Origin of the sequence: Mesorhizobium sp. B2-5-7 (assembly GCF_006440875.1) — a bacterium.
In the GTDB taxonomy this organism is placed as follows: Bacteria; Pseudomonadota; Alphaproteobacteria; order Rhizobiales; family Rhizobiaceae; genus Mesorhizobium; species Mesorhizobium australicum.
In genome coordinates, this window is record NZ_VFUO01000001.1 from 507,975 (window position 1) to 958,794 (window position 450,820).

A 450,820-nucleotide genomic window follows, 5' to 3' on the forward strand; every position below is an offset into this window, starting at 1 on the left:
TCAGGAGAAATCCTGCGGAGGCGGGCAAGCCAGGCTTGCCGTCAGCGACCGCCGAGCCGGCCGAGTAGCTGTCCGATCAAGAGGGCTTGTCGCTATCGCGCATCAGCGCTTCGTAGTCGGGGCCGCCGTAGAAGATGTTGACGATGTGAACGACATCGCTTTCGACCACGTAGGCTATAACAGCGGAGTGTTCGAAAGGAACCGTCCTCAGTCCCGGCGCGATGTCATCACGCGGGCGACCGCCACGAGGGACGTTTACAACGCCCAGGCAGCGTTCCTTGATCCGGTCGACGAAACCGTTGGTGATGCTTTCGCTTCCGCTGCTCTCAAGCACATAGGCGGCGATAGCCTCAAGGTCGGATATAGCTCCTTCGCTAAGAACGACGGCGAGACGCTGAATCATCATTGTCTCGCGCCAGTTGCGAAATGCGGTTCTTTACTCTGTCGATTGCCTCATTGAGCGGAACGGCGGGTCTCGTATCCTCGATCGACGCCTTCACACGCGCCCTGATCGAGGCCATGCGCTCCGCGTGTTCCTCTTCTTCGCGTTGGAAAGCGCGAAGAGCTGCGCGGATAACCTCGCTGGCCGAGCCGAACGAACCGTCCTCGACTCTTTCGCGGATCATGCGTGCCATCGCGGGTGTGACGGTGACGGATAGTTTCTCGGCTGCTTCCATGGAACGGCTCCGCTCGGCGTAAAGTAGGATAGTATCCTACTTTACGCCGAGCGTCCAATCAGGCCGCGAGCTTATTCGGCAGCCTCAGCCGTCTGCGCCGGCAGACCCAGCCATTCACGGCAGTCTTGCAGGGCACGCGAGGTGATGGCGTGGCGCTTGGCGACGGTCTTGTCCTTGCCGCGCATGCGCTTGCCCTCGCTCTTCGGCGCCTCGACCGGCGGGAACAGGCCGAAATTGACGTTCATCGGCTGGAAAGAGCGTTTGCCCGGCTCGTCGTCGGAAACGATGTGGCCACCGGTGATGTGGTTGAGCAGCGCGCCGAAGGCGGTGGTAAGCGGCGGTAGCGATGGTGCATGGCCGAGCCGCTCGGCCGCGGCGAAGCGCCCGGCGAGCAGGCCGATGGCGGCGCTCTCGACATAGCCTTCGCAGCCGGTGATCTGGCCGGCAAAGCGCAGGCCGGGTCGCGACTTCAGCTGCAGCGAGGCGTCCAGCAAGGTCGGCGAGTTGATGTAGGTGTTGCGGTGCAGGCCGCCAAGGCGGGCGAAGTCGGCGTTTTCGAGGCCCGGAATGGTGCGGAACACGCGCACCTGTTCGGCGTGCTTCAGCTTGGTCTGGAAGCCGACCATGTTGTAGAGCGTGCCCAGCGCATTGTCCTGCCGCAACTGGACGACCGCATAGGCCTTCACCGTCGGATTGTGCGCATTGGTGAGGCCCATCGGCTTCATCGGTCCGTAGCGCAGCGTCTCGACGCCGCGTTCGGCCATGATCTCGATCGGCAGGCAACCGTCGAAATAGGGCGTGCCTTCCCATTGCTTGAACTCGGTCTTCTGGCCGTCGACCAGCGCCTGCACGAAGGCGAGGTACTGATCCTTGTCCATGGGACAGTTGATATAATCCTTGCCGGTGCCGCCAGGCCCGACCTTGTCGTAGCGCGACTGGAACCAGCAGGTATCCATGTCGATCGTGTCGAAATGGATGATCGGCGCGATGGCATCGAAGAAAGCGAGCGCATCGGCGCCGGTCGCTTCGGCGATCGACTGGGCAAGCGATGGCGCGGTCAGCGGCCCGGTGGCGATGATCGCCTGGTCCCACTCCGCCGGCGGCAGGCCGGGAACTTCCTCGCGCTCGATGGTGATCAGCGGATGTGCCTCGAGCTTTTTCGTCACCGCGTCGGAAAAACCATCGCGGTCGACGGCCAGCGCGCCGCCTGCCGGCACCTGGTTGGCGTCGCCGGCGCTCATGATCAGCGAGCCGGCCAGCCGCATTTCGGCATGCAGCAGGCCGACGGCGTTGTTTTCGGCGTCGTCGGAGCGGAAGGAATTGGAACAGACGAGTTCGGCCAGGCCATCGGTCTTGTGGGCATCGGTGCCGCGAACCGGGCGCATTTCATGCAGGATGACGGGAACACCGGCCTCGGCCGCCTGCCATGCCGCTTCGGAACCGGCGAGGCCGCCGCCGATGATATGGATTGGATTTTTGCTCATGGCCGCCGGAATAATCGCTTGCCGCGGCGATTGCAATTGTCGCGTGGCGGTAACGCGAAACGCCTGGTCGGGAACACCTGCCCCTGAATACAACAACACCCGCCGGGGGAGGAGGTCCGGCGGGTGTCGTTTTGGGGGTCGACCCTCGGGAGGAGGTGAAGGCCGACCGTATTCGTCATCGCCGGGGAGGAGATCGGCTCAGACGAAATTCTCTTCGCATTTTTAGAGAGGGCGAAACCTCTGGGGCAAAATTCGTTTGTCCCGGGGAAACAGCGCCCGCCGCGGGAGGAGGTGCGGCGGGCGCCGTTTGGGTGGCCAACCTTCGGGAGGAGGTGAAGGTTGGGCCTATTCATCATCGCCGGGGAGGAGGTCGGCTCAGACGAAATTCTCTTCGCATTTTTACAGAGGGCGAAACCTCTGGGGCAAAATCCTTTTGCCCCGGGGAAACAACGCCCGCCGCGGGAGGAGGTGCGGCGGGCGCCGTTTTGATGGTCAACCCTTGGGAGGAGGTAAGGGCGGACCGAATTCGCTTGGGTCGGGGAGGAGGTCGACCCCAGCGAAATTCCTTGGTTACATCGCCTGGCGGGCGATGATCTTGATTTCGTCGCGGACGATGCCGAGATCATGCAGCTGGCGGTTCGAAAGGCGACCCAGCTCGGTAACCGTCTCGCGATAAACGCGCCAGTTACGATAGTTGCGGATCAAGTTCATTGTCGTTCTCTTTTTCAAAACTGGTTCGGACCATTCGCGGCCCGAAGGATTAGACCGCCTTGCGAGCGACGTAAGGGATGTCGCTGCGGCTGATGCCGAGGTCGGTCAGTTCACGGTTGCTCAGGCGGCTCAGCTCGGAGACGGTGTCCCGGTAGCGGCGCCAGTTGCGGTAGTTGCGGATCAGGTTCATGGTAGTTCTCGTTTCGTCTTTCTTGCGGATCATTCCGTTTGTGTACGAACCATAAGTAGGGGGACCCATATCGATTTAAAAGCGCTATGGCTGCATGGCAGCAATGCAAATTGTGCAATGCAACATTAACGCGGTTTCACCGACCCGACACAAAGAAGCCAGAATCAGAAAGTGCCGTGACGTCAACGGTTTGGGCTGATCGGCTGAAAAAAGACCAACTGGGGGAGAAGGGGAATGGCGGGCTATTCATCACGACTAAGGTCCGATATCGCGCGGTGGCGGCAGGCAGGCCTGATCGACGCCGCCACAGCCGATTCCCTGACCCGTGACGTCGACGCCAACGGCCGCCAGTCGCTCAGCTTCGGCTCGATCCTCGCGATGATGGCAGCCCTGCTCTTTGGAGCGGCCATCCTGATCTTCGTCGCCGCCAATTGGGAAGCGATCCCGCGGCTGGCACGGGTGGCCGCGCTGTTCGCCGTTATCCTTGGCGGCTATGTCGGCGGGGCGGTGCTGAAGACGCGCGACCATGCGGCGATCGGCGAAGCCCTGTGGGTCGTGGCGGCGGCCGCGTTCGGCGCTTCGATCGCGCTGATCGGGCAGATGTACCATTTGTCCGGCGACGAGGCTTCCGCCCTGGTCACCTGGGGCGCCGGCACGGCATTGGCGGCGGTGGCGCTGCGCTCCAACGCGCTGACCGTGACAGCGATCGGTATCGCCGATGCCTGGCTGTTCCTGAAAGGGTTCGACTATTACAGCCGTAGCGAGTTTCCGCACGCCTTCATCGTCATGGCGGTGGTGCTGTTTGCCGTATCGTTCTGGACCCGCAGCCAGCCGGCGCGGCATCTGATCATCCTGTCGCTGCTTTTCTATTTGGTGCTCCTGGCCATGGATCACGCGACACTGCCGGTAGCGATCCCTCTGGTCATCGTCTCCGTCGCGCTTTTCGCAGCTGCCGTTCTTGCGCCGGAACCGGTCGACAGGATCGTGCAACTCGGCGGTCGTTTGCCCCTACACGCGCTGCTCGGCTTCCTCACCGGCCTGGCCATCATCCAGTTCGAACTGGCTGACGAGAGCACCTACAACAGCGGTTTCGTCATCGCTTCGGTCGTCGCATTGGCCGGCATCGTCGCGGCTGTCGTGTTCGCAGGCCGTGAGAGCCGCGGGCTGCGCTGGCTGGCCTATCTCGGCTTCGCCTTCGAACTCGCCATCATTTATGTCGTGACGCTTCAGTCGATGCTCGACACCGCCGGCTTCTTCCTCGCCGCCGCGCTGCTGCTGGGCGTGCTTGCGATCGTCATCATCCGCGTCGAAAAACGCATGAAGGGTCCGGCCATTGGGGGAGCCACGGCATGATGACCGGGAAGAGGCTTGTCATCTCGGCGCTGGTGCTGGCGCTCGTCCAACTCGGTTTTCTCAGTTGGATCATTGCCAGCCGTGCGGCGATCCTGCGTAACGGCAAGGAAGTGCTGCTGAAGATCCAACCAGTCGATCCGCGCGACTTGCTGCGCGGCGACTATATCGTCCTCGGCTATGACATCTCGCGCATACCGGTGAAAATGATCGCCAACATTGCGTCCGACAAACAGTCCAGCGACGACACCTCGATCGTGGTCCGGCTGAAGAAGGGCGCCGACGGCTACTGGACGCCGACCGCCGCCTGGTTCGGCACGGCACCGACGCCGGCCGCCGCGGACGAAGCCGACATTTCGGGCCATGTCGCCGCAGGTTGGGATCTTCGCGGCGAAGGCATGACGATCGCGCCGGATTACGGCATCGAGCGCTTCTATCTGCCCGAAGGCGAGGGGATGGCGATCCAGAGCGACATGCGGGTGCGCCCGTTCGGGATCAAGCTGGCGCTCGCCGCCGACGGCACGGCGCAGATCAAGGCGCTGATGGATGGCGACAAGACGCTTTTCGAGGAGCCGCTTTATTAGACCGTGGGACGCGCGATAACGACGCCGGTCCTCTTCGCCAGGTTTCGCAGGACGCTCCTTCGTCTAGCGAGCGTCGGGTGGCCTGCCACCCGACGCTCAAAGCGCGAAAAAGTGGTGCGGGTAGAGGGACTCGAACCCCCACGATCTCTCGCCAGAACCTAAATCTGGTGCGTCTACCAGTTCCGCCATACCCGCGTGGCCCGGCAATCCCATGTAGCCATCATTCTGTCAATGTCGGAGACAAGATGTCGGCTCAGGGCCGGAATGTTGGTTATTCGCCTAAACGCGAAGACTGTTGAAAATTAGGCTCGCCTGTGACAAAAGGCGTGTCAAATGTGACGGAACGCGACGATCCGCTTCTACAAGATGTGATAAGAAGTAGGAAAAACAAGAACTTATTCACATTTTGGAACGCAGTTTGGGAGAGTTTGAGCCGTATTTCCGGTCAAATCGCCAGGTTCCGTACCAAAAGCCATTCCCGGCAAGAATTACCGGCAGGCTGTGAACGGCAGGGAGCCGTTTGGCAGCCTCATTGGTGAAAACAAAGGTTTTACGATGCAGGTCACCGAAACTCTCAATTCCGGTCTCAAGCGCGAGATCAAGATCACCGTGCCGGCCGGTGATATGGAAGCCAAGCTGATGGCGCGGCTGTCGGACGCCCGCAACAAGGTCCGCATCAACGGCTTCCGTCCGGGCAAGGTGCCGGTGCAGCACCTGCGCAAGGTCTATGGCAAGTCGTTCATGGCCGAAGTGGTCAACGAGATCCTCAACGACTCGACCCGCTCGATCATCACCGGGCGCGGCGAAAAGGCCGCCATGCAGCCTGAGGTCATCATGACCGAGGACGAGAAAGAAGCCGAGAAGATCCTGGCCGGCGGCGCCGACTTCGAGTTCCGCCTCAACTATGAGGTCATTCCGGCGATCGAGATCAAGGATTTCTCCGACATCAAGGTGACGCGCCAGGTGTTCGACGTTCCGGATTCGGAAATCGACGACCAGGTCAAGCGCGTCGCCGAATCGGCGCGCAGCTACGAGCCGAAGACCGGCAAGGCCGCCGAAGGCGACCGCGTCACGATCGACTATGTCGGCAAGATCGACGGCGAGGCTTTCGCTGGCGGCGCCGGCAACGACCAGCCGCTGGTGCTGGGCTCCAAGGAGTTCATTCCGGGCTTCGAGGATCAACTGATCGGCGCCAAGGCCGGTGACGAGAAGCAGATCACCGTGACCTTCCCGGAAAACTACCAGGCGGCGCATCTGGCCGGCAAGGAAGCGACCTTCGAGGTCACCGTCAAGGAAGTGTCGAAGCCCGGCGAGCTCGAAATCAACGACGAGACCGCCAAGAACCTTGGCCTGGAATCGCTCGAGCGCCTGCGTGACATCGTGCGCGGCCAGATCGAGAACCAGTTCGGTTCGATGACGCGCCAGAAGGTCAAGCGCCAGCTGCTCGATCAGCTCGATGCGGCCTATTCGTTCGAAGCGCCGTCGAAGCTCGTCGAAGCCGAGTTCAACAACATCTGGGCGCAGGTCAACCGCGACCTGGAAGCCGCCGGCCGCACCTTCGCCGACGAAGAGACGACCGAGGAAGATGCGCGCGCCGAATACATGCGCCTTGCCGAGCGCCGCGTGCGCCTTGGCCTGGTGCTGGCCGAGATCGGCGAGAAGGCCGGCGTCACGGTTTCGGACGAGGAACTGCAACGCGGCCTGTTCGAGCAGGTTCGCCGCTTCCCGGCCAACCAGCAGCAGGAAGCCTTCGAGTTCTATCGCAGCAATCCCGAGGCGCTCAACGCGCTCAGGGCGCCGATGTTCGAGGAGAAGGTTGTCGACCACCTGCTCGAACAGATCTCGGTCACCGACGTCAAGGTCAGCAAGGAAGAGCTGATGGCCGACGACGAGGAAGACGAGACCAAGGCCAAGGCGAAGCCGGCCAAGAAAGCCGCGTCGAAGAAGGCCGAAGCCAAGGCAAGCGATGCCGCTGACGAGACGGAAGAGCCGAAGAAAAAGGCCGCGCCGAAAAAGAAGGCCGCCAAGGACGCCGAATAGGCCACCCATTGCAGTGAATTCCGAAAGGCCGCCTCCGGGCGGCCTTTTTCGTTGCCAAACTGCAACATCGGATTCGTTCCTGATGGGCACCGGTGGCGATACGAAGCCTTGATCATTATCTGGTTGGTTGGAAGACCAGAGGTAATTGGTGATGTCGTTGGGGGTGTTCGTGGGAATGAGGCGCGCTGCCGCCACGGTGCTTTTCCTTGCCTTGGCCTGCGGCGCTGCCGGGGCCGGTACGGACAATTGGCGTTTTGACACGGCCAATGACGGCCTCGTCACGGCGTCGGTCTATGCCACCAACAAACTGATCACCGGAGGCGGCGCGCTGAGCTACAGCCCGGTGCTGACCATCGCTTGCCGGGCTGACGGCGAGCCGGCCTGGACCGAATGGCTGCAATTGAACGACGCGGTCTCCGCAAGCCGGAAAATCACCATGTCGGTGACCATCGACGGCGCCGGCAAATTTGACGAGAGCTGGTCCGTCGGCACGCGCGGCAGGCAGCTGATGCGCGACGGCGCCGATGGCATCAAGCGCCTCGTTCCGGCAAACCGCCTGCTGCTGTCATGGCGCTTCGGATTGTTGTCGGGGCGTGGCCAAGCCGATTTCGACCTCGCCGGCTTCGACGAGGCGGTCAGCCAGATTGCCGGCAGCTGCAAGACCGATCGGCCTTGATTTTAGAAGAGTGGCGATCTTTTGGGCTGTTGCCACTGGAAGATTGATCCGCGAGTGCGCGGCATCAGCATCGTTCTTTCCACAATTGAATGATTTCAAATTCCGGCCAGGATAATCGCCAGCGCCGTGGCGTTGCCGTCTCGCGAATACAAGACCTAGATCAGCAGCAGGCCCTTCATGCTGGAATAGCCCTTTCGCCCGATGATGATGTGGTCATGCACGGAAATGCCCAGCCGCTTGGCGGCTTCGATGATCTCTTTCGTCATCTCGATATCGGCACGCGACGGCGTCGGGTCGCCGGAGGGGTGATTGTGGACCAGGATGATCGCGGTGGCCGACAGTTCGAGCGCGCGCTTGACCACTTCCCTGGGATAGACGGGCGTGTGGTCGACCGTGCCTGTCTGCTGCACCTCGTCTGATATCAGCGCGTTCTTCTTGTCGAGGAAAAGGATGCGGAACTGCTCGCGCGCCTCGAACGCCATGGCCGAGCGGCAATAGTCGAGGAGCTGCTGCCATGACGAGAGGATTTCGCGGCCCTGAACCTCGCCGCGCGCCATGCGCTGGGCGGTCGCCGCGATGACCTTCAGCTCGAGCGCCACGGTCGGGCCGATGCCCGTGACCTCCTGCAATAGGCCGACGGGCGCGCCGAGCACTTCGGCCAACGTGCCGAAGCGGGCCAGCAGCGCCTTCGCGACCGGCTTGGTGTCGGCGCGCGGGATCAGGCGGAAAAGCAGGAGTTCCAGCAGTTCATAGTCGGGCAAGGCATCCGGGCCGGCCGAGGCAAAGCGCTCGCGCAGACGATCACGGTGGCCGAGATAGTGAGGCTTTTCGGCGGGAGCCTGTCTGGCCTTCGTGGCTTGCCGCACTGGCACCTCGGAGAAGAAACTCCGCTCGTCGTCATCGCCCTGTGTCGCCATGTGCCGCCCATCCAGCCCGAGCAATGATCGCTGATCCCCGCGAAACACTAGGACGGCGGGCGGGGGCGGTCGAGGTCTTTTCGGCGGCAAGGAATAAGTTAGCCACCGACCTCGACGCAATGTTGCGGCAATGGGGGTCGCGCAAGCTCACGGCATCGCCATTGATGGCCCCGCATCGGAGAACCAAGATGCCCAGCCTCGTTCGTATCCTGCTGTCTGCCGGGCTGCTTCTGAGCTTCAGCCCTGCAATGGCTGCCCTGGTGATCGATGCCGTACCCGCCGGTAGCCGCTCTGATCAGAACCTCCCGATCCATTTCATCCAATACGATGATCCCTGCACAGACGGCCGTTACAGCGACGGCCAGCCGTTAACTGCCGGGAGCTCCTGCGCATGCTGGACCGCCGGGAGCGTTATCGGGAACGGCACGACAATTACCGGCGCGAACGCTACGATCCCTGCATCAATGGCAGGGTTAGCGATGGCCGTCCGCGCAGTTGCCGGGAAATAATGCGCTGGCTACGAGATATGAATGAGGACGAAGACTGGCGGCCGCGCAAACACTGGAAATAGGCCGCTATTCAAGACCCTCGCCACGGCGTCCTAAACCGGCAGGCCGGGGCGGTCGAGCTTTTTGGGCGACAGCGTGAAAATCTCGCAGCCGGTATCGGTCACGCCGATCGTGTGCTCATACTGCGCCGACAGCGAGCGATCGCGCGTCACCGCCGTCCAGCCGTCCGACAGGACTTTCACATGCGGCCGGCCAAGATTGATCATCGGTTCGATGGTGAAGATCATGCCGGCGCGCATTTCCACGCCTTCATTGGCGCTGCCATAATGCAGGATGTTTGGGGCATCATGGAACAGCTGGCCGACGCCGTGGCCGCAGAAATCGCGCACCACGGAGCAGCGCTCCGCTTCGGCGTAGGTCTGGATGGCGGCGCCGATGGCGCCGGTGCGCGCGCCCGGCCTGACCGCGGCGATGCCGCGCATCAGGCACTCATGGGTGACCTCGAGCAGGCGTTCGGCGGCGCGCTTGATCGTGCCGACCGGATACATGCGCGAGGAATCGCCGTGCCAGCCATCGAGGATGTAGGTCACGTCGATGTTAACGATATCGCCATCCTTCAGCGGCTTGTTGTCGGGAATGCCGTGACAGACGACATGGTTGATCGAGGTGCAGGACGATTTCGTGTAACCGCGATAGTTGAGTGTGGCCGGCAGCGCGCCGTTGTCCATGCCGAACTCGAAGACGAAACGGTCGATCGTGTCCGTGGTGACGCCGGGACCGACCATTGGCACCAGCTCGTCCAGGCAGCGCGCGGTGAGGTCGCATGCCTTGCGCATGCCGGCAAAGCCTTCCTCGCCATAGAGGCGGATCTGGCCGGTGTTTCTGAGCGGTGCAGTGGCGGCGTCGAGATAGGTGACCATTTTGTCCATATAGAAGGTGGCGCGCGGCAGGAGTGAGACGCGTAAGTGCCACCAGATTTGGCACTTGGGGGCGAAAGGTTCAAGGAAGAACTGCCTGATGCGGTCTCAGCCGCCCGGATATTCGCTTGCCGAGGCAATGCTTTCCCGTTTTTCGCGGCGTTGCTTTCCACTGCCGGGCCGCCTGGTGCCGGCAGGCTTTGCCTTTGCCGCTGCAGCAAAGCGGCGGGTTTCCGCAGTGACGACACATTTCCGTGGCACAAAACGAACGAAGCAACTTTTGACGACGAACGGCGTTGCTTGGGCGATGCCGGTTCGGGAGATGTCGAATGGACAGATTGCAATTCGAGGTGCCGGTGCGCATCGCACCAGGCCCCGGCTTGCCCGTCGAGGAAATCTACAGCGTCGAGCAGGCGCTCGATTTTCTGCAGGATTGGCCGGCACGCCGGCAGGGGCCGGTGTATCAGAAAGCCTTCAATGCCTGTTTCGGTGCCACGGTGGATGTGGTCGAGACCGAAGACGCCTGCCGGGCGTTCATGGCGTTCTGCCGTGTCACCGGACTGATGGCCGGCGACATGATGGTGCCGCGCAAGCGCGGCGGCGAGGCGAGAGCACTGCCGGCCTGAGGGCCGCCGGGTGAACCAGTTCGGGTTCGAAAGTACATGACAATTCGCGTGCGCGACGCATCGGCCGGTCACCGTTAAGCTTCCGTTTCCACCTTCGCTGTTAGCCATTGCTTGTTCGGCAATGGTTGATTCGTTGCGTCAGTTTCATGGTTCGGAAGATGTACCCAGAAAAAGTCCGTGCGTTCCCGATCGATCGTCAGCTATTCTTGGTCAGGGAAGTTGCCGCCAAGCTCGGCAATCTGCATGGCGAGACCGCCACCTCGTTCTGGAAGGCAAAAGCGACGGAGTTGCTCGATCTCGTTGTCGGGACGGGCAGGGACAGAACGGCAGCCAGCGACGAAGTGCGCAGGTTCTTCCTGGCCGTGCAAAGAGAATTGTTGGCTGAGTCGAACGGTGAGTCCGTGCCAGTTCTTTCTGCCTGAAGCGGCGGACGCCGATCAGACGATGGCATCTCCGATCAAACAATGGCACCCCTGATCGAAAATGAGCCTAAGTTTTTAGCCATTCGTTCATATATGCGTGCTTTCTAATTGATCATGGTATTCAACTGCTTCACCCGGATACGGCTGACGGCGGCCGGCATAGGCCGCAGCAGAGCCGCAAACGTCGCCACCATCTTTGCCCTCACCCTGCCGATCGTTGTCGGTGCGGCGGGTTTTGGCGTGGAAACCTCCTATTGGTACTATAACAGCTTGAGACTGCAGGCCACGGCGGATGCCGCGGCCTATGCCGGCGCGCTGGAGCAGATCTCGGGTTCCGATACGCCGACGATCGTCGCGGCGGCGACCCAGTCGGCCGCGACGAATGGGCTTGGCGCAGGCACGATCGTCGTCAATACGCCGCCCGCGTCCGGACCGAACACGGCCAAGAAAGCGGTTGAGGTGATCGTCGGCCAAAAGCTCGATCGGATGTTCACCCTGATCTTCACTCAGACCCAGGTTCCAGAACAAGCGAGGGCCGTGGCCCTCATCACCAATGCTTCGAAGGCCTGCATACTGGCGCTCGATCCGACCGCCTCGCAGGCTGCCCTGTTTTCAGGCAACACCGGCGTGAAGTTCACCGGCTGCTCGGTGATGGCCAATTCGATCGCCTCGGATGCCATCAAGCTTCAGGGATCGGCGGGTCTCCAGGCCGATTGTCTGATAACGGCGGGCGGCGTCTCTCTCAGCAATCCCGTCACCACCGTTTGCGCGGCCCCGATCACCCAGGCGCTGCCTGCCGCGGATCCATTTGCCGGCCTGCCGGCCCCGGCGGCCTCGAACCCCTGCAAGAATATCAATGGCAACAAGACGACGCAAACGATCCAGCCGGGGACCTACTGCAGTGGACTCAGCCTCAGCGGCGATGTCACCCTTTCGCCTGGGGTCTACGTCGTCCAGGGGGGCGATTTCAAAGTGAATGCGAACGCCAACGTCTTCGGTGACGGCGTCACCATCTACCTCGCCGGCGCCTCGCGTGTGTCGATGAACGGCAACGCCACGGTCAATCTGAGCGCGCCGACGTCCGGCAGTTACTCGGGCGTGCTGATGTATGGCGACAGAACGGCCACCGGCGGACAGAGTACCTTTAACGGCACGGCAACCTCGCTGCTGACCGGCGCGCTCTACTTCCCCAGGCAGCAGGTAAACTATCTCGGGAATTTCTCCGGCAAAAGCGGGTGCACGCAGGTTGTCGCCGACATGATCCAATGGTCCGGCAACGCGACCATCAATCAGGATTGCACGCGCCTTGGAATGGGCGATATTTTCGCCGCGCAGTCCGTGATGCTGGTCGAGTAACCTTCCGTGGATCGCCGATCGTACTCAGTTCTTAAAGATGAGGTAGGCGCTGCGGCCGTTGAGTTCGCGATGGTGCTGCCCTTCCTGTGCCTGGCGCTGCTCGGCATCGTCGACGGCTGGTCATACGTCACGAGCTCACTGTCGATGCGCGCCGGCGTCAAGACAGCGGCAAACCTGGTGCTGGCTGGGTCGACTGACGATGCGGCAACGCAGGCCGTTGCCCTTTCGAGCTGGGAGAAGCGGCCGGACGACGGACAGGTCACGCTGAGCCGGATCCACAAATGCGGGACGACGGTGGTCGACGCCTCGACGCTGTGCAGCGGACCGAAGTTGTCGGCGGTCTTTGTTCAGATCCAGGCATCGGCCACCTGGACCCCGCCCTTCACCTTCGGCGTCTTTTCCGCCCCCAGCACGATCGGCCACCAGGAGTTGATCCGTGTTCGGTAATGCGAGGGGCTTCAGGGCCGATCGATCGGGCGGAGCCGCGCTCGAATTCGCGCTGATCGCACCGTTCCTCATCATGCTGCTATTCGGAATCTTCGCCTTCGGCTGGTCGATGAATTCGGCCTCAAGCGTTCGGTACACGCTGGAGGCGTCCGCACGGTCCCTGCAGCTTAACAACACGCTGACTCAGGCCGACATCCAGGCGATCGCGACGCAGAAACTGCTTGCGCTGGGTCTGAAGGATGTCAACGTCACGATCGCCATCGATCCCGTGAGCGGCGGCTTTCGCATGGCGCACCTGACCGCTGCCTATGCGTTCGTCATAGACTTCCCGTACTTCAGTGCCTTTCCGATCAATTATGCGACGACCGTTACCGTGCCGCTGGTCGGCAGCTAGGCGTGGGCTGTCCCTGCCATGTCGGCGGAGGACGTTTGGAACGGTTCCATTCCGCCCAGTAACAGGCTCTTTTGCCAGGGCGGGATTGCCGAAATTTTTACCCAAGATATCAAGAATCTCTAAACGTGTGCCCTTTACGAAAGCACGTATGGCCTCGTGGCGGAGCGGCTACGCTAGAGACTGCAAATCTCGGAAGCCTCGGTTCGATTCCGAGGCGAGGCCTCCAAAATCCCGATGCGGATGGATTGTCGGACCGGGACGGGATTGGAGCCCATCCGTGGTCCATTCCGCATTACGCCAGCGGTTCCGCTTGGGTGCAAAAAGCTCAACGGAACAGATATCTCGACACCTCGGGGTTGCCGCGGCGCCACATCACGTTATCGAGGAAGTAGTGGTGTACGTTGATGAAAATCAACACGATGAAGAAGAACAGCGACGATCCAAGGACCTCCCGGTCATAGGGGACAATGGCGGTCAGCGCGGTCGGAATCAGCCAGAAGCCCAGACCGCCAAGGAGGAGGCCAGCACTGATGAACTCCAGGAGCCGCACTCTGTAGGCCGGACCAAGAATCGACAGGATTCTGGATTGCGGAATTTTTTCGGCATCGCGCGCATCACGCTCGACATTGCTCTGATAGCGCCAGACCACCGCCAGGTACTGCAAGGAATGGAGCGCCGGCACTACGAGCAGCCAGAGCGGATTTGTCCTTACGATCAGAATCCAAAGATATAGCGACGCGCTGTAGGCGATGATGCCGTTATATGGCAGGCTGCCGCCATTCCTGGTCCAGCGATTGATCAGCATCACAACCGTGGCAGCCGTGGAGGCGGCCGCGGCCGAGAACGGCCCTCGATATGGTCTTGGATAGCCGGGTCATGGCCATGCAGGATATCACCGACGAGTTCGGGCGCCACACGGTCTTTGAACGCGGCCTGACGGCCCTCACGTCGCGCTTCGGCGTGGTCTCGCTGATGGCTCCCTGGAATGCTTGTCTGAAGCAGTTTTCAGGGCTCGTCACGATGACGAATATTATGCCTGCTGCGCAGCGTGTCACCGAAGGCAAGGGCACAGCTCGGGACATCCGCAACCTGGCGTCGTCCGGCATCGACGCGGACCTGGCCGGCCGGATCGTGAAGCAATACGCCGAGTACGGCGACGAACAGAACGGCATTCTTTTCGCCAAGGCCGGTGATTGGGCCGACCAGGAGGCGCGCGACGCGTTTCGCACGGCGGTCGTTCGCGAGGTCGACCGGATTATCGTCACTCCCGGCCAGGATAAACCGCTCTGGATGTCAACCGAACTCGGCAAGACCGTCGGTCAATTCAAAAGTTTTGCGGTCTCGTCCATGCAGAAGACCATGCTGGCTGGACTCCAGCAGAGAGACGCCGCGACCCTCAACGGGGTGCTGCTCTCCCTCGGGCTTGGCGCCATGACCTATTGGGCGCGCAAGACGATCGCCAACGAACCCACATCAGAAGATCCGAACGTGTGGGCTGTGGAGGCACTCGATTGGTCGGGGCTGACCGGCTGGGCCATGGACGCCAACGGCGTGCTGGAGAAGGCCACCAGGGGCAAGTACGGGCTATCAATGTTCACCGGCAAGCAGATATCGCGCTACGCCTCCAGGAACACCGCTGGCGCCCTCCTGGGGCCCACGCTCGACATGGCCGGCGATGCCTTCCAGATTTCCGGCGCCATCGCTACCGACGACTTCAAGCAGAGCGACCTTCATACCGTGCGCAAGCTGCTGCCGGCCCAGAATCTTTTCTTCGTCCGCACCCTGTTCGATCGTGTGGAAAAGGCGACCGGCTCGGCGCTCGGCCTGCCTGACAAGAGCAAGAAATGACATGCGGGCCATGGTCTGCTGTCACGCCGATCCGCGCCTTCGGCAAGCGCGCAATGGAACGTCGGATGACGTCCCGTCCCTCAGATGGAGCCCATTTCAATGGCTAGACCCGCAACCCCAGCTGTAAGGCTGCTCACCAGTGCACGCGAGCCCGTCAGGCTGGCCACAACCGGCCCGATCGACGTCGACGCCGGCGGCCTGCTGGTGATCGACAGCGTGCAGACCTCCGTCGGTGATCGGATTTTGGTCAAGGACCAGGCCGACGGCTCCGAGAACGGCATCCGCACGGCTTCGGAAGGGCAATGGTATGGGGCGGCCGATGCTCGCACGGCCCGCACCATGCAGAAGGGCACCACCGTTACGGTGCAGGACGGCACGGCCAATGCCGGCAAGACTTTCGCGTTTCAGACATTGGAACCCGTTATCGGGGATAGTGCCATTGTCATCACCGAAATCTTGCTGGGCGCGCCTCCCAGCGTCATCCGAGACTACATTGACGTGCCTGTCTATGTCGCCGACCGTTCAGCCGCCAAGGCGCTTGATGGGGCCAAGGACAAAGTGTTTGTCATCTACAACGAAGGCGGGAGGAACGGGCAGTTCTCGTACCGCCTCGCTTCCTCACTCTCCGCCTCAGAGCAGGCGATGACGGTTGCTGATACTTCAGAAGGCGTCTACTTCACGAGCGGCGCCTACACTGCCACAAGGCAGGGTGGCTGGCATGCTGATGGCAACGTCGCTGGTGAGTGGTTCGGTATTCTCGGCACCTACCTTGTTGATGCGCACGACGACGCTTCTGCGCTCCAAGCCGCACTCAACATGGCAAGCACTCTCGGCGCGCGTGGTGTCAATCTTGGTATCGGCACCTATGGCATCGGCTCGCAGATCGTAATCCCAGGAATATCGGTATCTACGGCCCCAGCTTTTCGATCGGCACCCGCTGGGACGCGGCCAACGCCGTATGGGTCCACGGCAAGGGGGCAAACTTCGCCATTACCCACAATCCCGCTACGAAAACCGAGGCTAACTCAACCTTCCTCCTGACCACCGGCAGCGGCCTCAAGGGCGTCTGCTTCTGGTATCCAAACCAGCCGGTCGTCAACATCGTGACCACTGTCCAATACGCGCCTACCATCGGCATGACGGCAGACGCACAGGGATATCTCGGCACGGTCACTAGCGCCTTCGTGGAGGACTGCTATGCCACCAACCCGTATAGCTTCCTTTCATGGTCGGGCCGGCACGGTCTCTGCAACGTCAAGAATGTCGTGGGGACCTTCCTACTAAGCGGCTTCATCATCGATCAGTCCTACGATATCGACCGGCTGCTTGACATCCATTTCAACCCGAACGCTGCCTATGTGGCTGAGTGGGCGGCCAATGGCGTCCGCACCGCGCAGTTCGCCAACAATGCCGTGTTCATGGAACTGGCGAAGGCCGACCAAGCGTATTTGGACCGCGTGTTCTGCTATGGCGGCAAGACCGGCTTGCTGCTGTCGAACAGAGGCAACGCAGCTGCCAGCGGTGCCTCTTTCGGCATGTGCGGATTTGAAGGCTGCGACTTGCCGCTTAGTGTCACTGGTGCGCCGCAAGAGATCGACTTCGGCTTTACCCAGTTCGGCACGTCAACCGATGTCTCGTCGGGCAACCACGCTATTCTGATAGCGCCAGCGGCCGGGAACCTGAAAAACCTAAATTTCTCCCGGTGCCGCTCGTTCCGCAGCGTGGGGTCTGCCATCCAGGCGGCCAACGTCAACGGGCTCAACCTGAACGGCTTTCGTGCAGGCAACGCCATCGACAAGGGTGACTTTGCTCGCGGCGTGGTGTCCCTCAGCAGTTGCACGGAAGTTCAGGCAAGCGGCATGAACTTGGACATCACCACGAGTGGGCTGATCGTCCCCATCATCATGAACAACTGCTCCAACTTCACGGTTAATGACAATTTCTTCGGCGGACCGCCACCACATGGGGGTCGTTCTCCAGCCCCACGAATGGTGAAGCCAGGAACAACAGGGCGAAGGCAGGGGCATCCATCACGGCCAAGGCATTCGTCGGCGGCACACCATCAAATATCATCATCGACCCGCTGGCCACGACCCCGAATGGGGATAGCCACATCTCTCTTGCGTCGGATCGGACTGGGGCTGATGTGTCCACCGTCCAAGCCGTGTTCGGAACAAGCGCCGATGAGTTCACCCTCGACGGTGCGACGACTTACGACTTTGAGGCCCAGTACGAGCTTTCCCGCGCGGCCGGAACGACTTCGCATACCTTCGCGACGCTCTTTGGTGGCACCGCCACGTTCACGTCGATTGACTACTTCGCCGAGGTCATGAACCCGACAGGCAACGTGCTGGCCAACGTGCAGGGGCTCCACGTCACTGCGGCCAATACGTCCGCCACTGAGTACATCGTCGTCAAGCTTCGCGGTCAGATGCGTATTAACACCGCTGGCACGGTGATCCCACAGTTCCAGTACTCGGCGGCTCCCGGTGGCGCACCAACGATCAAGCGCAACTCGTTCTTCAAGTGCAGGCCGATTGGGCCGAACTCGCTGACCACGCTGGGCCCGTTGTCTTAGCCGGCATGGCTGGCCCTTATCACGTTTTCCATCGACGCAGCGAAGTCATCCACCAAGATTGCATTGGCGTAGGCGGTAATGTGGTCGCCGTCGAAGTACAGCGGCTGTCCATTTTGGAAGACTGAACACGTTGCTAAGGGGCAAAGCTTCGGCAACGGGTCCCAAACACTGATGTTTGGCAGGGCGGCCGATATCTCGGCGAAGCCACTCAAAACAGGTGCGCGAAGGGTTTCGATAAGCTGTCGGTCTATTTCTGTCCCGCCTGCGCAGGCAGGGTTCATGGAATTGAACCAATCGCTGCACCGAAAGGCCGGGGATCTAAAAACGGGCTTGGGAGCCTCAAACACAACCGACAGACCCGCACGGGTTAGGGGGCGGAGTATATCGATCGCGCTCTTGACGGCCCGTCCCCGGTCCTTGTCGTTGGCAGCGGGGTCGTCCCCGGTGGCGGACCATTGCATCGAGAAGCGAGGAAGTCTGAGCGAAGATAGGAACAACAAGTCGCCCGGCTTTGCCACTTTGACTATGTAGCCAACGCCAGCAGTAGCGGCAGAAGCGCACACTCGCCCGGTATCGCGGCTTAGGTCCAGGCTGATGAATGGACACCCAGCAGTCCACACTATGACCGTCCGGATGCCGGTTACGAGCGTGAAGCGCTTCAGCAGTGGGAGGTACGCTCCTGCATGGGAGTCGCCGAGCACGAACAGGGTCTCTTTCCGCTCTCCAAATGGACAGCCGCCCTTGGCGAAGGACAGCGATTGCTTGTCACTCTTCGCCATGACGATACAGTTAGGAAAGTCTGGGAATCTGTCCGGAGCAGTCGCATACCATTCGGCTCTGTTCTGCATGACTGTGCTGAGCGCAATCTCGAAGCGGTCATCGCGCATCACTGTAAAGCTGTAGAACGCGCCGCAGATGACAGCCAAGAAGATAGTGACGATAGCAAAGTCGGGGAGGGCTTTGAGTGCCAGCGACCGGCGTGTCGGCAACTCGACCCAGAAATATGAGGCAAGGCTGAGCGCTACCGCAACTAGCAAGGCTACCAGCTTCGTGATGGTTGTTTCCATGCCAATCGTCCATCGCGCAATGACAAAGACCGGCCAATGCCAAAGATAGAGAGAATAGGATATCCAGCCAATGAACCTGACGGCCGGGATTTCCAGCACAGCCAGGTGCGATGCCCGGTCCGGTCCAAGGTAGTACAGGCTACCGATCAAACAGGTAGCGCAAGCCACGGCAGCGGCGTTTGCCCAGCCAGCGGGTCCAATCAGCAACGTCGTCAACAGCCCAAGCAGTGCAACCGTGGCGATAGCATTGCTTGACACCTTGCCTCGATCAGTCTGGGAGCGCCTGAGCCGACTGACCAACTGGAAGCAAAGGATGCCGCAAGCCAGTTGCCAGAAGCGCGCCCATGGCATGTAGAAAGCATGAAGCGGCTGTGCTGCAAGGAGATAAACCCAAGCCGCTAGCGAGGCGACGGCGAGCGCACCGTAGACCAATGTTGAAAACTTCCTCCCGCGAGGACCACCCAGCACCCAAGGGAGAAATAGGAGTGGGAAAACGAGATAGAATTGCTCCTCGACCCCGAGCGACCAGGTATGGGTGAACGGGTTGAACTCGGTTACCGGTGAGAAGTAGTCAGTGCCGCTGGCAAGGAAGATGTTGCTCATGCCGAAGAAGGCAAAGTAGGCCGTATCGCTGATCGATGTGCTGAGCCATGCATCGGGGACGAACAGGTAAGTCGCGAGTGCGCTGACCAACAAGCACACCAGCAGTGCTGGCATGATCCTCGTGAACCGTCGAGCATAGAAGTCCATGACATAATGGAATGCCGATTCCCCACTGTATCGGCTGGACACTACATAGCTGACGACAAAGCCGGAAATGACGAAGAAAACATCGACACCCAAGAAGCCGTTCGGAACGCCGCTGCCAAAGAGATGGTAGGAGACCACCGACAGAACAGCCACAGCTCGCAGACCGTCAAGGAAATTCAGATATTCTTTCGACGGGCTTTCCGAAGTCAAATCCACAGGCCGTTCTTTGGTTTGATTTTAGGTCGCTTCCCCCGTAGCGCCCTATCTAAGCGCGCGCAACCATCACGTCGAGGAAAGCGTTGAGCCGCGACTTCCTTGCAAGCCGCAATAGCGGCGCGCTCGGCATCTATCTCATTCCGTAGATGATGCGGAGGCACCTCTTCTGTTTGAGCGGATGGCAGCAATTACATCATCTGCCTTCGGCACAAGCGGGCGCCAAGGCATGAGAGGTGCGCCGGCCGACAAAAACGCCCGCTGGCGAGCCTCTATTTTATCAGAGCAGCGGAAGATCATCTAAAGGCGGGATAATTGCGAGATTAGCGGGTACAAACAGCCGTCTATCTCTGGCGCAAAAGCGACTGAGCGCTAACCATCGGCTCGATAACGCGGCGATGGGAGACATCCGTTCGATGGCGGCCAAGGCGGACTGGCGATTGTTTCATTTACCCGTTGTCCGCCGAGCCAAAAAGTTGTGGTGCCCTAGCGAAGACGAGGTCTGTGTTCGCTATTATCCTGATTATGCCACCATGGCGCAGGCTCTGCCTCACCGAAGCGCCGCAGCGCTTTACCGTCGGTGCTTAGGAATGGGAATCTGCAAAACGAAGGCTCGATTTCCAAAGACTTCCATTCGCTTGGGTGCCGGCGCCGCATAAGGGATTGACGATGAAACTTGGGCCGCATTGCGTTGGAGGGATCGGTTCAAGATTTGCCATCAAACAGAGTGGATCCAGGAAGGCAAACTCAGAAGGGCGGCAATGTCCGCCGAGCAGCGGTCCCGCCATCACGCACGACTACTGACTGGAAACGATTTCGAAGCGCCTTCGCTCGCATCGAGCGCCTTTCGCTGAAAGCCGCGGAGGAGACCAATCGCGCCGAGCGCCTCGCGCTTGAGGAGCTGCATGCTGCAGCTCGCCGCGCCGAGTTTAAACAGAAGAACACCATGGCGTTCTACAAAGATCCGGAAGGGATGTTACGTCGTATTCGCCGTGCCGTGCCCTCAAGATACTGGCGCGATATCCGGGATGATGTGACGTCCGACCTGACAAATAGCACTGCTTGAGGGTCGGTTAAGCCTGGACGACATAGAGGCGAGCGTGGCGTGCTATGTCTCGGCACACTTCACATCTCGCGATTGGTCGACAACCAAACCGATCCATGAGGACAACTTCCCAGTCGCTAGCCCGCTGGTCACGACCTGCCCATGACAAGCTTCACCCCCGCAACAGGGCGTGTTTGAAAAATTAACCGAATAAGAGCAGCATGTCCGTGGGCGTGATAACCCGGACCAGTGACGACCTAAAATCGTTGGCGCGATCTCAAGTCGTTTATCCCCTTTGGGGATGACGCGCAGCTTGGCGGCTGCCGCGAACGGCCTCTCTATAGGCCGGGGGCGGTGGTGCTGTCCAGACCCTCGCGGTTAAAAGCCACCGGCCTGTCTCACTGGCAGGTTATCACCCCCCGGCTTTGGCGCCGATCGCCATGCAGGGCCGTGATAGCCCTTTACCAGTGAGAAACCATGATGCCCAACTCACCAGGATTCCCCCAGCTTCGCCGGCTCATGGGGTCGTTTCAGTGCCCCGACTCGGAGACCATAGTCAGGCATGCCGCGCCGTCCACAATCGAAACAGGGAGATCATTCATGAACCAGCACGTCGATCGTCGCGCCCTTCTCTCATCGTCAGCAGTTGCCGCGGCGGCTGCCTTAGCCGCAGTCGCCACCGATCGCGACGCCCGGGCAGGCGAAACGCCCATCGGGGCGTTGACATCGCTGATGGCTGCGAAAGATGCCGCATATGCCCGTTTCGATGCGGCGATAGATCGTCACAATGAGATGGAAGAGGCATATTTCGCTGTGAACAGGAAAGAGCTGCTTGTCCCGCTTCAAATTGGTGGAGCACAGTCCCTTTACGTGACTGCCCATGATCTGGAGGAGTGCAGTAGCGACTGCCAGATCGCAATCAGCAAGCGCTATGCGAACGCCAGAAGCTTTATGACTGGTCTGGAGGTTGCGTGTGCGGCTCTGCACAAAGCCGAAAAAGCGGACCTTCGCAGCGTCAAAAAGATAGTCAAGGAGGAGCACGCTAGGCGAGTCGCCTTTGGCTTTGAGCAGGCAGTGGTCGAGCTCGACGCCTCGTCGGCGGCGGACATGCATGCCCTGACTGACGTCTGCGCCTACCGGTGCACGTCTCTTGAGGAATGTTGCACCAAGGCGGAATATTTGCTGACCGTGACTGGAGGCCGCTTCACGGAATTGCTGCAGGACGCTCGGAAGCGCTCTTGAGATCCTTCCTACCGCCTGTACGGGCCGCCTGACCCGTTCCGCAAACTTTGCGAACTGTGGCCCGCTGCCTCACGGTGGCGGGCTTTGGTAGGAGCATTCCGCCGTCGCAAGGCGGCGGCTGTCACTCGTGCTCGATCCGACCTCCCCCAACCCTATACTGGTCCCCACATGCCGCCGGTAAAACTGTCGCTATCGGCAATCTGCAAGATATTCGGCGGATCGTAGCGGTATCTCTCGCCAAACCACCCTTCATATTCGACGTGGATAGGAAATTGGGCATCAGCCTTCCAAAAGCTCTTTTTCAAACTTCTGTGTGTCAGGCCAAATGAGCACGTCGTCTGTGCACCATTCTGAAGAAGCCGGATCACCTTGGACGGATCGAAGCAGGACAGCCAAAGCCCTTGAGATTCCGTATCGGCCCCAGCACCAAGGGCGGCTTCCAGCGCAGCACGGTCGCGCACTACCAGTCTGATGTTCCTGGCCGGAATCGACCCTGAATTCAACACGACCAAGTTATAGGCTATCCGTCACTCCCACCATGATGCGTCTGGACCATCGCTGTTACGATCGGCCGGAATTGGCGCCTCCAAAAGAAGACGGACAGCCCAAGCGCCAACGCGGAAACAACCAACGCAACAACGGACACGGCGAGCTCGGCACTCATGAGTTTAGGCTCCTCCTAGTCGCTCCAGCGCACCTTGCTACCCCGAATGTGCCGGGTGTCAGACGCAAATTGCAGCTGCGCCATGATGGCCGCCTGTTCCACGTCTGGCACGATCGCGGTGATCAACGCGTCAATGGCCGGGATGCAACTCGAAGGTCCAGCGATCGAGAGGTTGAACCCAGTGGGATAGCGCAAATCGAAGTCTTGGTTTATGTGCGCGAGCTGCTTTGCCAGAGGCTTCATCAACTGCTCCGGAACGACAAGACCCCGCCGCTCGCACTCGGAGAATATGTAGGCGACGTCGTGGCCATACGGCTTTTGGCGCAAGGCCAGCTTTGAGACGCCGTCGGCGGCTAGGGACGATTTGAGTATGAGCTCAACGGCGTGCGCGAGAAGGAAATAGGCCGGATAGCTCAGACCAGGTTCGTCGCGCTCAGCAACGATCTGGAACGCCCGATAGTAGGACTGGCCTCGCTTCAGCAATTCACCTGCGAAATCCCCAAGCGGCTGGGGCATCTCATCTCCCATAGCTTTGCGGATACCTGTTTGAGGCCTGGCGCTGCCATTGCTCGATCCCTACCTGCCGGTACCCTGACCCTTCATGGCCGAGTCGGCGTGTCGCAAGGAAGGGGACGGTCCGAGAAAATTGGGGGAATCGCAACCTAGCCCGCGAGAACCCTTCCGACCGTGATCCCTATGCCGATCGCGACGCCTGTCGCAAGGTTTCCGGCGAGGCGCATCGCCCAGGCCGTAACGGAGCGCCAACGCTGTTCGGGTCGCGACTGATCACGTCAATCAGATCGTCGAAAATCCGTTCCACGAGTGCCCTCCGTGTCGCGTTCATGTCGCGTGGAGTTGCCGATAGTCGCAGGAAACGAGACGGAACAACAGAGTACCGTTCGCAAAAGTCCGCAGACGTTTATTCGGTGCATGTTCGACTAGTTCAAGGGAGCAGGTGCTAAGTGCCTGAAATATCTGGTACGCCCAAGGGGAATCGAACCCCTGTTACCGCCGTGAAAGGGCGGTGTCCTAACCGCTAGACGATGGGCGCGCTCAGACGAAGCGGCTTATACTGGCGTTGTGCGCAACCGGCAACCCGTTAGGTGCCGCCTTGGACAACTTTTTTCCGACCTGCCAAATCAGCGTTTTCGCGGGGGCGGAAGAGCTTGCAATTGCAGTGACGTCAGGCGCCCCGGCATCCTCGGGTGTTCGCGACGGAGCTTCGCTCCTGCTCTGCCCGTGGGTGACGAAGTCGCGGCCTTCGCCGCTGACAGGCTCCGGCCGACAAATCGCCGCTAGCCGTCGTCACCGCCGCTGCGCCGGCGGCAGCGCCAGTTCCAGTCACGCTCGGGGCCGACGTCGACATGAACCGATTCGGTGTGGCAGTAGGTGCCGACGCCGCCGCGGCCGGGCATGGTCCTGATGTAATTCGCAAGCTCCCACTTGGAGACGCCGGGCACCTGGATGTCGGCGGCGGCGCAATACATGTGCAGCGAATTCTTGGCGCCGTTGGCGCGACGGTTGCGGGCCGGATCGCGATAGCCCGAGGTCACCATCATCTTGCGGCCGTAATGGCCTTCGATCGTCTTCAGCACGCGCACAAGGGACGGCTTCAAGCAGGCCACGTCGACGCTCTCATTCTGCTTCAAGAGACCGTTGGGCGCGAGCCGAGCCATGCCGGCGGCGGAGGCAACCTGATAGGAGCCGCCCGAGCCTTCGTCCTCGTTGAGGTCGACGTCGCTTTCATCGTCGAGGCCGGATTTGCGCTTGATCTCGAACAGGGCCGTCTGGCGCACGCCGGGCAAGGCGTCACTGCCGGTGATGTGACCGGCATCGCCGCCGAGTGAAGCCAGTTGCAGTGGCTTCTGCGTGGAATCAGCAGAGGCAAATGTGATGATCGGTTTTGCCGCGGCCGGGGCAGGCTTGGGCTGCACGGCAGGCTGTTCGCCCGATCGGGTGTTGACCAGCGGAGCAGGCGTCGCCGAAGCCGGGGTGGCGCCGAACATCGAGGCCAGGAAGCCTTTTTTCTTCGGCGCGTCGGCTTGCGGTGCCTCGCCGGCGGTCACGTATACCGGATTGTTCATCACCGGTGCCGCGGCTGGCGTCGGCGCGGTGGCGGCGGCATCGGCGGCGGCGATCTTCTGGGCGACCGCGTCTGTCTGCCGCGCCGTCTGTACCGGCTGCTGCAAGGACTGCGGTGTCTGTCCCGCGATCGTTTCCGCGCCGGCCGGTATGGTGAGCGGGAAAGTGGCCCCAGGCTTGGCAATCGGTACGTATGCAACCTTTTCGGGGAGTGCCGTGTCGCTTTCGCTCATCACGGTCGTCTGCTCTGTCGCCACTTGCGACGACGAATCAGCGGCGAGAGGCTTGCCCGCAGAGGCGGCGTGGAGGTCCGATTCGGAAGCATTATAGCCGGGCATTCCAACCGACATTGTCGGATCGCCAGCCGATGTGCAGGAGGCCAGAAGTATGGAGCAGAGCGCTGCCACAATGGCGCGGCGTTCTCCCTTTGCGAGGCTCCATCCTGCTGATTTCAAAGTCAAATTCCCCCTCGGTGTCCGATCGGTATATACCTGGCGCCGACTGGTATGTCCGCGTCAGGTGGACCTTTGTCTCCGATCCGGAAACGAGACCTGTGTCAAATCAGCAAGCCTGTAAGTATTTTTGCAGCGATTGCCGAATTGCGGCCGCTTGATGGTTGACGACACCATTTCGCCCGCTTTTGCGGGGGCGTCAACTCACCAGACATTACAGTCCGTTACACACGCACCTTGACATAGGTCCCGGGAGCATCGCCCAAGGTTTTCATATGCTTGCCGGGTTTGCGGGCAGGCACACGGGTGTTGTCCTTGGCCTCTATCCAGCCTTGCCAGTGCGGCCACCAGGATCCCGGATGGTCGGTGGCGGAGGCTATCCACTGGTCGAAGTCGCCCTTCGGCGGACCGCCGGTCCAGTACTGATATTTGTTGGATGCGGGCGGATTGACGACGCCAGCTATATGGCCCGATCCCGCCATCACGTACTCGACCGGGCCGCCGAAATATTTCGAGCCAAGGAAGACGGACAGAGCCGGCGCGATGTGATCTTCCCGGGAGGCGAGATTGTAGACCGGAATGGTGACATCGCCGAGCGAGATCGTGTGGTCCGCCAGTTCCATCGTGCCGCGCGAGAGGTTGTTCTCGAGATAGCAGTTGCGCAGGTAGAAGGAGTGGTTGGCCGCCGCCATGCGGGTCGAATCGGCGTTCCAGTAGAGCAGGTCGAAGGGCAAAGGGTCCTTGCCGCGCATGTAGTTGTTGACAACATAGGGCCAGATCAGGTCACCCGAGCGCAGCATGTTGAAGGCGGTCGCCATCTTGGTGCCGTCGAGATAGCCTTTTTCGTTCATCGACTTTTCCACCGCCGCGACCTGTTCCTCGTCGACGAACACTTTCAGATCGCCGGCATGGGTGAAGTCGACCTGTGTGGTGAAGAAGGTCGCCGACTTGATGCGGTCGTCGCCTTCCCCAGCCATCAGCGCCAAGGCCGCCGCCAGCAACGTGCCACCGACGCAGTAGCCTATAGCATTGACGTCGCGCTCGCCGGTCGCTTTCTCGATCGTGTCGAGGCCGTATTGCAGGCCTTCCCTGATATAGGCTTCCCAGTTCTTGGCGCCGTGGCGTTCATCCGGATTGATCCAGGAGATGACGAAAACGGTGTGGCCTTGCTCGATCGCCCAGCGGATGAAGGATTTCTGCGGGTTGAGGTCGAGTATGTAGAACTTGTTGATCCAAGGCGGGCAGATCAGCAGCGGGCGCTTCAGCACCGTCTCGGTCGCCGCATCATACTGGATGATCTCGGCGACATCGCTGCGGCCGACCACCTTGCCGGGCGTGGTGGCGATGTTCCTGCCGATCTCGAAGGGTGAATAGTCGGCCTGACGCAGTTTGAGGTCGCCTTTGCCGGCGGCAATGTCCTCAGCCAGCATCTTCATGCCGCGCACCAGGTTTTCGCCGTTGGAGGCGACGGTTTCGCGAAACAGTTCGGGATTGGTCAGGATGAAATTGGACGGCGAGATGGCGTTGGATACTTGCTTGACGTAGAAGCTCGCCTTGTGGCGGGTATGCTCGTCCAGGCCTTCGGCATGGTCGACCAGTTCGGACGCCCAGCGCGAGGTGACCAGATAGGCCTGTTTCAAGAAGTCGAAGAAGGCGTTGCGGCCCCATTCCGGGTCCTGGAACCGCTTGTCGCCGCGCTCCGGCTTGACGGCATCGTCGGCGCCTTCGGCATTGGGGCTGACGCGCTGGATGGCGTTCGCCCAAACCGTCATGTAGCCAGCGAACAGCCGCGTCTGCGCTTCGAGCGCCCGCTGCGGATCGGCGAGCCAGTATTCGCTGAGCTTGGAGAAGGTCTTGACCATGTCGACGACCGGCTCGGCGACCTGGTCGCGCACCTCACCTTTTTCGCGCGGTTCGGCCCATGCGGAAGCCGCCTTGCCAGCCTGCTCGATCATCCGCGCCATGTTCAGCGCGAAGCGTTCCGGGTCCTTCACCAGATATTGCTCGACCGTCGAAGGTCCGCCATCTTCCGCTTTGCCCGAATCGGGTGTTTTGGACATGGTTCGCGGGGTTCCTCCGGAAGCGTTTTCTTGACATATTAACATGGGACATCCGACAGGGTCCAATCTCGCTCTACCCCGGCTGCCAAGGAAACAATATGACGATTAAGTTTGGCGAGACTGTTTTTTTCGGTGCCGGCCACTTTTGCCGCATCAGCGCGGCCCTCATGCTCCTGGCCGTTGCCGGATGCTCGAGCACGAATACCAGCGGTCCGGTGCCGATGGCCACCGACGCGGGCCCGAAGGACACCGGCACCTTTCCGAACCTCAACATCCCGCCGCAGGTGGCGGCGAAACAATTCACCGAGGCCGAGAAGAAAGCCAAGCTCGCCCAGTTGAAGGCCGACGAGAACGGGCAGGGCGCCAAGGGCGGCGGCGCGGCCGTCACCAACCAGGCGGCGCTGACCGATCTCGCCAAGAAACATGGTCCGCAGACCCTGAAGCAGATCGAAGGCAAATGCGACCCCGCCCTCGACCCTACCTGCAAATGAGTATATAGCGCGCGCCCAACGCTCCCTTGCTGTCTGGAACTGCCATGGAAGAATTTCACAAGGTCCGCCGGCTTCCGCCTTACGTGTTCGAGCAGGTCAACCGGCTCAAGGCGAGCGCCCGTTCGCGGGGCGCCGACATCGTCGACCTCGGCATGGGCAACCCGGACCTGCCGACGCCCAAGGCCATCGTCGACAAATTGTGCGAGGTCGTGCGCGATCCGCGCACGCACCGCTATTCCTCGTCGCGCGGGATTCCCGGTTTGCGCCGCGCCCAGGCAAACTACTATGCCCGCCGCTTCGGCGTGAAGCTCAACCCCGACACCCAGGTGGTGGCCACGCTCGGTTCGAAGGAAGGCTTCGCCAACATGGCGCAGGCGATCACCGCGCCCGGCGACGTGATCCTGTGCCCCAACCCGACCTATCCGATCCATGCCTTCGGCTTCATCATGTCGGGCGGGGTCATCCGCTCGCTGCAAGTCGAGCCCGATGACGGCTTCATTCCGGCGCTCGAGCGCGGCGTCCGCCATTCGATCCCGAAGCCGCTAGCGCTGATCCTCAACTATCCATCGAACCCGACGGCACTGGTCGCCTCGCTCGATTTCTACAAGGACGTGGTGGCCTTCGCCAAGAAGAACGACATCATCATCCTGTCCGACCTCGCCTATTCGGAAATCTACTTCGACGGCAATCCGCCGCCTTCCGTGCTGCAGGTGCCGGGCGCCATCGACGTCTGCGTCGAGTTCACCTCGATGTCGAAGACCTTCTCCATGCCCGGCTGGCGCATGGGCTTCGCCGTCGGAAACGAACGGCTGATCTCGGCGCTGACCCGGGTCAAATCCTATCTCGACTACGGTGCCTTCACGCCGATCCAGGTGGCGGCGGCGCACGCGCTCAATGGCGACGGCGCCGATATCGCCGAGGTGCGCGACATCTATCACAAACGCCGCGACGTGATGGTCGATGCGTTCGGCCGCGCGGGATGGACCATTCCGGCCCCCGCGGCCTCGATGTTCGCCTGGGCGCCGATCCCTGAGCCGTTCCGTCATCTGGGCTCGCTCGAATTCTCCAAGCTGCTCATCGAGCACGCCGATGTGGCGGTGGCGCCCGGTGTCGGCTTCGGCGAACATGGCGACGATTTCGTGCGCGTAGCACTGGTCGAGAACGAACACCGGATTCGCCAGGCGGCACGCAACATCAAGCGCTTCCTGTCGGCCAGCGCCAAGCAGCCCAACAATGTGGTGCCGCTGTCCGCCCACCGGTAAATACAAATTCGATCTTATTTGAGGGGCGTCGCCTTCCATGGCTGAAGCACTGCGTGTTGGAATTGCTGGACTTGGCACGGTCGGTGCATCGGTGGCGCGCGTGTTGCGCGACAAGGCGGCGGAACTGACCCGCCAATGCGGGCGCGACATCATCGTGTCGGCGATTTCCGCACGCGACCGGAAACGCGAGCGTGGCATCGATCTGAGCTCCGCGAATTGGTTCGACGATCCGGTCAAGATGGCGCAGACCGCCGAGATCGACGTGTTCGTCGAGCTGATCGGCGGCGATGAGGGGTCGGCGCGCGCCTCGGTGAAGGCCGCGCTCGAAGCCGGCCGCCATGTCGTCACCGCCAACAAGGCGCTGCTTGCCAAGCATGGCGTGGCGCTTGCCGAAATCGCTGAAAAGAAGGGCGTGCTGCTCAATTACGAGGCCGCGGTGGCAGGCGGCATCCCGGTCATCAAGACGATGCGCGAGGCGATGGCCGGCAATTCCGTCACTCGTGTCTTCGGCATCCTCAACGGCACCTGCAACTATATCCTGACCCGCATGGAGGCCGAGGGCGTCTCCTTCGACGTCGTGCTGAAGGACGCGCAGCGGCTGGGTTATGCCGAAGCCGACCCGACCTTCGACATCGAGGGCCATGACACGGCGCACAAGCTGTCGATCCTGACCAGCCTTGCCTTCGGCACCAAAATCGCCGCCAACGACATCTACATGGAAGGCATTTCTAACATTACCCAGGCCGACATCCGTGCCGCCGGCGATCTCGGCTACCGGATCAAGCTGCTCGGTGTCGCCCAGCGCACCGAAAGCGGCATCGAGCAGCGTGTGCACCCAACCATGGTGCCGACTGCTTCGGTCATCGCGCAGGTGCATGGTGTCACCAACGCGGTGGCGATCGAGACCGATATCCTGGGCGAGTTGCTGCTCTCGGGCCCCGGCGCCGGCGGCAATGCCACCGCCTCGGCGGTCATCGGCGACATCGCCGACATCGCCAAGAGCCGGCCCGGCTTCCAGCATGGTCCCGTCTTCGGCCGGCCGGCGAAGGAGCTGAGACCGTATAAGAAGGCGCAAATGCGCAGCCATGCCGGCGGCTACTTCATCCGGCTGACCGTGCACGACCGCATCGGCGTGTTCGCGGCGATCGCCAAGCGCATGGCCGACAACGATATTTCGCTGGAATCGATCGTCCAGCATGCGGTCAGCGGCGAGGCGGCGGCGCAGAAGACGGTGATCCTCGTCACCCACGAGACTACCGAGGCCGCCGTGCGCAAGGCTGTCGACGGCATCACCAAGGACGGCCATCTGACCGACAAGCCACAGGTCATCCGCATCGAGCGGGCAGGGTAGCAGGCAGCCTCGTTGCCGTGGGCATAACCACCGGCGGCGTATCTCGGTTCGGTGAGGACGTCCCGCTGCCGCCGGAACGAATTGGCGTCGGTACCGTTCTCTTGGTCAGCAACCAAGGGAGCCGCTTCATGGCCGATACCAACAAATCCGACGCCCCTGACATCGGCGACATCCAGAAGACGCTGGAAAAGCAGATCGCCGACCTGCGCAAGGAGATCACCAAGATCAACAAGAGCATTTCGCAGCGCAGCGCGGAAATGCTCGATGATGCCAGTGAGCAAGCATCGGACTTCTACGATACAGCCGCTTCCCGCGCCTCGCGGACGGCGCAGCAGTTGCGCAGCCAGGCCCAGTCCGTTTCGGAAGTCGCGCGTGAAAATCCGGGCACGACGACCGCCGTGGTTGGCGTGATCGGCCTGCTCGGGTTTCTGGCCGGGATTGCCGTCGGCCAGTCGATGAACGACACCTCGCGCCGCTGGTATTGACCGCGCCGATATTGAGCCGGCAATGCCGGCTCATTTCTCCGTTTCAGCAAGTCATTTAAGGAGGGCATTATGGCTTCGTCCGTGTTAATCGGCATCCTGATTACATTTCTGGTCATCATTCTCGTTCTCTACCTGGTGCAGCGGCTGCCGCTCGACGCCAGGATGAGGCAGATCGTCCAGGTCATCGTCATCATCATCGGCATTATTTCGCTGCTCAAATACCTCGCGGTTTTCTAGGACCACGAAGACGGCAATTTCTGTTTCGTGCCGGCCCGGTTGATCCCAAACCGGGCCGGCATTGTTTTCAAAATTCGGTTCAATCGATTGATATTGCTATCCTTTCGATAAACCATCCGGGCAGGTCTTGCCGTTGTCATGGTCGTTTGACAAAACAAGCACGCCTCTGGCGGGAGGCGGCATCAAACGAGGATTTGCCGAATGAATGTGGCCCAGAACATCGTCGCCGGCCTTGACCGGATACTCACCATGGAACTGGTGCGCGTCACCGAACGGGCCGCGGTCGCGGCCGCCAGGCTGCGCGGCCGCGGCGACGAAAAGGCTGCCGACCAGGTCGCCGTCGATGCCATGCGTGAGGAGCTCAACCGCCTCGCGATCAAGGGCACGGTGGTGATCGGCGAGGGCGAGCGGGACGAGGCGCCGATGCTCTATATCGGCGAGGAGGTCGGGACCGGCAAAGGGCCCGCGGTCGATATCGCGCTTGATCCGCTCGAAGGCACGACGATCTGCGCCAAGAACCTGCCGAATGCGCTCGCCGTGATCGCGATCGCCGAGAAGGGCAGCCTGCTGTTCGCGCCCGACGTCTACATGGACAAGATCGCGGTCGGTCCCGGTTACGCCGACGGGGTCATCGATATCGACGCCTCGCCGGCCGAAAACGTCGCCAGCCTCGCGCGAGCGAAGGGCGTTGCTGTGTCCGACATAACGGCCTGCATTCTCGACCGTCCGCGCCACGCCAAGCTGATCGATGCCGTGCGTGCCACGGGCGCCGCGATCCGGCTGATCGGCGACGGCGACGTCGCCGGCGTCATCCACACCACGGACGCGGAAGAAACCGGCATCGATATCTATCTCGGCACCGGGGGCGCGCCGGAAGGCGTGCTGGCCGCGGCGGCGTTGCGCTGCACCGGCGGCCAGATGCAAGGCAGGCTGATCCTCGATACGCCGGAAAAGGTCGCACGTGCCGCAAAGATGGGCATTTCCAATCCGAAGCGGATCTATCAAGCGGAAGACATGGCGCGCGGCGACGTGCTGTTCGCGGCCACCGGTGTCACCGATGGCAACATGCTGGCTGGCGTCAAGTTCGGCCGCACATACATCACCACCCACACGATCGTACTGCGATCGTCATCGCGGACCGTGCGCGAGATCAAGGCCAGGCACCAGGATATGGATAAGTTCTAGACCCGCTTGCGAAGCCGGGCCGCAGTTGTTAGCCATCTGGCTGCCTCCGATGGCGGCAAGGGTTTAACGATGACACCGCCCGATCGGCATGCGGCCTCTGATGTCTCGGGCGGCCAGCGAACGGTGGGTGCACGGCTGAAAGGCGGAAAGCGTAGTTTTTCTTGAAGTCTCCCGCGGCCTTTGGCTTATCCTGCCGCCAACCATGAGTTGGCAAAGCGCATGATGGGCGAAAGGCGCCTCTTCCTCGATGTCAGGCAGTCGGCAACCGGTCTCTCCTGGGAGCACCGGCTGACCGAACGGCAGGACATGATCGCGCTCGCCATCGCACAGGGTCATGGCGTGCCCGACATCGTCGCGCGCGTTCTTGCCGGACGCGGCGTGGCCGCCGATGAGACCGAGCGGTTTCTGGACCCGACGATCCGCGACCTGTTGCCGAACCCGGCCTCGCTGACCGATATGGACAAGGCCGCCATCCGCATCGCCGCCGCCGTCATGGCGCGGGAGAAAATTGCGATCTTCGGCGATTACGACGTAGATGGCGCGGCCTCGTCGGCCTTGCTGAAGCGGTTTCTCACGCATTTCTCGGTGCCGTCGGAAATCTATATCCCGGATCGTATTTTCGAGGGCTACGGTCCCAATCCCGATGCCATGCGCGAACTGGTATCGCGCGGCGCGACGCTGATCGTCACAGTCGATTGCGGCACCAACAGCGCCGTTTCGATCGACGCGGCCAATGCCGCCGGCGCCGATGTCGTGGTGCTCGACCACCACCAGGTCGGCGGCGTCTTGCCTGCGGCAATTGCCGTCGTCAATCCAAACCGCGACGACGACCTTTCCGGACAGGGCCATCTCTGTGCCGCCGGTGTCGTGTTCCTCGCCTTGGTCCAGACCACAAAGGTGCTGCGTGGCCTGAGCGATGTCACGCCGCCCGACCTGCTTTCCCTGCTCGATCTCGTGGCGCTTGCCACCGTTTGCGACGTGGTGCCGCTCACGGGCGTCAATCGCGCCTTCGTCGTCAAGGGTTTGCAAGTGGCGCGACAGCAGAAGAATGAAGGCATGGCCGCGCTGGCACGAGTGTCGCGCGTTGGCGAGCCGATCAGCACCTTCCATCTCGCCTATCTGATCGGTCCGCGCATCAATGCGGGCGGGCGCATTGGCGATGCGGCACTCGGCAGCCGGCTGCTTGCAACGGACGATCCCGTCGAGGCGCAGACCATCGCAGAGACGCTAGACCGGCTGAACCAGGAGCGGCAGCTGATGGAGCAGGAGATGCTCGCCGCCGCGCGCGCCGAAGCCGATGCCGAGCTCGCGGGCGGCAGCGGCCCGGCGATCGTCGTCACCGCCAGCAACAGCTGGCACCCCGGCATCGTAGGCCTGCTTGCCTCACGACTGAAGGATCACGCACGGCGGCCGGCCTTTGCCATCGCCTTCAACGCCAACGGCACCGGCACGGGCTCGGGCCGTTCGGTGTCGGGTTTCGACCTTGGCCGGCTGGTGCGCGAAGCCGCCAATGCCGGGCTCATCGTCAAGGGCGGCGGCCATGGCATGGCTGCCGGCATCACCGTCGAGCGGGCAAGACTGGGTGAGCTCAGGGCCTTCTTCGAGGAGCGGGCAGCCGCCGACGTTTTCAGGTTGCAGGATGAGGAAAGCCTGGCGATAGACGGCGCGCTTGCCGCCGAAGGCGCGACGCTCGGCCTGCTCGATGCGTTGGAAAGGGCGGGGCCCTTCGGTGCCGGGCATGTCGCGCCTGTTTTCGTGCTGCCGCGCCATCGGCTGGTCGATACCAGGCTGGTCGGCACCAACCACATCCGCGCCGACCTGCAGTCGGGCAGCGGCGGCCGCATCCAGGCGATCGCCTTTCGTGCCGTCGATACGGTGCTTGGCGAGTTCCTTTCCAAGAACCGCGGCAAGACGGTGCATGTCGCCGGCTCGCTGTCGGGCAATTACTGGAACGGCAACCGTACGGTGCAGTTTCGCATCATCGACGCCGCGCGGGCGTAGGGCGCGCCGGAAACCCGCGCAATTCAGCCGGCCGGCGCATAACGCAGCAACGTCACGCCCTGGGGGAGACTTTGCGTGCCGAGCGGGGTCAACGCCAGCGACAGGCCGGATTCAAAATATGGCTTGCCGCCACCCAGCACCACGGGATGCATATAGAGCCGGTATTCGTCGATGAGGCCGGCTCGTGCCAGAGAGGCGGCAAGGTCGGCGCCGCCAAGGATGACGAGGCCATCGGCCTGCGCCTTGAGAGATCGTACCGCATCCTCCGCATCGCCATCCACCAGCCGGGCATTGAGCCCGACTTGCCGAAGCGTGGTCGAGAAGACGATCTTCGGCGTTTCGCGCCATGCATGGGCAAAATCCCGCTCGACCTCGGTGGCGCCGGTTTCGCGTTCAGGGCTGTCCCAGAAGCGCATGGTTTCGTACATGCGCCGTCCGGCGAGCACGGCGGAAGCCTGTCTCATCATGTCGTTGAAGTGCTGGTGCAGTTCCGCCTCGGGCACTGGCAAGCCGATGTCCTCGTTCGATCGGGCGATATAGCCGTCCAACGACGTCAGCATGGAATAGACAATCCTGGCCATCGGCACCTCCGCCTGGATTGACGCAGATCACCATAACCAATTGCGTTTTGCAATCGGTTTGTCCTGAGGCCAATACAACTTGAGGAAATGGTCTAGGCGAGAACCGTCTGCAGCCGCGTCAGTTCGCCGATCTGCGCCATCGTCGCCTGGTAGCCGAGCTGGATCGCCTCGTCGGCCCGGTGAAATTCGGTGAGGCCGATATGGCTGAGCTTGGGCTGCAGCGACATGTCGGGCGGATCGCCGGCAAGTCTCGCCCGCGAAATACGGTCCTGGATGATGTTGAAGGCTTCGACCATCACGCCGGTGATGCCCAAACGCGTCTGGTGCGATTGGTGTTGGGCGTCGACCTGGCCGGGCCTTGGCGCATCCTTTTCGATAACCAGCTCGCCAGCGCTGTGCTTGATCACGGCGGCGCGGCCGAACAGGTCGTAGTGGAGGTTGACCGCCACGACGAGCGGCTGCTCGTAGGCGCGGCAGACCGAAACGGGCACCGGGTTGACCAGCGCTCCGTCCACCAGCACGCGGCCGTTGCAATCGACAGGCTCGAACACGCCAGGCAGCGCGTAGGACGCGCGCATGGCGGTGATCAGCGATCCGCTCGACAGCCAGATCTCGTGGCCGGTGCGGATTTCCGACGCGACGCAGACAAATGGCTTGGGCAGATCGTCGAAGCGGATGCCGGCCACGTGCTCGCGCAGGCGCGCGTCCAGCTTCATCCCGCCGAAGAGGCCGCTGCCGCGCAGGTTGAGATCGAGCAGGCCGAAGATACGTCGTCTGGTGAGGCTGCGGGCGAACTCTTCCAGCTCATCCAGTTTGCCGGCGAGATAACAGCCACCGACCAGGGCGCCGATCGAGGTGCCGGCGATCATCGAAACTTCGATGCCGGCTTCATCGAGCGCGCGCAGCACGCCGATATGGGCCCAGCCTCTGGCGCAACCGCCGCCGAGCGCGAGCGAAATACCTGTTTTCTTGGGGGAGGTTGTTTCGGATGCGCCGCCTGCCGAGGACAGGCCGTTGGCCTCCCTGACATCTGGTCTGTTACGCAATGACGCCCATTCGAGCATCATGATCTCCCTTGTCCCAGGCTAGTATACGGACGGGCCGTATCGAAATGATGAATCTATGTGGTCGGTGTCAGGCAGAAGGTTCAAGCTGATGGCTTCCGATACGTGTTTTCCGCATCGAACAGCGGCTTGCTGCCGTCGTCGGCAAGCGTCCCCTTGCCGTCGATCAGCCCCACCGTCCGATAAAAGCATGAACGCCGGCCGGTGTGACAGGTTGCGTCGTGGCCCAACACTTTCACGCGAAGCCACACCGCATCCTGGTCACAATCCGTGAGCATCTCGACGACATGCTGGAAATTGCCCGAGGTTTCGCCCTTCTTCCAGAGCGTGTTGCGCGAGCGCGACCAGTAATGGGCAATGCCTGTTTCCAGCGTCAGAGCCAGCGCCCGTGCATTCATATGCGCGACCATCAGCAGCATGCCGTCGGCGGCATCGGTGACGACGACGGTGACAAGACCGGCGGCATCGAAGCGCGGCGAAAACACCGCGCCTTCCTCCAAGGCTTTCTTGTCCGAGGGAGCTTCCGGAAATTCCAGTGCCGACATTGCCGGTCTATCTTCCTATTGACCGCGACGTCGGCAAAGGGCTTACGCCCTGCCGCCGCGCACCATGGTGACAAAACGAACCTGCTCTTCGGGCGTATCCTTGAAGACGCCCGTGAAGGTGGAGGTCAGCGTTGTGGAACCTTGCTTACGGATGCCGCGCATGGCCATGCACATGTGCTCGGCCTCGATCATGACGGCAACGCCGCGCGGGTTGAGCACGTCCTGGATGACGCCGGCAATCTGGGCGGTCAGGGCTTCCTGCGTCTGCAGCCGATGGGCAAAGATATCGACGACGCGCGCGATCTTGGACAGGCCGACGACCTTGCCGTCGGGCAGGTAGCCGACATGCGCCTTGCCGATGATCGGCACCATGTGATGTTCGCAATGCGAATGGAACTGGATGTCCTTGACGATGACCAGGTCGTCGTAGCCGGCGACCTCCTCGAAAGTACGGCCAAGCTCCTCGGCCGGGCACATGTCGTAGCCGCCGAACATTTCGCGATAGGCCTTGGTCACGCGCTTGGGCGTGTCGATCAAACCCTCGCGATCCGGATTGTCGCCGGTCCAGCGCAGCAAGGTGCGTACGGCGGCCTCGACTTCGGCCTCGCTCGGGCGGTCGGTGACCGGCTTTTCCATATAGGCGGACTGGGGCATTAGTTTCTTGATGACGGCATCCATAAAAGGCGTCTCCCGTAGTTCCTCTCTGAGGAGGAACGAGTTGAACGGACCACGACCTTTCGGTGTCGGAAACTCGCCCCGTTTCCAGCCCCGTAAGCGGCGTGAACTTCCCGGCAAGGACAGTGGCGTTCGCCGCCTTGTCGATACCGGACTGCCAGCATTATATATGGTCGTGCCGAGCGAATGAAAGACGCAACAACGGCAATCGCTGTTCGCTTGGCGGCGACGGATTGGAAAATAATGATCAACGACGTCTACAACGCGAAAATTCTCGGTTTTGCCGGAAATATCGCCCGCATCGGCCGGCTCGATCATCCCGACGCGACCGCGAAGGCGCATTCCAAGCTGTGCGGGTCGACCGTTACCGTCGACCTCAAGATGGAGGACGGCGTGGTCACCGACTTCGCCCACGACGTGAAGGCCTGCGCGCTCGGCCAGGCATCGTCCTCGATCATGGCGCAACATGTCGTCGGCGCCAGCGCCGAGGAATTGCGCGCGGTGCGCGAGACCATGCTGAAGATGCTGAAGGAGAACGGCGCGCCGCCGGAAGGCCGCTTCGCCGACCTCGGCTATCTGGAGCCGGTGCGCGACTACAAGGCGCGTCATGCGTCGACCATGCTGACTTTCGACGCCGTGGTCGACGCCATCGGCCAGATCGAGAAGAAGCGCGCCGACGAAGCGGCCTGAGAGTGGTCTTCGACCTTACGGTGAGCGGATCCCGCCAGAGCGGTCGTTCATGCCATGGCTTGGTGTTCGCCGGTACTCTTGCCGCTTCACTTGTGTCGGCCGGTGGCTCAAGCGGGGCGGAACCAGCAGTCCAGCGCGATATCGGCGACTATCTCATGAGGGCCGTCCAGCCCTGCTGGAACGTGCCCGCAAATGCCACAAGTACTGCACGCGTCCGGATCAGCCTGAACAAGGACGGATCGCTCGCCGGGCCGCCAAAAATCGTCGGCCCCGTGACATCGGCAAGGCATAAGGTTGCCGAAGCCGCCATTCGCGCGATCACGCGTTGCGCGCCGTTTCCCGGGCTGGCGTCCTACGGCGCCGACTATGATTTGTGGCGCGACATCGTCGTCACATTCTACCCAGCAGTCGACCCGGCGGCGGGACATCCGTCCATGGACATCAACGACCTCGATAAACTTCTCGGAAAATACAAGAAGGTAAAGTAGCCGGCTCCGGCCAGCGCATGGCTCAGGCCGGAGCTTTCAGCGCTCGCCTGCTTTCGATGAATTCGCTTCTTAGCCAGTCGGCGAAGGCCGCGGCCGGTTCGGAGAGACTGTGCAAACTCCTGGCCACCAGCCAATAGGCCCCGGATGCGACATCGATGTCGAACGGTTTGACCAGTGCTCCGGTCTCCAATTCTTCTCCAATCTGCAGGAGATCGCCCAGCGCCACGCCGTGGCCGAGCAGCGCGGCCTGCTTGGAGAGTGAGGCGTCCGCAAGCATCGGCCCGCGCGTGGGCATGGCGTTGGCGGGTACGCCCGCCGCCTCGAACCAGCGCGTCCAACCCTGGCGGTTTTCCTCGTGCAAAAGCGTGAAGCGAGCAAGATCGGCCGGCTTCCCGAGGGCTGGGCCCGATGAAAGCAGCGCCGGCGACAGAACCGGCGAATCGACTGTCGAGGCCAGCCGCTCGGCTTCGCTGCGGGGCCATGACGTCGCGTTCGAGCTGAAACGTAAGGCAAGTTCGGGCTGGTCGCTGCGGAACTCGATCAGCCTTGGGTCCACTTCGAGGGAGACGTCGATATCGGGCCGCAACTGGCGAAACCGGTTGAGCCGGGGTACCAGCCAGACGGATGCAATCGACGGCTCGACGCTGACACGAACCACGGCCTGCGCGGGAACCGCGACCAGTTCCGAGAGTAGTTTGTCGATGTCGTCGAAACTTCTGACCAGTTGAGCAAGCAGCCGACGGCCTGCATCCGTCAGTTCGACGCGGCGATGGTGCCGTTCGAAAAGCGGTTGGCGCAGGAAGGTTTCGAGTTCGCGGATCTGCCGGCTGATCGCCGCCTGCGAGACGAAAAGCTCCTCGGCGGCGTTGCTGAAGCTCAAATGCCGCCCCGCCGCCTCGAAGCTCCTCAACGCCGTCAGGGGCAAGCGTCCACGCTTCATTTCGCATAACCCAGGATTATCCGAAGCGGAAATTATACTCGTTTGAAGGCGAAGGCCAGCGGCGGTCTAATCGTCTTCAAGGAGATGCCGCCATGATGCAGTTGCTTGAGATCCTTGGCGACGTCATACGGATCGCGACGTTCCAATGGCGCGACGAAAGACGCGCTACAAGGCATCACGAAGAATGGTCTCATCCTGGCCGCTGGGCGCCGCCAGCCGACCGAGGGCCATTTCGCCGTTCCCGCCCGTGACCGCACGGCGATCGGGATTGCGTTCTCCGGTGCAAGCGCACATCTATCAGCTGGAAACGCGGAGATCGCAGTGGGCGACCAGCACAGGCATGCGCATACAGCCGGAGCGTCGAGGCGCGGCCGCAACTGGCCCGGCCCCTGGCGCAAGACGCCGGGCCGCTTGCTCGGCACCTCGCTCGTGCGGTTTTACCAGCTGACGCTGTCCGGCTTTGTCGGCAATTCCTGCCGCCATCTGCCGACCTGTTCGGAATACGCGCATGAGGCGATCGCCCGCCATGGCCTTTGGGCCGGCGGCTGGATGGGGTTGTTCCGCGTGCTGCGCTGCGGTCCGTTCGGCACGCACGGCGTCGATCTCGTGCCGCAGGCGCTGGCATCCCGCTACGTCTGGTTCATGCCATGGCGGTACTGGCGGATTGGTCGCAAGCGCGGCGGAGCGCAGGGCTAGGGTGGCTGGTCGCGTCGCGCCGTTTACGCTCCGGTAGGGTTAACGCAAGCCTGCACAACAACTGCGCATTTGAGACAAAATCGAGACAAGAGACCTCGCTAAGCCCGCTCGCGAACCCCCTTCTGGAGCGAGCAGAAAATGCGCAATGTCGATCGTCTTCCCTTTATCATGGCTGGTGTCCTGTTCCTGCTCGCCTGGCTGCTGGGATTTCCGATGCGCGCGCAGTCCGCGCCGCTCGCGGACGTGCAGTGCACGCTGATCGCCGATGCCCAGAGCGGCAAGACGCTTTACCAGGACGGTATCTGCGACCAGCGCTTCAGCCCGGCCTCCACGTTCAAGGTGCCGCTTTCGCTGATCGGCTACGACGCAGGCATCCTTGCCGATGAACATACCCCGGCATGGGACTACAAGCCTGAGTTCAACGCGGTGAAACGCGACCAGAAAACCGTCGATCCGACGATCTGGGAACGTGATTCCATCATCTGGTTCTCGCGCGAGATCACCCGCAGGCTCGGACCTCAGAAATTTGCCGGCTATGTATCGAAGTTCAACTATGGCAATGGTGACGTTTCCGGCAATCCTGGCAGGGATGACGGGCTCACCCATTCCTGGGTTAACTCCTCGCTCAAGATCACGCCAGTCGAACAGGTTGCCTTCCTGCGGCAACTGCTGGCCGGCACAATGCCGGTGTCGGCCAAGGCGCATGAAATGACACGCGCCATCATGCCGAACTTCAAGGCTGGGGACTGGGCCGTTCAGGGCAAGACCGGCACGACCGGAGTCGGCGCGGGCGGCAAGGACAAGCGCTCGCTCGGATGGTTTGTCGGCTGGGCTGGGAAAGACGGCCGCCAGATCGTGTTCGCCCGGCTCGTCGTCGATACGAAACGCACCGACTTGCCGAAGGGGTTGGCGACACGGGCCGCGTTCCTGAAGGATCTGCCACAGCTGATTAAGTGAGCCGGGCTTTACGGCGGCGGCATCTGCTCATAAAAGACTGCCGCCGCCGACACATCCGGCACCCTGGCAGGTCGCAGCCCCGAACCGCTGATGATCTGCATTTACCACCCGCGCTCGTTTGCGGGACTGGATAGGAGAACCATATGCTGAATTCCGTTTCCCTGACATTTCCCGATGGCTCCGTCCGCGACTACGACGCGGCGATGACCGGTGCGGGTCTCGCCGAATCGATCTCGAAGTCGCTGGCCAAGAAGGCCGTGGCCTATGCCATTGATGGCACGGTGCGCGACCTCAGTGATCCCCTGGGCAAATCCGGCAAGGTGGAGATCATCACCCGCGACGATCCGCGCGCGCTGGAACTCATCCGCCATGACACCGCGCACGTGCTGGCGGAAGCCGTGCAAGAGATATGGCCGGGAACGCAGGTGACCATCGGACCGGTGATCGAGAACGGATTTTATTACGACTTTGCCCGCAACGAGCCGTTCACCCCGGACGATTTCCCGGTGATCGAGAAGAAAATGCGCGAGATCATCGCGCGCAACAAGCCGTTCACCAAGGAGGTCTGGTCGCGCGACAAGGCAAAAAAGGTCTTTGCCGACAAGGGCGAGCGCTACAAGCTCGAACTGATCGATGCCATTCCCGAGGACCAGGATCTCAAGATTTATGCGCAGGGCGACTGGTTCGATCTCTGCCGCGGTCCGCACATGGCCTCGACCGGCCAGATCGGCAACGCCTTCAAGCTGATGAAGGTGGCCGGCGCCTATTGGCGCGGCGATTCCAACAATCCGATGCTGACGCGCATCTACGGCACGGCCTGGGCCGACCAGGCGCAGCTCGAAGCCTACCAAACGATGCTGGAAGAGGCCGAGAAGCGCGACCACCGCAAGCTCGGCCGCGAAATGGACCTTTTCCATTTCCAGGAAGAGGGGCCGGGCGTGGTCTTCTGGCACGCCAAGGGCTGGAAGATGTTCCAGAACCTGGTCAACTACATGCGGCGCCGGCTCGACGAGCAGGGCTACCAGGAGGTCAACGCCCCGCAGGTGCTCGACAAGAGCCTGTGGGAGACGTCAGGCCACTGGGGCTGGTACCGCGACGCCATGTTCAAGGTGACGGTCGCCGGCGATGAAACCGACGATGACCGCATCTTTGCGCTGAAGCCGATGAACTGCCCGGGCCACGTGCAGATTTTCAAGCATGGGCTGAAATCCTATCGCGATCTGCCGGTGAAGCTGGCGGAGTTCGGCAATGTGCATCGCTATGAGCCGTCGGGCGCGCTGCACGGGCTGATGCGCGTGCGCGGCTTCACGCAAGACGATGCGCACATCTTCTGCACCGAGGAACAGCTGGCTTCCGAGTGCCTGCGCATCAACGACCTGATCCTGTCGACCTATGCCGATTTCGGCTTCGACGAAATCAGCGTCAAACTGTCGACACGGCCCGAAAAGCGTGTCGGCACGGACGAGGCCTGGGATCATGCCGAGGCGATCATGGGCGGCGTGCTGGAGACGATCAGGACAAGGTCCGGCAACCGCATCAAGACCTCGATCAATCCGGGTGAGGGCGCCTTCTACGGGCCGAAGTTCGAATACGTGTTGAAGGATGCCATCGGCCGCGAATGGCAATGCGGGACGACGCAGGTCGACTTCAACCTGCCGGAGCGTTTTGGCGCCTTCTACATCGGCTCGGATTCGGAGAAGAAGCAGCCGGTCATGGTGCACCGCGCCATCTGCGGTTCGATGGAGCGTTTCCTCGGGATCCTGATCGAGAACTATTCCGGCCACTTCCCGCTATGGTTCGCGCCGCTGCAGGTGGTGGTGGCGACGATCACGTCAGACGCCGACAGCTATGCGACCGAGGTCGTGGCAAAGCTGAAGGCCGCCGGGCTGTTGGCGGAAGCCGATCTGCGCAACGAGAAGATCAACTACAAGGTCCGTGAGCACAGCCTGGCCAAGGTGCCGGTCATCCTCGTCTGCGGCAAGCGCGAGGCGGAGGAGCAGACGGTCAACATCCGCCGGCTCGGCTCGCGCGATCAGGAATCGCTTGGTCTTGCCGAAGCAATCGAACGGCTGACCGAAGAAGCGATCACGCCTGATCGCCGACGCAAGCGCGCTGCTTGAATCGGAGTGTTTTTCGATCGAATGGCGGTGGAGCGATCCACCGCCATTTTCATATCCCTGTCACGGCAACGTTGTAACGAGCCCCTATGCTCAAGCTGAAATCGCGCGAACGACCGTTCCCAGAGCTTTCCTACGCCAATCCGCACCAGCCGGCGCTGGCGCGCTGGTTCATCCATTCGGTCGAAGGCCTGTCGGGCCGCGATCGCTTTGCCGCGCTTTATGATTTCTGGCGCCGCCAGGTGGTGCCGACGGGCGAGCGTGTGTTCAGCCGCATGCTGGACCTCATTGACGTGCGCGTGCGAATTCCCGACCAATGGCCGCCCGCGCAATTGCCCGACACGCCACTGGTGATCGTCGCCAACCATCCCTTCGGCATCGGCGACGGCATTGCCGTGCTATCGCTGGCAGAGCAACTCGGTCGGCCTTTCCGGGTGATGATCCACAAGGACCTGCTCAGGATCCGCGAGATGGAGCCCTATTCGCTGCCGATCGACTTTTCCGAGACCAAGGACGCGGTGAAGAACAACATGGCGGTGCGCCATGAGGCGGTCCGGCTGCTCAGGGAAGGTGTCACCATCGTGGTGTTTCCGGCCGGCGGCGTGGCCACTGCGCCCAAGGGTTTTGGCCGCGCGCGCGACCTGCCGTGGAAGATGTTTCCGGCCCGTCTCGTCCAAGAGGCCAAGGCATCGGTCATCCCCATGCATTTCTCCGGCCAGAACGGCAGGCTTTTCCATCTGGTCAGCGGGCCGATGAACATGGCCGAGCGCGACGGGCGGGTGGCCAAATTCGTCGGCAAGGCCTCGCTGACCTTGCGCACCTCGCTGCTCATTCGTGAATTCGCGCGGCTGTCCGGCAGGGCGATCGACGTGCGCGTCGGTAACGTGCTGAGCTGGAGCGAACTGGAGCCGCTGCGCGATCGCAAAACGTTGCTCGACCGCCTCTATCGCGGTGTATTCGACCTGGCGCCGAGCCTGCCGCGCCGTCGCATTCCGTTCCTCCCGGCGCGAACCAAGCTCGCCGCCTGAAGGCTAATCGGCGCCTTCCTCGGGATCCATCGCCGCTGCTTCGGTGGCGAGAACCTCGATTTCCTGGTTCTGCCCGCCAACGACCGTGAAATCCTTCTGGTAGATGCGATCGCGGTTCTTGGCGATGATGGTGTAGTCGCCTTCGGCCAGCACCATCGAGGCGAAGGCGCCGACGGTTTCCTTGATCGGATCGCCGGATTCGTTGAGCAGCGACCACGAGGTGTCGGCAATCGCTTCGCCGCCCGTCTCGCGTACCAGCTTCATGGTGATTTCAGCGGCGTGATGCTCGACGGTGGCTTCCGTCAGCTTGCCCGCCTCGACGCGGATGTCGGATCGGATGACGGCGTTGACCGCGCCGTAAGTCGAGACGACATGATAGATGCCGGCATTGAGCCGCACGACGCTGTTGGGTTCGACATCGGGAATGATCAGCGCGCGGTCGCCATTGGCCTCGGCGGTGCCCTCATAGATCGAAAAGCGCAGTTTCTTCGGCGGTATGCGCACGCCGCCGGACAGAACCGCGTCCAGCTTCAGGCCGCCGGCATCGAGCACGAGGCTTTCTCGCTTGGCTTCCTTGCCGACGGTGATGCGCTTGGTGGCGCCGGCGCGGCCATAGGAAGCGTGGACCAGGTAACTGCCGGGCTCGAGCTGGAAGACGGCGCTGCCGCCATGGGAGGAGGCGACCATCGGCAATTTGCCGTTCACCGCTTCGGGCTTGAAGACACGCCAGACGAGTCCACGGGTGATGTCGGTGCCCTTGTCGGTCAACTGGGCCGAGAGCGTGATGGCGCCACCGCCGCCAAGCGCCAGCGGGGTCTCGCTCTTCGGCGTTGCATAGCTCGAAATTCCGGGAAGTTTCAGGTCGCCGACGCCGTCCTTTTCCTGCGCGACAGCCATGGAGACCGGCAGCAGGAACAGCGCGGCGCAGAGCCGAACCAGGAAAAGACGCAGTCGCCCCTCAAACATGCCTTGCGTTGAAGCCCATGGCGGTGGCAATTTCAAGGCTTAAGAGTCCGATCCGGGACTCTTCAGCCCGGCGTTTGCGCGCCTTTGCCCGAGCCGCCCGAATTCCCGATGGTGCGCTTCAGCTCAAAACAGAGTGTTTCAGGAGACTTGCGCCCATGGCGTCGCCGATCATCGACTTTCTATTGACCCGAAATTCAGCGCCGATACCCGACCTCAGGGAACCGGCGCCCAGCGACGCCGATATCGCCACGATGATCACCGCCGCCACGCGCGTGCCCGACCATGGACGGCTCGAACCGTGGCGCTTCATCCTTTATCGCGGCGAAGCCCGCATCGAGATCGGCAAAAAACTAGCGGCCTTGGCCGAACAGCGCGAGGGGCCGTTGCCGGAAGGCCGTCGCAACCAGGAACTGGCGCGGTTCTCGCGCGCGCCGCTGGTGATCGGTGTCGTATCTATTCCGAGGGAGAACCCAAAAATCCCGCAATGGGAGATGTTCCTGTCCGGAGGCATGGCGGCGATGAACCTGATGATCGCGGCCACTGCGCTGGGCTATGGCACGAACATGATCAGCAACTGGTATTCCGACGTGCCGGAGGGCAGGGCGATTCTCGGACTGGCGCCGCAGGAGCGCGTCGTCGGGTTCATCCATATCGGCTCCTACGCCGGTCCGGCGCCGGAGCGGCCACGGCCTGATCCGGCCAAGCTCTACACCGATTATGCCGGACCTTGGGCGGGCTGAATGTTCTACGAGCCGTCCAAGGGGCATGGCCTGCCGCACGATCCTTCGAAGGCGATCGTCGCGCCGCGCCCGATCGGCTGGATATCGACGCTGAACCAGGCCGGCGAGGTCAATCTGGCGCCATACTCCTTCTTCAACGCCTTTTCGACGCGACCTTTCATTGTCTGGTTTTCCTCGGAGGGTGAGAAGGACAGCGCCTCGTTTGCCCAGGAAACCGGCGAGTTCGTCGCCAATCTGGTCAGCCGCGATCTTGCGGACAAGATGAACTACACATCCGTCGACGCACCACGTGGCGTCAACGAGTTCATCTATGCCGATCTCGCCATGGCGCCCTCGCGTCTCGTCAAGCCGCCGCGCGTGGCGGCTGCACCCGCGGCGCTCGAATGCCGGGTGACGGAAGTGTTTCGCCCGAAGGCGCTGGACGGATCACCGACGAGTGCCTTTGTCGTCGCCGGTGAGGTGATCGGCGTTCACATCGACGATGCTTTCCTGAAAGACGGCCTGTTCGACATCACCAAGGCCGGCAATGTCGCGCGTCTCGGTTACATGGATTACGCCAGCGTCGACGAGGTCTTTTCGATGCGGCGGCCACGCTGGGGCAAGGAGTAGCCGTCAGGCGGATATCCCGGCCGCTTTCGCGCGGGCCAGAAGGCGTTCGGCCAGCCGCAGATGCGGACGGTCGAACATCTTGCCGTCGATGCCGACGACGCCCGGATTTCCGGCCGCCTCGAAGGCCGCCACGATAGCCGCCGATTGTCTCACCGCCTCGGCAGAGGGCGTGAAGGCGGTGTTGATGACGGGCACCTGATCGGGGTGGATCGCCATTTTCCCGGTGAAACCGTCACGCTCGGCGTCGGCACATTCCGCGGCGAAGGCCACCATGTCGCGAAAGCCGGGAAATACGGTGTCGATCGCGGCGACTTCCGCGGCTCCGGCCGCGAGAATGGTCGTCAGGCGGGCGTGACGGAAGAGATCGGTGTAGCGGCCGTGCTCGTCGCGGGCAGAGCGTGCGCCGATCGCGGCCGAAAGGTCTTCCGCGCCCCAGGTGAGACCGGCGAGCCGTGCGCTTGTCCCCGCATAGGTGGCGGCGGCGAGCACGCCCGCCGGAGTTTCGGTGATGATCGGCAGGATTTTTATCGACCCGTCGGGCAGGCCGTTTTCGGCTTCCCAAACCCTGAGCTTGGCCGCGAGCTGCTGCACATCCTGGCCGCTGTTCGATTTAGGCAGCATGATGCCGTCCGGTCTTGCCGGAACGAGCTTGGCAAGATCATCGTCCGTCATTCCGGTCGAGAGGTCGTTGACCCTGACATAAAGCGCCGAGTTGGTTTGCCCCCTGCGTTCGAGGATAAAGCGCGCCGCGATCTCGCGCGCCCGCGCCTTGTTCTGCGGCGCCACGGAGTCCTCGAGATCGACGATGACCACGTCGGCGCCGGCGCCAAATCCCTTCTCCAGCTTCCGTTCGGAATCGCCTGGAACGAACAGCAGCGAGCGCATCAGTCTGCCTTCTTCAGCATCATCGCTTGCCTGATGCATTTCGCGACCAGATCGCCATGCTGATTGTAGGCGCGGTGCTCAAATTCGACGATGCCGCGGTCGGGCTTCGACCTGGATTCGCGCACCGAGACGACAGATGTTTCGACGCGGATGGTGTCGCCGTGGAAGACCGGGTGAGGAAACACGGTTTCCTTCATGCCAAGATTGGCGACCGTCGTGCCGACCGTGATGTCGTTGACCGAAATGCCGATCATCAGGCCGAGCGTGAACAGCGAGTTGACCAGCGGCTTGCCCCATTCGCTCTTGGCGGCGAAATCGAAGTCGATATGCAGCGGCTGCGGGTTCAGCGTCATCACCGAAAACAGCATGTTGTCGCTCTCGGTGACAGTCTTGCGCAGCGTGTGCTGGAAGACATGGCCGACAACAAACTCCTCCAGATATAGCCCGGCCATCTTCCGCCTCCTGCGCTGTCTGACGGTTGATAGGCGCTGCTTCAGGCGCTCGCAAGCCAGTTAATGAACATGGTGAACCGTTCGTAAACCATTTCTGCCTACCCTTCTCACGGGGCCGGAAACCTTCCGGCATGGGGCGTAAGCAGACGGGCATGGTAGTTGTTTCGCATTTCCTGAAATGGATCTACACGGCCAGGGTTTCGGAGCGCGCCGCCGCCGCTCATGCGCTGGCCCGAGCCTATGTCAATTGCGAATTGCCGTTCGAGGATCGCTGCGCCGCCGAGGCCGCGCTGACGCTGCTGCTCGACGACGCCTCGTCGAAAGTGCGGCTGGCGATGGCGGAAGCGTTCTCGATGAGCCATCACGCACCGTTGCAGATCATCAGTGCGCTTGCCGCCGACCAGCCGGAGGTCGCCGGGGTCGTGCTGGCGCGCTCGCCGCTGCTCACCGACGCCGACCTGATCAATCGCGTGGCGGCGAGCCAGAAGGCAACGCAGAAGCTGATCGCCGACCGGCCTGTAGTCTCGATGGCGCTTTCGGCGGCTATCGCCGAGGTCGGGGAGGCGGAGGCATGCGCCGTGCTTTTGGCCAATAGCGGCGCCGACATCGCGTCACTCAGCTTCCGGCGCATGGCGCAACGCCACGGGCATCTGCCTCTGGTGCGCGAGGCGCTGATATCGGATATCAGGCTGCCTGCCGATTGCCGGCATATGCTGCTCGTCAAGCTCGGCGAGACATTGAAGACATCGCCGTTGGTCATGGCATTGATGGGAGCCGCGCGTGCCGACCGGGTCATGCGCGATGCTTGCGTCAAGGCCTCGGTGACGCTGATCGAGGGCACGCGCCAAGAAGAGCACGCGGCGCTGATCGAGCATCTCAGGCTGCGCGGCGATCTGACCGCGAGCTTCCTGATCCGCACCATCGCGCACGGCAAGGTCGATTTCTTCGGTTCGGCGCTGGTCGCGCTCAGCCAGCAGTCCGAACCACGGGTGAGGGCGCTGCTGGCCGGCGGGCACGACGTGGCCCTGCAGGCGCTGTTCCGCAGTGCCGGCATGGCTGCCGCCACGCATGCCGTCATCCTGCGCGCCCTGAAGATCTGGCGCGAGGTCGCCAACGGCAAGCGCGTTGCTGGCGTGCAGGAAGTCAGTTGGCTGATGCTCAAGGAATTAGGCGGGCAATCCGCCGAAGGCGATCTTGCCGCATTGGTCAAATCGATCCACCTAGACGCCCTGCGTGAGAACGCACGCGGCCATGCACTGGCGATCGCCGCTGCCTAGGTTTTCTCCCTTGCGAAGAAATCCGGGAAATCTTCCATCGCCGCGGCGATGATGCGCAGGGACGCCGCGATCTGCAGCATGTCGCCGGTGGCGTTTCGCTGGGCGATGCCTGCCGCATACTGCCGGGCGACGGCAATGGTCGCTGTTTGCGGATCCCCAGGGGCTCGGAAAAGCAGCTCGCGCGCCAGTCCCCTCAGGAAGGTGGCGATTGAAAGCGTCGTTTCCGATGGGAGGGCATGGTTTTGGCTGGCCGTGCGCAGCCGCAGGATTTCCAGGCCGACCGTGACGGAAGCGACGCCGCCGCCCAGCACCGCCTCGCCCTTCCTGCCGGAATTCTGCACCAGCGGCATCAACTGATTGACCCGGTCGTAAGCGAGGCTCTCGAAGGCTGAGCGCCTCGGCACGCGCTCATGCAGGCAAAGCCGCGCCAGATCCTCCCGCATGGCCCGCACGATGCGGTCGGCCGCGAGCCATGGATCGGCCGGCAATACGACGATGAAGACGCCGATGGCCAAGAGGATGCCGACCAGGATCGATGCCGAGCCGGCGAAGAAGGGGCCGGGATCATAGGTCATCGCCTGATGTGGGCTGAGGAAGGCCAGGAAGTTGATGGCGAAGGCCGTCGCCACGCCGACATAGCGCGGATTGGCCATGGCGAGTGCCGCCGGCACCATGATCGGCACGACGAACAGCATGAACCAGCCGAAGCCGGGCAGAGCAGGGAGCGCAACCTGCCCGACGAGAAAGGCAAAAGGCAAAGCGAGCAGCGTTCCCTTGAAGAATCCCCAGGATACTTGCACGGGGTCGGGGCGAGCGGCAAACAGGCTCGACACGACGGCAACGAGGATGACGGTGCCGGCCGCCTCCGACCACTTCGTCGTCAGCCAGAAAGCCGCCACCAGCAGCGTGGCAACGGCCGCGCGAATGGCGTTGCGCGCAGCACCGGGATAGTCGCGATGCACCACCAGGGCCGGCTGCTGGCTGCCGGGACCTGGACGGCGCGTGACCGGCGCGCGCAAGGCATCGAGGCCACGCAGCACCTGTTTCAGCGCCTCGGCGAAATCGGCCGCTATGGTAAGGCGGGTAATGGTGCCGACCCTGTCCTCACCCGGCTCGATCGAGGCGTCGGGCATTTGCCTGGCCCTGATCGAGATCGCGTCGAGCCGCGCCACCCAGGATGAGGTATCGTCCAGCGCTCCCGGCTTGGCTGCCAGTTCGCTGACAAGGGCCTGCAGTTCCGAGCGTACCGGGATGAGGGCGGCGTTTTTGGGAGCGGCATGCGAATAGAGCGCGCGCGCCGCCGAAAGTGCCGAAAGCAGTTGTCCGATGGTGCGCCGCACCGGATGCGCGCGCGGCGCGAAGCTCGGCGCTTCGAGCCTGGCATAGGCGCGCATCTCGCCAAGCGTCTGGGTATCGGCGACAAGCTTCCGGTGCAGGCCGATCAGCGTTGCCCGGTCGCCGCCTGAAAACGCACCGCCGGCATAGGTGGCGAGGTCGAGAATGCAGCGTTTCAGCCGCGAGACGATGGCGTCGCTGGCCAGTTTTGGCAGGATCAGTCGGCTGGTCAGGCCGGCGCAGACGATGCCGAGCACGATCTCGGCACAACGCGCGACCGCGAGGTCTACGACCAGATGCGGTTGTCCGAAAGCGGGCAGGCCGATGATCATTGCGGTGTAGCCTGCAAGAGCCGCGCCGTAGGCTTCGGGATTGCGCAGCAGCGACGAGACGAAGGTGCAAATGCCAATCCAGACAGCAAGCACCGTCACCAGAATCCAGGGGCCGGTGCCGAATGCCGTGGTGATGCCAATTGCCGCGACACCGCCGGCCAGCGTGCCGAGCAGGCGGTAGAAGCCTTTCGCCAGCACCATGCCGGCAACCGGCTGGGCGACGATGAACACCGTCATCATCGCCCATTGCGGATGGTCGAGCTTCAGCGCGTAAGCGGCCAGCAATGCGATCATGCCGGCCGAAACGGTGCGCAGCGCGAAAATCCAGTCCGAGCGTGTCGGTTGCGTCAGCCCGGCCAGGCTCGACTCGAAATAGGTTTTCAGCCGCGCCCAGGTCACATGCTGGTCTCCATGTCAGGAACGCAAGCTAAACGCGCCAGCGGCTAGATATCCAGCACTTCCGTCTCGGCGAATTCGGCGCGTTCCTGGATGAAGCGGAAGCGGGCTTCGGGTTTGGTGCCCATCAGCTCGTCGACCCTGTCCTTGGTGGCGGAATCGACTTCGTTCACATCGACCCTGAGCAAGGTGCGCTTCCTTGGATCCATGGTGGTTTCCTTGAGCTGCGCGGCCATCATTTCGCCCAGGCCCTTGAAGCGGCCAAGCTCGACCTTGCCGCGCCCGGTGAATTCGGTGCGCAGAAGCTCGTCCTTGTGGGCGTCGTCGCGGGCATAGGCGACCTTGCCGCCTTGCCTGATCGAGTAAAGCGGCGGCACCGCCAGATAGAGATGGCCGCCGCGCACCAGCGCCGGCATCTCCTGGTAGAAGAAGGTGATCAGCAGCGAAGCGATGTGTGCGCCGTCGACGTCGGCGTCGGTCATGATGATGACGCGGTCGTAGCGCAAATCCTCGTCACGGTATTTTGACCGCGTGCCGCAGCCGAGCGCCTGGATCAGGTCCGATATCTGCTGGTTGGCGGCCAGCTTGTCATTGCCGGCGCTGGCGACGTTGAGGATTTTTCCGCGCAGCGGCAAGACGGCCTGGCTGGCACGATCGCGTGCCTGCTTGGCCGAGCCGCCGGCGGAATCGCCTTCGACGATGAAGAGTTCGGCACCCGCCGCCGCGTTCTGCGTGCAGTCGGCGAGCTTGCCCGGCAAGCGCAGCTTGCGCACTGCGCTCTTGCGCGAGACTTCCTTTTCCTGGCGGCGGCGCACCCGTTCGTCGGCGCGCGCGATCACCCAGTCGAGCAGCTTCGAGGCTTCCTGCGGATTGTCGGCCAGCCAATGGTCGAATGGGTCGCGGATCGCGGTCTCGACGATGCGTATCGCTTCGATCGTCGCCAGCCTGTCCTTGGTCTGGCCGACGAATTCCGGCTCGCGGATGAACACCGACAGCATGCCGGCGGCCGAAATCATGACGTCTTCCGAGGTGACGATCGAGGCGCGCTTGTTGCCGACGAGGTCGGCATAGGCGCGCAGGCCGCGCGTCAGCACGTTTCGGAAGCCGGCTTCGTGGGTGCCGCCTTCACCGGTCGGGATGGTGTTGCAGTAGGAATTGATGAAGCCGTCGCCACCGAACCAGGTCACCGCCCATTCGAGCGAGCCATGGCCGCCTTGCTTGTCGCTCTTGCCGGCGAAGATTTCGCGCGTCACCTGGAATTCATCGCCGAGCGACGCCTTCAGATAATCCTTGAGGCCGCCTGGGAAATGGAATTCCGCCTTGGCCGGTGTCTGATCCTTTTCCTTGATGAGGGAGGGATCGCAGGTCCAGCGGATCTCGACGCCGCCAAACAGGTACGCCTTCGAACGCGTCATGCGGTAGAGACGCGCCGGCTCGAAGGCCGCGCCCTTGCCGAAAATCTGCTCGTCGGGATGGAAGCGGATTTTTGTGCCGCGCCGGTTGTGGACTTCGCCGAGCTGCTCCAGTCCGGTCACCGGGACGCCGCGCGAAAAGCGCTGGCGATAGAGCTGGCGCCCACGTGCCACCTCGACCTCGAGATGATCCGACAGGGCGTTGACGACGGAGACGCCAACGCCGTGCAGGCCGCCGGATGTTTCGTAGACCTTGGAGTCGAACTTGCCGCCCGAATGCAGCGTCGTCATGATGACTTCGAGCGCCGGCTTCTTGAATTTTGGGTGCATGTCGACCGGAATGCCGCGGCCATTGTCGGTGACCGTGAGATGGCCGTCGGCGGAGAGTTCGACATCGATGAAGGTGGCGTGGCCGGCAACCGCTTCGTCCATCGAATTGTCGATGACCTCGGCGAACAGATGGTGCATCGCCTTGTCATCGGTGCCGCCAATATACATGCCTGGCCGGCGGCGCACCGGCTCAAGGCCCTCAAGCACCTCGATGTCGGCGGCGCTGTAGCCCTCGCTGCCATCCTTGGTTGCGGCTGGGCGCCTGGCGGCCGCCTGCACCAGCGGATCCGCCGGGCGCGCCGGCGTGCGAACCGGCTGCGGCTGTTTCTCCAGATTGCCGAAAAGATCGTTGTTGTCGTCCATGCCTGCCATAGAGTCCAAGCTGCGAATCACCCCGTCGATACTGCCACGCTTTTCAGCGCCAAGCGACGGAGGTTCCTGTTACGTTCGGGGATTTAACTGCTCTTATCCTAAAACCATTCGATAACCAAGCGGGCGGAAATAGGTCAAATGCCGCCGCGCAATATTCCTGATTCTTTAACAATGCCGCCTAGCGTGAGCCCAACATAACAAGAAACGACGGGCATCAGGGGTTTTCGGCGTGAGGGGCAAGGCCATAACGATGATCGGCATCGCCGCCGTTTTCGGCGCGATCTCGATCTTTGCCGCGGATTTCTGGGTCAAGAGCCAAGCGAAGGCCGATGCCCAGGAGAAAACGGCCTCGATCGCCGCTCCGGCCGCGCCCAGGATCGAGTTCAAGACCATCGTGGTGGCGAACGCGCCGTTGCGCTATGGCATGGAGCTCGACCGCGCCAAGCTCAGCGAAATCCCGTGGCCGCAGGATTCCCTTCCGCAGGGCGCCTTTGCCACCATCGATGGATTGCTCGGCGAAGGCGGCCGGGTTGCGCTGTCGCCGATCGAGATCAACGAGCCGGTGCTGCTCGCAAAGCTGTCGGGACCGAACGGCCGCGCGACGCTGTCCAATATGCTGACGCCCGGAATGCGGGCGGTCACCATCCGCACCGACGAGATCGCCGGCGTCGGTGGCTTCGTCACGCCGGGCGACCGGGTCGATGTCGTGCTGACGCGCGATGCCGGCGAAATCCAGGAAGTCGCCAAGAACGCGCAAGGGGCTGCCGGTTCGACCATCACCTCGGAGATCGTCGTTGCCGACGCCAAGGTGCTCAGCGTCGGGCAGGGCGCCGACGAGCGCCAGACGACGCCGCAGGTGGCCAATTCCGTGACCCTCGAGGTGACGAGCGACGGCGCGCAGAAAGTGGCGCTTGCCCGCACCGTCGGAACGCTGTCGCTGTCGCTTCGCTCCGCCAGCGAAGGCGGCGATGGCAAGAACGGCGTCACCACCATCTCTTCCTTCGGCGGATCCGTCGCTTCCAAGACGCAGGCCGTGGCCGGCTCCTTGTTCGATGCCATAGCGAAGGAGCCGGAGAAGCCGAAATTCAAGACGATCATCGTGACGCGCGGCACGCAGGCCGAGGAATATCAGGTTCCAACGCGGGACCAGAAGTAAAGACCGGTGGGGACCGGGCGGGACGGGACAATGTTGATGCGTACCCTATATCGAATGACGGCTCGGTCGCGCTTGGTGCGCGCCCTGGCGATGGCGTTTACCCTGGCTGCGAGCGGCGTGCTTGCCTTGCCCGGAGCGGCGAAGGCGGACAACGACATCGTTTATGTCTCGTCGACCAAGAATGCGTCGATCAAGGTTGCCAAGGGCAAGCCCAAGACGATCATGACGAGCGCGGCCTTCTACCAGATCGTCATCGGTGATCCGGAGATCGCCAACGTCAACCCGCTGACCGACAAATCCTTCTATGTGCTGGGCAACAATCTCGGCACCACCGGCATTGCGCTGTTCGACCAGAACAAGCAGCTCGTCGGCACCGTGGACATCGAGGTGACGCTCGACACCGACCAATTGGCGAACACTATCCGTGCCAGTGTGCCGGACGCCAAGATCAAGGTCGGCTCGGCCAACGGCCGTGTCGTGCTGTCGGGTGAGGCGGATGACGCGGTTGCAGCGGATAAGGCAAGCAAGATCGCCAGCCGCTTTTCCGGCAATGAGGAAGTGATCAACTCGGTCAATATCTCTTCGTCGCAGCAGGTTCAGCTCAATGTCCGGTTCGTCGAGATCAACCGCCAGGCAGGGCAGGACCTGGGCGCGAAATACAGCGCCAATTTCGCCTACGGCTTCGGCGGTCGCGACATTTCACTGGATCCGGGCACGGTCCCAGCGGCGGGGACCGGCGAGATCATCGGCCGACTGCTGTCGAACGGCGTCTCGATCGACATTGCCATTAAGGCGCTGGAAGAGCGCGGCCTTGCCCGTCGGCTGGCTGAGCCGAACCTGATCGCGCGTTCAGGGGAGACAGCGAGCTTCCTGGCCGGCGGCGAATTTCCGATCCCGGTTTCGGAGGACAACGGCAAGATTTCGGTCAGCTACAAGAAATATGGCGTTAGCCTGGATTTCAAGCCGACCGTACTCAAGGACGGGTTGGTCAGCCTCGACATCGCGCCGGAAGTCTCCTCGATCGATGCGTCGGCGTCCTACAATATCGGCAACATTTCCGTGCCCGGCTTCATCGTGCGCCGCGCCAAGACCTCGGTCGACCTGAAGAACGGCCAGAGCTTCATGATCGCCGGGCTTTTGCAGTCCCAGAACGACATTACCACGTCTCGCATTCCCGGCCTTGGCAAGATGCCGGTGCTTGGAGCGCTGTTTTCGTCGAAATCCTATCAGCGGCGCGAGACCGACCTGGTCATCATCGTCACGCCCTATCTGGTCAAGCCGGTCGATCCGTCGAAGAAAATGGCTGAGCCGACCGATGGCACGGAGCCAGCCAGCAATGTCGACTATTTCCTCAACAACACCGAGGAGGTGAAGGCGCCGGATACGGGCCGCGCGCTGGCGCTGGCCGACGGCAGTGCCGCACGGGCCGCTCCTGCCACCAAAGTCGGTCATTTCCTCGACCTGCCGAAGGACTGAGCCATGCGTCTGATCCTGAGATCGTGCATCGGCCTGCTTCTTGCCGGCCTGGCAAGCGGCTGCACCAGCGACGACTACGTGCGCAGCGAGGGGGTGACGTCCGGCGCCGGCGAGGCGCAGGCCGCCAACACCGTCATGCAGATGGTCGACCCGTGGAAGTACGGCGTCCAGAACACGAAACTTCTCGTGCCTGCCAAGCGCGGCAGTGCCGGACCCGTCACGCCCGATCAGGCGGCCGGTGCCAAGGCAGCGCAAACGACCACCGACAACTGATCCAGACGGCGATCGACCTCACAGGCGGCGAGAATGGCAAACAGCACCAAGAAAATCCTGCTCGTATCGACAGACCGGACCTTCGCGCAGGACACGAAGACGGCCTTCGCCGCCTCCGAGATCATCCAGCTCATGACGGTGGAGAAGAACGTCACCGAGCTGCGCGGCGAGGTCCAGGAGGCTGAGTTCGGCGTTGTCATCGTCGACATGGATGCAGCGAAACTCGAGGAGATCGAGTCCCTGCAGCGCGTCATGCGCCGGCTCGAGGGCAAGGCACCGGTGGTCGTGGTCACCCAGGAGTTCAACGCCGCGGCCGTGCGCATCCTGGTGCAGCTCAAGGTCGCCGATTTCCTGGTCAAGCCGATCACCACGGCAGACCTCGTGCGTTCGGTCGTGCGGGCTCTGCAGGGACCCGGGCGCGAGGAAAACACCGAGTCGCAGATCTATACCTTCATGCCCGCCGCCGGCGGCGTCGGCACCACTACACTGGCACTGCAGACCGCGTTCCAGCTGCATCATTCGGTGACGCGCGGCGCCTCGACCTGCGTGGTCGACCTCAATTTCCAGCAAGGTGCCTGCGCCGAATATCTCGATCTCGAGCCGCGTTTCGACATCACCGAAATCGAGAACCAGCCTGAGCGCCTCGACCGGCAACTGCTCGATGTGATGCTGTCCAAGCACGCCAGCGGACTGTGTGTGCTGGCGGCGCCGACGCATCCGTCCGAAATGCGCTCATTCAAGACCGATGTCGTGGTGCGCATGCTGGACCTCGTTTCGGCCTATTTCGACAATGTCGTCATCGACATGCCGCGCACCTGGTTTCCGTGGACGGAAACTGTGCTGCTCGGTTCCAACAAGCTTTACATCGTTGCCGAAATGACGGTGCCGTGCCTGCGCCATACGCAGCGGCTGATCCAGGCCGTCTACGAGACCGCCGGCAAGGAAGTGAAGCCGAACGTGATCGTCAACCGTTTCGAGCAGAAGATGTTCGACAACGGCATCAAGCAGGCGGACGTCCAGGAAATCCTTGGCGAGCATTTTGTCGGCGGCATCGCCAACAACTACCGGCTGGTGCGCGAGGCGGTCGACCGCGGCGTGCCGCTGCACGAGATCGATCCCAACGCCAATGTCGTCAACGACCTGAAGAAGATCATTCTTCCGGAAGAGGCGGTGGCAACCGCGAGCAAGTCGAAGTCGCTGTTCGGCTTCGGCAGGGGCCTCTTGAAAAGGAAAGCTGGATGACCAGCCGTTTTTCCACCCTGCAGAACCGTGACGCGCGTCCGCGTCCGGCTGAATCGACGCCGGTCGCGCATCATGAAGTCGTCATCCCGACCAGCCGGAAGGCTTTGCCGGCGAAGGCGGAGGCGGCGCCGGCAAAGAATGCCAACAAGGTGCTCGATGCCCGCGTGCGCATCCACCGGATGCTGCTCGAGGAGATCAATCTCGTCGCGCTGGAGCGCTTGCCCAAGGAGGAGATGCGCCGGCAAGTGCACGATTTCGTATCGGAAAAGACCCGCCAGGAGCGGATGGCGATCAACACCGCCGAACTCGACGCGCTGGTTGACGACATCGTCGACGAGATGGTCGGCCTCGGCCCGCTCGAGCCGCTGCTCAAGGATCCCGATATCAACGATATCCTGATCAACGGCCATCAGAACTGCTTCGTCGAAAAGAAAGGCAAGCTGCAGCAGGTCCATATCCCGTTCAAGGACGAGGCGCATCTGCTCAGAATCGTCAACAAGATCGTGGCCGCCGTCGGCCGCCGCGTCGATGAATCGCAACCGATGGTCGACGCTCGCATGCTGGACGGCTCGCGGTTCAACGCAGCCATCCGCCCGGTGGCCGTCGACGGCCCGCTGGTGTCGATCCGCAAGTTCTCCAAGAACAAGCTTGGCCTGCACAGGCTGGTCGAATTCGGCGCCATCACACAGAACATGGCCGAAGTGCTGGCCGCGGCCGTCCACGCCCGCAAGACGACGATCATTTCGGGCGGCACCGGCACAGGCAAGACGACGATGCTCAACGCGCTGTCGGCGTTCATTCCGGAAGACGAGCGGCTGATCACCATCGAGGACGCGGCGGAACTTCAATTGCAGCAGCCGCATGTCGCACGCATGGAGACGCGTCCCGCCAACATCGAAGGCCATGGCGAGCTCAAACAGCGCGACCTGGTCAAGAACGCGCTGCGCATGCGTCCCGACCGCGTCATCCTCGGCGAGTGCCGCGGCGAGGAAGCCTTCGACATGCTGCAGGCCATGAACACCGGCCACGAAGGCTCGATGGCGACCATCCACGCCAATACGCCGCGCGACTGCATTTCGCGCCTCGAGCAGATGCTGGGCATGACCGGCATGCCGATGACGGTGCAGTCGATCCGCAGCCAGATCGCCAGCGCCATCGACATCATCGTCCAGCTGACCCGACTTTCCGACGGCAAGCGCAAGGTGACGAGCGTCGCCGAGGTGACCGGCATGGAAGGCGATGTCATCCAGATGCAGGAGATCTTCCGCTTCGTGCGCACCGGCATGGAGGCCGATGGCAAGATCCTTGGCTACTACGAGGCGACCGGCATTCGACCGCGTTTCCTGGAAGACCTGCGCGCCATGGGCATCGACTTTCCCGGACGTTATTTCGAACCCGGCCGGCCGCAGGAGTAGCCGGCGTGTTCGACGGGTTCAGCGCGATATATGTGGTCTATGCCGGAGCCGCACTGACCGGCATCATGGTGGCCGAGGCGATTTACCTGCTCTATGCCGGACGCAGCGACAAGCGCACCGCCATCAACCGGCGCATGAAACTGCAGGAAAACAAGATCAGCCAGGAACAGGTGCTGATCCAGCTGCGCAAGGAGCGCGGTCTCGACGCGGGAACGTCGCTGTTTTCGCCCGACCGGTTCCGTGCCCTGCGCACGCAGTCGGGCATGGTGATGCCGCTTTCGAAATTCCTGACGATCACCTGCGGTGTGGCGACGGCCGTTGCCCTGGCCGCGATCTGGCGCGGGCTGCCGCTGCTGATGGGGCTCATCCTGTTCGTCGTGCTGGTGCCGTTGCTGCCGGTCATGGCGATGCGCTCCATGCGCAAGCGCCGGCTGAAGCGTTTCGGCATGCAACTGCCGGAAGCGCTGGAGCTGATCACGCGCGGTCTGAAGGCCGGTCATCCGGTGCCGGTGGCCATCGCCATGGTGTCGCGGGAGATGCCCGATCCGATCGGCACGGAATTCGGCGTCATTGCCGACGAAGTCACTTATGGTTCCGACCTGGTCACGGCGCTGAATGCACTGTTCGACCGGGTCGGCCACGAGGATCTGCCGCTGTTCATCACCGCCGTGTCGATCCAGACCAGTTCGGGCGGCAATCTGCGCGAGATCCTTGATGGGTTGTCGACGACGATCCGCGAACGCGGCAAGCTGCGACGCAAGGTGCGCGCCATTTCGACGGAAGGGCGCCTCTCGGCCTACATTTTGACGGCCGTACCGGCGCTGCTGTTCACCGCCATCATGGCCATGATGCCGGGATATTACAGCGACGTCTGGGGCGTGCCGAAGACATGGTACATGATCGGCGGCTCGGTCAGCTGGCTGATGCTGGGCAATCTGATCATGTTCAAAATGTCGAATTTCAAGTTCTGACATGCAAAGCGTCATTGAATTCCTCGCTTCCCTCGCGCCGACCTCGCTGATGCCGGTGGCCGTCCTCCTGCTTGCCGCGGGAGCGGCCGCTGTCGCCTGGCCGATGGTGGTGGCGAAGGGCGACCGCAACGACGTCAAGCGCCGGCTCAAGGTCGACCAGGGTCCGGTGGCCGCCAGACCCGAACCTGTGCAGAAGAAGAATAGCGGCGTCGTGCGCGAGCAAGCGGTGAAGAGGGCGCAGGAATTCTATGCCAAGAGCGACCCGGAAAATGTCGCTCGCCTGCGCCTGAAGCTCATCCAGGCGGGCTACATGGAGCCGCGCGCCGTCGGCATGTTCTTCCTCATCCGGTTCACGGCAATGATCGGCACGACGTTCGCGGTCTTCGTGCTCAACCGGTGGATGGCCAGTCCCGACGCGACCATGACCAGCCGGTGGACCTTCATCATCCTGTCGGGGGCCGCCGGCTATTTTTTGCCGGGTCTCGTGCTGACCCAGAAGGTGCGCGAGAAGATGCGCGAATACCGCAACGGCTTCCCCGATTTCATGGACCTGATGATCGTCTGTTCGGACGCCGGCATGAGTATGGAAGCCGGCGTCGAGCGCGTTTCGAAAGAACTCGCCAAGAGCTATCCGTCGCTCAGCCAGAACCTGCAGCTCGTGTGCTTGGAACTTCGGGCGGGGCGCAGCCTGGACGACGCGCTGAAGGCGCTCGCCGATCGTCTCAGCCTGGACGAGGTACGCTCCTTCGCCACGCTCCTGCAGCAGTCGAAGGAACTCGGCACCAGCCTGTCGGGCGCGCTCAGGGTGTTTTCAGACGAAATGCGCCACAAGCGCATGTCGCTGGCCGAGGAGAAGGCCCATGCCTTGCCGGCCAAGATGTCCGTGCCGGTCGTGGTCTGCATCCTGCCGGTGGTGCTGATGATCGCGGTCATTCCCATCATCGTCAAAATGACGGCCCATTAGCTCTACATTGGAGTGAGATGGCGCGCCGGTGGTTAATGATCGGTATTCCGGAAACTGAAAGTTAGCTGCATTTCGGCACCGAAGCTTAATCGCTCTTCTGTAGTCTCTTTCCCGAAGAACGACCCGGCAAATCGGGCGACGGGGCAGGGCATGCGTCAGATAAAATTTGCGGCGATGGCCATGATGGCAGCCGTCCTAATGATCAGCGGGTGTACGACGAACAATAACGTCGACACGACCAAGACCACTGCGATCCAGCCTGAAGGGAAGGATGTCGCCACATCCGACCTGGCGGAAGGCAAGGCACAGTTTCGCGATGCCAATTATGGTCTTGCCGAAGCGCATTTCCGCAAGGCCGTCGAGCTGAAGGCCGACAATGCCGAGGCCTGGATGGGGCTCGCGGCTTCCTATGACGAACTTGGCCGCTTCGACTTCGCCGACCGCGCCTACGGCCAGCTCCTGAAGGTTGCCGGCCGCAAGCCGCAGATCGTCAACAATATGGGTTATTCGCAACTGTTGCGCGGCAACAAGAAGAAGGCCCGGGCGCTGCTGCTCGAGGCGAAGGCCGGCATGACCGATCCCACCGTTGTCGACGCCAACCTCGCCTTGCTGAACAAGGGCTGATGCCGGTTGATGGTCGCGCCGTCCAGGGGGGCGATTTTGGCACAGGTGGCATCGACGCTTTGTAAACCCTATTCGCAGCTTGGGCCGAGAGATCGCCCGAAAATCATATCCGAGGGCTGCCGCTGACCTAGAATGCGGCGCAACCGCCGACGCTCGAGAGGCCTCCGCCCGATATGCTGGATTTCAGTTCGCTCCTGCTCGCAGCCGCGCTGTCGGGTACCTGTCTAGCCGCTACCATGGTTGCGATCTGGCTCACGGCGCCGCGGGCGGGCTTCGTGCTGACAGTGGCGTGCGGCATTATCGTGCTCGTCGCGCATGTGATCCTGTTCTGGCGCTATACCAGGGAGCCCGATCCGCTGCTTTGCCAGATCGCGCTGGCGCTACTCAGCCTGGGTTTTCTCATCATCTGCATTTCGGCCATGCAGTATCTCGGCGTGCGCGAGCACAGGCGTGCGATCGCGCCGACATTTGCCGCCATGGCTGTCTGCGCGGCCGTGACTTTCATGGGCCTTGACGGGGTCGGCTTCGTGATCACCTACGCGACGGTTACCGCGCTGCTCTCGACGATCGGGGCCATGTTCTGGATCAATGGCAGTCACGATCGCCGTATTCTCCTGGTGGTATCGTTCCTGAGCGGCACCTGTGCGCTGTCGTTTGCCCTTTGCGGCGTGGTTCTGATGGCCAAAGGCCAGTGGACGCTCGGCGTCGCGCCCGACAATTGGGCCGAACGCCTTAACTCGGTCGTGGCGGTGGCCTGTATGACAGGCCTTGGCGCGTTGACGCTTTCGCTCCACCATCTGCAGGCGCAGATCGAGCTCAAGGCCGAGACCATGACCGACCCGTTGACCGGACTGATGAACCGTCGGGGGCTGGCGTCGCTTTATGGCGAGCGCACCTTCGGCCCGTTCATGGCGATCGTCATGTTCGATCTCGATCATTTCAAGCGGACGAACGACATCTATGGACACCCGGTCGGGGACCAGGTCCTGTGCCGCTTCGCCGCCGTCATCAGGAGATATGCCAGAACCGGGGTCGACGCCTTTCGCCTGGGCGGCGAGGAGTTCGCAATCGTCATGTCGCGCGTGACGGAAGAGCGGGCCTATGACCTCGCCAGCAAGATCGGCGTCGCTTTCGGCACGGAAGTCGTGCCCACCGCGCTCGGGCCCTTGCGCAGCACGGTCTGCGGCGGGATTGGCTTCGGCGAGGCCGACGGCAGCACCCTCGATGAGGTGCTGGCCAGGGCCGACGCCACGCTCTATGCCGCCAAGCGTGCGGGGCGAAATTGCGTCATCGGCCGCAAAAAGACGGGCAGGGCCGACGTGGTCGAGCCGGCCTTGCGTTCCGCGTAGCTATTCGGCCGCGCCGAGGTAATCCGACAGCGGCGGGCAGGAGCAGACCAGATTACGGTCGCCGGCGACATTGTCGATGCGCGACACCGGCGGCCAGTACTTCGTCGCCGTGTCGGCATCGCCGGCGGGATAGGCCGCCTCCAGACGCGAATACGGATGGGTCCATTGACCGGCCAGCGCCTCGGCCGATGTGTGCGGTGCGTTGACCAGCGGATTGTCGGCCAAGGGCCATTCGCCTTTGGCCACTTTCGCCGCTTCGCCGGCAATGGCGATCATGGCCTCGCAGAAGCGATCCAACTCGCGCTTGGGTTCGGACTCGGTCGGCTCCACCATCAGCGTGCCGGCGACCGGAAACGACATCGTCGGCGCGTGGAAACCATAATCGATCAGGCGCTTGGCGATGTCCTCGACACTGATGCCGGCGCTCTCCTTGAGCACGCGGGTGTCGAGGATGCATTCGTGGGCGACGCGATCGCTCCTGCCCTTGTAAAGCAGCGGGAAATGCGGGGCGAGCCGCGTCGCCACATAGTTGGCCGAAACGATCGCTGTCTCGGTCGCCTGCTTCAGGCCGGAAGCGCCCATCATGCGGATGTACATCCAGGTGATCGGCAGGATGGAAGCGCTGCCGAAGGGAGCGGCGGCCACGGCATGAGCCGAGCCTTCGCTGACATGGCCGGGCAGATAGGGCTTCAGATGCGCCCTGACACCGATCGGACCGACACCCGGGCCACCGCCGCCATGCGGGATGCAGAAGGTCTTGTGCAGGTTCATGTGACAGACGTCGGCGCCGATGTCGCCTGGCCGAGCAAGGCCGACCAGCGCGTTGAGGTTGGCGCCATCGAAATAGACCTGGCCGCCATGCTCATGGATGAGGGCGCAGAGGTGGCGGGCGCCTTCCTCGTAGACGCCGTGGGTAGAGGGATAGGTGAACATCAGCGCCGCGAGATTCTTGGAATGCTCGTTGGCCTTGGCGCGCATATCGTCCATGTCGATGTTGCCGTCTTCCAGGCAGCGCACGACGACGACGCTCATACCGGCCATCGCGGCACTCGCCGGATTGGTGCCATGCGCGGAAGACGGGATCAGGCAGACGGTACGATGGCCCTCGCCGCGCGAACGGTGATAGGCGCGAATGGCGAGCAGCCCGGCATATTCGCCCTGGCTGCCGGCATTGGGCTGCAAGGTCACGGCGTCGAAGCCGGTGATCTCCGACAGCCAGCCTTCCAGTTCGCCGATCATGGCGCGGTAGCCGGCCGAATGGCTTGCCGGCGCGAAGGGATGCAAATTGGCGATGCTTGGCCAACTCACCGGCATCATTTCCGCCGCGGCGTTGAGCTTCATGGTACAGGAGCCCAGCGGGATCATGGCGCGGTCGAGCGCCAGGTCCTTGTCGGCCAGCCGGCGCAGAAAGCGCATCATCTCGGTTTCCGACTTGTTCTCGTGAAAGACCGGCTGGGTCAAAAACTCCTTGCCACGCGGCTTGCCGGGCAACGTGCTGTCGGCGGAAGCGGCAGCCTTGGCATCGAACAAGGCCGCGATCGCGTCGAGATCGGTGTCGGTCGAGGTCTCGTCGAAACTGATGCCGACATGGTCGGCATCGAGCACACGCAGCAGCCGGCCGGTCTTTTCGGCGGCGACCGCGATCTGGGCGGCCTTGCCGTTGGTCTCCACCGTCACCGTGTCGAAGCGGCTGGAGCCGAGCACCGATACGCCCGCCGCCTCGAGGCCGCTTGCCAAGCGGTTGGCCAGCGCGTGTATGCGCCCGGCGATCGCCTGCAGGCCGACCGGGCCGTGCCAGATGGCGTAGGCGGTGGCCATATTGGCAAGCAGGGCCTGTGCGGTGCAGATGTTGGACGTCGCCTTGTCGCGGCGGATATGCTGCTCGCGCGTCTGCAAGGCGAGGCGGTAGCCGGGACGGCCCTTGCTGTCGGTCGACTGACCGACCAGGCGGCCGGGCATCAGCCGCGTCAGCTTGTCGGAGACCGCGCAATAGGCCGCATGCGGGCCGCCAAAGCCCATCGGCACTCCAAAGCGCTGCATCGGGCCGACCGCGATGTCGGCGCCGAGTTTCGCCGGCGCGTCGGTCAGCGTCAGACCAAGCGGGTCGGCGATGAAGACGACAATGGCGCCAGTGGCGCGCGCTTTTTCGATCGCCGCCTTGTGGTCGCCATAGACGCCAAAGGTGTCAGGCCAGGAGACGAGCAGGGCGGCGGTGTTGTCGTCGATCGTCTCGCCGTCGATCTCGATGCCGAGCGGCTCGGCGCGGGTGCGCACGACGTCCAGCGTCTGCGGGTGCGGCGTGCCCGCAAGCGCCACCTTGGTGCGCTTGTCGCGGTGGTGGCGCAGCGCAATGCCAACCGCTTCGGCGACGGCGGTCGCCTCGTCGAGCAGTGAAGCCGATGCCACCGGCAGGCCGGTCAGTTCGGTGACCAGCGTCTGGAAGTTGAACAGCATTTCGAGCCGGCCCTGGCTGATCTCGGCCTGATAGGGCGTGTAGGCGGTGTACCAGGCCGGATTCTCGAACAGATTGCGCTGGATGACCGGCGGCACGTGGACGCCGTGGTAACCGGCGCCGATAAAGCTTTTCAGCACCGTATTTCTTGCCATGATCACCGACAATTCGGCGAGAGCTTCGGCTTCGCTGGCCGGCGCGGGGAGGTCCAGCGGCTGGTCGAGGCGGATCGATCTCGGCACGGCCTGGCTGATCAGTGTCTCGACCGAGGGAACACCGATGACGGCGAGCATGGCTCTGACGTCGGCAAGGCCGGGTCCAATGTGGCGGGCCGAGAAGGGGTAGGGAGCGGCGGTCATGTCAATACGTCCCGATGTCAGGCGATATGGGCTTTGTAGGCGGCCTCATCCATGAGGCTGGCGAGCTGACTTTCGTCGACGAGCTTCATCTTCCACAGCCATCCGGCCCCGGTTGCCGCCGAGTTGACCAGCGAGGGGTCGGACGACAGCGTGCCATTGGCTTCGGTGATTTCGCCATCGACCGGCGCATAAACGTCCGAGGCTGCCTTGACGGACTCGACCACGACGGCGGTGTCGCCCTTGGCGAGCTTCTTTCCCGTTTCCGGCAGTTCCACGAAGACGAGGTCGCCGAGCTGCTCCTGCGCGTAATCGGTGATGCCGACGGTGGCGATGCCGCCCTCGACGCTGAGCCACTCGTGATCCGATGTGAAATAGGTTGTTGCCATGGAATTCATCCTTTGCGGTAGCGATGAGGGGTGAAGGGCAGAGAACTGACATCGACTGGGATCTTCGTGCCGCGCACGTCGGCGAAAATCCGCGTTCCGGGCTTTGCCAGCGGCGTGGAGACATAACCCATGGCGACCGGATGGCCGGCGGAAGGGCCGAAGCCGCCCGATGTGACATGGCCGGCAGGATTGCCGTCGGCTTCGAACAGCGCGGCACCGGCGCGCACCGGCTGGCGACCCTCCGGTTTCAGCCCGACGCGCTTCTGCGCCGGACCACGTTCCACCGCGGCGCGCAAGGCGTCGGCGCCAATGAAGGTGCCGGAGGCACGGATTTCTTTCGGGATCGCCCACATCAGCGCCGCCGCGGCCGGGTCGGTCTCGGGCGTGATGTCCTGGCCATGCAGGCAGAGGCCGGCCTCCAGCCGCAGGCTGTCGCGCGCGGCAAGGCCGATCCAAAGCACGCGTTCATCCTCCAGCAGCTTGGTGACAAGGTCACGCGCATCGGCTTCCGGCAGGCCGATCTCGAAACCGTCCTCGCCGGTGTAGCCGGACCGGCTCATGAACCAGTTTTTTCGCGGCTCGACCCCATGCATGAACAGCAGCGAGCCGGTCTCGATGCCGGCGCGGGAGAGTGCAACCCAGGCTTCGGGACCCTGGATCGCCAGGAAGACGCGGTCGAGCGGCTCGACCTTCACCTCGAAATCGGTCGCCAGGGCGCGCAAATGCTTTTCGTCGGCGACGGCATTGCCGGCATTGGCGACCACCATGAACCTGGTGTCGCCGAGTCGGGTGACGATCAGGTCGTCGAGAATGCCGCCTGCTTCGTTCAGGAAAAAGGATAGCTTTGACTGCGAGATTTCGAGCGCGCCGGCGTCCAGCGGGCAGGCGCGGTTCAACAGCGCAACCGCTTCCGGGCCACTGACCTCGAACAGTTTCATATGCGAGATGTCGAACAACCCCGCATGCTCGCGGGTGTGAAGATGCTCTTTCATGACGCCGGCCGGATAGGTCAGTGGCATCGACCAGCCGGCAAAGGCGCCGAAGCGCGCTCCGGCAGCCGCATGAATATCTTCGAGGGGAAGGTGTTTGTCGTCGTCGCCCGTCATGTCGCCTCCAGAGTCGCACGCAATCGGCCGCTGATGGCGACCAGTCCGTGCCCCTCTGTCTGAAGCCTGAGAGACTCGCGCAGCCGGAACTCTGTCAGCGGCGCTTACACCTTCGGCGCGGGGGCAAGCCCCGACTTTCCAGAGTGTCTTTCCCGTCCACGGTTCTTTTGCCTGAGAGATTTCGGGCGATTTCCCCTTCGGCGGCAGCTCTCGCTGCTCTCTCCCGCAAACAGGTAGGACTCAGAACCCTGAGCCCTCGACGCGCCATCCATAGCCCGTCGACGACACCTTGTCACCTCCCAGCGACATTGTTCTGACAAGTCTTCGCTAACCACGCCGTTTGCCGGTTTTTCAAGACACTCCTGATAAAGCTGACCGATGTGACGCGTTGGGGCGGACGGGGACGACAGATGGGCGAGTTGATCATGAGTGCTCCGGTGGCGGGGCTGACTTCGAAGAACCGCATTGCTTCAGAGGACGTCGTGATGCTGCGCCGCGACGTGTTCGCCGACGGCGTGGTGAGCCGGGGCGAAGCCGAGGCCTTGTTCGCGCTCAACCAGACGGCGCGGGACAAATGCGCGGAATGGGCGCCGTTCTTCGTCGAGGCGGTCACCGACTACATCGTTCATCAGGAAAAGCCCTTGGGCTACATTTCGGGGGAGAATGCCGACTGGCTGGTCCGCACGATTTCGCGCGACGGCATGGTCGACAGCCGGACCGAACTCGAATTGCTGGTCCATGTGCTGGAAGAGGCGAAATCCTCGCCGAGCCGGCTTTGCGTCTACGCGCTGGAGCAGGTCGCCCACGCCGTCGTCGACGGTAAGGGACCGCTGATGCTCGGCGGCGCGCTGGTGCCCGGACTGATCGCCGGGGCCGAAGTCGAGCTTTTGCGCCGCATCCTCCATGCCCATGGTGGCGACGGCAACATCGCCATCACCCAGGCCGAGGCCGAGGTGCTGTTCAGGATCAACGAGCGGACCGCCCAGGCCAATAACGATCCGTCGTGGAACGACCTGTTCGTCAAGGCGATCGCCAATTTCGTCATGTGCTCGGCCGGTTATGAGGCGCCCACCCGCGAGGTGGCGCTGCGCCAGGAAACTTTCCTCGATCATACCGATCCGGAAATCGGCGGCTTCTTCAGCCGCATGGTCTCCGGCGGTCTTGCCGGTGTCATCGAGGCCTACCGCTCTCCTGACGACATAGAGACCGAATGGGAGGCCAAGAACAGGGCCGCCGAGGCGCTGGCCCGCCGTGCCGAGACGATCGATGCCTGTGAGGCAAAGTGGCTGGTCGGACATATCGGGGTGAACCGGCCCCTGTACGAGAATGAGCGTGCGCTGCTGACCCTGATCAAGCATGCCTCGCCGGAAATTCATCCGGCGCTGAAGCCGTTGCTCGACAAGGTTGCCTAAGCCCCGCCGTCCGCTGCTATCGTTTTGCAAAGAATGATATTGGAATGGCCTTCGGGCCATCCCGAGAATTCGGCCATACGCTCGAAGCCAGCCTTTTCATAGAGACCTGGTGCCTGGAAGTCGTGGCTGGAGACCCAGATTTTCCTGACACCGCGATCGGCGGCCTCCGCGACAAAGGCGTCTAGCAACTGCCTTGCGTAGCCGCGACCTCGGTGAGCCTCGTCTATCCACATCAAGGTCAGTTCGGACGTGCCCGCCCAGGAATAGCCGGCGGCTACTCCGACCGCGTGTCCCGCACCATCGCGGATGACAAAGGTCAGCCCTCGGTCATCGTCGCGGTCGATCATACGTCGGTTATCGCGGTTGAGACGATCCTCGAGCGAACTCAATTCCATGGGGGACAAGTCGTGCTCGGCCCGTATGCGAGGGACCGTCAAATCCCGCCATACCAGTCATAGCCGTTGTCTTCCCAATAGCCGCCCCGGCCGCCGCCGATAGTGGCGAAGCCATCGACCAGTTCGATCTTGTAGAGATATTTCGGCATTTTGTAGCCGAGCTGGCGCTCGACGCGGACACGCAGCGGCGCGCCGTTCTCGACCGGCAGCGGCTTGCCGTTCAGGCCGTAGGCAAGGATCGTTTGCGGATGGCGGGCATCGATGAGGTCGATCGTGCCGTAATATTTGATGTCGCCTGACAGGCTGCGGTCGATCGTGTCGAGGCAATGGAACATGACATAGCGGGCCTGTGGCTTGACCACCGCCTGGTCGAGCAGCAGCGCCAGTGGCGTGCCGGTCCATTTGGCGATGCAACTCCAGCCTTCGACGCAATCGTGTCGGGTGATCTGGGTGCGGCTCGGCATGTTCATGAGCTGCTCGCGGGTGAGTGACAGCGGCTTTTCCACGAGGCCTGACACCTCCAGTCGCCAATCGGCGAAGTTGTTGGCGAGCAGGGCCTTGTAAGCGTCGTCGTCCGGCGCGGTCACGCCGTTCGGCCGCATTGGCTGACGGATATCAGCCTCGGTGAATTCGGGCGCCAGCGAATTGCCGCCGCCGAGCAACCGTTGTGCCTTGTGGGTCAGGCCATTGGCGTTTTCGAGGAAGCTGCGCAGGCCGCTGCCGATCCTGAGCTGGCTGTCGAAGGCGTCGCAGCCCGACAGCATGATGCCGGACGCGCCGAGGCCGGCGGCGGTGAGGAACTTTCGGCGGCTTATCTCAAATTTCGCCATCTCAGGCACTCCTCTCGGACGTTTTGTCGTCATGCACGGGAGGATCAGTGCGGTACCAGCCGGTAATGATCGAGCGCAGCTCGTTGATCGGGCCGGCGGCGAGGATCATCAGGATGTGAATGACGAAGAAGGCGACCAGCAGCAGCATGACGGTGAAATGGATGGTGCGTGCCGTCTGCCGGCCACCGGTCAATTCATTGAGGAAGGGCAGCACCGAATTCATGCTCGGCGACATTGCAAGGCCGGTGATGATCATCAGTGGCAAGAGCACGAACAGCACGCCGCCATAGGCCATCTTCTGCAGCGTGTTGTATTCGCGCGTGTGGTGGAATTTCAGCCTGGCGTGGTTGGCGATGTCCCGGGGCAAGCGTCTGAGGTCATCCAGGCGAGGCGCCAGATCGCGGCGGATGTGGCCGTTGATCAGGCTGGCGACGAGCCAGACGATCAAGGTCGTCGTCAGTATCCAGGCGAAGAAGAAATGGATCACGCGGGCGGTGCCGAGGTCATAGTAGGACGGGATCGTCGCCCAGGACGGGAAACCGCGCGCCGTCTCGTTACCGGCCGGGCCCGACCAGCCGAGGACGCCTGTCGTGTCAAAGCGGTGGCCGAAGATTTCGGTGTAGCCGCGCGGCCCGGCATTGGTGTTTTCGGCGCCTATGGCGAAAATGGTGTTGTTGTAGTCGAAGCCGGATTGCTTGCCGATGTAGAGCTGCGGGCGGGCATTGAAGATCTGCAGGCCGGACAGCAGCATGAAAAACAACGAGATGGCCCAGAGCCAGTGTGTCAGCCGCGTCCAGCGCGACTGCCGGTAGATCAACGTTTTCTCTTTTGACGCGGGGGCGCCCGGTCCAATTTCGGATTGGCTTCTGGCAACCGATTCCATGTTGTCTGGTCTCCCGGCCTTGCGGCTTGTCCTAAGCGTTCATTGTCCTCTTGATACGTCGCGATCCAAACCGATGTTTCATGCGATCACGGATTTATTACGGACCGCCCAAGCTGACGGCGAGATTGACGGCGGCGGCGACGATGACCGTGTTGAAGAAGAACGACAGAACCGAGTGGACAAGCACGACACAGCGCATGTGCGTCGTCGAGATGTTGGTGTCGGCGGTCTGCGCCGTCATGCCGATGACGGTCGAGAAATAGAGGAAATCCCAGCCCTCGGGGCGTTTGTCGCCCGGGAACAGCAGGCCGCCGACGGGGATCTTCTTATCGGTGCCGGCGTCGACCGCGTCGCCGTCCATCCAGTAGACATGGGCATAGTGGAGCGCTGCCATGGCATGGATGGTGAACCAGCCGAGCGGGATCGACAGCAGTGCGAAGCCGAGTTCGATCGGGTGATCCCCATCCTTGCGATTGATCAGCAGGAACAGGGAGACAAGGGCAACGCCGACGACAACGAGCGTGACCGCGAAGATCACCAGCACCGGCTGATCGGTGGCGCGTGCATTCTTGCTCAGGTACTTGCCGGTGAATTTGGGCATCTGGCTGACGACAAGAAGGACGTAAGCGGCAAAAAATATGTTGGCGCCGATCGAATAGGCGAGTGGGGCGTGCAGCAGCAGCGCCACAAGCAGCGCAAACGCACCGATACAGGCCGACACCGCGAACAGCATGTGGCGCTGCATCGGTTTCTCGATCGGGGTTTCGGCGGCCATGGCGGTCTCCACCTGGATGGCGCTTTGTTGCTAGCCCGGTGTGGCGGATTTCAGCGCGCGCCGCAAGATGCGGTCAAGTTCACCCAGGAACCGGGAACGATCCTGCGGCGCGAAGCTGGCATTGTAGCCCTTGCTCTCGCCGGTTTCGCGCAAATGCTGTTTGAGGTCCCGCATCGCCACCGCCATGCCGATCGTCTCGAGCGTGAACGGCCGCCCGGTCGGTCCCAGCACATGCGCGCCGAGCGCCACCGTGCGGGCGGCGAGCGGAATGTCCGCCGTCACCACGATGTCGTTGGGCTTGGTGTTCTCGACGATCCAGTCGTCGGCGGCATCGGCACTCTTGGAGACCACGACATTGCGGATCATCGGGTCGCGGGAGGGGCGCAGACCGCCATTGGAAACATAGGTGACGACGACGCCATGGCGCTCGGCGACCTTTTCTACCTCCGCCTTGACCGGGCAGGCGTCGGCGTCGACGTAGATGGCGGGTGCGGGCATTGTCTCTCCGGAAACGAGCAGGGGCCGGAAACATATCCGGCCCCTGCCTGAAATCTCTCGGTCGTCAGGCCGGCAGGGCGCCGGACTTCTTGGCCGTCCAGGTGGCGATATAATCCATCAGGCCCGGATTGAGGCAGTCATAGGGTTCCAGCCCGATTGTCTTCAGCTGGGTGCGAATACCGTCCATGCGGCTTGGGTCGACACCGGATTCAATGATCGAGGAGACGAAGGCGGTGAAGCCCGGAGGCGACCAGCCGTCTTCCTCGAAGCGCTCGGGATGGATGAAGGACAGGCCCTTGAACGGATGGTCGCGCTCGACCGGTCCGTGCATGTGGACGCCGCAGCCGGTGCAGGCATGACGCTGGATCAGCGCCGAGGGGTCGACCACCTTGAGCTTGTCGCCGTTCTCGGTGACGGTGACATCGCCGGTGCCGGCGACGGCGACCACCGAGAATACAGCACCGTCCGGCTTCCAGCATTTGGTGCAGCCGCAGGCATGGTTGTGGGCGATCTGGCCCTTGACCTTCACCTTGACCGGCTTGCTGGTGCAGGCGCAGACCAGCGTGCCGCCGGCAAAGCTGGCGCTCTCCCTGGGCAGCCCATTGTCGATCTTTGGATGCAGTTTCTCCGCCATTTTTTCTCTCCTCCCATGTTTCACCACAGGGGTCGCTGGCCGGATGGCCGGCGGCGTGTGGCTGTCTTTTAGTAAACCACGACACTCCGGATCGATTTGCCCTCATGCATGAGGTCGAATCCCCTGTTGATGTCCTCGAGCTTCAGCGTGTGGGTGATCATCGGGTCGATCTGGATCTTGCCGTCCATGTACCAGTCGACGATCTTCGGCACGTCGGTGCGGCCGCGCGCGCCGCCGAAGGCGGTGCCCATCCAGCTGCGCCCGGTGACCAGTTGGAACGGCCGGGTCGAAATCTCCTGGCCAGCACCGGCGACGCCGATGACGACCGACTTGCCCCAGCCGCGATGTGAGGCCTCGAGTGCCTGGCGCATGACCTTGGTGTTGCCGGTGCAGTCGAATGTGTAGTCGGCGCCGCCGATCTGGTCGGCTCCGCGCTTGGTCATGTTGACGAGATAAGGCACGATGTCGCCGTCGATCTCCTTCGGATTGACGAAATGCGTCATGCCGAATCGCTCGCCCCATTCCTTCTTGTCGTTGTTCAGGTCGACACCGATGATCATGTCGGCGCCGGCAAGCTTCAGGCCCTGGATGACGTTGAGGCCGATGCCGCCGAGGCCGAAGACGACGGCGGTGGCGCCTTGCTCGACCTTGGCGGTGTTGATGACCGCACCAATGCCGGTGGTGACGCCGCAGCCGATGTAGCAGATCTTGTCGAAGGGGGCGTCGGGGTTGACCTTGGCCACCGCGATCTCCGGCAGCACGGTGAAGTTGGAGAAGGTCGAGCAGCCCATGTAGTGGAAGATCTTGTCCTTGCCGATCGAGAAGCGCGACGAGCCGTCCGGCATCAACCCTTGCCCCTGGGTGGCACGGATGGCGGTGCACAGATTGGTCTTCCTCGACAAACACGACGGGCACTGACGGCATTCGGGCGTATAGAGCGGGATGACATGGTCGCCCTTCCTGACCGAGGTGACGCCCTTCCCGACATCGACGACGATGCCGGCGCCCTCATGGCCGAGGATGGCGGGAAACAGGCCTTCGGGATCGGCGCCCGACAGCGTGAATTCGTCGGTGTGGCAGATGCCGGTCGCCTTGATCTCGACCAGCACCTCGCCATCGCGCGGTCCATCAAGGTCGACCTCCATGATCTCCAGCGGCTTTCCGGCGGCGACAGCGACAGCGGCGCGGGTTTTCATCGGGCAATTCCTCCAAAGGCGATTTTGAGCCAAGGTTTCAGGTTTTGAGCTGCTCATCAACTCTCAGATGAGACGAAATCTTGGCTTTCTTGACGCAGATAGCACACCGTCGACAACCAGCCCGGCTCGGCAGGGGAGTGCGACGGAAGCATTGGGAGGGACGCCCGTCATGTCGTCCGCTGCGGCACTTGAGACCTGGCGACATAGTCCATAGAACTGAACCATCTGCCGGAGGGGAATTCTGCCCGCATGTTCACCAAGATCCTGATCGCCAATCGTGGCGAGATCGCCTGCCGCGTCATCAGGACGGCGCGCAAGATGGGCATTGCCACGGTCGCCGTCTATTCCGACGCCGATCGCGATGCCGTGCATGTCGAAATGGCCGACGAGGCGGTGCATATCGGGCCGTCGCCTGCCGCGCAGAGCTACCTCGTTCCTGAAAAGATCATCGCGGCCTGCAAGGCGACGGGCGCTCAGGCCGTGCACCCCGGCTATGGCTTCCTGTCCGAGCGAGCCGCGTTCTGCGAAGCCCTGGAAGCGGAAGGCATCGTCTTCATCGGGCCGAAGCCCAAGGCCATCAAGGCGATGGGCGACAAGATCGAGTCGAAGAAATTCGCCAACGCCGCCGAGGTTTCGACGGTTCCGGGTTGGCTCGGCGTCATCGAGAATGCCGATCACGCCGAAAAGATCGCCGGCGAGATCGGCTATCCCGTGATGATCAAGGCCTCGGCCGGTGGCGGTGGCAAAGGCATGCGCATCGCCTGGGACCAGTCGGAAGTACGCGACGGATTTGACCGGGCGCGCTCGGAAGCCAAGAGTTCGTTCGGCGACGACCGTGTCTTCATCGAAAAGTTCGTGGTCGACCCGCGTCACATCGAAATCCAGGTGCTGGCCGACGGGCATGGCAACGCGCTCTATCTTGGCGAACGCGAATGCTCGATCCAGCGCCGTAACCAGAAGGTGGCGGAAGAGGCGCCATCGCCCTTCCTCGATGCCAGGACGCGCAAGGCGATGGGCGAGCAGTCGGTGGCGTTGGCCAGGGCTGTCGACTACCAGAGCGCCGGCACCGTCGAGTTCATCGTCGACAAGGACAAGAACTTCTATTTCCTTGAAATGAATACACGATTGCAGGTCGAGCATCCGGTGACCGAACTCGTCACCGGCATCGATCTGGTCGAGCAGATGATCCGCGTCGCCGCCGGCGAAAAGCTCGCCTTGAAGCAGAGCGACATCAAGCTGAACGGCTGGGCGGTGGAAAGCCGGCTCTACGCCGAGGACCCCTATCGCAATTTCCTGCCGTCGATCGGCCGGCTGACACGCTACCGGCCACCCGAGGAAGGCCGCTTCGGCGAGGTCGTCATCCGCAACGACACCGGCGTCACCGAAGGCTCGGAAATCTCCATGTTCTACGATCCGATGCTGGCCAAGCTGTGCACCTGGGCGCCGACGCGGCTCGAGGCCATCGACGCCATGTCGGAAGCGCTGGACAGCTTTGTCGTCGACGGCATCGAGCACAACATACCGTTCCTGGCGGCGCTGATGCAGCATCCACGCTGGCGGGAAGGGGCGATATCGACCGGCTTCATCGCGGAGGAATATCCCGACGGTTTTGCCCCCGTCGTGCCGAACAGCGAGGAAAAAGCCGTTCTGGCATCGATCGTCACGGCCGTGGAACTGCTGCGCCGCGACCGTCTCGACCGGCTGGGCGGGCGGCTGGCGCCGCATTCGGGAGCGCTCAAGCGCGACTGGGTGGTGAAGATCGGCGAAGAGTATTTGTCGGCGTCGATCCTCGAAGGCATGATTTCCATCCCGATGGAAATGGACCTGTCCATCGATGGCGGGAAGGCGCTGACAGTTTCGTCCGATTGGCGGCCCGGCGATCTCATCTGGCGCGGCACGGTCGGCAAGCGCAGGGTTGCCGCCCAGATCCGTCCTGTCGCCAATGGCCTCCGCATCGCCTGGAAAGGCATGTCGGTGACCGCGCGCGCCATGCTGCCGCGCACCGCCGAATTGGAACGGCTGATGCCGGAGAAAATAGCGCCGGACACGTCGAAACTGCTGCTCTGCCCGATGCCGGGCCTCGTCGTGTCGATCGCCGTTGTCGAAGGCCAGGAGGTCAAGGCGGGCGAGACGCTGGCCGTGGTCGAGGCGATGAAGATGGAAAACGTTCTGCGCGCCGAGCGCGACCTCGTCGTCTCGAAACTCAACGCCAAGCCGGGCGACAGCCTTGCCGTCGACGCGGTGATCATGGAATTCGCCTGAACGGCTGGAAGCCTGTGGGTCGGTAGTCGTTTTGTGCTGGACTGGTATCGCCCGGTCCCGGACAATACATCTCCATCGACTCAAATCTTACGGACAGCGCGAGAAACCATGGCGGATGAGAGACTTCCACGCGATCCCCTGAAGCGCGAGGCCGCGATCGCGGCCGCGCGGCCGGAGGTGCCGGCGCGGCCGTTCGTCCATCTGCGCGTGCACTCGGCCTATTCGCTGCTGGAAGGCGCGCTGCAACTAGGCAAGATCGTTGGCCATGCCGTCAAGGACGAAGCGCCGGCGATCGCGGTGACCGACACCAACAATTTGTTCGGCGCCTTGGAGTTCGCCCAGAAGGCGGTGAAGGACGGCATCCAGCCGATCATCGGCTGCCAGATCGCGCTCGCGTTTTCCGGCGAAAACAGCGACGGCCAGCGTGACCGTCGTCGGCAAGGTCCCGATATGCGGCCGGTCGTGCTGATCGCGGCGACCGAAACCGGCTATTCCAATCTGGTCCGGCTGGTCAGCCGTGTTTACCTTGAAACACCGCCCGGCGAAGCCGTGCACCTGACCACCGAAATGATGGACGGCCAATGTGACGGCCTGATTTGTCTCAGTGGCGGGCCGCGCGGCCCGATCGGCATGGCCCTGAAGGAAGATCGCCGCGATCTTGCCGAAGCGCGGCTGATAACGCTCAAGGGGATATTCGGCGACCGGCTCTATGTCGAGCTGGACCGGGTTTCGGGCTACGACCGGATGATCGAGAAATCCTCGATCGATCTCGCTTATGCCCATGAATTGCCGCTGGTTGCCACCAACGAGGCGTTCTTCTCGTCGCGCGACGAGTATGAGGCGCATGATGCGTTGATCGCCATCGCCGAGGGGTCGGTTGTCGCCGTCGACACCCGCCGCCGGCTGTCGCCGGACAATTTCCTGCGCAGTCAGGCCGATATGGCGAAATTGTTCGCCGACCTGCCTGAAGCCATCGACAACACTGTCGAGATCGCGCTGCGCTGCTCCTACTATCCAAAAACCCGCAGTCCGATCCTGCCGCGTTTCACGGGCGGCGATGCCTCCGACAAGGACGCGGCCGAAAAGGCCGAGGCCGAGGAACTGGCCCGTCAGGCGCGCGAGGGGCTCGATGCACGGCTCGCCTTGCACGGACCGACACCGGGCTACACGGTCGAGCAGTATCGAGAGCGGCTCGAATTCGAGCTTGGCATCATCGAGAAGATGAAATTCCCCGGCTACTTCCTGATCGTTGCCGACTTCATCAAATGGGCCAAGGCGCAAGGCATTCCGGTCGGGCCGGGGCGTGGTTCGGGCGCTGGTTCGCTGGTTGCCTATTCGACCACCATCACCGACATCGATCCGCTGCGTTTCTCGCTGCTGTTCGAACGCTTCCTCAATCCGGACCGCGTTTCGATGCCCGATTTCGACATCGATTTCTGCCAGGATCGCCGCGAAGAGGTGATCCGGTACGTCCAGCAGAAATACGGCCGCGACCAGGTCGGCCAGATCATCACTTTCGGTACGCTGCAGGCGCGCGCCGTGCTGCGCGACGTCGGCCGCGTGCTGCAGATGCCGTACGGCCAGGTCGACAAGCTTTCGAAAATGGTGCCGCAGAACCCGGCCAATCCGGTCAAGCTCGCCGACGCCATCGCCAACGAGCCGCGCTTTGCGGAGGAGGCCGAGAAAGAGCCGATCGTGCAGACGCTGCTCGACATGGCGCAGAAGCTGGAGGGCCTCTACCGCCACGCCTCGACGCACGCCGCCGGCATCGTCATTGGCGACCGACCGTTGTCGGAACTGGTGCCGATGTACCGCGATCCGCGCTCGGACATGCCTGTCACCCAGTTCAACATGAAATATGTCGAGCAGGCGGGGTTGGTGAAGTTCGACTTCCTCGGCCTGAAGACGCTGACGGTGCTGGAGACGGCCGTCAAGTTGATCCGCCGGCGCGGCATCGATATCGACCTGGCGACCATCCCGCTCGACGATCCCGAGACCTATGCGATGCTGTCGCGCGGCGAGGTGGTCGGCGTGTTCCAGGTGGAAAGTGCCGGCATGCGCAAGGCGCTGATCGGTATGCGGCCCGACTGCATCGAGGACATCATCGCGCTGGTTGCCCTCTACCGGCCGGGACCGATGGAGAACATCCCGACCTACAACGCCAGAAAGCATGGCGAGGAGGAGATGGCCTCGATCCATCCCAAGATCGACCATCTGGTGAAGGAGACGCAAGGCGTCATCGTCTACCAGGAACAGGTGATGCAGATCGCGCAGGAGCTGTCCGGCTATTCGCTTGGCGAAGCCGACCTTCTGCGGCGCGCCATGGGCAAGAAGATCCGCGCCGAGATGGACAAGCAGCGCGAACGCTTTGTCTCCGGCGCGGTCGAGCGCGGCGTCGCAAAGCCGCAAGCCGACTTCATTTTCGACCTGCTGGCAAAGTTCGCCGACTACGGTTTCAACAAGTCTCATGCGGCCGCCTACGCTGTCGTCTCCTACCAGACCGCCTATCTCAAGGCGCATTATCCGGTCGAGTTCCTGGCAGCGTCGATGACGCTAGACATGGGTAACACCGACAAGCTCGCCGACTTCCGCCAGGATGCGCTGCGCCTTGGCATCGAAGTCCTGGCGCCGTCAGTGATGACGAGTTTCCGTGCCTTCGAGGTCGGGGAGAACCGGATCTATTATTCGATGGCCGCGCTGAAGGGCGTCGGCGATGCCGCGGTGGAGCACATCGTCGCCGTTCGCGGCGAAAAGCCGTTCAAGAGCCTGGCCGATTTCTGCGAGAGGGTCGACCCGAAGATCGTCGGCAAACGGGTTTTCGAAAGCCTGATCATGGCCGGCGCGCTCGACTGCTTCGGCCACGACCGCGCCCAGATGTTGGCCGGCGTCGAGCGGATGATGGGGCTGGCGTCGCTCGCCCAGCAGAACGCCGTTTCGGGTCAGGCCGACATCTTCGGCGCCTCGCTCGGCGCACAGTCGCAGGCGCTCAATCTGCCGGCGACCGATCCGTGGCTCGCTGCCGACCGCCTGCACCGCGAGTTCCAGGTCGTCGGCTTCTATCTCTCGGCGCATCCGCTCGACGAGTACAAGGCGGCGCTGCAGAAGATGCGGGTGCAGAACTGGGCGGAGTTCTCCGCCGCCGTCAAGCGCGGTGCTTCCGCCGGCCGGCTTGCCGGCACCGTTACCAGCAAGCAGGAGCGCAAGACGCGCACCGGCAACAAGATGGGCGTGGTGGCCTTTTCGGACACCTCCGGCCAATACGAGGCCGTATTGTTTTCAGAAGGTTTGGCCCAGTATCGCGACCTCCTCGAAGCCGGCCGCTCGGTTGTCATCACTGTCGCGGCGGAGGACAGGCCCGAGGGCGTCAACCTGCGCATCAACTCCGTGCAATCGCTGGAGGACGAGGCAAGCCGCATCCAGAAGGCGCTGCGCATCTTCGTCAGGAACGATGGACCTGCCTCGATGATCCAATCCCAACTCACGCAGCGGGGTGAAAGCCAGGTGAGCATCATCGTGATCAAGGAAGAGGCGCAGGGCGAGGTCGAGATCGCTCTGCAAGGCGGCTATCGCGTCTCGCCACAGATCGCCTCGGCAATGCGCGCCGTGCCGGGCGTGATTGAAGTGGAACTGGTGTGATCTGCGCGCTTACCAGGCGGCACTCCGCGGGCCGGCACCGGCTGCTCATGCCAGCATGAAGGCCAAGGAGAGGCGTCCATCGCAGAACCTTTCCGCGACGGCGCGATTACGCGACAGGCTGCGCAGGCTCTATCACGGACGCTCGCCGGCCGCGTTCCGGTTCCAACTGGTGGCTGTCATCATCGACCTCGCCATCATCGCTTTTTTCATCGCCACCCCGGTCATCCAGCAGTCGCCCTCGTTTCTGTGGCTAGACTATGCCGTGGCGGCTCTCGTCGCCGCCGATCTGATTGCCAGGCTGCTCGCCTCCAACGACATGCTGCGCCTGACGAAGCAGCCGACCTTTTGGGTGGATGCCTTCATCCTTCTGACGCTGCTGATGCCGACGGCTCTCGCGAGCCTCGGCTTTCTGCGCATCCTGCGGCTATGGTCGCTGTCGCGCAGCGGTTCGATCTGGCGGCATTTCGAGATGCGTGGCCTGCGGCCCTGGCGCGAGGCAAGCCACGCGGTGATCAACCTTTTGACCTTTCTCTTTGTCATCACGGGCTTCGTCTACACGTTCTTTTTTCGCAACGGAGCCGGACTGGAAAACTACATCGACGCGCTTTACTTCACCGTCGCGACCGTGACGACGACAGGCTTCGGCGACATCGTGCTGCCGGGCATCGCCGGCAAGCTGACGGCGATCGTAACCATGATCATCGGCATATCGCTGTTCGTCAGGCTGGCGCAGGCGATCTTTCGGCCGGCCAAGGTGTTCTTTCCCTGTCCGCAATGCGGGTTGCAGCGTCACGAGCCGGACGCCGTACACTGCAAGGCGTGCGGACACGTGCTCAACATTCCAGACGAAGGGAACTGACTGGCAACGCTATGACGCCGCGACTTCTGCCGGCTTGACTGCCTTGCGCTGCAAGTTGAGCAGATTGCCCATCAGGATCAGCAATGCACCGCCAGCGGTGAAGGCGTCGATCTGCTCGCTGTAAAGCAGCCAGCCGATGAGCGCCGACAACGGTACACGCAGGAAATCCATCGGCGAAATGACGGTGGCGTCGGCATAGCCAAGCGCACGGGCCATGCAAAAATGCGACGACATGCCGGTGAAGGCGATCAGCACGATCCATGGCCACAGTTCCAGCGGCGGGTTGCGCCACTCGTAAAGGGCTGGAACGAGGCCGACCACCGACTGGATGATCAGCATCCAGAAGATAATGCGCACGACGCTGTCCGTCCGCGTCAGCGACTTGACCAGGACCACCGAGATGCCGAAGCAAACCGCGGCGCCGAGCACGATGAGATGGCCCGGATCGACCGAGCCCACACCGGGGCGAACGATGATTACCACCCCGATCAGGCCCAGCACGATCGCGGCAAGCTTTGGCCGGGACAACCTTTCACCAAGAAAGGTCACCGCCAGGATAGCCGTCCAGATCGGTGTGGTGAATTCGATCGAAATCAGCACGGCCAACGGAATCAAGGTCAATGCGTAGAGCCATGCCGCCTGCCCGGTATAGTGGATGACGTTTCTGGCGATATGAGCGACGGGCCGCTGCGTGCGCATCGCCGCGAAGCCGCCGCTCATCATCACCAGCGGCAGCAGAATGAAGAACCCGATGACCGAGCGCAGTTCCAGCACCTGGAAGACGTTGAGCTCGGCGGTCGTGGCGCGGCCGGCGACCGACATCGCCAGGAACGAGGCGATCGACAGCGCCATCCAGAAAGCGGCCTTGGGGATCGAGGGGGTAGGTGCCATGTCAGCTATCTCGCAAGCCGGGGTTTTTGCCGCAACCACTAGCCGCCGCATTTGACTGGGCCAGAGATATTGGCGCGACGTTGCAAAACAGCCCTGTCGCGGGCGGAACCTGACATGGCAAGCCGCGTTGAGTCGCGATGTCCGCTTGAGCATCACCGATCGCCGTTCCACCCGTCACAAGGAGACCTTCGATGACATTACTCACGCGGTTTGTGCTTGCCGGGTGCCTGGCCGTCGCGGCCACAGCCGCGCATGCGGACGAGAGCAAATTTCTCCAATCCTTCAAGGGCAATTTCGCCGGCAAGGGAACCGTTCAGGTGACGACGCAGGCGCCAACGGTCAGCGTTTCCTGCACGTTCAAATCGAATGCGACATCGTCTTCGCTGTCCCTCGACGGCAACTGCCGCGGCCTGATCCTGGTGACACGCGCCATCAGTGCTCGCCTGAAGACCAGCGGCGCCAAATACAGCGGTGTCTATGTGGGATCGCGCACCGGACCGGCGCAGTTGAACGGAAGCCGTTCCGGCAATGCGATAAACCTCGCCATCCGCTGGGCCAAGGAGGTCAATGGCGACCGCGCCGCGCAGCTTACCGTGCAGAAAAACGGTGCGGACGGCATAGTCTTGACCGTGGTCGACCGCGATCCCAAGACCGGCAAGAGCGTGGTGACCAGCCGCATCGATCTTCGACGCAGCTGATCGGGTTCAATCTTCCAGCGGCTCCGGCGGATGGGCGTCGCGGCCCTTGCCGAAGGTGTAGCCGGTTTGCACCGCCTTGCGGCCGAACTTGTCGCGTAGTGCATCGATGGCGCCTTCGGCCATGGCGCGCTTGCGCGACTGCACATCGACCAAATCCGGCGGATCGGCCTTATCATCGTCGGAGAGGTCGCTGACGCCGATGCCGAGCAATCGGAATTTCGTTCCGTCGGTCTCCTTGCGAAGAAGTTCCACGCCGGTCGAAAAGATGCGGTCGGCGAGGCGGGTCGGGTCGCCGAGCTGACGGTTGCGCGTGCGGAGCCTGAAGTCCTGGGTCTTCAGCTTCAGCACCACGGTGCGCCCCGCAATGCCTGATTTCTTCAGCCTCGCCGAGACTTTTTCCGAAAGGCCCCTCAGCACCGAGACAAGCTCGTCCAGTGAGGCGATATCGGTGTCGAAAGTGGTTTCGGCCGATACGCTCTTGGCGTCCTGGTCTGGGTCGACGCGGCGGACATCCTCACCGCGCGAAAGCCGGTAGAGCCGTTCGCCCATCACCCCATAGCGGCGCATCAGGTCGCCACGCTCCATCTTCTGGAGCTGGCCGATCGTGCGGATGCCATCCTGTTCCAGCGTGGCGTTGAACGCCTTGCCGACGCCCCAGATCATGGTCACCGGCTGCGTGGCCAGAAAGCCGACCGCCTCCGCCTCGCCGATGACGGAAAAGCCGCGCGGTTTGCGGAAATCGGACGCTATCTTGGCGAGGAATTTGCAATAGGACAGGCCTGATGAAACGGTGATGCCGATCTCCTTCTCCACCGCCAGCGAAAAGCGCGCCAGCACCACGGCCGGTGGCAGTCCGTGCAGGCGCTCGGTGCCGGCGAGGTCGAGGAAGGCCTCATCGATCGACAACGGCTCGACCAGCGGTGTCAAAGCCTGCATCATGGCGCGCACCTCGCGGCCGACGGCCACGTACTTTTCCATGTTGGGCGCGATCACGACCGCCTCCGGGCAGGCCTCGAGCGCCTTGAACATCGGCATGGCGGAGCGCACGCCGCGGATGCGAGCGATGTAGCAGGCGGTGGAGACGACACCGCGCTTGCCGCCGCCGATGATCAGCGGCTTGTCCTTGAGCGCAGGGTTGTCGCGCTTCTCGATGGCCGCGTAGAAGGCGTCGCAATCGATATGGGCGAGGTGCAGCCGGTAAAGCTCGGGATGGCGGGCAAGGCGAGGGCTGCCGCAGCGTTCGCAACGGCGCGTTTCACTGCGCTGAAAGGTCAGGCAGTCACGACAAAAACCGTGGTCGGGATTGTTGACAGGGGTCGCCATCGCTGCGAACATAAAGAGAACAAAACCAATGGTACGACAGCGCAAGGCCAGCGACAAGCCTGGCCTGGGGAGAACGCATGAGCACGACCGTAGTGCCGCTGGCGCCAGAGCTCTGGCCTGAATTCGAGGACCTTTTCGGCAAGCAGGGCGCCTGCTACGGCTGCTGGTGTACCCATTTCCGGCTGGCGCCGGCGGCGCGGCGCGAGAGCAGTCGTGAACGCAACAAGGATCACATCAAGGCGCGCATCGAAGCCGGCCCGCCGCCCGGCCTGCTGGCTTTCGAGGACGGCAAGGCGGTCGGCTGGATGCAGATCGGGCCACGCGCCGACGTGCCCGAATGGAATAACAAGGGCAGGGGCTCGGCGCCGATCGATCCCGCCGACGCGTCCGATCCGGCCGTTTGGGCGATCTCATGCTTTTTCATCCGCGCCAAGGCGCGCGGCAGGGGCATCACCCACCGCCTCGTCGAAGGCGGCATCGAGTTCGCCCGCAGGAACGGGGCGCGGCTCGTCGAGGCCTGCCCGATCGACCTGTCGCGCGATTCGCGTTCGATCGGCCTGTTTGTCGGGTCATCGGGAGTGTTCGAGAAAGCCGGGTTCGAAAGGCTTGTGGAGCGCAAGGCCGGTCGACCGCTGATGCGGCTGGTGTTGAAGCCGATTGCCTGACTGTCATCGTCTTGCAGTCGCGATGGTATTTCCCTACCAGAGATACGAGACCATTTGCCTTTTCGACCGAACGGAGAATTCCCGTGAACCGTATGCTGCCTATTGCCTTTACCGCGTTCCTGCTGAGCGCGCCTGCTTTCGGCCAGACCGTCGACAGTCAGGGCGCCAAGCAATTGTCCGATGACCTGTCGCGCTATGTCGGCAAACAGGCGCTCGACAAGGGCATCCTGAAGGTTTCGGCCGAGGGCGACGCCTACAAGATCGTGGTTGATTTCAAGGCGCTGGCCAGCAGCTTTCCCGACCAGAAACTGGTGAAATTCGACCTTGCGCCCTACGCCCTGCTGGTCAAGCCGCGCAGCGACGGGTCCTGGGATGTCTCGATGGATTTTTCGCAGAGCGCCTCCTTTGAATTCAACGGCCCTCAGGGAAAGCAGAGCACGCAGTTCTCGATCAAGGATGGCAAGGGCAACGGCGTCTACGACCCCAAGTTGGCGGCCTTCACCAGCGCCACGAGCTCGATGGCCGGGATGACGATGTCGTCGCAGGACGCCAAGCAAAAGATGGATGTGACCGCCGGTGCCGGCACCGTGACGCTTTCCGCGACCAAGGCGACCAATGGCGGCGTTGATTTCACGACGTCGCAAAAGATTTCGAACTTCGTCGAAGCGATAAAATTCAACGACGCCGAGAGCGGGCTGAATTTTCCCGTCACCGTGAAGTCGCCGGAATTTTCCGTGGAGGCCAGCGGCAAGGGCGTGCAGACCAAGCCTCTGCTCGATCTCCTGGCGTTTGCCGTGGCCAATGAGGACGAGAAGACGCTGAAGGCAAACCAGGCGCAGCTCAAGTCGCTTCTGCTTGCAGCGCTTCCGGTGTGGGAGCGTATCGACGGAACCTATGGCTTCAAGGACTTCGCGGTCGACAGCCCTATCGGCACGTTCGGAGCAACCCAGTTCGGCATAGCGTTCGGTTCCGACGGCGTCGCCCAGAACGGAAAGGTCAGCTATGGCATCAAGGCTTCGGGGCTGACCGTGCCGCAGCAGCTTTTGCCGAGCTGGAGCGTGGCGCTGCTGCCCACCGATATCGACCTGAATTTCGGCGGCGCCAACATCGATCTCGACAGCATGGCAAAGAAGGCCATCGAAGCCTTTGATCTCAACCAGGATCCGCCGCTGCCGGCCGAGTTCGGCGACCAGCTCAAAGCCGAATTCCTGGCCAAGACGCCGAAGGTCGTCATCGGCCACAGTACCGTGAAGAACAAGGACATGGAGATCGCACTGGAAGGCGAGATGACAAGCTTCGGCCAGAAACCCGACGCAAATCTCACTGTCGACGTCGCTGGCTTCGACAAGATCATGGAGCATCTGCAGGAAGCGGCGAAGGCGGAGCCGGAAGTCGGGCAGTACGTGCCTGTCGCTCTCATGGCGAAGGGTTTTGCCAAGACGCTGCCGGACGGCAAGCTGGAATGGGCTATCAACACCAAGGCCGACGGCTCGGTCACCGTCAACGGCGTCATGCTGAAGCCCGCCGACCCGGCGGTGGACGATAGCGTCGACGACGGTGACGGTTCGGACGATGAGAGCGGCGGCGATAATGGCGGTAGCGATAATGGCGGCGGCGCTAACGGCGGGGCAGGGGCGAAGCTCAATCCTTGAGTGTTCTGCCCTTGAGCAAATCCGGAACAGTGCGAACCGGTTTTTTCGTCCGGGATCGCACCAAAACGCCTGGATTAGAACCCCAGCGCGCCAGCGATCTTAGGCGCGGCTTCGTGCCAATCCTGGACGACGATGACATCGTCCGGGACCGATGGCAGGAACGTACGCAGCGAATTGTCGGCCATCAGATGGAATAGGTTTGCGTCGGCGACCGAGTCACGCACCGACGCCAGATTGGCTGGCTGATCGTCGACGAAGACCACCGGCCTGCCGCTCTTGCCGCGCAGTTTGGCTACCGCCGGGCCCTTGGCCATTTCGGTGGTCAGCAGCGGATAGGCTAGCCCCAGTGCATCGAGATGGGCGCGTCGCACGGCGCGATGCCGGTGCGGCATGGCTGTCAGCAATATGATTTCGGCACGGTCTCCAAGCCCGGTCAGGGCTTCCGCGGCGCCATCGGTGATGCTTTGCCAATCGGCTTGCGCGTCGAAGAAATCGCCGAGGAGTGCGGTGACTTCGGGTTGTTCGATCAGGCGGCCGCTGGCTGTCTCGGCAATGTTGCCGGTCAGCCGGAAGGACGCCAGCGTCAGGCCATAGCCGCGCGCCTTGAGGAAATGCGGGAAGGGCCGGATGAATTCGAGCACCACGTCGTCGACATCGAGCACCAGCAGCGGTCGGTCGTCAGCCGCCAGTTCCTCGATCTGGCGCGCGGTTTCGGGATCATCGCTCATGTGGAGTGCTCGTGATTGTCATCGCCGAGCGGCAAGACGCGCAACGCCTTGCCGACAGCCGCTGGTGGCGTGCCGGTTTCCTCGGCGAAGCGCATTAAGGTCGGCTCGTGGGCGAGAATGAACTGCAGGACGCCGGCCATGAAACCCGGCTCGCCGGCCGCCCGGCGGATCGAATGCGCCTCTATTCCCGTGATTGCCAGAAAGCGCGGTAAAAGCTCCGGATCGGCGGCAACGAAGCCCAGTGCCTTGACGGCAATGGTTTCCGCCTCTTCGCGCATTGACGCTGCGTTTGCCATCACTACCTTCGGTGCGTGGAATGAGTCTCTCCCGCAGTAATGGCAAGAATTGCTTGCGGCAAGCCATTAGCGTGTGGCGCGCCTTTTGGACGCGCAGGGAGGCGAGGCGGAATTCGTGCTGCTTTGCAGGCTTCGGGTTTCCGTTTCGTCAATCATATTGCCGTATAGTGCAGCAGGGTTTGGTGCGTTCAAGGAAAGAGCGCATGACGGCCACCTCCGGGCGGAGGACGGCCGGGACGGGATGTCGATGACTAAGAAGGTGATGATCGTCGAGGACAATGAGCTCAATATGAAGCTCTTTCGGGACCTCATCGAAGCAAGCGGTTACGAGACGGTGCGCACCCGCAACGGTCTGGAGGCGCTCGACCTTGCGCGCCAGCACCGGCCGGACCTCATCCTGATGGACATCCAACTGCCCGAAGTGTCGGGACTGGAAGTGACCAAATGGCTGAAAGAGGACGACGATCTGCACGTCATCCCGGTGATTGCGGTGACTGCCTTCGCGATGAAAGGCGACGAGGAACGCATCCGCCAAGGCGGCTGCGAGGCGTATATTTCGAAGCCGATCTCGGTGCCGCGTTTCATCGAAACCATCAAATCTTATCTGGGCGATGCCTGATGTACCCTTCCAGCCGAGCCGGAGCGTTGTGAAATGACTGCGCGGATCCTCGTCGTCGACGACATCCCTGCCAATGTGAGGCTGCTGGAAGTCCGGCTGCTGGCCGAGTATTTCGAGGTTCTGACCGCCACCAATGGGGCCGATGCGATCGAGACCTGCGAGAACGGCAAGGTGGATGTCGTGCTGCTCGACGTAATGATGCCCGACATGGACGGGTTCGAGGTCTGCCGGCGATTGAAGAGCGATCCGGCGACGTCGCACATTCCGGTGGTGATGATCACCGCGCTCGATCAGGTCACCGACCGCGTGCGCGGGCTCGAGGCCGGTGCCGACGATTTCCTGACCAAGCCGGTCAACGACTTGCAGCTGATGACGCGCGTCAAGAGCCTGGTCCGCCTGAAGTCGTTGACCGACGAGCTTCGGCTGCGCGCCTCGACCACGCGCAACATCGGCATCGAAGAACTTTTGAGCCGCAATTTCGCGTCCGAGGACACGACGCCGAAGGTGCTTTTGATCGACGAGCGCAAATCGTCGGTCGAGCGCATCCAGAAGATGCTGCGCGATCGTGCCGACCTCGACGTCACGGGCGATCCGCATGCCGGGTTCTTCCAGGCCGCGGAGACGCCCTATGAATGCGTGATGATCTCGACGGCCTTCGCCGATTTCGATCCGCTCAGGCTCTGCTCGCAACTGCGCTCGCTCGACCGCACCCGTTTCGTGCCGATCATCCTGCTGGCGGAGGAGGGCGAGGAGGAGCGCATCATCCGAGGGCTCGAACTCGGCATCAACGACTATCTGATGCGGCCGATCGACCAGCAGGAACTGACGGCGCGGCTGCGTACCCAGGTGCGCCGCAAGCGCTACAATGACCAATTGCGCGCCAGTGTCACCCAGACCATCGAAATGGCCGTGACCGACGGCCTCACCGGGCTGCACAATCGCCGCTATCTAGACAGCCATCTGCAGACGCTGTTCGATCGCGCCGTGGCGCGGCGCCGGCCGCTGTCGGTGATGATCACCGATCTCGACCGCTTCAAGTCCATCAATGATGCGCATGGGCATGACGGCGGCGACGAGGTGCTGCGCGAATTCGCGCGGCGGCTGCGCAAGAACGTCCGGGGTATCGACCTTGCCTGCCGGTTCGGCGGCGAGGAGTTCGTGGTGGTAATGCCCGATACCGACGGCGCAGTGGCCGAGAAGGTGGCCGAGCGCATTCGTGCCGAAATCGCCCAGATGCCGTTCGCCATCGGCGCCGAGGGCAAGACGATCGAGGTCACCGTCAGTGTTGGCGTGTCATCGGTGCTGAAGGGCGTGGACACGGTGGCGGCATTGATGAAACGCGCCGATCTCGCGCTCTACGAAGCCAAGAGCGGCGGCCGCAACCGCGTCGTTGCCAAGGCAGCTTGACGCTCCGGCCGCGATAATCCGGTCAACCCCAACAGGGTTACCCATTTACCTTAATCCAAGCGATTCGCGAGCCTTGGTTAAGAAACTGTTGATTTCCATAAGCTCTTGCGCAAATGTGAAGGCCAAGACGAAGCCGGCACGAGGTAGACAGCCGGCTCGATCCTCGAATACCCCATGATGCTCAGGTCCGCCGCATCTCCTGGGTCCGTGGGGTCGGCCGGCCGGCGCTGGCACATAGTGGCCTCCTCGTACCGCTGCCAAACGCCGACCGGCCCCCTTTGCCCGATATGACATCAGGAATCTGCGTCAAGCCCCGGAAGAAACGGGGCTTTTTGCGGCAGGTCCGCTTTTCTGGACTGTAACGGCTTCGGTTGCACCCTCGCGTGCTATTGCTTGACAACACCGCGACTTTTTCGCCGCCATATGCATAAGGGGAAGAAGAGGAGCCAGCCCCCTCCATTTCATACATATGGCGCGCAAGGGGCTTGCGGCAAGACCCGGCTGTTCCCGTAGAACCACGACCCAGGTTAACGGAAACGGGAGTGGCGAAATGCCGGAATTGTTGCCAGGTGGCCGAGTGCGTCGGGATCATGCGGTGGTGATCGCCGGAGGCGGTCCGACCGGGTTGATGCTGGCTGGCGAACTCGCATTGGCGGGCGTCGATGTGGCCGTTGTCGAGCGGCGGCCAAACCAGGAACTCGTCGGTTTGCGCGCGGGCGGCCTGCACGCACGCACCATCGAGGTGCTCGACCAGCGCGGAATTGCCGACCGGTTCCTCTCGCAGGGACAGACATCGCCGTCGGTGGGCTTCCACATGACCCGATTGGACATCAGCGACTTTCCCACGCGGCACAACTATCTGCTGGCGTTGCGGCAAAACCACATAGAGCGGATATTGGCCGACTGGATCAGCGAGTTCGGCGTGCCGATCTATCGCCGGCAGGACGTCACGGGCTTCGCACAGGATAATGGTGGCGTCGACATCGATCTGTCTGGCGGCCAGCGGTTGCGGACGCAGTATCTCGTCGGCTGCGACGGAGGACGCAGCATGATCCGCAAGGCCGCAGGGATCGCGTTCGATGGATGGGATCCGACGATGAGCTGGATAATCGCCGAGGTCGAGACGGCGGAGGAACCAGCATTGGGCTTTCGCAGTGACGCCCATGGTATCCATGCGATCGGCAAGATTGAGGAAGACGGCCGGGTGGGTATCGTGCTGACCGAGCGACAACTGACCATTGGTGGCGAACCGACACTGCGCGATCTCAGCGAGGCGCTTGTCGGTGTCTACGGCACCGATTACGGAGTCCACAGTCCGACCTGGATTTCCCGGTTCACCGACATGACGCGGCAGGCTGCCGCTTACCGCGACAGACGTGTTCTGCTGGCCGGTGACGCCGCGCATATCCATCCCCCAATGGGCGGACAGGGCCTCAATATCGGCGTGCAGGACGCGGTGAACCTGGGGTGGAAGCTAGCCCTGGTGGTCAAGCGGATGTCACTGGAAGGCCTGCTCGACAGCTACCATGCCGAACGCCATCCGGTCGCCGCCCGCGTGCTGCGCAACGCGATGGCGCAGGTCGCGCTTCGCCGGATGGATGCTCGCACCAAGGCCTTGAGCGACACATTCGCCGAACTGCTCGCCATGGATGGGCCACGCAAACGGATCGCCGCGGAGATGTCTGGCCTGGGTGTCCACTACGATCTCGGGGAGGGGCACGCGCTGCTTGGGCGACGAATACCCGACCTCGATCTCTCCACCGCTGATGGGCCGTTGCGACTGTTCACGTTGCTCCACGACGCGCGGCCGCTGCTCCTCAATTTCGGTGAGCCAGGCAGGCTGGACATGGCGCCTTGGGCCGACCGGATCCGGCAGATCGACGCATCGTATGCCGGTGCCTGGGAGCTTCCCGTACTCGGAACGGTCGCCGCACCCGACGCGGTCTTGATCCGGCCCGATGGATACGTGGCCTGGGTTGGCGTTGAGGATGGACAGGGATTGGCCGATGCGCTGACCAGATGGTTCGGACCGGATGCCGGAGCCGGGCGCCCCTCCGAACGCAGCGCGTCACCTTCCACAGGCTGATGGCCAGCTGTCTCCTGACAAGCAATTGACAGGAGGCTCCATCCGTGCAGAAATTGGTTGGACCATTGGACCACTTGGAGGAAATGTGGACCAGAACAGCCTGCCACCAATTCAGACGACGGCGCGTGACGACGCCGTGCTGAAGGCATTGGTGGGCTTCGTCCGCGCCGAGGCCTTGCGGCCTGGCGAGCGACTGCCGACCGAGCGCATTCTAGCCGAACGGCTCAAGGTCAGCCGCAACACGGTGCGCGAGGCGCTGACGCGGTGGGAAGGATTGGGCCTGGTCGAACGCCGGCAAGGCAGCGGCACGTTTCTCAAGGCGGCCGTCTCGCCCGACATGCTGCATTTGCCGCTGACGCTGGCGGGCGGCAATGACTTCACCAGCCTGATGCAGACGCTGGAAATACGCCGCGCGCTGGAGGCGGAAGCAGCGGCACTGTGCGCCGAGCGGGCAAGCCCGGCCGACATTGCCGAGATCGAGGGCAAGCTCGATATCATGGAGCAGGCGTTTCGCACCCTTGATGGCATGTCGTCGGAAGAGGACTGGGAATTCCACCAGGCGATCTACCGGGTCTCCGGCAATCCACTGTTCGAACAGATCATCGCGGCCATGCACGAACTGTTCCATCGCTTCTGGGAGCATCCGCTCGGTGTGCGCGATTTCGGCCATGCCAGCTTTCCCTATCACCGCACCATCTACGAACGTATCGCCGCGCGGGATCCGCAGGGCGCCCGCGACGAGGCGCTCAAGCTCATCGCCACCGTCGAGGACGACCTCAAGCGCGGTGCGGCCAAACTCAAACTTTCGGACCTGAAATGAACGGGCATCCAGACGGTTTCGACCACGATTATCTCGCCGAGGCGGCGACGCTTTTGGCGCATGACGAACCGTTTCCCGGCGGCGCCGTCGTGCCGCCGATCTACCAGACCTCGTTGTTCACTTTCGCCAATTATGCGGAAATGGCCGATACCTTTGCCGGCAAACGAAAGCAGCCGATCTATTCCCGCGGCGACAATCCGACGGTCATGGAGTTCGAGGCTCGTGTCGCCGCGCTCGAGGGTGCAGAGGCCGCACGCGGCTTCTCCAGCGGCATGGCGGCGATCAGCGCCACCGTGCTTGCCTTCGTCGGGGCGGGTGAGCGCATCGTTGCTGTACGCAACTGCTATGGCGATGCCTACCGGCTGTTCGAGCGGCTCCTGCCGCGGCTCAACATCAAGGTCGACTATGTCGACGGTTCCGACCCGGACGCGGTCGCGGCGGCGCTTCCCGGCGCCAAGCTGCTCTATCTGGAAAGCCCGACCTCGATGGTGTTCGAGCTCCAGGACCTGCCGCATCTGACCCGGCTGGCAAAAGAGCAGGGCATCGTCACCACCATCGACAATTCCTGGGCCACGCCGGTGTTCCAGAAGCCGATCTCGCACGGCGTCGACCTCGTGCTGCACTCGGCCTCGAAATATCTCGGCGGCCACAGCGACACGGTCGCCGGCGTGGTGGCTGGCTCGGCAGCGCATATCAAGCAGATCAACGAGCAGACCTATTCCTATCTCGGCGGCAAGCTGTCGCCGTTCGAGGCCTGGCTTTTGCTGCGCGGCCTGCGCACGCTGCCGCTGCGCCTGCCGCACCATATGAAGAGCGGGCTTGCCATCGCCGAGCGGCTGAAGGCGCATGGCGATGTCGAGCGGGTGAACCATCCGGCCTATTCGAACCATCCGGGCAAGGCGACGCTTGCCGGCTATGGCGGGTTGTTCTCGTTCGAGGTTACCGAGGACATCGACATTCCCGTCTTCGTCGACGCGCTGAAATATTTCCGCATCGGCGTCAGCTGGGGTGGGCATGAGAGCCTGGTCGTACCGGCCAAGGCGTCGCTGGAGCAGACGCCAGGACTGAATTCGATGGCGCGCTTCGGCGTCAGCCCCCGAACCATCCGCTTCAATGTCGGATTGGAAAGTGTCGAGGATCTCTGGGCGGATGTCGCCCAGGCCCTCGAAAAAGCCAGAAAATAACAAGCGGGTTCAAAATGGGAGTCTTGAACATGAAAAAACTGACCGTCATGCTTGCCACCGTCGCGGGGCTGGCGATTTCCGCCGGTGGCGCGCTCGCCGATTCAACCCTGAAAATGGTCGAGGTGATCACCAGTCCGCCCCGCACCGAATTCCTCAAGAAGCAGATCGCCGAGTTCGAGGCGGCCAATCCAGGCGTCAAGGTCGAACTGGTCTCGCTGCCCTGGGGCCAGGCTTTCGAGAAATTCCTGACCATGGTGCAGGCCGGCGACACGCCCGATGTGGTCGAGATGCCGGAACGCTGGATGGGGCTTTACGCCAACAATGCCCAGCTCGAGGATCTCGGCCCCTATATGACCAAGTGGGACGACGCCAAGACGCTCGGCGACCGCGCCAAACAGTTCGGCTCGACGGTCAACAACACCCAGTTCATGATCCCCTATGGCTACTATGTGAACGCGCTGTTCTGGAACAAGAAGCTGTTCAAGGAGGCTGGTCTTGACGGCCCGCCAGCGACGCTCGACGAGTTTGTCGCCGATTCCAAGAAGATCTCGGCCATTCCCGGAAAATACGGCTACTGCCTGCGCGGCGGGCCGGGCGCCTTCAACGGCATGCACATGTTCATGAACATCGCTCAGGGCAAGGGCGGCTATTTCAACGAGGACGGCACCTCGACCATCAATGAAGAGGGCTCGGTCAAGGGCCTGCAGATGCTGGCCGACATGTACAAGAATGGTCTCGCGCCGAAGGATTCCGTAAGCTGGGGCTTCAACGAAACCGTCACCGGTTTCTACTCCGGCACTTGCGCCATGCTCAATCAGGATCCGGACGCGCTTCTCGGCATCGCCGACAAGATGAGCGCCGACGACTTCGCCGTGGCGCCGCTGCCGGTCGGACCAAGCGGAAAGTCCTATCCGACGCTCGGCTATGCCGGCTGGGCGATGTTCGCCAACTCGCAGCACAAGGATGATGCCTGGAAGCTGATGGCGACGCTTCTGTCGCCGAAGGACAATCTGGAATGGGCCAAGGAAGTCGGCGTCGTGCCGATCCACAACGGTGCCGACCAGGATCCCCATTTCAAGACCGAGCAGTTCAAGGGCTGGTTCACGGAACTCAGCGACAGCTCCAAATATGAAATGGTGACGCCGCCGACGCATCTGGAAAACCTCGGCAATTTCGTCGACCAGGTCGCGATCAAGAACTTCCAGGAAGTGCTGCTCGGCCAGAAGACGGCCAAGGAGGTCGCCGACCAGTGGGCTGCCTTCCTGACCAAGGAACAGCAGGACTGGCTGGCGAAGAACAAGAAGTAGCTTTTCTTCCCTTCTCCCCGTGAACGGGGAGAAGGACGCTCATTGTCCATCCCGCCGCTCCAGGGAGCCATTTCTCAGCCAAATGACCTATGCCGTATCCGAAATTCGGTCCGAAGCGGCGCCGCGAAAAAAGCGGCTCTCCTACGCGACGATCGAGCCTTGGCTCTACCTCAGCCCGGCGATCATCCTGCTGGTCGTGGTGCTGCTCGTGCCGCTGGTCATCGGCATCAGCTATTCCTTCCGCAAATTTTCGGCCTTCAAGTCCGAGTATGTCGGGCTCGGGCAGTATCAGGCGATGCTGTCGGACCAGGTGCTGGGCCAGGCGCTGATCAACACGTTGTGGTGGACGGTGGCCAGCCTGTTCTTCCAGTTCTTCCTCGGCCTTGGCCTGGCACTGCTGCTCGACAGGCCTTTCTCAGGCCGCAAGGCGGTGCAGGCGCTGGTCTTCCTGCCCTGGGCGGTGCCCTCCTTCCTGTCGGGCCTGACTTGGGCCTGGCTGTTCAATCCGATCGTCGGTCCGCTGCCGCACTGGCTGTTCGCCTTGGGGCTGAAAGCCGAACCGACCAACGTTCTGTCCGATCCCTCCACCGCCATGTGGGGGCCGATCATCGCCAATGTCTGGTTCGGCATTCCGTTCTTCGCCATAACGCTGCTGGCGGCGCTGAAGTCTATACCCTCGGAACTGCATGAAGCGGCGGCGATCGACGGCGCTTCGCCGTGGCAACGTTTCACCAAGGTGACGCTGCCTTTCCTGGCCCCGACCATCGCCATCACGGTGATGTTGCGCACGATCTGGATCGCCACCTTCGCCGACCTGATCTTCGTCATGACCGAGGGCGGGCCGGCCGGGTCGACCAACACGGTGCCGGTCTACATCTATGTCAGCGCCTTCAAGTCGCTGGACAAAGGCTATGCCTCGGCTGTGGCCGTGCTGCTGCTGGTGCTGCTCATCGCCTACGCGATCGTGCTCATCGCCATCCGCCGCTCGCTGGTGAGGCACGTCTGATGATTGCCGGACGCTCAGCTTCACAGCGCTTCTTCGGTGGCATCGGCCTTTACGCCGCGATCGCCGCCTACGTCGTCTTCGCTCTGTTCCCGATCTACTGGACGCTGAAGATCTCGGTCACGCCGGAGCGGCTGCTCTATTCCGAAGGCATCACCTTCTGGCCGTCGCACATGACATTGCAGAATTTCGTGACCGTGCTCGAAGCCACCGATTTTCCGCGCTATTTCCTCAACAGCGTCATCGTCTCGGTGTCCACTGCGGCACTGGTCACGGTTATCGCCACGCTTGCCGGTTACGCCATGTCGCGTTTCACCTTTCGCGGCAAGGCCGCACTGGCTCTCATGTTGCTGCTGACCCAGACCTTTCCGCTGGTGATGGTCATTCCGCCTATCTACCGCGTGATGGGGCAGATCGGCCTGATCAACAGCCTGACCGGGCTGATCATCATCTACACCGCCTTCAACACCGCCTTCGCCACCTTCCTGATGCAGTCCTTCTTCGACGGCATCCCCAAGGACCTGGAGGAGGCGGCGATGATCGACGGCTGCGCGCGCGCGCAGGCGATGCGCAAGGTGATCGTGCCGCTGACGCTGCCCGGCATGGGCGCGACGCTGGGCTTCGTCTTTACCGCCGCCTGGAGCGAGCTGCTGTTCGCGCTGATGCTGATTTCCAGCGACGACCAGAAGACCTTCGCCGTCGGCCTGCTCACCTTCATCGGCAAGTTCGCCGTCGACTGGGGACAGATGATGGCGGCGTCGATCCTGGCGCTGATCCCGGTCTGCATCTTCTTCGCTTTCCTGCAACGCTATCTCGTCACCGGCCTTACCGCCGGCGCCGTCAAAGGATAGACCGATGGCCTCTGTCACGCTCGAAAAAGTCCGCAAGGATTACGGCGCCGTGCGCGTCCTCCACGCGGTCGATCTTGAAATCGCCGATGGCGAGTTCGTCGTGCTGGTCGGTCCGTCCGGCTGCGGCAAGTCCACGCTGTTGCGCATGATCGCCGGGCTCGAGGAAGCCTCGGGCGGCGAGATCCGTATCGGCGAACGGCTGGTCAACGATGTTGCGCCCAAGGACCGCGATATCGCCATGGTGTTCCAGTCCTATGCGCTCTATCCGCATATGGACGTCTCGAAGAACATGGGCTTCAGCCTGATGCTGCGAAAGGCCGAGAAGCCGGCGATCGATGCCCGCGTCGATGGTGCCGCCAAGCGGCTGGGGCTCGATACGTTCCTGCAACGCCTGCCCAGGCAATTGTCTGGTGGCCAGCGCCAGCGTGTCGCCATGGGCCGCGCCATCGTGCGCGATCCCAAGGTCTTTCTTTTCGACGAGCCGCTGTCGAACCTCGATGCCAAGCTGCGCGTTCATATGCGCGCCGAGATCAAGGCGCTGCACCAGCAGTTGAAGACCACTTCGGTCTACGTCACCCACGACCAGATCGAGGCCATGACCATGGCCGACCGCATCGTCGTCATGCATGACGGGCTGATCCAGCAGGTGGGGGCGCCGCTCGATCTCTATGACCGGCCGGCCAATATGTTCGTCGCCGGCTTCATTGGCTCGCCTGGGATGAATTTCCTGTCGGCGACGGTGGAGAAGGGCGGCAAGGTGGACGCCGTGTTGTCCGATGGCCAGAAGCTTCGGCTGCCGGACGGCCTGCCGCTCAGGGACGGTGACGTCATCACCGTCGGTCTGCGGCCCGAGCATATCCGGTTGGCTGATGACGGCGCGCTGCAAGGCGAAGTGGGAGTGGTGGAGCCGCTCGGCCTGTCGACGCAGTTCTACGTCAAGCTGGCCGGCCAGCAGCTTTGCGTCTTTGCGATGGGGCGCGCGGCCGTGAAGCCTGGCGACATGGTGCGCCTGTCGGCCGATCCGGCATCGCTGCATTTGTTCGACGGGAAGAGCGGCGACCGCATCGGCTAGAGCATGATGCCGAAAAGTGTGAAGCGGTTTTCGGACGACATCATGCTCTATCTCTTTGATTTAGAGACGGATTCAGAGTTCAGGTCGACTCGACCTGAAATCATCCGGCTCTAAGGCGCTGAGCCGGGCTGACGGACTTCAGCCGCCCGGGCCGAACGAAAACGCCGCCCGATGGGCGGCGTTTGGCATTCCAGAGGAAAAACCAGATTACTTGATCTTGGTTTCCTTGAATTCGACGTGCTTCTTGGCGACCGGGTCGTACTTGCGGAACGACAGCTTGTCGGTCTTGGTACGGCTGTTCTTGCTGGTGACGTAGAAGAAACCGGTGTCGGCGGTCGACAGAAGCTTGATCTTGATGTTTGCGGCTTTGGCCATGATCTCAGTCCGTTATGTTCGTGGGGTTTTGGCCGCTGGAGCACGGGAAAACACCCGGACGCGGGAAACTTGGCGCGACACATAAAGAACGTGCCTGGAAAGTCAAGCCCGGCTGGCCTGATGTGGCTCGCCCAAGCTGCCCAGAATGCATAAATCAGGCGGTTTCCGCCTCGGATACCGCACCCCTCTTCCAGTCTCCGGTCGTGTTCCACCAGCGATTCGGATTGGCACGGTCGTCCAGCCCCTTGGAGCGGCTGGCAAGGATCGGCTGGATGCGGATCACCGGCTCCTGATAGGAATGCGCCTGGAAAATCGCCTCGACGACGCGGGCCGCCAGCGCCTGGTCGTCGGGCAGTTCGAAGGAAACCTCGACCGTGCCCGGGCGGTGGCGCAATTCGGTCTCGGCGCCGGCCGCGGCCCCTTCAAGCGGCCTGTAGCGCTCGATGCCGTGTGCCGACTGATACGCGTTGCGGTCATACTTGCCCATGGCGAGCGGTGCGATCGCGACAACCGCGTCCATGATGCGGTCAACATCGGCAGCTGGAGCCTGGAAGGTTACAAGCAGCAGAAGCGTCATTCGCAGTGATGTGGTCTCAAAGCCGCTGTCGATCATGGCAGTGTCCTCAACTTCGGGTATCAGGGGACACTCTTTTAACCGGACGCTCCTGACACGGTTCTGTCAGCATCCGCCGCGGCGCGGCGGATAAGGGCACTCGACGGCGCAGTGTTACAGCAGGAGCTTGCGCACGAGCCTGAAGCAGACCAGGGCGATGTAGGCGCCGAAGAACAGGCCGAGTGACCAGCCGAATCCGGAAGGCCCGAAACTGTCCATTCCGATGCCGATCGCCTGCGGGCCAAGCACCATGCCGACGCCGTAGCAGAGCACGAAGGCGGCGTTGGCGGAGGCCAGTTCGTGGCCGGAGAGCTGCGAGCCGAGATGGGCGAGGCCGATCGTGTACATGGCGGCGACGACACCGCCCCAGACGAAGAGTAGCGCGGCCATCAAATGCCAGTTCGCGGCAAAGAACGGCATGAATATCGTGCCGACGAGGCCGACCGTGGCGCAGGCGAGCAAGAGATAACGCCGGTCGGAGACGCGGTCGCTGATCATGCCGATCGGAATCTGCAACAGCACATTGCCGAGGCCGATCATGGTCAGCAGCAGCGCCGCGTCGGCCTCGGAATAACCGATGCGGTTGCCGTAGACCGGGAACAGCGCGAAGCCGCCTGTCTCAACCGCGCCGAACACGAGCACGGCGAAAGTCGCGGTCGGCACCAGCCAGATATAACGCAGGAAGTGGCTGGTTTCGCTGTCGGCCACGATGGTCGGGCTTTCGTTGCGCGCAGCGAGCACCGGTATGGCAGCCAGCGTCACCAGGGCAATGATGACGCCGAACGGCCTGAAGCCGGAGCTGCCGAGATGGGCGAACAGCCACGGCCCGGCGGCAAAGCCGAGCGACAGGACGGTGGCATAGATGCCAAGCACAAGGCCGCGCCGGTGTGGCGGCGCCGACGTGCTGATCCAGAATTCCGACAGGATGAACAGCACGGTCAGCGCGATGTGCAGAACGACGCGCAGCGGAAACCACATCCAGAAATCGGGCGCGAAATGGAAACCGACGAAGGCGAGCGCGCCGGTGGCAATCATGGCGATCATGGTCCAGGCGACGCCGAAGCGCATGGCGAGCGGCGTGGCCAGCGGCGCCCCGGCGATCGAGGCCAGGCCGGCGACAGCCGTGTTCAGGCCGATCATCGAGGCCGAATGACCGCGTGTTTCCAGGATGACGCTGAGCAAGGGCATGCCGAGGCCAATGGCGATGCCGACGACGCTGATCGACGAAATCGCCGCCACCATCGGCAGCCAGTGTACGCGTTCGTCGCCCTGTGGTTGGGTATCGACCGTCATGGGATGCTGAATACTCTGTCTTTTTGATCTTGCGCAATTCCCGTGGGAAAACCGCGGCACAGTGTTCCTGGAATTGCTTAGAGAAGTTCGCGGGTGAAGTGGTTGCGGACAAGCCGGTAGAAAGGGACAGGTCCGCCCGGACGCAGCAGCGGATCGTCGGCGAGCCGCTTTTCCAGCTCGTCCAGGATCATTCGGGTGATGTCGGGTATGTCGGCCTGCTTGGCCTTGGCGAGCGGCAGCCAGACCAGTTCCTCCAATTCATTGGTCGGGCCGCCATCGGGCAGTTCGACGGCGACATCGCCACGCCAGGCGCTGAAGAAGCGGGTATCGAAGCGGCGTACCCGGTTCGGCGGCGTGATGGCGCGCGCGACGAAGCGCAATGCTTCCAGCGACGGTGCCACGCCATGTTCGACGAAACCCTGCCAATCGCGCCTGGTCGTGGCAAAGGCGCCTTTGCGGCCGATCAGCAGGCCGGCTTCCTCGTAGGTCTCGCGGACCGCCGACAAGGCAATGGCGCGGGCGCGGGCGCGGCTGGTGCGGCCGGGGCCGGCCGTCAGCTTGGCTTCTTCGTGCTGGTCAAGTGCCGTCGCTGTCGGTATGCGGCTGTCGGCAGGGTCGGTTCGGCCGCCGGGGAACACGAACTTGCCTGGCATGAAAGCGTGTGCGGCGTGGCGGCGCCCCATCAACACCAGGACGTCGCCGCCCTTGCGGTCGAGCAGGATGAGCGTCGCGGCGTCACGCGGACGCAGGCGCCCGCCGCCATGCGTGGCAAGACCCTTGTCGAGCTTGTCGGCATCCGCCTTGGTCAGTGCTTCCATGCGCAGGGACCTAGCGGAAACTTCTTGCATGCGAAAGTGGCCTTGACGATTGGCGTGTTGCGCCAGCGGCGCCTCAGGCGCCGTGGTGGGACTCCGTCCCATCCTTTTGGCCACCGAACCCGTGCATATAGAACGCCCATTGCAGTCCGATGACGGCACCCTTGACCGGTTGCAGCAGCGCGATGGAGAGCAGGATGGTCAAGGGCACCCATATTGCAATGTGCTGCCAGGTGGAGAGCGTCGAGGTCGCTTCCACGCCCATGAAGGCACCGAGAACGATATGGCCGACGATGACGATGACCAGGTAGGCCGGCAGATCGTCGGCGCGATGGTGATGGATCTCCTCGCCGCAGACGCTGCAGGTTTCGACAGTCTTGGTGAAGCCGCGGAACAGCTTGCCTTCGCCACAGTTCGGGCAGCGGCCCAAGAAGCCCCGCTTCATCGCCGTCCACAAGGGGCGGGCAACCCGGCCAGAGTGATGTTCGCCACCAAAAACTTGTTGTTCCATCATCGTCTCCTGCCGCGCGGCCCCGGTCGCGTTTGCGACGCACGGGCGCGGCCCTTAGCCTTGTGAAACGACCTGCTGGAGCCTGGCAGGGGCTTTGGGTCGGTCAACATTTCGAAGCGCATCGCGCCGGCCATTGGCGCCACCTCCACGAGCCGGACCTCGACGTGGTCCGCGAGCTGGTAGCCTTTGCCCGAGCGTTCTCCGAACAGGGAGCGGGCCATTTCATCGTATATATAGTAATCGCCGCCCAAAGTTGACACCGGGATGAAACCATCGGCGCCATATTGCGGCAATTGGACAAAAAGTCCTGATTTGGTGACGCCGGAGATGCGGGCGTCGAAGCGGTCGTCGATGCGCTCGGCGAGGTAGGCCGAGATCAGCCGGTCGACCGTGTCGCGCTCGGCAGCCATGGCGCGCCGCTCGGTGCCGGAGATCAGCACCGCAACATCTTCGAGGCGGGCCTCCTCATCCTGCGTCAGCCCGCCGGGGCCGAGACCGAGCGCGGCAATAAGTCCGCGATGCACGATCAGGTCGGCGTAGCGGCGGATCGGCGAGGTGAAATGAGCGTAACGGCTGAGGTTGAGGCCGAAATGGCCGATGTTCTTGGGTGAATATTCGGCCTGGCTCTGCGAGCGCAGCACCACTTCGTTGACCAGCGCCTCGTTGTCGGCGCCGCGCACACGCTCAAGAATGCCGTTGAACTGGCTGGGCCGCATCTGGGCGCCGCGTGCCAATGACAGGCTAAGCGTCTGCAGGAATTCGCGCAGCGATTCCTGCTTGGCCAGCGACGGCGCGTCATGGACGCGATAGACCAGCGCCTGCTTCTTGCCTTCCAGCGTTTCGGCCGCGGCGACATTGGCCTGGATCATGAACTCTTCGATCAACTTGTGGGCGTCGAGCCGCTCCGGCACGATGACGCGGTCGACCGTGCCATCCGGCTTGAGCAGGATCTTGCGCTCCGGCAGGTCGAGTTCCAGCGGCTGGCGGCCGTCGCGGCCGCGCTTGAGGATCGCATAGGCCTCCCACAGCGGCCTCAGCACAGTGTCGAGGATCGGGCCGGTCTTGTCGTCCGGAACACCGTCGATCGCGGCCTGGGCCTGGCTATAGGCCAGCTTGGCCGCCGACTTCATCATGACGCGGTGGAAGGAGTGCCTGATCTTTCTGCCCTCGGCGGAGAAAGTCATGCGCACCGCGAGTGCCGGGCGATCCTGACCCTCGCGCAGCGAACAGAGATCGTTGGAGATGCGCTCGGGCAGCATCGGCACGACGCGATCTGGGAAATAAACCGAATTGCCGCGCTTCAGCGCTTCGCGGTCGAGCGCCGTGCCATGGCGGACATAGGCCGCGACATCCGCGATGGCGACCGTGGCGATGACGCCGCCGGGGTTCTTCTCGTCGAGATCAGGGGTGGCGAAGACCGCGTCGTCATGGTCCTTGGCGTCGGCCGGATCGATGGTAACCAGCGGCAGGTCGCGCCAGTCCTCGCGATGGTCAAGCGTCGCGGGCTTCACCGCCTCGGATTCGGCAATGACGTCGGCCGGGAAAATGTGGGGAATGTCGTGCGCGTGGATGGCGATCATCGAAACCGCCTTTTCGCTGGTCAGCGAACCCAGCACATTCAGCACCTTGGCGCGGGGCAACCCAAAGCGGGAGGCTCGCGCTGGCTCGACTTCGACAAGATCGCCGTTTTTGGCGCCGTTCTGGAATTCCTTGTCGACGATCAGCTCGGGCTGGCGCCGTTCCACCGGCTCGATGCGGAAGCTGCCGTCCTGAAGCACGCGAAAGACGCCGAGGACAGCGTCCGTGCGCTTCTCGAAGATCTTGATCACCCGGCCGGTATAGGCAGGCCCTGACGGATCGTCGGTCGGGAAGGTTTTGGCCAGCACGCGGTCGCCGATGCCTGGCGCGGGACCGTTGCCGCTGCGCGAAACGCGGATCGAGACCACGGGAGGCTCGCCCGGACCGACTGCCTCGGCCGGGTGCGCCAGCAAGATGCCATCGCCGTCGCGGCCAAAGATGTCAAGCACGGCGACATGGGGTAGGGCGCCGACCCGGGCCAACCGCTTGCGCTCCTTGGTCAGAACGCCTTCGTCCTGCAGGTCGCGCAGGAGATCCTTCAGCCAGATGCGGTCGTCGCCGCGCAGCGCGAACGCCTTGGCGATGTCGCGCTTTCCGGCGCGATCTGGGTTTTCGGCGATATAGCGCAGGATTTCGTCGCGCGAGGGCCGATAATCGTCCTTGACCTTGGCCCGGGTGTCGGCGGTGCGGGGATCGCCGTGACTTCTTCCGGTGATCCTGCGCGCCACGCCGTTCTAACCTTTTTTCTTCGCGGCCGGCTTCTTGGCCGCTGTTTTCTTGGCGGCGGGGGCTTTGGTTGCCGCCGCCTTGCGGAACGGCTTCTTGCCACCGCCGCCCTTAGCTTCCTTTTCGGCGATCAGCGCCAGCGCATCCTCGATCGTCACCGATTGCGGATCCTTGCCCTTGGGCAGCGTGGCGTTGACCTTGCCGAAATTGACGTAGGGGCCGTACTTGCCGTCGCGCACGACGATCTTGCCGCCGCCATCCGGATGGTCGCCAAGCTCCTTCAGAGCCGCAGCCGTGCCACCATTGCGGCCACCCTTGCCCTTGGACTGCTTCTCGGCAATCACCGTGACGGCACGGTTGAGGCCAATGGAAAACACATCCTCGATGCTGTCGAGATTGGCGTAGGTGCCATCGTGCAGCACGAACGGCCCGTAACGGCCGAGGCCGGCCGAGATCATCTTGCCGGATTCGGGATGTTTGCCCACGTCGCGCGGCAGCCCCAGCAAGGCCAGCGCCTTCTCATGGTCGATGGAATCAGGCGTCCAGCCCTTGGGCAGGCTCGAACGCTTTGCCTCCTTGCCGTCGCCGCGCTGGATATACGGACCGAAGCGGCCGGAGCGCAGCGTGATTTCCTCGGCCGTATAAGGATCCTTGCCCAGCACCTTGGTACCGTCCTCGCCGCCGCCATTCTCGCCATTGGGATTGGCGGCGTCGCCGAGCTGGCGGGTGAAGGAGCATTCGGGATAATTCGAGCAGCCGACGAAAGCGCCGAACTTGCCGAGCTTCAGCGACAGATTACCGGTGCCGCATTTCGGGCAGATGCGCGGGTTGGAACCGTCCTCGCGGGCGGGAAATACCAGCGGCGCCAGTTCCTCGTTCAGCGCATCGAGCACATCGGTGACGCGCAGCTCCTTGATGTCGGCGACGGCGCCCGAAAAATCCTTCCAGAAATCGCGCAGCACGTCCTTCCAGGCGAGCTTGCCGTCGGAGATCTCGTCGAGCTTTTCTTCCAGCGATGCGGTGAAGTCATACTCTACATAGCGCTCGAAGAAGCTTTCCAGGAAGGCCGACAGCAGGCGGCCCTTGGCCTGCGGCACCAGCCGGCGCTTGTCGATGGTGACGTAGTCTCGGTCCTCGAGCGTCTTCAGGATCGCGGTGTAGGTCGAGGGGCGGCCGATGCCGAGTTCTTCCAGCTTCTTGATCAGCGACGCCTCGGAATAGCGCGGCGGCGGCTCGGTCGTGTGCTGGGTGGCATTGATCGCGCGGCGGGCAAGCTGCTCGCCGGAGCGGATCTCCGGCAGACGGCGGTTTTCCTCGTCTTCGGCGTCGTCCTCCTTCTGATCGGTGTAGGCGGCGATGAAGCCGTCGAAGCGAACGACCGAGCCGACAGCGCGAAGTTCCGCGGTGCGGGCGCCATTCAGCGCCTCGATCTCGACAGTGGTGCGTTCGATCTCGGCCGACTGCATCTGGCTTGCGATGGCGCGCTTCCAGATCAGTTCATAAAGCCGCATCTGGTCGGAATCGAGATATTGCCTGACCGACGCCGGGGTGCGCATGAAATCCGTCGGCCGGATGGCCTCGTGCGCTTCCTGCGCGTTCTTGGCCTTGGCGGTGTATTGGCGCGGCTTCTCCGGCAGGTATTTCGGGCCGAATTCCTTGGCGATGGCATCGCGCGCGGCGTCGATCGCCTCGGGGGCCATCTGCACGCCGTCGGTTCGCATATAGGTGATCAGGCCAGTGGTTTCGCCGCCGATCTCCATGCCCTCATAGAGCCGCTGGGCCACCTGCATGGTGCGCGTGGCCGAGAAGCCGAGGCCCGATGAGGCAGCCTGCTGCAATGTCGAGGTGGTGAAGGGCGGACCGGGGTTGCGCTTGGTCGGCTTGGCTTCGACGGACAGCGCCTTGAAGGTGGCGCCCTCGAGCATCGCCTTGATGTCGTCGGCCTGTGCCTTGTTGGCAATGTCGAGCTTTTGCAGCTTCTTGCGCTCGAAAGCGGTGAGGCGGGCTTCGAAGGTCTCGTTGCGCGGCGTGCCGAGGAGAGCTGATATCTGCCAGTATTCCTCGCGGATGAAGCGCTCGATCTCGGATTCGCGGTCGCAGACCAGGCGCAGCGCTACCGACTGGACGCGGCCGGCGGAGCGGGCGCCCGGCAATTTGCGCCACAGGACAGGCGACAGGGTGAAGCCGACGAGATAGTCGAGCGCGCGGCGGGCCAGATAAGCGTCGACCAGCGGCGCATCGATCTGGCGCGGATTGGCCATCGCCTCCAGCACCGACGATTTGGTGATGGCGTTGAAGACGACGCGGCTGACCGGCTTGTCCTTCAGCGCGCGCTTCTGCTTGAGCACTTCCAGAACGTGCCAGGAGATGGCTTCACCTTCACGATCCGGGTCGGTGGCGAGGATCAGGCCGTCGGCGTCCTTGACTGCCTTGGCGATGTCGGCGAGCCGCTTGCCAGAGGCGGTGTCGACCGCCCAGGACATGGCAAAATCCTCATCCGGGCGCACCGAGCCATCCTTGGCCGGCAAATCGCGGACATGGCCGAACGAGGCCAGAACCTTGTAGTTCCTGCCCAGATATTTGTTGATTGTTTTTGCCTTGGCCGGCGATTCGACGACGACGACGTCCATGAGGTCTCATATCAGCTGTGATGCGGCAGAAGAATTCCGCTGCGCGCGACGAAATCTCGGTTCTGTTCGTCGCTCACATGGCCGCGCTTTTGCATCCGGTCAAGGGCAAGCGCCCAAATTGCGGGGCCGCCGACAGCAATACACTCTAAGAGTGTATGGAGAACATCACATATTTTAGAATGAGTGGGCGCAAGCCTCGGAAGATTGGGAGAGGTTCAATTTGTTGCTGGTCCAATCGGCCTGGAATGGGTCAAGTCGAGTCCGTGACGGCCCGGCCGCCGGACTTGGAGGGATGCCCGGCGGCCGGTGAGAAGTCCCGTTTGGCGGAACTCCCGATGGGGAAATCAGTCCGCCTTGACGACGTGCCAGACGCCGGCGACGCCATCACCGGTCACGTCGCCGGCCTTCTTGTCCTTGATGAAGGTGTAAACCGGCTTGCCGTCATAGGCCCACATCTTGGTGCCGTCGGTACGGTCGATGACGCTCCATTCATCGTCCGCCTTGGCGCCGGCCTTGGCCTTCAGCGGCGGCCAGTTGGTGGCGCACTTGTCGTAGCAGTTGGTCTTGCCCTTCTCGTCCTTGTCATAGGTATAGAGCGTCATGCCATTGGCGTCGGTGTAGATCTTGGTGCCATTGACCTCGGCTTCCTTCCACGCTTCGGCGGCAAAGGATGCGGCGGTGCTGAGCAGGAGCGCGGCCAGCGCCGCGGTTATCGTTTTCATGGAAATCTCCGTGGCTGATATTCGAAGGCGCGCGACAAATCGCGGCCTCGTCGTGTCAACGCCTTGCGCCGATGCTTTCTTCCCCGCCCGCGATGACTTGCCACACGATGGTGATTGGCGGACGAACCGCCGTGCCGCTATATCGTCGCCAAACAGTCGGAGTTTTGGAATGGCATTGGATATCGGCTATGTCAGCGCGGTCGGGGCGGGGGCCATCTCCTTCCTGTCGCCATGCGTGCTGCCGCTGGTGCCGCCTTATCTCTGCTACATGGCCGGCGTCTCCGTCGACGATTTCCGCGGCAACGCGGGTGCGACGGCACGCGAGGGCGCGCGCGGCGCGCTGCTCTATTCCTCGATCGCCTTCGTGCTCGGTTTTTCCACCGTGTTCGTCGCGCTGGGCGCCGGCGCGTCGACCATCGGCCGGCTGCTGCGCGTCTGGCAGGAGCCGCTGGCGATGGGCGCCGGCGTGCTGATCATCCTGATGGGCCTGAACTTTTTGGGCATCCTGCGCATCCCGCTCCTGTCACGCGAGGCGCGCTTCCAGTCGCAGGGCAAGCCAGCCAGTGCCGTCGCCGCCTATGTCATGGGCCTTGCCTTCGCCTTCGGCTGGACGCCCTGCATCGGCCCGGTGCTGGGGCCGATCCTGACGCTGGCCGGTGGCCGCGAGACGGTCGGCGAGGGGGCCCTTCTGCTCGCCGCCTATTCGCTCGGCCTCGGTATCCCGTTCCTGATCGCGGCGCTGTTCTCCGGCGCTTTCATGCGCTTCCTCGGCAAATTCCGCGTCCATCTCGGCCGCGTCGAAAAGGCGATCGGCGCGCTGCTGGTGGTCGCCGGCGTGTTTTTCCTCACCGGTGGCGTGCAGACGGTGTCCTACTGGCTGCTGGAGAATTTTCCGGTGCTGGGGCGGCTGGGCTGACGCTTGTCAACTTGGGGTGAGGCAAGGGATTGAACTGTGGACCCGCTGATTAAGAGTCAGCTGCTCTGCCATCTCACCGGAATTTAACCGCATTGGTGCAGCATGGCGCCACTGCTATCCTGTATCGATTCCCAACCCTTTCATACGGTTGCCCGTCCATGAGCCAGAGATCCTGCCTGTCCGTCATCCTCGCAGCCGGCGAAGGCACGCGCATGAAGAGCGCGCAGCCGAAGGTGCTGCATCAGATCGCCGGGTTGCCGATGGTGGCCCATGTGGTCAAGGCGGCCGAAGCCGCGGGTGCGAGCGGGCTGGCGCTGGTGATTGGCCATGGCGCCGACGAGATGCGCAAGGCGGCGGCGAAGTTTGCACCGAAGGCGGAAACCTTCGAGCAGGAAAAGCGCTTGGGTACGGCGCATGCCGTTATCGCTGCCCGCGCAGCAATATCAAAGGGTTATGACGACGTCCTTGTGATGTTTGGCGACACGCCACTGATCGATGCGGATGCGCTCACGCTGGCGCGGCGGAGATTGGCGGAAGGTGCTGCCGTCGTGGTGATCGGATTCCGCCCACCCAATCCGACCGGCTATGGCCGGTTGATCGAAAAGGATGGCAAGCTCACAGCTATCCGCGAGGAAAAAGACTGCTCCGAAGAGGAGAAGAAAATCGGCTTCTGCAATGCCGGCATGATGGCGGTGGCCGGCGCGCACGCGATGAAACTGCTCGACGCGGTCGGCAACGAGAATGCCAAGGGCGAGTATTATCTGACCGATATCGTCGAGATCGCCAGTGCACAAAATCTCGATGTCGTTGCCACCGAAGCCAGCTTCGAAAGCGCGCTCGGCATCAACAATCGCGCCGAATTGGCGCAAGCCGAAGCCATCTGGCAACAGCGCCGGCGCCATGACGCGATGCTGTCGGGCGTGACTCTGATCGCCCCGGAAACCGTGTTTTTCTCGCACGACACCGAAATTGGCGCCGACACCATCGTCGAACCCAACGTCTGGTTTGGTCCGGGCGTGAGGATCGCCAGCGGCGCCAAAATCCACGCCTTCAGCCACGTCGAGGGCGCCACCATCGCTTCCAATTGCGATGTCGGGCCGTTCGCCCGGCTCCGGCCAGGCGCCGATCTCAGGAACAAGGCCAAGGTCGGCAATTTCTGCGAGGTCAAGCAAGCCGTTATCGAGGACGGCGCCAAGGTCAACCATTTGACCTATATTGGCGACGCGCGTGTCGGCGCGGGCGCCAATATCGGGGCGGGCACCATCACCTGCAACTACGACGGCTACTCAAAGTTCTTCACGGACATCGGCGAGGGTGCCTTCATCGGCTCCAATTCCTCGCTCGTGGCGCCGGTCACCATCGGCAATGGCGGCTATATCGCCTCGGGCAGTGTCATCACCGAAAGCGTGCCCGACGATGCGCTGGCCTTCGGCCGGGCTCGCCAGAAGACGATCCCCGGCAAGGGCAAGGAATTGCGCGAACGCTTTGCTTCCGCGGCGGCCGCGAAGAAGAAAGCGGCTGGCGCCGACCACTAGCGATTGGTCGACGGTCTGCTTTCTCGCCGAAGCAATCGAAAAAGCCGAACGATTGCCGTAACCGGATTGCAAGAGCGGGCTGTCATGGTGCATGCCTGCTGAAGCGTCCGTTACAGCGGACGAAATGCAATGTGACTTTCGCGGCAGGCCGGCCACGCCTAAATATCGCTGGTTTTCCGTGGGCAATCGGGGACTGTCTGCATGTGCGGTATCGTTGGAATCGTCGGCCACTCGCAGGTTGCGCCGCTCATCGTCGACGCACTGAAGCGGCTCGAATATCGCGGCTATGATTCCGCCGGCGTCGCCACCATTGAGAAGGGCGAGCTGGGCCGCCGCCGTGCCGAGGGCAAGCTGGTCAACCTCGAACGCCGGCTCAAGGATGAGCCGCTCGACGGCAGGATCGGTATCGGCCATACGCGCTGGGCAACCCACGGCGTGCCCAACGAGACCAATGCGCACCCGCATTTTTCGGACGGCGTCGCCATCGTCCACAACGGCATCATCGAGAATTTCGCCGAACTGCGCGAGGAGCTGATCCGCGACGGCTATTCCTTCTCGTCGCAGACCGACACCGAGGTCGTGGCACACCTGGTGGCGCGCGAACTCGCCAGGGGGCTAAAGCCGGTCGAAGCCGCGCATAAGGCGCTGAAGCGGCTGGAAGGCGCCTTTGCGCTAGCCATCATGTTCAAGGGTGACGAGGACCTGATCGTCGGCGCGCGCAATGGCCCGCCTTTGGCCGTTGGCCATGGCGACGGCGAGATGTTTTTGGGGTCCGACGCCATCGCGCTCGCTCCGTTCACCAATTCGATCACCTATCTCGAGGACGGCGACTGGGCGGTGGTGCGTCGCGACGGCGTCGCCATCTTCGACATCGACGGCAAAAAAGTCGACCGCAAGCGCCAGCAGTCGCTCTCGACCAGCTTCATGGTCGACAAGGGCAACCGCCGCCATTTCATGGAGAAGGAGATCCATGAGCAGCCCGAGGTGATCTCGCACACGCTGGCTCATTATGTGGATTTCGTCTCCGGCGTCTCCAAGCCGCTCGATCTGCCATTCGACTTTGCCAAGATCGGCCGGCTGGCGATCTCCGCCTGTGGCACCGCCTATCTCGCCGGCCTGATCGGCAAATACTGGTTCGAGCGCTATGCGCGGCTCCCGGTCGATATCGATGTCGCGTCGGAATTCCGTTATCGCGAGATGCCGTTGTCGGCCAACGACGCCGCCTTCTTCATCTCGCAATCGGGCGAGACCGCCGATACACTGGCCTCGTTGCGCTATTGCCGCAAGGCCGGGATGAAGATCGGCGCCGTCGTCAACGTGCGGGAATCGACCATGGCGCGCGAATCCGACGTCGTGCTGCCGACGCTGGCCGGGCCAGAGATTGGCGTCGCTTCGACCAAGGCTTTCACCTGCCAGCTGTCCGTGCTCGCGTCGCTTGCCGTGCGCGCTGGCGTGGCGCGCGGAGCGATCTCGAATGAGCAAGAGAAAACGCTGGTGCGAGCGCTTTCGGAAGCGCCGCGCTATGCCAACCAGGTGCTGAAGCTCGAAGAGCAGATCGAACGGATCGCGCGGGAACTGTCGCGTTACAAGGACGTGCTCTATCTCGGACGGGACACCAATTTCCCGCTCGCCATGGAAGGCGCGCTGAAGCTCAAGGAGATTTCCTACATCCACGCCGAAGGCTATGCCGCCGGCGAGCTGAAGCATGGGCCGATCGCGCTGATCGACGAGAACATGCCGGTGATCGTGATCGCGCCGCACGACCGCATCTTCGAAAAGACCGTGTCCAACATGCAGGAAGTGGCGGCGCGTGGCGGCAAGATCATCCTGATCACCGACGCCAAGGGCGCGGCACAGGTGAGCCTGAAGACGATGGAGACGATCGTGCTTCCGGATGTGCCGGAAATCATCTCGCCCATCATTTATGCGCTACCGATCCAGATGCTCGCCTACTTCGCTGCCGTGTTCATGGGCACCGACGTCGACCAGCCGCGCAATCTGGCGAAGTCGGTGACGGTGGAATAGAGGCGCTTGTAAACAGGCGCCTTTAAAAACTTCGCAGTTCCAAAGCGCCTTCCGGTTCACTAATGTCGCGTCGCAATAGCGCCTCCGGTGAACCATGTCAGACGCTCCCAAGACTTCCGGCATGACACGGCTGAGGAACTATTTCCTCACGGGCTTCATCGTCTGCGCGCCGCTGGCGATCACCGCCTATATCGCCTGGTCGTTCATCGGCTGGGTCGATTCCTGGGTGAAACCGTATATTCCGGCGCGCTACAGCCCCGACACCTATCTGCCGTTTCCGGTTCCAGGGTTCGGGCTCATCGTTGCGCTCATCCTGATCACGCTGATCGGTTTTCTGACCGCCAACATTGTCGGCCGCGCCATAGTCGGCTTTGGCGAGCGCTTGCTTGGCCGCATGCCGCTGGTGCGCGGCATATACGGCTCGCTGAAGCAGATTTTCGAGACCGTGCTGTCGAACAAGGGCGACATGTTCCGCCAGGTTGGGCTGGTCGAATATCCACGCAAGGGCGTGTGGTCGCTGGTGTTCGTCGCCAGCGAAAAGGAAACCGAGATCAACCAGAAGCTCGACCAGGAAGGTGATCCGCTGATTGCCGTGTTCATGCCGTGCACGCCGAACCCGACGACCGGTTTCCTGATGTATGTGCTGAAGTCGGACATCGTGCCGCTCGACATGACGATCGAGGACGGCGCCAAGCTGATTGTATCAGCCGGGTTGGTGGCTCCCGAGGTGAAGACGAAACTGGTGACGCTGAACGGCGAGCCGATCAATGGAACCCTGGCCAATCCGCCGCTAGGGCCTCATCCGGCGCGCAGGAGCCGCACGGCCTCGTCGCGGCCGAACAAGTAGAGCAGGAGCCGCAGCGCCTCGCCGCGGTCCGATTGCAGTTCTGGGTCGCGCGACAGGATCAACCTGGCGTCGTCACGGGCGGCCTCCAGCAGGTCGGCATGCACCTCGATGCGCGCCACCTGGAAACCCGGCGTGCCGGACTGGCGGGTGCCCAGCAATTCGCCTTCGCCACGCAATTTCAGGTCCTCCTCGGCGATCAGGAAACCGTCCTCGGTCTCGCGCATCACCGACAGCCGGCGTTTTGCGGTCTCGCCAAGCGGATCCTTGTACAACAGCACGCAGGACGAGGGCTTGTCGCCGCGTCCGACCCGGCCGCGCAGCTGGTGCAACTGCGCGAGGCCGAAGCGCTCGGCATGCTCGATGACCATGATCGTGGCGTCAGGAACGTCGACGCCGACCTCGATGACCGTGGTGGCGATCAGGATGCGCGTCTCGCCTTGCTTGAAGGCGCGCATCGCCTCGTCCTTCTCGACACCCTTCATGCGGCCGTGGACAAGGCCGATGCGATCGCCGAACAGCGGCTTCAGCGAGGCAAAACGATCCTCGGCCGACATCAGCTTGATCTCTTCGGATTCCTCGACCAGCGGGCAAATCCAGTAGATCTTCTGACCATCCGCGACGGCATCGAGCATGCGGCCGACCAGCTCGTCGAGCCGCTCCAGCGGCAGCGTGACGGTGCGGATCGGCTGGCGGCCGGCGGGTTTTTCCGTCAGCTTCGACACGTCCATGTCGCCGAAGGCGGTCAGCACCAGCGTGCGCGGGATGGGGGTCGCGGTCATGACCAGCATGTCGGGGGCGTCGCCCTTGGCGGTGATGGCAAGCCGCTGGTGGACGCCGAAGCGATGCTGCTCATCGATAACGGCCAGGACCAGGTCGTGGAAGCTGACCGTTTCCTGAAACAGCGCATGGGTGCCGACGACGATGTCGATCTCGCCGCTGGCAAGACCCGCCAGCGTTTCGGCTCGCTCGCGGCCCTTTTCACGGCCGGTCAGGATGGCGATGCGCAAGCCGACCTCGGCGGCAAGCGGGATGATCGTCGCCAGATGCTGGCGCGCGAGGATTTCGGTCGGCGCCATCAGCGCCGCCTGGCCGCCGGCCTCGACAGCGCGTGCCATGGCAAGCAGCGCCACCACCGTCTTGCCCGAGCCGACGTCACCTTGCAGCAGCCGCAGCATGCGCTCCGGATCGGCGAGATCAGCGTTGATTTCGGCGAGCGCGAATTCCTGCGAGGGCGTAAGCGAATAGGGAAGGGCTGTACGCAGCTTCTCGACGATGCGCCCATCGCCAACGAGAGGGCGGCCTGACAGGCGCCGCACCTTTGCCCGCACCAGGGCCAGCGAGACCTGGCCGGCGAGCAATTCATCATAGGCGAGGCGGCGCCATGCAGCCCCTTCGACCGCGACATCGATCGGATCAGCGGGATAATGGATGCGGGTCAGCGCGTCGCCGAAGGACGCAAAGCTCTGGCGGCGCATGAAGGCATCATCCTGCCATTCCGGCAGCTCCGGCAGGCGGCCGAGCGCCTGGCCGATCGCCCGGCGCAGCACCTTGCCCGAGAGGCCGGCGGTCAGCGGATAGACCGGTTCGACCAGCGGCAGGTTTTCCGCTTCGCTGGCGAGCGCGATATGGTCGGGGTGGATCATGGTCGGGCGGCCGTTGAACCATTCCATCCGGCCTGACACCACGACATGCTCGCCCACAGGCATTGCCTTTTCGAGATAGGCGGCATGGGCATGGAAGAAGGTCAGGCCGATTTCGCCCGTGTCGTCATGGGCGTAGACCCGGTAGGGCACCGACCTGTTGCCGCGCGGTGGCGGCTGGTGACGGTCTATGCGCAGCTCAAGCGTGACGATGGCGCCTTCGGCCGCGAGTGCGATGCCCGGCCGGTTTCGGCGGTCGATGACGGTGTGCGGCAGCACGAACAGGAGGTCGCCGGCGCGTGCGGCGCGGTCGCCGAGATCGGCGGCAACGACCTTCTCGATCAGCGCGCCAACCTTCGGCCCGACGCCGGCAAGCGAGGTGATCGGGACAAACAGGGGATCGAGGATGGAAGGACGCATGATGTCAGCTTATGTCGCGACGGCCGCAGCGCAAGGCTGACAGCGCCCACTATCCACGCTATATGCGCCGCTTGAAGCGAGGATGCGGCACAATGACCGGAACGAAACGATCAAGCGAGGGGCTGGACGCCCATCGCCGCAAGCTGTTGTTCCGTTCCTGGCATCGCGGCATGCGCGAGATGGACCTCATCCTCGGCACCTTCGCCGATGCCGAGATCGGCACCTTGACCACCGAGGAAATCGACCAATATGAGAGGCTCCTCGATATTGCCGACACGGAATTCCTGCCGCTGGTTACGGGCGAACGCCCGGTGCCGGCGGAGATCGACTGTGCCGTCCTGCAAAAAATCCTGGCGTCCCGCCGGACCATGACTTTCTGAACACAAGCAATTCCAGGAAAAGTGCGCAGCGGTTTTCCCATGGGAATTGCGACAAACAAGACCGTGATTTGATGGCTCTCATTCCCACCATTGGCTTGCCGAAGGGCCGCGCCGGCCAGTTCATCGTCGACGGTGTCGCGGACGGCTACGAGGCTTTCGCGCTGGTGCAGACGGCGCTCGAGATCGCGCCCGACAAGCCGGTGCTGTTCGTGGCCCGCGACGGCCAGCGCCTGCCTTCGATCATCGAGGCGCTGTCCTTCGTCGCGCCGGGCCTGCCTGTGCTGGAACTGCCTGCCTGGGACTGCCTGCCATACGACCGTGTGTCGCCCGGTTCGGATGCCGCCGCCAAGCGCCTCGATGCGCTGACCGCCATGATCGCACTGGCGAAGAAGCCGCACCGTGCCGTAATTCTCACCACCGCAAATGCGCTGCTGCAGCGCATTCCGCCCGCGGAGCTTATCGAGGCCCAAACCTTCCACGCCAGGCCCGGCAACCAGATCGACATGAATGCGCTGATCGCCCGGCTGGAGACGTCGGGATTCGAGCGGGTGCCGACCGTGCGCGGCATCGGCGAATTCGCGGTGCGCGGCGGCATTCTCGACCTCTTTGCGCCCGGCTGGAGCGAGGCGCTGAGGCTTGATTTCTTCGGTGACACGCTGGAATCGATCCGCGTCTTCGATGCCGCCACGCAGCGCACCACCGGCCAGCGCAAGTCGATGGCGCTTCAGGCGATGAGCGAGGTGGCGCTGACGCCCGAAACCATCAGCCGCTTCCGCCGCTCCTATATCGAGGCTTTCGGCGCGCCCCAGCGTGACGACGGCCTCTATGCGGCGGTCAGCGAGGGCCGGCGCTTCGCGGGCATGGAGCATTGGCTGCCGTTCTTCTACGAGCGACTGGAGACGGTGTTCGATTACCTGCCCGACGCACCCGTGGTTTTCGACCATCTGGCACATGAGGCGCTGGCCGAGCGCCATACGCTGATCCTCGATCACTACGAGGCGCGCAAAAAGCAGGCTGACGCGGCGCTCAAGGATGCGGTCCCCTACAAGCCGGTGGCGCCGGATCTGCTCTATCTCTCGCCGGAGAATTTGAAGGCTTCGCTTGGCGAGCGCGAAGACATCGACTTTAGCGTGTTCGACGCGCCGGACCTGGGGAGCAAGAAAGTCTTCCACGCCGGCTCGCGCCATGGCCGCAGCTTCGTCGAGGAGCGAGCCGATCCGAACGTCAATGTCTTCGACGTCGTCGTCCGGCACATAGCCGACGAGCGCGCGGCGCGCCGCCGCGTCATTATTGCGGGCTGGACCGAAGGCTCGCTCGACCGGCTTGGCCAGATCCTGGCCGAGCACCATCTCGGCAATCTCAAGCAGGTCGAGACGCTAGCGGAGGCCGAACAGCTCGAGCCGGGACAGGCCGCATTGGCGGTTTTGCCACTGGAATCCGGCTTCGAGACTGAAAAGCTGGTTGTCGTCGCCGAACAGGACATTCTGGGCGACCGGCTGATCCGGCGTTCGAAGCGCAAGAAGCGCGCGTCCGACTTCATTGCCGAAGCCTCGGCCTTGTCGGCCGGCGATATTGTCGTCCATGCCGACCATGGCATTGGCCGTTTCATCGGCCTGCGCACCATTGAGGCGGTCGGCGCGCCGCATGACTGCCTGGAAATCCACTATGCCGGCGACGACCGGCTGTTCCTGCCGGTGGAAAACATCGAGCTGCTGTCGCGCTACGGCTCCGACACGGCCGAGGCGACGCTCGACAAGCTCGGCGGCGGCGCCTGGCAGTCGCGCAAGGCGAAGCTGAAGCGGCGCCTGCTCGATATGGCCGGACAACTGATCCGCATCGCCGCCGAGCGGCAGATGCGGGCCGCACCGGCCCTGGTGCCGGCCGAAGGCCTCTATGACGAGTTCGCAGCCCGGTTCCCTTACGAGGAAACCGACGACCAGCAGACGGCCATCGACTCGGTACGTGACGATCTCGGCGCGGGCAGGCCGATGGACCGGCTGATCTGCGGCGATGTCGGCTTCGGCAAGACCGAAGTGGCGCTGCGCGCCGCCTTTATCGCGGCGATGGAAGGGTTTCAGGTCGCGGTGGTGGTGCCGACGACACTGTTGTCGCGCCAGCATTTCAAGACATTCTCGCAGCGCTTTTCCGGACTGCCGATCCGTGTCGCACAGGCGTCGCGGCTGGTGGGCTCAAAGGAATTAGCCGAGACCAAGAAGGGCATTGCCGAAGGGCAGGTCGATATCGTTATCGGCACCCATGCGCTGCTGGGCTCCGCGATTTCGTTCAAGAATCTCGGCCTGCTGATCATCGACGAGGAGCAGCATTTTGGCGTCAAGCATAAGGAACGGCTGAAGGACCTGAAGACCGACGTCCATGTTCTGACCCTGTCGGCGACGCCGATCCCGCGCACGCTGCAACTGGCGCTGACGGGCGTGCGCGAACTGTCGCTGATCGCCACGCCACCGGTCGACCGCATGGCGGTGCGCACCTTCATCTCGCCCTTCGACCCGCTGGTCATTCGCGAGACGTTGTTGCGCGAGCGCTACCGAGGGGGCCATTCCTTCTATGTCGTTCCGCGTATCAGCGATCTGGCGGAAATCCATGATTTCCTGAAGGAATCAGTTCCTGAGCTGAAGGTAGCGGTGGCGCATGGCCAGATGCCACCGGGCGAACTCGACGACATCATGAACGCCTTCTACGACGGCCAGTACGATGTGCTTTTGTCGACCACCATCGTCGAATCCGGGCTCGATATTCCGACCGCAAACACGCTGATCATCCATCGCGCCGACATGTTCGGCCTGTCACAGCTCTACCAGTTGCGCGGCCGCGTCGGGCGCTCGAAGGTGCGCGCCTATGCGCTGTTCACCCTGCCGGCCAACCGCAAGCTCACCGACACTGCCGAGCGCCGTCTGAAGGTACTGCAGTCGCTCGACACGCTCGGCGCCGGCTTCCAGCTCGCCAGCCATGACCTGGATATCAGGGGCGCAGGCAATCTGCTTGGGGAGGAACAGTCCGGGCACATCAAGGAGGTCGGTTTCGAGCTCTACCAGCAGATGCTGGAGGAAGCGGTCGCCGAGGTGAAGGATTCCGGCGAGGCGCAGGATGGCGGATGGTCGCCGCAGATCGCCGTCGGCACGGCGGTGATGATCCCGGAAGGCTACGTGCCGGACCTGCAGCTCAGGCTGGCGCTGTACCGCCGTCTCGGCGATCTCGAAAATACCGAGGAGATCGACGCCTTCGGCGCCGAACTGATCGACCGTTTCGGCCCGTTGCCGGAGGAAGTGAAACATCTCCTCAAGATCGTCTTCATCAAGGCGCTGTGCCGCAAGGCCAATGTCGAGAAGCTCGATGCCGGGCCGAAGGGTATCGTCATCCATTTCCGCAAGCGCGAGTTCTCGAACCCGGTCGGGCTGGTCAAGTATATTGGCGAGCAGGGTTCGCTGGCCAAGATCAGGGCCGACCATAGCGTGGTCTTCATCCGCGACTGGCCGACGGCGGAGAAGCGTCTGGCGGGCTCGGCTGTGGTCATGACGCAACTGGCGCGACTGGTGGATAAGGCAGCCTGATCTCGCCTTTCGGGCCGTCCTGGGCGCGTCAGCCATTCGCCAGCACCGAAATTCCGGTCTAGAATAGGAAATCGGCTTCGTGTATGGAGCCGCCACCCCAGTTTGGGGCGGGAAATGGCGGGCGAGGGTGTCCGCCGGAAAGAGCGTTGGGTGCAGCGATGACGAAATGGTCGCCGAATTCGTGGAGAGCAAAGCCGATCAAGCAAGTTCCCGCCTATCCGGACCTTGCCGCGCTGAAGAACACGGAAGCCCAACTCGCCACCTTCCCGCCGCTGGTCTTTGCCGGCGAAGCGCGCAAGCTGAAGAAGCAGTTGGCAGCGGTTGCCGCCGGCGAAGCCTTCCTGCTCCAGGGTGGTGATTGCGCGGAGAGTTTTGCCGAGCATGGCGCCGACAACATCCGCGACTTCTTCCGCGTCTTCCTGCAGATGTCCGTGGTGCTGACCTTCGCCGGTGCGCAGCCGGTGGTGAAGGTTGGCCGTGTCGCCGGCCAGTTCGCCAAGCCGCGCTCGTCCGACAACGAGACCAAGGGCGAAGTGACGCTGCCGAGCTATCGCGGCGACATCATCAACGGCATCGAGTTCGACCAGAAGTCGCGCATTCCCGATCCCGCCCGCCAGGAAATGGCCTACCGCCAGTCGGCGGCCACGCTCAACCTCCTGCGTGCCTTCGCGCAGGGCGGTTACGCCAGCCTGGAGAATGTGCATCGCTGGATGCTCGGCTTCGTCTCCGACAGCCCGCAGGGCGAGAAATACGAGTCGCTTGCCAATCGCATCACCGAGACGATGGATTTCATGCGCGCGGTCGGCATTACGTCCGAAACCAATTTCGCGCTGCGCGAAACCGACTTCTACACCAGCCACGAGGCCCTGCTGCTCGGCTACGAGGAGGCGCTGACGCGTGTCGATTCGACCTCGGGCGACTGGTACGCCACGTCGGGTCACATGATCTGGATCGGCGACCGCACGCGTCAACCCGACCACGCCCATGTCGAATATTGCCGCGGCATCAAGAACCCGCTCGGCCTGAAATGCGGTCCGTCGCTGACGCCGGACGGCCTCCTGGAACTGATCGACCTGCTGAACCCCGAGAACGAGCCGGGGCGGCTGACGCTGATCGCCCGCTTCGGTTCGGACAAGGTTGCCGACCATTTGCCGAAGCTGGTGCGCGCTGTGCAGAAGGAGGGCCGCAGCGTGGTCTGGTCGTCGGATCCGATGCATGGCAACACGATCGAGGCGGCCGGCTACAAGACACGGCCCTTCGACCGCATCCTGAAGGAGGTGCAGACCTTCTTCGAGGTGCACCGCGCCGAAGGCACGCATCCGGGCGGCATCCATGTCGAGATGACCGGCAAGAACGTCACCGAATGCACCGGTGGCGCCCGTGCCATCACCGCCGAGGAGTTGCAGGACCGCTATCACACCCATTGCGATCCGCGTCTCAACGCCGACCAGGCGATCGAACTGGCCTTCCTGGTCTCGGACCTCTTGAAGAAGAGCCATCCGGTGCAGCACAAGCAAGCGGTCAACGGCTGATCTCGGCCAATTGGAACCGATAAAGGAAAGGCGCCTGGGAAACCGGCGCCTTTTTTATTGCAACTTCGGTTTGTGCTTCCGACCGTGTCGGCGCAACCGGCAAAAGCGAAAGCCTCAGTCTTTCTTGTAAAGCAGCCAGCTTTTGCTGGCGCGCCCTGCCATGGCTGAATGCCTGGTGACGCGGTTGCGCCCGCTGACCTTGGAGCGGTAGAGCGCCCGATCCGCCTTGGTGTAGAGGTCTTCGGGGCCTTCGGCCTCTGATGCCATGCAGATGCCCATCGATACCGTCACGGTGCCGTAATTCATGCCGGTCTGGCTGCTGGTGAACGGCGTCTGCTCGATCAGGGCGCGAATGCGTTCCGCGATCTCGTAGGTTGCGTCCTCGCTGGCGCCCTCGATGATCAGCGCGAACTCCTCGCCGCCGGTTCGGGCGACGAACATGTCGCCGCGAATGCTGGTCTGGAAAATCTCGGCGATGATCTGGATGATCTTGTCGCCGACAGGATGGCCATAGCGGTCATTGATGTCCTTGAACCGGTCGATGTCGACAAGGACAAGGGCATTGAACAGAATACCCTTGTTGCTGTTGTAGATCCTGGTGATTTCCTTGTCGAAAGCGCGACGATTCCAGATCTGGGTCAACGGATCCGTATCGGCCAGCCGCTTGTATTCCTCGAGCTTCGACTTGACGCTCTCAAGCTCCGCCGTCTTGTCGCTAAGCGTCGAGGCGACCTGCCGGCCGTGATCGATCGTCGAATTGGTCGCGATCGTCATTGCGTTGGCGATCTTTTGCAGAAGATCCTGGGAGAGAAGGCTGCGGTTGCTCAGGCCACTGGATGTCTCGTCGAGGATCCTGCCGTATTTTTCGATATGGCTGCGCTCGCTGCGCAGAAGCGACGCGACCTCCTCAAGCTCCTTGGCGATGACGTCCCGGGCATGCTCGATGATGCCGGGGCCATGATTATGGGCAAAGAAAGCGCGCCCGATCTGATCCAGCTCATCCTGCGTCGGCCGGCTGCTCAGCGACAGGACGGCAAGACCGAGCTCGCGGTTGGTGCCGCTCAGGGCCTCATAGAAGATCTCGTAGTTGCGCGGCAGGCCGAGCACGCCAAGCTGGCGCATGGTGGCCACGACGGTGCTTGCGATCTCAGTGTTTCGTTCGGTCAGGGTGGCCGCCGGCTGCATGGTTGTTCGCTCTTCCCTTGGGAACGCGCCTGAACTTGGCGCATATCCATCATCGCTGACGCGGGGACGCCACCCATTCGAAGCCGACACACGAAAAGGCGCGTCCCCACACGCGACCTTCGATGGAGATCACCATAGATGCAGTAGCGCTAAAGTTTCCTTAATCGGCAGAACTCACGCCTTTTCGCTACATCAGGCTGCATGCGTCCAACCAGACTATCAACCTCCAGGCAGCGCTGATTGGCGGCGTTGCATGCAAATTCGCGTACCGATCTGGCTGAGCGAAACTGAACTTCGGATTTTCCACAACAACAGATGTCGCAATTGCTTACGCATGACGGCCGCAAAGCTGGAATGCTGGTGCCTTCGTCAGACTACAGTTTAGGGGAGAAACCCAGTGCGGGAGAGTCACCAGGGATCATGCCTGTGCGGAGCGGTCCGCTTCCGGACAAGTGGGGCACTGCGTGGCGTCGTCTACTGCCATTGTTCGCAATGCCGCAAACAAAGCGGGCATTTCTATGCCGCGACCAATGTTGCCGATACCGACATCGTGATCGAAGGCGCCGAAAGCATCACCTGGTATGAAGCGTCCGGCTTCGCCAGGCGCGGCTTTTGCAAGACATGCGGGTCGCTGCTGTTCTGGAAGGCAATGGACCAAGACCATATCTCGGTCATGGCGGGATCGTTCGACAAGCCGACTGCGCTCGAGGGCGAATGTCATATCTTCGTCGGCGACAAGGGCGACTATTATTCGATCGACGATGGGCTGCCGCAGTTTGAAAAGTCGACACCGGCCATACCGGTAGCCGAATGAAATTTGGACGATCCGCCTTATTCCATTGATCGGGGCATTGCTTTATCCCGGGCCGGTGATTCCGAGAGGGGCCTTGGCATGCAGCGGCTGATCGATGCTTTTATCAATTCGGTGCGGGCATTTCGCAAGCTTGCGGTTAGCGAGAAGGCTTTCCAGCAGGAACTGATGCTGCTGGTGCTGGCCTTGCCCGCTGGCTGGTTCGTTTCGGTGTCTTGGCGCGGTTACGCGCTGCTGATCGGCGCGGTGCTCCTCTTGATCATGGTCGAAGTGCTGAACACGGGCATCGAGGCGGCGTGCGACGCAATTTCTCGTGAATTCCATATCGATATCCAGCTCGCCAAGGATTGCGGCTCGCTGGCGGTGCTGATTTCTGTGGTGATTGCCGGCGGCGTCTGGGGCATCGCTCTCATCGAGCGCATAACGGGGGTGCCGATCTGAAGCTTTGATGCCTATATGACGGTCACCAAAGGAGACCGTCATGGCAGAGGTCACGAATTCATCGCTTCTCGAACGCCTGGGCCTGCCGGACGACCTGCGCTGGCTGGCCGACAAATATCCTCGCGAAAACTGGCAGGCTAACGCCAACATTCACGGCATGGCCAATATGTGGCTGCAGCGGCACGACATGTTCCGCGAACTCGGCGGCATGCTCGCCGGCGGCATTGGCAACTATCGCGAAGGCAGACTGACGGCCCCCGATTTCGCGCGCTGGTTCGCGCCGCGCCTCAACCATTTTCTCGGGCATCTCGACGGCCACCACAATGTCGAGGACTACCAGTATTTCCCGGCCTTCACCAAGGCGGAGCCCCGTCTGAAGCGCGGTTTCGAGATTCTCGATGCCGACCACCACACCATCCATGAAGGATTGGAGCGCAACGCCGAGGCGGCGAACGCCTTCATCCGCACACTTCAGGAGAGTGAGGACAAGCAGCGCTTCGCCGCCGATGCCTATGCCGACGAAAACAACCGTCTGATCGCGATGCTGACCCGGCATTTGGCCGATGAGGAGGACCTGATCATCCCGCTCATCCTCGATCGGGGGGACCAGGCGCTCGGCATCGACTGACGGTCAAAACTCCTTGTCGCGCTCCCGCTTGGCGACATGGCGGGCGACAAACCAGGCAAGCACGGCCACGGCAAGGCCGATGCCGAGCCCGACGAACAGCCGCTCGTGCTGGATCACCGCCTGGCCAATCAACTGCTCGGCTCCCAATCCGAAGACATAGCCGATCGTGCTGAACAGGACCGCCCAGATGACCGAGGAAATGGCGTTGAGGATGACGAAGCGCGGCGCCGCTATGGTCGAAAGGCCGGCCGCGATGCCGCCGACCAGGCGCATGCCGTAGACATAGCGGTTCGACAGCACGAAGATGTTGGGATGGGTGTTGAGCAGGCGGTAGGCGCGGCGAAAGCCGGGCCGCCGGCGCAGCCTGACGACATGGCGATTATCGGCGAAACTTCTGCCGAGGATGAAGAAAAAGGTGTCGCCAGTGAAGGCGCCCAGCGCTGCCGCGACGAAGACATGCCACAGCACGAAAACATGCTGGTGGGCGAAGAAACCTCCCAGGATCGCGGCACTTTCGCCTTCGGCCACGCAGCCGAGAAAAACCGCCAGCAACCCGTATTGCTCGATGAAATGGTGGATCGCTTCGGTCATGAGGCCGACTGCTGTGACAGTCTTTCGTCGATCCGCTTGACCAGTTCGGCCAGCCGCACGATTTCGTCGCGCATGCCGATGATCTGGCTGTGGCGCAGTTCGTCCAGCTTCTCATGCAGCGCCATGATCTCGATCTCGGCCTTCAGATTGACCTCGTAATCATGGGCGGCATCGATGCGGTCGCGTTCGGTCTGGCGGTTCTGCGCCATCATGATCACCGGCGCCTGCAATGCGGCGACCATCGACAGGACGAGGTTGAGGAAGATGAAGGGGTAGGGGTCGAATGCATCGCGCGACAACAGCCAGACATTGGCTGATGTCCACACGATCAGGAAGGCGATGAAGGTCAGGATGAACGACCAGGAGCCGCCGATGCGGGCGATCGTATCGGCAAGGCGGTCGCCAAAAGTCTGGTGGAAAGCGACGGCCTTGTTGGTGTCCCTGGTGATGGTGGTACGCTCGATGGTGCTTTGCAGCACCCGGTTTTCCAACTGGCTCAGCCCATCCGGCTTCCGCTTCAGCCAACGGTTCGCCAGGTCGTCGATGGTCTTGTTCATGGCCGTCTCCAAGCGCTTTGCTGCGCTAAAGCGCGTCGCGTCGAAGCGGATTGAGGCGACGCGCTTTAGGTTTTTGCTTTTATGCATGTCGTCTTCCCAAAACCGAGGTCACTTTTGGGCGACATGCATTAGAGGTAGAGGCTGCCGGCCCGGGCGGGAAGTGCTAGATTGAGGCGAACCGAGGGGGACCGATGGCCGACTTCAAGAAAATTCGCGTTCGCGCGGCAAATCGCAAGGGCGGCGAGGCGGAACTGACCTCGCTGTTGGGTCCGATACCCGACAATGCGGCGGTGGCCGACATTGCCGACGCCCGCATCCTTTCGACCATGGCCGAGCGCGTCTTCGCCGCCGGTTTCGTCTGGCGCGTCATCGAGCAGAAATGGCCCGGTTTCGAGGAAGCGTTCCTGCGCTTCGAGCCGAAGCGGCTTTTGTTCCAGCCCGACGATTTCTGGCACGATCTGGCCTCGGACCAGCGCATCGTGCGCAATCCGCAGAAGATCAGGTCCGTTCGCGACAACGCCGCCTTCGTCGAGCGCGTGTCCCGGGAACATGGCGGCTTCGGCAATTTTCTCGCCGAATGGCCCGCCGATGACCAGGTCGGGCTGATGGCCTATCTCGGCAAGCATGGCAGCCGGCTCGGCGGCAACACCGGCCAGTATTTCTTGCGCTGGCTGGGCTGGGATGCTTTCGTCATTTCGGCCGACATGGCGGCAGCCCTTCGCGACGCGGGCCTCGACATCGCGGACAACCCGACATCGAAGAAGGACCTCGACAAGATCCAGGTCCAGATCAACCGATGGGCCGACGAGACAGGGCTGCCGCGCCGGCATCTCTCGCGCATCCTGGCCATGTCGATCGGCGAAAACCACTCTCCGCAATCGCTGCGCGCGTCTATGGGCGACGATTGACGGGCTGAATTGGTCCAAACGAACGCCATTGCGAGGTGAATTCCGCCGCGCTAAGTCAGCAGCATGACCAAGAAGCTCGACATACTGCGTATCGCCATCGCCCAGCTCAACCCGACCGTCGGCGACGTCGCCGGCAACCTCGCCAAGGCGCGCGAGGCGAGGGCGGATGCCGCCCGCCAGGGCGCCGATCTCGTGCTCTATACCGAGCTTTTCCTCGCCGGCTATCCGCCGGAGGATCTGGTGCTCAAGCCGGCCTTCCTCAAGGCATGCGAGCGGGCAGCACAGGATTTTGCCGCGGACACCGCCGATGGCGGTCCCGGCGTCATCATCGGCACGCCGCTGAAGCGCAAGAGCGGCACGCATAATTCCATCGTCTTCGCCGATGGCGGCAAGATCATCGCCGAACGCTACAAGCTCGACCTGCCCAATTACGGCGAATTCGACGAGAAGCGCGTCTTCCAGGCCGGGCCCGAGATCCAGGGACCGGTCAACTTCCGCGGCGTGCGCATCGGCATACCGATCTGCGAGGACATCTGGGGCGACGTCGCGGTCTGCGAGACGCTGGCCGAAAGCGGCGCGGAAATCCTGCTGGTGCCGAACGGGTCGCCCTATTATCGCGCCAAGATCGACGTTCGCCACCAGGTCGTGATCAAGCAAGTCATCGAATGCGGCCTGCCGATGATCTATGCCAACCAGCTCGGCGGCCAGGACGAGCTGATCTTCGACGGCGCCTCGTTCGCTATCGGGGCGGACAAGACGCTCGCCTTCCAGATGAGTCAGTTCGAGGATGCGGTGGACGTCACCACCTGGAAACGTACCGATGATGGCTGGGTCTGTGCGGAAGGACCGATGTCGAAAATCCCGGACAAGGAGGAGGCCGACTACCGCGCCTGCATGCTCGGCCTGCGCGATTACGTCAACAAGAACGGCTTCAAGAATGTGGTGCTTGGCCTTTCCGGCGGCATCGACTCCGCGATCTGTGCCGCATTGGCCGTCGATGCGCTGGGCGAGGAACGGCTGCGTGCCGTCATGATGCCTTATCGCTACACTTCGAAGGATTCCCTCAAGGACGCCGAGGACTGCGCCCGCGCCCTCGGCTGCCGCTATGACATCGTCCCGATCTTCGAGCCCGTCGAAGGCTTTTTGCATGCGCTGACGCAATTGTTCGAAGGCACCAAGGAAGGCATCACCGAGGAGAATTTGCAGAGCCGCGCGCGCGGCACCATCTTGATGGCAATCTCCAACAAATTCGGCTCGATGGTCGTCACTACGGGCAACAAGAGCGAGATGTCGGTCGGCTACGCCACCCTCTACGGCGACATGAATGGCGGCTTCAATCCGATCAAGGACCTTTACAAGATGCAGGTCTACGCGCTCTCGCGCTGGCGCAACAGCCATGTGCCGCCGGGTGCGCTCGGGCCTTCGGGCGAGGTGATCCCGAAGAACATCATCGACAAGGCGCCATCGGCCGAATTGCGCGAGAACCAGACCGACCAGGATTCGCTGCCGCCCTATCCGGTGCTGGACGACATCCTCGAATGCCTGGTCGAGAACGAGATGGGCGTCGACGACATCGTCTCGCGCGGCCATGACCGGGCGACGGTGGCGCGCATCGAACACCTGCTCTACATCGCCGAGTACAAGCGCAGGCAGGCGGCACCGGGTGTGAAGATCACCAGGAAGAATTTTGGCCGCGACCGCCGCTATCCCATCACCAGTCGTTTCAGGGATCGTGGCTGAAGCGCAGTTCGTCTGCTGGGCGAAAATACGCGGCATGGCGGGATAGGGATACCAGCATGCCTGACTGTGAAATCAGCTTCGACCTCTCACGGATCGACTTTCGTGCGACCTCCGACCTGTTGATGGAAAGCTACTGGGGAGCTGGACGCAGCGACGAGTTCCATCGCCGGGCCTTTGCCAACTCGTTCTGCGCCGCCGCCTACATCGCTGGCAAACAGGTCGGTTTCGGCAGGGCGATCACCGACCGCACGGTATTCGCCTATCTCGCGGATATCATCGTCTGGCCCGTGCATCGCGGGCAGGGCGTCGGCTTGCGGCTGGTGCGGGCACTCATCGACCATCCTGAACTCAGCACCGTCTCGCATTGGAGCCTGTCGACCAGCGACGCGCATGGGGTCTATGAAAAGCTGGGTTTCAAGGCATCGATGGATGGGCGATACATGCGCCTCGATCGTGCGCCGCATGCCGGGTGAACGACGTGCGACGGCGATAGGCGGGGATAGCGACTGTTGCAAAATCGCCTCATCGGCTGGGCCAGAGATGCTTTTGGCCATGGCTTGCCTTGGCGCGCAATCGAAGCACCCCTATAAGAGCCTTTCCGCGATTCCCTTCAGGGAGGACCGAATGCCAGGATTTGACATCGTTATGCGAGGCCGCGAGGCCTAGGTCTGCGCCGGTGTTCCGAAGTATCGGAACCATACCGGGCGTAGAAAAGGCATTTGCCGCTGCCGGTCGCCGCCCATGGGCAGGCGACCAACCATAGCCGAACCTCCGCATTCATGGGCAATTCGCCCCCGCGCGGTTTTTCAACCTTCGACCTTTATTTGGGATCGGGCTCGTTTTGCGCCCGAATGACATCATGGCTCGTTTCAAGATCGATTTGCGCGCGAGCGCCTTTCGCAGCGTTCTTGGCTTCACACTTACCCATTGGCGGCGTCAGCCTTGGCGGCTCTCGCTCATCATGGGCGGTTTCCTGCTGTCGACGCTGGCCGACGTGCTGACGCCGCTCTACTCCGGTCGGCTGGTCGATGCTGTCGCCAGCAGCGCCGGAGCGGATGCCATTGCCTGGAACGCCGCGATGACGGCATTTTTCTTCTTGATGGCGCTGGCGCTGACTGGCGTCGTGTTGCGCAATCTTGCCTTCATGGGCATCGTGGAGCTGACACTCAAGATGATGGCCGACATCGCGGCCGACGCCTTCCATCGCGTTCAGCGCTTTTCGACCGACTGGCATGCCAACTCGTTTGCCGGCTCGACGGTGCGCAAGGTGACGCGCGGCATGTGGGCGCTCGACCTGCTCAACGACACGATCCTGATCGCGCTGCTGCCGTCGGTGGTCATGCTCGCCGGCTCGACGCTGCTGCTCGGCTGGTTCTGGCCGCTGATGGGCGTGGTCGTCGCGGCCGGCTCCCTGCTGTTCATCACGGTGACGGCCATGTTGTCGCTTGGCTATGTCGCGCCCGCGGCAAGGCTTGCAAACACCTGGGACACGCGCCTCGGCGGCTCGCTGGCCGACGCGGTCAGCTGCAATGCCGTGGTCAAGGGCTTTGGCGCCGAGACGCGCGAAGAGCGCCGCCTCGCCAGGGTGGTCGCCAAATGGCGCGAGCGCACGCGGCGCACCTGGGTGCGCGGCACCATCAACGGCACCACCCAAGGGGCGCTGCTGCTGGTCATGCGGGCCGCCGTGATCGGCCTGGCGCTGATGCTGTGGTCGTGGGGGCAGGCGAGCGCCGGCGATGTCGCTTTCGTGCTGACCTCGTTCTTCGTGCTGCAAGGCTATTTGCGCGATATCGGCACGCATATCCGCAATTTGCAGCGTTCGATCAACGACATGGAGGAACTGGTCGATTTCCAGTCCGAACCGCTCGGCATCGAAGACAGGCCCGGCGCCGAACCGATTGCCATCACGCAGGGCCACATCGCCTTCGACAACGTCACCTTTCACTACGGCAATCACCGGTCGCCGCTCTACCGTGACTTTTCGGTGGATATCGCGCCGGGCGAGCGTGTCGGGCTCGTCGGTCACTCGGGTTCGGGCAAGACCACATTCGTCAAGCTCATCCAGCGGCTCTATGACGTGAATGCGGGAAAGATCGTGATCGATGGCCAGGATATCTCACAGGTCGCCCAGGCGTCGCTGCGCGGCCAGATCGCCATCGTTCAGCAGGAACCGATCCTGTTCCACCGGTCGCTGGCCGAAAATATCGCCTATGCCAGGCCAAGCGCGACGCAGGGGGAGATCGAGCATGCCGCCAGGCTGGCGAGCGCGCATGACTTCATCACCAGCCTGCCGAAGGGCTATGGGACGCTGGTCGGCGAACGTGGCGTGAAACTGTCGGGCGGCGAGCGCCAGCGCGTGGCGATCGCCCGCGCTTTCCTGGCCGATGCGCGCATCCTGATCCTGGACGAGGCGACGTCGAGCCTCGATTCGGAATCGGAGGTGCTCATCCAGCAGGCGATGGAACGGCTGATGGTCGGCCGCACGACACTGGTCATCGCGCATCGGCTTTCGACGGTGCGGGCGCTCGACAGACTGCTGGTCTTCGATCGCGGCAAGATCGTCGAGGAAGGCTCGCATGACGAGTTGATCCGGCTGAAGGGCGGCATCTACCGCCGCCTGTTCGAGCGCCAGGCGCTGGAACTTACCAAGGGCCTCGTGATGTGATCCGAGGTGGCCTCCGGCTGCCGGGGGCCACCTCTATCGGTTGCCATAAGCCGGCGAGCCATGTGGCGCTCGCAATCGCAGCGCGAAGCCAAAGTCCCAAGTGCGGACGTCTGTTTACGTTACCGGCCGAGATTCGTTGTTTCCACTTTTGGTTGCTGTACTCTGTAAAAGCAACCTGTTCGGTGTTTACGATGCATCTCGTTTCCGCAAATGCCGGCGCGCAAAAGGTGACGGCCCCGTCGGTGCTGGACTCCCAGCACGGCTCGGTTCGGCCACTCGCCGCCGAAGATCTCGAGCGCGTCGCGGCACTCTTCCTGACGAAGTTTCGCCGCCGCCGCCGTCACCTCCTCGATCGCGCTATCGAGGAGACGGCCGAATACATGAGAAAGATCTATCTTGACCCCGCCGGCCTGTCCGGTGCGAGCAGCGCTCTTGTCCAGATCAACCGGCAGGGGGATCTGGGCGGGTTCCTCGGCGTCCTGAAAGCCCGTTACGAGTTCAACGGCGCTGGATTGAATGCGGCGATCATCGGTCCGTTCATGGCCGACACCGGCGCCGACGATGGCTCGGCAGGACCGCAATTGCTGCGCGCCTTGCACCAAGGCGAATTCGATCTGCAACTGACGGATTCGGCCAACCGGGTCTCCCTGGCCTTCGCGCGACCGATGAAATACCAGCTCCTGCCGGTCCACTGCCTGGGATGGACCTGCATCTTGCGGCCAGCCGCGATGGCCGCCGCCGCGCTGCACCGTAAATGGCCCGGCCTGCCTCGCTTGGCACTCGATCCCTGCGCGAGAGCATTCGACGCTGTCGCGAAGCGAAGGTTCGGATCGCCTTTCCAGCCTTCATCGTCGCATCGGGTCCATGCCGAGCCGATCAATGCCGCGCAGTTTGCCGAGCGGCTGCCGACCCTTCTCTCCGATTACGCTCTTCGGCCGAGTTGGAAGGACGGCGAACTGCCGCGGCTGCTCGCGCTGGCGGCCGAGAAGCGGGCCGACGGACCACTTCATTTCGGCGGGACTTACGATGAGACAGGCAAAATGCTCGGTTGCTATGCCTTTTACGGCCGAGTCGGAGACATGGCGGTCCTGCTGCAAATCCAGGCTTCCGGACACCACTGGGGCGCGACGCTGGACGGCCTCGTCGCGGCAGCGCGGGATATGGGCTGCGCAGGCATCACCGGGCAGACCCAGGACAAGTTCATGCCTCACCTCTTCGGCTACAGGAATGTCTTCTTCCGCTATGCTGGCGGAACGATGGTCCGCTCGCGAATCGCCGAGGTCACGCAAGCGGTCCGCTCCGGCGACATCGCTATCGGCGGCTTGATGGGCGACCGCTGGACCCGCCTGAGTTCAGACGACTTCGGCCGCTGATCGTCGTCAACCACCTGTTCGTCGGCTCCGCTGGCCGCTTGCCCTCTCACGGCGGGGTCTTGCGCCAGCTGAGGCGTGCCGCCCCGGTCTTTTCATTCCAGCCGCCATGTTCTATGTCTGCGGCACAGCGCGGGGGCGCATCTTGTCAATCATAAAGGCATCCGGTACGCCCCGCTCATGACAGTTACCGTTCGTTTCGCCCCGTCACCGACCGGCCGCATCCACATCGGCAATGCGCGCACCGCTCTGTTCAACTGGCTGTTTGCCCTCAACAACAAGGGCCGCTTCATCCAGCGCTTCGACGACACCGACATCGCCCGCTCGAAGCAGGAATTCGCCGACGCCATCCTTTACGACCTGCACTGGCTGGGCATTTTCCCGGATGCCACCGAGTATCAGTCGCGGCGCTTCGAAATCTATGACGCGGCGGTGGAGCGGCTGAAGACGGCGGGCGTTCTTTACGCCTGCTACGAAACGCCGGAAGAACTCGATCTCAGGCGCAAGGTGCGCCGCACGCGGGGCCTGCCGCCGGTCTATGGCCGCGAGGCATTGGCGCTGACGACAGAGCAGGTGGCCGAATATCAGGCCGATGGACGCCGGCCCCACTGGCGTTTCCTGCTGCCCAATTTCTCCGGCGATCCGCTGCAGCCGGAGCGCACCGAGATCAGCTGGGACGATTTGGTGCGTGGCGAGGAGATGGTGGATCTGGCCTCGCTGTCCGATCCGGTGCTGGTGCGTGAGGACGGCACCTATCTCTACACGCTGCCCTCCGTCGTCGATGACATGGAGATGGGTGTCAGCCATGTCATCCGCGGCGACGATCATGTCACGAACACCGGCGTGCAAATCGCCCTGTTCAAGGCGCTGGGTGCCGAGCCGCCCGTCTTCGGCCACCACAATCTCCTGACCACCGTCTCGGGCGAGGGGCTGTCGAAGCGCACCGGCGCACTTTCCATCGAGAGCCTGCGTGAAGACGGCATCGAGCCGATGGCCGTCGCTTCGCTGGCCGTACTGGTCGGCACGTCGGAGAATGTCGCGGCCGCGCATGACCTGACCGAACTCGCCGGCCATTTCGACCCGGCCGCGACCTCGAAATCGTCCTCCAAGTTCGATCCGGCCGAATTGTTCGTGCTCAACCGGGTGCTGCTGCATCACATGCCGTTCGACGAGGCGCGGGACCGGCTGATGGTGCTGGGTATTTCCGGCGAACAGGCCGAACCATTCTGGCTGGCGGTGCGCGGCAATCTTGACCGGCTGGCGGATGCGGTTGCCTGGTGGCGCGTTCTGCGCGAAGGGCCGCGGGAGAAGCCCGACTTTTCCGACGACGACCGCGATTTTCTGCACCAGGCGCTCGATCTCCTGCCTGAGGAGCCGTGGAACGGGACGATCTGGAAGGATTGGACCGGCAAGATCAGGGAAGCGACCGGCCGCAAGGGCAAGGCGCTGTTCATGCCGCTCAGGCTTGCCCTTACTGGACTGCCTTCGGGGCCGGAGCTTGCAGATCTATTGCCCCTGATGGGTCGGGAAGGAACGTTGGCCCGACGACCCTGACCTTGCGCTGGTCCGGAGGCACGGCAGAAACCGGCGATGTCACAGGCTTGGCCGAGAGGCGCTTGATGGCCTCACGGTCGAGCCCGCCGTCCCTGTTGGCCAGGGTCTCCGGGTCGGCACCCGGATCGGGCTTTAAGGCCGGCACCGGAACGAGCGGTGCCGCTTCCGGTTCGGGCTGTGACTGTTGGGGGCTTGGCGAGTTGCCGCCAATGATCTGGAAATTCTGCGCGGCGTTGCAGCCGCACGCGGGCGGCCGCGACATGTCGGGCTGCTTGTAGAGATAGGCGGTCGGCAATTCGCCGTAGGGCCTGCCGGTGGCCGATGACATCATCGATGCCGAATCATCGTCCATGCCGCGCGAATAGAAGACCTGCATCTCGGTGCCGGGGCAGGCCGATTCGCAATTCTTCTGGTCGCGCTCGAAATCGCCGGCCGAGGCGGCATTCGACATGGGGAAGAAATAGCCGTCGCAAGTGCGCACGCAACTGGTGTGGAACTCGCCGCCGCTGCTCGCAACGTCCGGACTGCCGGGCTGGTTCAGGACGCGGCCGACATCGCGTTCCTCCCCGGAATCGTCAGGCTGGTCCAATGTATCGATCTGGCGGTCGTCGCCGCCGAAAAGCTGGTCGAAGAGATTGGCATTGCCTCCATCTTCACGATTCGCTTCCAGCGGAGGCTCGCGGCGCGGCGCAACCGCATCGTCACGACAGTCATTGGCATCGAGCGCCGCCAGGATACGGCCCCGGTCGCGGCGTGAACTGCCGCCGGCGAGTTGGGCGCGCTTGGCCTGCAGACTGTTGAGATTGGCGCTCATGCGCTCGATGGTGGCGTTGAGCCCGGCACACCGGTTGATGTTGCGGGAAAATAGTGAAAACCCGCAACCGGCATTGTCCGCCTGGCTGCGGGCCTTGGAGATCTGTTCGCGCTGCCGGTCGATGGCCGCATCGTATTTGCGGATCATTGCCGGACCGCCGCCGCCACGCGAAGCCGCGGCGAGCTCGGCCTCCAGTTGACGGCAGACCCGCGAAGCGGCCTGCGGCTCGCTGACCACGGCGCCGGACAGCAGAAGGCCAAGCAGCACGGCAGCATGCGCCTGCTTCAAACCTCCGCTCGCCATCCGCCTCGATCCCGCTTGCCTGTGGTCGCCAAGGCTACCCCGTTCGCGGTTAATCGTCCATTTCGGAAGTTGCTTAGTTGCCGGCTGAAAGCCGCGCGCATTCTATGTGCCAATCAGTCCGGCAATGGCAGGGTGGGCCATCAGAACTTGTAGTTCATCCCGATCCTGACCGTACTGAACGTGTTGTCGAAAGTCGTATTGGAGTTGGGCGCGTAATTGATCGTCTGATCCCGCAGGTCGACATATCGGTATTCGGCATTTGCCGACCAATGATCGGTGATTGCCTGCTCCAGCCCGGCGCCAATCGTCCAGCCAATTTTGGTGTTCTTTTCGGAATAGCTGTCGGCCGGGCCATCGAGATACTGGTTCTCGACACCTCCGATAGCGAGGCCCCCGGTCCCGTAGACAAGGGTGCTGCCGAACGCATAGCCTGCCCTGGCGCGCATCGATCCGAACCAATCCACCTTGGTGTCGTAGACATCGCCTCCGCCGACATTGACCTCGTCGGAATGCCCCTTGATGTCTGCGCCCGAAATATCGGCCTCGATCCCCAGAACCGCGGAATTGACCTGGTAATCGTAGCCGATCTGGACACCACCCAGAAAGCCGTCGACGTCGTAGTCCTGCGTGCCCCGGATCGCTGGCGTGTTTGGCACGTTGTAAGTCGCGTCGGTGCTGCCAAAACCATAGCCAAGATGCCCGCCGACATACACGCCGGACCAGTCATGCGCGGCCGACTCCAGCCCGACGGCGTCGGCGGCGAACGCCTGTCCGCCAATCACAGTCAGCATTGCCGAAGCGAGCAACAGGGCTCTCATGACATTTTCACCGCCCGATCAGACGGTGTGACCATATCAAATTGACCCGGTCCGAGAAATCCGCATTCGTCCGATGCCGGATTACTCGGTTAAGAGTTGTCGGTTCGCAACACTCGATCCCGCCAATGCGGTCCGTGGCGCGTCGCCACCACACCTCAATCGGGGCCGGATCAATCCGATCGCGACCGCCGGTTCAGTCCAGATTGGCGATCGCCTGGGCCTTATGCGCGGCTTCGACCACCGCCAGCGCCGTCATGTTGACCACACCGCGCGAGGTCACCGAGGGAGTCAATATGTGCGCCGGCTTGTCGGTGCCGAGCAGGATGGGGCCGACATGCAAGGCATCCATCATGGCCCGCAGCGCCGTCAGCGTGATGTTGGCCGAATCGAGGTTCGGGAACACCAGGAGATTGGCTTCGCCCTTCAGGCGCGAATGCGGATAGACGCGCTGGCGCAGATGCTCCGACAAAGCGGAATCGGCGTGCATTTCGCCGTCGCATTGCAGCTCCGGCGCGATGCGCGCCAGGATCGCCGCGGCCTGACGCATCTTCAGGGCGCTCGGCGAATCGCGCGAGCCGAAATCCGAATGCGACAAGAGCGCCGCCTTCGGCTCGATGCCGAAACGCTGGATTTCTTCCGCCGCCAGCACGGTCATCTCGGCGATCTCGTCGGCCGTCGGGTCGACGGAGACGTGGGTGTCGGTGAGGAAGATGATGCCGCGTTGCGAGATCAGCATGGATAGCGTCGACAGGTCTCGGTCCTTGATGCCGGTGCGCGGCCCAATGATCAGCGTCACATTGCGCAGATGCCGCTCGAAACGGCCTTCGAGGCCGCAGACCATGGCGTCGGCATCGCCGCGCTTCAGCGCAAGTGCGGCGATCACCGTGTTGTCGGTGCGCACCATGGTGCGTGCGGCCTCCGTCGTCACGCCGCGGCGGCCGGCGAGTTCGATCAGGAGGTCGACATAGTGGCGGTAGCGCGGATCGTCCTCCGGGTTGATCAGGCCGAAATCGACCCCGGGCTTGATACGCAGGCCATAGCGCTTCAGCCTGACCTCGATGACGTGCGGCCGGCCGATCAGGATCGGCTCGGCGATGCCTTCCTCAAGCACAACCTGGGCGGCACGCAGTACGCGCTCGTCCTCGCCGTCGGCGTAGATGACGCGCTTGGCGCTGGAGGCCTTGGCGGAAGAGAACACCGGCTTCATCACCAGGCCGGAGCGGAAGACGAAGCGGTTGAGCTTGTCGATATAGGCGGCGAAGTCGGTGATCGGCCGTGTCGCCACACCGGTGTCGCAGGCTGCCTTGGCCACCGCCGGCGCAATGCGCAGGATGAGGCGCGGATCGAAGGGCGAGGGGATCAGGAATTCGGGTCCGAAGACCGGCGTCTCGCTGGAATAGGCGCGCGCGGCGACATCGGAAGGCTCTTCGCGGGCAAGGGCGGCGATGGCCCGCACCGCCGCCATCTTCATCTCCTCGTTGATGGCGCTGGCGCCGCAGTCGAGCGCACCCCTGAAGATGTAGGGGAAGCAAAGCACGTTGTTGACCTGATTGGGAAAATCGGACCGTCCGGTGCAGATCATAGCGTCCGGACGGGCCGCGCGCGCCACTTCCGGCATGATCTCCGGATTGGGATTGGCCAGCGCCAGGATCAGCGGCTTCGGTGCCATGTGTTGCAGCAGTTCCGGCTTCAGCACGCCGGCGGCGGAGAGACCGAGGAAAACATCGGCGCCCGTTATGACGTCGGCCAGGGTGCGCGCGTCGGTGTCCTTCACATAAGGGTCTTTCCAACGGTCCATCTCGTCGACACGGCCCTTGTAAGCGACGCCGAACCGGTCGGTGACCCAGATGTTTTCGACGCGCACGCCGAGGGAAACGAGAAGATTGAGACAGGCTAGTGCGGCAGCACCCGCGCCGGAGGTGACGACCTTGATGTCCGAAATGGTCTTGCCGGCGAATTCCAGCCCGTTGAGCACGGCGGCAGCGACGATGATGGCGGTCCCGTGCTGATCGTCATGGAACACCGGTATGCTCATGCGAGCCTTCAGGCGTTCCTCGACCTCGAAACACTCCGGCGCCTTGATGTCCTCGAGGTTGATGCCGCCGAAGGTCGGCTCCAGAGCGGCAACGGTTTCGACCATGCGCTCGATTTCCGGCGCGTCGATCTCGATGTCGAAGACGTCGATGCCGGCGAACTTCTTGAACAGGACCGCCTTGCCCTCCATCACCGGCTTGGAGGCGAGGGGCCCGATATTGCCGAGGCCGAGCACGGCCGAGCCGTTCGATACGACACCGACGAGGTTGGCGCGCGCCGTGTAGTCGGCGGCGGTTGCCGGATTGTCGCGGATCTCAAGACAAGGCGCCGCCACGCCGGGCGAATAAGCGAGCGCCAGGTCGCGCTGGTTGCCGAGCGGCTTGGTCGCCTGGATCTCGAGCTTTCCCGGCGTCGGGTGCTTGTGGAAATAGAGCGCGGCTTCGTCGAGGTCCGAACGTGCCGTTTTCTTGTTCTCGCCTTCCATGCGGCCGCTCCTCGAAACCTGCTTCGGGAGTCCTTTTAGCATGAGGCCAAGGTTTTTCGCGACGCTAATTGACGCGCCGGCATCTTTAAGCGCCAGCGCATCGAAAATCTCTAGATGTCAGACACTTACGGCTGTTACATGCCGGATGTTTCGCGCCGCTTTGCCGACATTTCGGTCAGAAAGCGCTGACGTAGAGACCGCCATCGACGGGTATATTCTGCCCGGTCAGGTAGCCGGCATGGACCGAGCAGAGGAAGGCGCAGATCTGGCCGAATTCCTCCGGCGTGCCGAGCCGTTTGGCCGGCACGTCGGCACTGATGCGGGTCTTGCGCGCCGCGGCCGCCTTGGGATCCTCCGGCGTGCCAGCCTCATGCGGGCCGCGCAGTCGGTCAGTGTCGAGCTTGCCGGGCAAGAGACTGTTGATGGTCACGTTGCGCTCGATCACCGTGCGCGCCACGCCGGCGAGAAACGAGGTCAGGCCGGCGCGCGCGCCCGACGACAGGTCGAGGCCGGGTATGGGGACGTAGACCGATAGCGAGGTGATGTTGACGATGCGGCCGAAGCCGCGCGCAGCCATGCCGTCAATGACCGCCTGAACCAGTTCGATCGGCGTCACCATGTTCTGGGTCACGCCTTCGAGGATTTTTCCGCGATCGAGTTCGCGGAAATCGCGCAATGGCGGTCCGCCATTGTTGTTGACGAGGATGTCGGGTTCCGGACAGGCGGCGAGCAGCGCTTTCTGTATCTCCGGCTTAGAAACGTCGCCGACCACTTCCGTCACCGTCACGCCATGGCGCTGGCGCAGTTCCGCGGCGGTTTTCGCGACCACCTCCGCATTGCGCCCATTGACGACGATGTCGCAGCCCGCCTCGGCCAGCGCCATGGCGCAGCCCCGGCCAAGCCCCTTGCTCGAAGCGCAGACGATGGCCTTCTTTCCGCGGATACCGAGATCCATGACGATTTTCTCCTTTGATTTGCCCGGCAGGCTAGCGCCAGCGCTGGACCAATCGCAACCGTCATACGGTTGTTGCATGAATCGGGGCATAGGCTGCTCGAAAGCAAGGGTGAATCCGCGATGTCAGGCCAAGAGCCCCGCACTTTCCGCAGCATGTTCATTTCCGATGTCCATCTGGGCTCGAAGGCGGCGAAGGCCGATTTCCTGATCGACTTCCTGCGCTACCACGATGCCGACATCATCTATCTGGTCGGCGATATCGTCGACGGCTGGCGCCTGAGGCGCAGCTGGCATTGGCCGCAAAGCCACAATGACGTCGTGCAGAAACTGCTGCGCAAGGCGCGCAAAGGCGCCTCGATCACCTATATCGCCGGCAATCACGACGAATTCGCCCGCCAGTTCCAGGGCGTGCATTTCGGCGGCATCGTCGTTGCCGACCGCGCCATCCATGAAACCGCCGATGGCCGGCGGCTGCTGGTCATCCATGGCGACCAGTTCGACACCGTAGTCCACAACCAGCGCTGGCTCGCTTATCTCGGCGACCATGCCTATGACGCCGCCATGCAAGTCAACCGGGTGATCACGCGGTTGCGCCAGCTGCTCGGCCTGCCTTACTGGTCGTTTTCGTCCTGGGCCAAGGTCAAGGTCAAGAAGGCGGTGAACTTCATCGGCTCGTTCCAGACAGTGCTCAGCGAGGAAGCGCGACGCTCGCATGTCGACGGCGTCATCTGCGGGCATATCCACCATGCCGCCATCGAAAGCTATGGGGACGTACAATATATCAACACCGGCGACTGGGTGGAGAGCTGCACCGCCGTGGTCGAGCATTTCGACGGCCGCATGGAAATCCTGACCTGGGCGCATGTATTGCCTGAAGCGCTTGACGAGCCCTTCATCCCGCTGCTGATCGAGGACAGGGTGGTGCAGGCGGCCTGAGGCGGAAGCGGGCCCTGCAATTTCTGGTGTTAATCGACTGGTCCAGCCGGTTTCGTCCGGTTTTTCCTCATGTTAAGGATCGGCTTGCGCTGCTCGCCGGTCGTTGAGCGCAGCGTCATTGGATCGATTCATGCCGCTGCCACCGCTTTTGCCCGAACAACTCGTGAAGCCGAGCCGTTTTGAACTGCGCATGAGCCTGATCTTCGGCACGTTGTTCATATCGCTTGGCACCCATTTGCCCTATTTCCCGCTTTGGTTGCAGGCCAAGGGGTTTCATGCCGAGCAGATCGCCGTCATTCTGGCGGCGCCGATGTTCCTGCGCGTCGTAACGACGCCGCTGCTGACCACACTTGCCGATCGAGCCAGGGACCGCGCCGATGTCTATGTCGTGCTCGTCGCCGCATCGCTGCTGCTGTCCGCGGGATACTTCCTGACCCCGACATACGCGACGGTGCTGGCGGTGTCGCTGGTGCTGACTATCGTCTGGACGCCACATTCGCCGATCGCCGATTCGCTGGCGCTCTCGGGCGTGCGCCGCTTCGGGGCCAATTACGCGAGCATGCGCAAATGGGGGTCGATCTGTTATCTCCTGGCCAATGTCGCCGGCGGTTTCATCCTGGCGGCCAGTGGCCCTGGAGCCGTCCCGGTGATCATATTCCTTGCCCTTGGCGCGGCACTCATCGCAGGCCTGCTGGCACCGCGCATGGGACGGCCGCGAAAGGCCTCGCCGCTGTCGGCAGTGGAAATCCAGCACGCGGCGCCAAGCCTGTTCAACGCTTATTTCCTCTCCTTCACCCTTGGCGTCGGCATCATTACAGCCAGCCACGCCTTCCTCTACGGTTTCGTTTCCATTTACTGGAAATCGATCGGCATCAGCGATTCCGTTGTCGGCCTGCTGTGGGCGTGGGGCGTGGTGTCGGAAGTCTGCATGTTTGTGTTTTTCAATCGCATTTTCGCCTCCGTGTCTGTCGTCAAGGTGATGGTGATTGCCGGCATTGGATCCGTTGTGCGCTGGATCATCTTTCCACTGATATGGCCGCTCGGCCTCGGCATCGCCGGCTTCTTTGCCGTGCAGTCGCTGCATTCGGTGTCTGTCGCAATGGTGCTGATCGGCCTGCAGAAAATGATCGGCGAGACCGTCTCCGAAGAGCGCACGGGTGCCGCGCAAGGCATCGCCTATTTCTTCAACGGCTTCTTCATGGCCGCCGTTACGCTTGTTTCCGGCCCGCTCTATGACCGTCTCGGTGTCGATGGATTCCTGGCGATGATCCCGATCGCGATCGTCGGCCTTATGCTGATCGGGTTTGCCGCGCGCTCAGCCCCACAGAGCCCGGTCCGGGGGTGAGACGAGCGATCCCTGGTAAACGAGACCCGGCACACGATCCCGGGCAAGCAGCAGCGGGCCGTCGAGGTCGACGAAATCCGCTCCTTGCGCCAGCAGCACCGCCGGCGCCATTGCCAGCGACGTGCCGACCATGCAGCCGACCATGATGCCAAAACCCAGCTCACGGGCGCGGTCGCGCAAGGTGAGCGCCGCTGTCAGCCCGCCGGACTTGTCGAGCTTGATGTTGACGGCGTCGTAGAGGCCGACAAGCGCCTCGAGGTTTCCTGCTTCATGGACGCTCTCGTCAGCGCAGATCGGCACCGGATGGGCTATGTGGCGCAGGATGCCGTCACGGCCCGCCGGCAGCGGCTGCTCGATCAAGGCGATATCTTGCTTCGCGGCAAAAGCGAGATTCGCGACGATGTTGTCGTCGGTCCAGCCTTCATTCGCGTCGAGGATCAATCGGCTCCCGGGCGCCGCCTGCCTCACCGCCTGGATGCGGGCGGCGTCGTTGTCGCCGCCGATCTTGACCTTCAGCAGCGGCCTGCCGGCATTGGCGCGGGCCTGCGCAGCCATCGCCTCCGGTTCGCCGAGCGACAGCGTGTAGGCGGTTTCGAGGTGATGCAAAGGGGCCGGCCAGATTGCGTTCGCCACCGGATTGCCGCTGATCTTGGCTTCAAGGTCCCACAGGGCACAGTCTACAGCGTTACGCGCCGCTCCGGCAGGCATTGCGTCGAGCAGGGCGGCACGGTCCATCCCGCCGGCGATCCGGTCGCGCATCGCCGCGATCGCGCCGCTCACGCCGTCCATGGTCTCGCCATAGCGGTTGTAGGGAACGCATTCGCCGCGACCGACATGGCCGTTGTCGCTGATCGTGCAGGTGATGACCTCAGCCTCTGTCTTGGAGCCGCGCGAAATGGTGAAGGTCCCGGCGATCGGAAAACGCTCGGCCTCGACCGAAATGACACGCGCCATATTTTTCTGCTCCGGCTATGCGAGAAGGGTTGTCGGCAAATCGACAAGGTCGGACCCATCAGGCTAAACAGGACGCCATGTTGACCATCGGCAAACGCGACGCAAGTGGCACGACCGCCTCGGGGGCTGACCACGACCCGCGCGTCGCGGTCGGCGAGGAGGATGGGGTCCTCGGCTGTGCGTTCTCCGGCATCTGGACGACGCGGACGGTGGCGCTGATCGACGCCGAGATGCGCAAGATCGAGAAACGAAGCGGTTTCAAGATGTTGGCGCTCGATCTTTCGAAAATCGAGAAGATCGACACCGCCGGCGCCTGGCTGATCGATCGCTTGGTCAGCGTCTTCGAGAAGAAGAATGTCGAGGTAAGGCTGCAAGGCCAAAGTGACGTCGCTTCCATCCTGCTCGAAGCAGTGAGCGAGGCCGTCCGGCGCGAACCCGAAGCCGGACCGGCGGGACCACCCAACATTGTCATTCGGGCACTGGAGGCGGTGGGCCGGCGCGTCTACGAGATGCGCGACGATTTCCTCGCCTCGATGAACATATTGGGCGCCACCATCCGCGGCGCGCAGATGAAGCTCGGCCGTGGCCATGCCGTGAATCCGGCGGCGATCTTCAACCAGATCGATCGCATGGGCGTCGGCGCTATCCCCGTGGTGGTGCTGATGTCGGCGATCGTCGGCGCCATCGTCGCCCAGCAGGGTGCCTATCAGCTCAGCTATTTCGGCGCCGACATCTTCGTCGTCGACCTGGTCGGCGTGCTGATCCTGCGCGAACTCGGCGTGCTGATGACGGCGATCATGATCGCCGGCCGCTCCGGCAGCGCGATCACCGCCGAAATCGGCTCGATGAAGATGCGCGAGGAGGTCGACGCGCTGAAGGTCATCGGCCTCAATCCGATCGGCGTCCTGGTCTTTCCACGTCTGGTTGCCCTGGTGATCGCCTTGCCCTGCCTGACGATCATCGCCAATTTCGCCGCGCTCGGCGGCGGCATTGTCGCCGCATGGCTCTACTCCGATATCCCCCCCGCTGCCTTCATCGACCGGTTGCGTGTCGCAATCGATCTCAGCACGATTTTCGCCGGGCTGATCAAGGCGCCGTTCATGGCCATGATCATCGGCACGATCGCTTCAGTCGAGGGCATGAAGGTCGGCGGCAGTGCCGAATCGCTCGGGCAGCACGTGACCGCTTCGGTGGTGAAGTCGATCTTCGTCGTCATCATTCTCGACGGACTTTTCGCCATGTTCTACGCAGCGATCCAGTTCTAGTAACATGGCAAAGGGAAACGGAATCACGACTGAGGCGCCGGACGAGAGCGAAATCGTGCTTTCGGTGCACGACGTGACCGTTGCCATCGACGACAAGCTGATCCTCGACAAACTGTCGCTCGACATCAAGCGCGGCGAGATACTGGGGTTCGTCGGTGCCTCGGGCGCCGGCAAGTCCGTGCTGTTGCGAACCATTCTCGGACTGATGCCCAAGCAGTCGGGAACAATCAAACTGTTTGGCGTCGACGTCGACAAGGCAAGCGATCTCGAGCGGCTGCGCATCGACATGCGTCTTGGCGTTCTGTTCCAGCATGGGGCGCTGTTTTCGGCGCTGACCGTGATGGAGAACGTGCAGGTGCCGATGCGCGAATATCTCGATCTGCCAAGAAAGCTGATGGACGAGTTGGCGCTGCTGAAAATCGAGCTGGTCGGACTGCCGCCGGATGCGGCGCAGAAGTTTCCCTCCGAACTCTCCGGCGGCATGATCAAGCGCGCGGCACTTGCCCGCGCCCTGGCGCTCGACCCCGACATCGTTTTTCTCGACGAGCCGACGTCCGGCCTCGATCCGATCAGCGCGGCCGAGTTCGACGAACTGGTGGTCAAGCTGCGCGACACCATGGACCTGACCGTCTACATGGTGACCCACGACCTCGACACGCTGTTTACCGCCTGCGACCACGTGGCGGTGCTCGGCAAGAAAAAGGTGCTGGTCGAAGGCACGATCGACGACATGCTGAAGAGCGAGGAGCCGTGGGTAAAATCCTATTTCCGCGGAAAACGCGCACGGCAACTTGATCTTGCCGCACGTGCATAGCCATAAGTGAAGCAATGGAAACCAGAGCCAACTACGTCATTGTCGGCATTTTCACGCTGGTTGCGATCCTGGCGGCGTTCGGCTTCGTCTATTGGACGGCGGCGATCGGCGACAGGGGCGAGACGACGCTGCTGCGGGTGCGCATTCCGGGCTCGGCCTCAGGTCTCGGCCGCGGCAGCTTCGTGCTGTTCAACGGCGTCAAGGTCGGCGACGTCAAGCGCGTCTACATCGACGTCGACAATCCGACTGTCGCCATCGCCGACACCGAGATCGACCGGATGACGCCGATCACCAAGTCGACGCAGGCCGACATCGGCCTCGCCGGCCTCACCGGGCAGGCCAATATCGAGCTCAAGGGCGCCGACCCCAAGGAAGTCAAGCTGCTCGACCAGGCCGAGAAGGAAGGCAAGGTCGCCGAGATCGTCGCCAATCCTTCTGCCGTGACCAATCTGCTGCAGACGGCGCAAAACATCTTCACCCGTGCCGACAAGGTGCTGACGGAGCTGGAAGGCTTCACCAAGGATGTGCGGGGGCCGCTGACGCAGACCGTGCAGAACGTGCAGACGTTTTCCGATGCATTGGCCAGGAATTCCGACGGCATCGACAAATTCCTGTCCGCCGTCAGCGCGCTGTCCGATGAGCTGAAAGGCGTTTCAGGCAAGCTCGACGGCACGTTGAAGGCAGCGGAAGGCCTGCTCAATGCCGTCGACAAGGACAAGATCAAGAGCATCGTTGCCAATGTCGATGCGGTAACGGGGAACCTCAAGGAAACCTCGCAGCAGCTGGACGGTGTGATCAGGAATGTCGATACGGCGGTGGGATCGGTCAACGATTTCGCCAAGCAGACGCAAGGCACGCTGGCCAAGGTGGACGGCGTGCTCGACGGCATCGATCCGGCGCAGGTGCGCCAAGCGCTCGCCAACATCCAGAAGGCCAGCGACAGCGCCAACAAGGCGGCTGCCGATATCGCGGAGGTGACCGGCAAGATCGCCAATCGGGCTGACGACATCGACCAGACGATCAAGGACGCCAGGCAGCTGGCGCAACGGCTCAACGACGCCTCGGTGCGGGTCGACGGCATTCTCGCCAAGGTCGACAAGCTGCTCGGCTCGGGCCAGGCCGACGGCGTGATGGCCGACGCCAGGGATACGCTGAAATCGTTCAAGCAGGTCGCCGATACGCTGAATGCCCGGCTTGGGGTCATCACCGACAATCTGGCGCGCTTCTCGGGCCAGGGACTGCAGAATGTCGAGGCGCTGGTGCAGGATAGCCGCCGCTCGATCAACCGCATCGAGGAGGCGGTGACCGATCTCAGCCGCAATCCGCAGCGCATCCTTTCGGGCGGCGACGGCGAGGTTCGGCAGTTCGACGGCAGGGCGCGGCGTTGACTTCGGCATCGGCCCGCCGCAAGAACAGTGCTCGTGAAATGCGGGTTGATCTTGCGATCAGGGGATAACGGGGATCACGCGTGAGATTGAGTAGGCTTGGAACGGGCGGGTTGAAATCGGCTGCGGCGCTGCTTGTCCTGGCGGTTGCCGGCTGCGCGGCGCTCGGCGGCAAGCCGGCACCGCTCGACACGTTCGAATTGTCGGCGCCCTCGGTCGACGCGCATGGCCACAGCCGCAAGCAAATCCTGATCGCCCAGCCTTCGGCGCTGAAGGCACTGGACAGCCAGAACATCGTCATCAAACCCTCCGACGGCTCGATCCAGTATCTGAAGGGCGCGCAATGGGCCGACCGCCTGCCGCTGATCGTGCAGGCGCGGCTGGCCGAGACGTTCCAGCGCTCGGGCAGCTTTGCCGGCGTCGGCAAGCCGGGCGAGGGGCTGGCGATCGACTATCAGGTGATCGTCGAGGTTCGCTCCTTCGAAGTGCGCGTCAATGGCGGCGAACATGCCGAGGTCAACCTGTTCGTGCGCTTGCTCAACGACCGCAACGGGGAAGTGAAGGCTTCCAAGAGCTTCACCGCATCGGCACCCGTTTCAGGCAGCGGCAACCCGGCCTATGTCGGCGCGCTCGACGCCGCCTTCGGTGATGCGGCCAAGCAGGTCGTTCGCTGGACCGATTCGTTAATCTGAGCGCCAGGCGCGCCGGGATTCCACCAACGCTTCCGGGTTACGGACGGTCGAAGGTGTCCGGCCGCAGCTTTCCAGTCTTCATCAGGTGCTGCAGGGTGTAGGTTACGGACAGCGCATCGTCGAGCGCGTCATGCCCCTGCAGTGGCGGATGTTCGACGCCGTAATAATCCGCAAGCTTGTTGCTCGGCGTCCTTGCCAGGTCCTCGATCGGCATGCCGGCCGCGACCAGCAGCTTGACCGCATTGTCGAACCGGGTGGCCGGGATAGGCGGCCTGATGCCCGCGACATAGCAACTGATGGCGATCATGTTCAGTTTGTCCTTGCCCCAGGACCAGAACCGAGCCCCATCGGAGAAACGATCGACGCCCGCAAGAGCATCTTCCAGCACGACGCCCTCGGCCTCGATGATTTCTTCGGTGATGCCGGTCAGTCCAGTGAAGAACGGATCGAGCGTGTACCGCTCGCCAAACCGGTCGACCGGTCTGATATAGGCCTTGTGCGTGCCCAGCACGGGGAATCACCTTCGAGGCCGAGCCTGCCGCGCCGATCTGCGCAATGATCGGATCGAGATCATGGGCCGCGCACCAGAATCGGCGTTGTGATCCCTCAAGGCAGAGAAATTCGCAGTCGAAGATGATTGCCGTCTTCACAACTCAGGATCCGGTTCCGGAAAGCGAGATCAAACCCGGATCCGTCTCCGGGTGGCGAGTCAGTTCCTTCACGAAAAAGGCGGGAGACAATCCCCCGCCTCTTTCGGTTTGGCTTGTCGACCGCCTAATGCAGGCGGCCGCTGGCATGGGCCAGCATGGTGTAGACCTTGCCGGTGTCCGACGTGAGATAGGTCTGCGCCATGATGTTGTCGCGGTCGTTGCGCGAGACATCCTTCAGCAGCTTCTCGAAATCGTCGCAATAGCGGTCGACGGCGGTGCGGAATTCGGCCTCCGCCTGGTACTTGCGGCGGATTTCATCGAACGTCTGCTGGCCCTTGAGCGTGTAGAGCCTGCGCGTGAACACGTCACGCTCGCCACGCCGGTAGCGGTTCCACAGCTCGATCGAGGCATCGTGGTCGATGGCCCGCGCGATATCGACGGACAGCGAGTTCAGCGATTCCACGACATGTGCCGGCGAACGCTGGGCAGGGGCCGCGCGCGGGGCTTCCGCTGGCGCCTGGGGAGCCGCCGGCCTGAGCTCGGCATCGTTCGACGCGGCGGTCAAGAGATCGCGCACCCAGCCGCCTTGCGGCGCGCGGGCAGTGGCGTCGGTGGCACGCTGGCGCGGTGCTGCCTCAGCCGGGCGCTCCAGATCGAGCGTGCCGCGCAGTCCCGCGCCGCCCAGTGGCGCCTGTGGCGGGCGCAGATCCGCCTGCGGTGCTGGAGCGCGACGGGGTGGCTCGGCGGCGCGTGCCGCCGGTGCCTGCGGCGCAGGGCGCAAGGGCCGCGGTTCTGAAGTGTCGCCGCCACGACCGGACTTCGCCACGATGTCCGAAAGCTCCTTCAAGGCGTTGATCTGCTCGGAAACCGCGCGGCGGATGGCCGATGTCGACTCCTTTGCCTCTTCCGGCATCTCGATGACGCCCTTCTTGAGCTCGGCGCGGGTGAGGTCGAGCTCGCTTTTGATCGAGCCCGCGGTGCGCCGCATCTCCTCGGTCGCATCGGCGAAGCGCTTGGTTGCCGAATCGACGACGTCGGTGATGGCGTTGCGGATCTTGTCGGCGGACTCCATTGTCTTGCCCTCGGCGTTCTGCAGGGTCTGGCCGACGAGATTTTCGAACGAGCGCATGACCCTTTCGAGATCTTCCGACTTCTTGACCAGGCCGACGGCGAGGTCCTCAAGTGAGGACTGCCTTTCCAGCGTGTGTTCGAGGTTGCTCTGGGCCGAGCTCAACAGGTCCGAGGCGCTGGCCAGCAAGCGGCTGTGTTCATCGAACTTGGTGGCGATCGAGGCGACTTCGCGCAAGGTCGACGACGACAGTTCCGTCAGCCTCGTCGTGTTCGAATCGACCAGACGCGCCGAGCTGGCAAAGGTCTGCGCCGCCTTTTCGGTGGTCGCCGCGAAGCTTTGCGTGCTGCCGGTCAGACGTTCGTCGACCTCGCCGAGGTTGACCGCGGCCTGCTCGATCAACTGACCGAGCTGCGAGCTGGACTCGGTCATGCGGCCGATCAGATCGGCGACGCTGTCGGACAGCGACGAGCGGGCGCCTTCGACCGCCGACAAGGTCTCGGCGGTGCGGCTGGCCAGTGCGTTGACCAGGGCTGCATTCTCGCTGCGCAGCTTCTCGGTCGCGCGTTCGGTGACCTCTTCCATACTCTTTTGCAGTTCCGAGCCGCCCTGGGCGAAGCGCTCGACCAAAGGCCGCGCGGTTTCGTCGAGGATCTTCGACATCTCGGCCGACCGCGCCGCGAGCATGGTGTTGAGCTCGCGGGTGTTGGCGCCGATCGTCTTGGCCGCGTCATTGGTGCTCTGGCCGATATGTTGTCCGACCGCGGTAAAGGTTTCCGCGATCACATTGGCACGCGATACGAGTTGTGCCTCGGCACTCGACACCTGCTCGTTGAGCTTCTGGCCCATCGTCTCGGTGGTGTAGGCGAGCCGGTTTTCGACCCCAGCGATCTGTTCTTCGACACGGGCTGCCGCTGCCGCCGCGCTCGATGCAAGACGCTCGTCGGCGCCAGCAAGTGCCTGCTCGATTTCGCGGGCGTGCACGGCCAGCTCCTGACCGGTCTGGCGGGCGCGATCGGCGACCCGCTGCTCGGTGCTTGCAAAGGCGCCGACAATGGTCTGCGCATGCTCGCCGATCGTCGAGGTGCTGTCGGCGATGCGCGAAACCAGGCGCTGGTCGGCGTCGTCGAAGATGCGGGCGATTTCGGATGCCCGGCTGGACAGCGCGTCCGAACCCTCGGCGATGCGCGAGACCAAATGCTGGTCGGCGGCATCGAAGATACGACCGAGGTCCGACGCGCGGGCGGCGAGCGCCTCGGCGGATTCGCCGATGCGCATGCCGAGCCGCTGGTCGGCGCTTTCGAAGTTCCGCAGGATGTCGCCGGCGCGAGCGGCCAGCGACTGCGCCGTTTCCACGGCACGGGCGACCAGCTTCTGGTCGGCCGCGTCAAACGTGCCGGCAATCTCGCTTGCGCGGGCGGCCAGCTGATCGGCGGTTTCCTGGGCACGGGCGGCGAGCTTCTGGTCGGCCATGTCGAAGGTGCCGGCGATCTCGCCGGCGCGGGCAGCGAGTTGATCGGCGGTTTCGTGGGCACGGGCCAGCAGCGAGCTGGAGGTGTCATCGGCGCGGGCGAGCAGGGCGTTCGACGTATCCTCCGCACGGGCGTGGAGGCGACGATCGGCCTCCTCGAAGGTGCGGGCGATGTCTTCGGCCCGGGCCAGCAGCGCGGCGGACGTCTGCTCGGCGCGCTCGGCGATCTTGCGATCGGCGTCGCTGAAGGCCGCACCGGCCTGTTCGTGCAGCGTGCTGGTGACTTCCAGCACCTTTTCGCGCAATGCGCCGGCGACGAAGACAGCGCTCTTCTCGAGCACGTTGCGGACGTTGTCGACGCCGGTAGAGAGCGCCCGCTCCATGGTGCCGGCGCGTTCCTCGATGATGCCGGTCTGGCGGCTGAACGCCTGCTCGATCTTGTCGACATCGGCGGCGATGGCGGCGGAAATGTCCGTGCTCCTGGCCGCGATCTGGTCGATGTGGCCGGACAGCGAACGATCGACCTCCTTGCGGCTCTCGGCGAGCTTGCCGAGGTCATCTTCCAGCGCGCGGCTGAGCATGTTGCGGCCTTCGGACAACTTGCCGACATGTCCGGCGATGATATCGTCGATATCGCCGCGGCTTTCGGAAAGCTTCTGCAGGTCGGCTTCGAGGGCGCGCTTGAGAATGTCGCGGCCTTCGGCGAGCTTCTCGACCTGGCCGGCGACCAGACCGTCGATGCTGGAGCGGCTTTCGGCCAGCTTGGCAAGGTCTGCCTCCAGCGCACGCTTGAGGACATCGCGGCCTTCGGCAAGCTTCTCGACCTGGCCGGCGACCAGACCGTCGATGCTGGAGCGGCTTTCGGCCAGCTTGGCAAGATCGTCCTCGAGAGCCTTCGACAAGGTCGAACGCTCCTGCACAAGCCGTTCCGCGTGATTGTTGACGTGGGTGCCGACAGTCTCAAGGTCGGCCTCAAGTGCCTTCGACAAGGTCGAACGCTCCTGCACAAGCCGTTCCGCGTGACTGCTGACGTGGCTGCCGACAGCCTCGAGATCGGCCTCAAGCGCCTTTGACAGTGTCGATCGCTCTTGGGCAAGTCGGTCCGAGTGGCTGTTGACAAGGCTGTTGACGGTTTCGAGATCGGCCTCCAGCGCGCGGGCGAACTGGGCGCGGTCGTCGACCAGCTTCTGGGACTGATCGGCAACGGTGTTTCTGACCGTGCTGAGGTCGGCTTCCAATGCGCGGCGCAGGATATCGCGCCCTTCGGCGAGCTTCTCGACCTGGCCGGCGACCAGACCGTCGATGCCGGAGCGGCTTTCGGCCAGCTTGGCGAGATCGTCCTCCAGCGCCTTCGACAAGGTCGAGCGATCCTGAACCAGCCTGTTCATGTGGTCGGCGATGACGCTGTTCACATTCTGCAGATCGGCTTCCAGAACACGTGAGAGCTGCCCGCGATCCTCGGCCAGCCTGTCCGACTGGCTCGATATGACGTTCTTGATCGTATTGAGGTCGGATTCCAGCGCACGCTTGAGGATGTCGCGGCCCTCGGCGAGCTTCTCGACCTGGCCGGCGACCAGACCGTCGATGCTGGAGCGGCTTTCGGCCAGCTTGGCGAGGTCGGCTTCGAGCGTCTGCGACAGCAGGCTGCGGTCTTCCGCCAGGCGTCCCGAATGGCTGTCGATCAGCCCGCGTATCCCCGACAGGTCGCTTTCGAGCGAACGGCCAAGCTGCGTGCGGTCCTCGGCCAGTTTCGCCGAATGCGCCTCGATGAGGTTCTTGATACCAGCAATGTCGTTTTCCAGCGCCTTGGCGAGCACCGCGCGGCCCTCGGCGATTTTCTCGACCTGGCCGGCGACAAGGCCGTCAATGTCGGCGCGGCTCTCGGACAATTTGCCGAGATCGGCCTCCAAGGCGCGCGACAAAATGTTGCGGCCTTCGGCCAGTTTTCCAACATGCCCGGCCACCATTTCATCAATGATGGTACGAGCTTGCACCAATTTTCCGGAGTCTTCGTTGAGAGCCAGTGAGAGCCGGTTGCGGCCTTCTTCCAGCCTTTCGAGGTGGCTGCCGAGCGACGCATCGATGGCGGCACGCGATTCGTTGACCTTGCGCAGGTCTTCTTCGAGCGCACGCGCTATCAGGCTGCGGCCTTCGGCCAGCCTCTGCACCTGGTTGGTCACCGCCGCATCGATGCCGGCGCGGCCTTCGTCGAATTTCTCCAGGTCCGCCTGCATGGCTGCCGCCATGCGCTCGCGGCTCTCGGAGAGCTTGCGGCTATGGTTTTCGACGGCTTCTTCGATACCGACGCGCGCGTCGGCGAGCCGCTGGATGTCGGCATCGAAGGAGCGCGACACGACGTGGCGGGCTGCCTCCATGCGGCCGGCGAAATCGCTGGCGCGCGCTTCGAGCATGGAAGAGGTCGAGGTGACGATGTCGGCCATGTCGGCGCCGATCTGGGTCTTGCCCTGATCGATCATGGCCGACAGCGTGTCCTTGCTCTCGGCGAAGGTGTGGGCGATTTCGCGCGCGCGCTCGACCAGCGTTTCGTTGATCTGGCGGGCGCGGGCTTCCAGCGCGGCATTGAGCTTCTGGGTGCCGGTGTCCAGCGCTTCGGCGCGGGTCTGAAATTCGCTGATCAGCGCCTGGCCGCGTTCGGCCAAGGTGCGTTCGATGCCGTTGAGGCTGGCCTCGAACTCGGAATTGAGGGTGCGCGCGGCGCCGCCGAGCAGCGACACCATGCCGGTGGTGCGATCGTCGAGCAGGTCCGTCAACGAACGGGTCAAACCGTCCGTGGTGTCCGTCAGCTTGGCGATACGGGTGTCGAGCAGGCTGGCGAAAGCCTCGCCGGAGGTCGAAAGCCGGTTGGTGATGTTGTCGAGGCGGCCTTCCACCGAATCGAAGATCGACATCGAGCTTTCGTTGATGCGGTCGATCAGCGTGTCGCCGGAATTGGTGATCGTCATCGACAGTTTGGTCGACGCGTTGAGGATGCTGTCACGAATGATGTCGCTTGCCGCGCCGATTTCATCGCGCAGCGTCTCGTGCGCGCCGGAGATCGAGGCGCGGACGCGTTCGGCATGGGTGACCACTGCTTCGCGTTCGCTGCCCAATCCGTCGACCAGCGACCTGATGCGGGTTTCGTTTTCCGAATAGGAGCGCTCGATCTGGTTGACCTCGCTGTGGACCAGCGTCTCCAGTTCGACGGCACGGGCAAGGGTGCGTTCGATGCCTTCGCCCATGGCAGCCACCTCGCGGCGGACGGCCTGGCCGATCATCATGACGCGATCCTGGGCCATGTTTTCCGGCTCGGTCAGGCGGAAGGCCACTTCCGTCATCGATTGCGCGGCGATGCGCATGTCCTGAGCGCGGCGAATCATCGTCGCGAAGGCCCAGAACAGGATGACAGGCACGATAGCCGCGACGGCAAGGCCGATCAGTTCGGGGCGGGCAAAGAACTGGTCCAGCGTGCGGATCCGCCAGATGCCCGGTCCAAAAAGCAGGTTCGCCAGTCCGCCGGCGCCCGCGATCCAGGCAAGCGAGACAAAGGCGATGACCCAGTAAATGGTGTTGGAGGCGCGCCTGTTCAGGCTGTGCAGAAGGGTCTTGTAATCTTTCTGACGATCGTCGTTGGCTGGCGCGAAGCCGGCGGGCTGGCCACCATTGCGCGTCTCGACCGGGCGAAGTTCGGCCGGCTTGGCGTTTGGCGCGGGCTTCGCGGCCTGGGGCTGATTGACGACGGGCGCAGGCTGCTGATTGCGTCCCTCGCGTGCCAGTTCGTCGGCGGCCTGTGATATCTGCGCTTCCAGATCTTCCATCGAGGCCGCGATATCGAGGTCGCCGCTATCGGTATCGCCGCTCAGGTCGAGATCGAGCGCTTTTTCGAGTTCCCTGGCTACGTCGCTGTCGAGAGTTCTGGTCGTTGTTGGTTTCTTCGCCATGCCTTCGCTACCCTGTACTAGCTGCCGCGGGGGCTTATAATTGTGCTTGTCTTACCCCCGCGCAGGAGGCTGAAAATGGACCCTCGTATCGTAATGACACAGGGGGGTAAAGAAAACATGCATTCCGCGGGATACGTAAAACTTTAAATATAAGGTTAACGGAAGCGTGATTTGGGCGCCGCTTTCGCAACATTTTTCCGGGCCATCCATTAACCCGTTGTCCACTGGATTCGCCTAGGTTTTCAGGCGACCGAAGAAAATGGAGTTCGAGTTCATGCGTGGCGAAAGCGGCATTGCCTTCTCAATGCCGGGGGGCGACGTATCGGGAACGAGGCAGTCCCGACCGGTCGATTTGGCACACCTTGCCCGGCAAACGATGGGCGACCGCGCCCTCGAGCAAGAGGTGCTGGCGCTGTTTGTACAGCAGGCACTGTCGGTACGCGACAAAATAGTCGATGCCGACATCAAGGACCGGCTCCTGCTGGCTCATGGTTTGAAAGGGTCGGCCCGTGGCGTGGGTGCCTTCGCCATCGCCGATTGCGTCACCGATATCGAGCATCGCCCGGAGGACGCCCAGACGCTCAAGCGGCTCGGCAGGCTGATCGACGAAGTGCGCGACTTCATCGCCGCCATCAATCGCTGATCCAGGTTTGCGACAAAAACGTCACGGAGCGCCGCTTTCGCACGGCAGTTGACTTGTTTGCCGGAGTGATTATCTCGGGCGAAACTCGCTTTCCCCTCGGGCGAACTCCCTTCGTCCGGGGCGAAACTCCCTTCAGGTGACAAATGACCAAATTGACCTTCATCGCCCATGACGGCACACATTTCGACGTGGACGCCGAAAACGGCTCGACGGTCATGGAGAACGCCATCCGCAACGCTGTCCCGGGCATCGAGGCGGAGTGCGGCGGCGCCTGCGCCTGCGCGACCTGCCATGTCTATGTCGATGAGGCATGGACGGCCGAAGTCGGCGAGCCCGAGGCGATGGAGGAAGACATGCTGGACTTCGCCTACGACGTCCAGCCGAACTCGCGCCTGTCCTGCCAGATCAAGGTACGCGACGCGCTCGACGGCCTGATCGTCCGGGTGCCCGAGCGTCAGGGCTGAAGCCAGCACGGGCGATTTTTGCCGCTGACGCTTGGCAGCGGGCCGCTGGTCATGCAGTCTCGCCCGGACTTTCGCAGCGAGGCGCATCATGACCGGCATCATCAGCACAGACGTCCTCATTGTCGGGGCAGGGCCGGTCGGCCTGTTCGCCGTGTTCGAACTCGGCCTGCTGGACCTGAAATGCCACCTGATCGACATCCTCGACAAGCCCGGCGGCCAATGCGCGGAACTTTATCCGGAAAAGCCGATCTACGACATTCCCGGCTGGCCCTCGATCTCGGCGCAAGGGCTCGTCGACAAGCTGCTTGAGCAGGTCGCGCCGTTCCAGCCTGAATTCACCTATAACCGCATGGTCTCCAGCCTTGAGAAGCTGGAAGACGGCGGCTTTCGCGTCACCACGGACGAGAACGAGGTATTCGAGGCCAAGGTGGTGGTCATCGCCGCCGGCGGCGGCTCATTCCAGCCGAAGCGCCCGCCGATCCCGGGCATCGAACCCTATGAGGGCAAGAGCGTCTTCTATTCGGTGCGCCGGATGGAGGACTTCCGCGGCCATGACCTTGTCATCGTCGGCGGCGGCGACTCGGCGCTCGACTGGACGCTGAACCTGCAGTCGATGGCAAAGAGCGTGACACTGGTTCACCGGCGGGCCGAGTTTCGCGCGGCGCCCGACAGCGTCAACAAGATGTACGCCATGCAGGAGATGAAGCAGCTGGAATTCAGGGTCGGTCAGGTGACCGGGCTCACCGGAGCCGATGGCCAGTTGTCATCGGCCACCATCAAGGGCGGCCCGGATGGCGACATCGAGGTGCCTTGCACCCGCATGCTGCCGTTCTTCGGACTGACCATGAAGCTCGGCCCGATCGCGGAATGGGGGCTCAATCTCCACGAGAACCTGATCCCGGTCGATACCGAGAAGTTCCAGACCTCGGTGCCCGGCATCTTCGCGGTGGGCGACATCAACTGGTACCCGGGCAAGCTGAAGCTGATCCTATCGGGCTTTCACGAGGTGGCGCTGATGGCGCAGGCCGCCAAGCGCATCGTCAGCCCCGGCGAGCGTATCGTGTTCCAGTACACGACCTCGTCCACCAGCCTGCAAAAGAAGCTCGGCGTTTCCGGCTAGTTATTCCGCCAGGATCGGCGCCGGATCATCGACGTGGCCCCGAAGTTCTTTCTCGGGCATCAGCGTCAGCGTGACGAGGCCTAATCCCAGAGTGCCGGCCGCGACGAGAAAGATCATCACGAAGGGTTGGGCCGATACGACATGTCCAGCCACCTGAACGCCTTCGCCGGCCAGCGGCAACCCAAAGCCAAGGGCGACCGCGCCGAGCATCGCCACCCCCAATGCACTGCCCAGCGAACGCAGAAAGGTAAGCACCCCCGTCGCTACGCCAAGATGCATGCGGTCGACGGCGTTCTGCACGGACACGGTGGTTACCGGAAATGTCGTGCCGGTTCCCAGCCCGATACAGATGGTCAGGGCTTCGACGACAAGCAGCGATGCATGGCCGGCGACAAAAGCCAGCAGGCCCGTGCACAGGATGGCGAAGACGACGCCGACCATGGCGATGCGCTTGTAGTGGGTGAAGCGTGGTATCAGGCGGCCGCTGGAAGCGGCGCCGCCCACGGTTCCAAGCAGAAGACCAAGCATTGCAATGCCCGACTCGCTGGCCGTGAGGCCGAGTATCGACTGCAGATAGACCGGCAGATACACGGCAAGGCCGACGCTGGAGGCCTGGAGCAGGAACATCGACAGGGTGCCGGCCAGGACGATCGGGTTGCCCAGCACCTCGAGCGAGATGAGCGGTTCGGCCGCCCGCATCAGCCGCAAGGCAAAGGCGCCCCAGAACAGCGCGGAGCACGCCAGGACGCCGATGACTTCCGGCGATAACCAGGGATAGGCACTGCCGCCCCAGTTCAGTGCCAGCAGCAACAGCGCCGTTGCCACGATCAGCAGCAATGCGCCGAGGCCATCGATGCTGTGGTTCTTGGCCGCGATGGGCAGCTTCTTGAGCGGCTTGTTGATGATCGCCATGGCAAGAAAGCCCAGCGGGATATTGATCCAGAAAATGAGAGACCAGTGCAGATGCTCAGCGAAGGTGCCGCCCAGCAGCGGCCCGGCGACGCTGGCAACGGCCCAGGTACCGGAAAACCACGCCGCATAGCGCGCCCGCTCGCGCGGCGGGACGAGGTCTCCGACCACGGTCTGCGTCAGCGCGAAAAGACCGCCGCCACCGGCCCCCTGGATCGCGCGACCCAGGATGAGGACGAACATGTTGGGGGCCAGTGCGCTGACCAGCGATCCAGCAAGGAAGATGAGGATTGCCGCGTAGACGGTTGGCCGACGCCCATAGACGTCGGAAATCTTGCCGTAGAGCGGTGCCACGGCGGTTGCGGTCAAGAGGTAGCCGGTGACGATCCATGGCAGGTATTCGGCACGGCCGAGCAAGCGCCCGATGGTCGGCATGGCGGGCGCGACGATGGTCTGGTCGAGGGCTGCCAGCAGCATCGACAGGAGAACGCCGCCAATAATGGCGTTCTTTTCGCTTTCGCTCAGCGGCGCGCTCACGGCCGCCACGGCCTGCTTGTCGACAGCTTGGTCCATAAATCTTCTCGTCCATGCGCTTTGCGCTGCCGCATCACCATTGGGCTTGTCTGGTGCATCCGCGGCGTGATCGATCGTGATGCCCGTGCTTCTGGATTGTGCCCTTGGCAACCCTGGATATGTCGTTCCGTATAGGCCGATTTCGACGGTTGCTCGAAAAAAAATTCCAAGCTGGCACTACGCTTCCGCCCGGCTGGCTTGCATCCAGGCGAACGGAGGCGGCGGGGAGATTCAGGCCGGCGGCCGCAACTGGCCGCTCTCGATGCGCTCCATCCGGTAACGCAGCAGCCGCAGGATGCGGCTTTCGAAATTGGCGCCTTCGACACGGTCGAACCGCACCTGGTCCCTGTCGTGTTTGGCAAGCTCGGCCGCAGTGATCGCGGCGGCCTTGGCCTTTGCGGCATCGCAATCCTTCTGCGGATAAGCTGCCTTCAGGGCGTCTTCCAGCGCGCGGCCGTGGTTCTGGGCGATCTCGACATGGCGGTCTTCATGGCGCTTGATGTCGGCGGACAAGGTATCCCAGAACAGCCGCACATCGGCGTCGGCTTTGCGCGGGCGGCGCCATTCCGGAAGGATCACCTTGACCTTGACGGTGACGATCGCGTCGGCGATCCGGCAGGAGCCCGGCTGGCTGGCGTAGCTGATGCGTGTCGTGAAAGCCATCTGGGTGGCGCCAGGGTGGCGCGACCCCGTGCTTTTGACCTGGGGCCCGTGTTTGGCAAGTTGCTGCTCGATATCCTCCAGCGTCCTGCCGCCAATGGCGAAATAGCTGTATGTCTTCACCAGATTGGCCGCATTCGCCGGAACGGCGGCGGTAAGCAGCAGTGCGCAGAGCAGGGATCGTATCATCATGTTGCCTCTTCAATCACCTTGCTTTACGGCCTTCGCCGGCGCAACGGAATTGATCCAATGCGGATCACACATCGTTGATGACATCTTGGTTGATGAGCCCATGGTTGAAGCGCAATGACGGCGGGGCGATGGCAATTGGCGCATGGGCGCCATCTCGAGCTTGGCGGCAAGGCCGTGGTCGTCGGCATCCTCAATGTCACACCCGACAGCTTCTCCGATGGTGGCTTGTTTGATGCTCCTGAACCCGCGCTCGCCCAGGCGCGCCGCATGATCGGGGAAGGAGCCGCCGTCATCGATGTCGGCGGAGAATCGACCCGCCCGGGCGCGGCCGCGATATCGGCCAGCGAGGAGCAGGCCCGTATCCTGCCCGTGATCGAGGCGTTGGCGCAGGTCGGCGACGTGCTGATTTCGGTCGACACCTATCGTGCCGACACCGCGCGGCTCGCCGTCAAGGCCGGTGCGCATATCGTCAACGACGTCTGGGGTCTGCAGCGTGAGCCCGACATTGCGCGAGTGGCGGCCGAAACCGGCGCCGGGCTCGTCATCATGCATACCGGACGGGATCGCGACAAGCTGCCCGATGTGATCGCCGACCAGCTGGCGTTCCTGGGAAAATCGCTTGAAATCGGGCGCGGGCAAGGTGTCGCCGACGGCCATATCGTGCTCGATCCCGGCTTCGGCTTCGCCAAGGAGACGGCGGAGGAAAACCTCGATCTGATGGCACGGTTTGCCGAGCTTGGCGCGCTCGGCTTCCCGCTGATGGCCGGTACGTCGCGAAAGCGTTTCATCGGCACCGTCACCGGCCGCGACGCCGCTGATCGGGCGGCCGGCACGGCGGCGACCAGCGTCATTCTCCGGCTCAAGGGCGCGCATCTGTTTCGCGTCCATGATATCGCAATCAACGTGGACGCGCTGGCGGTGGCGGATGCTATGCTGGCGCGGGAAACCGGATCGGAACGCTGAGCCATGTATGTCATCCGCATGAAGAATTGCGCCTTCTTTGCCCGGCACGGCGTGCTGGACGAGGAAGAAGCGCTGGGGCAGCGCTTCTACGTCGATGCCTCGCTCACCGTCGAGCCGGGACGCGCGCTCGTCGATGACGCCATCGGGGAAACCGTCAATTACGGCGTCGCCTTCACCGTCATCGAGGAGATCATCACGGGACACCGGCGCTGCCTGATCGAGGCGCTGGCCCTGGAAGTCGCGAAGGCTCTCACCGGGCGCTTTCCCCAGATCCGGAAAGCCGAGGTCACCGTTCGCAAGCCCAATGCGCCGGTGCCTGGCGTGCTCGATTACGTCGAGGTGACCGTTGTCTGGCCCGAGTAACACCGTCTATCTGAGCCTCGGCGGCAATCTGGGCGATCCGGCGGCGTCGATGGGAGCGGCGTTGCGCCTCCTCGACGCCGATCCCGATACCGACATGGCCGCCGTCTCCTCGCTCTACCGGACACCGCCCTGGGGCAAGCTCGACCAGCCGGATTTCCTCAACGCGGCCGCCGAATTGTCGACGCGGCTGTCGCCGCGGGCATTGCTCGACCTCTGCCTCGATGCCGAGCGAAAGCTCAAACGCGTGCGCGAGGAGAGGTGGGGGCCGCGCCTCATCGACATCGACATCCTGGTGTTCGGCGACCGCATCATCCATGAAATGGGCCTGGAAGTGCCGCACCCGCGCATGCTGGAGCGCGCCTTCGTGCTGGCGCCGCTGGCCGAAATCGCGCCGGATCTTGCCGTCGGCGGCAAACGCGTGGCCGATCGCCTGAGCGCGGTCGATGCGGCCGGCATCGAGCGGCTGCCATCAGGCCGCGACTGGTGGCGGCGCTAAATCGCGGATCAGCCGGAGAAACCACCGTCATCCAGGAATGCTTTTTCCTCAGCCGTGGTCTCGCGGCCAAGCATCCGGTTGCGGTGCGGAAAGCGGCCGAAGCGCTGGATAATGTCGCGGTGCTCCAGCGCGTATTTCAGATTGAACGCGGCCCTCGCGGTATGAAGTTCGACCGACCGTTCCTGGTCCGCAAGGTTTTCCGAATGTTCGAACGGCAAATAGAGGAACACACGGACCTCCGGCTCCAGTGCCAGATCGTGGCCGGCATCGACCGCTTTTTGCGCAAAATGCTTTGCCAGTGGGTCGGTCGCAAACATGTGGCCGGTGCCGCGAAAGCAATTGCGCGGGAACTGGTCGAGCAGGATCATCAGCGCCAGCGAGCCCTCGGCATGGCTTGACCAGACATCGCATTCACGGCGCGCTGCGGCGTAGTGGAGATCGAGGAAGCGGTCGCGGAAATCGGCATCGAAAGCGTCGTTCTTCTCGAACCAGGCATCCTCGCCGGCGTCGCGCCAGAACTTGGTGATCGACAGGGCTCTGCTGTCCAATTCCATGCCTAACTCCCTCAATCCGCCGATTCGGATTTATGCAGGACGCCGGCCGTTTCCTCGTTGAGCGCCTGGCCAGGACGGCGGGGCGTGGAGAGTGGGGTCGGGATCGGCGTACCGATATTGCCTTTCAGGAAACGCTGTCCCGAGCGGATGCCTTCGGCGAGCTGGGTCTCGAACCGGGCCGTGTCGCGGCGCCTGACGTCCTCGATCGTTTCGGCGACGTCCTCGGGATCGACGCCCAGCGCCTCGAGGGTCGAGCCACCAAAGACGAGCGCCGATTCGAAGGTTTCGCGCAGCTGATAATCGACGCCGGCGCGGATGAGCTGCAGCGCCGTGCCGCGGTCGAACGCACGGGCCAGCACCGTAAGCAAGGGGAACTCAGCCTTGACAAGTTCGGCGATGCGGATGGCGGCGTCGGGCTTGTCGACACAAATGAGCACGGCCCGCGCCCGGCCGGCCCCGGCCGCGTGCAGGATATCCAGCCGCGTGCCGTCGCCATAATAGACCTTGAAGCCGAAATCGGCGGCCGCCTGGATCATCTCGACATCGTTGTCGATGATCGAGACGTCGATGCCGCGCAAGAGCAGGGGTTGGCTGGCGATCTGGCCGAAGCGGCCAAAGCCGATGATCAGCACGCTGCCGGACAGGCCGTCGGCGACTTCGACGCCGTCCAGCGACTGCTCGTCCCGTGGCGTGAAATAGCGCAAGGCGATGATCGCCAGCGGCGTCAGCACCATGGAGATGATGACTATCGCGGTCAGCGTTGCGTTTGCCTGGCCGTCGATGATGCCGACGGCGGCGGCCGCGGAATAGAGCACAAAGGCGAATTCACCGCCTTGCGCCATGAAGACCGCGCGCTCCAGTGCCTCGCGGTGGCCTGATTTCAGGATGCGGGCGACAATGTAGATGCCGAAAGCCTTCATCACCATGTAGGCCACGACGTAGACGGCGATCAGCTTCCAGTTCGCGGCCACCACATGCAGATCGAGCGACATGCCGACCGCCAGGAAGAACAGGCCGAGCAGGATGCCGCGGAACGGCTCGATGTCGGCTTCAAGCTGATGGCGGAAGGTCGATTCCGAGAGCAGCACGCCGGCCAGGAACGCGCCCATCGCCATCGACAGGCCGCTGAGCTGCATGGCAAGCGCCGATCCGAGCACGACCAGCAGAGCCGCAGCCGTCATCACTTCGCGCGCACGGGCATCCGCCAGGATGCGGAAGAAGGGGTTGAGGAGGTAGCGTCCCGCCACCACCAGGCCGATGATCGCGGCGAGGCCGATGCCGACCTCGGTCAGCCGCTCCGACAGGCTGGTACCGGCACCGCCCGGCGCCAGGAAGGCGATCAAGGCGAGCAGCGGCACGATGGCCAGGTCCTCCAGCAGCAGGATGGAGACGATGCGCTGGCCCTTGGGCGCGGCGATTTCGCCGCGTTCTTCCAGAAGCTGCATGACGATGGCCGTCGAGGTCAGCACGAAACCGGCGCCGGCGACGAAAGATTGCGCAATCGAAAACCCTCCGGCCATGCCGACACCAGTCAAGAGCACCGCGCAGACGCCGACTTGAAGCGCGCCAAGCCCAAAGATCTCGCGGCGCAGGCCCCAGAGCCGAGACGGCTGCATTTCCAGGCCGATGATGAACAGGAACATGACCACGCCGAGTTCGGCGACATGGAGGATGGCTCCCGATTCGGAAAAGACGCCGAGGCCGAACGGACCGATCACCACGCCGGCGGCCAGGTAACCGAGAATCGAACCGAGACCCATGCGCTTGAAGATCGGGACGGCCACCACGCCCGCCGCCAGCAATGCCACCACCTGAATGAGATCGCTGCCCGCTGCCTCTGCCGCCATGATCCGTCCCTTTGTCGTATAGCACTCCTTGCATGCAGTGGGAGCGGGAGGCAAGGGCGGGAAGCCTGCCAGGAAAGGTAGGGTGCTGTCGGTGCGAATCCCCCGGTGGAACAACGGTCTCCGCTTGTCTGCGGGACGTTCGGCATCTATATCAGCTGCATGCTTGACCGTTCGTCCCAGCCGTCTTCGCCGCCTCATATTCCGATGGATGCGCTCAGCGAGGTCCTGCAAGATTTTCGCCTGAGTGGCGTCAACTATGGCCGCTGCGAGCTCCGACATCCATGGAGCATAGAATTTCCGCGACAATCGCTGCTTCGTTTTCACTTTGTCGGCCAGGGTCCGTGCTGGATTCACACCGAAGCGCAGGGCTGGCAAGAGTTGCGCGATGGCGATCTGGTGCTGCTGCCGCAGGGCATCGCCCATCGGCTGGCGAGTGCGCCGGACGTGGTGGGCGACTCGCTCGAGGGCTGCCAGGTGATCAAGTTAGGGGGCAATGTCTGCGAAGTGGTGCGGGAAGGAACGGGCGCGACAAGCACCCTTTTCTGCGGCTCCATGGCCTTGGACTCCTGTGCGCTCAATCCATTGATCACGTTGATGCCGCCTGTCATCAAGGGTTGCGACGTGGCCGGCAATGACCCGGTCGTTGGTCCTTTGCTGGCGGCCATGACGACGGAGGCCGCGCAACCGCAGATGGGCAGCGCCACCATCTTGTCGCGTATGGCGGATTTGCTGACAGCCCGGCTCATCCGCTGTTGGGTCAATTGCAACGGAGCCTCGACCACAGGTTGGCTCGCAGCCATCCGCGATCCCCATATCGGCCGCGCCCTGGCAGCCATGCATCGAGACCCCGGCCACGACTGGACGCTGGGAAGCCTTGCAAGCGTGGCAGGCCAATCGCGATCGATTTTCGCCGCGCGTTTCAGCGCTGTATTGGGCGAGGGTGCCGCGCGCTATCTCGCCCGCCTGCGCATGCAGCTTGCCCGCGAGTTGTTGGGGCAGAGCGGCTTGTCGGTTGCCGAGGTCGCTACCCGTTTGGGCTATGATTCCGAGGCATCCTTCGCTCGCGCGTTCAAGCGCATCACCAATGTCTCGCCGGGCATTGTGCGTCGCACAAATCCCGGACGAATAGACATGAATTTCGGATTTTAAGATACATATCATCCGAGAGGAGTCGTCTATCAAGATCTCCAAACTTTGGAGATCTTTCCGTGACAGACACAACATTACAGCTTGAAGACACCGCGATTGGCCTTGATGCCGATACGCCGGCCGCGTGGAGTGCAGCCACCTGGTTTGCGGTCATTTCACTGGCGGCCACCAGCTTTGCCCTGGTGTCAGCCGAATTCCTGCCGGCAGGCCTGCTGACGCCAATGGCGCGCGATCTCGGTATCAGTGAGGGAACGGCCGGACAGGTCGTCACCGCTACCGCTTCCGTCGGCGCCGTGACGGCCATGTTGAGCAATGTTCTTATCGGCCGACTGAACCGCAAGACGGTGCTGGTCGGTCTCATGGCCTTGGCGGTGGCTTCCAATATTCTTGCGGCGCTGGCACCCAATTTCTGGCTGTTGTTGTTGGGCCGGGCCGGGCTGGGGATCGCTCTCAGCGCTTTCTGGGCACTTTCGGTCGCCGTCGTGGCGAGGCTGGTTGGCGCCAACGCGACAGGCCGGGGTATGGCTATCGTTACCCTCGGCGTCTCGCTCGCCACCATTGCCGCGCCGTCCTTGGGGGCGTTGATCAGCGACTGGCTGGGATGGCGCAGCGCCATGGCCATGACAGCGGGGCTGGCCGTATTGGCCATGTTGGCGCAGTTGCTCAGCCTGCCGACCTTGCCGGCGACAACAAGCAACAGTCTTGCAGACGTGTTTCGGCTTACACGGCGGCGCGGCATTCAAATCGGCATGCTGGCCATTGTCTTGCTGATGACGGGGCATTTTGCTGGTTCTGTCTATGTGCGCCCCTTCCTCGAACACGTCACGCTGCTTGCAACCGGTCCAATCGCCCTGGCTCTGCTTGGGTTTGGCATCGCCGCTGTGATCGGCAACATTGCCGGCGGCCGCATGGCCGATGCCAATATTCACATGGCTCTCGTGGTCACCGCGGCGTTAATGGCGGTTGCGGCGCTGGCCTTGGTGCTTTGGGGCGTGCACATTGGCGTTGCCTTCGGATTCGTCACGCTTTGGGGCTTCGCCTTCGGCATGGGGCCGGTGGTGCTGCCAACCAATCTCTCGCGTGCGGCACCTGACGCGCTGGAAGCAGCGGGCAGCCTGATGGTCGTCTCTTTCCAGGTTGCCATCACGATCGGCGCGGTTGTGGGTGGCTATGTCGTGGATACCTATGGTGCCACGGCGCCATTGACCGTTACGGCCGTCCTTGCTGCATCGACAGCTGTGCTCGCTCTGCTGCAGCCTCGCGGCTGAACTTTGCTCCATGGAAGGGCTGAACTCGACCCGCCGCAATGTTGCAGGCTCTTTACACAAGTTTACGCCATGCACGCGTTGCTTGTTGCCGCAATCGAAGGTTAAGCACGCTCGGCTTCGGCCACTGGGGGTGAGCGGCGATCAAGTCGCACCCTTTTGAGGAGATGACTGACATGAAGAAGTTTTTGCTCGTTGCCGTCGGGCTGGCGGTGCTTGCCGGCTCGGCCTGTTCGAAGGCGCCGGAATGCACGACCGAGATCGCGACCAAGAAGGCGCAGGACATGGCCGCCGCGCTGCAGGAGGCGATCACCAAGGATCCGTCCAAGGCGGCTGACCTGACCGCCAAGGTTCAGGCGGTGACGACCAAGTACCAGGGTTCCACGACCCTGGCCGATGCCTGCAAGGCGTATGACGAGCTGACCAAGGCGATCAAGGGCTGACGCCTGGTTCGTCCGTTTCCAAGGAGGCGGTGGCGATGGGCCGCCGCCTCTTTGTTTTGTGGGGTTCGAAAATCCCAGGAAAGTGTTTTTCCGTCCGGAATAGCGTAGGCGAGGGTGTGCTCAGTTCGGCGCGATGGAGCCGACTTCGACGGCATCGACGCGCTTCAGGCTCATGCCGATGACGGGCACCAACTGGTCCTGAACGCGCACGGCAACCGTTACGGTCATGGAATTGTCGTCGGGAATGCGGGCCTGCATGACACCGCGCAATTGGTTGCGGTTGATGGTGAAGACCACCTTGTGGGCGTCGACGACGTTGCCGCCGATGATATCGAGGCCGGCGCCGGCAGCGCCACCCATGAAGGAACCCTTGTAGTCGCGGCCCTTGCGCTCGATCTTGGCCGACATGGGCTGGGTGAACATGCCGACCCGGCACCCGCCGTCCAGTGTCATGCCCATCTTGCCGTCCGGCGTGGAGCCGGTGAAGCTGCAGTTGAATTTCGTGCCCTTGTATTTGCCGGCGACGATTTCGCCCGGGCCAACCCATTTGCCTTCGGCCGACTGGAAAAACTGCTTGTCCGGTTCCGTGGCAGAGGCCGCCGAGGCAATGCCGACGACAGCTGTGATCACCGCCGCCAGGGGCAGGACGCTGGACAGAATTACGCTTTTCATCGACGACACCCGGCAACAACGAGGCTGTTTGAAACCGGTTCGACCATGAAGAAGATTGGTTAATGCTTCGTCACCGCGGGCCCTCGAAACAGCAGTCCGATCATCGTCCCGAAGAGCTGGACGCTATTTGCCGGAGCCGGCTGTTTCGGCGTCTTTCTTGGCTGCGAACGAAGTCAATGCTGCGAGGAAATCCCCCAGTCCCGGGCGCCTGGCCGCGCTGAAGGGCAGGGGGCGCGCCGTCTCCATCGCGGCGATGCCGATGCGCGCCGTCATCATGCCGTTGACGACGCCTTCGCCCAGCTTTGCCGAGAGGCGGGCCGCCAGGCCGTGGCCGACGATCTGCTGGACGAAACTGTCGCCGATGGCGATCGAACCGGTGACCGCCAGATGCGCCAGTACGCTGCGCGCCAGGCGGAAGAAACCCAGCGTTCCGGGCCGTCCGCCATAGAGTTCCGACAGCCGGCGGATGAGGCGCCCGGCCTCGAACACGACATAAGCGACATCGACCAGCGCGCGCGGGCTCACCGCCGTCACCAGCGAGACCCGCTTCGCGGCCTCGAGAATCATCACCTTGGCCCTGACATCAAGGGGGCCGAGGATTTCCGCCTCCGCCAGGCGCACCAGATTGGCGCCGTCGATAATCTCGCCGCGCAATTCAGCCAGCGCGCGCCGGCCGGCAGCGGTCTCGGGTTTGGCCGCGACAAAGGCCGACAACTCGTCGACCACCGCGCGTGCCGCCTTCGGATCGTCGCGCGCGATGGCATCGAGCGCGCGCTTCTGCAGCTTTTCGACCTCGGCGAGGCGGGCGATGGCCAGGAACTCGCGAATCAGGATTACCAGCAGCGCCAGCAGCGCAATCGCCGCTGTCCCGGCGGCCAGCCAGCCCAGCCATTCGGCGCGGGCAAAGAGATCGCGTATCAACTGGTCGGTCCACAGGCCGACAGCCAGCGAAACCAGCACGCCGAAGGCGCCGAAGAAGATGCTGCCGAGAACCGAGCGCCTTCTGGGGGCGACCGATGGCGGCGGCTCGGCGGCAATAACGTCCGGTTCGTCGAAAACGTCGACCTCCGCCGGGATGACCAGCGCCACATCGGCCTTCATGGAGCGCGGTCTGCGCGACGGTTCGGTCTGGCGTGCTTGTGGCGCGTCTTGTTTCGGCGCGGCTTCCGGCTCGATGCGGAATGCCGCCGGTTTGCGGGGCGCGGTCATGCCAGATAGTCTCCGATCAGGAACTGCAAGGCGCGGTCTAGCCTGATATGGGGCAGCGGCAGCGTGACACCTTCGGCCGTGCGTTCGAGTTTCGGCGGACGGAACCGGACGAAGCGGATTGCCGGGTCCGTGGAGTCCTGCCTGTGATCCGGCCCCGAAAGGTCGAAAACAGCATCAATGTTCTCCGGCAAATCACCAGGAAATATAGCTGTTTCCGTCTTTCCGTCGAATGTTTCACCATCGATCTTCTCGCCGGCGATCGGCGTGCCGATGATAACAGGCAATGTCTCGCGGCCCTGTTTGACGGTGCCTTCGCGGGTGGCGCGCACCGCCGCCATGGCGACGACATCGACATCGGCGCCGGTGAAATTCGCCCGCGCCACGGCGCGGTCGGCAAGGCGCCGCACGATCGCCTGCAACCGGTCGTGGCTTTCGTGGTGCAGATGATCGGCCTTGGTCGCCGCGACCAGGATGCGGTCGATACGCCGGGAGAACAGGTCGGTTATGAAGCTGCCCCGGCCGGGGCGAAAACAGCTGAGGATCTCGGTGACGGCCCGCTCCAGGTCGGCCATGGCACCAGGCCCGGCGTTCAGCGCCTGCATGGCGTCGATGAGCACGATCTGGCGGTCCAGGCGCGTGACGTGCTCGCGGAAGAACGGTTTGACGACATGCGTCTTGTAGGCCTCGTAGCGCCGTTCCATCATGGCGTGCAACGAGCCGTTGCGCGCGCGCCTGTCGCCCAGGCCGGCCAGCGGCGCGAAAGTCAGCGCGGGCGAGCCTTCGAGATCGCCGGGCATCAGGAAACGGCCGGGCGGCAAGGTCGAAAGCGCCCGTTCGTCGAGCTTGCATGCCTTGAGATAGGCGGCGAAGCTTTCAGCCAGCCGGCGCGCCGTCATTTCCTCGGCGTCGGCATTCGGGTCGATTTCCGCCGAGATCGCTCGCCAGGCCAGCGAAAGATCCTCGCGCACCGGCAGCGTGGCCATTTCGAGGGCTTCGCGCGAAAAATCGGCGAAGGATTTGCCGAGCAGCGGCAGGTCGAGCAGCCATTCGCCGGGGTAATCGACGATGTCGACCGACAGCTTGCCCGACGAGAACATGCGGTTCCAGCCGGAGGCCGATTCATATTCGATCGTCAGCCGCAGTTCCGAAATGGCGCGGGTCGAGTCCGGCCAGACGCGATCGTTGACCAAAGCGGCGATGTGGTCCTCGTATTGAAAACGCGGCACGGCGTCGTCGGGCTGCTGTTCGAGGAAGGCGCGCGCGATACGCCCCGATTTCTGCGCCTCGAACAGCGGCAGACGTCCACCGTGGATCAGATTGTGGACGAAGGCCGAGATGAAGACGGTCTTGCCGGCGCGGGAGAGACCCGTGACACCCAGACGCAGCGATGGAGAAAAAAGTCCGGTGGCACGTCCCGACAATGTGTCGAGGGCAATTCTTGCCTCGTCGGTGAAGGTGGTCAGCGATGATGCCAAAATATGATCTCTCGGGCTTGCGTCCGCCCGATATAGGCGCTGGAACCCGGCTTTGAAATGGCGCTGGAAATCGGCATCAGGGATCGGCCGGTGTCAGGAACGCTTCGAGATAGCCCGCTCCCTGGGTCGCTTTCGCCAGATCGCCGGGGAAACGGACGACCGCAAGGCCCGAGGTTGGAAAGCCGTGATTGAGCATTGCCCGCTCCGCCTCGCCGCCATCGCCCGAAACCGCCATGGCGAGATCCTCCGTCATCGGGTTGTGCCCTATGACCAGCAATGAACCGGGCCCGCCATGATCCCGGACGAGGCGGAGATAGCTGGCCGCGTCCTCGCTGTAGAGCGCATCGAAAAACAGCACCTTGCCTGTGTCGGTCTGGCCGGCCAGACCCTCGAGCGTTTCCCTGGCGCGTTTGGCGTTGGAGCACAGCGTCAGGTCCGGCACATAGGAGCGGGAACGCATCGCGGTCCCCATTTTTTCGGCATCGGCGCGGCCGGATGCGTCCAACGGACGATCGAAATCACGCATGCCCGGCAAGGCCCAACCGGCCTTGGCGTGTCGCAACAGATAAAGCCTGCTCACCCAACCTCCAACGGTGCCCGAGAGCTGAAGTCCTGCCGCGATTAGCCACGAGAAAAGCCGCACGCACAATGGTGCGCGTGCTTCAGCGCGGCGAATCACTTGCAGGGCGATGGGCGAGGATCGTCGTACTTTCGCCATCAAAACAGATTTATGCCGCTCCGGAGAAGGCTGGAGACGCACTTTAACAATTGCGTGAGTCGGTGGCTGATTGCGCTTGTGCAGGCGTCTGGTGGCGAATATATAGGCGCCAAATTTGGGGCTGTTGGGTGAGTCGAATGAACGACATCGTTACCGCCGATTACGTACCCTCCGAAGACGAGCCGTTCATGAACGAACGGCAGAAATCCTACTTCCGCCAGAAGCTCGTCACCTGGAAAAATGACATCTTGCGCGAGGCGCGCGAAACCCTCGAAATCCTGCAGCAGGAAAACGCCAACCATCCCGACCTCGCCGACCGCGCCTCTTCGGAAACCGACCGCGCCATCGAGCTCAGGGCCCGCGACCGTCAGCGGAAACTCATCTCAAAGATCGATTCGGCGCTGCAGCGCATCGATGAAGGCACTTACGGCTATTGCGAAGAAACCGGTGAGCCGATCGCCTTGAAGCGGCTCGACGCGCGCCCGATCGCCACCTTGTCGATCGAAGCGCAAGAACGGCATGAGCGCCGTGAAAAAGTCTATCGCGACGACTGATGGACCGCCTTTGCATTGATTTCCAAATGGCCGGTTATCCGGCCATTTCTGTTCGATGCGTGCCACCTTCAATAGATTTGAACACGCTTGAACGCCGGCCAGCCTAGTCACTGGCAGGCGACAGTTCATCTCTTGACCTAGGCAGTTCATCTCTTTTGGCTTGAAAGTTCGCCCAACAGCCTGGTCATTTCATCGTCGAGCGAGGGCGGCGCCTTGGCTGCCGGTTTGCCCACCGGGCCGCCGGAGCGGGGCTGGTCGAGCGAAACCTCGAGTTCTTTCATCAGCGTGTCGTCGATGCTGTCCTGCGTCGGCGGTGGCGGCGTGTGCCTGGCGGCATTGACGTTGGCGGAGCCATAGGCAGGCAGCGGCGTGACATTGGTCGATTGATAGGTTTGCGCCGCTGGTTTCGGTGCGGGCGCCGGAGCCGGTGGTGGCGCCGCCGGACGCTGGCGGGCAGGCTGTGCCATGGCCACCGGCTGCGGAGCGGGTGCTTGTCTCGGAGGCACGGGAGCGGGCTGCGGCGACCGAGGCTTCGCAGCCGGGGCGGCGGCCGCCGGGACAGGCTGCAGGCCGCCATCTCCAGTCAACGCCGGACGGCGCGGCGCGGCGAGGCGGATGTCGCGTTCGACAACGACGTCGGTCGGGCCGCCGATCAGAAGCAGATGTTCGATGTCGTCGCGTCGCACCAGCACCAGTCGGCGATGGCTGTCGACGGCGGTTGCGTCCATGACGGCGAGCCGCGTCTTGCGGTTGCGGCCGCCGGCGACAAACGTGCCGAAGGTCAGGTTGCGCACGAGCCTGACGATGACGAGAACGATGACCAGCAGGATCAGCGCGGCGAAGGTCCACAGGAGTGCCGCCGCATAACCGGGACCCGCCACGCTATCCAGCCACTGCATTGGTTTCCCCCGAACGGTTTGGAAAGTGACGCGACACTAGACCGTTGCGACTGGCTACCGCAAGTTGCCTTTCACGCATCGTGAACAGCTTGAAACACAGGGAAGGCCAGCCGACAGCATTTTTATCCGACATTTGCGGCCCGGGCCTTTTCCAGACCAGGAGAATGTGATTCAACCGGCTAAAGCGCGTCGCGCTGAAACGGATTCATGCGACGCGTTTCAGGTCCGTGTTTTTCATGCATGTCGTTTTCCCAAAACCGAAGCCATTTTTGGGCGACATGCATTGGGGGCGGGTGTCGGAACATCGGATTTCATGAGCAGGGGGCATATGGCCAAGGAAGCGCGCGGCGATTTCTATCCGGCACCGATCGTCGACCAGAATACGCGACCGGGCGCGGTCACCCGGCTTATCATCTTCATCGTCGTCCTGACGGGCGCCGCAATCGTCTTCGGCCTTTTCCGCGAGCGCCTCGGCGATCCGTTCCTGCTCGGCATGCTCGGCGTGCTGGCGATGATCGGTGTCGGCTTCCTGTTCGCGACCGCGATCGGCTTCGTGCAGATCACACCGCGCTCCACGGGCGACGAACTGTCCAAGGCCTTCGTCGATTCGATGTCGCAGGGCCTGCTGGTCACGGACACCAAGGGTCGCGTCGTCTACGCCAACCGCGCCTATGCCGATATGACCGGCGCCTCATCGGCCGCTGACCTGAAGACGGTCGAAGGATTGCTCTCCGATGTCCCCGAAGCCTCGGTGACCATTTACCGGCTGGCGTCCGGCTTGCGTGACGGGCAGCCGGGCGACGGCGAGTTCCGGCTCGCGCAATCGATCCGGCCCGGCGCCGAACCGGGCGCGCGCTGGTACCGGGCACGCGCCCGCGCGTTCAGCGTCCCGGGCCAGCGGCTGCCGATGCTGGCCTGGCAGCTCGCCGACATTTCGCAAGAGCGGGCCGAGCAGGAGCGTTTCTTCCTCGATCTGCAGAAGGCAATCGACCACCTCGACCACGCGCCGGCCGGCTTCTTTTCGGCCGACCAGGACGGCCGCGTCACCTACATCAACGCCACGCTCGCCGGATGGCTGGGCATCGATCTCGCCAGCTTCACCCCCGGTGCCGTCGCCTTGCCCGATATTGTTGCCGGCGACGGCATGGCGCTGGTGCGCTCCGTCAAGGCGGACCCCGGCACGACGCGCAATGCGGTCATCGATCTCGACTTGACGACGATGACCGGCGAGGCGCTGCCGGTGCGCTTCATGCATCGCGTTTCGGCCAGCCGTGAGGGCGTCGGCGGGCCAACCCGCACCATCGTGCTCAACCGCACACAGGGCGAGGATGCCTCGGCCGACCTGCGCGCCTCGGAAGTGCGCTTCACCCGCTTCTTCAATTCGACGCCGATGGCGATTGCCGGTGTCGATGCCAGCGGGCGCATCCTGCGCACCAACGCACCGTTCCTGTCGCTGTTTTCCTCGGTCGTCGACCGCGATGCCGTGGATCGCCGCGTGCGGCTCGACACGGTGATCCATGACCGCGACCGGCCGGCCTTTGCCGCGGCTTTCGAGAAAGCCCGGCAGCGGCAGGCCGACATTGATCCGATTGAGACCGTGCTGCCCGGCAATGATGAGCGGCATATCCGTTTCTACGTCAACGCCGTGGCCGATGGCACCGGCGGCGAAGGAGCCGAGGAAGCGGCCATCGTCTACGCCGTCGAGACGACCGAGCAGAAGGCGCTCGAAGGGCAGATGGCGCAAAGCCAGAAGATGCAGGCCGTCGGCCAGCTCGCCGGTGGCATCGCGCACGACTTCAACAATGTGCTGACCGCCATCATCATGGCGTCCGACCTGCTTTTGACCAATCACCGGCCGTCGGATCCGTCCTTCCCCGACATCATGAACATCAAGCAGAACGCCAATCGCGCGGCCTCCCTGGTCAGGCAGTTGCTGGCCTTCTCGCGTAAGCAGACGCTGCGGCCGGAAGTGCTGAACCTCACCGACGTGCTCGCCGATCTCAGGATGCTGCTTGCCCGCCTGGTCGGCAACGACATCAAGCTCAAGGTCGATCACGGCCGCGACCTGTGGCCGGTCAAGGTCGATATCGGGCAGTTCGAGCAAGTGGTGGTCAACCTGGCGGTCAACGCGCGCGACGCGATGCCGGCGGGCGGCGATCTCACCGTGCGCACCCGCAACGTGACCGCCGAGGAATGCAAGAGCTTTCCCTACCGCGAACTCGCGGCCGCCGACTATGTGGTGGTCGAAGTCGAGGATACTGGCTCAGGCATCGCGCCCGACGTGCTGAAGAAGATCTTCGAGCCGTTCTTCACCACCAAGGAGGTCGGCAAGGGCACGGGCCTTGGCCTGTCCATGGTCTACGGCATCATCAAGCAGACCGGCGGTTTCATTTTCTGCGATTCCGAAGTCGGCAAGGGGTCCACCTTCCGCATCTTCCTGCCGCGTCACATCGTGGAAGCGAAAACGGCAGCCGAAGCCGGTGAAGCGCCGGCGGCAGCGGCAGTCAAACTGGCCGATAGCACCAAGGATCTGTCCGGGTCGGCGACGGTCCTGCTGGTCGAGGATGAGGATGCCGTGCGCATGGGCGGCATGCGGGCACTGACCTCGCGCGGCTATACCGTTCACGAGGCATCCTCGGGCGTCGAGGCGCTGGAAGTGTTCGAAGCGCTGGGCGGCAAGGTCGACATCGTCGTTTCCGACGTGGTGATGCCGGAAATGGACGGGCCGACCCTGCTCGGTGAGTTGCGCAAACGCCAGCCGGACATCAAGTTCGTTTTCGTCTCCGGCTATGCCGAGGACGCTTTCGCCAGGAACCTGCCGGCGGAGGCGCATTTCGGCTTCCTGCCAAAGCCGTTCTCGCTCAAGCAACTGGCCACGATCGTCAAGGATGTCCTTGAATCCTAGGTGCTTCCAATGCCGCGCTCTTGCACAACGCCGTAACAACGCCATGATTGTTGAAAATACAGCAGGCGGGCTTGGGGGAGCGGCTGTTGACGCCACACATCGAGGCAGGCAAGGGCGATTACGCCGACACGGTTTTGTTGCCGGGCGACCCGCAGCGCGTGGAGTGGATGGCGCAGACATTCCTGGACGCGCCGCGCTGCGTCAATCGCCGACGCGGCGCTCTCGGCTTTACCGGCTTGTTTCGCGGCAAGCCCGTCAGCATTCAGGCGACGGGCATCGGCGTTTCATCCTTCCTGATCTACGCCCATGAACTGCTTGACTTTTATGGCGTCCGAACACTGATCCGCACCGGTACCTGCGGCAGCCTGAGCGCCGAGGCAAAGCTGCGCAGCCTTGTGATCTCGCAATCGGCACGGCCTGAAAATACCGAGAGCGGTCGAGTTTTTGGCCTTTACGTAGCCGATGTTGGCCCGGATCCGGCGCTGCTGGCTAGCGCATTGAGCAAGGCAGCCGCACTTGGCATCGACCACCACGCCGGCCTGACAGCCTGCACCGATATATTCTACCATCCTGAAGCGCGTGCCCGTTATGCCGACGCAAGGGCGCTCGGGGCGCTGGCGGTAGACATGGAAACCAGCGCTCTCTATCGCATATCGGCCCATTTCGGCGCGAGGGCGTTGTCGCTGCTGACCGTCGTCGACAATCTGCTTACCGGCGAACAGACCGACTATTCCGAACGCCAGGCGCTTTTCACCGACATGAGCCGGCTCGCGCTCGAAGTCGCCACGGAAGGGCGCTAGGCGGCCTCTCGCTTCAACACCTCCTCCATGGATGGTCGGTGGCCGCGTAGATAGAGTGCGCAAGTGGTGCGCAGCATCGACGCGAAATTAGGGATCTCGCCGTTGATCTCGATGGCTTCGTCGTAGAGCTTCGAGATGAATTTCGGCGTCGTCAGGTTCTGGCTTTCGGCGATTTCGTCGAGCAAGGCCCAGAACGTGACCTCGAGCTGGATGCTCGTCGAATGTCCGTCAATGCGGATCGACCGGTTGATCTGACGATAGCCTTCCGGATCCTGTGCGGCAAAGACTCTGCACATCGTTACCTCCCGTTTTTGTTGGTCTTGGGCGCCGACGGGGCGGTCGGTGCCTTTTGAACACTGCCTGCGGTTTCATCATCGACCGGAAGGTCGTCAACGGCAATCAGACTTTCGTCCTTGGCAGACTTACGTCCTTGGGATGGGCATATCCGTTTTTCCAACCCCATGCGTGGTAGTCGGCTGCCACCACCTTTCTTCACCGGCGCGCATAATCACCTTCGAAAGCATGAAGCTGCGGAGTCTGATTTGGCGAAGGCAATCCACACCATGATCCGGGTTCTCGACGAAGCCCGCTCCATCGATTTCTACACCAAGGCATTCGGCCTTGAGGTCGCCCAACGACTGGACTTCGAGACCTTCACGCTGGTCTACCTCAGCAATGCCGATGCGCCTTTCGAGGTTGAGTTGACCGTCAACAAGGGGCGCGCGGAGCCCTATGCGCTGGGCGACGGCTATGGTCACCTCGCGGTCTCGGTCGCCGATCTCGACAGCGAACATGATCGGCTCGGCGCACTCGGCCTCAATCCGAAGAAGATTGTCGAATTCAGCCGCGACGGGTCGCTCATCGCCCGCTTCTTCTTCATCGAGGACCCCGACGGCTACAAGGTCGAGGTCCTGCAGCGCGGAGGGCGCTTCCAATAGGGACAACCGGCCGCGCGGACCGGCGCGGCGCCAGCAACGGCACTCTTTCGAGTGCGAACAGCAAGCAGGGAGGAAAAACATGGTCACGATCCACGAGGGGAAGCCCGGGCTTTCACGGCGCGAACTTCTCAAACGCGGCGGCGTCGGCGCGCTGCTCGTCATTTCCGGCAGCGCCGTCATCAGTCCGCAACATGCCTGGGGGCTGGAAACCTCGGCTCTGAAGCCCGAGACAATGGCGACGCTGATCCAGCTGGCGCGCGATATCTACCCGCATGACCAAGTCCCTGACAAATATTACGCCGTCGCGGTCAAGGGCCATGATGAGATGGCCGCCAAGGACAAGGCTCACAAGGAGCTTATCGAAAACGGGATCGCCGATCTCGACAAGAGAGCCGGCGAGGGCGGTTATCGCGGGCTCGGCTGGGAAGAGCAGCGGGTCGCGTTGCTCAGGGACATTGAGGGTACGGCCTTCTTCCAGGCGGTTCGCGGCGGTCTTGTCGTCAGCCTCTACAACCAGAAGGAGGTCTGGCCGATCTTCGGCTACGAGGGCGAATCCTATTCCAAGGGCGGCTACATCGCGCGGGGATTCAGCGACATCGAGTGGCTCTGACCCGCTTCGCCTCAACCGCATTCAGTTGATTTCATGGGAGGAAACCATGGCAGCAGCATTTGATCTGAAAAACGACGGCGTGGTCGTCATCATCGGCTCCGGCGCCGGCGGCGGCACGCTCGGCAACGAACTGGCGCAGAAGGGCATCGATGTCGTCATCCTCGAGGCCGGTGCCCGCCACGAATATGAGGACTTCATCAACGACGAGTGGGATTCGTTCGCTCAGCTCGCCTGGACGGACAAGCGCACCACATCCGGCGATTGGCGCGTGGCCAAGGATTTTCCCAACCTTCCTGCCTGGATCGTCAAGTCGGTCGGCGGCTCGACCACGCACTGGGCGGGCGCATCGCTGCGCTTCCAGGAGCATGAGTTCAAGACGCTGTCGACCTACGGCAAGCTGGAAGGCGCCAACCTTTTGGATTGGCCGGTGACGCTGGCCGAGATGGAGCCCTACTACGCCAAGGCGGAAGCCAAGATGGGCGTCACCGGCACCAATGGCTGGCCGCGCCTGCCGGGCAACAACAATTTCAAGGTGCTGAAGGCCGGCGCCGACAAGCTCGGCTACAAGGAATGCCATACCGGCAACATGGCGATCAACTCGGTGGAGCGCGACGACCGCAATTCCTGCCAGCAGACCGGCTTCTGCTTCCAGGGCTGCAAATGGGGCGCCAAATGGTCGACGCTCTATACCGAAATCCCGAAGGGCGAGGCGACCGGCCACCTCGAGGTCCGGCCGAACGCCATGGCGATCAAGATCAACCATGACGCCTCTGGAAAGGTCACCGGCGTCGTCTATGCCGACAAGGACGGCAAGCTGCAGGAGCAGAAGGCCCGCATCGTGGCGGTCGCCGGCAATTCGATCGAGAGCCCGCGCCTGCTGCTCAATTCCGAATCAGCCAAGTTCCCGCACGGCCTTGCCAACTCGTCGGGGCAGGTGGGCAAGAACTACATGCGGCATACCACGGGATCAGTCTATGCCATCTTCGACAAGCCAGTGCACATGTATCGCGGCACCACCATGGCCGGCATCATCCGTGATGAGGCGCGCCATGATCCGTCACGCGGTTTTGTCGGCGGTTACGAGTTCGAGACGCTGTCGCTCGGCCTGCCCTTCATGGCTGCCTTCCTGAACCCTGGCGGCTGGGGGCGTTCCTTCACCACCGCGCTCGACCACTACGACCACATGGCCGGCCTGTGGATCGTCGGTGAGGATATGCCGCGCGAGGAGAACCGCATCACGCTGCATGGCGACGAGAAGGACGAGCACGGCATGCCGATCGCCGATGTGCATTTCGACGACCATGCCAACGACACGGCAATGCGCAATCATGCCTACAAGCAGGCCACGGCGCTTTACGATGCGGTCGGCGCCACACGCACTTTCCCGACGCCACCCTATCCCTCGACGCACAATCTCGGCACCAACCGGATGAGCGAGAAGGCCGCAGACGGCGTCGTCAACAAGCATGGCCAGGCACACGACATCAAGAACCTGTTCGTGTCGGACGGCAGCCAGTTCACGACGGGTGCGGCCGAAAACCCGACCCTGACCATCGTCTCGCTGGCGATCCGCCAGGCCGACTATATCGCCGCGCAGATGTCGGCGAAAACCATCTGACCTCCCGACTGCCTGCTGGCGCGGAACTTGACCAGTTCCGCGCCCTTTTTTCATGGCCTCAGGCGCCGACCGGCTGGCGGTCCTTCGGCAACATCCAGATGAGATGAGAAGACGGGCAGGGTTGCAGACCGAGGCGGTGTCATTGCCAGGGAAGATCTATTGATTGCTTCCCCTGGTGCAGGTCGTGGCGGTGAAGGTGCCGTCGGGCTGCTTCATGATGATGTCGAAGGAGGGCGGACTCTGGCCGTCCAGCGTTGCCTGGGTGAGCGAGAGCGAGTTGCCGCCGGTGGTGTAACCGCCAACTGGTCCCAGCCAGGAGATCACGCCGTTTGCATCCATCTGGTAGTTGTAGCCCTGCTGCGCGGTCCCGAACGTGACCGGGCCGCTATAGACGTTTCCCTTGATGGTGATGTCGCCGAGGTTGAGGAACATGCCGAGCAGGTAGGCCTCGCAGTGATAGATGCCGTCGGGCATCCTGCCGTCGCTGAAGTCGGCTCGGGCCGCTCCGGTTGCCGCCGCCAGAGCCACTATGCCGATGAATATGCGTGAAATGGCTGATGTCATGATGCCGTCCGCTTGAACGACCAAGCTTGCCCTATTTTTGCGCCGCGCCGCAACATTTGCCGTCGGCGATCTGCCTCCAAGATCAAAATATAGGCATCTAGAGAAAATGGGCAAAGCTTAGGCATATGCCTTGTGCATTGCGCAAATTTCCCTCAATCAATTTTTAACCGGCTCTCTTTGTTTCGTTCAATCTAATGTAGCAACGCACTGATAACATGTGTCTATTTTGCGCTTTTCCGCATGCCTTCAGCGGTTGGCACGGGGGTTGCATTGCATAGTTGCGGTGCAATCAAACCAGCTTGGGAGTCTTCCGCATGAGGGGTAATTTCTCGACAATAGCAAAAATGTTCTCGGCGAGCGTAGTTGCCGCCGGCCTGGTGATGTCTGCTCCGGCCAGGGCCGCCGATGATACGATCAAGGTCGGCATTCTTCATTCGCTGTCGGGCACGATGGCGATTTCAGAGACGACGCTGAAGGACGCCATGCTGATGCTCATCGACGAGCAGAACGCCAAGGGCGGCCTGCTCGGCAAGAAGCTCGAAGCGGTCGTCGTCGACCCGGCTTCCAACTGGCCGCTGTTCGCCGAAAAGGCGCGTGAGCTGATCTCGAAGGACAAGGTCGCCGCGGTGTTCGGCTGCTGGACCTCGGTGTCGCGCAAGTCGGTGCTGCCGGTGTTTTCCGAACTCGACAATATCCTGTTCTATCCGGTCCAGTATGAGGGCGAGGAAAGCGAGCGCAACGTCTTCTACACGGGTGCCGCGCCGAACCAGCAGGCCATTCCGGCCGTCGATTACCTGATGAGCGAGGACGGCGGTTCGGTGAAGCGCTGGGTGCTCGAAGGCACCGACTACGTCTATCCGCGCACCACCAACAAGATCCTCGAAGCCTATCTGAAGGCCAAGGGCGTCGCGGCCGAAGACATCATGGTCAACTATACGCCATTCGGCTTCTCCGACTGGCAGACCGAAGTCTCGGCGATCAAGAAATTCGGCTCGGCCGGCAAGAAGACCGCCGTCGTCTCGACCGTCAATGGCGATGCCAACGTGCCGTTCTACAAGGAACTCGGCAACCAGGGCATCAAGGCCGAGGACATCCCGGTCATGGCCTTCTCGGTCGGCGAGGAAGAGCTGGCCGGTCTCGACACCGCGCCGCTGGTCGGCCATCTCGCGGCCTGGAACTATTTCGAGAGCGTCGATACGCCCGAGAACAAGAAGTTCATCGCCGACTGGCACAAGTTCATCAAGAGCGACAAGCGCACCACAAACGACCCGATGGAAGCTCATTATATCGGCTTCAACATGTGGGTGAAGGCGGTTGAGAAGGCCGGCACCACCGATCCGGACAAGGTCATCGACGCCATGATCGGCGTTTCTGTGCCAAACCTGACCGGCGGCTACTCGACGATGATGCCGAACCATCACATCACCAAGCCGGTGCTGATCGGCGAAATCCAGGCCGACGGCCAATTCGAAACGGTTTCGCGCACGCCCGGCCTGGTGATGGGCGACGAATGGTCCGACTACCTGCCGGACTCCAAGGATTTGATCTCCGATTGGCGCAAGCCGCTGTCGTGCGGCAACTTCAACGTTGCCACCGGCAAGTGCGGCGGCAAGGGCACAAACTGATCCTCCCCGAGCAGGGCCTTCATGCCACGCCCAAGACCGCACGCGTCCGGACGGTTTCCTCCACCGTCCGGACGCGCCCATTTCAAACCTTCAAGGGTTAACACAAGCCGATGACCTTGATCCGCACAATTGGCCTGACGCTGTTGTTCCTGCTGGCGACACTGTCGTCGTCGGGCGCAGGCGAAGCCGATCTGCGCGCCATCATCGCCAAGTTCGCGACCGCCAAGGGCTTTTCCGAGACCGGAGCCGTCGTGCATGACCTCGCCGCCACCGGCGATCCCTTGGTCGAACACCCGCTTTCGGCACTCGCCGACGGCAATCTCTATATCCGCAAAGCGGATTCCCTGGTCTTCGTCGGCAAGGAAACCGGCGAAAGCGTCCAGCTTTTCGATCCGCTCAGCAGCGAAGCATCCGGCGAGGCGGCCAAGGGCGACGTCGCCAAGATCAAGGTCAACAACACGCTGCGCCGCGTCATCCGCGATGCGCTCGGCACGCTGACGCTTGGCGCCAAGGATCCGGCCGTGCGGCTGGCCGCCGCCCGCACCATGTTCAAGACGCCCGACGCAGCCAACATCGAGCCACTCGACACGGCGATCGCCGGCGAGACCGTGGCCAGCGTCAAGGCTCTGCTCGAACAGGCCCGCGCGGCCTCGGTGCTTGTTTCCGACAGGCCCGAGGCCGACAAACTCGCCGCGGTCGCCCTGATCGGCGCGCGTGGCGACCGCGACGCGGTTTCGCTGCTCACTTCGGTCGAGGCCAGTGCCTCCGGCGCGGTTAAGGACGCGGCGACCGCAGCGATCGCCAACATCAATTCGACGCTGGCCTTGTGGGATGCCGGACAGAACATCTGGTACGGGATTTCGCTGGGTTCGGTGCTGCTGCTGGCAGCGATCGGGCTTGCCATCACCTTCGGCGTCATGGGCGTCATCAACATGGCGCATGGCGAGATGGTGATGCTTGGCGCCTATACGACCTTCGTCGTCCAGCAGGTGATCCGGACGTCCTTTCCCGGCTTGTTCGACTGGTCGCTGGTGATCGCGCTGCCGCTCGCCTTCTTGGTCGCGGCATTCGTCGGTCTCGTCATCGAGCGCGGCGTGATCCGGTTCCTCTACGGCCGGCCGCTGGAGACGCTGCTGGCAACCTGGGGCGTCTCGCTCATCCTGCAGCAGGCGGTGCGCTCGATCTTCGGACCGACCAACCAGGAGGTCGGCAATCCGTCCTGGATGTCCGGCTCCTTCGACGTCGGACAACTGGCCATCACCTGGAACCGGCTGTGGATTCTGGTGTTCGCGCTCACGGTATTCGGCATGTTGCTCTATGTGATGAAGCGCACGCCTTGGGGGCTGCAGATGCGCGCCGTCACCGCCAACCGGCGCATGGCCGCCTCGATGGGCATCAGGACCCCCTGGGTCGACGCGCTGACCTTCGCGCTGGGATCCGGCATTGCCGGTATCGCCGGCGTCGCGCTCAGCCAGATCGACAATGTCTCGCCCAATCTTGGTCGCGGCTACATCATCGACAGCTTCATGGTGGTCGTCTTCGGCGGTGTCGGCAATCTCTGGGGTACATTGGTCGGCGCCTTTTCGCTCGGCATCGTCAACAAGGTTCTCGAGCCCTATGCCGGCGCGGTGCTCGGCAAGATCGTCGTGCTGGTGCTGATCATCCTCTTCATCCAGAAGCGCCCGCGAGGCCTGTTCGCGCTCAAGGGCAGAGCGGTGGAAGCATGATATCGGGACGCTTCTTTGCCGCCGGCGCGGATCGCCGCATCGCCATCACCATCTTCATCCTGCTGGCGGTGGCTATAATCGTGCCGGTGCTTAACCTGGCCGTCTCGCCGACAAGCGCCTTTTACATTCCGTCCTACATCGTGGCGCTGACCGGCAAATATCTCTGCTATGCACTGCTGGCGCTCTCGCTCGATCTGGTCTGGGGCTATTGCGGTATCCTCTCGCTCGGCCACGGCGCCTTCTTCGCGCTCGGCGGCTATGCGATGGGAATGTATCTGATGCGCCAGATCGGCTCGCGCGGCGTCTACGGCAACCCGATCCTGCCCGATTTCATGGTGTTCCTGAACTACAAGGAATTGCCCTGGTTCTGGACCGGTTTCGACCATTTCTGGTTCGCCGCCATCATGGTGCTGGCGGTGCCCGGCCTGCTTGCCTTCATCTTCGGCTGGTTCGCCTTCCGCAGCCGCGTCACCGGTGTCTACCTCTCCATCATCACCCAGGCGATGACCTATGCGCTGCTGCTTGCCTTCTTCCGCAACGATATGGGTTTCGGAGGCAATAACGGCCTGACCGATTTCAAGGATATTCTGGGCTTCAACGTGCAGGCCGATACGACCCGTTCGGCACTGTTCGCGGCCAGCGCGGTGATGCTGGCACTCGCCGTTTTCATCACCTGGGCGATCGTCGGCTCCAAATACGGCAAGCTGCTGATGGCCGTGCGCGACGCCGAGAGCCGCACGCGTTTCCTCGGCTGGCGGGCCGAGAACGTAAAGCTGTTCGCTTTTACCGTTTCGGCCGTCATGGCAGGCATTGCCGGCGCGCTCTACGTGCCGCAGGTCGGCATCATCAATCCAGGCGAATTCGAGCCGGCCAATTCGATCGAGGTGGTGATTTGGGCGGCGGTCGGCGGCCGCGGCACCATTGTCGGGCCGATCATCGGCGCGTTGCTGGTCAATGCCGGCAAATCCTGGTTCACCGGCGTGCTGCCGGAATTCTGGCTGTTCGCGCTCGGGGGCCTGTTCGTCGCCGTCACCTTGCTCCTGCCCAAGGGCATCATCGGCATGTGGGACAGCTGGCGCGGCAATGCCAGGGCGCTGCGCTTGGCGTCCCTGGCTGAAGAAGCCGGCGCCGAGGTTGGCATCGCGTCCGCGACCTCGAAGCCCGCTCGCTCGCCGGCGAGAAACCCAGGCGAGTGGTCCTGGTCCGACCCCGAACCGCAGGCGGCGGAGTAAGCGACCATGAGCAAATCCAACACTATCCTCTATCTCGACGGCGTCTCGGTGTCCTTCGACGGCTTTCGCGCCATCAACAATCTGTCCCTGGTGCTCGACAAGGGCGAGATGCGCGCCATCATCGGCCCCAACGGCGCCGGCAAGACGACGATGATGGACATCGTCACCGGCAAGACGAGGCCGGATGAAGGCGAAGTGTTCTTCGACGGCCAGGTGGACCTGACCAGGCATGACGAAGCCGAGATCGCCATGATGGGCATCGGCCGCAAATTCCAGAAGCCGACCGTTTTCGAAAGCCACACGATCGAAGAAAACCTGATGCTGGCGCTGAAGGGACCGCGTTCGATCTTCCCGGCGCTGTTCCATCGCCAATCGCCCGCCGAGGCGCGGCAGATCGATGACATCCTTGGCATCATCCGGTTGGGCGACAAGCGCCGCGAACTCGCCGCCAATCTTAGCCACGGCCAGAAACAATGGCTCGAGATCGGCATGCTGCTGGCGCAGGACCCGAAGCTGCTTCTGGTCGACGAGCCGGTGGCCGGCATGACCGATGCCGAGACCGAGGAAACCGCGCGGCTGCTCAGGGATATCGCCCGTGACCACTCGGTCATTGTCGTCGAACACGACATGCATTTCGTCCGCGAACTCGGCGTCAAGGTTACCTGCCTGCATGAAGGCTCGGTGCTCTCGGAAGGGACGCTCGATTTCGTTTCGGCCGACGAGCGCGTCGTCGAAGTCTATCTGGGGAGATGAGCATGCATTGGCGGGTTCAATTCCATCGCTTCGATCTGTCTTTGCTGAGGTTCTGGAGAAGGCGCTGACATGCTCGAGGTTTCCAATGCCACGCTGCACTACGGCGCCGCCCAGGCGTTGCGCGGCGTATCGCTGAAGGCGGGCGCCGGCAAGATCACCTGCGTGCTCGGCCGCAACGGCGTCGGCAAGACCAGTTTGATGAGATCGATCGTCGGCCACCACAGGCTGACGAGCGGAAGCGTTGCCTTCGAGGGGAAGGCGCTCGACCGGAGCGCGGCGTATGACCGCGCCCGGTCGGGCATCGCATTCGTTCCGCAGGGCAGGGAGATCTTTCCGCTGCTCAGCGTGCGGGAAAATCTCGAATCCGGCTTCGCGCCCTTGAAGCGCGCCGACCGCAACGTGCCGGCGCACGTCTTCGAGCTGTTTCCGGTGCTGAAGCAGATGCTTGGCCGCCGTGGCGGCGATCTTTCCGGCGGCCAGCAACAGCAGCTCGCCATCGGCAGGGCACTCGTGATGCGGCCGAAGCTGCTGGTGCTCGACGAGCCGACCGAAGGCATCCAGCCCTCTGTCATCAAGGATATCGGCCGCGCCATACGCTATCTGCGCGACCAGGCCGGCATTGCGGTGCTGCTGGTCGAACAGTATCTCGATTTCTGCCGCGAACTCGCCGACGAGGTCAACATCATGGATCGCGGCCAGATCGTCCACACCGGCCCGGCGGAAGATTTAGACCGGGCCGATGTCCGCAAATTCCTCACGGTCTAGAATCGGTGCCAGACTTCATTGAAGATTTGAAGTTATTGGCAAGTCCAATATTTCCTACATCCATCATCTGCGTCTCTGGCACATGCAATATCGCATGCTAGTCTTTCCGTGGCTTTGTGAGTCGGCCGTTTCCGTATCAGTCTGGTTATCGCAGATCGCGGCGCGGCAAAGGCCCTGCAAGTTCCACGCAAGCAAGGCTTCCTAGCTTCCCGATCTGATTGTCGTTCAAACGCGTTTGGGCACACAGGCTAAGGGACAGCCATGGAACGTTACGTCGAGGACTACCAGAAGCGGCGGCTTACCGAACGCGTCGACATCATCGCCGCCATCAACATTCTGAGGTCACAGGGCTGTGACTACGACGACCTGATCGAGGAGATCACCAAGGTCTTCTATGTCGACCTCGATACCTTCAATGAAATCGTCATGGCGGCCTAATGCATGTCGCCCGGCGGGCTTGGCATGATACGCGCGTTTAGCTCGCGCGTCGGAATGGCGAGGCCGTGACGCGGTTGCGACCTCCCCGCTTGGCGTCATAGAGCGCCTTGTCGGCGGCGCTGAGCACCTTGTCCAGGCTGATGCCCTCTTTGCTGCCAAACGCAAATCCGGCGCTGACCGTACAGGTGAGGGAACCGGTTTCGGTTTCTATCAGTCGCGTCGCGAAAGCCGCCCGGATACGCTCGGCTGCTTCCTCGACCGCCTCCGGCAGCGTGCGCTTCAGTACCAGCGCGAATTCCTCGCCGCCCATGCGCGCGGCGACGTCGGCCGGTCGAAGGTTGGCTGCCAACTCGTTGGCGAACACCCTCAGCACTTCATCGCCCGCCGCATGGCCGAATTCGTCGTTGATGGTTTTGAAGTTGTCGAGGTCGAAGACGACCACCGCGGTAAAGGCGCCGACCGGGACATGGCCATGCATGTCGAACAGCGCGCGCCGGTTGAGCAGGCCGGTCAGGGAATCCGTCTGGGCGTTGCGATGGTGATGCCTCGCCAGACGCCCCTGATTGAGGGCAAGCGACAGCGCGCCAATACCTGTCATGCTGGCGATAACCACGATGAGACTGAGCTCCTCGGCCCAGTTGCTTGGTGCATGTCCGAGCACCAGTTTTCCTTCCCAGGCGAGAACCATGGCGCAGAGCCCGAAGGAGGTGGCCGTGGCCGAATAGAGCGCGGTGATGCCGATCGTCAGGGCGGGTGCCTCATCACGGCCCTTCCAGTATTCGAAAGCCGTGGCGAACAGGAGCACGGCGGCAAACATGTTCTCCGCCACGAAGCCGAGGCCATCGTAGCCCAGAGCCATGGGGGGCAACGCTATCGCCAGGGAATAGCAACCCCACAGGGTCCGCGGCAGTGGCGAGCCGCCGGTTCGGAACTGATAGGCCGCACCCAGCATGGCCGAAAAGCCGATCAGCAGAAACGCGGAGGTGGCGATGCCGAGCAGGCGTCCCGGCATCTCGATATAGGCGTCATAGATAAAAATATCGCCGACCACGAACACCAGGCTGATCGCCCATGTCAGCAGGAATTTTTCCGAGCGGGCGGTCAGCCACATGCCGAACAATGTCAGGCTGAGGCAAGCGGCCGAGAAACCGACGGCCAGCAGAAGTGAAGTGTAGTCGAGCGACATGCCCTCTTTCCCTGCCGGCGGCGGTCCCAGCTCTGCGGCTTGGCGTCGGCGCATTCATGCGGCAAGGAAGTGTCGATAAGGTTACGATCGTGGCGAAGATGCCCAGGAACAGGCGCTTTGCTACGCTAATACGCACAGGCTATGCGCCTATTGTGTGTAGCTGGAAACCGACTGATGCCTTTTCAGTCGGCTACGCGCCTCATCAATGCCATCGCCCCGAACGGCGCCCGCACCTTGCCCTCGGTGATGAAGTAGACGAACACGTCGCGCGGTTGGACCGGCGCGTCGCTGGCAGGGTCGGCGCGCCGCAGATCCGCCGGCTGCTTGCCTTGCGCCCAGATCTTGGCCCGCGCCGCCCATTCGTCGAGGCCCTTTGGCGTGTAGCAGTCCGGATTGTCATCCGAGCCGGTCTGCAGCCGCGCGTAGATGAAATCGCCAGTGATGTCGGCGATATCAGGATATTTGGCATGGTCGGCATAGACGATCGCCGCCTTGTATTTGCGCGCGAGCGCTGGGAATTCCGGCACGATGAAACTGTCGTTGCGCACTTCCAGCGCGTGGCGCAGCGCGACACCATCCTGCTTTTCCGGCAGCAGCTTCAGAAACGCCTCGAAATCGTCCGGATCGAACTTCTTGGTCGGAGCGAACTGCCACAGGATCGGTCCCAGCTTGTCGCCGAGCGCGGCAACGCCGGAACCCAGGAAACGCATCATCGATTCACCGGCCTCGCCCAGCACGCGCCGGTTGGTAACGAAGCGGTTGCCTTTCAGCGAATAGACGAAATTGTCAGGTGCTTCGTTGGCCCATTTGACGAAGGTCGGCTCCTTGAAGCTCGAATAATAAGTGCCGTTGACCTCGATGCTCGGCACCTGCCGGGTAGCGTATTGCAGTTGCTTGGCCTTCGACAGTTTCTCGGGGTAGAAGGACGTGTCCCAGGGTTCGAAGGTCCAGCCGCCCATGCCGGCGCGGATTGTTCCCGATTTGCTCATTGTCGTCCTCCCAGATTTCTAGTGGCGATCAGGCCGTGGTGGACCTGTTGTCGACGGGTTTGGCCATGTCGACGAGTATCCACCCTGGCCGGTAGGGATTGGGCCGGCGACCCGTTTCGCGATAGCCGTAAGCGAGATAGAGCGCGATGTTTCGTTCCATTTTCGCATTGGTGTAGAGCCGTATCTCCGGCAGGCCCCACTGCCGCGCCTGCTCGTCAGCGTGCTTCAGCAATGCAATACCGAACCCCTTGCCCTGGAAGGCAGGCGACACCGCGACGGAGAAGATCATCGCGTGATCTTCATGCCGCTCCAGCGTGATCACTCCGGCAAGTTCATCACCGATCTCCAGCAGCCAGACCTGACCCTGGGCAATACGCGGCGCGTAGTCCTCGGTAACCGGGATCGGCGGTGCATCGAGTATGGCGGAGTAGGGAGCGTAGGCGGCTTGCGTCAGCGCGACGATCGCGGCGAGATCTTCAGGGCCGGCAAGCCTCATGCCAAAGCTGCTCTGGACCGTGATGAGATCATCCTTACCCATCACTCCGCCGCTTCGCGTTTGCCTCCAGGGCGACGCTCCAGCAACTCCTTGAGGAACTGGCCGGTGTAGCTGCGCTTCTCCCGCACGATCGCTTCCGGTGTGCCGGACGCCACCAGTTCGCCGCCGCCGTCGCCACCTTCAGGGCCGAGGTCGAGCACCCAGTCGGCGGTTTTTATCACTTCGAGATTGTGCTCGATGACGACGACGGTATTGCCCTGGTCGACCAGTTCGTGCAGCACTTCCAGCAGCTTGGCGACGTCGTGGAAGTGCAGGCCTGTGGTCGGCTCGTCGAGGATGTAGAGCGTCTTGCCGGTCGCCTTGCGCGACAGTTCCTTGGCGAGCTTGATGCGCTGCGCTTCACCGCCGGACAGCGTCGTCGCCTGCTGGCCGATATGAATGTAACCAAGGCCGACCTGCTTCAGCGTCTCCAGCTTGTCGCGTACGCCGGGTACGGCGGCGAAGAAATCGACGCCTTCCTCGACGGTCATGTCGAGCACGTCGGCGATCGACTTGCCCTTGAACAGCACGTCGAGCGTCTCCCTGTTGTAGCGCTTGCCGTGACAGACGTCGCAGGTGACGTAGACGTCGGGCAAAAAGTGCATCTCGATCTTGATGACGCCGTCGCCTTGGCAGGCCTCGCAGCGGCCGCCCTTGACGTTGAAGGAGAAACGGCCGGGCTGATAGCCGCGCGCCTTCGCTTCCGGTAGCCCGGCGAACCAGTCGCGGATCGGCGTGAAGGCGCCGGTATAGGTGGCGGGGTTCGAACGCGGCGTGCGGCCGATCGGCGACTGGTCGATGTCGATGACCTTGTCGAGGAACTCCAATCCCTCGATGCGGTCATGCTCGGCCGGATGTTCGCGCGAGCCCATGATGCGGCGCGAGGCAGCCTTGAACAGCGTCTCGATCAGGAAGGTCGACTTGCCGCCGCCCGATACGCCGGTGACGGCGGTGAAGGTGCCGAGCGGGATTTCGGCGGTGACGTTCTTCAGATTGTTGCCGCGCGCGCCGACGATCTTCAGCCGCCGGTTTTTCTTCGCCTCGCGGCGCACGCCGGGCGTTGCCACTTCGAGCGCGCCCGACAGATATTTGCCGGTGATCGAATTGGGGTTGGCCATCACCTGCTGCGGCGTGCCCTGGGCGATGATCTCGCCGCCATGGATGCCTGCGGCCGGACCCATGTCGACAACGTAGTCGGCATGCAGGATTGCGTCCTCGTCGTGCTCGACGACGATCACGGTGTTGCCGATGTCGCGCAGGTGCTTGAGCGTATCGAGCAGGCGCGTGTTGTCGCGCTGGTGCAGGCCGATCGACGGCTCGTCCAGCACGTAGAGCACGCCGGTGAGGCCTGAGCCGATCTGCGAGGCCAGCCGGATGCGCTGGCTTTCGCCACCCGACAGCGTGCCGGAATTGCGCGACAAGGTGAGATAGTCGAGCCCGACATCGTTGAGGAAGCGCAGACGCTCGCGGATTTCCTTCAAGACGCGGACAGCGATCTCGTTCTGCTTGTCGTTGAGCTGCGCCGGCAGGTCGGTGAACCATTTGTCGGCGTTGCGGATCGACTGTTCCGTCACTTCGCCAATGTGCTTGCCGGCGATCTTCACCGCCAGCGCCTCCGGCTTCAGCCGGTAGCCCTTGCAGACCGGGCAGGGCGTTGCCGACATGAAACGCTCGATCTCCTCGCGCATCCAGGCGGATTCGGTCTCCTTCCAGCGCCGTTCGAGATTGGGGATGACGCCTTCGAAGGTCTTGGTCGTCTTGTAGGAGCGCAGGCCGTCATCATACTGGAAGGTGATCTCGCGCTCGCCGGTGCCGCGCAGGATCGCTTCCTGGGCCGGCGCTGAAAGATCCTTGAACTTGTCGCCGAGCTTGAAGTCGTACGCCTTGCCCAATGCCTCGAGCGTCTGCGAGTAATAGGGCGAGGTCGATTTCGCCCATGGGCTGACGGCGCCGTCGCGCAGCGACACGTTCTCGTCCGGCACCACGAGGTTGGGGTCGATGGCGCGCTGGCTGCCGAGACCGTCGCAGGTCGGGCAGGCGCCAAACGGGTTGTTGAAGGAGAACAGCCTGGGCTCGATTTCCGGAATGGTGAAGCCGGAAACCGGGCAGGCGAACTTTTCCGAGAACAGGATGCGCTCATGCGTCTCGTTCTTCGACTTGTTGACCGAATCCTCGCCAGTCTGGCTGGCATCGAGCGGCCTGTCGGCGAACTCGGCCACTGCCAGCCCCTCGGCCAGCTTCAGCGCCGTCTCGATGGAGTCGGCAAGCCTTGTGGCAAGGTCGCCGCGAACGACGATGCGGTCGACGACGACGTCGATGTCGTGCTTGTATTTCTTGTCCAGCGCCGGCACATCGGCGATTTCATAGAAGACGCCGTCGACCTTGACGCGCTGAAAGCCCTTCTTCTGCAACTCCAGCAGTTCCTTGCGATATTCGCCCTTGCGGCCGCGCACGATGGGCGCCAGCAGGAACAGGCGCGTGCCTTCCTCGACGGCCAGCACCCGGTCGACCATCTGGCTGACCGTCTGGCTCTCGATCGGCAGGCCGGTGGCCGGCGAATAGGGCACGCCGACGCGGGCAAACAGAAGGCGCATATAGTCGTAGATCTCGGTGACGGTACCGACCGTCGAACGCGGGTTCTTCGACGTGGTCTTCTGCTCGATCGAGATGGCCGGCGACAGGCCGTCGATCTGGTCGACGTCCGGCTTCTGCATCATTTCGAGGAATTGCCGGGCATAGGCCGAGAGGCTCTCGACATAGCGGCGCTGGCCTTCTGCATAGATGGTGTCGAAAGCAAGCGACGATTTGCCGGAGCCCGACAGGCCGGTCATGACGATCAGGCTGTCACGCGGCAGGTCGAGATCGACATTCTTCAGATTGTGTTCGCGCGCCCCGCGAATGGAAAGATATTTATGGTCGGCCATGTCAGGTCGCCGCCTCAGATCTGGAATTTGTGGGATCGGCGGGTTTCCCCGGCCATTCCCTATGTAGTTATTTTTGCCGCCACGTCGAGAGACGCCACAATTCTCGACAGAAGTCGTTTAACCGCCTTTCGCGCGAGGGGGCAAGCGGAAAGAACAAAGGCCGAACACGCTCCTGACAAAGCTGTTCGGAAGCTGACCCGAACGTAAGCTCCCGGCGATCACATTTTTCCGTAACCGGCTGTTGATGGTTGACGCGGCCAACTCACGGGAGCAGTCTTGCGAAGTCAGCGAAGCCGGCCGTCTATCGATGGCCTCGCCGCCCCAAGGCGGCCTGCGAGACGCCGCAGGCATTTGCGATTTGCGCTTCACGATGACAATGTCGCAACGGACAAGAGGAGCGGAGCATGACGCCACCGGATAGTCCCCCAGGGCTTCAGTTGTTACTGGAGCCGCGGCAGGCATAAGTGCCAAGGGCAGGCGTTTGCGCCACCCGACAAACCGTGACCTGCCGTATCCCTGAAAATCAGAGACTGCTAGTCGGATCGTCGGCTGAATGCCGCGAAGCATCCGAAATCAAACGCCGGCAGTACACTCCCGGCAAAAATGGATTTGAGATCCAGAAAAGCCCCGTCCGTTTGCCCAAGGCACGGCGGGGCTGTTCTTTTGGGCGGGCTCCAGTTGGAAGGCCCGATCTTTGCCTATCTGGGTGGCTTGATCCCGCCAACTCCGACATCGACGGTGATGCTGCCGGAAATCCTGACATCGGTATTGCCGATCTTGAACTGCCCGTTGCCGCTGCTGGGGAACGCGTCGTCGGGTTCGGGCACCGGGGCCGGCTTGGCGATGCGATAGTCGCCGGTTACGCCGGGCAGGGCGCCTTTCCGAACCGACGACGAGGCCTCGTCGGCAAGTGCCGACCTGGACACAAGGCCGACGATGGCAAGCACCATGGCGGCCGTGACACGGTGCGATGTTCTTGATCGATGAGTGTCGGTCATCCCTTGTTATAGGGGCCTGCCGCCACCGGAGCCAGAGCGGGATCGTCAAATCTTCGACAAGCAGCAGGATTTGACCTCACTCTGGTCCTACGCAGCCTTTTTGCGGGTGTCGAACACATGGTCGACGATGCCCCAGGCCTGGGCCTCGCGGGCGGTCATGAAATGGTCGCGGTCGAGCGTGCGCTCGACGTCTTCATAGCTGCGGCCGCAATGCTGGGCGTAGAGTTCGGTCATGTGGCGTTTGGTCTGGCCGATGCGTTCGGCGTGCCGCTGGATGTCGGAAGCCTGGCCCTGGAAGCCGCCCAGCGGCTGATGCAGCAGGATGGTGGCGTTGGGCAGGGCGATGCGCCGTCCGGCCGTGCCCGCCATCAGCAGGAACGATCCCATCGATGCTGCAAAGCCCATGCACACGGTCGACACCGGGCAGCTGATATACTGCATCGTGTCGTAGATGGCGAAGCCGCTGGTCACCATGCCGCCGGGCGAGTTGATGTAGAGCGAGATCTCCTTCTCGGGATTGTCCGACTCCAGTGACAAAAGCTGCGCGCAGACCAGCGCCGAGACGTCGTCGTTAATCTCCCCGTTGACGAAGACGATGCGCTCGCGCAGCAGCCGCGAAAAAATGTCGAATGCGCGTTCGCCGCGGCTCGATTGCTCGATTACCATCGGCACAAGACTGGCAACACCGCTCATTTTCTGTCTCCAATTTTCCGTGTTCAAGCCGCGTGCAGCAGCAGAAGGCGTGGGGTGTTCGCGGCTATAGGCGTGCCGGTCCCGTGCAGCGAAAGTCGGCAGCCTGCCCCCGCCATGGCCACGGCCGGCATCGCCTTGCGAGCAAAGCCGTCATGGAGGATGCGCAGATGCGTGCCGCCGGAAACGGTTCGGGCGAGTGTGAAGGTGACGGTGCTGTCGAGCGGGTGCGTGGCATCGTCCGACCGCTCGCGCCAGGAATAGCGCAGCAGGCGTTCGGGCTCGGCATCGAGAATCTCGCATTCGATCGCCGCGTCTTGACCGGCGAAGGCAAAGCGGCTGCCGGTCTGCGGCCTGATGTCGTTGGGCATCATCCAGGCGGCGAGCAGTTCCGGCACGGTCAGCGCCCGCCAAACCTTTTCCGGCGGCTCGGCAAGATCGTATTCGAACTCGATCGCATCGGGAGAGACTTCGCTTTGGCTGTTCATTGATCCATGTCCTTCAAAACCGTCTTCAGCCTTTCGATGCGCTCCGGCCAGAAGGTACGGTAGCGTTCGATCCATGAGAGCAGCGGGGCAAGCCCCTGCGGATCCGCACGATAATAGGCGTTGCGGCCGGCCCGCCGCTCGACCACGAGGCCGGCGCCCCGCAGCACCGCCAGATGCTGCGACACCGCCGGTTGCGACACCGTCAGGCCGCTGCGCAATTCCGACACGCTCATCTCGCTTGTGGCGAGACGCTCGAAGACGGCGCGGCGTGTCGGGTCGGCCAAGGCGCGGAAAATCTCTGCTTCGATCATGACAAAAGCATAAGTCGATACTTATCGATTTGGCAAGCGCTGTTTTGAGACCCATATGCGGCGTTCCGGCATTGCTGCCATTCCTTGACAATTGGCCGCAGTGCATATAGGAACGAAAAGGGAACAAAAACCTTGTGGGAAAAGCCAGCCTTGGCAAGCGGCTGACGTGCGTAGCCTGTAAGGTGCTGCGACAAAAATTTGTTTCGGATAGCGCGGAGAAATATCATGGCGGGTAGCGTCAACAAGGTCATTCTGGTCGGCAATCTCGGCGCTGACCCTGAAATCCGCCGCCTGAACTCGGGCGAGCCGGTCGTCAACATCCGCATCGCGACGTCGGAAAGCTGGCGCGACAAGAATTCCGGCGAGCGCAAGGAAAAGACCGAGTGGCATAACGTCGTCATCTTCAATGAGGGCATCGCCAAGGTGGCGGAGCAGTATCTGAAGAAGGGCATGAAGGTTTATGTCGAGGGCCAGCTGCAGACGCGCAAATGGCAGGACCAGACCGGTGCCGACAAATACACGACCGAAGTCGTGCTGCAGAAATTCCGCGGCGAGTTGCAGATGCTCGACGCGCGTGGCCAGGGTGAGGGCGGTCAGGTTGGCGGCTACAGCGGTGGCGGCAGCAGCCGTGGTTCCGATTTCGGCCAGTCGAGCCCGAACGAAGGGTTCAACCGCGGTGGCGGCAACGCTCCCAGGGGCGGCGGTGGCGGTGGTTCGTCGCGCGAACTGGACGACGAAATTCCATTCTGATCGAAAGCCGCACCAAATAGCGAATGCCTTTACTTGATATGCCCCGAGGGTCCGCATGGACTTTCGGGGTTTTGCATGGTGGTTTTGAGCTGACGTTGGCGCGATCAGAGACGTACTGGCGATGAAGGCACGGGTAAAATGGGTCGAGGAGCGCACCTTCGTCGGCGAGTCCGGCAGCGGCCACAAGGTCGTGCTGGGCACGGCGTCAGGCCCGGAAGGCAAGACGCCGGGACCGAGCCCGATGGAACTGGTGCTGATCGGCACCGGCGGCTGCTCGGCCTATGATGTCGTTCATATCCTCGAAAAGGGGCGCGAGGCCGTCGAGGATTGCGTGGTCGAGCTCGATTCCGACCGCTCCGAAACCGATCCCAAAGTGTTCACCCGCATCCATATGCATTTCATCGTCAAGGGGCGGGCGCTGTCCAGCGACAAGGTCAAGCGGGCAATCGACCTTTCGATCGAAAAATACTGCTCGGCCTCCGCCATGATGGCCAAGACCGCGACGATTACCCACGACTTTGAAGTCATCGATACGACCGCAGAATAAGCGGCCTACGAGGCCATCAGCGCCTTGATGCCATCTGCCACGAACTGCACGGCCAGTGCCGCCAGGATAACCCCGAGCAGGCGGGTCAGGATCGAGCGGCCGGTCTGGCCGAGGATGCGGTCGATGCGTTCCGACAGCACGAATACCAGATAGGTTATGACGAGACAGACAAGAATGATGCCGACCAGGGCCGCCTGCGCCGCAAAACCCTGAAACGAGCCTGAGAGCAGCACCGTCGCTGAAATCGCGCCGGGGCCGGCGATCAGCGGGATCGCCAGGGGGAAGGCGGCGATGTTGTGGATCATGTCCTTGGTGATGGCGACGTCGCCGATCTTTTCCTTGCGGTCCTGTCGGCGCTCGAACACCATTTCAAAGGCGATGAAGAACAGCAGGAATCCGCCGGCGACACGGAACGCCGGCAAGGTGATGCCGAACACCGACAGGATCGATGCGCCGGCCACCGCAAACAGCGCCATCACCAGAAAACCGATGACCGAGGCGCGCACGGAAACCTGGCTGCGCTCCTCGCGGTTCATGCCGCGCGTCACGGCGAGGAACAGAGGCGCCAGCCCAGGCGGATCGATGGTCACGAGAATGGTGACGAAGGCATTGAACAGGCTGTCGAAACTCGGCATCGCTGACCCTCCCGCCGGGCCAAGCCCGTACCCACATTGGTAGAGCAAAGCCCGGTCGGTGGGAACAGTCAGAACCGCAGGTTAGGCGGCAGCGCCGCAATAGGCCTCCAGGCGATAGCCGTCCGGATCGACAACGAAGGCCGCGTAATAGTTCTCGCCATAGTCGGCGCGCAGGCCCGGTCCGCCATTGTCGCTGCCGCCTTCGCGCAACGCCCCGGCATGAAAGGCACCGACGCTATCCCGTGTCGGCGCGGCGAAGCAGAAATGCAGGCCGGATCTTTCGTCCGCCGGCACCGGGCGCGCCGCCTCGTTGACCCACAGCGCGACAGCCTGGGGCGCGACAGCCTGGACACCATAGCCGAGCGAACCCGGCGATTGGCTGACGCAAGTGAAGCCGAGCGGCCTCAGCGCGGCATCGTAGAAACGTTTGGAGGCAGCGACGTCGCGAACGCCGATCGAGATATGATCGAACATGGTTTTCTCCATTGTCACAAAGGGTTGTGGTGTCATCTTTCAGATTGACGACGCGCCAGGAACTCGACTTCGAGGTGCCAGTCGGCGCCGTCATGCGAGCGCTCGCCGAGCCATCGGAAGGAATTCTCGGTGATGCGCGAAAAGCTCCAGCGTACCGAGGAACCAGTGCCGTCGGCGCCGACCTGCACGATCGTGTCGCCTTCGGCGCGGCCGAGCTGGCGGCTGAAATACTGGTTGCGCGGGTCGCTCCAGAAGATGTGCCAGGCACCGACTCCAGGGTCATAGACCCGCAGCGTCGTGCCGTAAAAGGTCCATTTGCCAAGCGATGGCGAGGGGCCGGCGTCACGCGCGGGCAGGATCCAGACGTCCTGGATGGCGCGGCCTTCCAGCGCCCAGCCGAAGTGCACCTCGCCGCGTCCGGTCAGCACCGTGCCGTCCTCGAGATGGCGCGCGGCGTCAAACGTCCACGCACCGACGAAGCGGCCGTAAAGGCTCAGTTTTTCGGCAAGCCCTTGGATCGGTCCGGGACTGTGCAAGGCTTCGGCAAATGTGGATTGGCCGGGCATGGCTGCGATCTCTTCTTGTCAGGAGACCGCGAGCAATAGGTGCCGGCGGGGTTTTGGGCTTGGGAAAAATTGCTATATTTCAGCCATGACGGCGACCGCGAACACCCTTGCATCCGGACCTGGCTGGCACGTAGCGGATGTGATCTGCACGGCCAGCGCCGGCGACCGACCGTTCGAGGAAGTCCATCGGGATTTTTGCGTCGCGGCGGTCACCAGTGGCACCTTCCGCTATCGCGCACAGCAAGGCACCGCAATGCTCGCGCCAGGCAGCCTCCTGCTTGGCAATTCCGGCACATGCTACGAATGCGGGCACGAGCATGGCAGCGGCGACCGTTGCCTCTCCTTCCATTTCGGGCCGGCCTATATGGACCGGATCGTCGCCGACGTACCGGGCGCTGGGAAGCTCACCTTCGAGACGCCCCGCCTGCCGCCGTTACCCGCCATCGCACCGCTGCTGGCCGAGGCGGAAGCCGCGCGCGACATGGCCGACGCAGGCGCCTTCGAGGAACTTGCCCTACGCATCGCCGGTGCCGCCGTGGCGACAATCTCAGGCGCAAGGCACGCCAGTCGCGATCCAAGCCGCCGCGACCAGAAAAGGGTTGCCGAGGCGGTGAGGCGGATCGAACTGGATGCCGACGGACCGGTCTCGCTTCCAGCGTTGGCGGATGAGACCGCGACCAGTCCCTATCATTTCCTGCGCACCTTCCGGCAGGTTGCCGGCATGACGCCCTATCAGTACCTGCTCAGGACCCGATTGCATCGCGCGGCGGTGCGATTGCGCACGTCCAACGATGCCATCTCGGCAATTGCTTTCGAAGCCGGCTTCAACGATCTGTCGACTTTCAACCGCCGGTTTCGGCGGGTCATGGGCGAGACGCCGGGCCGGTATCGGTCCGGGCGGGTTGGCAGCCGCTGAAAAGTTGTCACGAGGTCCAATTGATCGCGCTCGCGGCGTTCGTCTGGGGAAAACGGTCCATTGCCGGCTTTTGCCTTGGTGGCGGCGAAAGCGCCTTGGCCATATCGTCGCAATCAGTGGTATCCATTTGAAATTACCACCAAAATTGACACTGGAAAAGTGCCGCGGACATTGGAGTTTCGGCCTCGCTTCCTATATAAGCAGCGAGTGATTCCTGATTAGATTGTGATCCGATTTGACCGACCAGAAGACACCGCGCGGCACAGACGGCGGCCCCAGCGGCATCGAGCCGATATCCATCATCGAGGAGATGCAGCGCTCCTATCTCGATTACGCAATGAGCGTGATCGTCAGCCGTGCGCTGCCCGATGTGCGCGACGGCCTGAAGCCGGTGCACCGTCGCATCCTCTATGCCGCCCATGAGAGCGGCTACCACTGGAACCGCAAATATGTGAAATCGGCGCGCCCCGTAGCCGACGTGATGGGTAAATACCATCCGCATGGCGACGCCTCGATCTATGACGCCCTGGTGCGCATGGCGCAGGACTGGTCGTTGCGCGTGCCGCTGATCGACGGGCAGGGCAATTTCGGTTCGATCGACGGCGATCCGCCGGCGGCGATGCGCTACACCGAATCGCGCCTGACCAAGGTCGCGCACGAGCTGTTGGAGGACATCGACAAGGATACCGTCGATTTCCAGGACACTTATGATGCTTCGGACACCGAGCCGAAGGTTCTGCCTGCGCGCTTTCCCAATCTGCTGGTCAACGGTTCGGGCGGCATTGCCGTCGGCATGGCCACCAACATTCCGCCGCACAATCTCGGTGAAGTCTGCAACGCCGCTATTGCCGTCATCGACAATCCGGCGATCGACCTGCCGGCGCTGATGGAGATCATTCCGGGCCCCGATTTTCCGACCGGCGGCATCGTGCTTGGCCGTTCCGGCATCTACAGCGCCTATTCCACCGGCCGCGGCTCCATCGTCATGCGTGGCAAGGTCAACATCGAACAGCGCGGCAATGACCGCGAATCGATCATCATCACCGAGGTTCCCTACCAGGTGAACAAGGCCTCGATGATCGAGAAGATGGCCGAACTGGTGCGCGACAAGCGCGTCGAGGGCATTTCCGACATCCGCGACGAAAGCGACCGCCAGGGTTATCGCGTCGTCATCGAGCTCAAGCGTGACGCCGTTGCCGACGTCGTCCTCAATCAGCTCTACCGGTTCACGCCTCTGCAGACCTCTTTCGGCGCCAATATGGTGGCTCTGAACGGCGGCAAACCGGAGCTGCTGAACCTGACCGACATGCTGAAGGCGTTCGTCACCTTCCGCGAGGAGGTGATCAGCCGGCGGACGAAGTTCCTGCTGCGCAAGGCGCGGGACCGCGCCCATGTGCTGGTTGGCCTGGCCATCGCCGTCGCCAACATCGACGAGGTCATCAAGCTGATCCGTACCGCGGCGGACCCGCAGACGGCGCGCGAGCAGTTGATGGAGCGGCGCTGGCCCTCGGGCGATGTTGAATCGCTGATCCTCCTGATCGACGATCCGCGCCATCGTATCAACGAGGACGGCACCTACAATCTGTCCGAGGAACAGGCGCGCGCTATCCTCGAACTGCGCCTGCAGCGCCTGACCGCGCTTGGCCGCGACGAAATCGCCGATGAGTTGAATACGATCGGCGACGAGATCAAGGACTACCTCGACATTCTGTCGTCGCGCGCGCGCATCCAGCAGATCGTCAAGGACGAGCTCGCCGCCGTGCGCGACGAATTCGGCACGCCACGCCGCACCGAGCTCACCGATGGCGGCGCGGACATGGAAGATGAGGATCTGATCCAGCGCGAGGACATGGTCGTGACGGTGAGCCATTCCGGCTACATCAAGCGCGTGCCGCTGTCGCTCTATCGGGCGCAGCGCCGCGGCGGCAAGGGCCGCTCCGGCATGTCGACCAAGGAAGAGGATTTCGTCACCCGGCTGTTCGTGGCCAACACCCACACGCCGGTGCTGTTCTTCTCCTCGCGCGGCATCGTCTACAAGGAAAAGGTCTGGCGGCTGCCGATCGGCAACCCGCAGTCACGCGGCAAGGCGCTGATCAACATGCTGCCGCTGGAGCAGGGCGAGCGCATCACCACCATCATGCCGCTGCCCGAGGACGAGACGAGCTGGGGCGATCTCGACGTGATGTTCGCCACGACGCGCGGCACCGTGCGCCGCAACAAATTGTCCGACTTCGTCCAGGTCAATCGCAACGGCAAGATCGCCATGAAGCTGGAGGAGGAGGGCGACGAAATTCTCGGCGTCGAGACCTGCACCGACAATGACGACGTGCTTCTGACGGCGAATTCGGGCCAGTGCATTCGCTTCTCCGTCGGCGACGTGCGCGTCTTCCAGAGCCGCAATTCCGTCGGCGTTCGCGGCATAACCATGGCTGAAACCGACCGCATCATCTCCATGTCGGTGATCGAGCATGTCAATGCTTCACCGGCGGAACGCGCCGCTTACCTCAAGCGGGCGGCGTCGGAGCGGCGGCTTGCCGCCGAGACAGCCGGAGAGGAAGAAGAGATCGCGCTCACCAATGAGGAGATCGGCGAGGAGACCGAGCTTCCAGACGACCGCTACGAATTCCTCAAGGCGCATGAGCAGTACGTGCTGACGGTGACCGAATATGGATACGGCAAGCGCTCGTCGTCCTACGACTTCCGCCTGACCGGCCGCGGCGGCAAGGGGATCCGTGCCACCGACGTGTCCAAGGCAGCCGAAATCGGCCAGCTGGTGGCAACCTTCCCGGTCGGCAATGACGATCAGATCATGCTGGTGTCGGATGGCGGTACCGTCATCCGGGTGCCGGTCAATGGCATCCGCTTCGCCAGCCGCGCCACCAAGGGCGTGACCATCTTCAACACGGCTGAAGGTGAAAAGGTGGTTTCGGTCGAGCGGATTTCGGAGCCGCAATCGGACGAGGAAGTGGAAGAGGCCGTCGAGGGTGGCGCGGGGCCGGATTCGAATGACAGCGGTCCGGACAACGCCGAATAGTTCCTGGTACGTTTGACATAGCAACGCCGGCCTGTCGGCCGGCGCGGCAGCGTTGCGGACTGTCTTAGTAGTGGCGATACGGCTTGCGCAGGCCAAAGCCTTCGAAGCGCTTGGTGGTGGCCTTGACGCGGATGCGCTGTGCTTCCTGATGCAGCCCGAATACTGTGGCGATCAGCATGGCGACGGTCATTGCGGTGGCGAGCATGTAGATCAGCATGTGCGTGTTCTCCTGCGCCTTACAACGGATATATGGGACTTTGGTTTCATCTTATTAAGGGTGCAGCCTAGTGAACGCTGCGTGAAGGCTTCGTGATCAGCGTGTTCATCTGTCGTTCATGCGCCGGAAAAGGTTCATGGGCCGCCTGCCAATCGGATTTGCCTTTGTGATAGAGGCTCGCTAGAAGCTCCGCCATGACCGAACGCATCGCCCTTTATGCCGGCTCCTTCGACCCGCTGACCAACGGCCATCTCGATGTGCTGAAAGCGTCGCTGGCGGTTGCCGACATTGTTTATGCCGCGATCGGCATTCATCCGGGCAAGAAGCCGCTGTTTTCGTTCGAGGATCGGGTGCAGTTGATCGAAGCCGCCGCGAAAGCCGAATTCGGCCGTGACGGCGCTCGCATCAAGGTGGTCGCCTTCGATGGGCTGGTGATCGATGCGGCCAGGAGAGAAGGCGCCTCGATCATGATCCGCGGTCTGCGCGACGGCACCGACCTCGACTACGAAATGCAGATGGCCGGCATGAACGAAACCATGGCGCCTGAATTGCAGACGGTTTTCCTGCCCGCCAGCCCGTCGGTGCGCACCATTACCGCCACACTTGTGCGCCAGATAGCCTCGATGGGCGGCGACATCCGCCCCTTCGTGCCGGCGGCCGTGGCCGGCGCGCTCACCGCAAAATTCGCGAAATAAGCTCGGAGAACCCTCATGCAGCTCAAAAGGCTCGCCTCATTCCTTGTTGTGCTCGCCGGTCTCGTGACCGCATCGGTCTCGGCCTATGCCGCAGATCCGGAAAACACGATGATCATCACGCTGAAAGATGGCGACGTGACCATCGCGCTGCGCCCCGATCTGGCGCCCAAGCATGTCGCGCAGATCAAGAAGCTGGTGCGTGACCATGCCTACGACAATGTCGCATTCCACCGTGTCATCGACGGCTTCATGGCGCAGACCGGCGACGTCAAGTTCGGCAACATGAATAAGGGTTTCAATGCCCAGGCCGTCGGCACCGGCGGCTCCGACCTGCCCGACCTGCCTGCCGAGTTCTCGCAGGCCGAGCATTACAAGCGCGGCGTGGTCGGCATGGCCCGTTCGCAGGATCCGAACTCCGCCAATTCGCAGTTCTTCATCATGTTCGCACCGGCGCCGCCGCTCGATGGCCAGTATACGATCGTCGGCAATGTCGTCAGCGGCATGGACCTGGTGGACAAGATCAAGAAGGGCGACGAGGCGGACAATGGCACGGTCACCGATCCCGACCGGATGATCAAAGTGCGCATCGCCGCCGACAAATAGTTTCATTTTTACAAAAGGATATCTGACATGGCTGAGATCAAGGACCGCGAGAACGCGCTCATCATGGAAACGACCAAGGGCAAGGTCGTCATCGAACTGTTTCCCGATTTGGCTCCTGGCCATGTCGCCCGCATCAAGGAATTGGCGCGTGAAGGCGCCTATGACGGCGTCGTCTTCCACCGCGTCATCGAAGGCTTCATGGCCCAGACCGGCGACGTGAAATTCGGCAATTCCAGCAAGCCCAGCTTCGCGCCGTCTCGCGCCGGCATGGGCGGCTCGGAAAAGCCTGACCTGAAGGCCGAGTTCTCCAACGCGAACCACGGCCGCGGCACCTGCTCGATGGCTCGTTCGCAGAACCCGAACTCGGCCAATTCGCAGTTCTTCATCTGCTTCGACGACGCCGCGTTCCTCAACCGCCAGTACACGGTCTGGGGCCAGGTCATCGAGGGCATGGACAACGTCGACAAGATCAAGCGCGGCGAGCCGGTGCAGGATCCCGACAAGATCGTGTCCCTAAAGGTCGCGGCCGACGTCAAGTAAGGACAAACGACAATGATGGGCGTCGTCTGGTCGCTTCTCGGCATCCTGTCCGGCGCCTTCATTGCCATCCAGGCGCCGATCAATTCGCAGCTTGCGCGCGGCTTGGGTCTCCCGGTCGCGGCGGCCGCGTTTTCGTTCCTGTCGGGCGCGGTCGTGCTTGGCATCATCTCCGTCACGGTGGTGAAGCTGCAGGGCATCTCGCTTGACTGGAAGGCGCCCGCGCCCTGGTTGTTTGTCGCCGGCGGCATGCTTGGCGGCTTCTATGTCACGCTTTCGACGATCCTGACGCCGCGCATCGGCGCGGCCGCGCTGATGGCGTTCCTGGTGGCCGGCCAGCTGCTTGCGGGTATGCTCATCGACCGCGTCGGCTTCCTTGGGGTCGCCGTGCGTGAAATCTCGCTCGGCCGCGTCGCCGGCGCGGTGCTTCTGCTGGCCGGAGCGCTGCTCGTTCGGCTGTTTTGAGTCCGATGCGCGTCGACCTCTTTGACTTCGACCTGCCGGAGGAGCGCATCGCGCTTCGCCCGGCAGAACCGCGCGACAGCGCCAAAATGCTGGTGGTCAAGCCAGGCAAGGGGCTGGTGGACAGGACGGTTGGCGATCTGCCATCGTTGCTCCGTGCTGGCGACGTGCTGGTTTTCAACGACACCAAGGTCATTCCGGCGCAGTTGAAAGGCATCAGGCGGCGCGGCGAAGCACAGTCGCAGGTCGAGGCCACGCTGCACATGCGCATGGCGCCGGACCGCTGGCTGGCCTTCATGCGGCCGGGCAAGCGCATTGCCGCCGGCGACCGCATCCATTTCGGCCATGACGGCAATTCCTGTTTCCTCGGCCAGCTCGACGCCACCGTGATCGAAAAAGGCGAGGGCGGCGAAGCGCTGCTCGGCTTTGATCTATCCGGTCCTTTCCTCGACGAAGCGCTGCACGCGGTCGGCCACATTCCACTACCGCCCTACATCGCCTCGAAGCGCGATGACGACGAGCGCGATCGTGCCGACTACCAGACCATCTATGCCCGGGAAGAAGGCGCGGTAGCGGCGCCCACCGCGGGCCTGCACTTCACGCCGGCGCTTTTCGCGGCGCTGGACGCCAAAGGGGTCGAACGCCGCTTCGTCACCTTGCATGTGGGCGCCGGTACGTTCCTGCCGGTCAAGGCGGACGATACCGCGGACCATAAGATGCATGCCGAGATCGGCTCGGTCAGCCAGGCGACCGCCGATGCGCTCAATGCGGCGAAGGCGAGGGGCGGGCGCGTCATTGCCGTCGGTACGACCTCGCTGCGCCTGCTCGAGAGTGCGGCGCGTGAGGACGGCACGCTGGCGCCATGGTCCGGACCGACCGACATCTTCATCACGCCCGGCTACCGCTTTCGCACGGCCGACATGCTGATGACCAACTTCCATCTGCCGCGCTCGACGCTGTTCATGCTGGTCTCGGCTTTCAGTGGCCTCGACACGATGCGTGCCGCCTATGCGCATGCCATCGAGAGCGGTTACAGGTTCTATTCCTATGGAGACGCCAGTCTTCTGTTCAGGGAGGAGAACGATGGACGATGATCTGCAAACCTTCGACCGCGACAGGCTGATCGCGGAAGTGAAAAGGCTGCGCGCCGGCATTCGCGCGCACCGCGATACATCAGGTCATGACCTCTGCTGGCATCACCCCGATCTGTGGGACCTGCTGCCGGAAAGGACCGAGCCGTCAATCGCGGTGCCGCCCTGGCCAAAATTCATGCGCGGCTGCATCCAATACCGTCAGTCGCTCGACGAGCAGGCGCCGGATGCGCCGGTATTCGACAAGGAATTCAATGGCTGAGAATTTCACCTTCAGGGTGTTGGCGACCGATGGCAAGGCGCGGCGCGGCCTGATCGACATGCCGCGCGGCGAAATCCGCACGCCGGCCTTCATGCCGGTCGGCACCGGTGGCACGGTCAAGGCCATGTACATGGACCAGGTGCGCGGCGTTGGTGCCGACATCATCCTGGGCAACACCTATCACCTGATGCTGCGGCCCGGGGCCGAGCGCGTGGCGCGGCTCGGCGGTCTGCACGAATTCGCCCGCTGGCCGCACCCGATCCTGACCGACAGCGGCGGTTTTCAGGTGATGTCGCTGTCGAAGCTGAGGAAGCTGACGGAAAAGGGCGTCACCTTCCGCTCTCACATCGATGGTGCGGCCTACGAGATGTCGCCGGAGCGCTCGATCGAAATTCAAGGTCTGCTCGATTCCGACATCCAGATGCAACTCGACGAATGCACCGCGCTGCCGGCCGAGGTCAAGGAGATCGAGCGCGCCATGGAACTGTCGCTGCGCTGGGCGGAGCGCTGCAAGACGGCGTTCGGCGACCAGCCGGGCAAAGCGATGTTCGGCATCGTGCAGGGTGGTGACAACGCGGCGCTCAGGGTGCGCTCGGCACAGGCGCTGAGCGCGATGGAGCTCAAGGGCTATGCTGTCGGCGGCTTGGCCGTCGGCGAGCCGCAGGCGGTGATGCTCGACATGCTCGACATCACCTGTCCCGAACTGCCAGACGACAAGCCACGCTATCTGATGGGCGTGGGAACCCCGGACGATATCCTCAAATCGGTTGCGCGCGGCATCGACATGTTCGATTGCGTAATGCCGACGCGGGCCGGCCGGCACGGCCTGGCCTATACCAGGCGCGGCAAGGTCAACCTGCGCAACGCCCGCCATGCCGACGATCCGCGCCCGCTCGATGAAGAGAGCGACTGCCCGGCAGCCAGGGATTATTCGCGTGCCTATCTGCACCATCTGGTGCGCTCGCAGGAGGCGCTCGGCGCGATGCTGCTGACCTGGAACAATCTGTCCTACTACCAGAAGCTGATGCAGGACATCCGCGCCGCGATCGAAACCGGCACCTTCAAGACGCGTGGGGCCGAGATTTCCGAGGGCTGGACGAGGGGCGATATCCCGGCGCCGTAAGCCCGTTCAGGTGCTGAGCGAGTTCGACGCCCGCAGGCTGCAGCCGGTGATCTGGAATGTGCCGTCAGGCTGCTGCTGCAGCGTGTAGACCGCCTCATAATCCTTGCCGTCCGGGCCGACGATCAGTACCTGCTGGACGATAGAACCGGGACCAGTCTGCTCGACCTTGCCGAAAGCGTAGGACTGGGGTTTGCGCACAGGCGGGTAGCCCATTGGTCACCATATTCATGAAGGCATCGACGGTCGGGAATATCTGCTTCACGTTTGGGGCGGCAAAGCTGTACGCCTTGGCGCAGTCATCGGCGATGAGGGCCTTCAACTGACTGTCGATGACGGCCTGACCAGCCTTGATCTCATCTCCGGCAGACGCCTGGAAAGCCAGCATGAGCGAAACGAACGCGAATGCGAAAAAGCCGCGGCGCATGGCTTGTCTCCACCGTCCTCGAACCGCCTCCAGAAGTTCCAGGAGACATCCTAACATACGTGCCAGGGCGCCTCACGGTTTCAGCGGCCGCCAATATTCGTCGCGCCTCGGTGCAGAAGCCATGCACGAACGATATTGCAGGGCATGCCCGCGCTGGTGATCGGCGGCAGGCTCTGCAAGCACGGCATGCCGGTTGCGGGGCCGCGCGAGGCGGTGGCCGGGACCCCCGCGCCGGCTAAGCGCGCATTCCAGTGCTTGAAAGGCTGCCTCCAGTCTGCCAGAAGGGCCGCTTGGACCTGGAAGTTTAGCGGGACGAAGCCATGAAGGCGTTTTTCGTGCAGATCAAATGCGAGCTGGGCAAATCCTATGAGGTTGCCAGCGCGCTTGCCGACGTCGAGATCGCCTCGGAAATCTACTCCACCGCCGGCAACTACGATCTGCTCGCCAAATTCTATGTCGACGACGAAGAAGACGTCGGCCATTTCGTCAACGAGAAGGTGCAGATTCTTCCCGGCATCAAGGACACGTTCACCGTCGTCACCTTCCGCGCCTTCTAGCAGTGCGAGGCGGTTGCCCGGGCACGAGGCAAAGGCTGATCAAGCTTGTATTTGGGCTGCCTTAATTTTGGGCAGCCGCAACATACTAATCGTCCGCTTCCCCCAAATCACCGATTGCGCTTGATTTTCTCCCGCGACGCCAGTGAAATGGCTTCACAGGGGAGTATGCGATTGGCAGCGTTCGATGAAATGCTTCCGGAAGTCTCCGGATTGAGAAGACCGTATTCGGCTTACGATCGCTGGCTGAAGGAGCAGGATCCAGCCAGGCTTACCGAGAAGATGCAGGACGCCGAACGCGTCTTTCGCAAGACTGGCATTACCTTCGCCGTCTATGGCGAACAGGAAGCCTCCGAGCGGCTGATCCCGTTCGACATCGTCCCTCGCATCATTTCAGGCAATGAGTGGCGGCGCCTGACGCAGGGCATCGAGCAGCGCGTCCAGGCGCTGAACGCCTTCCTCGACGACATCTACCATCGCCAGGAAATCCTGCGCGCCGGCCGCGTCCCAAGGGATCTGATCGCCAGGAACGAGGCCTTCCTGCCGGAGATGATCGGCGTGCGGCCGCCGGCCGGCGTCTATACCCACATTATCGGCGTCGACATCGTTCGCATCAGCGAGGACGAGTTCTACGTTCTGGAAGACAATGCGCGCACGCCGTCCGGTGTCTCCTACATGCTGGAGAACCGCGAAACGATGATGCAGCTGTTCCCCGAGTTGTTCCAGAAGATCAAGGTGCGGCCAGTGGAGAACTATCCGCAGCTGCTGCGCCAGTCGCTGGCGGCCGTGCGGCCGCAGAACACCAAGGGTGCCCCAACCATTGCGGTGCTGACGCCGGGCAGTTTCAATTCCGCCTATTTCGAACACGCTTTCCTTGCCGACCAGATGGGTGTGCAGCTTGTAGAGGGCCAGGACCTGCGCGTCGTCGACGGCCATGTCGCGATGCGCACCACCGAAGGCTACAAGCAGATCGACGTGCTTTACCGCCGCGTCGATGATTCCTTCCTCGATCCGCTGACTTTCAGGCCGGATTCAGCGCTTGGCATACCCGGCATCATGGATGTCTATCGCGCCGGCAATATCACCATCGCCAATGCGCCCGGCACGGGTATCGCCGACGACAAGGCGATCTATTCCTATATGCCCGAGATCGTCGAATTCTACACCGGCCGCAAGGCGATCCTCGGCAACATCCCGACCTGGCGCTGTTCGGAACCGGACAGCCTGAAATATGTGCTCGAGCACATCCACGAACTGGTGATCAAGGAAGTGCATGGTTCCGGCGGCTACGGCATGCTGGTCGGCCCGGCGGCGACCAAGAAGGAATGTCAGGATTTCGCCAAGAAGCTGCAGGCCAAACCGTCTAATTACATCGCCCAGCCGACGCTCGCGCTCTCGACCTGTCCGATCCTGACTGAAAAGGGGCTGGCGCCGCGCCACGTCGATCTCAGGCCCTACGTCCTGGTCTCGGATCGCATCCAGATCGTGCCCGGCGGGCTGACGCGGGTGGCGCTGAAGGAAGGCTCACTGGTGGTGAATTCCTCCCAGGGCGGCGGGACGAAAGATACCTGGGTGCTGGATGATTGAGCTGAGCCGGTAGGGATTAGCGATTAGTGAGTAGTGAGTAGTGAGTAGTCAGCTACAGAGGGAAAGCGCATGCCATATCTCATATGGATTCAACTATTTAGTACTGACTACTCACTGATCCCTACTCACTAGCCCAAGGGCCTTCCCATGCTTCTCGGCCGCACCGCCAACGGGCTCTACTGGATGAACCGCTATATTGAGCGGGCGGAAAACATGGCGCGGCTGGTCGACGCCGGGCTGCGCATGGCGCTCACTCGCACCCAGAGCGCGTCGGAGGAGTGGAATTCGGTGCTGCTCAGCGCCGGCTCAGACATCACCTTCAAGCAGAAATACCCGGACTATACCGCGGCCAATGTCTCCGATTTTCTCTTGCGCGACACGTCGAACCCATCGAGCACGATGTCGTCGATCGAGACCGCCCGCAACAATGCGCGCATGGTGCGCACCGCGCTGACGCGCGAGACATGGGAGAGCATCAACGAAGCCTGGATGGCGCTGAAACGGATGCTGGCGAGGCCGATCGACGAGCGCGACCTGCCCAACGTGCTCGACGCGATCAAGCGCGAGACAGCGCTGATCCGCGGCTCGTTTTACGGCACCATGCTGCGCAACGAGATCTTCGATTTCTCGCAGCTCGGCACCTATGTCGAGCGCGCCGACAACACCGCGCGCATCCTCGACGTGAAATACTACGTGCTGTTGCCGTCGATCTCCTGGGTCGGCTCGACGCTCGACAACTATCAGTGGGAATCGATCCTGCGCTCGGTGTCGGCGCATCGCTCGTATCGCTGGGTTTATGATGCCGACTATAAGCCGACCAACATCGCCGACTACCTGATTCTCAACGTCCGCATGCCGCGATCGCTGACCTTCTGCTATCGCTTCCTGGCAGAGCATCTGAAGTTCCTGGGCGACGACTATGGCGAGCGCCATGCCTGCCATGCGACGGCGCAAAACACGCAGGCAATGCTGCAAGCAGGATCGATCAAGGACATATTCGATGCCGGGCTGCACGAGTTCCTGGCCGGGTTCATTCGCGACAACACCAGGCTCGGCGACGAGATCGCGCAGGACTACAGGTTTTATTGAGCATGATGCCGGGAAGTGGATATCGGTTTTCGCTAGAGATCATGCACGCGAACGGAAGATGGCCATGCGGCTGAAAATCACGCACCGGACCGAATACCGCTACGACGCACCGGTGCAGTATTTGCTCCAGAGGCTGCGGCTGCTTCCCGTGAGCGGGCCGACTCAGACCGTGCTGTCCTGGGCGCTGAAGGTCGAGGGTGCGCGCGAGGAAGTGCGATTTACCGATCATTACGGCAACGACAACAGGCTGTTGAGCGTCGAGGGTGACCACGACTTCATCACAGTCGAAGCGTTGGGCGAGGTGGTGACGCGCGATACATCGGGTGTTTGTGGGCCTCATCAAGGCTTCGCGCCACTCTGGTTGTTCGCGCAGGAGACCGCTTTGACCACCATAGGCGGCGGCATCCGTGATCTTACCGAGGCGGTCGGCAAGGGCACCGACCTTGACAGGCTGCACCGGCTGATGGCCGCCATTGGCGAGCGCGTCGCCTACACGCCGGGAACAACCAATGCGACGACCTCGGCCGAGGAAGCTTTGGTACTGAAAACCGGAGTCTGCCAGGACCATAGCCACATCTTTGCCGCCGCCGCGCGCGCCATGGGATTTCCGGCCCGCTATGTCAGCGGCTATCTGATGATGGATGCGGTGGAGCAGGCTGCAAGCCACGCCTGGGCCGAAGCGCATGTCGCGGGCCTCGGCTGGGTTGCCTTCGACCCCGCGAACGGTATTTCTCCCGACGAACGCTATGTGAAAGTGGCAACCGGCCGCGACTACCGTGACGCTTCGCCGGTGTCGGGAATTCGACTGGGACAGGCGGAAGAACTGCTTGCGGTCACCGTCACGGTAGAGCAGTAATCCCCCAGGGATTACCGCCTTAAGAGATTCCATGACCTATTGCGTCGGCCTCAAGATCGATCGCGGGCTCGTGTTCATGTCGGACACGCGTACCAACGCCGGTATGGATTCGATCTCGACCTTCAAGAAGATGCATGTCTGGGAACAGCCGGGCGAGCGCGTCATCGTGCTGATGTCGGCCGGCAACCTGGCGACGACACAGGCCGTGGTCAGCCTGCTCGACGAGCGCACCAAGGCGGTGACCGACCGCCATGAGAAGCTGCTCGAGACGCCATCCATGTACCAGACGGTGCGGCTGCTCGGCGACACGGTGAAGGAAGTGATCGCGCAATCGTCGCCCGCGGGCGAGAAGGCCGATTCCTATTTCAATGCTTCCTTCATCCTCGGCGGGCAGATCAAGGGCAGCCCGCCACGCCTGTTCATGATCTACCCCGAAGGCAACTTCATCGAGTCGACCGAGGACACGCCGTTCTTCCAGATCGGAGAGACCAAGTACGGCAAGCCGATCATCATTCGCGCCTACGAAAAGACGATGAGCCTGGCCGAGACGGTGAAACTGCTTCTGGTGTCGTTCGATTCGACGCTGAAGTCGAACCTGTCGGTCGGCCTGCCGCTCGACCTGCTTTTCCTGGAGCAGGACGCCTTTCAGGTCGGCCTTAAAAAGCGGATCGGCCAGGACGACCAGTATTACCGCACGATCTCCGATGGATGGTCGAATGCTCTGAAGACGGCCTTCGCCAGCCTGCCGGATTTTCCTGGCTAGTCCGAATATCTCGCCGCCCGTCGGCGGCTTCAAATATTTCACATGGCTACTAATATCCGATCTTGAGGAGCCGGCGGCTATCACCGGCAGCGAATGACCTGTCGGGAGGACAAGATGAACAATGATGATTTCCGGCAATGGTCGCAACGCGCCGCCGATTGGGGCGCCGACTATCGCAACAATTTGCGTGAGCGGCCGGTACGGCCGCTGATCGAGCCGGGCGACATTTTCAGGAGCATCGAGGCGTCGCCGCCCGAAGACGCGGAGTCGATGGACAGGATTTTCGCCGATTTCCAAGAGAAGATCGTGCCGGGGATGACGCATTGGCAGCACCCGCGCTTCTTCGCCTATTTCCCGGCCAACGCGGCGCCGGTCTCGGTGGTGGCTGAATATCTGGTGTCGGCAATGGCCGCGCAATGCATGCTCTGGCAGACCTCGCCGGCGGCGACCGAGCTTGAAATGCGGACCGTCGACTGGATGCGCCAGGCGCTCGGCCTGCCGGAAGGATTCTCCGGCGTTATCCAGGATTCGGCCTCGTCGGCGACACTCAACGCGGTGTTGACGATGCGCGAGCGGGCGCTGGACTGGCAAGGCAACAAAAAAGGATTGGCCGGGCAGGGCCGATTGCGCATCTATTCCTCCGACCAGGTGCACACTTCGATCGATCGGGCGATCTGGGTGTCAGGCATAGGCGAGGACAATCTCGTGCGCATTCCTGTCGCCGGCCGTTTTCGCGCCATGGACGCAGCCGCACTCGACGCGGCAATCGTCGCCGACCGCGCGGCCGGCATGTTGCCCGCCGGCATCATCGCCAGCGTCGGCGGCACCAGCACCGGGGGCACGGACGATATTGCAGCAATTGCGGCAGTCGCCGGTCGGCATGGGCTCTACCTGCATGTCGATGCCGCCTGGGCCGGGTCGGCGATGATCTGTCCGGAGTACCGGCATTTCTGGGCCGGCGCCGAGCTGGCGGATTCCATCGTCTTCAACCCCCACAAATGGCTGGGCGCGCAATTTGACTGCTCGATGCAGTTCATTCGCCAGCCCGAGGACCTCGTTCGCACGCTGGCCATCAAGCCCGAATTCCTTAAGACACATGGCCGCGACGGCATCATCAACTATTCCGAATGGTCGGTGCCGCTTGGTCGGCGCTTCCGGGCGCTGAAACTTTGGTTTCTGCTGCGCGCGCATGGACTGGAAAACCTGCGAACCATGATCCGCAACCATGTCGCCTGGAGCGAGGGCCTTGCCGCTCGGCTGGCAAGGGAGGTGGATTTCGAGATCGTCACCGAGCCGATGCTGTCGCTGTTTTCGTTCCGGCACAAGGCTGCCTCGGGCGCCGATGCCGACGAGCACAATCTGCGGCTCGTCAATGCGATCAACGACGATGGCCGCATCTACCTGACGCAAACGAAGGTCGATGGAAAGGTGGCGATCCGCTTCCAGGTCGGCCAGTTCGACGCGACGGCGGGAGACGTCGATGCCGCTTTCACCGCCATTACCGAAATTGCGCGTGCCACGGCCTGAAAAGGCTGGATGAAGGTGGCACCGAGGTTCACCCGTACAATCATCAGATTTCGTTAGCCGGCTTGCACCTTTTCATCGGTTTCGTTTTCTATTATAAGCAAGAAAAACGAAAACGGGAGCTTGCCTTATGTATCTGTCGCCGCGCCATGCCGAGATCATCCAGATGGCCAAGGACAACGGCCGCGTGCTGGTCGATGACCTGGCCACGCATTTCAACGTGACGCCGCAGACCATACGCAAGGACCTCAACGATTTGTGCGACCAGCGGCTGCTTTCGCGTGTCCATGGCGGCGCCTTGTTCCCGTCCGGTATCGAGAACATGGAGTATGAAGCCAGGCGCAAGATCGCGGCCGACGAGAAGGAAGCGATAGGCCGCGCGGCGGCCAGGCTGATCCCCGACAACGCCTCGCTGTTCATCAACATCGGCACCACGACAGAGGCGGTCAGCAAGGCACTGCTCGATCACGACGGCCTGATGGTCATCACCAATAACATCAATGTTGCCAATAGGATGCGCATCTATCCCTCAATCGAGGTGGTGATTGCGGGCGGAGTGGTGCGCGGCTCCGACGGGGGTGTTGTCGGCGAGGCGGCGGTTGATTTCATCAGGCAGTTCAAGGTCGACTACGCTGTCATCGGCGCCTCGGCTATCGATCATGATGGCGCGCTGCTCGATTTTGATTTCCGCGAGGTGAAGGTGGCGCAAGCGATCATCGCCAACGCCAGGCACGTCATCCTGGTTTCCGACCAGACCAAGTTCGAACGCACGGCGCCTGTGCGTATCGGCCATCTGTCGCAGGTCAACACCTTCATCACCGATCGCTGCGACATCCCGTCCGTGCGCAAGATCTGCCAGGAGGCCGAGGTTCAGCTCATCGAGACGTCGCTTGGCTGACGCAATTCACGGTCTTCTCACAGGCGTGTGATATTTCGTTTGACATTCGTTATGAGTTCGAAATAATTCCGCCACGGTTTCGCAAAAGAGCAGAAATGGTGCAATGCGAAATCGTGGAGGAGCTAGGTGGACACATCTTCAGTCCGGGACATTTTCGTCATAGGTGGCGGCATCAACGGCTGCGGCATCGCCCGTGATGCCGTGGGACGCGGGTTCTCGGTCTTTCTCGCCGAAATGAACGATCTCGCCAGCGGAACCTCGTCCGGTTCGACCAAGCTGATCCATGGCGGGCTGCGCTATCTCGAATTCTATGAATTCCGCCTGGTGCGCGAGGCGCTGATGGAGCGCGAGGTTCTGTGGAAGAACGCTCCGCACATCATCTGGCCGATGCGCTTCGTGCTGCCCTATGCCAAGGGCCTGCGCCCGGCCTGGCTGATCCGGCTCGGCCTTTTCCTTTACGACCACATCGGCGGGCGCAAGTTGCTGCCGGCGACCAGAACGCTCGACATGGCAAGCGACCCGGCAGGCAAGCCTTTGAAGCCGCTGTTCAAAAAGGCTTTCGAATATTCGGATGGCTGGGTCAACGACGCGCGGCTGGTGGCGCTGAATGCACGTGACGCCGCTGACCGGGGCGCAACGATCCGGACTCGCACCAAAGTGGTTGGAGCGCGCCGCGAGGGCGGAATCTGGGCGATAAAGATCGAGGACCTGCAGACCGGCGAGACCGACGAGGTCAAGGCACGGTTGCTGGTCAATGCGGCGGGTCCTTGGGTCGACCACGTGCTGTCCGGGGTCGTCGGCCTCAGCGATGTGCACAATGTCCGCCTCGTGCAGGGCAGCCACATCGTCATCGCAAAGAAGTTCGACGACCCGCGCGCCTATTTCTTCCAGAACAGGGATGGTCGCATCATCTTCGCCATCCCCTACGAGGACGAGTTCACTCTGATCGGCACCACCGACCAGGATTATCCCGGCGACCCACATGATGTGAAGATCAGCGACACCGAGATCGACTATCTCTGTGCCGCGGCGAGCGAGTATTTCGCGGTTCCCGTCAAGCGTTCCGACATCGTCTGGACCTATTCGGCCGTGCGTCCGCTCTACGATGACGGCGCCTCCAAGGCGCAGGAAGCGACACGTGACTATGTGCTGAAGGCGGATGGCGGCGACGGCGCCGCGCCGCTGGTCAACGCGTTTGGCGGCAAGATCACCACCTATCGCCGGCTGTCGGAATCGATGCTCGAGAAGATCGAAGGTTTTCTCGGCAAGCGCGGCAAGCCGTGGACATCAGATGCGCCGCTGCCGGGCGGCGATTTTCCGGCCACGGGTTTCGATGCGCAGGTGGCGAAGCTGAAAAGCGCCTATCCTTTCCTCGACCAGCGCTTGGCGCGCCGGCTGACGAGGCTCTACGGGACGCGTGTACAGGTGCTGCTCGGCTTGGCCAAGTCGATTGCCGATCTCGGCCGCAATTTCGGTGGCGATCTCCACGAAGCCGAGGTGCGCTATCTCGTTGAAAACGAATGGGCTGTCACGGCGGAAGACGTGCTGTGGCGGCGGACCAAGCGCGGCTTGCATCTTAACCGCGAGCAGGTCGCGGCACTCGATGAATTCATGCGCGGCATAAGCCGGCAGCACGTCGCGGCCGCCGAATGAAGAGGTTTTGAGCTGATGCGGAAAGCCTGGGAGGAGGCGTCATGCTGGAACTGAGGAACGTCACCAAGACGGTCGGTGCGGTCGAGCACATCCGCGACGTGTCGCTGACGCTTCAGCACGGCTCGCTCAACGTTTTGCTCGGGCCCACACTTTCAGGCAAGACCAGCCTGATGCGGCTGATGGCCGGCCTCGATGTGCCGACCTCCGGCTCGGTCTGGTTCGACGGCCGGAATGTCACTGGCACGCCTGTGCAGAAGCGCAAGATCGCCATGGTCTACCAGCAGTTCATCAATTATCCGGCGATGACCGTCTATGACAACATCGCCTCACCCCTCAAGGTGGCCGGCGTCGAGCAGGGCAAGATCGACAGCCAGGTGCGCGAAGCGGCGGCACTCCTCAAACTGACCCCCTATCTCGACCGCACGCCGCTCAATCTGTCGGGCGGGCAGCAGCAGCGCACCGCGCTGGCGCGCGCCATCGTCAAGAATGCCAGCCTTGTGCTGCTCGACGAACCGCTTGCAAATCTCGACTACAAATTGCGCGAGGAATTGCGAGCCGAACTGCCGAGGGTATTCGCGGCCGCCGGTACCATCTTCGTCTATGCCACCACCGAGCCACATGAGGCCCTGCTGCTCGGCGGCAATACGGCAACGCTGTCGGAAGGCCGCATCACCCAGTTTGGGCCGACCATCGACGTGTTCCGCAAACCGGTCGACCTGGTGACGGCGAGGACCTTCGCCGATCCGCCGCTCAACACCATCGTGCTGGCCAAGAAGGGAGCGGATTTTCTGCTGGAGGGCGGCGTCAAGCTGCCGGTGCCCGCTGATCTCGTCGACATCGCCGATGCGAACTATACGGTCGGCTTCCAGCCGCACCATCTTTCGCTCGACCGGCCCAATGCCTCCGCGGTGCCGGTGCGGGCGAAAATCACCATCACGGAAATCACCGGGTCCGAAAGCTTCATCCATCTCGACTTTGCCGATGTGCGCTGGGTGATGTTGACCCACGGCATCAGGGATTTCGAGACAGACGCGGTGGTCGAAGTGTTCATCGATCCACGTCACATCATGGTCTTCGACGAGCACGGCCGGGCCGTGACCGCGCCGAAGCTGGCGGCTTGAGGAGGACGATATGGCGCGCATCGACGTCAACCATGTCAGGCATTCCTATCTGCCGAACCCGCGCAAGGATGCCGATTTCGCGCTGCGCGAAGTGCATCACACTTTCGAGGATGGTGGTGCCTATGCGCTGCTCGGACCGTCCGGCTGCGGCAAGACCACGCTGCTCAACATCATATCGGGGCTGCTGCATCCCTCGCATGGCCAGTTGCTGTTCAACGGCAGGGACGTGACCACCCTGTCGACGCAGGAGCGCAATATCGCGCAGGTGTTCCAGTTCCCGGTCATCTACGACACCATGACGGTCTATGACAATCTGGCGTTCCCGCTACGCAATCGCGGCGTGCCGGAGGCAGACGTCGACCGCAAGGTGCGCGAGACGCTGGAGATGATCGACCTGGCGTCCTGGGCCAAGAAGAAGGCCAGGGGCCTGACCGCCGACCAGAAGCAGAAGATCTCGCTCGGCCGCGGCCTGGTGCGCTCGGACGTCAACGCCATCCTGTTCGACGAGCCGCTGACCGTCATCGACCCGCATATGAAGTGGGTGCTGCGCTCGCAATTGAAACAGCTTCATCGCCGCTTCGGCTACACGATGGTGTATGTCACCCACGACCAGACCGAGGCGCTGACCTTCGCTGACCAGGTCGTCGTCATGTATGATGGCGGCATCGTGCAGATCGGCACGCCGGCCGAACTGTTCGAGCGGCCGCGCCATACCTTTGTCGGTTATTTCATCGGTTCGCCGGGCATGAACGTCATGCCTGTGGCGATCGACGGCAAGACGGCGACGCTCGGCTCGCAGCGTATCGAACTGCCGGGCGCGCCCAAAGCCGCCGGCGGCGCCGTCGAACTCGGCATTCGCCCCGAATATGTGCGGCTCGGCCGGGACGGCATGGCCGTCTCGATCACCAAGGTCGAGGATGTCGGCCGCCACAAGGTGGTTCGCGCCAAGCTGGAAGGCAGGGACATCGCTGCCGTCATAGGTGAGGACGAGACCGTGCCAGCCGAACCGAAGGTGCGGTTCGATCCGGCCGGCATCAACATCTATGCCGGTTCCTGGCGTGTCGAGATGGGGGCATAGATGGACAAGACCTGGAACAACAAGGCCTGGTTCCTCGTGCTGCCGGTGCTGGTGCTGGTGGCCTTCACCGCCGTCATACCGCTGATGACGGTGGTCAACTATTCGGTGCAGGACACGTTCGGAAACAATGTCTTCACCTGGGCCGGCACCGAATGGTTCGAGGAACTGCTTTCGTCCAGCCGCTTCTGGGAAGCGATGGTCCGCAACCTGATCTTTTCCTTTATCATCCTGGCGATCGAGGTGCCGCTCGGCATCTTCATCGCGCTCAACATGCCTAAGAAGGGCTGGGGCGTGCCGGTCTGCCTGGTGCTGATGTCGCTGCCACTGCTGATCCCGTGGAATGTCGTCGGCACCATCTGGCAGGTGTTCGGACGCAACGACATCGGGCTGTTGGGCTATTACCTCAACGCGCTCGGCATCGACTACAATTACGTGCAGGATCCGTTCGATGCCTGGGTGACGATCATCGTCATGGATGTCTGGCACTGGACCAGCCTTGTCGTGCTGCTCTGCTACGCCGGACTGGTCTCGATCCCCGATGCCTTCTACCAGGCGGCAAAGATCGACGGGGCCTCGCGCTGGGCGGTATTCCGCTACATCCAGCTGCCGAAGATGCAGCGCGTGCTTTTGATCGCCGTGCTGCTGCGCTTCATGGACAGTTTCATGATCTACACCGAACCGTTCGTCGTCACCGGCGGCGGGCCGGGCAACTCGACGACCTTCCTGTCGATCGACCTCGTCAAGACGGCGCTCGGCCAGTTCGACCTTGGCCCGGCGGCCGCCATGTCGCTGGTCTACTTCCTCATCATCCTGTTGTTGTCATGGGTGTTCTACACCGTGATGACCAATTACGACGCGGAGCGCTGAAATGGCTGGCGCCAATGAACGAACCGAGCGCAATGCGATGAACGGGACCGCCTCGGAAAGTCTCGCCGGTACACTGTCGCAGAGCGATCTCGACAGGCGCATGCGCCGGCGCGGCGAGGAATCGCGCTGGTGGTGGATCGTGCCGACGCTCTACATCATCGTACTTCTGCTGCCGATTTACTGGCTCATCAATATGAGCTTCAAGACCAATGCCGAGATCGTCAACTCGATGACGCTCTACCCGCACACGCCGACGATCGCCAACTACGTCACCATCTTCACGCAGAGGGCTTGGTATTCCGGCTACATCAACTCGATCACCTATGTCGTCATGAACATGGTGATTTCGGTGTCGGTGGCGCTGCCTGCGGCTTACGCTTTCTCGCGCTATCGTTTCCTCGGCGATAAGCATCTGTTCTTCTGGCTGCTGACCAACCGCATGGCGCCGCCGGCCGTGTTCGCACTGCCGTTCTTCCAGCTCTATTCGGCCTTCGGCCTCATCGACACGCACATTGCGGTGGCGCTGGCGCACTGCCTGTTCAACGTGCCGCTGGCGGTGTGGATCCTCGAAGGCTTCATGTCGGGCGTGCCGAAGGAGATCGATGAAACCGCCTATATCGACGGCTATTCGTTCCCGCGTTTCTTTGTCAGGATATTCATGCCGCTGATCGCCAGCGGCATCGGCGTCGCCTGCTTCTTCTGCTTCATGTTCTCATGGGTGGAACTGTTGATCGCGCGCACGCTGACCACCACCGACGCCAAGCCGATCGCCGCCACCATGACGCGCACCGTATCGGCCGCCGGCATGGACTGGGGCCTCCTTGCCGCAGCCGGCGTGCTGACGCTGATCCCTGGCGCGCTCGTCATCTGGTTTGTCCGCAACTATATCGCCAAGGGCTTCGCCCTGGGGAGGGTATGATCATGAATCTCGACCTCTCCTGGATGGCGTGGACGTGGCCGACGGCCGCTTTCTTCGCCACCATTCTTCTGTTGCTGTGCGGCATGGCCGCTTGGGAATACGCCTCGCCAGGCGGCAATCCGCGCGTCGGCATGCTGCGCTTCGAGACGACACGCGGCGATCGCCTGTTTCTGTCGCTGCTTGGCAGTGCCTTTATTCATCTCGCTTGGCTGGGTCTCGTCGGATCCAACCTTTGGTGGGCTCTCGCTCTCTCCGTGGTCTACGCCGTCGGCGTGTTCCGCTACGTATAGAGGGGGAAACTGTTGGAGCGGCCGCGTGCCGGCGACTGCTCCAGATCGCACTTGAAACTTAAAACTGTGGAGGAAACTAATGCGACGGCAATTTTTAACGTCAACGACCGCCCTTGTCCTGTTGCTGGGGGCAGGCAATGCCTATGCCGGAATGGACGAAGCCAAGTCCTTCCTGGACAAGGAAATCGGCCCCCTGTCGACGCTTTCGCGCGCCGATCAGGAAGCCGAAATGCAATGGTTCATCGACGCCGCCAAGCCGTTCGCCGGCATGGACATCAAGGTCGTCTCTGAAACCATCGCCACCCACCAGTATGAATCGCAGGTGCTGGCGCCGGCCTTTACCGCCATCACCGGCATCAAGATCACACATGACGTTATCCAGGAAGGCGACGTCGTTGAGAAGATCCAGACGCAGATGCAGACCGGCCAGAACCTCTATGACGGCTGGGTCAACGATTCCGACCTGATCGGCACCCACTGGCGCTACCAGCAGGTGCGCAATCTGACCGACTGGATGGCGGGTGAGGGCAAGGACGTCACAAATCCGAACCTGGACCTGAAGGACTTCATCGGCACCTCGTTCACGACGGCTCCCGACAAGAAGCTCTACCAACTGCCCGATCAGCAGTTCGCCAACCTCTACTGGTTCCGTTACGACTGGTTCAACGACGAGAAGAACAAGGCCGACTTCAAGGCGAAATACGGCTACGACCTCGGCGTTCCGGTCAATTGGTCGGCGTATGAGGACATCGCCGAATTTTTCACCGGTCGCGAGATAGACGGCAAGAAGGTCTATGGCCACATGGACTACGGCAAGAAGGACCCGTCGCTGGGCTGGCGGTTCACCGACGCCTGGCTGTCGATGGCCGGCAATGGCGACAAGGGCCTGCCGAATGGCTTGCCGGTCGACGAGTGGGGCATCAAGGTCGACGAGAATTCACGCCCTGTCGGCTCCTGCACCGCCCGCGGCGGCGATACCAATGGTCCTGCGGCGGTCTATTCGATCCAGAAGTATCTCGACTGGTTGAAAGCCTACGCGCCTGCCGAAGCGCAAGGCATGACCTTCTCTGAATCCGGCCCGGTGCCGGCGCAAGGGGCGGTTGCCCAGCAGATCTTCTGGTACACCGCCTTCACCGCTTCGATGGTCGACGCCGGCGCCAAGGCGGTGCTGAACGACGATGGCACGCCGAAGTGGCGCATGGCGCCGTCGCCGCACGGCGTCTACTGGAAGGACGGCATGAAGCTCGGCTACCAGGACGTGGGTTCCTGGACGCTGATGAAGTCGACGCCGACCGATCGCGCCAAGGCCGCCTGGCTTTACGCGCAATTCGTCACCTCGAAGACCGTGGACGTGAAGAAGAGCCATGTCGGCCTGACCTTCATCCGCGAGAGTACTATCCACGACAAGAGCTTCACCGAACGTGCGCCGAAGCTCGGCGGCCTGATCGAGTTCTACCGCTCACCCGCCCGTGTGCAGTGGTCCCCGACCGGCACCAACGTGCCTGACTATCCGAAGCTGGCTCAGCTCTGGTGGCAGGCAATCGGCGATGCGTCGTCCGGAGCCAAGACGGCGCAGGAAGCGATGGACTCGCTCTGCGGCGAGCAGGAGAAGGTGATGAGCCGCATCGAGAAATCGGGTGTCCAGGGCGATATCGGCCCGAAGATGGCCGAAGAGCATGATCTCGCCTACTGGAACGCCGACGCGGTCAAGAAGGGCAATCTCGCGCCTCAGCTCAAGATCGAGAACGAGAAGGAAAAGCCGGTCACCATCAACTACGACGAACTGGTCAAGAGCTGGCAAAAGTAAGACGATCTATGCGGGCGTTCGCGCCCGTGTGAAATTGAGGGAGGCGGCGCGTTGCCGTCTCCCTTCTTTTTGTCAAGGCGGAGGATGCAGAATGAGCGGTTTGGTGCTTGCGATCGACCAGGGAACGACATCGACACGGGCGATCCTGTTCGACGGCACGATGAATGTCGTGGGCAGCGGACAGAAGGAATTCGCCCAGCACTATCCGGCCTCAGGCTGGGTCGAACACGATCCGGAGGAGATCTGGTCGAGCGTCATTGAGACGGTGAGGGCCGCGCTGAAGAATGCCGGCCGCGACGCTTCGGATGTGGCTGCGATCGGCATCACCAACCAGCGCGAGACGGTCGTCATCTGGGACAAAGCGACCGGCAAACCGATTCACAACGCCATTGTCTGGCAAGACCGGCGCACCGCACCGTTATGCCAGAAGCTCAGGAAGCAGGGGCTTGAGAAGAAATTCACCCGCAAGACCGGCCTGCTGCTCGACCCCTATTTCTCCGGCACCAAGATCGCCTGGATGCTGGACAAGGTGAAGGGCGCGAGGAAGCGTGCCGAGAAGGGCGAGCTGCTCGCCGGCACCATCGACAGCTTTTTGATCTGGCGGCTGACCGGCGGCAAGGTTCACGCCACGGATGCCACCAACGCGTCGCGCACGCTGGTCTACAACATTGCGGAGAATGCCTGGGACGAGGAGCTGCTGGCCATCCTGCGCATCCCCGCCGCGATGCTGCCCGAAGTCAAGGATTGCGCCGATGATTATGGAATAACAGAGAAAAACCTGTTTGGCGCCGAAATCAGAATCCTCGGCGTTGCCGGCGACCAGCATGCCGCGACGATTGGCCAGGCCTGCTTCGAGCCGGGCATGATGAAATCCACCTATGGCACCGGCTGTTTTGCGTTGCTCAACACCGGCAGCGACCTGGTGCGGTCGAAGAACCGACTCTTGACCACCATTGCCTATCGGCTGAACGGCAAGACCACCTATGCGCTGGAAGGCTCGATCTTCATCGCTGGGGCTGCCGTGCAATGGCTGCGCGACGGCATCAAGGTGATCGGCAAGGCAGAGCAGAGCGGCAAACTCGCGGCGGAAGCCGATCCGACGCAGAACGTCTATCTGGTGCCGGCCTTTGTCGGGCTCGGTGCGCCGCACTGGGATGCCGAGGCGCGGGGCGCGATTTTCGGATTGACCCGCAACACCGGACCGGCGGAGTTTGCCCGCGCGGCACTGGAATCCGTCGCCTACCAGACCCGCGACCTGCTCGACGCCATGCACAAGGATTGGAAGGGCGCCAAGGCAAAGACGGTGCTCAGGGTCGATGGCGGCATGGTGGCATCGGACTGGACCATGCAGCGCCTGGCCGACATTCTCGACGCGCCGGTCGATCGGCCGACAATTCTGGAGACGACCGCGCTGGGGGCGGCATGGCTTGCCGGTTCGAAGGCCGGCGTATGGCCGAAGGCGCGGGAATTCGCGAAGACCTGGGCCCTGGAGCGGCGGTTCGTGCCCGACATGGAATCCGCTACCCGGTCCGTCAAATTGGCGGGCTGGCGGGACGCTGTGCGCCGGACATTGAGCGTGCCATAATCGCCTTGAGGTGAGGGCTTGGCGAGGGGGAAATGACGCCGGAATGGTATAGCAACTGGTGCGCGGAGGCATTCGAACAGCTTACCGCGAAGAACGCCCGTCTGGAGAAGGATTTCCACTTGGGGCACTGGCCGCGCTATGACTACGACCTGACAACGGGGAAGCTGCTGTTTTCACAGGAAGGGAAGGTCGCGGTCGTCGCCGAAATCCAGATCGCAGGTTCCACGAGCACAATGGCTGGCAACTGGCTGTGGGCCTGGGCGAACTCCAACCTGCCCGACGAACTCCTTGCGGACGCAAAGCAGGTCCGATCCTTCGGGGAACAGAACGGCATCGACGAGCTGGCGCAGGCTTACGTGGTCGATACCGACGACGACCTCGAAGCACTCGGATGGGAACTCAGCGGGGCTATGGTACGGATTTGCGACGCTGTTGGAGCGTACCGCTCTCCCCGCGGCAAAGGCGGCGGTCTTACCTGGTTATCAAGAGCCTGAGCTGGGCCAGCGACAAACGCGACCACTGCCAACCATGTTAGGATAGACGCGACAAGGCCCGCGTCTTCTACACGCGGGCCTTTACTCACCATTACCAGCTACTGATACTCAATACGGATCAGTAAGGGGAGCGGCACTCCCGACGAGGACCATTGTTCGGCTGGAAGGTGTTGTCGGAAGCGCGGTAGCTCCGATAATGATCGTAGCACCACTGAACGTGCGAGTTGCCTTCATAGACGCGGTTGTTCTCGTTGTTGACAATCGCGCCGGTGATCAGCGCGCCAGTCGCGAAGGCGGCCAGCGGGAACCAGTAGTCGCCATGACGGCGATAGCCGGGGCGATATTCACGATAGCCGCGATGCCCATTCCAATACATGTCACCGTTGCGGCTAAAGCTTCGATTGCGCGAGAAATTGCGGTCGAAGGAGCGGTTTCTCCTCCACTCCCGGTATTGCACCGTCTGCACATCCGGCGCTGCCGCCTGGGAGAGTGGCACGAAGTTGGGCTGGGCGTTGACCGGCACCACCTCCGCCGCGACGAATGTCGCCGAAAGGGTGGCGGCAAGCAGGCCCGTTGTGATTCTATTCATTGGTATTCTCCTCGAGGGTTGGCGAACGTCCCTTTGGCAAAAAACGACAGTGCGTCGGATTTGTTCCGCCGTGTAGGCAGCCGTTCCCGCACGAAACCCAAACCGCCGGGCTGGTCGCCAGAACCCGGGGGGAACAAGCAAGGGGCAGCGAATTAGGGCAAAGAGCAGGTTTGGAACCCCTCTTTTCCGGTTGACCGGTCGCGGCACTCTCCCTATGTTCCGCGCAATTTCGAGGGCGGCCTTTTCGAGCCCGCGGGAGCGCGTAGCTCAGCCGGTAGAGCAACTGACTTTTAATCAGTAGGTCATGGGTTCGAATCCCATCGCGCTCACCATCGTCAAATGACATGCCAGCGCTTTTGATTTGCCCATGTATCTTTGCGGCGCTCAACGACCGTTCAGACGCCTCCTGACAGGTGCACGTCCAGAACGGCGGCTTTCTTGGCGATCAGTCCTGTCAGATCCGCGTCGGATCGCTTGGTGCCGGTCCGTTCGCGCAGCAACGAGATGACCGCGCTCATCGAAAGCTGGGCAGTGCGATCGCTCAGGATAGCGTCCACCGCGCCGGCAACATCCGGGGTCTCCGTCGGTGCTCGCATGATCGGTTCCTTTCTGTTCAGGTCGGCCTCGGCGCCGTTGGCCGGTCCCCGCACGCCACGGTCGAAGATGACGGCCAGGCCGTTCTTCACGGCGAGGGCGGCGACCATGTCGTCGAGGTCGTGATCGGAAAGCGCTGGCTCCGAAGGATCGGGCTTCAGGGTTCTGCGGATCACTCCGGCAGCCTGATCAGTCGACACAAAGCCAAAATGCCGTTTTCTGGCCTCGACATATTGCTCGATGATCATGCTCAGGCGCCGCGCTGCGACATCCCTGGGTTGCTGCATCTGGGCCTCCTTCGGCTGCCGCAAGCGCAAGGTCGACAGCACCAGAAGGAAATAGGGCGGCGGATCTACTCAAACAGGGGACGGATCGATCATTCGACGCATCTTGCGCTGATATAGGAACGATCCGGGCCTTGATGCATTTTGGCTCTATGACCAGCTCATTGAGGGACGCCGGGACATGAAGATTGCCCATGTCGCACCACTCTACGAATCGGTGCCGCCACGACTTTACGGGGGTACCGAGCGTATCATCTCGTATCTTACCGAAGCTCTCGTCGATCTCGGCCACGAGGTGACGTTGTTTGCCAGCGGCGACACGAAGAGCTCCGCCAAACTGGTGCCATGCCGCGAAAGGGCGCTTCGTCTCGATCCGCGTCCGCTGAAGTCCGAGATCGCGGCACATTTGTCGATGCTCGACGAAGTGCGCAAACGGGCCGACGACTTCGACGTCGTGCATTTCCATCTGAGCCATTTCCTGCATTTCCCGTTTTTCCGTGATATGCCGCAGCGCACGGTGACAGCGCCGCATGGCAGGCTAGATTACGCGGACCTCGCGCAAGCCTATGACCGGTTCCCGCGGTTCCCAATGATTTCCATATCCCGCAGCCAGCGGGCGCGGTTCGCATCCGCGAACTGGCTGGCGACGATCCATCACGGGCTGCCGCTTGACCTTTATGAGGCCGATTTCGAGGCCGGTTCGGACGGTACCTACCTTGCTTTTCTCGGCAGAATGTCACGCGACAAGCGGCCGGACCGGGCAATCGAGATTGCCCGCCGAACCGGCCTGAAACTGAAGCTCGCCGCCAAGGTCGGCGATGGCGACCGCGCCTATTTCGAGGAAGTCGTGCAGCCGCTGATCGATGGCGACCGGGTCGAGTATGTCGGCGAGATTGGTGAGGACCAGAAGGCCCGGTTTCTGGGCAATGCGGCCGCCTTGCTGTTTCCTATCGACTGGCCTGAACCCTTCGGGCTTGCGGTGATCGAGGCCATGGCGTGCGGAACCCCGGTCATGGCTTGGAGTTGCGGCGCTATGCCCGAGATCATCGATCATGGGGTCACCGGCTTTGTCGTCGAAACCATCGAAGATGCCGTCGCCTCGATGCCGGCTCTCCTGCAACTCGACAGGCGACGAATAAGAACGGCCTTCGAAAGGCGGTTTTCGGCCGATAGAATGGCCAGGGATTATGTCGAGGCCTATTCGCGGCTGACCACCGGCCACGAAGAGAGCAGGGCCTCATAGATCTTCAACCCGTTCGGAAACCAGCACGGGACAATCTTCTTGACCATTACCCAACTCGACGAGCGCAAGCTCGATCCTGCGATAGCACTGGCTTCCCTGGACGAAACCGCGCCCAGGGAGCCGCATCGGCTTTACGCTCTCAAGCATGGCGATTGCTTTGCCGTCGCCGACGCCTATGGCGACATACGTGGCGCCGGCGACGGCTTCTTCCGCGACGACACGCGCGTGCTCTCCGAATTTCGCCTGACGGTTGGCGGACGATCGTTGTCGCTGCTGGGCGCATCGCTCAGCCAGGACAACGTCCTGTTCACCAGCAACCTGACCAATCTGCCGATCGAGAGCGCCGCGGGCCGCCAGATTCCGCAGGGCGCGATCCATATCGAGCGGGTCAGGCTTCTGTGGCAGGAAAGGCTATATGAACGCATCACGCTCTCGAACTATAGCCGGGAGCATTCGACGGTCTTGGTGTCACTGCGCTTCGGCGTTGATTTTCGCGACATGTTCGAAGTCCGGGGCTCGACCCGCTCCAAGCGCGGTACCGCGCACACGGCCGAGATCGACCAGAGTTCGGTCGTGCTCCGCTACGAAGGGCTGGACAAGGTCGTGCGGACCTCGGCCATTTCGTTTTCACAGCCCCCGGATCAACTGACCTCCGAGCGGGCGGATTTCTTCATTGCCGTCACCAAGCGCAGCCGCCAGACGCTGTATGTGGAGGTGGGGAGCAAGACACCGGCCCGCCCGCAAAGTGAACGTTTCCGGGCCGCGGCGGCGCGCGCCCGTTTCGGCATGCGCGCCAAGCGCCGGCATGGGGCAACGCTGCACAGTTCAGGCCGCGTCTTCAATGATTGGATGGAACGGGCGCGTGCCGATGTGGCATTGCTCACCACGGAACTGGCGACCGGGCCTTACCCATATGCCGGGATCCCGTGGTTCTCCACCGCCTTCGGCCGCGACGGCGTGATTTCAGCTCTGCAGATGCTTTGGCTCAATCCCGGCCTGGCTCGTGGCGTGCTTGCCTTTCTCGCCCAGCACCAGGCGACCGAAACCTCTCCCTTCAGCGATTCCGAGCCCGGCAAGATCATGCACGAGACCCGCAAGGGCGAGATGGCGGCGCTGAGCGAGTTGCCGTTCGGCCGCTACTATGGCGGCGTCGATACGACGCCCCTCTACATCCATCTCGCCTGCGCCTATGCGGACCGCACGGGAGACACGGCTTTCATCGATGGCCTTTGGCCATCGCTGTGCGCCGCCGCCGAGTGGATCGAGACAGCGAGCCGTTCGACAGGGTTTCTTACCTATCAGCGCGCCGCGGAATCCGGCCTTGCCAACCAGGGATGGAAGGACAGCTTCGATTCCGTCTTCCATGCCGACGGCCGCATTCCGAAAGGGCCGATCGCGCTGGTCGAGGTGCAGGGTTACGTCTTTGCAGCATTTCGGGGATTGGCAAAGCTGGCACGGCTGCGCGGCGAAGAGGAGCGGGCGGAGAATTGGGAGCTGCGCGCCGATGCCATTCGCCAACAAGTCGAACGCCATTTCTGGATCGAAGAGCTTGGCTACTATGCGCTGGCGATCGATGGCGATGGCCAACCCTGCAAGGTGCGCACGTCCAATGCGGGTCACCTGCTCTATGTCGGCCTTCCCAATCCGGATCGCGCACGCATGGTCGCCGACCAGCTGCTGTCGGCTTCGTTCCATTCCGGCTGGGGGCTGAGAACGCTGGCGGACGATGCGATCTTCTTCAATCCGATGTCCTATCATAACGGCTCCATCTGGCCGCACGACACCGCGATCTGCGCCGCCGGGCTGGCGCGATACGGCATCCGCGACAGCGTGGTGCGGTTGATGAGCGGGACCTTCGAATCCGCGGTTCATTTCAACATGCGGCTACCCGAACTGTTCTGCGGGTTCACGCGCTCGGCCGGCGAAGCGCCGATTGCCTATCCGGTGGCTTGCCTGCCGCAGGCCTGGTCCGCGGGCTCCGCCTTCATGCTCATGCAGGCCTGCCTCGGCCTACAGATCGACGGTTGGACGAACGAAATTCACGTGACCCGGCCGCACTTGCCGATCGGCATCGACAATCTTGTCATTCGCCATCTCTCGGTGGGACATGTGGCGGTGGACCTGACGTTTCAGCGCGTGGGGGATCGTGTCGGTGCCTTCCTTGCGGATGCGCATGAAGGATTGGTGCCACTGGTGGTCAAGAGCTGAAAAATCGGAACCAACACCGGGTGCGGAACGTTGGATCAGCACGCCAAGGATGCTGGAGTTCCTGTCGGTGGATCTGCCGCGTCCCATTGAAAGGTAATCAATTCGAAATGCCCGACAACAGTTCGTACCTGGTCGTACCCTCGGCCGCACTGTGGCTCTTCGTTCTCGTAATTGTCGGTATCTCATGCGTCGCGCTCGCGGTGGTGCTGTCACGGGCGCGCCGGGCCAGAAACATGAAGCTCGCCCGTCTCGAAGCAGGATCCGTTCGCAGCCCATTGCCGGAGTTCGAAAAGAACGGGCAATCCGCGGCCGCCGCCCTCGTCCAATGGTCGCCGGAAACGTTGCGTCACATTCTGGCGAAGGAACTTCCCGATGCACAGGTGATCGTGGTGTCAAATCGCGAACCCTACATCCATAACCGCAACGGCGAGGGCATCCAGCTGGTCGTACCCGCCAGCGGGCTGGTCTCCGCCCTGGAGCCGATCACGCGCGCCTGTGCGGGCACATGGATCGCCTATGGCGGCGGTTCGGCCGATGCGCTGGTGGTCGACGAAAACGACCGCGTCGAAGTGCCGCCGGAAAACCCTTCCTATACGTTGCGCCGTGTCTGGCTGAGCGAGGAAGAACAGCAAGGCTATTATCTCGGCTTTGCTAATGAGGGGCTTTGGCCGCTGTGCCACATAGCCTTCACCCGACCGATATTCCGTGCTTCCGACTGGGAGGCCTACGAGGCGGTTAACCGCAAATTCGCCGACACCGTCGTCGCGGAGGCACGCAACGAGCGGCCCATCGTGCTGGTCCAGGACTACCATTTCGCCTTGTTGCCGCGGATGATCCGGGAGCGCCTGCCGGAAGCCATCATCATCACCTTCTGGCACATTCCATGGCCGAATTCCGAGGTATTCAGCATCTGCCCATGGCGCGAGAAGATCCTAGAAGGATTGCTGGGCAGTTCGATCGTCGGCTTTCACACCCAGTTCCATTGCAACAACTTCATCGACAGCGTCGACCGCTTCCTGGAGAGCAGGATCGAGCGCGAGGATTCCGCCATCTCCTATGGCGGCCAGATCAGCCTGGTTCACGCGTATCCGATTTCAATCGAATGGGAGCCGGCGCGACAGGCCCAGCTGCCCGAGGTGGCGCAATGCCGTCGGCATGTTCGTGAAAAATTCGGGCTGGCGGACGATGTCAGGCTGTGTGTCGGCGTCGAACGTCTCGACTACACGAAGGGCATCCTCGATCGCTTTACCGCACTCGATGAGCTGCTGAGGCTCCATCCGGAATGGATTGGCAAGGTCGCCTTCCTGCAGATCGCGGCACCCAGTCGCGGCACCTTGCCCGCATACCAACAGTTGCATGAAGAGTGTCTGCGTCAAGCCGAGGATCTCAACCGGCGCTATGGCCGCGACGGCTACACTCCCGTCCTGATGGTCACGGAACATCATTCGCAGGAACAGGTCTACGAAATCTACCGGGCCGCCGACGTTTGCTTGGTCACGAGCCTGCATGACGGCATGAACCTGGTGGCCAAGGAGTTCGTCGCGGCGCGCAATGACGAACAGGGGGTCCTGCTGCTCAGCATGTTCGCCGGCGCTTCCAAGGAATTGCTGGAAGCGCTGATCGTCAATCCCTACGACGCCACAATGATGGGCGACGCCTTGTTGCAGGCTTTGACGATGTCGTCGGAAGAGCAGCGGCAGCGCATGCAAAGGATGCGTGAGGTCGTTCGCGACAATAATGTCTACCGGTGGGCAGGCAGCATGCTTCTCGATGCCGCGCGCCTGCGCAAACGCGTTGCGGTCGATCGCGCCGTCGGCGCCGCCCCGACCTCATCGGGCAACGTGATCTCGCTGCTCGATCGCAGACGGGTGGCGGCGCTGTGATGTCGCTTCTGCCAAAACTGCCCGCGCCTGAGCTCCCAACAGGCCCGTGGGCCTTGTTCCTGGACATTGACGGCACGCTTCTCGAACACGCCGCGCATCCCGATGCGGTGGTTGTCGGCGATGAATTGCGTACGCTGCTGGCGAGGCTCGAATTGCAATTGGATGGAGCTCTGGCGTTCATCACGGGACGATCGATCGCCGCGGTCGACCATCTTTTCCAGCCGCTCAGATTGCGCGCCGCCGGGCTGTATGGGCTCGAGCACAGGCTCATCCGCGACGGCCCGGTCGAGGCGGCGGGAGAGCCGGCCGACATTGCGGCACTTGCCGAGGAAATCGAAGCGGAGCTGGGCAGTTCGGACGTTTATATCGAGCGCAAGGGACCGATCCTGGCAGTCCACACGCGCGCGGCACCGCAACTGTTGCGGCGCGCGACGCAACTGGTCGAACAGGCGTTGGGCAGGTTGCCTACGGGATATCGGGTGCTGGCCGGCAATGCCGGCGTTGAATTGATGCCGCTGGAGGCAGCAAAGGGAGCGGCCATCAGGCGCTTTCTGGATCTGCCTGCTTTCGAGGGGCGGCGGCCGGTGTTTCTAGGCGACGACACATCCGACGAGAATGGTTTCGAGGCCGTGAACGAGATGGACGGCATGTCGATCCGCATCAAACCGCACGGACCGACAGCGGCGCGCCATGTGCTTGCCAACGTCGGCGAGGCTTTGGCTTGGCTGGGTGCGGTGAGCCAGCGTAATTTGGATGGATCGACCGGCCTGGTCCATCCCTTCAATCGAAGGAGTCCGTGATGACCCAATTCACCAGTCTCATCTTGGAGATCATGCCTGCCTGGCTACGCCGGCGGTCGCTGCCGAATACGCACGAGACCCAGCCGAGTTTCGATCCGTCGCGCCCGCAGGACGCGGATGAGGTCTGGCGCCAGTTTGTTCAAAAGGATCTCTTTGACGCCAACATGCAGGATTACGACGAGACCGGAGATAGAAAGACCAGCCGCCACTGAGGGCGGTTAGCCTTCCCCGAAGACAAGCGAAACATTTCCACCGGCGTGACGCTCGAGGCGGCCGGCAAGGTCGAGTTCAAGCAGCACCATGAAGACCTGGGCGGGATGCAGGCCGGTGTGGCGGATGATCTCGTCGACCGGCACCGGTGTCGGCCCCAGCGCCTCGATCACCTTGGCCCGGTCGCTCTCGCCTGGTGGCGGTGTGGCCGAAAAGTCGGGCGGGTCCTCAAACGGCGGCAGATCAGGCGCCCGCATGCCGGTCAGCGGAAGGATCGCCCTGGAAATGTCCGAAGCTTCGGTGACCAGCGTGGCGCCGTCCTTGAGCAGACCGTTGGTACCGGCCGCGCGCGGATCGAGCGGGGAGCCGGGTACCGCAAAGACCAACCGGCCCATCTCGCCGGCAAGCCTGGCGCTGATCAGCGAGCCTGAGCGCTGTGCTGCCTCAACCACCACCAGCCCAAGAGCGGCGCCCGCGACAAGGCGGTTGCGGCGCGGGAAATCCTGGGCACGCGGCTGCCAGCCGAACGGCATTTCCGAGATGATGGCGCCACGCTCCGCAATGTCATCGCACAGACCGGCATTTTCGGGCGGGTAGGGCAGGTCGAGCCCACCGGCGAGCACGCCGACCGTACCGGTCAAGAGACTGCCCTGATGCGCCGCCGTGTCGATGCCACGTGCCAGGCCGGAGACGATGCCGTAGCCGTCTCGTCCGAGATCGGCTGCCAGCATGCGCGCCATCTTGATGCCGGCAAGCGATGCGTTGCGGGCGCCGACTATCGCGACACCCGGCAACCGGAACACCGCGGCATTGCCCCTGACCGCCAGCATCGGCGGCGGATTGTCCATGCTGCGCAACAGCGGCGGATAGTCCGCCTCCCCAATACCGACAAAGCGTGCTCCAACTCGCCGCGCGGCCTCCATCTCGGCCTCGGCCTCGGCAAGGGAAGGGATGCGCACGATCCGGTTGGCGCCGCCGGAAATCATCAGTTCCGGCAGCATTTCCAACGCGACTTCGGCCGAACCGAAACGGTTGATCAGGTCGCGAAAGGAGGCAGGGCCGACATTCTGGGTGCGGATCAGCCGCAGCCAGCTCAGCCGCTGGCGATCGGTGAGACGCGGCCCGGCGGCCGGTTCGCTCACCCCTTGGCTCCGATCTTGCCTTCGGAGCCGGCAATCAGTCGCGAAATGTTTTCTCGGTGCTTGATGAAGACAATGATGCTCATCACCACGAACAGAATGGCTATCTGCGGCGTGCTCAGGAAATAAAGCGCGATCGGTACCACCACGGCAGCAGCCAGCGCCGCCAGCGATGAGTAGCGGAAGAGGAAAGCCATCACCAACCATACGACAGCGAAGATCAATGCGACTTGCCAGGCAAGGCCGACCAGCACGCCGAGATAAGTGGCGACGCCCTTGCCACCCTTGAAGCCGAGCCATGCCGGGAACAGGTGGCCCAGAAAGGCGCCGAGACCAGCCCAGATCGCGGCTTCAGGCGCGAAATGGCCTGCTATCAGCACGGCGGCCGTGCCTTTCAGCGCATCGAGCAGCAAAGTCGCGGCGGCAAGCCCCTTGTTGCCGGTGCGCAGCACATTGGTGGCGCCGATATTGCCTGAACCGATCTTGCGCACATCGCCAAGGCCGGCCGCGCGGGTAAGCAGCAGGCCGAACGGAATCGAGCCCAGCAGATAGCCGAACACCAGCGCCAGGATTGGGCCGTAAGTCATTGTTCCCCCCGCGTTCCCCCAACCATGCCTGAAGTCGCATGGCTACCGCCGGCTCAGGCAGAAAATATTGTGCGGCCCGCCACCAGCGTTTGCAAGACCTTGCCTTGCAGCCGTGCGCCTTCGAAGCAGGTGTTTTTCGAGCGCGAGCGGATACCGCTTTCGCTGACTATCCAGGGTTCATCGAGGTCGACAAGCGCGAGATCGGCGACGGCGCCTGGCTTCAGCGTGCCGCCGGCCAATCCAAACAGCCTCGCCGGCGCGGTGGACAAGGTTTCGATCAGCCTGAGCAGGGGCACGTCGCCATTGTGGTAGAGGCGCAAGGCCGCGCCCAGCAGGGTTTCGAGGCCAATGGCACCGGCCGCGGCGTCGGCGAAGGGCAGGCGCTTGGTATCGACGTCCTGCGGATCGTGCGAGGAGACGATGACATCGACCGTTCCGTCCTTGACCGCATCGATCATCGCCAACCGGTCCTCCTCGGCCCGCAGCGGCGGCGTCAGGCGGAAGAAGGTGCGGTACTCGCCAACGTCGTTTTCATTGAGAGACAGATTGTGGATCGACACGCCAGACGTCACTGCCGCGCTGTCGGCCTTCGCACGCGCCACGGCGCTTGCCGCCATTGCCGTCGAGATCTTCGCGGCGTGGTACGAACCTTGCGTCAGCCGCGCCAGCGCGAGGTCACGCTCGAGCGGGATGGATTCGGCTTCACGTGGAATGCCGGAGAGGCCGAGCCAACTGGCATACAGGCCTTCGTTCATGACGCCCGACGACCCAAGATCGGCATCCTGCGTTTCATGGACGATGGTGGCGCCGAAATCGCGCGCATAGGTTAGCGCGCGACGCATCACCAGCGCGCTCGATATGGTATGCCTGCCATCGGTGAAGGCGACCGCGCCCGCCTCGCGCAGCAGCCCGAACTCCGTCATTTCACGTCCGTGGAGGCCCTTGGTGATGGCGGCGGCCGGAAAGATATTGACGACGGCCGTGTCCTTGGCGGTGCGCAGCACGAATTCGACCAGCGCCACATTGTCGATCACCGGATCGGTGTCTGGCATCATCACGATGGACGTGACGCCGCCGGCCGCCGCGGCGACACTTGCCGAAGCGATGGTTTCGCGATGCTCGCCGCCGGGCTCGCCGATGAAGACCCGACCATCGATCAGGCCGGGGATGATCGCCTTGCCGCTGCAGTCGATCGCCGTAGCGCCGTCGGGGACGCCGTGGTTCAGCGCCGCCTTGCCCGCGGCAACGATTTTCCTGCCTTCGACTATGACGGAGCCAACTTCATCAAGGCCGCGTGACGGGTCGATGATGCGGGCGCGTTCAAAGACCGTGATGCTCATGCGCCGCGGCCTTCTTGATTGCGGCCCTCTTGATTGCGGCGGGGATCGAGCAGCGCTTCCATCACCGCCATGCGCACGGCGACGCCCATTTCCACCTGCTCCTGGATGACGCTTTGCGGGCCGTCGGCGATTTCGGACGCGATCTCGACACCGCGGTTCATCGGGCCAGGATGCATGACAAGCGCGTCATCCTTGGCGGCCTTCAGTTTCTCGGCGTCTAGACCAAAATAGCGGAAATATTCGCGCACCGACGGCACGAAGGCTCCTTCCATGCGCTCGCGCTGCAAGCGCAACATCATCACCACATCCGCGTCCTTCAGGCCCTCCGCCATCGAGCGGCAGACGATCACGCCCATCCTGTCGATGCCCGAGGGCAATAGCGTCGAGGGCGCCACCACCCGTATTTGTGCGCCGAGTGCGTTGAGCAGCATGATGTTGGAGCGCGCCACACGCGAATGCAGGATGTCGCCGCAGATCGCCACGATCAGCTTCGACAGCGCACCCTTGGCGCGGCGGATGGTGAGTGCGTCGAGCAGCGCCTGTGTCGGGTGTTCGTGGGCGCCGTCGCCGGCATTGACCACCGAGCAGCCGACCTTCTGCGCCAGGAGGGCCGCCGCGCCCGCCGACTGATGGCGGATGATCAATATGTCAGGCCGCATGGCGTTGAGCGTCATCGCGGTGTCGATGAGCGTTTCGCCCTTCTTTACCGAGGAACTCGCCACCGACATGTTCATGACATCGGCGCCAAGCCGCTTTCCGGCCAGTTCGAACGAGGATTGCGTGCGGGTCGAGGCTTCGTAGAAGAGATTGATCTGGGTGCGGCCGCGCAGCGTCGAGGTCTTTTTTTCGGACTGGCGCGAGATCGCGACCGCCCGATCCGCCCTGTCGAGCAAAAGCTCGATGTCGGCGGGCGAAAGGTCGCTGATGCCCAGAAGATGGCGGTGAGGGTAGAGTGGCAGGGACGAAGCGTCGGTCATCTCAAGGGGCTGCTATAGGGTGCGGATTTCGCGCCCGCAAGCACCCGCTTTGGATTGACGCCGTTCTCCTCAATTTTTCGTGTAGATAGCCGATTAGATCGGCCGGTATTTTCGTCGCGCGCGCAGCAACGCTTGGCTATATCTAAGCCGACGGCCTCGGATTCGAGGCTTTCCGACAATAGGGCCTTTCTAGAAGGATCGGCTAGAAGGATTGGGCGTGACCGACGACGTAACGAACCAGCCGCCGCCGCTGACGGGCGGCAACGCCTGGCGAGGCGATCCGTTGCTGATCCAGCTTGCCGAGCGCTTTTCCGATCCGGTGCGCAAGGATCTCGACGGGCTCGGCCGTTTCGTGCTGACGCAAGAAGCGCAGGAACTGGCGCGCCTCGCCAATGTCGAGACGCCGAAACTCAGGACGCACGATCGCCAGGGACGGCGCATCGACCTGGTCGAATTCCATCCCGCCTACCACGCCTTGATGCGCCGCTCGGTGGCCAACGGCCTGCATTCCTCGGTCTGGGAAAATGGCGACGCCGAGATCGGCCGCCGCCATCAGGTGCGCGCCGCCCGTTTTTACCTGACGGCGGAACTCGAGACCGGGCATCTCTGCCCCATCACCATGACCAGCGCCTCGCTGGCGGCATTGATGGCCAGCCCAAAACTGTTTCGCGAATGGGCGCCGCGCGTGACGACGCGCAAATACGACCAGAGCCAGAAGCCGCCCGTCGAAAAGACCGGACTGACGCTCGGCATGGGCATGACCGAGAAACAGGGCGGCACCGATGTGCGTGCCAATGTGACCCGGGCGGAACGCGTCGGTAGCGGCTTCTACCGCCTGACGGGACATAAATGGTTCATGTCGGCGCCGATGTCGGACGCCTTCCTGGTGCTGGCACAGGCGCCGGAGGGACTGTCCTGCTTCCTGGTGCCGCGCGTGCTCGGCGACGGGTCTGGCAACGGCTTTCGCTTCCAGCGGCTGAAGGACAAGCTCGGCAATCGCTCGAACGCGTCTTCCGAGGTTGAATTCGTCAACGCCATCGGGGAGATGGTCGGCGAACCCGGCGCCGGCGTCAAGACGATCATGGACATGGTGACGCTGACCCGGCTCGACTGCGCGGTGGCGTCTTCGGCGATCATGCGGGCGGGGCTGGCCGAAGCGATCCATCATGCCCGCCATCGCCAGGTGTTCGGTTCGACCTTGATCGAGCAGCCGTTGATGCAGCGCGTGCTGGCCGACATGGCGCTCGATGTTGCCGCGGCGACCGCGCTGTCGTTCCGGCTGGCGCGTTCCTTCGACGAGGCGGCGAGCGATCGCGGCGAGGCGGCGTTCGCCCGCGCCATGACGCCGGTCGTCAAATACTGGGTCTGCAAGATCGCGCCACCGCTGCTTTACGAGGCGATGGAGTGCCTTGGCGGCAATGGCTATGTCGAGGAAGCTCCGCTCGCCCGTTATTACCGCGAAGCGCCTGTCAACGCGATCTGGGAAGGGTCGGGCAATGTCATGGCGCTCGACGTGCTGCGCGTGCTTGGCCGCGCGCCGGGGCTTTTCGAAGAAGTATTGACCGGCATCGATCGCGACCTCGGCGCCGGCGGGCGCGGCACGATCGGCGTTCTGAAGGCGGCCATGCAGGTCGCTTCGACCGACGAGGGCTCGGCCCGGCTGCTGACGGAACAGCTTGCGCTCTCTGCGGCGGCCGCCGAGTTGCGTCGGCTCGGGGCAGGGCGGATCGCCGATGCCTTCGTCGAGACGCGGCTCGCGGGCCAGTGGCGCAATACCTACGGCATGCTCGATTCGCGCCACGACGCGCGCATGATCATCGATACGCTCTATCCGCCGGTGAATTGACGGAGATGCCTTTCATGTTTGAGCGGCGTTGCCGGAATCCCCACTGACCTCGCCGTCGCCGTTAACCTTAACAAATGGTTTCCGTTGCGGCGGCGAACCGCAAAGCCCACTGTCAATCCTGTCGAAGCAGGAATCACGATGCGACACGTACTGACCTCCTTTCTGTCCGTGCACTGGGCGATCGTTTTTGCCCTGCTTGCGGTGATCTGTATCGATGGAAATCGAGGTGTGACGGCGGCTCTCGGCGTACTCGGCGTGACCGTCGAGAGCGCCCAGTTTGTCAATCTGGAGAACATCGTCGTGGTCGCTCCGCTGGCGATCGCGTTGCTGGTCGTGGCGGTGCTGTTCTTCTGGGCCTTTGTCGATACACTGATCAACGACGCGTCCAGCCCCGGCGCCGACAGCGTCGTTCGCATCGCCTTCATTTCCGCTTCCGGGGTGATGTCGATGATCCTGATCGGCGGTGCGGCCCAAGGCATCAACGGCCTGTTCATGGTGGTCGCAGTGCAACTGGCCGCACTTCTGGTCTCCTATGTCGCAATGCTTGCCGAACGGCGTTCGGTAGCTGCGCTGGATGAGGAGGATTTCCACGCCACGGCGCACAGCATGGCGAAAGCCGCGGCGCACAATTCGCTGCTCTCCATGATATCGGGACGGACCGGCCCGAACGGGAAGGGAGGCCGCTGATGCGCTACATCTTCGCGTTGTGGGCCGCGCCGATGGCGCTGTTTTGGGGCTGGTTCTACCTGTCGCTCAACGACATGAATTTCGGCTATGTGATGCTCAGCCGGCAGCTGCACGATTTCGTGTTCCAGCTCTACGGTCAGATGCTCGGCATCGACCCCGCAACCATCCCGGGCATGGTGGCAAAAGCCTGCGTGTTCGATGGCTTGCTGCTCGTGGCGATATGGGTGTTTCGCAGGCGTCGCGAGATATTGGGCTGGGTCAGGCGTCGCTGGACCGGTCCGGTCCCGTTCGATCGGCTGCATCGAGTGACTGAAGCCGGTCTAAAACTCCCTGCAGAATAAAGGCGGCCGCCGCCGAATCGATCTTGCCGGCGCGTTTGGCGCGCGAGAAATCCATCTCTATCAGCGTCCGTTCGGCCGCGACGGTCGACAGCCGCTCATCCCAGAATACGAAGGGCAGGTCGCTTAGCCGCGCCATGTTGCGCACGAAGGCGCGCGATTTCTGTGCGCGCGGACCTTCCGATCCATCCATGTTGATCGGCAATCCGATCGCCACCGCACCGACATTCTCTTTCGTCAGCAATGCCAGAAGGACGGCGGCGTCGAGCGAGAATTTCCGCCGGATGATGACTGGACGCGGATGAGCGAAGGAGAACCCCCGATCGGAAACCGCCACGCCGATCGTCTTGTCGCCGAGATCGAGCCCCGCCAAGGTCCTGCCGTTGGCGAGCCGTGCCGGCAATTGCTCAATCGTGATGACGGTCAACGGTTTTCCCTCGTTTTTTCGACAGCACGCGTCCTTTCGGATGCCCGGCGGACACTATACCCTTTGATCTCAAGGCTATCGGCGTTCTATCCTTTGGCTCGGGAAAAATCGAGGAAATGCATTCATGAAACTGACCTGGTATGGCCACTCGGCCTTCCGCATCGAAACCGGTGACGCGAAAATCCTCATCGACCCCTATCTGATCGGCAACCCGTCCTGGACGGACGGGTGGGAAGGACCGGCCGAAGGGATCACGCATGTTCTTTTGACGCACGGGCACAGCGACCACATCAGCGGCGCGCTGGAAGTGCTCGGCAAGAGCGGCGCGCAACTGGTCGCCAATTTCGAGATCTGCATGTACCTTGTCGGCAGGGGCGTCAGCGACAAGAAGATCAATCCCGGCAACATTGGCGGCACGGTCGATTGCGGCGGTTTCACCTCCACTTTCGTTCAGGCGCTGCATTCGTCCTCCTTTGGCGAAGAGGGCGGCAAGAACGTCTATCTCGGCAATCCGGGTGGGCTGGTCCTGCATTTCCCGGAAGACCAGACGCTCTACCACATGGGTGACACCGACATCTTTTCCGACATGGCGCTGATCAATGAATTGCACGAGCCAAAGATTGGCATCGTTCCGATCGGCGATCGCTTCACCATGGGCGGTGCGGTGGCGGCCCTTGCCTGCCGCCGCTTCTTCAAGTTCGAAACGGTGGTCCCTTGCCATTTCGGCACGTTTCCAATGATCGACCCGACGCCCGAGAAGTTCGAAGCCGGGCTGGAAGGATCTGGGGTCAAGCTTGCATTGCCGAAGATTGGTGAAACGATTACCATCTAGAACAGCCAAAGCGGAATAAATCCATGGCATTAGGGCGATCTCTTTGCGTATCGATGTTTGTCGCGGCGTCGCCCGCGCTTGCTGCGGATGACTTCATCGAAGGTGTCTATCTCCAGTCGGAGGAACTCTGTACCCAAGCCAAAAAGGATACGCTGCAGACGCTGATCGATGCCGGCAACATCGTTCTTTCGAAGAACGGCCTGCAAGGCGTCGAATACAATTGCGAATTCGTTCAGGTCAGCAAGGCGACACGCTCGCCGAGCTGGGCTGTGACGGCGATCTGCCAGGAGCCGGGCTATGTCTTTCCTGACGTCCTGTCGGTTACGCAGATGAACCCGACGCAGGTCGATCTCGTGTCGGTTCGGCCGATTGACGATGAAGGCGAGGCGAGCGGCAACAGCGGCAGCTACTATCTGTGTGAGGGCATTGCCCTGCCATGAGGTTGTTGCCCGATTGTCGGGCGGCACATGTTGCGCCCCGCGCGCCGCGCCGCTATAGCCCGGACTGGTTTTCCCCGAGGCAAATACATGTCCGTTGATGTCAAGACAGTGAAGCGCGTGGCGCATCTCGCCCGCATCGCGGTGAGCGAGGAAGATGCCGAGCGTATGACCGGCGAGTTGAATGCCATACTGGGCTTCGTCGAGCAGTTGAACGAGGTCGATGTTTCCGGCGTCGAGCCAATGACGTCGGTGACGCCGATGGAAATGAAGAAGCGCGGCGATGTCGTCACCGACGGCAACAAGGCGGCCGACATCGTCGCCAACGCGCCCGCGACCGACGAGAATTTCTTCCTCGTGCCGAAGGTCGTGGAGTAAGGCACCGATGGCTATCGAGATCGCCATCGAAACGCCGCTGCAGGACGACGTGCGCGGCTTGGTCGCGGAACTCAACGCGACCTTGCTCGAACTGACGCCGCCGGAGCACTGCTACCACCTGACGGTCGAGCAGATGGCAGGCAAGGACACGACGGTTTTCATCGCTCGCGACAACGGCGTCGCCATTGGTTGTGGTGCACTCAAGCGCCATGACGATGCCATTGGCGAGGTCAAGCGTATGTACACGAGGCCTTCGCATCGTGGCCGCAAGATTGGCGCTGGAATCGTCCAACGGGTCGAGGCGCTGGCGCGCGATGAAGGGTTGAAGCGGCTGGTGCTGGAGACCGGCGATCGCCATCCCGCCGCCTGGACCGTCTATGAACGCGCCGGGTTCTCGCGCTGCGGCCCGGTGCTGGACTATCCCGATTCCGAGTGGTCGGTGTTTTACGAAAAGAGCCTTTGATGAGCGACCTGACCCATCTGACGATTTCGCAGGCCCGCGCCAAGCTGCGCGCCAAGGAAATCACCGCGACCGAGATCACCGAAGCCTATCTCTTGGCGATCGATCGCGCCAATCCGGCGCTCAATGCCTATGTGGCGGTGACGGGCGACAAGGCGCGCGACATGGCCAAGACGTCGGACGCCAGGCTGCTCAAGGGCGAGGGCGGTGCGCTGGAAGGCATTCCGCTCGGGATCAAGGACCTGTTCGGTACCGAAGGCGTCCACACCCAGGCCTGCAGCCACGTGCTCGACGGTTTCAAGCCGCGCTATGAATCAACGGTCACGTCCAACCTGTGGGCCGACGGCGCGGTCATGCTGGGCAAGCTCAATATGGACGAATTCGCCATGGGCTCGTCCAACGAGACCTCCTACTACGGCCCGGTCATCAACCCGTGGCGGCGTTCGCGCCTCGATACGGTGGTGATGCCGACGACGCATCAGGGTGATGGCGGCTTCGTCTCGGCAGGTGGCACGAAAACCCAGCGTAGCCTCGACAATGCGCAGCTGGTGCCGGGTGGTTCTTCCGGTGGTTCGGCGACCGCCGTGTCGGCCTTCCTGTGTGCAGGCGCAACCGCCACCGACACCGGCGGTTCGATCCGCCAGCCAGCCGCGTTCACCGGGACCGTCGGCATCAAGCCGACCTATGGCCGCTGCTCGCGCTGGGGCATCGTCGCCTTCGCCTCGTCGCTCGATCAGGCCGGACCGATCGCCCGCGACGTCCGCGACGCCGCCATTCTTCTGAAATCCATGGCGTCGGTCGATCCCAAGGACACTACGTCCGTCAACCGGCCGGTGCCGGACTACGAGGCGGCGATCGGTAAGCCGATCAAGGGCATGAAAGTCGGCATTCCCAAGGAATACCGCGTCGACGGCATGCCGGAAGAGATCGAGGCGTTGTGGCAGAAGGGCATTGCCTGGCTCAAGGATGCCGGCGCCGAAATCGTCGACATCTCCCTGCCGCACACCAAATACGCGCTGCCGGCCTATTACATTGTGGCGCCCGCGGAAGCTTCTTCCAACCTCGCCCGCTATGACGGCGTCCGCTACGGCTTGCGCGTGCCGGGCAAGGACATCGTCGAGATGTATGAGAAGACCCGCGCCGCCGGCTTCGGCCGCGAGGTCAAGCGCCGCATCATGATCGGCACCTATGTGCTGTCGGCCGGCTACTATGACGCCTACTACCTGCAGGCTCAGAAGGTGCGCAACCTGATCAAGCGCGACTTCGAAAATGTCTTCGCCGCCGGCGTCGATGTCATCCTGACACCTGCGACGCCGTCCGCTGCCTTCGGCATTGCCGACGAGGACATGGCTGCCGATCCGGTCAAGATGTACCTCAACGATATTTTCACGGTCACCGTGAACATGGCCGGCCTACCCGGCATCGCGGTGCCCGCCGGCCTCGACCCCAAGGGGCTGCCGCTCGGCCTGCAATTGATCGGCAGGCCGTTCGAGGAAGAGACGCTTTTCCAGACCGCCGCCGTCATCGAGCAGGCGGCCGGCACATTCCAGCCGGAGAAGTGGTGGTAAGGATATCGCTCGTCTGACGCATGGTCCTGAAAATCGCGATCGATTTTGGACAGCCTTGCGGGCTGCAATGAGTGAGCGATGTTCTACTATCTTTCCAAGATATTCTGGTTCTTCATCCAGCCGCTCAATCTGACGATCTTCTTGCTTTTGGCGGGGCTGATCGCCGGGATGGCCGGCCGGCGGCGACTTGCCGTCAGCGGCGGCGTGCTGGCGTTTCTGCTCCTTGCGCTGTCGGCCTGGACGTCACTTGGAGCGATGATGCTCAATCCGCTGGAGGAACGCTTTCCCAGGCCGCCGCTGCCGGAGAAGGTAGACGGCATCGTCGTGCTCGGCGGCGGCTTCGAGGGCGCTATCAACCTCGCGCGCGGCGGCTATGAATTGAACAGCAGCGGCGATCGCATGGTCGAGACCGCGATCCTCGCCCGGCGTTTCCCGCAGGCAAAAGTGGTGGTCTCCGGTGGAAACGGCTCATTGTTCTTCGACGGCGAAGGTGATGCCGACACCGCGCCGCGCCTGCTCGAGGCGCTGGGTGTCCCGGCCGACCGGCTGCTCCTCGAAGACAAATCCCGCAACACTTACGAGAACGCGGTCTTCAGCCGCGAACTGGTCAAGCCCAAACCGGGCGAGACATGGCTTTTGGTGACATCAGCCTTTCACATGCCGCGCGCCAAGGCCCTGTTCGACAAGGCAGGTTTTCCAACTGTCCAATGGCCGGTCGACTATCGCACCTCGGGTCGGGAAGGCGTCGGCTTGTTTCGCGACAATGCGGCCGATTCGCTGCAGAACACGACCATCGCGGTTCGCGAATGGATCGGGCTTTTCGCCTATTGGCTTTCCGGACGCATCGATCAGCCATTTCCGACGCCGGGCGGCTGACCGATCACCGCGCGCCGCGCCGCCGAGAAGAACTGGCGCCGTACCAGAACGGCCAGCAGCAGAAGCGTCGACAGCACGAACACCAGGGGATCGACGAACCAGCCGAGATAGCCGATCGAGAAGAACACGCCGCGCAGGCCCGAGTTGAAATGCTTGCCGGCCAGCATGTTCATTTGCGTCGCGCGCCACACGGCCGTTTGCGTGAGGGGATTGCGCGAGGCCTCGCCATGGGGGATCGGCACGGCGCCGATCAGGATCGAACAGTAGTTGAACAGCCTATAGGCCCAGCCGAATTTGAAGAAGGAAAAGGCCAGGATCAGCACCAGTCCCAGCACCTTGATCTGAAAGGCCGAGCGCGACGGCGCGCCGCCCAAGGGCAAGGTGCTCAGCACCTCAAGCACCCGGTCCGACGCGCCAAGCAGGGCGAAGCAGCCGCCGAGCGCGATCAGCGAACTGGAGGCGAAGAAGGCGGTTCCCTGCTGCAGGCCGCTCATGATGGCGGTGTCGACGATGCGGATCTCGCGCTCGGCCATGGTGCGCATCCAGGCCTCGCGTTGCGCATTCATGGCGGTGGTCAGCGACACGCGGCCGACCAGGTGGCCGTCCGAGGCGAGCGTGTGCAGCACCCATGCGAGGAGGAAAAAGCCCAGCGCCGCGAGATCGGCCGTCGAAAGATAGGAATCGCCCATGGCGCCGAATCTACCATATTCGGCCCGGTTGCTTCGATGACCTTGCACGGCGCGTTGCACTCGATGTCGCTGCCGGAGCAAACAAGGTCGGCAGGTGCTGCGCCGCGATTGTCAAAAGAGCGGAAACATCCCGGGAATTCCTATATGTAATCCTCGACGTGACCCAGGAGACAGCGTGTTCCTTTCGGTTTTCGACCTGTTCAAGATCGGCATCGGCCCCTCGAGCTCGCACACGATGGGACCGATGACGGCTGCGCGCCGCTTCCTCGATGAGGTCGCGGGCGACGACTGGCCGCGTCCCGCTGGCGCCAAGGTCGATCGCATCGGCGCCAGCCTGCATGGCTCGCTCGCCTATACCGGCATCGGCCATGGCAGCGACCGTGCCGTCATTCTCGGCCTTGCCGGCCAGACGCCGCAAACGGTCGACCCCGACCGAGCCGACGAAATTGTCAGCCGCATCACCGCCGACATGCTGGTTTCACCGCCCGGCCACCCTCCCTACCATTTCGATCCGGCCACCGATCTGGTGCTGGACCGCAAGACGCCGCTCACCGGGCATGCCAACGGCATGGCGTTCTACGCTTACGACGCCGGCGGCCGGTTGCTGCTCAAGCGCATCTACTATTCGATCGGCGGCGGCTTCGTGGTTTCGGAAGAAGAGCTGCAACGGATGAAGTCGAAGGGCTCGGTCACAACCGAGGGCAAGAAAGTGCCGTATCCCTTCAAGAATGCTGTCGAGATGCTGAAGATGGCGGCCAGGAGCGGCCTTTCCATTGCCGAAATGAAGCGCGTCAACGAGGAGACGCAGATGTCGCGCGAGGCGCTCGACACCGGCCTCGACACCATCTGGGACGCCATGAAGGGCTGCATCGACCGCGGCCTGTCGCAGGACGGCATCATGCCGGGCGGGCTCAAGGTGCGCCGCCGCGCCAGACAGCTCCATGACAAGCTGCAGGAGCAGTGGCAGCAGAACCGGCCGAACCCGCTGCTCGCCAATGACTGGCTGTCGATCTATGCGATGGCGGTCAACGAGGAGAATGCGGCGGGCGGGCGTGTCGTCACCGCGCCGACCAATGGTGCCGCGGGCACACTGCCGGCGGTGCTGCGCTACTGGCTGCATTTCCATCCCGAGGCCGACCAGCCGAGCATTCGCGACTTCCTGCTGACGGCAGCGGCCGTTGGCGGCATCATCAAGTCCAATGCGTCGATATCGGGCGCCGAGGTCGGCTGCCAGGGCGAGGTCGGTTCCGCCTCGGCAATGGCTGCGGCCGGCCTGTGCGCGGTCATGGGCGGCACGCCCGAGCAGGTCGAGAATGCTGCCGAAATCGCGCTCGAACATCATCTCGGCATGACTTGCGACCCGGTCGGCGGGTTGGTCCAGGTGCCCTGCATCGAGCGCAACGCATTGGGTGCCGTCAAGGCGGTGACGGCCGCGTCACTGGCCATCAAAGGCGACGGCGTGCATTTCGTGCCGCTTGATGCGGCGATCGAGACGATGCGCCAGACCGGCCTCGACATGAACGAGAAGTACAAGGAAACCAGCCTTGGCGGCCTGGCGGTCAATGTCGTTGAGTGTTGAGGGCTGGCCCAAGCCGGCACTGTGGAGAAGTCCGTCAGGCCGTTGACGTCCCGGCGCTCCGGACTAACCTTGGGCGATGGCTCTCAATCTCCTAAAGCTTTGCGTCGGTTGCGACAGTGTCGAGGATCTCGAAGAGTGGATCGCCTTCCGCCTTGACGAGCGCCGCCGTGCCGGCGAACCAGCCGAACACTGGCACACCACCCGCATGATGCCGACACGTGGCGACGAGGTCACCGATGGCGGTTCGCTCTACTGGGTGATCAAGGGCAGCGTGCAGTGCCGCCAGTTGATCACGGAAATCCGGCCGTTCACCGATGACGACGGCATTGGCCGCTGCCATTTGATGCTCGATCCCGAGGTGGTGCGCACCGACTGGCAGCCGCGCCGCGCCTTCCAGGGCTGGCGTTACCTGAAGCCGGCGGGCGCCCCGGCCGACCTCGGCAAGGGCAAGGCGGGATTGGTCGAGATGCCGCCGAAACTCAGGCGCGAGCTGGCCGACCTCGGCCTGCTCTAGGGCTTGAGCGAAGGATTGCCTACTGCCGCGCCCGCGTTTTCTGGCCCTCAATCTTGCCCCGCGCTGGACTTGCAAGCGACGCGACGACGCCACATCTTGAAATCCATACGCGATGAAGAACTGTCGACACAGGCCGCTGTGCTTTGGAGGATCAGTTCGCATGATGGTCCTCCTTCCGGCCCGATTAAAGGCCATGATTCTGGCGCAGGAAAAGTGTTGAAGGACATCACGCGGCTGTCCGAGCGGACAGGACCCCTGCGGGGCGGTGCGAAATGTTAGGCGCAATTCTCATCGTGGTCGCGTTGTTGCTGGTGCTGCTGGGGGTAGCCACCGCATTTCTCCGCGCGGATCCGGCGCAACTCGCAAGCGGAATGAGAAAATTGGGACCGATCCTGCTGGCGCTGGTGGGTGGCGCCGTGCTCCTGGTCGGGCGCCAAGGCATCGGCGGCATCATCCTGTTCGTGGCAATCGCCTGGTACGGCGCCATGCATACGGGCGGGCCAAAGGCCAGACCGGGTGCTGGAAAACGCTCAACGGTGCGGACGGCGGCACTCGAGATGGAACTCGATCACAATACTGGCGGCCTGGAAGGGCTGGTGCTGGCCGGCCGCCACGATGGCAAGATGCTTGGCTCGATGACCCTTGCGCAATTGCAGCATCTCTACCGCGAACTCTCCGGCGATCCGGAGAGCCGGCAGTTGCTAGAGACGTATCTTGACGGCAGATTTCCCGTCTGGCGCAAATACGCTGAGACGAACGGTGGCGAAAGGCTGGGTGTTGCGCCAGGTCCGGGCGCCATGACTAAGGAGGAGGCCTACAAGGTCCTTGGTCTTGAAGCGGGGGCCGCCGCGGCGGATGTCCGCAAGGCGCACCGCCGCCTGATGCAGCGCCTGCACCCCGATGTCGGCGGCACGTCTTTCCTGGCGGCGCGGATTAACGAAGCCAAGGACGTCTTGCTCTCCAATCACAACTAGTCTCCTTCGACGCAAAAATTTTCCGGGAGATATCTTCCACGCAGTCCTATTGCTGGACGGCGTAGCACTCGATTTTCTTCTTCTTCAAAGCGGTGCAGGCCTTCCAGGCGGCATCCTTGGACCCAAAGCCGCCGAAGCGAGCGCGGTAGTAGGTGGCGCCGTCCTTGTCGAAAGCGACGGTGAAGCCGGAAGCGTTGGCCAGCACCTTGGGAGCCTGCTTGGTGGTCTTGTCGAGGAAAGCCTGGGCTTCGGACTGTTTCGGCGAGGAGGCAACCTGGATGGCCCAGCCTGACGGAACCGACGCGGTGCTGACCGGATCAACGGCCGGGGTGGGCTCGGCATAGGCGGCCACGACCTGGGCGGTGGCGACCTTGGGAGCGGAGACGATGACCGTCTTTACCTTCTTTGCCGGGACAACCAGCTTGGGTGCCTCCGCCTCGGCTGTATCCTCGTCCTCGCTGTCGCCCTGGGCAACGGTCGCGTCGTCGGCGACGGCCGTATCGGCTTCCGCCACGGCCACCGGCTTTTCGTCCGGGGTCGGCGCGTCATGCTTGGGCAGGAGAACCTTTGCAAGTTCGCTGATGGGGTTGCTGTCCGCCTTGGCAACGAGGTCGCCGCCACCGCGGGTCGAGGCCCTCGGCAGATAGGTGTTGATCAGGCCTGCCATCTGGTTGTCTCGGCTGCCGCCCGACGTGCCGCCCATGACAACGGCGACCAGGCGGCGGTTGCCGTCATTAACGGAGGAGACGAGATTGAAGCCGGAGGCGCGGGTATAGCCGGTCTTGATGCCGTCGACGCCCTTGATGCGTCCGAGCAGACGGTTATGGCCATTGATGCGCTGGCGACCGTAGAGAAAGGATCGCTGCGCGAAATAGCCGTAGTACTGGGGAAAATGTTCCCTGAGCGCAATGCCGAGCGTGGCCATGTCGCGCGCGGTGGTGAACTGTCCCGGATCCGGCAGGCCGTTGGCGTTGCGGAAGACCGTGCCGTTCATGCCAAGCTGCCGCGCCTTGGCCGTCATCATGCGGGCGAAGTTGGTTTCGTTGCCGCCGAGCATTTCGCCGAGCGCGGTCGCCGAGTCGTTGGCCGACTTCGTCACGATCGACAGGATCGCGGTCTCGACCGCCACCGATCCACCAGGCTTCACGCCGAGCTTGGTCGGCGCCTCGGCTGACGCATGTGCCGAAAACACGACTGGCGAGTTTCTGCTGATCTTGCCCTTCGCCATCGCTTCAAAGGTCAGATAGAGCGTCATCATCTTGGTCAGCGAAGCGGGATAGCGCCGGCCATCGGCATTAGCCGAGTACAGAACCTTGCCGGTTTTGGCATCGACGACGATGGCCGCGGATTTCGCCGCGAGCGACGAGGCGACGTCCGCGACGACGAAGGTCATCGCCATGGCGAGGATCATGATCGTTTTAAGAGGGAACGCGGATTTGGAAACGAAGCCCGACAACGCCTGACGCACTGGTAGTTCCTTTGAATTTCTCGTTGCGCTGGAGGCGGCAAAGGGATCCTGCCTCACTTCTGGCCAAGCTAGCGGGGCAGCGTTACCAATCCGTTTATGGTAACCGCCGCGTTCACCATTTTCTGGGGGTTTGAGCCTTCCTTTATTCGAATTTTAGCCATTGCCGCTGCCCGCGGGGTCGCGAGTCCCCGACTTCTTGACTTTTGTGCGCTGCACAATATATATTATGCATTGCACAACGGCGCTCGGGGCAGGGCGCGTCAACCGTCCAGGGAGAGTACGAAATGACCCAGACCTATGAGGACTTCAGCAAATACGGCAAGGAGTTCGCCGACACCGGATTGAAGAGCTTCGCCTCCTTGTCCAAGGGCGCGCAGGCGATCGCCACCGAGGCCGGCGAATACACCAAGAAGAGCTTCGAAGCCGGCAGCGTCGCGTGCGAGAAGCTGTTCTCGGCCAAGTCGCTGGACAAGGCGATCGAGATTCAATCCGACTATGCCAAGCAGTCCTACGAGGCGTTCGTCGCCGAGGCTACCAAGATTGGCGACCTCTATGCCGAACTCGCCAAAGAGGCCTACAAGCCGTTCGAATCGATCGTTGCCAAGGCGAAGTAATTTTTCGCCCGTGAATTAAAATCCGGCCCTTTGGGCGCGGGACAAAACCCGACCGCGGAAACGCGGCCGGGTTTTTTCATGCCAGCGCTTCACGATTGCGAAAAACCGCCAGGTTGGCCACCTAGCCATATTGTCAGCTAACCAGAAGGGCTTAAAATCGTCCATCGAACACCTACATGTTGAACTCGCATGAGGATTCGAAAGAGGCAGGATTACGTGACGATCGGTTTGACTGCCACGAGACAAGTGGCGCGGATGCAAAACGGCGGCGGCGACGGCAATGAGGCCGGCCGCGGGACGGCCGTCATCACGCGCACCAAAACCAAAACCAAGAAGCCCAGCCTTTACCGGGTCCTCATCCTCAACGACGACTACACTCCGATGGAGTTCGTGGTTCACGTGCTGGAACGTTTTTTCCAGAAGGACCGCGAAGCCGCCACACGCATCATGCTTCATGTTCACAATCATGGAGTGGGCGAGTGCGGGGTCTATACATTCGAGGTGGCCGAGACCAAAGTGTCTCAGGTCATGGATTTCGCCCGACAGAATCAGCATCCGCTGCAATGCGTGATGGAGAAGAAGTGAGGTAACATGCCGGCTTTCTCCCAAGGCCTGGAAAAGGCGCTTCACCAGGCGCTGACGCTCGCCAATGAGCGCCACCATGAATATGCAACACTTGAACATTTGCTGCTCGCGCTCATCGACGACACCGAGGCGGCCGCCGTCATGCGCGCCTGCAACGTCGATCTCGACGAGCTGAAGCATACCGTTCTCACCTATATCGATACCGAGCTCGACAATCTGGTTACCGGCTACGACGAGGACTCTAAGCCGACCGCCGGCTTCCAGCGCGTCATCCAGCGCGCGGTGATCCATGTGCAGTCATCGGGTCGCGAGGAAGTGTCTGGTGCCAACGTGCTCGTGGCGATCTTCGCCGAGCGCGAAAGCCATGCCGCTTATTTCCTGCAGGAACAGCAGATGACCCGCTACGACGCGGTCAACTACATCTCGCACGGCATCGCCAAGCGTCCGGGCGCGTCGGAGAGCCGCAGCCCGCGCGGTGCCGATGACGAGCAGGGCGGCCCGAACGGCGCCGAGCCACAGGAGGAGGGCGGCAAGAAGAAGCAGCAGCAGGACGCGCTGACCGCTTATTGCGTCAACCTCAACAACAAGGCCAAGGCCGGCAAGATCGATCCGCTGATCGGCCGCGAAGGCGAGATCAACCGCACCATCCAGGTGCTGTGCCGCCGTTCCAAGAACAACCCGCTCTATGTCGGTGACCCCGGTGTCGGCAAGACGGCGATCGCCGAAGGGTTGGCCAAGCGCATCGTCGAGGGCGACGTGCCGGAAGTGCTGCACAATGCCACCATCTTCGCGCTCGACATGGGCACGCTGTTGGCCGGCACGCGCTATCGTGGCGATTTCGAGGAACGGCTGAAGCAGGTCGTCAAGGAACTCGAGGATTATCCGGGTGCCGTGCTGTTCATCGACGAGATCCATACGGTGATCGGCGCCGGCGCCACTTCTGGCGGCGCCATGGATGCGTCGAACCTGTTGAAGCCGGCGCTGTCTTCCGGTGCGATCCGCTGCATCGGTTCGACCACCTACAAGGAGTTCCGCCAATTCTTCGAGAAGGACCGTGCCTTGGTGCGGCGCTTCCAGAAGATCGACGTCAATGAGCCGACCGTCGAGGACGCCATCGAGATCATGAAGGGCCTGAAGCCCTATTATGAGGAATTTCACAAGGTGAAGTTCACCAACGAGGCGATCAAGGCCTCGGTGGAACTGTCGGCGCGCTACATCAACGACCGCAAGCTGCCGGACAAGGCGATCGACGTGATCGACGAGACCGGCGCCTCGCAGATGCTGGTGCCGGAAGCCAAGCGCAAGAAGACGATCGGCATCAAGGAGATCGAAGCGACGATCGCCACCATGGCGCGTATTCCGCCGAAGACGGTTTCGGCCGATGACGAGAAGGTGCTGCAGGGCCTGGACATTGAGCTCAAGCGCGTCGTCTACGGCCAGGACACCGCCATTACGGCGCTGACCTCGGCGATCAAGCTGGCACGGGCCGGCCTGCGCGAACCGGAAAAGCCGATCGGCTCGTACCTGTTCTCGGGCCCGACCGGCGTCGGCAAGACGGAGGTCGCCAAGCAGTTGGCCGCCTCGCTCGGCGTCGAACTGATCCGCTTCGACATGTCGGAATATATGGAACGCCACACCGTCTCGCGGCTGATCGGCGCGCCTCCCGGCTATGTCGGTTTCGACCAAGGCGGCCTTTTGACCGACGGTGTCGACCAGCATCCGCACTGCGTGCTGCTTCTCGACGAGGTCGAGAAGGCGCATCCGGACCTGTTCAACATCCTGTTGCAGGTGATGGACCACGGCAAGCTGACCGACCACAATGGCAAGCAGATCGACTTCCGCAATGTCATCCTGATCATGACCACCAATGCGGGCGCATCCGATGCGCAGCGCGCGGCGATCGGTTTCGGTTCGACCAAGCGCGAAGGCGACGATGTCGAGGCGATCAACCGGCTGTTCACGCCGGAATTCCGCAACCGTCTCGACGCGATCATCCCGTTCGGCTCGCTGCCGGTGCCGGTGATCCATCAGGTGGTGCAGAAGTTCGTCATGCAGCTGGAAGCCCAGCTCTCCGAGCGCGGCGTCACCTTCGACCTGTCGCCGGACGCGATCGCCTGGCTTGCCGACAAGGGTTATGACGAACGCATGGGCGCGCGTCCACTTGGCCGCGTCATCCAGGAGCACATCAAGAAGCCGCTGGCCGACGAGGTGCTGTTCGGCAAGCTGAAGAAGGGCGGCACGGTGCGCGTCACCGTCGAGAAGAAGGAAACCGGCGAGACCGGCCTGAAGCTCGAATCGCTCGCCGACGAGGCACCGGTGAAGCCGAAGAAGGAAGAGCCCGAAGACGCGCCGAAGCCGCCCAAGGCGGTGGCCAAGAAGCCCGCGGCCAAGAAGGCCGTGGCGCAGAAGCCGGAGCCCAAGGGCAAGGACGGCGGCAAGCGCAGCCTTGTGCCCCAATTGCCCCGCAAAGGCTGAACAGTCACCCCCTCGAAAAGCCCCGGCAACGGGGCTTTTTTCGTTGGAGAAGAGGCGATCCATGGTCGGGCAAATCATCATCCTGAACGGCGCGCCGCGATCGGGAAAATCAAGCACCGTCCAGGCCATTCAGGAGCATTTCGATGGCGTCTGGATGAATCTCGGCGTGGATGTTTTCGAGCTGGCCACGCCGCCACGATGCCGGCCTGGAATAGGACTGCGGCCGGGCGGCGAGCGTCCGGACCTCGAGGGCCTTGTGCCGGAATTATACGCCGCTCTCTACGAGTCGATCGCCGCCCACAGCCGGCTGGGACTGAACGTCGTGGCGGATGTTGGTCACCACGACGCCTATTCGAAGCCCTTTGATTGCCTTGCCGACTGTGCTCGTCGTCTCGTCGGCCTTCCGGTACTATTTGTGGGTATTCGCTGCCCGATCGGAATCATCATGCAGAGGCGTGCCGCCACTGCGACGGCGAGGGGGTATGTGACCGGCTCGCCTGACGATCCCGTGCCGTTGCCGGTGCGCCTGTGGCAAGAGGAGGTGCACCGGCCAGGCGTATACGATCTGGAAGTCGACACGTCGCTGCTGACGCCTGCACAATGCGCGGATGCGATCCGCAAACGGCTGCGGCAACATGCAGAGCATCCGACGGCGTTTGAGAAGCTTTCGGCTGTCTCCACGACCAAACCATTCTGATCACGCGTCCTGGCGGGCGATGGGAATGGATTTCAGCCGGCTGACGGTTGTGTTTTCATTCTGAATTAACGACCTTCGTGCAGATTTGACGAATGGTTCTCCTCCCTGCAGAACGCACGATATTGGCGGCTACCCTGGCGCTGGTGGCGGTTTGCCTTTTTCTTGTTTGGGAGAAAGGAACCGTCGTCTCGCTCGACGGATATATTCCTTCCGTTTATTTTGCCGTTCTCTTGACAATCATCGGCCAGTTCTACCGTCGGGTCCGCAAGGCGGAGCGCGTTGCCCTCACCACACACATTCTGGCGCTGTTCATCGCCTATTCCGTGCCTGCCGCCCTTTTCAACATACTGTTGCTGCCGCGGCCATCGGAGCCGATCGACGCCATGCTTGTCCGGATGGATTCGTGGCTGGGATATTCCTGGCCGGGCTTTTGCGCCTGGATTGCGCAATATCCCCGCCTCTCGGATTTGCTTCGGCAAATCTACAACCTGACGCTGGCCCAGTTGCTGTTCACGTTTCTCTTCCTCGGCATGGCGAACGACCGGCGCCGCCTGCATGCGGCCGCATTGGGGACAGTAATAGCATCACTGGCGACCATATTCTGCTGGGCGCTGTTCCCGTCCGCCGGCGCCGCAGGCTACTGGACGCTGGCGCCGGAGGTGGACCGTATTGTCCGGCCGGTCGTAAGCTCGGCTTATGGCACGGAATTGAATCGCCTGTTCGCCGAGGGCGTACCGGATGTTTCCAGCCTGAAAGTAACCGGTCTCATTGGGTTTCCCTCGTTTCATACCGTCATGGCGCTGATTTCGCTGATCGCGATCTGGCCCTACAGGCCGATGCGTTTTGCATTGATCCTGATCAGTGCCGCCTTGTTGCCTGCGATCCTCATCCAAGGCGGGCACAATCTGATGGATGTGTTCGGTGGAACGACGATCACGCTGATATCCTGGCGGCTCGGGTTAATGGTTTTCGATACGCAACTGCGCAATCTCCGCGGAAGTCCGCAGGTGCTGGCAACCGCTGAAAGCCAGGCGTCAGGATAACGCCAACGCCGCTTTTATCCGGCGGGCGTTCTCAGCCAGCACCTCAGGCTTCTCTATTTCGCCCGAATGCGGCTTCAGCGGGATGCCATCGAAACGCGGAATGACGTGGACGTGGAGGTGATAGACAGTCTGCCCCGAAGCAGGCTCGTTGAATTGAATGATGGTGACACCGTCGGCGTCGAAGGCTTTTTTGACCGCTCGGGCCACTTTCTGAACAACCGTGAAAAGCGGGCCGAAGGTCAACGGATCGGCGTCGAGCAAGTTGCGCGACGGCGCTTTCGGCACCACCAGCGTATGGCCGGGTCCTTGCGGCATCACATCCATGAAAGCCACGACGGCTTCGTCCTCGTAAACGCGATGCGAGGGGATCTCTCCGCGCAGGATCTTTGCGAAGATGTTGTCGGTATCATAGGCGGCCTCAATCATGGCAAACGCTCCGAAGTGTGCCTTGCCGTCCGGTGTAGCGAAGCGACCTGCGAGCAGCAAGGCGAAGCTGCGGTGCGATCAATCGAGGTCGCCAATATCCTTGCGGAACGGGGTATGTTCTTCCAGATATTCGCCCATCCGCTCGACTTCGCGCCGCTCGCGCCTGAGATAATCGGCGACCGCGTTGCGCAGGCCAGGATGGGAAATGTAGTGGGCCGAATGCATGGTCACCGGCCGGTAGCCGCGCGCCAGCTTGTGTTCGCCTTGCGCGCCTGCCTCGACCACCTTCAGCCTGCGTTCGATGGCGAAGTCGATGGCCTGGTGATAGCAAACCTCGAAATGCAGGTAGGGGTGATCCTCGATGCAGCCCCAGTTGCGGCCGTAGAGTGCGTCGGAACCGATGAAGTTGATGGCGCCGGCAATATAGCGCCCGTCGCGCCTGGCCATCACCAGCAGGATGTCGTCCGCCATGCGTTCGCCAATCAACGAGAAGAACTGGCGGTTCAGGTAGGGGCGGCCCCATTTGCGGCTGCCGGTGTCCATATAGAAGGCGAAGAAGTCGTCCCAGGCCTTTTCGGTCAGGTCCTTTCCGGTCAGCCAGTCGATCGAGATGCCATCGGCCAGCGCCTCGCGCCGTTCCTTCCTCATCGCCTTGCGTTTGCGTGAGGCAAGCGTGGCGAGAAAGTCGTCATAGGTTGAAAAGCCTTCGTTGAAGAAATGGAACTGCTGGTCGGTGCGATGCAGGAAGCCCGCGGCTTCCAGCGTCGCGACGTCGCTCTCCTGCACGAAGGTGACATGCGCAGAGGACACGCCGAGCTTGTCGGTCACCATTTTGAGACCGGCGGCAAGCCCAGCCTTCACCGCACCCTGATCCTCGCCTTTGCCGACCAGCAGGCGAGGGCCGGTGACGGGGGTGAACGGCACGGCACTTTGCAGTTTTGGGTAGTAACGGCCGCCGGCGCGCTCGAAGGCATCCGACCAGCCGTGATCGAACACGTATTCGCCCTGGCTGTGCGACTTGAGATAACAGGGAACGGCGCCGAGGAGCCTGCCTTGCGCGGTCTCCAGCCGCAGGTGATGACCTTGCCAGCCGGTGCGCCGCACGGCGCAGCCGGAATCCTCCAGAGCGCTCAAAAAAGCGAATGAAACGAGTGGGTTGTACCCAGTTTCCGTGTCGCTACGCGTGGTTCCGGCAAAGCCGTTCCATTCGTCGCAGGTAAAGGCTCCGATGCCGGCGGCGATGCGGATCGAATAGTCTGCATTCGCCATTTGTCCGTCGCCGTCGTCGCCCTGATCCATGAGGCTTATTTAAGCTCCATTCGGGCCGCTACAAGTCACGTTTCGGGCACCCTTCTCAGGCGACTTCGACCATGTCCGGTTCGAACCCTTCGAACGTCATCTGGTCGGCGTATCTAAAGGTCAGGTCGATCGCGGGCTGATCATGCACCGTCCAAGTGATGACAGGCATTTTGAGCTTTTCGCGCACGAAGCTGACAAACGGGTTCGGCAGATCGCCGGCGGCATAGGAGGTAAAGGCGAGTTCGTGCGCCAGCATGGCGAAATGTGCTTCGATCAGCTTGGCGTCCTTGCCATAGGCGGTCAATCCAGCCGGGATGCCGGGCGCGTGTTTGGGGAAATCGCGGATCAGCCAGTGATCGAATGACATGATCGCCGCCTTGCCCTTGTAGCGCTTGAGCATCTTGCCGACGCGCGCCACCAGGCCTTCGTCGCGACCGGGAGTTCCTTTCAGTTCGACCACCATGGGCACGCGACCATCGACGAGGTCGAGTGCTTCCTGCAACGTCGGCACGTGATCCGCCGTGCCGCCAACCTTGAGCGCGGTAAGTTCGGCCGCGCTGCGTTGCCAGACGAAACCGTCCTGCCCGGTCAGCCGTTGCAAATCGTCGTCATGGATCACGACGGGGATGCCGTCCGACGACAGATGCACGTCGCATTCGATCGCGTAGCCGCGTTCGGCCGCGGCAGCGAAGGCGGAAAGCGTGTTTTCCCAGCGCGTCTTGTTCATGTCGTGAAAGCCGCGATGGGCAACCGGCCGGGCCGTCAGCCAGGAGAGGTCGGTCATGTCAGCACCTACACTCATTCGACTTCGAAGATCGCTTCGATTTCCACCGCGGCATTAAGCGGCAAGGAGGCGGTGCCGACGGCCGAGCGCGCGTGCTTGCCGCTTTCGCCGAGCGCGGCAACCAGGAAATCGGAGGCGCCGTTGGCGACCAGATGCTGCTCGACGAAGTCGGGGGCAGAGGCCACGAAGACGGTGATCTTCACCAGGCGACGGATCTTCTCGAGGTCGCCAAGTGCCGCCTTGGCTTGTGCCAGGATGTTGATGGCGCAGTATTTCGCCGCGTCCTTGCCGCTTGCCGTGTCGACGTCTCGGCCGAGCAGGCCGCTTGCCTGCAGCTTGCCGTCCTTGAGCGGCAACTGACCAGCGGTGAACAGCAGGTTGCCGGTCCTGGAATAGGGCACGTAGTTGGCGGCGGGTGCGGCCGCGACAGGAAGCGTCACGCCGAGATCACTTAGCCGCTTTTCGATTGTTTCACTCATTGCTTTTCCCTATTGCTGGAAGGCGCCGCGCTGGCCGGGCCGAAATTGCTATTTTTGCCTCGCTTCCGCCACGACTTTTTTTAAGCTGGACCATCTTTCCCTGCGGCCTGCCATCAGCCGCGACGATCGGAGTACCTCATGCGCGCGACGCGCCTTGCATTCCACGCCGTTCTGTTGTCGGCGCTTTTGCCAACAGGCGCCGCTGTCGCCGCACCGGCGCTGCAGGCGCATCGCGCCGTCTATGATCTCACGCTCAAGAAAGCGGATGATCGGTCCGGCATCACCGGCATCACCGGCCGCATGGTCTACGAGTTCAACGGCTCGGCCTGCGAAGGCTATACGGTGAAATTCCGTTTCGTCACCCAGATCGCCACCAACGACAACACGAAGCTGACCGACCAGCAGACGACGACTTTCGAGGATGCCGAAGGCAAGACCTTTTCGTTCGTGACGAAATCCTTTGTCGACCAGAACCTCGACAAGGAGGTCAAGGGTATGGCCACGAAAGACGCGAAGGGCCTCAAGGTCGATATCGACAAGCCGGAGAAGAACAGTCTCGAACTCGCCGCCACCCAGTTTCCGACCCAGCATCTGGTCGAGCTGATCGGAAAGGCCGAAAAAGGCGAAAACTTCTATCAGACCAACCTGTTCGACGGCTCGGAAGACGCCAACAAGGTGATGACGACCACCGTTGTCGTCGGCAAGAAGAGCGAGGCCGACAAGGCCGATCCGGAAGCGCCGGCATTGGCGAAGCTTGCCACCGACAAATACTGGCCGGTCGACATCGCCTATTTCGACGACAGCGCCCAGAACGGCGAGGAAGTGCCGGAATACCGGATCAGCTTCAAGCTGCACGAGAACGGCATCACCCGTGATCTCGTCATGGACTATGGCGACTTCTCGATGACCGGCAAGCTGGTCAACCTGTCGCTGTTCGACCAGACAAAGCCTTGCCCAGTATCGAAATAGCAGGGTCGGGCAATTGAGCTGGCCGTGGCGGGCTTGATGGCAGTCTATGTAGATGCGGCGATCTGGAAATGGGCCGGCCATCTCTGGTGCCATCTCCTAGCCGACGACACCGACGAATTGCATCGCTTTGCGGCGGAACTCGGCATCAAGCGCTCGTCCTACCAGGGCCCGCCTAAGACATCCGCTCCGCATTATGACATAACCGGCTTCGAGCGCGACCGTGCGGTGCGGCTCGGCGCCATCGAGTGCAGCCGCGAGCAGATCGTCGCCATCTTCCGGCGCGTGCGGGTGCCCAACGGAAAGTCCAAGCGATGACACCAACGGCATTCCTGGCATATTGCGCCGCTGTGACGCTCGCCGCCGCCACGCCGGGGCCGGCAATGTTCGCGGTCATCACCAACGGTGTGTCGCGTGGGTTCCTGCGGGCCTTCATGGCCGGCCTTGGGGTCGCCGCCGGCGATGCCGTGCTCGTCACTCTGGCGCTGCTGGGGTTGGTGGCCCTGGCTCAGACCTTCGAATGGATCTTCCTCCTGTTGAAATATGCCGGCGCCGCCTATCTGATCTTTCTCGGCGTCAGGATGTGGCGGGCCTCGGTCGCGCAATCGAATGAGCCGCGGACGGGGCAGGCGAAATTGTCCCGATCCTTTCTGCTCGGCGCGTCCATAGCGCTCGGAAACCCGAAGGCGATCCTGTTCCATGCCTCGATCATGCCGCTGATTCTCGACCTCGACACGATGACCTTTTTCGATGGCCTGCTGGTGGTGGCGACCGTCATCAGCGTCAATATCGTGACAATGGGGGTCTATGCCGCGCTCGCGGGCCGGGCTTCGGGCTGGTTCAGGACACCCAGGCGCATGCGGCTGATGAACAGGTTCGCCGGCAGCGCCATGATCGGCACCGGAGCGCTGATTGCCGCACGCTAGGCGTTAAAGCGCCGCCCCGCTTGCGTTTGTCGGACTTCCCCTCTATATGCGCGCTCATTCCACACACGGACTTTGGTGTCTGCCCGGGAGAAATCCGGCTGAGACCTCCGGTGGCGTTCGAGGACCTCGGTCCAAAAATGCCTGTGTCCGTGGAGGCTAACCGGAAAGGAACTTAGAATGGCACTGCCTGATTTCAGCATGCGCCAGCTTTTGGAAGCTGGCATTCACTTCGGCCACCAGACCCACCGCTGGAACCCGAAGATGGCGTCCTACATCTACGGCGCCCGCAACAACATCCACATCATCGACCTCTCGCAGACGGTGCCTTTGCTGCACCAGGCGCTGAAGCAGGTTTCCGACACCGTCGCCAAGGGCGGCCGCGTGCTGTTCGTCGGCACCAAGCGCCAGGCGTCGGACATCGTTGCCGATGCGGCACAGCGTTCGGCCCAGTACTACGTCAACTCGCGTTGGCTCGGCGGCATGCTGACCAACTGGAAGACGATCTCGAACTCGATCCAGCGCCTGCGCAAGCTCGACGAGATGCTGGCCGGCGAAGCGCAAGGGTTGACCAAGAAGGAACGCCTGAACCTCGATCGCGAGCGCGAGAAGCTCGACAAGGCGCTCGGCGGTATCAAGGACATGGGCTCGACGCCCGACCTGATGTTCGTGATCGACACCAACAAGGAGGCGATCGCCATCCTCGAGGCCAAGCGCCTGGGCATCCCGGTCGTCGCCATCATCGATTCGAACTGCGATCCGGACAAGATCGATTTCCCGATCCCCGGCAATGACGACGCGGCCCGCGCCATCCAGCTTTATTGCGACCTGATTGCCAAGGCCGCCATCGACGGCATCGCCCGTCAGCAGGGCGCGCTCGGCATGGATATCGGCGCTTCGGTCGAAGCTCCGGTCGAACCGGCGCTCGATCCGGCTCCGGCGTCGGAAGCCCCCGAGGCTTGATAATCGAAGGCCGGTTGCGGCCTTCATCTTTCTCATATTTTGGCACGCTAAACAGACGCACCATCGAATACCGATGGTGCGTCGGTGCATTTAAACAAAGAGGCGACAATGAGCATTTCGGCTGCACAGGTCAAAGAACTCCGCGACTTGACCGGCGCGGGCATGATGGACTGCAAGGCGGCGTTGAACGAGACCAACGGCAACTTGGAAGAGGCCGTTGACTGGCTGCGCAAGAAGGGTATCTCCAAGGCCGACAAGAAGGCCGGCCGTACGGCAGCCGAAGGCCTGATCGGCGTCGACAACGGTGTGCGTGAAGCTGCCGTGGTCGAGGTGAATTCCGAGACCGACTTCGTCGCCCGCAATGCCGCCTTCCAGGAAATCGTCGCCAACGTCGCCAAGGTGGCGCTTGCCTATGGCACGACCGAAGCGGTCGCCGCCGCCAAATATCCGGGCTCCGACAAGTCGGTCACCGACACCATCAAGGACGCGGTCGGCACTATCGGCGAGAATATGGGCTTCCGCCGCTCGGCCAAGCTCACCGTTCCGCATGGTGCGGTTGCGACCTATGTGCACAACGCTGTTGCCGATGGTCTCGGCAAGCTCGGTGTGCTGGTCGCGATCGAGACCACGGGCAACGAGCATGCCGCCAATGCCTTTGGCCGCCAGGTCGCCATGCATGTCGCCGCCACCAACCCGATGGCGCTGACCGCCGAGCAGATCGATCCGGCCGCGGTCGAGCGTGAGAAGGCAATCTTCTCCGACCAGGCGCGCCAGTCCGGCAAGCCGGAAGCCATCATCGAGAAGATGGTCGAGGGTCGCCTGCGCAAATTCTATGAGGAAGTCGTGCTCCTGAAGCAGGCCTTCGTGCTCAATCCCGACATCACCGTCGAGAAGGCGCTGCAGGATGCCGAAAAGGAAATCGGCGCGCCGGCCAAGATCACGGCCTATTTGCGCTTCGCCCTTGGCGAGGGCATCGAGAAGGAAGAGACGGATTTCGCCGCGGAAGTCGCGGCGGCGGTCAAGAAGTAACTTCTTACCGGTCCATTTCGCCTGTGTTTTTTCGGCCGGACATCCGCTGGGATGCCCGGCCGATTTCGTTCGCGGTGTCGATAAAGGCCCTGAGTTTGGGCGCCATCGCCGCGCGACGCGGAAAGTAGAGGAAAAGGCCGGGTTCCTCGATCGCTGATTGCGGCAGAACCTGCACCAGGCGACCGGCCGCGAGATCGGCGCGCGCCAGCGGCTCGAACATGTAGGCAAGGCCCACTCCGGCGAGAGCCAGATCGATTGCCGCAAGCGAGTCCGTCACGATGGCCGTACCGCTGGTTTCCATGACCACGTCCTTGCCGTCCCAGGTCAAATCCCAGCGATAGAGGGCACCGGAGCGAACGAGACGGTATCCGATGCAATTGTGGTTCGCGAGATCGGCCACGCTGCGCGGACGGCCATGTCGCCCGATATAGGCGGGCGAGGCGACGATAACGGCTTTGAAGGGCTGCGTCAGTCGGATGGCCACCATGTCCTGGGCGATCATCTCGCCGAGCCGGATGCCGGCGTCAAAACCTTCGCCGACGATATCGACCAACCCTTGATCGGCAAAAATCTCGACCGTGATGTCGGGATATCGCTCGGCCATCGCCGCCACGACCGGCGTCACCGCCAACGGCATTGCGATGTTGGAGGCGTTGATCCTGAGCAGCCCGGACGGCCTACCCTTGACGCTGCGGATACGATCCATCCGCTCGGCGATATCCTGGAGGGCAGGGGCCGCCGTTTCCACCAGCGCCTTGCCCGCCTCGGTGAGCGAAACGCTGCGCGTCGTGCGCGCAAACAGCGGCTGGCCGATCCGCTCCTCGACGAGGCGCACTGCATGGCTGACCGCCGAAGGGCTCATGCCCAGTTCGGCCGCGGCAAGGGCAAAACCGCCGCGCCGGGCGACCGCAATGATGACAGGCAGATGGCTGAGCAGATCCCGGTCCATTCATGAACAGTATCGCATAGTCTTTGCGGACAATGCAATCTTATCGACGCCGAGGCAGAGGTCCACATTGTCGCCAACACATCGGCGATCGGGCTGATGGTATCGAGGAGAAGAGACATGAACGCCTTGAAACACGCTACCTTCGCCGCAGGGTTTGCCTTGGCGCCGCTCGACGCCGGCGGGGCCGAACCGATGGGCTGGCAGGCGCTTGCCGATGACCGCGCCATCATCCGCATCGCCGATGCCATCGACCGCGCGGTCGACGCGCAGGACTGGAAACGCGCGCGCAGCTATTTCGCGGATAGGGTCACCGCCGACTTCAGCAGCCTGTCCGGGCAGCCCGCGGCCAACATCGCCTCCGACGATCTGATCGGCGCCTGGGCCGGCAATCTCAAAGGCAGCAAGACCAGCCTGCATCTGCGCACCAATCACCAGGTCGTCCTTGAAGCGGACACGGCGACCGTTCTGTCGAACGGCTACGCCTGGAACCGGATGGAGGGCAATGGCGACCCGCTCTGGGAGGTCTGGGGCACGTATGAGCATCACCTCACGCGCTCCGCGGCTGGCTGGAAGGTCGATGGCTTCACCTTCCGCATGACGCATGAGCGCGGCAATCCCTGGGTCAAGGCGACACCTGGCCAATGACGCCCGCATCAACCGGACCAAGATCGGAAAAGACAATGACGATGAGCTACTACACACTCGGCAACAGCGGCCTGCGCGTCAGCCGGCTGGCACTGGGCACGATGACTTTCGGGACGGAATGGGGCTGGGGCGCGGACCGGGATACGGCGCGCGCGATGTTCGACGCCTATGTCGAGGCCGGAGGCAATTTCTTCGACACCGCCGACCTTTACACCGGCGGCACGGCCGAGACCTGGCTCGGTGAATTCGTGGCCGAGCGGGGCTTGCGCGACAAGGCGGTGATCGCCACCAAATTCACCATGAACTCGAACCCCGGCAATCCGAACGCCGGCGGCAATGGCCGCAAGAACATCATGCGTGCCGTCGACGCATCGCTGAAGCGGCTGGGTACCGACTATATCGATCTCTATCTCATGCATATCTGGGACAGGCTGACGCCGGCCGAAGAAGTGCTGCGTACGCTCGACGATCTGGTTCGGGCAGGCAAGATACGTCACATCGGCCTGTCCGACGTGCCGGCCTGGTATGCCGGGCGGGCGCAGGCGATCGCCGAACTGCGCGGCTATGAGCCGATCTCGGCGTTGCAGCTTGAATACTCCCTGGCGGAGCGTGCCATCGAGCATGAATTCGTGCCGTTCGGGACACGCCATGGCGCCGGCATCATGGTCTGGAGCCCGCTGGCAAGCGGACTGCTAAGTGGCAAATACCGCCCGGCGCAGGCGGGCAATGCCGGCCGGCTCGACGGCTTCCGCAACACCACCCACCCAGGTTTCCAGAAATTCAGCGAGCACAACTGGGCGGTGGTGGCGGAGCTGGAGAAAGTCGCCGCCGAACTTGGCCGCGGCATGGCTCAGGTCGCGCTGAACTGGGTGGCGACTCAGCCAGGAGTTGCCACCGTCATCCTCGGAGCAACGCGGCTTTCGCAGTTGCAGGACAATCTTGCGGCGCTCGATTTCTCCATACCGCCCGCGCTTCGCCAGCGCCTGGACAAGGTGAGCGGCACGCCGGCGCCGTTCCCGCATTCCTATTTCGGTCCCGAGATCCAGGTCCGTGTCGCGGGCGGTGTCGTGACCGGCGACAAGCCGCAAGGCTACGCATTACCGGTCGTCGTCGAAGGCGAGGCCGTTGCCATCAGCAGCAGCTGATCCAGAAAGCCTGGAATTTTGCACAAGGGCGCGGCGTGACATCGCCGCGCCCTTCGTGTATCCGGTCAACCCGTCATGACAGCACCGCCGGGCGAAGCAGGGGGCGTTTTCGCCTTCAGAGCTTGCCACGCCGGAATTTCGAGGAACCAGATGACGGTCAAGCCCCGCTACCGACGTGTTCTGCTGAAAGCTTCGGGCGAAGCGTTGATGGGCGAACAGCATTTCGGCATCGACGTCTCGGTCGTCGACCGCATCGCCGGCGACATTGCCGAAGCCCGTGCGCTGGGCATCGAGGTGGGTGTCGTTATCGGCGGCGGCAATATCTTTCGCGGCGTGGCCGTCGCCTCCAAGGGAGGCGACCGCGTTACCGGCGATCACATGGGCATGCTTGCCACGGTCATCAATTCGCTGGCGTTGCGCACGTCGCTGAACAAGATCGGTGTCGATGCCGTCGTGCTATCCGCAATTGCCATGCCCGAGCTTTGCGAGAGTTTTTCGCAGCGCCAGGCGACCGCCTACATGAACCAGGGCAAGGTGGTGATCTTCGCCGGCGGCACCGGCAATCCGTTCTTCACCACTGATTCGGCAGCGGCACTTCGCGCGGCCGAAATCGGCGCCGACGCGCTGTTCAAGGGTACCCAGGTCGACGGCGTCTATTCGGCCGACCCGAAAAAGGACCCGAGTGCGACGCGTTTCGAGCGCATCAGCCACGCCGAAGTCATAAATCGCGGCCTTTCCATCATGGATACCGCTGCGATTGCACTTGCGCGCGAAAACAACATTCCGATAATCGTCTATTCGATCCACGAAAAGGGTGGTTTCGGCGATATTCTAAGGGGCGGCGGCCGCTGCACGGTCGTCGCGGACGAATGATCGGGGCCGATCCCTGGAAGGGGAAACCGGCTTTCGAACATCAGGCTCGAACACGGGGCCCTAGCCCCGAAGCAGTGAACCCGCGGTAGACGGGTCGAGGAGACTAAGATGAGTGGTGAGTACGACGATCTGAAGCGGCGCATGGATGGGGCCATCGCCGCGTTCAAGCATGACCTGGCTTCGCTGCGGACCGGTCGCGCCTCCAGCAATCTGCTCGATGCGATCCAGGTGCAGGCCTATGGCACCACCATGCCGATCAACCAGGTGGCCAACGTTTCGGTGCCGGAGCCGCGCATGATCTCGGTCTCGGTCTGGGACAAATCGATGGTCGGCGCGGTCGACCGCGCGATCCGGGAATCCAATCTGGGCTTCAACCCGATCGTCGATGGCACCAATCTGAGGATTCCGCTGCCGGAGCTCAACGAACAGCGCCGCAAGGAATTGGTCAAGATCTCGCATGGCTACGCAGAGAACGCCCGTGTCGCCGCGCGCCACGTGCGCCGCGACGGCATGGATTTCCTGAAGAAGGCGGAGAAGGACGGCGACATCAGCGAGGACGATCAGCGCAAGCGTTCCGACCAGGTCCAGAAACTTACCGACGAAACCATCAGCACCATCGATCATCTGCTTTCCGACAAGGAAGCTGAAATCATGCAGGTTTAGGGTTGGCCCTTGGCTGACCCGAAAGCGAGATCATGACAACGCCCGCGCATGTCGCGATCATCATGGATGGAAATGGACGCTGGGCCAAGGCGCGCGGTATGCCGAGGCTCGCCGGTCATCGCGCCGGCGTCGAGGCCCTGCGCAAGGCGGTGCGCGCCGCCCCGGGTCTCGGTATCTCCTTCCTGACCGTCTACGCTTTCTCCTCGGAGAACTGGTCGCGGCCGAAGTCCGAGGTCAGCGACCTTATGGGTCTGTTGAAGCTGTTCATCCGTCGCGACCTTGCCGAGCTGCACCAGAGCGGCGTACGGGTCAGGATCATCGGCGACCGCACAGGGCTGCAGGCGGACATCAGGGGGCTGCTCGACGAGGCCGAATCGCTGACGATCCACAACACTTCGCTGACGCTGGTGATCGCCTTCAATTATGGCGGGCGTGACGAGATCGTCCGCACGGCGCGCAAGCTTGCCGCGGCCGTGGCGCGCGGCGAAATGGACAGCGAGGCTATATCAGCCGAAAGCTTTGCCGGCTCTCTCGACACGCAAGGCATTCCCGATCCGGAGCTGGTCATCCGCACCAGCGGCGAACTGCGCCTGTCCAACTTCCTGTTGTGGCAGGCCGCCTACAGCGAACTCGTCTTCCTGCCGTGCTACTGGCCGGACTTCAACCGCGAGCATTTCGCCGAGGCCTTGCGCGAATATGCCGGCCGCGAGCGCCGCTTCGGCGGACTGGGCCCGCAGGACGTTGCTTCGCGGCCGGCCGCGGGATGAGCAACCTTCAGCTGCGCGTCATGTCGGCTGTCGTGCTGGCCATTGTGGCCCTCGGCCTGACCTGGCTCGGCGGCCTGCCGTTCCGGCTGCTGTGCGCCGTCATGGCGGCAATGATCTTTTACGAGTGGACACGCATGTCGCGGCCCGCCGCGGCCGACGGGCTTGGTTTTCTCCCGGAAGCGCTGATGGTCATTTTCGTCGGCGCCCTGGTTGCCGGCCTGCCCGCACGGTGGCTGCTGCCGCTCGTCGTGATTCTGGTTGGGACAGCTGCGATCACCGCTGGAGTTCGCAAAATCGGCCAGTGGGACGTCGGCGGCCTTGCCTATGCCTGCATGTCGGGCCTGTCGCTTGCCCTGCTGCGCGACGGCGATCATTCGGGCCTTGTCGCCATCCTGTTCCTGTTCGCGGTCGTCTGGGCAACCGACATTTTTGCGTATTTCGTCGGGCGTGCCGTTGGCGGGCCCAAACTGGCGCCTTCGATCTCGCCAGGCAAGACCCGCAGCGGCGCCCTCGGCGGGGCGGTCGGCGGTGTCTTGGCAGGGCTTCTGCTTGCCGCCTTCGCCGGCGCCGGCAACCTAGCGTTGCTGGGCGTTGTGGCGCTGGTGCTGTCGATCGTCGCCCAGGCCGGCGACCTCTTCGAATCCTGGGTCAAGCGGCGGCACGGCCGCAAGGATTCTGGCGTGCTCATCCCTGGGCATGGCGGCGTCATGGACCGTGTCGACGGGCTTGTCGCGGCCGCTCTTGCCCTATACGTCATCGGCTGGATCGCGGCGGGCGCCGAGCATCCGGCACAGGGGCTGTTTCCCATTTGAACGGTGTCATTCCACGATCTGGCGCGGGCGCCTTGGATTCGCCTGTATTGATGTCACAGTCACGCAGCGACGCGGAAGAACTTGAGGGCCTGAATTGAACGAGATTCTTCACGCGATTTTCAGCACGGAAGGCCTCTTTCTCGGCACGCTCGTGCCGTTTCTCTTCGTTCTGACCGTCGTGGTGTTCGTTCACGAGATGGGCCACTATCTCGTCGGCCGCTGGTGCGGCATCGGGGTCAGAGCCTTCTCCATCGGCTTCGGTCCGGAGCTCATCGGCTTCAACGACAGGCATGGTACGCGCTGGAAGCTTTGCGCCATACCGCTTGGCGGCTATGTCAAGTTTGTCGGCGACATGAACGCCACCTCCAGCCAGCCGACATCGGAAGAACTCGAAACGCTGACCGACGAGGAACGCAAGGTTGCCTTCCACACCCAGGCGATCTGGAAGCGCGCGGCAACGGTGGTGGCCGGGCCGCTGTTCAACTTCCTGCTGACGATCGTCGTCTTTTCCGTGCTGTTTGCCGCGTATGGGCGTTATGTCGCGGAGCCGATGGTCGCGGAGGTTACAACAGACAGTCCCGCGGCCAAGGCCGGCATCTTGCCTGGCGACCGATTCGTCAGCGTTGACGGCAGCAAGGTGGAAACCTTCGGCGACGTGCAGCGGCTGGTCTCGGGCCGCGCCGGCGACACCATCACCTTCGTCATGCTGCGCGGCGGCAAGGAGGTCACGGTGACCGCGTCGCCGCAGCTGATGGAGCAGGAGGACGCGCTCGGCAACAAGGTCAAGGTCGCCGTGATCGGCGTCGTCAACAACAAGGAACTCGGCCAGCCCCGCCTCATCACCTACACCCCGGTCGGAGCCGTTGCGGCGGCCGTTGAGGAAACCGGCCACGTCATCGAGCGCACAGGACAGTTCCTGCAGCGCTTCGCCGTCGGGCGCGAGGACAAGTGCCAGTTGGGTGGCCCGGTCAAGATCGCCGACATGGCCGGCAAGGCGGCCAAACTCGGTTTCGAATGGCTGGTGCAGCTCGTCGCGCTGCTGTCCGTGGGGATAGGCATTCTAAACCTTTTGCCGATTCCCCCCCTCGACGGCGGCCATCTGTTGTTCTACGGGGTGGAGGCCGTCATCCGCCGGCCGGTGTCGGAACGGATGATGGAAATGGCCTATCGGGCCGGTCTGCTTCTGGTGCTGTGCTTCATGGGGTTCGTGTTCTGGAACGATCTCTTTGGGTGCTGAAATCATGAAGGAATTTGGCCTGAGCATGGCGGATGTTGAGACGCCGTTTACCATGCACGGGGATATGAGTGACGCGAAAGCCACGCAACAGGGTTAAGTAAATACAAATTAACCAGAAGCCTTGCGTGTAGGGAAAATCCGGTTAATACGGTAGGGGAAATGACCGCACGTCCGGTTTTCTCGCCGTGGGGACTACGAGAAAAGGTTATTAAGCCCGATGAAGGCAGCATCCAAGTTTCTAAACGCCGCGTCAGCGGCGGCACTGTCCGCCGCTCTGGTCGTACCAGGTGCGCTCGCAGTGCAGTTCGTTGCCACATCGGCGGCCGAAGCCGCTGTCGTAAGCAGGGTGGAGGTGAGCGGCAACCAGCGTGTCGACGCCGATACCATCCGCAACTACATCACCATCAAGCCCGGCAAGGCCTTCTCCAGCTCCGATGTCGATAGCGCGGTCAAAGCGCTGTTCGGCACCGGCCTGTTCTCGGATGTCCAGATCAACCAGGTCGGCTCGACCCTGGTGGTCAAGGTTTCGGAATACAAGGTCGTCAACCAGGTGCTGTTCCAGGGCAACAAGAAGCTCAAGGACAACGCGCTTCAGGCAGCGGTTCAGCTCAAGCCGCGCGGCACGTTCTCTCAGGCTACGCTGGATTCGGATGTCGAGGCGGTCAAGGCCGCCTACAGGCGCATCGGCCGTGACGATGCCGGCGTGACCGCGCAGATCATGGAGCTTGGCGACAACCGCGTGAACGTGGTCTTCCACATCACCGAAGGCGATCGCACGCAGATCGCGGCAATCAATTTCGTCGGCAACAGCGCCTATTCCAGCCGCCGCCTGTCTGATGTGATCAACACCAAGCGCTCGTCCTGGGTCTCGTTCATCCTGCGCGACGACGTCTACGACGAAGACAAGCTGCGCGCCGACCAGGAGCTGCTGCGCCGCTTCTATTACAATCACGGTTATGCCGACTTCCAGGTCGTGTCCGCCGTCGGCGAGCTCGACAATGCGACCAACAAATACACGGTCACCATCACCGTCCAGGAAGGCGAGCGCTACAATTTTGGCGACATCAGCGTCGAAAGCACGATTCCGGAAGTCGACTCCAAGTCGCTGGAATCGGTGGTCGAAACCCGCAAGGGCGATGTCTACAATGCCAAGAACGTCGAAGACTCCATCATTGCGCTGACGGAGAAGGTGGCTGGTTCCGGCTATGCTTTCGCCCAGGTGACACCGCGCGGCGACCGCAACTTCGAGAACCACACGATCTCGGTGGTCTACACCGTCGACCAGGGCACCAAGGCCTATGTCGAGCGCATCGAGATCCGCGGCAACGACCGCACGCGTGACTATGTCATCCGTCGCGAATTCGATGTCAGCGAAGGCGATGCGTTCAACCAGGTGCTCATCCAGCGCGCGAAGAAGCGCCTGGAAGACCTGAATTATTTTGACAAAGTCGACATTTCGACCGTGCCTGGCTCGGCCCCTGACCAGGTCGTGCTGGTGGTCGACGTGGTCGAGAAGTCGACGGGTGAATTCTCGGTTGGCGCCGGCTATTCGACCGGCGGCGATTCGGCTGGACCGTCCGTCGAAGGATCGATCACCGAGCGCAACTTCCTCGGTCGCGGCCAGTTCATCAAAGTGTCGGCGGGTGGCGGCAAGAATTCGCGCGACTACAGCCTGTCCTTCACCGAGCCCTATTTCCTCGGGCGGCGCATCGCAGCCGGCTTCGACATTTTCAAGTCGACGCGGGAATACAACAACAATTACGACAGCGACACCACCGGCGCGACGATCCGCTTCGGACTGCCTATCACCAACAGCATCACGACCCAGTTGGCGTACAACATCTCGCAGGAGAAATATAAGGTCGACGATAGTTGCGGCCCTACCGATCCTCCAAATCCTCCCGGCGGCACCTGTAACATCTCGCAGGCCATCCTGGACGGCATCGATCAGAGTCCGTGGATTAAGTCCTCGGTCAGCCTGGGACTGGTTTATAATACGATCGACGACATGAAGAACCCGCATGAGGGTATCTACGCCAACACGACCGTGGAGGTCGCGGGTCTCGGCGGCGATGCCAAATTCGTGAAGATCACCGGGCGTGGCAGCATCTACCAGACGCTGTCCGAGCAGCTTGACCTTGTCGGCCTCCTTTCGGGTGGTGCAGGACATGTCGAGGGTTACGGCAGCGACGGCGATCTGCGCATCTTCGACCACTTCCAGAGCACCGATCGAATGATCCGCGGCTTTGCCTACGGTGGCATCGGCCCCGTCGCTTCCGGCACCAGTGGCGATCACCTTGGCGGTACGACCTATTTCAACGCTTCGGCGGAGGCGCAATTTCCACTCCCGGTTATTCCCGAGAGCTTCGGCTTGCGTGGCGCGGTGTTCGCCGATGCGGCGACGCTCTACGGCAACAAGATTGCCGATCAGTCACTGGTCAATCAGGACTCGACCGGCTTGCAGATACGCGCCTCGGTTGGTCTCGGCCTGATGTGGGCGTCTCCGTTCGGCCCGATCCGTATCGACTATGCAATCCCGGTCAAGAAGGAAGCGAGCGACGACGTGCAGGAATTCAACTTCGGCATATCGACCCGTTTCTGATCGGCGGCCAACGATGCTCCCGGGTTTTGGATCCGGGAGAAATGTTCCGACCTAGCTGGATATAGCTTCTGGAATGACCGATCCGGTGTTCTTCGCGCCATCACGCCGGTATACGGCGGCCGAAGTCGCGAATCTGACCGGCTCGGTGCTTGTCGATTCCGGCCAATCCGACGTTTTGATCGAAGCGCTGGCGCCGGCGAATGAAGGCGGCGCCAATGCGCTTGTCTTCGTCGACGGCAGGCGTAATTCGGCGCTGATGCCGTCGCTGCGCGCGGCAGCGGTCCTGTGCACGGCCGAATTCGCAAACAAGGCGCCTTCCAGCGTCGCTGTCTTGACTCATCCACGGCCGCAGCAGGCTTTCGCGCTGGTTGGGCGCCTGCTGTTCCCGACAGCCGCCACGCCGGGGCCAATGACCAGTGAGACCGGTGTTTCGCCGCATGCCCATATCGATCCGACGGCGCATGTCGAAGCCGGTGCTATCATCGAGGCCGGCGCGGTCATCGGGCCAGGTGTCTCGATCGGCAGCGGCACCGTCATTGCGCCCAACGCCGTCATCGGACAGTCCTGCCAGATTGGCCGTGACGGTTATGTCGGGCCGGGCGCCAGTATCCAGTACGCTCTGATCGGCAATCGGGTCATCATCCATGGTGGCGCCAGGATCGGCCAGGACGGCTTTGGCTTTGTCGGCGGTGCCAAGGGGCCGGAACGTGTTCCACAGATCGGACGCGTCGTCATCCAGGACGATGTCGAGATCGGCTCCAATTCCACCGTCGATCGTGGCGCCATGTCCGATACGATCATCGGGCAAGGCACCAAGATCGACAATCTCGTTCAGATCGCCCATAACGTCCGCATCGGCCGCAATTGCATTGTGGCCGGACTGTCGGGTATTTCCGGTTCCGTGGTGGTGGGTGACAATGTCACCATGGGCGGCGGCGTCGGGCTTGCGGATCATCTGACGATTGGTACAGGTGCCAAGCTTGCAGCCAGAAGTGGATTTATGAGCAATGTTCCCGCCGGCGAGATCTGGGGTGGCTATCCGGCGCAGCCGATGGCGGAAGCCATGCGAGAGATAGCCATGTTGCGCACGATGGCCAGGGCACGCAAGCAGGGCAAGGACAATGGCTGACATGGTGGCGGCGACAACGCTGGAAGCGGTCGACATATTGGGGCTGATGAAGCTCCTGCCGCACCGCTATCCCTTCCTGATGATCGACCGCATCGTGGACATCGACGGCGACGACTCCGCCATCGGCATCAAGAACGTGACCATAAACGAGCCGCATTTTCAGGGGCATTTCCCGGAGCAGCCGGTGATGCCTGGCGTGCTGATCGTCGAGGCCATGGCCCAGACGGCCGGAGCCATCTGCATCCGCAGCCTCGGGGCGTCGAAGCCATCGCTGGTCTATTTTCTGACCATCGACAACGCCAAATTCCGCAAACCGGTCGTCCCCGGCGACCAGTTGAAGATCCATGTCAAGAAAATCAAGAAGCGCGGCAACCTGCTCAAATTCGCCTGTGAAGCCCTGGTCGAAGGTACCAAGGCGGCCGAGGCCGAGATTTCAGCCATGATGGTCACCGGCGACTGACGATCGAGTGCCTATGAAAATCAAGACGTCAATCCATCCTTCCTCCGTCGTGGAAGAAGGCGCCCAGATCGGCCAGGGTGTGCGCATAGGGCCGTTCTGCCATGTCAGCGCCGATGCCGTGATCGGCGACGGGGTCGAACTGGTCAGCCATGTCTCGGTGATGGGCGCGACCACTATCGGGGCGTCGACCAAGGTCTATCCGATGGCGACACTGGGCGCACCGCCGCAAAACACCAAGCACAAGGGCGGCCGCACGACGCTGGTCATTGGCGCCAACTGCACCATCCGCGAAGGCGTGACCATGCATGTCGGCACCGACACCAGCCGTGGCGAAACCACGGTCGGCGACAATGGCAATTTCCTCGCCTACGCCCATATCGCCCATGACTGTGCCGTCGGCAACAACGCCACCTTCGCCAATGGGGCGACATTGGGCGGCCACTGCGAGATCGGCAACAACGTCTATATTGGCGGCCTCAGCGCCGTCCATCAATTCGTGCGCGTGGGTGACAACGCCTTTCTTGGCGGGTGCTCGGCTTTTGTCGGTGATGTCATTCCCTATGCCATCGCGGTCGGTAACCGCGCCAGCCTGCGCGGCTTGAACATCATCGGCCTCAAGCGCGCCGGTCTGCCGCGTTCCGAAATCCATCTGCTGCGCAAGGCCTACAAGACGATCTTCGACCGCTCCCGCACCGTGGGCGAGAACATCGAGTTCGCCAAGGTGGAGTTCGCCTCGTCGCCGACAGCGATGAAGATCATCGACTTCATCACCAGTCGCGGCAAGCGGCACTATGCGGTGCCATCGCTCAAGGGCGGCGATGGCGACGATGCCGATGACGAAGGCTGAGACAGCCGCGGCTGGTCTTGATCTCCCGCCTGGTGCCAGGGTCGGCATCATCGCCGGCGGCGGCAGCCTTCCGGTCGAAGTCGCTGCCGGTTTGGCCGGACAGGGTCATCCGCCCTTCGTCGTGCTCATGGACGGTGAGGCCGACCGCCTGGCTGAATTGTGCCGTTACGAGCATGAGACCCTTGCCCTGGAGGCGATAGGATCGCTCATTCCGCTGCTCAAGCGTAACCGGATTACGCATCTGGTGCTTGCCGGCGAGATTAAGCGCAGGCCAAGGCTGACACAGATGCGCCCAAGCCTCAGCCTGCTCGCTGTGATACCCGTCGTCGTCATGGCGTTGGCGCGCGGCGACGACGGACTGCTCAAGGTGGTGGCGCGCGGGCTCGAGGCCCGGGGGATAAAGGTCGTGGGCGCCCACGAGATCGTGCCGAACCTTGTCGCCGCCGAAGGGGTGTTGACCAGGGCCACGCCTCGGAAGTCGGACTGGCGGGACATCGATGCAGGTTTTGCCGCGGCAAAAGCTATCGGGGCGCTGGATATCGGCCAGGCGGCGATCGCGGTCGGTGGCCGGACCATCGCGCTTGAAGGTATCGAGGGCACGGCCGGATTGCTGGACCGCGCCAGGCTGCTGCGCGGCCACGGCCGTATCGCCGGCAAGACGCGCGGCGTGCTGGTCAAATGCGCCAAGCCTGGCCAGGAGCTGCGCGCGGATCTTCCTTCCATGGGGCCCCAGACGGTAGAAGCAGCGCATGCGGCCGGGCTTGCCGGCATTGCCGTCGAGGCGGGACGCTCCCTGATCCTCGAAGGTCCCGCAACCCTCTCGCGTGCCAATGACCTTGGGCTGTTCATTGTCGGCCTGGCCGCAACGGAGTCAGGTCATGGCTGACAGGGCGCTGAAGATCGCGATCGTCGCGGGCGAGGAGTCAGGCGATCTGCTTGGCGCCGACATTGTCCAGTCGCTGCGACAAATAACGGGGCGCGAGGTGCAACTCGTCGGCCTCGGTGGCCGCCACCTGCAGGCGCTTGGGCTGGTTTCGCCGTTCGACGCCAGCGAGGTCGCGCTGATGGGGTTCAGCGCCGTCCTGCGTGACCTGCCGCGCCTGATGCGGCGGATCGGTCAGCTGGCGGGGCTGGTTGCGGATGCCAAGCCGGACTGCCTCGTCACCATCGACAGCCCCGATTTTTCGCTGCGCGTCGCCAAAAAGGTGCGCGCCGCCAACCCGACGATCCCGATCGTCCACTATGTCTGCCCGAGCGTCTGGGCATGGCGGCCGGGCAGGGCGGTGGCGATGAAGCCGTATGTCGATCACATCCTGTGCATCCTGCCGTTCGAAGTGAAGGAGCTCGATCGGCTGGGTGGCCCGCCCGGCACCTATGTCGGCCATCGCCTGACGCATGATCCCGGCGTGCTGTCGGCCGCCAGGGCGCAGGCCCAGCCGCGTGATCTTTCACCAGACCGCGTGAAGACGCTGCTTGTCCTGCCCGGCTCGCGGCGCGGCGAGGTGCGGCGGCTGCTCGAGCCGTTCGGTGAGACCGTGTCGATGCTGCGGGCACGCGGGCATCGGCTTCGGCTGATGTTGCCGACGGTGCCGCATGTCGCGGACACCGTACGATCCGCGGTCACGCGCTGGGATGAAAAACCCGAGATTATCCTGGAACCGGAGCGCAAATGGCAGGCCTTCGGCAAGGCCGACGCGGCGTTGATCGCGTCCGGCACCGTCTCCCTGGAACTGGCACTGTCGGGCGTGCCGATGATCTCTTGCTACCGGCTCGATCCTGTCGCACGCGCCGTGGCGCGGTATTTCGTTTCCGTCTGGTCGGCGCTGCTGCCCAACCTGATCTCGGATCGCACACTGATCCCGGAGTTCTACGACGAATACGTCAGGCCGAACAATCTGGCACGCCAGCTGGAAGCGCTGTTGGCCGACAGTGGCATGCGCGCCTGGCAGAAAGACGGGTTCGCCGAGATTTCACGGCGCATGGCAACGGACAAACCGTCCGGTGAGATCGCGGCGCAGGTGGTGATGGGGTGTATCAAGAGAGTGAGTAGGCAGTAGTGAGTGGTGAATAGTGAGTAGTGAGTAGTGAGTAGTGAGTGGTGGTTAGTGAGTTAGAAAACTCTCCAACCTCACTACTCACTACTCACTAACCGCTACTCACTATCCACTACTCACTTGTCTCAGCGCTTGGCGATCGGCACGTAGTCGCGCTCCGGCGCGCCGGTATAGAGCTGGCGCGGACGGCCGATCTTCTGGCGTGGATCCTCGATCATTTCCTTCCACTGGGCGATCCAGCCGACCGTGCGGGCAACCGCGAACAGCACGGTGAACATGGTGGTGGGGAAGCCCAGCGCCTTCAGCGTGATGCCGGAATAGAAGTCGACGTTCGGGTAGAGTTTCTTCTCGATGAAATAGGGATCGGTCAGCGCGATCTTTTCCAGTTCCATCGCGATGTCGAGCAGCGGATCGTCCTTGATGCCGAGTTCGCCCAGAACCTCATGCGCCGTCTTCTGCATGATCTTGGCACGCGGATCGTAGTTCTTGTAGACGCGGTGGCCAAAGCCCATCAGGCGGAACGGATCGTTCTTGTCCTTGGCGCGGGCGATGAATTCCGGGATGTGATCGACATGCCCGATCTCGCCCAGCATGTTGAGCGCCGCTTCGTTGGCGCCGCCATGGGCCGGGCCCCACAGGCAAGCAATCCCGGCGGCGATGCAGGCGAACGGGTTGGCGCCCGAGGAACCGGCGAGGCGAACGGTCGAGGTCGAAGCGTTCTGCTCATGATCGGCATGCAGGATGAAGATACGCTCCATGGCGCGCGCCAGCACCGGGTTGATCTTGTACTCCTCGCACGGCACGGCAAAGCACATGTGCAGGAAGTTTGCCGCGAAACCGAGATCGTTCTTCGGATAAATAAAGGGCTGGCCGATGTGGTACTTGTAGGCCATGGCCGCGATCGTCGGCATTTTGGCGATCAGGCGCATGGAGGCAACCATGCGCTGGTACGGGTCGGAGATGTCGGTCGAGTCATGATAGAAGGCCGACAGCGCGCCAACCACGCCGCACATCACCGCCATCGGGTGCGCGTCGCGGCGGAAGCCGGTGAAAAAGCGCGACATCTGCTCGTGCACCATTGTGTGGCGCGTTACGCGGTAGTCGAAATCGTCCTTCTGCGCCTTGGTCGGCAATTCGCCGTAGAGCAGGAGGTAGCAGACTTCGAGGAAGTCGCCATGTTCGGCCAGCTGGTCGATCGGATAGCCCCGATGCAGGAGGATGCCGGCGTCGCCATCGATGAAGGTGATTTCCGACTCGCAGCTTGCCGTCGAGGTAAAGCCGGGGTCATAGGTGAAGGCGCCGGTGGTGCTGTAGAGCGAGGCGATGTCGATGACGTCAGGTCCGACCGAGCCGCTTCGCACCTTGAATTCGTGAGTCTTGCCGGCGAATTCCAGCGTTGCCGTGGCCTCTTGGCCGCCCACATCCAGTTTTTTCGCAGCTTCGGTCATTGCAAACTCCTTCTTGTTTCCTCATGCCGGCAAAGGCAAATTCCGCAGAGCGACACGTCGAAATCACCGCAATGCGCGTATTCGCCACCGCATTCTAGGAGGTGCGTGCCAGATTGGGCCAAGGCCTAATGTTGCACTGCGAAACCCGCCTTTCAATGCCAATCTTCTTGGGCCAGTTTGCTCCTAATCGATTTGATCCGCTACGCGCGCCAGGCTTTCCTCACGCCCCAGAACGGCAAGCACGTCGAATACGCCCGGTGACGTGCTCTTGCCGGTCAACGCAGCCCGCAACGGCTGGGCCACGGCGCCAAGCTTGTGCCCGCCAGCCAGCGCAAAGTCGCGGATCGCGGCCTCGGCCGTGGCCGCCGTCCAGTCGCCTGACAGCGACTTCAAAGCTTCGTGAGCGCCACGCAGGATCTTGCGCGCGTCGTCATTGAGCAGGAGTGCCGCCTTGTCGTCGATCGGCAGCGGCCGCGCGGCAAACAGGAAGGCGGCGCCGTCGACAAGCTCGACCAGCGTCTTGGCGCGCTCCTTCAGGCCCGGAAGTGCTGCCAGCAGCTGCGCCTTGTTCTTCTCGTTGAGCCGCGCCGCCATCGCCGGGCCGCCCTCCAGATAGGGCAAGGTGGCGATAAAGATATCGAACAGCTCGGTGTCGGCCATACGTCGCATATGCGCGCCGTTGATCGCTTCCAGCTTGGCGAAGTCGAAGCGCGCCGCGCCCTTGTTGACGTCGCCAATGTCGAACCATGAGACCATGTCCTCGATCGACATGATCTCGTCGTCGCCATGGCTCCAGCCGAGCCGCGCAAGATAATTGAGCAGCGCCTCCGGCAGATAGCCCATGGCGCGATAGGCTTCGACGCCGAGCGCGCCATGGCGCTTCGACAGCTTGGCGCCGTCGGCGCCGTGGATCAGCGGGATATGCGACATCGACGGCACGTCCCAGCCCATGGCGTTGTAGATCACGGTCTGGCGGGCGGCGTTGGTCAGGTGATCGTCGCCACGGATGATGTGGGTGACGCCCATGTCGTGATCGTCGACGACGACGGCATGCATGTAGGTCGGGTTGCCGTCCGAACGCAGGATGATGAAGTCGTCGAGATCCTTGTTGGGGAAGCGCACGTCTCCCTGGACCCGGTCCTGCACCACCGTCTCGCCCTCGGCCGGTGCCTTGATGCGGATGGCGCCCCTGACGCCGGACGGCGCCTCCGACGGGTCGCGGTCACGCCAATGGCCGTTATAGCGTGGCGGTAGGCCCTTGGCGCGTGCAGCTTCGCGCATTGCCTCGAGCTCGGCTGAAGTCTCGTAGCTGTAATAGGCCTTGCCCAGGCGCACCAGCTCCTCGGCCACCTCGCGATGGCGCGGCGCGCGTTCGAATTGGGAGACCGCGTCACCGTCCCACGAAAGGCCAAGCCAGGTCAGGCCATCGAGAATGGCCGATGTGGCCGCATCGGTCGAACGCTCGCGATCGGTGTCCTCGATGCGCAGCAGCATCGTGCCGCCGGTATGCTTTGCATAGAGCCAGTTGAAGAGCGCCGTGCGCGCGCCGCCGATGTGCAGATAGCCGGTCGGCGAGGGGGCAAAACGGGTGATGACCTTGTCGGGCATGGAACTCTCGGAAAACGTCTGAAGCTGGGTGCGGAGCGTGCGGACTTTCGCGCGTTGCGCGTTCATGTAGCATAGGACGTCGAGGGTGCAAGGGGCAGACCCGATGACTGGACGAGGCCGGGGCTCGGATCGGGGCGAGGATGCCGCTATCGGCGTCAGCGAGCGATCCCTGTTTGCGGCGCCTGCGACGATCCCACTGCCATCTCCGCTCGTGGCTGCACCCGAAACCAGGTCGCTGCAGGCAGGTGGGCAGGCGCCGGCGCCGGCTCCTGCCGCGGGCAGGATCGTGCGCGTGCGCCGGCAAATCGGCCTGGTATCCTTGCCTCGCCTGCGCCATGGCGTGGCCCGGGCGGCGGAGCTTGAACTCGACCGGGGCATCGCGTTCCTGCTGGTGCCGGTCTGTCTGGCCGTTGGGGCGATCGCCTATTTCTCGCTGGCGTCCGAGCCCGACTTTGCAAAGCCCGTCGCGGTCGTGGTGCTGATGGCGGTCTGTGCCTTCGTCTCGCGTTCCTGGCCCAAAACCCATCTGTGTCTCATGGCAGTGCTGTTGTGCGCGCTGGGCCTGCTCGCGGCGAAGGTCGAAACATGGCGAGCCGGAACCCGGATGCTGGGTTCGGAAATCTCCACGCAACTGACCGGCCGCGTGGTCTCGATCGAGGAGATGGAGAGCGGCCGCATCCGGCTGACCATGGACGTGATTTCGACCGCCCGGCCGAAACTGCGCTATGCGCCGGAGAGGGTCCGGCTTTCCGCACGCAAGATACCGCCGGGAATGACCGCCGGCTCGCTCATCACAGGCTACGCCAAACTGTTGCCGCCGACCGGCCCGGTGCGGCCGGACAGCTACGACTTCTCTTTCGACAGCTATTTCGCCGGCATCGGCGGCAGCGGCTTCTTTCTCGGCAATCCAACGGTTGTTTCCGCCGACGACGGTGAGATGCCGCTATCGGCTCGCCTTTTTTCAGGCATCGAAAATGCCCGCGAAGCCATCGCCGACCACATCAGGGGCAGCGTCGGCGGCGCTGAAGGCGAGATCGCGGCGGCGCTGATCGTCGGCGTGCGCGCCGGCATACCCGATGAAATCAATGAAGCGATGCGGCGTACCGGCATCTATCACATCATCTCTATTTCGGGACTGCATATGGCGCTTGTGGCCGGCACCATCATGGGTCTGCTGCGTGGTGCCTTCGCGCTGTTTCCAGACTTTTCCGCGCGCCGGCCGGTGAAGAAATACGCGGCCGCCGCCGCACTGTTCTCGATCGCGGCCTATCTCATCATTTCCGGTGTCGTCGTTGCCGCCGAACGCAGCTTCATCATGCTGGCGGTGATGCTGATTGCCGTCTTCTTCGATCGCGCTGCGCTGACCATGCGCAATCTGGGGATCTCGGCGATCGCCGTCATCCTGGTCTCGCCTCACGAGGTCGTCGGCCCGAGCTTTCAGATGTCGTTCGCCGCGACCGCGGCCCTGGTTGGCGCTTATGCCGGCTGGGCCGATCACCGTGCGGGAAAGACGCGGCCACCGCCGCGAAAGCGATCGCTGCCCGGGTTCCTGACGCGAAAATTCCTGCTGGCGACAGGAGGATTGGCCATGACGTCCATTATCGCCGGCAGCGCCACGGCGTTGTTTGCCATCTGGCATTTCCAGCGGGTATCGCCGCTCAGCCTGTTCGCCAATCTGGCCGTGATGCCTATCGTGTCGGTCGTGATGTTCCTGGCCGTCGCCAGCGCGCTGTTGATGCCATTCGGACTGGATTGGCCGGCTCTCTACCTCATGGGCAAGGGCCTGACAGCAATGATCGCCGTGTCGGCGTGGATATCGGAGCGCTCTCCGGTCGATGGAGTCGGGCTGATTTCGCAGCAATCCGTGCTGCTGGTCACCGTCGCGCTGGTTATCGCGACGATGGCGACGACATGGCTGCGGCTCGCGGCGCTGCCATTCGCGCTCGCCGGCCTGTTGACTGTGTCGCACACACGCGCGCCCGATGTGCTGATCTCGGAAGATGCGCGGCTGGTCGCGCTGCCGATCGGCAATGGCGAACTGGCCGTCAACCGGGAACGTCCGAACGAATTCGCAACCGACAACTGGAAGCGCGCCCTGATCTCCGAAACAATCGTCAAACCGGAAATGTTCGACACGACAGACAGGCAATTCGATGTTGCCAGTCCCACCGACCTGCCGCCGGGATCGCCCTTCTACTGCCGCGAAGGCCTGTGCCTTGCCAGGCACCCTTCCGGCGCGATCATTGCCTATGTCGAGGACCGCAAGACCACCTGGAAAGCCTGCGCTTTCGCCGACCTGATCATCGTCAATGACGCAACCGCCTATGACGCCTGCCACAATCCACTGGTTCTCGTCGTCACCAAACGGCAGCTCGCCCGCAAGGGAAGCGCTGCCGTCTTCTTCAATTCCCAGTCGGCCACGACCCGGGCCGCGATCGCATTTGCCGTCGACGGACCATACCGGCCCTGGCACGAACAGCGAAAATTCTCACGCGAGGCGAGGGGGCTGCCGCCGTACAAAAAACCCGACAAGCCCGATAACAAGCCGGTTCAGTAGCGCCTGATCAACCCGACCAGCTTGCCTTGTACCTTGACCCTGTCCGGCCCGAAAATGCGCGTTTCGTAGGCTGGATTGGCGGCCTCGAGCGCGATCGAAGCGCCTTTGCGGCGGAACCGCTTCAGTGTCGCTTCCTCTTCGTCGACCAGTGCCACGATAATTTCGCCCGGGCTTGCCGTGTCGGCATTGCGGATAATGACCGTGTCTCCATCGAAGATACCAGCCTCGATCATCGAGTCGCCCTTGACCTCCAACGCATAGTGCTCGCCGCCCATGATCATGTCTGGCGGCACCGAGATCGAATGCGTCTGATGCTGGATGGCATCGATCGGCACACCGGCGGCGATACGGCCCATGACCGGGATGGACACGGCTGAAACCGCGTCGTCGTCGTTGCCGGCCGCGGGCAGGCGCGAAGGCGCAGCGGCCGGCCTGATCTGGCGTCCGAGACTGCCTTGGCCAAGGCTGCCTTGGATGACGCTTGGCGAGAACTTCTTTGCCGCATTGAGGCCCGGCGCGATCGAGTCCGGCAGCCGCAGCACTTCCAGCGCGCGCGCCCGATTGGGTAGCCGGCGAATGAAGCCGCGCTCCTCCAGGGCCGTGATCAGGCGATGGATCCCCGACTTGGAGGCAAGATCGAGTGCTTCCTTCATCTCGTCGAAGGAAGGCGGTATCCCGCTTTCCTTGAGCCGTTCGTGGATGAACATCAGCAGTTCATGTTGCTTGCGTGTCAGCATGGCGGCCCCCAAGACATTGAACGAAAGGTTGAACCAGAATCGAAAAACAAACCCAGAACAAACCCTATCTGTTCCAGTTGTGTTCTGCAACCGTTTAAAGTTTAATGAATTTGTTAAGGGGTCTGAAGTTTTTTGCCCGCGACGGCGGGCGGCAACCAGTCCTTTCCGCCGTCGGCAGGCGCATTGAAATCGTTTTGGTTAATGGCCTGTGGCCCATCCGCCGACGAGGCTTTGGCATCAGTTAGTTGGAAGGCTTCTCCTCGGAGGGACGTATAATTCGCGGAGCCATTATTCGCGGAACGAAACGAAACCAAAATGCCAACGATTGCTAGCTTCGGGCGGCCATGGATCGGGGCGTTCGGCGCACTCCGGCCAGCGCGTTCGAATAGGCGTCGCGGAAGCGCTGAAGTTATCCCGAACCCGCCTTCAAGCTGCCGGCGCGAGCGGCGTATCTGGTAGCGCCGCTGTCTTCGCTGTGGACATAGACGTGCAGTGTGTAGCCGATATGCGCCGTCATCAGCGCCTTGGCCCGCTCGACGTCACGGTCGAGCGCCGCTTCCATGATCGCGGTATGGTGTTCGATCGCAATCGCTTCGCGTAGCGCTTCGATTGCCTCTTCATAGCCATCCTTGAGGCCGGCCGCGGCCCGCAGTGTCGGCGCCAGACCAAGAAAGCGATGATGCCGGCGCAGCTGATCCGAGATCGTCGAGCGGAACCGCAACAGCCAGTCGCATGTGGCGGCGCTCAGCAGCGCCGCATGGAAAGCCTCGTGGTTCTCGTCCCATCTGTCGACGGCCGCGTCCGAGGGATCGTCGACCGCCGTCTTGCAACGCGAGAGCCGGTAGTGGGCGGTGACCACGGCATCCTCCCACTCCCTGCCGCCTTTTTCCATCGATTCGAGGAACAGGGGTATCTCGACCACCATCCTGGCGCGTGCCAGATCCTCCAGCTCGGCCCGCGACACCGGAGCCACGGCAAAACCACGATTGCTGATTGCGGTGACCAGGCGTTCGGCCTCGAGCCGCGACAGGGCTTCGCGCAACGGTGTCCAGCCGACGCCATAGGTGCCGCGCAGCGCACTCAGTTTGAGCGGGGCGCCGGGCATGAGGCGCGTGGTCAGGATGTCGCGCCGCAACAGCTGATAGGCGGCTTCCGTTTTTGTGGAACTCGTTTCATTCAGCATGGTGATCAATCCGTCGTCTGGCGAAAAGTATATATGATAGTGCGTCACAGCAACAATTATATATAATGTTTGACACAGACCAGCGGACTCACCATGATCGCCGTAGTAGCCGCGTTTCCAAGCGGCCCTGATCAAATCTGGGAGGAAATGATGTTGAAGTCGAAATCCGCTTGGTTGTCGGGTTTGGCGCTGGCAGGCGCATTGATGGTCAGCGCCGGCAGTGCCGCGGCCGATCAGATCCGTATCGGCATTGCCAATTTCGGCGAGCATCCGCAATTGAACGCCGCCATAGCCGGCTTCAAGAAGGCGCTGACGGATAATGGCTACGTCGAGGGTAAGGACGTCGTCTACACGGAGAGCCACACCAATTTCGATGCATCGCTGGTGCCGCAGATGATCGCCAAGCTGCAGGCCGAGCAGCCCAAGCTGATCTACACCATCACCACGCCGGTATCGCAGATCGCCAAGAAAGCGCTTGCCGGTTCCGGCATTCCGATCGTTTTTGCCGCGGTCACCGATCCGGTGGCGGCCAAGCTGGTGCCGTCATGGGACGCCGGAGACGAAGGCATGACCGGCGCCAGCGATCTGCAGGACGTCGCCGCGGTGATGGCCTTCACCAAGAAGCTGCTGCCGAACGCCAAGCGCTTCGGCGTGCCTTATAATCCCGGTGAGGCCAATGACGTTGCCTTGGTCGAAAAGATCAAGGCGGCGGCACCGGCCGCGGGCTTCGAGGTGGTGGAGGTCGGCATCGACAACGTCAATGACATCCAGCAACGCATCGCTTCGCTCGCCGGCAAGGCCGACGTGATCTACGGCCCGGCCTCGAACCTGATACAGCCGGCGATCGCAGCTGTCTCCGCGGCCGCGCGCCAGGCCGGTATCCCGGTCGTCAACTCCGATGACAGTGCGGTCCGTAACGGCACCGTGCCGGCGAGCTTCGCGGTCAATTACACGCAGGTCGGCGTCAACGCCGGCAACATCGCCGCCGAGATCCTCAAGGGCAAGGATCCTAAGACGATCGCGCCGTCGCGCCCGGCCTACAAGGACCACATGGCAACGATCTCGCGCAAGGCGATGGCCGCGTTCGGCATCGAGATACCGGCTTCAATGGCCGATTGCGGCTGCATCGTCGACTAACATCGGAACTGCTGGGGTGACGGCGTCGGCGCCGTCATCCCGAGGTCAGGGAGAAACGATGCTCGAGATTCGATCCGCGCGCAAAGTGTTCTACAAGGGCCAGGCCGACGAGAAGGTCGCGCTGGACGGTCTCAGCCTGTCCTTGGCCACCGGAGAGTTCGGCATCGTCATCGGCTCCAACGGGGCCGGCAAGAGCAGCATGCTCAACGCCATTTCCGGCGCCCTGATCCTCGATTCCGGCCAGATCCTGATCAACGGCGCCGACGTGACTGCAATGCCGGTGCACAAGCGCGCCGCGAAACTGGCGCGCGTGTTCCAGGACCCGATGCGCGGCACCGCCGCCAGCATGACGGTTGCGGAAAACATGCTGCTGGCCGATTTGCGCAGCCAAAAGCGCACCTTGCGCCCGGGGCTGAACACCACCCGGCTTGCGTCCTACAGGGAACGACTGTCGATACTGGGTCTCGGTTTGGAAAATCGTCTCGACACGCGCGTCGACCTGCTCTCGGGCGGGCAGCGGCAATCCTTGTCGCTGATCATGGCGGTCGGTGGGTCGCCGGACTTGCTGCTGCTCGACGAGCATACCGCGGCCCTCGACCCGCGCACGGCCGAAATCGTCATGCAAGCGACGGTTCGCGCCGTCAACGCGCTGAAACTGACGACTTTGATGGTGACCCACAACATGCAACACGCCGTCGACCATGGCAGCCGGGTGATCATGCTCGATGCGGGCCGGGTGCTCCTGGAAGTCACCGGGCAGGAGAAGGCGAGGGTCACGGTTATCGATCTGATCGGCCATTTCTCCGTCAAGACCGATCGCATGTTGCTGGCGAGCTGATCATCATGGGTTTTGTTGGGGACGTTCTCACCAGCTTCGTCGCGATCGTGCCGGTCACCCTGGCGCAAAGCCTGATCCTGGCCTTTGTCGTGCTCGGGATCATGATCCCGTTTCGCATGCTGAATTTTCCCGATCTCACCAGCGAAGGCGCTTTTCCGCTGGGCGGCTGCGTCTGCGGCGTTCTCCTTGCCGCCGGCGCATCGCCGCTGATGGGCGTTGCTGCCGCCCTTGTCGCCGGCTTCGCGGCGGGCTGCTGCACCGCCTTCATCCATCTGCGCTTCCGCATCCACACGCTGCTTGCGGGCATCCTGATGATGACGATGCTCTACAGCATCAACCTTCGCATTATGGGCAAGTCCAACCTGTCCGTCTTCGGTTCGCCCTCGGTGTTCGACTGGGTGCCGTTCGCGCGGCCGGGTTTCCCCGCCAGCAAGATCGTCGTCGCGGGTCTCCTCGCGCTTGCCGCCTTCATGCTGCTCTACATGTTCTTCAGGACCGAGAAGGGGACCGCCGTGCGCGCCGTGGGCGCCAATCCTGACATGGCCGAAGCGCAAGGCATCAATGTCTGGGCCGCGACCATAGGCGGTGTCGGGCTGGCCAGCGCTTTTTCGGCGTCAAGCGGTGCGCTGATGGTGCAGTCGCAAGGGTTCGCCGACGTCAATATGGGCCTGGGAATTCTCATCAACGGCCTTGCCGCGCTGATGATCGGCGAAGCCGTCGTCGGCAAGCAAACGGTCTGGCGGCAATTGCTGGCGCCCTTCGCCGGCGCGATCATCTACTACCAGCTGGTGTCGTTCTGCCTTGCGGCCGGCATGCCGCCGCCTGACCTGAAGCTTGCCACGGGCCTGTTCGTGCTGGCCATGCTTGCCTTGCCCAGCCTCAAGCGCAGCCGGGGTTCCGCACCGGTTCGCGAAGCGATTCGTGAGTAACCGGCGTGAATGACCAAGGCGTGAATAACCAGGGAATGTCACAAATGATGCCTACGACGCTCGATCTCGCAGCCGTCGAAGCCATGGATGCGGCGGACCCGCTGCGTGCCATGCGCGACCGGTTCATCTTGCCGGAAGGCGTGATCTATCTCGACGGCAATTCACTCGGCGCCGCGGCACCCGCCGTCTTCGACGAGCTGCGGAAAGCCGCGACCCAGGAGTGGGCACAGGATCTGATCCGTGCCTGGAACACCGCCGGCTGGTTCGACATGCCGGTCGCGCTCGGCGACCAACTGGGGCGGCTGATCGGCGCGGCGGCCGGCCAGACGGTGGTCTGCGATACGACCTCGATCAACATCTACAAGGTGCTGCATGCCGCACTCGGCATGCGGCCGGACCGCTCGGTCATCGTCGCCGAGGGCGACAGCTTTCCAACCGATCTCTACATGGCCGAAGGCGTGGCCTCGACGCGCCCCGGCACGGTGTTGCGGCTTGAGGGCGTTGATGCGCCGACCATTGAGGAGCTGATCGACGAGCGCGTTGCGGTCATCCTGGTCAACCACGTCAACTACAAGTCCGGCCAGCTGCGCGACATGGCGGCACTGACATGCAAGGCCCATCAGGTCGGAGCGCTGATCGTCTGGGATCTCTGCCACACCGCCGGCGCGCTGCCTGTCGAGCTCGACAGCGCCAATGCCGATTTCGCCATCGGCTGCACCTACAAATATCTCAATGGCGGCCCGGGCGCGCCAGCCTTCATCTACGCCGCCGAGCGTCATCACGATAAAGTCCAGCAGCCGCTCAGCGGTTGGTGGGGCCATGCGCGGCCCTTCGCCTTCGAGCAGGGTTATGCGGCCGGGAGCGGTATCCGCCGGTTCCTGTGCGGCACGCAGCCGGTGTTATCGATGCGAGCGCTGAAGGGGGCGCTGGATATCTGGGACGATGTCGACATGGCGACGGTGCGCAAGAAGAGCGTCGCGCTCACCGACCTGTTCATCCAGCTCGTCGAGACCAGATGCGGCGCCTACGGCCTGGAGCTGGAAAGCCCGCGCGACGGCAATCAGCGTGGCAGCCAGGTGTCCTTCCTCCATCCCAACGGTTACCAGGTGATGCGGGCCTTGATCGAGCGCGGTGTGATCGGCGATTTCCGTGCGCCGTCGACGATCCGCTTCGGCTTCACCCCGCTCTATGTCGGCTACGCCGATGTATGGCAGGCGGTCGAGGTCCTGGAAGATATCCTGCGCACTGGCGCCTGGCAGGATGCACGCTTCGCGGTCAAGACGGCGGTGACCTGAAGCCGGCGCGAAGCCGGGAAAAATGTGACGCGGTTTCCCACAGGAATTGCGTCAGACGAGAGTTCAGAGCCGGGTGCGAACCGTCCACAGTTCCGGAAACAGGACGACTTCGAGCATCTTCTTGAGATAGGAGGCGCCCGACGTGCCGCCGGTGCCGCGCTTCAGGCCGATGATGCGCTCGACGGTGGTGACGTGGTTGAAGCGCCAGCGGCGGAAATAGTCCTCGAAGTCGACCAGCTTCTCGGCCAGTTCATAAAACATCCAGTAGCGCTGTGGATCGCGGTACACCGTCTGCCAGGCGACCAGGACTTCTTCGTTCTCGGTCCGCGTCTCGCGCCAATCCGTGCGCTTTGCGTCCGCCCCGATGTCGAAGCCATTGCGGGCCAGAAGCAGCAGCGCTTCATCGTAGAGCGACGGCTCGGCCAGGATCGCCTCCAGCTTCTGGCTGAGGTCCGGCCGATGCTTGTGCGGCCCGAGCATGGCGAGGTTGCGGTTACCGGCCATGAACTCGATGGCGCGATACTGCCAGGACTGGAAACCCGAGGACTGGCCGAGCGCGTCGCGGAACTCGGTGTATTCGCTGGGCGTCATTGTGCGCAGCACGTCCCAGGCATTGTTCAACTGCTCGAAAATGCGGGCGACACGCGACAGCATCTTAAAGCTCGGTTCGAGGCGGTCGGCACGGATCGAGCGGATCGCCGCGCCAATCTCGTGCAAAGCGAGTTTCATCCACAATTCCGATGTCTGGTGCTGGATGATGAACAGCATTTCGTCATGCGCCGAGGACAGCGGTGTCTGGGCCTCCAGCACTTTCTCCAGGTGCAGATAGTCGCTGTAGGACATCCGCTCCTTGAACGACATCTCTGCGCCTTCAGAGGCCGGATCGTAAGGCTCGCTCAATTGATCTTCTCCGTGCGCAGCCGAAACCGCTGGATCTTGCCGGTCTGGGTCTTCGGCAGAGCGGCGATGAATTTGACCGATCGGGGATATTTGTAAGGCGCGATGGCTGCCTTGACGTGGTCCTGCAGGCGCTTGACGGTCATCGCGTCTGGCGGGACGCCTTGCACCAGCACGACATGCGCCTCGACGATCTGGCCGCGCTCGCCATCCTCGGCACCGATGACCGCGCATTCGGCGACATCGGGATGCGACAGCAGCGCCGCCTCGACCTCGGGTCCGGCGATGTTGTAGCCGGCGCTGACGATCATGTCGTCGGAACGCGCGGCGAAGTGGAAGAAGCCGTCCTCATCCTGCGTGAAGGTATCGCCGGTGAGGTTCCAGCCGTCGCGCACATAATCCTTCTGCCTGTCATCGGCCATGTAGCGGCAGCCGGTCGGCCCGCGCACCGCCAGCCGTCCGGTCTCGCCACGCGGCACCTCGCGCATCTCCTCGTCGACGATGCGCGCCTCGTAACCGCCCACCGGCTTGCCCGTCGAAGCGGGCTTCCTGTCGTCAAAGCGGTTGGAGATGAAGATGTGCAGCATTTCGGTGGCGCCGATGCCGTCAAGGATAGGCTTGCCGGTCTTTCGCGTCCACTCTTCGAAGACCGGGGCCGGCAAGGTCTCGCCGGCCGAGACGGCAACGCGCAATGATGAAAGATCGGCGCCTTCGTCCATGGCCTTCAGCATGGCCCGGTAGGCGGTCGGCGCGGTGAAGGAAATGGTCGCTTTGTAGGTCTCGATGATGTGGACCATGTTGGGTGGCGTCGCCTGTTCCAGAAGCGTTGCCGCCGCGCCGAAGCGCAGGGGGAAGATGGCAAGCCCGCCAAGGCCGAAAGTGAAGGCGAGCGGCGGCGAGCCGACGAAGATGTCGTCGGGCGTCACCTGCAGGACTTCACGGGCGTAGGCATCGGCGATGATCAGCAGGTCGCGGTGGAAATGCATCGTCGCCTTCGGCACGCCGGTCGTGCCCGAAGTGAAGCCGAGCAGGGCGACATCGTCGCGGCCGGTGCTGACGGCGGTGAAGGTAACCGGCTTGTCGAGGGCGGCGCGATCGAGCTCGGCGTCATGGCTGGCGGTGCCGTCGAAGCCGATCACCTGCTTCAGGAACGCGCTGTCCTTGGCGCAGGCGGTCATCTCGTCCATCAGCCTGGTGTCGCAGAGCGCGGTCGTGATCTCGGCCTTGTCGACGATCTTGGTGAGTTCACCGGCGCGCAACATCGGCATGGTGTTGACGACGACAGCACCGACCTTGGTGGCGGCCAGCCAGCAGGCGACCATTGCCGGGTTGTTGGCGGAGCGGATCAGCACCCGGTTGCCCGGCTCGACGCCGTAGTTCTCGACCAGCGCATGGGCGAGACGGTTCGTCCAGTCGGACAGTTCCTTGTAGGTGCGGCGGCGGCCATTGCCGATCAGCGCGGTGTGGTCACCAAGGCCCTTCTCGACGAGCCTGTCGGTCAATTCGACACCGGCATTGAGGTGTTCTGGATAGTCGAAGCCGTCGAGCAGGAAGTCGGGCCATTGCTCGGGCGGCGGCAGATTATCGCGGGTGAACGTGTCGGTATGCGCTGAAGGCCCAAGCATGTCGCCGCTGTCCCTGTCTGCCGCTTGGCAGTGTGCGTGGCACCTGGCCGGCGGCGGTGGATCTGAATTCCTGTCTCTCGCGGAAGGCTTCGTGCGGCCGGCTACACCCTTGTCGACATGTCACCGGAAAGGTGACCATCGGCGGGTTCGGACGGCACAGCGGACCTCCCATTTTGTCGGCTGTTCCGAAGGCAGGATCGCACCAGTCGAAATTTGTTTCAAGCCTAAAATGTTTCATCCCAAAGCCTTGACGCACGGCCTGGTGGCGGCCATTGCTAGCACTGAGACGACGCTTTTGGGGAGGGTGCCGATGCTCGACCATCGCATTGCCGATTGGGATAATGCCTATGCCAACGGCGCGAATATTGCCGGCAGCGACCGGTGGCCGGCCGCCTGGTCGGAACCAGCGCAAGCGTTCCGTGACGCACTGTCGGGGGAGGGCCGGGCACGGTTCGACATCGCGTATGGCAATCGGCCACGCAACCGGCTCGATCTTTTCCTGCCGGAGGCCACGCCCAGGGGGCTCGTCGTGTTCATCCATGGCGGCTATTGGCTGGAGTCCGATAAAAGCGGATGGTCGCATCTCGCCAAGGGCCCAGTCGGCAACGGCTTTGCCGTGGCTATGCCTTCCTACACGCTGTGCCCGGACATCCGCATTGCCGGCATTGTCAGCGAAATCGGGGCGGCGATCGGCAAAGCGGCGGCAATTGTCGGAGGACCGCTAATGTTGACCGGACATTCGGCCGGTGGACATCTCGCCAGCCGCATGGTGACCACAAGCACACCGCTCGCCACCGATGTCGTGCGGCGCATACGCCACGTCGTTTCGATTTCCGGCTTGCATGATTTGCGCCCGCTCATGCGCACCGGCATGAACGCCGTGCTGAAAATCGATGAGCATGAGGCGCTGACGGAAAGCCCGGCACTGCTGAGGCCAATCGATGGTGTCCACATCACCTGCTGGGCTGGCGGCGGCGAGCGCTCGGAGTTCCTGCGACAGAATGCGTTGCTGGCCAACATCTGGACCGGGCTTGGCGCCACCACCAGTGCCGTGGTCGAGCCCGACCGGCATCACTACGATGTAGTTGATGGCCTGGCCGATCCGGCGCATGCATTGACGCGGACCTTGATCTCGGAATAAGCCCTGTGATCAGTAAGTTATTACGAAATACTTCAGCGCAACATCAGAACGCTGCAAGCGTCGCCCGCAGCGGATGCAGGGGCAAAAGGCGCGCGAACGACCAGTCCGTTGGCATCGGCCAGCATCCTCAGCATCGAGGAATCCTGGATGCCGAACGGCGTCGCCACCAGTTCGCCGTCATCCTCCCTGACTACCGCCCTCACATAATCCTGGCGCAGGTCATTGGCCGCCATTGCGGCGCCCAGCCGTGCCGGGCGGATATCCTGACGATGGTCGCGACCGCCCAGCCTTGCCAGAAGCGGCTTCAGGAACAATTGCGAGCAGACCAGGCTTGCTACCGGATTACCGGGCAGGCCGATGCATCTGATATCGCCGAGGCGCCCGAACATCAGCGGCTTGCCGGGACGCATGGCGATCTTCCAGAAGCCGAGCGTCATGCCTTCGCCGGTCAGCACGTCATGGATCAGGTCGTGGTCGCCGACCGATGCGCCGCCCAGCGTGACGATGACATCGGCACCCGCCGCGACCGCTTTCCTGACCAGGCCGGCGATGTCGTCCTTGCGGTCGGCGGCGATCCCGAGATCGAGCGCACAGGCACCGACCGATTGTGCCGCCGCGGCGACGCCGTAGGCGTTGGACGAGATAATCTGGTCGGGCCCGAGTTCGCTGCCGGGCGGCAACAACTCGTCACCGGTGGCGATGATGGCGACCAGCGGCCGTTTCACCACGCCTACTCGGGGATGATTGGCCGATGCCGTCAGCGACAGTGCCGCCGGGTCGAGCACGCGCCCCTTCTCCAGCAGCACGTCGCCCTTGGAAAAATCGAGGCCGACGCGGCGAATGTTACGCCACACGGCGGTTGGCTCGATCACTTCGATGTTGCCGCCGCCGAAATCCTGGACGTTTTCCTGGATGACGATGGTGTCGGCGCCGTCAGGCAGCGGTGCGCCGGTGAAGATACGCACTGCCTGTGCCTGGCCGACGGCGCCGTCAAAGCCGCGTCCGGCCGGCGCCATGCCGATCACCGAGAGTTTCGACGGCACCGACGCGACATCGGCGGCTCGCACCGCATAGCCGTCCATGGCCGAAGCGTTGAAGGGCGGCTGGGTGCGCAGCGCCATGACCGGTTCCGCCAGCACACGATCGATCGCCTCGATGAGCGGGACGCTTTCGCCGGCCAGCGGCACGGCGCCGTCGAGCAGGCGCTCGAGCGCGTCGGCGACCGGAACCAGTGCCATCAGAGCCCTGCCTTGTAGTCGCCGGACTTGCCGCCGGTCTTTTCGACCAGCCGTATGCCGGAGATGACCATGGCGCGGTCAACCGCCTTGGCCATGTCGTAAATGGTCAGGCAGGCCACCGAGGCTGCCGTCAATGCTTCCATTTCGACGCCGGTCTTGCCGGTGACGCGCGCAAGGGCCGTGACCTTCAGGCCGGGCAGAGCATGGTCAGGCTCTATGTCGACGGAAACCTTGGTCAGCAGCAGAGGGTGGCAGAGCGGGATCAACTCATGCGTCTTCTTGGCCGCCATGATGCCGGCGATGCGCGCCGTGCCCAGCACATCGCCTTTCTTGGCATTGCCGGCGAGGATGGTCTTCAACGTCTCTGGCTGCATCGAGACGAAACCCTCTGCGATCGCGGTGCGCGTCGTCTCGTTCTTGTCGCCGACATCGACCATGTTGGCCTCGCCCTGTGCGCCAAGATGGGTGAGAGCGCCTGTCATCGTCAAATCGCCATAGAGCGACGTGCGTCCATTCGGACGCACAGAGTGCGCTCTGTCGCTTTGACTCTATGCATCGTGCTCTCCGAAAATCGATTCCGATTCTCGGCCCGATGCATCGGACGCCTTGCCCGTGAGCAGCGAGCGCGTTGCAGCGGTCACATCCCGTTGGCGCATCAAGCTCTCGCCCACCAGGAAGGCGCCGATGTCCATCCTTTGCAGTCTAAGGCAATCGTCATGCGAGAAGATGCCGCTTTCGCTGACCAGCAAATGACCCCCCGGCACCATCGCCCGCAGCCGCTCCGACGTATCGAGGCTGGTCTCGAATGTCCGCAGATTGCGGTTGTTGATGCCGATCAATTGCGATGACAGTTTCAGCGCTCGCTCGGTCTCGGCTTCATCGTGCACCTCGATCAGGGCGTCCATGCCGAGCTCGAACGCAGTCGATTCGAGTTGGCTGGCCATGGCATCATCGACGCTGGCCATGATGATCAAAATGGCGTCCGCGCCCCAGGCCCGCGCCTCGTAGACCTGGTAGGGGTCGAACAGGAAATCCTTGCGCAGGGCGGGCAGCGTCACAGCGGCTCGCGCCTCGGTCAGAAACTCCGGTGCGCCCTGAAAGGAGGGCCCATCGGTCAGCACGGAAAGACAGGCCGCGCCGCCTTTTTCATAGGCCCTGGCCAGGCTCGGCGGATCGAAATCGGCACGGATCAGCCCTTTGGACGGACTTGCCTTCTTGATCTCGGCTATCAGTGCGAAGCCACCCGATCCGCGCTTGGCTTCGAGCGCGGCGAGGAACCCGCGCGGCGCGTCGGCGTCCTTCGCGCGCGCCTTGATCTCTGCCAGCGGCACGCTTGCCTTGGCGGCGGCGATCTCGTCGCGCTTGTAGACTTCGATCTTGCGCAGAATGTCAGACACGGTTCACCCGTTCGAAATCTCGACCAGCCGGTCGAGCACCTGCAGCGCCCGGCCGCTGTCGATGGCCTGTGCGGCGATGGCGATGCCGTCACCGAGTGTCGTCGCCTTGCCCGCAATCACCAGTCCGGCGCCGGCATTCATCAACACCGTGTCGCGATAGGCGCCGGCGGTGCCGCCCAGCATATCGCGCAAGGCCTTGGCATTGTAGGCGGCATCACCGCCACGCAACTCATCCTTGGTATGACGCTTCAGTCCAACCTCTTCCGGGGTCAGCGTGAAGCTGCGGATTTCGCCGCCGACCAGTTCGGCTACCTGTGTCTCGCCTGTGGTGGTGATCTCGTCATAACCATCGCCGTGGGCGACCCAGGCATGCTCGGTGCCGAGCGCCTTCAGCGTTTCGGCCACCGGCATGATCCATTCCGGCATGAACACGCCGACCATCTGCCGCCTGACGCTAGCCGGGTTCGAAAGCGGGCCGAGCAGGTTGAAGATGGTGCGCGTACCAAGCTCGCCACGAACCGGACCGACATGCTTCATCGCCGGATGGTGCGCTGGCGCGAACATGAAGCCGACGCCGGCTTCATGGATGCACTTGCCGATTAGCTCCGGCGCGATGTCGATCCTGACGTCAAGGGCAATTAGCACGTCGGCCGCGCCGGTCAGCGAGGACAGGCCGCGATTGCCGTGCTTGGCGACCGGCACGCCGCTGCCGGCAATGACAAAGGCGGAAGCCGTCGAGATGTTGACCGAGTGCGAATTATCGCCGCCGGTGCCGACGATGTCGATGGCGCCGTCAGGAGCATCGACGCGCAGCATCTTGGCGCGCATCGTGGCGACAGCGCCCGATATTTCGCTCACCGTCTCGCCGCGTACGCGCAACGCCATCAGGAAGCCGCCGATCTGCCCTGGGGTCGCATCGCCCGACATGATGATGTCAAAGGCCTCGCACGCCTCCTCGAAGGACAGCGCGGTGCCGGTCGCGACCTTGGCGATATGGGTTTTCAGCGCGCTCATCTTGTCGAGGCTTGGGCAACGGCGGCCTGGTCGACGCGGACGTCGTACTGCGTCTGCAACTGCGCCACCAACTGGTCGAGCAGGTCGTCGGACATGCCGGAGGTGAATGATTTCTGCGCGTCGTCCGGCACCGAGCTGGCGTCGGCGCCGGCCGGTTCGAACACTTCGGCGACCTTGAACAGGATCTGGCCGTCGCCGGTGGGCGAGGGGATCAAACCGGTGCCGCCTTCGCCGACGCCGAACATGACGGCGGCGCCTTCCTTGCCGAAATCGGCATCGTCGGCTTCGCGCTTCAAGCCGCGCTTGGTCTGCTTTTCCAGCTTGAGTTCACCGGCGATGACGTCGAGCGTGGTGCCGGCCTTGAGGCGCTTCTCGAGTTCGTCCGCCTTGGCGGCGAGCCGCTTGGCGGTCTCGGCTGCCGTCCAGTCGGCGACAACCTTTTGGCGCACCTCATCAAGAGTGCGGTCGCGGGCCGGCGTGATCGAACCGACCTCATAGAAGACGAAGCCGTTGTCCGCCGTGGTCAGAGCCTCGTTTTCGGTGTTCGGTTCCGCATCGAAGACGGCCTTGATCAGCGCCGGCGATTCCGGCAGGTCCTTGACGATGGAGCCATCGGGCCTCAGGCCGTTGCGATCGATGGCGTCGATGGTGATGTCTTTAAGCTTCAATTTGGCGGCGGCATCGGCCAGCGAACTGCCCGATGCGCGGGTGTCTTCATAATTGTCGTGCACATCCAGAAGGATGCGGCTTGCCTCGCCCAGCGCCAGGTCCTTGCGGATCTGGTCCGACACTTCGGCGAGCGGCTTCACCACCTCGGGCTTGATCTCGGTCACGCGCAGCAGCACCGGACCGAAGGCGCCCTGCACGACCTGGCTGACTTCGTTGGCGTTGAGCGCGAAGGCGGCATCGGCAACCGCCTTGTCGGCGATCTTGTCCTTGGCGAGCGTGCCAAGCAGCGTGTCGGCCGGGGTCTTGCCCTCGGCGGTCACCAGCTTGTCGAAGGTAGCGCCGGCCTTGAGCGAATCGAGCGCCGCCTTGGCGGCATCCGGTGTCTTGAACACAAGCTGCTCGATGGTGCGCATTTCGGGCGTGGTGTAGCGTGACTTGTTCTTGTTGTAGTCGTCACTGACCTGCTGGTCGGTGACCGCGGTCGTATCCATTATGTCCGCCGGTTCGAGGCGGACATACGAGAATTTGCGGTATTCAGGTGCGGCGTAGCTCTTCTTGTTGGCCTCGAAATAGGCCTGAAGCACGCTGTCGCTCGGCGCCATGATCGGCTCGACCAGCGCCTTCGGCAAAGTCAAATAGTCGACGGTGCGGTCTTCACCGCGGTAGAGCGCGACCGCCTTGAAGAACGTGTCCGGCGCCTTGAGGCCGTCCGAGACCGCCTCGACGATCTGCTGGCGCACCGCCACCTGGGCACGGTTCTTCAGATAATCCTCGGGCCGCATGCCGACCTGGTGCAGCATGTAGTCGAACGTCCTTCGGTCGAACTGACCCCCAGGGCCCTTGAAAGCCGGGTCTTCGCGGGTGAGTTCGGCCAGCCGATCCTTGGAAAGGCCGAGGCCGAGCTTGCGTGCCTGCTCGTCGAGGACGGCACCGGAAACGAGTTGCGCCAGCACCTGGTTGTCGATGCCGAGCGCCTTTGCCTGTTCATGGGTGAGGCGCTGACCAAACTGCTGCGACATGACGGCGAGCTGGCGGTCATAGGCGAGGCGGTATTCGTTGATCGATACTTTGGTGCCGCCGGCCGTTATCACCGAATCGTGGCCCGCGAAGCCGCCCATCAGCCGTCCGGAGATGCCCCAGGCGGCGAAACTGACCACCAGCAGCGAAAGCAATGTCTTCGCGACCCAGGTACCCGCCGCGCTTCTCAATATACCAAGCATGGTTACTTCCGATTTATGCGCATTTTCGCATGCGCCGAGTCTGAACCAAGCGCAATAGCGCCCTTCCTGCCCACTGTCGATTGCTTTGTGGCCTGATTTTGGTAGTGAGGGCCAGAGCTTGATATCGCCCGGAGAAGCACACCATGACACCAGGAATTCGCCCGCTTGTCGCCGGCAACTGGAAAATGAACGGCACCAGCGCCTCGCTGAACGAGCTCAGGATGATCGGCAACGGTTTCATGAGCGGGCTCGACGCCGAGACCGAAGCGCTGGTCTGCGTTCCCGCGACGCTGCTTTCCCATGCCGCGGAGATTTTGTCGCGCACGCCGGTCCATGCCGGTGGCGAGGACTGTCATCCCAAGGAAAGCGGTGCCTATACCGGCTGTATCTCAGCGGAGATGCTGAAGGACGCAGGCGCCAGCCATGTCATTGTCGGCCATTCCGAATGCCGCGAGCAAAGCGGCGAGCACGATGCGACGGTCCAGGCCAAGGCCACCGCCGCCTGGCGGGCCGGGCTCGTGGCCATCGTGTGCATCGGCGAGACGCGGCAGGAGCGTGAGGCTGGAGCGACGCTGGAGGTGCTGTCGCGCCAGGTCGCCGGCTCGGTGCCGCCAAGCGCCACGCCATCCAACACCGTCATTGCCTATGAGCCGGTTTGGGCGATCGGCACCGGCCTGACGCCAACCGCGGCCGATGTGGCCGAGGCGCATGCGCATATCCGCGAAAAGCTGGCGGAAAAACTTGGGGCCGCCGCCGCCAGGATGCGCATCCTGTACGGTGGCTCGGTCAAGCCTTCCAATGCCGTTGAACTGCTGGGCGTCAGGAATGTCGACGGCGCGCTGGTCGGCGGTGCCAGCCTGAAAGCGGCTGATTTCCTGGGCATCGCCGAAGCCTATCGCAGCATTGCTGGCTGAGATTCACGAGGATGGACGGGTCTCGTCCCGTTCAAATTCGTTGCAAAGAGGGCGTTGCTTCCCATATTCCGGCCACGGGCTTGGAAATGCCGTGAAAGCATTGTATTGAGCCGCCTCCAATTCACCGGCCGTGTCCGCGGCCGGGCAGGGCCTTGCCAGGATAAATTATGCAAACCGTACTGATCGTCATTCATCTCATGGTCGTGCTCGCCCTTGTCGGCGTGGTGCTGCTGCAGCGCTCCGAAGGCGGCGGTCTCGGCATTGGTGGCGGATCGGGCTTCATGACCGCGCGCGGCGCGGCCAACGCATTGACCCGGGCGACGGCGATCCTGGCGGCAGCGTTCTTTGTGACGTCGCTGACCTTGTCGATCATTGCCCGCTACGGCGAAAAGCCGATCGACATTCTCGATCGGGTTCCCGCGACCTCGGATGGCGCCGGCAAGGGCGTGCTCAACCAATTGCCGGGTACGGCCACGCCGGCACCCGCCGGCAACACCACGCCGACGCCTCCGTCCGGCAACGACGCCGCGACAAAACCGCTGGCAACGGCCCCGGCCACCGCGCCCGCCGGCAGCACCACGCCGTCAGCGGCCAATGGAACCACCAACACCGCGCCGGCGTCGCCTCAGGTTCCGAACCAATAACCTCACGTTCGAAACCGCGATCTGTGTTCGTTTGAACACAGTCGCGGCAAATGCTGCGCAATCACGAAGATTCGACGGACCACGGCGCGGTCTCGCGCTTGAGGCATACGCGCTTATTCGACTATAGATTGCACGCGGCATTTTCGGCGTCCTTGGGGGACGCCGGGCGACGCCGTGGGCAACAAGCATTGAACGATCGGATCTTCGCCATGCAGCTTCGCAGCTTCATTTTCCTGGGACTTTGCGCCGCAATCGGCATGAGTTCCCCGGCCTCCGCCGCCATGCCGGCAAACATGGCCGCACAACAGTCGGTGTCGCTTGAAAAGACCGACGCCATCCCCGTCGCGGCCAAAAGCGATGCGACGCAGTTGAAGCTTCTCAAGAAGAAGAAAAACCCTACGCCGGAGGATCTCGCCCAGATCAAGAAGATCGAGGCCAAGATCGTTGCCGACAAGGAGGATGCCAAGGCCAAGGCGCTCGAGGCCAGGAAAATGGCGATGCGCGAGGCGGCCAAGGCCAGGGCTGACGCAGATCGGCAGGCGTTCCTGGCCAGCAAGGGCCAGAAAGCGGCGGCAACCGAAGTGGCCGATGCCAAGCCGGCCAAGAAGACCGTCAAGATCATCGAACCGATCGAACCTGTCACCCCGATCCCGGCGGTCGAACCGATCCCAGCCGAGGCGATGAATGTCGCTTTGACGGGCAACAATGGCGAACTGCGCAGCGAGGTCGTCGGCGGCCAGAAGCAGTCAAGCGGCGGCCTGTTCGCGGGTCTGTTCGGTGGAACATCGTCTGGCTCATCGATCAGCTATCTGCCCGAGACACGCGCGCTCGACTCGGCACTTGCCCAGAAGAACGCCAAGAAGCCGTTCAAGGTGAAGCCGGAATTCGTGCCTCAGGACGTGGAATTCACCGGCTATGACGCCGGCACAATCGTCATCGACACCAGCGCTCGCCGACTCTACCTCGTCGAATCATCGACCACCGCACGCCGTTACGCCATCGCGGTCGGCCGCGAAGGCCTGCAGTTCAAGGGCACGGTCGCGGTCGGGGACAAGCAGGAGTGGCCGCGCTGGATCCCGACGCTCGACATGCAGAAGCGCGAGCCCAAGCACTACGGCCAGTACAAGGACGGCATGGCAGGCGGCGGCCAGAACCCGCTCGGCGCCCGCGCCATCTATCTCTACGATGGCAGGAAGGACACGCATCTGCGTATCCACGGCACCATCGCGCCGCAGTCGATCGGCACCAGCGCGTCCAATGGCTGCTTCCGCATGATGAACGAGCACGTCATGGATCTATACAGCCGCGTCCGGATCGGCACCAAAGTCGTCATCATCTGACGTTTCCGTCATCATGCCGAAGGGCCGGCTCAGCCGGCCCTTTTGTTTTGCTTAGAGCGATTCAAAACCCTTTGGCCGTGATGCCTGTCCGAAAGCCGGATCCCACTTTTCGGGATCATGGTCCGAGCGCCTTTTTGGGAAAAAGCCTTCGCGGCGGTTTTTTCTCTGGCGGAATCAATCCGGCCGCGTTAAGCGATGACTCCCATGGCGCGATATGTATTCATCACAGGCGGCGTGGTTTCCTCACTTGGAAAAGGCATTGCCGCAGCGGCCCTTGGGGCTCTCCTGCAGGCGCGAGGTTATCGCGCACGCATCAAAAAACTCGACCCTTATCTGAACGTCGATCCCGGCACGATGTCGCCGTACCAGCACGGGGAGGTGTTCGTCACCGATGACGGTGCCGAGACCGACCTCGATCTTGGCCATTACGAGCGCTTCACCGGCCGGTCCGCCAATCAGCAGGACAACATCACGACCGGGCGTATCTACAAGAACATCATCGAGCGCGAGCGGCGCGGCGATTATCTCGGCGCCACCGTGCAGGTGATCCCGCACGTCACCGACGAGATCAAGAATTTCGTCCTCGACGGCAATGACGATTATGATTTCGTGCTGTGCGAGATCGGCGGCACGGTCGGCGACATCGAGGCGATGCCGTTCCTCGAGGCGATCCGCCAGCTCGGCAACGATCTGCCGCGCAACAACGCCGTCTATGTCCACCTGACGCTGATGCCCTATATCCCGACGGCGGGCGAACTGAAGACCAAGCCGACCCAGCATTCGGTCAAGGAGCTGCGCGGCATAGGCATCGCGCCCGACATTCTTCTGGTGCGCGCCGACCGCGCCATCCCCAAGGAAGAGCGCCGCAAGCTGTCGCTGTTCTGTAATGTCAGGGAAAGCGCCGTCATCCAGGCGCTCGACGTGCCACATATCTACGACGTGCCGATGGCCTATCACAAGGAAGGTCTGGATTCGGAAGTGCTCGCTGCCTTCGGCATCGAGCCGGCGCCCAAGCCGCGCATGGAGCCGTGGCAGGCAGTCTCCAACCGCATCCACAATCCGGAAGGCGAGGTCACCATCGCCATCGTCGGCAAGTATACCGGCCTCAAGGATGCCTACAAATCGCTGATCGAGGCGCTTTCGCATGGCGGGCTGGCCAATCACGTCAAGGTCAAGCTCGACTGGATCGAATCGGAAATCTTCGAAAAGGAAGACCCGACGCCTTGGCTGGAGAAGGTGCACGGCATATTGGTGCCCGGCGGCTTCGGCGAACGCGGCTCAGAAGGCAAGATCCTGGCGGCCAAATTCGCACGCGAGCGCAAGGTGCCGTATTTCGGCATCTGCTTCGGCATGCAGATGGCGTGCATCGAGGCGGCGCGATCGCTGGCCGGTGTCGAACATGCCTCGTCGACCGAATTCGGCCCGACCAAGGAGCCGGTCGTCGGTTTGATGACCGAATGGCTGAAAGGCAACATGCTGGAAAAGCGCAGGGCGACTGGCGATCTCGGCGGCACCATGCGGCTCGGCGCCTATCAGGCCGAGCTCGCCAAGGGTTCGAAGATCGCCGACATCTACGGCGACACCCAGATTTCCGAACGTCACCGGCACCGCTACGAGGTCAATATCGACTACAAGCAGCGCCTGGAGGATTGCGGGCTGGTGTTTGCAGGCATGTCGCCCGACGGTGTGCTGCCGGAGACGGTCGAATACCCCGACCATCCCTGGTTCATCGGCGTGCAATATCACCCCGAACTGAAGAGCCGGCCGCTCGATCCGCATCCGCTGTTTGCCAGCTTCATCGAGGCGGCGGTGGAGCAGAGCCGTCTGGTCTGATCGCTCCCATGCGGACCTATGTCGCGCTTCTCTACAGCATCGTCCTGGGAGAGGGGCGGCGGGTCGTCATGTCCGACCTCAAGGCCATGGCGGAAAGTCTCGGCCTAAAGAATGTCCGCACCTTGGTGGCGACCGGCAACCTGGTCTTCGAGAGTGAAAAGACCTCGATCACCACGCTTGAGACACGCCTGGAATCCGCCTTCGAACAGGCCTTTGGCCGCCATGTCGATATCATCGTGCGTGCCGCCGAAGACTGGCGCAAACTCGCAAGCGGTAATCCATTCCCGACCGAGTCGGTGGAAGCCGGCGACCAGGTGGCGGTGCGCGTAATGCGCAAACCTGTAGCCGAAGACGCCATATCCGGGCTTCAGGCCTGTGCCGCCGCGGACGAGAAAGTGCTTCTGGCCGGCGGAGACATCTGGGTCGTCTTTTCAAGGGAGAGGCCTAGCTCGCGCCTGCTTGCCGCCGCCAACCACAAGCGCATGGGCGTCGGCACCTCGCGCAATTGGAACACCGTGCGCAAGCTGGCCGAAATGGTCGCGCGGTAGAGCGGGGCGGCTCGGGCCGCCCCGCTCTGGTTCATCAAGCTTTCGCCACCTTGGCGCCGGCGCTCACGGCCGCGGTGCGCAGCACGTAGTAGATGACGCCGGCAATCGCCACGCCGAAGAACCAGCCATAGACGCCCCACCAGGACGGCAGCCAGTTGGTGAAGTTGGGCAGGATCGACGAGAAGATGGCGCCAATGCCGGCGGCGATGAACGCATTGACGTGCCAGCCACCCTGGAAGCGGAACTCGCCGTCCTCGCGATACAGCGCCTCGACGTCGACTTCACCTTTGCGGATCAGATAGTAATCGACCATCATCACGCCGAAGATCGGCCCCATCGTTGCGCCGATGACGTTGACGAAGGAAGCCGCACTGCCTTCCCACGGTGCGAAGGGATAGAGCACCAGCGCGATGACGGCCGCGATGTAGCCGCCTTTCTTGAAGTCGATCTGGCGGGGAAAGACATTGGAAAAGTCGAAGGCCGGCGAGACGAAGTTGGCCACGACATTGATGCCGAGCGTCGCCACCGCGAAGGTGAGCGCCGCGAGCGCGGCCAGGAACCAGCTGTCGAACTTGGCCGAGATCTGGTCGGGGTGCAGCAGCACCTCATGGTAGACGTCGTAGGCGGCGATGGTGGTGACGCCGGCGACCAGCGAGAACAGGATCAGGTTGATAGGCAGGCCCCAGATATTGCCCTTGCGCAGCGATGCCTGGTCGGGGGCATAACGGGCGAAATCGCAGAAGTTTAGATAGAGCGCCGAGAAGTACGTCACCCAGATCGCCGCCACGGCAAACAGTGCGGTCCAAGACCCTGGAGTACCAGGGACGCCCGCATCCTTGGTCTTTTCAAGTAATACATCCATTGGGATATCGCTGGTGAAAGCGAAGGTTCCTGATTTGACGCAGAGATAGATGGCCAGGATCAGCATCATCACCCAGACCGCCGGACCAGCCCAGTCCTGGAAGCGGCGCACCGTTTCCATGCCGCGCTGGATGATCAGCAGTTGCAGTGCCCATATGATCACGAAGCAGATCACCTCCAGGCCGGAATGGCCAAGGAAATGGGTATTGGCGTTGAAATCGGCGAACCATTGCGAGCGGATCAGCAATGCGACGATGGCGCCTGAGGCGGCCGCCGTCTGCGCGCCGTACCAGAAGCAGGCGACGATGGCGCGCACCAGTGCCGGAATGTTGGCGCCCCAGATGCCGAAGGAGGCGCGGGCGAGCACGGGGTAGGGCACACCGGTCTTCACACCGGCATAACCGACCATGTTCATCAGTGCGTAGATGATCAGCGAACCGATGCCGATGGCGATGATGAAATTGACGAAGCCGCCACAGAACAGAAACAGGCTGGCGGCGAGGTAGTAGCCCCACAGGCTATGGACGTCCGACGTCCAGACGTTGAAGATCGAGAACGGTCCCCAGTTTCGAACCTTGGCAGGAGCGAGGTCTTCATTATACAGGTCAGGCGATGCGCCTTGTATCGTCATTGCAATGTCCCCTTCTTGCAGCACGCGCCCTCACGCGTTGACCGCAGAGGTTACGCCTGACGCAGGGGAACCGGCAAGCAATCGATTTGCCGGCTTTGGCCTTAAAGATATTCAATGCGAACCGCGATTATCGAGAGCCCGTGATGGTGAGCCGCTTTTGAAACAGGCCTGCCTGTCGATTCGAATTCTCGATCCACGGCTTCCAAGCTGGACAAACCCGCGTTCCCGACGCCTATTGGCAAGCAAGGCTGCCTAGGCGATGGCCATCACCCGCTTGTGGTCCTCGACTTCGGAAAGCAGCCAATCCTGAAACAGGCCCGTACCCGGCTTGTTTCCGATGCTGCGGCGCTGATGCAGGTAGATGCCGGCCGGATAGGTATGGCGGGCGCTGAACGGGGCGACCAGTTTGCCCTGCTGCAGCAGATCCTGGGCCATCATCGTGTCGGCGAGCGCTATTCCAGCGCCATTGATCGCCTCGCGCATGATCAGCGTACAATCATCCAGCGTCGTGCTGGATTTCGGCGTCGTGTCCAACACGCCTTCCTGCTCCAGCCAGCGCTTCCATCGCATGGTCTCGCATTCGTGGATCAGGTGGTGGTTGACCAGGTCGGCGGGCGATCGCAGCGGCATCGGCCCTTCGAGCAGCGAGGGCGCACAGACCGGCGTCAGGACCAGCGGGATCAGCAGCGTCAGAGCCGGGCCGGCCTTGTAGACGAACTCGTCGACGATGGCCAAATCGAAATTGGCCCGCTTGCCCGATGTCGAGATCTCGAGATCCACGGACGGATGCCGTCGGCGAAAATTCGGCAGCCGGTCCGCTAGCCAAAGGTTCAGGACGGCAGGGACGCACAAAACCCGGACACGCTGGGTCCTGCCGTGGCTTGGGGGGCCGGCGAGACTGACATCATCGGTGGCCCGCCAGATGGCTTCGAATGCTTCGGAGAGGCTGCGTGCGTAATAAGAGCCCCGAATGGTCGGCGTTATCTGCCGAAAGCCGCGCTCGAACAGGTCCTGGCCGAGATTCCGTTCGAGTGCGCGGATGTGACGGCTGATAGCCGAGGGTGTCAAATGCAGCTCTTCGGCTGCGTCCTTGACGCTGCCGAGACGGGCGGCGGCCTCGAAAGCGCGCATGCCATTGAGTGAGGGTAGGGCCATCGGCCGATCATGAATTGCCAGTTGAGTTTTTGTCAATCGATATGGACAAAATTGGCGTTTGATCGCCTGACCCGTTCGGGGATACCCAAGAGGCAAGAGCAATTAAGTCGTCTCAAGAACGACAATTTGGGGACTTCGGCACGATCCAACCAGAGGTGACGGCCGGTTTGACCGGTTTCCACCGGTGGCGGGAGAAGCCTTGCGCAAACTGCAAGCCGCGCCTCGGCCAAAGCCCCGCAAAGAGGAGAACGCCTACCTATGCCTCAATCGCCAGTGCCGGTCTTTGAAACGGCGGACGAGATTTCCGCTGAAACCTCCGTCGTCGTGATCTTGCAGGCCGCTCAAACCGGCTTTGGCCCGCGGGCAACGGCCCTGGACACCGAAATGGGCGGGATCCTCTCCCGGGCCTGTGCCGATGCGGCTGCCTTGGCTGAATCCGGCGCCTGTATCGATGTCATCGCCCCCCAGGCGGTATCGGCGCGGCGCGTGATTGTCCTGGCCATGGGCAAGGCTGAGGCCGTCACCGCACTCTCCTTGGCGCGTGCCGGCGGCCTGCTTGCCGCGCATCTGGAGGGCAAAGGGGAATGCGCGGCCACCCTGGTCCTGGACCCCATTGCCGGCATAAGTCTGCCGGGAGCGGAAATCCTGGCAAGAGTCGCGCTTGGCATGCGGCTGCGGCGCTATCGTTTCGACATGCGCAACCGGCGCCAAGGGGCGGGGGCCGATCGGACCCTGCGGGTGCAACTGGTCGGGGCCGGCGGTCCGGAGCTGAATTCAGCATTGGCGCGGATCAATGCCATCGCGGATGGCGTCGAATATGCGCGCACACTGGTCAACCTGCCGCCGAACCATCTCCATCCCGACAATTTCCACGATCACCTGGAGCCTCTGCGCGAAGCCGGCATCGACGTCGAGATACTCGATACGGCGAAGCTCAGGGAATTCGGCATGAACGCGATACTGGCCGTGGGGGCGGGTTCGGTACGGCCGCCACGAGTCGCCGTCCTGCGCTATCGCGGCAAGGGTGCTCCTGCGCAGCCGCTGGCGTTCGTCGGCAAGGGTGTCTGTTTTGATTCCGGCGGTCTCTGCATTAAACGCGGCGAGCAGATGTTCGATATGAAGGCCGACATGGGCGGTGCGGCCGCCGTGGTCGGCCTGCTGATCGCCCTGGCTCGGCAAGGCAGCCCGGTGCACGCCGTCGGCGTGCTCGGCATTGCCGAGAACATGCCGTCAGGCACCGCGCTCAAGCCGCGCGACATCATCACGACAGCTTCCGGGCAAACCGTGGAAGTGTTCGACACGGATGCGGAAGGCCGCCTGATCCTGGCCGACTGCCTCTATTATACCGCCTCGCGCTTCAATCCATCGGTGATCGTCGACCTCGCCACTTTGACCTATTCGGTGATGCGCGGTCTTGGATCGGTATTCGCCGGTCTCTTCAGCACCGACGATGCCACCGCCTCGCGGATGATCGCGGCCGGAGAAATGGTCGGCGAGCGGTTCTGGCAGCTGCCGCTCGACCGGGCTTATGACGAGGGCCTGCAATCGCCGTTCGCGGACCTGCGACATCACGCCAAGGACATGGAAGACGGTGACGCTCCCTACGCCGCGGCGTTCCTGCGACACTTCACGGAAGACCGCCCCTGGGTGCATCTCGACATCGCCGGCAAGGAACTGACCGAGAAGGATCAGCCCCTGGGCCGGGAAGGCGCTACCGCATTCGGCGTGCAGATGCTGGAAGAATGGGTTCGCGCCGGCCGAGTTGCAAACTAGGTGACCAGCGGCATGCCTTCAAACATTCAGGAGATCGGGATGTCATCGGAGATCGTCACCAGGGAAGGGCGGGCCGATTTCGGCGACTACGAAACCTGGTACCGCGTCAGCGGTAACCTCGATGCCGACAAGGCTCCGATCGTCATTCTGCATGGCGGGCCGGGCGCCGCCCACAATTACGTCGATGCCTACAAGCTTCTTGCCCGAAGAGGCCGCGCCGTCATCCACTACGACCAGCTGGGCTGCGGCAATTCCACCTTGCTGCCGGACAAAGGCGCCGATTTCTGGACACCCAGGCTGTTCATCGACGAGCTTGAAAACCTTGTCGACCATCTCGGCATCCGCGGCGGCTTCCATGTGCTCGGGCAGAGCTGGGGCGGCATGTTGGGCGCCGAGTATGGGGTGACGCGGCCGAAGGGCCTGAAGTCGCTGACCATCGCCAATTCACCGGCGTCCATGAAGCTCTGGGTAGAAGAGGCCAACCGGCTGCGCGCCGACCTGCCCATGGACGTACAGGAGACGCTGACCCGGCACGAACAGGCTAGCACGACGGATCATCCGGACTACCAGGAAGCGACGATGGTGTTCTACGAGCGGCATGTCTGCCGGATCGTTCCGTTCCCGGCCGAAGTGACCGAGACCTTCGCCCAGGTCGTGCGCAATCCGACCGTTTACAACGTCATGAACGGGCCGAACGAGTTCCATGTCATCGGTACGCTGAAGAACTGGAGCATCATCGATCGGCTGCCCGCCGTCGATGTTCCGACGCTGATCATTTCCGGCCGTTACGACGAAGCCACGCCCGCGACCGTGCAGCCGTTCAAGGACGGCATCGAGGGATCGCGCTGGCAGGTATTCGAGCATTCCAGCCATATGCCGCATGTCGAAGAGCAGGATCTATGCATGCGGGTGGTGGGAGACTTCCTGGACGACAACGACAACTGAAAAAAGGGGAACTGCGACATGAAGAAACTGCTCTTGGCGGCCTCAGCCGCGGCATTGCTGGCCGGCTCGTGGCTGGCTCCGGCACAGGCCGAATACCTCAAGGAACATCGCGGCGGCACTATTCGCCTGCTGGCCCGCTCGGCCGCCGGAACGCTCGATCCGCACATCAATTACACCGACCAGGGCTGGCAGATGTATCAGCCGATCTATGACGGGCTGGTCGCCTTCCGCAAGGCCGAGGGCATGGATGGCTTCACCATCGTCCCCGATCTGGCCGAGGCGCTGCCCGAGGTGACCAATGACGGCAAGACCTTCACCTTCAAACTGCGCAAGGGCATCAAGTTCTCCGACGGCAAGGATCTCGGCGTGAAGGACGTCGTTGCTTCCTTCCAGCGCATCTTCAAGGTCTCGGGGCCGACCTCGGGCACCTTCTATGCCGGCATCGTCGGCGCCGACAAATGCCTTGCCGAAACCAAGAGCTGCACGCTGGAAGGCGGCGTTGTCGGCGACGAAGCGGCAGGCACCATTACGTTGAATCTCACCAAGCCGGACGCCGAGATCCTCTACAAGCTTGCGTTGCCGCATGCCGTGGTCCTGCCGGCGGACACGCCCGCGGAAGACATGGGCTCCAAGCCCATCCCCAGCACCGGCGCCTACATGATCTCCGCCTTCGATCCCAACAAGGGCATGACGGTGACCCGCAACCCCAATTTCAAGCAATGGAGCGAGGACGCCCAGCCGGACGGCTATCCTGATGTCGTCCAATATGATTTCGGCCTCTCCGAGGAAGCTGCCGTCACCGCGATCCAGAACGGGGAAGCCGACTGGATGTTCGACGCGCTGCCCAGCGATCGTCTCGGCGAACTTGGTACCAAGGCCATGGACCAGTTGCATATCTCGCCGCTCTCCGCCTGGTGGTATGCGCCGCTCAACAACCGGCTGGCGCCGTTCGACAATGAAAAGGCGCGCCAGGCCGTTGCCTACGCGGTCGACCGCAACACTCTGGTCAAGCTGTTTGGCGGCAAGGTGCTGGCCTCGCCGGTGTGTCAGGTCCTGCCTCCTGATTTCCCCGGCCACGAAGACTACTGCCCCTTCACCAAGAACCCCGGCGCCAAGTGGTCGGCGCCTGACCTCGAAAAGGCAAAGCAGCTCGTCGAGGAATCGGGCACCAAGGGCCAGAAGGTGACCATCATCGTCGAGGACACGGCCATTTCCCGCTCCATCGGCGTCTATCTGCAGAGCGTGCTGACCACCATCGGCTATGTCGCCGACGTCAAGCCGATCTCGTCGAACATCCAGTTCACCTACATCCAGAACACCAACAACAAAGTGCAGATGTCCGTTACCCAATGGTACAAGGACTATCCCGCGGCTTCGGACTTCCTGAACATCCTGTTCAGCTGCGCATCTTTCCGTGAAGGTTCGGACGCTTCGATCAACATCGCCGGCTTCTGCGACAAGGATATCGACGCCAAAATGCAGAAGGCATTGGACCTCGGTGTGACCGACCAGAAAGCCGCCGACAAAATGTGGGCCGAAATCGACAGGCAAGTCACGGACAAGGCACCGGCCGTCGGCCTCTTTACGCCGAAGCGGCTTGACTTCGTCAGCAAGCGCGTGGGCAATTTCAAGTTCAACCGGCAGTTCAACTGGATGATCACCCAGTCGTGGGTACAGTAATGGCCAGGGTACAGTAATGGCCTGGGTGCAGTAACGAACCGCGGAGGGGCACGTCCGTGTCGTACCAAGTCGCTGCCGTGCCGCGCAAAACACGAGGGCCCTGGGCCGTCGCGTTTGCGAAGTTGGCAAGAAACAGGGCCGCCATGGCGTCCCTGGCCGTGTTCCTCGTCATCGTCCTTGCCTGTCTCAGTGCGCCTCTCTACGCGAAATGGGCAGGGACAGACCCCTTCGCCTCGACGCTCGACGCCGTCATTCAGATCGACGGTGCCGACGTTCCGGTGATGGAACAATCGACAGAGGGGCTGGGCCTTGGCTACACGCCGCTCGGCCCGACCTGGCGGGTCGGCAACTATTTCCTCGGTGCCGACAGCCAGGGGCGCGATGTCATGGCCCGGATGCTCTATGGCGGGCTGAGCTCGCTGCTGATCTCCGGGGCCGCGACCATCTTCACGCTGGTCCTCGGCACGGCGGCGGGATTGATCGCGGGGTATTTCGGCGGCGTTACCGACACGGTTCTGTCGCGCTTGCTGGATGTGCTCTGGGCATTTCCGATCTATCTCCTGGCGATTTCGCTTTCCATTGTCACAATTTCGCAAGGCATCTCGATCGGACCGATCGAGATCGAGTCCGGCAGCCTGTGGTTGCCGGTCATCATCATCGGTATCGTCTATATACCCTATGTAGCGCGTCCGATCCGGGGGCAGGTTCTGTCGCTGCGGCACAGCGAGTTCGTGCTGGCCGCGATCAATCTGGGCGTACCGGGATGGCGGATATTGTGGCGCGACATCCTGCCCAACATCACCACCACCCTCATCGTGTTCATACCGCTGATGATGGCGCTGAACATGCTTACCGAATCGGCGCTCTCCTTCCTCTCGATTGGCGTCCAGCCGCCCGCGGCGAGCTGGGGAACCATCATCCAGGACGGGCAGGCGCTGCTTTACACCAGGCCACTCGTGGCGCTGGTGCCAGGCCTGGCGATCGCGATTTCCGTCATGACCCTCAATGTCTTCGGCGACGGCCTGCGCGACGCGCTCGACCCGCGCTCGAAGGTTCGGCTGGGGCGCGACTGATGATCTACGCCATCCTGCGCCGTTTCGGTCAGATGCTGTTTGTGATGTTCGGCATCTCGGTCATCGTCTTCCTGATTTTCTTCGCCACGCCCGGCGCCGACCCCGCGGCCCGCATCGCCGGCCGCAATGCATCGCCCGAAGTGCTCGAGGCGGTACGCCACAGCTTCGGCTTCGACCGGCCGCTCTACGTGCAGTACGTGACGATGATGGAGAAGATCTTCGTCACGGGCGATCTGACTTCTTTCGTCAATCGCGGCTGGAAGGTGGTGCCGGCGGTGCTGGATTCGATCCCGGTCACGCTTTCGCTGGTATTCGGCGCGGCGATCCTGTGGGTGGTGGTGTCCATCATCATCGGCATCGTCGCCGCCGCAACCCGCGACAGCTGGCTCGACAAGCTTCTGATGGCGTTGGGCTTGCTCGGCATTTCCATGCCGGTCTACTGGCTGGGCGAGGTGATGAACCTGATCACCCAGAGCCGCTATCACGACAGCTGGGCATTCTCCTGGGTGCCGCCGCTTGGCTACAAGAATTTTTCCGACGACCCGAAAGGCTGGTTCCTGACGCTGGTCATACCTTGGATCACGCTCGCCATCCTCTACATCGGCATTTACGGGCGGGTCTTGCGCGCGGCGATCATCGAATCCCTGCAGGAAGACTATATCCGCACGGCCCGCGCCAAGGGCTTGTCGGAGACCCGCATCCTGCTGCGCCATGCCTTGCGCACGTCGCTCATCGCCTTCGTCACCTTGTTCGGTCTCGACTTCGGCGCACTGGTGGGCGGCTCGGCCCTCCTGACCGAAGTGGTGTTCGGGCTGCACGGCATCGGCAAGCTCACCTATGACGCGCTGCAGAACCTCGATTTGCCAATGATCATGGCGACGGTGATGTACGCTTCCATGTTCGTGGTGGTCGCCAACGCGGTCGTCGATTTCGTCTACATCCTTCTCGATCCGCGCCTGAGGACATCATGATATTGTCGGTGCGTGATCTCCGTGTATCCTTCCGGACCGATGAAGGCCTGGTAAGGGCCATCGATGATGTTTCCTTCGACCTCGCGGAAAGCGAAATTCTCGGTGTCGTCGGCGAGTCCGGCTCCGGCAAGACCGTGTCGCTGCTTGCGGTGATGGGGCTTATCACCGATCCCAACGCCATCATCGAAGGCTCGATCCGCTACAAGGGTCGCGAGTTGGTCGGACTGCCGCCGCGCGAACTGAGGCGCCTGCGGGGCAACGAGATCGCAATGATCTTCCAGGATCCGATGACGGCGCTGACGCCGGTCTACACCATCGGCTGGCAGATCGCCGAACAAATCCGCGCGCATCGCAAGATCAGCAAATCCAAGGCCATGGAGCGGGTGGAGGAACTGCTGGCGGAGGTGAATTTCCCCAACCCGCACGAAGCCATGTCGCGCTATCCGCACCAGCTCTCCGGCGGCATGCGCCAACGGGCGGTGATCGCGATGGCGCTGTCCTGCAACCCGGCGCTGCTGGTGGCGGATGAGCCGACCACGGCGCTCGACGTCACGGTGCAGGCCGGCATTCTCGATCTGGTGCGCAAGCTGCGCGCCACGCACAAATCGGCGGTGGTCTTCATCACCCATGACATGGGCGTGGTCTCCGAACTCGCCGACCGGGTCATGGTGATGTATGCGGGCCGCATCGTGGAACGCGGCAGCCGCACCGAGCTGTTCGCCGACCCGCGACACCCCTATACCCGTGCATTGCTTGGTTCGATCCCGCCGCTGACCGGTGTCAAACCCCGCCGCCTGCCGGCCATTCCCGGGTCACCGCCATCGCTGCTGCGATTGCCGCAAGGCTGCGCCTTCGGTCCGCGTTGCCCTGTCGGGTATGAGCCCTGCCTAACCAAGAAGCCCGAGCTTGGCGCCGCCACGCACGCGGCGGCCTGTTTCCGGGTGGCCCAGACATGATCGGACCGATGATCGACAAAGACTGTCCAATCCTCGAAACGCGCGGGCTCGGCAAGCGCTTCTCGATCGGCAGCCGTTTTTCCGCGGAGGGCAGGCGAACCGTCCACGCGGTCGACAATGTCTCCCTCACAGTGCGCCGCGGCGAAACCGTCGGATTGGTCGGCGAGTCCGGGTGCGGCAAGTCCACGCTGGCGCGGTGCCTGGTCAGGCTCTACGACATTTCGGACGGCAAGCTCCTGTTCGAAGGCGACGACATCACCTCGAAATCGCTGTCTGAACTGAGGCCGCTGCGGCGGCGCCTGCAAATGGTCTTCCAGGACCCGTCGGCCTCGCTCAATCCGCGCCGGCGCGTCGGCGACCTGGTGGCCGAACCGCTGCGCATCCATGGCAGGCTTTCATCGCGCGAGATCGCCAGCCGCGTCGCGGAACTCTTCGACCTCGTCGGACTGTTGCCGGACCATGTCATGCGCTTTCCCCATGAATTCTCGGGCGGGCAGCGCCAGCGTGTCGGCATTGCGCGCGCCATCGCCCTCAATCCCGATCTCGTCGTTCTCGACGAACCTGTCTCCGCGCTCGACGTGTCCGTACAGGCGCAGATCGTCAACCTGCTTGCCGATCTGCAGGAGAAGCTGGACCTCACCTATGTCTTCATCGCCCACGACCTGTCCGTGGTGCGTCAGGTCTCGACCCGCATCGCGGTCATGTATCTCGGCTCGATCGTCGAGGAAGGGCCGGCGGAACAGGTGTTTTCAGCCCCGGCCCACCCTTACAGCCAAGCCCTGATCTCGGCCGTTCCCGTCGTGCAGACGACGCCCACTGGGACGCGCAAGCGTATCATCCTGACAGGCGACGTACCGAGCCCGCTCAATCCGCCATCCGGCTGCCGTTTCCATCCCCGATGCCCAATCGCGGTCGAGCGCTGCCGTTCGGAACGGCCGGAGCTGAGGGAGCACCAATCCGGCCGCAAAGCGGCTTGCCACTTCCCGACGGTATAGCCGACCTCATTCCGATCGCCAGAATCTTTAAAAAATTCTTCTTCGCATGGAACAAATCGCCAAGCGGGGCGTTCCATAGGGTTCGATCGAGCGCATCTCGATCGACCGGGAGGAAACAATGGACTACCTGCATTTCTTTGCGCCCGTGCGGATATCGCGCGGGCAGGGGCATCCTGTAGAAGAAGTGGATAGTGTCGCCGAGGCGATGGTTTTCTTGCGTAAATGGCCGACGGGACGACGTGGGCCAGTATATCAGTGCGCGCTGAATTGCTGCTCGGCTGCCCTGTCGGGACAGATGTCGGCGGAGGAAGCCAGAAAGGCGTTCACCGGATTTGCCCGGATCACGCGGCTTCTCGACGATGACATGGCACTGCCGATGGGCAGCGACAACATGGCGAGCATACACGCGCTGCGGCGATAGCCGCCACGCCCTCTGCCTCTGGCGGATCGCGCCCCTTACGGGCGCGATGGAGGTTATGCTTGACCCTCGGGGCAGGTCGGTGGGTATCGCTTCTCAATTCTCCCTGAACCCACGATTGAGCGAATCGCGAACCGGCGCCAACATATAGTCCAGCAGCGTGTGCTCGCCGGTCAGGATCATGACTTCCGCCGGCATGCCGGGCGATAGATGGATGTCATGCAGATCCCTGAGATCGGCCGCGTCGATCTTGACCTTGGCAAGGAAATAAGGCTCTCCGGTTCTCTCGTCCGTCAGCCGGTCAGCCGAAATCGAGGTCAGCAGGCCATGGATTTGCGGCAGGTGTCTGGTTGGATAGGCCGAAAGCACCACACGGGCCGGCATGTCCGGATGCACCACGTCGATATCCGTGGGCTTGATGCGGGAATCGATGATCAGATTGGCCTCGTTCGGGACGATGTCGAGAAGCGCCTGACCGCTGGAGATCACGCCCGATTCCGTTGTTACGCGCAGGTTCATCACCGTTCCGGCGATTGGCGCGACGATGTCCGTCCTCGCCAGCACGTCCTGGCGCGAAGGCAATTGGCTGCGCAATTCGGCGAGATCCGTGCGCGCTTTGGCAAGATCCTCGTTGGCGCTCTCGCTATCCTGCTGACGCAGGTTGAGGAGTTGGAACTGGGTCTCGCCGATCTGCTGATCGTTCTTCGCTATCTGCGCCCGGTTCGATGCCTGGTTGGCTCGAATGTCGGCCTGGGAGCGCTGAAGCGCCAATATCCGCGGCAGGCGTTCGAGGCCCTTCCTGTACATCTCCTGCGCGGAGGCGATCTCCTGGTCGATCAGGCCGAGTTGCTCGGCCTCGGCCGCCATGACATCCCTCGCTCCCGTGCTTTGCTCTTCGATCTGCGCGATGCGTTTGTTGAGGATCTGTGTGCGGCCTTGGCGGGTTGCGAGGCGGCTGTCGAGCAGCGCCTGTTCTTCGGCGACCACCTTGCGCGCGCTCTCGCTGTCGATCGAGGTCAGCTCGTTGGGGAAGGTTATCCGGTCCTGACCGGCAAGTTCCGAAACAAGTCGCGCCTCGGTCGCCAGCAGACGAATATAGCGCCCCTCCAGCTCGTCATATCGCCCTTGCGCATCGGTCGTCTTCAGGCTGATAAGCACTTGCCCGACGCTGACTTTATCGCCGTCCTTAACGTGGATCGCGCCGATGATGCCGCCCTCCAGATGCTGGATGGTCTTACGATAACCTTCGGGGCTGACGACGCCGTTGGCAACGACAGCGCTCGCCAGCAGGGCGACGCTTGACCAAGCAGCGGTGCCGCCTACGAAAAGGATGGCCGAAGCGTAGCCCAGCATTCGCGCCGGCCGCGTCCGCAGCTTCAGATTGCGCCTGCTGGCACGGTAGGCGCGCGAGCGTCGCCGGAGCAATCCCGCAATCAAGAGCAGGAAGAGCGCGCCAGCCACCGCCAGCAACATTATGCGAGACGGCGTGTCGGTCCCATCCAACCAAACCGATACCGCTGTGCTGAGGTCGTTGGCGGAGGCGGTCAGCCTGTCGGTGAGTTCGTGCAAGCTGTCCGCCAGCCGGTTCAGCGTCGTCGAGAAGTCGCCAAATCGATCGCTCATGGCTCACTCCGCTGCGTTCAGTTTCGCTGCCGCGTTGGCAACAAGCTTTTCCCGCAAGGCCGCCGGAACCGGAATGCGCCTGGGCGGTCCGCCGAGCGCGCCGAGCACCTCGTCGCGCGTGCCGAACATCGAAACCGATCCGTCATGGAGGAAGACGACATGATCGGCGGTGCGCAGGAGATTGGTCTGGTGGCTGACGAGAATGACGGTGCGGCCCCGCTCCTTCAGTTGCTGGAGCACGTTGAACAGCGCCACTTCGCCTTCACCATCCAGGCCGGTGTTCGGTTCGTCGAGAACGATCAGCTGCGGATCGCCGAACAGTGCCCGGGCCAGCGCGATACGCTGGCGCTGGCCGCGCGAAATGCGAGCGCCATGCGGTCCCACTTCGGTCCGGTAGCCGTTCGGCAGCCGCAGGATCATATCATGGATGCCGGCAAGCTGCGCCGCGGCGATGACCGCGTCGCTGTCGACGTCACGCAGGCGCGCGATGTTCTCGCCGATCGTTCCGGGGAACAGCTCGACCTGCTGCGGCAGATAGCCGAGATGCATGCCAAGTTCGTCCGAAGGCCAGTTGCACACCTCCGCGCCATCCAGCCTGACATGGCCGAGCGAAGGCCGCAGCGCGCCGACGATAAGACGACAGAGCGTGGTCTTGCCGGAACCGGACTGGCCGATCACACCGCAGGTCTGGCCCGGCTCAACGCCGAAGCCTATGGCATTGACAAGCGCCTGGGACGTTCCCGGCGCGCAGTAATGCAGGTTCTCGAGCTTCAGCCTGCCTTGTGGGCGGGGCAATGTGATGCCAACGGTTTGCATCGATCTGGTGTCGGCGAAAAGCTTCGTGAGATTGCGGCGCGCGGTTCGCGCGCTGACCAGGCCGCGCCAGGCGCCGATAGAGCGCTCGATCGGCGCCAACGCGCGGCTGAGCAGGATCGAGGCCGCAATCATCGAGCCTGGCGTCAGCTCGCGACGCAGGACGAGATAGGCGCCGAGCCCGAGCACCGCCACTTGGAGCGCTAGGCGAAGCGAACGCGACAAGCTGCCGATGACGGTGGTGCGCCGCAGGAGCCGGGTCTGGATATCCATCAGCGACTGCTGGTTTTCCTCCCAGCGCCGCAGCGCCGGCTCGGACATGCCGAGCGAGCGCAATGTCTCGGCGCCGTCGATGAACTGCCCGACGGCGGTCTGGCTGCGGCGCAGTCCGGCCGCGGCCTCCTGGCTCTTGCGGCGAGTGAGGAAATCATTGGCGAGCGCAGCACAGAACAAAAGCACGGCGCCGGCAAGACCGACCACGCCCAGCGCGGGATGCAGCAACCACATGAACGCCAGGAAGACCGGTGTCCATGGCGCGTCGAGAAAGGTCAGGATGCCGTCGCCGGCGATGAAACCGCGCAGGTCCGCTACGTCCTTCAGGCCGGCTTCGAGGCTGCTGCCGGCGAGCCGCGCGTCCATGGCGCGTTCGATCACCGGAACGCTGAGCTGGTCGTCCAGCCATTGGCTGATATGCCCCAGCATCATACGGCGGGCGTGTTCCAGCATGCCGTAGACGGCGATGGCGCCGACAACGGCCAATGTGAGCCAGAACAATGTGTCGATGGAACCGCTCGACAGTACCCGGTCGTAGATTTGCAGCATGTAAACGGTGCTGGCGAGCAGGAGAAGATTGGAGACCAGGCTGAAGAGGAGGAGGGCGGGGACCTGGTGGCGTGCCAGATGCATTACCTCCTGGAATTGCGGTCTTGGCTGCATCACGGATTTCCCACTTCGATGCTTGCCGGCACCCGGCCGGTGTGAAACGGGGACAGCTGATGCCGCCCCCGTCGGGTCTGGTGTCAGGCGATGTCGACAAGGATGTGCTGCATCGCTGTGTGATCGGCGTCCGCGTCCGCCACCTGGAAAGCGAAGTCGAGGTGAGCGTCCGGCGTCTGCGTCACGGTCGAGGTGAAGCCGATATCCGTGATCTTCAGCACGTCGTTGTCGACGGGGTCGAAGTTGACCAGACTGGCGGTCGTGTTGCTCCCACCGCTAGCGCCGGTCGCTCCGTTCAAGTCGATTGCCTGGCCGGTGATGCCGTTGCCGGACTGCATGATCTGAACGCCTTGCAGCGAGTAATGTTCGCCGGCCGCGTTGTAGTCGTTCTGCTCGATGATCACGAGGCCGTCATTGTTGTCGAGTGTGAACTCGCCATTGTAAGGGGCCGGCACCTGACCCTTCTTGAAGATGTCGGAGTTCGAGACATAGACGGCCCGTGTGATCTCGTTTGTGCCGTCGGTCAGGTCGAGGATTAGCATCAGGTCTTCGCTGTTGCCGATGCCGTCGAACTTGATGGCCATCGCGCCGGCCGTCGCGGTCGGATCGGTAGCCTCGGTCTGGATGCCGACACTGCTGTCGAAGAACCGCAGGGTCAGCAGTTCGCCTTTCTGGATCGTGTCGCCGGCGACACCGTTAGTGCTCTGGGTGGCAGAAACCCAGGTTTCATTGCTGTTGCTGACCATATCGTGGGTACCGGCCGTCGGCAGCGAGTTGAACGTGGAGTCGCCGGAAGACCCCTCTCCATTATTCGTCAGGCTGAACGGATGGCTTCTGTCGATCAGGTTGCCGGTGAACTGCACGTAAAAGTCTTCGTCGGCCGCCGTGCCCGGGTCATCCGCCTGCAACTTCTCCACCACGATCGGAGGGTGGCCTGCATTGCTCAAGGGCTCCTTGGACAGGAGTTGGCTGGTGTGAATCACGTCGAAAGTGAAGCCTTCGAGTGGGTCGGTCAGGGTGATAGCGTAAGTGTCGTTGACCTTGTCGAAGACGAGGGTGCCGCCCGCCGTGCCGGTCTGGAGCCCGGCAGCCGAATCCTTGTCGTAGGTGAAGTTGAAGTTGAATGTTGCGTTGGTGTCGGTCTCCGATGCGAGCGTCACATCCGGGGTGAGGACATTGCCGCCGCCACCGCCGACGATCGTGCCGCTCAGCCCGATCTGGACGCCGGCAAGCGCGCCGTTCTGATCGACAAAGTCGGAACCGCCGCCGGTGTAGAACGCAGCCGGGTGCGCATCGGCGCCGATGTCGTAGCCGAAGGCTCCGGAGGCGGATGCATTCAGCGTGTTGGCCAGGTTTTCGTTCTGGATACCCGCGGTACCCGGGTCGCCGTCGAACGGCACGGTGATCGTTGGCGCGTCGTCCTTGAAGATGAGGCTGGTGCCGATATTGACATGGTCCGAGGCCTGATCGCCGTCACCATCGGTGATGGTGGCGGTCAAAGTGACAAGATTATCAGCCGCCAAAGTTGTTGCCTGGTCCGGTCCGGAGTCGGGCGAATGCATGACCGCACGTTCCTGGTCGAGGGTCACGTTGCCGTCGGCGGCCACGCTCACCGTGAATACCACGGCGCCCGCGGCCGATCCGGCCCGGCCAACCACCTCGCCGCTTTCGACGAAGAGCAGAATCGACAGGCCGCTCAAGGTGTCTGTCAGGCCGCTGACGTTGGTGACCTGATTGATGTCGAGCGTGTAGCTCATGGCACCGCCATCCGCACCGGCATGCGGGGTAAAGACAGCCGCGAAATCGGCGGCGTTGCTGCCGAGGCTCGACTCGTCGACGGTTAGCGTCGGCTCGGTGCCGGTCGTCGATATGCTCGGCCCGTCATCGTGGAAGTTGAGGTTCTGGCCGATGTTGAGCGTTGCCGACTGGTGGTCACCGTCCTTGTCGGTAACGGTTGCGGTGAGCTTGACCAGGTTGTCGGCGGAAAGCGTGGCATTGTCATTGGGGTCGTTGGGGTTCGAGTGGACCAAGGCACGTATCTGGTCGAGGGTGACGTTGCCGCTGGCGTCGACGGATACCGTGAAGACGAGGTCGCTGGTGCCGGAGGTGCGGCCCTCGACGACGCCGCCGGCAGTGACCGACAGCACGACCTCCTGGTTGGTCGCAGTGTCGATCAACCCGGTCGAGCCGGCCGTGACGGCGAGCGCATAGGTGACCGCTCCGGCGCCGTCGGCGCCGTAGACCGGGCTGAAGTTGGCGGCAAAGCTCTTGGTGTCGTCGGTCCCAAGAACCGTCTCGTCGACGGTTAGCGTCGGCTCGGTGCCGGTCGTCGATATGCTCGGCCCGTCATCGTGGAAGTTGAGGTTCTGGCCGATGTTGAGCGTTGCCGACTGGTGGTCACCGTCCTTGTCGGTAACGGTTGCGGTGAGCTTGACCAGGTTGTCGGCGGAAAGCGTGGCATTGTCATTGGGGTCGTTGGGGTTCGAGTGGACCAAGGCACGTATCTGGTCGAGGGTGACGTTGCCGCTGGCGTCGACGGATACCGTGAAGACGAGGTCGCTGGTGCCGGAGGTGCGGCCCTCGACGACGCCGCCGGCAGTGACCGACAGCACGACCTCCTGGTTGGTCGCAGTGTCGATCAACCCGGTCGAGCCGGCCGTGACGGCGAGCGCATAGGTGACCGCTCCGGCGCCGTCGGCGCCGTAGACCGGGCTGAAGTTGGCGGCAAAGCTCTTGGTGTCGTCGGTCCCAAGAACCGTCTCGTCGACGGTTAGCGTCGGCTCGGTGCCGGTCGTCGATATGCTCGGCCCGTCATCGTCAAAGTTGATGAAAGAGCCGACCTCCTCGGTATGGCCATTGGTGTTTTGCGCCGTGAAATGGAACTCGGTGATGTCACAGCCTTCGTTTGCATCGACCCCCGTAACCGTCAGCCGATCCATGGGATTGCTCGTGGTGATGTTGACGGTGGTGACGTTGTCGAGGCCGGTGATGGTTACGGTGCCTGTGCCCATGCCGCTGACGGTGACGTTGCCGCTTCCCGTGGCATAGGTGCCATTAGCGGTGATCGGCGACGCAAACCCGGATGTGCCGGTCAGCGTAAGGCTGGCGATAGGCGCGGGGGTGGTGGGGCTGCCGTCATAAAAGTTCAAGCCTTGCTCGTTGCCCGTGACATTGACGGTGCTGATTTTGATGTCCACCCGCAAACTCGGATTGGAAGGCGTGATCTGGTTGATCGTAAACCCGGCCTGCGTAATGTTCTCGAGGTGGCCGCCGTACTGTATCTGCGAAGCGGTACCCGCGGCCAAGGTGCCGCCAGTCACGAAATCGACCTGCAACGCCTCAGCCGGATTGATGCTCTGGTTGTTGACGCCGAAGCCTTGTGTACTGACGTTGGCGGTGGCATTGGCCGCCCCGAGGAAACCTGTCACCAAAATCTGCTTCGTAGCGTCGCTTCCCGAATCGATCACATAGAAATCATGATTGCCGGGAGCCGCGTTCTGGCCCGAGAAATTAACCACCGAGGTTCCGGCGACCGATGCGAACACCTTATCGGTTAGATCGATGCGGTCGTCCGGGTTGGTCGCGTCCGGATGGTGCAACGGCACATACTCGACTAAGTAAAGGTCCGCGTTTGTGGCGCTCGTGGAGTCCAGACCAAACGAGAAGGCGAGGGGGCCATTCGCAACGGGCGCGGCAGACGGATCAGAGGTGCCGATGACACCGATCACGACGTTCGCATGCGTTGCGTCCTGGAACAGCCATATATATTTTCCGTCGTCAGTCTGAAGGTTGCTGTTCACGCCAACCGTGGTGGAGAACGGCGTGCCGGAAGCGTTTTGCGTAAGAACGATCGAGTTGATGGTTTCTCCGGCGCTCGCCGTGGCCCGCACGAAGTTAGCCTGGAATGCGGTTTCGAGCGGAGAACCGAGAGTCTCGAGATATTGCAGCGTCGTGTTGGTGCTGTACGGCGCAACGGCCGGGTTGATATCATTGTCTTGGAGGCCGGTCGTTTCGTCGATGATGATGTCTTGGGCGAGGATGTCGAGTGCCATCGGAATTCTCCCTGGTTATTGCGGCAGGCCCAAATCGGCCCCAACGCCGACAACCAGCCGCATGGGCGCGCATCCGCCGGTACGGCCGGCGCTACGCGTCCTCGTTAAAGAAAGTGGAGTGGTGGAATGGATCGGGGGTAGGGCGTCGAGGGCGTTCCAAGCCCTTCGCTCATGCCCCGGTCAGGCGTTCCCGCGCGGACGTGTCCTGCGCGCGTGGATCATCCGCAGCCGGCGGATGCTATCAGGCAACAAATAGGCCATGATGATGACCCCCCTCCCTTGGCACGCACGGATGTGCATGCCGTCCTCCTTTTATTAGCAATAGCTAAAAAGCTACTCCAATTTGTGGATAATTCAATATGCCTATTGCATTTTTGAAATTAATATGAATCTAAACCGATTCAAACGAGCATCGAACAGCCGTGAATCGCGGCAATGCTCGCCCGCCAAGTGTTTGAAATACAAAGAGAATGCAGTAGATTACAGGCTTTCCAAGCTGTTCGGTGATCAACACTGACCAGCCTCGGCAGAGAGCAACTAAAATCAAACATGCTGGAAGCAAAATTCGCTATGGATTGGACGGATCGGTATTGCCGGTTCTTCCGTCGCCAGTTGACGGCCCGCAGGCGAAGATCGACGTGGCCGATCCTCAGGTCGTCAATGAACTCCTATTCTCGCCCAACCTCTCCATCAATGAAACTGGCGCTCTCGATTCTGCTGCTTCTGTTGGTCCCGGGACGGTGACCGCCTCGACACCACGTCTCGTGCAGAGACCGGCAAGGTCGAGTTCGAGGTCCCCGGCATCCGCAGCGAGGGCGTCCAGGTCGACATCGAAATGGCACGCGACGGCGCCACTGCCTATGTCGCGCTCGGTTCGGCCAACCGGGTGGCCGAAGTGGATGCCAAGACGCTGGCGGTGCGCCGCCTCTATCTCGTCGGCCAGCGGCCGTGGCACTTGGCGCTGTCCGATGACCAGAAGCGCCTGGTCAGCGCTAAGGGCAATTCCGGCGACATCTCGTTCATCGATCTGGAGAATGAGGAGGTGGTGAAGTCGGTGGTGATCGGTCCATGAAGGCGCTGTCGCTCGAGGGCCGTTCAGTTCGGCGGTCGAACTGATACGCTTCACGCTCTATCTACGCTTTGATCCCGTTTCCGCCCTTGTCGTTCTCGCCTGCCTCGTCGTGTTTTTCCTGGCGGCAGTGGTCGGCTACGACCCCGGCCGCGGCCTGTGGTCCCGGGGCGGCGGCGAGGGCTGATCATTTCAGGGCGTAGAGGTAGGCAGCGATATCACGCGCCTGCTGCTCTGTGATCCCCGTCGATGGCATGGCCGTGTGCGGATTGATCTCCCTCGCCGCTCGTATCCAGCGGATCAGGTTCTCCGGATTGTTCGCCAGCACGCCGGCGATAAAGACCCGGTCGGCAAGGCTGGAATCGAGGCGCGGACCAACCTGGCCTTGTGCCCCCGGCACGCCGGGGATCGTATGGCATCCGGAGCAGCCGTTCGCGATCATGATCGGAATGGCGCGCGCTTCCAAGCCGCCGGTCGCCATGTCCGATTCGTGGCGAACACGATCGCGCCGGTCGGACCACAAGGTCGCTGCGGCGACTGCCGCGGTCAGCAGCAGGATCGCGGCGAGCGCGCCGCCCACCATCCTAGCCAGGCCGGAGCGCATGGCTTGCCTCCCTGATTCCGCTCTTACTTATCCAAAGGCCGGCAAGCAGCAAGGCGGCTCCGCCATAGATCAGGCCAGCCGGAACCCACATCACCAGTCCGGCGAGCTGCTGGTCCTCGATCGGGGTTAGACCCCAGAGCGCCGCACCGGCGGCATTCTGCGGGTACCAGAGTCTGGGCGACAACAGCAGCAGCACGCCGAGCAGACCGGTGTGCAGTGACGTGAAGAAGAGATGCATGACCGCGCTGCCATAGGCCTGCTGGCGGCCGGAACGCGGCAGAATCCCCCACCAGAACAGCAGGGCTGTGCCGAGGAAGCTCGCATGCTGGGCGTAGTGCAGCACGCCCTGCTGAAGCGCTGCCTCGAACAGGACGGGAACGTGCCAGATCCAGATCGCGATGCCGTGGATGGCGGTTGCGTTGAGGGGGCGGCTGGCAACGGTCCAGATCGCATGAAGAGTCCTGCCGTGCGTGAGCCTTCCCGTCCCTCGGCGAAGTCCGGTCGGCAATGCCCATATCAGGGCTGCGCCGGGGCAGGCGGCGACAAGGAGTGGCGCCGCTACCGCCATCAGCAGTTCATGCTCGATCATGTGGGCGGCAAACACCCGTTCGCCAAGCGCATGGATCGGGCTGACCAGCGCTCCGGTCAGCACGCCCCAGCCGGCGGTGAACAACAGAACTTGCCGCGTCCGCTCGGAGCGGCCCCGGCTGCTGCGGCGCCATAGCCGGCTCGCTCCGAGCGCATAGATGAGCGCGATTGCGGCCAAAGGGAGCGTGATGGGAAACGCAAGCGTCCATCCCGCTTCGGGCGCGCCGGCGCCATAGCAGATCGAGGTTGAGAAGAAGGCCTCGAAGCTCATCGCAGGCACTCGTCGAGAATGAGTGCGGCGCTGCCCTGCATGACGATGACAAGGGCAAAAAGCAAAGCCGCAAGAATGCCGAGATCGGCGACGAATTTCTCGGTGCCGCGCGTGCGCTCCGGCTTGAAAGCCGCGCCCCCTTGCCGCCGTGCCCGCCAAGAAAGCATGCCGCCGAGAAGTGAAAGGAAGGCCAGCAGCAATGCGATCGGAAGCACGACCGGAACCTGGCGATTGCACTGCCACGGAACAAGCGCGTAGTTCAGCTGCGTCGAGATTGCCCAAGCCAAAGGCCCCGACAAAAGACCACCCCAGGACATTCCCAACCGCAGCGCGCGCATCAGCCTAGCCTCGGTACCCAGTAGATGAGCAGGTAGATCGGGATCCAGGTGAGCACCACGAAATCCCAGTAAAAGACGTTGTCGCCCACATCGCCGAAGCGCCGGCCGCTATAGCCATGGCGTGTGAACATCAGCACCGTCAGCACGATCGTGTCGCCCACGTCGGTGATCAGATGCGTGGTGTGCAGTCCAAGCAACACCCAAAGCATCGAGCCGTAGGCGTTTGTGTCCCAATAGATATTCAATGCCGGGAACTCGAACCAGCGCACCACGAGCGGGGCGACACCGAACAGCGACATCACGACCATGCCGATCCGCACCGGTACCATTGCGCAATGCTCGGCGTAGCGATTGAGGATGTGGTTTGGCACCAGGCTGGCGATCAGCAACAGAGTGACGATCGTTCCCGGCCAATGGTTAGGTTCCGGGGCGCTCAGACGCCAGTTGGGCCATGACATCGCCAGATAGAGATAGGCGCCGGCCGCCAGCGCGAAGCCCGTCCCTTCCAATGCCATGAAGCCGAGCGTGCCCCACCAGGTTGGGCTGCGCGGACCATGGCCAAACGTAGGGAGGGCGGAAAGGTCGGTGACGGGCCGCTGGTTCATTCCTCGTCCTCCGGATCGCCCTTGGGCCAGAACCAGCCGAGCAGCGTGAGCGCGATCGGCATGGCGCCCCAGACGATCGCCCACGGCGTGAAGATCGAGTAGAGGAACGTGCCGCCCACGGCGATCGCCGCCAGCAGCGGCCAGATCGACGGCGTCGCCGATTTCTCGCGGATGTCGGGGTAGGCCTCCGCCACCGTCGAGATGAGCAACTCGCGGACATCGACGCGGAGTCCAGTTGCGACGGGAAGCGCCTCTCGTTCGGCCCACAGCGGCTCGACATTCGTCACGATCGGAATGCGCGAGAAATTGTAACTTGGAGGCGGGGACGAGGTGGCCCATTCCAGGGTGCCGGCATCCCAGGGGTTATCGCCGGCCGGAGCCCCTTTCAATGCGCCATGTATCAGGTTGAAGGTGAACAGCACGAAACTCAGGAAGAACAGCACCGCGCCGGCGCTGATGAACAGGTTGATGTTGCCCCAGCCAAGCTCCGCCGGATAGGTATAGACCCTGCGCGGCATGCCCCACAGGCCCACGAGATGCATCGGGAAGAAGGCCGCGTTGAAGCCGATGAAGGCCAGCCCGAAATGCCAGCGTCCGAGACGTTCGCTCATCATGCGCCCGGTGATCTTGGGGAACCAGAAATAGGCCGCGCCCAGCAGCGGGAATACCGATCCGCCGATCAGCACATAGTGGAAGTGGGCGACGACGAAGTAGGTGTCGTGCACCTGAAGGTCGAGCGGCACCGAGGCGAGCATGACGCCGGTTAGCCCGCCGATGACGAAGATGAAGAAGAAGCCGAAGACGAACAGCAGCGGCGTGCGGATCACCGGTCTGCCATCCCACAAGGTCGCCAGCCAGCAGAAGATCTGCACGCCATTGGGGATGGCGATCAGCATGCTGGACGCCGTGAAGAAGCTCGCCCCGAGCTTCGGCAATCCGGTTGCAAACATATGATGCACCCAGAGGCCGAACGACAGGAAACCCACCGCGATCAGCGACAGGACCAGCCCTAAATGGCCGAACGTCGGTCGCCGGGCAAAAGCGGGAATGATGGAGGAGACCATGCCCGTCGCCGGCAGGAAGATGATGTAGACCTCGGGATGACCGAAGAACCAGAACAGATGCTGAAACAGCAGGGCGTCGCCGCCCTCCGCGGGGTTGAAAATGTGGGTTCCGACAAGCCGGTCGAGAATGAGGAAGGTCGAGGTGATCATGACCGCCGGCATCGCGAAGACGACGACGAAGGAAGTGACCAGCAGTGCCCACACATAAAGCGGTATCTTGTCCAGCGACATGCCGGGCGCGCGTTGCTTGAACACGGTGACGATGGTGGCGACGGCGACCGCAAGCGACGACACTTCGGTATAGGTGATCATTTGCGCCCAGACGTCAGCGCGCTTGCCAGGAGAGAATTCCGGTCCGGATAGGGGCACATAGGCGAACCAGCCGACGTCCGGCGCCATGTTGAGGAGGAATGAGATCCAGGCAAAGGCCCCGCCCGAGACGTAGATCCAGTAGCCGAATGCATTGAGCCGCGGGAAGGCGATGTTACGGGTGCCGACCATCAGCGGCACCAGATAGATTCCCGTTGCCTGAACGATGGGCACAGCGAACAGGAACATCATGGTGACGCCATGCATCGTGAACAGCTGGTTGTAGAGGTCCGGCCCGATCAGCCCGCGCTGCGGCCCGGAGAGTTGGATTCGCATGGCGACCGCGTTCAGCCCGCCAAGGCACAGGAAGATGAAGGCCGTGATCAGATAGCGCCTTGCGATGACCTTGTGGTCGACGGCCGACAATGCTCCGATGATGCCGGGCGGCGTGCGCCATGCCCGCGTGAGCCAGTGGTGCAGGCTGGCATCGTCCATGCCAGTATCGCGCGGTCCGTCATGCTCGGGAGCCAGGTCGCCCTTGGTGGCGGTCTCGCGTTTCGGCGGCAGGTCGCGTTCGCTGATCAGATCCGCGCTGCTCATTTCAGACCCTCGAGGTAGGCGACGATGGCGTTGAGTTCGTCGCCGTTGAGCTCCACCACAGGCATGTGGGAACCGGGCTTCACGCCTTGGGGGTCCGCTATCCAGGCAGCGATATTGCCTCGGCTCATCGTCAACGTGCCGGCGGCGAGCGTGCGCCGGCTGGCAATATGCGTCAGATCCGGCGCGACGGTTCCTCCCGCTGGAGTGCCCCCGATCCTGTGGCACATCACGCAGGGACGCTTGAGGAACAGGTCCTCGCCAGCCTTGGCCTCGTCGCTCGCCGGAGGGCCAGACGGCTGCAACTGGTCGTTCCACCAAGCGTCGAACTTTTCCTTCGGCTCAGCGATGATGAAGGTACCCATGTTCGCATGCTGCGCACCGCAGAACTCGGCGCACTGGCCGCGATATACGCCAGGCTTGTCGGCCTTGATGTCGAGCACATTGATATGGCCGGGGATGAGGTCGAGCTTGCCGGAAAGGCTCGGCACCCAGAAGGAATGGATCACGTCCGTCGATGTCAGCAGAAGCCGTACGGGCTCCCCGGCGGGGATGTGGATCTCGTTCGCCGTGGTCAGGATGCGGCTCGGCGTGGCGTCTTCGTAGCGGACTTCCCACCACCATTGGTGGCCCGTGACGCGAATGGTGAGCGCGGCGTCGGAGCCGATCGCCGCAAGTGTCCTGTTGGCGAAGAAGCTCAGCAAGGTCAGTCCGACCACGATCACTGCGGTCAGCCCGACGGCGATCACGACAACGCGCAACTTTCGATGGTCGGCGCCGGCGTCGAGCACGAGCAGCTCGGCGCCGTCCCGCGACCGCATCATCAACGGTGTGGCAAGAGCGATCATCACCAGGACCCAGATCACCGCGCAAAGCGCGGTGAAAAACCAGATGAGCCATGCCAGCTCACTGGCAGCTGGCCCTTTCGGGTCGAGCGCTGATTGCCATCCCGCGCATCCCTGCAGAAACAAGACGCAGGCCGTGCCGAACCCGGTCGACGCAAGGCGCTTCACGGTGATTTCCCCAGCGTGGCTGCATCTGGCATGCGGTTTTCCGACGGATGCGGCATCATGTCGTCATTGCGTTGCGGCGCGGCGGACGAGGGTGCGTTGCCACTCAGCGAGCGAACGAAGGCGGCAAGCTCCCAAATCTGGTCATCGGGTATCTTGTCGCGGAAGCTCGGCATGCCTTTTGGCCGCCCATCGCGGATGGTGGCGTGGATGCTTTCGATCGAACTGCCGTAAAGCCATTTCTGGTCCATCAAGGCCGGCCCCATGCCGCCGCCGCCATTGGCATGACAGCCCGAACAGTTGAACCAGCTGAACAGGCGCTTGCCCTCGCTGAGGTGGAAGGCATTGGCCTCGAAGCTGGCTGCCTTGTTGTCGCTGGCCGAAGGCCGCTGTCCACCGGGTTCCAATGTGGTCACAGGCGCCGGCTGCTCACCCGATCCGAGCGAGGATTGCGGGCGCGTGTCACGCTCCTCGCGCTGGCATGCCGTAAGCGCTAGGGCCGTAAACAAGAGCATGGCGGCACCGTGCTTCATCGCACTGGGCTCCCCGGGCCATCGAGGCGCGGCACGCCATATTGCGACAGCAATGCGTCGATCTCGGCCTTGTGCCTGGCCAGCGCGCTGTTCACATCGCCACGCAGCGCATCGTCCTCGCGCCGAACGCCCATCGAGATGTCGTAGATCATGGGCAATTGCGGCCCGTCGATGCGAGGCGTGACGGGCGTGACGCGGAGAGGCACTTTCTGCTTGGCGGCGAAGTAGCCGGCGAGCGGGCCCCAGACGACGGCAAGATCGATGTCTCCGGTCGCCACTGCTTCGACGATGCGCGCCGGAGGGTTGGGTGCGGAGTAGTCGCCATAGACGGGATAGCCGACGAGATGCCCGACGATGCCGCGGCGGCCGAGCGCCTGGACGGGAGGCGAATTGGCCCCGTCGTCGCCGATGAGTTGCACGCCGATCCGCATGGCGCGCAGCCGCGGATCGTTGAAGGATGCCACATCCGGGCCGTCCTGGCGGGTGACGAAAACATAGGACGACCGATAATAGGGGGTGGTGGTGCGCAGCATTTCGAGATTGGCCGGCGTGCCGGGCACGAGATCGCAAAGGCCGGCCTTCAGCGTGTTGCGCACGAAGCCCCGGCGCTGTGCCCACCAAGTGTAGGTCAGTTTGGCGCCGAGATCGGCGGCCACGATCTCAGCGATCCTGTTCTCGAAGCCCTGACCGGCGGCGTTGGAGAAGGGCATGTTGTTCGGGTCGGCGCAGACCCTCAGTTCACGCACATTCGCTGTCGCCGGCAAGAGCAGCAAGGCGAGGGCGGCCATGCCGGTTGCCATCCGCTGGAGCGCCTTTCGCACCTGGCGCGAGGGCCGCTCGAGTGCCTCAGGGGAGCCGGAACACATAGAGCGTGCCTCCCGCCGTTGTCGCGTCCTTGAGATCCTTCATCGCGTTGACGAAACCGAGGGCAGCGGTGGCGTCGCGCGGATCGAGATCGCCGGACACGATGGCGCCGGCCCAGCCGCCTACACCCGACAGGATCGCCACATATTGGTGTCCGTCGGGGCCGCGATATGTGATGGGCTGGCCGATGATGCCGGACGACGTCTTGAATTGCCAAAGCAGCTCGCCGGTTTTGGCGCTGACCGCCTTGAACCAACCCTCCATGGTTCCGTAGAAGACGACATCGCCGGCGGTCACGACCGCGCCGCTCCACACCGGGAAGTTCTCCTTGAGGCTCCAGGCGGGCTTCTCCGCGGCGATGTCCCAAGCGGTGAAGGCGCCCCGGTTCCCACCAGGCCCGGGGATCATGCGCACGTTCATGCCGACATAGGGCGTGCCGGCGATGTAGTTCACCTCGACGCCTTCTTCGTCCATGCACAGATTGTTATGCGGTATGTAGAGCAGCCCTGTCTTCGGCGAGAAGGCGGAAGGCTGCCAATCCTTGAGCCCCGATGCGGTCGGGCAGATGTCGCGGACGACCTTGCCGGTACCGGTCTTCTTGTCCGGATTTTCGACCAGACGGCCGCTGTCGAGGTCGACACCCTTGCTGGAATTGACGGGGCCGTAGGGCTTCGCGGACAGCACTTCGCCGGTGGTCCGGTCGAGAATGTAGAGATAGCCGTTGCGCTCGGGCCGGACCAGCACCTTACGCGGCTTGCCCTGCCAGTTCATGTCGAGAAGGACCTGCTCATTGATCCCGTCATAGTCATGGAGGTCATGCGGGCTCCACTGGTAGAACCATTTCGCCGCTCCGGTATCAGGGTCGCGGGCGAAAATCCCTGACGTCCATTTGTTGTCGCCGGGCCGCAGATCCGGGTTCCACGGTCCGGGGTTGCCGGTGCCGTGGAAGATCAGGTTGAGATCCGGGTCGTAGGAAATCCAGCCCCACATGTTGCCGCCGCCGATTTTCCAGGCTTCCGGCGGCCATGTCGTGACGCCAAGGTCCTTGCCCTTGTCCATGTCGTAATGCGGCTTGAAATCGGGGCCGATCAGCACGTCCTTGTCCGGTCCGGTGCCGTAGGCCGTCCAGACGACATGACCGTCGCCGGCGTCAAGCGCCTTGACCCAGCCGCGGACGCCCATCTCGCCGCCTGAATTGCCGACCAGCACTTTGCCTTTCACCACCAACGGCGCCATGGTGATGGTCTCGCCTATGTTGATGTTGCCGATATGGGAGTTCCAGATCGGCTGACCGGTGTTCGCATCGAGTGCGATGGTGTGACCGTCCAGTGTGTTGAAGAAGATGCGCCCGTCCGCGAAAGCCGCGCCGCGATTCACGACGTCGCAACAGGCAACCCCTTGCGCCGCGGGTTCGGGATTGGGTTCGAACTTCCATTTCATCGGCGCGCCTGGCTTGGTGAGGTCGAGCGCGTAGACCATGTTGGGGAAGGGGGTCACGATGTACATAGTGCCGCCGACGACCAGCGGCGCCGCTTCCTGGCCTTTGTTGACGCCGGTGGAGAAGGTGAAGGCCACCTGCAGGTTCTTGACATTGCCTTCGTTGATTTCCGTGAGCTCACTGTAGCGGGTCGACGCGTAGTTCTTGGCCGGCATCGTCCATTGCCCATCGTCGCGCGGTGCGGCGGAAGCCGGCGGCGAGATCGCCGACGGTGGCGGAGCTTCGGAAGCGCTCGTCAGCAGAGGAGTGCAAGCCAGCAGCAACCCCGCAAGGAAGCTCTGGAGACGTTTTCTAGCTGCCGCCGGGCGGTTCGTGCGTACCGCGTCGACGCAGGGTGTTGCACACCGCGCTGCTTGCTTCATTTCGGTGTCGCGCCTCCGACGCCTGAACCGATTTCCGCTGCGATGTCGGCCTCGGTGCCCGAGCATAGCGGGTGACCCCAGCCGGAGGCGCTTTTTCCGCCGGGATCGAGATCATAGATGATGGCATCCTTACGGTTGGGATTGACGCCTGCCGGGACCTTGTCGAGGCCGAGAGCCGCGCGAACGCGCCAGGCGACATTGTGGTCGGCGCAAGAGGAATCGCCACTGACGCCAAGCGCGCCGACGATCGTTTTGCCGTCGTAAAGGGCCAAGCCCCCGCCAAACACGACGACGCCGCCGATAGGCTTGCCGACCAACGGATCGTTGGCGCTGCCGAAGGTTTTGGGATCGCCCGCATAAGCCGCGGCTTGATTGACGGGGTTGGTCGCCTGCAGCCCGAACAGCGGCCCACCCGGTTGCACGCCAGCGTAGAGATTGGCCGTCGACAGGGCCATTTGAGCCAGGCTGAGACCATTGGCGGTGTTGGCTTTCTCCGCTGCGACGAGCCGACTGCCCGGCCATTGCGAATCGACTGCCGGGCCGCTGAACGCAATCGCGCAGACAGTGCCATCGCGGGCAACGATCGCGCCCCATTCGTTGGTTTCAAAGCCGCCATTGGCTGGTCCGCCGCTTGCCTTCACATTGGCTTTGAGGACTGTAAGCAGCCTATCGTGATCGGCCGGACAAGCCTGCTGCGCCATGGCCCTGTCATCGTGGAGCAGGTCGCCCATCAGCAACAACAAACCAAAGGCAGATACGAAAAGCTGACAGCGATACATTGTCTTGGGCATTCGTTCGAACATCAAAGAGAACCCTGGCAGATCGTGGAACGCGAGCAGGCGTCCGTGCCTAACTCGCACAATGCTTCTATGTTCCTGCTTTGGAAAAATTCGTGCAGTTGGATTTGGAGGCTGGTGCTCAGCCATGCTGTCCGTGTCATCCCAAGCCTCTTTTGGCGGGCGATAAACCCGGACAACTCATCTGCTACCTAATCTGGACAACTCATGTGCTTACGACACAGATCGGAGAGGGACTTGCCTACATCGCACATGTCGTCGATATGAAGGTCGATGAATTCGCCGAAGGGCTTCAGGCGCGCTATACGGGACTTTGTCAGCGTCTCACCATGATCGACTTGGCGTAAATTCGTGTGCACCCGGCAGGGTCTAGCGTTTTGGAATGTTAAAGAAAATGCTGACAAATCAACAATATAGACTGGCTATTGCACCCATGATGGACTGGACGGACCGCCATTGCCGGTTCTTCCATCGCCAGCTGACGACACATGCGCTGCTTTATACCGAAATGGTTGTGGCCGACGCGGTTATCCACGGCGCGCGCGAGCGGCTGCTTGGCTTCGATGAGGTGGAACATCCCGTCGCCCTGCAACTTGGCGGCTCCGATCCGGCAAAACTTGCCGAAGCGGCGCGCGTTGGCGAAGCCTTTGGTTATGACGAGATCAATCTCAATGTCGGCTGCCCGTCCGACCGCGTCCAGTCGGGCACGTTCGGCGCTTGCCTGATGAAAGTACCCGACCTCGTCGCAACCTGCGTCGCGGCGATGAACGCGGCGGTGACGGTGCCAGTCACGGTCAAGTGCCGCATCGGCGTCGACGAACAAGATCCGGAGCCGGCGCTCGATGCGCTGGCGAATGGGGTTTTCGATGCCGGCGCCGATGCCTTGTGGGTGCATGCTCGCAAGGCCTGGCTGGAAGGGCTGAGCCCCAGGGAAAATCGCGACATCCCGCCGCTAGACTATAACAGGGTTTATCGGTTGAAGGCTGGAAAACAAAGCAAATTCATAGGCATCAATGGCGGTATTCAGTCTCTTGGCGAGGTGCGGCTGCATCTCGATCATGTCGACGGAGCCATGCTCGGCCGCGCCGCGTACCACACACCAGGCATTCTGGCCGGTGTTGACGCCGCCTTCTACGGTGCGCGGTCGGAAGCGTTCGATTTCGCGGCACTGATCGATGCGATGGCGGACTATGCGGCGCACCATATCGAACAGGGCGGCCGGCTCGGCCATATTACCCGCCATATGGTCGGGCTGTTTCACGGGCTGCCCGGCGCGCGCCGCTACCGTCAGATCCTGTCCACCGACGCGACCCGACCCGGGGCCGGGGCGGATATGCTGAAGACGGCTTTCGCGGCTGTCGAACTCGGTGGAGCGGCCGCCGAAGCGGCCTGAGCTCAGTCCCTGAGGATCATCCGGTCGCCACGCACGTCGAAGCCCGACAGCGAACCGATGAAGTTCATGCCAAGCAGGCTTTGGCTCAGCATGCCGGGAGCGGCGATCATCACCGGCATATCCTTGCGCACGATGCCGCCGATCGCCAGTTCGTCGGTTTTGACCGCCGCGGCGCGCGCCATGCCATTGGCGGTCGAAACCGGTATCGTGTAGTTGAGCGCCGCGGGATTGAAGCCTGCGGCCTGGGCGTCCTCCGAAGTCAGAACCGTGCTGGTGGCGCCGGTGTCCACAACGGCGCGAACCGCGTTGCCGTTGACCAGGATGCGCGCTTCGAAATGGCCATTGTCGGCCTTGTCCAAGGTCACGGTGGCGTGGCCGTCTTCGACACCGAGCGCCAGCGGGCTGCCGGGAACGAGGCCGGCGGTCACCCGGCTGGCGACGTCCTGCAGCTCGTAGCGATATTGATAGCCGGCGATCAGCGCGAGCACGATAGCCGCCCAGGCGCCGAGGTTGCGGGCCATTACTCCCAGCGGAGCGGACCGCAGCAAGCCGGCGCCGATAAGGGCGCCGAAAGCCCCAAGCCAGATCAGCCGGCCAAAATCGTAATTCTCGACGCCGAACGTGCTGCCGGCGGAATCGTTGAGCATGAGCAGGGCTGCCCCTACACCGATCACCGCCATCACAACCCAGAACAGCCGGCTGCTCACTCGTCCCTCGCTAGAGTGCGTCGCGTTCGCGTGCCATGCGGGTGCGGCGCGTTTCCCGGCGCGGCCGGCGCTCGACGGTTTCGAGCCGGGCTGGCAGTTCGGCCATCACGCTGCGGCGCGTCTCGGGCGTCATCCCTATCCAGGCGCCGATCTCCTCGCGCGTGCGGCCGCAACCGAAGCAGAAGCCGGTTTTCATATCGATCGAACAGACCAGGATGCAGGGAGATTCGATGGCGGTCATGACTTTCTCTCGGTGGACCCGGTCCGGAATCCGCTCTTCCACCTCCACATGGTGCAATGGCAAAGCCAATGCAAGCCCTCCCGATCGCGCCTTCCGTGGCCGCCTTTGCGGCAAATCAGGAAGGACGATCGAGGAGGTTGTGCCGGTCACGCAAGACAGCTATTCCGCTCCTCTGCTCCAGCAACGATTGTTCGCGACATGACCAGTGCACTGCCTTTCGATGATTTCCGCGACCTGCTCGGCAATCTGCCATTGGCCGACCTCAAAGCTGAAGCGCGCGTGCGCACACTGTTTGCCAAGGCCGATAAGCCTGAGAATTCGCTTGGCCGCGTCGAGGACATCGCCGCCTGGCTCGCAGCCTGGAGCGGTCGCGCTCCGCCTGCCGTGACCAGGCCCCTGATGGCTGTCTTTGCCGGCAACCATGGCGTTGCCAGGCAAGGCATTTCGCCGAGGCCCGTGGCGGCGACCGCTAACGCGGTCGAGCTTTGCGCGGCCGGCGGTGCGGCGATCAACCAGATCTGCATTGCCAACGACCTCGGTCTGAAGGTGTTCGATCTTGCCCTGCACATCCCGACCGGCGACATCACCGAGGACGCCGCGCTCGATGAGCGCGGTTGCGCCGCCACCATGGCCTTCGGCATGGAGGCGATTGCCGGCGGCACCGACCTGCTTTGCCTCGGCGATCTCGGCGTCGGCAATTCCACCGTCGCCGCCGCCCTGCTCGCCGCGCTTTTGGGGGGCAGGGGTGCCGACTGGGTTGGCCCGGGATCCGGCGCCGACGCGGCGATGCGGGCTCGCAAGGCAGAGGTGGTCGATGCGGCGCTGGCCTTTCACGGCCGCCATCTAGAAGATCCGCTTGAGGCGCTGCGCCGGGTGGGCGGCCGCGAGTTCGCGGCGATAGCCGGCGCAATCCTTGCCGCGCGGATGCAGCGGATACCGGTACTGCTCGATGGATTCGCGGCAACGGCAGCCGCGGCGGTGCTGCATGCAGCGAACCCCGCAGCCCTTGATCATTGTCTTCTCGCCAGCCTGTCGCCGGAGTGCGCGCATGCAAGGGCGGCCGAGCACCTCGGGCTGCGTCCGCTGCTCGATCTGGGGATCGGCCACGGCGAAGGGGCGGGAGCCGCTCTAACGGCTGGGCTGGTCAAGGCGGCGGCACTGACCAGTTCGGGCATGGCGGCGGCTGTGCGGGGTTGACCACGCGGCACCAGCGTTACGGGGTCCTTACCGCCGTCGCGCGGCCACCGCTGCGGTCGGCAGCGCCGGCAGTTCTTCCATCACCCGGCTCAGCGGGAAAATAGCGATCGCCTCGGTGCCTTCGCGCAGCTTGGAATGAAGCTCGAACTCGCCGCCATGCATGGCGAGCAGCCCTTGGACGATCGGCAGGCCAAGCCCGGTGCCTTGCTCGGCGCTCTTGATGGCGATCGAACCCTGGCCGAAGGCTGAAAGCACGACCGGAATCTCGTCTTCGGGAATGCCCGGACCGTTGTCCTTGATCGAAATGTATTGTCCGCCGCCCGCCGTCCAGCCGACCCGGACGCGGATTTCGCCGCCGGTGGCGGTGAACTTGATGGCATTGGACAGAAGGTTGAGCGTGATCTGGCGCACGGCGCGCTCGTCGGCGAACAGCCGCGGCAATGTCTGTTCGAAATCCTGGATGACGCGGATGTCCTTGTTGCGCGCCTTCAACTCCATCATGTGGCAGCAATCCTCGACGATGTTGAGCAACATGACCGGCTCCTCGTTGAGCTGGTAGCGGCCGGCCTCGATGCGCGATAGGTCGAGGATCTCGTTGATCAGGTCGAGCAGATGCTGGCCTGAGTCATGCACGTCGTGGGCGTAGTCACGATAGGTGGGATTGCTCATCGGCCCGAGGACTTCGTTCGCCATCACCTCGGAAAAGCCGAGAATGGCGTTGAGCGGCGTGCGCAATTCGTGGCTCATCGAAGCGAGGAAACGCGATTTTGCCAGGTTGGCGTCCTCAGCCCGCCGCCGCGCCTCGTCCGACATCGACTTCGCCGTCTCCACTTCGGCGATCAGCGCGTCCTTTTCGGAGCGGAACGACAACAGCAGCAGGGAGAAGCGATTGAGGTGACTGGCAATATAGGCGAAGAAAGGCAGCGACAGGACAAGCAACGCGGCCATGATGGCCTCGACCGGCATCCACGACTTGGTCGCGGCATAGGCGTAGAGCGCCACTGGAACCGCGAAGGTCGCCAGCAGTGCTCCGCCCAGGGACGAGGCCATGAGCGCCGTCCCTGCCATGGCAAACAGCAGCACCACCGCCTTGACCGCCTGGAACTGGTCGACCTCGCAGGCCCCGCAGCCCAGCCAGACGAACCAGGCCCAGCCCAGACCACAAAGGAAATGGCCGACCAGGAATTCCCTTCGCGTTTGCAAGGCGTTAAGTTCGGAAGCTTCCGTGCGCTCGATGCGCCGCGCCATGAAAACGACGATCGTATAAGAGGTCAGCGTAAACAACGCCCAGAGCCCGATCTCATTGCCGACACCGGCCAGACGACCGGCCGCGGCGATCGCCAGGACGAGCATCGGGATGACGACGGCACCGCTGGTCATCGCCTGGGCATGGAGCTTCAGCAGCTCGCGGTCGAAATCGAGATTGCCGGCCTGCTGCGAAAGACGGTCGCGCGTCTTGCGAACCGCGCGCGCGACATCGCTGTTGCGATGCCGTTTCCTGCGGTCCACAATGAACTTGTCCGCCGTGTTCGAGCGTTGCAAGGGCATCAAAAGCTTCAATTTATGCGCGCAGCGATTTCAAGGTGTTAAGCTACGTTCGAATGATTAACCAACCGTTTGCCATATGAGCCGTTCGTGGTCGCCAAGGTCGCGCCCGAGGTACGCGGCAGCGCGCCCGAGAAGTCCGTGGCGAAAGCTGCTGGATTACGGGCTGACCGTCATCATTCTGGGGCTGCTGATCCTGCTTGCGGCGCGTCTCGATCGAGTGGAGACACGCAAGACGCAAGGTACAGCCATCATCAATGACGGCGATTCGATCACGCTCGGCACCGAGCGCATCCGCATGCGCGGCATCGACGCCCCGGAATACACCCAGACTTGCCACAAGAACGGCGCCGATTATGCCTGTGGCACGCTGGCGCGCCAGTCGCTGGTGCGGCTGATCGCAGGCAGGCCGGTCACCTGCAGCGGCTGGCAGCGCGACCGCTATGGCCGGTTGCTCGGCGACTGCAAGGCCGGCGGCACCGACCTAAACCGCGCCCAGGTCGAGGTCGGCTGGGCCGTTGCCTACGGCGCTTTCGAAGGCGAGGAAGCGACGGCCCGCGCGGCCAGGGTTGGCATCTGGGCGGGCACGTTCGACCTGCCACAGGACTGGCGCGACAGTCACCACGGCGAGGTCGTCGAGCGAAAACATGGCACACTGGCGTCGATCGGCGACGCGGCGCGCGAGATCTTTCGCTTCTGGTGAAGCGTGTCTGGCGGAAGGAAGAGGAGGATCGAAATGAAGCTGTTCGACGGCGGCCGGGCACCCAACCCTCGGCGGGTTCGGGTTTTTCTCGCCGAGAAGGGAATCGCGGTTCCGTTGGTGCCCGTCGACATGGGCGCGCTGGAACACAAGCAGCAGCCAATAAGCTCGCGCAACCCGCTGCGGCGCCTGCCGGTGCTGGAACTCGATGATGGCACCATCCTCACCGAATCCGTCGCCATCTGCCGCTATTTCGAGGAACTCCATCCCGAGCCGGCATTGTTCGGAAACGGCGCGCTTGGCAAGGCGCAGGTCGAGATGTGGCAGAGGCGGATGGAGTTCAACCTGCTCAGCAGCGTCACGCAGGCTTTCCGCCATGTCCATCCCGCCATGAAGGAATGGGAAATTCCGCAGGTCCCCGAATGGGGTGAGGCCAACAAGCCGAAGGCGGTGGAGTTTCTCATGCTGCTCGATGCTGAACTCGGCAGTCGTGAATTCGTCGCCGGCGACAGCTATTCCATTGCCGACATCACAGGGCTGATCGCGATCGACTTCATGAAGCCGGCACGCATCAAGGTGCCGGAGGAATGCACCAATGTGTCGCGTTGGCATCAGGCAATCTCCAGCCGGCCGAGTGCCGCTGCTTGAGCGTGGAACTGGACAGATTCGCCGCGACGGTCCGCGCTTGCCGCATCTGCGCGGACGATCCCATCGGCAAGCCGCTGGCGCATGAGCCGCGTCCGGTGCTGCGACCCTCTTCCAGCGCCCGTATCCTGATCGCCAGCCAAGCACCGGGAACCAAGGTGCATCTGTCGGGCATGCCCTTCACCGATGCTTCGGGCGACCGTTTGCGGACTTGGCTTGATGTGACCAGCGACGAATTCTACGACATCGAGAAATTCGCCATCGTGCCGATGGGCTTCTGCTTTCCCGGACAGGACGGCAAGGGCGGCGACCTGCCGCCGAGGCGCGAATGCGCCCCGGCCTGGCGCGCGCCCTTGATGGCGCTGATGCCGCGGATCGACCTGGTGCTGACGATCGGCATCTACGCGCAGACCTGGCATATGGGCGCGGCGCGGCGCGCCTCGCTGACGGAAACGGTGATGGACTGGCGCGCCATCTGGGAGAATTCCGTCGGCCCCAAAGTGCTGCCGCTGCCACATCCATCCTGGCGCAACACAGGCTGGTTGAAGCAGAATCCGTGGTTTGAAATGGATTTGCTGCCTTTCCTGCGCTCGGAAATCCGCTATCGCCTCGGTTAGGCATTGAGCAAGAAAACACTCGCTTTCGACGCAAGCGGCAGAATTTTTTTCTTGTGAATGGCCCAAATAAAAGGGAATATAGCGAAACTATTCCACCAGGAGCCTCCGATGGATCGCCTCGACCGAAAAATTCTCCGCCTGCTGCAGGAGGACGCGACGCTCGCGGTCGCCGATGTCGCCAAGAAAGTCGGCCTGTCGACCACGCCGTGCTGGCGGCGCATCCAGAAGCTGGAGGAGGAGGGCGTCATCAAGCGGCGCGTCGCCATTCTCGACCACGAGAAGGTCAATGTGCGGGTCACCGTCTTCGTGTCGATCCGCACCAATTCGCATAGTCATGAATGGCTGCGCCGGTTTTCCGAGGTTATCCAGGAATTTCCCGAGGTGGTCGAATTCTATCGCATGAGTGGCGACGTCGATTACCTCTTGCGCGTCGTGGTGCCCGACATTGCCGCCTACGACGCCTTCTACAAACGGCTAATCGCCAAGATCGAGATCCGGGACGTGTCGTCATCCTTCGCCATGGAGCAGATCAAGTACACGACCGAAATCCCGCTCGACTATATGGTGCTGGACAAGGAGTCGGGCGCGAACGCGGCCTGAGCCCTCCGTTCAATTCTTCTTCTTGTTGAGGAAGCTCCAGGGCGAGTTCACCGGCAACACAACGGAGTCCGGAACCGTGTCGACGCCCACGACATCTGCCTTGCGCACGGTGTAGCCGGACTGGATGACGCTGACGCCGTCAAGAATGAACAGCTGGCTCTTCTCCATGTCCGGGTTCAGGGCGCCGGTGACGGCAACCGACTGGTAGGCCTCGGACATCTTGTAGGGACGGGCCGGTGTGACCAGCACGATCTGGTTGGGCGGAGGCGTCGGCATGTGGCTGCACGCACCCGTCCATGGCACCAGCAGGAACTGATAAACGAGATCTCCGTCGCGATCGACCGGCAATGCATAGCCGGCTAATTGTATGGTCTTGTCGTGCAGGGCGACCGAGAGTGTCTCGCCATGATCCGGCAGTTTCGCCGCGATCATCGGCAAGCCGGCGTCTTCGGCGACGGCCTGCGTCGCCGGGCGCAGATCCTTCCAGAAGATGTGCGTGGTCTCGGCCGAAGCGCCCGCGGTGGAGAGTGCAAGCGCGGCCGCAAGCGCCAGGATCGCTTTGAAATGGTTCATGGTCGCATCCTTTGCGGGCGAGTAAAGACGCCGCTGTCGGTGGCGTCAATGCTCGAGCCGCGTCACATGTCGGCGAGAACCGGCTGCGGCAATCCCCGCCTTGTCAGGTCTTTCTGGTGGCGAGGCGTTCGTGGGTTTTGGCATGCGAGAGTTCTTTCACCGCATCCTTGCCGATCCAGCGCGCCGTCCTGTTCGCGGAGTTGGCAAGTTCCTGCGCCAGGGCAAGGGTAGGGCCATGCAAACCCACCGACCGTTTGCCGATTTGCCGCAGCGCCCAGTTGACCGCTTTCCTGACGAAATTGCGCTCGTCGCGGGAATGAGCCTCGACTAGCGGCAGGTAGGACAGAAACGTCGCGTCCGGCTCCTTTTTCAAATGCACTGACGCCCATGCCAGCATCGCGAAGGCCGTGCGGCGAACGAATTCGCGCTCGTCGGCGGCAAACTCCTCGACCAGCTGGCGCCAGAACAGCGTATCCACGAACAGATCCGAGACGGTGTCGACGATCTCCCAGGAATCGAAATCGCCGGCCCAGCGGCGGCACTCTCCGATGGTGATCTTTTTCGGCTCGCCGGTGAAGGCCGCCATCAGCCGTGCTTCGCGAACGCCGCTGTCCCACAGCGCCAGGAATCGCTCATGGTTGCGTTTCAGCTTGCGCGCCAAAGGCCGCAAATCCGCATTGGCGACACCGAGCGCGGTCGCGGTGTTGATACCGAACCGCCCCATGCCGGCGCGGACTTCCTCGGTTCCGATCGAATGCAGATGAGCGACGATGTCCTGCGCGGTCCAGCCTGGAACGGGCAGGGACACTGCGCCTACTTCTCCAGCCGCGCCAGCAGCGAGGACGTGTCCCAGCGCTTGCCGCCCATCGCCTGCACGTCCTTGTAGAACTGGTCGACCAGCGCGGTCACCGGCAGCCTGGCGCCATTGCGATCGGCCTCTTCAAGGCAGATGCCGAGATCCTTGCGCATCCAGTCGACGGCGAAACCGAAGTCATATTTGCCGGCATTCATGGTCTTGTGCCGGTTTTCCATCTGCCAGGAACCGGCCGCGCCCTTGGAAATCACCTCGATGACCTTCTCAATGTCGAGACCTGCCTTCTTGCCGAAATGGATGCCTTCCGAAAGCCCCTGCACCAGCCCGGCGATACAGATCTGGTTGATCATCTTGGTGAGCTGCCCGGCGCCCGCCGATCCCATCAGTCCAACCATGCGGGCAAAAGCGTCGATAACTGGCCTGGCCCTGTCGAAGGCGGCCTCATCGCCGCCGACCATCACGGTCAGCACGCCGTTCTCGGCGCCGGCCTGGCCACCGGAGACGGGCGCGTCGAGAAATGAGAAGCCGCCCGATTGCGCGGCTTCGGCCAGTTCGCGCGCGACTTCAGCCGAAGCCGTGGTGTTGTCGATGAAGACCGAGCCTTTCTTCATCGCCTTGAAGGCGCCCGCGGGGCCTGTAGTCACCGAGCGCAAGTCGTCATCGTTGCCGACGCAGGAAAAAACGAAATCCTTGCCCTCGGCGGCCTGGGCCGGCGTCGCGGCAAAGCCGCCGCCATGTTGGGCGACCCACTGCTCAGCTTTGGCTTGGGTGCGGTTGTAGACGGTCACGTCGTGGCCACCCTTGTTCTTCAGGTGTCCGGCCATGGGATAGCCCATGACGCCAAGACCGAGAAATGCCACCGATGCCATGCCTTGTCCTTCCGACGGAAAAGAGATTTCAGCTGCGGAAGCTCTAGGCCATGCGACGAATTCGTCAAGGCGCGCGCTGCGGCATCGACTGGCACAGGCCGATCCGGAGCGGCTCAGCGATTGAGGTGGATCGTAATCCTGCGCTCGATCCATTCGACGCCATGGCGCAGGATTTCGACCATCACCAGATAGACGATGGCGACCCAGACATAGGCCTGGAAATCGAAGGATTTGGCGTAGGCAAGCTTCGCATTGCCCATCAGGTCATAGACCGTGATGATGGCGACGATGGCCGAGGCCTTGATCATCAGAACCAGTTCATTGCCGTAGGGCCGCAAGGCCACGATGAACGCCTGCGGCAGGATGACCTTGCGCAGCGTCTGCAGCTTGTGCAGGCCGAGCGAGGCAGCACCTTCCCATTGGCCCCTGGGAACACTCTCGATGGCGCCGCGGAGGATTTCGGCCTGGTATGCCGCGGTGTTGAGCGCAAAGGCGAACACGCCGCAGTTGAAGGCCTCGCGGAAGAACCACCACAGCCCGATGGACTCGAGCTGCAGCCGGAAAGACCCCAAGCCATAGTAAACGAGGTAGACCTGGACGAGCAGCGGTGTGCCGCGGAAGAAATAGACATAGCAATAGGCAAGGCCGGACAAGAACCGGTTCTTCGACATGCGGCCATAGGTGACGGGCAGCGAAAAGATCGCGCCGGCCACCATCGAGATCGCCACGAGCGACAGCGTGGTCCACAGTCCCTGCAGATAGGCGGGTGCATATCTGGCAAAGAACTCGCCATTCCAGGCGTAGGCGAGATAGGCGAGGATACCGAGGCCGAAGAGGATCCAGAGGCCGACGAGTGCGTAACCGACGATGCGGGTGCGCGGCCAGCCGCGTGCCCGCGGCGGCGGGCGGTCGACCGAGATCGCTTCCGTGACGCTCATCGTGCCTCCCTCCGCCCCAGCGAGCGCAAGATGAACCCGGTTGCGATCGAGGACAGGATCGCCAGGACGAGGAAAACCAGTGCGGCGACGCTGTAGAACAGGAAGGAATGCTTGGTGACACGTGCCGCCACGCCGGCATTGCGCAGGGTTTCAGCGAGGTTGACGACGGAGACGAGGGCGGTGTCCTTGAGCAGGCTCAGCCAGCAATTCTCAAGGCCGGGAAAGGCGATGCGCAGCAGCTGCGGCAGGATCACCTTGCGCATGGTAAGCCATTTCGACAGGCCGATTGCATAGCCGCCTTCATACTGGCCCTTCGGAATGGCGCGAAAGGCGGAGAGGAATACCTCGCTAGCGTAGGAAGAAAAGATCAGCGACAGCACGATCATGCCGGCGATGAAGCTGTCGACATCGATCGTTGCCTCGGGCTTGAAGAGGCGGATGACGTATTGCAGCAAGATGGGCATGCCGAAGAAGAACAGGAACAGCGTCACCAATTCCGGCAGGCCGCGAAACATGGTGGTGTAGATGTTGGCGGCCAGCCGCAGCGACGGTTCTTCGGACTGCTTGGCCCAGGCTACGAAAAAGCCGATCGTCAGGCCGATCGGCAGCGTTGCAAGCGCGAGCGCGATGGTGACCAACGCACCATAGGCAATATCGTCACTCCAGCCCTCCGGTCCCCAACTGAGCAGTGTCCATATGCTTTGGACTGGCATTGACTGGCCTTACCCCACGGCGCTCCCGAGATGAACAAGGCGGCAGGGGAACCCCGCCGCCTTGGCAATGATGATCAGGACTCGGCGCCGTAGACGTCGAACTTGAAGTACTTGTCGTTGATTTCCTTGTATTTTCCGTTGGCGCGGATGGCGTCGATGGCGGAATTCAGCTTGTTGACCAGGTCGGTATCGCCCTTTCGAACGGCGATGCCGGCGCCAGGTCCGAAAATTTCGACAGGTTGCGGCGAGGGCTGGCCGAGAATCTTGCAGCAGGCGCCTTCAGGCGAATCCAGAAACTGCTGCAGCACGACAATATCGTCCTCGATGGCGTCGAGACGGCCATTGGCGAGGTCAGCCTGTTCCTCGGGGCTGCTCGGATAGCCCTTAATGGTGCTGTCCGTGTAGGTCTTCGAGGCATAGTTGAAATGGGTGGTGGTGGTGGCGACGCCGATATTCTTTCCGGCGAGGTCTTCCTTGGTCACTCCCTTGAGCGGCGAATCCTTCGGCACGGCGATCGCCGACGGGGTGTTGTAGTATTTGTGCGAGAAGTCGACCTTCTGCTGCCTCTCCGGCGTGATCGACATCGAGGCCACGATGGCGTCGAACTTGCCGGCCTGAAGTGCGGGGATGATGCCGTCCCAATCCTGGGCGACGAAGGTGCACTTGACCTTCATCTCATCGCAAAGTGCCTTGGCGATGTCGATGTCGAAGCCGACAAGCTGGCCATCGGCGGTGAGGTTGTTGAAGGGGGGGTAGGCGCCTTCGGTGCCGATCCGCAGGGTCTTCTCCTGGGCCTGGGCTACGCCGAGCGTCAGCAGCGCAGCCGATGCGGCGAGCGCGATACGCAGTGCAATACGCATGATAGTCCTCTCTTTATGGTCCCGGCCGTCGTTCCGAAACGGCTCTGTGGGGCGGTGCTTTTTGACCGCCCGCTAGGCCGATACTCCCACTCTTTCCAAGAAAAAAGCAACCGCAAAACCGCCGAAATCGGTAATGGGCTTCTACCGTTACGTTACTTCTCAAGCAACGAGGCCGGTCGTACGCTCGATGAAGTCGGCTATGGATTTTGCGTCATCGAGGTCGAACACCGGCAGGCTCTGGTCGGCGATGGCGAAATCCGCGGCGACGGCGACAATATTGGGATCATCCACCGCAAGCGGCGTCCGGTCCTTCGCTTCCAGCCGCCTCGTTTCGATCTTGCGGTGGGATTCGCGCTTGTAGCCTTCGACCAGCACGATGTCGCAGGGGGCGAGCCGCGACAGGATGGCGTCCAGCGGCGGCTCCTGCTCGCCACGCAATTCGTGCATCAGCGCCCAGCGACTGCCCGATACGATCGCAACCTCGGTAGCACCCGCCTGCCGGTGGCGGAAGCTGTCGGCGCCGGGCTTGTCGATGTCGAAATGATGATGAGCATGTTTGACCGTCGAGACTTTCCAGCCGCGCCGCACAAGCTCCGCGACCAGCCTTTCCGTCAGTGTGGTCTTGCCGGAGTTTTTCCAGCCGGTGATGCCGAAGATGCGTCTGTTCATGGCGACATGCTCTGCAACAGCTGTTCAGCCTGGGCAAGATCGTCCGGCACATTGATGTTGAAGAAAGGATCGATTCCGGCGGATTGCGGGACAGGGAATTCCACGTCGACATGGCCGTGTTGTTCGATAAAGGTCGAAACGCGCCTGTTGTCCTCATCGACCAGGAAATGCCGCAAGGCTTCGCGGCATCCGGTTGGCCACAGCGCGAAGGTCGGATGCCGCCGGCCCGCCGAAGAGGCGACGGCGATCGAACCGGGGTGTTGATGCGCCGCCGCCGCAAGACGATCAACGAGATCCGGCGGCAGGAAAGGCGTGTCGCCGGCCGCTGTGACGATCGCCCTGCAAGGCGTGCCGGCGGCGGCCCATTCCAGGCCGGTCAGGATTCCGGCAAGCGGCCCGGCAAAGCCTTCGATGGTATCGGCAAGCACCGGCAGCCCGAACCGGGCGAACCGCGCCGGATCGCCATTGGCGCTGAGCGCCAGGGTCTCGAGCTGCGGGCCAAATCGCGACAGCACCTGGTCGAGCACGCAGCCGCCGCCCAGCGGCAACAACGCCTTGTCGCCACCGCCCATCCGCCTCGACTGGCCACCTGCCAGGATGAGCCCAGCAATATCCCGCTTCATGCTATCCAGCCTGTACGCCAGCCGCGGAAATCGCAAGCGGCTTCAAGGGGGTGCTAGAGTCCTTCCGGCGCCATGGCCGGGCCGGTGCTTTCGGCGACGATCTTTCGCCGGCCGACCATCCGCTCGCGATAAAGCGTATAGAGACCCGAGCCAACAACTATTGCCGCGCCGCCAATCATCGGCACGTCCGGTATGTCACCGAAAATAATCAAGCCAAGCAGTATCGACCAGAGGAGCGCCGTGTAGCGGAACGGGGCGATGAAGGAGATCTCACCCGATCGCATCGCCATGATGATGGATTGGTAGCCGATGAGCACCAGCACCGCGGCCAGCGCCAGCAGCGCCGTGCTTTTGCCGGTCATCGGTGTCCAGCCACCCATCGGCGTCAACAAAAACGCACCGACTACGGTCATGGCCAGCGCGGTGGCGGTCGAGACCAGCATCGTCGGGATGGCCTGGGGGATGCGCTTGGTGGCAAGGTCCCGCACCGTGCAGCAGGCGACGGATGCCAGCGCCACCAGCGAGTAAATGCTGAAGCCCTCGAAACCCGGCCGCACGATGATGATGACCCCGGCAAACCCGATGGCGATCGCCAGCCAGCGCCGCCAGCCGACCGCTTCACCGAAAAACAGCGCCGCGCCCATCGTCACCGCCAGCGGCAGCGCTTGCAGAACGGCCGAAACGCTGCCGATCGGCAAATGGGCGAGCGCGACCAGGAAGGACACCGTAGCGCCCGCCTCGCCCAGGACACGGACCGCCACCAGCGGCTGCAGCATCAGGCGCGGCTGAAAAAGTGCGCCACGTTGCCAAGCCAGCAGACCGACGAACAGCGAGGCGAACGCCCCTCTGATCAACATGACCTGCGCCATGTTCATCGACTCAGAAGAGTATTTGGTGATGGCGTCGTTGAGCGTGAAGCCAACCATCGCTACCACCATGAACAACGCGCCGCGAAGATTTGGGGAAAGGGGCAAGACATCTACCGGTTGCTTTGGCAAGCAAGGCTGTAACAGCCCGCCACGAGACAGCAACGGCAAAGGGCTGGGCCAGGACCCGATATCCATCTTCGCCGGCGTGAAACCATCCCGGACGAGGTATGAATTCTGTCGGAAGGCGGCAACGCCTCCCGACACGGTGCGGACGAGGGATTGTCTACTTCTTGGGTGACAGCACCTCGGTGCCGTTCCCCTCCTTGCCGGCGATGGTCCACAGACCATGCAGCGACCCGTCATCCTCGACCTTGTAGACGACGAGGCCGATATCCTTGCCCATTTCGTAGCCAGCGGAGAATGCGTTGTCGTTGCGCATGCAGATGCCATCGGAAGAAGAACCGCCGGTCTCCCAGTGGATCGTGCAGGTGGTGCCGCTGGTCAGCGTGATGGTGGCTTCGCCGCCATAGGACGAACCATCGAAATTGGTGCCGGCAACGGTGTAAGTGCCGCCGATCGACTGGGCAGCCGCCGGCAGGGCAGCCAAGCCGAGCAAGGCGAAAGCGAGAAGAAGTTTGCGCATGATGTAATCCCCCGAAAATGCGATGAATCGCTACGGAACGGAGGGTAGGCGGGAAACCATGACCAGTAAATCAGACCGACATTTGCCGACAGAGATTTGTTTGCGGTGTGGCTAAAATACTCTTGGCTCGAACGGTTCATGGCCCCTTGAGGCTGCCAGCGATGGCGCCGACCAGCGGGTCATATTTCGATTTCAGCGCCGGCGGATAGTCGATCCAGACCGTGCGGATGACGCCATCCCCGTCAAACAGCCGCCGCTCATAAAAAATCTTTCCGTCCTTCACGCCCGACAGCACCGCCCAATCCTTGCCGGCCTTGCCGTAGGTGACCTTGTAGCCAGGCTCATTGCTCGTCTTTTCGCCGACGACAAAGTCTCTCGGCGTCTCATGGTCGATGTTGAGGATGCCGGAGCATGTCAGGCTGGCGCCGTCCGCGCTCAGCCATACCTGACCGTCGCCATTCTCAGGCTCGGGCTGGCGATCGGTGAAGATATCGTCGGGGAAGGTGCAAACGGTGCCGAAGCGCTCGTTCACGTAGGTGGATTGCGCGGCAAACGCGGTATTCGCCGAGACCGCGGCAAGAGATATGACGATTGAGTAGAGCCGTCGCATGCCTTGCCCCGAAGCCGATGATTGCACGGCATTCTCGCACGGACAGGAGACAAGGTCAGCCGCCGGTGACACTCATATGCCGAGACACCGACGGACGGCTGGTGCGGCGGTCGATGATGAAGTCATGGCCCTTCGGCTTGCGGCCGATGGCTTCGTCTATAGCGTCGGCAACCAGTTCATTGCCTTCGGACGCGCGCAACGGAGCGCGTAGGTCGGCCGCGTCTTCCTGGCCAAGGCACATATAGAGCGTGCCCGTGCAAGTCAGCCTGACCCGGTTGCAGCTTTCGCAGAAATTATGCGTCATCGGCGTGATGAAGCCGAGTTTTCCGCCGGTCTCGGCGACTTGGACATAGCGGGCCGGGCCACCGGTCTTGAACGGAATGTCGGTCAGCGTGAACTGGCGCTCGAGTGATGCGCGCAGCAGCGACAGCGGCAAGTACTGGTCGGTGCGATCGGCGTCGATCTCGCCCATCGGCATGGTTTCGATGACGGTAAGGTCCATGCCGCGACCATGCGCCCAGCGCATCATTTCGGGCAGCTCGGCGTCGTTGAAATCCTTCAGCGCCACCGCGTTGAGCTTGACTTTCAATCCAGCCGCCTGGGCGGCATCAATGCCCGCCATGACCTTGCCGAGATGACCCCAGCGGGTGATGGCGTGGAACTTGTCGGCATCGAGCGTATCGAGCGAAACATTGATGCGCTTGACGCCGCAATCGGCGAGTTCCGCGGCGAAGCGCGAAAGCTGCGAACCGTTGGTGGTCAGCGTCAGTTCTTCCAGTGCGCCGCTGTCAAGGTGCCGGGAAAGCTGGCGCACCAGATGCATGATGTTCTTGCGCACCAGCGGCTCACCGCCGGTGAGGCGCAACCGTTTGACACCCTTTTCAATGAACACGGTGCAGAGCCGGTCGAGTTCTTCCAGCGACAGCAGGTCTTTCTTGGGCAGGAAGGCCATATCCTCGGCCATGCAATAGGTGCAGCGGAAATCGCAGCGGTCGGTGACCGACACTCTGAGATAGCTGATCGTGCGACCGAAGGGGTCGATCATGTTCATGTTCGAGCGTTTCCGTGGCCGTTAACGGCGCCGTTATATACAGCTATGTGATACGATCCAGCCCGCCATTCAAGATAGCCGACCTCGATCTTTGGTAACATTCCGCGACCGACATTGCGTGTCGGCACGATCCCATACCTTTTCGCTTGGCGCGAAGCAGCGTAGGGAAGGGCAAATTCAGGCAGGATCGATCATGACGGCTCCGAAAGAACTGAGGGTCTCCAAGGACCGCAAGCTGCTCACCGTGACCTTTCCCGGCCACCAGCCGTTCGAGTTGCCGGCCGAGCTGCTGCGCGTCGCCTCACCGTCGGCGGAAGTGCAGGGCCATTCGCCCGAACAGCGGGTGACGGTTCCCGGCAAACGCGATGTGGCCATCCTGAAGATCGAGCCGGTCGGCAACTATGCGGTGCGAATCACCTTCGACGACTTCCATGACACCGGCATCTTCACCTGGAATTACCTGCACACGCTCGGCCATGAGAAGGATGCGCGCTGGAATGCCTATCTCGCGGAACTCGACGAGAAGGGCCTGAGCCGCGATCGTTAGCCGCCATTGCGTCGTCAAAACGTCACCGATCGGGCGTAGGGGGCGGAACGGGAGACGGAAAAAAATGTCGGTCATCACCACAGTCGAACAACTCGAAGCCCTTTACGGATTGCCGGGCGAGGCCTCGGTGGTCAAGGAACTCGACCATGTCATTCCCGAATACGCCGCCTTTATCGAAGCCTCGCCCTTTGTCGCGCTAGCCACCAATGGCCCGGAGGGGCTGGATTGTTCGCCGCGCGGCGATCTCGCGGGCTTCGTGCGCATCGTCGATGCGAAAACGCTGATGATGCCGGACCGGCGCGGCAACAACCGTGCCGATTCGCTGAAGAACATCATCAGGGATCCGCGTGTCGGCCTGCTGTTCCTGGTGCCGGGCTCCGGCACGACGCTGCGCATCAACGGCCGGGCCCATATCACCACGGACCCAGCGTTGTGCGCGTCGTTCATGGTCGACGGCAAGCCTGCGCGTTCGGTCACCGTGATCGATGTCGATTCGGTCTATTTCCAGTGCGCTCGCGCCATCGTGCGGTCGGAACTGTGGAACCCTGCCAAGCATGTCGACCCGAAGTCGCTGCCGACACCCGGAAGGATTTTGGAAATCACCAGCCGCAAGAATATCGACGGCGAAACCTACGACAGGGAGTGGCCGGAGCGGGCGAAGAAGTCGATGTGGTGATCGCCTGGAAGCGCGATCACGCCTCGTTCAGCACGTCATAGATCTTGCGCATCTGCTCGCCGATCATGTCGCATTGTTCCGGCGTCGACTGGCTCATCGCCTTCTCGATCAGCGCCATATGCACTTTCAACGCCCGCATCAGCAGCGCCTCGCCGGCTTCGGTCAGCGTAAGCCGCAAGATGCGCTTGTCCTTCTCATCGCCTTCGCGCCGCAGCAGGCCACGCGTCTCCAACTGCGGCAACAGCATAGTGATGTTGGAGCGGCCCACGAGCAGCTTGCGGGCGAGGTCGTGCTGCGACATGCCCGGGTGGCGGTAGAGGTTCATCAGCACGTCGAGCTGCGCCGGCTTAAGGTCGAGCGGCGCAAGTTTCACCGCCAGCGTGCGCTCCAGCACATGGCAGGCGCGCGCCACCGCGACCCAGTTGCGAAAACGCGGGTTGTCCCAGGGTAGCTCTTGTTTATTGTTCATCTTTGAACTATTATGTTCATGCTTGAACGTATGGATGGATTCTGACTATGGCATCATTCGGGCTGAAGGTCATCCGAGGTGTGTTTGGTGCGGCCGAACATGTCGCGCCGCGCATCACCGGGCGTGCGGCTTTCGAATTGTTCTGCCGTACGCCAAGCACCAGGACACTGACCGACGGCGAGCGCCGCGCCATCGACCGCGCCGCGGAGTTCATGGCCGAGGCGCGGCATCACCGGCTGAAGACCGCGACCGGCTGCGTCATGGTTCATGAATTCCGCCCCGAGCCGGGCCGCGAGTCCGCCGGCACCGTCCTCGTCATCCATGGCTGGCGCTCGCGTACCGAATATATGCGCGTGCTGATCGAAGGTTTTCGCGCCGCCGGCTACAAGGTCGTCTCACTCGATCTTCCCGGTCATGGCCATTCGCAGGGCAGGCACCTGAACATGGTCAATGCCGTCGAAGCCGCAAGAGTGGCCGGCGAATGGTTTGGGCCGTTCGTGGCTGCCGTCGGCCATTCCTTCGGAGGTGCCGTTGCCGCCAATGCCATCGCCGGCTCCGTCAAGGACATCCCGCCGCTGTCGGCCGCACGTCTTGTGCTGATCGCGGCACCAAGCTCGCTGCCGGCAATCTTCGCCGACTTCAGCCGCATGCTCAATGTCGGTCCCCGCTCGCAGGTCGCCATGGCTGACCGCGTCGAATATCTCTCCGGCCGGCCGTTGCACGAATTCACCGGTGACCGGCAGCTCGCCCAGGCGCCCGTGCCGACGTTGGTCATCCACGCGCCCGACGACCGGGAGGTGCCGGCTGCACATGCACGACGCTATGCCGGCGCCGGCGACCATGTACGGCTGCACTGGGCCGACGGGCTCGGCCATCGCCGCATTCTGGCCGACAAGGGCGTGGTTGAACGCGCCGTCGGCTTCGTGACCGTGCAGCAGAACCCGTCGCTGCTCCACTGAGCGGCACTCAGGCTATTTCTTCTTGTCTCCGGGCTCTACAGGCAGTCCGGCAGCCTTCCAGGCCGTGTAGCCGCCGAGGATGTGTTTGACCGGGGAAAGACCCATGTCCTGCGCCGTCTTGGTGGCCAGCGCTGAACGCCAGCCGCCGGCGCAGAAGAAGATGAAGCTTTTTCCGGAAGCGAAGAAGGGCTTGTGGTAGGGGCTTTCGGGATCGATCCAGAACTCCAGCATGCCACGCGTGACGTGCTTGGCGCCGGGAATTCTGCCGTCGCGTTCGATTTCACGAGGATCGCGCAGATCGACGAAGATGGTGTCTTCGTCCTCAAGCAGCCCTGCCGCTTCCTCGGGCGAAACCACTTCGATCTCGGCGTTGGCCTCATCCAGCAGTTCGCGATACCCTTTTTTCACGTGGTTCCCTCCGGCCGCAGGTTTGCTGGCAAGTCGGATTTCGAGCACAACGGATGGTGTTTGTCACGCCTCGACGGTGCCGGCCATGGTCTTCCAAGCGGCCATTGCCCCGGCTACCGTCGCCATCAGGGCGGCGCGGGAAGCGCCGTCACGCGCCTGAATCGACATGCCATGCTGGACCGTTGCGAAAAAGGTCGCGGCTGCAAGGCAATCGAAGTCGGCAGGCAATTCACCCTCGGCCACGCCGCGCTGCAGACGCTTCTTCAGCGCGGCTAGATTCTCGGCGCGCCGGCGCCGCAAATCCGCGCAGATCGCGCCCCGGCTCGAGTCTTCGTGCAGCGCACCCAGCGTAATCAGGCAGCCCTGCGGACGATCGCTTTGCGAATAGGCCTTCGCGGTCCGGCGCAAGAACCGCTCGATCGCAAGCCGCGCCGTTGGCGCCTCTTCCAGCGCGAGCCAGATGTCGGCGCCCTCAATGCGGGAATAGAGATCGGTCGCCTCGAGGAACAGGGCCTCCTTGCTGCCATAGGCGGCGTAGAGGCTCGGCGAATTTATGCCCATTGCCACGGCGAGATCGCTGATCGATGCGCCTTCATAGCCCTTGGCCCAAAACACGTCCATCGCGCGCCGCAAGGCCGCGGTTCGATCGAAGGTTCGTGGACGGCCTCTTTCCGACATGATGCTCTTTTCTGTGTTGATCGATACATAAATGAGTTGACGCGGCCAGGCAAGGCTGGCAGGTATTTATGTATCAATCGCTACATAAATGGAGAAACCGATGTCATCAGGAAATTTGAACGGCAAGGCAGCACTCGTCACCGGAGGCAGCCGCGGTATCGGCGCGGCCATTGCACGAAGGTTGGCGGCGGAGGGGGCCGATGTGGCGCTGACCTATGTGCATGGCGAGGAGCAGGCTCGGTCCGTCGTCGCCGAGATAGAGACCAAGGGCGGTCGCGCCATCGCCATTAAAGCCGACAACCGTGACGCCGAGGCCATAGACCAGGCGGTGGCCGATGCTGTGACTGCCTTCGGCCGGCTCGACATCCTGGTCAACAGTGCCGGCATCTGGCGCGCCGCGCCGATCGATGCGCTGTCGCTTGCCGATTTCGACGAAACCATGTCGATCAATCTGAGAGCGCCGTTCATCGCCTCGAAAGCGGCGGCAAGGCACATGGGCGAGGGCGGCAGGATCATCTCGATCGGCAGCAATCTGGCCGAGCGGGTCACCGACACCAGCCTGGGCGCCTACTCGGCCAGCAAGGCGGCGCTGGTTGGCCTGACCAAGGCATTGGCCCGCGACCTCGGGTCACGCGGCATCACCGCCAATGTCGTCCATCCCGGTTCGACCGACACCGACATGAACCCGGCCGACGGCCCGCATGCCGAGCATCAGCGCCAGAAGATGGCCACCCCGCGATTCGGCGAAGCTGACGATATCGCCGGCATGGTTGCCTGGCTCGCCGGATCGGAGGGCAGGTTCGTCACCGGAGCCGCGCTGACCATCGATGGAGGCGCAAACGCGTAAGCCACAGGGATTCCCGGGCCGGCGCGACAGTTCGGTCGCGCCGGCCGTCACGATGTTGTGAAACCGTTCTGCAACAGCCCTGCCGAAATTTATGAAAGCTTAACGAAATCAGTATGAATCGGTATAGTCGCGCCTTACATCCGCCATGCGGTGAGCGGGACGGTCTAGCGTGCGGAACGGGAACCGGTTGCGACCGGAGCGGGTGATCCATGAAATTCCTCGGTAAAAAAGCAACCGTGATGCCGCTGGTGGCGATTACGGCGACGCTGGCTTTCGGCATGCCTCAGGCAGGAGCCCAGGGATTTTTCGACATGCTGTTCGGCGGTGGCATCAGGCATGAGCCGAAAGGCGAGTTTCCGCCTCCTCCGCCAAAGCACAAACCCAAGCCGAACGCTCCGGCCGGCAGTGGCGTGAAGATCAGCAGTCCGTCCTACTATACTTACAAGGCCGACAAGCTGGTGCGTGTCGACTTCTCGACGCTGGCGACGGCGCCGCAGCCGGCTGCACCGCAAGACGCCGCTTTCGTGCCTTCGGCCACGGGTGCTGCCTTCCATGAAGCCATTGCTGGGCTCGCCGACTATGAACTCTATGCCGAGCCCGACATCGCCAAGGCGCTGATCGCCTATTACTCGGCCAACCCGGATTTCATCTGGGTGACCGGAACCACCCCGAACAACCGCGCGCAGGATGCCGTGCGGGTGCTTGGCGAGGCTGCAAGCTACGGCCTCACGCCTGCCGACTACACGGTCGATGTGCCTGCCGCCAGTTCGTCCTCGGCGGACGACGAGGTCAAGCTGAAGGAGCTCGTGCGATTCGAGATGGCGCTGTCGGCACGTGTCCTGCGCTATGCCCATGACGCCCAGAATGGCCGTGTCGAGCCCAACCGCATGACCGGCTACTACGATTTCCCGGCCAAGCCGCTCGACATGATGGGCGTGCTGAAGACTCTGGCGCATACCCAGGAGGTTCGCACCTATCTGGAATCGCGCCATCCGCAGAATGCGGAATATCAGGCGCTGCGCGTCGAACTGGAAGCGCTGCAGGCGAGCGCCGAGAACGAAATCGTCGTCGATCCCAAGCTGCTGCTGAAGCCAGGCGAAACCAGCCCCGAATTGCCGAAGCTGCTGTCGCTGATCGCGCGTAATCTCGATGACGAGATGGGCGGCACCTATGGCGAGGTCCTGTCGCGGCTGGCAACCAGCGAAGTCTACGTTCCCGAGCTGGTGCCGCTGATCAAGGCGGTGCAGCAGAAGGAAGGCATGAAGGGCGATGGCGTCATCGGTCCACGCACGGTCGCCACGCTGGCCGGGACGTCGAAGGCCGACAGGCTGCTGAAGGTGGAGGTGGCGCTGGAAGAACTGCGCTGGCTGCCTTCCGATCTCGGCAGCCCGCGTGTTTTCATTAACCAGCCTGCCTTCACCGCAAGCTATATCGACGACGGCCAGGAAAAATTGAAGACGCGTGCCGTCGTCGGCCGCGTCACCAACCAGACCGCCTTCTTCTACGACCAGATCAAGCAGGTCGATTTCCACCCCTACTGGGGCGTGCCGCAGTCGATCATCGTCAACGAAATGCTGCCGAGGTTGCGCGGCGATCCCGGCTATCTTGACCGGGCCGGCTACGAGGTGACGGATTCACGCGGCAAGCGCATCCCTTCGTCGGCGGTGAACTGGGGCGCTTATGGCGCCAACATTCCCTATAATGTGCGCCAGCAGCCGAGCGAGGCCAATGCTCTGGGCGAACTGAAGATCCTGTTCCCCAACAAGCACGCGATCTACATGCACGACACGCCGCAGAAATCGTTCTTCAAGCAGGATATGCGCGCGCTCAGCCATGGCTGCGTGCGCCTGCAGGATCCGCGCGGCATGGCGGCGGCAGTGCTCGGCACCTCGGTCGATTATATCGCGGAGAAATTGAAGCACGGACACTCGACCGAGGATGTGACACGCACGATCCCAGTCTATGTCGCTTATTTCACCGCCTGGCCCGACATGTCCGGCAAGGTCGAGTATTTCAGCGACGTCTACGATCGCGATTCCCGGCTGAAGCAGGCCCTGGACGCAACCGAGGCGGTGCGCTCACCCTCGAGCTAGTCGTTATCGCTCCGACAGCGAGCGCCTGAAACCGGCGTCGCGCCCGGCGATCAGCCAATAGACCAGCCCGGCAACCAGACCGGCGGCGGCTATGATGCCGATGTCGGCCCAGCGCTCCAGATCCACGTCCTCCGCCGCGCCCGGCCAGATCAGGAAGAAACCTCCGGCCGCAGCCGCGGCGCCGAAGACCATGTGCAGCATAGCGTTGCGAAGAGAGAAGAATTCGGCGATCAGCGCAAAAATCAGCGTCTGGGGCGCGGTCACCACGATGGTCAGGAAATAGATGAACATGCCGAGCGGCGGTACCACAAAGGCCGCGATCGGCGAGACCCCCATGAGGTCGAAATAGGCTGGCGCGTTGGGCAGGGAACTCAGCGCGGCATAGATCGCCACGACGGCGATCAGACCAACCAGTATGGCGACGAGATAGCCGGCCAGCATCATGAGGACGCTTCATCAAGTGCTTCGCAGCCGACATACCCACCCCCTGAAGCGCGGTCCCTCCACAATCAGCCATCAATGGCGAATTGACGCAAGGGGAGACGGAGCACTCCTGGGCTCGCTGGTGAAAATCCCGCAGCTCAGGCGCCGCCGCACATATGCTGCGAATCCGGGAGAGCCCAGGAGCCTTTCGCGACGAGGTCGACGGAATAATAAACCCGGCCACGGTCGTCGTCCTTGGGGCAGTCCCTGGGAATGGAGATCAAGCACATGACGACGGGTTCGCCGACCTTGGCGGCGGCAAGGCCAGCCTCGCGATCATAGGATACGGCGCCGCCGCCATTGGTGAATGTGGCCGCGCTGCCCGCTTCGGGAGTAGCCGTTTCCAGCGGATCGTCGCCAAGCCGCGTGGTCAGCGTCTCGATATGCGTCGACGCGCATTGGCCGATCGCCGAGGGCAGGGGCTGGTCCTTATTGCCGGGATTCCGTGCAGCAGCGTCCAGCGCCTTCTTGCCGATCAGCGCGATGGTGTAGTCCTGCACCCAGGACGGCGCATTTCCATAGGTCTGCAAGGCCTTGTCGAGCGCGCTGGCGATACAGGGGGTATCGCTCTTGCAAGCATTGCGATCGGCGATCAGCCCGCGGGCAATCTTACGCCTGTCGCCGCCGAACGCCGGCTCGAATTCCTTGTAGGCCTTCGAAACCAGCAGATCGATGGCCGACAACTGCGGGTCGGCGCAGATCGCCTTTTCCGCCGGCAGGTTTGCCTTGCCGCAGTCGAAGGACGACCCGTCCGCCAATGCCGGAGAAACGGCAAGGAAGCCGCCGGCTGGGACGATGGCGAATACAGACAGAAGATAGGGTCTAACGAAACATCGCATGATGGCCCCCAAGCCAACAGGATTGCCGAAGGCGCGGCCCCGCGCCCAGCCTAACATACGCCAGGATGGACAATTTTGACGCTCGTTTTGTCGTTGAGAACACCCAGACGCAGCGCATTCGCGACGTGATGTCCGCGAACCTTATTTTGGTTCGGCCGTCACAGGATCGAAGACGATTTCGACCTTTGCCTTGTCCGAGGTATAGTAGGTGACGGTGTAGCCGTCCTTGTCCCAGTCGACCTCCTTCACGTAGCGAAACCCGTCACGCTGCTCGACCTTGGCGATGATCTCCGACAGCTTCTTGGCATTGGGTGGCGGCAGTGCAGTTTCATCCGCGGCAAAGGCGGGTCCGGCGGCGAAAAGAACGACGACGGAGGCCGCAAGCAGAAATCTGGACATGGTTTTCCCTCAAGTTTCGACGCAAGGAAACTCGCTGTCATGCAGGTTTGTTCCGCATGTGGGTGTTCCGGCGTTCAGCGCCTGTGCGGAAAGGCAGAGCGCCAAAGGGGAAGGCGGGCTGTAGCTGCCGATGTGATGTTCAGCAAACAGATGGTGGGCGATGCAGGGATTGAACCTGCGACCCCACCCGTGTGAAGGGTGTGCTCTCCCGCTGAGCTAATCGCCCGCTCGTTGCCCGAAGGCCAAGCGAGCCGCGATATAAGGGAGGCCGACCCATTAAGTCAAGGCAGCGTCTGGTGTTGTCACACAGATCGGATTTGCGGTCTCGCCAAGGCCCGTTCCGCAGAGATTTTCATCGTGGCGCTCAGTGTGCGGCGGCGCCGATCAACCTTTGCGCCAGATCGAGCGTCAACGCATCGAAATGCGAGATCACCGCCGAGGGCTCGAACTCGCGCACATGACGGTCGGTGTAGCCGAAATCAACGGCGACGACAGGAATGCCGGCCGCCTTGGCGGTGTCGATATCGGTTTGCGAATCGCCGACCATCAAGGCGCGGTGCGGATCACCGCCGGCGAGTTTGATGGTCTCGATCAGGTGGCGCGGATCGGGCTTGCGGAACGCGAACGTGTCCTGCCCGGCAATTGCCGCGAAATGCCTGGTCAAGCCAAGTGCTTCGATCAGCGCCAGCGAATTGGCCTGGTATTTGTTCGTGCAGATGGCCAGCAGATAGCCGGCCTTCTCAAAGCGGGCAATCGCCTCGATCACGCCGGGGTAGGGGCGGGATTTGCCCGGAATGTTGTCGGTGTAGTGATCGAGGAACAGTTTCAGCAGCCGGTCGTGCTCCTCGACCTTGAGGGATCGTTGCTGCGCGGCATGCGCCCGTTCGATCATCACCCGGCCGCCATGGCCGACGAAGCGTTTGAAGCCGGCTTCGTCGACGGCCGATAGTTCGCTGGCCGCCAGGCTGTGGTTGAGGCTGTCGAGCAGGTCCGGCGCCGTGTCAATCAGCGTTCCATCGAGGTCGAACACGATGATCGGGCGAGTCATGATCCATCCTGCGCAGGTTTGTGCATGGCAGGCGATAACGGCTGCGACGCGTTAAGGCAAGCAGACCGGCGGGGCGGCTGCCAAGGGCTTTGACCCGGCCTGCAAAAATGCTAGGAGCCGAAAACGCTAAAGCGCGTCGCGTCGAAACAGACTCATGCGGCGCGCTTCAGGTCTTTCTTTCATGCATGTCGTTTTCCCAAAGCCGAGGTCATTTTGGGCGACATGCATTCGGTTTCGGGGCAGCAAAGCAGCATGGATGCGAGGCAATTGAAGGTCGAGGCCGCGCGGGCGGCCCTTGCCCATGTCAGCGACGGCATGCGGCTCGGCATCGGAACCGGCACCACTGCCGAGGAGTTCGTGCGGCTGCTTGCCGACAAGGTCGCCACCGGCATGACCATAACAGGCGTGCCGACCTCTGAACGCACTGCTGCGCTGTGCCGCGAACTCGGCGTGCCGCTGTCGACGCTGGAGGAAACGCCTGAGCTCGATCTCACCGTCGACGGTGCCGACGAGGTCGACCCGGAGCTGACATTGATCAAGGGCGGCGGCGGGGCGCTGCTGCGCGAGAAGATCGTGGCCGCGGCCTCGCAGCGCATGATCGTCATCGCAGACCGATCGAAGATGGTCGAGACACTCGGCCGGTTTCCGCTTCCAATCGAAGTCAACCAGTTCGGCCTGCGCGCGACCGAGATCGCCGTGGTCATGGCGGCTGGAAATCTCGGCCTTTCGGGTCCGGTGACATTGAGGATGACGGGACGCCAGCCTTTTGTTACAGACGGCGGCCATTTTATCCTCGATGCATCTTTTGGCCGCATTCCGGATACAAGAGCGCTTTCGAATGCTCTCCACGCCATTCCTGGCGTGGTCGAGCATGGTCTTTTCATCGGGCTGGCGTCAGCGGCCATCATCGCCGGCGGCGACGGTATCCAAACTGTCCATGCCGCCCGAAAACCAGGGAGTTCTACCGATCATGATGTTGCATAACCGGGTTCGCCGTCTTTCCGTCCTTGTGGCGGCTTCGGCCGTCTTCGCGTTCTCCTCGCCTGTCTTCGCGCAGGACGTCACGGAATCGCATCTGAAGGCCGCACGCGCCGCGGTCGCCGCGATCCACGCGACCGACCCGTTCGACAACATCCTGCCGCAGGCCGCCGCGGCGCTCGAATCGCAGCTTATCCAGAAGAACCCGGACATGCAGGAACTGATCGGCAAGACGATCAACGAGAAGGCGCTGGCGATGGCCTCACGCCGTGCGGATCTCGAGAAGGAAGCGGCTCTTGCCTATGCGAAGGTGTTTTCCGAAAAGGAACTCTCCGACATCGCGGCTTTCTACAGCTCCGAGTCCGGCAAGAAGCTGCTCGACAGCGGCCCGACCGTGACGCGTGACCTCGTCAAGGCCGCCGACATCTGGCAGAACGGCGTCGCGCGCGATCTCGCCCAGCAAGTCGGCGAGACTCTGGCAGCGGCGGCAAAAGCCAAGGCGCCGGCCGCACCCGCCGATGCAACCGCGCCCGCGGACGGTGCTGCTCCTGCGGATGGCGCGGCCCCCGCCGACGGTTCTGCGCCGTCGGACGGCACGCAGAACTGATCGTGATCTTTCCGACGGCCTCGCGGCCATCTGTGAAGCCCGGCTTGTCCGGGCTTTTCTTTTGACGGTTTGCGGCCTACCTGTCAGTCGCATTTTGGCGTTCAAGGAGCCGCTTCATGGCCGGTTATGACTACGACCTCTTCGTCATCGGCGGCGGCTCCGGAGGGGTGAGGGCGGCGCGGGTCGCGGCAGCGCTCGGCAAACGCGTTGGCATTGCCGAAGAATACCGTTTCGGTGGCACCTGCGTCATCAGGGGCTGCGTGCCGAAGAAGCTCTATGTCTATGCCTCGCAATTTCCCGAGCATTTCGCCGACGCCGCCGGCTATGGCTGGACAGTGCCGGAAGCCAGTTTCGACTGGCAGACGCTGGTCGCCAACAAGGACCGCGAGATCAGCCGGCTGGAAGCGATCTACAAGAAGAATGTCGAGGGTTCGGGTGGCGAGACGTTTCACACGCGGGCGATGATCGTCGACCCGCACGTGATCCACCTCCTGAGCGAGGACCGCACCGTCACCGCCGATCAGATCCTGATCGCCACCGGCGGCCGTCCGGCAGCGCATCCGGCGCTGCCCGGCCACGAACACTGCATCTTTTCCAACGAGGCTTTCGACCTCAAGGAACTGCCAAAGGCGATCATGATCGAGGGCGGCGGCTATATCGCGGTCGAGTTCGCCAACATCTTCCATGGCCTCGGCGTAGACACCACACTGGTCTATCGCGGCAAGGAAATCCTCGGCCGCTTCGACATGGACCTGCGGCGCACGCTGCATGAGACGATGGAGAAGAAGGGGATAAAGATCCTTTGCCATTCCGTCTCCGAATCGGTCAGCAAGCGGCCGGACGGACGGCTCGACGCGCAGCTCATCGGGGGGCAGGTGCTGACGGTCGATCAGGTGATGCTGGCCATCGGCCGCATCCCCAACACCGAGAATATGGGCTTGGAAGGCATAGGCCTCGATATGACCGCCGCGACCGGTGCGATCAAGGTCGACCCGTATTCCTGCACCAGCATCGACAATATCTGGGCGATCGGCGATGTCACCAACCGCGTGCAGCTGACCCCGGTGGCGATTCACGAAGCCATGTGCTTCGTCGAGACGGCCTTCAAGGACAATCCGACGGCGCCCGACCACGACACGATCGCAACGGCTGTCTTCTCGCAACCGGAAATCGGCACGGTCGGCCTGTCGGAAGACGAAGCCGTAAAGCGCTTCGCCGATGTCGAAATCTACCGCGCCAGCTTCCGGCCGATGCGGCACACGCTGTCGGGCCGTGACGAAAAGATGCTGATAAAGCTGGTCGTCGATGGCGCTTCGCGCAGGGTTCTCGGCGCCCACATATTGGGGCCGGATGCCGGCGAAATGGCACAGCTGCTCGGCATCCCCCTGAAGGCCGGACTGACCAAGGACGACTTCGACCGCACAATGGCCGTGCACCCGACCGCCTCCGAAGAGCTCGTCACCATGTACAAGCCGACCTATCGAGTGAAGGACGGCGAGCGCGTCTGACGTCGCCTGACGCGGCGCTGCCGCCGCCAGCCACGGCCGGCGGCGGCAGTCGAACCGCTACAGCAAGGTGCCGCGCAGGATGACGAGCGCCACCGAGAAATAGATCACCAGTCCGGTGACATCGACCAGCGTGGCGACGAACGGTGCGGATGCACTGGCGGGGTCGAAACCGATCCGTTTCAGGGCGAAAGGCAGCATCGACCCCGACAGCGAACCGAAGGTGACGATGCCGACCAGTGCGGCACCAACGGTTGCGGCAATCAGCGGCCAGTGCGGGCCATAGTCATAGAAGCCCGTATATTGCCATAGCGCGATGCGGCAGACGCCGACCACGCCCAGCATGGCGCCGAGCACGAGACCGGTAGGCAGTTCGCGCAGCGCCACCCGCCACCAGTCACGAAGGCCGATTTCGCGCAGCGCCAGCGCGCGGATGACCAGCGAGGTCGCCTGCGAGCCGGAATTGCCGCCGGAGCTCATGATCAGCGGGATGAACAGCGTCAGCACGATCGCCTTCTCCAGCTCGCCCTCATAGCTTTGCATGGCATTGGCCGTCAGCATCTCGCTGATGAACAGCGCACAGAGCCAACCACCGCGCTTCTTGATCATGGCGAGAAAGCTCATCTTCATATACGGCTCGTCCAAAGCCTCCATGCCGCCAAAGCGATGCACGTCTTCGGTCGTCTCCTCAATCATCGTGTCGATGATGTCGTCGATGGTGACGATGCCGAGGATCTTGCCGTTGTCGACGACCGGGACGGCGAGCAGATCGTATTTGGAGATCGTCTGCGCCAGGTGTTCACGATCCGTCAGCGGAGTGACCGTCACCGGCACGCGGTCCGGCGCTACCGACAGGATCGGGTCGTCAGGTTCACCGGTGATGAGCCGACGCAAGCCCGTCGACCGCACCAGGAGATTTGTCCGCGGATCGACGATGTAGATTGCATAGACGGTCTCGCGCGTCCGTTCGACCTTGCGGATGTATTCGAGCGTGCGTCCGACGGTCCAGTCGGAGGGCACGCTGACGAACTCCGTCGTCATGATCGAGGCGGCGCTGCCTTCGGGATAGCCCAGAATGGAAAGCAGGGTGGCGCGCAGCGGCGGCGCCAGCGCACCGAGCAGCTCGGAGCGTGCCGGCTCGTCGAGCTCGCGCAGGATGTCGGCCGCGCGGTCGACGGACATGGCGGTGAGCAGCTTGCTCGCCTTGGGACGAGGCAGGGCCTCCGCCAGTTCGGGCGCGCCTTCGAGCTCAGGCTGGTCGAAAATCTCGACCAGCCGTTCGAAGGGTACGGCGCAAAGCAGCTCCGTCGCGGTTTCGCGCGATTCATGGTTGAGCGCCTCGACAAGGTCGGCGACGTGATCATTGGCAAGGATGCGGGCGATGGCGACGGCCTCGTCGTCCGCTACGGGAAAAAAATCGTTCATGGCTCACTCCTTGCCGTCCGGCAGGACATGAACCATTCAGGTCACGTCTAGGCGGACGGCGGTTGCGTTCGACTGTGACTGTCGCCAGGCATGGCGCGGTGACCTTTCTGCTTGCGGGTTCGCTTTTAACTGCTGCAAGCCGGCGCAACATAGGAGCGCGCCTTGCCGAGTCAATCGCGGTGAGGAAGGAAAACAGTGTCGAACGGCCCTGATCGCGAGACTGTGATCACCGTGGATCGGTCACCGTTGCAAGCCACGGTGACATCAGCGTTATTTCTGCTTCAGCCGGCGCGAGAAACGCGTCCATTTGTCCTCGACCGGCCTTGGCTGGGCCAGGATCGTGGTGAGTTCCAGCGGCAGGCTCGGGGCAAGCGGCTTCTTCGTGGCGACGCCATCGGCGATCAGGACCATCGAGTGGTAGAACTCGGTCCCGGCGGCAGATCTCGGTGCCACGGCTTCGTGCATGACACTGATCACCGTCACATCAGGGCAGTTGTCCTTGATGGCCTGGTGGAAGGCGATCTTGCCATCAGGGTCGAGAGCCCCGGTGGCCTCGTCAAGGAACAGCAGGCCCGGTTGCTGCAGGATGATACGAGCCACCACCAGTTTCTGCTTCTGGCCGCCCGACAGGACCTGATCCCAGCTCTTGCCCTCGCGGCTTTCATTGGCCATGTGTTCGATGAAATCGCCAAGGCCAGCCTTGTGCAGTGCCGACGCGACCTGGGTATCGCCGTGGTCGCCTTCGGAGCCTGGTAGGCAGACCAGCTGTTTCAGCGACACCTGCGGCAGCTTGACCTCCTGAGCGGCATAGAAGCTCTTGACGCCCTCGGGGAAGACGATGGTGCCGCGGCCATAAGGCCACAGGCCGTTGATCGCCTTGATCAGCGAGGTCTTGCCGCACCCGGATTCGCCTTTCAGGAAGGTCCATTCGCCGCGCCGGAAGCGCAGGTTGGCGGAACTGAGGAATGGTGTCGCATCCTCACCCTGATGCGCCAGCTCCAGCTTCTGGATGGTCAGACCGAAGACCGGATTCTGGCTGGCGTAGTGGAAGTCGGAACGGCCGCTCTGGCTGTAGAATTCCTGCGGGTGCTGGACTTTCTCGATCGCGTTGGCGAGCTCCGTCACGCGCTGGCTGTTGGCGCGCAGCGTCGCGATGGCGGGCATGACATGAATGAACCAGGAACACTGGCTGATGAGCTGGGCGACCATTTCGGAGCCGGTGATGTAGCCTTTATAGTCCAAGCGGCTGTGGATGAACGGCACAAGGCCTGGAGCATAGGCGACGATACGGGCGCCGACGAAGTTGTAGATCAGCTCGAACGACATATAGCTGGAGTTGACGACATTCAGCCGCCCCCAGGTGCGATCGATGTCGACATAGAGCCGGTCGTGCATCCTCTTCTGCACGCCCTCGCCATGCGAGGCGGCGACATGGAAGCTGCGGCGCAGGAACGTCGTCAGTTCGCTACGATAACTTCCCTCGGCCTTCTGCATGCGAATATTGAGACGTTCCAGCAGGCTGCCGAGCTTGACGGCGATCCAGGTATTGAGGGGGACGTAAGTGGCAACCGCGAGAAGGGCGAGAACAGCGCTGCCATAGCTGCCAAGGAACTCCAGGCCTTTGACCTCCACTGACGACTGCAACAGGTTCTGGCCTATGAAATAGAGCGAAGTCGCCAGCCCCAGCACGCCCATGGCGAGGCCGATCGCACCGCCGGTCATGTCCTTGATCGATTCCTGGATGCGCTGGTCGACATTGTCGGGCGCAACGATGCCGCCGTCCGCGGAACCATGTTGAGCGTGAAAATGGGTATGGTTGCCGTCGAGCAAGGCCTGGTTGAATTGGTCGTTCAGCCAGCCGCGCCATTTGCGGTGCAAGGTTGCCGAGACGAGATTGCGCACGCCGGTGAAGCCGACATCCTTGAGCATGACCAGCAGCACCAGTATGCCGGCGTTGGTCAGGATTGTCTCCAAGGGCCTGGTGTTGGCGGCATCGTGCAGGAAGGCGATCGAATTCACCAATTCGCCCGACGCCATGGCGAACCACACGCTGGCCTTGCTGGACAGCGCGGTGAGCAGGGCTATCACCAGCGTCAGCGCCCAGGCTTCCTTCCAGCGGTCCGAGATCCAGTAGGCTCGCACGAGCCCCCAGAAATTGCGCATCGAGGATACCGGCGTCAAATGCGACCGCCCTGCGGCGTCGCTGCGTAGTCCATCCGGTACTGACTCTTGCGATCGCCTGCCGATCCGAATCACGATCCCGCCCAAACCTTTTTTGTTTTGTTACGGATGGTAACACCAATTGATCATTTTCCATTAATTTTTAAACCAGGCCTGTGGGATTGCTCTCGCGGCCGTTGCACTGAAGCAACAGATTGAAGATCGAATCGCCAGCAAAACGGTGGGCAGCGATCAGGAAATTTTGATTGGTTTCAGCAGCTTGGACGCGGCGAACGGGGCTTTTGTCGATCTTCCCCTGGGGAAACCTGGTACACGGTTTCGTGACTCAAAAAATCATGAGGGCCGGGGTCGACGCCGCTTCCTTGCCGCGGCGAAGTCGCCAATATCGCATCGGAACAGCGGGAGTGCAGGATCGTTCTCTTGCCCATTCGTCAACCAAATGGGGGATCCGCACCGGCCCAATGGCAAGCGGCTCTTTCATCAGCTACGTCAAAATGGAGGAGAAGTGGCGTCCCCTGGCCTCAGCCGGTTTTCTCCAACTCGCCACGCGCCTTGGCCGCCGCGACCTGACGGATCGCATCGGCCAACGTGTCGGCATCCTGCGCACCCATCACGGCATATTTGTCCTCGAGCAGGAAGCACGGCACGCCTGTGATGCCCATGCGCGACGCGGTGGCGATTTCCGTGCGAACCGCCTCGACATCAGCGTCACTCGGCAAGAGCGTTTCGACAACAGCGGCGTCCATGCCGGCCTCGCGGGCAGCTTCGACCAAGACGGTGTGGTCGCCGATATTGGCGCCTTCCTCGAAATTCAGCTGGAATAGGTGGCGCACCAGTCGGTTCTGGACGTCCTCGCCGGCGGCACCGGCCCAGCGGATCAGCCGATGCGCGTCGAGTGTGTTCGGCGCCACCTTGATAGCGTCGAAGGCAAAGGAAATGCCTTCAGCTTCGCCAAGCGGTTCGATGCGAGCATGAATTTCGCGAATGCGCTCGTCGCTGCCGAACTTGGCCAGCATGTAGTCGTGGCGGTCCTTGCCTTGCGGCGGAATGGTTGGATCGAGTTGGAACGGCCGCCAGCGTATATGCACTTCGACATCGCCGGCCGCGGCGATCGCCTTGTCCAGCCGCTTCTGACCGATGAAGCACCACGGGCAGACGACGTCCGACACCACGTCGACGGTTATGGCGTTCGCTTCGCTCATCTCGATCTCCGGACTTCAGTTCGGTTTGCGCCACCATGTTGGCAGCTGATAACCGAATATGGGCGTCTTGCGCGGATGTTCCAGATAATTCCAGTAAGCAAGCCACTGCTGCGTATTGTACTGCATCGGCACCATGTAATTGCCGGAGATCAGCAGCCGATCGAGAACGCGAACCGCCGCGACGTAATCCTCTTTCGAACGGGCTCGCAGCATTGCGTCGATGGCCGCATCGATCGCCGGATCGGCGACGCCGGCGAGGTTGAACGATCCCTCGGTCCTGGCCGCGGCGGACGACCAGCGCCCGATCTGCTCAATGCCAGGGGACAACGAATTGTTGAAGCCGCTGGAGCCGATCAGGACCTCGAAATCGAAACGCTGCTTGCGCGACTGGATCTGGTCGCCGTCCAGGCTGCGGATGCTGACATTGATGCCGATCTTCTCAAGCGTGCGCTGATAGATGCCGGCCAGACGTTCTTCATCCTGCGAGGCGGTCAGAATCTCGAAGCCGAAAGGTTTACCGTCGGGATCGATCATCGTGCCGTCCTGCACATGGTAGCCGATGCTTTTCAGAAGATCGAAAGCGGTCTTCAGCACCTTGCGGTCCTGGCCCGAACCGTCCGTCACCGGCGGTTTCCAGGTGCCGTCCATGACGTCGGCCGGCACGCGGCCGGGATAGGGCGCCAGCAGCGCCTTTTCCCTGTCATCAGCCGGATGGCCGAGCGCGGAAAGCTCCGAGTTCTGCCAGTAGCTCATCGTGCGGGTGTACTTGCCGCCGAACAGGTTCTTGTTGGCCCATTCGAAATCATAAAGCATGCCGAGCGCGCGCCGAACCACGGGGTTGGAAAACTTCGGCAGCCTCGTGTTGAACAGAAAACCCGTCACGACGGGTGGAATGCCGGTATCGAAGGTTTCTGAGACAACGTCTCCCCTATGAAACGCCGGAAAGTCGAGATCGCGCTCGCGTTTCACCGGATCGCTGTCGTCGTCGATGGCGCAAAGACCCTTCTTGAAAGCTTCGAGCTTGGCGTTGGCGTTGAGAAAATACTCGATGGTGATCTGGTCGTAATTGTCGAAACCGCGCTTGGCGGGAACGTTCTTGCCCCAATAGTCGGGGTTGCGCTTGAAGACGATGCGCTGGCCGGGCGTCACCTGCGCGATCCTGTAGGGACCGCTGCCGATCAACGGCTTCAGCGTCGTCCTGTCGAAAGTGTCGATGTCGAAAGCGTGCTTGGGGATGATCGGTGTCAGCGCGATGATCAGCGGAAACTCACGATCGGCCTTGTCATTGAAGGTAAAGCGCACGCTATGGTCGCCCGTCTTTTCGAGCTTGGCGATCCTGGCCATGCGGTCGCTGTAGGGCGGACGGCCTTTCTGCGTATAGGCATCGTAGGTGAACAGCACGTCTTCCGGCGTCACTGGCTGACCATCCGACCATTTGGCATTCGGGTTGAGATGGAATTCGATGGTCTTGCGCTCGGGATCCATGTCGGCGGTGTCGGCCAGAAGCCCATAAAGGGTAAAGGCCTCGTCGGCACTGCGCTGCATCAGCGGCTCGAAGACCAGATTGCCGTAAATCGTGTCCATCATGCCGCGCGCGGTCGTGCGCAGGCTTTTCAGGATGAAAGGGTTGAGATTGTCGAAGCTGCCGACGACGCAATAGGTAATGCTGCCACCCTTCGGCGCGTCGGGATTGACGTAGCTGAAATGGGTGTAGTCCGGCGGCAGGGCCGGTTCGCCCTGCATCGCAATCGCGTGTTTCGGCTCCGACAGCGCCGGAGGCGACGACAGGCTGAAAAACGATAATGCGGTGACCAGCCAAACAAGAACGCGGCCCATGACCGTCTCCTTAACAGGTCGGCTTGATGATTCGGTCCGCACCCTAGCATGGGGCACCTGCGTGGCGGCCAATGGCGTCGTCAAGAATTACCGGTCGGCGGGCTGGATTCGACGCCGCTTGCAGTGTAACACGCCGTCCGAAGTCATTCTGTTGCCTCATTTTGGCAACAGGTAGCTGGACCACACGGCGCGAAGAAGCCGGTCCCGGGATCATTGAGAGGAAGTGCACGACATGACGAGCCTGAACAGCAACGCGTACCGCCTGTCGGTCATGGCCGCAGGCGTGGTTGGCTTTCTCGGCGCAGGACTTCCCTCTGCTTCCGCGCAGCAGCAGCCGCAGATTCCGCAGGGCTGGTTCAAGGCCTGCACCAAGCAGGAAGACGTCGACATCTGCAATGTCCAGAACATCGTCACCGCTGGCAATGGCCAACTCGTCACCGGCGTCAGCCTGATCGAGCTCAAGGGCAAGGTGAACCGCAAAGTGTTCCAGGTGACGGTCCCGACCGGCCGCCTCGTGCCTCCCGGCATCGGCCTGCAGATCGACACCGGCAAGGCGCAGAAGCTCGACTATGTCATCTGCTTCCCGGATCGTTGCGTGGCGGAAGTGCCGCTGACCGATCAGCTTGTCGCTTCGTTCAAGAAGGGTCAGGGGATCACGCTGACCTCGATCAATTTCCAGAACCAGGCCAACCCGATCAAGATCGCGCTGCAGGGCTTCAGCGGCGCCTATGACGGCCCGCCGCTGCAGCAGTCGGACATCGAGGACCGGCAGAAGAAGCTTCAGGACTTCGTCGCCAAGAACAACCAGGATTTCGCCAAGAAGCTCAAGGACGAGCAGGACAAGGCGAAGACCGCCAACTGATCCGGCGTCGGGAATATAGCGAGTCAAAAAAGCGGGGTCATGCCCCGCTTTTTTCATTTCTGGCCATACTCAGCATGCCGGAAGTCAGTGCCTGGACTGCCGTTTCGGCGCATAGCGCCCATCCGGCTTCTTGTCGAACATTTCCTTGATTTGCGGATGGCGGACAGGTTCTCCCGATTGGTCCTCGAGCAAATTCTGCTCGGACACATAGGCGATGTATTCGGTTTCCGAATTCTCGGCGAGCAGGTGGTAGAATGGTTGGTCCTTGCGCGGCCGTACGTCGGCGGGGATGGCCTCGTACCATTCGTCGGTGTTGGCGAATTGCGGATCGACGTCGAAAATGATGCCTCGGAACGGGAACAGCCGGTGGCGAACCACCTGTCCGATCGCGAATTTGGCCGTTTTCATCGCACTCACCACTGAATTCCTTGGCTTTATTTGGCGCAGACTCCGCATCAATTCAATCCCGAGCGTCTGAGCGCCTTCAAGATACGCGGTATGCGCAACAAAGGTTTTGATGAACGTCGCGATACCGCGGCAAAGTCCGCAAAATCGCTACCGCTGCCGAGCCGGCTTCCGAAGGCCGCCCGCAACTGCCGCAAAGCCGCTGCCCGGGCGAAGCCCTTCCCGCATGAAGAAGGCGCGCAGCGGCGTAAAGCCGCCAAGTACACCCAGGCCAACGCCACGCGCCATCTGCGCCGGCAACATGTCCGAAAGCAGCGACATGTTGAGCAGATTGACTGCGCTGCTGCGCGCCAGAATATCGGGCCGGCGCTTGAAATCGTATGCAGCAAGGGCCGCAACAGCCCCCGGATCCTCACGATTTTCACGCGCGATTCCAACCAGATCGTCAATATCCCTGATGCCTAGGTTGAGGCCTTGCGCGCCGATCGGCGGGAACACGTGCGCCGCCTCACCGACAAGCGCCACCCGTCGCGCCGCGAAACGCAGGGGGGTCACCGTCGACAATGGATAAATCTGGCGACCCGGCTCGACGGATACCCGGCCCAGCATCGATTGCATCTTTTGCTCGACGCGGAGCGAGAGCGTTGCATCGTCCAAAGCGGCAAGCTCCTTGGCGGTCTCTGGCTTGACCACCCAGACAAGGCTGGAGCGATTGCCCGGCAGTGGAACCTGCGTGAACGGGCCGGTCTCTGTATGGAATTCCGTCGAGGTGAAGCCATGTTCGCGGTTGTGGCCGAAATTGAGGACAAGCGCCGCCTGAGGGTAGGCGCGCGCCGCCGTCGAGATGCCCGCGGCCTCGCGGGCCGGCGACAGGCGGCCGTCGGCGGCGACCGCAAGGGACGCATCGATCTCGCTGCCATCAGCCAGCGTGGCATGCGCTTTGCCGGCGCCGAGATGCCATGCCTTCACCATGGATCTGCGCCACTCGATCCCGGAATGCGCGGCCACCTTGCTGGCAAGCGCCGGGCCAAGGACGCCGTTGGGCAGGTTCAGGCCGAACTGTTCCTCGCCGATCTCGCTGGCGCGGAAGGTGACGACGGGGCTGCGGATCAGCCGGCCGGTCGCATCGACAATGCGCATCACCTTCAACGGCGCGCCCTTGGGCCTGATGTCCTCGATCACGCCCAGCCGTTCGAGCACCTTCAGGGCAGGCGTCATGAGCGCCGTGGTGCGACCGTCGGGAGCCGAGCTTTCCGGCCCGGCAATCGTCACCGGAAAGCCGGCATCGGCGAAGGCAAGCGCGGCGATCAACCCCGCCGGCCCCGTGCCCGCAATCAGTATCCGCGCTGTTTGCTGATGCTCCAAGATCGGCTTCCGGTCTGCAGTTGAGAGGCGGCCACCAGACCTGCCAGTCCAAACAGGCATATAGGGCAGATCATGCGGCTTGATCAACGCGGCGATTCGGCCCATTCGGATGTCATGACCGGCCAACAGGACGACTTCAGCCATCTCGACCGCGCCGGCCGCGCCACGGCAAATGTCGCGCGCGACCCGCGTTTGACGGTCAACGTCGTCGTCTGTGCAAGCATCGCGTTGGCCTGGCTGCTGCTTGCCGCGATGGCGATACGCGGCGCCGAGGCGCGGATCAGCGCGCCGGGTGACGCTCTCCTGCGCAACCTGCCACAGCTGCCGCTGCCCGATTTCCTGGACCATTTTTTCGTTCTTTGCCTTTCGCCAGCGCCGCTGGACGCAAGCATCGGCCCGCGTGCTTTGGCACTCATCCTCATGTGGTTCCTGATGGCGATCGCCGCGATGCTGCCGTCGGCGGCACCGATGATCCGCACCTATTGCGAGATCGCCGATACGGCGCGGATCAAGCGGGCGCCGGTCGTCCATCCGCTGGTGCTGGTTGCCGGCTATCTCTGCGCCTGGCTCGCCGCATCGCTGCTGTTTGCGGCACTGACACTTGCCGTCCACGCAGTCGCCGCGTCCGCGGGGGTATTCGATCCGGTGCTTGGCGTTGCTGGTGGGCTGGCCTTGCTGGTTGCCGGCCTCTACCAGTTCAGCGGCCTCAAGGAGGCCTGCCTGACGAAATGCCGGAACCCATTCTCGACCTTGTTTTCAAACTGGAGTGCCGAGACCTTCCGCATCTTTCGGCTGGGCATCGTGCAAGGTATCTGGTGCCTGGGATGCTGCTGGGCATTGATGCTGGTGATGTTCGCCGTCGGCGTCATGAACGTCTTCTGGATGGCGCTGATCGGCGTGTTCACCCTAATTGAAAAACAAACGATGGGCAGTCTTCCAACCCGGCTGGCCGGTGCGATACTGCTTGTCTGGGCAGCCGTGCTGCTAGTAGTCTCACTGTGATTGGGGGGAATTCGATGACTGACCCGGGCTGGGCAATGAAAGGAGAGCTCGTACTCTCCTGCAATTGCACGGTTTTTTGCCCTTGCGTCTTGTCGCTCGGCAGTCACCCACCAACAGAAGGCTATTGCCAGACATGGGCGGGTTTCCGTATCGATGCGGGTCACTTCGGCGAAGTCGACCTCTCCGGCCTCAACCTTGGGCTGATCATGGAAATCCCCGGTTACATGAGCCGCGGCAATTGGACCGCGGGCCTGTTCATCGACATCAGAGCCTCGGTTTACGCGGTCAAGGCGTTGACCAGGATCTTCACCGGCAAGGCCGGCGGGACCACGTCGCTGCTCTCGATCCTCGTCGGCAAATTCCTGGGCGTCGAACAGGTGCCGATCACCTACGAGACACGGGACAAGACGCGTATCTTCCAGATTCCGAAGATCATCGACGGGGCGGTCACGCCAATCGCGGGCAAGGACCGCGACAAGGATACGGTGATCACGAATTCGGAATACTGGATCGCGCCGGAGATCATCGTGGCGAGGTCCGACAAGAGCAAGATGCGCGCCTTTGGCCGCAACTGGAATTTCGCCGGCCGATCGGCCGAGATCTGCAAGCTTGATTGGCGGGGCCCGTGAGCAAGAACACAAAAGCCCGCAAGATCGCCGGAAAGATCACCGACCGAATTCCGCGGCCGAAGAAGAAGGTCACCTGGCCGCAGGCGCGTGCGTTTTCGGTGCATCTGCTGACCGCCTCCGGTTCGTTCCTGGCTTTCCTGTCGCTGGTGGCGGCGAGCGAGGAGCGCTGGACGGCCATGTTCTGGTGGCTAGGCCTGGCGCTGTTCGTCGATGGCATCGACGGGCCGATCGCCCGAAAGCTGGAGGTCAAGGAAATCCTGCCGACCTGGTCCGGCGAACTCCTCGACAACATCATCGACTACGTGACCTACGTGCTGATCCCGGCCTTCGCGCTCTACCAACGGGGCTTCATGGGCGAGGGCCTGTCGTTCCTTTCGGCGGCGATCATCGTCGTCTCCAGCGCGATCTACTATGCCGACACCGGCATGAAGACGAAGGAGAATTTCTTCAAGGGATTCCCGGTGGTCTGGAACATGGTGGTGTTCACGCTGTTTGTCATCGAACCGGGACAATGGGTCTCGTTCGCGGTGGTGGTGGTGGCCGGCATTCTGACCTTTGTCCCGATAAACTTCATCCATCCGGTGCGGGTGAGGCGGCTGCGGCCGATCAATCTCGGCATGACGCTGTTGTGGTGTGCTTTCGGCGCGCTCGCGCTTGCGCAGGCCGCACTCGCCGCTTTCTACGACCAGATCGGCGTGCTGGGCGAGCAAGTCGGCACTTTCACCAAGATCGGAATCACCGTTACCGGGCTCTATCTCGCAACCATTGGTGGCCTCATGCAGTTCTTTCCGAACCTCGGCGCCAAAAAGGCCTGACCAGCCGCTCTTCAAGGAATCCTCTCCATGTCCAAAGCCATCCGCATCCACGCCAATGGCGGTCCGGAAGTCCTGATCCATGAGGACACCGATCCTGGCCAGCCGGGTTCGGGGCAGATCCTGATCAGGCATACCGCGATCGGTCTCAATTTCATCGACGTCTATCATCGCTCGGGTCTTTATCCGCCGCCCGGCGGATTTCCGCTCGTTCCGGGCAGCGAAGCCGCCGGCGTGGTGCTGGAAGTCGGCGGGGGCATCGACTGGCTGAAGTCGGGCGACCGGATTGCCTATGCCGTGACGACCGGCGCTTACGCGCAAGAGCGCGTCATCGATGCCAGCAAGGTCGTCAAGGTACCGGACGGCATCAGCGACGAGCAGGCCGCCGCCATGATGCTGAAAGGCATGACCGCGGAATATCTTCTGCGCCGCACCTTCAAGGTGAAGGCGGGCGACACCATCCTGTTTCATGCCGCGGCCGGCGGGGTCGGCCTGATCCTCGGCCAATGGGCGAAGCATCTCGGCGCGACGGTCATCGGCACCGCCAGTTCCACCGACAAGATCGAACTCGCCAAGGCGCACGGCTTCGACCATGTCATCAACTACAAGGAGCAGGATTTCGTCGCCGGCGTAGCCGCCATCACCGGCGGCAAGAAGTGCGATGTCGTCTACGATTCGGTGGGTAACGACACATTTCCGGCCTCGCTCGACTGCCTGAAGCCGCTCGGCATGTTCGTCAGCTTCGGCCAGTCCTCGGGACCCATCCCGCCGTTCTCGATGTCGCTGCTGGCGCAGAAGGGCTCGCTGTTCGCAACCAGGCCGACGCTGTTCGTCTACAATGCCAGACGTGAGGACCTCGATGCCTCCGCCGCCGCACTGTTCGAGGTCGTGCTCAGCGGCGCCGTCGAGATCAAGATCAATCAGCGCTATGCGCTGAAAGATGCCGGCAAGGCACATGCGGACCTTGAAGGCCGCAGAACGACAGGTACGACCATCCTGGTTCCCTGACGGCAATCTGCCTGGGTTTTCAGCGCGCTGCCGCAGCCGCGAGCATGGTTTGCCCGAAAAGCCGGCCCGCCATATGCTTGTGCGAAGGAAGGCTGATCTTTGCCCTTGAGTTTCCGCTGAAATTCTTGAAGCTCTTTCAAGTTGGGTGCTGCTTTCGCACGAGAGCCGGCCGCGCATACGATGCTTGCGGGAACACAGAACATGTCCGGTAATCCGGATGGGAGGCACTGTGAGTGCAAATCATGATGGGGCGAACCTGCTCGAGGTTCGTGGCCTGACCAAGATATTCGGCACGCTGACAGCGTGCGATCATATCGATCTCAACATCGCCAAAGGTGAAATCCACGCTTTGCTCGGCGAGAACGGCGCCGGCAAATCGACGCTGGTCAAGATGCTGTTCGGCTCGCTGGAACCCAATTCCGGCGAGATTTTCTGGAACGGCCAGGCAGTGCGGATCACCAGCCCAGGCGTTGCCAAAAAGCTCGGCATCGGCATGGTTTTCCAGCATTTTTCCCTGTTCGAAGCCCTGACGGCCGCCGAGAACATCGCGCTGTCGCTGGATGACGGCTCGCCGATCGGCAGCATCGCGGCCAAGGCGAGGGCGCTTTCCTACAGCTACGGCCTGCCGCTCGATCCGGAATCGCTGGTCGGCGATCTGTCCGTCGGCGAGCGCCAGCGCATCGAGATCATCCGCTGCCTGCTGCAGACGCCGCAGCTCATCATCCTGGACGAGCCGACATCGGTGCTGACGCCGCAGGAGGCGGACAAGCTGTTCGAGACGCTGGAGCGCTTGCGCGCGGAAGGCAAATCGATCCTCTACATTTCGCACCGGCTTGAAGAGGTCAAACGCATCTGCGACCGCGCCACGGTGTTGCGGCACGGCAAGGTGGTCGGTCACTGCAACCCGCGCGAGGAGACAGCCTCATCGCTCGCCCGCATGATGGTCGGCAACGAAGTGCAGGCTGTGGTGCGGGCGCCGGTCGAGGGGATCGAAACCGCGCAGCCGCTGCTCGAAATCCTCAACCTCAACCGCAAGCCGGCAACGCCGTTTTCCATTCCGCTCAAGAACATCAGCCTCAATGTCCGCGCTGGCGAGGTGATCGGCATTGCCGGTGTCGCCGGCAACGGCCAAGGCGAGTTCTTCGAATCCGTCTCCGGCGAGGTTTTGCAGCAGGATGCCGCCTCAGTGCGCATCCGCGGCAAGAACGCCGGCAGCCTCACCATCACCGGGCGGCGCCTGTTGGGGGCCGCGTTCGTGCCGGAGGAGCGTCTCGGCCATGGCGCCGCGCCGCGCATGAAGCTCTCGGAAAACCTCCTGCTGTCGCGCCATGCCACGGACGGCAAGGCTTTTGTCGGCAGCGGCGGGATGGTCAAGAGCGGCGCCGTCTATGCCGCCTCGCAGCGCATCATCGAGGCGATGGATGTGCGCAAGAGCGCCCCGGATCCTGAAGCGGCAGCACTTTCGGGCGGCAATCTGCAAAAATTCATCGTCGGCCGCGAACTCGACCGCCGGCCAAGCGTGATGGTGGTGAACCAGCCGACCTGGGGTGTCGACGCCGGAGCCGCAGCGCACATCCGTCAGGCCCTGATCGAGCTCTCTCGCAGCGGATCAGCAGTGCTGGTGATCAGCCAGGATCTCGACGAGCTGTTCGAAATATCGGACGCGATTGCCGTCATGCACAATGGCGAATTGTCCAGGCCGATGCCGATCGCCGAAGCGACTTTCGAGAAGGTCGGCTTGCTGATGGGCGGCGCCGAGCCCGGCCACGCCGAACATACGCTGGAGACGGCATGATGCGCCTCGAACTCGTCAAACGCCCGCAGCGCTCGGCGCTGTTTTCGATGCTGTCGCCATTCATCGCCTTCGGGCTGACGATCATTGCCGGCGCGGTTCTGTTCGCTATGCTCGGCGTCAACCCGCTGAATGCCTTCCAGATCTATTTCATCGAGCCGATCAGCCAGGTCTGGCAGTTGCATGAGCTGGCGATCAAGGCAGCGCCGCTGATCCTGATCGCTGTCGGCCTGTCGGTCTGCTACAAGGCCAACATCTGGAACATCGGCGCCGAGGGCCAGTTCATCTTCGGGGCAATCTTCGGCTCCATCATTCCCGTGCTGTTCCCGCAATTCGAAGGCCCGTTGGTGCTGCCGCTGATGCTTCTGCTCGGCATGGTCGGCGGTGCGGCCTACGCGGCGATCCCGGCCTTGCTGAAGACCCGGTTCAATACCAACGAGATCCTGACCAGCCTGATGCTGGTCTATGTCGCGCAGTTGTTCCTCGACTGGCTGGTGCGCGGCCCTTGGCGCGATCCGCAGGGCCACGGCTTTCCGCAGACGATCCAGTTCGGCGACGCGGCCGTACTGCCGGAACTGATGCCCGATGCCGGGCGCGCCAATTGGGGGTTTGTGTTCGCCCTGGTGGCCGCGGTGCTGATCTGGATCCTGATGGGCCGCATGCTCAAGGGCTTCGAGGTCCGCGTGCTGGGCTCCAGCCCAAGGGCAGGGCGCTTCGCCGGCTTCGGCCTCAACCGGATGGTGTTCTTTGCCTTCCTGCTATCGGGAGCGCTGGCCGGCCTTGCCGGCATCTCCGAAGTTTCCGGCGCCATCGGGCAACTTCAGCCCGTGATTTCGCCCGGCTATGGCTTCACGGCCATCATCGTGGCGTTCCTCGGCCGCCTCAATCCGCTCGGCATCGTCGCCGCGGGCCTGGTGCTGGCCCTGACCTATCTCGGCGGCGAGGCCGTGCAAAGCGCACTCGGCATTTCCGACAAGGTGGCGAGGGTGTTCCAGGGCATGCTGCTGTTCTTCGTGCTCGGCTGCGACACGCTCATTCATTACCGCATCCGCTTGATCGGTCTGGCGCTGACGAAACAGGAAACGCCCGCGAAGCTCGAGGCCGCACCAAAGTTGAAGGAAGCCCGCTGATGGACATCACCGTCAACATCCTCCTGACCATCGCCACGGCGGCGACGCCGCTTTTGATCGCGGCGATAGGCGAACTGGTGGTCGAACGTTCCGGCGTGCTCAACCTCGGTGTCGAAGGCATGATGGTCATGGGCGCCGTCGGCGGCTTCGGGGCCGGCTATCTGACGGGATCGCCCTGGATCGGCCTTCTGGCGGCGATTGTCGTGGGCGCGCTGTTCTCCTTGCTTTTTGCCGTGATGACGCTGTCGCTGGCCACCAACCAGGTGGCAACAGGCCTGTCACTGACGCTGCTTGGTCTCGGCCTTTCCGGCATGATGGGAACAAGCTTCGTCGGCCAGCCCGGCGTCAGGCTGCCCAATCTCGATATTCCCGGCCTCAGTTCCATACCGGTCGTGGGCAGGCTTCTTTTTGGCCAGGATCCGATCTTCTACATTTCGATCGCCCTGACGGCGGCGGTGATGTGGTTCCTGTTCAAGACGCGTACCGGCCTCACGCTGCGCTCGATCGGCGACAGCCATGCCTCGGCGCATGCGCTCGGCATCAAGGTCATTCGTTACCGCTATCTCTCGGTCATCTTCGGCGGTGCCTGCGCCGGTCTTGCCGGCGGGCATCTGTCGCTCGTCTATACGCCACAGTGGGTCGAGAACATGTCCGCCGGCCGAGGCTGGATCGCGCTCGCACTGGTGGTGTTCGCGTCCTGGCGGCCATGGCGGGTACTGGCCGGCGCCTACATCTTCGGCGCGGTGTGGATCGGCCAGCTTCATGCACAGGCTTTTGGCATTCCAGTGCCCTCGCAGATGCTTTCTTCTCTGCCCTATCTGGCAACCGTCGTGGTTCTCGTTCTAATCTCGCGCAACAAGCGTCTGACGATGATGAACACGCCGGCATCCCTGGGGCAGCCATTCGTTCCGGATCGTTGACAACAAGAACAAGACGGGAAGCTCCAAGGCTTAACTCAGAGAGGTAACACAATGAAAAAACTGCTTATTGCCCTGATGACAACGACAGCGGCTTTGTCGCTGGCCGCGTCCGCGGAGGCCGCCGACAAGTTGAAGGCCTGCTGGGTCTACACCGGCCCGATCGGCGATTTCGGCTATTCCTACCAGCACGACCAGGGCCGCCTCGAGGTGGAGAAGGCGCTCGGCGACAAGGTCGAGACTGCTTACCTGGAAAACGTCTCCGAAGGCCCCGATGCCGACCGCGCTTTCGAGCGCCTGGCGCGCGAAGGCTGCAAGATCATCTTCGGCACCTCGTTCGGCTTCATGGACGCCGAAGTGAAGGTCGCCAAGAAGTTTCCCAAGGTGATGTTCGAGCACGCCACCGGCTACAAGACCGGGGACAATCTCGGCATCTACAATGCCCGCTTCTATGAAGGCCGCTATGTGCTCGGCCAGATCGCCGCCAAGGAATCGAAGTCCGGCGTCGCCGGCTACATCGTCTCCTTCCCGATCCCGGAAGTGGTGATGGGGATCAACTCCTTCATGCTCGGCGCGCAGTCGATCAATCCGAACTTCAAGGCCAAGATCGTCTGGGTCAATTCGTGGTTCGATCCGGGTAAGGAAGCCGACGCCGCCAAGGCGCTGTTCGACCAGGGCGCCGACATCATCGTCCAGCACACCGACTCGACCGCGGCCCTGCAGGTGGCCGAGGAGCGCAAGCTGCACGGCTTCGGCCAGTCGTCCGACATGATCAAGTTCGCGCCCCACGCGCAGCTGACCTCGCTGACGGACGAATGGGGTCCGTACTATATCAGCCGCGTGCAGGCGGCCATCGACGGCACCTGGAAGCCGGACAATGTCTGGCTCGGCATCAAGGACGGCGCGGTCAAGCTCGCGCCCTACACCAACATGCCCGACGACGTGAAGGCGATGGCCGAAGCGACCGAAAAGAAGATCGCCGGAGGCTGGAATCCCTTCACCGGGCCGATCGCCAAGCAGGACGGCTCGGCATGGCTGAAGGACGGCGAGGTCGCCGACGACGGCACGCTGCTCGGCATGAATTTCTACGTCAAGGGCGTCGACGACAAGCTGCCGCAATAGGCAGCACGCCACGTCTCTATAGGGAAGGGCGCCGCGAGGCGCCCTTTTTCATTTGGATGGTGAACTTGACGGAAGGCTCAGACAGCCGAGCCGTAGAGATCGTAAGCGTCGGCGCGCTCGATCTTGACGGTGACGATGTCGCCGGCGCGCATCGGCCGGCGCGACTGGATGTGGACCGAACCATCGATCTCGGGCGCATCATATTTGGTGCGGCCCTTTGACGAGGTGCCGTGCGCTTCGTCGATCAGCACCGGCAGACGCTTGCCGACCTTCTTGGCAAGCTGTGTCGCCGAGATCTTCTGCTGGCGCTGCATGAAACGATGCCAGCGCGCTTCCTTGATCTCCTGCGGCACCTGCTCAAGCCCGAGCTCGTTGGAGCGGGCGCCTCTGACCGGCTCGTATTTGAAGCAGCCGGCGCGATCGATTTTCGCTTCATCCAGCCAATCGAGCAGCATCTCGAAGTCGTCATCCGTTTCGCCGGGGAAGCCGACGATGAAGGTCGAGCGGATGGCGAGATCCGGGCACACGTCGCGCCAGCCGCGAATGCGCTCCAGCGTCTTTTCGCCATGGGCGGGCCGGCGCATGTTCTTCAGCACCTGTGGCGAGGCATGCTGGAAGGGGATGTCCAGGTAGGGAAGGATTTTTCCTTCGGCCATCAGCGGGATGACGTCTGCGACATGCGGATAGGGGTAGACATAATGCATGCGCACCCAGATGCCGAGCTTGCCCAATTCCGCCGAGAGATCGAGGAATTTCGCCCGCACTTCGCGGTCGCCGAACATGGACGTCTGGTACTTGATGTCGATGCCGTAGGCGCTGGTATCCTGTGAGATGACGAGCAGTTCCTTGACGCCGGCCTTGGCCAGTTTCTCGGCTTCGCGCAGCACATCGGCGGCCGGCCGTGAGACGAGATCGCCGCGCAGTGCCGGAATGATGCAGAAGGTGCAACGGTTGTTGCAGCCTTCCGAAATCTTCAAATAGGCGTAATGGCGCGGCGTCAGCTTGACGCCTTGCGGCGGCAGCAGGTCGATGTAGGGATCGTGTGCGGGAGGGGCTGCCTCATGGACGGCGGCCATCACGCTCTCATAGGCCTGCGGACCGGTGATCGCCAGCACGTTGGGGTGCTTCTCGCGGATCACGTCCGGCTCGGCGCCCAGACAGCCGGTGACGATGACCCTGCCGTTTTCCGACAGTGCCGAGCCAATGGCGTTGAGCGACTCGTCGCGGGCGGAGTCGAGAAAGCCACAGGTGTTGACGACAACGAGATCGGCGCCGTCATGCTTGCGGGCGATCTCGTAGCCCTCGGCCCGCAGACGCGTGATGATGCGCTCGGAATCGACAAGGGCTTTGGGACATCCGAGACTGACGAAGCTGACGCGTGGGGCGGACATGGGCAATTTTCCAATGGACGCGAACCGGAAACACCGATCCGGCCCGCAGTCTCAACATATGACGGTTGGCATGGCTCCTGGCAGGAGCTCAATTTGGGCGGCGCAATAGCACGGCTTGCTCAATCAGGCAAACGGAGCCCTGCGGCCCGGCATGTGCGTCAGTGCCCGCTTGACCCGAACCAGGGTGACAGGAAATCGAAATGATCGGGGAATTGCTGCACGGCTCCGTCCAGCAGCATCTTGACCGCGACATAGAGAATGATGACCAGGCCGATATAGGCAATCCAGCGGTATTTGTGCAGCAAGCGCGCGACGAACGACGCCGCAAAGCCCATCAACGCGATCGACAGCGCCAGTCCGACAATCAGCACCGTCGGATGGTTCATAGCCGCTCCCGCGACGGCCAGGACATTGTCGAGCGACATCGAGACGTCGGCAATGACGATCTGCCAGGCGGCCTGCGAGAAGGTTTTGCTCGGCCCCTTGCCGCCAACGACGCCATCCTTGTCGAAGTCGCCGTTCGACAGCGCTTCGGTGGCGTCGCGCTCATCGTCGTGGCTGACACGCAATTCGCGCCACATCTTCCAGCAAACCCACAGCAAAAGCAGGCCGCCGCCGATAAGCAGCATGGGACCAATGGTCAGCAGCCATTGCGTGATCAGGGCGAAGAAAATGCGAAGAACGGTGGCCGCCGCGATGCCGACAAGAATGGCTCGCTGGCGCTGGCTGGCCGGCAGGCCGGCAGCGGCAAGGCCGATAACGATGGCATTGTCGCCCGCGAGCGCAAGGTCGATGGCGATGACCTGAAGGAGAGCCGAAAAGCCCGCGGCGGTAAATATTTCCATCGACCTGGAAGCCCTTCGTCGAGTGTTCGTCGTCGATCGTCCGAACGGGCCTAAAGGCATGGTCCGCTGGCGTCAAGTCGCGGCAACGGGCAACGCTGGAAAACCATTTTCGTGGCGGTGGAATTGCGGGAGGTTCTCGACAGCCGCCGGCACAAGCCGGAGGCGGGCGCAAGCCCGCGAGAACCTAATCGTAGAGATTGTATTTCGCCCAGTCGGCTTCCGGAATCTCGTCCCCGATCCGATAGCGGAGCTGGAGAACTTCCATATGGTCCGGTCCCGTCTGGCATTTGAATTTGAGCCGGTACCATTGCCCCTTGCTGCGGAACGCCGCACCGGGACTCCGGATTGCGTCGGCGCTCATCTCCGGCGTCGCGAAGGCGTAAGCGACGACGCGGTCGGCCTTGAACTTGCGATCATCGTGGGTGATCCGGTCCAGGATTTCGGCATCGCAACGCTGTTCGAGGCGGGTTTGCGGATCAAGTTTCATCAGCCCGGCGCGCAAAGCGTTGTCCATCGCACTGGCCGGAAAGGCCAGCGTCAGGGACGCAATGGCCATCATGCAGAGTGTCTTCATGGGCGGGACAAGCAACATGTTTTCTCTGAAAAATCAACCAATAGCGGCGGTTCATGCTCGGCAAACCCCGGCATTCAGAGGTCCGGCGCAATCAAAATCTCGTGTCGGGCTTCATCGTGCGCGACCTGCGGCCAACGAACCAGCGAAGCTCGGCCGGCATCCGTGAGATCATAGAGACCACGCTCGACCCTTGCGAACCAGCCATAGACATTGTGCTGAAGAATCTTCGGCGCGATCGACGTCAAGGCTTTCAGATCGCGCGGCCGTTTGGGGCCGTCCGCAAGCGCGGCGGCGCAGGCGAGGGCGCTCTGCCGGTAGGCGGTCATGATCGGAGTGCGCGATCCGCCGCCAGCGACAGGATCGCCGCGGCGGCGCTGATGCTCATCGACAAGGCGAGAACGCCGTCGCGCATTTTTGCGCGGTGCCTGGGCGACCGGACTGAGAAGCACTTCGACCCTGTCATTGGCGGTCACCGCGAGCAGGCCGAAGCCAAGCCGACGGCAGAGATTGCGGAACCTGGCATCGCTTTCGCGCCCCTTGCCCCGCGCCGACATGCGCGCTGCCAGCCAAACTTCATCGCAAGCAGCCGCACGGTCGACGCCCTGCAGAACCAGTTCGAGATTGAACTGCAGCTTCAGCTCGCAGATGACGACGATCGGCGGCTCTCCCTCGCGCAGCGCGACGATGTCGCAACCGCCGATTTCCCCTTTCACGACGAAGTCGAGGTTTTCGAGGAAGCGCTTCACCGGCGCGTAGAGTGAGGTCTCGTTCATGCCTCGAGGCTTAGCCGATTCGCCATGAAAGGCCTCGGCACCGTGGCCCCGAACTCATCTGTCGACATGCTCGATGCCCGGCGTGTCCGGCAACCAGCCTGCTTCGACGCTCGGCGCTGCCCGTTTCGACGGCTTCCTGTGAGGCAAGAACGGATAGCCGAGCTGGCCGAAATAGCTGGAGGGGATGGGATCATCGACGCCGTATTTCTCGGGCAGCTTGTTGCCGGTGGCATTGTAGGTGCCGAATATCACGTCGAGGAACGGCAATTGGCCGGCGAAGTTCTTGTCGTAGGCTGTGCGCTGGTTGGCATGGTGCCAGCGATGGAACTGCGGGCTGGCGATCAACCACTTGAAGGGGCCGAACGCAATCCGCAGGTTTGAATGAACAAGCATCGTGTGGCCGAAGTAGATAAGCGAAAAGACGGCGAGCGAGGCGCCGGAGAAGCCAAGGAGGTAGATCGGCGTCAACGATATTGCCTTTGTGACGATCGCGTCGACCGGGTGGGAATGGAAAGCGCCGAGCCAGTCCAGATCCTCAATGCCATGGTGTATCGCATGGAATTTCCAGAGAGCGGGGATTTTATGGAAGGCCCGATGCGCCCAATAGACGCCGATATCGGTGATCAGGATCATTTCCGCAACCTGCAGCCAGATGGGCTGGCCGCTGACGGCCCGCGTTACCGATTGCGGGACAAGGATCGCGGCGGCTTCGAGGGTGCCGAGCGCCATCATGGCCATGGCTGCCTTTATGACGAAGGTGTTGAACAGCACATAAATCAGATCGACATCCAAGCCTTTGCGGAGGACCTTCTGCGGCTGCTCGGCAAACAGATGTTCGAACGGAATGAAGATCAGCGCACAGATCAAAAGCGCCTTGATGCCAAAGATGTCCATCTATCGCCCAGCCTGTCGCCGGCACGCCGCCAGCGCTTCAACTCCTCAGCAGAACCACATCTCCCTTTCCAAAGGCTGAAGGGATCTCCGATAATGCTTATGGCCGGCATGTGATCGCCACCGATGTCGCAAGACCGCGAGACGCGTATCGATCGTCCTTGCGAAGGGCGTACGCAGCCATCTGTCCTTGTGTCACATCGGTGTCGCAACCGCGCGATATCTGGACAATGCGCGCTTGTCGAACGCAGCGCAACGCGCGTCCTCCCAGGACTAACCCCTCCGGTCCCTGCCGGCGGGGTTTTTCATTTCAGAACCATATTGTCGGTCGCGAGTTGTCCTTGCTATTGTGGCATTGCGGTCAGCGCAGGGACGCCCATCATGGATGCAAGCGAAATGAGTGCGATCGGCGATACCCTCATGAGGATCGTCACGCCCGACATGTCTCCCAAGCAGCTCGTCAAGGCTGCCCAGAAAGCGCACCCCAAGGCCTCCAAGAAGGATATCGCCAGAGCAGCCTTCTTTTCGATCATCGCGAACGCCGACCGGGACATCGGCAAGGCCAGGAACCTGCAGGCGTTTGCCATCGCGGAGCGTACACAGCAGTCCGACTGAGCAAGGTGGCGACCTTCGCCTTTGTGCAACATGCGGGCGGCCCGGCGAGGAGGGGTGGGACGCCGCCGGGCCTGACCAGCGGTGTTGGGTTGGGATGATTACCCGCCAGCTTGACCGTTAATACGCCAGCTTCCAGAAACGGCATCATTCAAACGGCGGGAGACGGTCGGGTTGCACCAAGCGTCGGGGCCACCAGACGAACGCGCAGCGAAAAGCGACCGAGCCAAGAAATCTGGCTGACATGTCTCCGGCTAAAAGCCAAATAGCAAACGCCCATCGTTTGCCGGGGCGGAGCGGTTGCGGCGGCTGTTGGGCTAACACGCTATCTCACGGTCCCGTCATCAGGGAACCAATCCGCTGCCGATCTGTTGTTTTGGCAGCGTGGAGATGTCCCCCTCAACTCCTAGCCGAATGGCCCGCTGCGCTCCTCCCGGAGGCGGCGGGCTTTGCTTTGTTGGAACCCGAGCCCCCCGATTTTGTTTTGGTAGAGAACAGGAGGCGCATGTGGAGCCGAAGTCATCACGCGAACTGCCAGGTCCAGAACCCCGCAAGGACCGAGGAAGGGACACCCGAAAAGCGGTTGCCAAAACACCTGACAAGACCAATGACTGGGACCGTGATGCCGTGCATGGAGATGGCGACACGATCGACATTCAGCCTGAGCCGGGCGTGGAGTCGAAATAGCCGTCTACGGTTGGGTCGCCCCCGCAACCAACTTCGCGGCCCATCGTTGACCTATGCTGGTTGATCCCAGCACTCCAGAACTTGCCCGCCGGTTCCCAGCTGGCGGGCCTTTTGCTGGGTGGGTTGAAAGATATTTGCCGGTCATGAAGGTTCGGAACTGGTCCGCTTCCCTGTTATCGGTTCGCCCCTTTGAACTGCCTCCTGCCCCGGCCGAAGGCTTTTTTGCACCCGCGCAGCTGGGAGGTGCCGCCATTGGAACCAGCCGGGAAACAACGCGGTCGGCACGGCGATAGTCCAGAGGGAACAAGCGATTGCTAACGCATAGCAGTTGGCCGTGACATCATCACAATGACGGACGACTTACCCCGCCACATGTGAAAGCTTCACAGGGCGTATGAGGGGAATGGCCGGTGAAGGATCAAATTGTCGGATCACTTCGGTATCATCCGAAGCCTAAATGCATCGCGTGGCTCCCAGCGTCAGCAACGCTGGAAACCGAGCGAACCGAGCGAGACGCCAAGACCGCTGGCCTCAGGCGACTGAGGGCTTACTCGGAATGGCTCGTTCGCGACGATCTAGCCTCGATGCGCGATCAGATAGACTGCTCGGCTCTTCTGTAGAGCGTCAGCCGGCTGTGGCACGGCCCATGCCTTGCGAGAGGGAGCTAGAGCAAGACTCGCTGCTATAGCGCTTCCCATTGCCGTTTGCCGTTTGCGGGCTGTGTGGGCGCTGGCGATGTCATCGAAGGCGCATTCCATGCTCAGAGCATAAATCGAAACGGATTCGCTATCAGTCTCCTGTTTGTCACGCTGAGCGGGCTGGCTCCGCCGGCGGGCTTTTTTTGGCTCCTATGACGTCCTGCGGTTTTTTGAACCGGGCGCGCTAGGTGGAATGATGCGGAACAGTGGAATCGTTCGTTCTAGTTGCAACAACTGCAGTAACGGTTGATTCAACCATTGCTGGTATTCCATTTATGGTGGCGGCTCCGACAGTGCGGCGGGGGCTGGGTTGCCGGAGCCGCCTGCGCAGTCCGGTTGGGATTTGACCGCGCTGTCTCAGAATAGGACAGCGCGGTCAATGATTCGTTAATCGTGACAGTTTCGCCGGTCGGGCGTCAGCAGTAATCTGTAGCTTTCGACGATGGCAATGATCGCCTTGGACGCAATGGAACAATTCCGTGTGTCGGAGGCGGCCCGCCGGCTTGCGTTTCTCCAGTTTTATTGCGCTCTCGCCTCAACCCTCTCAAGGCACTGAACGGGAATATTAGGCCATGTCGCCTTGGCGCATTCCGATGCCGTAACGGCCACCACGGGCTCGCCTTGCACACTGGCCGCTTGGGTAGGCGTGGATGCAAGGAGGAATGTCTGCGTCAGGAGGGCTGACAAGGCTGCAACTTGAACAAGCACGGCGGCAAAGGCGATTTTCTTGAGCATGCCGAGAGAACGCGGTGGATAGCTACCGGTTCCCTGTGCCCACCATGCCCAAAATCATCGTGAATGGTAACTACGAGACGCTTTACGGCCCTTGCAGTCACCCCTTATCGGCTCTCAAATCGGCGGCCCCAGATGCCCGTCTCGAACTCGACCATGGCACCCGCGGATGATTTGGTGAAGATGTTGCGGCACCACCGCAGCCAAGCGGGCTGGGGATAGCGGTGGGGTCCCTATCTGATTCATAGACGTTATGGCGGAGGGAGTGACCTTAAGTTGGCTTAGTCGTGATTAGTCGCTAGTAGCCAACGTGTTGATATAGCCAGATTTTGCTTAATCGTAGCTATTCAACTGATCTGTCGGACGGCTCCTTTCGGTTAGCACGGCAACGGCCAACTAACCAAAGGACCACTCCGCAATGGCAACCAAAATCGACACTCTTAACCGCGAACTCCGCAACCGCGTTAAGGCAGGCAAACCCAATCTCTGGTCGCACGGCAACGGCTTGTGCTTCGCGCTCGCCAAGAACGGAACGGCGTCATGGGTTATCCGCTACACCGTCAATGCCAAGCGCCGCGTCATGACGCTCGAACAGCATTCCGACCCGATCACAGATCGCAAGCTGAAAGAGCTAGAAATGGTCGCGCTCGAATATCGCGACCGCATTAAGGCCGGGGTCGATCCGCTTGCAATGCGCGAGGCAACCGCCAACCGTTCAAAAAGCACTTCCGGTGACACGTTCGAAACTTTCGCCCGCGACTACATTGCACAGCATGAAAGCGATTGGAAAAACGAGAAGCACCGCCAGCAGTGGGAAAACACGCTCACCCAATACGTTTACCCCAAGATCGGCCGCGCGCTACCACATGAAATCAGCGTTGATGACGTGTTGTCAGTATTGCAGCAATCGCACATTCGGCGGGGCAAGAAATTGCCGTTGTGGGATGCCGTCCCGGAAACCGCATCGCGCGTCCGGATGCGTATCGAAACGATCATTGCCGCTGCGAAGTCCAAGGCACTCGGGAGCGCCAACCCTGAAATCAAGGCTTTATGGAAGGACCACCACAACCCCGCAAAATGGGAGGATGGTTTGCAGCATTGGCTTGGCAAAAAGGGAAAGCAGTTCAAGGGCAATTTCGCAGCGATGGCTTTTGCGGACGTTCCGGCGTTCGTCACGGAGCTTCGCGAGAAAACCGATTATTCGGCAAAGGCGCTGACCCTGACAATTCTTTGCGCAACCCGCACTTCAGAGACGTTGAACGCGACATGGGATGAATTCGACCTCGACAACGCAACTTGGACCATACCAGCCATCCGGATGAAAGCTGGCGTTGAACATCGCGTTCCATTGTCGAGCGCCGCAATCACCCTGTTGAAAGGTTTGCACCGCTTCGCCGGCAATCCATACGTCTTTCCCGGCGCGAAGCGCAATCAACCGTTGTCCAACATGGCAATGCTCGAAATGCTGCGCGGAATGCGAGACGGATTGACCGTTCACGGTTTCCGAAGCGCATTCCGCGACTGGTGCAGCGAAACCACGTTGCATCCGGACACAATCGCCGAAGCCGCTCTTGCTCACACCATTAAAGACAAGACCGTTGCCGCGTACCGTCGCGGCGATGCATTTGAACGCCGCAAACAACTTATGCAGCAATGGTGCGATTATCTTTTGGTTTCAAACGACAACTATAAGCAAGAATGGCAACGATTAATCGCGTAGATCAGCAACCTGTGGATAATTATTTAAAGCGGCCCGTTAATCCGGGCCGTTTTCTTGACTATGTGCGCCTACGTATGCTCACTTGCGGTTTGCCGCCTTGATCGGATGATCGGCGGCGCAAGGGTCGGATGGCCCATGCCACGGTAAAGACGCGGCGCACGGTAGGCGGATGCCTGCAAAATCCCGACAACCCAGAGATTTTGGAAGGCATTCCCATGGACGCTATGACCATCCTGACGCGCGACCAGCTTTGCGCGAAACTCTTGATTTCCGACACCACACGCCAGCGGCTCGAAAAGACCGATCCGACGTTTCCCCGCAAGCTGCACGTTTCAGTGCGCAAGGTCGGCTACCTTGTTAGCGACGTACAAGCATACATCGCTCGCCAGCACCAAAAAGCGGCCTGATCGTTAGTCGCGGTGATTAGACGACAACCTTTGACCGCAGCCCCAATCAATTAAATCAATTGCTTGCCGCAAATATTGCGGCGGAGCGGTGTTCATTCGACCTCAAAAAATTAGCCCCAAGCAGGCCGGCAAGCCGCACTTGGGGCGATAGGAATAAATGCAATGTTTGAAATACCATCATCAGCCGCGCCGGGCAACAACCCGGATGTGCCGAACGTGCCTGAACCGCTCAAAGCGCTGCCGCAATGGATTGTGTGGCGGCTGGTGCAGCGGCCGGGCGAGCCGAAGCCGACCAAGCTCCCTTACGATCCGAAGACGGGGCAACTTGCCAGCGCGACCGATCCGGGTACCTGGACAGATTATGCCACGGCGACCGTACGGGCCGCTGTTGGCGGCTTCAACGGCATTGGCTTCGTCTTCACGCCAAATGATCCCTTCGCCTTCGTTGATCTTGATGACTGTCGTGATCCGATCACAGGGGAGTGGATGCCATATGCCCGTGACGTCGTGAACATGTTCCCCGGCGCATCATGGGAGACATCGCAAAGCGGCAATGGTCTGCACGGCATCATGCGCGTCGGCAACAAGCCCGCATTCGCCAACAAGGCGCGCCGATGGGCCAACAACGGCAATCGCTTTGAATGCTACGCGGAAGGCCGCTTTGTCGCGTTCGGCAAGTGCGATTGGACGCGGGTCGACATCGACGACGATTGCGGCGAGCCGTTGGCCCGATGGGTGCCAGATCGGCAATCCAATCATCCCGGCGTGATCGATTGGGACGACGCGGCGCGGCCCGATTACGCCGGCCCTGCCGACGACGACGAATTGATCAGGCGCGCCATCGGCAGCAAGGGCGGGCTAGCGGCCCTTGGCACCGCACCGCCGTTCGCAGCCCTTTGGAATGGTGATGCCGTCGAACTTGGTAAGTTCTTCCCTGATGAGAGCCGGCCTTTCGACCATAGTGCGGCCGACCTCGCGCTTGCCAATGCGTTGGCTTGGTGGACCGGCTGCAATCCTGTGCGAATGGAACGGCTGATGAGCCGCGCGCCTTTGTGCAATCGCGACAAATGGCAGAAGCGTGGCGACTACCGGGCGCGCACGATCACATCTGCCATCAGCGCTCCAAACCGCAAATATCTCACTGCCAAGGACCGGCGCGACCAACGGCTACAGGCTGACATGGTGATCGGCGACGATCTGCCGTCGCCACCGTTGCCGAAGATCATGACACTGGACCAAATGCGCGCCGACCTTGTGCATGTGGGCGATGGCAGTCAGATCGTGCATCGCATCAGCAAGACGATCCGCAGCAAGGACGATGCGCCAAGCGAATATGCAGCGAGCGTCACGGAACTCGATACCGGCAAGGTTGATCGGCAAGGCAACCCGATCATGAAACAATTCCAGACACTCGAATTGTGGCGTCGTGAACAGTCGCGCACGTCCGTCGATGTGGTGACATGGCAACCCGGCGAGTCGGAAATCTGCAAGGCGGCAGACGCCGACCAACGCGCATACAATCTTTGGACGGCACCGCGATTGATGCCTGCACCGGCCAATTGGCACGATTGGGCGAAACCGTTCATCGATCACGTTGGCTATCTTGTGCCGAATGAAGCCGAACGCGTGCGCTTCCTGCAATGGCTAGCGCATATCGTCCAGCGGCCCGGCGAACTTCCACACACGTGCTATTTGATGATTGCCACAACGACCGGCATCGGTCGCGGCACACTGGCATCAATGCTTGTGCAGGCGCTTCGAGGATATGTGGCCGCGAACGCCGATGTTGGCATGTTGTTGAACAAGGCGTTCAATGGGCGACTGTCCCAAAAGCTTCTGGCAACGGTCGATGAAATACGCGAAGGCAACAACTCACAGCGCTATCAACAACAAGAGAATTTCAAAAGCGCGGTTGTTGAGGAACATCGCCACATCAATCCGAAATTTGGTCGGCAGCGAATTGAAAAGAATTGCTGCCGTTGGTTGCTGTTTTCGAACCATCTGGACGCCTTGCCATTCGACAATAGCGACCGCCGCGTTGTCGTCATCGAAAACCCGACTACACCGGCAGCGCCAGCTTGGTTCGAATATCTGCACGGCATCATCAACCATCCGGCATTCATCGGCAGTGTCCAACACTACCTTGCAACACTCGACATCAGCACGTTTAAGCCGGGCGAGCGAGCGCCTATGAACGCGGCTAAGGAAAAGGCACTCGCGGCTATGGAAAGCGCCGCAGATCAAGCTGCGCGGCAGTTTGCGGCCACGTGGCCGGCCGATCTCGCGACGGTGGCCGATCTGCGGGATTTCATGAGCGGCGACGCGCCTAGCCATGCCGGCGCGATGCGGCACGTCATCGAGCGCGCCGGCATGAAAACCGCCCGCAAGATCAAAATCGCGGCAAAGGCACAGACCATCTTGATTGTGCGCGGCGCGCTCGATCCGAAAGACTTGGTGAGCGCTGATAACGCCAAGGTTGCCGGAACGATAATCAACGCTCAAACGACCTTTCGCTCACAATAGGTCATCGGTTCTCCAAAAATACCCAAATTCCCCACTTCCAAGGCATATAGGGAAATTTAGTGAAATGATTTTTACAGGGCTTTTTTAGAGGTGAGTAACTTGGAGATTTTGGGGAACCGGGCCGGGCGCTTCATGACTGCTAATTCTCGCCCGTCCTTCGCACTTTAGCGATCAACGCTTTGATTGTATTGGTGGCGTTGCGTTGACTGTCGCAGCGTCTAATCAACAAACTCACCAAATGGTCGTTCGCGATGGATCTCGTCGATTTGAACGTTTTGGTCAGTCAAAACAGTCGTCGCGTAATTTACCCGACTCATTGCGATGGTATTCCAATTGAGCGACGTGTTATATTGCGATGGTCAGCAGTTGTGGATATCGTTCTAAATAAAATGTGAAGTACACGCGAAAATATGCTTTACATATACACCAAAGCAGTCCTACTCTTTGTCAAACCTAACCTATCTTTCAAGGAGATTATTCCAATGCCTTCCGCCGTCAGCCGCTTTGCACACCCTCGCGCCTTCGCCAACGTCGAACCTGATCTGTTTGTTAGAAGCGAGACAGGGCGCGGCGATGCGGTCACCGTCCGTAACGGCGATGCCTCGCAAACGGCGCTGATCGCCCGTCTGTCCGAGAACGCACCGGAGGCGCTACGCAATGAAATGGCGGCACTCTCTGCCGGTGTTAGCAGCCTCGCTGTAGAGGGGAACCGCGCACGTCAGCAAGTCCACCCGGCGCGGCTCCCCGACGTGCTGCGGGAATTGGTCGTCAAGCACGTGTCGCCACCCTTTCAGGGGACCACCAAGGCCGGAATTCAGGCCAAACAGGACGATGGCGCGGCGTGGAAGCGCTCCACCACGCCGGAACCGACAGTTGGGACGGTCGGGCAGGAATATCGGCAGATTTGGCTACCGCTTTCATTGGCCCAACGTGCTGCCCTCGTTCCGGGTGCTGATATCGATGAGCTTGCCGCCATTCTGGAAGCGCCAGGTATGTTCCCTGACATGACGAACACGCCAATTTGGGACGAGATCGAACGCCGTTCCGCAGTGCTCAATACGGCCAAAAAGTACGCTCTCAACGGTGCGTTCAACAAGCAGCCGACCGCAGCCGACGTGCTGGCGTCGGGACCGGATCAGACGCGTATCGAAGCGGAAGCACAGCGGCTTATCGATACCCGCAAGGAACGGCTCAACAACCTCTCGTTGGTCGAGACGACTTTGAGCAGCGTTGTAACCGTTGTCGCCGTCGCAATCGAACAGCCGATTGAAGCCGCCTACAATTTGCTCATGGGCCGCGAGTAGCAGCGATGGTTGCGGGCAACGTTATCGTTCTTCCGGCCGGCGCAACGCTCACGTCTGCGGACCTTTGCGCCGCGTTCGGCGTGACGCGACAATCGCTAAACTACTACCGTCGCCGTCAGGATTTTCCGCAGCCATTGGGGCGAAATAGCGCGGCGCGTTACGACACGCGCGCTGTGACCGCGTGGTGTGCGGCCCGCAATTGCCGGATATCTTGGATTTAGCATGACCGCCGACAACAACGCCGCAGAACTCCGTACATCAACGGTCGTGAAATTGCCGAACGGTCGGTTTGCTCCCGGTAATCCCGGCCGCATTCCCGGCAGTAAAAACAAGATCAGCAATGAAGCGATGTCAGCAATCAAAGACATGAAGGACGCCGCGATTGAACAGCTTCGCTCAAAGCTCGAACGCGGCGATTGGGACGCGATCACTTTTATTCTTGAACGCATTTTGCCGAAAGGCCGCAGCGTCGAACTCGAGGACACGTCGCCTACCAGCATCGCAAAGGCATTGGCCGAAGGCCATTTGACGCCCGACGAAACGCGCTCAATCGCAACGGCGCTCAAATCGCTGCAAGACGTGACCGAACTTGCTGAAATCCGCGCCAAATTAGACGAACTGGAAAAGCTGCTTAGCGATGGCGTTGCACGATGAACGGCAGCGGCTCGAAGCGCTCAAACTTGCCGTCCAACGCAAAGTTGGCGCGTTCGGCAAATTGGACGCTGAACAGCGAGAATGGTTGGCAGCTTGGCGCGAAGATCAACCGCCCGTGGATTACGCGACGATGATCAACAACGCGGGCGAGGTTGGCGATGGGCTTCGAAGCGATATCCGGCGCGTTCTGTACGGCGATGTACCGACAATTCTTGTGACTGACACCGACGCACAGGCCAATGAGAAATGGCAAAGGTTCATGGGGCGATGATCATGACAGTTATATCCGTTCCATCATGCATCTACGTTGCCGACGAAGTCGCATTGGACATTATGGGATGGACCGCACAACAGCTTAACTATCATCGCAATTACGCCGGCTTTCGTTCCGCGATCCAATTGAGCGACATGCTTGTCTTGCGTTGCCAAGATATAGCCCGTTGGTGTCAGTCGAGACAAATGCAAGTTGTCCGATATGACATCGACGGCCGCACGTGGACCAACCAACGACCGCGTTACTTTCTTAGCTAACCCACAAAGGAAGCCAAAAAATGAGAATAGCATTTTTCAACAACGCCAAGCTCGAAGCGGAAGTTTTGGACGGCAACTTGATCGACATTCGCAATCTGAATTCCGACAGGACCGCAAACCTTGCCGGGAGTGAGCCACTAATACACGGACGATTGGCGATCATCTTCGGTGATATCAACGACGGCGATCCAGTCGTTGCGGATCTGAATTTTGATGGTCCCGGCGACATCAGCCGCAACGCCATCGACGCTACAAAGTAAGGCAACCGCAATGAAGCTCGGAACCATCGCATACCCCAACACTATCGCAGTTCACGTCATTCCCATGGGGGATATCGTTGAACTAGAGGCGGGGCGGATCAAAGGCATCCACACGCGGTTTCGCAGCATGATTGCGCCCGTCGCCGGCAAACTTGGATTTCACGGTAACGTCAGCGACCTTTCGCATTACGACGATGTGCGCGGCACCCTCGAACTTTCCGATAATGACGTGTTCGCCATCATTTCGCATTACCGCAGCAAGCTTTCACATTTGACCGTTCGCCAATTCAGGCTTTCGACAGCGATGCTTTTCGGCATGAAAGACGATGAATTCGGCGAGGCTTGGAAACGGAGTCGTATGCGCATACCAGATCGTCTGGAACCAGCCGGCTCCGCATGCGGTCAACAGTTCTATCGCCAGCGGGTCGCCGGCCGCAGTCTCGCCGAACTCCACGGCGAAGACACAATGAAACTGGTGCTGCTTCAATGACGAAAGGGCCAAATGGTTGGTTGAAAGGTTAGTCGTCTTGAAAAGGGATTAGAATTCAGTGCCGGCAGCGGAAGGGTTGTCCGCTTTGGCGAACCGCAATGGAACGGCAGGGGTCACCGGAGCGACCAAACCGGGCTATTTATCGGGAACGTTGAGTTTGTCCGACGTCAGGAATATCTGGATCACAGCTACACCGTCCTTGTCCGCGCCGACGACAGACAGATTGCAATTTCGGACCTGCGTCACTCTGCCTATCACAGCTTTGACAGCGTCAGAAAACTGCACGTCGTCCTTGGCGGCCTCATATGTCGACCCTAGCGGAACATCCTTCTGACTGGCCAAAACCGGCGCAAACGTACCCCATGTTTCGTCGGCGGTTTCACAGTTGACTCCGAACGGCTTCTGGTCGGGCGGAGGGGCTACGCTACAATCGTGCTTCGTTCTTTGAAGCTTGCTTATATCCACGTCGAACTTTTTGCCGTCGCAGGGCAGGAAAGTAGCCTTCGACCCCTTGATTTCGGTCACATAGCCAAAGAGAGCCGCTTCATTGGCTATCTCGAATGGGCCGTCCCCAGCGACGATCTTTGTGGCCTTCTTTTGAGAAACCTGCACAGCTTCTTCGGCCATCGCCAAATGCGATGACAACAGGATTGAAAGAACGCTAGTCAGTGCAAATTTGGCGCCCATTGACATCCCTCCGAATTTCATTGGCAGTGTAGGTTATGCGACCGTCATCGTTGATGACGTACATTACTCCACGATCGCATGGCGTCAGGGCGCTTCTGCAAAGCAGGAAAAGACGATTCGCCAAGCCAATGATCTGGTACAGCCGGAAATCTTGCTGGCAAAGCTTGTATTCATCCGCTGATGGGCCGCCAGACGATACGTTTGCGAACGCTTGAACCTTTTTTCCACGCCAAACATTTTCAGCCATTTCGTTGGCCGAATCTTTGGCCACGTAAGAAATCACAAAGAGCGCCGAGACGAGGATCACAACAATGTACGACCACCAAAATAATTGGCGTCGAATGCCGAACTTATAAACGAGAGCGGCGAGGCCCACCACGACGGCAGCAAAGAGAAGCAGCGCCCAAGATTGGAGCGGGCGAAACGCGTACACCAGCACGGTAGGGAAACCGACATCAAGCTGAGTTGCGTCGATGCCGAAAACGCCGACGTATGATGACAGATATGCCCAGCCGCTAAAATACACCAAGGCGACCGGAACAACTGCCGCAATCGCCTCCAAAAACGCGACTTTCACACCCCCCATTGCTTCCCCCGATGCTGCCATTCTTCACCGCTTTGATCGCCGCCAGCCGGCCGCAACGGCTTCCGCTTCCGAGCAGAACCACTTTTCGCCTTTGGCTTGGCTGATGACGGTGACGCTATAATACTTCTGTCCCGGCACATGGTAGATGCGTTCGCCGTCCGCCGAAATGTTGCCTTTGATGACGCATCCTGAACTGCCGTTGCCGAATGCAAGGACCGGTGCCGACGTCGTTTGCCCATCGTCGCTATGCTGCACTCTCCAATCCCACGGCGTCTGAAACGATCCTGCCCACAAACCAAGCTTTGATGCCTTGGCTTTTGCCTGTTGCGGCGCATAGGCACCGTTGCTGTACTTGGGCCAATCAAGCGCTTGCCCGTGCTCGACCATCCATGCGGCTACGCTGGCTCCGTCCGCCCGCGTGCAGTTTCCGACGAACCGTCCGTAACGATCCCATGTGACGAATGCACACTGGACCGGCTTGGAGGCTGCTAGGAAGGCGTCTAGAGCTTCCGCAGAGCGTCGGCCACAGGGATACTCGAAGCCGTTGGCGTCGTCGCAGTATTGGCCTCTCTCTGGCGCGTCGATCCCGTTGAAGCGAATCCGCTGCCCATGCACTTCTATTGTGTCGCCGTCGATGACGGACGCCACACCGGCAACCGCGACAGGCTTCGGTTTGATGATGTTCTGCAGATTGATTTCCGGAAACGACCCGCTGTTGTGCATGACGAATTGCGTCACCAAGGCGGAAGTTGCCGCTACAGTCACGAGTACGAGACGGAGCGGCACGCTTGCCCATCGTCTAACGCGTGAGCGCTTCGCGCCGTCGCGCCGCCGCCATTGTGCGGAGCGGTTGTCATAGCGGGATTTGTCTATGCCGATCACATCGCGCCGCCTGGACGGCTTTCAGCGGACCGCTTTCCGCAATGTGAGCCGTCCGCCGCCATGCTGTTGTCAGTCGGGCAATTGCCAGAGTAGCCACCACCGGCAGAAGAGGGCGATTTGTACCGCTGGATCACGGCAACGCTACGTTGGCCGTCACCTTCGATACGAGTGTTGTTGCTGTTGGGGTTGAAAGGATCGACGGTTTGCAGAAGTGAGTTCATGTTGTTTGCGTCACCAGCCGCAAGCGTCACTGTATCGTAGTTGTTCAGATAGTCGGCAGCACAGCCCGAGATGAGGGCCGCCGCCGTTGCGACAAAATACAAGCGCCAATGCATGAAGGCATCCCCCGACACCGATGCGTTATGATGCACTTTCTGTAGTTTATTGTCGAATCCCTTGTTAGACGGGTTGCGGTTGGGGGTGAGTTAAGGAAAGTTTGCAGCGGGCTAGGATTTGGGGGGATGATGAAACGATTTGCTTTGACCATTGTTGCGTTCGTTTGCTTTGCAGGCTGTGCCACGCCACCGGATAAAATAGCAGGGGTTCCGAATGCCGGTCCTTGTACGCAGGCGGATCGAGAGCGGCTGGCGCTTCTGACCAATCAACAGAACAAGGCTGCGACTGGTGACGCTCTTGGGGTGTTCCTGATTGGTGTTCCTGTGTCGTCAATGTCGGGCGGCGATCATGAAACCGAAATTGCGGTTCTCAAAGGACGCTGCGGACCACCAAAGACCTAGGTCGCTGGTATCGTTCCTCTGCGATCAACTAATGAGAGCAGCAAACATTCAGACCGATGGGAAACGACGAATTCGCGCCGAACGGTTAGTGGATTTGGTTAGTCGCTTTGGAAAACGCTTAGAATTCACCAATTCCGGGGGAGGGGTTCTCCGCCACTGGCGAACGTCGCTTTGTTGATGCACATTCAACCCTATGTGCAATCTCTACAACATCACCACCAGCCAAGACGCCATTCGCGAGTGGACCCGCGCTTTGCGGATATCATGGGCAACCTTGAACCATCGCTTGACGTCTAATGCCGGGACCAGTTGTGCGCAACGCTGCGGATGGTCAATTCGAGCTTGCAAAGCTGCTTTGGGGAATGCCGACGCCAATAGACAGCCGACTATGGCACGACCAACATTCGCAACCCTCAATATGCGCATTGGCAGCAATACGTTGGCATGGACAATCGTTGCGTCGTGCCCGTCACGAGCTTCGCAGAGCCCAGCCCAAAGCCGAACGACCAGACCTGGTTGACCGCGCCGTGAACCGAAGCTAGGCACATGCAGCGGACGGCACCGGACGATGCCTTGGTGATAGTCGAGAAGCCAGCCACGCAGATCAAGTTTCCGCAACACCCCCTCTCAAGGATCGCTGTTCTAAGGAGTTCTGGAAAACATGACGGTCCCGTCGCAGTATGCGAACCACTATATCCCCGTGAAGTTTTTCCTCTCGTCTTATCGGGCGCTCTCCGATGGCCGCAATGGCATCCGCCACCTCGGAGATCAGATCACACAAGCCACGTTTCTGTTGTCTGAGTGGAAGGTCATATGGATCGGGACCTGCGCTCTCCTAAGGACCGCAATAGACTTGTTTCAGGTCGATGCTAAATCATGTCTGTCTCCGGCAATTCGGCATGAAATTTCAGTCGAGTGGAAGGCCATAAAAGACAATAAAGAGGACCATTCAATATTTTGGGAGTTTCTCCGGCAGGAGCGTGACAACATCATCCACGAATACCAGTGGCGCGCCTATGAAACGTGGATAAAGCCTGATGGAACCTTTCGAGATGGCGGGCTGTCTTTACTGGCATTGGCTGGTGACGACGCCAAGCTGGTGCTTCTAATGCGAGGCGGACCTTTCGTGGGTAGAAACTCACTCGACTTGCTACATGAAGGAGCTGATTGGGTAGAAGCACGCATCTTTGCGGCGATCCGCCGCGCTGGGTTTGACCCTGAAGAGTCTCGCGGGCTCGTCCATTTCCAATCACCTCCGACCTTCAAGGGTGGTGGAAGCATTTTGAGCGGTGACAACGCGTAATTTATATAGGAGCAAACATTCAAACAGATGCAAGCCGGATCGACCGCCACGGTAAGAGACGCACCGGTCATCTTGGTACCAAGCGAAGCGACTTAGCCGCCACCCATGACGTTGTTCCAGTCAATCGCGTAGCCCGCAGCCTTCATCTCTTTCGCCAGCGCAATCTTCCAACCACCGCTGCCATCGTAGGGGATATACACGACGCCGTCATAATCGCTCGGGGTAGTGACTGGCTGTCTGACAATAGCGGCAACACGCTCGGCGCCGAGAGCGCCGAGAAAGAACCCAAGCTCAAAGATCACATTTTGGCGCGGCAGATCGCCATCGTCAGCGGTGACCAGCACAATAGCAAATCCAACCGACGCCGCTTCTTCCCGAAATTTCGAGATGATCGTTCTGCCCTTGTTGGCCTGTTCGTGCAGGATGACCGGAGCCATACCGATCTGGCTCACAAATCGAGCAACGGTTTCACGGATTGCCTCGTCATGCCCATGCACGATGAAGACCTTCCTAGGGTCAATCGTGTTCAACGGCTGCGCAGTGATCGCCGCCGGGATGTCGCCAAGCTCATCGAGCCGATCCTTCATCAAGTTGATCGCGGCATTCAAGAGGTCGATAGACTTCTGTCGCTCTCGCTTCAGGTCTCTGACGATCGATCCGCGCGGTGTCGGCTGCGCGAAGCTCACGCTGTAGTTGAAGTATTTTGCACGGTGATATCGATCATATTCGACGGTATCGACGCCAAACGTCTCGGCCAGTGATGCTTCAATTGCCGCCGAAAGTGGGCGGGTCAGCGGCGCAGGATCATCTCCTTCAATCTCGTCGGGATTGAACGCCTGGACCTCGTCCAACCGCTTCGTGAGTCGGATGATCCCTCTGCGAAGTTGGTCAGGAGAAAGGTGCGCCTGGACGGGTGCCTTCGGAGTGGGAGTTCTGGCCATCGATTCGCTACGAGCCTCAAGGATCTATTTTTCGATTCGCCATTCTCGTGCCGTTGCACAATTCTATCAAGCGGGCGGCTTTGTAGTGCTAACCGCAGCATTCGCGGCGTGGCAGACGATAGTGGTTAGAAGATCGGTTAGAAGGCTACTAACCGGAAACTGCCAATGGCCCGGAAAATAAAGGGATTTCAGGGATTGACTGGCGGAGGGAGTGGGATTCGAACCCACGGTGAACTTGCGCCCACGCCGGTTTTCAAGACCGGTGCCTTAAACCGCTCGGCCATCCCTCCAGCGACTGCCGGTCACTGCTCTAGTGTGCCCGGCAAAGGCCTGTCAACCGGCTTGCGTGAGCAGGTCGCTCCCTGAGCCTAGGACAGGACAGGCGGCGTCACAATCTTGCCCGGTTCCGGCCACAATCGGTTAATACCGTGATAAACAATTCCTGCGCACAAAGGATCGGGGTTCGAGGCGTCGTTGGCATTGTCGAGTGAGTGCTTTGGCTCCTCTGATGGTCGGATGCGACGTCTTCATGAGATTTAGGGGGCAATCAAGAATGCAGGCTGTGACGCACCCGCGTCTTCGTCGCGTTGCCACGGTTGCGTTGCTTGCAGCGTCGGCTGCATTGCTCGCCGCTTGCGCGTCGCAGCCCGAGCCGAAAGGGATGGTCTACAAGAAGACCCGCTCCAAGGAATATTTCGCCGAGACCGAATATGGGGTGAAGGCCAGTCCGCGCGCTGCCTTCATGCGGCGCGGCGGCGGTCGCGACCAGCTTGGCAAGCCCTATCAGGTGCGCGGCAAGTGGTATTATCCCAAGGAAGACAAGAAGTACGCCAAGGTGGGTCTGGCATCATGGTATGGCGACGCCTTCCATGGCCGGCTGACCGCCAATGGCGAAGTCTACGACATGGCGCATCTGACGGCGGCGCATCCGACCATGCCGCTGCCCAGCTATGCCCGCGTCACCAACCTCGAAACCGGCAGTTCGGTCATCGTGCGCGTCAATGACCGCGGCCCCTACCATGAGGGCCGCATCATCGACGTCTCGGAGCGAGCCGCGCAGATGCTGGACTACGACAAGGTCGGCACCGCGAAGGTGAAGGTCGAATATGTCGGCCGCGCGCCGCTCGACGGCAATGACGACCAGTACCTGATGGCCTCTTACCATCCAGGCAACCGCATACCGGACCCATCGGACGGCCTGCCGACCGGCGTCATGGTGGCCATGAACGGGCCTTCGCCGAGCCTTCCGGTCAGCGCGGCCGCCGTGCCGTTTCCAGGTCAGCTGACGGATGCCGCGGCACCGATGCAGGGACGGATGGCCGCACAGCCGGCCTTCGGCGATCCGGCGCTGCCCGATTTTGGACCGATCGTGCCGGAACGGCCGCAGATCAGCCTGCCGCCGCAATCGCCGTTCGCCATGGCATCGCTGTCCTATGCGGATGAACGCGTCCATCGCGCGGATGTCTTTGCCGCTCTGGACGACAGCGGCATGTCGCCCGCAGACATCCTGCGGTCGTGGAAAAACACCGGCCGCCAAGCGGCGCCATCCAGTGCCGATTATGTCGCCGCCGGCACGTTCGACGACGCCACCGAAGCCACACGTGTGGCCTCGGCACTAAAGCCCTTCGGCAGAATAGAAATCCAGCGCTCCGATCTCGACGGCAATGACTGGTATGCGGTCAACCTCTATCCGGACGGCCATGGCGGTCTAGACGAGTTGCTGAAGGCGGCGTGGTCTCATGGCGCGCCCGACGCGCTGGTCGTGCGCGACTGATCCAGCGCCGGTTTGCGCCCGGCAGTTGATCCCTCACCGAAAAAGCCCGATAGTTCGGGACGCCGGAGGGGCCGGCCAACGGGTCGATTTTCATGCAGTTTCGCTTGCTACAGCCTTTCGCCGTTTTTTTTCTCCTCAGCCTCCTGCTTACGCTTTCGCCGGCCCAAGCGCAGCTTTTCGAGACCAAGGCCGCGCAAGCCTTCATGATCGATGCCGATACCGGCACGGTGCTGTTTTCGAAAGATGCCGATAAACCCATTCCGCCGGCTTCGATGGCCAAGCTGATGACGATGGAAGTGGTTTTCAACGCCCTCAAATCCGGGCGCCTCAAACTCGACGATACGTTCGTGGTCAGCGAAAACGCCTGGCGCAAAGGTGGCGCGCCGTCGGGGACCTCGACGATGTTCGCCAAGCTCAAATCGGCGATCCGGCTCGAGGACCTGATCCAGGGGGTGACCGTGCAGGCCGCCAATGACGGCTGTATCGTCATCGCCGAAGGCATGGCCGGATCCGAGGACAATTTTGCCGGAGAGATGACCGAACGTGCGCGCCAGATCGGCCTCAAGACGTCGACTTTCGTGAACTCCACTGGCCTGCCGGCCGACGGCCAGCAGACAAACGTGCGCGAATTGGCGCAGCTCGCCCTGCATCTATGGCGCGAATACCCCGATTTCTACCGGTATTACGGGTTGAAGGATTTCACCTGGAACAAGATCTCGCAGAGGAACCGCAACCCGTTGCTGGCGATGGACATCGGCGCCGACGGCCTGGCTGTCGGCGCAAGCGAGACATCCGGTTTCGGCATCGTGGCTTCGGTCAGCCACAACGGCACGAGGGTGATCGCGGCGATGAGCGGGCTGGCAAATGACAAGGAGCGCGCAGAAGAGGCACGCAAACTGCTCGATTGGGGCGTTCGCTCGTTCGAGAAGACCGAAATCTTCGCCAAGGACGAGGTGGTCGGAGAGGCCCAGGTTTTTGGCGGCATGAAATCCGGCGTGACGCTCAAGGCAAAAGGTCCGATCGACATCTTCCTGCCGATCACCAACCGCGACAAGCTGACGGCCAGGATCATCTACACCGGCCCGGTCGCGGCACCGGTGGAGGAGGGGCAGCCGGTGGGCGCACTGCGCGTCTGGATCGGCGACACGCTGAGCCAGGAGACACCGTTGTTCGCCGCCGAGTCGATCAGCGTCGGCACGTTGCCGCAACGCGCTCTCGATGCCGTCAAGGAACTAGCGATCGGCTGGCTTCGATAGCGCCGACGGCATGGACGTTTTCCCGAACGCGGACTATCTACAGCCCAACAATCCACTCGAACACGAACAAAGGCCCTCGATTGGCGCGCGGTTTTTTCATCACCTTCGAAGGCGGCGAAGGCGCAGGCAAGTCGACACAGATCGAGCGGCTGGCCACCAAGATGCGCGCCAAGAAGTATGATGTCGTACGGACACGCGAGCCGGGCGGCTCGCCGGGCGCCGAAGCGGTCAGGCATGTGCTGCTTTCGGGTGCCGCCGAACCGTTCGGGCCCAAGATGGAAGCGCTGCTCTTCGCAGCCGCGCGTTCTGACCACGTCGAGCAGGTCATCCGTCCGGCGGTCGAACGCGGCTCCATCGTGCTTTGTGACCGCTTCCTGGATTCATCGCGTGTCTATCAAGGCGTTACGGGTGGGATCGATCCGGCATTCATGGCCATGCTGGAACAGGTCGCCATCAACGGCATGATGCCCGACATGACGCTGATCTTCGATATCGACCCGGCCGAGGGTTTGAAGCGCGCGACATTGCGGCGTGGCAGCGATGCCACAGCCGACCGCTTCGAAAAAGAGACGCTGGCCATCCACCAGGCCCGCCGCGAAGCGTTCCTGGCGATCGCCGCGGCAGAGCCGGAACGCTGCATCGTCGTCGATGCGTCCGCCGATCCGGACACGGTGGAGGATGTCGTCACGGCGACCGTGTTCGCGGCACTGGAGGCAAGGGCGTCCGAGCGCAACAGGCAGGTCGCACCCGTATGATCTTCGAACGCATCGCGCCGGAACAGCATGATACGCTGGACGGTGTGCCGGAACCCTCCGAAACACCGCGTCTGGTCGGACACGGGCAGGCCGTCACCATGCTTGCCGCCGCCTATCGTGCGGGAAAGCTGCCGCATGCGCTTATCTTCGCCGGTCCGGTCGGGATCGGCAAGGCGACGCTCGCCTTCCATCTCGCCCACCACCTTTTGAAGTATCCGGCCTTCGACCAGGCGCCTGGCAACCTAGCAGTTCCCGATCCGGCCTCGCCGCTGTTTCGCCAGATCGCAACCGGCGCGCATCCCGGCGTACTGCATCTGACCCGCCCGTTGAACGACAAGACCAAGAGTTTCAAGACCGTCGTCACCGTCGACGAAATCCGCAAGGTCAGCCGCTTTCTGTCGCTGACTTCGCATGACGGCAGCTACCGGGTGGTGATCGTCGATCCGGCCGACGACATGAATGCCAATGCGGCCAATGCCTTGCTGAAGAATCTCGAGGAACCACCGGCACGGACCCTGTTCATTCTCATCGTCCATGCACCCGGCAGTCTGCTGCCGACGATCCGCTCGCGCTGCCAGGTGGTGCGGCTGACACCGCTCGACGCCAACGAACTGATGGCGGTGCTGGAGACAGCGGAGCCGCCGCCGCCCGACGATCCGGCCGCGAGGGCTGCATTGGTCGAGCGGGCAGGGGGCAGCGCCCGCAACGCGATCCTGTTGACGCAGTATGGCGGGCTGGAGATCGCGCGGACGCTGGATGGACTGGTGGCGACGGGAAAGAGCGATATTGGCGGCGCCTATCGCCTGGCCGAGGCGGTCGCGGGCAAGGACCAGGCGATACAGTTCGACATCTTCAATCGCCGGGCGCTGGACCTTCTGTCGGATGCGGCAAGCCAGGCGGCGCGGGCTGGCGATCTCAAGCGGGCCAAAACGCTGTCGGACAGTTGGCATGAGGCGCTGGACGCTATATCTGAGACGGACACCTACAATCTCGACAAAAAGCAGCACGCCCTGACCATGATCGACCGCCTGAATTCTGCAATGCGAATGTGACGGGCCTTTTTTGGTGCATGCCGTTGCCCCTTAAACCGGGGCCACTTTTGGGCGGCATGCACTGGTCTCGGGATGGCAATCGCCATTCCGATGCGATATCCACCGCCACGGCCTCCATTCAGACATTCATGACGGTTCATTCATGTCACGCGACACATTCTACATCACGACCGCGATTTCCTATCCGAACGGCAAGCCGCATATCGGCCATGCCTACGAGCTGATCGCCACCGACGCTCTTGCCCGCTTCCAGCGGCTCGACGGCAAGCAGGTCTTCTTCCTTACCGGCACCGACGAGCACGGCATCAAGATGCTGCAGACAGCCAAGCGCGAAGGCATTTCTGCGCGCGAACTGGCCGACCGCAATTCAGCCGAGTTCAAGCGTATGGCGACCGCGCTCAACGCCTCCAACGACGATTTCATCCGCACCACGGAGGAGCGCCATTACGCTGCTTCGCAGGCGATCTGGAAGGCGATGGCCGCCAATGGCGACGTCTATAAGGGCGGCTATGCCGGCTGGTACTCGGTGCGCGACGAAGCCTATTACGGCGAGGAGGAGACCGAGGTCCGTCCCGACAATGTCCGCTACGGGCCGCAGGGAACGCCGGTCGAATGGGTCGAGGAAGAGAGCTACTTCTTCCGCCTGTCGGCCTATCAGGACAAGCTCGTCGCGCTTTATGAAGGCCAGCCCGACTTCATAGGTCCGGCCGAGCGCCGCAACGAGGTGATGAGCTTCGTCAAGTCGGGACTGAAGGACCTGTCGATCTCGCGCACCACATTTGACTGGGGCGTGCCGGTACCCGGCGACGAAAAGCATGTCATGTATGTGTGGGTCGACGCGCTGACCAACTACATCACCGGCGTCGGCTATCCCGATGAAAAAGATGAGAAATGGAAGTTCTGGCCAGCCGATGCGCACATCATCGGCAAGGACATCGTGCGCTTCCACGCGGTTTATTGGCCGGCCTTCCTGATGTCGGCCGGCATCCCGCTGCCGAAGCGCGTCTTCGGCCACGGCTTTCTGTTCAACCGCGGCGAGAAGATGTCGAAATCGGTCGGCAACGTCATCGACCCGTTCACCATGATCGAGCATTATGGCCTCGACCAGGTACGCTACTTCTTCCTGCGCGAAGTGCCGTTCGGCCAGGACGGCAGCTACAGCCATGAAGCGATCGTCAACCGCACCAACGCCGATCTGGCCAACGGTCTCGGCAATCTGGCGCAGCGCTCGCTGTCGATGATCGCCAAGAATTGCGGCGGCGTGGTACCGAAGCGCGGCGACCTGGCGGAAGCCGACAAGGTGATCCTGGATCAAGCGATCGACGCTCTCGCCACCGCGCGCAAGGCAATGGCCGAACAGGGCATCCATCTGGCACTGGCGGCGATCTTCGGCGTGGTTGCGGAAGCCGACCGGTATTTCGCCGGACAGGAACCCTGGGCGCTCAAGAAAACCAATCCCGAGCGCATGGAAACGGTGCTGTGGACTACGGCCGAAGTGGTCCGGCGCGTGGCGGTTCTATGCCAGCCCTTCATTCCGGGCTCGGCCGGCAAGCTGCTCGACCTGCTGGCGGTGCCGGCGGATTATCGCAATTTCGTGCATGTCCACGCCGACCACGCGCTTGTTTCCGGGACGGCGCTGCCTGCGCCGGAGGGCGTGTTTCCGCGCTATGTCGAACAGACGGACGCGAACGCCTGATGCTCGTCGACAGCCATTGTCATCTGGACTTTCCGGACTTCGCCGAGGAGCGGGCGGCCATTGTCGCCCGCGCCAAGGCGGCCGGAATCGGCCGCATGGTGACGATCTCCACGCGCGTGAAGCGGTTTCAGCAAGTTCTTGAGATCGCGGAGACTTTCGACGAAGTCTATTGCTCGGTCGGCACTCACCCGCACAATGCCGCCGAGGAGCTCGACGTCACCACCGCCGACCTTGTCCGCCTGTCCACTCACCCAAAGGTGGTGGCGATCGGTGAAGCAGGTCTCGATTATTTCTACGACAAGGCACCGCGCGATGCGCAGGCGCAGGGTTTTCGCGCTCATATCGCCGCCGCCCGCGAGACCGGGCTGCCTCTCGTCATCCATTCACGCGATGCCGACGACGACATGGCCGCCATTCTCGAGGACGAGACAGGGAAGGGCGCCTTCCCGTTCATCCTGCATTGCTTTTCGTCGGGACGGCGGCTCGCGGAGGTCGGCGTGTCGTTAGGCGGCTATGTGTCATTCTCGGGTATCCTGACCTTCAAGAACTCCGTCGAATTGCGCGCCATCGCCGCCGATCTGCCGCGTGACCGGCTGCTGGTCGAGACCGACGCGCCATATCTGGCGCCGGTGCCGTTTCGCGGCAAGCGCAACGAGCCGGCTTACGTCGCGCAAACCGCCAAGGTGCTGGCCGAGACAATCGGCGTCAGCGAGGCTGAGATCGCGGCGGTGACGACCGATAATTTCTTTCGGCTGTTTGGAAAAATGCCTCGCCAGCAGGCGCTCGAGACATGAGCGACCGGCTGCGCCTGACAATTCTCGGCTGCGGGTCGTCGCCAGGCACGCCGCGCATCACCGGCGACTGGGGCAATTGCGATCCCGCCAATCCCAGGAACCGGCGCATGCGCACGGCGGCACTTGTCGAGCGCATTGCCGCCAATGGCGGCCGCACCACGGTCGTCATCGACACCGGCCCCGATTTCCGCGAGCAGATGCTGATGGCTTCAGTCAGGCGCATCGACGGGGTGATCTACACGCATCCGCATGCCGACCACATCCACGGCATCGATGACCTGCGCGGCTATGTGCTGGAACAACGGCACCGCATCGGCATCCATGCCGACGAGCCGACCATGCTGCGGCTGCGCGAGGCGTTCGGCTATTGCTTCCAGACGCCGGCAGGCAGTTCGTATCCGCCGATCGTCGACGCCCACATCATCGATCATACCAGGCCGGTCGTGATCGAAGGAGAGGGGGGTGCCCTCACCTTCGAGCCGCTGCCCCAGATCCATGGCGACATCATTTCGCTGGGTTTCCGCATCGGTGGGCTCGCCTACTGTCCCGATGTCAGCGACTTTCCCAAGACCACCGCAGAACGGCTGCGAGGTCTCGACATGCTGGTCATCGACGCTTTGCAATACAACACGCATCCAAGCCATCTTTCGCTTGGCCAGGCGCTGGACTGGATCGAGGCGGTTTCGCCTGGGAGCGCCGTGCTGACGCACATGCACGTGCCGCTCGATTACACCGCCGTGATGGCCGAGACGCCCGACAATGTCGAACCAGCCTATGATGGCATGGTGATCGAAATCCCATACGAGTCAAACCGCTAGAGGCTGCTGCTCAGTTGGCGTTTCAAGTCGTCGTTTGAACGCTCGACCATGGGTTCGAGGTCGTGAAGTGCCGGTGGCGCCCATTCACGATGATTGCCGACAGCGGTCGGAACCGCAGCAATTCCCCGGCCGCGCTACGTGCGTAGGTTCCATAATCTATCTTATGCGACTTTTATCACAACGTGAAAAGCATCTCGAATCCATCTCACAGCCCTGCTTCACAGCCCGGGCTTCCGAAGCAGACCGGACCAAAAGCGTCTCAAACTCGCGAATGAAACTAGCGCACGCCGCTCCATGCCGCGGTATTCGATCCTGTCGCGACCGACCGCTTCGTCATTCCAGACCAATTCAAAGGCGATGCCTTTGAATCCGAGCTCGCCGATCTGACGCACGATGGTCTCTTGCAGATAGATATCGGATAGTCGCACGCCATCGGGCCGCTCCGGCAACTTGAATATCTCGGCCCCGCCGATGGCCTCCGGCCGAAGGACGAGATTTTCGATCATCATGATACCGCCATCGTCAAACCGGACGGTTCTTGAACGTTCTTCGTCCATCGCATCGACCACATTGGTGACGTTGAACAGCGATATGGGTTCGTCAGCACGAAGCGACAGGAAGTCACCATACGGTTCTAGAATCGGCCTTAGCAACTTCAACGCCGTGCTCCTCAGAATGAGCACGTGCTCGCCGAGCCAAGGAAAATCGGAATATAGCCGGGGTGTTCCGTCTTCTTGCTCGCGCAGGAATTTCATCCGCGGCGGACGCCATCGCTTCTGGCCCAGGTCGCCGAGGCTCGCGAATAGCTGGTAGTCCTCGGCTTGTTGGGGAAGAACCCATTCCTGTCCCTCCACTACACGCGGACTATAGATTTTCACCCGACCTCCTGACCCGGCGCCGCCGACACCGGGACGTCGCTCGAGACATCGCGTCCGGTTTGGCGGACGCCCGTACCGAGCATATCATGCCAGATGACGCGGCGGCGGCGCGCGACGCTTTCCATGTGTTCCTACATCGCGACCGGTCGCATCAGGGCAGCCTCCGATGGTCGAGCAGGATGCGGTGGATCTGGATTCGCTTCGGTAATTCGATCAGGAACTCCGGGTCGCGGTCGAGATGGTGGACCTTGGTTGGCTCACCCTTGGTGAAAGCCGTCATCGATTCGTGGTCGGGCCAGTACGAGATGGTGGTGAACCAGCTTTCCCCTTCGCGATCCTCGCGAAACAACTGGACGCCCAGGGCGGTCTTCTCAAGCGGCGGAATACCTTCGGCTCTCAAATAGACTTCGTAAGCGTCGCCTACGTCAGCCCGGGTACGGCCGCGCCAGATGCGTGCGATGGTCGGCGTTGTCGTCATCGATCTTTCTCCTTTTGCACCTCTTCAAACCCTTGTGCTGGGCCATGGACGCGCGTCAGGAAGTCCCGCACCAGCGGAAGCGCGCTATCGAAATGGGTTTCCAGAAGCCAGTGGCCGGCGCCTTTCACTGCGGCCGGCATGTAGCCATCTTCCGGTCCCCAGGCGATGAGAGTCGGCGGCTGTCTTTCGCGCAAATAGGCATAGCTGCCAGCGCAGCGCTACCTGCTGGCTGATTCCGTTGCGCGTAGCGGCAGCGAGGCGTCGTAGGCGTTCCTAAAAATAGTCGAGCACCCCGCTGAAAGCAGTTGCTATTGCAATGACGTGGACGAGGCCAAGCGCCAACCAACCGGCGCGGCCGGCTTGAGCAACAAATGCCCCATAGGCAGGAAACTGTGCCACAGCCAACCCTAGGGAAAGGCTGGTAATCGTGTTGTCGGTCAAAAGAGTTGCCAACATGGGGATTGGATAGAGAATGCGGGCTAGCACATAGTCGCCATGCCCAGCTCCGGCCGAAAAGAGTGCCAGCAGGAAGGCAACGGGAGTAGCGCATAGGCCGAAAAGGAGACCTGCCTGCCATGAGAACTTTGGCAATGTCATTCCCTTCCCCATCAACCACATCTATGCGGATGCGTTCAGCCATAAGAACCGCGGCACTCGACAACAAAGATAGATCATGCGGATTTTCCTCGGTCGGTCCATTCGCTTTATCGCAGTTCCAGTAATCTGCAACGTTTACCCACTTTAACAAGCTCAATGTCCCCGTCTCAGGGCCGACTCCAGCTTGGAACCGACGGAACTTCTGGACGGCGATTTCGGCAATGGAATTCGACCATCCCAGCAACTACCCTAGCTTCAATCCATCACGCCTCGGCTGGACTCAAAGGCTTATCAAGAATGACCACACGATCTTCCTTTCTCGGCTTGCCCGATCGCCTCGCCGATGACACGGCCCCCCGCGCGGTGATCTTCGGCGCCGGGCACGGCAGCACCTATCCCGGCAAGGACAGCAGCGGTCATGCCTTGGCCGCCGATGCCATCCGCGTTGCGAGCCAGGGTGATGCCGCGCTCGTCGAGCATTGGGATTTCGATCTCGGCGGCCCGCTGTTCGACGGCAAGCCGGTCTGCTGCGTCGACGCCGGCGACATCCTGACCATCATGCATGACAATGCCGGCAACCGCGCCCGGATCGAGGCGAAGACGTGCGAGGTCCTGTCCTTGCCGGCCGTGCCCATCCTGCTCGGCGGCGACGATTCCGTGGTCAGTCCCTTCCTCGCCGGCTTCGCGGATCACGGGCCTGTCTGGATCCTGCAGATCGACGCCCATATCGACTGGCGAGACGAGGTGCATGGCGAACGCCACGGCTACTCCAGCCCGATGCGCCGCGCGAGCGAGATGGCGCATGTCGCCGGCATGGTGCAGGTCGGACTGCGCAGCGTCGGCAGCGCACGCCTCACGGAAATCGAAGCGGCGCGGCGCTATGGCAGCCGTTTCGTCACCGCCCGCGAGGTCCACGCCCTGGGTGTCGAAGCGGCGCTCGGCCATATTCCGGAAGGCGCGCGAGTCGTCGTTACCCTCGACTGCGACAGTCTCGACCCCGGCATCATGCCGGGCGTGGCCGCGCGTACGCCCGGCGGCCTCACCTATACGCAGGTCATCGATCTCATCGCGGGCCTGGGCAAGCGAGCGAGGATCGCCGGATTCGATCTTGTGGAGCTCTATCCGCCAGCCGACAGTGACGGCCTGTCGGCGCTCACCGCCGCGCGCCTTCTTGTCAATGTTATCGGCGCCTTGGTCAGGCAGGTCTGAGACCCGACCTGAGATCGAATACAGCCCCGGTCCGGCTTTGCGCCCGCTTCATGGCTTGCAGGAAAACTTTACCGAGGCCCCTGCTCCAGGCTGATCCGGTAACTCAGCGAACGCCTCGCGCCCGGCGCGATCAGCATCAGGCCGGGCTTGTCGGTGAACTCGCCATCGAAATCCAACGGACTGGCAATGCCGTGCCAGGGCTCGATGCACAGGAACGGTGCGCCGCCGGGTTTGGACCAGATGCCCACTTCCTGAAATCCCTGCCATGAGACCTCGATCGCCGGACCGTCATCGGCGCCGTAGCGAACGCTGTTGCTGGCCGGCCGGTCCAGGATCACAGCGTCGTCCTCAAACAGCCGTTCGGACAGCTCGAGCACAGTGCCTTTGACCGGCGTTGGCTGCGGCGTTGCGATGAGCAGGCCATCCTTCAGCCGGCGGATCGGCGCTGGCTCTGCCTGGGCAAACGTCAGGCGATAGGCGTCCTTGGCCATATCGGGCAGAACCGGCCAGTTGAACGCCGGATGCGCCCCGATCGACGCCGGCATCGGTTCGTCGGCCGGGTTGGTAATCTCGAATTCTATGTCGAGTTGCGCCTCGCCCAGCGTATAGGTCACGGCCAGTCGAAATGCGAACGGGTAGTGCGTTCGGGTTTCCGCGTCGTCGGTGAGCACCAGCGTGCAGCATCGAGGCCCCCTCTCCGCCCACATAAAAGGCTTGTCGCGGGCGAAGCCGTGCTGCGTCATCGGATAGGTCTGGCCGCGATGGTGCAGGTGATCGCCCTTCAGCCGGCCGACGATCGGAAACAGCATCGGCGAATGGCGCCGCCAGGCCGGTCCAGCCTGCCACAGGAACTCAAAACCTCGTGCATCCCGCAGGGAAACCAACTCTGCGCCGTGGGCGATGATGGTTGCCGATATGCCCTCGCCATGAAGCGTCAGCCTGTCCTGTTCCATATGTCCTCGCGGTTCGTCCGGCGTGGCCGGCAGGCTAGCAAATGGCCGGGCGTGAACTCAAGGTGGCGGACGGCATTTGCATTTCACGCGATCGCGATGAACCTTGATGGTGGGCCAGGCGCCCCTTTCGAAAGAAGATGGCCGGAGGTTTCCCTCCGGCCAGCCAAGACTCAAAGCTGTTGCCTTCTACGGTCCGGACTATTCCCGCTCGCCGGTAAAATTCAGCAGCAGCTGGAAGATGTTGATGAAATTCAGGTAGAGCGAGAAGGCACCGAAGACGGCGAGCTTCTGGCGCGACTCCGCATCGAAATTCTCGGCGTATTGCTCCTTGATCGTCTGCGTGTCCCAGGCCGTCAGGCCGATGAACACGGCGATGCCGATCACCGAGATAGCGAACTGCAGCGCGGTCGAGCCGAGGAAGATGTTGACGATGCTGGCGATCACCACGCCGATCAGGCCCATGATCAGGAAGGACGAGAACTGCGTCAGGTCGCGCCTTGTCGTGTAGCCATAGAGACTGGTGGCGCCGAACATGGTGGCGGCGATGAAGAAGGTGCGGGCGATGCTGGTTCCGGTGAAGACCAGGAACACCGAAGCCAGCGACAGGCCCATGACGGCACAGAAGGCCCAAAACATCGCCTGCGCGCTTGCCGCCGACATGGTCTGCATCTTGAACGAAAACAGGAGCACGAAGGCGAGCGGCGCCAGCATCACCACCCATTTCAGCGGGCTGGAAAAGATCGGCACATAAAGCGCCGGCGTCGACGACACCAGGAAGGCGACAAGGCCGGTAACCACCAGGCCAAGGCCCATATAATTGTAGACGCGCAGCATGTGTTGGCGCAGGCCCTCGTCATAGACGGCTCCAGTACGGGCGCCTGTGCCCACGCGGTATCCAAGATTGGGCGTATTCATTCGAGGTCTCCTTTGTGGATTGGTCAGTAAAGCGTTCTGGCGAGCGTTTCGGCGGCGCGGTCGAGATCATGAACCTCGCTCTTGGCGACGACAGCGTAGGCGACATCGCCGATCTGGAAATAGGCCGAGGAGATGTCGCCCGAGGGCGCCACGGTCGGCTTGACCACATCGAAAGTGCCCGGCCGGATCGCGAACAGCGAAACCAGGCCCATCTCCTTGGTGTCGACCGCAATCTCGACACTCGGGCCGAAGCGCGACGGATAGATCTGCACGTCGCGGACCTTCCAGTCCTTCGGCAGCGCCGGCATGACGATGGCGGTGGCGGCGCGGATCTCGCCGGCATTGTAATTAGGCGCCTCGGTCTGCGAGGGCATGTTTTCGCGCAGCAGCGTCGTCCTGTGTGCCTGTACCGCCTCGTCGACATAGGCGGGCGGCTGCGGTGAAGCGACGACCTTGGTCACCGACATCGGCCCGACGATGCCGTTGGCCAGCCAGCCGGCGGCAACGAAAGCGGCGACCGCTGCCGCGCGTTGCAGCACACCGAAGATGTGGCCCCGGCCAAGCCCCCTCTCCAGCCGCCGCGCGGCATCGGCCGTCGCCGGCCGCGCCATGCCTTCGGAGCCGGCCAGCGCCACGCGCAATTCATCGCGGGTGCGCATATCCGACATCACACGCGCGGCCCTGTCCGGACGCGCCGACAGGAAGGCTTCGACCTCGATGCGGCGGCTAACGTCGAGCTGGTCGTCGACATAGGCGTCGAGATCGGCGTCCGTAACCGGGTCGACAAGAGCGGTCATGAGTCACCTCCCACGATCCTGAGATGATTTTTTACGCGTGCCGGCGCCTCTTCCATCTGGCGCAGGGCGGCGCGCGCCCTGCCGATACGCGACATGAGCGTGCCCAGCGGCACGCCGCTGGCGTTGGCGGCCTGCTGGTAAGAGAGCCCTTCGATGGCGACCAGATGCAGTGCCGAGCGCTGCTCTTCCGGCAGGCTGAAAAAGGCTTCGCGAACCTGCGCCAGGCGCACGGAATGGTCCTGCGGCGCCGGGGTGCTGCCGTCGGCCAGATATCGGGCCTGTTCGAGGCGTGCCGCTTCCGAGCGGCGCGAGCGCACGCGGTCGATGAAGGTGTTGTGGACGATCGACAGCAGCCAGGCGCGCAGGTTTCCGCCCGAGCGGAACGTGCCGCGCCGCTCATAGGCGCGCACCAGCGCGTCGTGGACGAGATCCTCGGCCTCGACGCCGTCGCGCGTCAGCGAACGGGCGTAGCGCCGCAGCGACCCGAGCTGTCCTAGGATGTCAAAGCGTGGCATCGACCGTTTCATGCCCTGTTTACGGAGCATGTGGGGATTTTAATCCCGGCCCTGCCGATTTTTCTTCGCGCGAAAATATCGGTTGCAGGTATCTCGTCTCGCCTAGGTTCCGTGAACGCCCTTAGGTCCAAGTGGTTTTGCCGGTTTGGGAACCGTGACACCGCTGGCGCGCAACACCCACCGGCGGCCGTCGCTACGAAAATCGGTGATGCTCAGTGGCTCGACGTCGATCTTTGAGCTGGCGGCAAGCGACGCCCCGAGAACATGCAGGATCGCGGCGCGGATGACGCTGGCATGGGTCACGGCGATGGTATGGCCACGTTCGGCGATTAATCGATCCATCAATCCAGCGGTCCGCCGGGCAACATCGGCCAGCGACTCACCACCATGCGGGACCGCATTCGGATCCGTAAGCCATGCGGCGATTTCTTCAGGCTGTCGCGCCTGCACCTCTTCAAAGCTCTTGCCTGCCCATCGTCCGTTATTCTGGTCGGCCAGCATCGGATCGACGGACGCGTTCAGCGACAGCGCCTCGGCGGTCTGACAGGCGCGAAGCGCCGGCGCTGTCCACACACGGTCGGCGCGACGCAGCGTCCCGCGCATCGCCTTTGCCAATGTCAGCGATCGTGGCTCCAGCGGTTCATCCGAGGGAAACCGCCCTTTCCGGGTCGCCGCCGTGGCACCGGCGCAGATCATGGTCAGACGGACGAGCATGGCATGCCTTCTCTGAAGTGGTTGAAAAGCCGCACCAGCAGGTGCCGCCTTTCGCGCCGGCGCGATCAAAATCGCTGGTGAAACGTGGCCAATTTGCGTATCACTCCGCCGCGCCAACGGAACCATAATGATGTTCGAAGACCTGCAGCCAGCTGCCGCCGACAAGATTCTTGCGCTGATCGGCCTCTATCGCGCCGATCCACGCCCTGGCAAGGTCGATCTCGGTGTCGGCGTCTACAAGGATCGCGACGGCAAGACGCCGGTTATGCGGGCCGTGCGCGAGGCCGAGAAGCGACTGCTGCAGAGCCAGGATACCAAGACCTATCTCGGCCTTGCCGGCGATACCGGGTTCAACACTATGATGGCCAAGCTCGCCTTCGGTCCAGGCGCGGACCTGTCGCGCATCCGGGCGGCACAGGCGCCCGGTGGCTCCGGCGCGCTGCGGCTGGTGGCAGAACTGCTCAAGCGGACGCGTTCGGATGCCACGGTCTGGGTCTCCGACCCGACCTGGCCGAACCATATGCCGGTGATGCGTGCCGCCGGCCTGCAGATTCGCGAATATCCCTATTTCGATGCGGCCTCGGGAGCGGTTCGTTTCGACGACATGCTGGCGGCGCTGCGGTCGGCCAACAGCGGCGACGTGGTGCTGCTGCATGGCTGCTGCCACAATCCGACCGGCGCCAATCTGGACGCGGCCCAGTGGGAGGCCATCGCCGATCTGGTCGTCGAGCGCGGCCTGCTGCCATTTGTCGACATCGCCTATCAAGGCTTTGGCGACGGCCTGGAGGCCGATGCCCTCGGCTTGCGGCTGCTGGCCGCGAAAGTTCCGGAAATGGTTGTCGCGTCGAGCTGCTCGAAGAATTTCGCGGTGTACCGCGACCGGGTCGGCGCGGCGATGGTCCTGGCCAGGGACGGCGCGCAGGCCGACGTCGCGATGAGCCAGATGCTGTCGGCGGCGCGCGCCATGTATTCTATGCCGCCCGACCATGGCGCGGCGGCGGTGCGCATCGTCCTGGAAGACGCCGCGCTGCGTGCCGACTGGGAAGCAGAACTGGAAGAGATGCGTCTTCGTATGCTGAGGCTTAGGGTCGCATTGGCCGAGGCGCTGCGCCGGCAATCCAATTCCGACCGCTTCGACTTCGTTGCCAGCCATCGTGGCATGTTCTCGCGGCTCGGCCTCACGGAAGCGCAGGTCGAAAGGCTGCGCGCCGAGCACGCCGTCTACATGGTCGGCGACAGCCGCATCAACGTCGCCGGCCTGCCCGAGGACGGCATGGATGACCTCGCCAAGGCGATCGTTTCCGTGCTGGACTGACGAGGCGGGTACGGTGCGCCTGTGGACAAGGTCCCCTCGCCGGCTGACAGCGTTGGCCGAGTGGCGGTTCGCGCGATAGCATCCGCACCATGACGCCATCGAAAGACATTTCACGCCTGATCGAGATCATGGCGGCGTTGCGCGCGCCGAAGACCGGCTGCCCGTGGGACATCGAGCAGGACTTCTCCACCATTGCGCCCTACACGATCGAGGAGGCCTACGAGGTGGCGGATGCCATCGCGCGCGGCGATCTCGACGATTTGCGCGACGAACTCGGTGACCTCCTGCTGCAGGTCGTCTACCATGCCCAGATGGCGCAGGAAGCCGGCGAATTCGCCTTCCCTGACGTTGTCCAGGCCATCACCACCAAGATGATCCGCCGCCATCCGCACGTGTTTGGCGACGAGAAGGCCCGCAGCGCCGGCATGGCCAAGGGCATGTGGGAGAAGATCAAGGCGCAGGAGAAGGCCGAGAAGCGACAAGCCCGGCTCGCGCGCGGTCTTGACCCGGAGGACAACGGCAAGGGGTTCCTGGACAGCGTTCCGGTCGCCCTGCCCGCCTTGACGCGAGCGCTGAAGCTTCAGGAAAAAGCCGCCCGCGTCGGCTTCGACTGGAGCGAGGCTGCTCCCATCCTGGACAAGATCGAGGAAGAGATCGGGGAGTTGCGCGAGGCTTTGGCCAGGGGTGAGACGGCCTCGATCAAGGACGAGTTCGGCGACATGTTGTTTGCCGTCGTCAATCTCGGCCGTCACCTGAAGCTCGATTCGGAGGTGGCGCTCAGCGGCACCAACGAGAAATTCCGCTCACGCTTCCACTATGTCGAGCATGCCCTGGAAAAATCAGGCGGCTCGCTGGAGGAAGCTAGCCTGGAGGAGATGGAAGCGCTCTGGCAGGAAGCAAAGACTGCAAGGTAAGCCTCTATAGCTCCGGCAATTCCGGACGGAAAGCGCGATACTTATCCTGGAATTTCTGCGCGTTAGCCGTTGTTTTTGCGACGCAATCGGCTTTCAATCTCTTCGCGGGCGCTTTGCGTGGCCTTCAGCGAAACGGTGGCGCTGCCATCGTCATTGTCGGTTCGCGAAACGACATCGCCATTGCGATAAAGCCAGTCGACCAGGCCGAATTGTGCCGGCTCGATCGTCACCGTCAGGTCTTGCAGTTCGCCGGCCATCCGCGTTTCGATGACCGCTTTCAGCGCATCGATGCCTTCGCCTGACACCGCCGATACGGCAATCGGCGGCTCCTTGGAACCGTCGGCGCTGTCGGCAAGCAGCCGCTGCCTGTTGCCTTCGTCCAGCAGGTCGATCTTGTTCCAGACTTCGATCACGCGCCTGGTGTCGCTGGCGTCGACGCCGAGATCGGCGAGGATGCGCTCGACATCCTCGGCCTGCGCCGCCGTGTCGGGATCGGAAATGTCGCGCAGATGGATGACGAGATCGGCCTCGACCACCTCTTCCAAGGTCGCCCGGAACGCCGCGATCAGATGCGTCGGCAGGTCCGAAATGAAGCCCACCGTATCGGAAAGAATGATCGGCGTGCCATGCGGCAGCCGCACGCGGCGCAGTGTCGGATCCAGCGTGGCGAACAGCATGTCCTGCGCCAGCACCCCTGCTCCGGTCAGCTTGTTGAACAGCGTCGACTTGCCGGCGTTGGTGTAGCCGACTATCGCCACCACTGGAAACGGCACCTTCTTGCGCTTGGCGCGGTGCAGGTCGCGGGTGCGGCGCACGGTTTCCAACTCGTGCTTCAGCTTTATGATCTTTTCCTGCAACTGCCGCCGATCGGATTCGATCTGCGTTTCACCGGGGCCACCGAGGAAGCCTGCACCGCCACGCTGACGCTCCAGGTGGGTCCAGCTGCGCACCAGGCGGCCCTTCTGGTAGTTGAGATGGGCAAGCTCGACCTGCAGCGTGCCTTCCTTGGTGCGCGCCCGTTCGCCGAAGATCTCCAGGATCAGCCCGGTGCGATCCAGCACCTTGGCGTTGAATTGCTTCTCGAGATTGCGCTGCTGCACCGGCGTCAGCGGATGATCGACGATGACCACTTCCGCCTGCCCTTCCTTGACGATCCCGGCGAACTCCTCGACCTTGCCGCTGCCCAGCAACGTCGCCGGGCGCGGGTCGTTGACGGTCACGACCGCCGTATGGATCAGATCAAGGTCGATGGCGCGGGCAAGGCCGACTGCTTCGTCGTGGCGCGCCTCGGCCGAGCGCGTCAGCCGCGGACGGTTCGTGTCATCGTCGTTACGCGGTTGGCGGGTAAGCACAGGCACAATGACAACGGCCCGGGTCGGACCCTTGGCTTCCGTCCCGGGATGATGCGCTGGTTTTCCGCGAACCGTGCCGTCCGCGTCCTTCTCACGTGCCAATCAGGCGCCCTGGCTTTCCTCGCCATCGAACATCTGAACCGGCTGGCTCGGCATGATCGTGGAAATGGCGTGCTTGTAGACGAGTTGGGAGTGACCGTCGCGGCGCAGCAGGACGCAGAAATTATCGAAAGAAGTGACCACGCCGGTCAGCTTCACGCCGTTGATAAGAAAGATGGTGAGCGGGTTCTTGCTCTTGCGAACTGAATTCAGGAACAGGTCCTGAAGGTTTTGCGATCGTTCCGCCATTGTTTTTGTCTTTCGCCGATCCCCTTCGGTTTGCAGCCAATGCGCCAAATTAGCGAGCACATGTCAAGCGCGCAAACACCCTCTTGCCGTCAGTAACGACAAGCAGAACGAGATATATTGATGTTCATTCCACCTGTGCGGTTATCAGGCTGGACTTTTTTCCGCAATGTCAAAAAAGGCATGCCGCAACGAAAGTGTTATTGAGCCGGGGTGGCCATTGGCTATGGGATCGCCGTCAATGGCCACGATCGGCATGGCAATAGTCGTCGCGGAACTGATGAATGCTTCGCGGGCCGCTTTGGCCTCGGCGACGGAAAATTCCCGTTCCTCGATCTTCAGGCCGAGCCTTGCCGCGACTTCGAACATGGTGGTGCGCGTGATGCCGCGCAGAATGCCATGTTCGGCCGGCCGGGTGACCAGAACGCCATCCTTGGTAACGATCCAGGCATTCGACGACCCGCCTTCCTTGACGTTGCCGTCGGCATCCACGAACCACGCTTCCTGTGCGCCCGCTTCCTTGGCCTTCTGCTTGGCCAATACATTGGGCAGCAGCCCGACGGTCTTGATGTCGACACGGTCCCACCGGTTCTCCGGCACGGTGATGACGGCGATGCCGGTCTCGGCTCGCTTGGCTCCCGCGGCAGGATCGGCCTTCCTGGCTGTCACCACCAGCGCGGGCTTGACGTTCGCCGATGGGAAGACAAATTCCCGGCTGGCGACACCGCGCGTCACCTGAACATAGACCAGGCCGTTGACGACATGATTGCGGTTGACCACTTCGCGCAGGATCAGCGGCAACACATTGCGTGTCACCGGCCAGGCGATCGACAGTTCGGTCAGCGAGCGGTTCAGCCGGGCAAGGTGGCGCGGCATGTCGACGATGAAGCCGCGCGCCACCTCGCAGACCTCGTAAACGCCGTCGGCGAACTGGTAGCCGCGATCCTCGATATGCACGGCGGCATCGGCATGAGTGATGTAGCGCCCGTTCACATAGGCAATGCGCGGCATGGTCACCTCGGGAGATTTGGTTCGGCCTGTTTAAGCGATTCCGCCGTGCAGGTAACGGACAATCGCGTGGGCCACCGAGGATTGGGTCAGACGCCCAGCGACTTCAGCTTGCGGTGCAAGGCGGAACGCTCCATGCCGATGAACTCGGCTGTCTTCGAAATGTTGCCGCCGAACCGGTTGATCTGGGCGATCAGATAGTCCTTTTCGAACTGTTCGCGTGCCTCGCGCAGCGGCAGCGCCATTATATGCTGGTCCGACTGGTTCGGCGTGCGCGGCATGACATCCCCGATTTCGGACGGCAGCAGATCCGCGGTGATCGGCGCGTCCACGTCCTCGCCGCGCGCCAGGATCATCAGTCGCTCGACGTTGTTGCGCAACTGGCGCACGTTGCCCGGCCAGTTGTGCGCCTGCAGCACGGCCAGCGCGTCGTCGCCGATACGGCGTGGCTTGATGCCAGCTTGGCGGGCGATCTGCTTCATGAAGTTGTCGACGAGATAGGGAATGTCCTCGCGCCGCTCGGCCAGTCCCGGCACCATGACCGGAACCACGGCGAGCCGGTGATAGAGATCCTCGCGGAAACGCCCGTCGGCGATCATCGCCTCAAGGTTCTGCGAGGTCGAGGAAATGATGCGGACGTCGACCTTGACCCGCTTAGTACCGCCCACCCGCTCGAATTGCTGTTCGACCAGCACGCGCAAAATCTTGTTCTGCGTCTCGCGCGGCATGTCGGCCACTTCGTCGATGTAGAGAATGCCGCGATGGGCCTCCTCCAGCGCCCCCACCTTACGTTCGACCCCGTTCGATTCGGTGCCGAACAGTTCGATCTCCATGCGTTCAGGCGTGATATTGGCGGCACTCAGCGTCACGAACGGCCCGCCCTTGCGCGCCGACAGCGTATGAATGGCGCGGGCGGCCAGTTCCTTGCCCGATCCGGAAGGGCCAACGATCATCACCCGGCTGTTGGTCGGCGCGACACGCTCGATGGTCTGGCGCAACTGGCTCATCGCCGAGGACATGCCGATCAAATCGAAAGTCTCGCCGCTGCGCAGCTTGAGGTCGGAAACTTCGCGGCGCAGTTTCGAGGTCTCGAGTGCGCGTTCGGCAATGAGGATCAGCCTGTCGGCCTTGAACGGCTTTTCGATGAAATCATAGGCGCCGCGACGGATGGCGGAAACCGCCGTTTCGATGTTGCCGTGGCCTGAAATCATCACTACCGGCAGGTTCGGGTGCATGGTCTTGATCTCGTCGAGCAGCGCCAAGCCGTCCAGACGCGAACCCTGCAGCCAGATATCAAGGAAGATCAGCCTCGGTGCTCGGTCGGCGATAGCCGCCAGTGCGCTGTCGGCATCGAATGCCGTACGGGTTTCGTGACCCTCGTCACTCAGGATGCCCGCGACGAGTTCGCGGATGTCTTCCTCGTCATCGACGATGAGAATATCAGACGCCATTATCGACCTTTTCAGTTTCTCTTTCGTGGTCCGCCTTGGTTTCGCCGCGCGGCAGCGCGCTGGTTGCAGGCGGCAGGATGATGCTGATCATCGCGCCGCGCCCGCCGTGGAAATCCGCAGGCGCGTCATGGAGTTCCAGCCTGCCGCCATGGTCCTCCACGATCTTCTTGACGATAGCGAGACCAAGCCCGGTGCCCTTTTCACGCGTGGTCATATAGGGCTCCAGCAACCGTTGGCGATTCTCGCGCGGCAGGCCTTTGCCATTGTCGATGACATCGATGCGAATCGCGCCATTCTGACGGCCGGCTTGAATCCGGATTATGCCGTGCGAACCGTCCTTATGTTCCAGTCCGTCGATCGCCTCGGCGGCATTCTTGATCACATTGCCGAAAGCCTGGGCCATCAGCCGGCTGTCGAACGTGCCCTTGAGCGGCTCGTTGCCGAATATCCGCTGGAAGGTGATGTCGGCGCGGCTGACTTCGACCAGGAAGGAAGCCTCGCGCAGCGATTCGCGCAGGTCGATGGCCTTCATCTCGGGCTTTGGCATGCGCGCGAAAGCCGAGAACTCGTCGACCATGCGGCCGATATCCTCCACCTGCCGGATAATGGTGTCGGTGCACTGGTCGAAAACCTCGCGGTCTTCGGTGATGACCTTGCCGTAGCGGCGCTTGATGCGTTCGGCGGAAAGCTGGATCGGCGTCAGCGGATTCTTGATCTCGTGGGCGATGCGCCGCGCCACGTCGGCCCAAGCGGATGAGCGCTGGGCCTGAACCAGATCGGTGATGTCGTCGACGGTCACGACATAGGATTTTTCCTCCGAGCCGTCGTCGCCTGCCTCGATGGTGACCTGCACATTGAAGGTCCGCTCGGCGCCGGCGCGATAGAAGGTCACCTGTTCGCGGTAGACCGGCTTGCCGGATTTACGACCGATCTCGAAGACGCGGCCGACATGCGGCAGGATCGCGGAAAGATTCTGCCCAAGTGCCGCGCTGGCGGAAACGGCCAGCATCGATTCGGCAGAACGATTGACGATGGTGATGATGCCGTAAGGGTCGACGCCGATGACGCCGGCGGTGACGCCGGCAAGCACGGCTTCGGAAAAACGCCGCCTCTCATCGATCAGGTCCTTCGCCGACAGGATCTCGTTGCGTTGTGATTTGAGCTCCAGCAGCATCTTGTTGAACGTGTCGCCGAGCGAGGCGACATCGCCATCGGATGGCCGCACCGGCACCGCGACGTCGAGATTGCCGGTCGCGACTTCGTCGGCAGCGCCGATCAGCTGACGGATCGGCCGCACGAGCCGGTCGGCAACAGCTATGCCGGTCCAGATTGCCGATAGGATGATGATCAGGGTCAGCGACAGATAGGGCAGCGCAAACGCCACTTGCGAGGTACGCCTGTTGTCCTCGAGATTGCGATACTCGTCGGTGTTGGACCTGACGATCTGCCGCGCCTTGATCACCTCGGGGTCGACCAGACGGATGGTGTAGAGATAGAGGCCATCGAGCTCGCGCAGCTTGACGATGGCGCCCATGATGTTGCGCGTGCGCGGCTCGATCAGCACCGGCTTGCCGTCGGTGGCGGTGGCCACCGCTCCTTCCGGCGGTTCCGGCATGGCGAAATCGGCATCGGTCTTGGCGCTCATGACGAAGGAGCCATCGGGCTTGATCAGGGCGGCATGCGCCAGCGAGCGCCCCACGGCTTCCTTGTTCATGAGATCGAGAAAGCCGGTGCGATCGAGGCCGTAGAGCGTTCGCGACGCATCGAGATCGTAGGCCATCGACAACGTCGTACCCTGCAGGTTGCGCGCGTTCTCCTGCACATAGGCGTCGGCGATCGACAGGGACGAATTGACGATTGTCTTGGTGCGAATTTCGAACCAGCGATCAAGGCCGATATCGAGCGTGATCGAGGCGATGATCGCCACCATGATGGCGGGAATGGCGGCAACGAGAGCGAACATGGCAACGATGCGCACATGCAGCCGAGAAGCCGCTTTGCCATGCCGGCGCGCCATGACGATGCGATGCACCTCGCGTCCAACCAGCGCGATGAGGAAGAGCACGAAGGCGGCGTTGAGAGCGATCAGCGCCCAGGTCGTTTTGGCGTCAGGCGCAATCGGTGTCGCACCGACCAGGATGGCGAACGAAATAGCCGCCATGACCAAGGCACCGACGACCGCCACCACGCCGGGGAGTGCCAGCAGCCGGCGCCCGTCGCGCGCGCCAGGTTCGCTGAAGAGCGGTTTGTTGAGTACAGGTGTCTGCGGAGCCATGTCGCCGTCTAGAGCCAGTGATTGCGTCCGATCTATGCAACGCATTGTGGCGATTATGCAACAAGTGTGACAACTACAGGACTCTTTCCCCGGTCGGTCCCCTGAAAAGATCCTGTATGCAGCGCGGGCTCAGGTCTGGCGGGAGGACTTGTAAACGTTGACGCCCAATTCGCGAATCTTCTTGCGCAGGGTGTTGCGGTTGAGTCCCAGGAGCTCAGCGGCCTTGATCTGGTTGCCGCGGGTTGCCGTCATCGAAGCCAGCACCAACGGATATTCGACTTCGGACAAGATACGCTCGTACAGACCGGCAGGCGGCAATTCGCCCGCAAAGGAGGCGAAATAGCGCTGCAGGAAGTGCTCCACCGCCTGCCCGATGGAAAGATCGTCGGGAATGAGGTTGCCGCCACCCGGTACCACGGGGCGTTCGCCCGTCTTGAGCTCCGTCTCGATGATCTCGGCGGAAATCTCGTCCTGCGAATAAAGCGCGGCGAGCCTGCGGACCAGGTTTTCCAGCTCGCGCACATTGCCTGGCCAGGGATAGCGCTTCATCAGTTCGATGCCGCCGGAAGAGATGCGCTTGGTCTGCAGCCCCTCCATTTCGCCGAGCTTGAAGAAATGGCGCACCAGATCGGGCACATCCTCGGAGCGTTCGCGCAGGGCCGGCAACCTGAGCGGCACGACATTGAGACGGTAGAAAAGATCCTCGCGGAAGAGGCCCTGGTTGATCAGCGTACGCAGGTCCTTGTTGGTGGCGGCGACAATGCGCACATCGGTCTTGATCGGCGTGCGGCCGCCGACAGTCGTGTACTCGCCCTGCTGCAGGACGCGCAGCAAGCGCGTCTGCGCCTCCATCGGCATGTCGCCGATCTCGTCAAGGAACAGCGTGCCGCCCTCCGCCTGCTCGAAACGGCCAGTCGAGCGGCTCTGCGCGCCGGTGAAGGCGCCCTTCTCGTGACCGAACAGTTCCGATTCAATAAGGTCGCGCGGGATAGCCGCCATGTTGATGGCAACGAACGGGCCGCCACGACGGCGCCCATATTCATGCAGCGCTCGTGCCACCAGTTCCTTGCCGGTGCCCGATTCGCCCGAAATCATCACCGTCAGGTCGGTCTGCATCATGCGCGCCAGCATGCGGTAGATGTCCTGCATGGCCGCCGAACGGCCGACCAGCGGCATCGTTTCGGGCGGCTCTTCTTGCCTGGCATCGATCTTCGGCCGCCGGGGCTCGGACAAAGCGCGGTTGACGATGTTGAGGAGTTCGGTCAGATCGAAAGGCTTCGGCAGATATTCATAGGCGCCCGTTTCGGAAGCGCGGATCGCCGTCATGAAGGTATTCTGGGCGCTCATGACGATGACAGGCAGTTCCGGCCGCGCCTTCTTGATGCGCGGCAGCATATCGAAAGCGTTCTCGTCAGGCATCACGACATCGGTGATGACGAGATCCCCCTCGCCAGCCGCCACCCAGCGCCACAGGGTCGAGGCGTTGGAGGTGACGCGCACCTCGTGACCGACACGCGACAGGGCCTGATTGAGAACGGTGCGGATCGCAGCATCGTCGTCGGCGACCAGAATATTGCCGCGAACGGTCATTTGCGGTCTCCTTCACCGTCTTGATCAGCGCCAAGCGCCGTTTCCTTCCAGGCCGGCATCAGAACCCGGAATGTTGTCGCGCGCGGCGTCGAATCGCATTCGATGATGCCGCCATGTTCACCGACGATCTTGGCGACCAGCGCCAGCCCGAGCCCCGAGCCGTTCGGCTTGGTGGTGATGAAGGGATCGAACAGGATCGGCAGGATATCCTCCGACACGCCGGAACCATTGTCGCGCACGCAGAACTCCAGCGGCAGCGACACGCGGTCCTGCGTCCCCGGAACCGAAACGCGAATACCGGGCCGGAAGGCGGTGGACAGCACGATCTCGCCCTGGGGGTCGCTACCGATTGCCTCGGCGGCGTTCTTGATCAGATTGAGGAACACCTGGATCAGCTGATCACGATTGGCAAACACCGGAGGCAATGATGGATCATAGTCCTCCAGTATCTTGATTTTCCTAGCGAAACCGTTCTTTGCGATCGCTTTCACGTGATCGAGCACCACATGGATGTTGACGGGATAGCGGTCGATCGGCCGCTCGTCGGAAAACACCTCCATGCGGTCGACCAGCGACACGATACGGTCCGTCTCATCGGTGATCAGCCGCGTCAGCGCGCGATCCTCATCGGAAGCGGACAGCTCGAGCAGCTGAGCCGCCCCCCTGATACCGGAGAGCGGGTTCTTGATCTCATGCGCCAGCATCGCCGCCAGACCGGTCACCGAGCGCGCGGCGCCGCGATGCGTCATCTGCCGGTCGATCTTGTCGGCCATCGACCGCTCCTGGAACATGACCACGACGGAGCCCGGAAACTCCGGTACCGGCGCGACATAGAGATCGACGACCTTTTCGATGCCGAGGCGCGGCGACGAAACGTCGACCCGATATTCGTTGACGGGCGCGCGGCGCTCGCGCACCTGGTCGACCAGTGTCAGCAGCGGACTGCCGAAGGGTATGAGCTTGGACAGGGTGTTGCGCGCCAGCATGGTCGCGCTGGAGCGAAAGAAGTCCTCGGCATCGGCATTGGCGAAGGTGATGAAGCCTTCCTCGCTGATCATGATCACCGGGCGGCGGATCGTGTTTAGTACGATCTGGGCAGCATCCGCCATTTCAACGCCTTGGCCAGGGGTTGCGTTCATGCGGCGCTCCGCAGGTTCAAGGTTTGCGGATCGCGCGAAAACACGTCACGCAGCAAGGCAATGACGCGGGCCGGTTCGGACGCGGTCAATATCGCTTTCCTACTCTCGCCAGCGACACCCCCGGCACTTCGGTCGAGATACCAGCCCAGATGCTTGCGCGCTTGACGCAGGCCGCTCTCGATGCCGTAAAGCGCCAGCATATCCTCGTAGTGGGCGGCGACATAGTCGGTAAGCGCTTGCGGGGTCTCGGGAATGCCGGGCGAAAATGTCCCGGCGGCAGCCGCAGCGATGCTGCCGGCGACCCACGGCGCGCCATAATGGGCGCGACCGACCATCAATGCGTCGGCGCCGGACTGTTCGAGAACGGCGGCTGCCTCGCTTGGGGAGCAGACATCGCCATTGGCGACGACCGGAATGGAAACAGCCTCCTTGACGCGAGCGATGGCGCGCCAGTCCGCCTTGCCCTGGTAGAACTGGCAGCGTGTGCGGCCATGAACCGTGACCATTCTGACGCCCGCCTGCTCGGCCCGGCGCGCCAGGACAGGAGCGTTGAGTGCGCCTTCGTCCCAACCCAGCCGCATCTTGACCGTCACCGGCACCTTGACCGCGCCTACCACGGCCTCGATCAGCGAGAGCGCGTGGTCGAGGTCCAGCATCAATGCCGAACCGGCATAGCCACCGGTGACCTTCTTGGCCGGGCAGCCCATATTGATGTCGATGATGTCGGCGCCCTCGCCGGCGGCGATCCGCGCGCCTTCGACCATATGCATGGCCTCGCGCCCGGCAAGCTGCACCATGTGGACGGGCAGTCCGGAATGGCGTATCCGCAGGCCACAACCCGCCCTGCCCTTGGCGAGTTCGCCGCTGGCCACCATTTCGGACACCACCAGGCCTGCGCCATGCCCATGGGCGCGCTGCCTGAACGCCTCGTCCGTGATCCCCGACATTGGCGCGAGGAAGACGCGGTTGCGTATTCTGACGCCGCCGACGTCGAGAGACTGGGCCAATCCGGTCAAGTTAACCATGCACAAAAACCAAGCACGTCCATTCGTTGCACATTCTCTAGCCAGATCGAGAGAAATGTGCAACGCGGAATGACGCCACATTAAGGCGCAATTGGGAAAATGCTGGCCTTCGGCCTTGGCCGCGACTAGGACCGGACTGCATGACTGGCGCAACCGAAAATCAGGCTCCGGATCCGGGTGGCAAAGTCGCGGTGGTTATCGTCGCGGCCGGCCGCGGCGCGCGCGCCGGACAAACCGATGGTCCGAAGCAATATCAACGAATTGGCGGACGCGCCGTTATCGCTCGTGTGATAGACATTTTTCTGGCGCACCCACTCATCGGCCGGATTGTCGTGGCGATCCATGCAGAGGACCGCGAGCTTTTTCAGCAAGCGGTCGGAACCGATGCGGATCGGGTAACGGCAATTGCCGGAGGCGCGACCAGGCAGGATTCGGTTCGGCTCGGGCTGCAGGCGCTGAGAAGCTACGCGCCGGACAAGGTCCTCATCCACGACGCCGCGCGCCCCTTTGTCGACATGGATCTGATCGACCGCACCATCGCGGCCATCGGCGAACGTGAAGGCGCTCTTCCCGCCCTGCCGGTCGCCGATACGCTGAAACGCGAATCGGCGACCGGCATGGTCGGCGAAACGGTGCCACGGAGCGGGCTGCACGCGGCGCAAACACCGCAAGGCTTTCCCTTCCTCGCGATCATGACGATGCATGAGCAAGCCTATAACAGCGGCAAATCCGACTTTACCGACGACGCGTCGATCGCCGAATGGATGCAAATGCCGGTAAAGCTCGTTCCGGGATCGCCCGACAATGTCAAACTCACATGGGCACGGGACATCGCCATGGCGCACCAGCGACTTTCCAGCGAGCGGACACACTTTCCCGATATCCGCACCGGCAATGGCTACGATGTCCACGCCTTCGAGCCCGGCGACCATGTTACGCTTTGTGGCGTCGCCATCCCGCATGACAGGAAACTTTCGGGTCATTCCGACGCGGATGTCGGCCTGCACGCCCTGACCGACGCGCTGCTGGCGACCTGCGGGGCCGGCGACATCGGCACGCACTTTCCTCCATCCGATCCGCAGTGGAAAGGCGCTGCATCGCGGATATTCGTCGAACATGCCGCAAGACTGGTGCGCGAGCGCGGCGGACGCATCGCCAATGCCGATATCACGCTGATCTGCGAGGCGCCGCGCGTCGGCCCGCACCGCGAGGTGATGACATCAGTCCTTTCCCTAATGCTGGGGATTTCCGCCGACCGCATCTCGGTCAAGGCGACAACCAACGAGAAACTCGGCTTTGTCGGTCGCGAGGAAGGTATCGCGGCGATCGCCACCGCCAGCGTGGTGTTTCCAGGCGAGGTTCCGGAATGACCAACAGCGAACTGGCAATCGCCCTGTTTGAGGCGTGCCGGCAGCGCGGCATCATGCTGGCGACCGCGGAAAGCTGTACCGGCGGGATGATCATCGCCGCGCTGACCGACATTGCCGGTTCTTCCGCCGTGGTCGATCGCGGCTTCATCACCTATTCCAACGAAGCCAAGATGGACATGCTCGGCGTTCGCGCCGCCACGCTCGAGGTGCATGGTGCGGTCTCGGGCGAGACAGCCATCGAGATGGCCGCCGGAGCGCTCGCCCGTTCGCGTGCCGGGCTGGCGCTGGCCGTCACCGGCATTGCCGGTCCGGGTGGCGGTTCCAGGGAAAAGCCGGTCGGGCTGGTCTGGTTTGGCGTTGCGGTGAACGGCCGACCCGTGACGGCTGAACGCAAGCTGTTTGCCGACAATGGCCGTGACTTCATCCGCCGGGAAACGGTCCATCATGCACTTGAGATCGGCTTGCAGGCGCTTGGCGAGAGTCAGGCCGCCGGTTTCTTGCCGTAGATGATGTCGGCGCGCTTTTCAAAAGCTTCGGCGAACATGCGGAAGGCACGATCGAACATCGTGCCCATCAGCGCACCCAGGATGCGGCTCTTGAATTCATAGTCGATGAAGAAGCGCACGGCACAACCGGCACCATCCGGCTCGAACCGCCAGACATTTCTCAGATATTTGAACGGGCCGTCAATATACTTCACGTCGATGGCATGTTCGTCGGGCTTGAGCAGCACCTGCGTCGTGAAAGTCTCCCGGATCGCCTTATAGCCGATGCTCATGTCGGCCACGAGGATGGTGCGGCCGTCACGCTCCTTGCGCGAGCGGACCGCCAACGCTTCGCAAAGCGGCAGGAATTGCGGGTAAGTTTCGATGTCGGCGACCAGCGCGAACATCTGCTCAGGCGTGTGGGCGACGCGGCGGGTGGCTTCGAATTTCGGCATGAAACCGGCGTTAGACCAATTTCTGGAGCTGCGCTTCGCGCGCGGCGCGCAGCCGGGCGAAATCGTCGCCGGCATGGTGCGAAGAGCGTGTCAGCGGGCTCGATGCCACCAGCAGGAAACCCTTTGTCTTGCCGATCGTCTCGAAGGACTTGAATTCCTCCGGCGTGACGAAGCGGATCACCGGGTGGTGCTTCTTCGACGGCTGCAGGTATTGGCCGATGGTCATGAAGTCGACATTGGCCGAACGCAGATCGTCCATTAATTGCAGGATTTCGTTCCGCTCCTCGCCAAGGCCGACCATGATGCCGGACTTGGTGAAAATCGACGGATCGAGTTCCTTGACCCGCTGCAGCAGCCGGATCGAGTGGAAATAGCGGGCGCCCGGCCGGACCTTAAGATAATTCGACGGCACGGTTTCGAGGTTGTGGTTGAAGACGTCGGGCCGGGCCGCCACGACGATCTCCAGTGCGCCTTCCTTGCGCAGGAAATCGGGCGTCAGGATTTCGATGGTCGTCAGAGGCGTTGCCGCCCGGATCGCACGGATGACATCGGCGAAGTGCTGCGCACCGCCATCGTCGAGATCGTCGCGGTCAACGGAGGTGATGACGACGTGGCTGAGGCCCATTTGCTTGACGGCATGCGCGACACGCGCGGGCTCGTCGGAGTCGAGTGCGGTCGGGATGCCAGTGGCGACATTGCAGAAGGCGCAGGCGCGCGTGCATATCTCGCCCATGATCATGAAGGTGGCGTGCTTCTTTTCCCAGCACTCACCGATGTTCGGGCAACCGGCCTCTTCGCATACGGTCACCAGCTTGTGCGATTTCACGATCTCACGTGTCTCGGCATATCCCTTCGACACCGGCGCCTTGACGCGGATCCAGTCCGGCTTGCGCAATACCTCCTGGTCGGGCTTGTGGGCCTTCTCGGGATGCCGCAGCCGCGGCGCGTTGGCGATCGTGTCGAGGACAGTGACCATCTGAACCCTGGCCTTTCTTGCGACCGCCCGTCGGCGATCGTCACCTTAACGTCATCTAGGACTTTTCGGGACAAAGAAAAAGGCTGCAGCGGCGCATGCCGCTACAACCGTTTTCGCATAGCCGAAAACGATATCGACTAACGGCGCACCAGGCGACCTACCCAGATCAGCAGGCAGGCACCGATGAATCCGGTGATCAGATAAGCGGTCCAGCCGACGCCGAATACGCCGATGTTGAGGGCCTGCAGGACTGCATTCAGCACCACCGCGCCAACGATGCCCATGATAATGTTCATGAATATGCCGGTGTTGCTCTTCATGACCATTTCGGCCAACCAGCCTGCCAGGCCGCCGATGATGATTGCTGCGATCCAGCCCACGCCGTTCAAGTGCATATGCCTTCTCCTTGCGCCAGTAAAAATGCATTGGAAAACGAACTGCCTCGCCGTCGAGATCCCACGGCTTTGACAGCTGAGTCTCCCGCGGGGAATCTATCATGCGTTCAAGGCGCGGCCATAGGCGTCTAGCACGCTTTCCTTCATCATCTCGGATAGCGTCGGATGCGGGAAGATGGTGTGCATCAGCTCTTCCTCGGTGGTTTCGAGGTTCATCGCCACGACAAAACCCTGGATCAGTTCCGTGACTTCGGCGCCGACCATGTGTGCGCCGAGCAACTGACCGGTCTTCTTGTCGAAGATGGTCTTGATGAAGCCTTGGTCTTCGCCAAGCGCGATGGCCTTGCCGTTGGCCCCGAACTGGAAGCGGCCGACGCGGATATCCTTGCCCTCGGCCTTGGCTTTTGCTTCCGTCAGTCCAACCGAGGCGACCTGCGGATTGCAGTAGGTGCAACCAGGGATCTTGAGCTTGTCCGTGGCGTGAACACCGGGGAAGTTCGCGATCTTTTCGACGCACACGACGCCCTCGTGCTCGGCCTTGTGAGCAAGCATGGGCGGACCGGCGACATCGCCGATGGCGTAGATACCAAGCACATTGGTCTTGCCATACCCGTCGATGACCACGCAACCGCGCTCGGTCTTAACACCGAGTGCTTCAAGGCCGAGGTTCTCGATATTGCCCTGGACGCCAACGGCCGAGATCATGCGATCGGCTGTGATCTTCTCGACCTTGCCGTCTTTCATCTCGACATGCGCGGTAATCGAGTTCGTCCCCTTCTCGACCTTGGTTACCTTGGCCTCGAGGATGATCTTCATGCCTTGCTTCTCGAACTGCTTTTGCGCGAATTTCGAGACCTCGGCGTCCTCGACCGGCATCACCGCCGGCAGCAGCTCGACCACCGTGACCTCGGCGCCCATTGTGCGATAGAAGGAGGCGAATTCGATGCCGATAGCGCCTGAGCCCATCACCAGCAGCGACTTCGGCATCTCCTTCGGCACCATGGCTTCGAAATAAGTCCAGATCAGCTTGCCGTCCGGCTCTATGCCGGGCAGAGCGCGCGGCCGGGCGCCGGTCGCCAGGATGATGTGCTTGGCGGTGTAGGTGCCCTCGCCCTTGACGCCTTTCGGCACTGGAGGCTGCGGCTCCATCGGCTTCTTGGCCGTCTTTGAGACGACGATCTCGCCTGGTTTTGTCAGCTTGGCCTCACCCCAGATGACGTCGACCTTGTTCTTCTTCATCAGGAAGGCGACGCCGCCATTGAGCCTGAGCGACACTTTTCGCGACCGATCGACGACGGCAGCGGTATCGGCACTGATCTTGCCGCCATCGAGCTTCAGGCCGTAATCCTTCAGATGATCGGAATAATGCATGATCTCGGCCGACCGCAGCAGCGCCTTGGTCGGAATACAGCCCCAATTCAGACAGATGCCGCCTAGATGCTCGCGCTCGACGATCGCCGTCTTGAAGCCGAGCTGGGCGGAGCGCACCGCGGTGACATAGCCGCCGGGACCGGAGCCGATGATGATGACGTCGTAGTTCTCAGCCACGGGTTTTCTCCTTCAATCACAATTCCAGCATGACGCGCACGACCGGCGTCAGCGCCTCGCCAATGTTTCGCGTATTCTCGGCATCGAGGTGGACGCCATCGAGAGGTGTTGTTTGCGCCACCGTGCCAGCGTCGAAGAAGCCGCAGCCGACCTCGTCGGCGAGTGCGGCGTATTGCGGCGCAAGCTGCTTCGAGGCCTCATCGCCGCCGGCGAACATCTCCCTGAAGTCGGCATTTTCGGTGCGGCTGACAAGAGGCGGCGAAACGATCAGTATCTGCGGTGCCGGCCAGTCGAACGGATAGTCGTGGCCACGCACGATATCGATCAGCCGCTGGATGCCTTGCTTGGCGGCAACCGGGTTGCCATGGATCCATGGCTTCATGTCATTGGCGCCGAGCATGATGACGATCAGGTCGATCGGCGCATGCGTCGTCAACACTGTCGGCAGCAGCCGCGCGCCGTTGCGATCGGCTCCGGCCAGATGATCGTCGAAGGCGGTGGTGCGGCCATTGAGCCCCTCCGCGACGACTTGAACGCCTTCGCCGAGGCCTGCTTGCAGCACGCTTGGCCAGCGATCCCCAAGCGCATGACGGCCGCCTTCGGCATTGTAGCCCCAGGTCAGCGAGTCGCCGTAACAAAGCACCGTCTTCATCCGTTCAACCTGCCTTTGTGTCGGCCACGCCGCGCTTCACGCGCCAGCGTACGAACAACCAATGGATGACGATCGTCACCAGGCCCGGCAGACCGAGACCGGCAACCATCGGTATGTCTTTCCTGACCACCGCGGCGCTGCTGTCGCTGTAAAGGATCAGCGCGACCAGCAGGACGAGAAGCGCCACAAAGGCAATCAGCGTCCACTTGCCTGCGCTGGCGACGGCCGCGACCGGATCGTTCGTCAATTGCGCAACGAAGAAGATGAAGGTGACGACAAAAGTCACCAGCACCGAGAACATGAAGACGATGATGTATTCTTCCTCGGCGCCGGTGGCGACAGCCAACCATTGCGCGATAAGGCCGCCGGCCAAGCCGGAAATCAAAAAGGCGAAAAGGCTGGTGAAGAATATCCGCACAGCCTTTCCCTTTCCTAGACCAGCATGCCCATCGGATTCTCGATCAGCTTCTTGAAGGCGACCAGCAGTTCGGCCCCCAGCGCGCCGTCAACCGCACGATGGTCGGTCGACAGCGTCACCGACATCACGGTCGCTATTCTGATCTCACCATTCTTGACCACCGCCCGCTCCTCGCCCGCGCCGACCGCCAGGATCGTCGCATGCGGCGGGTTGATGACGGCGGCAAAGTCCTTGATGCCGAACATGCCGAGATTGGAGACGGCGGTCGTGCCGCCTTGATATTCTTCCGGCTTCAGCTTGCGGCTGCGGGCGCGGCTGGCCAGGTCCTTCATCTCGTTAGAGATGACCGACAGCGTCTTTTCATCGGCATGCCGGATGATCGGCGTGATCAGGCCACCGGGGATCGAAACGGCGACGCCGACATCGGCATGCCTGTGCTTGACCATGGCGCTCTCGGTCCATGAGGCATTGGCATCCGGCACCGCCTTCAAGGCCATCGCCATCGCCTTGATGACCATGTCGTTGACCGACAGCTTGTAGACGGGCGCCTCACCCTTGTCGGTCTTTTTCACCGGTGCCGCGGCATTGAGCTGAGTGCGTAAAGCCAGCAGCGCGTCGAGTTCGCAGTCGAGCGTCAGATAGAAATGCGGGATGGTGGTTTTTGCTTCGACCAGGCGCCGCGCGATGGTCTTGCGCATATTGTCGTGCGGGACGAGTTCGTAGGAGCCTTGCTCGAACAGTTTCAGCACCTGCTCGTCCGACATCGCCTTTACCGCCGGGGCGGAGGCAGGCGCGCCGGCCGGAGCCTTGGCAGCCGGTGCCGCCTTGGCGCCACCACCTGCAATCGCGGCATCTACGTCAGCCTTGACCACGCGGCCGTGCGGGCCGGTGCCGGTGACCGCAGAGACGTCGACGCCGGCGTCCTTGGCGATACGGCGGGCAAGCGGCGATGCAAAGGTGCGGTCGCCAGCCGCGTTGCCATTGGCGGCCGGAGCCGCCTGCGCCTTTGGGGCCTCGGCCTCGGCCTTTGGCGATTCAGCATTCGGCGCTTCGGCTTTGGGCGCATCCGCTTTCGGAGCTTCGGCTTTCGCCGGTGTGGCGCCGCCGCTTTTCGCCGCGGCGCCGGCATCTTCGCCTTCCGCCGCAAGCACCGCGATCAGCGCGTTGACCTTGACGCCCTCGGTGCCGGCCGGGACGACCAGCTTGGCAACCGTGCCCTCATCGACGGCCTCGACCTCCATCGTCGCCTTGTCGGTCTCGATCTCGGCGATCACGTCGCCCGGCGAAACCTTGTCGCCTTCCTTGACCAGCCACTTGGAAAGATTGCCCTCTTCCATAGTGGGCGAGAGCGCCGGCATGGTGATGTTGATTGGCATATTGTCCTCCCAGCCGGTTCAGCGATATGTGACGGCTTTGACGGCCTCGATGACTTCGCCGACATTCGGCAAAGCCAGTTTTTCGAGGTTCGCCGCATAAGGCATCGGCACGTCCTTGCCGGCAATGGTGATGACCGGTGCGTCGAGGAAATCGAAGGCGCGCTGCGAGACCTGGTTGGCGATGTGGTCGCCAACCGAATTCTGCGGGTAGCCTTCTTCGACCACGACCAGCCGGTTGGTCTTCTTGACCGAGGCGATGACGGTGTCGAGATCGAGCGGACGGATAGTCCTGAGGTCGATGATCTCGGCGTCAATCCCCATGCCGCGCAGCTCGGCTTCAGCCTTGACCGCATAGGTCATGCCGATGCCGAAGGAGACGATGGTGACATCCTTGCCTGCCTTGTGGATGCGCGCCTTGCCGATCGGCAGCACGAAGTCGTCCAGCTTCGGAACGTCGAAGGACTGGCCGTAGAGGATTTCATTCTCGAGGAAGATGACCGGGTTCGGATCGCGGATCGCTGCCTTGAGCAGGCCCTTGGCGTCGGCGGCCGTATACGGCATCACGACCTTCAAGCCTGGAATGTGGCTGTACCAAGCGGCATAGCACTGCGAGTGCTGCGCCGCGACGCGGGCCGCCGCGCCATTTGGCCCGCGGAACACGATCGGCGCGCCCATCTGGCCGCCCGACATATAGAGCGTCTTGGCGGCGGAGTTGATGATCTGGTCGATCGCCTGCATGGCGAAGTTGAAGGTCATGAACTCGACGATCGGCTTCAGCCCAGCCATCGCCGCACCGACACCAACGCCGGCAAAACCATGCTCGGTAATCGGCGTGTCGACGACGCGACGCGGCCCAAATTCCTGCAGCAAGCCCTGTGTGATCTTGTAGGCGCCCTGGTATTCGGCGACTTCCTCACCCATGACGAAGACATCGCCGTCGCGGCGCATTTCCTCGGCCATGGCATCACGCAGCGCCTCGCGCACCGTGGTCGAGACCATTTCGGTGCCGGCAGGAATGTCCGGATCGGCAGCGAGGTTGACCACCGGGGCGGCGGGGACGGAGGCTTTCGGCGCCTCTCCAGCATCCTGCGGCGCCCGTTGCGAGCCTTCCTCGGCCGCGTCGGCGCGCTGCCCACCAGTTGACACCGCGTCTTGCGTCGAGGCGGGAGCCGCCTTGGAGGCCTTGTCGATGTCGCCAGAACTTTCGCCATCCTGCAGCAGAACGGCGATCGGCGTGTTGACCTTGACGCCTTCGGTGCCGGCGGCGATCAGGATCTTGCCCAGCGTACCTTCGTCGACGGCTTCGACTTCCATCGTCGCCTTGTCGGTTTCGATCTCGGCAATGACGTCGCCGGCGACGACCTTGTCGCCCTCGTTCTTCAACCACTTGGAAAGATTGCCCTCTTCCATGGTCGGCGAGAGGGCGGGCATGAGAATTTCGATAGGCATGTCCTGGCCCTCCCTTACAATACGATATCGGTCCAGAGCTCGGACGGATCCGGCTCCGCGTCGTGCTGGGCAAATTCGGCGGCGTCGGCGACGATGTCGCGAACCTCCTTGTCGACGGTCTTGAGTTCGTCCTCGGTCGCCCACTTCTTCTCGATGAGCCGCGCCTTGACCTGCTCGATCGGATCATGGTCGGAGCGCATCTTCTGAACTTCTTCCTTGGAGCGGTATTTCGCCGGGTCGGACATCGAGTGGCCGCGATATCGATAAGTCTGCATTTCGAGAATGATCGGCCCGTTGCCGGCACGGCACCACTCGGCAGCCAGATCGCCAGCCGCCTTCACCGCACGCACATCCATGCCGTCGACCTGGATGCCCGGAATCTTGAACGACGCGCCACGATGCGAAAAATTGGTTTCCGCCGAAGAGCGCGACACCGAGGTGCCCATGGCGTAGCGGTTGTTCTCGATGATGTAGATCACCGGCAGCTTCCACAGCGAGGCCATGTTGAAGCTTTCGTAGACCTGGCCCTGGTTGGCGGCGCCGTCGCCGAAATAGGTCAGCGACACATTGTTGTTGTCGCGGTAGCGGTTGGCAAAGGCCAGACCTGTTCCAAGCGACACCTGCGCACCGACAATGCCGTGACCGCCATAGAAATGCTTCTCCTTGGAGAACATGTGCATGGAACCGCCCTTGCCCCTGGACAAGCCGCCGCGGCGTCCGGTCAGCTCGGCCATCACGCCACGCGGCGACAGCTCCATCGCCAGCATGTGGCCGTGATCGCGATAGGCCGTGATCATCTGATCGCCGTCGATCAGCGCCATCTTCATGCCGGTGACGACCGCTTCCTGGCCGATATAGAGGTGACAGAAGCCGCCAATGAAGCCCATGCCGTAGAGCTGGCCGGCCTTCTCCTCGAAGCGGCGGATGAGCAGCATGTGCCGGTAAGCGGCAAGCTCTTCGTCCTTGGTGAAGTCAACAGGCTTGGGTGCTGATAGACCGGATTTGCCGTCGGATTTCGATTTGGCAGGCGCTTTTCTGGCTGCGGTGGCCATGCATCACTCCCTGTTGGCGTCTCTTTGCGGACACTGGAGCAAGATCAAACTGCTCCGGGGAGATCGCCCTCCCCTTCGATTTATGGGAGGCTAACACGTAGAAAGGCGTTCCGCCATGTCGAAATTGCATAGCTGGCATGCGCCTAAGCAATTAAAATCATTGAAAATATTGGTGATTAACCTGAAATTGGTTACTTCGCCGAAGCCGGCAGCATGATGGTGATCTCGTCGGCCTGCGACAGATTGAGTGCCTTGCGCGCCTGCTCGTCGAGCATGTCCTTCTCCAGCGTGCCGTCATGCATGAGCTTGACGCGCCGCTCGAGTTCCATCCTGCGTGCCTTGATCGCATCGAGCTGACCCTGCAACGCAACCGTCTCGGCCTCAAGCTTGTATTTCGAATTGATGCCGAATTCACCGTGATAGGCGTGGAAGCCGAAATAAGCCAGGAACAGCACGCACAGCGAGGGAATGATCAGCCGGCCGGTGTTTCTCTGCTTATGCTGACGCGTCCACATGACCGATTCCCCGTGCCGCGAACTCAAACGGCTAGAAGTCTTTTTCGCCTGATTGTGCTTAACGGACGGTTACGGGAGACCGCCATGCCGGCCTGAAATGAAAAAGGGCGGGATGTCCCGCCCTCTCCGTATCAACGATGTGCGGCCGGATCAGCCCTTGATCACGGACTTGCCGGCATAATGCGCCTGCTTGCCGAGTTCTTCCTCGATGCGGATCAGCTGGTTGTATTTGGCCATGCGGTCGGAGCGCGACAGCGAGCCGGTCTTGATCTGCCCGCAATTGGTGGCGACGGCGAGATCGGCGATGGTCGAATCCTCGGTTTCGCCCGAACGGTGCGACATGACGGCGGTGTAGGCAGCCTTGTGCGCGGTCTCGACCGCATCCAGCGTCTCGGTCAGCGAGCCGATCTGGTTGACCTTGACCAGGATCGAGTTGGCGACGCCCATGCGGATGCCGTCGCGCAGGCGCGCCGTGTTGGTGACGAAGAGATCGTCACCAACGAGCTGCGTCTTCTTGCCGATCAGGTCGGTCAGGTACTTCCAGCCTTCCCAATCGTCCTCGGCAAGGCCATCCTCGATCGAGATGATCGGATAGTCGGCCGCGAGCTTGGCGAGGTACTTGGCTTGCGCCTTGGGATCGCGCGTCTTCTTCTCGCCCTCATAGACATAGTTGCCGTCCTTGAAGAACTCGGTCGCGGCGCAATCGAGGCCGAGCGCGATCTCTTCACCTGGTTTGAATCCGGCCTTCTCGATCGATTCCATGATGAAGTCGAGCGCCACCGGCGCGCTCTTCAGGTTCGGGGCGAAGCCGCCCTCGTCGCCGACATTGGTGTTGTGGCCGGCATCCTTCAGCTTCTTGCGCAGCGTGTGGAAGATTTCCGAGCCCCAGCGCACGCCTTCGCGCAGCGTCGGCGCACCGACCGGCAGGATCATGAATTCCTGGAAGTCGATCGGATTGTCGGCATGCGCGCCACCATTGATGATGTTCATCATCGGCACGGGCAGGACATGCGCCTTGGTGCCGCCGACATAGCGGTAGAGCGGCAGCCCGGCTGCATCGGCCGCGGCCTTCGCGACCGCCAGCGAAACGCCCAAGATGGCGTTGGCGCCGAGCCGGCTCTTGTTGGGCGTGCCATCAAGCTCAATCATGGTCTGATCGATATGGATCTGGTTTTCGGCTTCCATGCCGCCGATCGCCTCGAACAATTCGCCATTGACCGCCTCGACGGCCCTGAGCACGCCCTTGCCAAGGTAGCGGGCGCCGCCGTCGCGAAGCTCGACGGCTTCGTGGGCGCCGGTGGAGGCACCCGACGGCACCGCGGCGCGGCCCATCGAACCGTCTTCGAGAACAACATCGACCTCGACGGTCGGGTTTCCACGGCTGTCCAGGATTTCACGCCCGACAATGTCGATGATGGCGGTCATTGCGATGTCCTCGATTGATCTGGAGAAAACGTCGCGCCCGTCTTAGCCAAAGCGACGCAAAAGGCAATCGGGGCCTGATCGAATAGTGCCGCCCGCCCGATTCACGAAGCGCAATTTCCTGTCATCATAAGTCATGCCACCGGACGCGCATTTCGGGTTAGGAATGTTATCGCGGGGCGAAACAGGAGGGGTTCGCCATGTCTGAGTTGAGCGGTATTGTCAGTCTGTTCCTGATCGCCGCGGCGTTCCTGACGTCATGCGACAACCAGCAGTCGCCGCCAAAGGCTATTGCGTCTTTGCCGGCTTTGCACATCAGCGAGTAGCGTTGCATTTGAATCAAAAAGGGGGCCGTGGAAACGACCCCCTTTTTCGATTGTGGCGTCAATGCCAGTAGGGCGCGACCTTGTAGTATTCGTATGACTCGTCGCGCGCGCTCTCGCCATCCGCGCCGGCCAGTTCGTTGATGGAATGGGCGGGCGCTGCCTTCAGCTGTTCCTTGGAGAAGGGTATGACATAGCCGCCCCTTGCCTCATCATAGTCGAGGCTTGCCCAGGGGATGGCGTGGTACTTCTCGCCAATGCCGAGAAAGCCGCCAAATCCAATCACCGCGAACATGATGCCGTTCGATGTCTTGTCGAGCATGACGTCCTCGATGCTGCCGATGCTGTCGCCTTGGGTGTTGTAGACGGTCGTGCCGATGACTCGCGAAGCGGCAATGGCTTCGGTGTGGCCTGTTTGCGTCGTCATTGTTTGCTCCTCGTTGTCGTTAATCCGCACTTTGACAATGAGGGGCGCGGGCGAAAGTTCCCGACTTTTTTGGCGGCTGCCCAATCACTCCGCGAGGATGAAAGTCACCTTCATATTGACGCGATAGGCCGCGATCTTGCCATCCTCGACGACGATCTTCTGGTCCTGGATCCAGGCGCCTTCGACGTTCTTCAGGGTCTTCGCGGCGCGCGCAATTCCCTTCTCGATGGCGTCTTGAAAGCTTTTCCTGGACGACGAGGTGATTTCGGTGACGCGGGCAACGGACATTGGCTTCCTCTTGCCAAAGCGCTCATTTACCGGACGAGCCTACAACTGGGCTTATCCGCTACGACATTGGCTTTTCAGCCCTTTGCAATCCTGTCGAAGGCCATCAGCCTTTCCAGCAGTGCCGGCATATCCTTTAGCGGCAGCATGTTGGGACCGTCGGAGGAAGTCGAATTGTCGGGGTCCTGGTGGGTCTCGATGAAGACGCCGGCAACGCCGACGGCAACGGCCGCGCGGGCCAGCGTCTCGACAAAGCGGCGCTCCCCGCCAGACGATCCGCCCTGCCCGCCCGGCTGCTGCACCGAATGGGTGGCGTCGAAGATCACCGGGGCGCCGATCTCGGCCATGACAGGCAGCGCCCGCATATCCGACACCAGCGTGTTGTAGCCGAAAGAAGCGCCGCGCTCGGTGGTCAGCACATTGGCATTGCCTGAGCCGGTGATCTTGGCGACGACGTTCTTCATGTCCCAGGGCGCGAGGAACTGCCCCTTCTTCACATTAATGACCTTGCCCGTCCTCGCGGCGGCGACCAGCATATCGGTCTGGCGCGACAGGAAGGCCGGAATCTGCAGCACGTCGACATGCGGCGCCACGATCGCGCACTGTTCCTCGGTGTGGACATCGGTCAGCACGGGAAGCGAGAATTCCTTGCGCAACTCGTCGAAGACGGGAAGCGCGGCATCCATGCCGGCACCCCGCGTTGCCGATAACGAGGTGCGATTGGCCTTGTCGTAACTCGTCTTGTAGACGAGGCCGATGCCGAGCCTGCCGGTCAGCTCCTTCAGCGTGCCGGCCATGTCGAAGGCATGCTGGCGCGATTCGAACTGGCAAGGGCCGGCGATCAGCGCCAGGGGTCCCGCATTGTCGAAGACGACGTTGCCGACGGTTACTGACGAATTGGGCGCCAGGGGGTTGCTCATGGGATCTCCCGAAAGATGAAAGCCGCGCCCTGCCCGGATGCCGGCCGCACGATGATGTCATTGCCCGACATATCGTGCTGGACGGCATTGGCCGCAAGCAGGCCTGCGGTGGCGCCAATGTCGCGGATCGAAAAAACCACGGCGGCGAAGTGCAATTCTGATGGCGTACCGGCCGGTATGCCGAAGCGCGCCGTGAAAGCGGCGGCCTCCAGCACGGTCAAGGCCGCGTTCGGCAGATGAAAGACGCCGTCGTGCGCATCGGCGGCCTGATCATTGACCGCCACTGAAATCAGCCGATGCTGCTCGGCGGAAGCGCTGCTGATTGCAACCACCTCGACAATTCCGTCGACCCCATTGGGGTGAGCCTGCAAGGCTCCTCGGTCTACTCTCGGCGCGTTGATGCGCTGACAGGCAAAAAGAAATGCGTCCGTTTGGCCGGGAGCCGCAGCAAAGGCGAGCTTGAACGACGCCGTATCGCTTTTGCCCGCCGTGTCGGTGAAGGCTCGGGAGAAGCTCAGCTTGTCTCCCGCCGACAGACCCGCTTCGACATAGCGTTCATGGTCGTCATCGGCATTGTCCGTGCCAAGCACCACCGCGGAAAATCCCTCGTTGCCACGACTTTCGCGATAGAGGCGATCGCGCGCAACGAAGACATTGCCCTCGGCAGCCGCCTCTGTCGCAGCCTGTTCACGGCCGATCGCAAGCGGCTCCAGATAGGTGCCATCGGCGAGGAAAACGCAGCAGTTTTCCGTGCCAAACGGATGGATGCCGGTCGGAGCGACGACGAAGCCAAGGGCGTTGAGCCGGGCACGCGCCACATCGAGGCTCTGCGTCGGCAGAACCAGATGATCGAGCGGATGAATGCCTGACGAGGTCATGGAAGCGCGATGTGCATCATTCGGAAGATCGGTTCAAGACTTGATCGCAATGCCGCCGGCGGCGGCCCCGCAACAACCACCTGAAACAGTCGTGGACTTTCCCTTCCGCCGCAACTGGACTTGACATGAGGCTATCCCGGCACGGGATCAGCTTCCAGCCACGACATCAGCGGAATAGCGCAGCTCGCGCAATGGTTTGACCTTGCTGGTGGTCTGCGCATAGAGCGGATGCGACTTGTAGGCTGCCAGCGCCGCGTCATCGGCAAATTCCGCGTAGACGACGACATCCACTTCATCCGACAGCGGGTCGACCTTGGTGTTCAACGTGACCTCGAAGAGACTGGAATGAGGAATGTCCCCAAGCGCCAGCAGTCCGGTGCGAACTGCTTCCACATCTTCCTTGCGGCGCGCGCTGAAGAAAACGATATGCCGGATCAATCCCGCCTCCTCGATCTGAAATGTCGGGGTCTTTTGTGACGGCGGTCTCTTTGCGTCAACCGGTCATGGCGCCACGCGTCCTTGCGACGCGCCTCGATCGGGCTGGACCTCGTCTCACACCGGTGAGCACCTCAAATGAGGCGCCAGGCTGCTATCTCAAGAGGGGATATCAGGCTTTTCCGGTGACGTAGCGCACGACATGGGAGAGTTCCCTGACCGTGACGTCGAGATACCGGCCCTGATTGTAGAGACCGTCCCAGATCAGGAAGAACGCGATGGCGGCAATGACAATCACATAACGCATGGCTAAAGCTATCGCACTAGCGCCGCGGCTGCCATAGACGTTTTCGATTTCGGGCAGCAGCCTGCCGCAAGGCGGCGGATGCCAGCCGCCCGCGTGGCACAGTCCAGCTCTTGGCATGCCTCTTGAAGTTCCGCCTCATGGCGTGGAAGATTGGCGCAGGCATTCATCGGGAAGCGCTGAAGCTCTGGTTAAGGGGCGCGCGCTTCGTTCGAGCCCGCCTGTCGCCGGATCCGCAAGCTACCGGGACCAGGCAATGGCGTTCGAACCCGGCGGATGAACCAAGAGAACCGCGGCTCGGCGATCGCGCCGGCACCACGGAGATCCAGGGGCTTGGAATGACACACGGGGAACATCATGGCATAGCACCGGGCGACGCGGTCAGGCTCGACGAGTTCAATTTCGCCGAGATCGTCAAGGGCCTGCCGGCCAAGGCGCGCATGGTGCTGTCGGCGGCGATGAACCTGCCGCGCGGCTCGCTGAAAGTCTGGATGCCGGACGGCCGCGCCGTTCTCGTCGGCGGAAAGGCGCCGGGGCCCGATGCCGAACTGGTGCTCAAGAACTGGCGCCTGCCGGGCCGCGCCTTTTCCGGCGGCACAATTGGTGTTGCCGAATCCTATATGGACGGCGATTGGGAAAGCCCTGACGTCACCAGCTTCCTGGAATTATTCGTGGTCAACTCCGCCTTCGGTGAAAGGGTTGCCGGCGGCGCCAGCTGGCTCATCAACACAGTCCAGCGCATCCGTCACTGGTTCAACGAGAACACACGCACCGGATCGAAGCGTAATATCTCGGCGCACTACGATCTCGGCAACGCCTTCTACAAGGAATGGCTTGACCCGAGCATGACCTATTCCTCGGCGCTTTACGCCAATGGCGTCAACGATCTCGAGAGCGCCCAGGCCGCCAAATACCGGGCGCTGGCCAGGGACACCGGCATAGGCGGGAAAGATCATGTGCTGGAGATTGGCTGCGGCTGGGGCGGCTTTGCCGAATTCGCGGCACGCGAAATCGGTTGCCGGGTTACCGGATTGACCATCAGCCGCGAGCAGCACGACTTCGCCAAGGCGCGCATCGCCAAGGCCGGCCTTACCGAAAAGGTCGACATCAAGTTGCAGGATTACCGCGACGAAACGGGCACCTACGATCGCATCGCCTCGATCGAGATGTTCGAGGCGGTCGGCGAGAAATACTGGCCGGTGTTCTTCTCCAAGATGAAGGACTGCCTAAAGCCCGGCGGCATGGCTGGGCTGCAGATCATCACCATCAACGAAGCCGCCTACGACACCTATCGCGCCAGGCCGGATTTCATCCAGCGCTACGTCTTCCCGGGCGGCATGCTGCCGACGCCGTCCATCTTGAAATCACTTGGCGCCGCGCACGGCCTTGCCCATCTACGCGAACGCGTTTTCCCCGAAGACTATGCCCGTACGCTTGCCGAATGGCGCCAGCGTTTCCGAGGGTCGTGGGAGAAAATCGTGCCGCTCGGTTTCGACGATCGTTTCAAGAAACTCTGGGAGTTCTACCTGCACTATTGCGAAGCCGGCTTCCGAGCCAGCTACATCGATGTGCGCCAGGTGGTCTACAAGGCGTAGCGTGGGTACGCACATCGACTTCCTTTGCGGCGGCATTTCCATCGATGCGCTGGATCTTGTCATGCCGGGCGATTCGTGCCGCCGGCCTCTCCAAGGCTGACCGCATCCAGCTTTGACGGCTGATCACAGAAGGATGCGATATCTGGCAAAGCCGGCTTCACCCTCGCCGGCAGGTTCGATCTTCAGCGACTTCACATCGGCGATGAAGTCCTTTGCCTTGACGCCGGTGTCGAAGACGACGCTGGTTCCCGGCAACGGCGCGAACGACCAGTTGCCGTCGGCCGACGGGTTGATGGTGCCCTGGCTGACGATGTAGCGGACGATGACGTCGCGGTTGGTATCCGGGGCTTCGTAAATGATCTTCGCGGCATTGATGTCAGGGAAATTGCCACCGCCGCCGGCCCGGTAGTTGTTGGTCGCAACGACGAATTTCGCTGCCGGATCAATTGGTTTTCCGTCGAACATTAGCTCAACTACGCGATTGGAACCGGCATTGGCGACGCCGCCCTTGGCATCGTATTTCGGCGGCTGCGACAGGTCTATCCTGTAGGTGACGCCGTCGATCACGTCGAAATTGTAGGACGGAAAATCAGTGTTGATCAGAACCTGGTCGGCCTTCCCGGCCTCGATTCGGTTGAAAATGCCGGCCGACATTTCCAGCCATTCCTTGACCTGAGCCCCCGTAATTTCCACGGCGCGCACCGTGTTGGGATAGAGGTAGAGGTCGGCAACGTTCTTGATGGCGATGTCGCCCGCCGGCACGTCGGTATAGTAGTCGGCGCCGTTGCGTCCACCGGCTTTGAACGGGGCCGCCGCCGACAGCAACGGCACGTCCTTCCACTGTGTGCTTTTCAAGATGTCCTTCAGGTACCAGGTTTGCGCCTGGCTGACGACCTGCACCGACGGGTCGTCAGCGACCAGCGCGAAATAGGAATAGAGCGGCGCGGACGTCTTGCCGACAGGGCGGCGCACATAGGCGAGCGTCGCCTGGTGGTCCTGCTCGAGAGCGGCGATGATGCGCTTGTCGTCCGGGACGGTCGGCTTGTTCTTGTTGTCGACACGCTCGAAGATCGGCCGTGCCTCCGATGTCGCCGAGACCACTTTCCACTTCGACCCGTCGCGCTCCAGCATCAGGTCGATCAGGCCCATATGTGAGCCCCAGAACCCGCCCATGACGGCGGGCTTGCCTTGCAGCGTCCCCTTCTGTGCGTCGACGCCCTCGAGCGCCTGGAAATCTTTCTTGCCGGGGAAGACCAGATGCTGGTGGCCGGTGAAGACCGCGTCGATGCCTTCGACGCCGGCGACGAAGAACGAGGCATTCTCCATCATGTCACCCTGCTTGACGTCGATGCCGGAATGCGAGAGCGCGATGACGATGTCGGCGCCCTCCTCCTTCATCCGCGGCACCCACGCCCTCGCCGCTTCGACAATGTCGCGTGTCTTGACGTTGCCTTCGAGGTTCTTGAGGTCCCAGACCATGATCTGCGGCGGCACGAAACCGATGATGCCGACCCTGATCGGCTGTTCCGAGCCTGACCCGTCCTTGATCTTCTTGTCCAGGATTACGTAAGGCTTGAGGTAGAGCTTGTCGTCGCGCGGGTTGGCGGCAAGCTCGGTACCCCGGATCAGGTTGGCGCAGACGAACGGGAAATTGGCGCCGGCCAGCACCTTGTCCAAAAAGGACAGGCCATAGTTGAATTCGTGATTGCCCAGTGTCGAACACTCGTAGCCGAGCAGGTTCATGCCTTTCATGATCGGATGGAGATCGCCCTCCTTCAGGCCCTTCTCATAGGCGATGTAGTCGCCCATCGGGTTGCCCTGCAAAAGGTCGCCATTGTCGATCAGCATCGAATTGGCGGCTTCCTTGCGCACCGCGTCGACGAGGGAGGCCGTGCGCGACAGGCCCATCGTGTCATTGGCTTTGTCGGCGTAGTAGTCATAAGGCAGCACGTTCACATGGATATCGGTGGTTTCCATGATCCTTAGATGCGCCTGGTTGGCCTGCGCCCGGGCGGAGAAGGGATGAAGCACGATCAGCGCCCCTGTGGCGGCGGCCCCGGCTAGGAGACCACGGCGAGAGACGGGATGGAGCAGTTGCGACATGTTTTCTCCTTCTTCAACGACCTGACGAGTCCTGCCCCGAAGCGAACTTCGCGCTGAAATCAGCTCAAGTCCACTCAAGAAGTCGCGCGCATTGGCACGCCAATCCATCAGCAACAGATGACGGCCGGATGAAAGGCGCGGTGAAGAAAGTCAGGTCTTGTCGTCGTCGCCCTGGGTGATCAGCCGGGCGCTGCGCTGGCCTGTGACGTAGATCCATAGCCAGCTCAGCGAAACCGCAAGCCGATTGCGAAAACCGATCAGGAAATAGATATGTGCAATGCCCCAAAGCCACCACGCAAGCCAACCGGTGAGCTTGATCCAGCCGAAATCAATGGCGGCGGCGCGCTTGCCGATCGTCGCCAGATCGCCGGCGTGCTTGTAGTGGAAAGGCCGCGGGCTGGTGTCGCCGGCAAGCCTGGCCTTGACGGTCGCGGCAACATGCCGTCCCTCCTGCTTGGCGGAAGGCGCGACGCCGGGCACCGGCCGCCCGTCGGGCCGCAGCACGTGGGCGGCGTCGCCGATGACAAAAATCTCCGGGCTGCCGGGCACGCTGAGATCAGGCTCGACCAACACCCTGCCCGCCCGATCCGCCTTCGCTTCCAGCCATTCGGCGGCTGGCGAAGCGGCAACGCCGGCTGCCCACAGGATCGTGCGGGCCGGCAGAATCGTGTCGCCAAAAACCACGCCGTCGGCATCGCAGCGCGTAACGGCCCGGCCGAGCTCGACCGAAACGCCAAGCCGTTCCAGCGCCTTCCGAGCGTAGTCGGAGAGCTTTGGCGCGAAATTGGCCAGAATGCGGTCGCCGGCCTCGATCAGCACCACCCGCGTCTGGCGCGTATCGATGTTGCGGAATTCGCCGCGCAGCGTGTCATGTGCCAGTTCGGCAATGGTTCCGGCGAGTTCGACCCCGGTCGGCCCGCCGCCGACGATGACAATGGTCAGCAGCGCTTGGCGCCTGGCAGGGTCAGATTCCCGCTCCGCCTGCTCGAAGGCCAGAAGAATGCGGCGCCGAATGGTGGTGGCATCCTCCAAAGTCTTCAGGCCCGGCGCGAAAGGCTCCCATTCGTCATGGCCGAAATAGGCATGGCGCGCGCCGGTGGCGAGCACCAGCGTGTCGTAGGCGACGGCGCTGCCGTCGTCGAGCAGAACGCGTTTGCCGGACCGGTCGACACCCGTGACATTGGCGAGCAGTGTCGTCACATCCTTGCGCTTGCGCAGGAGATGGCGGATCGGCCAGGCAACCTCCGAGGTTGCCAGCGCCGTGGTTGCCACCTGATAGAGCAGCGGCTGGAACAGATGATGGTTGCGCTTGTCGATCATGGTAATGCGCACCGGTGCACCGGCCAGTGCGCGGGTGAATTCGAGACCGCCGAACCCGGCACCGACGACGACGACATGATGTCTGGCATCGCTCATTTGATTCACCCCTGATGGGCAAGATTGCCTGCCCTAGATGTAGGTATCTTGTGCAATGCAACAATGGCAGGACAGTGCTTGAGACTCGTCGTTCCATGTCGTGAATGCACATGTTCTATCGTATCGCGAGGTATAGCGTCATCGAACATGAGATGAGGTGAGGCATGGCTAACGATCATGACAACCAGGGCCCGGCGCAATACTCTTCGCCGCCCTGCTTCATGCACGAGCTCGACCCTGCGTTCCAGGCACCACTCAGCGACTGGACCGACGTGCGGCGTTGGCGCAAAGCCGAGCGCGAAAGGCTAATCGCCGCCCGGCTTGAAGTTTCCGCCGACGCCCGAACAGCAATGTCGCAACGCATCGCCGGCGGGCTGGATGCACTTGTCGGCGAGATCGCGGGCCGCATGGTCAGCCTTTACTGGCCGTTTCGCGGCGAGCCGGATCTGCGGCCCTGGATGGCGTCCGTCAATGAGCGTGGCGGTCGCACCGCGCTGCCCATCGTTGTCGAGAAAGGGCAACCGCTGATCTTCCGCGCCTACAAACCGGGCGACCGGTTGGAAAAGGGCGTCTGGAACATCCCGATTCCGGCAGAGGGTGATCCGGTGCTGCCGGACATCGTCATCTCGCCCATTGTCGGCATTGATCCGGCAAGCTATCGCCTGGGCTATGGCGGCGGCTTCTTCGACCGTACGCTGGCCGCCATGCCGTTCAAGCCACTGGTCATCGGTGTCGGCTACGAATTGCAGCGCATCGCCACCATTTATCCGCAGCCGCACGACATCCCGATGGATCGGATCGTGACGGAGGCGGCCACGGTATAGGGCTCTAGGCCATCTCCGGCTTCAGACCCATTGCCGTCCGGTCGACGATTTCGCGCAGGGCGAAGGACGAATTGATCTTCGTCACATGCGGCATCGCCGACAGCCATTCCTTGTGGATGCGCTCGTAGTCGACGAGATCCTTGGCCGCGATCCTCAGGATATAGTCGTACTCGCCCGACATCAGGTGGCACGACAGCACGTTGGGGCAGCGTTTGATCGCCGCCTCGAAATCCGACAGCGTCTTTTCGAACTGGCCGGAGAGCGATATGTGGACGATCGCCGTCATCTGGTGGCCAAGGGCCGCGTTGGACAGCCGGGCGTGATAGCCGCGGATGGTTCCGGACTTCTCCAAATTGTCGAGCCGCCGCGAGCAGGCCGACTGCGACAGGCCAACCTTCTCGGCAAGGGCCGCGTTCGGCATCCGCCCGTCCTTCTGCAAAGTCTCGAGAATGGCGATATCAATCCTGTCGAGCGGCATTTTTCGTGATTCCTGCGAAAATCCGTTTATTTTTTGCAACAAATATCGAAACCGGCCTGTTCGCGCAAGCGCATTCGCAAACACCTGCACGCCGATTCATGGTTCACTCCAGCACTACAGGGAGTGAGCCCAAAAGGGCCCGGATCAGGAGAAGAAAATGCGCATCGGCTGCCCCAAGGAAATCAAGAACCACGAATACCGTGTCGGCCTGACGCCGGGCTCGGTACGCGAATATGTCGCCCATGGCCATGAAGTGCTGGTCGAGACCGGCGCGGGCGCCGGCATCGGCGCCGATGACAACGCCTACCGCGCCGCCGGCGCCATCATCGCCAAGACGGCCGCCGACGTGTTCGCCAAGTCGGACATGATCGTCAAGGTCAAGGAGCCGCAGCCCAATGAATGGGCACAGCTGCGCGAAGGCCAGATCCTGTACACATATCTCCATTTGGCTCCGGATCCGGAGCAGACCAAGGGCCTGCTCGCCTCGGGCGTGACGGCGATCGCCTACGAAACCGTGACCGACGATCGTGGCGGCCTGCCGCTGCTGGCCCCGATGTCGGAAGTCGCCGGCCGCTTGTCGATCCAGGCCGGCGCCACGGCGCTGCAGAAGGCCAATGGCGGCCGCGGCGTGCTGCTCGGCGGCGTACCCGGCGTGCTGCCGGGCAAGGTCACCGTGCTTGGCGGCGGCGTCGTTGGCCTGCACGCGGCCCGTATGGCCGCCGGCCTTGGCGCCGATGTCACCATCATCGACCGCTCGATCCCGCGCCTGCGCCAGCTTGACGACCTCTTCGCCGGCCGGGTCCACACCCGTTACTCGACCGTCGAGGCGCTCGAGGAAGAATGCTTCTCGGCCGACATCGTCGTCGGCGCCGTGCTCATTCCGGGCGCCGCCGCACCGAAGCTCGTCAGCCGCGAAATGCTGTCCGGCATGAAGAAGGGCTCGGTACTGGTCGATGTCGCCATCGACCAGGGCGGCTGCTTCGAGACCTCGCACGCCACCACCCATGCCGAGCCCACCTACGAGGTCGACGGCGTGATCCACTACTGCGTTGCCAACATGCCAGGTGCCGTGCCGGTCACCTCGGCCCACGCGCTCAACAACGCGACGCTGCACTATGGTCTGCAACTCGCGGACAAGGGCCTGAAGGCTCTGGTCGATGACCATCACCTGCGCAACGGCCTGAATGTCCACAAGGGCAAGATCACCAACCGCGCGGTCGCCGAAGCGCTCGGCTACGAACTGGTCGAGCCGAAAGCAGTGCTGGCGGCTTAATATACCCGGAATATACCCAGAAAAAGTCAACTCACACTCTTGCCCGCCGGTTCACTCCGGCGGGCTTTTTGCTTTGGGCAATGATGCGCCAAACCCGCTTCCCAGAGGACCATCGAAGCGTGTGCCGTAAGGGCACTTTACCCCCTATTGTTGCATTTTTGTCATACCCGTCTTGGCCGACTCCCTGCTAGGAACATCTTGGGCTTATTGATTAGGGGTACGGGCTATGTTTCTTCGCGTTTCAGCGAAATCTATTCTTCTTAGTGCAGTATCGGCGGTGGCAATTATGTCAGTCGCGCATGCCGCTGATGTTGTGCAACCGGTCGAGGCATCCGGTTTTAACTGGAGTGGCGTTTATGTTGGCTTCGGTATCGGCGCCGGAGCCAACTCGCACAAGCTCAGCAGCGATTTCATCCCCGGTCTGTCTTTGGATGGCATCGGCGGTGAAGGGGTCTACGGCGAACTTACCGCTGGTTACGACTATATGGTGTCGCCCCGCTTCCTTCTGGGTGGGCTTGTCGATGTCCATGTTGGCAACATTGAAACGTCGCTGGATGTCGGCCCTTTCGACGCGTCTATTCAGGAGACATACGGCTTCGATGCCGGTTTGCGTGCTGGTTACCTGATCACGCCGACTACGCTGGGCTACGTCATGGGCGGCTATTCCTGGCAGAAGTACAAGCTCGATACCAATGCCGGTTTCGGCTTCGATTGGGACCAGAGCGGATATTTCGTCGGCGGTGGTCTCGAAACCGCGATCAACAGCAACTGGACGATCAAAACAGAATACCGCTACACCCGCTTCGGCACCAAGGACGATCTCCTTTCCGAAGCTGGCATTCCTTCGCCGGACGGCGCACTCAATCTCGACACGTCGCGTCACACATTCCAGGTTGCCGCCAGCTATCGCTTCGGTGCGCAGAACGGAGCCGCCGCTTCGTTTGAAACACCCGCCTACAACTGGACCGGCTTCTATATCGGTGGTGGCTTGGGCGCCGGCGCATCGGTGCACCAGCTCGAAATCCCGCCGCTTCTCGGTGCCAAGTTCAACGGCCTTGGTGGTGAAGGCGTGCTTGGCGAGTTGAACGTCGGCTATGATCATGACTTCGGCAGCTGGGTTGCGGGTGTCATGGTCGATGCTCGTTATTCGGGCATGACCAGCCAGCTCGACATCCCAGGCGGCTCGATCAATCTGGATACGGACTACGGCTTCGATGTGCTGGGCCGCGTCGGCATGAAGATGAACGAATCGACCCTTGCCTATGCACTGGCTGGCTATAGCTGGCAGCATTTCGATCTGAACGCTTCCGATCCGGTCGGTGATATCATCGACTGGGGTTCCAGCGGCTTCTCAGTCGGTGGTGGCCTGGAAACGGCAGTGTCGAGCAACGTCACGCTCGGTCTGGAATACCGCTATTCGCAGTTTGCCAAGAAGGATTTCTCGTCGGATCTCGGCCTCCCCGACGACTCCATCACTTCCAAGGCTTCCTTCCATACCGTGCGTATCGGCGCGAAGTACAAGTTCAACTAAGCCCCCTCCAGGCAAACAGTCGAAGCCCGTCGGCCATGCCGGCGGGCTTTTTTGCGGCGAAAGACGTTAGGGCCGAACGCGGGCAACAAAAAAGCGGAGCCAAAGCCCCGCTTCCTCGATATCAAGATTGCCGCCGGTTCATCCGCGGTCGGCCAATCGATCGACACTGGCTTTCTAGCGCGTCTATGCGACAGCAGTGCGACAGAGACTTTCTGCCGCCAATCCCTTGATCTTATGCGCGCTCGATGCGGCACTGATAGCAATTGTTGCGCGCCGAGCGGACATGCACATAGGCAATGTCCTCACGCTCCAACAAAGTCTCGGCTCGTGCGGCAATTGCTCCGGTCGGGATAATGCCACCGCTGCCGTAGACGATGCGATCATCGCCGCCATAGCCGCGCACGATATAGTCCGGGCTGTCGAGGATCTCCGGCGGCTCCCTTGTCCCGACGGCACGCTCGCATTCCTGGGCATGCAGGAAGATCGGCCCGGTTTCTGCATAGGGCTGAGGGTCTGGAAATGGCCGGTAGGCGAGGATGAGATAGACATCGCCGGCGGCGATATTCCTGAGACAATGACGGCAAGGCATCCCGTCGCCGTCAGAGATTTTCCGCTCGGGCGTACGGCCATAGGCATCGGGGCCGCCGCGCTGCAGCGCCCTGACATTTTCGGTCGGCAGAGCTGTGAATTGGATGGTCATCGTAAGATCTCCGGTACTGGCGACCGGAAACTATGCGCTCGCCGCCGTGCTTCCCACCCGATTCCTGCCAAGCGTGCATGAGCCGATCCGATGTCGGATCCTCCCTTCGAGCTCCGGGAGGGCCACCGAAATCGTTAATCGGCTAATCAGTTCGACAATCCCTTGATGAATCATCGAAGCGGCGGCGGATTCCGGCTGAACTTACGGCCGCATGACGCTGGCCGAGCGCTCGGCGAAAGGCAGGGGATGCACGACTTCCTTCTTCTGCGCCACCGGCTTGAAACCGAGCTTCTGGTAGAGCGGTAGCGCGGCCGGGTGGTCGAGCGTGCAGGTCTGCACCGTCACCCTTTTCGGCCCATACGACCATGCTGCGGCAATCGCCGAACCAAGGAACCAGCGGCCGATGCCTTGACCGGTGGCATGTTCCATCATGCCGAAATAGGCGAGTTCGACTTCCTCGGGCAGATGCGGCTTGAGATCGAAGAAGCCGGCCGGCGCACCGTCGAGATAGAGCACCCTGATGTCGCGATCCTCGCGGTGGATTCCGGCTGACAGCTCATCGTCATTCAGCCTCAGAACATTCACCCAGTGCCATTTGCGTCCCACCCGGTCCATCAGGTAGCGATAGAAGTGCAAGGGAATGTCCCTGGTTTTCAGCAGCGCGACCTGGCGGTTGTAGGGTACCGGTGGCGAGACGGGCGGTGGGGCATGCATTTCGAGAAAAGTCACCGTGACCTCAATGTCCTGCAGCACGCCGTTTTCCATCAATTCATTCCTTGCCGGTCGTTGCTGGGCCGGTCGTTGCTGGGCCGGTGGTCGCTGGGCCGGTCACGACTGGTGTATTGGGCAATCCGCCCCACTCGGTCCATGAGCCGTCATAAAGCCTGTTGTCGGTATGGCCAAGCGTCTCCAGCGCCAGCGTGACCACCGCGGCGGTGACGCCGGAGCCGCAGGATGTGACCACGGGTTTGGATAGGTCGATACCGGCGTCCTCTATCACCTTGCGCAAACGGTCCTTCGGCAGCAGCCTGCCGTTTTCCGACAGTGCGGAGTACGGCACATTGCGCGCGCCCGGCATGTGGCCGGAGCGGATGCCAGCGCGGGGCTCGGGTTCGCTGCCGGTGAAGCGGCCCGGCCCACGGGCATCGACGATCTGTGCTGTCTTTGTATCGACAATCCGGCGCATATCGGCCAGACCGACGACGCGACCGGCGTCGAAATCGGCATGAAAGACGCTTGGCGCGATCTTCGTCGGCTCGGCCGTTACCGGCCGGCCGGTCGCCTTCCAGCCATCAAAGCCGCCGTCCAGAATATAGGTCTGGAAGACACCCATGATCCGGAACATCCACCATGCCCGCGGTGCGGAGAAAAAGCCCGGGCCATCATAGACGACGATGGTGTCATCGGCCGAAACGCCCATCGCGCCGACATATTGGGCGAAATACTGCGGGGATGGCAGTGTATGCGGCAAGGCAGCGTCAGGATCCGAAACCGCGTCCTGGTCCAGGAAACGGGCGCCAGGAATGTGAGCCGCATCATACTCGGCGCGCGCGTCGCGCTTTTGTGCAGGCAGATACCAGGAGGCGTCAATGATCGTCAGGCCCGGCTGGCCGAGGCGTTCCTGCAGCCAGTCCGCATCGACGGTAAAAGGACTGTCTTCGGCCATTCTTTTCTCCTGCCGCCTTTTGATGGTGTCTGTCTGTTCAGTTCGCCGGCATCGGGCCGAAGCGGATGCGGAAGCGCCTGTTCTCCCGGCCCTTCTTTTCGATCTTGCCGATGTGGATTTCGCCGATTTCGCCGGTGCTCCTCACATGGGTGCCGCCGCAGGGCTGGCTGTCCACCGAGGCATTGTCACCGATGCAGACCAGACGGATCTTGCCGGTGCCAACAGGCGGTCGGACGTTCTTGGACTTCACCAAGCCAGGATTCGCGGCCAATTCCTCGTCGCTGATCAGCCTGGTGAAGATGGGGTGATCGGCCCGCACCAGATCCATCATGCCGGCGGTCACCTCTTCCTTGGCGAAGCTGGCGTCTGGAATGTCAAAATCGACACGGCTGTCGTCCTCGGAAACCGCCGCCCCGGTGATCGGGAACGGGCAGACAACGGTGAGCAGGTGGCAAGCCGCGTGCATGCGCATCAGCAGATGCCGGCGCTCCCAGTCGATGGCGAGCTTCACCGTCTCGCCCACCTCCGGCAAGGCCTGCTCCGGTGACGGCACATGGATGATCTCGTTCTTGGTCTCGCCAGTGATCGTGGCGGCAATTGCGACGCGGCTGCCGTCGGCACGCTCCAACGTGCCGCTATCGCCCGGCTGGCCGCCGGAAGTGGCATAGAAGATCGTCCGGTCGAGGATGATGCCGCCGCGCTCATTGATGGCGACGACCGTGGCATCCGCCGTGCGGAGATAGGCGTCGTCGCGAAACAGCGCTTCGGTCCGGTGCGCCATCACGTGACCTTCTCGAAGGGCACTGAAATCTTGCTCTGCAATTCCATCCAGCCTGGTACCGGCAGTTGCTTTTCGCGCAGGAATTCGGGGTTGAATAGCTTCGACTGGTAGCGCGTCCCGTAGTCGCAAAGGATCGTCACGATGGTGTGGCCCGGACCCAATTCCGCAGCCAGCCGCATCGCGCCGGCGATGTTGATGCCGGTCGAGCCGCCGACGCACAGGCCTTCCTCCTGGATCAGGTCAAAGACGATCGGCAGCGCGTCCTCATCCCTGATCTGGTAGGAGAAGTCAGGCGTGAAGCCTTCGAGGTTGGCGGTGATGCGCCCCTGCCCGATGCCTTCGGTAATCGAACTGCCTTCTGACTTCAGCTCGCCGCTGGTGTAGAAACTGTAGAGCGCGGCGCCGAGAGGGTCGGCGAGCGCGATCTTGACGTTCTTGCTCTTGGCCTTCAATCCGAGCCCGACACCGGCCAGCGTTCCGCCCGACCCCACCGCCGAGACAAAACCGTCGACCTTGCCGCCGGTCTGGGCCCAGATTTCCTCGGCCGTGGTGCGGATATGGCCATCGCGGTTGGCGACATTGTCGAACTGGTTGGCCCAGATCGCGCCGTTCGGTTCGCTCCTGGCCATCTGCTCCGCCAGCCGTCCCGACAGTTTTACGTAGTTGTTGGGATTCCTGTAAGGC

438 protein-coding genes, 6 tRNA genes, 2 pseudogenes and 1 riboswitch (2 of these 447 only partly in view) are annotated in these 450,820 nt (G+C 62.3%); of the genes and pseudogenes, 242 read left to right on the forward strand and 204 right to left on the reverse strand.

What is annotated here, in order from left to right:
• A protein-coding gene (locus tag FJ543_RS02435; protein ID WP_181173902.1) for a sterol desaturase family protein crosses the window boundary here: on the forward strand, positions 1-68 show its final stretch. 883 nt of this gene lie to the left of the window's left edge; the window shows 68 of its 951 coding nt (coding positions 884-951); its start codon lies beyond the left edge, outside the window; its stop codon occupies positions 66-68.
• 8 nt (positions 69-76) lie between these two features.
• Here FJ543_RS02435 and FJ543_RS02440 read toward each other — a convergent pair whose 3' ends face one another.
• The 5 genes from FJ543_RS02440 to FJ543_RS02460 all read right to left on the reverse strand — a co-directional run bounded on the left by FJ543_RS02440 (position 77) and on the right by FJ543_RS02460 (position 3,062).
• A complete protein-coding gene (locus tag FJ543_RS02440; RefSeq protein ID WP_140873641.1) occupies positions 77-403 on the reverse strand; it encodes a type II toxin-antitoxin system RelE/ParE family toxin in 327 nt (108 codons plus the stop codon).
• Positions 375-677, reverse strand: a complete 303-nt coding sequence (locus tag FJ543_RS02445; protein WP_015317549.1) for a type II toxin-antitoxin system ParD family antitoxin — start codon at positions 675-677, stop codon at positions 375-377. The genes FJ543_RS02440 and FJ543_RS02445 overlap by 29 nt, the downstream gene beginning before the upstream one ends.
• Positions 678-748: 71 nt before the next feature.
• The gene (gene trmFO / locus FJ543_RS02450) at positions 749-2,161 is read right to left on the reverse strand and encodes a methylenetetrahydrofolate--tRNA-(uracil(54)-C(5))-methyltransferase (FADH(2)-oxidizing) TrmFO (RefSeq protein ID WP_140873642.1); all 1,413 of its coding nucleotides are present in this window, start codon (positions 2,159-2,161) and stop codon (positions 749-751) included.
• A 570-nt stretch (positions 2,162-2,731) separates the two neighbouring features.
• The gene (locus FJ543_RS02455) at positions 2,732-2,872 is read right to left on the reverse strand and encodes a DUF1127 domain-containing protein (protein ID WP_015317551.1); all 141 of its coding nucleotides are present in this window, start codon (positions 2,870-2,872) and stop codon (positions 2,732-2,734) included.
• Positions 2,873-2,921: 49 nt separating this feature from the next.
• Entirely contained in the window at positions 2,922-3,062 is a 141-nt protein-coding gene (locus FJ543_RS02460) for a DUF1127 domain-containing protein (protein WP_013531315.1), read from the reverse strand.
• A gap of 234 nt (positions 3,063-3,296) precedes the next feature.
• On the opposite strand from FJ543_RS02460, the gene FJ543_RS02465 reads away from it, so the two are divergent.
• The gene (locus FJ543_RS02465; RefSeq protein ID WP_140661127.1) at positions 3,297-4,415 is read left to right on the forward strand and encodes a DUF2157 domain-containing protein; all 1,119 of its coding nucleotides are present in this window, start codon (positions 3,297-3,299) and stop codon (positions 4,413-4,415) included.
• Positions 4,412-4,996, forward strand: a complete 585-nt coding sequence (locus FJ543_RS02470) for a GDYXXLXY domain-containing protein (RefSeq protein WP_140661128.1) — start codon at positions 4,412-4,414, stop codon at positions 4,994-4,996. The genes FJ543_RS02465 and FJ543_RS02470 overlap by 4 nt, the downstream gene beginning before the upstream one ends.
• 112 nt (positions 4,997-5,108) lie before the next feature.
• Here FJ543_RS02470 and FJ543_RS02475 read toward each other — a convergent pair.
• Positions 5,109-5,191: transfer RNA gene (locus FJ543_RS02475), tRNA-Leu, on the reverse strand.
• A 360-nt stretch (positions 5,192-5,551) separates the two neighbouring features.
• On the opposite strand from FJ543_RS02475, the gene tig reads away from it, so the two are divergent.
• Both tig and FJ543_RS02485 read left to right on the forward strand, forming a co-directional pair.
• A complete protein-coding gene (gene tig / locus FJ543_RS02480) occupies positions 5,552-7,036 on the forward strand; it encodes a trigger factor (protein ID WP_140661129.1) in 1,485 nt (494 codons plus the stop codon).
• A gap of 175 nt (positions 7,037-7,211) precedes the next feature.
• Complete coding sequence (locus FJ543_RS02485; protein ID WP_224621970.1) at positions 7,212-7,712, forward strand: hypothetical protein; 501 nt, start codon at positions 7,212-7,214, stop codon at positions 7,710-7,712.
• A gap of 155 nt (positions 7,713-7,867) precedes the next feature.
• Here FJ543_RS02485 and radC read toward each other — a convergent pair whose 3' ends face one another.
• Positions 7,868-8,629: a DNA repair protein RadC gene (radC, locus tag FJ543_RS02490; RefSeq protein ID WP_140616103.1), complete on the reverse strand. Its 762-nt coding sequence runs from the start codon at positions 8,627-8,629 to the stop codon at positions 7,868-7,870.
• Positions 8,630-8,817: 188 nt separating this feature from the next.
• Here radC and FJ543_RS02495 point away from each other — a divergent pair, with 188 nt between their 5' ends.
• Positions 8,818-9,138, forward strand: a complete 321-nt coding sequence (locus FJ543_RS02495) for a hypothetical protein (protein ID WP_140873644.1) — start codon at positions 8,818-8,820, stop codon at positions 9,136-9,138.
• Positions 9,139-9,230: 92 nt separating this feature from the next.
• Here FJ543_RS02495 and map read toward each other — a convergent pair whose 3' ends face one another.
• Entirely contained in the window at positions 9,231-10,058 is an 828-nt protein-coding gene (map, locus tag FJ543_RS02500; protein ID WP_015317558.1) for a type I methionyl aminopeptidase, read from the reverse strand.
• Between the two features lie 326 nt (positions 10,059-10,384).
• Here map and FJ543_RS02505 point away from each other — a divergent pair, with 326 nt between their 5' ends.
• The 6 genes from FJ543_RS02505 (at position 10,385) to FJ543_RS02530 (ending at position 13,526) form a co-directional block, all read left to right on the forward strand.
• Positions 10,385-10,681, forward strand: coding sequence for a DUF982 domain-containing protein (locus FJ543_RS02505; RefSeq protein WP_015317559.1), 297 nt, complete (start codon positions 10,385-10,387; stop codon positions 10,679-10,681).
• A gap of 158 nt (positions 10,682-10,839) precedes the next feature.
• Complete coding sequence (locus FJ543_RS02510; RefSeq protein ID WP_023769988.1) at positions 10,840-11,103, forward strand: DUF6074 family protein; 264 nt, start codon at positions 10,840-10,842, stop codon at positions 11,101-11,103.
• 114 nt (positions 11,104-11,217) lie between these two features.
• Entirely contained in the window at positions 11,218-12,459 is a 1,242-nt protein-coding gene (locus FJ543_RS02515; RefSeq protein WP_181173927.1) for a pilus assembly protein TadG-related protein, read from the forward strand.
• A gap of 6 nt (positions 12,460-12,465) precedes the next feature.
• Positions 12,466-12,906 (forward strand): TadE/TadG family type IV pilus assembly protein, encoded by a 441-nt coding sequence (locus tag FJ543_RS02520; protein ID WP_140873646.1) that lies wholly within the window; start codon positions 12,466-12,468, stop codon positions 12,904-12,906.
• Complete coding sequence (locus FJ543_RS02525) at positions 12,896-13,300, forward strand: TadE/TadG family type IV pilus assembly protein (RefSeq protein ID WP_140661131.1); 405 nt, start codon at positions 12,896-12,898, stop codon at positions 13,298-13,300. Before FJ543_RS02520 ends, FJ543_RS02525 begins: the two co-directional genes overlap by 11 nt.
• Positions 13,301-13,450: 150 nt before the next feature.
• Positions 13,451-13,526 (forward strand) — tRNA-Cys (locus tag FJ543_RS02530).
• A gap of 99 nt (positions 13,527-13,625) precedes the next feature.
• On the opposite strand, the gene FJ543_RS02535 is transcribed toward FJ543_RS02530, so the two are convergent.
• Complete coding sequence (locus FJ543_RS02535) at positions 13,626-14,105, reverse strand: hypothetical protein (protein WP_224621971.1); 480 nt, start codon at positions 14,103-14,105, stop codon at positions 13,626-13,628.
• 71 nt (positions 14,106-14,176) lie between these two features.
• Here FJ543_RS02535 and FJ543_RS02540 point away from each other — a divergent pair, with 71 nt between their 5' ends.
• From FJ543_RS02540 to FJ543_RS02555, 4 genes are all read left to right on the forward strand, one after another.
• Positions 14,177-15,148: a hypothetical protein gene (locus tag FJ543_RS02540; protein ID WP_140873648.1), complete on the forward strand. Its 972-nt coding sequence runs from the start codon at positions 14,177-14,179 to the stop codon at positions 15,146-15,148.
• Between the two features lie 99 nt (positions 15,149-15,247).
• On the forward strand, positions 15,248-16,189 hold the full coding sequence (locus FJ543_RS02545) for a hypothetical protein (RefSeq protein WP_140873649.1): 942 nt from the start codon (positions 15,248-15,250) through the stop codon (positions 16,187-16,189).
• A 62-nt stretch (positions 16,190-16,251) separates the two neighbouring features.
• Complete coding sequence (locus FJ543_RS02550) at positions 16,252-17,481, forward strand: hypothetical protein (RefSeq protein WP_140873650.1); 1,230 nt, start codon at positions 16,252-16,254, stop codon at positions 17,479-17,481.
• Entirely contained in the window at positions 17,478-17,726 is a 249-nt protein-coding gene (locus tag FJ543_RS02555) for a hypothetical protein (protein ID WP_140873652.1), read from the forward strand. Before FJ543_RS02550 ends, FJ543_RS02555 begins: the two co-directional genes overlap by 4 nt.
• Here FJ543_RS02555 and FJ543_RS02560 read toward each other — a convergent pair.
• Positions 17,723-19,759, reverse strand: coding sequence for an acyltransferase family protein (locus FJ543_RS02560; RefSeq protein ID WP_140873654.1), 2,037 nt, complete (start codon positions 19,757-19,759; stop codon positions 17,723-17,725). The genes FJ543_RS02555 and FJ543_RS02560 overlap by 4 nt on opposite strands.
• 673 nt (positions 19,760-20,432) lie before the next feature.
• On the opposite strand from FJ543_RS02560, the gene FJ543_RS02565 reads away from it, so the two are divergent.
• Both FJ543_RS02565 and FJ543_RS02570 read left to right on the forward strand, forming a co-directional pair.
• Entirely contained in the window at positions 20,433-20,822 is a 390-nt protein-coding gene (locus tag FJ543_RS02565) for a hypothetical protein (RefSeq protein WP_140873656.1), read from the forward strand.
• Between the two features lie 579 nt (positions 20,823-21,401).
• Positions 21,402-22,043, forward strand: coding sequence for a hypothetical protein (locus tag FJ543_RS02570; RefSeq protein WP_140873657.1), 642 nt, complete (start codon positions 21,402-21,404; stop codon positions 22,041-22,043).
• A 152-nt stretch (positions 22,044-22,195) separates the two neighbouring features.
• On the opposite strand, the gene FJ543_RS02575 is transcribed toward FJ543_RS02570, so the two are convergent.
• The 5 genes from FJ543_RS02575 to phaC form a co-directional block, all read right to left on the reverse strand.
• Positions 22,196-22,555 carry a hypothetical protein gene (locus tag FJ543_RS02575; protein ID WP_140873659.1) on the reverse strand — a complete coding sequence of 120 codons (360 nt, stop codon included), beginning with the start codon at positions 22,553-22,555 and terminating at the stop codon, positions 22,196-22,198.
• A 167-nt stretch (positions 22,556-22,722) separates the two neighbouring features.
• Positions 22,723-23,223: a hypothetical protein gene (locus FJ543_RS02580; protein ID WP_140873661.1), complete on the reverse strand. Its 501-nt coding sequence runs from the start codon at positions 23,221-23,223 to the stop codon at positions 22,723-22,725.
• Between the two features lie 460 nt (positions 23,224-23,683).
• A tRNA-Glu gene (locus FJ543_RS02585) sits at positions 23,684-23,758 on the reverse strand.
• A gap of 244 nt (positions 23,759-24,002) precedes the next feature.
• Positions 24,003-25,250 carry a YcbK family protein gene (locus tag FJ543_RS02590; RefSeq protein ID WP_140716714.1) on the reverse strand — a complete coding sequence of 416 codons (1,248 nt, stop codon included), beginning with the start codon at positions 25,248-25,250 and terminating at the stop codon, positions 24,003-24,005.
• 215 nt (positions 25,251-25,465) lie between these two features.
• Positions 25,466-27,301 carry a class I poly(R)-hydroxyalkanoic acid synthase gene (phaC, locus tag FJ543_RS02595; RefSeq protein ID WP_140873663.1) on the reverse strand — a complete coding sequence of 612 codons (1,836 nt, stop codon included), beginning with the start codon at positions 27,299-27,301 and terminating at the stop codon, positions 25,466-25,468.
• Between the two features lie 98 nt (positions 27,302-27,399).
• Here phaC and FJ543_RS02600 point away from each other — a divergent pair, with 98 nt between their 5' ends.
• From FJ543_RS02600 to recJ, 7 genes are all read left to right on the forward strand, one after another.
• The gene (locus tag FJ543_RS02600) at positions 27,400-27,792 is read left to right on the forward strand and encodes a hypothetical protein (protein ID WP_015317567.1); all 393 of its coding nucleotides are present in this window, start codon (positions 27,400-27,402) and stop codon (positions 27,790-27,792) included.
• Positions 27,793-27,836: 44 nt separating this feature from the next.
• Complete coding sequence (locus FJ543_RS02605) at positions 27,837-29,054, forward strand: LL-diaminopimelate aminotransferase (protein ID WP_015317568.1); 1,218 nt, start codon at positions 27,837-27,839, stop codon at positions 29,052-29,054.
• Positions 29,055-29,091: 37 nt separating this feature from the next.
• On the forward strand, positions 29,092-30,405 hold the full coding sequence (locus FJ543_RS02610) for a homoserine dehydrogenase (protein WP_015317569.1): 1,314 nt from the start codon (positions 29,092-29,094) through the stop codon (positions 30,403-30,405).
• Positions 30,406-30,533: 128 nt separating this feature from the next.
• Positions 30,534-30,890, forward strand: coding sequence for a hypothetical protein (locus FJ543_RS02615; protein WP_015317570.1), 357 nt, complete (start codon positions 30,534-30,536; stop codon positions 30,888-30,890).
• A 69-nt stretch (positions 30,891-30,959) separates the two neighbouring features.
• Positions 30,960-31,127 carry a Thivi_2564 family membrane protein gene (locus tag FJ543_RS02620; RefSeq protein ID WP_015317571.1) on the forward strand — a complete coding sequence of 56 codons (168 nt, stop codon included), beginning with the start codon at positions 30,960-30,962 and terminating at the stop codon, positions 31,125-31,127.
• 201 nt (positions 31,128-31,328) lie between these two features.
• The gene (gene glpX, locus FJ543_RS02625) at positions 31,329-32,312 is read left to right on the forward strand and encodes a class II fructose-bisphosphatase (RefSeq protein ID WP_015317572.1); all 984 of its coding nucleotides are present in this window, start codon (positions 31,329-31,331) and stop codon (positions 32,310-32,312) included.
• A gap of 219 nt (positions 32,313-32,531) precedes the next feature.
• Entirely contained in the window at positions 32,532-34,313 is a 1,782-nt protein-coding gene (gene recJ / locus FJ543_RS02630; RefSeq protein WP_140873665.1) for a single-stranded-DNA-specific exonuclease RecJ, read from the forward strand.
• Positions 34,314-34,336: 23 nt separating this feature from the next.
• On the opposite strand, the gene FJ543_RS02635 is transcribed toward recJ, so the two are convergent.
• From FJ543_RS02635 to folE, 4 genes are all read right to left on the reverse strand, one after another.
• Complete coding sequence (locus FJ543_RS02635; RefSeq protein WP_140873667.1) at positions 34,337-34,894, reverse strand: dihydrofolate reductase family protein; 558 nt, start codon at positions 34,892-34,894, stop codon at positions 34,337-34,339.
• A gap of 92 nt (positions 34,895-34,986) precedes the next feature.
• Positions 34,987-35,958 carry a patatin family protein gene (locus tag FJ543_RS02640; RefSeq protein WP_015317575.1) on the reverse strand — a complete coding sequence of 324 codons (972 nt, stop codon included), beginning with the start codon at positions 35,956-35,958 and terminating at the stop codon, positions 34,987-34,989.
• Positions 35,959-36,041: 83 nt separating this feature from the next.
• Positions 36,042-36,503, reverse strand: coding sequence for a phosphoribosyl-AMP cyclohydrolase (hisI, locus tag FJ543_RS02645; protein WP_015317576.1), 462 nt, complete (start codon positions 36,501-36,503; stop codon positions 36,042-36,044).
• Between the two features lie 42 nt (positions 36,504-36,545).
• A complete protein-coding gene (gene folE, locus FJ543_RS02650; protein WP_015317577.1) occupies positions 36,546-37,181 on the reverse strand; it encodes a GTP cyclohydrolase I FolE in 636 nt (211 codons plus the stop codon).
• Positions 37,182-37,421: 240 nt separating this feature from the next.
• Between folE and FJ543_RS02655 the strand changes: the two genes are divergently transcribed.
• Positions 37,422-37,868, forward strand: coding sequence for an iron-sulfur cluster assembly scaffold protein (locus FJ543_RS02655; protein WP_015317578.1), 447 nt, complete (start codon positions 37,422-37,424; stop codon positions 37,866-37,868).
• Positions 37,869-37,870: 2 nt separating this feature from the next.
• A complete protein-coding gene (locus tag FJ543_RS02660) occupies positions 37,871-38,356 on the forward strand; it encodes a cell envelope integrity protein TolA (RefSeq protein ID WP_140616123.1) in 486 nt (161 codons plus the stop codon).
• Positions 38,357-38,378: 22 nt separating this feature from the next.
• Here the strand turns inward: FJ543_RS02660 and FJ543_RS02665 are convergent, their stop codons facing one another.
• Complete coding sequence (locus FJ543_RS02665) at positions 38,379-39,296, reverse strand: LysR substrate-binding domain-containing protein (protein WP_140616125.1); 918 nt, start codon at positions 39,294-39,296, stop codon at positions 38,379-38,381.
• Between the two features lie 321 nt (positions 39,297-39,617).
• On the opposite strand from FJ543_RS02665, the gene yidD reads away from it, so the two are divergent.
• The 4 genes from yidD to FJ543_RS02685 all read left to right on the forward strand — a co-directional run bounded on the left by yidD (position 39,618) and on the right by FJ543_RS02685 (position 44,094).
• The gene (gene yidD, locus FJ543_RS02670) at positions 39,618-39,992 is read left to right on the forward strand and encodes a membrane protein insertion efficiency factor YidD (protein ID WP_140616127.1); all 375 of its coding nucleotides are present in this window, start codon (positions 39,618-39,620) and stop codon (positions 39,990-39,992) included.
• Positions 39,993-40,130: 138 nt separating this feature from the next.
• On the forward strand, positions 40,131-40,949 hold the full coding sequence (blaOXA, locus tag FJ543_RS02675) for a class D beta-lactamase (RefSeq protein ID WP_140821887.1): 819 nt from the start codon (positions 40,131-40,133) through the stop codon (positions 40,947-40,949).
• 143 nt (positions 40,950-41,092) lie between these two features.
• Positions 41,093-43,069 (forward strand): threonine--tRNA ligase, encoded by a 1,977-nt coding sequence (gene thrS, locus FJ543_RS02680; RefSeq protein WP_140661154.1) that lies wholly within the window; start codon positions 41,093-41,095, stop codon positions 43,067-43,069.
• 86 nt (positions 43,070-43,155) lie between these two features.
• Positions 43,156-44,094 carry a GNAT family N-acetyltransferase gene (locus FJ543_RS02685; protein WP_140873669.1) on the forward strand — a complete coding sequence of 313 codons (939 nt, stop codon included), beginning with the start codon at positions 43,156-43,158 and terminating at the stop codon, positions 44,092-44,094.
• A 3-nt stretch (positions 44,095-44,097) separates the two neighbouring features.
• Here the strand turns inward: FJ543_RS02685 and FJ543_RS02690 are convergent, their stop codons facing one another.
• Positions 44,098-45,060, reverse strand: coding sequence for a hypothetical protein (locus tag FJ543_RS02690; protein WP_140616135.1), 963 nt, complete (start codon positions 45,058-45,060; stop codon positions 44,098-44,100).
• Between the two features lie 155 nt (positions 45,061-45,215).
• Between FJ543_RS02690 and FJ543_RS02695 the strand changes: the two genes are divergently transcribed.
• A complete protein-coding gene (locus FJ543_RS02695; protein ID WP_015317585.1) occupies positions 45,216-45,800 on the forward strand; it encodes a nitroreductase in 585 nt (194 codons plus the stop codon).
• Complete coding sequence (locus FJ543_RS02700) at positions 45,801-46,409, forward strand: flavin reductase family protein (protein WP_140723633.1); 609 nt, start codon at positions 45,801-45,803, stop codon at positions 46,407-46,409.
• Positions 46,410-46,412: 3 nt separating this feature from the next.
• On the opposite strand, the gene FJ543_RS02705 is transcribed toward FJ543_RS02700, so the two are convergent.
• Together FJ543_RS02705 and FJ543_RS02710 are read right to left on the reverse strand one after the other, a co-directional pair.
• A complete protein-coding gene (locus FJ543_RS02705; RefSeq protein WP_140616141.1) occupies positions 46,413-47,294 on the reverse strand; it encodes a CoA ester lyase in 882 nt (293 codons plus the stop codon).
• Positions 47,294-47,746, reverse strand: a complete 453-nt coding sequence (locus tag FJ543_RS02710; protein ID WP_140661156.1) for a MaoC family dehydratase — start codon at positions 47,744-47,746, stop codon at positions 47,294-47,296. The genes FJ543_RS02705 and FJ543_RS02710 overlap by 1 nt, the downstream gene beginning before the upstream one ends.
• A gap of 152 nt (positions 47,747-47,898) precedes the next feature.
• Here FJ543_RS02710 and FJ543_RS02715 point away from each other — a divergent pair, with 152 nt between their 5' ends.
• Positions 47,899-49,023, forward strand: a complete 1,125-nt coding sequence (locus FJ543_RS02715) for a DUF2336 domain-containing protein (protein WP_140873671.1) — start codon at positions 47,899-47,901, stop codon at positions 49,021-49,023.
• Here the strand turns inward: FJ543_RS02715 and FJ543_RS02720 are convergent.
• Positions 49,020-51,089 (reverse strand): FUSC family protein, encoded by a 2,070-nt coding sequence (locus FJ543_RS02720; RefSeq protein ID WP_140661158.1) that lies wholly within the window; start codon positions 51,087-51,089, stop codon positions 49,020-49,022. The two genes, FJ543_RS02715 and FJ543_RS02720, sit on opposite strands and share 4 nt — an antisense overlap.
• A gap of 44 nt (positions 51,090-51,133) precedes the next feature.
• On the reverse strand, positions 51,134-53,191 hold the full coding sequence (gene parE, locus FJ543_RS02725; protein ID WP_140616147.1) for a DNA topoisomerase IV subunit B: 2,058 nt from the start codon (positions 53,189-53,191) through the stop codon (positions 51,134-51,136).
• Positions 53,192-53,429: 238 nt separating this feature from the next.
• On the opposite strand from parE, the gene cpaB reads away from it, so the two are divergent.
• The 9 genes from cpaB (at position 53,430) to FJ543_RS02770 (ending at position 62,670) form a co-directional block, all read left to right on the forward strand.
• Positions 53,430-54,356 carry a Flp pilus assembly protein CpaB gene (gene cpaB / locus FJ543_RS02730; protein ID WP_245262879.1) on the forward strand — a complete coding sequence of 309 codons (927 nt, stop codon included), beginning with the start codon at positions 53,430-53,432 and terminating at the stop codon, positions 54,354-54,356.
• A 90-nt stretch (positions 54,357-54,446) separates the two neighbouring features.
• Entirely contained in the window at positions 54,447-55,832 is a 1,386-nt protein-coding gene (locus FJ543_RS02735; RefSeq protein ID WP_224599070.1) for a type II and III secretion system protein family protein, read from the forward strand.
• A 3-nt stretch (positions 55,833-55,835) separates the two neighbouring features.
• A complete protein-coding gene (locus FJ543_RS02740) occupies positions 55,836-56,105 on the forward strand; it encodes a hypothetical protein (RefSeq protein WP_140661160.1) in 270 nt (89 codons plus the stop codon).
• Positions 56,106-56,138: 33 nt separating this feature from the next.
• Positions 56,139-57,347, forward strand: coding sequence for a response regulator (locus tag FJ543_RS02745; RefSeq protein WP_015317595.1), 1,209 nt, complete (start codon positions 56,139-56,141; stop codon positions 57,345-57,347).
• A complete protein-coding gene (locus tag FJ543_RS02750; RefSeq protein ID WP_140873675.1) occupies positions 57,344-58,762 on the forward strand; it encodes a CpaF family protein in 1,419 nt (472 codons plus the stop codon). Before FJ543_RS02745 ends, FJ543_RS02750 begins: the two co-directional genes overlap by 4 nt.
• Before the next feature lie 5 nt (positions 58,763-58,767).
• Entirely contained in the window at positions 58,768-59,733 is a 966-nt protein-coding gene (locus FJ543_RS02755) for a type II secretion system F family protein (RefSeq protein WP_140616157.1), read from the forward strand.
• Position 59,734: 1 nt separating this feature from the next.
• Positions 59,735-60,697, forward strand: coding sequence for a type II secretion system F family protein (locus FJ543_RS02760; protein ID WP_015317598.1), 963 nt, complete (start codon positions 59,735-59,737; stop codon positions 60,695-60,697).
• Positions 60,698-60,847: 150 nt separating this feature from the next.
• The gene (locus FJ543_RS02765; protein ID WP_015317599.1) at positions 60,848-61,321 is read left to right on the forward strand and encodes a tetratricopeptide repeat protein; all 474 of its coding nucleotides are present in this window, start codon (positions 60,848-60,850) and stop codon (positions 61,319-61,321) included.
• Between the two features lie 173 nt (positions 61,322-61,494).
• On the forward strand, positions 61,495-62,670 hold the full coding sequence (locus FJ543_RS02770) for a GGDEF domain-containing protein (RefSeq protein ID WP_140873677.1): 1,176 nt from the start codon (positions 61,495-61,497) through the stop codon (positions 62,668-62,670).
• Here the strand turns inward: FJ543_RS02770 and gcvP are convergent, their stop codons facing one another.
• From gcvP to gcvT, 3 genes are read right to left on the reverse strand one after another with little or no spacing between them, the layout of a single operon-like run.
• A complete protein-coding gene (gene gcvP / locus FJ543_RS02775) occupies positions 62,671-65,481 on the reverse strand; it encodes an aminomethyl-transferring glycine dehydrogenase (RefSeq protein ID WP_140716750.1) in 2,811 nt (936 codons plus the stop codon).
• 17 nt (positions 65,482-65,498) lie between these two features.
• Complete coding sequence (gcvH, locus tag FJ543_RS02780) at positions 65,499-65,867, reverse strand: glycine cleavage system protein GcvH (protein ID WP_140716752.1); 369 nt, start codon at positions 65,865-65,867, stop codon at positions 65,499-65,501.
• A 5-nt stretch (positions 65,868-65,872) separates the two neighbouring features.
• Positions 65,873-66,973, reverse strand: coding sequence for a glycine cleavage system aminomethyltransferase GcvT (gene gcvT / locus FJ543_RS02785; RefSeq protein WP_140873679.1), 1,101 nt, complete (start codon positions 66,971-66,973; stop codon positions 65,873-65,875).
• Between the two features lie 149 nt (positions 66,974-67,122).
• Positions 67,123-67,209: riboswitch (glycine riboswitch) on the reverse strand.
• Between the two features lie 174 nt (positions 67,210-67,383).
• On the opposite strand from gcvT, the gene FJ543_RS02790 reads away from it, so the two are divergent.
• The gene (locus FJ543_RS02790) at positions 67,384-68,385 is read left to right on the forward strand and encodes a hypothetical protein (protein WP_140661167.1); all 1,002 of its coding nucleotides are present in this window, start codon (positions 67,384-67,386) and stop codon (positions 68,383-68,385) included.
• Here FJ543_RS02790 and FJ543_RS02795 read toward each other — a convergent pair.
• From FJ543_RS02795 to FJ543_RS02825, 7 genes are all read right to left on the reverse strand, one after another.
• On the reverse strand, positions 68,382-68,780 hold the full coding sequence (locus FJ543_RS02795) for a GNAT family N-acetyltransferase (protein ID WP_140873681.1): 399 nt from the start codon (positions 68,778-68,780) through the stop codon (positions 68,382-68,384). The two genes, FJ543_RS02790 and FJ543_RS02795, sit on opposite strands and share 4 nt — an antisense overlap.
• 38 nt (positions 68,781-68,818) lie before the next feature.
• A complete protein-coding gene (locus FJ543_RS02800; protein WP_140873683.1) occupies positions 68,819-69,610 on the reverse strand; it encodes a molybdopterin-binding protein in 792 nt (263 codons plus the stop codon).
• Position 69,611: 1 nt separating this feature from the next.
• Positions 69,612-70,493: a cytochrome b/b6 domain-containing protein gene (locus tag FJ543_RS02805; protein ID WP_140873685.1), complete on the reverse strand. Its 882-nt coding sequence runs from the start codon at positions 70,491-70,493 to the stop codon at positions 69,612-69,614.
• Between the two features lie 97 nt (positions 70,494-70,590).
• The gene (locus tag FJ543_RS02810) at positions 70,591-71,268 is read right to left on the reverse strand and encodes a DUF1345 domain-containing protein (protein WP_140873686.1); all 678 of its coding nucleotides are present in this window, start codon (positions 71,266-71,268) and stop codon (positions 70,591-70,593) included.
• A gap of 30 nt (positions 71,269-71,298) precedes the next feature.
• On the reverse strand, positions 71,299-71,766 hold the full coding sequence (locus FJ543_RS02815) for a YaiI/YqxD family protein (RefSeq protein WP_140873688.1): 468 nt from the start codon (positions 71,764-71,766) through the stop codon (positions 71,299-71,301).
• A 64-nt stretch (positions 71,767-71,830) separates the two neighbouring features.
• Positions 71,831-72,400 carry an S-(hydroxymethyl)glutathione synthase gene (gfa, locus tag FJ543_RS02820; protein WP_140873690.1) on the reverse strand — a complete coding sequence of 190 codons (570 nt, stop codon included), beginning with the start codon at positions 72,398-72,400 and terminating at the stop codon, positions 71,831-71,833.
• A 68-nt stretch (positions 72,401-72,468) separates the two neighbouring features.
• Entirely contained in the window at positions 72,469-73,596 is a 1,128-nt protein-coding gene (locus tag FJ543_RS02825; RefSeq protein WP_140793377.1) for an S-(hydroxymethyl)glutathione dehydrogenase/class III alcohol dehydrogenase, read from the reverse strand.
• 249 nt (positions 73,597-73,845) lie between these two features.
• Between FJ543_RS02825 and FJ543_RS02830 the strand changes: the two genes are divergently transcribed.
• The 3 genes from FJ543_RS02830 (at position 73,846) to FJ543_RS02840 (ending at position 80,353) form a co-directional block, all read left to right on the forward strand.
• On the forward strand, positions 73,846-75,858 hold the full coding sequence (locus tag FJ543_RS02830) for an acetyl/propionyl/methylcrotonyl-CoA carboxylase subunit alpha (protein ID WP_140873692.1): 2,013 nt from the start codon (positions 73,846-73,848) through the stop codon (positions 75,856-75,858).
• Between the two features lie 108 nt (positions 75,859-75,966).
• Entirely contained in the window at positions 75,967-79,494 is a 3,528-nt protein-coding gene (gene dnaE / locus FJ543_RS02835) for a DNA polymerase III subunit alpha (RefSeq protein WP_140873694.1), read from the forward strand.
• Positions 79,495-79,549: 55 nt separating this feature from the next.
• Positions 79,550-80,353 (forward strand): potassium channel family protein, encoded by an 804-nt coding sequence (locus tag FJ543_RS02840; RefSeq protein WP_140661174.1) that lies wholly within the window; start codon positions 79,550-79,552, stop codon positions 80,351-80,353.
• Between the two features lie 9 nt (positions 80,354-80,362).
• On the opposite strand, the gene FJ543_RS02845 is transcribed toward FJ543_RS02840, so the two are convergent.
• Positions 80,363-81,244, reverse strand: coding sequence for a DMT family transporter (locus FJ543_RS02845; protein ID WP_140661175.1), 882 nt, complete (start codon positions 81,242-81,244; stop codon positions 80,363-80,365).
• A gap of 191 nt (positions 81,245-81,435) precedes the next feature.
• Here FJ543_RS02845 and FJ543_RS02850 point away from each other — a divergent pair, with 191 nt between their 5' ends.
• Entirely contained in the window at positions 81,436-81,942 is a 507-nt protein-coding gene (locus FJ543_RS02850) for a hypothetical protein (RefSeq protein WP_015317615.1), read from the forward strand.
• Between the two features lie 6 nt (positions 81,943-81,948).
• On the opposite strand, the gene FJ543_RS02855 is transcribed toward FJ543_RS02850, so the two are convergent.
• Entirely contained in the window at positions 81,949-83,277 is a 1,329-nt protein-coding gene (locus FJ543_RS02855; protein ID WP_041163442.1) for a DNA polymerase IV, read from the reverse strand.
• Between the two features lie 65 nt (positions 83,278-83,342).
• On the opposite strand from FJ543_RS02855, the gene FJ543_RS02860 reads away from it, so the two are divergent.
• The gene (locus FJ543_RS02860; protein WP_015317617.1) at positions 83,343-83,930 is read left to right on the forward strand and encodes a GNAT family N-acetyltransferase; all 588 of its coding nucleotides are present in this window, start codon (positions 83,343-83,345) and stop codon (positions 83,928-83,930) included.
• A gap of 92 nt (positions 83,931-84,022) precedes the next feature.
• Complete coding sequence (locus FJ543_RS02865) at positions 84,023-85,582, forward strand: hypothetical protein (RefSeq protein WP_140874447.1); 1,560 nt, start codon at positions 84,023-84,025, stop codon at positions 85,580-85,582.
• 74 nt (positions 85,583-85,656) lie between these two features.
• On the opposite strand, the gene FJ543_RS02870 is transcribed toward FJ543_RS02865, so the two are convergent.
• Together FJ543_RS02870 and FJ543_RS02875 are read right to left on the reverse strand one after the other, a co-directional pair.
• Complete coding sequence (locus tag FJ543_RS02870; RefSeq protein WP_015317619.1) at positions 85,657-86,310, reverse strand: hypothetical protein; 654 nt, start codon at positions 86,308-86,310, stop codon at positions 85,657-85,659.
• Positions 86,307-86,606: a DUF3572 domain-containing protein gene (locus FJ543_RS02875; RefSeq protein ID WP_015317620.1), complete on the reverse strand. Its 300-nt coding sequence runs from the start codon at positions 86,604-86,606 to the stop codon at positions 86,307-86,309. The genes FJ543_RS02870 and FJ543_RS02875 overlap by 4 nt, the downstream gene beginning before the upstream one ends.
• A 262-nt stretch (positions 86,607-86,868) precedes the next feature.
• Between FJ543_RS02875 and FJ543_RS02880 the strand changes: the two genes are divergently transcribed.
• The 9 genes from FJ543_RS02880 (at position 86,869) to ugpC (ending at position 96,955) form a co-directional block, all read left to right on the forward strand.
• Positions 86,869-87,225, forward strand: coding sequence for a response regulator (locus tag FJ543_RS02880; protein ID WP_280110242.1), 357 nt, complete (start codon positions 86,869-86,871; stop codon positions 87,223-87,225).
• Between the two features lie 33 nt (positions 87,226-87,258).
• Entirely contained in the window at positions 87,259-88,632 is a 1,374-nt protein-coding gene (locus tag FJ543_RS02885) for a PleD family two-component system response regulator (RefSeq protein ID WP_015317622.1), read from the forward strand.
• A 550-nt stretch (positions 88,633-89,182) separates the two neighbouring features.
• Complete coding sequence (locus tag FJ543_RS02900) at positions 89,183-90,718, forward strand: FAD-dependent monooxygenase (RefSeq protein WP_181173928.1); 1,536 nt, start codon at positions 89,183-89,185, stop codon at positions 90,716-90,718.
• Positions 90,719-90,803: 85 nt separating this feature from the next.
• Positions 90,804-91,538 (forward strand): FadR/GntR family transcriptional regulator, encoded by a 735-nt coding sequence (locus FJ543_RS02905; RefSeq protein ID WP_140661178.1) that lies wholly within the window; start codon positions 90,804-90,806, stop codon positions 91,536-91,538.
• Positions 91,535-92,722: a PLP-dependent transferase gene (locus tag FJ543_RS02910; protein ID WP_140716774.1), complete on the forward strand. Its 1,188-nt coding sequence runs from the start codon at positions 91,535-91,537 to the stop codon at positions 92,720-92,722. The genes FJ543_RS02905 and FJ543_RS02910 overlap by 4 nt, the downstream gene beginning before the upstream one ends.
• A 29-nt stretch (positions 92,723-92,751) precedes the next feature.
• On the forward strand, positions 92,752-94,029 hold the full coding sequence (locus tag FJ543_RS02915; RefSeq protein WP_140873696.1) for a sugar ABC transporter substrate-binding protein: 1,278 nt from the start codon (positions 92,752-92,754) through the stop codon (positions 94,027-94,029).
• A gap of 82 nt (positions 94,030-94,111) precedes the next feature.
• On the forward strand, positions 94,112-95,035 hold the full coding sequence (locus FJ543_RS02920) for a sugar ABC transporter permease (protein ID WP_140873698.1): 924 nt from the start codon (positions 94,112-94,114) through the stop codon (positions 95,033-95,035).
• The gene (locus tag FJ543_RS02925; protein ID WP_140873700.1) at positions 95,035-95,883 is read left to right on the forward strand and encodes a carbohydrate ABC transporter permease; all 849 of its coding nucleotides are present in this window, start codon (positions 95,035-95,037) and stop codon (positions 95,881-95,883) included. Before FJ543_RS02920 ends, FJ543_RS02925 begins: the two co-directional genes overlap by 1 nt.
• Before the next feature lie 4 nt (positions 95,884-95,887).
• The gene (gene ugpC / locus FJ543_RS02930) at positions 95,888-96,955 is read left to right on the forward strand and encodes a sn-glycerol-3-phosphate ABC transporter ATP-binding protein UgpC (protein WP_140873702.1); all 1,068 of its coding nucleotides are present in this window, start codon (positions 95,888-95,890) and stop codon (positions 96,953-96,955) included.
• A gap of 207 nt (positions 96,956-97,162) precedes the next feature.
• Here ugpC and rpmG read toward each other — a convergent pair whose 3' ends face one another.
• The 8 genes from rpmG to FJ543_RS02970 all read right to left on the reverse strand — a co-directional run bounded on the left by rpmG (position 97,163) and on the right by FJ543_RS02970 (position 106,218).
• Positions 97,163-97,330, reverse strand: coding sequence for a 50S ribosomal protein L33 (gene rpmG, locus FJ543_RS02935; RefSeq protein ID WP_006201775.1), 168 nt, complete (start codon positions 97,328-97,330; stop codon positions 97,163-97,165).
• A gap of 154 nt (positions 97,331-97,484) precedes the next feature.
• A complete protein-coding gene (locus FJ543_RS02940; RefSeq protein WP_140873704.1) occupies positions 97,485-97,943 on the reverse strand; it encodes a hypothetical protein in 459 nt (152 codons plus the stop codon).
• Between the two features lie 114 nt (positions 97,944-98,057).
• Positions 98,058-99,236: an MFS transporter gene (locus FJ543_RS02945; RefSeq protein WP_140616205.1), complete on the reverse strand. Its 1,179-nt coding sequence runs from the start codon at positions 99,234-99,236 to the stop codon at positions 98,058-98,060.
• Positions 99,237-99,313: 77 nt separating this feature from the next.
• On the reverse strand, positions 99,314-100,054 hold the full coding sequence (locus tag FJ543_RS02950; protein ID WP_015317633.1) for an NUDIX hydrolase: 741 nt from the start codon (positions 100,052-100,054) through the stop codon (positions 99,314-99,316).
• A 73-nt stretch (positions 100,055-100,127) separates the two neighbouring features.
• Entirely contained in the window at positions 100,128-100,562 is a 435-nt protein-coding gene (locus FJ543_RS02955; protein WP_015317634.1) for a DUF983 domain-containing protein, read from the reverse strand.
• Positions 100,562-102,868 (reverse strand): ribonuclease R, encoded by a 2,307-nt coding sequence (gene rnr / locus FJ543_RS02960; protein WP_140873706.1) that lies wholly within the window; start codon positions 102,866-102,868, stop codon positions 100,562-100,564. The genes FJ543_RS02955 and rnr overlap by 1 nt, the downstream gene beginning before the upstream one ends.
• A gap of 6 nt (positions 102,869-102,874) precedes the next feature.
• Positions 102,875-105,496, reverse strand: a complete 2,622-nt coding sequence (gene topA / locus FJ543_RS02965) for a type I DNA topoisomerase (RefSeq protein ID WP_015317636.1) — start codon at positions 105,494-105,496, stop codon at positions 102,875-102,877.
• A 344-nt stretch (positions 105,497-105,840) separates the two neighbouring features.
• Positions 105,841-106,218, reverse strand: coding sequence for a hypothetical protein (locus tag FJ543_RS02970; RefSeq protein ID WP_140873708.1), 378 nt, complete (start codon positions 106,216-106,218; stop codon positions 105,841-105,843).
• 169 nt (positions 106,219-106,387) lie between these two features.
• On the opposite strand from FJ543_RS02970, the gene FJ543_RS02975 reads away from it, so the two are divergent.
• From FJ543_RS02975 to FJ543_RS02990, 4 genes are all read left to right on the forward strand, one after another.
• Complete coding sequence (locus FJ543_RS02975; protein ID WP_015317638.1) at positions 106,388-107,134, forward strand: cytochrome c biogenesis CcdA family protein; 747 nt, start codon at positions 106,388-106,390, stop codon at positions 107,132-107,134.
• Positions 107,135-107,292: 158 nt separating this feature from the next.
• Positions 107,293-108,669 (forward strand): bifunctional UDP-N-acetylglucosamine diphosphorylase/glucosamine-1-phosphate N-acetyltransferase GlmU, encoded by a 1,377-nt coding sequence (gene glmU, locus FJ543_RS02980; protein ID WP_140873710.1) that lies wholly within the window; start codon positions 107,293-107,295, stop codon positions 108,667-108,669.
• Positions 108,670-108,870: 201 nt separating this feature from the next.
• The gene (gene glmS / locus FJ543_RS02985; RefSeq protein ID WP_140793154.1) at positions 108,871-110,694 is read left to right on the forward strand and encodes a glutamine--fructose-6-phosphate transaminase (isomerizing); all 1,824 of its coding nucleotides are present in this window, start codon (positions 108,871-108,873) and stop codon (positions 110,692-110,694) included.
• A 94-nt stretch (positions 110,695-110,788) separates the two neighbouring features.
• A complete protein-coding gene (locus FJ543_RS02990) occupies positions 110,789-111,541 on the forward strand; it encodes a DUF502 domain-containing protein (protein WP_031240956.1) in 753 nt (250 codons plus the stop codon).
• Here FJ543_RS02990 and recG read toward each other — a convergent pair.
• Complete coding sequence (gene recG / locus FJ543_RS02995) at positions 111,493-113,601, reverse strand: ATP-dependent DNA helicase RecG (protein WP_140873712.1); 2,109 nt, start codon at positions 113,599-113,601, stop codon at positions 111,493-111,495. The two genes, FJ543_RS02990 and recG, sit on opposite strands and share 49 nt — an antisense overlap.
• 92 nt (positions 113,602-113,693) lie before the next feature.
• On the opposite strand from recG, the gene FJ543_RS03000 reads away from it, so the two are divergent.
• The 3 genes from FJ543_RS03000 (at position 113,694) to FJ543_RS03010 (ending at position 119,082) form a co-directional block, all read left to right on the forward strand.
• Positions 113,694-113,981 (forward strand): succinate dehydrogenase assembly factor 2, encoded by a 288-nt coding sequence (locus FJ543_RS03000; RefSeq protein WP_140616224.1) that lies wholly within the window; start codon positions 113,694-113,696, stop codon positions 113,979-113,981.
• A 71-nt stretch (positions 113,982-114,052) separates the two neighbouring features.
• Positions 114,053-117,550 (forward strand): transcription-repair coupling factor, encoded by a 3,498-nt coding sequence (gene mfd, locus FJ543_RS03005; RefSeq protein ID WP_140873714.1) that lies wholly within the window; start codon positions 114,053-114,055, stop codon positions 117,548-117,550.
• A gap of 158 nt (positions 117,551-117,708) precedes the next feature.
• Positions 117,709-119,082, forward strand: coding sequence for a 3-deoxy-7-phosphoheptulonate synthase class II (locus tag FJ543_RS03010; protein WP_140616228.1), 1,374 nt, complete (start codon positions 117,709-117,711; stop codon positions 119,080-119,082).
• A gap of 114 nt (positions 119,083-119,196) precedes the next feature.
• Here FJ543_RS03010 and FJ543_RS03015 read toward each other — a convergent pair whose 3' ends face one another.
• Entirely contained in the window at positions 119,197-120,267 is a 1,071-nt protein-coding gene (locus FJ543_RS03015; RefSeq protein ID WP_140873716.1) for a diguanylate cyclase, read from the reverse strand.
• Positions 120,268-120,664: 397 nt separating this feature from the next.
• Between FJ543_RS03015 and FJ543_RS03020 the strand changes: the two genes are divergently transcribed.
• From FJ543_RS03020 to FJ543_RS03030, 3 genes are all read left to right on the forward strand, one after another.
• Positions 120,665-121,081, forward strand: coding sequence for a GFA family protein (locus FJ543_RS03020; RefSeq protein ID WP_140873718.1), 417 nt, complete (start codon positions 120,665-120,667; stop codon positions 121,079-121,081).
• Positions 121,082-121,159: 78 nt separating this feature from the next.
• Positions 121,160-121,519 carry a diacylglycerol kinase gene (locus FJ543_RS03025; RefSeq protein ID WP_015317648.1) on the forward strand — a complete coding sequence of 120 codons (360 nt, stop codon included), beginning with the start codon at positions 121,160-121,162 and terminating at the stop codon, positions 121,517-121,519.
• A 40-nt stretch (positions 121,520-121,559) separates the two neighbouring features.
• Positions 121,560-122,147: a hemerythrin domain-containing protein gene (locus FJ543_RS03030; protein ID WP_140873720.1), complete on the forward strand. Its 588-nt coding sequence runs from the start codon at positions 121,560-121,562 to the stop codon at positions 122,145-122,147.
• Positions 122,148-122,150: 3 nt separating this feature from the next.
• Here the strand turns inward: FJ543_RS03030 and FJ543_RS03035 are convergent, their stop codons facing one another.
• Positions 122,151-122,738 (reverse strand): DedA family protein, encoded by a 588-nt coding sequence (locus FJ543_RS03035; RefSeq protein WP_140873722.1) that lies wholly within the window; start codon positions 122,736-122,738, stop codon positions 122,151-122,153.
• A complete protein-coding gene (locus FJ543_RS03040) occupies positions 122,735-123,295 on the reverse strand; it encodes a DUF1003 domain-containing protein (RefSeq protein ID WP_015317651.1) in 561 nt (186 codons plus the stop codon). The genes FJ543_RS03035 and FJ543_RS03040 overlap by 4 nt, the downstream gene beginning before the upstream one ends.
• A 191-nt stretch (positions 123,296-123,486) precedes the next feature.
• On the opposite strand from FJ543_RS03040, the gene FJ543_RS03045 reads away from it, so the two are divergent.
• The 6 genes from FJ543_RS03045 to gltX (FJ543_RS03070) all read left to right on the forward strand — a co-directional run bounded on the left by FJ543_RS03045 (position 123,487) and on the right by gltX (FJ543_RS03070) (position 131,532).
• The gene (locus FJ543_RS03045) at positions 123,487-124,203 is read left to right on the forward strand and encodes a DNA-3-methyladenine glycosylase I (RefSeq protein ID WP_140873724.1); all 717 of its coding nucleotides are present in this window, start codon (positions 123,487-123,489) and stop codon (positions 124,201-124,203) included.
• Positions 124,204-124,266: 63 nt separating this feature from the next.
• Positions 124,267-125,943 carry an NAD+ synthase gene (locus tag FJ543_RS03050; RefSeq protein ID WP_140873726.1) on the forward strand — a complete coding sequence of 559 codons (1,677 nt, stop codon included), beginning with the start codon at positions 124,267-124,269 and terminating at the stop codon, positions 125,941-125,943.
• Positions 125,944-125,999: 56 nt separating this feature from the next.
• The gene (locus FJ543_RS03055; protein WP_015317654.1) at positions 126,000-126,416 is read left to right on the forward strand and encodes a GNAT family N-acetyltransferase; all 417 of its coding nucleotides are present in this window, start codon (positions 126,000-126,002) and stop codon (positions 126,414-126,416) included.
• Positions 126,417-126,802: 386 nt separating this feature from the next.
• Positions 126,803-128,608 carry an ABC transporter ATP-binding protein gene (locus tag FJ543_RS03060; protein ID WP_140873728.1) on the forward strand — a complete coding sequence of 602 codons (1,806 nt, stop codon included), beginning with the start codon at positions 126,803-126,805 and terminating at the stop codon, positions 128,606-128,608.
• Between the two features lie 62 nt (positions 128,609-128,670).
• Positions 128,671-129,981 (forward strand): hypothetical protein, encoded by a 1,311-nt coding sequence (locus FJ543_RS03065; RefSeq protein ID WP_246678814.1) that lies wholly within the window; start codon positions 128,671-128,673, stop codon positions 129,979-129,981.
• A gap of 177 nt (positions 129,982-130,158) precedes the next feature.
• Complete coding sequence (gltX, locus tag FJ543_RS03070) at positions 130,159-131,532, forward strand: glutamate--tRNA ligase (protein WP_140716812.1); 1,374 nt, start codon at positions 130,159-130,161, stop codon at positions 131,530-131,532.
• Here gltX (FJ543_RS03070) and FJ543_RS03075 read toward each other — a convergent pair.
• The 4 genes from FJ543_RS03075 to FJ543_RS03090 form a co-directional block, all read right to left on the reverse strand.
• Positions 131,450-132,649, reverse strand: coding sequence for a DUF2865 domain-containing protein (locus tag FJ543_RS03075; RefSeq protein WP_140716814.1), 1,200 nt, complete (start codon positions 132,647-132,649; stop codon positions 131,450-131,452). The genes gltX (FJ543_RS03070) and FJ543_RS03075 overlap by 83 nt on opposite strands.
• A 140-nt stretch (positions 132,650-132,789) precedes the next feature.
• Entirely contained in the window at positions 132,790-133,467 is a 678-nt protein-coding gene (locus tag FJ543_RS03080) for an outer membrane protein (protein WP_140716816.1), read from the reverse strand.
• A gap of 193 nt (positions 133,468-133,660) precedes the next feature.
• Positions 133,661-135,985, reverse strand: a complete 2,325-nt coding sequence (locus FJ543_RS03085; protein WP_015317660.1) for an NADP-dependent malic enzyme — start codon at positions 135,983-135,985, stop codon at positions 133,661-133,663.
• A gap of 175 nt (positions 135,986-136,160) precedes the next feature.
• The gene (locus FJ543_RS03090; RefSeq protein WP_140873730.1) at positions 136,161-136,940 is read right to left on the reverse strand and encodes an SDR family oxidoreductase; all 780 of its coding nucleotides are present in this window, start codon (positions 136,938-136,940) and stop codon (positions 136,161-136,163) included.
• Positions 136,941-137,060: 120 nt separating this feature from the next.
• Here FJ543_RS03090 and FJ543_RS03095 point away from each other — a divergent pair, with 120 nt between their 5' ends.
• Positions 137,061-137,876 carry a UDP-2,3-diacylglucosamine diphosphatase gene (locus FJ543_RS03095; protein WP_140616254.1) on the forward strand — a complete coding sequence of 272 codons (816 nt, stop codon included), beginning with the start codon at positions 137,061-137,063 and terminating at the stop codon, positions 137,874-137,876.
• Positions 137,877-138,006: 130 nt separating this feature from the next.
• Positions 138,007-139,221, forward strand: a complete 1,215-nt coding sequence (locus FJ543_RS03100) for an MFS transporter (RefSeq protein ID WP_015317663.1) — start codon at positions 138,007-138,009, stop codon at positions 139,219-139,221.
• Here the strand turns inward: FJ543_RS03100 and dgcA are convergent.
• Positions 139,192-140,175, reverse strand: coding sequence for an N-acetyl-D-Glu racemase DgcA (gene dgcA, locus FJ543_RS03105; RefSeq protein WP_140873731.1), 984 nt, complete (start codon positions 140,173-140,175; stop codon positions 139,192-139,194). The two genes, FJ543_RS03100 and dgcA, sit on opposite strands and share 30 nt — an antisense overlap.
• A 77-nt stretch (positions 140,176-140,252) precedes the next feature.
• Here dgcA and FJ543_RS03110 point away from each other — a divergent pair, with 77 nt between their 5' ends.
• The 4 genes from FJ543_RS03110 (at position 140,253) to FJ543_RS03125 (ending at position 144,331) form a co-directional block, all read left to right on the forward strand.
• The gene (locus FJ543_RS03110) at positions 140,253-141,440 is read left to right on the forward strand and encodes an ABC transporter permease (RefSeq protein WP_015317665.1); all 1,188 of its coding nucleotides are present in this window, start codon (positions 140,253-140,255) and stop codon (positions 141,438-141,440) included.
• Positions 141,441-141,444: 4 nt separating this feature from the next.
• Positions 141,445-142,254, forward strand: coding sequence for an ABC transporter ATP-binding protein (locus tag FJ543_RS03115; protein ID WP_023783273.1), 810 nt, complete (start codon positions 141,445-141,447; stop codon positions 142,252-142,254).
• 14 nt (positions 142,255-142,268) lie between these two features.
• Positions 142,269-143,642 (forward strand): MlaD family protein, encoded by a 1,374-nt coding sequence (locus tag FJ543_RS03120; protein WP_140664276.1) that lies wholly within the window; start codon positions 142,269-142,271, stop codon positions 143,640-143,642.
• A gap of 110 nt (positions 143,643-143,752) precedes the next feature.
• Positions 143,753-144,331: an ABC-type transport auxiliary lipoprotein family protein gene (locus FJ543_RS03125; protein WP_181173903.1), complete on the forward strand. Its 579-nt coding sequence runs from the start codon at positions 143,753-143,755 to the stop codon at positions 144,329-144,331.
• Positions 144,332-144,368: 37 nt separating this feature from the next.
• Here FJ543_RS03125 and FJ543_RS03130 read toward each other — a convergent pair whose 3' ends face one another.
• Entirely contained in the window at positions 144,369-144,842 is a 474-nt protein-coding gene (locus FJ543_RS03130; protein ID WP_224599053.1) for an exonuclease, read from the reverse strand.
• A gap of 263 nt (positions 144,843-145,105) precedes the next feature.
• Positions 145,106-151,459, reverse strand: coding sequence for a kinesin (locus FJ543_RS03135; RefSeq protein WP_140873735.1), 6,354 nt, complete (start codon positions 151,457-151,459; stop codon positions 145,106-145,108).
• Between the two features lie 274 nt (positions 151,460-151,733).
• On the opposite strand from FJ543_RS03135, the gene FJ543_RS03140 reads away from it, so the two are divergent.
• The 3 genes from FJ543_RS03140 to FJ543_RS03150 all read left to right on the forward strand — a co-directional run bounded on the left by FJ543_RS03140 (position 151,734) and on the right by FJ543_RS03150 (position 153,686).
• A complete protein-coding gene (locus tag FJ543_RS03140) occupies positions 151,734-152,102 on the forward strand; it encodes an Hpt domain-containing protein (RefSeq protein WP_015317671.1) in 369 nt (122 codons plus the stop codon).
• Between the two features lie 143 nt (positions 152,103-152,245).
• Positions 152,246-152,566, forward strand: a complete 321-nt coding sequence (locus tag FJ543_RS03145; protein ID WP_015317672.1) for a 2Fe-2S iron-sulfur cluster-binding protein — start codon at positions 152,246-152,248, stop codon at positions 152,564-152,566.
• A gap of 88 nt (positions 152,567-152,654) precedes the next feature.
• Positions 152,655-153,686 carry an NAD(P)/FAD-dependent oxidoreductase gene (locus FJ543_RS03150; protein WP_140616266.1) on the forward strand — a complete coding sequence of 344 codons (1,032 nt, stop codon included), beginning with the start codon at positions 152,655-152,657 and terminating at the stop codon, positions 153,684-153,686.
• On the opposite strand, the gene FJ543_RS03155 is transcribed toward FJ543_RS03150, so the two are convergent.
• Together FJ543_RS03155 and FJ543_RS03160 are read right to left on the reverse strand one after the other, a co-directional pair.
• Positions 153,687-155,168 carry an MDR family MFS transporter gene (locus FJ543_RS03155; protein ID WP_140726807.1) on the reverse strand — a complete coding sequence of 494 codons (1,482 nt, stop codon included), beginning with the start codon at positions 155,166-155,168 and terminating at the stop codon, positions 153,687-153,689.
• Between the two features lie 231 nt (positions 155,169-155,399).
• Positions 155,400-156,020: a DUF922 domain-containing protein gene (locus tag FJ543_RS03160; RefSeq protein ID WP_140821809.1), complete on the reverse strand. Its 621-nt coding sequence runs from the start codon at positions 156,018-156,020 to the stop codon at positions 155,400-155,402.
• A gap of 114 nt (positions 156,021-156,134) precedes the next feature.
• On the opposite strand from FJ543_RS03160, the gene folP reads away from it, so the two are divergent.
• Genes folP through folK form a run of 3 tightly spaced genes read left to right on the forward strand, consistent with a single transcriptional unit; the run spans position 156,135 to position 157,842 of the window.
• Positions 156,135-156,983, forward strand: a complete 849-nt coding sequence (gene folP, locus FJ543_RS03165; protein ID WP_140873737.1) for a dihydropteroate synthase — start codon at positions 156,135-156,137, stop codon at positions 156,981-156,983.
• A 3-nt stretch (positions 156,984-156,986) separates the two neighbouring features.
• Positions 156,987-157,346 (forward strand): dihydroneopterin aldolase, encoded by a 360-nt coding sequence (gene folB, locus FJ543_RS03170; RefSeq protein ID WP_140616272.1) that lies wholly within the window; start codon positions 156,987-156,989, stop codon positions 157,344-157,346.
• A complete protein-coding gene (gene folK / locus FJ543_RS03175) occupies positions 157,330-157,842 on the forward strand; it encodes a 2-amino-4-hydroxy-6-hydroxymethyldihydropteridine diphosphokinase (RefSeq protein ID WP_140726813.1) in 513 nt (170 codons plus the stop codon). The genes folB and folK overlap by 17 nt, the downstream gene beginning before the upstream one ends.
• 8 nt (positions 157,843-157,850) lie before the next feature.
• Here the strand turns inward: folK and FJ543_RS03180 are convergent, their stop codons facing one another.
• Both FJ543_RS03180 and FJ543_RS03185 read right to left on the reverse strand, forming a co-directional pair.
• Positions 157,851-158,396: a DUF924 family protein gene (locus tag FJ543_RS03180; RefSeq protein WP_140873739.1), complete on the reverse strand. Its 546-nt coding sequence runs from the start codon at positions 158,394-158,396 to the stop codon at positions 157,851-157,853.
• Between the two features lie 11 nt (positions 158,397-158,407).
• On the reverse strand, positions 158,408-160,243 hold the full coding sequence (locus FJ543_RS03185; protein WP_140792594.1) for a monovalent cation:proton antiporter-2 (CPA2) family protein: 1,836 nt from the start codon (positions 160,241-160,243) through the stop codon (positions 158,408-158,410).
• 159 nt (positions 160,244-160,402) lie between these two features.
• Here FJ543_RS03185 and FJ543_RS03190 point away from each other — a divergent pair, with 159 nt between their 5' ends.
• From FJ543_RS03190 to FJ543_RS03200, 3 genes are all read left to right on the forward strand, one after another.
• Positions 160,403-161,392, forward strand: coding sequence for an AraC family transcriptional regulator (locus FJ543_RS03190; protein WP_140664259.1), 990 nt, complete (start codon positions 160,403-160,405; stop codon positions 161,390-161,392).
• Between the two features lie 59 nt (positions 161,393-161,451).
• The gene (locus FJ543_RS03195) at positions 161,452-162,660 is read left to right on the forward strand and encodes an MFS transporter (protein WP_140873741.1); all 1,209 of its coding nucleotides are present in this window, start codon (positions 161,452-161,454) and stop codon (positions 162,658-162,660) included.
• Positions 162,661-162,833: 173 nt separating this feature from the next.
• Positions 162,834-163,100: a hypothetical protein gene (locus FJ543_RS03200; protein ID WP_140873743.1), complete on the forward strand. Its 267-nt coding sequence runs from the start codon at positions 162,834-162,836 to the stop codon at positions 163,098-163,100.
• A gap of 120 nt (positions 163,101-163,220) precedes the next feature.
• Here FJ543_RS03200 and FJ543_RS03205 read toward each other — a convergent pair whose 3' ends face one another.
• The 4 genes from FJ543_RS03205 to FJ543_RS03220 all read right to left on the reverse strand — a co-directional run bounded on the left by FJ543_RS03205 (position 163,221) and on the right by FJ543_RS03220 (position 167,036).
• Complete coding sequence (locus FJ543_RS03205; protein WP_015317684.1) at positions 163,221-163,772, reverse strand: hypothetical protein; 552 nt, start codon at positions 163,770-163,772, stop codon at positions 163,221-163,223.
• 123 nt (positions 163,773-163,895) lie between these two features.
• On the reverse strand, positions 163,896-164,981 hold the full coding sequence (locus FJ543_RS03210) for a TIGR01620 family protein (RefSeq protein ID WP_140873745.1): 1,086 nt from the start codon (positions 164,979-164,981) through the stop codon (positions 163,896-163,898).
• Positions 164,978-166,456, reverse strand: coding sequence for a YcjX family protein (locus FJ543_RS03215; RefSeq protein ID WP_140873747.1), 1,479 nt, complete (start codon positions 166,454-166,456; stop codon positions 164,978-164,980). Before FJ543_RS03215 ends, FJ543_RS03210 begins: the two co-directional genes overlap by 4 nt.
• A 76-nt stretch (positions 166,457-166,532) precedes the next feature.
• Positions 166,533-167,036: a histidine phosphatase family protein gene (locus FJ543_RS03220; protein WP_140873749.1), complete on the reverse strand. Its 504-nt coding sequence runs from the start codon at positions 167,034-167,036 to the stop codon at positions 166,533-166,535.
• Between the two features lie 275 nt (positions 167,037-167,311).
• Between FJ543_RS03220 and dksA the strand changes: the two genes are divergently transcribed.
• Positions 167,312-167,728, forward strand: coding sequence for an RNA polymerase-binding protein DksA (dksA, locus tag FJ543_RS03225; RefSeq protein WP_015317688.1), 417 nt, complete (start codon positions 167,312-167,314; stop codon positions 167,726-167,728).
• Positions 167,729-167,874: 146 nt separating this feature from the next.
• Here the strand turns inward: dksA and FJ543_RS03230 are convergent, their stop codons facing one another.
• Positions 167,875-168,627 (reverse strand): flagellar biosynthetic protein FliO, encoded by a 753-nt coding sequence (locus FJ543_RS03230; RefSeq protein ID WP_015317689.1) that lies wholly within the window; start codon positions 168,625-168,627, stop codon positions 167,875-167,877.
• A 328-nt stretch (positions 168,628-168,955) separates the two neighbouring features.
• Between FJ543_RS03230 and FJ543_RS03235 the strand changes: the two genes are divergently transcribed.
• Together FJ543_RS03235 and FJ543_RS03240 are read left to right on the forward strand one after the other, a co-directional pair.
• Positions 168,956-171,532 (forward strand): ATP-binding protein, encoded by a 2,577-nt coding sequence (locus tag FJ543_RS03235; protein ID WP_140616513.1) that lies wholly within the window; start codon positions 168,956-168,958, stop codon positions 171,530-171,532.
• An 86-nt stretch (positions 171,533-171,618) separates the two neighbouring features.
• Entirely contained in the window at positions 171,619-172,332 is a 714-nt protein-coding gene (locus FJ543_RS03240) for a DeoD-type purine-nucleoside phosphorylase (protein ID WP_140821790.1), read from the forward strand.
• Here FJ543_RS03240 and FJ543_RS03245 read toward each other — a convergent pair.
• Positions 172,329-172,628, reverse strand: coding sequence for a ribbon-helix-helix domain-containing protein (locus tag FJ543_RS03245; RefSeq protein WP_015317692.1), 300 nt, complete (start codon positions 172,626-172,628; stop codon positions 172,329-172,331). The two genes, FJ543_RS03240 and FJ543_RS03245, sit on opposite strands and share 4 nt — an antisense overlap.
• A 246-nt stretch (positions 172,629-172,874) precedes the next feature.
• Between FJ543_RS03245 and FJ543_RS03250 the strand changes: the two genes are divergently transcribed.
• The 3 genes from FJ543_RS03250 (at position 172,875) to FJ543_RS03260 (ending at position 175,498) form a co-directional block, all read left to right on the forward strand.
• Positions 172,875-173,270: a VOC family protein gene (locus FJ543_RS03250; protein WP_140664242.1), complete on the forward strand. Its 396-nt coding sequence runs from the start codon at positions 172,875-172,877 to the stop codon at positions 173,268-173,270.
• 79 nt (positions 173,271-173,349) lie between these two features.
• Positions 173,350-173,880: a hypothetical protein gene (locus tag FJ543_RS03255; protein WP_015317694.1), complete on the forward strand. Its 531-nt coding sequence runs from the start codon at positions 173,350-173,352 to the stop codon at positions 173,878-173,880.
• 46 nt (positions 173,881-173,926) lie between these two features.
• Positions 173,927-175,498 (forward strand): GMC family oxidoreductase, encoded by a 1,572-nt coding sequence (locus tag FJ543_RS03260; protein ID WP_140821788.1) that lies wholly within the window; start codon positions 173,927-173,929, stop codon positions 175,496-175,498.
• Positions 175,499-175,654: 156 nt separating this feature from the next.
• On the opposite strand, the gene FJ543_RS03265 is transcribed toward FJ543_RS03260, so the two are convergent.
• Positions 175,655-176,062 (reverse strand): hypothetical protein, encoded by a 408-nt coding sequence (locus tag FJ543_RS03265; protein WP_140873751.1) that lies wholly within the window; start codon positions 176,060-176,062, stop codon positions 175,655-175,657.
• 344 nt (positions 176,063-176,406) lie between these two features.
• Between FJ543_RS03265 and urtA the strand changes: the two genes are divergently transcribed.
• From urtA to FJ543_RS03295, 6 genes are all read left to right on the forward strand, one after another.
• A complete protein-coding gene (urtA, locus tag FJ543_RS03270) occupies positions 176,407-177,687 on the forward strand; it encodes an urea ABC transporter substrate-binding protein (protein WP_224528120.1) in 1,281 nt (426 codons plus the stop codon).
• A 110-nt stretch (positions 177,688-177,797) separates the two neighbouring features.
• The gene (urtB, locus tag FJ543_RS03275; protein WP_140873753.1) at positions 177,798-179,414 is read left to right on the forward strand and encodes an urea ABC transporter permease subunit UrtB; all 1,617 of its coding nucleotides are present in this window, start codon (positions 177,798-177,800) and stop codon (positions 179,412-179,414) included.
• Entirely contained in the window at positions 179,411-180,646 is a 1,236-nt protein-coding gene (gene urtC / locus FJ543_RS03280; RefSeq protein ID WP_140873755.1) for an urea ABC transporter permease subunit UrtC, read from the forward strand. Before urtB ends, urtC begins: the two co-directional genes overlap by 4 nt.
• A 6-nt stretch (positions 180,647-180,652) precedes the next feature.
• Positions 180,653-181,399: an urea ABC transporter ATP-binding protein UrtD gene (urtD, locus tag FJ543_RS03285; protein ID WP_015317700.1), complete on the forward strand. Its 747-nt coding sequence runs from the start codon at positions 180,653-180,655 to the stop codon at positions 181,397-181,399.
• A gap of 69 nt (positions 181,400-181,468) precedes the next feature.
• Positions 181,469-182,164 carry an urea ABC transporter ATP-binding subunit UrtE gene (gene urtE / locus FJ543_RS03290; protein ID WP_140616298.1) on the forward strand — a complete coding sequence of 232 codons (696 nt, stop codon included), beginning with the start codon at positions 181,469-181,471 and terminating at the stop codon, positions 182,162-182,164.
• Between the two features lie 261 nt (positions 182,165-182,425).
• Positions 182,426-182,602 carry a hypothetical protein gene (locus tag FJ543_RS03295; protein WP_013531844.1) on the forward strand — a complete coding sequence of 59 codons (177 nt, stop codon included), beginning with the start codon at positions 182,426-182,428 and terminating at the stop codon, positions 182,600-182,602.
• Positions 182,603-182,639: 37 nt separating this feature from the next.
• On the opposite strand, the gene FJ543_RS03300 is transcribed toward FJ543_RS03295, so the two are convergent.
• From FJ543_RS03300 to FJ543_RS03335, 8 genes are all read right to left on the reverse strand, one after another.
• Entirely contained in the window at positions 182,640-183,788 is a 1,149-nt protein-coding gene (locus FJ543_RS03300; protein WP_140873757.1) for a GGDEF domain-containing protein, read from the reverse strand.
• Positions 183,789-183,970: 182 nt separating this feature from the next.
• Positions 183,971-184,777: a DUF72 domain-containing protein gene (locus FJ543_RS03305; RefSeq protein WP_140664221.1), complete on the reverse strand. Its 807-nt coding sequence runs from the start codon at positions 184,775-184,777 to the stop codon at positions 183,971-183,973.
• Between the two features lie 28 nt (positions 184,778-184,805).
• Positions 184,806-185,273, reverse strand: coding sequence for a GNAT family N-acetyltransferase (locus FJ543_RS03310; protein ID WP_140726918.1), 468 nt, complete (start codon positions 185,271-185,273; stop codon positions 184,806-184,808).
• A 41-nt stretch (positions 185,274-185,314) separates the two neighbouring features.
• The gene (gene uvrA, locus FJ543_RS03315; protein WP_140716864.1) at positions 185,315-188,236 is read right to left on the reverse strand and encodes an excinuclease ABC subunit UvrA; all 2,922 of its coding nucleotides are present in this window, start codon (positions 188,234-188,236) and stop codon (positions 185,315-185,317) included.
• 698 nt (positions 188,237-188,934) lie between these two features.
• Positions 188,935-189,234 (reverse strand): hypothetical protein, encoded by a 300-nt coding sequence (locus FJ543_RS03320; protein WP_140873759.1) that lies wholly within the window; start codon positions 189,232-189,234, stop codon positions 188,935-188,937.
• An 87-nt stretch (positions 189,235-189,321) separates the two neighbouring features.
• Positions 189,322-189,927: an ATP-dependent Clp protease proteolytic subunit gene (locus FJ543_RS03325; RefSeq protein ID WP_140716866.1), complete on the reverse strand. Its 606-nt coding sequence runs from the start codon at positions 189,925-189,927 to the stop codon at positions 189,322-189,324.
• A gap of 23 nt (positions 189,928-189,950) precedes the next feature.
• The gene (locus FJ543_RS03330; RefSeq protein WP_140873761.1) at positions 189,951-190,412 is read right to left on the reverse strand and encodes an SRPBCC domain-containing protein; all 462 of its coding nucleotides are present in this window, start codon (positions 190,410-190,412) and stop codon (positions 189,951-189,953) included.
• Positions 190,409-190,723: a metalloregulator ArsR/SmtB family transcription factor gene (locus FJ543_RS03335; RefSeq protein ID WP_015317709.1), complete on the reverse strand. Its 315-nt coding sequence runs from the start codon at positions 190,721-190,723 to the stop codon at positions 190,409-190,411. Before FJ543_RS03335 ends, FJ543_RS03330 begins: the two co-directional genes overlap by 4 nt.
• 225 nt (positions 190,724-190,948) lie before the next feature.
• On the opposite strand from FJ543_RS03335, the gene FJ543_RS03340 reads away from it, so the two are divergent.
• Together FJ543_RS03340 and FJ543_RS03345 are read left to right on the forward strand one after the other, a co-directional pair.
• The gene (locus FJ543_RS03340; protein ID WP_023773877.1) at positions 190,949-191,473 is read left to right on the forward strand and encodes a single-stranded DNA-binding protein; all 525 of its coding nucleotides are present in this window, start codon (positions 190,949-190,951) and stop codon (positions 191,471-191,473) included.
• Between the two features lie 121 nt (positions 191,474-191,594).
• Positions 191,595-192,020, forward strand: a complete 426-nt coding sequence (locus tag FJ543_RS03345; RefSeq protein ID WP_140873763.1) for an OsmC family protein — start codon at positions 191,595-191,597, stop codon at positions 192,018-192,020.
• A gap of 5 nt (positions 192,021-192,025) precedes the next feature.
• On the opposite strand, the gene FJ543_RS03350 is transcribed toward FJ543_RS03345, so the two are convergent.
• The 3 genes from FJ543_RS03350 to FJ543_RS03360 all read right to left on the reverse strand — a co-directional run bounded on the left by FJ543_RS03350 (position 192,026) and on the right by FJ543_RS03360 (position 193,695).
• Entirely contained in the window at positions 192,026-192,655 is a 630-nt protein-coding gene (locus FJ543_RS03350) for a MarC family protein (RefSeq protein ID WP_015317712.1), read from the reverse strand.
• A gap of 81 nt (positions 192,656-192,736) precedes the next feature.
• The gene (locus tag FJ543_RS03355; protein WP_015317713.1) at positions 192,737-193,129 is read right to left on the reverse strand and encodes a VOC family protein; all 393 of its coding nucleotides are present in this window, start codon (positions 193,127-193,129) and stop codon (positions 192,737-192,739) included.
• A gap of 32 nt (positions 193,130-193,161) precedes the next feature.
• Positions 193,162-193,695: a hypothetical protein gene (locus FJ543_RS03360; RefSeq protein WP_140873765.1), complete on the reverse strand. Its 534-nt coding sequence runs from the start codon at positions 193,693-193,695 to the stop codon at positions 193,162-193,164.
• An 85-nt stretch (positions 193,696-193,780) separates the two neighbouring features.
• Here FJ543_RS03360 and FJ543_RS03365 point away from each other — a divergent pair, with 85 nt between their 5' ends.
• On the forward strand, positions 193,781-194,611 hold the full coding sequence (locus tag FJ543_RS03365; protein WP_015317715.1) for an AraC family transcriptional regulator: 831 nt from the start codon (positions 193,781-193,783) through the stop codon (positions 194,609-194,611).
• 235 nt (positions 194,612-194,846) lie between these two features.
• Positions 194,847-197,645 (forward strand): DNA gyrase subunit A, encoded by a 2,799-nt coding sequence (gene gyrA / locus FJ543_RS03370; protein WP_015317716.1) that lies wholly within the window; start codon positions 194,847-194,849, stop codon positions 197,643-197,645.
• Positions 197,646-197,709: 64 nt separating this feature from the next.
• Here gyrA and FJ543_RS03375 read toward each other — a convergent pair whose 3' ends face one another.
• A complete protein-coding gene (locus FJ543_RS03375; RefSeq protein ID WP_015317717.1) occupies positions 197,710-197,862 on the reverse strand; it encodes a hypothetical protein in 153 nt (50 codons plus the stop codon).
• 194 nt (positions 197,863-198,056) lie between these two features.
• Here FJ543_RS03375 and coaD point away from each other — a divergent pair, with 194 nt between their 5' ends.
• Genes coaD through tgt form a run of 7 tightly spaced genes read left to right on the forward strand, consistent with a single transcriptional unit; the run spans position 198,057 to position 202,635 of the window.
• Positions 198,057-198,557 (forward strand): pantetheine-phosphate adenylyltransferase, encoded by a 501-nt coding sequence (gene coaD / locus FJ543_RS03380; RefSeq protein ID WP_015317718.1) that lies wholly within the window; start codon positions 198,057-198,059, stop codon positions 198,555-198,557.
• Positions 198,558-198,572: 15 nt separating this feature from the next.
• Positions 198,573-199,160: a peptidylprolyl isomerase gene (locus FJ543_RS03385; protein ID WP_140616324.1), complete on the forward strand. Its 588-nt coding sequence runs from the start codon at positions 198,573-198,575 to the stop codon at positions 199,158-199,160.
• 27 nt (positions 199,161-199,187) lie between these two features.
• Entirely contained in the window at positions 199,188-199,700 is a 513-nt protein-coding gene (locus tag FJ543_RS03390; protein ID WP_015317720.1) for a peptidylprolyl isomerase, read from the forward strand.
• A 12-nt stretch (positions 199,701-199,712) separates the two neighbouring features.
• On the forward strand, positions 199,713-200,162 hold the full coding sequence (locus tag FJ543_RS03395) for a DMT family transporter (protein WP_023773870.1): 450 nt from the start codon (positions 199,713-199,715) through the stop codon (positions 200,160-200,162).
• Between the two features lie 5 nt (positions 200,163-200,167).
• Positions 200,168-201,253 carry a tRNA preQ1(34) S-adenosylmethionine ribosyltransferase-isomerase QueA gene (gene queA / locus FJ543_RS03400; protein WP_140873767.1) on the forward strand — a complete coding sequence of 362 codons (1,086 nt, stop codon included), beginning with the start codon at positions 200,168-200,170 and terminating at the stop codon, positions 201,251-201,253.
• On the forward strand, positions 201,243-201,512 hold the full coding sequence (locus FJ543_RS03405; protein ID WP_140616328.1) for a hypothetical protein: 270 nt from the start codon (positions 201,243-201,245) through the stop codon (positions 201,510-201,512). Before queA ends, FJ543_RS03405 begins: the two co-directional genes overlap by 11 nt.
• Positions 201,505-202,635 (forward strand): tRNA guanosine(34) transglycosylase Tgt, encoded by a 1,131-nt coding sequence (gene tgt / locus FJ543_RS03410; protein ID WP_140873769.1) that lies wholly within the window; start codon positions 201,505-201,507, stop codon positions 202,633-202,635. The genes FJ543_RS03405 and tgt overlap by 8 nt, the downstream gene beginning before the upstream one ends.
• 6 nt (positions 202,636-202,641) lie before the next feature.
• Here the strand turns inward: tgt and FJ543_RS32275 are convergent.
• Positions 202,642-203,059: pseudogene (locus FJ543_RS32275) on the reverse strand (DUF4864 domain-containing protein).
• Positions 203,060-203,379: 320 nt separating this feature from the next.
• On the opposite strand from FJ543_RS32275, the gene FJ543_RS03420 reads away from it, so the two are divergent.
• The 16 genes from FJ543_RS03420 (at position 203,380) to FJ543_RS03495 (ending at position 220,144) form a co-directional block, all read left to right on the forward strand.
• A complete protein-coding gene (locus FJ543_RS03420) occupies positions 203,380-203,616 on the forward strand; it encodes an Lrp/AsnC ligand binding domain-containing protein (protein ID WP_140873771.1) in 237 nt (78 codons plus the stop codon).
• Positions 203,617-203,787: 171 nt separating this feature from the next.
• On the forward strand, positions 203,788-205,200 hold the full coding sequence (locus FJ543_RS03425) for a circularly permuted type 2 ATP-grasp protein (RefSeq protein ID WP_181166272.1): 1,413 nt from the start codon (positions 203,788-203,790) through the stop codon (positions 205,198-205,200).
• 147 nt (positions 205,201-205,347) lie between these two features.
• A complete protein-coding gene (locus tag FJ543_RS03430; RefSeq protein WP_140616333.1) occupies positions 205,348-206,289 on the forward strand; it encodes an alpha-E domain-containing protein in 942 nt (313 codons plus the stop codon).
• Between the two features lie 64 nt (positions 206,290-206,353).
• Positions 206,354-207,145, forward strand: coding sequence for a transglutaminase family protein (locus tag FJ543_RS03435; RefSeq protein WP_015317728.1), 792 nt, complete (start codon positions 206,354-206,356; stop codon positions 207,143-207,145).
• Between the two features lie 31 nt (positions 207,146-207,176).
• Positions 207,177-207,908: a peptidase gene (locus FJ543_RS03440; protein WP_023773863.1), complete on the forward strand. Its 732-nt coding sequence runs from the start codon at positions 207,177-207,179 to the stop codon at positions 207,906-207,908.
• Positions 207,909-208,022: 114 nt separating this feature from the next.
• Positions 208,023-209,435, forward strand: a complete 1,413-nt coding sequence (locus FJ543_RS03445) for a pyridoxal-dependent decarboxylase (protein WP_140616335.1) — start codon at positions 208,023-208,025, stop codon at positions 209,433-209,435.
• Between the two features lie 127 nt (positions 209,436-209,562).
• Positions 209,563-210,330: a DeoR/GlpR family DNA-binding transcription regulator gene (locus FJ543_RS03450; RefSeq protein ID WP_015317731.1), complete on the forward strand. Its 768-nt coding sequence runs from the start codon at positions 209,563-209,565 to the stop codon at positions 210,328-210,330.
• Between the two features lie 126 nt (positions 210,331-210,456).
• Positions 210,457-211,983 carry a glycerol-3-phosphate dehydrogenase gene (glpD, locus tag FJ543_RS03455; RefSeq protein WP_140873773.1) on the forward strand — a complete coding sequence of 509 codons (1,527 nt, stop codon included), beginning with the start codon at positions 210,457-210,459 and terminating at the stop codon, positions 211,981-211,983.
• A gap of 41 nt (positions 211,984-212,024) precedes the next feature.
• The gene (locus tag FJ543_RS03460) at positions 212,025-213,104 is read left to right on the forward strand and encodes an ABC transporter ATP-binding protein (protein WP_140873775.1); all 1,080 of its coding nucleotides are present in this window, start codon (positions 212,025-212,027) and stop codon (positions 213,102-213,104) included.
• Positions 213,105-213,114: 10 nt separating this feature from the next.
• The gene (locus tag FJ543_RS03465; RefSeq protein ID WP_140821755.1) at positions 213,115-214,182 is read left to right on the forward strand and encodes an ABC transporter ATP-binding protein; all 1,068 of its coding nucleotides are present in this window, start codon (positions 213,115-213,117) and stop codon (positions 214,180-214,182) included.
• Positions 214,183-215,049, forward strand: a complete 867-nt coding sequence (locus FJ543_RS03470) for a sugar ABC transporter permease (RefSeq protein ID WP_015317735.1) — start codon at positions 214,183-214,185, stop codon at positions 215,047-215,049.
• A 1-nt stretch (position 215,050) separates the two neighbouring features.
• Positions 215,051-215,968 carry a carbohydrate ABC transporter permease gene (locus FJ543_RS03475; RefSeq protein ID WP_015317736.1) on the forward strand — a complete coding sequence of 306 codons (918 nt, stop codon included), beginning with the start codon at positions 215,051-215,053 and terminating at the stop codon, positions 215,966-215,968.
• 2 nt (positions 215,969-215,970) lie between these two features.
• Complete coding sequence (locus tag FJ543_RS03480; protein WP_015317737.1) at positions 215,971-216,258, forward strand: DUF2160 domain-containing protein; 288 nt, start codon at positions 215,971-215,973, stop codon at positions 216,256-216,258.
• Positions 216,259-216,337: 79 nt separating this feature from the next.
• Positions 216,338-218,065 carry an ABC transporter substrate-binding protein gene (locus tag FJ543_RS03485; protein ID WP_015317738.1) on the forward strand — a complete coding sequence of 576 codons (1,728 nt, stop codon included), beginning with the start codon at positions 216,338-216,340 and terminating at the stop codon, positions 218,063-218,065.
• Positions 218,066-218,156: 91 nt separating this feature from the next.
• A complete protein-coding gene (gene glpK / locus FJ543_RS03490) occupies positions 218,157-219,650 on the forward strand; it encodes a glycerol kinase GlpK (RefSeq protein WP_140873777.1) in 1,494 nt (497 codons plus the stop codon).
• A 32-nt stretch (positions 219,651-219,682) separates the two neighbouring features.
• On the forward strand, positions 219,683-220,144 hold the full coding sequence (locus FJ543_RS03495; protein ID WP_224527792.1) for a DUF6882 domain-containing protein: 462 nt from the start codon (positions 219,683-219,685) through the stop codon (positions 220,142-220,144).
• 118 nt (positions 220,145-220,262) lie between these two features.
• Here the strand turns inward: FJ543_RS03495 and FJ543_RS03500 are convergent, their stop codons facing one another.
• Entirely contained in the window at positions 220,263-220,733 is a 471-nt protein-coding gene (locus tag FJ543_RS03500) for a BA14K family protein (protein WP_140873779.1), read from the reverse strand.
• 256 nt (positions 220,734-220,989) lie between these two features.
• Between FJ543_RS03500 and FJ543_RS03505 the strand changes: the two genes are divergently transcribed.
• A tRNA-Lys gene (locus FJ543_RS03505) sits at positions 220,990-221,065 on the forward strand.
• 63 nt (positions 221,066-221,128) lie between these two features.
• Here FJ543_RS03505 and FJ543_RS31380 read toward each other — a convergent pair.
• The gene (locus FJ543_RS31380; RefSeq protein WP_224621987.1) at positions 221,129-221,575 is read right to left on the reverse strand and encodes a hypothetical protein; all 447 of its coding nucleotides are present in this window, start codon (positions 221,573-221,575) and stop codon (positions 221,129-221,131) included.
• Positions 221,576-221,792: 217 nt separating this feature from the next.
• Here FJ543_RS31380 and FJ543_RS03520 point away from each other — a divergent pair, with 217 nt between their 5' ends.
• The 5 genes from FJ543_RS03520 (at position 221,793) to FJ543_RS03540 (ending at position 227,957) form a co-directional block, all read left to right on the forward strand.
• Positions 221,793-222,854 (forward strand): glycosyltransferase family 4 protein, encoded by a 1,062-nt coding sequence (locus tag FJ543_RS03520; RefSeq protein WP_140873781.1) that lies wholly within the window; start codon positions 221,793-221,795, stop codon positions 222,852-222,854.
• Positions 222,855-222,899: 45 nt separating this feature from the next.
• Positions 222,900-225,062 (forward strand): amylo-alpha-1,6-glucosidase, encoded by a 2,163-nt coding sequence (locus tag FJ543_RS03525; protein WP_140874453.1) that lies wholly within the window; start codon positions 222,900-222,902, stop codon positions 225,060-225,062.
• A gap of 107 nt (positions 225,063-225,169) precedes the next feature.
• Positions 225,170-226,945, forward strand: coding sequence for a trehalose-6-phosphate synthase (locus FJ543_RS03530; RefSeq protein ID WP_140873783.1), 1,776 nt, complete (start codon positions 225,170-225,172; stop codon positions 226,943-226,945).
• On the forward strand, positions 226,945-227,745 hold the full coding sequence (otsB, locus tag FJ543_RS03535) for a trehalose-phosphatase (RefSeq protein ID WP_140873785.1): 801 nt from the start codon (positions 226,945-226,947) through the stop codon (positions 227,743-227,745). The genes FJ543_RS03530 and otsB overlap by 1 nt, the downstream gene beginning before the upstream one ends.
• The gene (locus FJ543_RS03540) at positions 227,745-227,957 is read left to right on the forward strand and encodes a hypothetical protein (RefSeq protein ID WP_015317746.1); all 213 of its coding nucleotides are present in this window, start codon (positions 227,745-227,747) and stop codon (positions 227,955-227,957) included. The genes otsB and FJ543_RS03540 overlap by 1 nt, the downstream gene beginning before the upstream one ends.
• Before the next feature lie 6 nt (positions 227,958-227,963).
• Here the strand turns inward: FJ543_RS03540 and dprA are convergent, their stop codons facing one another.
• Genes dprA through FJ543_RS03560 form a run of 4 tightly spaced genes read right to left on the reverse strand, consistent with a single transcriptional unit; the run spans position 227,964 to position 231,998 of the window.
• Positions 227,964-229,097, reverse strand: a complete 1,134-nt coding sequence (dprA, locus tag FJ543_RS03545) for a DNA-processing protein DprA (RefSeq protein WP_140726903.1) — start codon at positions 229,095-229,097, stop codon at positions 227,964-227,966.
• A complete protein-coding gene (gene plsY, locus FJ543_RS03550) occupies positions 229,094-229,681 on the reverse strand; it encodes a glycerol-3-phosphate 1-O-acyltransferase PlsY (RefSeq protein WP_140873787.1) in 588 nt (195 codons plus the stop codon). The genes dprA and plsY overlap by 4 nt, the downstream gene beginning before the upstream one ends.
• 53 nt (positions 229,682-229,734) lie before the next feature.
• Complete coding sequence (locus tag FJ543_RS03555; protein ID WP_140873789.1) at positions 229,735-231,021, reverse strand: dihydroorotase; 1,287 nt, start codon at positions 231,019-231,021, stop codon at positions 229,735-229,737.
• Positions 231,018-231,998: an aspartate carbamoyltransferase catalytic subunit gene (locus FJ543_RS03560; RefSeq protein ID WP_140790177.1), complete on the reverse strand. Its 981-nt coding sequence runs from the start codon at positions 231,996-231,998 to the stop codon at positions 231,018-231,020. The genes FJ543_RS03555 and FJ543_RS03560 overlap by 4 nt, the downstream gene beginning before the upstream one ends.
• A 217-nt stretch (positions 231,999-232,215) precedes the next feature.
• On the opposite strand from FJ543_RS03560, the gene FJ543_RS03565 reads away from it, so the two are divergent.
• The 3 genes from FJ543_RS03565 (at position 232,216) to FJ543_RS03575 (ending at position 234,872) form a co-directional block, all read left to right on the forward strand.
• On the forward strand, positions 232,216-233,844 hold the full coding sequence (locus FJ543_RS03565) for a DNA alkylation response protein (RefSeq protein WP_015317751.1): 1,629 nt from the start codon (positions 232,216-232,218) through the stop codon (positions 233,842-233,844).
• A gap of 138 nt (positions 233,845-233,982) precedes the next feature.
• Positions 233,983-234,531: a hypothetical protein gene (locus tag FJ543_RS03570; protein ID WP_015317752.1), complete on the forward strand. Its 549-nt coding sequence runs from the start codon at positions 233,983-233,985 to the stop codon at positions 234,529-234,531.
• Positions 234,531-234,872, forward strand: coding sequence for a DUF6105 family protein (locus tag FJ543_RS03575; protein WP_015317753.1), 342 nt, complete (start codon positions 234,531-234,533; stop codon positions 234,870-234,872). The genes FJ543_RS03570 and FJ543_RS03575 overlap by 1 nt, the downstream gene beginning before the upstream one ends.
• On the opposite strand, the gene ruvX is transcribed toward FJ543_RS03575, so the two are convergent.
• The gene (ruvX, locus tag FJ543_RS03580; protein ID WP_140873790.1) at positions 234,790-235,296 is read right to left on the reverse strand and encodes a Holliday junction resolvase RuvX; all 507 of its coding nucleotides are present in this window, start codon (positions 235,294-235,296) and stop codon (positions 234,790-234,792) included. The genes FJ543_RS03575 and ruvX overlap by 83 nt on opposite strands.
• A 124-nt stretch (positions 235,297-235,420) precedes the next feature.
• Here ruvX and FJ543_RS03585 point away from each other — a divergent pair, with 124 nt between their 5' ends.
• From FJ543_RS03585 to FJ543_RS03610, 6 genes are all read left to right on the forward strand, one after another.
• The gene (locus FJ543_RS03585; RefSeq protein WP_015317755.1) at positions 235,421-236,128 is read left to right on the forward strand and encodes a metal-dependent hydrolase; all 708 of its coding nucleotides are present in this window, start codon (positions 235,421-235,423) and stop codon (positions 236,126-236,128) included.
• A gap of 23 nt (positions 236,129-236,151) precedes the next feature.
• Entirely contained in the window at positions 236,152-236,568 is a 417-nt protein-coding gene (locus FJ543_RS03590) for a hypothetical protein (RefSeq protein ID WP_140873792.1), read from the forward strand.
• A gap of 87 nt (positions 236,569-236,655) precedes the next feature.
• The gene (gatC, locus tag FJ543_RS03595) at positions 236,656-236,943 is read left to right on the forward strand and encodes an Asp-tRNA(Asn)/Glu-tRNA(Gln) amidotransferase subunit GatC (RefSeq protein ID WP_015317757.1); all 288 of its coding nucleotides are present in this window, start codon (positions 236,656-236,658) and stop codon (positions 236,941-236,943) included.
• 7 nt (positions 236,944-236,950) lie between these two features.
• Complete coding sequence (locus FJ543_RS03600; protein WP_140616365.1) at positions 236,951-237,406, forward strand: GNAT family N-acetyltransferase; 456 nt, start codon at positions 236,951-236,953, stop codon at positions 237,404-237,406.
• The gene (locus tag FJ543_RS03605) at positions 237,406-238,971 is read left to right on the forward strand and encodes an amidase family protein (RefSeq protein ID WP_140616367.1); all 1,566 of its coding nucleotides are present in this window, start codon (positions 237,406-237,408) and stop codon (positions 238,969-238,971) included. The genes FJ543_RS03600 and FJ543_RS03605 overlap by 1 nt, the downstream gene beginning before the upstream one ends.
• A gap of 78 nt (positions 238,972-239,049) precedes the next feature.
• Entirely contained in the window at positions 239,050-239,847 is a 798-nt protein-coding gene (locus tag FJ543_RS03610; protein ID WP_140873794.1) for a YdcF family protein, read from the forward strand.
• Here FJ543_RS03610 and FJ543_RS03615 read toward each other — a convergent pair.
• Positions 239,820-240,536, reverse strand: coding sequence for a DUF599 domain-containing protein (locus FJ543_RS03615; RefSeq protein ID WP_140718058.1), 717 nt, complete (start codon positions 240,534-240,536; stop codon positions 239,820-239,822). The genes FJ543_RS03610 and FJ543_RS03615 overlap by 28 nt on opposite strands.
• Before the next feature lie 175 nt (positions 240,537-240,711).
• Between FJ543_RS03615 and FJ543_RS03620 the strand changes: the two genes are divergently transcribed.
• The 3 genes from FJ543_RS03620 to FJ543_RS03630 all read left to right on the forward strand — a co-directional run bounded on the left by FJ543_RS03620 (position 240,712) and on the right by FJ543_RS03630 (position 243,603).
• Positions 240,712-242,115 (forward strand): L-serine ammonia-lyase, encoded by a 1,404-nt coding sequence (locus tag FJ543_RS03620; RefSeq protein ID WP_140873796.1) that lies wholly within the window; start codon positions 240,712-240,714, stop codon positions 242,113-242,115.
• 76 nt (positions 242,116-242,191) lie between these two features.
• Entirely contained in the window at positions 242,192-242,629 is a 438-nt protein-coding gene (locus FJ543_RS03625; RefSeq protein ID WP_140873798.1) for a DUF1489 family protein, read from the forward strand.
• A gap of 272 nt (positions 242,630-242,901) precedes the next feature.
• Positions 242,902-243,603, forward strand: coding sequence for a DnaJ domain-containing protein (locus FJ543_RS03630; RefSeq protein ID WP_140873800.1), 702 nt, complete (start codon positions 242,902-242,904; stop codon positions 243,601-243,603).
• A 46-nt stretch (positions 243,604-243,649) separates the two neighbouring features.
• Here the strand turns inward: FJ543_RS03630 and FJ543_RS03635 are convergent, their stop codons facing one another.
• The gene (locus tag FJ543_RS03635) at positions 243,650-245,071 is read right to left on the reverse strand and encodes a D-alanyl-D-alanine carboxypeptidase family protein (protein WP_140873802.1); all 1,422 of its coding nucleotides are present in this window, start codon (positions 245,069-245,071) and stop codon (positions 243,650-243,652) included.
• A gap of 284 nt (positions 245,072-245,355) precedes the next feature.
• Between FJ543_RS03635 and FJ543_RS03640 the strand changes: the two genes are divergently transcribed.
• The 5 genes from FJ543_RS03640 to FJ543_RS03660 all read left to right on the forward strand — a co-directional run bounded on the left by FJ543_RS03640 (position 245,356) and on the right by FJ543_RS03660 (position 250,485).
• A complete protein-coding gene (locus FJ543_RS03640; RefSeq protein ID WP_015317766.1) occupies positions 245,356-245,685 on the forward strand; it encodes a phasin family protein in 330 nt (109 codons plus the stop codon).
• Between the two features lie 255 nt (positions 245,686-245,940).
• Positions 245,941-246,270, forward strand: coding sequence for an ATP-dependent Clp protease adapter ClpS (gene clpS / locus FJ543_RS03645; protein WP_010909565.1), 330 nt, complete (start codon positions 245,941-245,943; stop codon positions 246,268-246,270).
• 6 nt (positions 246,271-246,276) lie between these two features.
• A complete protein-coding gene (gene clpA, locus FJ543_RS03650) occupies positions 246,277-248,745 on the forward strand; it encodes an ATP-dependent Clp protease ATP-binding subunit ClpA (RefSeq protein WP_140824591.1) in 2,469 nt (822 codons plus the stop codon).
• 61 nt (positions 248,746-248,806) lie between these two features.
• A complete protein-coding gene (locus tag FJ543_RS03655) occupies positions 248,807-249,442 on the forward strand; it encodes a chloramphenicol phosphotransferase (RefSeq protein ID WP_140824590.1) in 636 nt (211 codons plus the stop codon).
• A gap of 92 nt (positions 249,443-249,534) precedes the next feature.
• Positions 249,535-250,485 (forward strand): phosphatase PAP2 family protein, encoded by a 951-nt coding sequence (locus tag FJ543_RS03660; protein ID WP_140873804.1) that lies wholly within the window; start codon positions 249,535-249,537, stop codon positions 250,483-250,485.
• On the opposite strand, the gene FJ543_RS03665 is transcribed toward FJ543_RS03660, so the two are convergent.
• From FJ543_RS03665 to FJ543_RS03680, 4 genes are all read right to left on the reverse strand, one after another.
• Entirely contained in the window at positions 250,477-250,911 is a 435-nt protein-coding gene (locus FJ543_RS03665; protein WP_015317771.1) for an HIT family protein, read from the reverse strand. The genes FJ543_RS03660 and FJ543_RS03665 overlap by 9 nt on opposite strands.
• 78 nt (positions 250,912-250,989) lie before the next feature.
• Positions 250,990-252,210, reverse strand: a complete 1,221-nt coding sequence (locus FJ543_RS03670; RefSeq protein WP_140873806.1) for a GNAT family N-acetyltransferase — start codon at positions 252,208-252,210, stop codon at positions 250,990-250,992.
• A 55-nt stretch (positions 252,211-252,265) separates the two neighbouring features.
• On the reverse strand, positions 252,266-252,994 hold the full coding sequence (locus tag FJ543_RS03675) for a glycerophosphodiester phosphodiesterase (RefSeq protein ID WP_140718041.1): 729 nt from the start codon (positions 252,992-252,994) through the stop codon (positions 252,266-252,268).
• 14 nt (positions 252,995-253,008) lie between these two features.
• Complete coding sequence (locus FJ543_RS03680; protein ID WP_140718039.1) at positions 253,009-253,473, reverse strand: RidA family protein; 465 nt, start codon at positions 253,471-253,473, stop codon at positions 253,009-253,011.
• 138 nt (positions 253,474-253,611) lie between these two features.
• On the opposite strand from FJ543_RS03680, the gene FJ543_RS03685 reads away from it, so the two are divergent.
• The 5 genes from FJ543_RS03685 (at position 253,612) to tsf (ending at position 257,354) form a co-directional block, all read left to right on the forward strand.
• Positions 253,612-254,442 (forward strand): cell envelope integrity EipB family protein, encoded by an 831-nt coding sequence (locus FJ543_RS03685; RefSeq protein WP_015317775.1) that lies wholly within the window; start codon positions 253,612-253,614, stop codon positions 254,440-254,442.
• Between the two features lie 36 nt (positions 254,443-254,478).
• Positions 254,479-254,757, forward strand: coding sequence for a DUF4031 domain-containing protein (locus tag FJ543_RS03690; protein ID WP_140616396.1), 279 nt, complete (start codon positions 254,479-254,481; stop codon positions 254,755-254,757).
• Entirely contained in the window at positions 254,754-255,365 is a 612-nt protein-coding gene (locus FJ543_RS03695; protein ID WP_015317777.1) for a LysE family translocator, read from the forward strand. The genes FJ543_RS03690 and FJ543_RS03695 overlap by 4 nt, the downstream gene beginning before the upstream one ends.
• A 177-nt stretch (positions 255,366-255,542) precedes the next feature.
• Entirely contained in the window at positions 255,543-256,325 is a 783-nt protein-coding gene (rpsB, locus tag FJ543_RS03700; protein WP_015317778.1) for a 30S ribosomal protein S2, read from the forward strand.
• A gap of 108 nt (positions 256,326-256,433) precedes the next feature.
• Positions 256,434-257,354, forward strand: coding sequence for a translation elongation factor Ts (gene tsf / locus FJ543_RS03705; RefSeq protein ID WP_015317779.1), 921 nt, complete (start codon positions 256,434-256,436; stop codon positions 257,352-257,354).
• A gap of 4 nt (positions 257,355-257,358) precedes the next feature.
• Here the strand turns inward: tsf and FJ543_RS03710 are convergent, their stop codons facing one another.
• On the reverse strand, positions 257,359-258,303 hold the full coding sequence (locus FJ543_RS03710; RefSeq protein ID WP_140664123.1) for a LysR family transcriptional regulator: 945 nt from the start codon (positions 258,301-258,303) through the stop codon (positions 257,359-257,361).
• A gap of 117 nt (positions 258,304-258,420) precedes the next feature.
• Here FJ543_RS03710 and FJ543_RS03715 point away from each other — a divergent pair, with 117 nt between their 5' ends.
• The 13 genes from FJ543_RS03715 (at position 258,421) to lpxB (ending at position 271,540) form a co-directional block, all read left to right on the forward strand.
• On the forward strand, positions 258,421-258,948 hold the full coding sequence (locus FJ543_RS03715; protein ID WP_140873808.1) for a nuclear transport factor 2 family protein: 528 nt from the start codon (positions 258,421-258,423) through the stop codon (positions 258,946-258,948).
• Positions 258,949-258,983: 35 nt separating this feature from the next.
• The gene (locus FJ543_RS03720) at positions 258,984-260,093 is read left to right on the forward strand and encodes an aldo/keto reductase (protein WP_140873810.1); all 1,110 of its coding nucleotides are present in this window, start codon (positions 258,984-258,986) and stop codon (positions 260,091-260,093) included.
• A gap of 150 nt (positions 260,094-260,243) precedes the next feature.
• Positions 260,244-260,966 (forward strand): UMP kinase, encoded by a 723-nt coding sequence (gene pyrH, locus FJ543_RS03725; RefSeq protein ID WP_140873812.1) that lies wholly within the window; start codon positions 260,244-260,246, stop codon positions 260,964-260,966.
• Between the two features lie 108 nt (positions 260,967-261,074).
• Positions 261,075-261,629 carry a ribosome recycling factor gene (frr, locus tag FJ543_RS03730; RefSeq protein ID WP_015317784.1) on the forward strand — a complete coding sequence of 185 codons (555 nt, stop codon included), beginning with the start codon at positions 261,075-261,077 and terminating at the stop codon, positions 261,627-261,629.
• A gap of 32 nt (positions 261,630-261,661) precedes the next feature.
• Positions 261,662-262,396, forward strand: coding sequence for an isoprenyl transferase (locus tag FJ543_RS03735; protein WP_140664120.1), 735 nt, complete (start codon positions 261,662-261,664; stop codon positions 262,394-262,396).
• Complete coding sequence (locus tag FJ543_RS03740; RefSeq protein ID WP_140873814.1) at positions 262,393-263,208, forward strand: phosphatidate cytidylyltransferase; 816 nt, start codon at positions 262,393-262,395, stop codon at positions 263,206-263,208. The genes FJ543_RS03735 and FJ543_RS03740 overlap by 4 nt, the downstream gene beginning before the upstream one ends.
• A 94-nt stretch (positions 263,209-263,302) precedes the next feature.
• A complete protein-coding gene (gene rseP / locus FJ543_RS03745; RefSeq protein ID WP_015317787.1) occupies positions 263,303-264,445 on the forward strand; it encodes an RIP metalloprotease RseP in 1,143 nt (380 codons plus the stop codon).
• A 217-nt stretch (positions 264,446-264,662) separates the two neighbouring features.
• Positions 264,663-267,047 (forward strand): outer membrane protein assembly factor BamA, encoded by a 2,385-nt coding sequence (gene bamA / locus FJ543_RS03750; protein WP_140873816.1) that lies wholly within the window; start codon positions 264,663-264,665, stop codon positions 267,045-267,047.
• A gap of 73 nt (positions 267,048-267,120) precedes the next feature.
• Positions 267,121-268,176: a UDP-3-O-(3-hydroxymyristoyl)glucosamine N-acyltransferase gene (gene lpxD / locus FJ543_RS03755; RefSeq protein ID WP_140873818.1), complete on the forward strand. Its 1,056-nt coding sequence runs from the start codon at positions 267,121-267,123 to the stop codon at positions 268,174-268,176.
• The gene (fabZ, locus tag FJ543_RS03760; protein WP_015317790.1) at positions 268,169-268,636 is read left to right on the forward strand and encodes a 3-hydroxyacyl-ACP dehydratase FabZ; all 468 of its coding nucleotides are present in this window, start codon (positions 268,169-268,171) and stop codon (positions 268,634-268,636) included. The genes lpxD and fabZ overlap by 8 nt, the downstream gene beginning before the upstream one ends.
• A 13-nt stretch (positions 268,637-268,649) precedes the next feature.
• Positions 268,650-269,483, forward strand: coding sequence for an acyl-ACP--UDP-N-acetylglucosamine O-acyltransferase (lpxA, locus tag FJ543_RS03765; protein WP_140664109.1), 834 nt, complete (start codon positions 268,650-268,652; stop codon positions 269,481-269,483).
• A complete protein-coding gene (locus tag FJ543_RS03770) occupies positions 269,455-270,369 on the forward strand; it encodes an LpxI family protein (protein WP_140873820.1) in 915 nt (304 codons plus the stop codon). Before lpxA ends, FJ543_RS03770 begins: the two co-directional genes overlap by 29 nt.
• A complete protein-coding gene (lpxB, locus tag FJ543_RS03775; protein WP_140873822.1) occupies positions 270,362-271,540 on the forward strand; it encodes a lipid-A-disaccharide synthase in 1,179 nt (392 codons plus the stop codon). The genes FJ543_RS03770 and lpxB overlap by 8 nt, the downstream gene beginning before the upstream one ends.
• A gap of 122 nt (positions 271,541-271,662) precedes the next feature.
• On the opposite strand, the gene gltA is transcribed toward lpxB, so the two are convergent.
• Together gltA and gltX (FJ543_RS03785) are read right to left on the reverse strand one after the other, a co-directional pair.
• The gene (gene gltA, locus FJ543_RS03780; protein WP_015317794.1) at positions 271,663-272,985 is read right to left on the reverse strand and encodes a citrate synthase; all 1,323 of its coding nucleotides are present in this window, start codon (positions 272,983-272,985) and stop codon (positions 271,663-271,665) included.
• A gap of 183 nt (positions 272,986-273,168) precedes the next feature.
• Entirely contained in the window at positions 273,169-274,593 is a 1,425-nt protein-coding gene (gene gltX, locus FJ543_RS03785; RefSeq protein ID WP_140718017.1) for a glutamate--tRNA ligase, read from the reverse strand.
• 103 nt (positions 274,594-274,696) lie between these two features.
• On the opposite strand from gltX (FJ543_RS03785), the gene FJ543_RS03790 reads away from it, so the two are divergent.
• Positions 274,697-277,150: a ComEC/Rec2 family competence protein gene (locus FJ543_RS03790; RefSeq protein ID WP_140873824.1), complete on the forward strand. Its 2,454-nt coding sequence runs from the start codon at positions 274,697-274,699 to the stop codon at positions 277,148-277,150.
• Here the strand turns inward: FJ543_RS03790 and lexA are convergent.
• Positions 277,144-277,887 carry a transcriptional repressor LexA gene (lexA, locus tag FJ543_RS03795; RefSeq protein WP_015317797.1) on the reverse strand — a complete coding sequence of 248 codons (744 nt, stop codon included), beginning with the start codon at positions 277,885-277,887 and terminating at the stop codon, positions 277,144-277,146. The two genes, FJ543_RS03790 and lexA, sit on opposite strands and share 7 nt — an antisense overlap.
• 409 nt (positions 277,888-278,296) lie before the next feature.
• A complete protein-coding gene (locus tag FJ543_RS03800) occupies positions 278,297-279,070 on the reverse strand; it encodes a GntR family transcriptional regulator (RefSeq protein WP_015317798.1) in 774 nt (257 codons plus the stop codon).
• Between the two features lie 150 nt (positions 279,071-279,220).
• Here FJ543_RS03800 and FJ543_RS03805 point away from each other — a divergent pair, with 150 nt between their 5' ends.
• From FJ543_RS03805 to kynU, 4 genes are read left to right on the forward strand one after another with little or no spacing between them, the layout of a single operon-like run.
• Positions 279,221-280,207: an ABC transporter substrate-binding protein gene (locus tag FJ543_RS03805; RefSeq protein WP_140873826.1), complete on the forward strand. Its 987-nt coding sequence runs from the start codon at positions 279,221-279,223 to the stop codon at positions 280,205-280,207.
• Between the two features lie 58 nt (positions 280,208-280,265).
• A complete protein-coding gene (locus FJ543_RS03810; protein WP_140873828.1) occupies positions 280,266-281,045 on the forward strand; it encodes an ABC transporter ATP-binding protein in 780 nt (259 codons plus the stop codon).
• Positions 281,046-281,050: 5 nt separating this feature from the next.
• Positions 281,051-281,974, forward strand: coding sequence for an ABC transporter permease (locus FJ543_RS03815; RefSeq protein ID WP_140873830.1), 924 nt, complete (start codon positions 281,051-281,053; stop codon positions 281,972-281,974).
• A 47-nt stretch (positions 281,975-282,021) separates the two neighbouring features.
• The gene (kynU, locus tag FJ543_RS03820) at positions 282,022-283,269 is read left to right on the forward strand and encodes a kynureninase (RefSeq protein WP_140874455.1); all 1,248 of its coding nucleotides are present in this window, start codon (positions 282,022-282,024) and stop codon (positions 283,267-283,269) included.
• Between the two features lie 63 nt (positions 283,270-283,332).
• Here kynU and kynA read toward each other — a convergent pair whose 3' ends face one another.
• Both kynA and FJ543_RS03830 read right to left on the reverse strand, forming a co-directional pair.
• The gene (gene kynA, locus FJ543_RS03825) at positions 283,333-284,169 is read right to left on the reverse strand and encodes a tryptophan 2,3-dioxygenase (protein WP_140726992.1); all 837 of its coding nucleotides are present in this window, start codon (positions 284,167-284,169) and stop codon (positions 283,333-283,335) included.
• Positions 284,166-285,791 carry an AMP-binding protein gene (locus FJ543_RS03830; protein ID WP_140873832.1) on the reverse strand — a complete coding sequence of 542 codons (1,626 nt, stop codon included), beginning with the start codon at positions 285,789-285,791 and terminating at the stop codon, positions 284,166-284,168. The genes kynA and FJ543_RS03830 overlap by 4 nt, the downstream gene beginning before the upstream one ends.
• Before the next feature lie 310 nt (positions 285,792-286,101).
• Between FJ543_RS03830 and FJ543_RS03835 the strand changes: the two genes are divergently transcribed.
• The gene (locus tag FJ543_RS03835) at positions 286,102-286,932 is read left to right on the forward strand and encodes an alpha/beta hydrolase (RefSeq protein WP_140873834.1); all 831 of its coding nucleotides are present in this window, start codon (positions 286,102-286,104) and stop codon (positions 286,930-286,932) included.
• Positions 286,933-286,964: 32 nt separating this feature from the next.
• Here the strand turns inward: FJ543_RS03835 and glp are convergent, their stop codons facing one another.
• The 5 genes from glp to FJ543_RS03860 all read right to left on the reverse strand — a co-directional run bounded on the left by glp (position 286,965) and on the right by FJ543_RS03860 (position 292,470).
• A complete protein-coding gene (gene glp, locus FJ543_RS03840) occupies positions 286,965-288,170 on the reverse strand; it encodes a gephyrin-like molybdotransferase Glp (protein WP_140873836.1) in 1,206 nt (401 codons plus the stop codon).
• Positions 288,170-288,652: a cyclic pyranopterin monophosphate synthase MoaC gene (gene moaC / locus FJ543_RS03845; RefSeq protein ID WP_140824573.1), complete on the reverse strand. Its 483-nt coding sequence runs from the start codon at positions 288,650-288,652 to the stop codon at positions 288,170-288,172. The genes glp and moaC overlap by 1 nt, the downstream gene beginning before the upstream one ends.
• A 66-nt stretch (positions 288,653-288,718) precedes the next feature.
• Positions 288,719-289,567: an indole-3-glycerol phosphate synthase TrpC gene (gene trpC / locus FJ543_RS03850; protein WP_140873838.1), complete on the reverse strand. Its 849-nt coding sequence runs from the start codon at positions 289,565-289,567 to the stop codon at positions 288,719-288,721.
• Between the two features lie 3 nt (positions 289,568-289,570).
• Entirely contained in the window at positions 289,571-290,581 is a 1,011-nt protein-coding gene (gene trpD, locus FJ543_RS03855) for an anthranilate phosphoribosyltransferase (protein WP_140873840.1), read from the reverse strand.
• On the reverse strand, positions 290,578-292,470 hold the full coding sequence (locus FJ543_RS03860) for a SurA N-terminal domain-containing protein (RefSeq protein ID WP_140873842.1): 1,893 nt from the start codon (positions 292,468-292,470) through the stop codon (positions 290,578-290,580). Before FJ543_RS03860 ends, trpD begins: the two co-directional genes overlap by 4 nt.
• A 143-nt stretch (positions 292,471-292,613) precedes the next feature.
• On the opposite strand from FJ543_RS03860, the gene tpiA reads away from it, so the two are divergent.
• From tpiA to FJ543_RS03885, 5 genes are all read left to right on the forward strand, one after another.
• Positions 292,614-293,384, forward strand: a complete 771-nt coding sequence (gene tpiA / locus FJ543_RS03865; RefSeq protein ID WP_140873844.1) for a triose-phosphate isomerase — start codon at positions 292,614-292,616, stop codon at positions 293,382-293,384.
• A 167-nt stretch (positions 293,385-293,551) separates the two neighbouring features.
• Positions 293,552-294,028, forward strand: coding sequence for a preprotein translocase subunit SecG (secG, locus tag FJ543_RS03870; RefSeq protein ID WP_140873846.1), 477 nt, complete (start codon positions 293,552-293,554; stop codon positions 294,026-294,028).
• 209 nt (positions 294,029-294,237) lie between these two features.
• Entirely contained in the window at positions 294,238-295,368 is a 1,131-nt protein-coding gene (locus FJ543_RS03875) for a L,D-transpeptidase (RefSeq protein WP_140873848.1), read from the forward strand.
• A 195-nt stretch (positions 295,369-295,563) separates the two neighbouring features.
• A complete protein-coding gene (locus tag FJ543_RS03880) occupies positions 295,564-297,201 on the forward strand; it encodes a CTP synthase (RefSeq protein ID WP_083883046.1) in 1,638 nt (545 codons plus the stop codon).
• 8 nt (positions 297,202-297,209) lie between these two features.
• Positions 297,210-297,749, forward strand: coding sequence for a DUF1697 domain-containing protein (locus FJ543_RS03885; RefSeq protein WP_140616436.1), 540 nt, complete (start codon positions 297,210-297,212; stop codon positions 297,747-297,749).
• A 34-nt stretch (positions 297,750-297,783) separates the two neighbouring features.
• Here the strand turns inward: FJ543_RS03885 and FJ543_RS03890 are convergent, their stop codons facing one another.
• Together FJ543_RS03890 and FJ543_RS03895 are read right to left on the reverse strand one after the other, a co-directional pair.
• Positions 297,784-299,241, reverse strand: coding sequence for an NCS1 family nucleobase:cation symporter-1 (locus tag FJ543_RS03890; RefSeq protein ID WP_140616438.1), 1,458 nt, complete (start codon positions 299,239-299,241; stop codon positions 297,784-297,786).
• 252 nt (positions 299,242-299,493) lie between these two features.
• Positions 299,494-300,396, reverse strand: coding sequence for a LysR substrate-binding domain-containing protein (locus FJ543_RS03895; protein ID WP_140873850.1), 903 nt, complete (start codon positions 300,394-300,396; stop codon positions 299,494-299,496).
• A gap of 258 nt (positions 300,397-300,654) precedes the next feature.
• Between FJ543_RS03895 and FJ543_RS03900 the strand changes: the two genes are divergently transcribed.
• The 8 genes from FJ543_RS03900 to FJ543_RS03935 all read left to right on the forward strand — a co-directional run bounded on the left by FJ543_RS03900 (position 300,655) and on the right by FJ543_RS03935 (position 309,210).
• Positions 300,655-302,169: a leucyl aminopeptidase gene (locus tag FJ543_RS03900; RefSeq protein WP_140873852.1), complete on the forward strand. Its 1,515-nt coding sequence runs from the start codon at positions 300,655-300,657 to the stop codon at positions 302,167-302,169.
• A gap of 39 nt (positions 302,170-302,208) precedes the next feature.
• Complete coding sequence (locus tag FJ543_RS03905; RefSeq protein ID WP_140873854.1) at positions 302,209-303,114, forward strand: proline iminopeptidase-family hydrolase; 906 nt, start codon at positions 302,209-302,211, stop codon at positions 303,112-303,114.
• An 18-nt stretch (positions 303,115-303,132) separates the two neighbouring features.
• Positions 303,133-304,794: an ABC transporter substrate-binding protein gene (locus FJ543_RS03910; RefSeq protein WP_140873856.1), complete on the forward strand. Its 1,662-nt coding sequence runs from the start codon at positions 303,133-303,135 to the stop codon at positions 304,792-304,794.
• A gap of 77 nt (positions 304,795-304,871) precedes the next feature.
• Positions 304,872-305,867 (forward strand): ABC transporter permease, encoded by a 996-nt coding sequence (locus tag FJ543_RS03915; protein ID WP_174361997.1) that lies wholly within the window; start codon positions 304,872-304,874, stop codon positions 305,865-305,867.
• On the forward strand, positions 305,867-306,838 hold the full coding sequence (locus tag FJ543_RS03920; protein ID WP_140616443.1) for an ABC transporter permease: 972 nt from the start codon (positions 305,867-305,869) through the stop codon (positions 306,836-306,838). The genes FJ543_RS03915 and FJ543_RS03920 overlap by 1 nt, the downstream gene beginning before the upstream one ends.
• The gene (locus FJ543_RS03925; RefSeq protein ID WP_140873858.1) at positions 306,835-307,794 is read left to right on the forward strand and encodes an ABC transporter ATP-binding protein; all 960 of its coding nucleotides are present in this window, start codon (positions 306,835-306,837) and stop codon (positions 307,792-307,794) included. Before FJ543_RS03920 ends, FJ543_RS03925 begins: the two co-directional genes overlap by 4 nt.
• Positions 307,795-307,802: 8 nt before the next feature.
• Positions 307,803-308,789 carry an oligopeptide/dipeptide ABC transporter ATP-binding protein gene (locus tag FJ543_RS03930; RefSeq protein WP_140616445.1) on the forward strand — a complete coding sequence of 329 codons (987 nt, stop codon included), beginning with the start codon at positions 307,803-307,805 and terminating at the stop codon, positions 308,787-308,789.
• 118 nt (positions 308,790-308,907) lie between these two features.
• On the forward strand, positions 308,908-309,210 hold the full coding sequence (locus FJ543_RS03935) for a DUF982 domain-containing protein (RefSeq protein ID WP_140616446.1): 303 nt from the start codon (positions 308,908-308,910) through the stop codon (positions 309,208-309,210).
• Positions 309,211-309,303: 93 nt separating this feature from the next.
• Here FJ543_RS03935 and FJ543_RS03940 read toward each other — a convergent pair whose 3' ends face one another.
• From FJ543_RS03940 to FJ543_RS03950, 3 genes are all read right to left on the reverse strand, one after another.
• Entirely contained in the window at positions 309,304-310,830 is a 1,527-nt protein-coding gene (locus FJ543_RS03940) for an HlyD family type I secretion periplasmic adaptor subunit (RefSeq protein WP_140873860.1), read from the reverse strand.
• 3 nt (positions 310,831-310,833) lie between these two features.
• On the reverse strand, positions 310,834-312,579 hold the full coding sequence (locus tag FJ543_RS03945) for a type I secretion system permease/ATPase (protein ID WP_246678816.1): 1,746 nt from the start codon (positions 312,577-312,579) through the stop codon (positions 310,834-310,836).
• Between the two features lie 83 nt (positions 312,580-312,662).
• Positions 312,663-316,631: a DUF5801 repeats-in-toxin domain-containing protein gene (locus tag FJ543_RS03950; protein ID WP_140873863.1), complete on the reverse strand. Its 3,969-nt coding sequence runs from the start codon at positions 316,629-316,631 to the stop codon at positions 312,663-312,665.
• 835 nt (positions 316,632-317,466) lie between these two features.
• On the opposite strand from FJ543_RS03950, the gene FJ543_RS03955 reads away from it, so the two are divergent.
• Entirely contained in the window at positions 317,467-317,703 is a 237-nt protein-coding gene (locus tag FJ543_RS03955) for a hypothetical protein (protein WP_041163447.1), read from the forward strand.
• A gap of 184 nt (positions 317,704-317,887) precedes the next feature.
• Here FJ543_RS03955 and FJ543_RS03965 read toward each other — a convergent pair whose 3' ends face one another.
• The 10 genes from FJ543_RS03965 to FJ543_RS04010 are packed head-to-tail and all read right to left on the reverse strand — an operon-like array spanning position 317,888 to position 327,074.
• Entirely contained in the window at positions 317,888-318,304 is a 417-nt protein-coding gene (locus tag FJ543_RS03965) for a c-type cytochrome (RefSeq protein ID WP_015317831.1), read from the reverse strand.
• The gene (locus FJ543_RS03970) at positions 318,285-319,163 is read right to left on the reverse strand and encodes a cytochrome c oxidase assembly protein (RefSeq protein WP_140873865.1); all 879 of its coding nucleotides are present in this window, start codon (positions 319,161-319,163) and stop codon (positions 318,285-318,287) included. The genes FJ543_RS03965 and FJ543_RS03970 overlap by 20 nt, the downstream gene beginning before the upstream one ends.
• A complete protein-coding gene (locus tag FJ543_RS03975) occupies positions 319,160-319,501 on the reverse strand; it encodes a hypothetical protein (protein ID WP_140720409.1) in 342 nt (113 codons plus the stop codon). Before FJ543_RS03975 ends, FJ543_RS03970 begins: the two co-directional genes overlap by 4 nt.
• A complete protein-coding gene (locus FJ543_RS03980) occupies positions 319,501-320,106 on the reverse strand; it encodes a cytochrome C oxidase subunit III (RefSeq protein ID WP_140720411.1) in 606 nt (201 codons plus the stop codon). The genes FJ543_RS03975 and FJ543_RS03980 overlap by 1 nt, the downstream gene beginning before the upstream one ends.
• Positions 320,103-322,079 (reverse strand): cytochrome c oxidase subunit I, encoded by a 1,977-nt coding sequence (ctaD, locus tag FJ543_RS03985; protein WP_140873867.1) that lies wholly within the window; start codon positions 322,077-322,079, stop codon positions 320,103-320,105. The genes FJ543_RS03980 and ctaD overlap by 4 nt, the downstream gene beginning before the upstream one ends.
• Positions 322,076-323,089 (reverse strand): cytochrome c oxidase subunit II, encoded by a 1,014-nt coding sequence (gene coxB / locus FJ543_RS03990; RefSeq protein ID WP_140873869.1) that lies wholly within the window; start codon positions 323,087-323,089, stop codon positions 322,076-322,078. Before coxB ends, ctaD begins: the two co-directional genes overlap by 4 nt.
• Complete coding sequence (locus FJ543_RS03995) at positions 323,086-323,619, reverse strand: c-type cytochrome (protein ID WP_140720414.1); 534 nt, start codon at positions 323,617-323,619, stop codon at positions 323,086-323,088. The genes coxB and FJ543_RS03995 overlap by 4 nt, the downstream gene beginning before the upstream one ends.
• Entirely contained in the window at positions 323,616-324,407 is a 792-nt protein-coding gene (locus tag FJ543_RS04000) for a substrate-binding domain-containing protein (RefSeq protein WP_224621993.1), read from the reverse strand. Before FJ543_RS04000 ends, FJ543_RS03995 begins: the two co-directional genes overlap by 4 nt.
• A gap of 58 nt (positions 324,408-324,465) precedes the next feature.
• Complete coding sequence (locus FJ543_RS04005) at positions 324,466-326,343, reverse strand: methanol/ethanol family PQQ-dependent dehydrogenase (RefSeq protein WP_140873871.1); 1,878 nt, start codon at positions 326,341-326,343, stop codon at positions 324,466-324,468.
• Positions 326,340-327,074: a heme-binding protein gene (locus tag FJ543_RS04010; protein ID WP_224587218.1), complete on the reverse strand. Its 735-nt coding sequence runs from the start codon at positions 327,072-327,074 to the stop codon at positions 326,340-326,342. Before FJ543_RS04010 ends, FJ543_RS04005 begins: the two co-directional genes overlap by 4 nt.
• A gap of 275 nt (positions 327,075-327,349) precedes the next feature.
• Here FJ543_RS04010 and FJ543_RS31385 point away from each other — a divergent pair, with 275 nt between their 5' ends.
• Both FJ543_RS31385 and dusA read left to right on the forward strand, forming a co-directional pair.
• Positions 327,350-327,487, forward strand: coding sequence for a hypothetical protein (locus tag FJ543_RS31385; RefSeq protein ID WP_157163660.1), 138 nt, complete (start codon positions 327,350-327,352; stop codon positions 327,485-327,487).
• 47 nt (positions 327,488-327,534) lie between these two features.
• On the forward strand, positions 327,535-328,533 hold the full coding sequence (gene dusA / locus FJ543_RS04020; protein ID WP_140873873.1) for a tRNA dihydrouridine(20/20a) synthase DusA: 999 nt from the start codon (positions 327,535-327,537) through the stop codon (positions 328,531-328,533).
• Between the two features lie 2 nt (positions 328,534-328,535).
• Here dusA and FJ543_RS04025 read toward each other — a convergent pair whose 3' ends face one another.
• Together FJ543_RS04025 and FJ543_RS04030 are read right to left on the reverse strand one after the other, a co-directional pair.
• On the reverse strand, positions 328,536-329,240 hold the full coding sequence (locus FJ543_RS04025) for a TIGR02281 family clan AA aspartic protease (RefSeq protein WP_224587214.1): 705 nt from the start codon (positions 329,238-329,240) through the stop codon (positions 328,536-328,538).
• Between the two features lie 10 nt (positions 329,241-329,250).
• A complete protein-coding gene (locus FJ543_RS04030; RefSeq protein WP_041163452.1) occupies positions 329,251-329,481 on the reverse strand; it encodes a DUF1289 domain-containing protein in 231 nt (76 codons plus the stop codon).
• Between the two features lie 198 nt (positions 329,482-329,679).
• Between FJ543_RS04030 and FJ543_RS04035 the strand changes: the two genes are divergently transcribed.
• The gene (locus tag FJ543_RS04035; RefSeq protein WP_140873876.1) at positions 329,680-330,678 is read left to right on the forward strand and encodes a nicotinate-nucleotide--dimethylbenzimidazole phosphoribosyltransferase; all 999 of its coding nucleotides are present in this window, start codon (positions 329,680-329,682) and stop codon (positions 330,676-330,678) included.
• A gap of 27 nt (positions 330,679-330,705) precedes the next feature.
• Here FJ543_RS04035 and FJ543_RS04040 read toward each other — a convergent pair whose 3' ends face one another.
• On the reverse strand, positions 330,706-332,226 hold the full coding sequence (locus FJ543_RS04040; RefSeq protein WP_015317845.1) for a HAMP domain-containing sensor histidine kinase: 1,521 nt from the start codon (positions 332,224-332,226) through the stop codon (positions 330,706-330,708).
• 76 nt (positions 332,227-332,302) lie between these two features.
• Between FJ543_RS04040 and FJ543_RS04045 the strand changes: the two genes are divergently transcribed.
• The 4 genes from FJ543_RS04045 to FJ543_RS04060 all read left to right on the forward strand — a co-directional run bounded on the left by FJ543_RS04045 (position 332,303) and on the right by FJ543_RS04060 (position 334,785).
• Positions 332,303-332,926 carry a thermonuclease family protein gene (locus FJ543_RS04045; RefSeq protein ID WP_140873878.1) on the forward strand — a complete coding sequence of 208 codons (624 nt, stop codon included), beginning with the start codon at positions 332,303-332,305 and terminating at the stop codon, positions 332,924-332,926.
• A gap of 33 nt (positions 332,927-332,959) precedes the next feature.
• The gene (locus FJ543_RS04050; RefSeq protein ID WP_140664545.1) at positions 332,960-333,571 is read left to right on the forward strand and encodes a glutathione S-transferase; all 612 of its coding nucleotides are present in this window, start codon (positions 332,960-332,962) and stop codon (positions 333,569-333,571) included.
• Positions 333,511-334,185 carry a uracil-DNA glycosylase family protein gene (locus FJ543_RS04055; protein WP_140824455.1) on the forward strand — a complete coding sequence of 225 codons (675 nt, stop codon included), beginning with the start codon at positions 333,511-333,513 and terminating at the stop codon, positions 334,183-334,185. The genes FJ543_RS04050 and FJ543_RS04055 overlap by 61 nt, the downstream gene beginning before the upstream one ends.
• Positions 334,186-334,293: 108 nt before the next feature.
• Positions 334,294-334,785 (forward strand): Lrp/AsnC family transcriptional regulator, encoded by a 492-nt coding sequence (locus FJ543_RS04060; protein WP_006205209.1) that lies wholly within the window; start codon positions 334,294-334,296, stop codon positions 334,783-334,785.
• A gap of 9 nt (positions 334,786-334,794) precedes the next feature.
• Here the strand turns inward: FJ543_RS04060 and FJ543_RS04065 are convergent, their stop codons facing one another.
• From FJ543_RS04065 to moaA, 12 genes are all read right to left on the reverse strand, one after another.
• Positions 334,795-335,358, reverse strand: a complete 564-nt coding sequence (locus tag FJ543_RS04065) for a DUF3299 domain-containing protein (protein ID WP_140873880.1) — start codon at positions 335,356-335,358, stop codon at positions 334,795-334,797.
• A gap of 103 nt (positions 335,359-335,461) precedes the next feature.
• Complete coding sequence (locus FJ543_RS04070; RefSeq protein ID WP_140873882.1) at positions 335,462-336,166, reverse strand: DNA alkylation repair protein; 705 nt, start codon at positions 336,164-336,166, stop codon at positions 335,462-335,464.
• A gap of 5 nt (positions 336,167-336,171) precedes the next feature.
• A complete protein-coding gene (locus FJ543_RS04075; RefSeq protein ID WP_140664534.1) occupies positions 336,172-337,041 on the reverse strand; it encodes an NAD(P)-dependent oxidoreductase in 870 nt (289 codons plus the stop codon).
• 113 nt (positions 337,042-337,154) lie between these two features.
• Positions 337,155-337,979, reverse strand: coding sequence for an ABC transporter permease (locus FJ543_RS04080; protein WP_140790823.1), 825 nt, complete (start codon positions 337,977-337,979; stop codon positions 337,155-337,157).
• A complete protein-coding gene (locus FJ543_RS04085) occupies positions 337,976-338,692 on the reverse strand; it encodes an ABC transporter permease (protein WP_015317854.1) in 717 nt (238 codons plus the stop codon). Before FJ543_RS04085 ends, FJ543_RS04080 begins: the two co-directional genes overlap by 4 nt.
• A gap of 74 nt (positions 338,693-338,766) precedes the next feature.
• The gene (locus FJ543_RS04090; RefSeq protein ID WP_015317855.1) at positions 338,767-339,552 is read right to left on the reverse strand and encodes an ABC transporter substrate-binding protein; all 786 of its coding nucleotides are present in this window, start codon (positions 339,550-339,552) and stop codon (positions 338,767-338,769) included.
• A 159-nt stretch (positions 339,553-339,711) separates the two neighbouring features.
• On the reverse strand, positions 339,712-340,221 hold the full coding sequence (gene mobB / locus FJ543_RS04095; protein WP_140619683.1) for a molybdopterin-guanine dinucleotide biosynthesis protein B: 510 nt from the start codon (positions 340,219-340,221) through the stop codon (positions 339,712-339,714).
• A complete protein-coding gene (gene mobA / locus FJ543_RS04100; RefSeq protein ID WP_140790821.1) occupies positions 340,218-340,844 on the reverse strand; it encodes a molybdenum cofactor guanylyltransferase MobA in 627 nt (208 codons plus the stop codon). Before mobA ends, mobB begins: the two co-directional genes overlap by 4 nt.
• Before the next feature lie 53 nt (positions 340,845-340,897).
• Complete coding sequence (locus FJ543_RS04105) at positions 340,898-341,818, reverse strand: DMT family transporter (protein WP_140874457.1); 921 nt, start codon at positions 341,816-341,818, stop codon at positions 340,898-340,900.
• A 178-nt stretch (positions 341,819-341,996) separates the two neighbouring features.
• Positions 341,997-342,356 carry a hypothetical protein gene (locus tag FJ543_RS04110; RefSeq protein ID WP_015317859.1) on the reverse strand — a complete coding sequence of 120 codons (360 nt, stop codon included), beginning with the start codon at positions 342,354-342,356 and terminating at the stop codon, positions 341,997-341,999.
• A gap of 136 nt (positions 342,357-342,492) precedes the next feature.
• Positions 342,493-342,966 carry a hypothetical protein gene (locus FJ543_RS04115; RefSeq protein WP_140873884.1) on the reverse strand — a complete coding sequence of 158 codons (474 nt, stop codon included), beginning with the start codon at positions 342,964-342,966 and terminating at the stop codon, positions 342,493-342,495.
• A gap of 55 nt (positions 342,967-343,021) precedes the next feature.
• Positions 343,022-344,017, reverse strand: a complete 996-nt coding sequence (moaA, locus tag FJ543_RS04120) for a GTP 3',8-cyclase MoaA (protein WP_140664526.1) — start codon at positions 344,015-344,017, stop codon at positions 343,022-343,024.
• A 193-nt stretch (positions 344,018-344,210) separates the two neighbouring features.
• Here moaA and FJ543_RS04125 point away from each other — a divergent pair, with 193 nt between their 5' ends.
• Positions 344,211-344,564, forward strand: coding sequence for a DUF971 domain-containing protein (locus tag FJ543_RS04125; RefSeq protein WP_015317862.1), 354 nt, complete (start codon positions 344,211-344,213; stop codon positions 344,562-344,564).
• 64 nt (positions 344,565-344,628) lie between these two features.
• Positions 344,629-345,240, forward strand: a complete 612-nt coding sequence (locus FJ543_RS04130; RefSeq protein ID WP_140873886.1) for a pyridoxamine 5'-phosphate oxidase family protein — start codon at positions 344,629-344,631, stop codon at positions 345,238-345,240.
• A 16-nt stretch (positions 345,241-345,256) separates the two neighbouring features.
• On the opposite strand, the gene FJ543_RS04135 is transcribed toward FJ543_RS04130, so the two are convergent.
• Positions 345,257-345,709 (reverse strand): MarR family transcriptional regulator, encoded by a 453-nt coding sequence (locus tag FJ543_RS04135; protein WP_140720439.1) that lies wholly within the window; start codon positions 345,707-345,709, stop codon positions 345,257-345,259.
• A 47-nt stretch (positions 345,710-345,756) separates the two neighbouring features.
• Here FJ543_RS04135 and FJ543_RS04140 point away from each other — a divergent pair, with 47 nt between their 5' ends.
• The gene (locus FJ543_RS04140) at positions 345,757-346,668 is read left to right on the forward strand and encodes an alpha/beta fold hydrolase (RefSeq protein WP_140873888.1); all 912 of its coding nucleotides are present in this window, start codon (positions 345,757-345,759) and stop codon (positions 346,666-346,668) included.
• 12 nt (positions 346,669-346,680) lie between these two features.
• On the opposite strand, the gene FJ543_RS04145 is transcribed toward FJ543_RS04140, so the two are convergent.
• Positions 346,681-347,076 carry a rhodanese-like domain-containing protein gene (locus FJ543_RS04145; protein WP_140873890.1) on the reverse strand — a complete coding sequence of 132 codons (396 nt, stop codon included), beginning with the start codon at positions 347,074-347,076 and terminating at the stop codon, positions 346,681-346,683.
• Positions 347,077-347,139: 63 nt separating this feature from the next.
• A complete protein-coding gene (locus FJ543_RS04150; protein WP_140873892.1) occupies positions 347,140-347,754 on the reverse strand; it encodes a TetR/AcrR family transcriptional regulator in 615 nt (204 codons plus the stop codon).
• Between the two features lie 100 nt (positions 347,755-347,854).
• Here FJ543_RS04150 and FJ543_RS04155 point away from each other — a divergent pair, with 100 nt between their 5' ends.
• Together FJ543_RS04155 and FJ543_RS04160 are read left to right on the forward strand one after the other, a co-directional pair.
• Positions 347,855-348,601: a 3-oxoacyl-ACP reductase family protein gene (locus FJ543_RS04155; protein WP_140873894.1), complete on the forward strand. Its 747-nt coding sequence runs from the start codon at positions 347,855-347,857 to the stop codon at positions 348,599-348,601.
• Between the two features lie 209 nt (positions 348,602-348,810).
• Positions 348,811-350,694: a murein L,D-transpeptidase gene (locus FJ543_RS04160; protein WP_140873895.1), complete on the forward strand. Its 1,884-nt coding sequence runs from the start codon at positions 348,811-348,813 to the stop codon at positions 350,692-350,694.
• A 3-nt stretch (positions 350,695-350,697) separates the two neighbouring features.
• Here the strand turns inward: FJ543_RS04160 and FJ543_RS04165 are convergent, their stop codons facing one another.
• The 5 genes from FJ543_RS04165 to FJ543_RS04185 form a co-directional block, all read right to left on the reverse strand.
• Complete coding sequence (locus FJ543_RS04165) at positions 350,698-351,138, reverse strand: hypothetical protein (RefSeq protein WP_140873897.1); 441 nt, start codon at positions 351,136-351,138, stop codon at positions 350,698-350,700.
• 137 nt (positions 351,139-351,275) lie between these two features.
• Complete coding sequence (locus FJ543_RS04170) at positions 351,276-352,016, reverse strand: lysozyme inhibitor LprI family protein (protein ID WP_224622003.1); 741 nt, start codon at positions 352,014-352,016, stop codon at positions 351,276-351,278.
• A 141-nt stretch (positions 352,017-352,157) separates the two neighbouring features.
• Positions 352,158-352,415 carry a PepSY domain-containing protein gene (locus tag FJ543_RS04175; RefSeq protein WP_015317872.1) on the reverse strand — a complete coding sequence of 86 codons (258 nt, stop codon included), beginning with the start codon at positions 352,413-352,415 and terminating at the stop codon, positions 352,158-352,160.
• Between the two features lie 151 nt (positions 352,416-352,566).
• Positions 352,567-352,641: transfer RNA gene (locus FJ543_RS04180), tRNA-Val, on the reverse strand.
• Positions 352,642-352,779: 138 nt separating this feature from the next.
• Entirely contained in the window at positions 352,780-353,463 is a 684-nt protein-coding gene (locus tag FJ543_RS04185) for a phosphoglycolate phosphatase (protein ID WP_023773727.1), read from the reverse strand.
• Between the two features lie 252 nt (positions 353,464-353,715).
• Here FJ543_RS04185 and rpiA point away from each other — a divergent pair, with 252 nt between their 5' ends.
• From rpiA to gor, 3 genes are all read left to right on the forward strand, one after another.
• Positions 353,716-354,447, forward strand: a complete 732-nt coding sequence (gene rpiA / locus FJ543_RS04190; RefSeq protein ID WP_015317874.1) for a ribose-5-phosphate isomerase RpiA — start codon at positions 353,716-353,718, stop codon at positions 354,445-354,447.
• On the forward strand, positions 354,434-355,048 hold the full coding sequence (locus FJ543_RS04195) for a DUF2059 domain-containing protein (RefSeq protein ID WP_015317875.1): 615 nt from the start codon (positions 354,434-354,436) through the stop codon (positions 355,046-355,048). Before rpiA ends, FJ543_RS04195 begins: the two co-directional genes overlap by 14 nt.
• 116 nt (positions 355,049-355,164) lie before the next feature.
• On the forward strand, positions 355,165-356,556 hold the full coding sequence (gene gor / locus FJ543_RS04200; protein WP_015317876.1) for a glutathione-disulfide reductase: 1,392 nt from the start codon (positions 355,165-355,167) through the stop codon (positions 356,554-356,556).
• Between the two features lie 57 nt (positions 356,557-356,613).
• Here the strand turns inward: gor and mgtE are convergent, their stop codons facing one another.
• From mgtE to FJ543_RS04220, 4 genes are all read right to left on the reverse strand, one after another.
• Positions 356,614-357,978, reverse strand: coding sequence for a magnesium transporter (gene mgtE / locus FJ543_RS04205; protein WP_140873901.1), 1,365 nt, complete (start codon positions 357,976-357,978; stop codon positions 356,614-356,616).
• Between the two features lie 270 nt (positions 357,979-358,248).
• Positions 358,249-360,141 carry an ABC transporter ATP-binding protein/permease gene (locus tag FJ543_RS04210; RefSeq protein ID WP_181173931.1) on the reverse strand — a complete coding sequence of 631 codons (1,893 nt, stop codon included), beginning with the start codon at positions 360,139-360,141 and terminating at the stop codon, positions 358,249-358,251.
• Between the two features lie 539 nt (positions 360,142-360,680).
• Positions 360,681-361,361: a DsbA family protein gene (locus tag FJ543_RS04215; protein ID WP_015317879.1), complete on the reverse strand. Its 681-nt coding sequence runs from the start codon at positions 361,359-361,361 to the stop codon at positions 360,681-360,683.
• 15 nt (positions 361,362-361,376) lie between these two features.
• A complete protein-coding gene (locus FJ543_RS04220; protein ID WP_140619652.1) occupies positions 361,377-363,197 on the reverse strand; it encodes an extracellular solute-binding protein in 1,821 nt (606 codons plus the stop codon).
• Between the two features lie 232 nt (positions 363,198-363,429).
• Here FJ543_RS04220 and FJ543_RS04225 point away from each other — a divergent pair, with 232 nt between their 5' ends.
• On the forward strand, positions 363,430-364,059 hold the full coding sequence (locus tag FJ543_RS04225) for an invasion associated locus B family protein (protein ID WP_015317881.1): 630 nt from the start codon (positions 363,430-363,432) through the stop codon (positions 364,057-364,059).
• An 84-nt stretch (positions 364,060-364,143) separates the two neighbouring features.
• Here FJ543_RS04225 and hspQ read toward each other — a convergent pair whose 3' ends face one another.
• Together hspQ and FJ543_RS04235 are read right to left on the reverse strand one after the other, a co-directional pair.
• Positions 364,144-364,467, reverse strand: a complete 324-nt coding sequence (gene hspQ / locus FJ543_RS04230; RefSeq protein ID WP_027142695.1) for a heat shock protein HspQ — start codon at positions 364,465-364,467, stop codon at positions 364,144-364,146.
• Positions 364,468-364,614: 147 nt separating this feature from the next.
• Positions 364,615-365,829 (reverse strand): UbiH/UbiF family hydroxylase, encoded by a 1,215-nt coding sequence (locus FJ543_RS04235; RefSeq protein ID WP_140873903.1) that lies wholly within the window; start codon positions 365,827-365,829, stop codon positions 364,615-364,617.
• Positions 365,830-365,901: 72 nt separating this feature from the next.
• On the opposite strand from FJ543_RS04235, the gene FJ543_RS04240 reads away from it, so the two are divergent.
• The 8 genes from FJ543_RS04240 to FJ543_RS04275 all read left to right on the forward strand — a co-directional run bounded on the left by FJ543_RS04240 (position 365,902) and on the right by FJ543_RS04275 (position 374,241).
• Positions 365,902-366,831 carry a DUF2182 domain-containing protein gene (locus tag FJ543_RS04240; protein WP_140619648.1) on the forward strand — a complete coding sequence of 310 codons (930 nt, stop codon included), beginning with the start codon at positions 365,902-365,904 and terminating at the stop codon, positions 366,829-366,831.
• Between the two features lie 14 nt (positions 366,832-366,845).
• On the forward strand, positions 366,846-367,460 hold the full coding sequence (locus tag FJ543_RS04245; protein WP_023795157.1) for a DUF1326 domain-containing protein: 615 nt from the start codon (positions 366,846-366,848) through the stop codon (positions 367,458-367,460).
• Complete coding sequence (pcsA, locus tag FJ543_RS04250; RefSeq protein ID WP_181173904.1) at positions 367,457-368,275, forward strand: phosphatidylcholine synthase; 819 nt, start codon at positions 367,457-367,459, stop codon at positions 368,273-368,275. Before FJ543_RS04245 ends, pcsA begins: the two co-directional genes overlap by 4 nt.
• A 27-nt stretch (positions 368,276-368,302) precedes the next feature.
• Positions 368,303-369,280 carry a quinone oxidoreductase gene (locus FJ543_RS04255; protein ID WP_140619646.1) on the forward strand — a complete coding sequence of 326 codons (978 nt, stop codon included), beginning with the start codon at positions 368,303-368,305 and terminating at the stop codon, positions 369,278-369,280.
• 217 nt (positions 369,281-369,497) lie between these two features.
• Positions 369,498-371,075 (forward strand): ABC transporter ATP-binding protein, encoded by a 1,578-nt coding sequence (locus FJ543_RS04260; protein ID WP_041163454.1) that lies wholly within the window; start codon positions 369,498-369,500, stop codon positions 371,073-371,075.
• The gene (locus FJ543_RS04265; protein ID WP_140873905.1) at positions 371,072-372,202 is read left to right on the forward strand and encodes an ABC transporter permease; all 1,131 of its coding nucleotides are present in this window, start codon (positions 371,072-371,074) and stop codon (positions 372,200-372,202) included. The genes FJ543_RS04260 and FJ543_RS04265 overlap by 4 nt, the downstream gene beginning before the upstream one ends.
• Positions 372,202-373,122 (forward strand): ABC transporter permease, encoded by a 921-nt coding sequence (locus FJ543_RS04270; RefSeq protein ID WP_015317890.1) that lies wholly within the window; start codon positions 372,202-372,204, stop codon positions 373,120-373,122. Before FJ543_RS04265 ends, FJ543_RS04270 begins: the two co-directional genes overlap by 1 nt.
• Positions 373,123-373,173: 51 nt before the next feature.
• Positions 373,174-374,241, forward strand: coding sequence for a BMP family ABC transporter substrate-binding protein (locus tag FJ543_RS04275; RefSeq protein WP_140873907.1), 1,068 nt, complete (start codon positions 373,174-373,176; stop codon positions 374,239-374,241).
• A gap of 77 nt (positions 374,242-374,318) precedes the next feature.
• Here the strand turns inward: FJ543_RS04275 and rimO are convergent, their stop codons facing one another.
• From rimO to FJ543_RS04300, 5 genes are all read right to left on the reverse strand, one after another.
• Positions 374,319-375,632, reverse strand: coding sequence for a 30S ribosomal protein S12 methylthiotransferase RimO (rimO, locus tag FJ543_RS04280; RefSeq protein WP_140873908.1), 1,314 nt, complete (start codon positions 375,630-375,632; stop codon positions 374,319-374,321).
• A gap of 158 nt (positions 375,633-375,790) precedes the next feature.
• On the reverse strand, positions 375,791-376,477 hold the full coding sequence (locus FJ543_RS04285) for a TerC family protein (protein ID WP_140873910.1): 687 nt from the start codon (positions 376,475-376,477) through the stop codon (positions 375,791-375,793).
• Positions 376,478-376,661: 184 nt separating this feature from the next.
• On the reverse strand, positions 376,662-377,069 hold the full coding sequence (locus FJ543_RS04290; protein WP_041163455.1) for a DUF930 domain-containing protein: 408 nt from the start codon (positions 377,067-377,069) through the stop codon (positions 376,662-376,664).
• A 56-nt stretch (positions 377,070-377,125) separates the two neighbouring features.
• A complete protein-coding gene (locus tag FJ543_RS04295) occupies positions 377,126-377,824 on the reverse strand; it encodes a DUF2161 family putative PD-(D/E)XK-type phosphodiesterase (RefSeq protein ID WP_015317895.1) in 699 nt (232 codons plus the stop codon).
• A gap of 54 nt (positions 377,825-377,878) precedes the next feature.
• A complete protein-coding gene (locus FJ543_RS04300) occupies positions 377,879-378,718 on the reverse strand; it encodes a sterol desaturase family protein (RefSeq protein WP_140873912.1) in 840 nt (279 codons plus the stop codon).
• Between the two features lie 378 nt (positions 378,719-379,096).
• Between FJ543_RS04300 and FJ543_RS04305 the strand changes: the two genes are divergently transcribed.
• From FJ543_RS04305 to FJ543_RS04350, 9 genes are all read left to right on the forward strand, one after another.
• Positions 379,097-379,330, forward strand: a complete 234-nt coding sequence (locus FJ543_RS04305; protein ID WP_015317897.1) for a hypothetical protein — start codon at positions 379,097-379,099, stop codon at positions 379,328-379,330.
• 2,532 nt (positions 379,331-381,862) lie between these two features.
• Complete coding sequence (locus FJ543_RS04315) at positions 381,863-383,164, forward strand: site-specific integrase (RefSeq protein ID WP_140873914.1); 1,302 nt, start codon at positions 381,863-381,865, stop codon at positions 383,162-383,164.
• 128 nt (positions 383,165-383,292) lie between these two features.
• The gene (locus FJ543_RS04320; protein WP_140873915.1) at positions 383,293-383,571 is read left to right on the forward strand and encodes an AlpA family phage regulatory protein; all 279 of its coding nucleotides are present in this window, start codon (positions 383,293-383,295) and stop codon (positions 383,569-383,571) included.
• 162 nt (positions 383,572-383,733) lie between these two features.
• Complete coding sequence (locus FJ543_RS04325) at positions 383,734-386,094, forward strand: DUF5906 domain-containing protein (RefSeq protein ID WP_140873917.1); 2,361 nt, start codon at positions 383,734-383,736, stop codon at positions 386,092-386,094.
• Positions 386,095-386,576: 482 nt separating this feature from the next.
• Positions 386,577-387,398, forward strand: coding sequence for a hypothetical protein (locus tag FJ543_RS04330; RefSeq protein WP_140873919.1), 822 nt, complete (start codon positions 386,577-386,579; stop codon positions 387,396-387,398).
• A gap of 222 nt (positions 387,399-387,620) precedes the next feature.
• Positions 387,621-388,052: a hypothetical protein gene (locus FJ543_RS04335; protein WP_140873921.1), complete on the forward strand. Its 432-nt coding sequence runs from the start codon at positions 387,621-387,623 to the stop codon at positions 388,050-388,052.
• Complete coding sequence (locus FJ543_RS04340; RefSeq protein WP_140873922.1) at positions 388,036-388,323, forward strand: hypothetical protein; 288 nt, start codon at positions 388,036-388,038, stop codon at positions 388,321-388,323. The genes FJ543_RS04335 and FJ543_RS04340 overlap by 17 nt, the downstream gene beginning before the upstream one ends.
• Positions 388,324-388,603: 280 nt before the next feature.
• Positions 388,604-388,843 (forward strand): hypothetical protein, encoded by a 240-nt coding sequence (locus tag FJ543_RS04345; protein WP_140873924.1) that lies wholly within the window; start codon positions 388,604-388,606, stop codon positions 388,841-388,843.
• 10 nt (positions 388,844-388,853) lie between these two features.
• Complete coding sequence (locus tag FJ543_RS04350; RefSeq protein WP_140873926.1) at positions 388,854-389,333, forward strand: hypothetical protein; 480 nt, start codon at positions 388,854-388,856, stop codon at positions 389,331-389,333.
• A gap of 135 nt (positions 389,334-389,468) precedes the next feature.
• On the opposite strand, the gene FJ543_RS04355 is transcribed toward FJ543_RS04350, so the two are convergent.
• The 4 genes from FJ543_RS04355 to FJ543_RS04370 all read right to left on the reverse strand — a co-directional run bounded on the left by FJ543_RS04355 (position 389,469) and on the right by FJ543_RS04370 (position 391,823).
• Positions 389,469-390,020, reverse strand: a complete 552-nt coding sequence (locus tag FJ543_RS04355; protein WP_140873928.1) for a hypothetical protein — start codon at positions 390,018-390,020, stop codon at positions 389,469-389,471.
• Positions 389,995-390,627, reverse strand: a complete 633-nt coding sequence (locus tag FJ543_RS04360; RefSeq protein WP_140873930.1) for a hypothetical protein — start codon at positions 390,625-390,627, stop codon at positions 389,995-389,997. The genes FJ543_RS04355 and FJ543_RS04360 overlap by 26 nt, the downstream gene beginning before the upstream one ends.
• A 3-nt stretch (positions 390,628-390,630) precedes the next feature.
• Positions 390,631-391,344, reverse strand: coding sequence for a thermonuclease family protein (locus FJ543_RS04365; RefSeq protein ID WP_246678825.1), 714 nt, complete (start codon positions 391,342-391,344; stop codon positions 390,631-390,633).
• 140 nt (positions 391,345-391,484) lie between these two features.
• Entirely contained in the window at positions 391,485-391,823 is a 339-nt protein-coding gene (locus FJ543_RS04370) for a hypothetical protein (protein WP_140873932.1), read from the reverse strand.
• 126 nt (positions 391,824-391,949) lie between these two features.
• On the opposite strand from FJ543_RS04370, the gene FJ543_RS04375 reads away from it, so the two are divergent.
• The gene (locus tag FJ543_RS04375) at positions 391,950-392,225 is read left to right on the forward strand and encodes a hypothetical protein (RefSeq protein ID WP_140873934.1); all 276 of its coding nucleotides are present in this window, start codon (positions 391,950-391,952) and stop codon (positions 392,223-392,225) included.
• Between the two features lie 661 nt (positions 392,226-392,886).
• The gene (locus tag FJ543_RS04385) at positions 392,887-393,528 is read left to right on the forward strand and encodes a hypothetical protein (protein WP_140873936.1); all 642 of its coding nucleotides are present in this window, start codon (positions 392,887-392,889) and stop codon (positions 393,526-393,528) included.
• Between the two features lie 92 nt (positions 393,529-393,620).
• Here FJ543_RS04385 and FJ543_RS04390 read toward each other — a convergent pair whose 3' ends face one another.
• Complete coding sequence (locus FJ543_RS04390; RefSeq protein WP_210243698.1) at positions 393,621-394,379, reverse strand: nucleotide-binding protein; 759 nt, start codon at positions 394,377-394,379, stop codon at positions 393,621-393,623.
• Positions 394,380-394,669: 290 nt separating this feature from the next.
• Positions 394,670-394,759, reverse strand: a tRNA-Ser gene (locus FJ543_RS04395).
• 263 nt (positions 394,760-395,022) lie between these two features.
• On the opposite strand from FJ543_RS04395, the gene FJ543_RS04400 reads away from it, so the two are divergent.
• The 7 genes from FJ543_RS04400 (at position 395,023) to FJ543_RS04430 (ending at position 402,614) form a co-directional block, all read left to right on the forward strand.
• Positions 395,023-396,243: a septal ring lytic transglycosylase RlpA family protein gene (locus FJ543_RS04400; RefSeq protein WP_140720473.1), complete on the forward strand. Its 1,221-nt coding sequence runs from the start codon at positions 395,023-395,025 to the stop codon at positions 396,241-396,243.
• A 92-nt stretch (positions 396,244-396,335) separates the two neighbouring features.
• A complete protein-coding gene (locus FJ543_RS04405; protein ID WP_140619636.1) occupies positions 396,336-397,499 on the forward strand; it encodes a D-alanyl-D-alanine carboxypeptidase family protein in 1,164 nt (387 codons plus the stop codon).
• An 80-nt stretch (positions 397,500-397,579) separates the two neighbouring features.
• Positions 397,580-398,254, forward strand: coding sequence for a dTMP kinase (gene tmk, locus FJ543_RS04410; RefSeq protein WP_015317900.1), 675 nt, complete (start codon positions 397,580-397,582; stop codon positions 398,252-398,254).
• Positions 398,251-399,306 carry a DNA polymerase III subunit delta' gene (locus tag FJ543_RS04415; protein ID WP_140720477.1) on the forward strand — a complete coding sequence of 352 codons (1,056 nt, stop codon included), beginning with the start codon at positions 398,251-398,253 and terminating at the stop codon, positions 399,304-399,306. Before tmk ends, FJ543_RS04415 begins: the two co-directional genes overlap by 4 nt.
• A gap of 142 nt (positions 399,307-399,448) precedes the next feature.
• Positions 399,449-401,002, forward strand: coding sequence for a methionine--tRNA ligase (metG, locus tag FJ543_RS04420; RefSeq protein ID WP_140873938.1), 1,554 nt, complete (start codon positions 399,449-399,451; stop codon positions 401,000-401,002).
• On the forward strand, positions 401,002-401,796 hold the full coding sequence (locus tag FJ543_RS04425; RefSeq protein WP_140873940.1) for a TatD family hydrolase: 795 nt from the start codon (positions 401,002-401,004) through the stop codon (positions 401,794-401,796). The genes metG and FJ543_RS04425 overlap by 1 nt, the downstream gene beginning before the upstream one ends.
• Positions 401,793-402,614, forward strand: coding sequence for an MBL fold metallo-hydrolase (locus FJ543_RS04430; RefSeq protein WP_140873941.1), 822 nt, complete (start codon positions 401,793-401,795; stop codon positions 402,612-402,614). The genes FJ543_RS04425 and FJ543_RS04430 overlap by 4 nt, the downstream gene beginning before the upstream one ends.
• Positions 402,615-402,832: 218 nt before the next feature.
• Here the strand turns inward: FJ543_RS04430 and FJ543_RS04435 are convergent, their stop codons facing one another.
• The 4 genes and pseudogenes from FJ543_RS04435 to FJ543_RS04450 form a co-directional block, all read right to left on the reverse strand.
• The gene (locus FJ543_RS04435) at positions 402,833-403,492 is read right to left on the reverse strand and encodes a DUF1629 domain-containing protein (protein ID WP_140664439.1); all 660 of its coding nucleotides are present in this window, start codon (positions 403,490-403,492) and stop codon (positions 402,833-402,835) included.
• A gap of 151 nt (positions 403,493-403,643) precedes the next feature.
• Positions 403,644-403,970 (reverse strand): hypothetical protein, encoded by a 327-nt coding sequence (locus FJ543_RS04440; protein WP_140873943.1) that lies wholly within the window; start codon positions 403,968-403,970, stop codon positions 403,644-403,646.
• Positions 403,967-404,167 (reverse strand): annotated as a pseudogene (locus tag FJ543_RS04445) (hypothetical protein); the annotation flags it as partial. The gene FJ543_RS04440 and the pseudogene FJ543_RS04445, both read right to left, overlap by 4 nt.
• Before the next feature lie 76 nt (positions 404,168-404,243).
• A complete protein-coding gene (locus tag FJ543_RS04450; protein WP_140720482.1) occupies positions 404,244-404,567 on the reverse strand; it encodes a hypothetical protein in 324 nt (107 codons plus the stop codon).
• Positions 404,568-404,864: 297 nt separating this feature from the next.
• Here FJ543_RS04450 and FJ543_RS04455 point away from each other — a divergent pair, with 297 nt between their 5' ends.
• The gene (locus FJ543_RS04455) at positions 404,865-405,776 is read left to right on the forward strand and encodes an agmatinase (protein WP_140873945.1); all 912 of its coding nucleotides are present in this window, start codon (positions 404,865-404,867) and stop codon (positions 405,774-405,776) included.
• A gap of 68 nt (positions 405,777-405,844) precedes the next feature.
• Here FJ543_RS04455 and FJ543_RS04460 read toward each other — a convergent pair whose 3' ends face one another.
• From FJ543_RS04460 to FJ543_RS04480, 5 genes are all read right to left on the reverse strand, one after another.
• Entirely contained in the window at positions 405,845-406,729 is an 885-nt protein-coding gene (locus FJ543_RS04460; RefSeq protein WP_140873947.1) for an aldose 1-epimerase family protein, read from the reverse strand.
• A gap of 198 nt (positions 406,730-406,927) precedes the next feature.
• Positions 406,928-407,644, reverse strand: a complete 717-nt coding sequence (locus FJ543_RS04465; RefSeq protein WP_015317911.1) for a Bax inhibitor-1/YccA family protein — start codon at positions 407,642-407,644, stop codon at positions 406,928-406,930.
• Positions 407,645-407,667: 23 nt separating this feature from the next.
• On the reverse strand, positions 407,668-408,441 hold the full coding sequence (locus tag FJ543_RS04470; protein WP_140873949.1) for an anti-sigma factor: 774 nt from the start codon (positions 408,439-408,441) through the stop codon (positions 407,668-407,670).
• Entirely contained in the window at positions 408,438-408,956 is a 519-nt protein-coding gene (locus tag FJ543_RS04475; RefSeq protein WP_246678818.1) for a sigma-70 family RNA polymerase sigma factor, read from the reverse strand. Before FJ543_RS04475 ends, FJ543_RS04470 begins: the two co-directional genes overlap by 4 nt.
• Before the next feature lie 102 nt (positions 408,957-409,058).
• Positions 409,059-409,796 (reverse strand): histidine phosphatase family protein, encoded by a 738-nt coding sequence (locus FJ543_RS04480; protein ID WP_348643229.1) that lies wholly within the window; start codon positions 409,794-409,796, stop codon positions 409,059-409,061.
• 4 nt (positions 409,797-409,800) lie between these two features.
• Here FJ543_RS04480 and FJ543_RS04485 point away from each other — a divergent pair, with 4 nt between their 5' ends.
• Both FJ543_RS04485 and mazG read left to right on the forward strand, forming a co-directional pair.
• Positions 409,801-410,985 carry an amino acid aminotransferase gene (locus FJ543_RS04485; protein WP_140874465.1) on the forward strand — a complete coding sequence of 395 codons (1,185 nt, stop codon included), beginning with the start codon at positions 409,801-409,803 and terminating at the stop codon, positions 410,983-410,985.
• 89 nt (positions 410,986-411,074) lie between these two features.
• Positions 411,075-411,899, forward strand: coding sequence for a nucleoside triphosphate pyrophosphohydrolase (mazG, locus tag FJ543_RS04490; protein WP_140873952.1), 825 nt, complete (start codon positions 411,075-411,077; stop codon positions 411,897-411,899).
• Between the two features lie 62 nt (positions 411,900-411,961).
• Here the strand turns inward: mazG and hflX are convergent, their stop codons facing one another.
• The 8 genes from hflX to dusB form a co-directional block, all read right to left on the reverse strand.
• Positions 411,962-413,353, reverse strand: coding sequence for a GTPase HflX (gene hflX, locus FJ543_RS04495; RefSeq protein WP_140873954.1), 1,392 nt, complete (start codon positions 413,351-413,353; stop codon positions 411,962-411,964).
• On the reverse strand, positions 413,354-413,599 hold the full coding sequence (gene hfq / locus FJ543_RS04500) for an RNA chaperone Hfq (RefSeq protein ID WP_006202172.1): 246 nt from the start codon (positions 413,597-413,599) through the stop codon (positions 413,354-413,356).
• Between the two features lie 144 nt (positions 413,600-413,743).
• Positions 413,744-414,607 (reverse strand): D-amino-acid transaminase, encoded by an 864-nt coding sequence (locus FJ543_RS04505; RefSeq protein WP_140619610.1) that lies wholly within the window; start codon positions 414,605-414,607, stop codon positions 413,744-413,746.
• Positions 414,608-414,693: 86 nt separating this feature from the next.
• Positions 414,694-416,055: a sigma-54 dependent transcriptional regulator gene (locus FJ543_RS04510; RefSeq protein ID WP_140792888.1), complete on the reverse strand. Its 1,362-nt coding sequence runs from the start codon at positions 416,053-416,055 to the stop codon at positions 414,694-414,696.
• Entirely contained in the window at positions 416,045-418,330 is a 2,286-nt protein-coding gene (locus FJ543_RS04515) for a PAS domain-containing sensor histidine kinase (RefSeq protein ID WP_181173905.1), read from the reverse strand. The genes FJ543_RS04510 and FJ543_RS04515 overlap by 11 nt, the downstream gene beginning before the upstream one ends.
• A gap of 129 nt (positions 418,331-418,459) precedes the next feature.
• A complete protein-coding gene (gene ntrC / locus FJ543_RS04520; protein ID WP_023783973.1) occupies positions 418,460-419,920 on the reverse strand; it encodes a nitrogen regulation protein NR(I) in 1,461 nt (486 codons plus the stop codon).
• Entirely contained in the window at positions 419,917-421,059 is a 1,143-nt protein-coding gene (locus FJ543_RS04525; protein ID WP_140873955.1) for a nitrogen regulation protein NR(II), read from the reverse strand. The genes ntrC and FJ543_RS04525 overlap by 4 nt, the downstream gene beginning before the upstream one ends.
• Complete coding sequence (gene dusB, locus FJ543_RS04530; RefSeq protein WP_140873957.1) at positions 421,056-422,084, reverse strand: tRNA dihydrouridine synthase DusB; 1,029 nt, start codon at positions 422,082-422,084, stop codon at positions 421,056-421,058. The genes FJ543_RS04525 and dusB overlap by 4 nt, the downstream gene beginning before the upstream one ends.
• A 140-nt stretch (positions 422,085-422,224) precedes the next feature.
• Between dusB and FJ543_RS04535 the strand changes: the two genes are divergently transcribed.
• Together FJ543_RS04535 and FJ543_RS04540 are read left to right on the forward strand one after the other, a co-directional pair.
• Entirely contained in the window at positions 422,225-423,454 is a 1,230-nt protein-coding gene (locus FJ543_RS04535) for a bifunctional 2-C-methyl-D-erythritol 4-phosphate cytidylyltransferase/2-C-methyl-D-erythritol 2,4-cyclodiphosphate synthase (protein ID WP_140824397.1), read from the forward strand.
• Positions 423,451-423,960, forward strand: coding sequence for a CinA family protein (locus tag FJ543_RS04540; RefSeq protein WP_140873958.1), 510 nt, complete (start codon positions 423,451-423,453; stop codon positions 423,958-423,960). The genes FJ543_RS04535 and FJ543_RS04540 overlap by 4 nt, the downstream gene beginning before the upstream one ends.
• Here the strand turns inward: FJ543_RS04540 and FJ543_RS04545 are convergent.
• From FJ543_RS04545 to eno, 11 genes are all read right to left on the reverse strand, one after another.
• Complete coding sequence (locus FJ543_RS04545) at positions 423,936-424,394, reverse strand: type II toxin-antitoxin system RatA family toxin (RefSeq protein ID WP_140873961.1); 459 nt, start codon at positions 424,392-424,394, stop codon at positions 423,936-423,938. The genes FJ543_RS04540 and FJ543_RS04545 overlap by 25 nt on opposite strands.
• Positions 424,395-424,404: 10 nt before the next feature.
• Positions 424,405-425,370, reverse strand: a complete 966-nt coding sequence (lipA, locus tag FJ543_RS04550; protein WP_140664404.1) for a lipoyl synthase — start codon at positions 425,368-425,370, stop codon at positions 424,405-424,407.
• A gap of 137 nt (positions 425,371-425,507) precedes the next feature.
• Positions 425,508-425,765 carry a GlsB/YeaQ/YmgE family stress response membrane protein gene (locus FJ543_RS04555; RefSeq protein WP_140619600.1) on the reverse strand — a complete coding sequence of 86 codons (258 nt, stop codon included), beginning with the start codon at positions 425,763-425,765 and terminating at the stop codon, positions 425,508-425,510.
• A gap of 99 nt (positions 425,766-425,864) precedes the next feature.
• The gene (gene lpdA / locus FJ543_RS04560) at positions 425,865-427,313 is read right to left on the reverse strand and encodes a dihydrolipoyl dehydrogenase (protein WP_140873963.1); all 1,449 of its coding nucleotides are present in this window, start codon (positions 427,311-427,313) and stop codon (positions 425,865-425,867) included.
• Between the two features lie 16 nt (positions 427,314-427,329).
• Entirely contained in the window at positions 427,330-427,965 is a 636-nt protein-coding gene (locus tag FJ543_RS04565; protein WP_140873965.1) for an SGNH/GDSL hydrolase family protein, read from the reverse strand.
• Positions 427,966-427,969: 4 nt separating this feature from the next.
• Positions 427,970-428,383, reverse strand: a complete 414-nt coding sequence (locus tag FJ543_RS04570; RefSeq protein WP_140873967.1) for a hypothetical protein — start codon at positions 428,381-428,383, stop codon at positions 427,970-427,972.
• 14 nt (positions 428,384-428,397) lie between these two features.
• Entirely contained in the window at positions 428,398-429,759 is a 1,362-nt protein-coding gene (locus FJ543_RS04575) for a pyruvate dehydrogenase complex dihydrolipoamide acetyltransferase (RefSeq protein WP_140873969.1), read from the reverse strand.
• An 18-nt stretch (positions 429,760-429,777) separates the two neighbouring features.
• Positions 429,778-431,208: a pyruvate dehydrogenase complex E1 component subunit beta gene (locus FJ543_RS04580; protein ID WP_140873971.1), complete on the reverse strand. Its 1,431-nt coding sequence runs from the start codon at positions 431,206-431,208 to the stop codon at positions 429,778-429,780.
• A gap of 14 nt (positions 431,209-431,222) precedes the next feature.
• The gene (pdhA, locus tag FJ543_RS04585; RefSeq protein ID WP_140873973.1) at positions 431,223-432,260 is read right to left on the reverse strand and encodes a pyruvate dehydrogenase (acetyl-transferring) E1 component subunit alpha; all 1,038 of its coding nucleotides are present in this window, start codon (positions 432,258-432,260) and stop codon (positions 431,223-431,225) included.
• Positions 432,261-432,451: 191 nt separating this feature from the next.
• Positions 432,452-432,775, reverse strand: coding sequence for a septum formation initiator family protein (locus FJ543_RS04590; RefSeq protein ID WP_140873975.1), 324 nt, complete (start codon positions 432,773-432,775; stop codon positions 432,452-432,454).
• A 150-nt stretch (positions 432,776-432,925) separates the two neighbouring features.
• Complete coding sequence (gene eno, locus FJ543_RS04595; RefSeq protein WP_015317936.1) at positions 432,926-434,200, reverse strand: phosphopyruvate hydratase; 1,275 nt, start codon at positions 434,198-434,200, stop codon at positions 432,926-432,928.
• 197 nt (positions 434,201-434,397) lie between these two features.
• Between eno and FJ543_RS32180 the strand changes: the two genes are divergently transcribed.
• Positions 434,398-434,523, forward strand: coding sequence for a hypothetical protein (locus tag FJ543_RS32180; RefSeq protein WP_140619584.1), 126 nt, complete (start codon positions 434,398-434,400; stop codon positions 434,521-434,523).
• A gap of 58 nt (positions 434,524-434,581) precedes the next feature.
• On the opposite strand, the gene FJ543_RS04605 is transcribed toward FJ543_RS32180, so the two are convergent.
• The 6 genes from FJ543_RS04605 to FJ543_RS32185 form a co-directional block, all read right to left on the reverse strand.
• A complete protein-coding gene (locus FJ543_RS04605; protein WP_015317938.1) occupies positions 434,582-434,947 on the reverse strand; it encodes a PRC-barrel domain-containing protein in 366 nt (121 codons plus the stop codon).
• Between the two features lie 84 nt (positions 434,948-435,031).
• Positions 435,032-435,235 (reverse strand): dodecin family protein, encoded by a 204-nt coding sequence (locus FJ543_RS04610; protein WP_015317939.1) that lies wholly within the window; start codon positions 435,233-435,235, stop codon positions 435,032-435,034.
• Between the two features lie 74 nt (positions 435,236-435,309).
• Complete coding sequence (gene kdsA, locus FJ543_RS04615) at positions 435,310-436,152, reverse strand: 3-deoxy-8-phosphooctulonate synthase (protein WP_140664385.1); 843 nt, start codon at positions 436,150-436,152, stop codon at positions 435,310-435,312.
• Complete coding sequence (locus FJ543_RS04620; protein WP_015317941.1) at positions 436,149-437,030, reverse strand: VOC family protein; 882 nt, start codon at positions 437,028-437,030, stop codon at positions 436,149-436,151. Before FJ543_RS04620 ends, kdsA begins: the two co-directional genes overlap by 4 nt.
• A gap of 147 nt (positions 437,031-437,177) precedes the next feature.
• Positions 437,178-437,468 carry a Dabb family protein gene (locus FJ543_RS04625; RefSeq protein WP_015317942.1) on the reverse strand — a complete coding sequence of 97 codons (291 nt, stop codon included), beginning with the start codon at positions 437,466-437,468 and terminating at the stop codon, positions 437,178-437,180.
• 169 nt (positions 437,469-437,637) lie between these two features.
• Positions 437,638-437,772: a hypothetical protein gene (locus tag FJ543_RS32185; protein WP_023773660.1), complete on the reverse strand. Its 135-nt coding sequence runs from the start codon at positions 437,770-437,772 to the stop codon at positions 437,638-437,640.
• Between the two features lie 335 nt (positions 437,773-438,107).
• Here FJ543_RS32185 and FJ543_RS04630 point away from each other — a divergent pair, with 335 nt between their 5' ends.
• Positions 438,108-439,364, forward strand: a complete 1,257-nt coding sequence (locus FJ543_RS04630) for a cyclopropane-fatty-acyl-phospholipid synthase family protein (RefSeq protein WP_140619578.1) — start codon at positions 438,108-438,110, stop codon at positions 439,362-439,364.
• 123 nt (positions 439,365-439,487) lie between these two features.
• On the opposite strand, the gene FJ543_RS04635 is transcribed toward FJ543_RS04630, so the two are convergent.
• Both FJ543_RS04635 and FJ543_RS04640 read right to left on the reverse strand, forming a co-directional pair.
• The gene (locus FJ543_RS04635; protein ID WP_140873977.1) at positions 439,488-441,467 is read right to left on the reverse strand and encodes a bifunctional 2',3'-cyclic-nucleotide 2'-phosphodiesterase/3'-nucleotidase; all 1,980 of its coding nucleotides are present in this window, start codon (positions 441,465-441,467) and stop codon (positions 439,488-439,490) included.
• Between the two features lie 150 nt (positions 441,468-441,617).
• Complete coding sequence (locus tag FJ543_RS04640; protein WP_140619574.1) at positions 441,618-442,883, reverse strand: NAD(P)/FAD-dependent oxidoreductase; 1,266 nt, start codon at positions 442,881-442,883, stop codon at positions 441,618-441,620.
• Positions 442,884-443,047: 164 nt separating this feature from the next.
• Between FJ543_RS04640 and FJ543_RS04645 the strand changes: the two genes are divergently transcribed.
• Positions 443,048-443,707, forward strand: a complete 660-nt coding sequence (locus FJ543_RS04645; RefSeq protein ID WP_015317947.1) for a 5-formyltetrahydrofolate cyclo-ligase — start codon at positions 443,048-443,050, stop codon at positions 443,705-443,707.
• A 4-nt stretch (positions 443,708-443,711) separates the two neighbouring features.
• Here FJ543_RS04645 and FJ543_RS04650 read toward each other — a convergent pair whose 3' ends face one another.
• A complete protein-coding gene (locus FJ543_RS04650) occupies positions 443,712-444,185 on the reverse strand; it encodes an Lrp/AsnC family transcriptional regulator (RefSeq protein WP_015317948.1) in 474 nt (157 codons plus the stop codon).
• Between the two features lie 157 nt (positions 444,186-444,342).
• Here FJ543_RS04650 and ald point away from each other — a divergent pair, with 157 nt between their 5' ends.
• Positions 444,343-445,458, forward strand: a complete 1,116-nt coding sequence (ald, locus tag FJ543_RS04655; protein WP_015317949.1) for an alanine dehydrogenase — start codon at positions 444,343-444,345, stop codon at positions 445,456-445,458.
• A 226-nt stretch (positions 445,459-445,684) separates the two neighbouring features.
• Positions 445,685-446,989, forward strand: a complete 1,305-nt coding sequence (locus FJ543_RS04660; RefSeq protein WP_140619569.1) for an outer membrane beta-barrel protein — start codon at positions 445,685-445,687, stop codon at positions 446,987-446,989.
• A 232-nt stretch (positions 446,990-447,221) separates the two neighbouring features.
• Here the strand turns inward: FJ543_RS04660 and FJ543_RS04665 are convergent, their stop codons facing one another.
• The 5 genes from FJ543_RS04665 to FJ543_RS04685 form a co-directional block, all read right to left on the reverse strand.
• Positions 447,222-447,689, reverse strand: a complete 468-nt coding sequence (locus tag FJ543_RS04665; RefSeq protein ID WP_140664374.1) for a DUF1203 domain-containing protein — start codon at positions 447,687-447,689, stop codon at positions 447,222-447,224.
• A 201-nt stretch (positions 447,690-447,890) separates the two neighbouring features.
• On the reverse strand, positions 447,891-448,454 hold the full coding sequence (locus FJ543_RS04670; RefSeq protein ID WP_015317952.1) for a GNAT family N-acetyltransferase: 564 nt from the start codon (positions 448,452-448,454) through the stop codon (positions 447,891-447,893).
• A 4-nt stretch (positions 448,455-448,458) separates the two neighbouring features.
• The gene (gene sseA, locus FJ543_RS04675) at positions 448,459-449,355 is read right to left on the reverse strand and encodes a 3-mercaptopyruvate sulfurtransferase (RefSeq protein WP_140873979.1); all 897 of its coding nucleotides are present in this window, start codon (positions 449,353-449,355) and stop codon (positions 448,459-448,461) included.
• Positions 449,356-449,392: 37 nt separating this feature from the next.
• Entirely contained in the window at positions 449,393-450,136 is a 744-nt protein-coding gene (locus FJ543_RS04680) for an alanyl-tRNA editing protein (protein WP_140873981.1), read from the reverse strand.
• Positions 450,136-450,820: the 3' portion of a cysteine synthase A gene (locus FJ543_RS04685; RefSeq protein WP_140717259.1), read on the reverse strand. 350 nt of this gene lie beyond the right edge of the window; only the last 685 of its 1,035 coding nucleotides appear in the window; its start codon lies beyond the right edge, outside the window — the gene reads right to left on this strand; it ends in the stop codon at positions 450,136-450,138. Before FJ543_RS04685 ends, FJ543_RS04680 begins: the two co-directional genes overlap by 1 nt.

What these genes read in the sequence shown, in the direction of transcription:
- FJ543_RS04215 (WP_015317879.1), bottom strand. Translation starts at nt 361,361, where the DNA reads ATGAGCGAAGCGAACGCCATAACCGTCGACGTGGTGTCGGACGTCGTC.
- clpA (WP_140824591.1), top strand. Translation starts at nt 246,277, where the DNA reads ATGCCGGCTTTCTCCCAAGGCCTGGAAAAGGCGCTTCACCAGGCGCTG.
- gcvP (WP_140716750.1), bottom strand. Translation starts at nt 65,481, where the DNA reads ATGACCGCCGCTCCCTACCCCTTCTCGGCCCGCCACATTGGACCCGGC.
- FJ543_RS02700 (WP_140723633.1), top strand. Translation starts at nt 45,801, where the DNA reads ATGTTCTACGAGCCGTCCAAGGGGCATGGCCTGCCGCACGATCCTTCG.
- FJ543_RS02825 (WP_140793377.1), bottom strand. Translation starts at nt 73,596, where the DNA reads ATGAAAACCCGCGCCGCTGTCGCTGTCGCCGCCGGAAAGCCGCTGGAG.
- FJ543_RS02495 (WP_140873644.1), top strand. Translation starts at nt 8,818, where the DNA reads ATGCCCAGCCTCGTTCGTATCCTGCTGTCTGCCGGGCTGCTTCTGAGC.
- FJ543_RS03265 (WP_140873751.1), bottom strand. Translation starts at nt 176,062, where the DNA reads ATGACATCAGCCATTTCACGCATATTCATCGGCATAGTGGCTCTGGCG.
- FJ543_RS03670 (WP_140873806.1), bottom strand. Translation starts at nt 252,210, where the DNA reads ATGGATCAGGGCGACGACGGCGACGGACAAATGGCGAATGCAGACTAT.
- FJ543_RS03965 (WP_015317831.1), bottom strand. Translation starts at nt 318,304, where the DNA reads ATGCGCTCCGGCCTGGCTAGGATGGTGGGCGGCGCGCTCGCCGCGATC.
- FJ543_RS03815 (WP_140873830.1), top strand. Translation starts at nt 281,051, where the DNA reads ATGGGTTTTGTTGGGGACGTTCTCACCAGCTTCGTCGCGATCGTGCCG.
- rpsB (WP_015317778.1), top strand. Translation starts at nt 255,543, where the DNA reads ATGGCACTGCCTGATTTCAGCATGCGCCAGCTTTTGGAAGCTGGCATT.
- tsf (WP_015317779.1), top strand. Translation starts at nt 256,434, where the DNA reads ATGAGCATTTCGGCTGCACAGGTCAAAGAACTCCGCGACTTGACCGGC.
- moaA (WP_140664526.1), bottom strand. Translation starts at nt 344,017, where the DNA reads ATGAACATGATCGACCCCTTCGGTCGCACGATCAGCTATCTCAGAGTG.
- FJ543_RS02945 (WP_140616205.1), bottom strand. Translation starts at nt 99,236, where the DNA reads ATGACGGTCGATACCCAACCACAGGGCGACGAACGCGTACACTGGCTG.
- FJ543_RS03440 (WP_023773863.1), top strand. Translation starts at nt 207,177, where the DNA reads ATGACCTATTGCGTCGGCCTCAAGATCGATCGCGGGCTCGTGTTCATG.
- FJ543_RS02875 (WP_015317620.1), bottom strand. Translation starts at nt 86,606, where the DNA reads ATGGCAAACGCAGCGTCAATGCGCGAAGAGGCGGAAACCATTGCCGTC.
- FJ543_RS03890 (WP_140616438.1), bottom strand. Translation starts at nt 299,241, where the DNA reads ATGACGATACAAGGCGCATCGCCTGACCTGTATAATGAAGACCTCGCT.
- lpxB (WP_140873822.1), top strand. Translation starts at nt 270,362, where the DNA reads ATGGCTGACAGGGCGCTGAAGATCGCGATCGTCGCGGGCGAGGAGTCA.
- FJ543_RS04115 (WP_140873884.1), bottom strand. Translation starts at nt 342,966, where the DNA reads ATGCGACGGCTCTACTCAATCGTCATATCTCTTGCCGCGGTCTCGGCG.
- FJ543_RS03245 (WP_015317692.1), bottom strand. Translation starts at nt 172,628, where the DNA reads ATGTGCAGAGTCTTTGCCGCACAGGATCCGGAAGGCTATCGTCAGATC.
- FJ543_RS04040 (WP_015317845.1), bottom strand. Translation starts at nt 332,226, where the DNA reads ATGCCCTTGCAACGCTCGAACACGGCGGACAAGTTCATTGTGGACCGC.
- FJ543_RS04630 (WP_140619578.1), top strand. Translation starts at nt 438,108, where the DNA reads ATGACACACGGGGAACATCATGGCATAGCACCGGGCGACGCGGTCAGG.
- FJ543_RS04060 (WP_006205209.1), top strand. Translation starts at nt 334,294, where the DNA reads ATGGATCGCCTCGACCGAAAAATTCTCCGCCTGCTGCAGGAGGACGCG.
- FJ543_RS02880 (WP_280110242.1), top strand. Translation starts at nt 86,869, where the DNA reads ATGATCGTCGAGGACAATGAGCTCAATATGAAGCTCTTTCGGGACCTC.
- FJ543_RS02445 (WP_015317549.1), bottom strand. Translation starts at nt 677, where the DNA reads ATGGAAGCAGCCGAGAAACTATCCGTCACCGTCACACCCGCGATGGCA.
- FJ543_RS03255 (WP_015317694.1), top strand. Translation starts at nt 173,350, where the DNA reads ATGGTCACGATCCACGAGGGGAAGCCCGGGCTTTCACGGCGCGAACTT.
- FJ543_RS03970 (WP_140873865.1), bottom strand. Translation starts at nt 319,163, where the DNA reads ATGAGCTTCGAGGCCTTCTTCTCAACCTCGATCTGCTATGGCGCCGGC.
- metG (WP_140873938.1), top strand. Translation starts at nt 399,449, where the DNA reads ATGTCACGCGACACATTCTACATCACGACCGCGATTTCCTATCCGAAC.
- FJ543_RS04670 (WP_015317952.1), bottom strand. Translation starts at nt 448,454, where the DNA reads ATGGAAAACGGCGTGCTGCAGGACATTGAGGTCACGGTGACTTTTCTC.
- FJ543_RS02925 (WP_140873700.1), top strand. Translation starts at nt 95,035, where the DNA reads ATGATTGCCGGACGCTCAGCTTCACAGCGCTTCTTCGGTGGCATCGGC.
- FJ543_RS03190 (WP_140664259.1), top strand. Translation starts at nt 160,403, where the DNA reads ATGCTTGACCGTTCGTCCCAGCCGTCTTCGCCGCCTCATATTCCGATG.
- FJ543_RS02505 (WP_015317559.1), top strand. Translation starts at nt 10,385, where the DNA reads ATGGACAGATTGCAATTCGAGGTGCCGGTGCGCATCGCACCAGGCCCC.
- FJ543_RS03720 (WP_140873810.1), top strand. Translation starts at nt 258,984, where the DNA reads ATGACGATGAGCTACTACACACTCGGCAACAGCGGCCTGCGCGTCAGC.
- FJ543_RS03485 (WP_015317738.1), top strand. Translation starts at nt 216,338, where the DNA reads ATGCGACGGCAATTTTTAACGTCAACGACCGCCCTTGTCCTGTTGCTG.
- FJ543_RS03995 (WP_140720414.1), bottom strand. Translation starts at nt 323,619, where the DNA reads ATGAAGCACGGTGCCGCCATGCTCTTGTTTACGGCCCTAGCGCTTACG.
- tig (WP_140661129.1), top strand. Translation starts at nt 5,552, where the DNA reads ATGCAGGTCACCGAAACTCTCAATTCCGGTCTCAAGCGCGAGATCAAG.
- mazG (WP_140873952.1), top strand. Translation starts at nt 411,075, where the DNA reads ATGACGCCATCGAAAGACATTTCACGCCTGATCGAGATCATGGCGGCG.
- moaC (WP_140824573.1), bottom strand. Translation starts at nt 288,652, where the DNA reads ATGACAGGCGCTCTCACCCATCTTGGCGCACAGGGCGAGGCCAACATG.
- FJ543_RS03000 (WP_140616224.1), top strand. Translation starts at nt 113,694, where the DNA reads ATGACCGGAACGAAACGATCAAGCGAGGGGCTGGACGCCCATCGCCGC.
- recG (WP_140873712.1), bottom strand. Translation starts at nt 113,601, where the DNA reads ATGCGTCCTTCCATCCTCGATCCCCTGTTTGTCCCGATCACCTCGCTT.
- FJ543_RS03185 (WP_140792594.1), bottom strand. Translation starts at nt 160,243, where the DNA reads ATGGCGGCAGAGGCAGCGGGCAGCGATCTCATTCAGGTGGTGGCATTG.
- blaOXA (WP_140821887.1), top strand. Translation starts at nt 40,131, where the DNA reads ATGCGCAATGTCGATCGTCTTCCCTTTATCATGGCTGGTGTCCTGTTC.
- FJ543_RS02540 (WP_140873648.1), top strand. Translation starts at nt 14,177, where the DNA reads ATGGCCATGCAGGATATCACCGACGAGTTCGGGCGCCACACGGTCTTT.
- FJ543_RS04375 (WP_140873934.1), top strand. Translation starts at nt 391,950, where the DNA reads ATGATGAAACGATTTGCTTTGACCATTGTTGCGTTCGTTTGCTTTGCA.
- pyrH (WP_140873812.1), top strand. Translation starts at nt 260,244, where the DNA reads ATGACGGTCAAGCCCCGCTACCGACGTGTTCTGCTGAAAGCTTCGGGC.
- bamA (WP_140873816.1), top strand. Translation starts at nt 264,663, where the DNA reads ATGAAGGCAGCATCCAAGTTTCTAAACGCCGCGTCAGCGGCGGCACTG.
- FJ543_RS04430 (WP_140873941.1), top strand. Translation starts at nt 401,793, where the DNA reads ATGAGCGACCGGCTGCGCCTGACAATTCTCGGCTGCGGGTCGTCGCCA.
- FJ543_RS03230 (WP_015317689.1), bottom strand. Translation starts at nt 168,627, where the DNA reads ATGCAGTGGCTGGATAGCGTGGCGGGTCCCGGTTATGCGGCGGCACTC.
- FJ543_RS02685 (WP_140873669.1), top strand. Translation starts at nt 43,156, where the DNA reads ATGCTCAAGCTGAAATCGCGCGAACGACCGTTCCCAGAGCTTTCCTAC.
- FJ543_RS03035 (WP_140873722.1), bottom strand. Translation starts at nt 122,738, where the DNA reads ATGACCGAAGCGATCCACCATTTCATCGAGCAATACGGGTTGCTGGCG.
- FJ543_RS02860 (WP_015317617.1), top strand. Translation starts at nt 83,343, where the DNA reads ATGAGCACGACCGTAGTGCCGCTGGCGCCAGAGCTCTGGCCTGAATTC.
- FJ543_RS02615 (WP_015317570.1), top strand. Translation starts at nt 30,534, where the DNA reads ATGGCCGATACCAACAAATCCGACGCCCCTGACATCGGCGACATCCAG.
- FJ543_RS03715 (WP_140873808.1), top strand. Translation starts at nt 258,421, where the DNA reads ATGAACGCCTTGAAACACGCTACCTTCGCCGCAGGGTTTGCCTTGGCG.
- dksA (WP_015317688.1), top strand. Translation starts at nt 167,312, where the DNA reads ATGAACGACATCGTTACCGCCGATTACGTACCCTCCGAAGACGAGCCG.
- FJ543_RS02465 (WP_140661127.1), top strand. Translation starts at nt 3,297, where the DNA reads ATGGCGGGCTATTCATCACGACTAAGGTCCGATATCGCGCGGTGGCGG.
- FJ543_RS03115 (WP_023783273.1), top strand. Translation starts at nt 141,445, where the DNA reads ATGGCAAAGGGAAACGGAATCACGACTGAGGCGCCGGACGAGAGCGAA.
- urtC (WP_140873755.1), top strand. Translation starts at nt 179,411, where the DNA reads ATGATATCGGGACGCTTCTTTGCCGCCGGCGCGGATCGCCGCATCGCC.
- FJ543_RS02990 (WP_031240956.1), top strand. Translation starts at nt 110,789, where the DNA reads ATGTCAGACGCTCCCAAGACTTCCGGCATGACACGGCTGAGGAACTAT.
- FJ543_RS03205 (WP_015317684.1), bottom strand. Translation starts at nt 163,772, where the DNA reads ATGAAAAGCGTAATTCTGTCCAGCGTCCTGCCCCTGGCGGCGGTGATC.
- FJ543_RS02805 (WP_140873685.1), bottom strand. Translation starts at nt 70,493, where the DNA reads ATGGAATCGGTTGCCAGAAGCCAATCCGAAATTGGACCGGGCGCCCCC.
- FJ543_RS02840 (WP_140661174.1), top strand. Translation starts at nt 79,550, where the DNA reads ATGAAGGCCAAGGAGAGGCGTCCATCGCAGAACCTTTCCGCGACGGCG.
- frr (WP_015317784.1), top strand. Translation starts at nt 261,075, where the DNA reads ATGAGTGGTGAGTACGACGATCTGAAGCGGCGCATGGATGGGGCCATC.
- FJ543_RS02955 (WP_015317634.1), bottom strand. Translation starts at nt 100,562, where the DNA reads ATGGAACAACAAGTTTTTGGTGGCGAACATCACTCTGGCCGGGTTGCC.
- FJ543_RS03335 (WP_015317709.1), bottom strand. Translation starts at nt 190,723, where the DNA reads ATGATCGAAGCAGAGATTTTCCGCGCCTTGGCCGACCCGACACGCCGC.
- FJ543_RS04075 (WP_140664534.1), bottom strand. Translation starts at nt 337,041, where the DNA reads ATGGCATCGGTGGCATTTCTCGGTCTTGGCGTCATGGGCTATCCCATG.
- FJ543_RS03260 (WP_140821788.1), top strand. Translation starts at nt 173,927, where the DNA reads ATGGCAGCAGCATTTGATCTGAAAAACGACGGCGTGGTCGTCATCATC.
- FJ543_RS03395 (WP_023773870.1), top strand. Translation starts at nt 199,713, where the DNA reads ATGATGGGCGTCGTCTGGTCGCTTCTCGGCATCCTGTCCGGCGCCTTC.
- FJ543_RS03930 (WP_140616445.1), top strand. Translation starts at nt 307,803, where the DNA reads ATGATCGACAAAGACTGTCCAATCCTCGAAACGCGCGGGCTCGGCAAG.
- FJ543_RS02455 (WP_015317551.1), bottom strand. Translation starts at nt 2,872, where the DNA reads ATGAACTTGATCCGCAACTATCGTAACTGGCGCGTTTATCGCGAGACG.
- FJ543_RS04645 (WP_015317947.1), top strand. Translation starts at nt 443,048, where the DNA reads ATGGCTAACGATCATGACAACCAGGGCCCGGCGCAATACTCTTCGCCG.
- FJ543_RS04285 (WP_140873910.1), bottom strand. Translation starts at nt 376,477, where the DNA reads ATGGAAATATTTACCGCCGCGGGCTTTTCGGCTCTCCTTCAGGTCATC.
- FJ543_RS04565 (WP_140873965.1), bottom strand. Translation starts at nt 427,965, where the DNA reads ATGAAGACGGTGCTTTGTTACGGCGACTCGCTGACCTGGGGCTACAAT.
- FJ543_RS04325 (WP_140873917.1), top strand. Translation starts at nt 383,734, where the DNA reads ATGTTTGAAATACCATCATCAGCCGCGCCGGGCAACAACCCGGATGTG.
- gor (WP_015317876.1), top strand. Translation starts at nt 355,165, where the DNA reads ATGGCCGGTTATGACTACGACCTCTTCGTCATCGGCGGCGGCTCCGGA.
- FJ543_RS03145 (WP_015317672.1), top strand. Translation starts at nt 152,246, where the DNA reads ATGACCAAATTGACCTTCATCGCCCATGACGGCACACATTTCGACGTG.
- FJ543_RS03835 (WP_140873834.1), top strand. Translation starts at nt 286,102, where the DNA reads ATGCTCGACCATCGCATTGCCGATTGGGATAATGCCTATGCCAACGGC.
- FJ543_RS03540 (WP_015317746.1), top strand. Translation starts at nt 227,745, where the DNA reads ATGACCCAATTCACCAGTCTCATCTTGGAGATCATGCCTGCCTGGCTA.
- FJ543_RS04210 (WP_181173931.1), bottom strand. Translation starts at nt 360,141, where the DNA reads ATGCGCAATTTCTGGGGGCTCGTGCGAGCCTACTGGATCTCGGACCGC.
- FJ543_RS04440 (WP_140873943.1), bottom strand. Translation starts at nt 403,970, where the DNA reads ATGACGACAACGCCGACCATCGCACGCATCTGGCGCGGCCGTACCCGG.
- lexA (WP_015317797.1), bottom strand. Translation starts at nt 277,887, where the DNA reads ATGCTGACACGCAAGCAACATGAACTGCTGATGTTCATCCACGAACGG.
- FJ543_RS04010 (WP_224587218.1), bottom strand. Translation starts at nt 327,074, where the DNA reads ATGGGCGACCTGCTCCACGATGACAGGGCCATGGCGCAGCAGGCTTGT.
- FJ543_RS04580 (WP_140873971.1), bottom strand. Translation starts at nt 431,208, where the DNA reads ATGCCTATCGAAATTCTCATGCCCGCCCTCTCGCCGACCATGGAAGAG.
- FJ543_RS03570 (WP_015317752.1), top strand. Translation starts at nt 233,983, where the DNA reads ATGCGACACGTACTGACCTCCTTTCTGTCCGTGCACTGGGCGATCGTT.
- FJ543_RS03610 (WP_140873794.1), top strand. Translation starts at nt 239,050, where the DNA reads ATGTTCTACTATCTTTCCAAGATATTCTGGTTCTTCATCCAGCCGCTC.
- fabZ (WP_015317790.1), top strand. Translation starts at nt 268,169, where the DNA reads ATGGCTGACATGGTGGCGGCGACAACGCTGGAAGCGGTCGACATATTG.
- sseA (WP_140873979.1), bottom strand. Translation starts at nt 449,355, where the DNA reads ATGGCCGAAGACAGTCCTTTTACCGTCGATGCGGACTGGCTGCAGGAA.
- FJ543_RS02870 (WP_015317619.1), bottom strand. Translation starts at nt 86,310, where the DNA reads ATGAGCGATGATCCCGAAACCGCGCGCCAGATCGAGGAACTGGCGGCT.
- FJ543_RS02950 (WP_015317633.1), bottom strand. Translation starts at nt 100,054, where the DNA reads ATGGAAGCACTGACCAAGGCGGATGCCGACAAGCTCGACAAGGGTCTT.
- FJ543_RS02600 (WP_015317567.1), top strand. Translation starts at nt 27,400, where the DNA reads ATGACGATTAAGTTTGGCGAGACTGTTTTTTTCGGTGCCGGCCACTTT.
- FJ543_RS02580 (WP_140873661.1), bottom strand. Translation starts at nt 23,223, where the DNA reads ATGCCCCAGCCGCTTGGGGATTTCGCAGGTGAATTGCTGAAGCGAGGC.
- glp (WP_140873836.1), bottom strand. Translation starts at nt 288,170, where the DNA reads ATGGCACTGGTTCCGGTCGCCGACGCGCTCGAGCGCCTGCTCGACGGC.
- FJ543_RS03495 (WP_224527792.1), top strand. Translation starts at nt 219,683, where the DNA reads ATGACGCCGGAATGGTATAGCAACTGGTGCGCGGAGGCATTCGAACAG.
- FJ543_RS03100 (WP_015317663.1), top strand. Translation starts at nt 138,007, where the DNA reads ATGCCGCTGCCACCGCTTTTGCCCGAACAACTCGTGAAGCCGAGCCGT.
- ntrC (WP_023783973.1), bottom strand. Translation starts at nt 419,920, where the DNA reads ATGACCGTTCGCGGCAATATTCTGGTCGCCGACGACGATGCTGCGATC.
- mobB (WP_140619683.1), bottom strand. Translation starts at nt 340,221, where the DNA reads ATGAACAGACGCATCTTCGGCATCACCGGCTGGAAAAACTCCGGCAAG.
- FJ543_RS02795 (WP_140873681.1), bottom strand. Translation starts at nt 68,780, where the DNA reads ATGGAATTGAGTTCGCTCGAGGATCGTCTCAACCGCGATAACCGACGT.
- glpX (WP_015317572.1), top strand. Translation starts at nt 31,329, where the DNA reads ATGAATGTGGCCCAGAACATCGTCGCCGGCCTTGACCGGATACTCACC.
- FJ543_RS04485 (WP_140874465.1), top strand. Translation starts at nt 409,801, where the DNA reads ATGTTCGAAGACCTGCAGCCAGCTGCCGCCGACAAGATTCTTGCGCTG.
- FJ543_RS02665 (WP_140616125.1), bottom strand. Translation starts at nt 39,296, where the DNA reads ATGAAGCGTGGACGCTTGCCCCTGACGGCGTTGAGGAGCTTCGAGGCG.
- FJ543_RS02920 (WP_140873698.1), top strand. Translation starts at nt 94,112, where the DNA reads ATGACCTATGCCGTATCCGAAATTCGGTCCGAAGCGGCGCCGCGAAAA.
- gltX (WP_140718017.1), bottom strand. Translation starts at nt 274,593, where the DNA reads ATGCCCGACAAGGTCATCACCCGTTTTGCCCCCTCGCCGACCGGCTAT.
- FJ543_RS03135 (WP_140873735.1), bottom strand. Translation starts at nt 151,459, where the DNA reads ATGGCGAAGAAACCAACAACGACCAGAACTCTCGACAGCGACGTAGCC.
- recJ (WP_140873665.1), top strand. Translation starts at nt 32,532, where the DNA reads ATGATGGGCGAAAGGCGCCTCTTCCTCGATGTCAGGCAGTCGGCAACC.
- FJ543_RS02800 (WP_140873683.1), bottom strand. Translation starts at nt 69,610, where the DNA reads ATGGCGAAATTTGAGATAAGCCGCCGAAAGTTCCTCACCGCCGCCGGC.
- FJ543_RS04090 (WP_015317855.1), bottom strand. Translation starts at nt 339,552, where the DNA reads ATGCGTATTGCACTGCGTATCGCGCTCGCCGCATCGGCTGCGCTGCTG.
- FJ543_RS03500 (WP_140873779.1), bottom strand. Translation starts at nt 220,733, where the DNA reads ATGAATAGAATCACAACGGGCCTGCTTGCCGCCACCCTTTCGGCGACA.
- FJ543_RS03885 (WP_140616436.1), top strand. Translation starts at nt 297,210, where the DNA reads ATGCGGACCTATGTCGCGCTTCTCTACAGCATCGTCCTGGGAGAGGGG.
- FJ543_RS03710 (WP_140664123.1), bottom strand. Translation starts at nt 258,303, where the DNA reads ATGGACCGGGATCTGCTCAGCCATCTGCCTGTCATCATTGCGGTCGCC.
- plsY (WP_140873787.1), bottom strand. Translation starts at nt 229,681, where the DNA reads ATGACTTACGGCCCAATCCTGGCGCTGGTGTTCGGCTATCTGCTGGGC.
- FJ543_RS04005 (WP_140873871.1), bottom strand. Translation starts at nt 326,343, where the DNA reads ATGAAGCAAGCAGCGCGGTGTGCAACACCCTGCGTCGACGCGGTACGC.
- uvrA (WP_140716864.1), bottom strand. Translation starts at nt 188,236, where the DNA reads ATGGCCGACCATAAATATCTTTCCATTCGCGGGGCGCGCGAACACAAT.
- FJ543_RS03340 (WP_023773877.1), top strand. Translation starts at nt 190,949, where the DNA reads ATGGCGGGTAGCGTCAACAAGGTCATTCTGGTCGGCAATCTCGGCGCT.
- urtD (WP_015317700.1), top strand. Translation starts at nt 180,653, where the DNA reads ATGAGCAAATCCAACACTATCCTCTATCTCGACGGCGTCTCGGTGTCC.
- tgt (WP_140873769.1), top strand. Translation starts at nt 201,505, where the DNA reads ATGGCTGAGAATTTCACCTTCAGGGTGTTGGCGACCGATGGCAAGGCG.
- FJ543_RS03095 (WP_140616254.1), top strand. Translation starts at nt 137,061, where the DNA reads ATGTCAGGCCAAGAGCCCCGCACTTTCCGCAGCATGTTCATTTCCGAT.
- FJ543_RS03950 (WP_140873863.1), bottom strand. Translation starts at nt 316,631, where the DNA reads ATGGCACTCGACATCCTCGCCCAAGACATCATCATCGACGAAACGACC.
- pdhA (WP_140873973.1), bottom strand. Translation starts at nt 432,260, where the DNA reads ATGGCCACCGCAGCCAGAAAAGCGCCTGCCAAATCGAAATCCGACGGC.
- FJ543_RS04175 (WP_015317872.1), bottom strand. Translation starts at nt 352,415, where the DNA reads ATGTCCAGATTTCTGCTTGCGGCCTCCGTCGTCGTTCTTTTCGCCGCC.
- FJ543_RS03690 (WP_140616396.1), top strand. Translation starts at nt 254,479, where the DNA reads ATGGCAGTCTATGTAGATGCGGCGATCTGGAAATGGGCCGGCCATCTC.
- FJ543_RS03800 (WP_015317798.1), bottom strand. Translation starts at nt 279,070, where the DNA reads ATGCTGAATGAAACGAGTTCCACAAAAACGGAAGCCGCCTATCAGCTG.
- ugpC (WP_140873702.1), top strand. Translation starts at nt 95,888, where the DNA reads ATGGCCTCTGTCACGCTCGAAAAAGTCCGCAAGGATTACGGCGCCGTG.
- FJ543_RS03090 (WP_140873730.1), bottom strand. Translation starts at nt 136,940, where the DNA reads ATGGATCTCGGTATCCGCGGAAAGAAGGCCATCGTCTGCGCTTCGAGC.
- FJ543_RS03940 (WP_140873860.1), bottom strand. Translation starts at nt 310,830, where the DNA reads ATGAGCGATCGATTTGGCGACTTCTCGACGACGCTGAACCGGCTGGCG.
- FJ543_RS04555 (WP_140619600.1), bottom strand. Translation starts at nt 425,765, where the DNA reads ATGCACTTGAACGGCGTGGGCTGGATCGCAGCAATCATCATCGGCGGC.
- FJ543_RS04110 (WP_015317859.1), bottom strand. Translation starts at nt 342,356, where the DNA reads ATGCGCAAACTTCTTCTCGCTTTCGCCTTGCTCGGCTTGGCTGCCCTG.
- gltX (WP_140716812.1), top strand. Translation starts at nt 130,159, where the DNA reads ATGACAGTTACCGTTCGTTTCGCCCCGTCACCGACCGGCCGCATCCAC.
- FJ543_RS04030 (WP_041163452.1), bottom strand. Translation starts at nt 329,481, where the DNA reads ATGACCGCCATCGAATCTCCCTGCATCCTGGTCTGTTCGATCGATATG.
- FJ543_RS04535 (WP_140824397.1), top strand. Translation starts at nt 422,225, where the DNA reads ATGACTGGCGCAACCGAAAATCAGGCTCCGGATCCGGGTGGCAAAGTC.
- FJ543_RS04000 (WP_224621993.1), bottom strand. Translation starts at nt 324,407, where the DNA reads ATGGCCGCCCTCGCCTTGCTGCTCTTGCCGGCGACAGCGAATGTGCGT.
- FJ543_RS03640 (WP_015317766.1), top strand. Translation starts at nt 245,356, where the DNA reads ATGACCCAGACCTATGAGGACTTCAGCAAATACGGCAAGGAGTTCGCC.
- FJ543_RS03685 (WP_015317775.1), top strand. Translation starts at nt 253,612, where the DNA reads ATGCGCGCGACGCGCCTTGCATTCCACGCCGTTCTGTTGTCGGCGCTT.
- FJ543_RS03600 (WP_140616365.1), top strand. Translation starts at nt 236,951, where the DNA reads ATGGCTATCGAGATCGCCATCGAAACGCCGCTGCAGGACGACGTGCGC.
- FJ543_RS04425 (WP_140873940.1), top strand. Translation starts at nt 401,002, where the DNA reads ATGCTCGTCGACAGCCATTGTCATCTGGACTTTCCGGACTTCGCCGAG.
- FJ543_RS04610 (WP_015317939.1), bottom strand. Translation starts at nt 435,235, where the DNA reads ATGTCCGTTGCCCGCGTCACCGAAATCACCTCGTCGTCCAGGAAAAGC.
- FJ543_RS04045 (WP_140873878.1), top strand. Translation starts at nt 332,303, where the DNA reads ATGAGCCGTTCGTGGTCGCCAAGGTCGCGCCCGAGGTACGCGGCAGCG.
- FJ543_RS04475 (WP_246678818.1), bottom strand. Translation starts at nt 408,956, where the DNA reads ATGCCACGCTTTGACATCCTAGGACAGCTCGGGTCGCTGCGGCGCTAC.
- FJ543_RS04660 (WP_140619569.1), top strand. Translation starts at nt 445,685, where the DNA reads ATGTTTCTTCGCGTTTCAGCGAAATCTATTCTTCTTAGTGCAGTATCG.
- FJ543_RS04155 (WP_140873894.1), top strand. Translation starts at nt 347,855, where the DNA reads ATGTCATCAGGAAATTTGAACGGCAAGGCAGCACTCGTCACCGGAGGC.
- gcvT (WP_140873679.1), bottom strand. Translation starts at nt 66,973, where the DNA reads ATGACGGGCGACGACGACAAACACCTTCCCCTCGAAGATATTCATGCG.
- FJ543_RS03390 (WP_015317720.1), top strand. Translation starts at nt 199,188, where the DNA reads ATGGCTGAGATCAAGGACCGCGAGAACGCGCTCATCATGGAAACGACC.
- FJ543_RS03980 (WP_140720411.1), bottom strand. Translation starts at nt 320,106, where the DNA reads ATGAACCAGCGGCCCGTCACCGACCTTTCCGCCCTCCCTACGTTTGGC.
- lpxD (WP_140873818.1), top strand. Translation starts at nt 267,121, where the DNA reads ATGACCGATCCGGTGTTCTTCGCGCCATCACGCCGGTATACGGCGGCC.
- FJ543_RS02745 (WP_015317595.1), top strand. Translation starts at nt 56,139, where the DNA reads ATGGCAAACAGCACCAAGAAAATCCTGCTCGTATCGACAGACCGGACC.
- hspQ (WP_027142695.1), bottom strand. Translation starts at nt 364,467, where the DNA reads ATGAAAACGGCCAAATTCGCGATCGGACAGGTGGTTCGCCACCGGCTG.
- FJ543_RS04240 (WP_140619648.1), top strand. Translation starts at nt 365,902, where the DNA reads ATGCGGCTTGATCAACGCGGCGATTCGGCCCATTCGGATGTCATGACC.
- dusB (WP_140873957.1), bottom strand. Translation starts at nt 422,084, where the DNA reads ATGGTTAACTTGACCGGATTGGCCCAGTCTCTCGACGTCGGCGGCGTC.
- FJ543_RS03680 (WP_140718039.1), bottom strand. Translation starts at nt 253,473, where the DNA reads ATGAGTGAAACAATCGAAAAGCGGCTAAGTGATCTCGGCGTGACGCTT.
- FJ543_RS02440 (WP_140873641.1), bottom strand. Translation starts at nt 403, where the DNA reads ATGATTCAGCGTCTCGCCGTCGTTCTTAGCGAAGGAGCTATATCCGAC.
- FJ543_RS03735 (WP_140664120.1), top strand. Translation starts at nt 261,662, where the DNA reads ATGACAACGCCCGCGCATGTCGCGATCATCATGGATGGAAATGGACGC.
- FJ543_RS02975 (WP_015317638.1), top strand. Translation starts at nt 106,388, where the DNA reads ATGGCATTGGATATCGGCTATGTCAGCGCGGTCGGGGCGGGGGCCATC.
- FJ543_RS03300 (WP_140873757.1), bottom strand. Translation starts at nt 183,788, where the DNA reads ATGTCGCTCGACTACACTTCACTTCTGCTGGCCGTCGGTTTCTCGGCC.
- folB (WP_140616272.1), top strand. Translation starts at nt 156,987, where the DNA reads ATGTATGTCATCCGCATGAAGAATTGCGCCTTCTTTGCCCGGCACGGC.
- dgcA (WP_140873731.1), bottom strand. Translation starts at nt 140,175, where the DNA reads ATGGCGCGTGTCATTTCGGTCGAGGCCGAGCGTTTTCCGATCGCCGGG.
- FJ543_RS02570 (WP_140873657.1), top strand. Translation starts at nt 21,402, where the DNA reads ATGAACCAGCACGTCGATCGTCGCGCCCTTCTCTCATCGTCAGCAGTT.
- FJ543_RS03210 (WP_140873745.1), bottom strand. Translation starts at nt 164,981, where the DNA reads ATGACCGCGCCCCGCAAACCGGCGGCATTCCGCATCGAGCCGGAAGCC.
- FJ543_RS03445 (WP_140616335.1), top strand. Translation starts at nt 208,023, where the DNA reads ATGAACAATGATGATTTCCGGCAATGGTCGCAACGCGCCGCCGATTGG.
- FJ543_RS03660 (WP_140873804.1), top strand. Translation starts at nt 249,535, where the DNA reads ATGGTTCTCCTCCCTGCAGAACGCACGATATTGGCGGCTACCCTGGCG.
- hfq (WP_006202172.1), bottom strand. Translation starts at nt 413,599, where the DNA reads ATGGCGGAACGATCGCAAAACCTTCAGGACCTGTTCCTGAATTCAGTT.
- FJ543_RS04650 (WP_015317948.1), bottom strand. Translation starts at nt 444,185, where the DNA reads ATGCCGCTCGACAGGATTGATATCGCCATTCTCGAGACTTTGCAGAAG.
- FJ543_RS03695 (WP_015317777.1), top strand. Translation starts at nt 254,754, where the DNA reads ATGACACCAACGGCATTCCTGGCATATTGCGCCGCTGTGACGCTCGCC.
- FJ543_RS03025 (WP_015317648.1), top strand. Translation starts at nt 121,160, where the DNA reads ATGCAGCGGCTGATCGATGCTTTTATCAATTCGGTGCGGGCATTTCGC.
- FJ543_RS03045 (WP_140873724.1), top strand. Translation starts at nt 123,487, where the DNA reads ATGGCCGACTTCAAGAAAATTCGCGTTCGCGCGGCAAATCGCAAGGGC.
- FJ543_RS02770 (WP_140873677.1), top strand. Translation starts at nt 61,495, where the DNA reads ATGCTGGATTTCAGTTCGCTCCTGCTCGCAGCCGCGCTGTCGGGTACC.
- FJ543_RS04055 (WP_140824455.1), top strand. Translation starts at nt 333,511, where the DNA reads ATGCACCAATGTGTCGCGTTGGCATCAGGCAATCTCCAGCCGGCCGAG.
- FJ543_RS04160 (WP_140873895.1), top strand. Translation starts at nt 348,811, where the DNA reads ATGAAATTCCTCGGTAAAAAAGCAACCGTGATGCCGCTGGTGGCGATT.
- FJ543_RS02765 (WP_015317599.1), top strand. Translation starts at nt 60,848, where the DNA reads ATGCGTCAGATAAAATTTGCGGCGATGGCCATGATGGCAGCCGTCCTA.
- FJ543_RS02940 (WP_140873704.1), bottom strand. Translation starts at nt 97,943, where the DNA reads ATGATCGACAGCGGCTTTGAGACCACATCACTGCGAATGACGCTTCTG.
- FJ543_RS03325 (WP_140716866.1), bottom strand. Translation starts at nt 189,927, where the DNA reads ATGAGCGGTGTTGCCAGTCTTGTGCCGATGGTAATCGAGCAATCGAGC.
- FJ543_RS04620 (WP_015317941.1), bottom strand. Translation starts at nt 437,030, where the DNA reads ATGACCTCGTCAGGCATTCATCCGCTCGATCATCTGGTTCTGCCGACG.
- FJ543_RS03150 (WP_140616266.1), top strand. Translation starts at nt 152,655, where the DNA reads ATGACCGGCATCATCAGCACAGACGTCCTCATTGTCGGGGCAGGGCCG.
- FJ543_RS04515 (WP_181173905.1), bottom strand. Translation starts at nt 418,330, where the DNA reads ATGGCTCCGCAGACACCTGTACTCAACAAACCGCTCTTCAGCGAACCT.
- FJ543_RS03375 (WP_015317717.1), bottom strand. Translation starts at nt 197,862, where the DNA reads ATGCTGATCTACATGCTCGCCACCGCAATGACCGTCGCCATGCTGATC.
- FJ543_RS03900 (WP_140873852.1), top strand. Translation starts at nt 300,655, where the DNA reads ATGCCTCAATCGCCAGTGCCGGTCTTTGAAACGGCGGACGAGATTTCC.
- FJ543_RS02710 (WP_140661156.1), bottom strand. Translation starts at nt 47,746, where the DNA reads ATGGCCGGGCTATATCTGGAGGAGTTTGTTGTCGGCCATGTCTTCCAG.
- thrS (WP_140661154.1), top strand. Translation starts at nt 41,093, where the DNA reads ATGCTGAATTCCGTTTCCCTGACATTTCCCGATGGCTCCGTCCGCGAC.
- phaC (WP_140873663.1), bottom strand. Translation starts at nt 27,301, where the DNA reads ATGTCCAAAACACCCGATTCGGGCAAAGCGGAAGATGGCGGACCTTCG.
- FJ543_RS04460 (WP_140873947.1), bottom strand. Translation starts at nt 406,729, where the DNA reads ATGGAACAGGACAGGCTGACGCTTCATGGCGAGGGCATATCGGCAACC.
- FJ543_RS02790 (WP_140661167.1), top strand. Translation starts at nt 67,384, where the DNA reads ATGGGCGAGTTGATCATGAGTGCTCCGGTGGCGGGGCTGACTTCGAAG.
- FJ543_RS03200 (WP_140873743.1), top strand. Translation starts at nt 162,834, where the DNA reads ATGAAGAAGTTTTTGCTCGTTGCCGTCGGGCTGGCGGTGCTTGCCGGC.
- FJ543_RS03050 (WP_140873726.1), top strand. Translation starts at nt 124,267, where the DNA reads ATGACCAAGAAGCTCGACATACTGCGTATCGCCATCGCCCAGCTCAAC.
- FJ543_RS04135 (WP_140720439.1), bottom strand. Translation starts at nt 345,709, where the DNA reads ATGAACAATAAACAAGAGCTACCCTGGGACAACCCGCGTTTTCGCAAC.
- FJ543_RS03655 (WP_140824590.1), top strand. Translation starts at nt 248,807, where the DNA reads ATGGTCGGGCAAATCATCATCCTGAACGGCGCGCCGCGATCGGGAAAA.
- FJ543_RS03110 (WP_015317665.1), top strand. Translation starts at nt 140,253, where the DNA reads ATGTTGACCATCGGCAAACGCGACGCAAGTGGCACGACCGCCTCGGGG.
- FJ543_RS02750 (WP_140873675.1), top strand. Translation starts at nt 57,344, where the DNA reads ATGACCAGCCGTTTTTCCACCCTGCAGAACCGTGACGCGCGTCCGCGT.
- FJ543_RS03770 (WP_140873820.1), top strand. Translation starts at nt 269,455, where the DNA reads ATGGCGACGATGCCGATGACGAAGGCTGAGACAGCCGCGGCTGGTCTT.
- glmS (WP_140793154.1), top strand. Translation starts at nt 108,871, where the DNA reads ATGTGCGGTATCGTTGGAATCGTCGGCCACTCGCAGGTTGCGCCGCTC.
- FJ543_RS02460 (WP_013531315.1), bottom strand. Translation starts at nt 3,062, where the DNA reads ATGAACCTGATCCGCAACTACCGCAACTGGCGCCGCTACCGGGACACC.
- FJ543_RS03120 (WP_140664276.1), top strand. Translation starts at nt 142,269, where the DNA reads ATGGAAACCAGAGCCAACTACGTCATTGTCGGCATTTTCACGCTGGTT.
- FJ543_RS03330 (WP_140873761.1), bottom strand. Translation starts at nt 190,412, where the DNA reads ATGAACAGCCAAAGCGAAGTCTCTCCCGATGCGATCGAGTTCGAATAC.
- FJ543_RS03920 (WP_140616443.1), top strand. Translation starts at nt 305,867, where the DNA reads ATGATCTACGCCATCCTGCGCCGTTTCGGTCAGATGCTGTTTGTGATG.
- FJ543_RS02485 (WP_224621970.1), top strand. Translation starts at nt 7,212, where the DNA reads ATGAGGCGCGCTGCCGCCACGGTGCTTTTCCTTGCCTTGGCCTGCGGC.
- parE (WP_140616147.1), bottom strand. Translation starts at nt 53,191, where the DNA reads ATGGACGACAACAACGATCTTTTCGGCAATCTGGAGAAACAGCCGCAG.
- FJ543_RS03450 (WP_015317731.1), top strand. Translation starts at nt 209,563, where the DNA reads ATGTATCTGTCGCCGCGCCATGCCGAGATCATCCAGATGGCCAAGGAC.
- FJ543_RS03420 (WP_140873771.1), top strand. Translation starts at nt 203,380, where the DNA reads ATGAAGGCGTTTTTCGTGCAGATCAAATGCGAGCTGGGCAAATCCTAT.
- FJ543_RS04355 (WP_140873928.1), bottom strand. Translation starts at nt 390,020, where the DNA reads ATGGGCGCCAAATTTGCACTGACTAGCGTTCTTTCAATCCTGTTGTCA.
- FJ543_RS04590 (WP_140873975.1), bottom strand. Translation starts at nt 432,775, where the DNA reads ATGTGGACGCGTCAGCATAAGCAGAGAAACACCGGCCGGCTGATCATT.
- FJ543_RS04080 (WP_140790823.1), bottom strand. Translation starts at nt 337,979, where the DNA reads ATGAGCGTCACGGAAGCGATCTCGGTCGACCGCCCGCCGCCGCGGGCA.
- topA (WP_015317636.1), bottom strand. Translation starts at nt 105,496, where the DNA reads ATGGACGTCGTCGTCGTCGAATCGCCGGCCAAGGCAAAAACAATCAAC.
- FJ543_RS03790 (WP_140873824.1), top strand. Translation starts at nt 274,697, where the DNA reads ATGACTGGACGAGGCCGGGGCTCGGATCGGGGCGAGGATGCCGCTATC.
- FJ543_RS04455 (WP_140873945.1), top strand. Translation starts at nt 404,865, where the DNA reads ATGACCACACGATCTTCCTTTCTCGGCTTGCCCGATCGCCTCGCCGAT.
- tpiA (WP_140873844.1), top strand. Translation starts at nt 292,614, where the DNA reads ATGACACCAGGAATTCGCCCGCTTGTCGCCGGCAACTGGAAAATGAAC.
- FJ543_RS04270 (WP_015317890.1), top strand. Translation starts at nt 372,202, where the DNA reads ATGGACATCACCGTCAACATCCTCCTGACCATCGCCACGGCGGCGACG.
- FJ543_RS03895 (WP_140873850.1), bottom strand. Translation starts at nt 300,396, where the DNA reads ATGGCCCTACCCTCACTCAATGGCATGCGCGCTTTCGAGGCCGCCGCC.
- FJ543_RS04540 (WP_140873958.1), top strand. Translation starts at nt 423,451, where the DNA reads ATGACCAACAGCGAACTGGCAATCGCCCTGTTTGAGGCGTGCCGGCAG.
- FJ543_RS03875 (WP_140873848.1), top strand. Translation starts at nt 294,238, where the DNA reads ATGCAGCTTCGCAGCTTCATTTTCCTGGGACTTTGCGCCGCAATCGGC.
- folE (WP_015317577.1), bottom strand. Translation starts at nt 37,181, where the DNA reads ATGGATGCCGTCATCAAGAAACTAATGCCCCAGTCCGCCTATATGGAA.
- FJ543_RS04340 (WP_140873922.1), top strand. Translation starts at nt 388,036, where the DNA reads ATGGCGTTGCACGATGAACGGCAGCGGCTCGAAGCGCTCAAACTTGCC.
- FJ543_RS04385 (WP_140873936.1), top strand. Translation starts at nt 392,887, where the DNA reads ATGACGGTCCCGTCGCAGTATGCGAACCACTATATCCCCGTGAAGTTT.
- FJ543_RS03480 (WP_015317737.1), top strand. Translation starts at nt 215,971, where the DNA reads ATGAATCTCGACCTCTCCTGGATGGCGTGGACGTGGCCGACGGCCGCT.
- FJ543_RS04245 (WP_023795157.1), top strand. Translation starts at nt 366,846, where the DNA reads ATGACTGACCCGGGCTGGGCAATGAAAGGAGAGCTCGTACTCTCCTGC.
- rpiA (WP_015317874.1), top strand. Translation starts at nt 353,716, where the DNA reads ATGGATGCGAGGCAATTGAAGGTCGAGGCCGCGCGGGCGGCCCTTGCC.
- FJ543_RS02735 (WP_224599070.1), top strand. Translation starts at nt 54,447, where the DNA reads ATGGCGTTTACCCTGGCTGCGAGCGGCGTGCTTGCCTTGCCCGGAGCG.
- FJ543_RS04275 (WP_140873907.1), top strand. Translation starts at nt 373,174, where the DNA reads ATGAAAAAACTGCTTATTGCCCTGATGACAACGACAGCGGCTTTGTCG.
- FJ543_RS02605 (WP_015317568.1), top strand. Translation starts at nt 27,837, where the DNA reads ATGGAAGAATTTCACAAGGTCCGCCGGCTTCCGCCTTACGTGTTCGAG.
- FJ543_RS04315 (WP_140873914.1), top strand. Translation starts at nt 381,863, where the DNA reads ATGGCAACCAAAATCGACACTCTTAACCGCGAACTCCGCAACCGCGTT.
- FJ543_RS02655 (WP_015317578.1), top strand. Translation starts at nt 37,422, where the DNA reads ATGATCAACGACGTCTACAACGCGAAAATTCTCGGTTTTGCCGGAAAT.
- FJ543_RS04220 (WP_140619652.1), bottom strand. Translation starts at nt 363,197, where the DNA reads ATGGGCCGCGTTCTTGTTTGGCTGGTCACCGCATTATCGTTTTTCAGC.
- FJ543_RS03740 (WP_140873814.1), top strand. Translation starts at nt 262,393, where the DNA reads ATGAGCAACCTTCAGCTGCGCGTCATGTCGGCTGTCGTGCTGGCCATT.
- FJ543_RS03470 (WP_015317735.1), top strand. Translation starts at nt 214,183, where the DNA reads ATGGACAAGACCTGGAACAACAAGGCCTGGTTCCTCGTGCTGCCGGTG.
- FJ543_RS02695 (WP_015317585.1), top strand. Translation starts at nt 45,216, where the DNA reads ATGGCGTCGCCGATCATCGACTTTCTATTGACCCGAAATTCAGCGCCG.
- FJ543_RS02740 (WP_140661160.1), top strand. Translation starts at nt 55,836, where the DNA reads ATGCGTCTGATCCTGAGATCGTGCATCGGCCTGCTTCTTGCCGGCCTG.
- FJ543_RS03180 (WP_140873739.1), bottom strand. Translation starts at nt 158,396, where the DNA reads ATGGAATTGGACAGCAGAGCCCTGTCGATCACCAAGTTCTGGCGCGAC.
- FJ543_RS04035 (WP_140873876.1), top strand. Translation starts at nt 329,680, where the DNA reads ATGACCAGTGCACTGCCTTTCGATGATTTCCGCGACCTGCTCGGCAAT.
- coaD (WP_015317718.1), top strand. Translation starts at nt 198,057, where the DNA reads ATGACCGAACGCATCGCCCTTTATGCCGGCTCCTTCGACCCGCTGACC.
- FJ543_RS04635 (WP_140873977.1), bottom strand. Translation starts at nt 441,467, where the DNA reads ATGTCGCAACTGCTCCATCCCGTCTCTCGCCGTGGTCTCCTAGCCGGG.
- FJ543_RS32185 (WP_023773660.1), bottom strand. Translation starts at nt 437,772, where the DNA reads ATGCGTTATGTGATTGTCATTGCCGCCATCGCGTTCTTCCTGATCTGG.
- gltA (WP_015317794.1), bottom strand. Translation starts at nt 272,985, where the DNA reads ATGACCGAAGCTGCGAAAAAACTGGATGTGGGCGGCCAAGAGGCCACG.
- FJ543_RS04405 (WP_140619636.1), top strand. Translation starts at nt 396,336, where the DNA reads ATGCAGTTTCGCTTGCTACAGCCTTTCGCCGTTTTTTTTCTCCTCAGC.
- FJ543_RS02855 (WP_041163442.1), bottom strand. Translation starts at nt 83,277, where the DNA reads ATGTTCGCAGCGATGGCGACCCCTGTCAACAATCCCGACCACGGTTTT.
- FJ543_RS03235 (WP_140616513.1), top strand. Translation starts at nt 168,956, where the DNA reads ATGGCCAAGGAAGCGCGCGGCGATTTCTATCCGGCACCGATCGTCGAC.
- FJ543_RS04360 (WP_140873930.1), bottom strand. Translation starts at nt 390,627, where the DNA reads ATGGCAGCATCGGGGGAAGCAATGGGGGGTGTGAAAGTCGCGTTTTTG.
- FJ543_RS03475 (WP_015317736.1), top strand. Translation starts at nt 215,051, where the DNA reads ATGGCTGGCGCCAATGAACGAACCGAGCGCAATGCGATGAACGGGACC.
- FJ543_RS04085 (WP_015317854.1), bottom strand. Translation starts at nt 338,692, where the DNA reads ATGCCAGTCCAAAGCATATGGACACTGCTCAGTTGGGGACCGGAGGGC.
- FJ543_RS04510 (WP_140792888.1), bottom strand. Translation starts at nt 416,055, where the DNA reads ATGGCGTCTGATATTCTCATCGTCGATGACGAGGAAGACATCCGCGAA.
- FJ543_RS04680 (WP_140873981.1), bottom strand. Translation starts at nt 450,136, where the DNA reads ATGGCGCACCGGACCGAAGCGCTGTTTCGCGACGACGCCTATCTCCGC.
- FJ543_RS31380 (WP_224621987.1), bottom strand. Translation starts at nt 221,575, where the DNA reads ATGATCATCGAGCAATATGTCGAGGCCAGAAAACGGCATTTTGGCTTT.
- FJ543_RS03405 (WP_140616328.1), top strand. Translation starts at nt 201,243, where the DNA reads ATGGACGATGATCTGCAAACCTTCGACCGCGACAGGCTGATCGCGGAA.
- FJ543_RS04065 (WP_140873880.1), bottom strand. Translation starts at nt 335,358, where the DNA reads ATGAACCATTTCAAAGCGATCCTGGCGCTTGCGGCCGCGCTTGCACTC.
- FJ543_RS03365 (WP_015317715.1), top strand. Translation starts at nt 193,781, where the DNA reads ATGACGGCGACCGCGAACACCCTTGCATCCGGACCTGGCTGGCACGTA.
- eno (WP_015317936.1), bottom strand. Translation starts at nt 434,200, where the DNA reads ATGACCGCCATCATCGACATTGTCGGGCGTGAAATCCTGGACAGCCGT.
- FJ543_RS04575 (WP_140873969.1), bottom strand. Translation starts at nt 429,759, where the DNA reads ATGCCAATCAACATCACCATGCCGGCGCTCTCGCCCACTATGGAAGAG.
- FJ543_RS03975 (WP_140720409.1), bottom strand. Translation starts at nt 319,501, where the DNA reads ATGCGCGCGCTGCGGTTGGGAATGTCCTGGGGTGGTCTTTTGTCGGGG.
- FJ543_RS02545 (WP_140873649.1), top strand. Translation starts at nt 15,248, where the DNA reads ATGGCTAGACCCGCAACCCCAGCTGTAAGGCTGCTCACCAGTGCACGC.
- FJ543_RS02690 (WP_140616135.1), bottom strand. Translation starts at nt 45,060, where the DNA reads ATGTTTGAGGGGCGACTGCGTCTTTTCCTGGTTCGGCTCTGCGCCGCG.
- FJ543_RS03590 (WP_140873792.1), top strand. Translation starts at nt 236,152, where the DNA reads ATGGCATTAGGGCGATCTCTTTGCGTATCGATGTTTGTCGCGGCGTCG.
- FJ543_RS02970 (WP_140873708.1), bottom strand. Translation starts at nt 106,218, where the DNA reads ATGAAAACGATAACCGCGGCGCTGGCCGCGCTCCTGCTCAGCACCGCC.
- FJ543_RS03465 (WP_140821755.1), top strand. Translation starts at nt 213,115, where the DNA reads ATGGCGCGCATCGACGTCAACCATGTCAGGCATTCCTATCTGCCGAAC.
- FJ543_RS02830 (WP_140873692.1), top strand. Translation starts at nt 73,846, where the DNA reads ATGTTCACCAAGATCCTGATCGCCAATCGTGGCGAGATCGCCTGCCGC.
- FJ543_RS02555 (WP_140873652.1), top strand. Translation starts at nt 17,478, where the DNA reads ATGAACCCGACAGGCAACGTGCTGGCCAACGTGCAGGGGCTCCACGTC.
- FJ543_RS03530 (WP_140873783.1), top strand. Translation starts at nt 225,170, where the DNA reads ATGCCCGACAACAGTTCGTACCTGGTCGTACCCTCGGCCGCACTGTGG.
- glmU (WP_140873710.1), top strand. Translation starts at nt 107,293, where the DNA reads ATGAGCCAGAGATCCTGCCTGTCCGTCATCCTCGCAGCCGGCGAAGGC.
- FJ543_RS04050 (WP_140664545.1), top strand. Translation starts at nt 332,960, where the DNA reads ATGAAGCTGTTCGACGGCGGCCGGGCACCCAACCCTCGGCGGGTTCGG.
- FJ543_RS03625 (WP_140873798.1), top strand. Translation starts at nt 242,192, where the DNA reads ATGGCTCTCAATCTCCTAAAGCTTTGCGTCGGTTGCGACAGTGTCGAG.
- FJ543_RS02515 (WP_181173927.1), top strand. Translation starts at nt 11,218, where the DNA reads ATGGTATTCAACTGCTTCACCCGGATACGGCTGACGGCGGCCGGCATA.
- FJ543_RS03085 (WP_015317660.1), bottom strand. Translation starts at nt 135,985, where the DNA reads ATGGAAGGCGAGAACAAGAAAACGGCACGTTCGGACCTCGACGAAGCC.
- mobA (WP_140790821.1), bottom strand. Translation starts at nt 340,844, where the DNA reads ATGAAGCGGGATATTGCTGGGCTCATCCTGGCAGGTGGCCAGTCGAGG.
- lipA (WP_140664404.1), bottom strand. Translation starts at nt 425,370, where the DNA reads ATGGTCACTGTCCTCGACACGATCGCCAACGCGCCGCGGCTGCGGCAT.
- FJ543_RS03140 (WP_015317671.1), top strand. Translation starts at nt 151,734, where the DNA reads ATGCGTGGCGAAAGCGGCATTGCCTTCTCAATGCCGGGGGGCGACGTA.
- FJ543_RS04305 (WP_015317897.1), top strand. Translation starts at nt 379,097, where the DNA reads ATGGATGCAAGCGAAATGAGTGCGATCGGCGATACCCTCATGAGGATC.
- FJ543_RS04505 (WP_140619610.1), bottom strand. Translation starts at nt 414,607, where the DNA reads ATGCCGCGCATTGCCTATGTGAACGGGCGCTACATCACTCATGCCGAT.
- FJ543_RS04125 (WP_015317862.1), top strand. Translation starts at nt 344,211, where the DNA reads ATGACGGCTCCGAAAGAACTGAGGGTCTCCAAGGACCGCAAGCTGCTC.
- FJ543_RS03880 (WP_083883046.1), top strand. Translation starts at nt 295,564, where the DNA reads ATGACTCCCATGGCGCGATATGTATTCATCACAGGCGGCGTGGTTTCC.
- FJ543_RS03935 (WP_140616446.1), top strand. Translation starts at nt 308,908, where the DNA reads ATGGACTACCTGCATTTCTTTGCGCCCGTGCGGATATCGCGCGGGCAG.
- FJ543_RS04185 (WP_023773727.1), bottom strand. Translation starts at nt 353,463, where the DNA reads ATGACTCGCCCGATCATCGTGTTCGACCTCGATGGAACGCTGATTGAC.
- FJ543_RS03955 (WP_041163447.1), top strand. Translation starts at nt 317,467, where the DNA reads ATGGCACGCGACGGCGCCACTGCCTATGTCGCGCTCGGTTCGGCCAAC.
- FJ543_RS02535 (WP_224621971.1), bottom strand. Translation starts at nt 14,105, where the DNA reads ATGCTGATCAATCGCTGGACCAGGAATGGCGGCAGCCTGCCATATAAC.
- queA (WP_140873767.1), top strand. Translation starts at nt 200,168, where the DNA reads ATGCGCGTCGACCTCTTTGACTTCGACCTGCCGGAGGAGCGCATCGCG.
- FJ543_RS02900 (WP_181173928.1), top strand. Translation starts at nt 89,183, where the DNA reads ATGCCGGAATTGTTGCCAGGTGGCCGAGTGCGTCGGGATCATGCGGTG.
- FJ543_RS02715 (WP_140873671.1), top strand. Translation starts at nt 47,899, where the DNA reads ATGGTAGTTGTTTCGCATTTCCTGAAATGGATCTACACGGCCAGGGTT.
- FJ543_RS04345 (WP_140873924.1), top strand. Translation starts at nt 388,604, where the DNA reads ATGAGAATAGCATTTTTCAACAACGCCAAGCTCGAAGCGGAAGTTTTG.
- FJ543_RS03555 (WP_140873789.1), bottom strand. Translation starts at nt 231,021, where the DNA reads ATGAGCATCACGGTCTTTGAACGCGCCCGCATCATCGACCCGTCACGC.
- FJ543_RS02915 (WP_140873696.1), top strand. Translation starts at nt 92,752, where the DNA reads ATGAAAAAACTGACCGTCATGCTTGCCACCGTCGCGGGGCTGGCGATT.
- FJ543_RS04320 (WP_140873915.1), top strand. Translation starts at nt 383,293, where the DNA reads ATGGCCCATGCCACGGTAAAGACGCGGCGCACGGTAGGCGGATGCCTG.
- trmFO (WP_140873642.1), bottom strand. Translation starts at nt 2,161, where the DNA reads ATGAGCAAAAATCCAATCCATATCATCGGCGGCGGCCTCGCCGGTTCC.
- hisI (WP_015317576.1), bottom strand. Translation starts at nt 36,503, where the DNA reads ATGTCGGCACTGGAATTTCCGGAAGCTCCCTCGGACAAGAAAGCCTTG.
- folP (WP_140873737.1), top strand. Translation starts at nt 156,135, where the DNA reads ATGACGGCGGGGCGATGGCAATTGGCGCATGGGCGCCATCTCGAGCTT.
- kynU (WP_140874455.1), top strand. Translation starts at nt 282,022, where the DNA reads ATGCCTACGACGCTCGATCTCGCAGCCGTCGAAGCCATGGATGCGGCG.
- FJ543_RS04165 (WP_140873897.1), bottom strand. Translation starts at nt 351,138, where the DNA reads ATGATGCTGGCCGGCTATCTCGTCGCCATACTGGTTGGTCTGATCGCC.
- FJ543_RS02705 (WP_140616141.1), bottom strand. Translation starts at nt 47,294, where the DNA reads ATGCGCTCGCTGCTGTTCGTTCCAGGCGATTCCGAACGGAAGCTGGAG.
- gcvH (WP_140716752.1), bottom strand. Translation starts at nt 65,867, where the DNA reads ATGGCAACAACCTATTTCACATCGGATCACGAGTGGCTCAGCGTCGAG.
- FJ543_RS04415 (WP_140720477.1), top strand. Translation starts at nt 398,251, where the DNA reads ATGATCTTCGAACGCATCGCGCCGGAACAGCATGATACGCTGGACGGT.
- FJ543_RS03160 (WP_140821809.1), bottom strand. Translation starts at nt 156,020, where the DNA reads ATGATGATACGATCCCTGCTCTGCGCACTGCTGCTTACCGCCGCCGTT.
- FJ543_RS32180 (WP_140619584.1), top strand. Translation starts at nt 434,398, where the DNA reads ATGTCTGAGTTGAGCGGTATTGTCAGTCTGTTCCTGATCGCCGCGGCG.
- kdsA (WP_140664385.1), bottom strand. Translation starts at nt 436,152, where the DNA reads ATGAGCAACCCCCTGGCGCCCAATTCGTCAGTAACCGTCGGCAACGTC.
- FJ543_RS02850 (WP_015317615.1), top strand. Translation starts at nt 81,436, where the DNA reads ATGACATTACTCACGCGGTTTGTGCTTGCCGGGTGCCTGGCCGTCGCG.
- FJ543_RS04400 (WP_140720473.1), top strand. Translation starts at nt 395,023, where the DNA reads ATGCAGGCTGTGACGCACCCGCGTCTTCGTCGCGTTGCCACGGTTGCG.
- FJ543_RS02865 (WP_140874447.1), top strand. Translation starts at nt 84,023, where the DNA reads ATGCTGCCTATTGCCTTTACCGCGTTCCTGCTGAGCGCGCCTGCTTTC.
- FJ543_RS04330 (WP_140873919.1), top strand. Translation starts at nt 386,577, where the DNA reads ATGCCTTCCGCCGTCAGCCGCTTTGCACACCCTCGCGCCTTCGCCAAC.
- FJ543_RS02470 (WP_140661128.1), top strand. Translation starts at nt 4,412, where the DNA reads ATGATGACCGGGAAGAGGCTTGTCATCTCGGCGCTGGTGCTGGCGCTC.
- dusA (WP_140873873.1), top strand. Translation starts at nt 327,535, where the DNA reads ATGCTGACAAATCAACAATATAGACTGGCTATTGCACCCATGATGGAC.
- FJ543_RS03040 (WP_015317651.1), bottom strand. Translation starts at nt 123,295, where the DNA reads ATGAACAAGACCATCGACGACCTGGCGAACCGTTGGCTGAAGCGGAAG.
- FJ543_RS02885 (WP_015317622.1), top strand. Translation starts at nt 87,259, where the DNA reads ATGACTGCGCGGATCCTCGTCGTCGACGACATCCCTGCCAATGTGAGG.
- FJ543_RS02610 (WP_015317569.1), top strand. Translation starts at nt 29,092, where the DNA reads ATGGCTGAAGCACTGCGTGTTGGAATTGCTGGACTTGGCACGGTCGGT.
- rpmG (WP_006201775.1), bottom strand. Translation starts at nt 97,330, where the DNA reads ATGGCCAAAGCCGCAAACATCAAGATCAAGCTTCTGTCGACCGCCGAC.
- FJ543_RS03055 (WP_015317654.1), top strand. Translation starts at nt 126,000, where the DNA reads ATGCCTGACTGTGAAATCAGCTTCGACCTCTCACGGATCGACTTTCGT.
- FJ543_RS04665 (WP_140664374.1), bottom strand. Translation starts at nt 447,689, where the DNA reads ATGACCATCCAATTCACAGCTCTGCCGACCGAAAATGTCAGGGCGCTG.
- ald (WP_015317949.1), top strand. Translation starts at nt 444,343, where the DNA reads ATGCGCATCGGCTGCCCCAAGGAAATCAAGAACCACGAATACCGTGTC.
- FJ543_RS04150 (WP_140873892.1), bottom strand. Translation starts at nt 347,754, where the DNA reads ATGTCGGAAAGAGGCCGTCCACGAACCTTCGATCGAACCGCGGCCTTG.
- FJ543_RS04265 (WP_140873905.1), top strand. Translation starts at nt 371,072, where the DNA reads ATGATGCGCCTCGAACTCGTCAAACGCCCGCAGCGCTCGGCGCTGTTT.
- FJ543_RS04195 (WP_015317875.1), top strand. Translation starts at nt 354,434, where the DNA reads ATGATGTTGCATAACCGGGTTCGCCGTCTTTCCGTCCTTGTGGCGGCT.
- FJ543_RS03615 (WP_140718058.1), bottom strand. Translation starts at nt 240,536, where the DNA reads ATGGGCGATTCCTATCTTTCGACGGCCGATCTCGCGGCGCTGGGCTTT.
- FJ543_RS02760 (WP_015317598.1), top strand. Translation starts at nt 59,735, where the DNA reads ATGCAAAGCGTCATTGAATTCCTCGCTTCCCTCGCGCCGACCTCGCTG.
- FJ543_RS03905 (WP_140873854.1), top strand. Translation starts at nt 302,209, where the DNA reads ATGTCATCGGAGATCGTCACCAGGGAAGGGCGGGCCGATTTCGGCGAC.
- urtB (WP_140873753.1), top strand. Translation starts at nt 177,798, where the DNA reads ATGACCTTGATCCGCACAATTGGCCTGACGCTGTTGTTCCTGCTGGCG.
- FJ543_RS02510 (WP_023769988.1), top strand. Translation starts at nt 10,840, where the DNA reads ATGTACCCAGAAAAAGTCCGTGCGTTCCCGATCGATCGTCAGCTATTC.
- rimO (WP_140873908.1), bottom strand. Translation starts at nt 375,632, where the DNA reads ATGTCCGCCCCACGCGTCAGCTTCGTCAGTCTCGGATGTCCCAAAGCC.
- FJ543_RS03830 (WP_140873832.1), bottom strand. Translation starts at nt 285,791, where the DNA reads ATGCTTGGGCCTTCAGCGCATACCGACACGTTCACCCGCGATAATCTG.
- FJ543_RS04640 (WP_140619574.1), bottom strand. Translation starts at nt 442,883, where the DNA reads ATGAGCGATGCCAGACATCATGTCGTCGTCGTCGGTGCCGGGTTCGGC.
- map (WP_015317558.1), bottom strand. Translation starts at nt 10,058, where the DNA reads ATGGTCACCTATCTCGACGCCGCCACTGCACCGCTCAGAAACACCGGC.
- FJ543_RS03310 (WP_140726918.1), bottom strand. Translation starts at nt 185,273, where the DNA reads ATGAGGCTTGCCGGCCCTGAAGATCTCGCCGCGATCGTCGCGCTGACG.
- mfd (WP_140873714.1), top strand. Translation starts at nt 114,053, where the DNA reads ATGGCTCTCATTCCCACCATTGGCTTGCCGAAGGGCCGCGCCGGCCAG.
- FJ543_RS03560 (WP_140790177.1), bottom strand. Translation starts at nt 231,998, where the DNA reads ATGACCGACGCTTCGTCCCTGCCACTCTACCCTCACCGCCATCTTCTG.
- FJ543_RS03945 (WP_246678816.1), bottom strand. Translation starts at nt 312,579, where the DNA reads ATGCAGCCAAGACCGCAATTCCAGGAGGTAATGCATCTGGCACGCCAC.
- FJ543_RS04525 (WP_140873955.1), bottom strand. Translation starts at nt 421,059, where the DNA reads ATGAACGCAACCCCTGGCCAAGGCGTTGAAATGGCGGATGCTGCCCAG.
- FJ543_RS02635 (WP_140873667.1), bottom strand. Translation starts at nt 34,894, where the DNA reads ATGGCCAGGATTGTCTATTCCATGCTGACGTCGTTGGACGGCTATATC.
- FJ543_RS04465 (WP_015317911.1), bottom strand. Translation starts at nt 407,644, where the DNA reads ATGAATACGCCCAATCTTGGATACCGCGTGGGCACAGGCGCCCGTACT.
- otsB (WP_140873785.1), top strand. Translation starts at nt 226,945, where the DNA reads ATGTCGCTTCTGCCAAAACTGCCCGCGCCTGAGCTCCCAACAGGCCCG.
- FJ543_RS03605 (WP_140616367.1), top strand. Translation starts at nt 237,406, where the DNA reads ATGAGCGACCTGACCCATCTGACGATTTCGCAGGCCCGCGCCAAGCTG.
- gfa (WP_140873690.1), bottom strand. Translation starts at nt 72,400, where the DNA reads ATGGCGGAGAAACTGCATCCAAAGATCGACAATGGGCTGCCCAGGGAG.
- urtE (WP_140616298.1), top strand. Translation starts at nt 181,469, where the DNA reads ATGCTCGAGGTTTCCAATGCCACGCTGCACTACGGCGCCGCCCAGGCG.
- FJ543_RS04255 (WP_140619646.1), top strand. Translation starts at nt 368,303, where the DNA reads ATGTCCAAAGCCATCCGCATCCACGCCAATGGCGGTCCGGAAGTCCTG.
- secG (WP_140873846.1), top strand. Translation starts at nt 293,552, where the DNA reads ATGCAAACCGTACTGATCGTCATTCATCTCATGGTCGTGCTCGCCCTT.
- FJ543_RS03430 (WP_140616333.1), top strand. Translation starts at nt 205,348, where the DNA reads ATGCTTCTCGGCCGCACCGCCAACGGGCTCTACTGGATGAACCGCTAT.
- FJ543_RS03320 (WP_140873759.1), bottom strand. Translation starts at nt 189,234, where the DNA reads ATGACCGACACTCATCGATCAAGAACATCGCACCGTGTCACGGCCGCC.
- FJ543_RS03630 (WP_140873800.1), top strand. Translation starts at nt 242,902, where the DNA reads ATGTTAGGCGCAATTCTCATCGTGGTCGCGTTGTTGCTGGTGCTGCTG.
- FJ543_RS02815 (WP_140873688.1), bottom strand. Translation starts at nt 71,766, where the DNA reads ATGCCCGCACCCGCCATCTACGTCGACGCCGACGCCTGCCCGGTCAAG.
- FJ543_RS03295 (WP_013531844.1), top strand. Translation starts at nt 182,426, where the DNA reads ATGGAACGTTACGTCGAGGACTACCAGAAGCGGCGGCTTACCGAACGC.
- FJ543_RS03360 (WP_140873765.1), bottom strand. Translation starts at nt 193,695, where the DNA reads ATGCCCGGCCAATCCACATTTGCCGAAGCCTTGCACAGTCCCGGACCG.
- FJ543_RS04350 (WP_140873926.1), top strand. Translation starts at nt 388,854, where the DNA reads ATGAAGCTCGGAACCATCGCATACCCCAACACTATCGCAGTTCACGTC.
- FJ543_RS03155 (WP_140726807.1), bottom strand. Translation starts at nt 155,168, where the DNA reads ATGGACCAAGCTGTCGACAAGCAGGCCGTGGCGGCCGTGAGCGCGCCG.
- FJ543_RS03675 (WP_140718041.1), bottom strand. Translation starts at nt 252,994, where the DNA reads ATGACCGACCTCTCCTGGCTGACGGCCCGGCCGGTTGCCCATCGCGGC.
- FJ543_RS03520 (WP_140873781.1), top strand. Translation starts at nt 221,793, where the DNA reads ATGAAGATTGCCCATGTCGCACCACTCTACGAATCGGTGCCGCCACGA.
- trpD (WP_140873840.1), bottom strand. Translation starts at nt 290,581, where the DNA reads ATGAGCGCGCTGAAAACCCATATCGCCAAGGTCGCGACCGGCACCGCG.
- FJ543_RS04140 (WP_140873888.1), top strand. Translation starts at nt 345,757, where the DNA reads ATGGCATCATTCGGGCTGAAGGTCATCCGAGGTGTGTTTGGTGCGGCC.
- FJ543_RS03305 (WP_140664221.1), bottom strand. Translation starts at nt 184,777, where the DNA reads ATGAGCAAATCGGGAACAATCCGCGCCGGCATGGGCGGCTGGACCTTC.
- FJ543_RS03805 (WP_140873826.1), top strand. Translation starts at nt 279,221, where the DNA reads ATGTTGAAGTCGAAATCCGCTTGGTTGTCGGGTTTGGCGCTGGCAGGC.
- FJ543_RS04295 (WP_015317895.1), bottom strand. Translation starts at nt 377,824, where the DNA reads ATGAACGAGACCTCACTCTACGCGCCGGTGAAGCGCTTCCTCGAAAAC.
- FJ543_RS02640 (WP_015317575.1), bottom strand. Translation starts at nt 35,958, where the DNA reads ATGCTCGAATGGGCGTCATTGCGTAACAGACCAGATGTCAGGGAGGCC.
- clpS (WP_010909565.1), top strand. Translation starts at nt 245,941, where the DNA reads ATGCAAAACGGCGGCGGCGACGGCAATGAGGCCGGCCGCGGGACGGCC.
- FJ543_RS04260 (WP_041163454.1), top strand. Translation starts at nt 369,498, where the DNA reads ATGGGAGGCACTGTGAGTGCAAATCATGATGGGGCGAACCTGCTCGAG.
- FJ543_RS03575 (WP_015317753.1), top strand. Translation starts at nt 234,531, where the DNA reads ATGCGCTACATCTTCGCGTTGTGGGCCGCGCCGATGGCGCTGTTTTGG.
- FJ543_RS04170 (WP_224622003.1), bottom strand. Translation starts at nt 352,016, where the DNA reads ATGCGATGTTTCGTTAGACCCTATCTTCTGTCTGTATTCGCCATCGTC.
- FJ543_RS04225 (WP_015317881.1), top strand. Translation starts at nt 363,430, where the DNA reads ATGACGAGCCTGAACAGCAACGCGTACCGCCTGTCGGTCATGGCCGCA.
- FJ543_RS03345 (WP_140873763.1), top strand. Translation starts at nt 191,595, where the DNA reads ATGAAGGCACGGGTAAAATGGGTCGAGGAGCGCACCTTCGTCGGCGAG.
- dnaE (WP_140873694.1), top strand. Translation starts at nt 75,967, where the DNA reads ATGGCGGATGAGAGACTTCCACGCGATCCCCTGAAGCGCGAGGCCGCG.
- FJ543_RS03060 (WP_140873728.1), top strand. Translation starts at nt 126,803, where the DNA reads ATGGCTCGTTTCAAGATCGATTTGCGCGCGAGCGCCTTTCGCAGCGTT.
- FJ543_RS03075 (WP_140716814.1), bottom strand. Translation starts at nt 132,649, where the DNA reads ATGGCGAGCGGAGGTTTGAAGCAGGCGCATGCTGCCGTGCTGCTTGGC.
- FJ543_RS04335 (WP_140873921.1), top strand. Translation starts at nt 387,621, where the DNA reads ATGACCGCCGACAACAACGCCGCAGAACTCCGTACATCAACGGTCGTG.
- ctaD (WP_140873867.1), bottom strand. Translation starts at nt 322,079, where the DNA reads ATGAGCAGCGCGGATCTGATCAGCGAACGCGACCTGCCGCCGAAACGC.
- FJ543_RS04480 (WP_348643229.1), bottom strand. Translation starts at nt 409,796, where the DNA reads ATGGTTCCGTTGGCGCGGCGGAGTGATACGCAAATTGGCCACGTTTCA.
- FJ543_RS04470 (WP_140873949.1), bottom strand. Translation starts at nt 408,441, where the DNA reads ATGACCGCTCTTGTCGACCCGGTTACGGACGCCGATCTCGACGCCTAT.
- FJ543_RS03355 (WP_015317713.1), bottom strand. Translation starts at nt 193,129, where the DNA reads ATGTTCGATCATATCTCGATCGGCGTTCGCGACGTCGCTGCCTCCAAA.
- FJ543_RS02845 (WP_140661175.1), bottom strand. Translation starts at nt 81,244, where the DNA reads ATGGCACCTACCCCCTCGATCCCCAAGGCCGCTTTCTGGATGGCGCTG.
- FJ543_RS04130 (WP_140873886.1), top strand. Translation starts at nt 344,629, where the DNA reads ATGTCGGTCATCACCACAGTCGAACAACTCGAAGCCCTTTACGGATTG.
- FJ543_RS03435 (WP_015317728.1), top strand. Translation starts at nt 206,354, where the DNA reads ATGCGGCTGAAAATCACGCACCGGACCGAATACCGCTACGACGCACCG.
- FJ543_RS03860 (WP_140873842.1), bottom strand. Translation starts at nt 292,470, where the DNA reads ATGCTTGGTATATTGAGAAGCGCGGCGGGTACCTGGGTCGCGAAGACA.
- FJ543_RS02620 (WP_015317571.1), top strand. Translation starts at nt 30,960, where the DNA reads ATGGCTTCGTCCGTGTTAATCGGCATCCTGATTACATTTCTGGTCATC.
- FJ543_RS04605 (WP_015317938.1), bottom strand. Translation starts at nt 434,947, where the DNA reads ATGACGACGCAAACAGGCCACACCGAAGCCATTGCCGCTTCGCGAGTC.
- glpK (WP_140873777.1), top strand. Translation starts at nt 218,157, where the DNA reads ATGAGCGGTTTGGTGCTTGCGATCGACCAGGGAACGACATCGACACGG.
- FJ543_RS03030 (WP_140873720.1), top strand. Translation starts at nt 121,560, where the DNA reads ATGGCAGAGGTCACGAATTCATCGCTTCTCGAACGCCTGGGCCTGCCG.
- FJ543_RS03350 (WP_015317712.1), bottom strand. Translation starts at nt 192,655, where the DNA reads ATGCCGAGTTTCGACAGCCTGTTCAATGCCTTCGTCACCATTCTCGTG.
- FJ543_RS04545 (WP_140873961.1), bottom strand. Translation starts at nt 424,394, where the DNA reads ATGCCGAAATTCGAAGCCACCCGCCGCGTCGCCCACACGCCTGAGCAG.
- FJ543_RS03015 (WP_140873716.1), bottom strand. Translation starts at nt 120,267, where the DNA reads ATGCAGCCGGCGGCCACCCTGACCGAACGAAACACTGAGATCGCAAGC.
- FJ543_RS03385 (WP_140616324.1), top strand. Translation starts at nt 198,573, where the DNA reads ATGCAGCTCAAAAGGCTCGCCTCATTCCTTGTTGTGCTCGCCGGTCTC.
- lpxA (WP_140664109.1), top strand. Translation starts at nt 268,650, where the DNA reads ATGAAAATCAAGACGTCAATCCATCCTTCCTCCGTCGTGGAAGAAGGC.
- FJ543_RS02910 (WP_140716774.1), top strand. Translation starts at nt 91,535, where the DNA reads ATGAACGGGCATCCAGACGGTTTCGACCACGATTATCTCGCCGAGGCG.
- FJ543_RS03010 (WP_140616228.1), top strand. Translation starts at nt 117,709, where the DNA reads ATGACGAAATGGTCGCCGAATTCGTGGAGAGCAAAGCCGATCAAGCAA.
- FJ543_RS04300 (WP_140873912.1), bottom strand. Translation starts at nt 378,718, where the DNA reads ATGGACATCTTTGGCATCAAGGCGCTTTTGATCTGTGCGCTGATCTTC.
- FJ543_RS03910 (WP_140873856.1), top strand. Translation starts at nt 303,133, where the DNA reads ATGAAGAAACTGCTCTTGGCGGCCTCAGCCGCGGCATTGCTGGCCGGC.
- FJ543_RS04290 (WP_041163455.1), bottom strand. Translation starts at nt 377,069, where the DNA reads ATGTTGCTTGTCCCGCCCATGAAGACACTCTGCATGATGGCCATTGCG.
- FJ543_RS04450 (WP_140720482.1), bottom strand. Translation starts at nt 404,567, where the DNA reads ATGACATTGCCAAAGTTCTCATGGCAGGCAGGTCTCCTTTTCGGCCTA.
- FJ543_RS04370 (WP_140873932.1), bottom strand. Translation starts at nt 391,823, where the DNA reads ATGCATTGGCGCTTGTATTTTGTCGCAACGGCGGCGGCCCTCATCTCG.
- mgtE (WP_140873901.1), bottom strand. Translation starts at nt 357,978, where the DNA reads ATGAACGATTTTTTTCCCGTAGCGGACGACGAGGCCGTCGCCATCGCC.
- gatC (WP_015317757.1), top strand. Translation starts at nt 236,656, where the DNA reads ATGTCCGTTGATGTCAAGACAGTGAAGCGCGTGGCGCATCTCGCCCGC.
- FJ543_RS02810 (WP_140873686.1), bottom strand. Translation starts at nt 71,268, where the DNA reads ATGGCCGCCGAAACCCCGATCGAGAAACCGATGCAGCGCCACATGCTG.
- FJ543_RS03925 (WP_140873858.1), top strand. Translation starts at nt 306,835, where the DNA reads ATGATATTGTCGGTGCGTGATCTCCGTGTATCCTTCCGGACCGATGAA.
- radC (WP_140616103.1), bottom strand. Translation starts at nt 8,629, where the DNA reads ATGGCGACACAGGGCGATGACGACGAGCGGAGTTTCTTCTCCGAGGTG.
- FJ543_RS03080 (WP_140716816.1), bottom strand. Translation starts at nt 133,467, where the DNA reads ATGAGAGCCCTGTTGCTCGCTTCGGCAATGCTGACTGTGATTGGCGGA.
- FJ543_RS03665 (WP_015317771.1), bottom strand. Translation starts at nt 250,911, where the DNA reads ATGATTGAGGCCGCCTATGATACCGACAACATCTTCGCAAAGATCCTG.
- FJ543_RS03585 (WP_015317755.1), top strand. Translation starts at nt 235,421, where the DNA reads ATGAAACTGACCTGGTATGGCCACTCGGCCTTCCGCATCGAAACCGGT.
- FJ543_RS03810 (WP_140873828.1), top strand. Translation starts at nt 280,266, where the DNA reads ATGCTCGAGATTCGATCCGCGCGCAAAGTGTTCTACAAGGGCCAGGCC.
- urtA (WP_224528120.1), top strand. Translation starts at nt 176,407, where the DNA reads ATGTTCTCGGCGAGCGTAGTTGCCGCCGGCCTGGTGATGTCTGCTCCG.
- FJ543_RS03460 (WP_140873775.1), top strand. Translation starts at nt 212,025, where the DNA reads ATGCTGGAACTGAGGAACGTCACCAAGACGGTCGGTGCGGTCGAGCAC.